Source organism: Streptomyces yokosukanensis, from assembly GCF_001514035.1.
Classification (GTDB): domain Bacteria; phylum Actinomycetota; class Actinomycetes; order Streptomycetales; family Streptomycetaceae; genus Streptomyces; species Streptomyces yokosukanensis.
Genome location: NZ_KQ948210.1, coordinates 56835 through 518207, shown reverse-complemented (window position 1 = coordinate 518207; position 461373 = coordinate 56835). Strand labels below are relative to the sequence as shown.

The following is a 461373-nucleotide window of genomic DNA, read 5'->3' as shown; positions in this document are numbered from 1 at the left end:
TCGGCGCCGCTGCGCTTCGCGTCGTCGACCAGTTCCTCCAGGTCGGCGCGCCCCTGCTCGGTGGAGAGGGGCCCGACGTCGGTGTCCTCCTCCAGCGGGTCGCCGACCGTCAGCGCCTTCATCCCGGCGACGAACTTCTCGGCGAAGGCGTCGTAGACGTCGCGGTGCACGATGAAGCGCTTCGCCGCGATGCAGGACTGCCCGTTGTTCTGCACGCGTGCGGTGACCGCCACCCGCGCCGCCCGATCCAGGTCGGCGGACGGCATGACGAGGTACGGGTCGCTGCCGCCGAGCTCCAGCACCGTCTTCTTGATCATCTCCCCGGCGGTGGCGGCGACCGCCCGGCCCGCCGGCTCACTGCCCGTCAGCGTCGCCGCCCTCACCCGTTCGTCGCGCAGGATCTCGTCCACCGCGCCCGAGCCGATCAGCAGCGTCTGGAAACAGCCCTCCTTGAAGCCCGCGCGGTGGAACAGGTCCTCCAGATACAGGGCCGTCTGGGGGACGTTGGAGGAGTGTTTGAGCAGGCCCACGTTGCCGGCCATGAGCGCGGGCGCGGCGAAGCGGACGACCTGCCACAGGGGGAAGTTCCAGGGCATCACCGCGAGCACCGGACCGAGCGGCCGGTAGCGCACCCGTACCCGGGACGCCCCGGAGTCCGCCACGTCCGCCTCGGCGGGCTCGTCGTCCGCCAGCAGCTCCTCGGCGCGAGCGGCGTACCAGCGCATCGCCTTGGCGCACTTCGCGGCCTCCGCACGCGCCTGCTTGACCGGTTTGCCCATCTCCAGGGTCATGGTCCGGGCGATCTCCGGCTGGTCCTCGTCCAGCAGATCGGCGGCCTTGCCCATCAGGCGGGCCCGCTCGGCGAACGCGGTGGTCCGGTACGTGCGGAACGTGGCCTCGGCGAGCTGGAGCCGGCGTTCCAGCTCCTCCTCGCCCATGGGCTCGTACGTCTTGAGCGTCTCGCCGTTCGCCGGGTTCACCGTCGCGATGGGCATGGCTGACCTCCCTGGGAGCGGGCTTGACTCGACCTTCGCGCGCGGGCGTGCCGTCCGCAACGCGTGGCGTCCGGTTCAGCCCGAGTGCTCGGCCAGCCGGTCGAGAAACGCGCTCTGGGCCGTGATGATCAGCTCACGCGCCCGGTCCAGACCGAGCCACTCCACCCGGTCCAGCTCCGGGAACTCCTGCTCCCGGCCGGAGCGCGGCGGCCACTGCATGGTGAAGGTGCCGGGGCTGAAGGCGCTCAGGTCGAAGTCCGCCTCGACGGCCCACACCGTGACGATCTTCCTGTTCCGCTGCGCGACCTCGCCCAGCGGCAGGGCCGCCCCGTCGGGCGGCGCCAGCCCCAGCTCCTCGCGGAACTCGCGCCGGGCGGCCTCCCAGGCGGGCTCGTCGGGCTCGTACTCGCCCTTGGGGACGGTCCACGCCCCCGCGTCCTTCTTCGCCCAGAGCGGACCACCCATATGGCCGAGCAGTACCTGGACGCCGTCGTCGGTGTGCCGGAACAACAGCAGTCCCGCGCTGCGTTTGGTCGCACGCACCGTCACGGTCGGACCTCCGGGTGGGCCGCCAGCAGGGCCTCCACCGTATCGGCCTCCTCGGGGCGCTTGTCCTCGCGGTAGCGGACCACGCGGGCGAAGCGCAGGGTGACGCCGGCCGGGTAGCGGGAGGAGCGCTGCAGGCCGTCGTAGGCGATCTCCACGACGAGTTCGGGGCGGACCCGGACCACCCAGCCGTCGTCCTCGACGGCCAGGGCCCGCAGCCGCACGGTCTGCCAGGCGAGCATCACATCGGTCATGCCCTTGAAGGTCTTGCCGAGCATGGCGAAGCTGCCGTCCGGGTTGCGGGCGCCGAGGTGGAGGTTGGAGAGCTTGCCCGTGCGGCGGCCGTGGCCCCACTCGGCGGCCAGCACGACCAGGTCGAGGGTGTGGACGGGCTTGACCTTCAGCCAGGAGGCTCCGCGCCGGCCGGAGCTGTAGGGCGCGTCCAGCGCCTTGACCACCACGCCCTCGTGACCGCGTTCCAGGGTCTTTGCGAGGAAGCGTTCCGCCTCCGTGATGTCCTCGGGCCCGGAGGCGACCGTCCGGCGCACCCGCATCGGCTCGGGCACCAGCCGGGCCAGCCGCGCGTGCCGCTCGGCGAAGGGCAGGTCCAGCAGATCGGTGCCGTCGACCGACAGGGCGTCGAAGAACACGGGGGAGACCGGGACCGCCCCGGCGGCCTTCGCCACATCCGTCCGGGAGCCGACCCGGCCCGCCGTCTCCTGGAAGGACCGGGGCCGCCCGGCGGCGTCGAAGGAGATCACCTCGCCGTCGAGGATGAACCGCTCCCCCCGCAACTCCCGTGCTGCGGCGGTCACTTCGGGCAGCCGATCGGTGATGTCGTCCAGGGTGCGGGTGTGCACGCGGACCGTGTCGCCGTCCCGGTGCACCTGCACCCGGATGCCGTCCAGCTTCTCCTCCACCGCGCACGCGCCCAGCTTCGCCACCGCCTCGGCGACCGAGGAGGCGCTCTGCGCGAGCATCGGCAGCACCGGGCGGCCCACGGCGAGCCGGAACCGGTCGAGCGCGCCGGGCCCTTCGGCGAGCAGGGCCCCGGCCACCGTCTGCAGCGACCCGGTGAGCATCACCGCCCGGCGTACGGCGGCCGGGTCGGCGGCCGTCGCCCGCGCGAGGCCCTCCACGGCGACCGCGTCCAGCGCGCCCTGCCGTACCTCGCCGGTGAGCAGGCCGAGCAGGAAGCGCTGCTCCTCCTCGGTGGCCGCGCCCATCAGCTCGGCGACGAGCCGGGCCCGCTCCGCCTGCGCGCCCGGCCCGGACACCTTGCCCAGCTCGCTGAGCAGCGCGTCGACCTCCTGGACCGTGAGCGTGGGCCCGGCGGCCGGCGGCACCGGGCGGCCCAGCACCTTCCAGCCGACGCCGAGCCGGCCCTGCGGCAGCCGGCCGGCCAGATACGGGATGACGATCGGCACATCGTCCGCCTCCGCCTCCCCGAACAGCTCCGCGAGCAGCGCGGTCTTGCGGGAGCGGGCGGCCGCCTGGGCGACCTCCCGGGACACCTGGGCGAGCCGGGCGAGCAGCATGCAGCCATGGTGCACCAGCGCTCCGCCGGGTGCGCGGCGTCCCGTTCGCGAGTGCGCCGTGCCTGGGCCGCGGGCCCCGTGCCCCTTACCGGGTGTCGTCGTCGAGGTCGGCCATGAGCAGGTCTGTGTTGATCGCCGCCCCCGCCCGATAGCCCCCGCTCGCGGCGTTGATCACCTGCTCGGCGAAGCCGCTCGCGTTGCCCGCCGCCCACAGTCCGGGCACGCTCGTCAGGCCCCGCTCGTCGATCACCGGGTAGGCGCCGAACGGTGTCTCGCGCAGCTCGGCGCCCAGCCTCACCAGCAGGTCGTTGCGGGGGACGGGCCGCGGGGCCGCGTACAGTACGGCGCGGTCGTGGACCGTGCCCGCCTCGGCGGGGGCACCCCCGGCGAGCCGGACCCCGGTGAGCCGGTCGTCGGTGACGACCAGTTCCGCCACCCGGCCGGGCACCACCGTGACCCCGGCGGCGGACAGCCGGCGCACATCGTCGTCCGTCAGCTCCGACTCGCGCACCTCGTGCAGGAAGAAGTACACGTCCTTCGACCACTGGGTGACCATCAGCGCCTGGTGCACGCTCAGCGGCGAGGTGGCGAGCACCCCGGTCGGCAGGTCACGGACCTCCCAGCCGTGGCAGTACGGGCAGTGCACCACGTCGCGGCCGAACCGCTCGGCCAGCCCCGGCACCCGGGGCAGCTCGTCCCGCAGCCCCGTGGCGATCACCAGCTGCCGGGCCCGTACCGTCCGGCCGCCCGCGAGCGTCGCGGTGAAGCCCTCGGCGTCCCGGTCCGCGTCCACCACCCGGTCCCGGACCAGCTCCACGCCGTACCGGGCGATCTCCTCGCGCCCGGCCGCCAGGAACTCGGCCGGTGACATGCCGTCCCGGGACAGATAGCCCTGCATGTGCGCGGACGGCGTGTTGCGCGGCTCGCCCGCGTCGACGACCAGCGTGCGGCGCCGGGCCCGGCCGAGGACCAGCGCGGCGGACAGGCCGGCGGCACCGCCGCCGACGACGACTACTTCGTACCTGTTGTTCTCGGTCATACGGCGACCGTCGCCCGGAGCCTGCGCTATTGACAAATGCATTTGCCGTTCCTGCAATGGGGAGCATGAGCACGGACGACGTTCTGGCGGAGGTGGGCGCCCGGCTGCGGCGCATGCGCAAGGAGCGGGAGGTGACCCTGGCCGCGCTCTCCGAGGCCACGGGGATCTCCGTCAGCACCCTCTCCCGGCTGGAGTCGGGGCTGCGCAAGCCCAGCCTCGAACTGCTGCTGCCGATCGCCCAGGCCCATCAGGTGCCGCTGGACGAGCTGGTGGGCGCGCCGCCGGTGGGGGACCCGCGTGTGCGGTCCAAGCCGATCGTGCGCGGCGGGCGCACCCACTGGCCGCTGACCCGCCAGCCCGGCGGCCTGCAGGCCTACAAGGTGCTGGAACCGCAGCGCGCACGCGAACCGGACCCCCGCGCCCACGAGGGGTACGAGTGGCTGTACGTCCTCTCGGGCCGGCTGCGGCTGGTCCTCGGCGAGCACGACGTGGTGCTCTCGGCGGGGGAGGCCGCCGAGTTCGACACGCGCGTGCCGCACTGGTTCGGCTCGACGGGCGAGGGGCCGGTGGAGTTCCTCAGCCTGTTCGGGCCGCAGGGCGAGCGGATGCACGTACGGGCCCGGCCGTCGCGCACGTGACTCGGCCGACTCTCGCCCCCTGACGCGGTCGGTTGTTCCCTCATTGGCAAGCGACCGCTTAGTATGCCGTCGGACCCGGTCACCCGAAGCAGTCCCCTGGAGGCCCCGCATGCAGGCATGGCAAGTGCACGAGAACGGCGAGCCGAGCGAGGTGATGCGCCTGGCGGAGGTGGAGCGGCCCACGCCCGGCGACGGCCAGGTGCTGCTGCGCGTCCGCGCCGCCAACATCAACTTCCCGGACGCCCTCATGTGCCGGGGGCAGTACCAGGTGCGGCCGCCGCTGCCGTTCACGCCCGGCGTGGAGATCTGCGGCGAGACCGAGGACGGCCGCCGGGTGATCGCCAACCCCGCCCTGCCGTACGGCGGTCTTGCCGAGTACGCCCTCGCCGACGCCCACGCCCTGCTGCCCGCGCCGAAGTCGCTGGACGACGCCGAGGCCGCCGCGCTGCACGTCGGCTACCAGACCGGCTGGTTCGCCCTGCACCGCCGGGCCCGGCTGGAGGCGGGCGAGACCCTGCTCGTGCACGCCGCGGCCGGCGGCGTCGGCAGCGCGGCCGTGCAGCTCGGCAAGGCGGCCGGCGCCACCGTGATCGGTGTCGTCGGCGGCGCGGACAAGGCCGCCGTGGCCCGCGAGCTGGGCTGTGACGTGGTGGTCGACCGCCGGAGCGAGGACGTCATCGCGGCCGTGAAGGAGGCCACCGGCGGCCGGGGTGCCGATGTGATCTACGACCCCGTCGGCGGTCAGGCCTACGCCCAGTCCGCCAAGCTGGTCGCCTTCGAGGGCCGGATCGTCGTCGTCGGCTTCGCGAGCGGCACCGTCCCGAGCCCGGCCCTCAACCACGCGCTGGTGAAGAACTACTCGATCCTCGGCCTGCACTGGGGCCTGTACGCGACCAAGAACCCGAAGCTCATCCTGCGCTGCCACGAGGAACTGACCGAACTGGCCGCCAGGGGCGTGATCAAGCCGCTGGTCAGTGAGCGCGTGCCGCTCGGCGAGGCCGCCGCGGCCGTGCAGAAGGTGGCGGACGGCCGGACCACCGGACGCATCGCCGTGGTGATGGAGGGAGCAGCATGACCGACGCCGAAGAACTGCGCCGCCGCGCCCGGGAGCTGCTGGCCGCGCACCCTCCCGCGGACACCGACCGCCTCGACTTCCTGCGCGCCCGCTTCGACGCGGGACTGGCCTGGGTGCACTACCCGCAGGGCCTCGGCGGCCTCGGCGTCCCACGCTCCCTGCAGGGCGTCGTGGACGCCGAGCTGCAGGCCGCGGACGCCCCCGACAACGACCCCCGGCGCATCGGCATCGGCCTCGGCATGGCCGCGCCGACGATCCTCAAGTACGGCACCGAGGAGCAGAAGCGACGCTATCTGCGTCCCCTGTGGACGGGCGAGGAGGTCTGGTGCCAGCTGTTCAGCGAGCCCGGCGCCGGCTCCGACCTCGCGGCGCTCGGCACCCGGGCCGTACGGGCGGGCGAGGACTGGACGGTCAACGGGCAGAAGGTGTGGACCTCCAGTGCCCACATCGCCCGCTGGGCCATCCTCATCGCCCGCACCGACCCGGACGTGCCCAAGCACGCGGGCATCACCTACTTCATCTGCGACATGACCGACCCCGGCGTCGAGGTCCGGCCGCTGCGCCAGATCACCGGCGAGGCCGAGTTCAACGAGGTCTTCCTCACCGACGTCCGCGTCCCCGACGACCGCCGCCTCGGCGAGGTCGGCGACGGCTGGCGGGTCGCCCAGACCACGCTGATGAACGAGCGCGTCTCCATCGGCGGCATGGCCCTGCCCCGCGAGGGCGGCATGATCGGCCCGGTGTCCAAGACCTGGCGCGAACGCCCCGAGCTGCGCACTCACGAACTCCACCAGCGCCTGCTGAAGCTGTGGGTCGAGGCCGAGGTCTCCCGCCTCACCGCCGAACGCCTGCGCCAGCAACTCGTCGCCGGCCAGCCCGGCTACGAGGGCTCCGGCATGAAGCTCGCCTTCGCCCGCCTCAACCAGGAGATCAGCGGCTTGGAGGTCGAACTGCGCGGCGAGGAGGGCCTGTTGTACGACGACTGGACCATGCGCCGCCCGGAGCTGGTCGACTTCATCGGCCGGGACGCCGGCTACCGCTATCTGCGCTCCAAGGGCAACAGCATCGAGGGCGGGACCAGCGAGATCCTGCTGAACATCGTCGCCGAGCGGGTCCTCGGCCTGCCCGCCGAGCCGCGCACCGACAAGGACGTCGCCTGGAAGGACCTGGCCCGATGACCGATCTTCTCTACTCCGAGGAGGAAGAGGCGCTGCGCGCCGCCGTCCGCGATCTGCTCACGGATCACTGCGCGCCGGCGGACGTCATCGCCCGTGCCGAGTCCGGCACCCCGCACGATCTCTCCGTGTGGAAGTCCCTCGCGGAGGGCATGGGCCTCGCCGGGCTCCTGGTGCCCGAGGAGCAGGGCGGCCAGGGCGCCTCCGCCCGCGAAGCGGCCGTGGTGCTGGAGGAGCTGGGCCGCGCCGTCGCCCCCGTGCCGTACCTCACCAGCGCGGTTGTGGCCACCGAGGCCCTGCTGGCCTGCGGTGACGAGGAGCTGCTGGGGCGGCTGGCCTCCGGGCGCACCATCGGCGCCCTCGCGGTCGGCCTGCACACGGCGCCGGGCGCCGCCGTCACCACCGTACGCGCGCAGAACGGCACTCTGCACGGGGAGTTGACCGGCATCGCCGACGCGGCGGTGGCCGACGTCCTGCTCGTCCCGGCCGACGACGGCGCACTGTACGCCGTGGCCTCGGACGCCGTCACGGTCACCCCGCAGGCCTCCCTCGATCTGACCCGGCCGCTGGCGACGGTACGGCTCACGGGTGCTCCCGGCCGCCGTGTCGGCGACGCGGAACCCGCCGTACGACGCGCCCTGCGCGCCGCCGCCGGACTGCTCGCCTCCGAGCAACTCGGCCTCGCGGACTGGGCGTTGACCGAGACGGTGCGCTATCTGAAGGAGCGCAAGCAGTTCAACCGGCCGGTCGGCGGATTCCAGGCGATCAAGCACCGGCTCGCCCAGCTCTGGCTGGAGGTCGTCAACCTCCGGGCGGCCGCCCGGGCCGCCGCCGACGCGCTCGCCTCCGGCGAGGACACCGACGTGAGCGTGGCCGTCGCCCAGGCCTACGCCGCACCCGTCGCCGTCCACGCCGCGGAGGAGGCGCTGCAGCTGCACGGCGGGATCGGTATGACCTGGGAGCATCCGATCCACCTGTATCTGAAGCGGGCCAAGGCGGACTCCATCGCCTACGGCACCGCGGGGGCCCACCGCGCGGCGCTGGCCGAGCTGGTCGATCTCCAGGGACCCTGACCACCCGAACAAGTGAACAGGTGGCGAACTCCCTTCCGGATGGGGCCTGTTGGGTGTGTGCTGAACGCATACTCCCTTCGGTCCCATCCGGCATCTCAAAGGGAGGCAGAGCATGGCCCTCACCACCCGTCGCAGAGCCCTCACCACCCTCGGCGCCACCCTCGCCGGGGCGTTCGCCCTGCCCGGGTCACAGGCCTGGGCGGGCACCCCCCACCGGGGACGGCGTCCGCTGTGGAACGCGCACGCCCACAACGACTACGAACACCCCCGGCCCCTGTCCGACGCGCTCGACCACCGCTTCGGCAGCGTCGAGGCCGACATCTTCCTCGTCGGCGACCAGCTGCTCATCGGTCACGACGCCTCCGAGCTGGACCCGACCCGCACCCTCGAATCCCTCTACCTCGACCCGCTCGCCGCCCGGGTCCGGGCCAACCACGGCTCGGTGTACCGGGGATGGCGCCGGCCGCTGCAGCTCCTGATCGACATCAAGACCGAGGGCTCGTCGACGTACCTGGAACTCGACCGCCATCTGCGCCGCTTTCCAAACCTGTTCACGCGGTACGCGCACGGCCGGGTGCACCCCGCCCCCCTCACGGCCGTCATCTCCGGCGACCGCGCCGCCCGCATCCCCATGGAGGCGCAGCAGGAGCGGCTCGCCTTCTACGACGGCCGGCTCACCGACCTCGGCAGCACCGCCCCCGCCTCCTTCATCTCGCTGATCAGCGACAACTGGACGCAGGTCTTCACCTGGTCGGGGGACGGCGCGTTCCCCGACGCCGAGCGGCAGAAGCTGCGCGGCATCACCGCCGCCGCGCACGCGCGGGGCCGGCAGGTGCGGTTCTGGGCCACCCCGGACGCCGCGGGCCCGGCCCGCGACGCCCTGTGGGCGGAACTGCTCGGCGCCGGCGTCGACTATCTCAACACCGACGACCTGGCAGGCCTGGAGACCTTCCTGGACGCCCACGCCACCGCGTGACACCACACGTTCGGGGGACACGTCAGCCGCCCGGACGAACCCTCCGCTACGCCACACTTGCGGCCGAACGCCGCACAAGGGGCGTGGCGGAGGAGGGTTCCCGATGGCCGTTTCCATTTCTGCGGTGCTGTTGCTGCTGATCCTGGCCGTGATCTTCATGCGCAACGGCGCGTTGAAGATTTCCCACGCCCTGGTCTGCGTACTGCTCGGGTTCTACCTGGCCGGCACGAGCATGGCGCCCACCATCCACAGTGGGCTCATGACGACCGCGGAGCTGGTGAGCAGCCTGCGGCCCTGAGATCAGCCGGCGGAGAAGACGCCGATGCCGTTCGCGACGGGGCGTTCGGCACCACCGCTCGGATGGTTGCGGACCGTCACGGCGCTCGCCCCCGCGTCGCGGGTGACCAGCTCCGTCGAGCCGCCGCCGTCGAGGTTGAACGCGTCGGACGCGCCCAGCGACCGCATGGTGCCGGCCTCCTCCGCGACCGTCATACCGCTCCGGTACGCGGCGGCCCCGTCCAACGCCAGGATCAGCAGCTGCCGTCCGCCGTCCTTGAAGCCCACGACCGTGCGCACCGCCGAGGTGACGTTGTCGAGGCCGGACAGCGCCGTCCCGTCCCTCAGGACCGGGAAGCCGCCGATCGCGAACGCGTACGGCACCCCGGACGAGGCGGCCGCGAGGCGGTGCGTCACGGTCACCGCGTCACCGACCGAGACCTTGCGCAGCTGCTGCGCGCCCGCCTCGCGGCCGACGAGGACCGTGGTGTCCGCGGGGATCGCGCCACTGCCCGGGGAGTCGGTGGCGGAGACCACCCGGCCGTCGCGCACCTTCACCTCGTAGGTGTCCGTGCTGCACGGAGCCGACCGCTGACTGTCGGTGCCGCACACGGACCGCCTCCGGGAGGCGCTGCCCCACTTCGAGGTGAAGGCGCCGACGGAGTTCTCCGGGAGCGCGTACTGGTTGAGGCCCTGCAACGTGAGTCTGCCTTCGGGGGTGTCGACGCCGCCGACGAGGGACAGCCGGTCGAGCCGGGCCCGCCGGTCGGTGCCCACCCCGATGACGTCCTGCGTGTTCGTGCCCGGCGGCAGCGAGGGCCCGAACCGCTGGCCCTTGGGCACCGCCGCCTTGAGCACCTGCCCGTCCGCGATCGCCGGTCCGACGCTCGCGCCGGTGGCCTCCACGCCGGGGTGCTGGGTCTCGGTGATGTTGAAGAAGTCGCCGTTGACCCCCGCGACCGCCCCGGACGAGTCCGCCATCTGGGAGACCGTGCCCCGGGCCGCCACCGCGCCCGGGTGGAGGAGGTCGACCCGGACATGCGGATTGCCCAGGTCGACCGTGAGCAGATGCGCGTGCGTCCTGCCCGCGCCCGCCTCGACGTCGAACTGCCGGTAGGTGACCCCCGGCACGATCCGCTTGCCGACCGGAGCGGCATCGGCCGGCGTCGCCCCCGCGAGGGCGGCACCGGCCAGCACTCCGAACGCCGTGACAACTGTGAGAACCGCTCTGCCCGCTGCCGAACGCCTGCGACGTCTGGTCACCGTGCCCCCTGATGTCTCGTCAACTGTCCCTGTCGTACGGGTTTTAAGGGGCAGTGGACCAGAACGCGACGACAGCCGGGCCGACTAGACGTCGACTACGCGAGAACGGGTGAGAAAACGCACCCCCTCGGGTGCTTCCAGCGAGAAGCCGCTACCCCGTCCGGGTACGACGTCGACGATCAGCCGGGTGTGGCTCCACGCCTCGTACTGGCTGCGGGACATCCAGAAGGTGACGGGTTCGGCCACGCCGTCCACCGCCAGCTCGGCCAGCAGTACGTCCGAGCCGCCGGTACGGAACTCGCCGTCGGGATAGCACATGGGCGCGCTGCCGTCGCAGCAGCCGCCGGACTGGTGGAACATCAGCGGACCGTGCTCGGCGCGCAACCGCCGTACCAGGTCGGCGGCCTGAGGGGTGAGTTCGACGCGCGGGACTTCCTCGTCCATGGGTCACCGTCCTGGAGAGCGGGGGCGCGGGCGTGGGCCGGACCCAGTCTCATGGATCGTCACAGACCCGTCCAGCAGGCGTGGTTGCCCCGCAGGCGTTCAGCGATGGCCGAGTACGTTCACCACCCGCCCGTCGGGGTCCCGCACGAAGAACCGTCGTACGCCCCACTCCTCGTCCGTCAGCGGGTGCACGATCTGCGCGCCGCGCCTGCGCATCGCCGTGTACGCCGCGTCGACGTCCTCGACCTCGATGCTCAGGTCCGGGGCCACGGGCGCGGTGCGGTCCTCGGCCATCACGCTCAACTGCACGGCCGGGTTCCCGGGGGAGGCCAGTGTCATGATCCAGCCGTGGTTCATGACTTCCTCCAGTCCCAGCTCCCCGTAGAACTCCGCGCTGCGCGGCAGCGAAGACGATTGGACGTTGGGCACGACGCGGCGTGCAGGCATCTCGTGGCTCCGCGGGGCGATGGGCTGTCGTGGACGGCGGCCACCCTAGTGGGCCGTGGGGTTGAGAGGATGGGGGCATGAGCGCTTTCTTCGGTCACCCCGAGCCGCGCCTCGTGCTCGACGGCGAATATCCGTGCTGGGACGAGCCGCTGGCGGCCGTGAACCGGGACCTGGCGGCGACCTTGCCCGACCAGCGTCCCCTGCGCCTGATCGCCTACCCGGAGAGCGAGGACCTCGAGTACGTCTACGTGGCCCTCTCCAAGGGCGAGGCGCACGGCAACGCGTTGATCCCGACGGAGTCCGCCGCCGAAGCCCTGACGGCCGTCGCCGACGCGGCCCAGGACACGGTGTCGGAGCGGCTGTGGCGGGCCTGGCCCCTCTGCACCGTCCATGATCTCGGCATGCACCCGCGCGACATCGACGGACGGCCGTCCTGGTGGTGCGCCGGCGGCCCCCGTCCGGGCGACCCGGCCCATCTCCGCGCGGCGATAGGCGAACTGGACACGGTCCAGCAGCCCCGCCCCACCCCCCGCAAGCGCCCCAAGAACCGCAGACTCCGCTGACCCGTCCGGCACGTACCCGGCCGTCCGGGCGTGGGAGTGCCGTCAGGCGGTGACGTGGATGCGGCGCGTCAGCAGTGCGTACGCCGCCGAGGAGACCACCAGACCCGTCGGCAGGGCCAGGTCGACGCCGCCCAGGGCGGCGGCCACCGGCCCGGTGTAGACGGTGTCGACGCACAGCGCGGAGACGGCCACGCCGGACGCGAGGGCCAGTACCCCGGCCCAGTTGAACCCGCCGGTGTACCAGAAGGGGCCGGTGCGGGACTCGTCGCCGAGGGCGATGCCGTCGTAGCGGTTGCGGCGCAGCACGATGTCGGTGGCGTAGACAGCCGTGCTCGGGCCGAGCAGCACCACCGTCAGCTGCAGCACATTGCCGACGGTGTCGAGGAAGTCCGAGACGAGCAGCGCGTACAGGGACGGTCTGGGCGCCCATGCCAACACCGTGACACCACAACGGCCGGCCGCGGTGCTGCGCATGCCCGTGACGACCGCGGAGCGGGAGCTGGGCCTGCCGCCCGGCGCCTTGGACCGCACCGTCTGACCTGCGCCCCTGGTGCTCCGCCCGTCTGCCTTTTCCTGCCTTTCCGCGTCCTTGTGAAGGAGTCCCCGTGCCCGCCGATCTCGTTCTGCTCTCCGCCCGGCTGCTCGACCCCGGGACGGGCCGGCTCCTTCCGCACACCGCGCTCGCCGCACAGGACGGGCGGATCGGCTTCCTCGGCGCCGACCGGGAGGCCCGCGTGTTCGCGGGACCCGGTACGACGGTTGTGGACCTGCGCGGAGCCGTGGTGACCGCGGGCCTCACCGACGGGCATCTGCACCCGGTGTCCGGTGCCGAACGCACCATGGGCGTCGACCTGTCCGGCTGCCGCGACCTGGAAGCCCTGCGGACCACGCTGGCCGCGGCGGTACGGGAGCTGCGGCCCGGCGCCTGGCTGCGCGGCTGGGGCCTGGACCCCAACGCCTTCGGCACCGCCCCCGTCGGCAACGCGTCCCTCGGCCCGGTCCTCGACGGTGTGCCCGCCTTCCTCGACCTCTTCGACGCGCACTCGGCCCTGGCCAGCGAGCGTGCGCTGGAACACGCCGGCATCGACGGGCCGCGCCGGTTCGCGCAGGGCTCCGAGATCGTCTGCGACGCCGACGGCCGGCCCACCGGACTGCTTCTGGAGGACGCCGCCTGCGCACTCGTCGAGGACGTCGCGCCCCGCCCCACCGCGGCCGAGGTACGGGCCCGCACCGCCGAGGTGCTGCGCGCCATGGCGGCCGCCGGCCTCACCGGCGGACACGCCATGGACGCCAACGGCGACAGCCTCGCCGTCTACGGCGCCCTGGAGGCCGAGCAGGCGCTGCCCCTGCGGCTGCGGATCGCCCCCTGGTGCCGGCCGGAGGCGGACGACGACGCCGTCGCCGGACTCGTCCGGCTCCAGGGCACCGGCGGCGCGCTGTGGCGGGTCGCGGGCGTGAAGCTGTTCATGGACGGCACCGTCGACAACGGCACCGCCTGGCTGGAGACCCCCGACTGCCACGGCGAGTCGGCGCACGCCTACTGGCCCGACCCGCAGCGCTACACCCAGGTCGTCGCCGCCCTCCACCGCGCCGGTGTGGCCACGGCCACCCACGCGATCGGCGACGCGGCGGTGCGCCACGTGCTCGACTCCGTCGAGAAGGCACGGACGGAGGGGCGGGGAGGGGGGTCGGGAGAGGGATCGGGGAGCGTACGGCACCGCGTCGAGCACATCGAGACCGTCCCGGACGACACCGTACGGCGGTTCGCGCAGCTCGGCGTCGCCGCCTCCATGCAGCCCACGCACTGCTGCGAGTTCACCCGCGCCGACCACACCGACAACTGGTCGCGGCGGCTCGGCGAGGAGCGCGCCGGACGGGCGTTCCGCTGCCGTGATCTGTGGGCGGCCGGGGCACGGGTGGTCCTCGGCTCGGACTGGCCCATCGCGCCGTACCCGCCGCTGCAGGTCATGGCCGGTGCCCGGCACCGCCGCCCCGCAGACCTCTCCCTCCCGCCGCACGGCCCCGACCAGGCCCTGACCGCCCTGCAGGCGCTCCAGGGCATGACCGTCAATGCCGCCTGGGCGGCGGGGGAGGAGACCGGGGCCGGCCGGCTCGCCGTCGGCCACCGCGCGGACCTCACGGTCCTGGCCGACGATCCGCTCACGGTGTCGGACACCGACCTCGCCGAGCTGCCGGTGCGGCTGACGGTGGTGGCGGGACGGCCTACGTACCGGGCGGCGGACCTGTAGCGCCGGGCGGCGCCGAACGCGGCTGCCCAGGTCCGGCGCGCGCCTTCGGCCGGAGGAGTCGCGCCGCTACTCGCCGGAGCGACGCCGGCGCCGGTCCCGCCAGGCCTCGACCAGGAGGGGCAGCATCGACAGGACGACCACCACGGCGACCAGGGGCAGCAGGTAGTCGTCGATGTGCGGGACGGAGGAACCGAGGCTGTAGCCGGCCAGGACGAGCAGCTGCGACCACAGCACCCCGCCCACGGTCTGCCAGAGCGTGAAGGTGCGCGCGGGCACGTCGAGCGCGCCGGCCACCGGGTGCAGGACCGTCCGCAGCAACGGTACGAACCGCCCGATGACCAGCGCCTTCCCATAGCCGTACCGGGCCAGCAGCTGCTCGGCCCGGGCCGCCGCCGCCTTCACCCGGCGGCTGGAGGTGCGGGCCAGCAGCGCCCGCCCGCCGCGCCGCCCGATCAGATAGCCGACCTGGCCGCCGGCCACCGCGCCGACGGCCGCGCACAGCAGCACCTGCCACAGCGCCAGCCGGGGCGGCTGGTCCGCGCTTCCGGCACACAGCACACCGGCCGGGAACAGCAGGGTGTCACCGGGCAGGAAGAAGCCGACGACCAGCAGACCGGACTCCGCGAAGATCACCACCAGGACGCCGATCGCGCCGAAGGCGGCCAGCACCGAGGCGCTGTTCAACGGGTTGACGGCGATCACCTGGCCGAGCCTCCTGGCCTGCTCGCAGGGGTACTCGCTCACCAGCATCGCCCGCGCACCCCGAAACCGCCCGCTCCGGTCAGGCGCACGGGAGCAGCGCGCGCAGCCCGTGGGTGCGTGGCCGCCCGCGGGAGCCGCGCGGGGCGGTCGGGCTCAGGGGCAGGCCTTGAGGAACTCGATGAGGGCCGCGTTCACCTCGTCCGGGCGCTCCTGCTGTGTCCAGTGCCCGCAGCCCGCCAGCTTCAGGGGCGCGCGCCACAGGTTCGGCATCAGCTCGGGGAGCTTCGCGATGAGTTCGGGCGTGCCCGGGAAGGCGGGGACGACGTCATGGTCGCCGTAGACGTAGAGGGCGGGGCGGGTGACACGGGCGCCGTGCCACGGAGCGGTCAGCTCCCAGTTGCGGTCGAGGTTGCGGTACCAGTTGAGGGCCCCGGTGAAGCCCCGCGAGAAGCTCTCGGTGAGTGCGTCGAGGTCGTCCTCGGTGAGCCACTGCGGCAGGACCTCGGGGTCCGCCATGTCCACGAGCCAGCCGCGATCGGGGTCGACCAGCGGCTGCCGGCCCTCGCCGGCGTGGGGCGCGTCACCGGAACCCCAGGTGAGGAACTTCCGCAACGTGGTGCGCGTGTCCTCGGCGAACTCGGCGTCGGCGACACCGGGGCGGTTGAAGTAGTTCCAGTAGAAGCGGCCGCCGTACATCTTGTCCATGGCGGCCAGCGGAGGCTGCGTCCCCCGGAACGGCGGCGGCACGCTCAGCCCGGCCACCCCGAGCACCAGGTCCGGCCGCAGCAGCGCGGTGTGCCAGGCGACCGGCGCGCCCCAGTCGTGCCCGACGACGTACGCCTTCTCCTCGCCCAGAGCCTGGATCAGCCCGACGACATCGCCGACGAGATGGAGGATGGAGTACGCCTCGACGTCGTCGGGATGCTCGCTGCGCCCGTATCCACGCTGGTCCGGGGCGACCACGCGGAAGCCGGCGTCGGCCAGCGGCCCGAACTGGTGGTGCCAGGAGTGCCATGACTCGGGGAACCCGTGCAGGAGCACCACCAAGGGGCCGCTGCCCTGTTCGGCGATGTGCAGCCGAATGCCGTTCACGTCCATCATTCGATGCTCGACCATGCGCCTGAGCGTACGTGAAGCGATCTTCGGCACCGAGTTTTGAACAGGCCAATGGTCGTCCTGCGGGCCGGGGTCCCGGCCCGCAGCGCCGAGCGTTCAGGGTGTTCTGGGCGTTCCGGGTGCTCAGGGCGGTCAGAACATGCGGGGCTGGCCGTTCGACGCGCTGAGTCCGCCGTCGACGGGAATGTGGGCGCCATTGACGAAACGGGCGTCGGGACCGGCCAGGAAGGCGATGACGGCGGCCACTTCGTCCGGTTCGGCAGGGCGTTGCATCGGAATGCGCTGACGGAACGCGGCGAGCGTGGCCTCGTTCTCCATGATGGGCGCGGTCACCGCGGTACGGGTGAGGCTCGGGTGCACGGCGTTGACCCGCACCCCCTCGTGGCCGTGGTCGAGCGCCATGGCGTTGGTCAGGTTGACCAGTGCCCCCTTGGCGGCGTTGTAGGCGGCCAGGCTCCAGTCCGCGCCGAGCCCGGAAGCCGAGCCGACGTTGACGATGCAGCCCCCGACGCGCCGCAGATGAGGCAGCGCGGTGCGGGACGCGAAGAAGACACCGTCGACGTCGACCGCGAAGATGCGGCGCCAGGCGGCGGTCTCGGTGTGCTCGACGGTTCCGGCCAAGCCGATGCCCGCGTTGTTGACCAGCACGTCCAGCCGGCCGTGTTCGCGCGCCACCGCGTCGATCAACTCGGTGATCGACGACTCGTCGGAGACGTCCGCGACGCGCGGCACGATCGTCGCACCGGGCGGCGCGTCGGCGGCGGACGCCTTGAGCCTGTCCTCGTTCCGTCCGACGGCGATCACCGTGGCACCCTCGCGCCCCAGCCGATACGCGGTGGCGGCGCCGATGCCGGACCCGCCACCGGTGACGATCACGACTTTGCCCGCGAACCTGTTCCCGTCCACTGTCACTCCTCATCGCACGCCGACCGGGTCAGTCACCGGCGTCAGGTAAACCCGACAACGCGGACGACGCAAGACCGCCCCCCGCCGGGCACGCACCCCCACGGCCGTCCGGCGCGGCGCGCACCGATCGGTCCCGTGCGGGGGTGTCAGCAATCCGTAGGATCGGGTGTCCGGGCCGGTCCGCGCATGACGAATCCCTGACGGACGGCGGCAATTGCTGCTTTCAGCGCATGCGACGAGGTGTGATCTTCGTACGGCCCGCGTACGGGGGAGGCATGGTGCAAGGCGACGAGCGGCAGCAGTTGATACTTGAGCGGGCGCGGGGCCAGGGATCGGTCGGTGTGCGGGTCCTGGCCCGGGAGCTGGACGTGTCGTCCGAGACGATCCGGCGGGATCTGCGCGTCCTGGAGTCGTACGGCTTGCTGCGGCGCACGCACGGTGGTGCGTATCCGGTGGAGACCCGGAGTTTCGAGACGTCGTGGGAGACGCGGACCCGTCGTCTGGTTCCGGAGCAGAGGCGGATCGCGGCGGCCGCGGTGGGCCTGATCGGACCGGCGGAGACGGTGTTCGTCGACGAGGGGTCCACCCCGGAACTCGTCGCCGAGGCGCTACCGGGCGATCGGCCGTTGACAGTGGTGACCGCGGCGCTGGCGGTCGCCCACCGTCTGAGCCGGCGGGAGAACACGACGGTGATCCTGCTGGGCGGTCAGGTGAGGCGGAGTACCCGGTCCGTGGCGGGGCCGTGGGTGGAGCAGATGCTGAGCGAGTTCGTCATCGATCTGGCGTTCGTCGGTGCGAACGGGATCTCGTGGGAGCACGGGCTGACGACCCCGGAACCCGCGGCGGCCAAGATCAAGGCACAGGTGATGAAGGTGTCGCGGCGCAAGGTCTTCTGCGGGGTGCACACCACGTTCGGGGCGGTGGGTTTCTGCCGCTTCGCCGACGTCCGCGAGTTCGAGGCGATCATCACCGATACCGGCCTGCCCCTGGCCCAGGCGCGTCCGTTCGCCCGGGAGGGCGGTCGGGTGCTGCGGGTGTGAGCGACGACCTCCACCACGGAGCAGGGCCTGCGCTCGGCGGTGGACAACCTGCTGACCAATGCCTGGACCCACGGCCGTGCCGAAGACGGCGTCGCCCGCATCGAAGTGACCCTGGACTCGTTCGGCGGTCCGTACGAGCCGGCCGCGGTGCTCACCGTGGACGACCACGGGCCCGGCGTCCCTCCCGACCGCCGCGAGGACGTCTTCCAGCGCTTTCACCGCGGCCCCGACAGCCCTGGCTCCGGCCTCGGCCTGACCCTGGTGGCCCAGCAGGTCGCCCTGCACCGAGGCCGGATCACCGTGCGGGACGTGGAGCGCACCCTGCCGCTGCTGCACCGGGACTGGCCGACCAGCACGGCCGGCACGCCACCGGACCCCGCTCGGACGGCTCCTGGCCGGGCTTCGCCGGACGGCTGACCCGGATCAGGAGGCCGCACCGGCAGGCTGGGCGGCCCGGCCCGGTGACGGCGCCCGGAGAGCGGCAGGCACCGACACGCCCCCGGGTCGCACCGATCGCCGCGGCCCTGGGCGCATACCGGTTGGGAACCGGGCGTGCTTCGGGACAGGGCTTCACCCCGCGCGGACCGTGCTGCTTCGCTGGCCGGGTGAGCCGACCGGCAGTACCTGGCGGCCCTCCCCGATGACCCACCGTCCGCCGCGAAGGCGGACATCGACGCACTGCGGGACCGGCTGCGCACATCGCGGCGGGAGATGAGGGAAGGACTGGGAGCAGCGGACAGCGACGCTCGGCAGGTTGAGGGGGAGATGTGACCGACGAGGGGATCGAGGACAGCGGGGCCGTCCGGGCGCTGCGCGCCTGGGTGATGGCCGCCACGAAGCGGGCGCTGCGGCTGTATCCGCCGGGCACCCCCGCCGCCGACCCGAATGTGTACGACGGCTCGATCGCCGAACTCGACGAGCTGGTGCGGCTGCTGGAGCACGACGCGGAACTGCGGGCCACGGTGACGGTCCAGCTCGGCTCCCTGCTCACGATGCGGCACCTCGCCAGAGGCGGCGTGCCGCAGGACCGGGAGCGCGCCCGGCGCCTGCTGCGGGAGGCCCGGGACCCCGCCACGGCGACCGGGGCGGCGACGGACGCGGACGACAGGAGGTGGGCCGCGCTGGCTCTCCTCTCCCTCGTGCTGCCCCTGCCGAAGACGCGCCTCGGCGACGATCGGCCGCCCGCTCTGTCCGGCCTGCTCGACTGGCACACCGAGCTGGGGCCGGCGGGGATGGCGGACGCCGTGGTCGAGATACGGGAACTGCTGGCCGAGGTCGAGAACCTGCCGCTGCCGCCGGAGCGGCACGCGGAGCTGCGGCGGACGAGCACGGTGCTCGCGCAACTGGCCGGGCCCGGCTCGCCCGTCGACACGATGCGCCGGTTCATGGACGGGATGTCCGGCGCATTCACGCACGGGGACGACATCCAGCGAGTGGCGGACATGTTCTCGGGGCTCACCGACCCGCAGCCGGGTCCGGAACCCGCCCCTCGCGAGGAGGGCCCCGCCACGCCTGATCCGGCCCCCGGCGGCACCGAGTCGTTCGTCGCCCTGAACGCCGTCGTCCCGTCCCTGTTCGAGGCGATGGAAGCGGCGCGGAGCGGCGATCCGCAGGCCCTCGACCGGGCGCTGGGCCGACTGCGGGACGCGCACCGGCGGATGCCGCCCGGCCATGAGCTGGGACCCCAGGTCGAGATGGTCACCGCCGCCATGCTCCAGCTGAGCAGGACGGTCGGCGGAAGCCTCCACGACGAGGCGCTCGGCCGTACCACCTTGGAGACGCTGGGCGAGCAGACCGGTGTGTTCGCACCGGACCCCGCGCATCCGGTGGACCGCGAGTTCGCCGTCCTGCTGCGCGTGCTCCCCCTCGCCATGCGGCTCCGCGCGGCCCACGAGTCGGAGGACATCGAGACCGTGCGCGCCGTGCATGCCGAACTCGTCGCACTCGAAGCGGAGACCCCCCATGACCACAAGCTCCGTCACGTGGTCATGGGGGGTCTCGCCCAGGCCTGCATCACGCTCGGCATGCTGACGGACGACAACGACATGGCGCTGCGCGGCGCCGACTACTTCGACGAGGCCACCGCGGCGGCGGACTCGCTGCCCCCGTTCCTCAGGCAATGGATCGGCCAGGCCGCCGGCGGCGCCGACGCCCTGCGCGCCAGGGTCACCAACGACCCGACGCTGCTGCCGAAGCACACGCCCCTGCCGCCCGACGCACCGCGAGGGCAGCAGTGGCTCTCCACGATGTCCCAGTCCCTCCAGTACGGCCTCACCCACGACCCGGCGGCACTCGACCCCCTCATCGGTGAACTGGAGCAGATCCGCGACGAGATACGGCAGGGCGGGCAACCCTGGTTCGCCGCCGACGCCCTGTGGCAGCTGGCGGTGGCCTACCGGGCCCGCTGGCACCACACCGAGGACGCGACGGCTCAGGCCGCGGGCACGGACACCGCGCTGGAGGCGCTGCACGTACTCGCGGGCGACGTCATCCTGCAGCGCGGCGCCGAACACGGCCTGCTGACCGCACGCTCCGGCGCCGAACGCGGCGTGCAGGCCGCCGTCTGGGCCGCCTCGCAGGGCCGTGTGGAAGACGCGCTGGCCGCGTTGGAACTGGGCCGGGCCCTGGTGCTGCACGCGGCGTCCACCGCACGCGCCGTACCGGAGCTTCTCGAAGCACGCGGGCATGAGCAACTCGCCGCGGCATGGCGGGACTCCGACACGGGTTACGCCGGCACGGGTGACTCCGCCACGGGCGCAGCCGGCACGGAGGACGGGCCGCCGGGGGAGCTGCCGAGCACCCTGCGCCGCCGCGCCATGGAGGCGCTCGGCCACCGGCAGCAGCGCCTGTTCACCACACCCACGGCGCACGAGCTGGCGGACGGCCTCGCCGCGGCCGGAGCGGACGCGCTCGTCTACCTGCTTCCCGGCAAGGGCGAGATGCAGGGGGTGGGGATCGTCGTGTGCCCGGACCACAGCGTCGGCGTGGGCGGCCTCCCCCTGCTGTCCGACACCGGGAGCGCGCCGCTCGAGCAGTACCTCGACGCGGCGGCCGCACGCTCGCGCAGCCTCGGCGATCCGGGCGCCGAACAAGCCTGGGAGGAGGCCCTGTCGAAGCTGTGCGACTGGGCGTACCACGCCGGGCTCGAAGACGTGCTCCACGTGGTCGAGGAGCGGCGGGCAGCCGCTCCACCCGGCGACGAGCGCCCTCCGGGCCCGCTCAGGATCGTCCTGGTGCCGTGCGGGCGGCTGGGCGTCGTCCCCTGGCACGCGGCCCGCCTGCCCGCGGCGGCGCCCCACGACTACGTCTGCCAGAGCGTCGTCATCAGTTACGCGGCGTCCGGCGGCCAACTGCTGCAGACCGTGCGGCGCGCCCCCCGGGACACGGCCGGCGCCGCGGTCCTGATCGCCGATCCCCGGCAGGAGCTGACCCACGCCGAGCGGGAGGCCACCGCGCTCCACGAGGCCTTCTACCCGCAAGCACGCCTGTACGGCGAGTTCTACGAACCGCCCGTGGAACCGGTGGCGGCCGGCACTCCCGACGAGGTCCTCGCGCTCCTGTCCGCGCCCCCCGCGCTGCTGCATGTGGCCTCGCACGGCTCCGCGGGGGTGCGTCCGACGGTGTCGGCGCTGCATCTCGCCTTTCCGGCCGGCACCGACGTGCTGTCGGCCGAGGAGGGCGGCCCCGGGGCCGAGCCCGACCTGGGCATGCTGACCGTGACCCGGCTCCTCGACGGGCCGTGGCACGAACAGCCCGGCGCACCGGGGCCGTTGGTGGTCCTGAGCGCCTGCGAGACCGACCTCAGCACCCGTGACCACGACGAGGCCCTGACCCTGACGACGGCCTTCGTCTCGGGTGGGGCACGCAATGTGGTGGGATCGCGGTGGACCGCTCAGGACGGGGCCTCGGCGCTGATGATGGCGGTGTTCCACCACTATCTGACCGTCGAGGGGCAGGGGCCGGCGGACGCGCTCAGGGCCGCGCAGCTGTGGATGCTCGACCCGGACCGAGAGAATCCGGGCTCGCTCACCGGCGAGCTGCTGCGCGAGATCCGGCGCCCGGGTCTCGAACGCCTGCCGGTCTGGGCGGCGTTCATCCACCAGGGGCACCCGGGTCCGGCAGGGGCGACGCCGGCCGCGGCCCGCTCCGCCTCCACGGAGGGAGCCGTATGAACCCCGAACAGCTGCTCGGCCTCGTCGGCGAACACCGGGACAGCATCCACGCGGCCCTCGACGGCGAGCAGTACGCGCTGCTCCTCGCCCGGCTGGGCGCGCTCGCCGAGGCGGCGGAGGCCGACCCCAAGGCCGTGCGCCGGGCCCTGCAGGGTGTCAGACTCGCTCTGGTCCCGCTGCCGCTGGACCATCCGGTCCGGGTGGCGCTGGACTCCGTGCGCCTCGCGGGCCCCGCGATCGACATGGCCGTGGTGGCCGGTGCCCGGACCCTCCTGGAGCGGCTCTCGCAGCCGCCGCCCGTCCCCGACACGGCGGTGATCATCCGCGCGGCGCAGGCCCGGCTGCTGGCGGCGCCGGTGCTGGACCTCTCCGTCGTGCGGGCCCGTTGCCACTCCGCCGGCCTCGACGAACCGCCGCCGGAACTGATCCGCCTCGACGACGCGGAACGCGGCGACCGCTACCCGGCCTTCCAGTTCGCGGGGGCGGCCGGCGGACCGATCCCCGTCGTGCTCCGCGTCAACCGCATCCTCGTCGCCGGCATCGACCCGTGGGGAGCCGCCGACTGGTGGCTGAGCGGCAACGTCCAGCTCGGCGGAAAACCCGCCGCACTGCTCGGGGAACTCCCCGACGAGCAGCTGATCGGCGCGGCCACGGCACTCGTGGAGGGGGACTGATGACCGGCACCCTTCCCCCGTCCGCCTTCGTGATGCGCCCCAACAGCCGCCTGCTGCCAGCCGGTTCGCTGCTGTGGCGGATGCACAAGGCGAAGCGGCCGGCCAACCGGTTCAACCCGGTTCCGGCCGACGCCCACTTCGGCGGCAACCGCTTCGACGGCACCGAGTCGGACCCGTACCAGTACCTGTATCTCGCCGACACCCCGGCCACCGCACTCGCCGAAACCCTGCTGCGCTCCCTGGAGTTCGATCCTGAGACCGCGACGCGTCTCGTCCCGTACGCCGCGGTCCGGGGCAAGTCCCTGACGCTGCTGCGCACCCGATGCGAACTGATCCTGGTCTCACTGGTCACCGAGGCGGACCTGGCCGCCGTGTGCCAGGACTCGTGGCTACTCGAAGCCGAGGGCGAACGCTATGCCAAGACCCGCCGCTGGGCCAGCGAGATCCGGGCCCAGACACCCGAGGCCATGGGCCTGATCTGGCAGTCCCGGCGCAACCGGCCGCACCTCGCATCGGTCCTCTTCCACGACCGGTGTGCGGGCGAGCCGCTCGCCGTCGTGCCGGGCGAAGGCATCCCGGCCATGGACTCCCCGGCCGGCGTGGGGAAGACGAACCAACTGCTCGCCCCGCTGCGCGCCGCGGTCGTGCCGCCGCGTTCCGACTGATCGCCGGTGTTGTCTGATCGCTTGTGGCGGTGTGGCGAGCGGTGTCATCGTGACTGCATGGCGCCACTATTGGACCACGCGTCAATTGTCGCGGAACTCAAGCAGGTTAGGCGGTCCGGGCCCGTCAGGCTGCGCGACCTCGCGCTGCCCGCCCTGCGGCAGGCGGCCGCCGCCCGCACCCCGCACGCCTCGGTCGAGGAGCTGCTGCGGCTCGCCGTGGCGCGGATCGACACCGACACGCTGCGGACGGCCGCCGAGTACACCCTCGGTCTGGCCCAGGGCACCCGGGACTGGCCGCCCTCGTCACGCCGCAGCCGCGCGGCCCTGGTCTACGGAGTCGGCGTGGAGCGCTTTCGCAAGTACCAGGAGCTGGTGGTCCTCGGGCAGGTCGCCGACCAGATCGTGGAGCTGGCGGACGGCGGCGCCGCACAGGCCTGGAGCGGGTCCTCGCACCGGCACGTGGACGTTCGGGCGGCCGGCCGCGGCGTCCGCCTGACGCTGCACGTCCACCCGGTCGACCTGCTGCGGGACGTGGACGTCGTGGTCTCGCCGAGCAATACGTACTTCGGGCTGCCCGAGCCGTACAAGTCCTCCGTCTCGGCCTCGCTGCGCCGGGCGGGCGCGGTGCGCGGGGTGACCGGTGACGTGCTCGACGACCCGGTCCACGACGGGCTGCGCAAATGGGCTTCCCGGCAGGGCACCTACGGCCGCCCGGTCGTCCCCGGCACCGTGGCCCCGACGGAGTCCGGCGCCCTCGTGAGCCAGGGGATACGCCGGATCTACCACGCGGCCGTGGCCGTGCCCCGGGCCGGTACCAACGACTACGACGTGCTCCCCGCCGATGTCACCCGGGCGGCATCCCGGGTCCTCGCGGTACTCGCGGACGAGCACGACCACTTCACGCCGCCGCTGCGCTCGGTGTGCTTCCCGCTGCTCGGCTCGGGGCGCGGCGGCCTGCCCTACGAGGTCAGCCTGGCCGCCGTGTGGGCCGCCGTGGAGGCGGAGCTGGCGCGCGGCGCGCACTGGGACCTCCACTTCGTCGTCCGGACCCCGGCCGCCGCCGCGCTCCTGGAGCGGCTGCCCACCAGGATCCGCCCGGCTCGCGCCCAGTCCGCGACCGGACGGTCCTGTTGACTGGAATCACCGGGGCCGTTCCGGCCAAGTTTCGAAGGTCGACCGACTCTGCGATCGGAGAGGTAAGGGTCATTGATCGGGGGAATGGATCGCGCGTGTCCGGTGTGCGGAACTCCTGACGGGGACGAGCCTCACTGCCCGGGCTGCGGCTGGCTGATGTGGGACGACCCGGTCCTCGGGGAACCGACCGACACCGACCGGGAGTCCGCGGCAGCCCTGCTGCAGGCCGCCGAACGCGCCTGGGACCTGCGGGCGGCGGCGCTGACGGGTGCGGGTGCCGGCGGCGAGGGGCAGACGGCGTCGGTGCTGCGCGGCGGCCCCGCGGGGGCCGGCGAACTCGATCCGGCGACACCGCCCGCTCCGCCTCCGGGCCCGGCGGCACACGACTCCACGCGGTGGGAGCAGACCCTCGCGGACCTGGTCGACGGCCGCATCGACTCGCTGCTGTTCATCGAGTTCGCCTCCGAGGGCGTCAGCCTGGTCAAGGCCGTCGTGGACCGGAGCGGGATACCGCGGCAGAGCGACGCCGGCAGCACGCGGTGGAGTCGTGTCGCGCCGCTGCTCGATCCCCGCGAGGACATACGCCGGTTCCAACTCGCGGGCGGAATCGGCGACGTGCCGGTGGTCGGCCGTGCGGAGTTCGACACCGCGGTGACCCGGTGGCTGCGCGGACACGTTCCGCCCTCCTGCGCCCACACGATCGTGCTCGTCGACCGCCGCGCGGGCTGGCTCCTGCTGGACCGGGCCGCGGCGCTGCTGCGGACCATGTACACCCCGCGGGCCGAGCTGGTGCCCCGGCGGGCAACGTTCGCCCCGGGCCCGCGCACGGCATGCAGGCCGGACACGGAGGAAGCGGTGCGCGGCGCCCTGCGCACCGCGCCGCTGCACGTCGACCACACGCTGCTGCTCGCCCGCGTCGACCGGGTGACCGGCGCCGTGCACCCGCACCCCCACGTACTCTTCCCGGCCGGATCCCGGCTCCGGCACGGCGAGACCGCCACGACGGAGATCACCGTCCACGGCTGGCCGAGCGACTGCGCAGTGGAGCTGCCCGTGCTGGACGGCGCAACCACGGGCGGCGCCGAACCGGTGGTGCTGTCCGCGCCCCGGACCACGCTCGCGGCCTTCGCACCGGCACGGCTGTCCTTCGTCCTGCGCGGCCCCGGGCGGGTGGAGCTGCTCCAGGCGGGGCACGAACCGCCGAACGACCCGGCCGAGGACGGCACGTCGAGAAAGCACCGGCAGATCCCCGCCCTGTTCGAGGGCCCCCTCTCGCGCATCGTCCGTCCGCCCGCCCTCGACGTCTTCTTCACCGTCGAGATGAGCGGTGCCGAACCGGAGGAGACCGCCGAGCGGCTGGCGTTCGTCCGGGACGTCATCGCCGCGCTGGCTCGCCGGTACGGCGCCGGCGACGGGCTGCGCGTCGGCGTCGTGGGTCACTACGACCACGTCGTCCGCGAGGCCCCCTACACCCCCCTGACCCGTCTGCGGCGGACCGTCCCGGCAGGCCCCGCACAGAGCGCCCTGGCGAGCCTGGCCGACTGGCGGCCCGCCCGGCGCGAGCAGGACACCGTCTCCTCGCTGGAGGACGCCCTCAAGGAGGTCCGTTCGGTCATCGGCCGCAAGGGCGGCCCCCGCCACCGCCAGGCCGAACGCGCCCTCCTGATCGTCGCCCGCCGCCCGCCGGCACCGCCCGAACAGCGCGACGTGGTGCCGGCCTGCCCGCTCGGCGCCGACTGGCGGACCGAGCTCGAAGCGCTGCGAGCCCGGGGCGTGCGGGTACGGACCCGGCCGGAGCGGAACCAGCCGTACTCCGGCAAGGAGGCGGGCACCGCACAGCGTTACGCCGCCGACGCGTGGGACACGCTCTCCGCCGCCGGTTCCTTCCGCCAGGACGTCGACACAGCGGCCGACGTGGCCGAGGCCCTGGCTCCCGAGTGGCGGTGGGACGGTCCGCCCTGCCGTTACGCCCTGGCAGCTCCTTTGCTCTGAACCACCGTCAGTACGAGGAGAAACGTCATGTCCGATCCGTACTACGACCCCAACGAGTACCCGCAGCGCCCCAGCGAGCCGCCGCGGCTGAACCCGGTGCCCGACCTCCCGCCGAAGAGGCCGCCGGGGGAGGGCGGCTCCGCGCCCTGGCCGTCGGCGCCCGCGTCCGGCGAAATGGACGGAAACCTCATGCCGACGCGGGTGCCCCTGCCCCCGAACGGCGCACCGGCCACCCCGTCGGACCGGGTCCGGATCGGGCTGTGGGGCGCGCCGCACTCCGGCAAGACGACCTATCTGGCAGCCGTGCCCATAGCCGCGATGCAGCAGGCCAGATACGGCCACGCCGGCTGGGCGGTCAGCGGGATGAACGCGGAGTCCAACGAGTTCCTCGCCTCCGGTGTGACCCAGCTGGAGAGCGACCGCGTCTTCCCGGACGCCACCGTGGGCCTGCGGCCCCTGTCCTGGTCCTTCCAGGGGGCGGAGCAGCCGTTCGGGCGGTTCCGCAGGCAGCGCGAGGTCGGCTTCGTGCTGGAGGTCCAGGACGTGGCGGGCGAGGTGTACGGCCGGGACGAGGAACACGCCCTGCGGCCCAGGATCCTCGACCAACTGGCCCGGTCCCAGGGGCTGGTCTACCTCTTCGACCCCCTGCTCGACGGCAAGCCCGCCACCCGGAGCCTCGACTACTTCTACTCGATGCTCAACGAACTCAACACCCGGGTGCGGGACGCGGGCACACTCCATCGCAACCGTCTGCCGCACCATGTCGCCGTCTGCGTCACCAAGTTCGACCACCCCGAGGTGTTCCGCCCGGCGGTGGAGGCCGGCTGGGTGACACAGGACTCCGTGGGAGCCCAGCTGCCCCGGGTGCCCGCCGAGCACGCCGCCCGCTACTTCCGGTGGATGTGCGACGAGTTCCGGGGCTCCTCGGCCCGGCTCGTGCGGGACGGCCTGGCCTCGTTCTTCCACCCGGAGCGCATCTCGTACTACGTCTCCTCGGCGATCGGCTTCCGCCTCAATCCGCAGCACGTCTTCGACTACCGCAACTACCACAACGTGGAGTACGTCGACGGTGTCGCCCGGATCTGCACCTCGCCCGTGCCCGTCAACGTCCTGGAGCCGCTGACCGATCTGGAGCGCCGGATCCGCTCGGCCTCGCGCCGCCGGCGGCCGTGGTGAACGAGGCCCCGGGCCCCGACGGGCTGACCGCGCAGTGGGCGGTCCTGGGCAAGCACCCGGGCCGCAGCATGGGCTACGAGGTGCTGGACGGCAGCCTGCCGGGAAACCGCGCCCAGCGCTATCTGTGGGGCGCCACCACCGGAACCCCGGACGCCCATGACCCTGCGGGCGGTCTGCCCTGGCGGGTGTTCCTCAGCGGCGCGGACGGGGAGACCCGTTCGGTGTGCGCGGTCGTGGACACCAGCTGGGACGGGGCCAAGGACGGTACCGGCAGGCCCAGTTACACCTGGCTGCTGCTGCTCTTCGAGTGGCAGGCGGCCAGCCGCGCGGGGGTGACCTGGACGGCGCTGGACCGGGCCGTCTCCCGGGCCGGTTCCGCGCCCGCCCGGTTCGACGCGCCCCTCGCGCCGCCGCGCACGACGGTCGCCGAACTGTCCTACACAGTCGATGAGTTGGGCTTCGAGTGGGCCGCCGGAATGGCCGCCCTGCTGCTGGACGGCCGGCAGTTGGTGATCACTGCGCCGCGCGGCGGCGCGCTGCCCGGCCTCGACGAGCGGGTGCGGACGCTGGACGCCGTCTGCTCGCTGCTGCCGTACGGATGCCGGTCCTGGCTGAGCGGCGCCACCTGGACCGGCAAGGCCGAACACGATCTGCGGCTGGTCTTCGCCGCCTCTGCCCGGACCGGGCAGCAGGAGGCGCCGCTGGGCACCGGCCGTCCGCCGGCCCCGCGGGGCGAGGCCGCCGCCCGCTACCTCACCGAACTGCTGAGGCTGAGGGCGAAGCTGGGCTCCACCGCCGATCTGGTGGCACACCTGCTGGCGGCCACCACCGCCCTCCCGCCGAGCGACGCCGCCGAGGCGGTGCGCGTGCTGCAGGAGCTGGACCTGCTGGACTCGGTGCTGAACGACATCCGACAGGGGCGCGCCCGGCCGGGCGACGTACAGCGGCTGCTGGAACTGCACGCGGTGGAATCGCTGGACGACCGGCAGCTCGGGACCCTGGTGGTCTTCCTGGCCGAGTACGCCCGGCGCCCCGACGGCGGGACGGCACAGGCCCTGCTGACGCGGCACTGGACGCGGCGGGTCCCGGAACTGCTCGCCGCCCACGTCGTGGCCGATCCTGCCTCGAAGCGGACACTCACGCTGGCCAAGGAGTACCTGACCCTGCTGCGCGGACTGGAGGAGGCGCACCCCGGTTCGTTCGACCGGCTGTTCACGGCCCTTGCCGCCACGCCGGGGTACGACCCGGCCTGGATCGGCTCCCTCGCCTACATGGTCGAGAAGGAGTTCGGGTACGACTGCGAGACGGTGGACCGCGTTCTGATCGACTCCCGGGATGCCGGACTCGTCTGGCTGACGCTGCTGCTGCAAGCCCGCCCCCGTGACCTGCGGCCACTGTCCCGCATGGTTTCCCTCGCCGCGGAGGCCGGTGTCGACCACAGGCCCGGCTGGCTGCGCTTCGCCGGGCTGCTCACCGGTGCGTTCGATCCGGCCGAGGTCGCCGCGACCGACGCCGCCGAGTTCACGGCCGGGCAGCCGGACGCGTGGCGGATCGCCCTGGAGACGGCGCGGGACCACGGCCGGCCGGAGGTGATCGGTCCGATGTGGGCCGTCCTGAGCCAGCTGGTGCGAGGCGGCAGGCACAACGAGGTGCTGCACATGCTGGACACCCTGGCGCCTCCCGGGGCACAGGAGGTGCCACCGCAGACGGCCGCCGACGCTGACCTGCTGCGGGCGGCGGCCCCGCCCGACGGGGCCGGTCCGGGGCTCACCCGGACCGTGCCACGGCTGCGGCTGCTCGATGCCGACGACCCCGGCCTCGACACCTACGTCGCCACGGTCGTCCTGCGCACCGAGAGCGAACCCGAGCTGAAGGACCGGGTCGTCGAGGCGCTGCTCGGCGACGAGCCGGACCCCGACGGGGCCTCCTGGAGGGTGCTCTGCCTCTGGATGCGACAGCACCCCAGCATCGACCTGACGGTGCGGGCCGGCCTGGCCCGGCGGCTCAACTCGGCGGCCCACTCCGGCTGGCTCGACCTCGACCTGCCCGAGGACCTCGTGGACGGGCTGGTGCTCCGCAACGGGCTGGAGTGGCTGCGCCCGGTACGGCGACTGCGGCTGGCCGTCGCCGACCGGGCCCCGATCGACGAGATCGCCCGGATCGTGGCCGAGGCATGCCCCCACCGCGTCTTCTCCCGCCGGCTGATGGACGAGATCGCCCACTACGGGTCCTGGTTCGCCTTCAGGCTGACGACCGAGCTGGACAGACAGGCGCCCGGACTCGGAGTCGCGCTGTACGGGGCCCTCGGCAGCGATCGGCAGTACCAGAACGTACGCGCCGGACTGGTGCGCCTGAGCATCGAGCAGCTGAACCGCCACCGCAGGCTCCTCGCCGCACTGGGCGCCGCCGAACCCTCCCCCCACCCCTTCGCCGGGCCGCCGGTGCACACGCAGCGGCCGGCCGCGCCCGCGCCCTCGCCGGCACCGCCGGACCAACCCGGCACCTGGCGCCCCGATGCCCTCCCCACGGCCGCCGATCACGCGCCGAAGGGCAAGCGCCGCAGGCCCCGCCTCCCGGGCTGGAAGCGGAGGGACCCGTGACCGGCATCGGGATCGACATCGGCACCCGGTACGCCCGTATCGCCCGCATCGGTGATCGAGGAGTCCCGGAGCTGGCGGAGTTGCCGGGGGCGGTCCCCGGTGAGGGACTGCCCGTACCGGACGCCGCGGGAACCGGTCGCGAGGACGCGTTGCGTGCGGTGTACCGCGCGTACCGCGGACGGTACGGCACTCCCGACGACGTGGTGGCGGTCGTCGGGCAGCGCGGCCGCCTGGAGCAGGCGAGGCTCGTGACCGCCGCCCTGACCGAGTCGCACGGCGACGGCCGCGCGCCGCGCGTACGCGCTCTGAGCACTCCTCAGGCGGTGCTGGCGCTGCTGCGGGCCGCGGGGACGGCGACACGGGGGCGGTACGTGGTGTGCGACCTCGGTGCGGCGGCGGCCGAGGCGTCGGTGTGCGTGGTGACGGCCGGGGCGGTCGCCGTGGCGGCAACCGCGCGGCACGCCCCGGCGGACGGATACGGCGCCGCTCTGGACGCGGCTCTCCTGGCGGAGGCCGGCCTGGCCGCGGACGAGGAGGGACGGAGGGCGCTCGCCGCCGCGCGGGCCGAGGAGGGCGCCGCGCAGCGCCTGGACCTCGCTCTCGAACGGGCCGAAGACCGCCCCGAGCGCTGGGACGCCACCGCCGTCCACCGCGTGGCGGGACGCGACATCACCGCGGGCACGGTCCGCTCGGCCCTGCGGCGGCTGACGGCCGGCCTGGACCTGGCACTGTCCGAGGCACTGGGCGACGGCTCTTCCGGCGGTGCAGCACCCCCTGGGGGCGGCCACGGCGACGACCCCGACGGCGCTCTGGTGGCCGTCGGCGGCACCGCTCGGTTCGCGCCGCTGGCGCGCCATCCGGCCGCCGCCGGATGGCGCCTGGCTCCGCTGCCCGGCGGCACCGATCCCTCGCTCGCCGCGGTCTTCGGGGCCGCACTCGTCGCCGCGGGCCGGATCGACCCGGCGGACCGCTATCCGTACGCCGTGTGCGTCGGCGCCCAGCGGACGGTCGCGGGACGGCTGAAGGACCAGGAGCTGGTCATCAGTGAGGCCGGACACCTGGAGCCCGGCGGCGACACGGTCTACGCGCAGCGGGCCGGGCAACGGCTGCGGGTCGCCGTCGGGCCCGCGGGAGCAGCCGTCGGGCGTCCGGTGCAGGTGCGGGTGCGCGATCCGGAGCGGGGCGTGAGCGCCCCGGTCCGCACGCTGGCACTGCCGGTGGGCACCGAGGACGACCGCTTCCATGTGGGCGTACGCCTTGCCGTGGACGGGACGGCCCGGCTGGTGCTGCACCCGCTCGACCCGGGAGCGCCGGCCGAGTTCCCGCTCGGCAGCCTGCCGTCCGATCTCAGGACCGATCCCAAGGGAGGGCCTTCGTGAAGCACATCAGCCCGTCGCGGCCGCTCCGGTTCGGCCGGAGGTGCGCCGCCGTACTCGCCGTCGCGCTGCTGGCGGCCACGCCGGTCGCGGGGGCACACGCGGCACCCGAAGCCGGCACGGGGGCTCCGAGCCGTGCCGAGATCTACCAGGAACTCGGGCTGGACCAGGAGCCCGCGGACTACGTGATCCTCGTGGACACCTCCGGCTCGATGGCGCAGGGCGGCCGCTACAGCACCGTCCGCTCCACACTGCGCCCGTTCCTGGACGGCCTCACGTCCAGGGACCATGTCGCGCTGTTCACCTTCGACTCCCGGCCCGAGGCCCGGTACATCGGCGCGGCCGGCGACACCAGGAAGATCGTCTCGGCGCTGCCGTCCAAGCCCAACGCCTCGGGCGAGACCGACATCGGTGCCGCGCTGAACGCCGCGCTGAACGAGCTGGGCCGTGACGACGCCTCCTCGGTGGCCTCGATCGTGCTGCTCACCGACGGTCGGCACCACCCGCCCCGCGGCTCCCGCTACCCCACCGCCGGCGGAGCCCCCTGGGACGCGTTGCGCAAGCGCGCAGAGGGGATCGCACAACGCACCGACCTCGCCGGATACGCCCTGCCGTTGGGCAGCGGAGCGACCGGCGCACAGCTGCTCGGCGACGTCGTGCAGAACACCTCCGTGCTGCAACCGCGGGGCATCCAGGGGCTGGGCTCCTACCTCGCTCGGGCGGGCGACGGCGCCCGTGCCCGCAAGGCCGGGCTGCTGCTGGCGCAGGACGCCGGCAAAGGGGTGAGCGCCACCTGGCAGGGCGGCGGCGCGGCCGACGTCACCGACGGCCGGGCGACCGCGAGGCTCACCCTGCGGTCCACGACCCGCCATCTGCCGCTGACCGTCGACGGACTGCGGGCGAGCCTCGTCGATCCGTCGCTCGACGTCCTTGGGCTGCCGGGCGAGGTGACCCTGCAGCCGGGCGCGTCCCGAACCTTCGAGGTCGGGCTGCGCGGACGGCTGACGGCCGGCGGCCTGCCGTACCGGCGGACCGAGCACCGCGAGGCGACGCTGCACCTGGCGGGCCGGGTCGGCTCGTCGTGGGAGCGGCCGCTGGCCGGGGACGTCAAGCTGGACATACCGCGTGCGATACGTGTCGGGCAGCAGGCGGTGCCGCTGCGAGCCACGCTGGGGTCGGTGGTCCTGCTGCCCGCGCTGGTGACCACCCTCGTACTGCTGGGGCTGGGCGCCTGGCTGTGGTGGCGCCGGATCAACCGGCCGCCGCTGCACGGCGAGTTGCTGCTGGCACCGGCCATCGGTGAACACGATCCGGTCCGGGTCAGGCTGGACGGCCGCCGGATGGCACTGCAGCCGTCGCCGCCGGTGAGCGGGCGCGGGCGGGTGCAGGGCAGACTCCGGTCCACCGGGCGCGGACCGCAGACCGACCTGCGGATCCGGTACACACCCGACGGCTCCGCCGGGGAGAGCCGGGCCACGTGCCGGCCCGGCGGCAGAGTCGTGGTCGGCGGGGTGTCCTTCACCTATGTGGCGGAACCGGCCCCCGCACCGGCCGACGGGCTGCCGCGATGACCGGCACCGCCCTGAACGTGGCCGCCACGAGAGTCGGCACCGAGGCCCTCGGGCCCGGCGTGCGGTCCGCGCTGTGGGTCCAGGGCTGCCCCTTTCGCTGCGCCGGGTGCATGTCCGCCGACTGGATCCCCTTCCGGCCCGCCCGCCTGGCCCAACCAGCGGAACTGGCCGAGGAGTTGCTCGCGGACCCCCGGGTGGAGGGACTGACCTTCTCGGGAGGCGAGCCGATGGCGCAGGCGGCCGGGCTGGCCGAAGTCGCCCGGCTGGCCCGGGAGACACGGGACGTGTCCGTGATCTGCTTCACCGGCTACCGGCTGGAGCGGCTGCGGACCCGGCCTCCCTTCCCCGGCGTTCCCGAACTCCTGGGCGGGATCGACGTGTTGATCGACGGGCTGTACGTGACCGGGCTCGACGACGGGCGCGGACTGCGCGGCAGCTCCAACCAGCGGGTCCATCACCTCACCCGACGGCACGCGGACGGCGGCTACGACTTCGCGGGCCGTCCGCGAACCGCCGAGATCGCCGTCACGGGCCCGGAGGCACTGCTCATCGGGGTGCCCCCGAAGGGGCTGCTCGACGCCTTCGACAGCGCGGTCGACACGGTCCGCGCCCGTGCGTCCGCACCCGTCAGCCACACCAGTCAGGCCGTACGCACGGCCCCCGCAGAACAGGAACGCGATGAGCGGTAGGAAGCGCATCCAGGTCGACGAGTCCGAGTGGTACCGCATCCAGCGCCAGGCCCGGGATCTGAGGAAGGTCCAACGGGAGGTCCCGAACCTGATCGACGCCGTGCGCCGGCAGACGAGGGCCGACCTCGACCGGACCTTCACCCGGGTGGAGCGCAGGCAGCAACAGCACGACGAGCTGATCGGCCGACTCAGCGATCAGACACGCGAGTTGGAGCAGGACACCGCGCGGCGGCTGCAGCAGCAGGCGACCGAGCTGCGCGGGGAACTGGCGGCCGGCGCCGGGCAGCTCAGGGAGGAGACCCGGCAGCGGCTGGCCGAGCAGCAGGAGCGCACTCGCCAGGCGATCGCGGCCGAACGTGCCGAGCGCCGCGCCGAGACGAGCCGCGTGTCCGCGCGGATCGACGCCATCGACAAGGACCGGGCACAAGCCGGGCAGCTGGTGCGGTCCTGGCTGTCCGACGCCCGTGCGATGACGGCGGCGATCGCCGAGGCCGCGCTGCACGAGCGGTACGCGCCCGGCGAACTGGACCGGCTGACGGACCGGCTGGCGACGGCGGAGCAGAACGCCGCACAGGGCAGGTTCGACGCGGCGCTCGCGCTGGCGCAGGAGACGTACCACTCGCTGAGCGAGCTGCGCACGGAGACCGAGCAGCGGGAACTGGAGCGCTGCACGGCCCAGATGGCGGCGATCGACGCCCTGGTCACCGTGGAGGAGGAGATCGAGGGCAACCTGATCCAGCCGGTGCTCGGACCCGACGGGGAACCGGTGGACGGCTACACGGTGGACGTCGGCTTCTGGTCGCAGGGCGAGCTGGACCGGCTGCGGGAGGAGACCGCGGACGGGCTGGCCCGCGCCCGCGACGACCGCACGGGAACCGGCGAACTCAACCTGCTGCGGGAGCAGGAGGCGCCCCGGCTGGAAGGCGCGCTCGGCAACACCGTGGGGCGGGCCTGTCTGCGGCATCTGGCTTCGCAGACCCGGGTGAGCCTGGCGGACGCCGTGGTCCAGGCCCTCGGCCGGACCGCCTTCTACGAGTTCGTCGACGGCGAGTACCAGGACGCGGACCCGCGAGGCACCTACTACGCCAAGCTCGTCCACGAGAACGGCAACCAGATCGTGCTCGACATCTCGCAGGCCGAGCCGGACTCCGGCCGGCACGTGGTCCGGGTGCTGTCGTACGACCACGACATCACCGCCGAGGCACAGCTCCAGGAGCGGGCCGCGGCGATCGGCGAGTCCCTGAAGGACGAGGGGTACCCGGTGTCCGGGGCGGCGTCGGAGCCAGGGGCGCCGGACCGGAAGCTGCTCGACATCCAGAGCCACCGGGACAATCCGGCGCATGCCGTGGAGGGCGGCGCGTGAGCGAGCGGCCCCCCTCCGCTCCCGGGCCGGTGGTGGAACGGTTCGACGGAGCCGTCCTGCGCAGCGGCGAGCCGTTCACCATCCTCTACGGCCCGGGAGTGAGGGACGTCTTCGTCGACACCGCCTACCAGGTGTGCACGCTGGAACAGGTGCTGTGGCGGCTGCTGCGCGTCCACGGCTACGAGCGGATCGTGTTCGGTTCGACCGACCGTCCGGTGTACTTCAGGGACGACGGCTCACGCGAGCTGAGCCGCGGCCGGGCCCTCGGGCACAAGAAGGCACCGGCGGCGGGTCCCCGCACCATGCGCACCCCGGGGATGAGCGGACCGATGGGCAATCTCCTGGTGACCCCAGGAAGCTCGCCCGCCGAGGAACGCGGCCCCGCGGGACCGCCGCCACCGGCGTCGGGGGTGAGCGACCCCCACGCGGTGATGACGCTGACCGGCTATCTCCAGCGGGCCGAGCCCCGGACGGCCGTCGTGATCCCCCACGCCGAGAACTATCTGCGCTACAACCAGGCGCCGAGGGCTTTGGCCGGTGCGATGGCCAACTGGGCCAGGCACCACGGCAACGGCAATCTGTGGGTGCTGGTCTTCGAACGAGGCACCCTGGACGACGTGGCGCGGTACGTGGAGAGCTGCCACGCCTACCCCCTCCTGGAGACGTTCGTACGCGCGCAGGCCGAGCAGCGCGGACGGTCCGGTACCGCGAGGATCGACTTTCCGCAGGCGGCCGAGACGGAGCGGCTCATCCATGCCGTGCGGCTCCGCTCGGGGCTGCGGCTCGGCGACTGGCGGGAACTGGACACCATCGTCAAGGCGATGGCGACGAACCCCCGCACGGCACGCGCCTGGAAGGCGATGCTGGAAGAGCTGGCCAGGGCGTCGGACACCGCGCTGACGGTGGCCGCGATACGCGGCGAGGGCGCGGACGTCCCCCCGGCGGACCTCCGCAGCCCCTGGGAACGGCTCGCGGCCATGCCCGGTCTCGACGCGGTCCGGGAGCATTTCGAGCAACTGCGGGCCGAGGTCGAGACAGTGGGCGCGCTACAGGCCGAGGGCCGCGCCACGGCAGCCGAACCGCCGTCCCTGCACCTGGTGTTCAGCGGCAACCCGGGCACCGGCAAGACCACGGTGGCACGGCTCGTCGGCGAACTCTTCCGCGATCTCGGGCTGCTGTCACGGGGCCATGTCGTCGAGGCGAAGATATCCGACATGGTGGCCGGCTACGTCGGCCAGACGCCGGGGCTGGCCAACGCGACGGTCGACCGGGCGCTGAACGGCGTGCTGTTCATCGACGAAGCCTACACACTGAACGACCAACGCGACGGATTCGGCAAAGCGGCCATCGAGACGCTGCTCGCACGGATGGAGAACGACCGCCGCCGACTGGTCGTGATCCTCGCCGGATACCCGGACGAGATGACGGAACTCCTGGAGTCCAACGTCGGTCTGCGGAGCCGGACTTCCGTTCTCCGTTTCCCCGACTATCCGCCGGACACCCTGCACGCCATCGCGCTCGGCCGGCTGACCGAGCGGGGCGCGACGCCCTCACCCGAGGCCGGGGCCCGCTTGCGGGAGATCGTCTTCGGGATGCACCGCACGCGCGACAAGTCCTTCGGCAACGCCCGCGACATGCGCATCCTCGCCGACAGCGTCTTCCAGCAGTGGTCCGGCCGGGTGCGCGCCCAGGTGAACGAACCGGTCACCCCCGAGGACATCCCCGACGGCTACCGCAACCACCTGCCGCAGCCCCCGCCCGACCCCGCGGAACTGCTGGCCGAACTCGACCGGTACGTGGGACTCGGGCCGGTCCGCACGGCGCTGACCGAACTGACCAACCGGCTGCGGCTGCGGCAGGCGCGGGGCCAGGGCGGCTTCGCCCCTCCGCATCTGCTGTTCGCCGGGCCCCCGGGGACCGGCAAGACCACGGTGGCCCGGCTGATCGGGAAGATGTTCCGCACCATGGGCCTGCTGCACAGAGGGCATGTGGTGGAAGCCGGACGGGCCACCCTGGTCGGCCAGTACCAGGGACAGACGGCACCACGGGTGCGCAAGGCCTTCGAGGACGCGATGGACGGCGTGCTGTTCATCGACGAGGCCTACAGCCTCATCAGCGATGCCCGGCACGGCGGATACGGGCAGGAGGCCATCGACACCCTGGTCCAGGAGATGGAGAACCGGCGAGGCCGCCTGGTCGTGATCGTCGCCGGCTACCCCGGGGAGATGGACGCCTTCCTCGCCACCAACCCGGGTCTGCCCTCCCGCTTCACCACCCACGTCCCCTTCGACCACTACAGCCCGGAGGATCTGGTCGAGATCCTCGACCGCATGGCGGCCGAGGAGAACCGCACGTTGGGCGAGGGGGTGCAGGAACGGGCCATGGCCTGGCTCGAAGCGACCCGGCGGGCCCGCCCCGCCGAGTTCGGCAACGCCCGCACGGTCCGCGGACTGCTGGAACTCATGGAGGCGCGGATGGGCGAGCGTTACGTCCGTCAGGGCGCCGGGAGCGCGCCGCCCTCGGAGTACCTGCCCGAGGACGTCCCCGCCCCGGGCGCCGGCTGACCGTCATGTCACCGCGCCCAGGGAACCACGGACCGCCCCTCGTGGTCCCGCGCTTCGCGTTCGGCGATCACCTGGTGGAGGCACTCGTCGGCGGCGCGCAGGCGGCGTTCCATGTCGGCGGCGGCGGCCTCCACCTCGGCGAGCGAGAGGTGCTGGCGCGGGGTGGCGGTGCCGGCGGCGGCGCCCCGGGGCTCGCCGAGGGCCCGGGCCAGGTCCCGGTCGGCCGCCGCGTACCTCCGCAGCGAGGCGAGCCTCGCACCGTAGGTCTCCTGGATCTGCGCCAATCGTGTCTGACACGCGGCGAGTTGACCGATCCCTTGCCCGTACTTGTCCTCCGCGTCGGCCAGTTCGCCCTGTGCGGCAGCGGCCCGGTCGAGGAGCTGACGGGTCTGCGGGGCCAGGACGGCGAGCTGGTCCTCGGACAGGCGCACCAGGGCGTCACTGCTGGTGCGCAGCGCCTCCTCCACCCCGGTGTCCCGGCCGCGCAGGGCGGCCAGCCGGTCCGTGATGACCTCCTGCTGCTCCTGGAGGGCGTCCAGGGCGAGCACCAGCCGCTCCCGGCGGCGCAGTTCGTCGACCTGGCGGCGCAGTGTCTCGTGTTCGGCGAGCCGGTTGGCGAGCGCCTCTTCGGCGGCGCGCAGTCCGGCCAGGTCGGCGCGTGCCGCCGCGACCTGTTCGGTCAGCTCGGTGTGCCGGCGCATCCGGTCCTCGACGTCGCCGGCGACCCGGTCCCCGGGCGCCGCGGCGGCGAGCAGACCGGGCAGCCGCGCGTCGAGCGTGCGGCCCTCCTCCAGGGCCTCGTCCAGGGCGAACAGGGCACCGAGCGCGTGCGAGCCGCCCGCGCTGTCGTCCACCTGCTCCAGCACCTCGGCGGCCCAGCCGAAAGCGAGGCGGAGCACCCGGAGCGCGCTCTCGGCCTCCGGCCGGCCGGTGTCCGCCACGGTGGCGGCGATCTCGCGTCGGGGATCGTTCACGACGGTCTCCGTCCTCTCCGGATGGGCCGGCTCGGCGAAGCCGACGCGGAGGCGCTCCGCCGGAACATCATCGCATCCCCGAATCCACCCCGATCCGCTGTCGCGGCCGTCGCCGTGGCCTCTACGATCGAACGGCCGCTCCGCCGTCCCAACGATCGCTCAACCACCTTGTCCCCAGGGAGATTTCATGACCGAGGTAGTGTCCTTCGCGGGACCGGACGGCAGTTGTCTGAACGTCGAGGTCGCCGATGAGGCGTCCGGGCTGGAGCGGATCTCCCGGGACCCGGACGGGACGGCGCGGGCCGGTCGGCACCTGATGGACGCTCTCGCACAGGCCCGGCCCGCGATCACCTCGGTGATCGACTCGGTGCGGGAGCTGGGGCCGGACGGGTACGAGATCGAGTTCGGGCTGAAGTTCAACGCCGAGACCGGTGTGGTGATCGCCAAGACGACGGTCGAGGGTCACTTCGTGGTCAAGGTCAACTGGACCCGGCCCGCCCCGGACCCGGCGGCCTGAAGCCGTGTCGGTCCACTGGGAGCGTCCGCCCTGGCTGGTCAGCGTCCGCAGGACCGAGCACGCCGACCCGGTGGGCGTCGGCCTGCTGGTGACCCCGCGGCACGTGCTGACCTGCGCCCACCTCGTGCAGCCCGGCCGCGCGACGGCCGTACCGGACAAGCCCGTCTTCGTACGGTTCCAGTACGCCTCCCCGCACGATCCGATCCCCGCCACGGTGGTGCCGGACGGCTGGCACCCGGTCACCGGAGACGACACGGGCGATGTCGCCGTGCTCGAACTCGGCGCGCCGCTGCCGCCGGAGGCCGTACCCGCCCCGCTGCGGACCACCGACCCCGGAACCTGGGACCACCGATTCCGCGCGTACGGCTACCCCACGGAGCACCGGCGGCAGGGCGTCCCGGTGCGCGGCGACATCATCGGGCACGCGGGCCCCGAGTGGCTCCAGGTCGAGGCTGCCGCGCACACCGGATGGGGTCTGGAGAAGGGGTTCTCGGGTTCCCCCGTCTGGGACGTCGACAGCCAGGGCGTCATCGGCATGCTGGTCGCCCGCGACCCGGTGTCCTCGGTGGACCGGCGCACGGCCTACGCGGTCAAGGTCGAGGCGCTCGTCCGGTACTGGCCACAGCTCGCCGGACACGTCAAGGACGCCACGACGACCGAGGTGCGCCACCGGCTGGAGAGCCTGCTGTGGGTGCCGCTGACCGAGGACTGCGAGATCCCCCGGGTCGACCAGGTGGACCCCCACGACATCGGCGTGGCCGGCTCCAAGTACAGCGGCTCGCCTGCCGCCGGCCGTGCGCACCGCGCGGCGGCCGGCGCCCCGTACGTGCCCCGCAGTCCGCAGGACGGGCGGCTCGACGAACTCCTGGTGAGCCGGCGGCTCGTCCTGCTCGCCGGACGCTCCAAGGCGGGCAAGTCCCGCACCCTGTACGAGGGGCTGGTCCGTACGATGCCGCACGCCCGGCTGGTCGTGCCGCGCCCGGACGGCCCCGGCCGTGGCAGCCTGGAGGCCCTCAGCCGCCTGCGTCTGCCCACCGGATCGGACCCGGTGGTGCTCTGGCTGGACGACCTGCACCGCTATCTGCAGCCGGGAGGGCTCGATCTGCAGATCCTGGACCGGCTGGCCCGACGGCACCCCGCCGTCACCGTCGTGGCGACCATCCCGGCCAAGCAGCGGGCCGCGCTCACCGGCATGGACAACGACATCGGCCGTGTCGCCCGGACGGTGCTGAACAAGGCCGCCACGGTCGAACTGCCTTCCCTGCTCGCACCGGGCGACGTCACGGCCGCCCAGGAGCTGTACCCCGGGGAGGACTTCACCACCCGCGGCATCGGCGAACTCATGGTCGCCGCACCCGCCCTGGAGCAGCGCTTCACCGACGGCGTCGAAAGCTGCCCCGCCGGGTGGGTGCTGGCCAGGGCCGCCGCCGACCGGCTGCGCATCGGACTCACCGAACCCGTTCCGGAGAGCGTGCTGCGGGAGCTGTTCGCCTCGTATCTGAGCGCGCATCATCCGGAGGCCGACGCCGACGAGGACGCGTACCGCACGGGTCTGGCCTGGGCCCGCGAGCCGGTGGCGGGCAGTATCGCCCTGCTCCAGCGGGTCCGGGCGCCGGACGGCACCACGGGGTACGCCGGGACGCCGTACATGGCGGAGTACCTGGACACCCGCGACGACGACCCGTCGGCCGCGGTGCCCGGCTTCGCCTGGGAGTACCTCATGGGTCACGGCACCCCCTCCGCGCTCCTGCCCACCGCGTACACCGCGCTGGTCCGGGGCGAATCGGAGGTGGCCGAGCGGATGCTGCGGCGGGTCGCGGACGGGTCGGGGGACCCGGACGGTTCGGCGTGGGCCCTGCTGGTGCTCGGTGAGCTGCACCACGACCGGGCGGAGTTCGACGCCGCGGCCGAGCTGCTGGAGCGGGCCGCCGCCTCCGCCGTGGACGGCGTGGTTCCGCTGGCGCAGGTGGCGCTGGCGGACATCCTCGTGATGAACGGCGACCTGGTCCGCTCCCGGCGGTTGCTGGAGAGCGTCGTGGGATCCCCGGACCCCCAGATCTCCCAGCTGGCCCAGGTCGGCCTGTCGGTCCTGCTCTACGCGGAAGGCGAGGACGAGCGGGCCGAGCGCCTGCTGGAGGCGGCCGTCGCCGCCGGGGACGAGGAGGTGGCGCGCAAGGCGCACGTGCGGTTGGTCAACGCGCTGACCGGGTCCGACGGCGAGGCGGCGGGCGTGAGTACGGCACCGGCGACCGCCGACCGGGCCAGGGCCCGGGTGGGCGTGGGCACCGGGCGCGGCCGTCCGGCCGAGCCGGCCGAGCAGCCCTGGGCGCTGTCCCGGGCGATGGGCGAGTCGATGGCGGACGAGGTCGCCGCGGTGGCCCGGGTCAGCCTCGGAGACCTGCTGACCCGGCAGGGCAAGCTGGACCGCGCCGAGGAGGTGCTGCGGTCCCTGCTGGCCGGTTCGGAGGTCCATGCCGTGCGGCCGGCTCAGACGAGTCTGGCCGAACTGCTCCTCGTGCGCGGGCAGTTCGACGAGGCGGAGCAGATCCTGCGCGAGCTGATCGGCTACGGGAATCCGGCACTGGTGCCGTACGCCAAGATCCTGCTGGCCATCGCGGTGCGCGCGCGTGGCGGACTGGAGCAGGGCATGGTCCTGCTCCGCGAGGCGGCCGATTCGGGCCATCCCCACTACGGTCCCCGGGCGGCCTGCGGACTGGGCGAGTGGTACGCCGGTCAGGGCGACACCCCGGCGGCCGAGGAGTGGTTCGGCCGGGCGATCGGCGGCGGGCACCCCGGCTGGTCGGGACTGGCCCGCATCGAGTTCGCCGTGGTGCTCGCGCTCCAGGAGGGCGACATGGACCGGGCGACCGGGCTGCTGGCCGCCGTCATCGACTCCGGGGATCCCCGCATGGTCGCGTACGCCGCCGACGTCCTCGGGAACCTTCTCGTGCGGCACGAACGCACCGACGAGGCGGAGCGCGCGTACCGCGTCGCCGTCGACTCGGGACACCGGCACTGGGCCCCGGCCGCCCGGGTGGACCTCGCCGTGCTGCTCGCCACCCGCAACGGCGACACGGCGACCGCAACCGACCTGCTCCATACCGTCATCGAGTCCGGACACCCCCATCTGCGACCACGTGCCGCAGACTGCCTCGGCGACCTGCTGGCCCGCGGCGGCCGCTTCGACGAGGCGGAGCGCGCCTACCGCATCGCCATCGACTCCGCACACCCTCAGTGGTCGCTGATCGCCCGGATGGACCTCGCCCTGCTGCTCGCCGCCGCCGGGGACTTCGCGGGGGCCGAGCGCCTGCTGAGGGAGGTGGCCGGTTCGGGGGACGGCACGGCCGAGCCATGGGCGCGCGCCGTGCTCGGCGTCGTCCTCGTCCATGCCGGGCAACGGGAGGAGGGAAAAGGGCAGTTGCGGGCGGCGTCCGAGGCGGAGGCCGGTGCCGCATCGCAGTTCGGGCGTTTCCAGCTGGCCAAGTGCCTGCTGGAGGAAGGTGCGTCCGAGCAGGCCGAGAGCCTGCTGCGCACGCTGACCGAGGGTGAGCCCTCACAGGTCACCGAGGTGGCCCGCGCCTATCTCGCCGTGCTGTTGCTGCACGGCGACCCGGAAGCCGCGATGGAACTGCTCGGCCGGGCGAGCGGCTCGGACGACGAAGCGGCCGCCGCGCCCGCCTGTCTGGCCGCCGGGGAGCTGCTGCTGGAGCTGGGCGAGGTGCGGGCGGCGGGTGAACTCCTCCAAGCAGTCGTCGAGGTGACCGAACTGCACGAACTGCCCCGGGCCCGCGCCCTGCTCGGCGTCGTCCGGCGGTCCGTCAACGACCTGGACGGCGCCCGCCGGTTGCTGACCGAGGCCCTGGCCGCAGGCGATCCGGCGGTCGAACCGCTGGCCCGGCGCTATCTCGGCAGCACCCTCTTCCGCATGGGGCTGCCGGCCGAGGCGGAGCAGGCCCTGTCGCCGCTGGTGTGTTCCCAGGACGCCGAGCACTGGCCGGAGGCACTGCTGCTGCTCGGCAGGGTGCTGGCCTCGGACGACCGGCCCGAGGAGGCGTACCCGTGGCTGCGGCAGGCCATCGAGTGCGGTGACGGCGAGATCGCGGCCGAGGCCCGCGAGGTCTACGCGGAGCTGCTGCTGAGCGACGGCCGACGGGAGCGGCAGGCGGAGGAACCGTCCCGCGGTGCGCCCCCGGCGCCCCCGCCCCGCCGCAGTCCGCATGCGGCTCCCTCCGCCTCCCCGCCGCCACCACTTCCGGCGGCCGTGCTCAGCCTCCTGGGCGACGTCGCGGACGCCGAGGGCAAGGAGGAGGAGGCCGCCTTCTGGTACGCGCTCGCCCGCCGCACCGGAGGGATCCGGTAGAGGCACCTTCGTGCGGTTCGTCCCGGGTCGCCGTGACAAGCGGTCGGAAAGCGCCGGGAAAGCGGCGGGAAAGCGGCCGGAAAGCCGTCCCCTGAAGGCTTGGCCCGTTGGGCTTTCAACGAGTTGGCGCGCCGTCCGTTCGGGATCGGCGCGTAGGGGACGCGGGCATGGAACACAGCACGGACGGCCGGGGCACGGACCAGAAGCGACCGGGCCGCGGTGCCCGGGACGGGGCACGCGGCGAGGCGTTCGCGCGTGCCCTCTACGACAAGCACGGGGCGTTCATGCTGAGGGTGGCGACGGGGCTGCTCAGCGGTGACACCCATCAGGCCCAGGACGTGATGCAGGAGACCGTCCTGCGGGCCTGGCGGCACGCCGGCATCCTCGACGCGGACGCCGAGGGGGTCCGGCCCTGGCTCGCCACCGTCCTGCGCAACCTCGTCATCGACGGCCACCGCGCCCGCCAGGCCCGCCCCCTGGAGACCGACGACACCGCCCTCGGCGATCTGCCCGGCCCGGAGCACGTCGAGCGCGCCCTCAGCAAGAAGATCGTCCGCGAGGCGCTGGCAGACCTGTCGCTCCAGCACCGCGAGATCCTCGTCCACGCCCACTTCCTCGACCGGTCCGTGGAGCAGACCTCCAAGCTCCTCGGAATACCGCGCGGCACCGTCAAGTCCCGCACCTACCTGGCACTCAAAGCCCTGCGGACCGCATTGGCCGAGCGCGGCTGCATCCGCCTCTGAGCGGCACCCGCCCCGGAAGCCCTCCGGGCCGTGGACGCCGGCCTGTTCCTGCGTCCTTCCTCGTGCTGTCCGGTTCCCTCACCAGAAGGCGGCCAGCACGGACGGCGAGCCCGACAGGCGCTCGTGGAGGGGATATCGCCGCGTCGGCACGGCGTGTCGCCGCTCCGTGATGTCGGCCAGAAGAGAGCCGACCGCGTTCCGGGTGAGAGGCTCCATGAGCAGATCGGCCAGGCGTCCGACCTCGACAAGGATTCCGTGCAGGTCCGCCCCCTCGACCCGCTCCGTGTGAGACGGCGCCACACAGGCCGTGAGGGCAAGACCTGCCACCGCCTTGCGGTTGCGAGGAGAGGTCGGTGACGACCAGACCTCCCGGAAGACGGTTTCGGCCTCGCCGAAACGCGACTGCCCGGCCAGGACCACGCCCCGCAGGTTGGCGACGGCAGCCCTGAGGTCGTACGAGATGAGCTCGGAGGCGACCTGCTCCACCTGGGACAGCCGCCTGTCCGCCGAGTCGAGGAGCCCCTCTGCCACATCCAGGAAGGCGAGCCGCAACGCCCGGTAGGCCCACCGGGAACGAGCGTCCATCGACCGGAAGACGGTGCTCGCCTCGCTCCACAGCTCCCGGGCCGCCTCCCTCCGGCCGACGCTCTCCTCGGCGTCGCCCAAGGCCGTGAGGCAGACCGACAGGGTGACGGGGTCGTCGATGGCCTTGGACACCTCGATCCCGGTCAGTGCGTGCTCCCGTGCGGCGTCCGCATCTCCCGCATGCAGGCAGTAGGTCGACCAGGCGTAGTGCAGGGCGACCCGGTCCCAGCCGAACTCCGTGCCGGCGATCCCCGCGTCCGCCGCCGCGAATCGCGCCTCCCAGCCCTCCTCGGCGGCAAGCCGCGCGTGCAGCGCCTCCCAGACGGGACCTACGACGGCCAGATCCGGATTCCGCGCACTCCGCCACGTTTCCCTGTAGCGCTCCTCGTACTTCAGCGCCATGTCATGCCGGCCGCAGACGTGGTTCAGCCAGGCCAGCCAGACGAAGACGTAGCACAGCGCCCACTCCTCCTCCGGCGCCGGCCGCCGGTGACCGGCAGGCGTCCGCGCGCCGGTGTCGTAGGCGTCCAGGGTGCGGGTCAGCCTGTCGATGCCCTCTTCTTCACGGCCGAGGATGTACCAGAAGTATCCGAGAGTCGATTCGAGACGAAGCGCGTCGGTGACCCGCGCGGTGCGCGTCATGAGGTCGCAGGCGACTCTGAGATTGGCGGATTCCTCGGCGACACGGCGGGACCAGAAGGCCTGCTCCGGCGACGGCATGCCCTTGTGGCCCTGTCTGACGAACCCCAGCGACCAGGCGATGAAGCGGTCCTGGGCCGACGCCAGATCTCCCTCTGCCTCAAGCTTCGCCAGCGCGTACTCGCGTACCGTCTCCAGCATCTGGAAACGGGTCCCGCCGGCGGTGCGCACAGTGAAGATCAGTGACTTGTCGACCAGTTGACCCAGGACGAGAAGAAGGCCGGCGGTGTCCTCCGACCCGGATTCCGAGTGTGGCAGTACGGCCTTCTCCGCGTCCTCGACGGAGCACCCGGCCACCCGGAGGGCGAGTTCGCCCAGTACCCGTTGCTCGGCGGTGCTGAGGAGGGCGTAGCTCCAGTCGAGAACCGCACGCAGCGTCCGATGCCGCCGCGGTGCGGTGCGTTCTCCCTTGACCAGCAGGGCGAATCGATCGTTCAGCCGCCGATCGATCTCCGAGACGGACAGCAGTCTCACGTGCGCAGCGGCGAGCTCGACGGCCAGCGGCAGTCCGTCCAGTCGCCGGCACAGGCCGATGACCTCGTGGTCTTTCGCCGCTTCCTGGTCGAACGACGGGTTGATCAACGAGGCTCTGAGTGCGAAGAGTTGTGCGGCCTCCTCCGGGGCCATCGGTTCCACCGGGAAGAGCATTTCACCGGACGTGCTCAGCGGTTCTCTGCTGGTGGCCACGATGGTGGCCGACGGACAGGTGTCCAGCAGCTTCTTGACGAGAAGCGCGGTTTCGTCAAGGACGTGTTCGCAGTTGTCGAAGGCCAGGATCGCCGTGCGTTCCTTGAGGAAGGAGACGATCCGCTCAAGAGGGTCCAGCGGATTCTGGTCCGCGGTGACCGAGCTTTCGAACAGGCCGAGTGCGGCGGTGAGAGCCGACAGCACTCCGTCGTCTCCGACGGTCACGAGGTCGATCCACCAGACGCCCTCACCCCCGCTGCCCGGTTGCGACAAGGCCTCCAGCATGAGCCGGGTCTTGCCCACACCTCCTGGCCCGACGGCCGTGACAAGGCGCCGACGGCCGATTTCTTCCCGAAGGCCCCGCAGCATGCCGGCGCGTCCCACGAACGCGCCAGGAGGAACTGCCAGGTTTCCTTCCGCCGCCGGGTGGTGGGACGTCGTCCGGCGCGATGCCGGGTGAGGTGAACGAGGCCCGGGGGTCAGCGGGTTGCCGGACACGCCGCCGGGTCCCGTCAGGGCCGGATCGTGCGTAAGGATCGCCGCCTGCAGCGCCTCCAGCTCGGGAGACGGGGCGAGTCCGAGCTCGGCGTCCAGGAGATTCCTTGCGTGGCGGAAGACTTCGAGCGCCTCGGCCTGCCGTCCGCAGCGATACAGCGCCAGCATCAGCTGAGCGCGCGGCCTTTCCCGGAAGGGGTGCGCGGCGACCAGACGCGACAGCTCCGCGACGAGTTCCTCAGCCTTTCCCCGCTCCATTCCGGCGGTGATGGCGTCCTCGTGGGCGGTGAGCCGGAGTTCCTCCAGCCGGGCACGCTCCGCGTCGAAGAAGATGCCGGTCATGCCCTCGAGAGCGGGGCCCCGCCACAGTGCCAGCGCGTCCCGCAGCAGCTCTTCCGCCTCCGTGCAATTCCCATGCCCGAGATTCTTCCGGCCCTGGTGAATGCGATGCTCGAATTCGGTGACATCGATACGGTCGTGTTCCGACAGGATCAATCGGTAGCCGCCCGCCTGCATGACCAGCCGCCGTTCCTCGCCTCGGGCGGCGAAGGAAGTGCGCAGTTTTGTCATCTGCACCTGCAGAGCGTTCACGGGGTTCCTTGCCGCCCGCTCGCTCCACAGTTCGTCGACGAGAGTATCGCTCTGCACCGAACGCCCGTCGGCCAGGATCAGCCTCGCGATGACAGCCCGCCCCAGAGGACCCGAGAAGTCAATCAAGGACCCGTCGGACGCGACCACTTCAAGGTGCCCGAGCAATCGAAAATGCATATGACTTTTTAGCATGAATGGACAGTCGGGTCCAACAGGTCGGAAAGGTCCTGAATTACCGGGGCAATTCTGATCGCGGCCGCTTCGGCCCGTGTTCGGTCATGTGCCGACAGGCGCGGAACCCGCGATCCGCAACCGGTGTGCCCGGCCCACGGGACGCACGAGCCGCCGGGCAGCGGACGCGAATCGCCCCCGGAGACGAGTGAACCGGGACCTGAAGCGGCCCGTACCCCGCAATGTGGCGGGTCCGGCGAGCGGCTCGTCCGAGGGCCGTACATGCCAGGCGCCGCGGAGAGCATCCGCAGGATTCGGCTCACCCCGGCCAAGGCCCCGTACCCGTTTCGTCTTTGGAGGAATGACATGGTGAGCAGTTCCGCGGATCAGACCCTGGCCGTCCAGGTGGTCGACAGCATGGAACGGATGAGCGGGAGGCACCCGGGATGCCGCCGGTCCAGTGCGCGGGGGGCCGTCTTCCGGGCCACCTTCACTCCCACCGGGGCCGCGGCGGCGCTGACCACGGCCGCACACCTGCAGACGCGGCCGGTCACGGCCACCGTACGGTTCTCGAACTCCGAGGGAGACCCCCACACCCCCGACACCGCGCCGGTCACCCGCGGCATGGCCACCCGTTTCCACCTTCAGGACGGCAGTGACACCGACCTCGTCGCCCTCAGTGTCCCCCGATTCGTCGCCTCCACGCCCCGGGAGTTTCTTGAGCTGACCGAGGCCCTGCGCCCCGACCCCGGCACCCGTCGGCCCGAGCCGGCCCGGGTGCACGCGTTCGTCCATGCCCACCCTCACCTGGCCGAAGCCGTCGCACAGCAGCCGCCCGTACCGGCCAGCTACGCCTGCACCGCCTACTGGGCCGTCCATGCCTTCATCTGGGTCGACGCGGCCGGCGCCGGGCAACCCGTGCGGTACCGCTGGGAACCGGAGGCCGGACGTACCGACCTGACCGCCGCTCAGGCGGCCACCCGCACCGCCCACTACCTGACCGACGAACTCCATCAGCGCCTGGAGCGCGCACCGGTGGCGTTCGACCTGCGGATTCAGCTCGCCGGACCCGACGACCCCACCCACGATCCCAGCACCGTCTGGCCCGACCACCGAGAGGAGATCACCGCCGGGCGCCTGGAGATCACCGCACCTGCCGACGGCCAGGATCTCCGGGACACGCAGGCTTTCGACCCCACCCGCGTCACCTCCGGCATCCAGATCTCCGACGACCCCGTCCTCGCCTTCCGCGCCCACGCCTACGCCGAATCCCACCTGCGGCGCAGTCACGAGCGACAGAGCCGATAGAGCCGATGGAGCCGACGGAGCGATCACCGATCGCGCTTGAGCGCCGCCGGCCGGTGCCCCGGTCGCGCGCAGTCCGGAAAGAACCCCTGATCCTCCGGTGGCCGGAGGAACGTGCACGTGATGACAGGAGAATGCACATGACAGTCCTGACCGGCGACTACGTCGTCGTCGGAGGCGGCACCGCGGGCTGCGTACTCGCGGCGCGGTTGTCGAGCGATCCGGGGGCGCGCGTGGTGCTCCTCGAAGCCGGCGAGGCGAGCGGCCCGCGGGCGATGTCCTCCCCGGATCCGCTGGCGGCCTTCAGCCTGTGGAGCACGTCCGTGGACTGGGCGTACTCCACAACGGCCCAGCCCGGCACCGAAGATGCCGTGCACGCGTGGCCGCGGGGCAAAGTGCTCGGGGGGTCGAGCGCCATCAACGGCATGGTGCACCACCGCGGGCACCCCGACAGCTACGACGCCTGGGAGAAGCAGGGAGCGACGGACTGGAACTACGACGCCCTGCTGCCGTTCTTCCGGCGGAGCGAGACGGCCGAGGGGCGCGACCCGCACGTGCGTGGGACCGACGGCCCCATGCGCATCGAGGCGAGCCCGGCCCCGAACCCGCTCGCCGAGGCGGCTTTCCGCGCGGCGGTGGAGTCCGGACACACGCCGCTGGAAGACGGCAACGGCCGGGTGAGCGAGGGAGTGTCGTGGCGCGAGACGAACGTCGCGCAGGGCCGGCGGCAGAGTGCCGCCGATGCCTATCTGCGCCCCGTCCTCGCCAGGCCCAACCTGACCGTGATCACCGGCGCGCAGGCCCGTCGGCTCCTGCTGGAGGGCGGACGCTGCCGAGGGGTGGAGTACACCGTCGCCGGTGAGGTGCGAACCGTCCTGGCCGACCGGGAGACCGTCCTTGCCGCCGGCGCGATCGGGTCCCCGCATCTGCTCCTGCTCTCCGGTGTCGGTCCTGCGGACCACCTCCGGGAAACCGGCGTCGAGGTGCTGGCCGACCTGCCGGGTGTCGGCGGCAACCTCCACGACCACGTGACCAGCTACGTCGTCTACGGCTCCGACCGGCAGCCGCCCAGTTCCGACCAGAGGCCGCCCACCGGCCCGTCCGCCGAGGCGCACGTGCTCACCCGGAGCCGTGCGGATGTGGCTCCCGACCTGCTGCTGCTCTTCGCCGGGGCGGCGCTGCGGCCCAGGTGGACAGGGGCGGACCCCGGCGGCTACTCCGTCCTGTTCTCCCTCATGGACCCGAGCAGCCGGGGCACCCTGCGCCTGCGGAGTGCGGACCCCGCTGTGCCTGCGCTGATCGATCCGGCCTACCTCAGCGACGACCGCGACCTCGACCGACTCGTCCTCGGTCTGCGCCTCGCGCGTGAGCTGGGTGGGACGAAGGCGCTCGCGCCGTGGCGGACGGCCGAGTCCTTCCCCGGCGCGGACGTCCAGGACGACGACTCCTGTCGCGCGTACGTGCGCAGCACCGCGAGCACCTACTTCCATCCCGTGGGGACCTGCCGGATCGGCACGGACGAACTCGCCGTGGTGGACCCGCAGTTGAGGGTGCGGTCCGTCGCGGGACTGCGCATCGCCGATGCCTCGGTCATGCCGTCCACCGTGTCGGCGCCCACCAACGCGACCGTCCTCGCCATCGCCGAGCGAGCGGCTCACCTCATGACCGGCGGCTGAGCGCCGGGAGAACGACGCACGCGCCCCGAGTCGGCGGGCGCGTGTCCGGCGGTGAGGACCCTGCCCTCCGGTGGTGACGGGGCGCCGGTCGGATGCACGTTGGCCTGATGCATATGCCAACGTCGCTGATCGCTCGGTCAGTCGTGGGAGTGGGGTGACGGCTCTTTCGTCGGACCGGTGGGCGGGGTCGGCGCATCCTCGTCCCACGGTCTTCACATTTCATGAGGGAATTGCTATTCCAGTTGCATCCGACTCCCCTTCCGCCCCTCAGGAATCTTCCGCCTTCTCGCCGAGAATTCAGGCAAGTAGAAATCGCGCCACCCAGCCCTCTCGGTAGTTTCAGGACTTTATCTTCAAGGTGAACCGCGAAACCGTTTCGGCATATCTACGATCGCAGGCTATGACCGACATTCCACGGGACAACTCCGCCACCCGTGCCCGCTGGCAGACCTGTCTGAGGCTCGCCCGTGAACTCCTCCTCGTCGGACCCGACGGAAAAGACCTCAAGCTCGAATATCTGCACGCACTGATAGACACGGGCCGCCTCGGTACCACCCGGCACCCGCGCAAGAAGGTCCTCGTCGTCGGCGCCGGCATCACCGGCCTCGTCGTCGGCCGGCTGCTCAAGGACGCCGGGCACGACGTCACCATCCTCGAGGCGAACGCCAACCGTGTCGGCGGCCGGATCAAGACCTTCCGCACCACCAAGCACCACCAGCCCTTCGCCGACCCGGCCCAGTACGCCGAGGCCGGGGCCATGCGGCTGCCCGACTTCCACCCGCTCGTCCTCGCCCTGGTCGACAAACTGGGGCTCGGCCGCCGCCAGTTCTACAACGTGGACATCGATCCCCGCACCGGCAGCGGCCCCGACGTGCCCGTCCCTCCGGTGACGTACACCTCCTTCACCGGCCGGACGTGGACGTACGGCGACGACAGCCCGGACTTCGCCGAACCCGACAAGCGCGGCAACTCCTGGATCCGGGCCAACCGCGTCCAGGTACGGCGCGCCGACTACGCCGCCGGACCCGAGCGGATCAACGAGGGCTTCCACCTCACCGACGACGAGGTCCGCGCCCCCGTCGCGCGGATGGTGGACGAGGCGCTGGAGAGCGTGCGCGACTACTACTCCGACGTCGTCGACGGCAAGCGGGTCGACAAACCGTTCGACGAGTGGGTCGAGGGCTGGGCCCGGGTGATCCGCGACTTCGACGGCTACTCGATGGGCTCCTTCCTGCGCGACCGCGCCGGGCTCAGCGACGAGGCCGTCGAGGCCCTCGGAACCCTGGAGAACATGTCCTCGCGGCTCTACCTCTCCTTCTTCCACAGCTTCCTGAGCCGCAGCGACATCAACCCCGGCGTCCGCTACTGGGAGATCCCCGGCGGCAGCTGGCGCCTGCCGCACGCCCTGTACCAAGGCCTGCGCGACGAGGTGCAGCTCGGTCAGCGCATGATCCGCCTCGAGTACCACGACCCCAGCCGCGACACCGACCCCGACGGCACCGGGGCGGTCGGACCCGACGGGTGGGGCGTGGCCGTACAGACCGTCGACGAGGAGGACCCGAAAGAACTGCCCCGTCTGTGGACGGCGGACCTGGCGGTCGTCACCATCCCGTTCTCCTCGCTGCGCTTCGTGGAGATCGTCCCCTCGATGTCGTACAAGAAGCGCCGCGCCGTCATCGAGACCCACTACGACCAGGCCACCAAGGTGCTGCTCGAATTCAGCCACCGCTGGTGGGAGTTCACCGAGGACGACTGGCGCGACACGCTGGACGGCATCGCGCCCGGCCTGTACGAGTACTACCGGCGGGGGCACGAGGTGGACACCGAGACCGTGTCCGTGCCCACGCTGCCCGAGCCGGAGGCCGGACTGCTCGGCGCCGCCGTCAAGGACAGCCTCGTCACCGAGGAGATGCGGCGGATCGACGGCGGCCTGCCGCTGCGCGGCCCCGCCGTCCGGCCCGCCACCCACTGCTTCGGCGGGGGCTCCGCCGCCGACAACCCCAACCGGTTCATGTACTACCCCTCGCACCCGATCGCGGACAGCACGGGCGGCGGCGTCGTCCTCGCCTCGTACTCCTGGTCCGACGACGCCGCACGCTGGGACTCCATGCCGAAGACGGAGCGCTACCTCTACGCCCTGCGCAACCTCCAGGCCGTGCACGGCCGGCGCATCGAGGTGTTCTTCACCGGCCGGGGCGCCACCCAGAGCTGGGCCCGTGACCCGTACGCCTTCGGCGAGGCCGCCATCTACACCGCGCACCAGATGACCAGCTTCCATCTGGACGTCTCCCGGCCCGAGGGCCCGGTGCACTTCGCCGGTGAGCACACGTCCCTCAAGCACGCCTGGATCGAGGGCGCCCTGGAGAGCGCCGTCCGCGCCGCCCTCGCCGTCCACCAGGCCCCGCCGGTCACCGACAGGAAAGGCCCGGACCAGGACGCCCCGGGTGCGGACCGGGAAGGGGAGTCCTCGTGAGCGCGATCACCCCCGCCTGCACGGTCGCCCGCTATCTCGCCCTGCGGCTGGCCGAGTTGGGCATCACCCACCTGTTCGGCGTCCCCGGCAACCACCTCGGCCCGTTCCTCACCACCCTGCGGGCCGAGGGCGACATCGAATGGGTCGGCACTCCGACCGAGGGCGGCGCGGGCCAGGCCGCCGACGCCTACGCCCGCATCCACGGCGTGGGCGCGGCGGCGGTGACGTACAGCGTGGGCGCGTTCAATCTGCTCAACGCCTGCGGCGGCGCGTACGTCGAACAGGTCCCGCTCATCGCCGTCAACGCCTGCCCGCCGTACGAGCAGTGGCAGAACTTCCGCGCCGTCGGGCTGCTCACCTCGCACATGAGCCCCCGTGCCGAGAGCAACCTGGACGTCTACCGGCAGGTCACCGTGGACGCACAGGTCATCTCCCACCCGGGCCTGGCGCCCGCCCAGATCGACGCCGCGCTCACCGCGTGCGTCTCCGAGCGCCGGCCGGTCTACCTGGAGGTCATGGAAGACCTGTGGGACGAGCCCTGCCCCGAGCCGACGGAGCCGATCGTCCGGCGCGAACGGCCGTTCAGCGAGCGCAACCAGAAAATGCTGGACCAGGCCGTGCAGGCGATCCTCACCCTGATCGAGGAGCACCCCGGCCCGGACGGCAGGCCCCGCCCGATCGTGTGGGCCGGCGAGGAGATCGACCGGTACCGGCTCGGCGGGGAACTCGTCGACCTGGTGGCGGCCACCGGCGTGCCGTTCTGCACGACCGTCGGCGCCAAGGCCGTCGTGGGCGAGGACCTGCCGCAGTTCCACGGCGTCTACAACGGCAAGGCCAGCCACCCGGACGTCTACGCGGTCTTCAAGGAGTGGGCCACCTGCCGGATCGGGCTCGGATCCTGGTCCACGTCGAAGAACCTGGGCGGTGAGCAGAACGTCGGCACCGACTGGGTGATGGCGGCGCACGGCGGCGTCAGCGTCGGTACCTCCTACTTCCCCGACGTCCAGCTCGCCCAGTTGCTGCCCGCCCTCCAGGACGCGCTGGTGAAGGCCTACGGCACCGACGGCCTGTCGGCGGACTACTACGCCGAGTCCTACAGCTACCGGGGAGCGCGGGACGACCGCCCCGCCGGCCTGGCCCAGTACCGCGCCTCGCTGAGCGTCGGCGGCGCGCGGTCCCGGGACGCCGAACGGCTCACGTACGACGGCGTGTTCGACCGGGTCAACCACTTCCTGGGCCAGGAGAGCACGGACGACTGGACGGTCGTGTCCGACGCCGCGTTCTCCCTCATCGGCTCGATGAACCTGTCCCTGTCCGCGGGCGGCTTCCTGTCCCAGATCAGCTGGCTGTCCATCGGCTGGTCGGTCGGCGCGGCCACCGGCGCCGCGCTCGCCCCGGAACGCGACGGCGCCCGCCCGATGGTGTTCGTCGGCGACGGCGCCTTCCAGGAGACCTGCCAGGAGATCTCCACGCACACCAGGCTCGGGCTGCCCTCGGTGGTGTTCGTCCTGGACAACGGGTCCTTCTACGGCATCGAGCAGATGTTGGTGCACCCGGCCTACTTCGCCGCACAGGACCCCGCCGACCCGGACTTCTACAACGTCCTGCACCCCTGGCACTACGACCGCCTCCCGGCCGTCTTCGCCGGCGAGGACACCCCGGCGACCGGCCTCAGCGTCGCCCGCCCCGCCGAGTTGGACGAGCTGCTGGCCCGCCTCGGCGACCCGCACGACCCGGTCAACGCCGGACCCGTCCTGGTCCGCGTCCGCCTGGACCGGCACGACTATCCGCGGGCCATGGCGTACAAGGTGCCGAAAACCTCGTGACCGAAACTCCCGTGACCGAAAGTCCCGTGACCGAAAGTCCCGTGTCAGAAACTCCGGTGTCAGAAACTCCGGTGTCAGGAAATCCCGAATCCCGAGGGGGAGAGAAATGGCTGATCTGAACGTACTGATCGCGTTCGACGCGGCCACGATCGTCGAACAGAATCCGGGCGCGTCGCGGAATCCCGACGCGCCGACCTACGTCGACCAGAGCCTGATCTACATGACGACGCGGCACGACCACATCGTCGGTACCTCGGGCGCCGAGCTGAACCTGCGCGCCGAACCCGGGGACACCATCCGGTGGCGGGAGACGACGGTGTCGCTCGGCAGCGACTACAAGGCGCTGCTGTACCGCTACGTGAGCAGCGACCCGGGCCACACACTCATCAGGACGCCGGAGATCGAGGTGGTCGACGGCATCTATCCGCTCCCGCGGGAGGGCAGCGAGGGCAGTCCGGATTTCGTGACGCAGAAGTACCAGGACCACTACTGGCGCACCACGGTGAAGAGCGTCGGCAAGGTCGTGTACCACTTCTACTTCCAGATCCTGGACCGGCACCGGCAGCTGAAGGGGTACTACCAGTGGGACCCCTTCATCACGATCGAGGACGCCTGACGGTCCGGCCGTGAGGGGCGGCGGCGCGGTCACCACCGCCGCCGCCCTTCGCGGTGCCCGTCCTGCCGCGCTGCGCCGTGCTAACGTTGTGCGTTTGTGGCGTCGCTGTGCCGGTGCTCCGTTCGGTGCTCCGTTCGGTGTCCCTGGCCGGCGGCCGCGTCCCCGCCGCGCCTTCCTCGGTACGGTCCCTTCGGAGGAAGGCTCTCTGTGAGCGAATCAGCACGTGCCGATGCCCGGCAGCAGGACGACGCGCCCGAGGCGGCGGGCGCCACTTCGGCAGTGCCCACGGCGGTGTCCTTCGCCCGGCTGGGGTTGCCGGCCGAGATTCTGCGGGCGCTCGATGAGCACGGTGTGACGGTGCCCTTCCCCATCCAGGCGGCGGCGCTGCCGAACGCGCTCGCGGGACGGGACGTCCTCGGCCGGGGCCGCACGGGATCCGGCAAGACGCTCGCCTTCGGCCTGGGGATGCTCGCCCGGACGGCCGGGCGGCGTGCGCAGCCGAAAGAGCCGCTGGCGCTCGTTCTGGTGCCCACCAGGGAGCTGGCGCAGCAGGTCGGTGAGGCGCTCACCCCGTACGCCGAGGCGCTGCGGCTGCGGCTCGCGACCGTGGTGGGCGGAGTGTCCGTCGGGCGGCAGGCCGCCGCGCTGCGGGACGGCGCCGAGATCGTCGTGGCCACGCCCGGTCGGCTGCACGACCTCGTCGAGCGCAAGGGCTGCCGACTGGGGCGGGTGCGCATCGCGGTCCTGGACGAGGCCGACCAGATGTGTGACATGGGGTTCCTGCCGCAGGTCACCGAGATCCTGGACCAGGTGCGTCCCGACGGGCAGCGGATGCTGTTCTCCGCCACCCTCGACCGCGACGTCGACCAGCTGGTGCAGCGCTACCTGCGCGACCCCGCCGTCCACTCCGTGGACCCCGCGTCCGGCGCGGTCTCCGCGATCGAGCACCACGTCCTCGTCGTGCACGGCCCGGACCGGTACGCCGTGACCACGGAGATCGCCGCTCGCGACGGCCGCGTCCTGCTGTTCCTGGACACCAAGCACGGCGTCGACCAGCTCACGCGGCATCTGCGGGCCAGCGGCGTGGCCGCCGCCGCCCTGCACAGCGGGAAGTCCCAGCCGCAGCGCACCCGGACCCTGGCCCAGTTCAAGAACGGGCAGGTCACCGCGCTGGTGGCGACGAACGTCGCCGCGCGCGGCCTGCATGTCGACGACCTCGACCTCGTGGTCAACGTCGACCCGGCCACCGACCCGAAGGACTATCTGCACCGGGCGGGCCGCACGGCCCGGGCCGGTCGCTCCGGCACCGTCGTGACACTCGTCCTGTCGGGACAGCGCCGCGAGACGAGCCAGGTCATGGCGGACGCCGACGTCGCCCCCAAGGTCACCAAAGTGCGGTCCGGCGAGGCCGAGCTGAGCCGGATCACCGGCGCCAGGGCCCCCTCCGGAAACCCTCTCGACGGCGGGCCTGCCGTACCGCGCCCCAAGAACCACAACGCCCCGTTCCGCGGCCTGGGCAGCACCAAGGACGCCAAGGACGCCAAGGGCGGCTCCGGCGGCGGCTCGTCCCGCAGGAGCAGCGAGGCGCGCAAGCTCGCGGAGGCCCGCAAGGCGGCCCGGGTGCGGCGCGGCGGCTGAGACCGGCTTCCCGGACCGCCGGCGGCGCGGAGAGATCCGCGGGCTCGTGCACCGACCGGTACATCAGTCCCATGGGCGTGCTGGTGCCGAACCCGCTGCCTTGGCCTCCCATCGGCGCTCGCCGTGAAGTGCCACCGCAGTGGCGGCCCAGCACCTCGCGGGGAAGCGGAGGCCGGCCGCCTCCCCAGCCGAGCCGCGCCCGGCGGTGTGCAGGGGACAGGCCGGGCGGGCGCCGGCCCGTCCGGTCCACCTGGTCGGCCGGACGGGCCGGCTACCGCGCTTCGCGCAACCGCAGTTACTCAGCGCCGCCCCCCGGATGCCCAGGACGGGAGGGGGAGAGGATGCGACGCTGGAGTGAGGGGCCCGCGAGTGGAGGTCCGAGTGCGTCTCATCCGGTCCGGGGCTCTCTCCTTCGGCCTGGCGACCATGTCCCGGTGCGGCTCAATGGATGCGACGCAGAATCGTGCGGTCAGTCTGTGAGCCCGCCGGCCGGGGCACCACTCACCGAGCGTCGCCGGGCGGCCTTACCGCGTGGATCCGGCCCGCCGGGACCAGGACCGCGCGACCAACGGAAGGCAGGTGCGTCCCATGCGCACGTCGACCCGTATCGCCGGTGCCCTCACCGGCCTGACCCTCACCCTCGGTGGCGCGGTCCTCGCTGCTCCCGCGGTCCGGGCGGACATCCCCGCCTGCACACAGATGGCCGAACTGGCCGGTGCCACCGCTTCCGACTCCGTCACAGCGGCCTGCGGCCGTGGCGTGGTCGGAGACCTGCAGAGTTGTGTGACCGGGCTGACCGGGGCCGGAGTGGCGGGCGGCGCCGCGACCGGTGCCTGCCGGGCGGCGGCCCACGAACCGCGTTAGAGGACCGCGCGCGGCAGCCGCCCGCCGGCACCGGTCGGGTCGGAGGCAGGTACGGCCCGTCTCCTCCTCAACCCCCGGCCTGCCCGGACACAAGGCGGCCCCGGTGGGCAGTCTCGACGCCAAGGACATCGACGTCGCCCCGCTCCTACCGACGCGCACGCGGCGTACCGATGCGGCCGGTCGAGGTCGGTGCCGTCATGCCTCTGCGGGGCCGGGCAGTCACCGCCCGGGCGCGGCGCCCGGCCTCGCCTCGCGGGCCTCATGCGGAGCGCCCATTCTGAGTAAGAGGGCGTCGTCGTCTTGAGACTTGTCCTTCCCGAAGGCCGAACGAAGGCGCCTGACAGGAGGAGGAAGTCATACGCATGCGAAGAATCCTGGGCCTCGCCCTGGCCGCGGCAACCCTTGCCGGCGTGAGCGCCGTCGGCGCTGTCAGCGCCGGGGCCGCCTCGTCTCCGAACATCTCCAGAGACGACTGCACGGCCGCCGGCGGACAGATCGTTTCACGCCCCTACGCCGGCGAATCCTGCGCGCTGCCTGACGGGACCTCGCAGGCGATCACTTGACGGGTCGGCGCACGGCTGGGCAGCCGGTCCGGTCGGTGCACGCGGCGCGGTGGGTATGGAGTGACGGCACCCGGTCCACCGTCGGGTGGATCACCCGCGCCCGTCTCGACACCGCGGCACTCGCGATGGTGGACGCCGACCGTCTCGAAGCCAAGGCCGTCACCGCTTCGAGACGGCCCGCGCCGTCCTGAACACCGCGCTTGCCGCCGTCCCGAACGGCCCCGGCCATGTCGTCGGACAGCGACCGACGAGGTCGTTCGCATTTCCTGGCTGTATTGAGCATTTCCTAGCTGTATTGATTCGGATTTCCCAGCTGTATTGATCACGAGCGTTGTTGACACTCGGCAGGTCTTGAACAGGCGCAGAAGAAGGAGCAGTTCCGCCGGCCTCGAGCCTCGATGTGCCGACGGTGATGGAGTCTTCCTTCTGGCGCGGGCGATGATCGCGCCGCTGTCCGCGACCCGTCCGAGTCAAGGCCGACCCCGTCGGCATCGCCAACCGGCACGCGGCCCACGGCCCTCTCCGGGGACCTACGAGACGGCGCCGTAACAGCACGACCAAGGAGCCGACCGGCACGGTGCACCCGCCGGCCGGCTCCGCCGTGCTCCTCGACGACCCCGGGGATGACTCCGTCGTTCGGCCCATCAAGGGCTCCGGCTGCAACGCCGAAAAGGACCAAACGGAGTCGCCCCACCCTCGCGTTCCGGTACGCCTCCTCGCCCCAGGCCGCCCCGATGACGGCGGTCCCGTACCCCGGCCGACAGGCCCGGAGGAAATCCCGCATGCGCGTCTTCCTGCCCCTGACCGCCGTCACCACCGCCGCGATCCTGCTCGTCACGGTCACCGGCGCGACTCCCGCCGCAGCAGACCGGAACCCCGACGGCACACCACTGGTCAAGGTGTCCCAGGGCGACCCGTACGCGAAGTGCACCATCGGAGCGAGGTCCCCCGACAGCATCGTCTACCCGGCCACCGAGGTCGAGCCGTACCTGTCCGTCGATCCGCGCGACCCCAAGCGCGTGGTCACCGTGTTCCAGCAGGACCGCTGGAACGACGGCGGCGCCCGTGGCCTGGCGGCCGGCTGGACCACGGACGGCCACACCTACCACCGGAGCACGCTGCCGTTCAGCCTCTGCGCCCCCGGCGGCGCGGACTACGAACGGGCCTCCGACCCCTGGGTGAGCACCGGACCGGACGGCACGGTCTACGCCGGTGGGGAGGGCGTCGACTTCACGAAGAGCACGCGCAGCGCCCTCCTGGCAGTCACGTCCCGCGACGGCGGCCGCACTTGGCGGAACCTCACCACCACGCACGTCGACGAGCAGCCGTTTTTCAACGACAAGCCCTCACTCACCGCCGACCCGATCCGCAAGGGCACCGCCTACCAGGTCTGGAACCGCCTCGACAACGACCCACCCGGCCCCAGCTCCCTCGACGGTCCCGGCTACATCTCCGTCACCCGCGACGGAGGCCGCACCTGGAGCAGGGCCCGGCCGTTCGTCGACACCAGCACCGTGCCCAACACTCAGACCATCGGCCATCTGATCGTCGCCGACCGGTGCACCGGCACCCTGTACGACTTCTTCGACCGGATCACCTACTCCGACGACCTGAGCACCGTCGTCGAAGCCCGCTACGAGGTGGTCACCTCGACCGACGCCGGAGAGACCTGGAGCGCCCCGGTCACCGTGGCCCGGGACACGTCCGTACCGGAGGTCGACCCGAACGACCCCACCAAACTGCTGCGCGCCGCGGCCACCCTGCCGAGCCCGGCCGTCGACCCCAAGTCAGGCACGCTGTACATGGCCTACGAGGGCTCGGACTTCTCCGGTGGAAAGTTCGACTCCGTCCAGCTTGTGCGGTCCACCGACGGCGGACGCACCTGGGGGACCCCGGAGCTGATCAGCCCGAAAAGCGTTCCGGCCTTCTCACCGTCGATCGCGGTCGCCGAGCGGGGCACGGTCGCGCTCACTTACTACGACCTGCGCTTCCTCAAGCCCGGCAACACCACCACCTTGCCCACCGCCTACCAACTGGCCACGCTGCAGCACGGAAACCCGAAGCTCCGGACCGAACGACGGATCTCGCGGGTCTTCGACTGGCTGCAGGCGCCGTTCGCCGGGGGCTACTTCCTCGGCGACTACCAAGGCCTGGTGGCGGACGGCAACGGAGTACGGGCGGTGCTCACCGAGACCCACTCCGGCGCACCACAGAACCGTACGGACGTGTACACCAGCAGTCTCCGTACCCGCTGACCGACGCGGACGCCGTCGGCCGGCCCGGCCGCCGTCGGCTGCAGACAGGCCTCGGACCCACTCTGTGACCACGTTGGGCGGGGAGGTTTGGCCGTGTCCCGCCAGGCGGGCGGGTCTGCTGCTCTGGGGTCGTGTGGTTTCCCGGTCTGTCGGGCACGGAAGGAGCACAGGCAGGGCACGCCTGAGACCTGGCATTCGAAGATCCAACGCGCCGCCGGTCGCCCGCCCGCCAACGGTTGATCGGGATCTCATGGACGATCTCGCAATGAGCGACGGGCACCACGATGTCCACCGTCTCCACGGGCCGCCCCTGGTCGTGACTCCCAACTCGTGGACAGCTGCACGGGCCTGCCGTCCGCCAGGAACTCGTACGTCGTCCGGACACACAGCTCGCCCTCGGCGATTCCGAGCCGCGCCGCGATCTCCGCCGGACAAGGTGCGGCCTACGGCCGCGCAAACCTTGACAGCTCGCTGCGCCCGCGCGCGGCGGCGTTCGGGAGCTCCCGCCCGCGGCGTGCTTCCGGGCCGACTCGGACCCGGCGTGCCCGACGGGTCGGCACAGTCCCTGTGACTCTCCCGGCTACGCTCGCGCGGGAGCGCCCCGCGGCGCGTGGCTGCGGGGCGCCTTGTGGGGTTCAGTCGATCTGCTCCCCGTTGTGCCTACCGCCCTTGCAGAGGTTGTTCGCCAGATCGGCCGTTCCGCCGCCCTGCTTGCACTCAGAAGGGGTGACGTAAGATGGCGCACCCTGTGTGGCGGCGCTGGCGGTGGCGGCGCCTGTGAGGCCGAGTCCGGCGAGGGCTGCCGTGGCGATGACGGCGGCGAGGATTCGTCGAATGCGCATTTGGTTCCCTTTCACGGATTGCCTCGATTGGGGCACTAGTCAGCTTGATCTTCACCCATGTGGGTGGCACGTCAGGTTGGGCCATTCGGGTGAAAGTGCCGTCGGGTGCGGGGTCGGTGACGCGACCCGTCGGACAGGCCCTGGAACGAAGAGAGCACCCCGGCCGGATGGGCGGTCTCTTCGTTGTTCCGGAGGGGCAGCGTCCGCAACCGGCCCCATGCTAAGAGCCGTGTTGACCTGCGGAAACGCGCCCTTGGTAGCGGAGGGTGGCCGGACGTTGGCGGGCGCTACACATTCTGTTTGGCGTCCGCGGAAAAAGTGCAGGTCAGAGGGGGCGAGCGATCCCCGGCGGACGCTCCGGACGCTATTTTCCCTTAACTCTCAAGTTTTGCTGGGGGAGGGCTGTTCAGGCGGGGCGGGATCGCGGGCCCGGCTGCCCGCCCGCCCCTGAAAAGCCGTGGTGAACCACAGAGAGCGGGGGAGGCCCGGCGACACCTGCCCACGTCTGCCGCCTGCCCCTTGGAAGGCTCGCAGGGCAGCAGTCCAGGAGCGGGCGTCCCCGGGGCAGGTACAGGCGCCCTACGCAAGCAGGAAGACCACCCGCGGACGTGACGTGCTCCTCTTGCTTGTGCAGGGCGGTCGTGGCGCACCCTGATGCCTTCCAAGCGAGGGCGACGAGTGCCCCGCTCCTGGAGCCGCCTGCAGGAGCGTGGGGGAACCGTGCGCGGGTGTCAGGGCCAGGTGTCAGGGGGTGTCAGCGCGCGCTGTCAGGGAGCGTGACACCCGCGCCTGCCTAGGGTTTGGGTGTTAGGCGGCCGGTCGACTCTTCCGGAACCAGGCCGGCAACTACGAGGAGGTTGCCGCCTACGGCATCACGTGGGCGCGGGCTCGGGAACACGCTCTGACGCTTACCGAGTGCACCTCTCGCCTGGCCAGGCGACCTTACGATCTCCGGCACGCCGGGATCTCGTTCTGGCTCCACTCCGGAGTGGACCCGGCCGAGTGCGCCCGCCGCACCGGCCAGAGCATCGAGGTTCTCTTTCGCCACTACGCCAAGTTCCTTGACGGCCTTCGAGAGCAGGCGTACCGCCTCATCGAGCAGTCCATGAACGAGTGGCAGCGCGTCAGCCAAGGTGACGTACCCGAAGGCTGAACCGGGGGTTTGGTCCGTGACTGGTCCGGAAGCACTGGTCAGGAAGGGTGCGGTCGTGGGAGGAACGGGGAGTTGGTACGCAAGCCGGGCTCGGTCGAGAGCGGGCTGAGCGAAGGGCGCCTGACAGGTGAAAACTCAGGTCAGGCGCCCTTTCCCATGTGTCTAGAAGAAGCCCAGCTTCTTCGGCGAGTAGCTCACCAGCAGATTCTTGGTCTGTTGGTAGTGCTCCAGCATCATCTTGTGCGTCTCGCGGCCGATCCCGGACTGCTTGTAGCCGCCGAACGCCGCGTGCGCGGGGTAGGCGTGGTAGCAGTTCGTCCACACGCGGCCCGCCTGGATCGCGCGGCCCGCGCGGTAGGCCGTGTTGGCGTCCCGGGTCCACACGCCCGCACCGAGCCCGTACAGCGTGTCGTTTGCGATCTTGATCGCGTCGTCGAAGTCGTCGAAGGAGGCCACCGAGACGACCGGGCCGAAGATCTCCTCCTGGAAGATCCGCATGCGGTTGTCGCCCTCGAAGATCGTCGGCTGGACGTAGTAACCGCCCTTCAACTCGCCGTCGTACTCGACGCGCTCGCCGCCCGTGAGGACCTTCGCGCCCTCCTGCCGGCCGATGTCCAGGTAGGAGAGGATCTTCTCCAACTGGTCGTTGGAGGCCTGCGCGCCGATCATCGTGTCGGTGTCGAGCGGGTGGCCCGGCTTGATCTGCCGGGTGCGTTCGACGGCCGCCTGAAGGAAGTCCGCGTAGTGACCGCGCTGGATCAGCGCCCGGGACGGGCAGGTGCAGACCTCGCCCTGGTTGAGCGCGAACATGGTGAAGCCCTCGAGCGCCTTGTCCCGGAAGTCGTCGTCGTGCGCCCACACGTCGTCGAAGAAGATGTTCGGCGACTTGCCGCCCAGCTCCAGGGTGACGGGCTTGATGTTCTCCGAGGCGTACTGCATGATCAGCCGCCCGGTCGTGGTCTCGCCCGTGAACGCCACCTTCGCCACCCGCGGGCTCGACGCCAGCGGCTTGCCCGCCTCCACGCCGAAGCCGTTGACGATGTTCAGCACACCCGGCGGCAGCAGGTCCGCGATCAGACCGACCCAGTAGTGGATGGAGGCCGGGGTCTGCTCGGCGGGCTTGAGGACGACCGCGTTGCCCGCGGCGAGCGCCGGCGCGAGCTTCCACGTCGCCATCAGGATCGGGAAGTTCCACGGGATGATCTGCGCGACGACCCCGAGCGGCTCGTGGAAGTGGTACGCCACCGTGTCGTCGTCGATCTCGGCCAGCGATCCCTCCTGCGCGCGGATCGCCCCCGCGAAGTAGCGGAAGTGGTCGATCGCCAGCGGGATGTCGGCCGCCAGCGTCTCCCGGACCGGCTTGCCGTTCTCCCAGCTCTCGGCCACCGCCAGGGGCTCCAGATGAGCCGCCATACGGTCGGCGATCTTCAGCAGGATGTCGCCGCGCTCCGCCGCCGACGTACGACCCCATGCGGGCGCGGCCTCGTGCGCCGCGTCCAGCGCCCGCTCGACGTCCTCCGCGGTGCCGCGCGCGATCTCGGTGAACGGCTGGCCGTTGACCGGTGACGGATTCTCGAAGTACTGCCCGCGCACCGGCGGCACGTACTCCCCGCCGATGAAGTGGTCGTAGCGCGCCTGGTAGGAGACGATCGCGCCTTCGGTGCCCGGCGCCGCGTAACGAGTCATGCTGGTCTGCCTCCCGGGTGCAGCGCTGCCCGCCGTTGGGCAGCTGTCGGGCGCGAGGCTAGGCGCGCGGACGTTGCAAGTACGTTGCGCCGCCGGTCCGCCCCGGTGTCCGGCCGGCCTGTGCCGTCAGCTCGGCCTCCAGCGCGGCGAGCCGGGCCCGCACCGGCGCCGTGGGCCGCACCGCCGCGAGCGCCCGCCACACCGTCACGTCGTCCTCGCCCCACGGCGCGTGCGCCCAGTCCGCGAGCAGGTCCGGGTCGCGGCGCGCGATCAGCGCCGTGCGCAGCCCGTCGGCGAGCCGCTCCCGCAGCCGTACGATCGCCGGTGCCTGCGAACCGGGCAGCACCGGACCGGTGTACGCCTTCGCCGCCGCCGTGACCGCCCCCGCCCGCAGCCTCCGCTCCACCACGGCGACGTCCGACTCGACCGCCGCGCCGAGCCGGTACGGCCGCGAGGCCAGTACTCCGGTGCCCAACACCCGGCGCAACCGGGCCAGTTCGGCACGCAGGGTCACCGGTGTCACCGACTCGTCCGCATACAGCGCGCACAGCAGCTCGTCTCCGGTCAGCCCCTCGGGATGTCGGGCGAGCAGCACGAGGATCTCGCTGTGTCGGCGGCTGAGCCGGGCCCGGCGGCCGTCCAGGACCAACTCGGCCTCGTCCCGTCCCAGCGCACCGAGCAACGGCGTGCCCGGGGCGGCCGGAGCAGGCGCGAGCAGCGCCAGCTGCGCCTCGGCGGCCCGCGCCACCGCCTGCACGAAGCCGAGGCTGTGCGGATGGGCCAGACCGTCCCCGCCCGTGATGTCCACGGCGCCCAGGACCCGGCCGGTGCGCGGATCGTGCACCGGTGCCGCCGCGCAGGTCCACGGCTGGACCCGCCGTATGAAGTGCTCCGCGGCGAACACCTGCACCGCGCGGTCCACCGCGACCGCGGTCCCCGGCGCGTTGGTGCCGACCGCGCTCTCCGACCAGCGAGCCCCCGGCACGAAGTTCATCCCGTCCGCCCGGCGCCGGGTCGCCCGGTGCCCCTCGACCCACAGCAGCCTGCCGTGCGCGTCGCACACCGCCAGCAGATGCTCGCCGTCGGCGGCGAACGTGCCCATCAGCTCCCGGAACAGCGGCATCACCCGGGCCAGCGGGTGCTCCGCCCGATAGGCGCCGAGGTCGCTGTCGGTCAGCTCGACGCTGGCGGTGCCGTCCGGTCCGACACCGGCCCGCGCGCTGCGCCGCCACGACTCCGCCACCACCGACCGAACCGGCCGCGGCACCGTCCCCGCCCTGGTGAACGTCTCGTGCGCCCGGCGCAGCGCACGGACCCGCTCGGCGGGGTCGGCCCCCGGCTCCAGGGCCACCCACGGATCGGTCAACTCGGCCTCCCCGGACGGTGAAACGCTGATGTCGGTGCTGCGACCATCCTCTTCCGGCTAGGCGAAGTTGACCAGTCTCAGGTACCGGACCCAGTCCCAGTTCGGGCCAGGATCGGTGTGGTCGGTACCGGGCACCTGGTAGTGGCCGATGATGTGCTCCCTGTCCTTCGGAATGCCGTGCTTGTCGCAGATCGCCGCCGTGAGCTTCGCCGACTGCTCGTACAGGGCGTTGGTGAAATAGGCGGGCTGGTCCACCCATCCTTCGTGTTCGATGCCGATGCTGCGGGTGTTGTACTCCCAGTTGCCCGCGTGCCAGGCGATGTCGGCCTCGTGCACGCACTGGGCGACATGGCCGTCCGCCGAGCGGACCAGATAGTGCGCGGACACCTTCTTCTCCGGGTTGGCGAAGATCGCCAGTGCGTTGGCGTACGTCTCCTGCGTGACGTGGATGATCACGCGGTCGATGGCGTAGGTGCCGGGGCGCTCGGACCCGGTGTAGTTGGAACTGCTCGCCGGCTGCCACTCGGCGGGCGGGTAGTCGACGGGCGCGGACCGTGCATCCGCTCGCGGAACGGGAAGCAGCGCGTAGGGAACCGCGGCGAGCGCCGCGCCCTGCAACAGGCGTCTCCTGCTCAGCCACGGCTGAACCGGGCTCGCTGTTCGCGCCTGCTCCGCTGGCTGTGCTGACTGTGCCGGGCCGACCGGGTCCATGTCCATCGGCGGGTGCCTTTCGGGGTGTGGGGGTGTCAGGGGGCTTTGATGTGCCTCGGGGTGTGGGTATGTCGGGGGAGCGGAGTCGCCACGGCGGGCGGCGAGCGCCTCACGGGGGGTGGGGTCGGTGTCAGGCGCGCAGCGCTCGCGCGGTCTCCCGCAGCCGCGCGTGTACGCCGCGGTACGTCTCGCGCGCGGGCAGCCACTCCTTGCGGAGCTTGGCCACGCACGTGTAGTTCGTGTCGCACACGTTGGCCAACGGTGATTCGACGGTCTGGGTTGCGAATTGATACGCGTCCGGCGCACTGAACCCGTAGTCACGCACGAGCCATTGCACCAGGTCGAGCTGCGATATCCGGAACGCGTCCTCCAGCGGGCGGGCCGATCCGGTCGAGATGATGTGGGTGTCGGACTCCAGCCGCGGCCACGGCGTGGCGACCTCCTTGAGGAGGTCCACGACCACCACGGTGTTCATCGCGCACTCCACCGCCACGCCGCAGGTCTCGCCCTCGCCCTGCCGGGCATGGCCGTCGCCGAGGCTGAGCAGGGCCCCCTCGACATTGACGCCCAGATAGCAGGTGACGCCGGCCCGCATCTCGGGCGTGTCCATGTTTCCGCCGTGCGCGTCCGGGACCAGGGCCGAGCGCACCTCCAGATTGGCGGGGGCCACGCCCACCGTGCCGTGCATGGGGTCCAGGGGCAGCTCCGTCTCGAAGTCACTGTCCTGGGCCTGGAACAGGGCGGTGCGGCGCACGCGGTCCAGCTGCCAGATCCAGACGCGCTCCGGCAGCGGGGGCTGCAGTGTGGCCGTGGTGTGTGTGGAGGTGAGGGCGCCGAAGAGCGGGACCGTCGTCGACGCCGCCCAGTCGCGGGCCGGTTCGATCGACACGAAGTGCACGGCGACGGTGTCGCCGGGCTCGGCGCCCTCGATGTGGAAGGGGCCCGTCTGCGGATTGAGGAAGGGGAACTCGCAGACCTCGGAGACGAGGTCCTTCTCGGAGCGCACCCGCCCGGCGAAGCAGTCCTCCGTGTACAGGTCGAGAACCGTTCCGGGCGTGATCCGCGCGATGGGCGGCGCGCCGCCGAAGGTCCATGCGTAGGCGTCCGGTTCCGGACGCACGGTGAGGATCCGGGGGTCGGTCATCGTCGGGGTGGTCCCTTCTGACGGGGCGGTCGTGGGACGGAGCGGGGCGTGCGCGGCCGTGGCTTGTCCAGGCCGAGGGGCGTGCGACGAGGCGGGGCGGCTCAGCAGGGAGGTGGAGGGCGAGGGCGGATGCGGGTCGTCGACGGCTCAGCGACGAGGCGGAGGGCAGCGTGGACGCGGGGCGTCGGCGGGCTGTTGGCGGGGCGGGGGGGGGGAGGGAGGACGGACGCGCGGCCTGGGTGGGTCAGCTCGGCACCGTCCCGTCCTGGCGGTGGTCCGCCGGGTCGTCCGCGTCGAGGTGGACCCGCGCGGTCTCGGCTATGCGCTCGGGGTGACGCCGCATCAGCAGCATGAGCACCACCACGCCCGCGGCCATCCAGGCACCGACGATCGGGCCGGCGTAGGACACCGGGGCCGTCAGTTCGGTGACGAAGTCGAACACCGGAAGGCCGGCGGCCGTCAGCAGGGCCGGGACGAAGGCCGCCGTGCCCAGCACCGGGAACAGCAGATGCCGCAGGGGTTTGACGGCGGACCGGCCCGCCCGCAGGAAGTAACCGGCGCAGGCCACGTTCACGACGATGTAGACACCGACGACGACCGTGACGATCACCGTGGCGAGCAGCAGGAACGCGGTCACCGGGTCGTAGCCGAGGCCCAGCCCCAGGGTCACTCCGACCGCCAAGACGCTCTGCAGTGCGATACCGGCCACGGGGGAGCGGTGCCGGGGGTGGAGCGTGGCGAGCAGGCGGGGCAGGACGCGGATGCGGGCCAGCGCGAATGCCGTACGGGTCGAGACATTGGCGCACGCGTTGGCGTTGGCGATCGTGGAGTTGACCACTGCCAGGAAGACCAGCACCCACAAGAGGCCGAAGGAGGCCCGGGCGACGCCGTCCCAGGAGGCCTCGCCGGAGGTGCCGAACTTCGCGAACCGGTCCGGCCCGAAGTAGACCGTCATCGCATAGGTCGTGATCACGTAGAACAGGCCGATGCCCAGTGCAGCGCCGAGGACCGCGCGGCGCATCGTCCGCCGGGGATCGCGGGTCTCCTCGGCGAGCGGCGCCGCCGCCTCGAACCCCGCGAAGGCCAGCACCGTGTACACGGACCCCGCGAACACGCCGCTGATTCCGGCGTACCCGTCCGCGGTGTGCGAAGTGCCGAACACCGACAGGGTGTTGGCACTGCCCGCCTTGCCGATGAGCAGCACCGCGAACACCAGGAAGACGACGATCTCGAAGACACCGAGGACTGTGCCGAAGCGGGCCGAGGCGCGGATGCCCGACGAGCCGGCGACGGCGATCACTCCGGCGCCCGCCAGGGACCACGGCCACCACAGATCCGCCGGATACGAGGACCACTGCTCGTGCAGCGTGCCCGCCGCCGTGAAACCGAGCTGCAGGAGCAGCAGCGGTGGGATCAGCATCTCCACGAAGACGTAGCCCCAGCCGACGAGAAAGCCGACGGCGGGATGCAGACCGCGTGCCGCGTACGTGGCCACCGAACCCGCCGTGGGCAGCTCCCGTGCCAGCTCGGCCACGCAGGACGCGGTGAACAGACAGGCCACCAGCGCGATCAGCACCGCCAGGGGCAGGCTGCCGCCCGCGAAGGCGGCACCGGCCGGGATCGACGCGGCCACCGCGGCGGCCGGCGCCATCGCCGTCACGCTCTGGAACAGCACCTCGCGCAACCCGACGGCGTCGCGCCGCAGCGCCCCGGTCGTCTGCTCGTGCATGTGTGTCCCCCGATGCGTGTCAGTCCACTGCCACCCGATGTGTGTGAAGTACCGCCAACCGTCCGGCACCGCTCGACCTTGACGGTCCGTCGGCTGCGCCTCGCGTGAAAATCACGGTACGGCGCGGGTGGGTCGGGCAGAAGAGCCCGCACCGCTTCCGTGGAGAAGCCCCCACTTGTGGAAAACCAGGTCACCCGATCGGGTGTACACCGGCCGTCACCGCGCCGTTTGTCCCCAGCCGTCCACGGCGTCACAGCACTGCGCCGCGTGGTCAGACCTTCCCGTCACAGCGGCAGGCCCTCCCGCAGGTACACCACGCTCCGCTCCCGCGCCGCCGCGTGCAGCGCGGTGAGCGTGGCCCGCCGGGCGGTGAGCCGCAGCCCGTCCAACTCGTCGAGCGAGAAGAGTCCGTGCCGGTCGTGCTCCTCGCTCAGCCGCACACGGACGCCCTCGGTCAAGGTCCCGGCGTGGAAGAGGCAGTCGAGCACCGGTCCGGTGCCGAGTACATCCCCCCGATGGCCGATGCCGAGCAATACCGGTTCCGGACCGATCTCTATGCCCGTCTCCTCGAGCATCTCCCGGCGCGCCGCGGCCCAGGGGTCCTCGCCGTGGTCCAGCATGCCGCCGGGCAGCCACCAGGACCCCGAGCTCGGGTTGCCGGGGCCGTACCTCAGCAGCAGGACGCGGTCCTGGCGGTCGAGCACCAGCACGCAGGAGGCGAGCAGTGTCTGTGGCTGTGTCCTGACCCATTGCGCTCGTGGCATCCAGTCCGCCACCCGGCCTCCCCTCACAGCTCCACCGGAGATGTCAGGATCGTTCCGCCACCACCGCCGGATCGTCCAGTACGCCTCGGACGACCGAGTGCGCCGCGCCCAGCAGGGGGCCCTCCGGGCCCAGCCGGGACACCGTCACCGGGCAGGGCGGGCCCGCCGTACGGCCCGTCAGCTCCGCCTCCAGGGCGGGCAGCAGCCAGGGGGAGAGGCCGGCCAGGGCGCCGCCGAGGACCACCGTCTCGGGGTCGAGGAGATTCACCGCGCCGGTCAGGGCGATACCGAGCGCCGTACCGGCGTCCCGCAGGGCTGCGCGTACGCTCGCGTCGCCCTGTTCGGCGCGCCCGGCGAGCAGGCCCACCATGTCCTCGCGCGGCTTCAGCCCGGCCGCGCGCAGCACCGCCTCCTCGCCCGCGTACTGCTCCAGGCAGCCCCGGCCGCCGCACGGACAGGGCGGACCGTCCGGCCGCACCGGCACATGGCCCAGCTCGCCCGCGAAGCCGCGGGTGCCGCGCAGCAGCCCGCCGTCCACGACGACCGCCGCGCCGATGCCGATCTCGGCCGACACATGCAGGAAGTCCCGTGCGGTGCCGTCACCGAGCCACAACTCGGCGAGCGCACCGAAGTTGGCTTCGTTGTCCACGGTCAGCGGCCAGTCACCGGGCAGCAGGGGATCGAGATCGGTGTCGTGCCAGTCGAGGTTCGGGGCGCGTACGACGGTACGGCCGTCGCGGGCCACGAGCCCGGGCACGGCCACCGCGAGCCCTGCGGGCCACAACGCCTCCCGCTCCGCCTCCGCGACGACCTGGCGCACCAGCTCGGTCAGCTCCTCGACCACCGGTCCGGGCGCCCGGCCCCGGTTCGCCGTGTGCCGCACGGCCCGTGCGCGGACCGCGCCGCGCAGGTCGACCGCGCAGACCGCGAGATGGTCGACGCCGATCTCGGCGCCGATCCCGGCCGGGCCGCGGCCGCTCACCGTGAGCGCCGAACCGGGCCGGCCCACCCGGCCCGGCCGCTCCGGACCGAGTTCCTCCAGCAGCCCCCACCTGATCAGCTCGTCCACCAGCGTCGACACCGCCGCCCGCGTCAGCCCGATGCGTGTGGCGACGGCGGCCCGCGACAGCGAGCCCTCGGCACTGACGGCGTGCAGCACACGGGCCAGGTTGCGCCGGCGCATGCCCCGCTGGGTGTCCGGCAGGGCGCGGGCGGCCCCCGACGGGCGGGTCTCGTGCAGCGGTGCGGTCATGCCTGAAGTCAGTCCTCGGTGTCGGCCGCCCGGCTCACCCGCGCGGCGCGGTGTCCGTGGCCCGCTCCAGCAAGGGGGCCGCGTCGGAGAGTACCCCGGTGATCCGCTCCAGCGTCGCCCGGTCCCGCTCCACGGCCTGGAGCACCGGGCCCGCGGCCGTGTTCCAGCGGCGGGCCACCGCGGCCGGGTCCTCGCCGGTCAGCAGGCCGGCGGCCTGCGCCGCGGCCCCGAGGGCGACCAGTTCCTTGGCCTGCGGGACCTGTACCGGCCGGCCCGACAGCCGCCGTACCGTCTGCTGCCAGGCCTTGCCCCGTGCCCCGCCGCCGATCAGCAGCAGCGGGGTGCTGCGGTCCGCGTCCTCGTCCAGGACCAGGTCGAGCGCGCCGAGCAGCGCGTGCACGGCGCCGTCGTAGGCGGCCTGCAGCAGGTGGCCGGCGGTCGTGTCGTGGCGCAGTCCGTGCAGCAGACCCGAGGCGTTCGGCAGGTTCGGGGTGCGCTCGCCGTCCAGGTACGGCAGCAGGGTCACTGCGCCGCCGGACTCCACCGCCTCCCGGTCCAGGCCCAGCAGCGCCGCGACGCGGTCCACGGCGAGTGTGCAGTTCAGGGTGCAGGCGAGGGGCAGCCAGTCCCCGTGCGCGTCGGCGAACCCCGCCACCGTGCCGGTCGGATCGGTCGGGCGGTGCCTGGAGACGGCGTACACCGTGCCGGACGTGCCGAGGCTGAGCACCGGGGCGCCCGGTCGCAGGCCGAGGCCGAGGGCCGCCGCCGCGTTGTCGCCGGTGCCCGGTGCGACCAGCGTCCCCTTGGAGAAGGGCAGGTCGTGGCTGTCGCGCACGGTGCCGGCCACCTCGCCCGGCCGCACCACCCGGGGCAGCAGCGCCGGGTCGAGACCGACGTGCGCGAGGGTCTCCGCGTCGTACGTCTCCGTCCCGGACGCCCACCAGCCGGTGCCGGACGCGTCGCCGCGGTCGGTCGTGCCCTGCCCGGTCAGCCGCTCGGTGAGGTAGTCGTGGGGGAGGCGCACCGCCTTCGTCGCGCGGACCGACCGGGGCTCGTGCTCGGCCAACCACGCCCACTTCGTGACCGTGAACGACGCGCCGGGCACGCTGCCCGTGCGCTCCGCCCAGGCCTTCGGCCCGCCCAGCTCCTCCACCAGGCGGCGGGCCTGCGGCGCCGAGCGGAGGTCGTTCCACAGCAGTGCCGGACGCACCGGCTCGCCCCGCTCGTCCAAGGTCACCAGGCCGTGCTGCTGGCCGCCGATCGACACCGCCGCCGCCTCGCGCGCCGCGTCACCGCACTGACGCAGCGCCTCGCACAGCGCGTCCCACCACTGACGCGGATCGCTCTCGCGGCCCGCGCCGCAGGACACGGTGTGCGACGCCTGGCCGCTCGCCACCACCTGGCCGGTGGCCACGTCCACGACCAGCGCCTTCGTGGACTGCGTGGACGTGTCCACGCCGACGACGAGCGGACCCTCGGCTGCTGACATCGGGCTCTCCCTTTTCCGCGACGTTCCGCGACTCTGCGGGACAAAGACATCTTGTCTCTTCCCAGAGGCGCGAGCGCATACTAATTTGTAAACGGCCATGACGAAATAGTCGTACGCAGCGAGGAGCCGTGGCATGAGCTACCAGCCCACCCCCGAGGACAGGTTCACCTTCGGCCTGTGGACCGTCGGCTGGCAGGGAAGGGACCCGTTCGGCGACGCCACCCGCCGCGCCCTCGACCCGGTCGAGACGGTGCAGCGCCTGGCCGGGCTGGGTGCCTACGGAGTGACCTTCCACGACGACGACCTGATCCCGTTCGGGTCCACGGAAACCGAGCGCGAGTCGCACATCAAGCGGTTCCGGCAAGCCCTCGACGCGACCGGCATGACCGTCCCGATGGCGACCACGAACCTCTTCACGCACCCCGTCTTCAAGGACGGCGCGTTCACCGCCAACGACCGCGACGTGCGCCGCTACGCGCTGCGCAAGACGATCCGCAACATCGACCTGGCGGTCGAACTGGGTGCGAGGACGTACGTCGCCTGGGGTGGCCGCGAAGGAGCCGAGTCCGGCGCCGCCAAGGACGTCAGGGCCGCCCTCGACCGCATGAAGGAGGCCTTCGACCTGCTGGGCGAGTACGTCACCGCCCAGGGCTACGACATCCGCTTCGCCATCGAGCCCAAGCCGAACGAGCCGCGCGGCGACATCCTGCTGCCCACCGTCGGCCACGCGCTCGCTTTCATCGAGCGCCTGGAACGCCCCGAGCTGTACGGCGTCAACCCCGAGGTGGGTCACGAGCAGATGGCGGGGCTCAACTTCCCGCACGGCATCGCGCAGGCACTGTGGGCGGGCAAACTGTTCCACATCGACCTCAACGGCCAGTCCGGTATCAAGTACGACCAGGACCTGCGGTTCGGGGCCGGCGATCTACGGGCGGCGTTCTGGCTGGTCGACCTCTTGGAGAGCGCCGGCTACGACGGGCCGCGCCACTTCGACTTCAAGCCGCCGCGGACCGAGGACCTCGACGGAGTGTGGGCGTCGGCGGCCGGCTGCATGCGCAACTACCTCATCCTCAAGGAGCGTTCGGCCGCCTTCCGTGCCGACCCACAGGTCCAGGAGGCGCTGCGTGCCTCACGGCTGGACCAGCTGACCCAGCCGACGGCGGCCGACGGACTGCAGGCCCTGCTCGCCGACCGCACCGCCTACGAGGACTTCGACCTGGCTGCGGCGGCCGCGCGCGGCATGGCGTTCGAGCGCCTCGACCAGCTCGCGATGGACCATCTGCTGGGCGCGCGGGGCTGAACGCGTGGGGGCCGGGACACGGCGCACGCCGCCCCCCGGCCCTCCTTCGGCCCACCGGCCGGGCTGCCCGGCCCGGGAACGGTGACGGCGTTTCAGAGTCTCTCCGGATCCCTCGAATCGGCGTCGAGGCGTGCCGAGGCCAGTGCCGTCGCGGGATCACGGTCCGGTCCGCCTGCGGGAACCCAGCCGCCGGCCTCGTCGCGGTACGGCCACCAGAGGCCGTCCCGGCCGAGGCGCAACTGCACCCCTTCGTCCGGGACGGTCCACCGGTTGCCGCTGCTGTGGAACGGCGGCCGTTCGTCGGCCTCCCAGGCCGCTTCGAGCGCCGCACGCGCGTGTGCGAGAGCCAGGCCCTCCACCTGCCACTCCTCGTCGAGCACGGCCAGCGCCGCGACACCTCCGGCACACCACGCGCGGACCGCCGTCGCCAACCCGGCGCGGCCGCGGCCCGACTCCTTCGCCAGCCGCTCGATGACGGCGTCGCAGGGCGCCCCGCATGCAAGCCGTACGGCGTCCTGGCCTGCCGTGAGCGCGGCGTCGTGCCAGGGATCCGAGCGGTGGCCTCGCGGATCCGAGTGAAGGACCTCAGGGTTCGACCGGGTCGCCTCCGGATCCGAGCGGAACATCATCGGATCTGGCCGGGACGCCTCCGCCTCCGGGCGGAAGTCGTCCGAAGCCGAGCGAACGACTTCCGCGAGGAGCCGGTACGCCTCCATGGCGGTGCGGCCCGCCAGGTGCTCCAGCGCCGCCGGATCCATACCGGGCGCGGGCACTGTCGCGGAGGTGAGGGGCGGCGGCGTGCCCGGGAACTGCGGGAGTCCGGGCAGCGGCGGCAGCGGCGGCAGGATGTCCCCGGCCGCCCATGCCTCGCTCGCGTCCACGCCCACGGTCGCGGGTGTGGAGGTCGCCGCGCGGGGCGCCGTGCTGCGCAGATGCAGTTCCGCCAGGAACGCGTCCTTCTCGCGTCCGCGCAGCAGCAGGAGCAGAAACGGATCTTCGTCCAGCAGCCGTGCCACCTGGTGACAGAGCGCTGCGGTGTGCCCGCAGTGGTCCCAGGTCCCGCAGTCGCACTCGGGCTCCAGATCGCCCAGGCCCGGCAGCAGTTCGACGCCGCCGACCGCGGCGTCCTCGATGAGATGCGGTGGCAGCTCACCGTCGAGCAGCGCGGCCAGATGTCCGGCCTGGCCCACGGTCGTGTCCAGCAGCCGCCCCCACTCCGCCTCGGACAGCTCCGGCACGAGGACGTCGGCGCGGTGGGCCGCGCCCCGGGCGTCGCGTACGACGGCGGTGACCCGGCCCGGCCGCACGGTCACCGCCCCCACACCTCCCTCGCGCGCGAGCCGGCGGCCCGCCTTGACCGCGGCACCGTCCAGTGCTGCGTCCTCCAGGGCCCGCAGCCATGCGCGACCCCACCAGCCCTGCGCGAACCCGCGCCCGCGCGCGGGAGGCGGCGCGGCAACCGTGCGCTGCGCCGCACGGCCGTGTCCGTCGTCGTAGCGGTTCATCGTGCCTCCCCGCGCAGTTCCACCAGCGCGGCCAGTTCCTCGGCCGTCAGCTCCGTCAGCGCGGCCTCGCCGGTGCCGAGCACCGCGTCCGCCAACTCCTTCTTTCGGCCGAGGAGGTCCGCGATGCGGTCCTCCAGAGTTCCCTCGGCGATCAGCCGGTGCACCTGCACCGGGCGGGTCTGCCCGATGCGGTACGCGCGGTCCGTGGCCTGGGCCTCGACCGCCGGATTCCACCAGCGGTCGTAGTGCACGACATGCTCGGCCCGGGTGAGGTTCAGACCCGTTCCCGCGGCCTTCAAGGACAGCAGGAACACCGGTGCCTCGCCGTCCTGGAAACGCCGCACCAGCTCCTCGCGCGCGGTGACCGGAGTCCCGCCGTGCAGCAGCAGCGAGTGCACCCCACGGTCCGTCAGATACCGTTCGAGCAGGCGGGCCATGCGCACGTACTGGGTGAAGACGAGCACCCCCGATCCCTCGGCGAGGATCGTGTCGAGGAGTTCGTCGAGCAACTCCAGCTTCCCGGAGCGTCCTTCGAGCCGTGGCTCGTCCTCCTTGAGGAACTGCGCCGGATGATTGCAGATCTGCTTCAGCCCGGTCAGCAGCTGCACGATCAGGCCCCGGCGGGCCATGGCATCCGCTGCCGCGATCCGGTCCAGCGTCTCGCGGACCAACGCCTCGTACAGTGCTGCCTGTTCGGAGGTGAGGGCCACGGGACGATCGCTCTCGGTCTTCGGCGGCAGCTCGGGGGCGATGCCGGGGTCCGACTTGCGCCGTCGCAGCAGGAACGGCTGGACGAGCCTCGCGAGCCGCCGGGCCGCTGCGGGATCGAAGCCGCCCTCGACCGGTTGCGCGTAGCGCGCGCGGAAGGCGCCGAGACGGCCCAGGAGACCGGGAGTCGTCCAGTCGAGGATGGCCCACAGTTCGGTGAGGTTGTTCTCCACCGGGGTACCGGTGAGCGCTACACGCGCGCGTGCCCCGAGAGAACGCAGTGCCCGCGCGGTCGCCGAATAAGGGTTCTTCACGTGCTGTGCCTCATCTGCAACGACCAAGCCCCAGGGCTGTGCGGCGAGCCGCTCGACGTCCAGGCGCATCGTGCCGTACGTCGTCAGCACGAACTCCCGGCCCCCGACGGATCCGAGAGTGCGTCCGGGACCGTGGAACCTGCGCACGGGCACACCCGGGGCGAACCGCTCGATCTCGCGCTGCCAGTTGCCGAGCAGGGAGGCCGGGCAGACGACGAGCGTGGGACCGGCCGCCGAGGCGTCTGTCTGCCGGTGCAGGTGCAGGGCGATCAGCGTGACCGTCTTGCCGAGGCCCATGTCGTCGGCAAGGCAGCCGCCCAGGCCCAGCGAGGTCATGCCGGCCAGCCAGGCGAGGCCCTGGAGCTGGTACTCGCGCAGGGTGGCGGCGAGGCCGGGCGGCTGCCCGACGGTGTCTGCCGTCCCGGTGTCCGCGAGTTTCTCCCGGAGCCGTTCCAGCCATCCCGACGACCGTACGTCGACCAGGTGGCCGTCGACCTCCGCAGAGCCCGTCAGGGCGGCGGCCAGCGCCTCGACGGGAGCCAGGGCGCGGTCCTGGCGGGTGCGGGCGCGGTCCGCCTGCTGTGGGTCGACCAGGACCCATCCGTCGCGCAGCCGCACCAGGGGGCGCTTGGCCTCTGCGAGCCGGTCCAGCTCCTCCCGGGACAACTCCCGTCCGCCGAGGGCGAACCACCAGCTGAAGGCGACCGCGGTGTCCGACGAGAGCAGCGACGCGGGCGCCCCGGCAGACCGTGCGGCAGCCGTCGCGTCGTCCGGCGGACCGACGGTCGCGTGCGCCGTGAGGTCGCGCGACAGTTCTTTCGGCCAGTGGACATCGACTCCCGCCGTGGCCAGAGCCCGCGTGCCCACGCCCAGCAGCTCGGCGATCTCGTCATCGGCGAGGTCCACGGCGTCGGGTACGGCGGCGGACAGCAATGGTGTCAGCGGCGGCCAGGCGTGGGCGGCCCGGCGCAGTGCCAGCAGCGCGTCGGCACGCGCGCGTGGACCGACCGTCTCGGGTACGGCGCCCGCACCGGTCCAGAGGGCCGCCACGTCGACGACGTCCGTCGCTGTGCCGACGCCATGCACCTGCGGCACCGCACGGAACCGGACCGGAGCGTCGTCCCGCTGCCCGAGGTCGTCGAGCCCGGAGACCTCCACGCGCAGCGACAGGCGTACCCCCGCGTCCTGGCCGGCTGCGATGCCGTCGGCCCATGCCCGCAAGGTGGGCCACCGCTGCGGCTCAGGTGCCGCGTACGCGGAGCCACCGGTCACCGACGGGGCGGCGGGGGAGCGCGGGAGGGTGTCGGCGACCGCGTCCAGGAAGGCGCGCAGCAGCTGCTCCGGGTCCGGTAGCCGGGGCGGCCCCTCGGCCGCGAGCGGTGTCGCATGGGCCTCCGGTGGCATGGCGGCGGCGAGTTCGCGGATCGACTCCGCGTCCCGCGCGGACAGCCGGGCCACCCGCCAGACGTCGTGATCGGCGGGGGAGAGCCCCGGCAGGAGCAGTCCGCGCGTCACGAAGTGCAGGGCCAGGTGACAGGCGGCACCCCAGAAGCCGGCCGAGCGGTGCCCTTGCCGCAGGGCACGCGTGCGTGTGAGCAACGGCAGGGCGCGGTGCACGGGCAGCAGGAGCGCGGGCGTGCGGACAGGTTCCACGTCGCCGTCAGCCGTGGGCATCGCGATGTCCAGTTCCGCAGGCGTCCCGTCGACGACGACAGGAGGGACCTCGCCGTCGCGCCGCCAGAACGCGAACCGGCCCGCGCGGGCGGGGTCGGCGGGCAGGAACACCATGCAGCAGTGGGACAGTTCGGAGAGTTCGGAGGGTGATGCCGTCGGAAGGGTCTGCACAGCTCTGCCGCACTCCTCAAATTTGATTACTGGGAACGGAGTCGCCGAGGCTACAGCGCGCTGAGAGCGACCCCGGCATACTGGCGTAGTGATCCAGGTCACTTCACAATGTGTTCGACGTTGGCCATCGTCGGTGGCGCACGGGGATCACGGCGAGGGGAAGGCGAGACGGACACGCGGCCTCCGGAGCCTGCCGAGGGCGTCACGGTCGAGGAGCCACTAGGGGTGGGCCTCAGGGACGTCTCGGGGTCGGGTTCCGGAACTGTGTGGACCGGGAGGCCGTTTTCACAGCAGAGAGCGGCAGTGGCCGCGAAGGAGGCGACGCTCATGTCCAAGAACGCGAAGATCGCCGTCGGAGGTGTGGCGGTCGGGCTGATTCTGTTGATCTGGCTGCCCTGGTGGGTGGCGTTCCTGATCGTGGTCGGCGTGCCGGTCGCCGCGTATCTGACGCTGGACCCCGCACAGCGGCGCCGGCTGCGCAGGGTCACCCGCAAGGAACTCGGCCGCTGAGAGGACGGCGGACCCCCAGGGGTCCGTGGCGGCGGCCGTGGGGCCGGACCGGTCTCGGGGGCTGGTCCGGCCCTCGGAGTCCGGAGAGTGGGTCGTAGAGGGTCGCCCGGCCTCGGGGCCGGGCCGGTGGCGCGCGGCCTCAGAGGGGGCGTACGGCCATCTTGTCGAGCGCCTCCAGCAGGCCCGGAAGCTCGGGACCCCGGCCCACCGGCAGGACTTCGCCGGGCTCCTCGTCCAGCAGCACGAACGCGATGTCGTCGGTGCGAGCCACTATCGACCAGCCGGGGCCGTCGGCGCGCAGCGTACGGGCGTCCCCCGGGGCGAACGACGACCGTACCCGCCCGAGCGGCGGCGGCGAGTCGACATAGGCGCGGGCCTCCGCGAGCACCCGCCCGACTCCCCGGTGGTGCGGTACGCCCTGTCGCCCCTCCGGCGCCGACTCCTCGGCCGCTGCCTGCCCCTCTGGCTCCTCCTGTCCGTCCGGCTCCGACTGCCCGTCCGGCACGGAGAACTTCTCGTCGTCGATCTGTTCCCGCCAGGCCGCCCACTGCAGAGCTATCTCGTCGGCGCCCAGACGGCGCTGTGCCGGTCCCCAGGAGCCGGTGTCCGGCGGGGTCAGCGCGGGCCCGTCCGTCACCTCGGGGGCGGGATCGTGCGGAGCGGGGACGCCGGGAGCGGCGACGGCGACCGCCAGCGGCCAGCCCGGCAGGGCGGTCACGACCGCGCGCTCGTCCGGCGACAGCTCGTACTCCATGCCGCAGTCCCAGGAGGCGATCGCCACGGCGACCAGCGAGACGTCGTCGATGACGACCGTCCAGCGCGCGCCGTCGCCGTCCTGGCCCAGCACCAGGCCGTACCCGTCGGCGAGGGGCGCGAGCCCCAGTGCCGCGCACGCCTCGGGATAGTCATCGCCGAGAACGCTCGGAAACTGTGCCGCAGTCAGTAGCACCGCCGTCAGCACGTACAGCGCATCGTCCGCGGCGGCGACGGCCTCTTCGTCGGTCCGGGCCATCCCAGCCTCCCCAGTGGTTCGTCCATCGGCGCGCACCCTAGTGCGAGCGGAAGCCGCTTGTCACGGCTCCTCACACCACGCGGACCTGCAGGTTTCCACCTGGACGGGGGCGAAACGACCACACTGGGCGGGGGGGCTTCCTCAGTCCGTGGGCAGCCCGAGGAGATCACGGGCCACCACCGTGGGCGACACGTCGCGCTCCCGGGCCAGAGCGACGACGGCGCGGCGGGCGAGTTCGCTCACCCCGAACGACAGGGCGTCGGCGGGCACCCAGGTCGTCGCCTCCTCGATCCGCTCTTGGTCGTTCTCCGCGCGGGCCGCGATGTAGGTGGCCGCCGCTTCGAACAAGTTGTGCGTACGCCTCTCCCGGACGTCCGTCGGCTGCACACGCGCGGAGGTGCGCAGCTTGGTGGCGTACTTGAATATCTGGCCGAACACGCGGACCACCCTTCCCCCGAACGGGGCCATCATCGATACGTCATCTGCTGTCACTCAACGTAGAGTTGGACCTTCTGCGGCAGAAGGGGGGGCGACGCGGTGAAGCGATTCGAGAGGCTCGGACAGATCCGTCGACTGGACCCGGTGGCGGACGCACCGGAGATCTACCGGCTCAGTACGGCGTTCGAGTTTCCCTGGGACTACACCCGCGCACTGGAACTGGCCCTGTACCGCACCTACGCCGTGCCGAGCATCGGGCGGCTCCTCGCGCGGACGGCCGAGCTGACCGAGCGCACACAGAAGCGCTACGACGACACCGCGCTGCTCCTCGACACCGTCGTCGAGCACGGCTTCGCCACCGAGGAGGGCCGTACGGCGATCCGCCGCATCAACCAGATGCACCGCAGTTACGACATCGGTGACGACGATCTGCGGTATGTGCTGTGCACCTTCGTCGTGGTGCCCCGGCGCTGGATCGACACCTACGGCTGGCGGCGGCTGTCCCGGCACGAGGTCATGGCCGCCGCCGAGTACTACCGCACCCTCGGCTGGCACATGGGCATCCCCGACATCCCCAAGACGTACGAGGAGTTCGAGACCCTCCTCGACAGCTACGAGCAGGAGCACTTCGGCTGGGACGAGCAGTCCCGGACGGTCTCCGACGCCACCCTCGACCTGATGGCGTCCTGGTATCCGCGCCCTCTGGCGCCGCTGTTGCGCACCACGACGCTCGCCCTGCTCGACGAACCCCTGCTGCGCGCGTTCCGGTACACCCCGCCCAGCGCGGCCACCACGTCGTTCGTGCGTCAGGCCGTACGCGCGCGTGGCCGCCTCGTCCGGCTGCTGCCGCCGCGCCGCTCCCCCCACTTCGCCCGCCAGAACCGGGAGATCAAGGGCTACCCGGACGGCTACCGGGTGGCAGAGCTCGGCACCCGCCCGATTCCTGGGCTGCGCGGTTGCCCGGTGCGGCACCACGACGCCTCGGCGGGCGGCACCGTCGATTGACGCGAGGGTGTCGCGCAACCAGGCCAGTTCGGCCCGGCTCGTGGCACGCGCGACGGTGAGCACACCGCGCCGGAACGGGTCGTCCACCTCCTCGGCGCGCAGGGGCCGGTCGCCCTCGTGGAAGAAGCTCGCGGGCTCCTCCAGGAACGCCAGCCGACGTCGCAGTACGGCCGCCGGGGCGGCGGGGTCGTCCAGGTGCCGCAGGAATGCGAGCGGCGTGAACCACTGGTTCTCGTCGGTGATCTCACGCTGCCCGAACTCGCCGGCCGGCGCAGCCGGTTCGTGGACCTGCCGGGACACGGCATCAGCGACCGGCCGAGTACGTTCGGATACACGCTGGAGGAGTACGCCGGCGCGGTGGCGGCCGCGCTGGACGAATCCGGGGTCCGTGGCGCGGAGTTGATGGCGCACAGCATGGGCGGCGCCGTGGCCGTCGTGCTCGCCCACCGTCGGCCCGACCTCGCCTCCCGGCTGGTCCTCGCGGAGGCCAACCTCGACGCCTTCCCGCCGCTCACGGCCGCCAGCAGCGGAATCGCAGCTTGTAAAGAGGACGATTTCGTCGAAAGGCAGCACGCGCGCGTGCTGGCAGCAGTCGGCCCGCTGTGGGCCGCCACCATGCGCCTCGCCGACCCCCGCGCCCTGCACAGCAGCGCCGTCGGGCTGCGCCGGGGCTCCGATCCGGTCCTGCGCATCCCCCTCGAAAAGCTGGCGGGAGAGCGTGTCCACCTGTAGGGCGAGTTCAGCGGTGAACTGGAGGGGCGCGAGGCTCTGGAAGCCGCCGGGGTACGCGTCGTGACGGTGCCCGGCGCCGGGCACAACGTCATGTTCGACAACCCCGACGCCTTCGCGGCGGCCGTGGCCGGAACGGACTGACCCGCGCGGCCTTCGGCGATGCGACGCTTCAGCCCGTGCGCTCGGCGAGCGCGAGAAAGCGGCGGTCCTCGTCGACGTACGACGTCATGCTCCACCCCGAACGAGCCAGCAGCGGGCCGAGGTTGGCCTCGGCGCGCAGATCGCCGGGAGTGATCTGACGGCCCTGTCGTGCCGCCAGGGCCGCGCGCCCGATGGGATGGAACAGCGCGAGCGTGCCACCGGCGCGCACCACACGGGCCAGCTCCCGCAGGTTCTCCTCCGGGCGCAGCAGATGAGCGATCAGACCGGCGGCGAACACGGCGTCCAGGGACCCGGAGGCGAGCGGCAGCGCGGCGACGTCCGCGAGCAGCAGCCACGCGTCCCGGTCCCGGCCCGCCCGTGCGGCGGCCTTGAGCATCGCCGGGGTCAGGTCGGCGCCCAGCACCACCCCGGACGGGCCCACGGCGGCTCGCAGCGACGGCAGTGCGCGCCCCGTGCCGCAGCCCGCGTCCAGCACGCGGTCGCCCGGCCGCAGTTCGAGATCGGCGACGGCAGCGGCGAACGCGGGACCGTCGTCCGGGAAGCGGCTGTCCCAGTCGGCCGCACGGGCGCTGAAGAACTCCTGCACATGTGTGTGGTCATCGCTCATGCCCGGCATGATTCCTCACCGTCGCGAGGGATGCGTAACCGTCGCGGGGGATACGTAGGCGCACATGTTCGAGCCCGACCCGATCGTTCCATCGCATTTGCATGTCATATTCCAGCAGCTTTCGAAACGCGCCCCCTCTGTGCGCCCGTGCCCCCTAGCGTCCTTTGGCCATGGGACACCTGGACCACGCCGCCTTCGGCTGGCTGACCCCCGTACTGTCGTACGTCATGGCCTGCATAGGTGCCGCGCTCGGACTGCGCTGCACCGTCCGCGCGCTCGCCACCACCGGCCGCTCACGCCGCAACTGGCTGGTCACCGCGGCCTCCGCGATCGGGTCGGGCATCTGGACCATGCACTTCGTGGCCATGCTCGGCTTCCGCGTCAGTGGCACCGACATCCGCTACGACGTGCCGCTGACCATCCTGAGCCTTCTCGTCGCCATGGTCGTCGTGTGCGCAGGCGTCTTCGCCGTCGGCTACAGCCGGGACCGCAACCGGGCGCTCCTTCTCGGCGGTCTCACCACCGGGCTGGGTGTCGCCAGCATGCACTACCTCGGCATGGCGGCGGTCCGGCTGCACGGCGACATCAGGTACGACCCCGTCCTCGTCGGCGTGTCGGTTCTGATCGCCGTCGTCGCGGCGACCGCGGCCCTGTGGGCGGGCCTCAACATCACGTCGCCCCGTGCGGTCACCGTCGCCTCCCTCGTCATGGGAGCGGCGGTCAGCAGCATGCACTACACCGGGATGTTCGCGGTGAGCGTGCGTGTGGCCCCCTCCGGCGACACCCTGCCCGGGGCCACGGCGATGCAGTTCATCTTCCCCCTCGCCGTCGGCCTCGGGTCCTACCTGTTCATCACCTCGGCCTTCGTCGCCCTCTCACCCACGGCCGACGAGCGCGAGGCCTCCGCCTCCGCCCAGCGGCCCGTCGAGAGCATCGCCCGCTAGCGGGAGCCCGGTCCGAGAAGCCCGGCCCACGTCCCGAGCGAGCCCGACCCACGTCACGAGCGAGGAGGCCATGCGCCCACCCCGTACCACCCCGAATGCCGGCACCCCGGAGCACCCGCCGCGCGGCCGCCGCGCGCACGCCGGACCGCCCGCCGACGAGGGCACCGACCGCCCGCTCGGCACACCACCGGCCACGGCACGCGCGCGTGCGAGCCGGCGCCTGCGCCCTCGTACCGTGCGGGCCAAGGTGGTCAGCCTGCTCATGGTGCCGGTCGTCTCGCTGCTCGCCCTGTGGGCGTACGCCACCGTCACCACCGCCCAGGACGTCGCCCGACTGCGGCAGTCCCAGCGGATCGACGCCGAACTGCGCACACCGGTGGCCGCGGCCGTCGACGCCCTCCAGGCCGAGCGCACCGCAGCCGTGCGCTACGCCACCGCTCCGGGCGCGGGCGGCGGCAGCGACATCCGAAGCCTGGGCGTCCGCACCGACCGGGCCGTGGCAGCGTTGCGGCTCGGCGGCGACCACACCGTCGCGGACACCGAGGAGCTGCCTGCCGGTGTCTCCGGCCGCCTCGGCGCCTTCGTCACCGGCGCCGAGCGCCTGCGGGCCCTGCGTACGGCCGTACTCGACCACAAGGCGGGCTGGGACACGGTGTACGCGCGGTACACGAACACCATCGGCGCGGCCTTCGCCGTGGACGGCGCCCTGACCGGCATCCAGCAGGCGGACATCGGATCCGACGCGCGCGTGCTGCTCGAATTCAGCCGGGCCGCCGAGGCACTGGCCCAGGAGGACGCCGTACTCGGCGGCGCGCGGGCCGCCGGGCAACTGCAGGGAGAGCGGCTACGTCTGTACGGCGCCGCCGTCGCCGCGCGCCGTACGCTCACCGAGGCCGCCGGCGCCGACCTGCCCGCCGCCCAGCGCGCCGCCTGGCAGAACCTGACCGCGAGCGACTCCTACACCGCCCTCGGCGACGTCGAGGACAAGGTCCTCGCCGCCGGGCCGGGCGCCAAGCCGGCCGACACGGCTCCACAGGCAACCTGGAGCGACGCCCACACGCGTGTGCAGGACGGCATGCGCGACATCGCGACGGACACGGGCCGGGTCGTCGCCGGCCGCGCCGACCCGGTCACACGCGGCCTGCTCAGCCCCGCGGGTGCCGCCGTGCTTCTCGGCCTGGCCGCCGTCGCCGCCTCGCTCGTGATCTCCGTGCGCATCGGACGCGCCCTCGTGGTCGAACTCGTGAGCCTGCGCAACGACGCCCTGGAGATCGCCCGCCGCAAACTCCCCGAAGCGATGCGCAGACTGCGCGCGGGCGAGGAGATCGACATCCAGGCCGAGACACCCGCCGGACCACCCGCCGAGGACGAGACGGGGCAGGTCTCGGAAGCCCTGACAACGGTCCATCGCGCAGCCCTGCACGCCGCCGTCGAACGCGCCGAACTCGCCAGCGGCATCTCCGGTGTCTTCGTCAACCTGGCCCGCCGCAGCCAGGTACTGGTCCACCGGCAGCTCAGCCTCCTGGACAGCATGGAGCGCCGCTCGGACGACCCCGACGAACTGAGCGACCTGTTCCGCCTGGACCACCTCACCACGCGCATGCGGCGGCACGCCGAGAGCCTGATCATCCTCTCCGGCGCCGCACCCGGCCGGGCCTGGCGCATACCTGTGTCCCTGACCAACGTCGTACGGGCCGCCGTATCGGAGATCGAGGACTACGCGCGCGTGGAGGTGCGGCAGCTCCCCGAAGCCCATGTCACCGGCGCCGCCGTCGCCGACCTCACCCACCTGCTCGCCGAACTCGTCGAGAACGCCGCCCAGTTCTCACCGCCCCACACGCGCGTGCGCGTCACCGGCGAACCCGTCGGCAACGGTTACGCCCTGGAGATCGAGGACCGAGGCCTCGGCATGGGCGCCGAGACCCTCGCGGAGGCCAATCGCCGCATCGAACAGTCCGAGGCCCTCGACCTCTTCGACAGCGACCGGCTCGGACTCTTCGTGGTCAGCCGGCTCGCCTCCCGGCACGACGTCAAGGTGCATCTGCGGAACTCCCCCTACGGAGGCACCACCGCCGTCGTCCTGGTGCCCACCGCCCTGCTGTACAGCGGTGCTGCGGAACGCGCCGCCCAACGAGGTGAGCAGTCCCGTCAGGAGCAGAAGCGCGAGTACGCGCGCGTGCCCGGCGCAAGTCCGCGGCAGGAGGCCGTCGCCGCCCGATCGGACCGGCCCGCGCTCGCGGCCACCGCGCCCGCCCAGACCGCCGTGGGGAAGTCGGGCGGGCAGGCAGCGGCCGACGAGACCCCGCCCGCCGCAGTCACCGCCTTGCGGCTGCACCGCCCGCCCCACGACGCCGAGACCACCGACGACCTCCCGCGCCGCGTGCGCCAGGCGAGCCTCGCTCCCCAGCTACGCCGGCAGCACCCCGAAGCGCCGGCGCCGGAGACCGCGCGGCACGGCGACGAACAGCGCACCCCCGAACTGGTACGGGACCGGATGGCGGCCTACCGGGACGGCTGGGCTCGCGGCGGTGGCAGACAACCCGGCCGTGGCGCCGCCTCGCGACCCGAAACGGGCAGTGACAGCAGCGAAGGAGACCCTGCATGATCCAGGACACGAACACGGGGGCCGGCCAGCGCTCCGGCGAACTGGACTGGCTGCTCGACGACCTGGTGATGCGCGTCGGCGAAGTGCGGCACGCCGTCGTGCTCTCCAACGACGGCCTCGCCGTCGGCGCCTCCACCGGCCTCGCCCGGGAGGACGCCGAGCACCTCGCCGCCGTCGCCTCCGGCTTCAACAGCCTCGCCAAGGGCGCGGGACGGCACTTCGGAGCGGGCGGTGTGCGCCAGACCATGGTCGAGATGGACGACGCCTTCCTCTTCGTGGCCGCCGCCGGAGACGGTTCCTGCCTCGCCGTCCTCACCGCCGTCACGGCCGACATCGGACTGGTCGCCTACGAGATGGCACGCCTCGTCAAGCGGGTCGGCGAGCACCTGTACACGCCGCCGCGTGTCGCCGCGCAGCCCCCCGCGACCGGATGACCTCCAAGAGGCGGCACCGATGACCGAGAACCGGACCGGCGGTCCAGGAGAGCCGGGCAGCCAGTGGTACGACGGCGAGGCCGGACCACTGGTCCGCCCTTACGCGTTGACGGGCGGGCGCACCCAACCGGGGCCCACCGGGGTGCGCTTCGACCTGATCGCCCTCGTCACCCTCGTCCCCGGGGCACCGGCGCTCGACGACGCCGCACTCGGCCCCGAACACCGGACCCTGATCGACTTGTGCCGAGCGGAGACACAGTCCGTCGCCGAACTCGCGGCGGACGCGGACCTCCCCGTCGGCGTGGTCCGGGTGCTCCTCGGCGACCTCCTGGAACTGGGCTGCGTGGTCATCAACCGTCCCGTACCCCCGGCGCGCCTGCCCGACGAGCGGATCCTGCGCGAGGTCATCGCCGGATTGCGAGCCCTGTAGATGAAAGTTCAGGACCCGCCACGCACCGCGCACCGCCCCGAGACGTACGCATCGCCTCGGGATGTCGTCCAGATGCCGGCTTCGTCTTCGCACCCGGCGCACGCCGATCGCAGCCGATCCTCCCGAGAGAAGTGAGCATGGTCACCGAGCACTCCGACGCCGTCGTCGACACCTCCGAGCTGGCGCTGAAGATCCTGGTCGCCGGCGGGTTCGGCGTCGGCAAGACGACCCTGGTCGGAGCCGTCAGCGAGATCCGGCCGCTGCGCACGGAGGAACTCCTCAGCGAGGCCGGGCAGTCGGTGGACGACACCGACGGCGTGGACCAGAAGGTCACCACCACCGTCGCCATGGACTTCGGGCGCATCACCATCCGCTCCGGCCTGTCCCTCTACCTCTTCGGCACCCCGGGACAGGACCGCTTCTGGTTCCTGTGGGACGAGTTGTCCCAAGGCGCCCTCGGCGCCGTCGTCCTCGCGGACACCCGGCGCCTCGAGGACTGTTTCCCCGCGGTCGACTACTTCGAGCACCGGCGCATCCCGTTCGTGGTGGCCGTCAACTGCTTCGCGGGGGCCCGGGCCCACGGCGCGCACGACGTCTCCCGCGCCCTCGACCTCGACCACGGCACACCCGTGGTGCTGTGCGACGCGCGGGACCGGGACTCCGGCAAGGAAGTCCTGATCCGGCTCGTCGAGTACGCCGGGCGGATGCACACCGCCCGGCTCCTGGACTCGGTCGGCTGAGCCCGCCGATCAGGCCGATACGTCCTTCAGGGCCACCATCTGGTCGACGGTGACACGGACCAGCAGCTCACCCGGAACGCCGTTGCGGGCGCCGTACTCCTCGGCGCGGTCCTCGCCCATGTACCGGGCGGCGATCCTGGTGGCCCAGTGACGCACCTCGTCCAGGTCCTCCGACAGCCGTGCGTGGCCGTTCAGCACCACGAAGTGGAACGGCGGCCGATCGTCGTCCACGCACAGGGCGATCCGTCCGTCGCGGGCGAGATTGCGCCCCTTCACGGTGTCCTTACCGGTGTTGAACACCAATTCGTCCCCGTCCAGCAGAAACCAGATCGGGGCCACATGAGGGCTCCCATCGGCGCGAACGGTGGACAGCTTGCCGGTCCGGGTGCCGTTCGAGACGAACGCCCGCCATTCCTGATCGGTCATCTTCTGTGCCATGCGCCCATCTTGCTTGCCCGGACGCCGGTGGTGGGGAAGGCTGGCGCAGAGTTCCTCCAGCCAGGGGGAGATCACACGGGGAGATGGAAATGGCCCAGAACCAGGGACTCGGCTGGCTCCTGGACGACCTGACCGAGCGTGTGGACCATGTGCGACATGCCCTGGTCCTCTCGAACGACGGACTGGTCACAGGCGCGAGTACGGGCCTGCGCCGAGAGGACGCCGAGCATCTGGCCGCCGTGGCGTCCGGTCTGCACAGCCTGGCCAAGGGATCGGGACGCCACTTCGGCGCGGGCAGAGTGCGCCAGACCATGATCGAGTACGACGACGCCGTGCTGTTCGTGACCGCGGCCGGCACCGGCAGCTGCCTGTGCGTGCTCAGCGGTGCGGAGGTGGACATCGGTCAGATCGCCTACGAGATGACCCTGCTCGTCAATCGCGTCGGCGAACACCTGGGCGTGGACGCCAGGCAGCCCGAGCGAGCCCCCACCACGGACGCCTGACCTGCGGATTCTCCAACCTTTGTGGAGTTGTCCACAGGCCCGCCACGGCCTGGACCGAATTGGCTACGGTGTGTGCACGGCAAACGCACAGGGCGTGAGCCAAAGACTCCGCGGGGGAGTACGACCATGTCGACGAGCACCGTCCGCCCACCCCGGCCCGTTACCCTCACCCCGGGCCACGCCGCTCGGGAACTGGGCCTCAAACGAAGCGAGTTCGACCTCGCCGTGCATCTCGGCCACATCCGGACCGTGCCCGACGAGGGCGGGGGAGGAGGACCGAGGGTGGAGCGCGCGGAGATCGACCGCCTGCGCGCGCAGGAGGGCCACCCGGAAAACCTGCGCGCCCGTGTGCAGGCGGTGGGGACTTCGCAGGGCGCAGCACTCATGGAGATCCCGGCCGGTCGCTTCACACGGCTCGCCCGACTGGGTCTGCTCGTCCCGGTGAAGTGGTACATGAATCGCTACAGGGTCGTGGTCTGGCTCTATCTGGCGGAAGAGCTGCGCGCTTTCACCGCGGACGCCAAGAACGCACACCTGCTCAAGGGGCGCACGCCCGAGAACCTGCGCGGCCGGCTGGAGGCCGGCCTGGATCTGCGAGCCCGCAACTGGCGCGGGCGCCACCTCGGGTTTCTGCTGCGCCAGGCCGAGGAGCCATGGGCCCGGGCCGGAGCCTTGGCCGCCTTCCTCTCGCCCGTCGAGATCGCCGACGTCGTCAGGGATCCCTACGAGCGCGCGTGTCTGAACCGGTTCCGGCCCGCACAGGCCGGTCAGGGCGCTCCGGGATCGCCTGTCGCGGACCTCGCCGCGCGGATCACGACGGCTCAGGACGCGGACGAGATCGAGTGGCTGCGCAGCGACCTGGCCCATGCGCTCGAGGAGGCCCGTGCCTTCGCGCCGGCCCCACGCCCGGCCGTCCGCCGCAGCGCACCGCCCCCACGAGCGGCCGCGCGCCCCATCCCGCCCATGGCCCGAACGGCCACACGAGCCACGGAACCGACGGTACGGCCACCATGGGCGCTCGGCGAAGACCCGGCCGGAGCACGGGCGACAGAACCGCTGCCGGGACCCTTCGAGGCGAAGAAGGGGCGGCCGGCGGAGGTGTCGGGGCCCAGGATCAGGCCGGTGACAGTGATGGGTGCGCCGAGCGGTGGACCGCTGCCGGGGACGTCCGAGTCGAAGGATGAGCCCGTGACTCGAGCGTTCGAGTGGCACGGTGCGCCGGTGACGCTGTCGGCCCCGGCCTCCCCGGCCCTCCGGACACGCCGTCCGGCGAAGTCCGCCCCGGCACGCCCGGGCCGCGGCCTGCGTGCCTGGCTGCGGCGGAGAAGCCCTCGACCCGCGCGGCTCTGAGATCGACTCCGCCGCGGTCCCGGCCGTCGGCACGCTACAGCGATCTGAACAGGCCCTCCTGGACGACCGAGACAAGCAGACGCCCCTGCAGGTCGTAGATGCGCCCGCGGGCCAGACCGCGCCCGCCGGTGGCGATCGGCGACTCCTGGTCGTACAGGAACCACTCGTCCGCGCGAAACGGCCGGTGGAACCACATGGCGTGGTCCAGCGAGGCCAGGTCGAAGTTCCGCGGACCCCACAGTGGTTCGACCGGGATGCGGACCGCGTCCAGGAGGGTCATGTCGCTGGCGTAGGTCAGTGCGCATGTGTGGACCAGCGGGTCGTCACCGAGCGGTCCGACCGCGCGCATCCACACGGCGCTGCGCGGCTCGGCGCCGTCGATCTCCTCGGCGTTCCAGCGCAGCCGGTCGACATAGCGGATGTCGAAGGGCTGGCGGCGCGCCATCCGCTCCAACTGCTCCGGCAGTGCGCCGAGGTGCTTGCGGATCTCCTCGGCGACCGTCGGCAGCGACTCCGGGTGCGGCACCTCACGGGCGGGAGGCAGCTGATGCTCGAACGGTCCTTCCTCAGGTTTGTGAAAGGAGGCGGTCAGATTGAAGATCGTGCGGCCCTGCTGCACGGCTGTGACCCGGCGCGTGGTGAAGGACCGGCCGTCGCGGACCCGCTCCACCTGGTACACGATCGGCACCCCGGGACGGCCCGGACGCAGGAAGTACGCGTGCAGCGAGTGCACCGGGCGGTCGCCGTCCGTCGTGCGCCCGGCCGCGACCAGCGCCTGGCCCGCCACCTGGCCGCCGAAGACCCGCTGCAGGGATTCCTGCGGGCTCCGGCCGCGGAAGATGTCGACCTCGATCTGCTCCAGGTCGAGCAGATCGACCAGTTTCTCGGCCGGGTTCGTCATCGGTGGGATTCTCCTTGGCTCACAACCAGCCGCAAACGGCTCACAACTGGCCGACGTCGGTGACGCGGACGACCGCACGGCCCTCGGCGTCCGAGGCGGCGAGGTCGATCTCTGCGCTGATGCCCCAGTCGTGGTCGCCGTTCGGGTCGTCGAAGATCTGGCGGACGCGCCAGAGGCCGTTCTCCGGCTCCTCCTTGATGACCAGCAGCTTGGGGCCGCGGGCATCGGGGCCGGTGCCGAGATCCTCGTACTCGTCCCAGTACTTGTCCATCGCCTCGCCCCAGGCCTCGGCGTCCCAGCCGGCTTCGGCGTCCAGTTCGCCCAGGTCCTCGACCTGGTCGAGGGCGGCCAGCTCCACGCGGCGGAACATGGCGTTGCGAACCAGGACCCGGAAGGCGCGCGCGTTGGTGGTGACCGGCTTGACCTCGTCGGCCTTCTCCCGGGCCTCCTCGGCGGTCATCTCCTCCGGGTTCGCGAGCTGCTCCCACTCGTCCAGCAGGCTGGAGTCCACCTGGCGCACCATCTCGCCCAGCCACTCGATCAGATCCTGCAGATCCTCGGACTTGAGGTCGTCCGGGATCGTGTGGTCCAGGGTCTTGTAGGCGCTGGCGAGATAGCGCAGGACGATGCCCTCGGTGCGGGCCAGCTCGTAGTAGGACACCAACTCGGTGAAGGACAGCGCCCGTTCGTACATGTCCCGGATGACGGACTTCGGCGACAGCGGGTGGTCGCCGACCCACGGGTGGCTCTTGCGGTAGGTGTTGTACGCGTGGAAGAGCAGCTCTTCCAGCGGCTTCGGGTAGGTGACGTCCTGGAGGCGCTCCATGCGCTCCTCGTACTCGACACCGTCCGCCTTCATCGCGGCCACGGCCTCGCCGCGCGCCTTGTTCTGCTGGGCGACGAGGATCTGACGCGGATCGTCGAGCGTGGACTCCACCACGGACACCATGTCGAGGGCGTAGGACGGCGACTCGGGGTCGAGGAGCTCGAAGGAGGCGAGCGCGAACGTGGACAGCGGCTGGTTGAGCGCGAAGTCCTGCTGCAGGTCGACCGTGAGCCGGACGATCCGGCCCTCGGCGTCCGGCTTGTCGAGCTTCTCCACGATCCCGCCGTCGAGCAGCGAGCGGTAGATCGCGATCGCCCGGCGGATGTGCCGGAGCTGCTGCCTGCGCGGCTCGTGGTTGTCCTCCAGAAGGTGACGCATCGCCTCGAACGCGTTGCCCGGGCGGGCGATCACCGACAGCAGCATCGTGTGCGTCACCCGGAATCGCGAGGTCAGCGGCTCGGGCTCCGAGTCGATCAGCTTCTGGAAGGTGCTCTCCGTCCAGCCGACAAAGCCCTCCGGCGCCTTCTTGCGCACCACCTTGCGTCGCTTCTTCGGATCGTCGCCGGCCTTGGCCAGCGCCTTCTCGTTCTCGATGACGTGCTCCGGCGCCTGCGCCACGACCAGCCCCGCCGTGTCGAAGCCGGCCCGGCCGGCCCGGCCCGCGATCTGGTGGAACTCCCGGGCCCGCAGCGTGCGCACACGGCTGCCGTCGTACTTCGTGAGAGCAGTGAACAGCACCGTGCGGATGGGCACGTTGACGCCCACGCCGAGGGTGTCCGTGCCGCAGATGACCTTCAGCAGACCTGCCTGGGCGAGCTTCTCCACCAGGCGCCGGTACTTGGGCAGCATGCCTGCGTGGTGGACGCCGATGCCGTGCCGGACGTAACGGGAGAGGTTGCGGCCGAACTTGGTCGTGAAGCGGAAGTTGCCGATCAGCTCGGCGATCTGGTCCTTCTCCTCGCGCGAGCACATGTTGATGCTCATCAGCGCCTGGGCCCGCTCCACCGCCTGCGCCTGTGTGAAGTGCACGATGTACACCGGCGCCTGCCTGCTCTGCAGCAGGTCGGTGAGCGTCTCGGTGAGCGGGGTGAATTGGTACTCGTAGGAGAGGGGCACCGGCCGGGTCGCCGAGCGGACCACCGAAGTGGGCCGGCTGGTACGGCGGGTGAGGTCCTTCTCGAAGAACGACACATCACCCAAAGTGGCCGACATCAGGATGAACTGCGCCTGGGGCAGCTCCAGCAGGGGGATCTGCCAGGCCCAGCCGCGGTCGCCCTCCGCGTAGAAGTGGAACTCGTCCATGACGACCTGGCCGACGTCTGCGTTCTTGCCGTCGCGCAGGGCGATCGACGCCAGCACCTCGGCGGTGCAGCAGATCACGGGAGCGTCGGCGTTCACGGACGCGTCTCCGGTCAGCATGCCGACGTTCTCGGTGCCGAAGAGCTTGCACAGCTCGAAGAACTTCTCCGACACCAGCGCCTTGATCGGCGCCGTGTAGAAGGTGACCTCGTCCCGGGCCAGCGCGGCGAAGTGCGCGCCCGCGGCGATCATGCTCTTGCCGGAGCCTGTGGGAGTCGAGACGATCACGTTCGCCCCGGAGACCGCCTCGATCAGAGCCTCCTCCTGGTGGGCATAGAGGGTGAGGCCGCGTTCCAGCGCCCACGACTCGAAGGCTTCGTACAGGGCGTCGGGGTCGGCGGTCGGCGGCAGCTGATCGATGAGGGTCACGCACCCATCTTGCCTGGCCCGGTCCCCAAGAGGGGAATCGGCTGTGGGCGCGAAGATCACGGCCGCTACGCTGTGTCGCCGACGCAACGTCAGCGCACCGGGTCAACTGGACAGCGGCACACAAGGAATGGAGCGGGAAGCGGCCATGATGGGACCAGCACACTCACTGTCGGGGGCCGCGGCCTGGCTCGGCGTCGGAGCCGCCGCCGCGGCGGCGGGGCACCCGATGCCCTGGCCGGTTCTCCTCGTCGGGGCTCTGATCTGTGCCGGTGCCGCCCTCGCCCCGGACCTCGACCACAAGGCGGCGACCATCTCGCGCTCCTTCGGTCCGATCTCCCACTGGACCTGCGAGATCGTGGACAAGCTGTCCTACGCCGTCTACAAGGCGACCAGGATGAAGGGCGACCCGCGCCGCAACGGCGGCCACCGCACGCTGACGCACACCTGGCTGTGGGCGGTCCTGCTCGGCGCCGGCTGCTCGGCGGTGGCGATCGCGGGCGGCCGCTGGGCAGTGCTGGCGATCCTCTTCGTGCACATGGTGCTGGCGATCGAGGGTCTGCTCTGGCGGGCGGCCCGGGGTTCCAGCAGCGACATCCTCGTCTGGCTGCTGGCGGCGACCAGCGCCTGGATCCTCGCGGAGATCCTCGACAAGCCCGGCAACGGCTCCGACTGGCTGTTCACGGCGCCGGACCAGCGCTACCTGTGGCTGGGGCTGCCGATCGTGCTGGGCGCCCTGGTGCACGACCTCGGGGACGCGCTGACCGTGTCCGGCTGCCCGATCCTGTGGCCCATCCCGCTGGGCCGCAAGCGCTGGTACCCGATCGGGCCGCCCAAGGTGATGCGGTTCCGCGCCGGAAGCTGGGTGGAGCTGAAGGTGCTGATGCCGGTGTTCATGCTGCTCGGCGGCGTGGGCTGCGCGGCGGCCCTCAACGTGATCTGAGGCGCCGTTCCCGTCCGGGGCACCCGTCGCACGACCCGGGGTGCCCCGCGGTATCAGGGCGCCTCGTCCGTCTCCGCCCCGCCGTACCGGCGCTCGAAGCGGGCGACGCGGCCCTCGGTGTCGACCGTGCGGGCCTTGCCCGTGTAGAACGGGTGGCTCTCCGAGGAGATCTCCACGTCGACCACCGGGTACGTCTGGCCGTCGTCCCACTCGATGGTCTGCTCGCTCTGCGCGGTCGAACGGGTCAGGAACGCGTAGCCGGCGGCGCGGTCGCGGAAGACCACGGGGCGGTAGTCGGGATGCTTGTCCTGCTGCATGGCGGCTCCTTGTGCGGGGCGGTCGGGCAGGGGGTGTGCGGGTCGGCCGGACCGTGTGGGTCAGCCGGACTGCGCGGATCAGCCGGACAGGAAGTCCTCGTCGACGATGTGCATCGCGGCCTCCTCTGCGGAGGCGGCGGCGCCGTCGATGCCGACGTCGGTCGCGACGAGGGCGGCCTCCTCGTCCTCGTGCGCTCCCTCGTCCGGGGCCACCAGCCGGCCGGAGCGGAGGTTGCCGACCTCGTTGTCCAGGAGTTCCCCGTCGGTTTCGGCGCAGTCACCGAGGTCGTCGCCGTCAGGCGTGGCAAGATCGGGCAGTTCCTCGGAGAGCCGCTGGTCGAGCGTCTCGCCCGCCTGGCGCTCGGCCGCCGTCACACCGATGTGCTCCACCGCCCAGGGGCGCTCAGGAGGCGACCAGCCCCGGTCGAGCGGGTCCCCGACACCGTCGGAGTCCAGTGTGTCCTCGACGTCGAGTACCCCCGAGTCCTCGCGGATCTCCGAGGAATCGGGCTGGTAGACGTCGTCCCCCCAGCTGTCGGCGCTGTCCACGAGTACCTCCAGGTGGTGAGGACGGCCATGTCCCTCCGCAGCGGGTGGCGGGCCGTCGGCACGCGCGGCACGGGTGCCGCACGCCGCGAACCGGGTGGATTCGAGGCGTTCCCCGAGCCGGTGCCGATTTCCAGCCTTCCACCCCTGCTCGGGACCGCGCAACGGCACGGCCGCCGGTCAGGGCTCGCACCCGTGTACCGGTACCCGACAGGCCTCACGGCACACCTGCCCGACCTCACCCGGCAGCCCCGGGCACGGCCGGCGAGCGCCGTGGCCCGGCACCGGTCGGCCCGTGCCCGGACCGGATCCTCACCCGTGCCAGGACCGCCACAGCGCCGCGTACGCGCCGTCCGCCGCGACCAGATCGTCATGGCTGCCCAGCTCGCTGATCCGACCGCTCTCCACGACGGCGATCACGTCGGCGTCATGTGCGGTGTGCAGGCGGTGCGCGATGGCGACCACCGTGCGGCCGTCCAGGACCCGGGCCAGGGAGCGTTCCAGATGCCGGGCCGCGCGCGGGTCCAGCAGCGAGGTCGCCTCGTCCAGCACCAGGGTGTGCGGATCGGCCAGCACCAGCCGGGCCAGCGCGATCTGCTGGGCCTGCGCCGGGGTCAGCGCCAGACCGCCGGATCCCACCTCGGTGTCCAGGCCGTCGTCCAAGGCTCGCGCCCAGCCGTCCGCGTCGACCGCGGCCAGAGCCGCCCACAGCTCGGCGTCGTGGCTGCCGACGGCGGGCACGCCGCTCGAACCGAGCCGCGAGTGGGGGAGGGCCAGCAGGAGGTTGTCCCGCAGGGAGCCGACGAAGACGTGATGTTCCTGGTTGACGAGGGCGACGTGGGACCGGACGCGTTCCGCGGGCATCCGGGACAGTTCCGCGCCGCCCAGGGTGATCCGGCCGTCGCGGGGTGTGTAGATCCCGGCGAGCAGCCTGCCCAGGGTGGACTTGCCCGCGCCCGAGGGGCCGACCAGGGCCAGCCGGGTGCCCGGGGCGACCTCCAGGGACACCTCGCGCAGCACGTCGACGCCCTCGCGGTAGCCGAAGTGCACCCGGTCGGCGAGCACGTCCCGCCCCTCCGGTGCCAGCGAGGCGTCCCCGGCGTCCGGCTCGATGTCCCGCACCCCGACCAGTCGGGCCAGCGACACCTGGGCGACCTGCACCTCGTCGTACCAGCGCAGGATCAGGTTCACCGGGTCGACGAGCATCTGCGCGAGGAGGGCGCCCGTGGTCAGCTGCCCCACCCCGATCCAGCCGTGCAGGACGAACACCCCGCCGACCATGAGGACCGAGCCGAGCACGATGACGTGGACGGTGTTGATGACCGGGAAGAGCACGGACCGCAGCCAGAGCGTGTACCGCTCCCAGGCCGTCCACTCCTTGATCCGCTGCTCCGACAGGGCGACACGGCGGGCACCGAGGCGGTGCGCCTCGATGGTGTGGCCCGCGTCCACCGTCTCGGCGAGCGCGGCGGCCACGGCCGCGTATCCGGCGGCCTCGGAGCGGTAGCCGGCGGGCGCTCGCTTGAAGTACCAGCGGCAGCCGGCCACCAGCACCGGTACGGCGAGCAGTACGGCGGCCGCCAGCGGCGGAGCCGTCACGACGAGCCCGCCGAGCAGCAGCAGGACCCACACGACGCCGATCGCCAGCTGCGGCACGGCCTCGCGCATCGCGTTGGCCAGGCGGTCGATGTCGGTGGTGATGCGCGAGAGCAGATCACCGGTGCCCGCCCGTTCCAGCACGCCCGGCGGAAGCCCGACCGAGCGGACGAGGAAGTCCTCGCGCAGATCGGCCAGCATCCGCTCGCCGAGCATCGCGCCCCGCAGCCGCACCTGCCGTACGAACACGGCCTGCACGGCCAGCGCGAACAGGAACAGCCCGGCGGTCAAGCCCAGATGAAGCTCCCGCGACCGGTCCGAGACCCGCTCGACCAAGCCGCCGACCAGGTACGGACCCACCATGGAGGCGATCACGGCGACCGTGTTCACACCGATGAGCAGGAGGAACGCCCGGCGGTGCCGGCGGAACAGCTCGGCGACATAGGCGCGCACGGTCGAGGCCGCGCCGACGGGCAGGGTGGTGGCGGTCGTCGGGGCCGCCGGGTCGTATGCCGGCGGCGCAACGCCGATCATGTGCTCTCCTCGATCTCGTTCCGTTCCTGGCCCGCGCCCACCAGGGCACCTGCGTCGGCCGCGGCCAGTTCGTCGTCCGTCTCCCGGGTGACCACGGCCCGGTATCGCGGGTCGCCGTCGATCAGCTCGCGGTGCGCACCGACTGCGACGACCTCGCCCTCGTGGACCAGGGCGACCTGGTCAGCGCGGTCCAGCAGCAGCGGTGAGGAGGTGAACACGACCGTGGAGCGCCCCGAGCGCAGCCGGCGCAACCCGTCGGCGATCCGCGCCTCGGTGTGCGAGTCGACGGCGGAGGTCGGCTCGTCCAGCACCAGCACCTCGGGATCGGTGATCAGCGACCGAGCCAGCGCCAGCCGCTGGCGCTGGCCACCGGACAGGGACCGCCCGCGCTCGCTGATCCGCGCGTCCATCGGGTCCGCGGCGTCCAGCGACCCCTGGACCAGCGCCTCCAGAACGTCGTCGCACTGTGCCGCGGCCAGCGCGTCCGCGGCCCGCACGGCTCCGGACGCGGGCACGTCGAGCAGCTCGCGCAGCGTTCCGGACAGCAGTACCGGGTCTTTGTCCTGGACGAGGACGGCGGTACGGGCGCTGTCCTGGGACAGCTCGTCCAGGGCGACGCCGCCGAGCAGCACCGAGCGGCCCGGCTCGGTCGCGTGGCCGCCCAGCCGCTCCGCGAGCCTGCCCGCCGCGTCCGGGTCGCCGCAGACCACGGCGGTGAGACGCCCGGCGGGAGCCAGCAGACCGGTGTCGGGGTCGTACAGGTCCCCGGCCGGCACCTCGGCCTCGCCAGTGCCCGCGGTGGCCGTGGCCGCGGCCGTGGACCGCTGCAGCGACAGCACACGCGCCGCCCGTTTGGCCGACGGGCGTGAGAAGGAGTACGCCATGGCGATCTCCTCGAAGTGCCGTAGCGGATAGTTGAGGATCATGACCGCGCTGTAGACCGTGACGAGTTCACCGACGGTGATGCGGCCCTGCCGGGCCAGGTGGATGCCGTGCCAGACGACGGCGATCAGCAGCAGTCCGGGCAACAGCACCTGGACGGCGGAGATCAGCGACCACATCCGGGCGCTGCGCACCGCGGCGTGCCGCACCTCCTGCGAGGCGCGGCGGTAGCGGTCGAGGAACAGCTCCTCACCGCCGATGCCGCGCAGTACGCGCAGCCCGGCGACCGTGTCCGAGGCCAGCTCGGTGGCCCGGCCCGCCTTCTCGCGCTGTACGTCGGCGCGGCGAGTCGCCCGGGGCAGCAGCGGCAGCACCGCGAGGGCCACCACCGGCAGTCCCACGGCGACGACCACGCCCAGGGCCGGCTGGTAGAGGGCGAGGCCGGCACAGACCACCACGACCGTCAGCGCGGCGGCGGTGAACCGGGAGACCGCCTCGACGAACCAGCCGATCTTCTCGACATCGCCGGTGGAGACGGCCACCACCTCGCCGGCGGCGACGCGTCGGCTCAGGGCGGAGCCCAGCTGAGTGGCCTGGCGTGCCAGCAGTTGCTGGACGCGGGCGGCGGCCGTGATCCAGTTGGTGACGGCGGTGCGGTGCAGGAAGGTGTCACCGACGGCGATGCCCGCACCGCACAGCAGCATCAGACCACCCGTCAGGGCGAGCCGGGTGCCGGAGCGGTCGACGACCGCCTGGACGGCGAGGCCGACACAGAAGGGCAGGGCCGAGACGGCGACGAAGTGCAGCAGGCCCCAGGCGAGCGACTTCAGCTGTCCGCCCAGCTGGTTCCGCCAGAGCCACCACAGGAATCGGGGGCCCGAACGTGCGTCCGGGATGCCCGGATCGGAGTACGGAAGGTCTTGAATCTGCATGACGTCCAGTGGCTCGTGTCAGGAAGGGGTGGGGGAGGTGGGGAAGCACGGGGAGGCGGCGGAGAGCGGTGACAAGCCGTGAAAGGTTCGCGTCGCCGAGTGGTGAATTTCAAACGGTTTTCCTGACGGAGCGGTGCAATCAACTGGCTTCAGGCCAATGGGGCGCGCGGCCACGGAGCACGGGTCCGGCTTGGCCGGCGAGCCTCGACGGACCCGCAGCGGCCGGTCGGGACGGCCGGTCGGGGGCCTGAGGTCGTCGTGGTGACGGACTTCGGGACTCCTGCGGCGCCCCGTCCGCCTGTGGCACCGACGCGTCCGGCCCGACTCGCTCCGTTGGGTCGGAGGGCTCTCGCGGCCGGCCGAGCGGAGCCCGAGGACGTCGACTGCGCCTCGAGTGCCCCACGACCGGCCCGCTCGCAATGGCCGGAAGGGCGGGACCGAGGAGCATCGCGACTTCGGCTTCGACTACGCCGTCGCCATCGACCGGAGGCGTCGTCCGGCCACCCGTCGGACGACGGTCCGCGTGCGTCGGCGGGCCCAAGGATCCGGCGCCGCATCCCGGTGATGGTGATAGTGACGGTGACGGGCGGCAGAAAGGAATTGCGCGCCTGGCGCGCCGGCACCTGTGCCCGATCGCGCCGTTCCTCCCGAGGCGTCATTGCGGCCGAGCCCCGAATCCCCGTAGAACACCGGCCATGAGTAGACGGATAGTCATGTCCATGCTCGCCGGAGTGACCCTTCTGGTGAGCGCGTTCTTCGGCACCGGAGGCGCCGCTGCCGCCCAAGCGGCCGACGTTCCGCCCGAGTTCGGTACCGACTGGCACGACCCGGTCACCGCGGCACCCCCGGTCGACCGGCCCCACGCCACGTCGTGTCAGGTCACCCTCGCCGACGTCCAGTTCCGCGACTTCACGCCGTACCGAGGTGCCTACACCCCGCCCCAGGGCTGCGGCGACCGTTGGAGCAAGGTCGTCCTGCGGCTCGACGGCAAGGTGAAGGGCCGTCAGTACGACCGTCTCGGCTATCTGCATGTCGGCGGGGTCGAGATCCTGCGCACCTCCACGCCGGAGCCCTCGCCCGACGGCATCGCATGGCACGTCGAGAAGGACGTGACCCGCTACAGCGACACCTTCCGCAGCGCGCAGGACGTCGAGATGCTGATCGGCAACGTGGTGGACGACACGTACACCGGTGTCATCGATGTGCACGTCACCCTGACCTTCTACGCGGGCCGCCCCGCAGAGCGGACCCCCGACCGCGTCCTCACACTCGCCGACACCCCCGACGGTGCGACCCTCACCACCCCGCGCAACAGTGAGCGGATCGTCGCCGAGGTCTACGCGACCGGTTCGGGCGGCGGCTGCGAGGAGTTCTGGTACCTCACCGTGGCCGACCCGGCGTCGTACTCCTGCAAGGCCGATCACGGTCCTTACCGCGAGGTGCAGATCAGCATCGACGGCCAACTCGCCGGAATCGCCGCGCCGTTCCCGAACGTCTGGACCGGCGGCTGGTCCAACCCCTTCCTCTGGTATGTCCTTCCGGCGCCGCACGCCTTCGACGTGCGGCCCCTCGCCTACGACCTCACGCCCTTCGCGGGCCTGCTGGACGACGGCCGTCCGCACCGCGTCGACGTCTCCGTGGTCGGCGTGCCGGCAGGCCAGTCGGGCTGGAGTGCGCCGGTGAACGTCCTGGTCTGGCAGGACGCGCACCGGGCCCACGTCACCGGCGCGCTGACCGTCCACCGGGCGACGGACATCGCCAATTCCTCCACCTACACGCCCGGTTCGGAGAACCGTGTGAACACCGACGCCGGACATCGGCTCACCGTGTCCGGATACGTCGACACCTCGCACGGCCGGGTGACCACCACGGTCGCCCGCACGCTCGCCGACACCTCCGTCCACCGGTGGACCGACGGCGAGAACACGGACGGGCTGAACGCGACGTGGTCCGACGACCAGACGGTCACCGTCGGCGGAGACGGTCCCGCCCGGACGACGCACACGTACCGGACGTACACCATGGACGGCGCCACGACCATCGGCACGGACGACCGGCTGCGCACCGTGCTGACGCTCGGCGACCGCGCGTCCGTCGTGGAACTGGGGGACGGCCGGCGCACCGTGTGGTCGCGGCTGGACGACACCTACAGCGGCGACGCGGCGTACACGATCAACGTCCCGCGCGACCAGCGGCACGCGGTCGGCACGTCGAGCGAGCGCTATCGGCTGTACGGCACCGACGGCTGCTACGACCGCTCGCTGGCCACGGTCCAGGGGGTGTTGACGCAGGACCGCGAGCGGTGTTGAGGGCACGGATGCGCAGTGCGCCACGCGCGCGGTGATTTACACGGCTGTGACACGGGTGTCTCAGCGGGGATCAACGGCACCTCCAGAGTGATCGACGCGGAAGCCTTTTTTCGTATCGCAGAAGTCCCGTCCAGCTTCTGTGTGCCGACGTCCCCCAAGGAGTGCCCGTGCCGCAGTCCGTACCGTCCCTGCCGCGACGCGTCGCACGCACACTGCGTACGTCCCTCTTCGCGCAGGTCGCCTGCGCGCTCGTGCTCGGCATCGCCGTCGGGAAGCTGTGGCCGGAGTCGGCCACGGTTCTCCAGCCGCTCGGCGACGGCTTCGTGCGCCTGATCAAGACGGTCATCGCGCCGCTGGTGTTCTGCGTGGTCGTCGTCGGCATCGCCAAGGCCGGTGATCTGAAGGCCTTCGGGCGCATCGGGCTGAAGGCCCTGATCTGGTTCGAGGTGGCGTCCACGGCCGCCCTGACCCTCGGCCTGGTCGCCGCGAACCTGGTCGGTCCCGGCACCGGGATGCATGTGGACGCCTCGAAGCTCGACGCCTCGGCGGTCGATCGGCAGACCCAGGGCGGCGCACTGCCGTCCACGACCGAGTTCGTCCTGAACGCCCTGCCGAACAGCGCCGTCGGCGCCTTCGCGGACAACGCGCTGCTCCAGGTCCTCGTCCTGGCCTGCTTGGTCGGCGCGGCACTGCTCCACCTCGGCCCCGGCAAGGTCCCGCTGATCCTGCCGGCGATCGAGCAGGCGCAGGAGGTCGTCTTCGCCGTCGTCGGCTTCGTCATGCGGCTCGCCCCGCTCGCGGTGTTCGGCGCCATGGTCCACCTCGTCGGCCAGTACGGCCTCGGGATCATCACGACCTACGGCAAGCTCATCGCCTTGTGCTACGCCGTCGCCGCCGCCTTCCTGGCGCTGCTGGGGGTCGCGCTGCGGTTGGTCACCGGGCTCAGCCTGGGCAAGTTCGTGCGCTATACGCGCGCGGAGATGCTGCTGGCCCTCGGCACGGCCTCCAGCGAGAGCGTCATGCCGCGCATGATGCAGAAGCTGCGCCGGGCCGGCTGCCGGAACGACGCCGTGGGCCTGGTGCTGCCCACCGGCTACTCCTTCAACCTCGACGGCGCCTCGATCTACCTCTCCGTCGGCACCCTGTTCATCGCGCAGGCGGTGGGTGTCGACCTCGACCTGGGGCAGCAGATCACGGTGGTCCTCGTGCTCATGCTGACCAGCAAGGGCATGGCGGGCGTGCCCGGTTCGGCCTTCCTCGCGCTGTCCGCGACCGCGACCTCGCTGGGCGTCGTCCCCGCCGGAGCCGTCGCCCTGCTCCTCGGCGTGGACCGGATCATGGACTCCATGAGGGTCACCACCAACCTGCTCGGCAACTGCGTCGCCGTCTTCGCGGTCTGCCGCTGGGAGGGTGCGCTGGACATCGAGCGGGCCAGGAAGGTGCTGGACGGGGAGGGCGCGGACATGTCCGACGAAGGCGTCCAGGCGGCACCGGCCATGGGGGCGCGGACGAGCGCGGAGGCCGTCAAGGAGCCCGCGTCGCAAGCGGGCTGACCGATGCCGGCCGACCGCATGCCGGCCGACCGAGGTCGGCGGGCCGTGCGCCGGGGGCCGTGTGCGGTCCGCCCGGCTGGAGGTACGACGGCCCGGTGTCCCTCGGGGCTCCGTGCGCGGCGGCGCTGCTCAGCAGGGCGTGCCGCCGTCCCTCTCGATCAGGGTGTCCAGCAGTACGCCGAGCACCTGGCGCTCCTTCTCCGTCAGCGGCGCGAGGATCTCCTCGGCCGCCGAGCGGCGTGCGCCGCGCAGCTCGCGCAGGGTCGTGCGCCCCTCGTCCGTCAGCTCGATCCGGGTCACGCGCCGGTTCGCCGGGTCCGCCACCCGCCGTACCTTCCCGCTGGCCTCCAGCCCGTCGACCAGCGTCGTCACCGCCCGCGGTACCACTTCCAGGCGTTCGGCGAGGTCGGCCATGCGCGGAGGCGAGGCGTAGTGCGCGAGGGTGCGCAGCAGCCGGGACTGAGCCGGGGTGACGCCCAGCTCGTGCCGTTCCAGATGGCGCTTCTGGATGCGGTGCACCCGGCGGGTCAGCCGTAGCAACTGCTCGGCGAGCAGGCCGTCGGGATCTGGGGTGGTCATGCGGGAACAATATCAGGATGCCGTTCATTGTGAGTATAGGTAACAATGAGCTATGATCCGTTCGTCATCGTCGGCCGACTTCCGGCCGGCGCCCGTTCACCTCCGTAGGAGCCCATGCATCCCGACCGTGAAACGTCCTGGACCCCGCCTGCCGACGCCAAGGAACAGCCCCGGCAGGTGCGCCGCATCCTGAAGCTCTTCCGTCCCTATCGCGGGCGGCTCGCGATCGTCGGCCTGCTGGTCGGCGCCTCCTCGCTGGTCTCGGTGGCCACGCCGTTCCTGCTCAAGGAGATCCTGGACGTCGCGATCCCCCAGGGCCGCACCGGCCTGCTCAGCCTGCTCGCGCTCGGCATGATCCTGAGCGCGGTCCTCTCCAGCGTCTTCGGCGTGCTCCAGACGCTGATCTCGACCACCGTCGGCCAGCGCGTCATGCACGACCTGCGCACCGCCGTCTACGGCCGCCTGCAGCGCATGTCGCTGGCCTTCTTCACGCGGACACGCACCGGCGAGGTCCAGTCCCGGATCGCGAACGACATCGGCGGCATGCAGGCCACCGTCACCTCCACCGCCACCTCCCTGGTCTCCAACGTCACCAGTGTCGTCGCCACCATCGTCGCGATGGCCGCCCTCGACTGGCGGCTCACGATCGTCTCGATGCTCCTGCTGCCGGCGTTCGTCTGGATAAGCCGCCGCGTCGGCAACGAACGCAAGAAGATCACCACACAGCGGCAGAAGCAGATGGCCGCGATGGCGGCCACCGTCACCGAGTCGCTCTCGGTCAGCGGCATCCTGCTCGGCCGCACCATGGGCCGCTCCGACTCGCTGACCGCGTCCTTCGCGGAGGAGTCCGAGCGACTGGTCGACCTGGAAGTGAAGTCGAACATGGCCGGCCGCTGGCGCATGGCCGTGATCACCATCGTCATGGCCGCGATGCCCGCCGTCATCTACTGGACCGCAGGCCTCGCCCTCCAGTTCGGCGGCCCCAAGGTCTCCCTCGGTACCATCGTCGCCTTCGTCTCGCTCCAGCAAGGGCTGTTCCGCCCGGCCGTGAGCCTGCTCGCGACCGGTGTCCAGATCCAGACGTCCCTCGCGCTCTTCCAGCGCATCTTCGAGTATCTGGACCTGCCGATCGACATCACCGAGCGCGAGCGGCCGGTGCATCTCGATCAGATCAAGGGTGAAGTCCGCTTCGAGGACGTCGAGTTCCGCTACGACAACGACGACAGGACCCGTCCCGTCCTGGACGGTGTCGATGTCACCGTTCCCGCGGGCGGCAGCCTCGCCGTCGTCGGCCCGACCGGAGCCGGCAAGTCCACGCTCGGCTATCTCGTGCCGCGGCTCTACGACGTCACCGGTGGCCGTGTCACGGTGGACGGCGTCGACGTCCGGGACCTCGACTTCGACACCCTCGCCCGCGCGGTCGGCGTCGTCTCGCAGGAGACTTACCTCTTCCACGCCTCGGTCGCCGACAACCTCCGCTTCGCCAAGCCCGACGCGACCGACGAGGAGCTGCGGGCGGCGGCCGGTGCGGCGCAGATACACGACCACATAGCCGCCCTGCCCGACGGCTACGACACGGTCGTCGGCGAACGCGGCCACCGCTTCTCCGGCGGTGAGAAGCAGCGCCTCGCGATAGCCCGCACGATCCTGCGCGATCCGCCGGTCCTCATTCTCGACGAGGCGACCAGCGCGCTCGACACCCGTACGGAGGCCGCCGTCCAGCAGGCGATCGACGCCCTGTCGGCCGACCGGACGACGATCACCATCGCCCACCGCCTGTCGACCATCCGCGGCGCCGACCAGATCGTGGTCCTCGACTCCGGGCGGGTCACCGAACGCGGCAGCCACGAGGAACTGCTGGAGCTGGACGGGCGGTACGCGGCGCTGGTGCGCCGGGACGCGCAGCTGGCACCGGCGAGCTGAGAGGAGGCGTGACGTCCGACGGCGCACCCGAGGAGCCACCGCCCATTGCGCTGGTCGTCCCGGAGGGCTACCTGTGCGCAGCGCGACGCGACGGACGTCCGCCAGGCCGTCACCGCAACGTGGCCGACGTCAACGCCCTCCACCAGAGCGCGGAGCAGGAGCGGACCCGAGTCAGGACCCGGCCGCTTGCGCGTCCTCCGGCCACTTGCGCGTCCTCCGTCCGCTGATCCGGTGGGCCTCAGGCGGCGGCCGGCTGCTCCTCCGCCGTCGATTCCCTCGTCGATTCCCTGATGTCCCGGACGGCCGCGCGGCCGGCGCGGTTGGCGCCGATGGTGCTGGCCGAAGGGCCGTAACCGACGAGGTGGACGCGTGGATCGGCCGCCGACCGGGTGCCCTCGACCCGGATCCCGCCGCCCGGCTCGCGCAGCCGCAGCGGACGGAGATGGTCCAGCGCGGCCCGAAATCCGGTCGCCCACAGGATGACGTCGGCGGTGATGTGCCGTCCGTCGTCCCACGCCACACCGTCCGGGGTGATCCGGTCGAACATCGGCCGGCGGTCCAGCACCCCGTCCGCGAGCCCCTGCCGGACGGCCTCGTTGAGGGGTAGCCCGGTGACCGAGACCACACTGCGCGGCGGCAGCCCCTGCCGTACCCGTTCCTCCACCAGCGCGACGGCCGCACGGCCGGCCTCCTGGTCGAACGGTCCCTCGCGGAAGACCGGCGGCCGCCGGGTGACCCAGGTGGTCGCGGCCGCGTACGGTGCCAGTTCCAGCAGATGCTGGGTGCCCGAGGCGCCGCCGCCCACGACCACCACCCGCTGCCCGGCGAACTCCTGCGGCCCGGCGTACTGCGCGGTGTGCAACTGCCGTCCGCGGAAGGTCTCCTGGCCGGGATAGCGCGGCCAGAACGGCCGGTCCCAGGTGCCGGTCGCGTTGATCAGGGCCCGGGGGGACCAGATGCCCTCCGACGTCTCCACGCGCAACCGTCCGCCGTCTCCTTCCCCGACGGCCAGTACGTCGACGGGTCGACGCACCCGCAGGTCGAAGACGTGCTCGTACCGTTCGAAGTACTCACCGATCACCTCCGCCGAGGGCCGCGCGGGGTCGGCGTCCGTCAGTTCCATGCCGGGCAGCGCGTGCATCCCGTGCACCTTGCCGTACGTCAGCGAGGGCCACCGGAACTGCCAGGCGCCGCCCGGCGCGGGGGAGTGGTCGAGGACCACGAAGTCGCGGTCCGGCTCGAATCCGGTGCGCCGCAGGTGATAGGCGCTGGACAGCCCGGCCTGACCGGCACCGATGACGACGACCTCGACCTCACGCGATTCGTTCACGTTTCTACCAACCGGGAGCCCGGCGCGAATCTTCCCGCGGCCCGGCACGGCAAGAAAGGGTCTGTATTCGCTTTCCGGAGCAATCAAAAATAGTGTCATGACCGCCGAGCAGCGGAAGATCCGACCGATGAACACTGCGGAGGAAGCCCTGGTTCGCTCGATCGACCGGATCGTCCATGTGCTGCCCAGAGCCCTGGACGCCGCCATGCAGCAGGAGCAGCAGATCTCGCTGACCGAATACCACGTGGTCACGCGGCTGCAGGCGCGGGACCTGGTGGAACGGGTGCGCGGCACGGATGACCGCCGCGGCCGGCACGCGGTGCTCACCGACAGGGGCCTGGCCCGGCTGCGCGAGGGGTGGCCGAGCAATCTGGATGGTGGGCGTCGCCATCTCCTGGATCATCTCGAGGGCTCCGACCTGCACGCTCTGGCACAGGCCTTCGCCGCCATAGGTGAGCCGGCCGACAGTCGTTGAGGGGCTCCGGTGCCGTGAGGCTCCATGGGCATGGCCGACACAAGGCGAAATCTGGGGGGTTCAGGCTCGTATGACGACACACGCAAGCAGCTTGGCCGCGTTCCTGCGCTCGTGCCGGGAGCGGCTCAAGCCGGAGACGGTGGGGCTGACCTCTCAGGGGCGGCGGCGTACGCCGGGGCTGCGCCGCGGGGAGCTGGCCACACTCGCCGACCTGAGCGTCGAGTACGTGGAACGCCTGGAGCAGGGCCGGGACACCAACCCCTCCGGTGCGGTGCTCACCGCGCTCGCCGACGCGCTGCGCCTGTCCAGTGACGAGAAGCGGCATCTCGCGCTGCTGGCCATGAGACAGCACAGCGCCATGCTCCTTCCCGCGCCTCCTCCGGTCGGTGACGATCCGCGCCCCGGCGTGCGCGACCTCCTGGACCGCCTGGATCCCACTCCGGCGTGTCTGCTCGGGCCGGTCTACGACGTCGTGGCATGGAACCGTGCGGGGGAGACGGTGGCCAGGCAACTGGGTGTGCTGGACACGGACCCGCCGAATCTCACCCGCTACCACTTCCTGCACCCCATGGCGCGCCGTATCTTCGACGATGCGTCGTGGGCGGAGACGGCGGACGAGGTGGTGGGCTGGCTACGGGCCGCCGAGCCGGACTGGGGATCCGACGACGCGTTCCGTGCCCTGCTCGACGACGTGCACGCGGTACCCGAGTTCGCTTCACGATGGGCGGCCCACACGGTGGCCTCCAGACGGCCGGCCGGCAAGCGCTTCTGGCATCCACGGGCCGGGCACCTGAACATCCGGCTCGAGATCCTCTTCGTGGGGGAGGCCAGCCACTGGATCCAGCTCTGGCTGCCGAGCGACAAGGGCACCGCCGCGGCCTTCGACGCCCTCCTTCGCACGCAGGCGAGCCCCACGCCTCCCGGCCCCGACGGCGCCCTCGCCCGGGGAAACGAAGCCCACCGGCTCTGAGAGAAGCCGGTGTTCCGGTACCGCCCACCCGGAGGGGAACCAACCGCCTTCGGGCCGTGAGCTATGGGCCGTGGGCCGTGGGCCGTGGGCCTGGGTCGCGGCTGCTGGGCAGCGGGGTCTGGGCTGCTGGGTCTGGACTGCGGGGCGCAACGTCTCCCTGCCACTACGGGGATCCCCACGGCGTTCCTGCGCGAGGCTTTCAGCGTGCATCGTCAGGGCGAGAGGTCCCACGGAGCGAAAGGGAGCAGTCCGATGGAACTCAGGCCGATGCGATCCTGGATTCATCACAGTCGAGGAAAAGTGCTGCGCCAGGCGGTGACGGGACGCCACGAACTGGGCGGCCTGTACGAGGACATGATCACGCGGCAGGGCTTCGAGGGACGTGACGCGTACCTGTACCGGCGCAGCGAGCCGACCCGCTGGAAGCGCGCCGGAGGGGGCGCGGTAAACCGCAATTACGACGGGCAGCTGCTGGAGCCCTCCGACCGAGCCCTTCCCGGCGGCGGCCCACTGCGTCTGTTCCACAACCCCGGCCTGTCCATCTGGGTCAGCCGGCGCAGCGCGAACATGCCGTACTCGGCGCGCAACATCGACGGGGACGAGCTGTACTTCGTGCACGAGGGCACCGGCACCTTCTACACCGAGTTCGGGCCGATCCCGTACGAGCCCGGTGACTACGTCCTGGTACCGAAGGGCGTCACCTACCGGATCCGCCCGGCCGGCCCCGTGAACTACTTCCTCGTCGTCGAGTCGGCCGAAGAGCTGGGCTTCGCCGACACCGGTGCGTTCGGCCGCCGCGCCCCCTTCGACCCGGGGCTGCTGTACGTACCGTCCCCGGAGCTGGACGAGCTGGGTGACGGCTGCGACGAGAACGGAAAGTGGCCGGTCCGGCTCAAGATGCGCGGCGAACACACCACCGTCGTCTTCGACCTCGACCCCATCGACGTCGAAGGCTGGTCGGGCGATCTGTTTCCGTTCAAGATGAACATCCGCGACTACCGGCCGATCATGAGCGACCGCATCCACGTCATGCCGTCCGCCTACGCCGTCTTCGCCACATCGACCTTCATGGTGGGCAATTTCCTCCCCCGCCCCTTCGAATCGGCCCCGGACGCGGAGCAGTTCCCTCCCTACCACCGCAATGTGGACTACGACGAGTTCACGTTCTTCCACAGCGGGACGGTCCTCGGCATGCCCATCGCCCCGGCCACCATGTCCCTCGTGCCGCAGGGTCTGCACCACGGCCTGCCCGCCGAGCTCCAGGAGCAGGTGACCAAGAACCTGAAGCCGGGTGACCGCATCGACACCGAGGTCGTCTTCGTGGACACGAAGGTGCCGTTGACCCCGACGGCGGAGGCCGATGCCACGCGGCACACGGGCCAGGACTCCGGCCGGATCGGCATGTAACCCAGGGGGCGCACGGGCACACAAGCGGCACCCGCCGGCTCGCGGGACCCTCACCGGGCGGCGAACGAACCGTGGTGGCGGTCCCGCTCAGCTCTTCGCCGGAGTCGTCGACGGCGGCAGGTCGCCGTTGAACCGCGGGTCCACGAAGGCGCCGAAGTCCACCTTCTTCGGGATGAGCCTCAACTCGGTGAAGGTGTCGGCGATCTGCTGCTCGGAGGCGACGAGCGGTCTGTCGACGGCGACCGCGACACGGGTGGAGTTGGTTCGCTTCACCGAGGCCAGTGCCACGTCGTACGGCAGCCCGGTGTCCTTGGCCCACACCTTGGCCCACTCCTGCTGATGGCCGTAGACCCAGACCTGCGCGCGTCGCAGCCGGGCCAGATAGTCCTTGACGGCGGCGGCCTTCTTCGGGTCCCCGAGCGCCGAGGGCGCGGCCACCTGGAAGGTGAGCCCGTTGGTGATGCCGTCGCCCGTGGTCAGCACCCGGCCCTGCCCGGCCTTGAGGATCTGAGAGGTGTACGGGTCCCAGACCGCCCACGCGTCGACCTTGCCGGAGGTGAACGCGGCCAGGGCGTCGGCCGGCTGGAGATACTTGACGTGGACGTCGGACAGGCCCAGCCCGGCGGCCTTGAGCGAGGCGATCAGCTGGTAGTGCGCCGACGAACCCTGCGCCACCGCGATCGACTTCCCCTTGAGCTGGTTCGGCACGGTCAGCCTGGAGTTGGTCGGCACGAGGACCGCGTCGCCCTTGGAGGTGCCGTGCCAGGCGGCCACGACGGAGATCTTCGAGCCGGCGCTGGCCGCGAACACGGGCGGGGTGTTGCCGACGCCGCCGATGTCGACGGCCCCCGCGTCGACCGCCTCCAGCAGCGGCGGCCCGGAGGTGAAGGTCGACCACTTGATCTTGTAGTTCAGGTTCTTCAGCTCACCGGCGGCACGCAGGACGGCCTCCGAACCGCCCTTCTGGTCACCGACGTCGAGGGTGACGGACCCCTGCCCGTCGGTGCCGGTGCCGGCGGACGCGTTCCCTCCGCAGGCGGTGAGCAGAAGCGCGAGGGGGAGGAGCCAGGCGCTGGGGACGAGGCGTCGGCGCATCAGGGTTTCCGTTTCTGTGCAGGAGTTTCAGGTCTGTGGCGGAGTTTCAGGGGGGTCAGGAGGCCTCGGCGGCCGTGTCGACGCCGAGCCGCTCCAGCAGCCCGGCACGCAGCGCGGCGAAGCGGGGGTCGGTGATCCCGCGCGGCCGGTCGAGGTCGATGCGCTGCTCGTGGGCGATCCGGCCGCCGTCCATCACCAGGACCCGGTCGGCCAGCAGCACGGCCTCCTCGACGTCGTGCGTGACCAGCAGCACGGCGCAGCCGCGGCGCTGCCACACCTCCCCGACCAGCCGCTGTGCCTTGATCCGGGTGAGCGCGTCGAGGGCGCCGAACGGCTCGTCGAGCAGCAGCAGATCGGGCTCGCGCACCAGAGCACGGGCGAGGGAGGCGCGCTGCGCCTCGCCACCGGAGAGCGTCTTCGGCCAGGCACCGATCCGGTGACCGAGGCCCACCTCGTCCAAGACCCGTTCGGCGACGGCGCGTTCGGGCCTGCCGGGCAGACCGAGCAGCACGTTGCGCCACACCTTCTTCCAGGGCATGAGCCGGGGTGCCTGAAAGGCGACGGCCCGGCGGCGCGGGACCAGCGCCGTGCCCTGGATGTCGCGGTCCAGCCCGGCGAGGATGCGCAGCAGGGTCGACTTGCCGCAGCCGCTGCGGCCGAGCAGGGCGACGAACTCGCCGGGAGCGATGTCGAGGCGGAGGTCGTCGATGACGGCACGTCCGTCGAAGGCGCGGGTCAGCCCCTCGACACGGACCGCGTGTGCGGTCACCGGCCGGTGAACGTCGGTCGCCATTGCAGCAGCAGCCTTTCGAGGGAGCGGACGACGAAGTCGGCGAGCAGGCCGAGGAAGGCGTAGACGATCAGGCAGACCACGATCACGTCGGTCCGCAGGAAGTCCCGCGCCTGCACCATCAGGAAGCCGATGCCGGCGTCGGCGTTGACCTGCTCGGCGAAGACCAGCGCGAGCCAGGCGATGCCGAGTGCGTAGCGCAGCCCGGTGAGCGCGCCGGGCAGCGCGCCCGGCAGGACGACGTGCCGCGTCAGACCCCACCGGGACAGCCCCAACGACTCACCGGCTTCGACGAGTTGGGAGTCCACCCCGCGGATCCCGGCGTAGACGTTGAGATAGATCGGGAAGGTCACTCCGAGCGTGATGATGGCGGTCTTCGGGGCCTCGCCGATGCCGAACCAGATGATGAACAGCGGGATGAGACCGACGAACGGCACCGTCCGCAGCATCTGCACCGGCGCGTCCACCAGGTCCTCGCCGATCCGGAACAGGCCCGAGACCAGGGCGAGTCCGGTGCCGATGACGGTCCCGAGCAGCAGCCCGGACGCGACGCGCCGCAGCGAGGTCCCCATGGCCGTCGGCAGCGAACCGTCACTCACCAGGTCCCAGCCGACCTGGGCGATGCGGCCCGGCGAGGCGAGCACATCGGACGTCAGCACCCCGGTGGCGCTGAGGACTTGCCACATGGCGAGCAGCACGATCGGGCCTGTGGTGCGGCGCACCCAGCGGGGGACGCGGAACCCGCGGGAGAACGCGGGGACGACGGGCTGGAGGTCGAGGGGGCCGGGTCCAGGGCGCTCCGCACCCGGACGCTCGGACTTGGACATGGCCGAAATATCGGGCTCGGGTGAGCTGGGTGGGGCATGGCTGATGCTCATGAGCACTCCACACGGGCGAGGGTGGGGCAGGAGTTGGGCAAGAGTTTGGGGCAAGGGTTTGGGTGGGGAGGCGCGGATCGGCGCCGACACCTCATGCCTGCCTCAAGGGCACGTCAGGGGTATGGCAGGGAAGCCCGGAGAAGGGCGAGACAGGAAGGAGCGGGAATCCGAGAGGGCGTCAGCGGCCGCGGCGACACGCGGCGGAGGCCACCCGCAGCAGGTCGATGTGACCGCGCGTGGTGAGCAGGGCTGAACGCAACATGCGGCAGAACGTAGCCAGCGTGCCGCGCCGTGGTCAACGGTGTCTCGACCTGTGGACCGTGCGTATCAGAAGGCGATCGTGCCACAGAGTGTGAGAGTCGGTGCGTGGGTCAGGATGGGGGCATGCCAGATGCCTTCACCACCCGAACGCTGAACGTCCCCACCGGCTCCCGGGAGCGCGTCGTCGACCTCACTGCCGACTGCGAGGAATTCCTGCGGGAGGCGGCGGCCGGCCGCGACGGCCTGCTCAACGTCTTCGTCCCGCACGCCACCGCCGGAATCGCCGTCATGGAGACGGGCGCCGGCAGCGACGACGACCTCCTCGCCACCCTGCACACCCTGCTCCCCGCCGACGACCGCTGGCAGCACCGCCACGGCACCCCCGGTCACGGCCGCGACCACGTCCTGCCGGCCATCGTCCCGCCCCACGCGACGCTCCCGGTGATCGCCGGCCGCCTGGAGCTCGGCACGTGGCAGTCGGTCTGCCTGGTCGACACCAACCGCGACAACCCCGAACGCACGGTGCGCCTGAGCTTCCTCGGCTGACTCCGGGCAGCGCGGAGGCGATTCGCGGGCGACCGGGGGAGGAGCCTCGCGGGTGACGAGTCCCGAAGGACGGGCCCCGGCTCACCGGGGACCGGGCGGTGGCACCAGGCCGAGCCGCTGGGCCCGCAGTACGGCGCCGAGCCGATCCCGGGTGCCCAGCTTGCGATAGATGTTCTCGACATGCTTGTGCACCGTGCGGGCCGAGATGCCGAGGCGGCGCCCGATCGCGTCGGCGGTGAGCGTGTCGGTGAGCAGCAGCAGGACGCTCGTCTCACGCGGCGTCAGGGCACAGTCCGCCGCCCGCGCGTCCGGCGCCTGCGCCGGGCCGAGCACGCGCCGCCACCCCTCCAGCAACTGCCGCTGCCGCTCGACGCCCGCCAGCAGCGGTTGTGCGCGCTCCGCCATGGCGAGATGGTCGTCCGTGAAGTCCGTACCTGCGCGGTAGACCAGACAGCCGGTGATCGGCGTGGTGCTCTCGGGGAGCGGCACACCCAGGACATGGTCGACGTCCCACACCTCGCCGAGCAACCGCGCCGTCGCACTGTCCGGCCAGCCGCGGCCCGCAGCCCGGCGTGCGGAGACCGGCAACCGGTCGGTCCGGTTCGCGTAGTGGTGGGCGAGAGGGTAGCCCGCGCGCAGCAGGGTCAGGTCCTCGTCCCCGAGCCGCTCCAGCTCGGCCGAGGCACCCCCGGGCGCCACACCGATCGTGCCCTCGCGCTCGCTCCAGTCGTCCAGCTTGTGGACGACCGCCTCACCGCCGCACAGGTCGGCCAGCGCGCCCGCGAGCATCGGCCACAGACGGGCGGGATCCCGCTCGTGCAGTGCGGCGACGGCGACGGCCGTCATGCGTTCGTAGGCCCTTTGCAGCCCCACCTGCTTCCCCTCCGGTCGTCCCGCACCCCGTCCTCGCCTCGCGCGTACGTACTTCTACGCATACCCCCGCCTCCGCCGGCTGCCGCAGACTGCAACCCTGCGGCACCGGCTCGGTGGACGCATGCCCGGCGGGCCGCCGGCACGGGGGAACGGCGGCCCGCCCGGTGTCGCAGCCCTGGCCCTCCCACCGGCCTCGGTGCCGGACAGCACCGGACGGCCCCGACCGCCCGCACGGCGGCGCCCGCCCGGCACCGCCCGGAGCGGCTCGAGTGGCCCTCGTAGTCGCCGGCCGACACCCACCCCCGACGTGCCTCCCACACCCGCGTTGCTCAATTGACGGGAACTGTAGGGCAGACCACTGACAGCGCCCTCCGACGGGCGGAGGGCGCTGTGGACGAACGACAGAGAGCGGGGAGCGGGAGCGGAGGAGGTCAGTCGCGCTCGGCGGCGCGCTGCTCCTTCTCCTGCTTCTGCTGCTTGATCCGCACGGCTTCCTTGCGGACCTCGGCCTGGGTGGCGCGCTCCTTCTCCAGCCACTCGGGCCGCTCCTGCTTGAGCGCCTCGATCTGCTCGGTGGTCAGCGCTTCGGTGACGCCGCCGCGCGCGAGGCCGGCGATGGACACGCCGAGCTTCGCGGCGACCACCGGACGAGGGTGCGGGCCGTTGCGCCGCAGCTCGCTCAGCCACTGCGGCGGGTTCGCCTGCAGCTCGTTCAGCTCGGCGCGCGTGACGACGCCCTCCTGGAACGAGGCGGGGGTGGCGGGGAGGTACACACCCAGCTTCTTCGCCGCGGTCGCGGGCTTCATCGTCTGGGTGCTCTGCTGCGAACTCATGAGGTCCAGGGTATCGGCCGCGCCCCGCGTCGCCGACCACGGCCGGTGACGGAGAGCAGGCCACGGCCGGTAACCTGGCCTGGTGACAGGCTCGGAGGAATCACCGTCGTTCCGGCTCGCGTACGTACCCGGAGTGACACCCGCCAAATGGGTGAGGATCTGGAACGAACGCCTGCCGGACATCCCGCTCACCCTCGTCCAGGTCCCGGCCACGGAGGTGTCCGGGGTACTGCGGGCAGGCGAGGCCGACGCCGCGTTCGTACGGCTTCCCGTGGACCGGACGTACTTCAGCGCGATCCCCCTCTACACCGAGACCACGGTGGTCGTCGTCCCCAAGGACCACCTGATCACGGCCGCGGACGAGGTGACCCTCGCCGACCTCGCCGAGGAGGTGGTCTTCCACCCCATGGACGACGTCTTCGACTGGGACGGTCCGCCCGGCGAGCCCGCCTTCGAGCGGCCCGCGACGACACCGGACGCGATCGAGCTGGTCGCCGCGAACGTCGGCCTCCTGGTCGTCCCGCAGTCCCTGGCCCGCCTCTACCACCGCAAGGACCTCACGTTCCGCCCGGTCACCGACGCCCCCGAGTCGAGCGTCGCCCTGTCCTGGCCGGAGGAGGCCACCACCGACCTGGTGGAGGACTTCATCGGCATCGTCCGCGGCCGCAGCGTCAACAGCACCCGGGGCCGCGCCAAGCCCCCGGCCGAGCAGAACCAGAAGCGCTCCGAGCCGAAGGGCACCCGCCAGAAGCCGGCGGCGAAGTCCACGGGCCGCACCCCTCGCGCCCGCGCGGCGGGAGGCGGCACCCGCTCGGCGGGAGCGAAGCAGACCCCGAGGCGGGGCAAGCCCCGCCGGAAGTCGTGAGGACCGGGACGACGACTGCGACCGCGTCCTCGCCCGAGCCGCCGGGGCATTGCGCGACGCCCGCCACCACTGGCTAAGCCTCCTGCCGTGCCGCCTCCCGCTGCTGTTCCGGCTGCGGGCGGGAACGGCGTTCGCGGAGGTCCGCGAAGGCCAGGCAGAGGGCCAGCAGGATGATGGCGACAGCGGTGAGCAGGCCGTGCTGGAAGGCGGTCGCGGGGCTCGCGCGCTTGGCCAGCTGGGCGAAGTACACCGAGCCGACCGCGGCGACACCGGCCGCCGAGCCGATGCGCTGCGCGGTCTGCAGCACCCCGCCCGCCGCCCCGCCCCGCCGCACGGGCACCAGGGACAGCGTGAGGGTGGTGTTCGGGCTGATGGTCAGGCCGGAGCCGACGCCGGCGACGAGCAGCGGCAGCGCGGCCGCCCAGGCCACGTCCCGCCCCGGTACCCAGTGCACGGCCGCGACGACGCCGAGCATCCCCACCGCCACCGTGGACAGGCCGGCGATGACCAGCCTGCGTCCGAAGCGCACCACCAGGCGCCCACCGGCCGCGGCACCCACCGCCGACCCCGCCGCGAAGGGCATGGACGACAGGCCCGCCGCGAGCGCGCCGTAGCCCATGCCGTTCTGCAGGAACAGCGTGTAGACGAAGAACAGCGTCGTGAAGCCGCCGAAGTACACGAGACTCAGCAGCGCGCCGAGCGAGAAGGAGCGCAGCGAGAAGAGCCGCAGGTCGACCAGCGGCGCCCGGTCGCGCCGCCCCTGCCGCCGCTCCCACGCCCAGAACGCGGCCAGCAGGCCGGCGCCGACGGGGAACAGGGCCCACTTCAGCCGCCCGTGCCACTGCTGTTGCTGCACCAGGGGCAGCATCAGGGCGAGCACACCGGAGCCGAGGAGCAGGACGCCCGGTACGTCGAAGCACTCGCGCCTGTCCGAAGAGCCGGGGGAGCGGGGCAGCAGACGCAGCCCCGCGCAGAACACGGCCAGCCCGATGGGCAGGTTGACGTAGAACACCCAGCGCCAGCCGTCGGGGCCGCCGGCCGCCTGGATCAGCAGACCTCCGGCCAGCGGGCCGAGCGCCGTGGAGATGCCGATGGTGCTGCCCATCATGCCGAAGGCGCGGGCCCGTTCCGCTCCCTGGAACATCTGCTGGATCAGCGCGGAGGTCTGTGGCGCGATCAGGCCCGCCGACGCCCCCTGGACCAGCCGGAACAGCACCAGCCAGGTGGCGCCGGTGGACAGTCCGCAGGCCGCCGAGGCGAGCGTGAACAGCGCGAGCCCGGTCAGAAAGGTCTGGCGCCGCCCACGCAGGTCACCGAGCCGTCCCGCCGGGACGAGGACCAGGCCGAGGGTGAGGGCGTAGCCGGACATCACCCACGACAGGTCGGCCGTGCTGGCGTGCAGTCCGTGCTCCATGGACGGCAGCGCCACGTTCACGATCGACGTGTCGAGCAAGGTCATGAAGGCCGCGGTGAGACAGACGGCGAGCGCTTGCCACCGGCGGTCGTGCCGGGCCGGCCCGGCTCGGTCTGTGGTCATGGGCTCACGCTAGGCAGCCACCGCGCCCCGCGCACGGCGGGAACAGCCCGCCGCGCCGTCGCCGGACGGGTACGACGCACCTTCGGGGCACGGCCGCCCCCGACGCACGCGGCAGCGCCCCCTTGCTCCGGAAGGGTGTCCCGGCTCAGGCGGATGTCCCCCGCAGCCATGCGTACACCGACTGCGCGGTGAACTCCGGCTGGCCGCCGCGCAGCAGCAGGCTCGCGGTGGCGAACTCGGGTGCGGCGGCCTGTGCGGCGACGTACGGGATCGCGATGCACCGCATGCCGGCCGCGTGGGCGGCGGCCGCGCCCGGCGCCGCGTCCTCCAGCACCACGCAGTGCGCGGGGTCCGCGCCGAGCCGCCGGGCCGCCTCCAGGAAGACGTCCGGGGCGGGCTTGCCGCGCGGGACCTCGTCGGCCGAGACCACCGTGCGCAGGAACGCGTCCAGGCCGGTGCCCGCCAGAATCGCGTCGATGGCCTCAGCGGACGAACCCGAGGCGACCGCCATCGGCACGCCCTGCGCGGCCAGCAGCTCCACGAACGTGCGCATCTGCGGGTACGCGCGCGTGCGGGTGCGGGCCAGTTCGAGATAGCGGCGGTTCATCGTGGCCAGCAGTTCGTCCACCGAGGCGCGCAGTCCGTGGCGCGCCCGCAGGCTGACCACCGTCTCCTGGGTGCTGATGCCCACGTAGCCCTCGTGGTCCGCCCAGCTGAAGTCCCGGACGCCGTGCTCGGCCAGGGTCTGTCGGCTCGCCTCGTAGTAGTTCGGCTCGCTGTCCACCAGCGTTCCGTCGAGATCGAAGATGGCCGAGAGGGCGCCGAGTTCGCTCATGCCGTCCAGAATGCCAAGAGGCAGGCCGTCAGGTGCGGACCGCCCGGCCCACCGACTCCACCAGGGGCAGCAGCCGGTACGGGACGCGCTCGCGCAGCGCCACCTCGGTGCGGGTGCGCACCACCCCCGGCAGGCTGATCAGCTTCTGGATGACGTCCTCCAGGTGGGCGTTGTCCCGGCCGACCACCCGGGCGAGCAGATCCCCGCCGCCCGTGATCGAGAACGCCTCCACGATCTCCGGTACGGCGGCCAGCGCGTCCCCCACGTCGTCCAGATGGCCCTGGGTGACCTCGATGTGCACGAACGCCAGCACCGGATGGCCCAGGGCGGCGGGGGAGAGGGAGGGGCCGGTACCGGTGATCACACCGTCGCGTTCCAGGCGGTCCAGCCGGGCCTGGAGCGTGCCGCGGGCGACGCCGAGGACGCGGGCGTACTCGCGCACGCTGGTGCGCGGCTGCTCAAGGAGCAGCCGCAGGATGCGGGTGTCGAGTTCGTCCACGGCCATGATGGACGACTGTACCAATGGCTCAGCCCTGGGCCGCCCGCATAGGCCCTCCGACCTGGTCCGTTGGCTTTTGATCGGCCGCTCGCAGCCATCTCGTCCAGTACCAATGGACCAGTGAATCGGCGATCACTTGAGCCAGTAGCCCCGGTGATGCTCTCATGGACACGTCGATGGCGCTGCGGGTCTCCGCGGCGCCTTTTGTGTGCCGTGTTCCATGGGGAGGACAGCAGTGCTGAAGAGGGTGTTCGTGGCTCCGGATCCGGGTCGGGCGCGGCTGCGCTTCGCCGCGCGGGCCGTCCTCGGCATCGGCCCCGCGGTCGTCGTCTGCCTCCTGGTCGGACACTCCCTCGTCGGCGCGGTCACCGGCGGCCTCGCCGCCCTGCTCACCCTGTTCACGGTCGCCGATCCGACCGTGCGCGGACAGGCGGTCACCACCGCGCTGCTGCCCGTCGTGGGCATGCCGGTGCTCGCCGCGGCGGCCGAGCTGCACTCCGTCCCCGTCGCACGCGACCTGGCCTTCCTCGCCGTCGTCGGCGCCGGGGTGTACGCGCGCCGGTGGGGTCCGCGCGGGCACAGCCTCGGTGTGTTCGCCTTCATGACCTTCTTCGTGGCCCAGTTCCTGCACGCCACGCCGGCGCAGCTGCCCGAGCTGTACACGGCCGTCCTGCTGTCGGTGCTCAGCGCGGCCGCGGTGCGCTTCGGTGTGTGGTGCTACGAGCGCCGGCTGCCCCCGCCCGCCGTACCCGCCCCCACCCTCGGCTCCACCCGAACGGGGGGACCCGTGTCGCCCGCCGGTCGTGGCCTGGCCCGGGTGACCACGCGGCAGGCCGTGCAGGCGACCGCGGGCGCGGGCTTCGCGCTGGTCGTGGGCCAGCTGGTGTCCGGACAGCGCTGGTACTGGGCCGTCGGCGCCACCTGGTGGATCTTCGTCAACACCGCCTCGCGCGGCGAGACGCTGGTCCGCGGCTTCCGCCGGGTGCTCGGCACGGTGATCGGCATCTGCCTGGGCTTCCTCGTCGCGGTACCCGTGCACGGCGCCCCGGTCGCGACGGCCGTGCTCGTCGCCGTCGCCGTCTTCGGCATCTTCTACACGGCGGCCGTCTCCTACACCTGGATGATGCTCTGGGTGACCCTGCTCGCCGAACTGCTCTACGGCCTGCTCGGCGTCCTGAACCCCGGCCTGCTGGCCCTGCGCCTGGCCGAGACCGGCGTGGGCGCGCTCGGCGCGGCGCTCGCCGTGCTGTTCGTCCTTCCGGTCACCACCCACGCCATCACGGACGCCTGGATCCAGCGCGCCCTGCGCTGTGTGCACGCCTGTACGGCCGAGGCCGCGGCCAGGCTCGCGGGTTCGACGACCGCCGACCCGGCGCCGCGCGTCGCCGAGCTGGAGCAGTTGCTGGGCCGTGTCCGGCTCGCCGTCGCCCCGCTGGTGCACCCGCTGAACCCGATGTCGGCCCGCAAGCGGCGCGCCCGCCGCGTCCTCGCCCTCCTCGACGACTGTGCCCGCGAGGTGCGGGGCCTCGTGACCGTCGCCGCCGATCCCGAGGCCTCGCACGACACCCGCCTGGCCGCGGCCTGCCGGCGCGTGGAGTCCGCCGTCGACGCCCTGATCACGAGCCGCCTGGAGCCCGTACGGAGCCCCGCCGAGCCACCCGCCGAGCCCGCCCTGGCCCACCTGCACGGCCTGGAGCGCGCCCTCACCGAGCTGTCCGAGCCCCTGCGGACCCGCTCGGGTTCGCGACTGGTGGATGCCTGAGCCGGTCGGTGTGACCGCGGCCGGTGGGGGAGGCCGGCCGCCCCGGGCGTGCGGCCGGTGAGGGAAGCCGGCCCCCTCGGGTGTGCGGTCGGTGGGGCCTGCGGAGGAAGACAATCGCCGACCACACCGGCTCCTTGGTCTAGACCGCCTTGATCGACTGCTACCGTCGGCCCCGGACGGGCTCGACCGAGAGGGGACAGCGGTGGCACAGGACTGCAGGCCCGGCAGGCGCCGGGCGTTCATCGGCTCGTTCACGGCCGCGGGCGGCCCCGGCCTCGTGACCGCCGAGATCACGCCGGACAACGGCGCACTCGTCCTCGGCGTCGCCGTCAACGACGTACGCGACCCGTCCTATCTGGCCCTGTCGTCGGACGGGCGGACGCTCTACGCGGTCAGCGAGATCGCCGAGGGTGCCGTAGCCGCCTACCGTGTCCACGGCGACCGGCCGGAACTCGCCGGGACACCCGTGTCGGTGGACGCCAGCGGACCGACCCACCTCGGCCTGTACGCGGGGCACCTGCTCACCGCCAACTACGGCTGCGGCAGTGTCACCGCCGTCCCCCTGCGCCCGGACGGCACGCTCGCGGCCAAGCCCTCCGGGCGCCTCCAGCACACCGGCTCCGGCCCGCACGACCGGCGCCAGCGCGGCCCGCACGCCCACCAGGTGCAGGCCGACCCGAGCGGCCGGTGGGCCGTGAGCGTCGACCTCGGCACGGACTCGGTACGGGTCTGCACCCTCGCGGACGGGGCGCTTGCCGTACACCGCGAGTTCGCCCTGCGCCCCGGCTCCGGCCCCCGCCACCTGGTCTTTCACCCCGACGGCGCGCACGCCTACGTGGTCAACGAACTCACCCCGACGGTGACCGTGTGCCGTTGGGACGCCGAGGCGGGTTCGCTCAGACCGCTGACCGAGGTCCCCGTGCTGCCCGGCGCCCCGGCCGGGGACGCCTATCCGTCCGGGATCGTCGTCTCGCCCGACGGCCGCTTCGTGTGGACCGCGACCCGCGGCGAGGACGTCCTGTCGGTCCTCGCCGTCGAGGGCGAGGGGCTCCGGCTGATCGGCACGGTGCCCTGCGGCGGCCGCTGGCCGCGCGCGCTCGCCGAGCACCGCGGCTTCCTCTACTCGGCCAACGAGCGCTCCGGCGATGTGAGCTGGTTCGCATTGGACGAGGCGTCGGGGGTGCCCCGCTACGACGGTGCGGTACGGGTCCCCGCGGCCTCGTGCGTCGTCTTCGGCTGAGCCTTCCCGGACTTGAGCGCTCTCGGGCTTGAGTCCTCCCGGACCTGAGTCCTCCCGGACCTGAGTCCTCCCGGACTTGACCCTTCCTGGGCTTGACTCCTCCCGGGCAGGCCGAAGGGCCCGCTCCGGGGTGGGGAGCGGGCCCTGGGTCGTACGGGCGCCGCGCGGTCGCGGCTTGAGGCGGGCGGGCCGGGTCAGCGGACCGGCGTGCCCTGCGGCTGCTGCGGGGCGATGCCCAGCGCCGTCGTGTACTTGGCGAGGGCGAGCTTGCCGATCGTCGGGTACGCGCCCAACGCCTCGGCCGTGGCACAGCCCGCCTCCGCGGCGGCCGCCGCCAGCAGCGCCGGGTCGATCTCCGGGCCGATCAGGTACGGCGCCAGGGCCAGCTGCTGCGAGCCCGAGGAACGCAGCTGCTCGGCGACGGAGGAGATCGAGCCCTCCTGGTCCAGGGCCGCGGCCATCACCGGCACGGCCAGGCGCGCGGCGAGCAGCATGCCGGTGATCCCGGCCGCCTGCACCGCCTCCTCGCCCCCCACGGACGCCAGGATGATGCCGTCCGCGGCGGTGGCCACGGTGAACAGGCGCGCGCGGTCGGCACGGGCCAGACCCGCCTCCGACAGCCGCACGTGCAGCGCCTCGGCGAGCAGCGGGTGCGGACCGAGGACGTCGGTCAGATCGGCGGCGACCCGGCTGTCCATCACGCACTGGCGGATCTGCCGCAGCATGGCGCTGTCCGGGCCGGCCAGCAGCGGGACGACGACGGCGACCGGGCCGTCGGGCTCCTTGATCCCCTCGACCCCGGCGGCGACGGCCTGCTCGTACCGCGCCGTCCGCTCCCCGGCGGCGCGTGCCAGCACGGACCGGAGCGTGGGGAACTCGGCGTCGTCCCCCTCCAGGTACCCGATCCGGGCGTCCAGACCGGGCAGCTCGGAGCGGGCGATGCTCACGACCTCCTCGGCGAGGCTGCGAATGGCGGCGCTGGGCGCACCGGGCACCGCGAGGGCGAGCGCGGGCGCACCCTCGGGAGCCACCAGCGGTTCCGGTCGGCGGTGCCGTCCGGGCTGGCGGGGTCGCGGCATTCGTACTGGCAGGCCGGACTCGGGTCCAGTGGGGGAGCTCATGGCGCCGCATGTTACTGGCTTCAAGGGTTCCTCCGTTCGGGGAGGGTGCAGGTGAGCGGTATCCGTCCGGTTTTGTCTGATGAGTTACGCGCGGAGGACACATGTTCGCGGCACGTGCCGCGAACATGTGACGACAAGGGCTCCGCAAGGGTGAACAATCCGCTTTTGCCGGGAACTCGATCCCGTACTCAATCCCGTTGTACGGAGATCACATGGAGCATGGTCGGTTCACCCGGCAGGGTGAGGCGGCCGGCCGCGAGATCGGTCGCGATCCGTACCGAGCCGTGCAGGGGATCGCCCTCGGCCGGCACCTGCCGGGCGTACGGCAGCCTGGCCGCCAGCTGCTCCCGCAGGGGTACGAGGAGCGGAGCGCCGAGGCGGAACAGGCCGCCGGTGAACGCCACTCGGGACTCCCCGTCCGCCGGGCACACGGCGGCGGCGGACTCGGCCATGTGCCGGGCCGCGTCCCGCAGGATGCCCGCTGCGACCGGGTCGTGCGCGGCGCAGGCGGCCACGCGGGGCGCGAAGGAGGCCAGGACGGCCGGCCGGTCCGTGCGCGGATACAGCTGCCCCGGCAGGTCGCGCGCCGCCCCGAACTGCTCCTCGGCGCAGCGCAGCAGCGGTGCGGAGCCGCCGTCCCGGCCGTCGTGCGCGCGCAGCGCCGCCTCCAGACCGGCCCGTCCGATCCAGGCGCCGCCGCCGCAGTCGCCGAGCAGATGCCCCCAGCCGTCGGCCCGCCGCCAGGACGACAGGTCGGTGCCGACGGCGATCAGCCCGGTGCCCGCGGCGAGCACCGCGCCCGGCCGCTGTCCGAGGGCGCCGGCATACGCGGTGACGGCGTCGGCGGCCAGCGCCACACGCCGGACGCCCAGCTCCCGGGCGAGGGCGCCGGGCAGTTCGGCGCGCAGGTCGTCGCCCAGGGTGGTGAACCCGGCGGCGCCGATGACGGCCGTGGCCGGCTCGCCCACGTCGGCCTCCGCGGCACAGGCACGGGCCAGCGGGACGAGTTGGGCCATGAGATGAGCGGCATCGATGCCCCGCGCACCCGTGCGCACCGGTTCGCGCGACTCCCGCTGGGCAGCGGGTGCCCGGCCCGGCACGCCGACGGCGACCCGGAGACCGGAGCCTCCGGAGTCCACCGCCAGATACCCGGGCACGGTCACGGCAGTCGCCACTCCACCGGCTGTCCGCCCTGCTGTGTCAGCAGGTCGTTGGCCCGGCTGAACGGCCGCGAGCCGAAGAACCCGCGATCGGCCGACATCGGCGAGGGATGCGCGGACTCCACCGCCGGCAGGCTGCCCAGCAGCGGCCGCAGATTGCGGGCGTCGCGACCCCACAGGATGGACACCAGCGGCTTGCCGCGCGCCGCCAGCGCCCGGATCGCCTGCTCGGTGACGTCTTCCCAGCCCTTGCCACGGTGGGCGGCCGGGCTGCGCGGCGCCGTGGTCAGCGCTCTGTTGAGCAGCAGGACGCCCTGCTGCGTCCACGGCGTGAGGTCGCCGGTCGCCGGCTGGGGCAGCCCCAGGTCGGTGTTCAGCTCGCGGAAGATGTTGATCAGGCTGGGCGGCAGCGGGCGTACCTCGGGCGCGACCGAGAACGACAGGCCCACCGCGTGCCCCGGGGTCGGATACGGATCCTGACCGACGATCAGTACCCGTACGTCGTCGAACGGTTGCTGGAAGGCCCGCAGGACGTTGGGTCCGGCCGGGAGATAGGTGCGTCCCGCGGCGATCTCCGTGCGCAGGAAGTCGCCCATCTCGGCGATCCGTCCGGCGACGGGTTCCAGGGCCTTCGCCCAGCCCGGTTCGACGATTTCATGCAAGGGTCGTGGTGCCACGGGCGTCACCCTACTGCCGTACACGGGCAGGTGATCAACCGATGGCCGAAGGTCGGCGGAGGCGTCCCCGTGCGGCCCGCCCGCCCGCACACAGGGGTCAGGCGATCACCGCCGCCCGTACGCACAGCACGTCCGGCAGATGGCCGGCCAGCTGCTGCCAGCTGTCGCCGTCGTCGGCCGATGCGAACACCTCGCCGTTGCGGTTGCCGAAGTAGACACCCGCCGGGTCGGCGTCGTCCGTGCACAGGGCGTCGCGCAGCACCGTGCCGTAGTGATCCTCCTCGGGCAGTCCCTTGGACAGCGGCTCCCAGCTCCGGCCCGCGTCGGTGGTGCGGAAGACGCGGCAGCGGTGCCCGGCGGGCACCCGGTCGGCGTCGGCGTTGATCGGGAAGACGTACGCCGTGCCGGCCCGGTGCGGATGAGCGGCCACCGCGAAACCGAAGGTGGACGGCAGATCCGCGCCGATGTCGGTCCAGTGCGCCCCCGCGTCGTCGCTGCGGTACACCCCCCAGTGGTTCTGGAGATACAGCCGGTCCGAATCGCCCGCGTCCTTGGCGATCTTGTGCACGCACTGGCCGAACTCCGGGTTCGGATCCGGCAGGAACACCGCGGACACACCGGAGTTGGACGGCGTCCAGTGCGTGCCGCCGTCGGTGGAGCGGAACACCCCGGCCGTCGAGACGGCCACGGTCACCGCGTGGGGGTCGCGGGCGTCCGTGACCACGGTGTGCAGCCCCTCACCGCCGCCGCCGGGCACCCACCGCGAGCGGGTCGGATGCTCCCACAGCGGCCTGACCAGGTCGAAGCTCTCGCCGCGGTCCTCCGAGCGGTACAGCGCCGCCGGTTCCGTGCCCGCGTAGACCACGCCGGGCTCGGCGGCGGCCGGGTGCAGCTGCCAGACGCGCTCCAGGGAAGCGCCCGTGTCCTTGGGGAACTTGACGGCCGGTCGCGGCGGTTCGGTCCAGCTGCGGCCGAGGTCGTCGGAGTGGAAGACCGACGGGCCCCAGTGGGCGCTGTCGCCGCCCGCCAGCAGCCGCGGCCGGGGCTGCCGGGTGTCGATCGCGACGGAGTAGACCGCCTGGGCGTTGAAATACGGGCTGTCGTCGAACTCCCAGGCGCCGCGGCCCCTTCGCCGCCCGATGAACAGTCCCTTGCGGGTGCCCACCGCCAGCATTACCTCGGTCATGCCGATCACCTCCGGGACGCCTTCGTCCAGGTAGTCGTGAGACAGGAAGTCGTCAGTTGTCGGCCAGTCTGCACCCCGCCACTGACACTCCCCGCTGAACTACGCGTTTCCACAGGTCACGGCGGTGTCGTCGGCCTGTGGCGGAGATCGGCCACGCCCCTTTACGGCATGCGCCTGCGCGAACGGGGTGTCTCGTGCGACCGTCGAGGAGACGGCTTCGTGAGCAACGGGGCGATCTCCCGCGTATGGGAGGGCGTTCCGGCCGGTCGGTGCGCTCGTGGGGAGGATGCCTTTGAAGGTGTTCCGTGGTCCGAAGGTGTTCCGGGGTCCGAAGGCGCGATGGTGGCGCTGGCGGCGCAACCCGCTCAAGCGCCGGGCCGACGTGGTGGAGGCCTGGGTGCTGCTCGGCGCCTGGCTGCTGACCGTCCTGGCGGGGGCCTTGGGCGGTCTGGTGGCGGCCCGGTCGGTGGAACACGGGCTCGCTGAGGAACGGGCGGAGTGGCGTCCCGTCGTGGCCCGTGTCGTGGGACGGGCGCCCGGAAACTCCCCCGTGCACAGCCACACCTCCGCAGGTGAACGGGTCTGGGCCAAGGTCCGCTGGCGGGTGGCCGACGGCTCCGTCCACACCGGCCAGGTCCGGGTGCAGGCCGGCAGCAGGGCCGGCACCCCGGTCACCGTCTGGACCGATCCGCAGGGTCATCTCGTCGACCGCCCCACCTCCGCCTCCGAGGCCGACTTCCGCGGCGCCCTGATCGGCTGCCTGGTGGGCGTGAGCGCGGCGGCCGTCCCCTTCGTCGCCGGCCTCGCCCTGCGCGGCCGGCTGGAACGCCGTCGCATGGACGCCTGGGACGCGGAATGGGCGCGGCTCGGACCGCAGTGGGGCGGATGGTCCGATCACGGCCGCAGGTCGGGCTGAAACCCGCCGCCTGCCCGGCTCGGGTGCGGCACGCCGACCTGGTCCGTGCGGCCCGCGTGGGCCGCCCAGGTGCTGGTGGGCCGGGCGGGGGCAGGCGGACGCCTCCCGGGCCGGGCCGTTCGAGGGCAGCATCGCCCAGCCGGTGGCCCGACGGCTCGTCAGGCACCTGCTTGTGCCGGATCCGCGCCTGCCCGCATTGCCTCCAACGCCTTCCGGCACGCTGTCAGCAGCGCCTCGTCCTGCGGTATGCCCCAGCCGTCGGCTCCGCGCGTGCGGGCCGGAGGGCGGCGCGGGGCGGCCAGCTCCGCCGTCACCAGGTGCCGTAGCGGCGCGGCGGCGGGACCCATCGCGGTGAGGCAGCGGGCGATCGGGCCGCGCGTGTGCGGGTCCTCGGTCCAGGCCGTACGGAACACCGGCAGGACCGGTTGCGGATCCGCGTCGACGCGCCACAGCGCGCACGCGGTGGCCACCCGCTCCCGCGCGGGCCCAGAGCGGGCCGCCCGGCGCAGCGCGGGCAGCGCGGCGCGCGCGGCCGGTCCCACTACGCCGAGCTGCGCGGCGGCGCGGCATCGGTTCGCCGGTTCGCCCTGGGCCAACTCCCGCAGCAGCACGGGGAGTACGACGGTGGCGTCCCGCCGCGCCGACCAGAGTGCGCCGGCCGCGGCGGCGGCGTGGCGGGTGCGCAGGAGCGCCTGGAGTGTCGGGATCGCCTCGGCGGCGCCGCCCAAGGCCACCAGAGCCCCGATGGCCTGGCCCGCGATCGCGTCCCGTGCGCCCAGCGCCTCGGGAGCCCCCGACAGCAGCCGCAGCACCTGCGGGACCGCCCCCTCGTCTCCGACGGCCGCGACCGCGGCCAGCAGCGGGGCGGCGCAGCGGGCGGCGGAGGGGGCGGCGAGGGGGATCCGGCCGAGCCGGTGCCGTAACGCGGGCGCGAGCGGGGCCGCGGCGGGGCCCAGATGAGCCACCTCGAACCCCAGGTCCTCCGGCGCGGCCGGGCCGGCCAGCAGTTGGGCGAGGGCCGGGACCGCGCGCGGATCGCCGCTTCTGGCGAGCGCCCTGAGCGGGCCGCCCAGCCTGGCGGAGCCGCGCCCGCCGCGGTGCGTCCACAGGTCGGGGCGGGCACCCACCAGCGCGTGCAGCGCGTCGGCGGCGGGTGCGGCCGACGCGAACAGCTCCGCGAGGACCGCTGCCGCCGCGTCCCGTAATCGGTCCTGCTCCGCGCTCAGTTGGGCGCCGAGCAGGCTGACGGTTCCGCTGTGGTCGCCGCGCCAGCCGCGCAGCAGTGCCGCCGCCATCCACACCGCATTGCACCGGTCCACCGGGTCGGGACTGGTCAACTGCCCGCTGAGCAGCGCGGTCCGCTCACCCACGTGGTCGCCGAGGGCGGTGTGCAGGGTGCGCAGCAGACGGGAGCCCTCCTCGTCGGACGGGCGCAGCCGGTGCAGGCGCCGGACAAGGGTGTCGGCGGCGCCAAGGTCCGGCAACCGGGCTCGCTGCGCCGTGCGCTCCCGCAGCAGCCGGACCGCCGTCGGCACCGGATCGGCGGGCAGCCGGGCGGGTGCGACGAGCGCGAGCTGTCCGAGCGCGGCGAGCCGCGGCCCCGGCGCGTACGGCGGCGCGCTCTGCTCGGCCAGGAGGTCCACCGCGGCGCCGGCGTGCGCGGGGTGGCGGCGGGTGAACAGGCCGAGCGCCTCCGTGAGCGCGAGCAGGACGCGGTCGTCGCGCTCGGCCCGCAGCCGCTGCCGCAACAGGTCCAGGACCCGCGCGGGCGCGGCCAGGAAGTGGACGAGGGCCCCGGCGGTCGCCCGGCGCACCGCCGGGTCCGGGTCCCGGGCGAGCCGGACGAACACCTCGGCGCCCGCGCACACCGCTTCCCGTGCGCGCGGGTCCCCGTCCGCGCTCTCCGCGCCGATGCCGACCAGCAGTTCCACGATGCCGCCCCGGTCCGGCAGCTCCTCGCGGGCCACGAGCGAGAGCAGGAACGGGACGCAGGCCAGCGTCGAGTCGTACACGTACCCCTGGTGGTGCAGTGCGCCGTACATCCCGTCGAGCGCGGTCGCCCGCTCGACGGTGTCCGCGGACGCCAGCGACCGCAACCAGCCGGGCACGTCCTCCGCGCTGCCGTGCGCGTGCCGCAGCGAGGCCCAGTCGACCTCGTCGATCCCCGTGAACACGTTGCCCTCCCCAGACGAGTGCCACCTGATCGCGAGTGTGCACCACGGCACTGACAACGGTCCGGAACCACGCGCTGACTGTGTGCGATCCGTCGGCTGTCACCGGCCAGGGTGCCAACGGCCCTCGCCCGCCGGACGGGAGCTTCGCGAAAGGGGTCGTACTCGTCAGGGGCAGGGGTCAGTTCAGGCCGGGCAGCGCACGCTCCAGGATCGCGTCGAGGCCGGCTCCGGCGGGCAGCGTGCCGAACGCGTGCCCCCAGTCGCCGCCCAGCCGGCTCGCGCAGAAGGCGTCCGCGACCGGGTGCGGGGCGTGCCGCACCAGCAGCGCGCCCTGCAGGGCGAGCGCCATCCGCTCGACCAGCCGGCGGGCGCCCGTCTGGTCGGTTTCGGCCAACTGGTCCTTGAGCGCGGCGACCGCCGTGTCCAGGCGCGCGTCGGCCCCGCGCGCGAGGGCGAGTTCGGTGAACAGGGCCTCGGCGCTGTCCGGTTCGCGGCTGAGGGCGCGCAGCACGTCCAGTGCGTTGACGTTGCCCGAGCCCTCCCAGATCGACAGCAGCGGGGCCTCCCGGTAGTGCCGGGGCATCCCGGAGTCCTCGACGTAGCCGTTGCCGCCCAGGCACTCCAGCGCCTCCGCGGTGAACGCCGGTCCCCGCTTGGTGACCCAGTACTTGCCGACGGCGGTGGCGATCCGCCGGAAGGCCCGCTCCCCGGCGTCCCCGCGCACCGCGCGGTCGGCCGCACCGGCCAGCCGCAGGGCGAGTGTCGTCGCCGCCTCCGACTCCAGCGCCAGGTCGGCCAGGACGTTGCGCATCAGCGGCTGCTCGGCCAACCGGGCGCCGAACGCGCTGCGGTGCCGGGCGTGATGGCCCGCCTCGACCAGCGACTTGCGCATCAGCGTCGCGGAGGCCATCACACAGTCCAGCCGGGTGCAGTTGACCATCTCGATGATGGTCTTCACGCCCCGCCCCTCGGGCCCCACCAGCCAGGCCACGGTCCGGTCGAACTCCGGCTCCGAGGAGGCGTTGGAGCGGTTGCCCAGCTTGTCCTTCAGGCGCTGGACGCGGAAGGTGTTGCGAGTGCCGTCCGGCAGCACGCGCGGCACGAGGAAGCACGACAGGCCGCCTGGCGCCTGCGCGAGCACCAGGAAGACGTCGCACATCGGCGCCGACGTGAACCACTTGTGCCCGCGCAGCGTGTACACCCCGGGCTCACCGGTCGGTGTGGCCGCGGTGGTGTTCGTCCGCACGTCCGAGCCGCCCTGCTTCTCGGTCATGCCCATCCCTGCGAGCAGGCCCGGCTTCTCGGTGGGCACGCGCAGCTCCGGGTCGTACTCCCGGCTGGTGAGCAGCGGTTCGTAGACCTTGGTCAGATCCGGCTGTGCGCGCAGCGCGGGCACGGCGGCGTACGTCATCGACGTCGGGCAGCCGTGTCCGGCCTCCGTGTGCCCCCACACCAGTCCGCCCGCGGTGCGGGCCACATGGGCGCCGGGACGCTGGTCCGCCCACGGTGCCCCGGCCAGCCCCTCGGCGACCGCCGTGCGCATCAGGTGGTGCCAGCTGGGGTGGAAGTCCACCTCGTCGACGCGGTGGCCGTAGCGGTCATGGGTGCGCAGCACCGGCTCGTACCGGTTCGCCAGCTCGCCCCACTCCTGCGCCTCCACGCTCCCGGCGCGCGCCCCCAGCCGCCGGATGCCGTCCTCGGCCCACCCGGCACCCTCGCGGCGCAGCCCCTCCAGCAGGGCCGCGTCGTCGGAGGCGTCGTACGGGGCCAGGGGCGGGGCCTGGTTGGTGACGTCGTGGGTCGCGTCGGAGGCGGCGTGCTGCGGCTGAGGCCGCGACTGGGCGGGCGGCTGCGCGGGCGACTGGGCGGGAATCGAGACCATGAGAGCATGTTGCACTTCTTCTGCGACTGTAGCAATAGTGCAACATGCGAGTCCACGTACAGTACGTGCCCATGCGCATGAACGTCTCGCCCGATCCGCAGGAGGCAGGCCTGCGGCCGCTGTCCGCGCGGTCGGTCGTACTGAGCCTGCTCCTCGGCGCGCACCCCGCGGAACTACCGGTGAAGGACCTGGTCCGGCTGGTGGAGCCCTTCGGTGTCGGCGGATCCACGCTGCGGGCCGCGCTGAGCCGGATGGTGAGCGCGGGAGACCTGCGCCGCACCGACGCCGTCTACCGGCTCAGCGACCGGCTGCTGGCCCGCCAGCGGCGCCAGGACGAGGCACTGCGCCCCGGCACGCGCGCGTGGAGCGGCGACTGGGAGATGGTGGTCGTCACGGCGACCGGCCGCGGCCCCGCCGAACGGGCCGAACTGCGCGCCCGGTTGACCGCCCTGCGCCTGGCCGAACTCCGCGAGGGCGTGTGGCTGCGCCCGGCCAACCTCGACCGCGTCCTGCCGGACCCGCTGCGCACGGTCGCCCGGACGTACGCCGCACGCCCCGACGAGCCCGCGCCCGACCTGGTGGCCCGGCTCTGGCCCCTGGACGCCTGGGCGGCCACCGCGCGGCTGCTGCTCGCCCGCACCGCGGCCGCGCGGAGCCCGGCGGACCGCCTCACCGCCTACGCCGCCGCCGTACGTCACCTGCTCACCGACCCGGTCCTGCCGCGCGAACTCCTCCCCGCCGACTGGCCGGGGGACACCCTGCGCACGGCGTACGCCGGGTTCCAGCGGGAGTTGGCCGCGTCGGTGGGGCGAAGGGAGCGCGCCGCATGACGCCGGAGTCCCTCGAAGGGTTTCTGCGGGCCCGGTTCGAGGAGGAGGAACGGGTGGCACGCGACGCGATCGCCGGTGCGCCCGGCGCCGTATGGGGTGTCATGGCCGACGACATCGAGCAGGTGCTCACGTCCCAGGACGGCGGGACCACGCACACGCCGCTGGTGCAGTTCGGCGCCGAGGACCCGGTGCGGCTGCTCACCCATGTGGCCCGGCACGATCCGGCCCGGGTGCTGCGCGAACTCCAGGCGAAGCGGGCGCTGTCGCGGGAGCACCGGACACGCGACGACGGCCGGTGCCGCACCTGCCGCGAGGCGGAGGGCCCCCGCTCGGCCTGCACCACGCTGCGCCTGCTCGCCGCGCCGTTCGCCGGCCATCCCGGATACGACGACTCCTGGCGCCCCTGAGCCCGCCCTTCGGGCGGACGGCGGGAGTTCGACGACACCTCCTAGGCCGGAGGCCGACCGCTGGTCCCCGACGGGGAGAACCGGCCGTCGACGGCTTCGGCGGGCTCCGTGGCGGAGAGGTCATCTGCGCGCGCACCGGATGCGACGCCGAGGGTGCCGGATCCGGATCCGGAGCCGGGGTCGCTCGGTGTGAAGCCCAGGCGGGTCTGCTCCTCCGCGACGATGCGGCGCGCCAGCTCCGTGTCCGACACGTCGACGGCGTCCGGGGTCGCCTCCGCCACCTCGCTGCGGCGGGCGTAGGCGTCGAACAGGCGGGCCTTCCGCTTCAGCATCTGCACCATCCGCTCGTCGACGCCGCCCGGAGCCAGCAGGCGGTGCACCCGGACCGGCCGTACCTGGCCCATGCGGTGGGCCCGTGCCACCGCCTGCTGTTCGACGGTCGGCTTGATCTGGGGCTCGCAGATGATCACGACGGAGGCGGCCTGGATGTTGAGCCCGACGCCCGCCGCCTGGATCTGCGCCAGCAGCACCGCCGTGCCGGGCACGGCCGTGAACTCGTCGACGAGCAGCTGGCGCCGCTCGGGCGGCACACTGCCGGTGAGCGGGCCGATCACGGGACCGCCGGTCCGCGGCCCGGCGTCGAGCGCGTCCCGCACCACGCCCAGGACGTCCCGGAAGTTGGAGAACACCACCACCTTCAGCCCGTTCTCCCCGGCCTCGTGCACGATCTCGCGGAGCCGGACGAGCTTGGCGGACTTCTCCGGGCGGGCGTACCCGGCCCTGCGCATCGCCATGAAGTTGCCGGAGCACACCGCCTCCCGGTACGCCTCCTCGTCCGAGGCGCTCGGCTCCTCCCACTCGTCCGTCTGCTGCAGGGCGGGCAGTTCGGCGAGGACGTCCACCTGGTTGCGGCGCAGGTAGACGGGGGCGACCGCCTTGCGGAAGGCCACGGAGCCGGGCAGTGCGGCCTGGTCGCCGATGCGGTCCGCCACGGCCTGGTCGAGCAGCCGGACCAGGTTGCGGAACTCGGCCACCCGGTTCTCCATCGGCGTGCCCGTCATGAACAGGACCCGTCCGCAGTGCCCGGCCCACTGGGCGACGGCCTGGGAACGCAGCGCCTTGGGGTTCTTCACGGCGTGCGCCTCGTCGACCACCAGCATCCCGATCTCTCCGCCGCCCGGGACCGGGAATCCGCGCAGGGCGTCGAACGTCGTCACGGCGACGCCGCCCCGCCCCTGCCAGTAGGCGAAGGCGTCGTGCCGGTCCGGTCCGTGCAGGGGGGTGACGTGGAGCGAGGTGCGCGCCTCGATCTCCCGTGTCCAGTTCACCAGGACGCTCGCCGGGCAGACCACCACGAAGTGGCTCTGCCCCTCGGCGGCCAGATGCGTCAGCGCGGCCAGAGCCTGCACGGTCTTGCCGAGGCCCATCTCGTCGCCGAGGATCACCCGGCGCTGCGCCAGGGCGAAGCGGGCACCGAACGCCTGATAGCCGCGCAGCGACACCCGCAGCCGGGAGTCGTCGAGCTGCTGGCCGCGCACCCGCTCGGCGATGCCGTCGGGCAGGAACCCCTCGGCGGCGGCCGTGTTCGGGGCGGGCCCGGAGATCTCGGCGAGCAGCCCGTAGTACTCGGCGGAGCGCAGCTCGAAGTCCGCCCAGGCGGCGAGGTCGGTGGAGGTCCCCCGCAGCAGGTCCACCGACGCCTGTGCGAGCGCCTCGGGGGTGCCGTCCCGCACGGCCCCGTCCACCAGCGTCCGTATCTGCCCGACCGCCTCCAGCGCGCGGGCCTTCCTGGCCTGCCCGGCCGTCAGCATGCTCAGGCGCCCGGCGGCGGGCCGGGCGTCGTCCAGCAGGGGACCGAGCCGCTTCGTCAGCGCGGCGGCCGTGTCGACGGCACGGCGCGCCTCGGGCCCGGCTTCCACGAGCACCTGCAGGGCCATGACGAGCGCGGTCGTCCGCGGGTCCGGGTGGTCGACGTCGATGTGCACGGCGACGGTCTCGTGCACGGCGTCGGACAACTGCCGGGCGGCCGCGACGATCTGGCCCGCGGTCCGCTCACCCACTCCGGGGATCTGCCGCAACCGGTACGACCCGGCGTCGAGCACCTGCCGGACCGTGCGCAGTCCGCTCCTGTCGACACTGCCCAGCCGCAGCCGTCCGCCCGTGGCGTCCTGCAGCCGTGCGACGGGGATGGCGTCGAGCGCCCGCTCCACCGCCGCGTCCTGGATCGGCCGCAGCGCCGCCCGAACCGCCTCGACGGCCCTGCCGTGGTCGTCGGCCAGCGACCGCCCCGCCTCGTACAGCCGCGCCGCCCGCGCGACCGCCTCCCGCTCCCTGCGCCCCATCCGCCCTCCCTCGCGCCACATCCTCGCACCGCGCGGCACGGGCTCGGAGCAGACCCGGGCGAGCAGGGGCGGCCCCGGTGCGGCGGGCGTCCGCGAGGGCGGGCGGTGGCAGAGCGGGCGGGAGGGCGACGGCGCGGGGATCGGGTCCGCGAGCCGGGGCAGGGGCAGGAGGTGGCTTCGGTCGGCCGCGCGGTGCACCCCGCTCGGCGGGGACGGCACCGGCCGGGCGGCGGGTGCCGCACCGGGCCGGGAGGAGACCGCCGGGCGGCCACCGGGCGACCGTCCGTGCCGCCGTGCTCAGACCGAGCGGTGGTACTGGTCCGGCACGCTGACCTCGCCGCCCAGCTCGCGGGCCGCGTGCCGGGCCCAGGACGGGTTGCGCAGCAGCTCGCGGCCGAGCAGCACGGCGTCGGCCTCACCGTTGGTGAGGATCTTCTCGGCCTGCCCGGCCTCGGTGATCAGTCCTACGGCGGCGACGGGCAGCGGGGTCTCGGCCTTCACCCGGGCGGCGAACGGCACCTGGTAGCCGGGCCCGGTCGCGATGGTCACGCCGGAGGCGTTGCCGCCGGTGGAGACGTCGAGGAGGTCGACGCCGTGGGCGTGCAGATCGCGGGCGAAGCGGACCGTGTCCTCCGCGCTCCAGCCGCCGTCCTGGAGCCAGTCGGTGGCCGAGACGCGGAAGAACACCGGCTTGCCCTCGGGCCACACCGCCCGTACGGCGTCCACGACTTCGAGCGCGAACCGGGTGCGGTTCTCGTACGAGCCGCCGTAGGCGTCGGTGCGGTGGTTGGAGTGCGGGGAGAGGAACTCGTTGATCAGGTAGCCGTGGGCGCCGTGGATCTCGGCGACGTCGAACCCGGCGTCGAGCGCCCGGCGCGCCGCGGCGGCGAACTGGCCGACGATCTCCTCGATCCCTTCCACCGTCAACTCGGTGGGCACGGGGTGGCGTTCGTCGAAGGGCACCGCGCTCGGGGCGACCGGCTGCCAGCCGTGCGCCTCCGGCCCGACCGGGGCGCCGCCCTTCCAGGGTTGGTCGGTCGACGCCTTGCGTCCGCCGTGCGCCAGCTGGATCCCCGCCACCACGCCCTGGGCGGTGAGGAAGCGGGTGATCCGGCGGAAGGCCTCCACCTGTGTGTCGTTCCACAGGCCGAGGTCGTAGGGGGAGATCCGGCCCTCGGGCGAGACCGCGGTGGCCTCCACGATGATCAGGCCGGTGCCGCCCGTGGCGCGCGCCGCGTAGTGCGCGAAGTGCCAGTCGTGCGGGGCGCCGGCGAGCGGCCCGTCCGGCTCGGCCGAGTACTGGCACATCGGCGGCATCCACACCCGGTTCGGGATGGTCACTTCGCGCAGGGTGATGGGCTCGAAGAGCACGCTCACGACGGACTCCATTCGTCACGGGACCACTGGTCGACTCGTACGATAACCCTCGTACTACGAGGCATGTCAAACTACGATGCCTCTCGTACAATGGTCGCGGTCGACGAGTTCCGCGAAGAAGGGCAGCCGCCGTGACCGACACCGCCACCCCTGGCCGCGCACTGCCGCACCCCGACCGGGCGGAGATCCGCCTGGAGGCCGTGCTGCACGCGCTCTCCGATCCGATGCGGCTGGGGATCGTCCGCGAACTGGCCGCCGCCGAGGCCGAGTTGTCCTGCTCCCACTTCGATGTGCCGGTGACCAAGTCCACCACCACGCACCACTTCCGGGTGCTGCGCGAGAGCGGGGTCATCCGGCAGGTCTATCGCGGCACGGCCAAGATGAACGCACTGCGCCGGGACGACCTCGACGGCCTCTTCCCGGGGCTGCTCGACAGCCTCCTCGCCGCCGCGGACCGGCAGTCCGTCCGCCTCGGCGACGCCGGCTGAGGAACCCGGCCCCAGGACCTACACGGCCCCTTCCGCCTCGGCCACGGCATCCGAACCGGTCCTGGAGGGAACGTGGTTGAAGAGCAGGTTCAGCACGATCGCGGACAGGCAGCCCGCGCTGATGCCGCTGTTCATCACCGTCTGGAACCAGTCCGGGAACTTCTCGTAGACCGTCGGCACACCCACCGGCAGCATGCCGATCGCCAGCGAGACGGCCACCACGGTGAGATTGCTGTTGCCCCTGAAGTCGACCCGGGCCAGCGTCCGCAGCCCGCTCGCCGCGACCGTGCCGAACATGACCAGTCCCGCGCCGCCCAGCACCGGCGCCGGGATCGCCGCGACCACCGCGCCCAGCTTGGGCAGCAGGCCCAGCAGCACCAGGATCCCGCCGGCCGCCGCGACCACCCAGCGGCTGCGCACCCGGGTCATGCCGACCAGGCCCACGTTCTGCGCGAACGCCGTGTACGGGAAGGTGTTGAACACCCCGCCCAGCACCGTCGACAGACCGTCCGCGCGCAGCCCGTCGGCGAGCGAGCGCGACTCGACCCTCCGGCCGGTCAGCTCGCCGACCGCGATCAGGTCACCGGTCGTCTCGGTCATCGTCACCAACGCCACCACCAGCATGGACACGATGGCCGAGGCCTTGAAGACCGGCGTCCCGAAATGGAACGGCGTGCTGATGCCGACCCAGTCGGCGTCGCCGACCCCGCCGAAGTCCGTGAACCCGAACGGCACCGCGACCGCCAGGCCCACCGCGATACCGATGAGCACGGCGATGCGGGCGAGGTACGCGGGCGTGAACCGCTGCACGGCCAGCACCACCACCAGCACGAAAGCCGCGAGCGCCAGGTTCTTCGGTTCCCCGAAGTCCTTCGCGCCGGCACCGCCCGCCGCCCAGTTGCCCGCGACCGGCAGCAGCGAGACCCCGATGATCAGGATCACCGTGCCGGTCACCAGCGGCGGGAAGTAGCGCAACAGCCTGCCGAAGACCGGCGCCAGCAGCATGATCGCAAGACCGGCGACGATCACCGCCCCGTAGATCGCGGGCAGTCCCCCGCCGGTCGTCCCGATGAGCACCATCGGCGACACGGCCGCGAACGTACAGCCCTGCATGATCGGCAGCCGGACCCCGAACCGCCAGAATCCGACGCACTGGATCAGCGTGGCGATCCCGGACACCAGCAGGTCGGCGGTGATCAGATACGCCAGATCGGCGGGCGACAGCTTCATCGCACCGCCCACGATCAGCGGCACGGCCACCGCGCCCGCGTACATCGCGAGCACATGCTGCAGCCCGAAGGCGGCCAACTGCCGTACCGGTGGAACCTCGTCGACGGGGTGGACGTCTGCGGTGGTGGCCATGGGGACTCCAACAGTGCCGGGCGGGACATGACATCCGAACAGGACGAGACCGTAGACATCTTGAACAGTTTGTTGATTTCCGGTCTGTTGCCGGTGTGTGTCCTGCCCGCCGGACCGCCGGGGAACCCCCGGCCGCCGGGCCTACGACGACCGGGCCGCCGTGAGCAGCGCGTCCCAGTCGGCCAGTTTGACCACGCTCCGCCCGAGCCGCGCGCCCAACTCGGCCTCGGCCCGCTCGATCGCCAGCCATCCCGTCCAGGGCACGGGTTCGATCCCGGCCGCCCGCAGCGCCGTCACCGGATCGCTCGGGACCTGCTTCCGGCTCAGCACGGGAGCGTTCGCGAGCAGGGAGGCCGCCGTCTCCTTGGCGCAGGGCCGGTTGGTGCCGATGACACCCGTCGGGCCGCGCTTGATCCACCCGGCGACGTACTCGTCCGGAGAGGCGCCCCCGGCGCGCAGGACGCGCCCCGCCGTGTTCGGCACCGTGCCGCTCGCCGTGTCGAACGGCAGCCCGTCCAGCGGCACTCCGCGATAGCCCACGGAGCGCAGCACCACCTGGGCGGGCACGTCCTCGAACCGGCCCGTGCCCGTCACCCCGCCCTGTCCGTCCGGCGCCGTCCGCTCGAAGCGCACGGCACCCACCCGGCCCGCGTCCTCCAGCAGTTCCACGGGACGCAGGAAGAACCGCAGACCGATCCGCCGGGCGGCGTCGGCCGGCGGCCGGCCGGCCCAGCCGCGCAGCACCTCCAGATTGCGGCGCTGCACGGCGGGCAGCGTCGCGGGGTCGGCCGGATCCAGCGCCAAGTCGGCCGGATCCACGGTGACTTCGGTGCCGGGCAGCCCGCCCAGCTCGCGCAGCTCCTTGGTGGTGAAGCGGGCCTGTGAGGGGCCGCGCCGGCCCACCATGCGCACATCGGTGATCCCGCTCGCCGTCAGCGTGTCCAGCGCCGCCTGCGGGATGTCCGTCGGACGCAGCTCCGCGGCGCCCCGGACCAGCATCCGCGTGACGTCCACGGCCACATTGCCCACGCCGATGACGACGGCCGACCGCACTCCGTGCAGGAAACCCGCGTCGGCCGCGTCCGGATGCGCGCTGTACCAGGCCACGAAGTCGGTCGCCGACCAACTGCCCGGCAGATCCTCACCCCGTATCCCGAGCCGGCGGTCGGTGGCGGCGCCCACGCAGTACACCACCGCGTGATACAGCTCGCGCAGCCGCTCCACCGGCAGCGCGCCGGGGCCGCCGCCCACCCGGACGCCGCCGAGGAACCGCACCCGCTCGTGCTCCAGGACCGTCCGCAGGCTGCCCTGCAGGGACTTGATCTTCTCGTGGTCGGGGGCGACGCCGTAACGCACCAGGCCGTACGGGCACGGTAGCCGGTCCAGGACGTCCACGCGGACCTCGGGATCCAGCTGGACCAGGCTCTGGGCGGTGTAACACCCGCTCGGCCCCGAACCGACGACGGCGACACGCAGCACAGCGATGCTCCCTGCCCGAAGGAGGTGGTGTGCGAACGGCTCCAGCATGGCATCCGCGGGCCTGTGGCGGCAGGGGCCGGCGGGGTGACGACGACGCGTGTCCGTTCGTATGGAATGCGATCATGCGGTTACGTTGCGTGTGTGCTAGAAGCATCCTTGCTTAATCTTTCTGATCGGAAAGCGGAGGACGGCGCGGTGTCCGTGTGGCCCGCGTGGAAGGTGCGGGAGTACGGCGGCACCACCTCCTGGTTCCAGGTCCGGCTGGCCTTCCCCGACGGCGCTCGGGTCGACGCCCTGGCCGTCCTGCACGGCGGATGCGTGTCCATCGAGGACGTCACCGCGCAGCCGGCCCTCTCCCTGGCCGACCTGACGGCGCTCGCGCACTGGCTCGAGGGCCCGCTGTTCGCCTCCTGCGGGATGGCGGCGCAGCGGCCGTCCGGGGGCGACGCCGACCGGCACCCGCAGGGGCGGGGCGAGGACGAGCGTCCGGAGGAGCCGCCGCAGGGCGTGCCGTCGGCTCAGCAGCCCGCACCCGAGGCCGGTGACGCGCGGGAGCGGCACGAAGGCGCGCGCTTCGAGGAACGGCGCGAACCGGGGGAACGGCAGCAAGGTCAGCAAGGTCAGCAAGGCCAGCAAGGCCAGCAAGGCGAGGAAGGGCAGCAAGGGCAGCGCACGCAGGAGCGGCACGACAGCGCGAGCCCGGACAAGCCGCACGACAGCGCGAGCCCGCAGGAGCGGCACGCAGGCGTGCGCGCCGAGGCGCGGTGCGAGGGCGAGGCACGGTGCGAAGGCGAGCGTCCGAAGGTGTGGCCCGCACCGGACGTCCGGGGCGTGGAGGGCATCGTGCTCGGCGCGGGTCCCCGGCGCGCCCGGCCGGAGTGGCCGCGTGGCATCGAGGGCCGGCGGCTCGTGGCGCGGGAGTACCGGGCCGCGCAGCAGGGAGGCGTCGACCCGGTGCTCGCCGTGATGAGCGCGACCGGACGCAGTCGCCGCCGCTCCCTCAGGCTGATCGCCCAGGCACGGGACGCCGGTCTTCTGACGCCCCGTCATGCACGGCGTCGCTGAGGCGAGTCGACGCCCGGGCGGCCTTCAGTCGGCGCTCGGGCGTTCCTCCGTGGCGAAGAACCGGGACAGGTCCTGTCCCCTCGCCTCCTGGCCGCTCTCGCTCTCCGGCGGTGCTCCGGCCTCCCGGTCGAGGCCGTAGCGCTGGAACAGTTCGGCACGCAGCGCCGGCACGGGCATCGGCACTCCCGGGATCAGCGCCGCGTACACCGCGCCCATCAACAGGGCCCGCAGCATCGGGTAGTCGGCGGCCACGTCCTGGGAGCCGCACCGGGCGACGGTGTCGCCGAGCAGCTCCGACAGTCGGCGCTGCTCCGGGCACTGCACGAAGCCCTCCGCCTGCAGCAGCCCCGCCATGTGCTGCCGCATGAGCACCGGCCGGTCGTGGGCGAGGCCCAGGATCGCGTCTATGGCCCGAGCCAGCCGCTCGCGGCCGTCCTCGGTGTGCGGTTCCCGCTCCAGCGCCTCCTCCAGCGTGCGGTGCATCAGCCGGTGCACGGCGGACTGGACCAGCTGGCGCTTGCCGGGGAAGTAGTACGACACCAGTCCGCGGGCCGAACCTGCCCGGTCCGCGATGTCGCCCAGCGTGGTGGCCTCGAAACCGCGCTCGTCGACCAGTTCCACGGCGGCCTGCAGCAGCCGTTCCCGGGAACGTCGCCGCAACTCTTCATTGACCGAGGCGCTGCGCGGGGACATCCTGTAACTCCTGCGTTGACTGGCTGCCAGCCAACTATACTCAACGCACTGGGCACCGCCATGCGCGGGCCCTGTCAAGGGCTGCCGTCCGTCTGGGGCGACGCGGGGGATCGTCTCAGGCGGACGGCTTCTTCGGCTCGGAGGACGGATCCGAGGCCGACCTCGTTCCAGGAGAAGGGGCGGGAGCCGCGGGATCGGGAGATTCCTGGGAGATCGTCCACAGGCAGACTCCACTGCGCCTCCATGAGGCGTCCATCGGACCTCCACGAGGCGTTGCCGACGCGGCCGAGCGGCCCGCGCCCGGCCGCCTTGCGGGCTCAGCCCACCAGGTCCAGCACCGGCAGCAGCGCGTCGGGCCGATCCGCCACCGGCAGGTGCTCGACGAAGTGCACCCGGCAGCCGAGCGCGGCCGCGCCACCGTCCGCCTCCTTGCTGTCACCCACCATCACCACCTGCCGCGGATCGGCGCCCAGCGCCGCGCAGGCGACCGAGAACAGCCTCGGGTCCGGCTTCTGCACGCCGTGTTCGTACGACAGCACATACGCGTCCACATACCGGTCGAGCCCGTGCGCGCGGAACACCGGGCGCAGATCCCAGCCGATGTTGCTGACCACGCCCACGCCGATCCCGCGCTCGCGCAGTGTGCGCAGCACCTCGGCGGCGTCCGGGTACGGGGCCCAGGCGGCCGGTGTCATGTGCCGCTCGTACAGCGCGTCGTGCAGCCGGGGATCGGGCAGCGGCACCCGCCGGGACACGCCCGTGTAGGCGGCCCGGTGCAGCTGGGCGCTCTCGTCCCGCACCGCCCAGACCTCGGCCAGGTCCTGCGGCAACCGCACCGGTGAGGCACCGCCGGGCAGCGCACCGGCCGCCTCCAAGGCGTCGGCCGTCGCCTTCAGTTCGGGCTCGGGGAGGGGGTGTCCCGACTCGCTCAGCACCGCACGCAGCCAGGACTCGGTGGACTCGACGCGGAACAGCGTCCCGGAGAAGTCGAACAACACGGCAGTCATGCGCCCGACCCTAGCGGGGGCGGTGAACCGGCCTGGTGAGCCGATCGGGCCACCGCCGTTCGAGGACCACCACGGCCACCGCCACCACCAACGCCCCGAACAGCCAACCGCCGAGCACGTCCGAGGGCCAGTGCACGCCCAGCCACACCCGGGTCACGCCCACGCCGGCCACCGAGACCACGGCCGCCGCCACGGCCGTGCACCACCGGGCGCGGCCCGCGCCGAAGCGGTGCGCCAGCCACAGCAGCAGGCCGCACACCACGGTGGCGGTCATGGCGTGACCCGACGGGAAGGCCGCCTGGTCGGCGGAGTCGACCGGGTCCGGCCACACCGGGCGGGGCCGGTCGACGGCGGCCTTCACCGCCCGCTGCACGAGCGCCGCCAGGGCCACGGTGACCGCCAGCCACGACGCCGTCCACCAGGCGGCGTGCCGCCGCACCAGCCACACCGCGGCGGCCGCGCACACCAGGCGCATGGTCAGCGGGTCCCACACCCAGTCCGTCAGCACCCGGAAGACGTGGGTGAGCGCGCGGTCGTGGACGGCCCAGCGGTGGGTCGTGCGGGAGAGGTCGCCGTCCACGGTGAGCAGCGGCTGCCAGCCGATCGCGACGAGGGCCGTCAGCAGCCCGCAGCACACGCCGAGGGCGGCGGCGAGCAGGGCCGCGGTGCGAACCGTTCGAGGGCGGGACCGGGGCGGGGCGGGGCTGAGGCGCATGCCGTGATCCTTGTCGACCACCCGGCTCGCGGCCACCGTCCGGTCGGCCGCGCGGCGCACCGCGCCCGCAGGTTCGCGCGGATCGGCTCACATGGCCAGCAGCATCGCGACCATCCCGATCCCCATGGACAGCCGGCAGGCCCGTGCCAACTCCGGCCGGTCGCCCCAGCCGACGGCACCGGCCCTGCCCTCGGCCCCGGCCCCGACCCCGGTTTCGGCCCTGGCACCGGACCCGCTCGCGGGCACCGCGACCGCGGCCGGCACCAGGCGGGCTCCGGCGAGCAGCACGTAACCCGTGAAGTACACCAGCAGCGTGCCGGTCAGCAGTGGCACCCCGGCGCCGCCGTGCGCGTGGTGCGCGCCGGGCGGGGCCACGGCCATCGCCACCGCCATGTAGACCATCGCCGACGCGCCCACCAGGTGGTGCACATGGCGCGGGGCGCCGCGCACGGCCCACAGCGCGCGCAGTGCCGCCGCGCCGAACACGGCCGCGTACACCGGCCACGCCCATCGCGGCGGGCTGAACGCCGCCGCCGGTACGGCCATGACGGCCATGCCGAAACCCATGAGCGCCTCTCCGCCCGCGGCCCGCCGCTGCTCCTCGACGCCGCTGCGCATCCGCAGCAGACAGTAGGCGCCGGTCGCCGCGCAGAGCGCGACCAGCAGCCACGCTGCCGACACCGGTCCGTGCACGCGCGCACCTCCCCGCTCGACGGTCCCTCGAGGATGCGATGCCCGCCCCGGGCGGAGCGCACGCGAGCGCAAGGGTGTACACGGGGAGCATTCCGCGGAGCGCGGCAGGTGAGGACGGACCGGGCCGTGGGCTCGCGCAGGAATTTTACGAGTAAAACACATGCTAAATTGGTGGTATGAGCAGTGTGACCCGCCACCGACTTCCCCTCGCCGGGGTGCTCCGCCTCGGGCGGCCCTCCGACATCTGGTTCAAGCCCGCGCTGAGCGTGGTCGTCGCCGTCGCCCCGCCCAACCTGGTCCTGCTGGCCCTCGGCCGCCTCGACCTCGCCATGTACACGATGGCCGGGTCGCTGTGCGCGCTCTACGGCCACAACCGGCCCTACGCCGCCCGTGCCCGGGTCCTGGCCTGGGTGGTCCTCGGCATGGTCGGCGGCCTTGCCGTCTCCCTGATCGCCGCGTCGCTCACCGGTGAAGCCGTCGTGCTCGTGACCGTCGGCGCCGTGATGGCGGCCGTCCAGAAGACCGTGTCCGACGCGACCCGGCTCGGGCCGCCCGCGAACGTGGTCCTGACCTTCATCAGCTCCGCCTCGCTGTTCGCGCCGCAGACCCTCGACCAGGTGCCCGGACATGCCGCGCTGGCCCTCGCGGCCGGCATGTGGGCGTGGCTGGTCGGCATGGCGCCCGGGCTGCTGCGCCCGCACGGCCCCGAGCGCCGGGCCACCGCCCAGGCCCTGAACGCCGCCGCCGGGTACGCCGACACTCGCGGTACCGCCGACGGCCACGTCCGGACTCGTGCCGCGAGCGCCGCCGCGATCCACGCCGCCCGGCAGTCGCTGCTCGCCCGGGGCGCCCGCCCCGACCGCACCCGACGCGCTCTCGAACGGCTCCTCGTGCGCGCCGAGGTCGCCCTGTCCGCCCCCGCCGACTCCGACCCGGCGCGGCTGCGCGCGTGGGCCCGCGAACTGCGCGGCACGGGACGGATACCGCGCGTCGAGTCCCCGTGCGCGTCGGCCGACGAACTCCCCGGTGCGGAGGCCGAACCCGCCCACCCGCGACGGCCGTTGCGGCACCGCCTGGCCCCCCTCGCGCCGATCGCCCTGCGCACCGCGATCGGCTGCGCCCTCGCCGGCTACGCCTCCCTCGCGCTCGGCGTCGGCCGCCCCTACTGGGCGCTGGTCACCGCGGCCTCCCTCTACCAGGCCAATGTCACCCTCACCTGGAGCCGCGGCATCCAGCGCGTCGTCGGCAACGTCGTCGGCGTCCTCCTCTTCGCCGCCCTCACCCCGCTCGCACATCTCCACCCCGTCGCCCTGGTGCTGTGCACCCTCGCCCTCGGCTTCGGTGCCGAGGCGCTGATCGGCCGCAACTACTGGCTCGGCAGCGTCTGCGTCACCCCGATGGCCCTGCTCATCACCGAGTTCGCCCGCGCCCAGAACCCGGCCGAGCTGATGACGCAGCGGGTCGCGGACACCCTCGTCGGCGCGCTGGTCGGCTTCGTCGCGGCCGTCGCGGTCACCAACCGGCGGGCCGGCGACCGCCTGGAACACGCGCTGACCGCGGCGGAAGGCGCCCGCGAGCGGGCCGCCCGACTGCTGGCCGAGCCGCACCCGGCACCCCGCGCCCTGGAGACCGCCCGCCGTGCCCTCGCCGCCGCCCTCGTCGATCTGCGCGCCACGGCCGACTCCGTGTCCGGCGAGTGGTGGCAGCGCGCCCTGCCCGAGGAGCGGGTCGTGCTCGCCGAGCAGTCCGGACACCGTACGCTCGCGGCGACGGTACGACGCCAGGGCCTCGCCCCCCGAGCCCGGGCCCAGGACCAGGACGAGAATCAGAGCGAGCAGCAGGGCAGGCAGCGGAACGAGCGGCAGCGCATGCAGCAAGGCACGCAGCAGGGCCAGGACCAGGACCCCGGCAGGACGACGGAGGACATACGGCCATGACGGCGACGAACGGCGGACGGGTGCCGGTGGGCGGCACGGCCGGTGGGGATCCGGCGGGCGGCCACGGGCCCGTCGGCGCCCACCCCGGCGGCGGGACGCCCGCGCCCGGTACACGACCGGGAGTCGGCGACGGCACGGCCGGCCCACGCACACGGCACGGCGGTCAGTCCGCGACCCGGGCCGACCTCGGCGAACACACCGACTCCGGCGAGCCCCCCACCCCCGACATCGACAACGGCACCGGTGCCGGTCCCCGTGAGGACACCGTCGCCGTGGTGGTCCGGCAGTGGCAGAGCGTGCACCCTGAGCTGGACACCGGGCCCATGGAGGTCATCGGCCGGATCAACCGCTGCGCCGCACTGCTCCAGCAGGCCGAGGACGCGCCGCTGCGCCGGGCGGGACTCAGCCGTCCCGAGTTCGACCTGCTGGGTGCGCTGCGCCGCACCGGCCACGAGCTGACCCCGGGGGAGCTGGCCCGGGAGACCTTCTCCTCGGGGGCCGCCGTCACCAAGCGGCTCAAGCAGTTGTCCGAACGCGGACTGGTCGAGCGGCGCGGCGACGCCCGTGACCGCCGCGTCGCCCACCTCCGGCTCACCGACGCCGGCCGCGACCTGGTCGACGGCATCCTCCCGGAGCAACTCGCCTACGAGACCGCCGTATTGTCCGTCCTGGCCCCCGACGGTCAGGGTGAACTCGCCGGCCTGCTCGCCGAGTTGCTCGGCCGCCTGGAGGGGCGGATGGGGTCGCTGCGGGCGTAGGAGGGCGTCAGGGGGCGTCAGAAGACGTCGTGGGACGCGCTGCGGTAGGCGGACCGGCGGTCCTCGGAGTCGGTCCGGCGGTGGCGGTGGGCGTTCCGGGCGCGTGCCTCCGACGTGGTGTCAGACCACGGCGAGCCGGTCCACCAGCAGCTCCACCCTCGGTTCGATGTCCTCCGGTGGCAGCCGTCCCGCCCGGGTCAGGGTCGCCAGGCCGTGCAGGGACGCCCAGAACACCTCGGTGAACAGCCCCGGGTCGACGCCGTCCCCGGTGACCTCGCCCAGGCTCTCCAGCAGCGCGGCGAAGGCGTCCTTCAGCGGCTCCAGGGTGTCCTCCTGCGCGAACGCCAGACCACCGTCGAGCTGGAACAAGGCGTCGTAGACCGCAGGGTTGCGCGCGGCGAAGTCGAGGTAGGCGCGGGCGAGCCCGGCGACCCGGGCGCGCGGGCCGTCCGCGGCGGCGGCCGCGGCCCGCACCGCCACGGCCAGCTCGGCGGCGCCCTCCAGGGCGACGGCGCCGATGATCTCGCGCTTGCCGCGGAAGTGGCTGTAGAGGACGGGCTGGCTGTACTCGATGCGCTCGGCGAGCCGGCGGGTGGTGACCGCGTCCCAGCCCTGCTGCTCGGCGAGTTCGCGGGCTGTCGCCACGATGAGGCGCTCTCGCTCCGCCCGTTCGCGCTGCTTGCGTTCCTGTACCGACATGATTCGATTCTAGCATCGCTAGACAGGCGAGCGGCAGCAGTACTAGCGTTGCCTCATCAGCTAGCAACACTAGATGTGGAGAGGGTCATCATGCTCAGCGCACTCGAGGTCGTCACCACCGTGATCGTCGGCGTGATGGTGGGGGTGGAGTTCTCCGTCGCCTTCGTCATCAACCCGATCCTCAACGCACTCCCCGAGGACAGCTGCCAACTCGGCCATGCCCACGGGGGCCGGATGCTCGGTGCCGTGATGCCGGTCTGGTACATCGGCTCGCTCGTCCTCGTCGTGGGCTGGGCCATCGCCGGACGGCACCACCACGGCACCGGTCTCGTCGTCACCGCCGGCGCGCTGCTGATGCTCAGCGTGATCATGTCGCTTCTGCTGCTCGTCCCGATCAACAACCGGAACAAGACGTGGACCCCTGACAACCGGCCCGCCGACTGGAAGGAGCAGATGAACCGCTGGGACCGCTACCACTACGTCCGCGTCGCCGTCATCATCGCCGCCTTCGCCCTGCTGGTCGCCGCCCTCGCCTGAGCCCGCGGGCTCATCCTCTGGTTCGGGCATCCTGCTGGTGACGGGCAACCGCCGGGCGCTGGGCTGGGTGCTGCTGGTGGAGGCCCTCGCCGTGTACGGCGACATGGCCACCGTGCCGGCCCACCACGGCTCCGTGGCCACCGCGCTCGGCGTCCACGGCCTGACCGCGACACTGATGGTGGTCAACGGCCTGCTGACAATGCACGAGACCCGCGAGGTCGCGGCCGCTCCGGCAACGCCCGCCCCGCGGCCCGCCCGACGCCACCCTGGCCCGTGTCGGTATGGCGAGGCGCACGATCTTCTCCCGGTGGGCGGCGGCCCGGTCCCGCTTCTCCGGGATGGCGCAGCGCGGCCCCCTGCCGGGGATGTACGACCCCAGCGGGCCGGACCCGACCGTCGTGAGCACCTACCGCGCACTCGGTCAGATGCCCGGCCGGTAGCGCATCGGATGGTCCGCCGGGACCTCCACCAGTGCGATGCGGATGCCGTCGGGGTCGGCGATCCACATCTCGATCAGGCCCCACGGCTCCCTCACCGGCGGTCGCAGGACGTCGACGCCCTGCGCGCGCAGCTCCTCGTGCGCGGCCGTCACGTCGTCGACCTGCAGCCACAGCCGGATCGCGGGCGAGGGCGGGGTCTCGGAGCGTCCGGAGACCTCCAGGAAGCCCCCGCCGAGGAAGTAGACCGTCCCGCGCTCGGGGCCCGTACCGAACTCGCGGTAGACGGACAGTCCCAGCCGCTCGCCGTAGAAGGTCCGCGAGCGCTCGGGGTCGGTCGGGGTGAGCAGCGTCCGGCTGCCGAGTACATGCACCATGCAGGCGGAGCCTAGCGGCAGGGTTACCCTCGACCCTGGCTGAGCCACGCCGAGATCGGAGACCGCCCCATGGAAACCCCTGCCGCCGGACCCAGCTTCCGCGACGCCACCGACGCCGACGTCGAGGCGCTGGTCGCCCTGATCCAGTCGGCGTACCGCGGTGACTCCAGCCGGGCCGGGTGGACCACCGAGGCGGACATCCTGGACGGCCGGCGGACGGACCCCGAGAGTGTGCTGGAGGTGATCAAGTCGCCCGACAGCCGGATGCTGAGCGTGGAGCAGGACGGCCGGATCGTCGCCTGCTGCCAGCTCGAACACCGCGGCGACCACGCCTACTTCGGCATGTTCGCGGTCGGTCCCGACCTGCAGGGCGCCGGCCTCGGCAAGAAGGTCATGGCCGAGGCCGAGCGATTGGTCCGCGAGACCTGGAACGTCACCGAGATGCACATGACGGTGATCTCCGTACGGGACGACCTGATCGCCTGGTACGAGCGGCGCGGCTACCGCCGTACGGGACAGATGTCGCCCTTCCCGTACGGCGACGAGCGCTACGGCGTCCCGCAGCGCGACGACCTGCAGTTCGAGCTGCTCGTCAAGAAGCTCGGATGACCGTTTCCGGGTGACCCGGCAGGCGGGGCGCGCCCCTTGCGCGGTGCGGCGCCCCGTACGCCCGCTGCCTAGGCGGTGAACCGGGCCGTGCGCTTGATCTCCGGGAAGTCGGTCGTCGCGCCGTCCAGCTCCAGGGCGCGTACCAACCGTAGATGATCCTGCGTGTTGACGACCCAGCCGATGACCCGCAGTCCGGCCGTGCGCGCGTGCGCGACCACCTCCAGGGTGAGCCGGCGGATGTCGAGGCAGACGGTCGCCGCGCCCACGGCGACCGCGCGCTCCACCACGTCCTTGTCGTACCGGCTGGCGATCAGTGCCGTGCGCACGCCCGGCACGAGCCGGGCGATCTCGGCGATGGCCTCGTCGTGGAACGAGGACACCTCCACGCGCCCGACCAGATCGCGTTCGTGCACGACCGCCGCCAGCGCCCGGGCCGCCGCCACGTCCTTGATCTCGGCCTGGACCGGGGTGTGCACCGCGTCGAGCACCTCCTCGAACAACGGCACCCGTTCCCCGCGGCCCGCGTCCAGGGACCGCAGCTCGGCGAGGGTCTTGTCGGCGATCGGCCCGGTGCCGTCGGTCGTACGGTCCACCTCCGCGTCATGCATGACGACCAGGGCGCCGTCCTTGCTCAGGTGCAGATCGAGTTCGATGACGTCGAGGCCGGCGTCCTGCGCTGCGACGAAGGAACGAAGGGTGTTCTCGGGCTCGACACCCATGACCCCGCGGTGACCGATGGTAAGAAAGTTCAAGGTTCGACTCGCTTCCGTCGACGGCGGCTCGGCACGCGCGGGACGGGCGGACGCCGTCGTCCGCGCGAGCAGAGTCGCAGCCTAATGGCCGGGACCCGTGATGAACCCGCACGTGCATGAGGCATCCGGGGGCGTGGCGGGCGCTCAGCTGGCCTGTATACGCCCCATCGTCACCCTGTCGTGGGCGAGTCCGCGCCGCCTTGACGGGTGCTGCCGGAGAGGCGCGAGCGCTCGGCGGCGAGCGGGTGACCGCTCTGCGCGGCCTCGCGCGAGAGACGGTCGCTGCCAGTGGAAGTGAGCGTCGTCACGCTGTACGGCAGGAAAAACATCGGTGACCTAGGAGTTGGACGGAATAATTTCCCGCACAACCTCTTGATGGCGGAAACCGGGTATGCATACGGTGTCCATACGCGAGGTTCTCCCGTGGAGGATGGGACATGACGGAAATTCTTGTGCAGGCGGCTACGGAGGGACAGGTTCCTTCGTCGACCAGGGTGGTTGAGCACCCGGCCTGGCCCGTGCTCAAGGATGCCGTGGAGCGGATCCGGCCATGGCAGACGAAGGACGGATCGATCGACTTCGAGGCCGAGGGCGCCCCGGACAGGGCCGACGCCGAGGCCGCCGTGCGACGCGTCGTCGACGCGGTCGAGCTGCTCTCCTCGCTGCTCCCGCACGACGAGGCCTACCACCAGGCCCTGGTGAAGGACCTGAGCCGCTGGGCCGAGGGCGGCTTCCAGGTGCCGGACTTCCTGGACTCCCTGCTGGCCTTCCAGCCCGCCGCGCGGCGCACGGACGGTCTGCAGCACCTGGTCGTCTTCCCGATGTACACGCAGAACGGCAACCCGGACCGCAACCTGGAGGCGGTCGTGCTGCGCATGGTCTGGCCCGAGTGGCTGGCCGAGCTGGAGCGCACCCGGTACGACAACCCGCTGTTCTGCGGCATCACGTTCGAGGACTTCACCTCCGGTTACGACACCAACTCCGCCGTGCTGTTCCCGGAGACGATCGCCGTACGCCAAGCGCCGGAACGTTTCTCCTGGGGTGGCATCTTCTGTGACCGCGAGGCCGCCCGCTTCCGCCGGGTGACCGACGCCGCCGTCGACATCCTGGGCCTGCAGCTGCCCGAGGACATCGCTGCGATGGTCCACGACCAGAAGCGCTGTGAAGAGGCCTTCGTGCTGTGGGACATGGTCCACGACCGCACCCACAGCCATGGCGACCTGCCGTTCGACCCGTTCATGATCAAGCAGCGCCAGCCGTTCTGGATGTACGGACTGGAGGAGCTGCGCTGCGACCTCACCGCCTTCAAGGAGGCCGTGAAGCTGCAGGCCGACGGTGTCCCGCAGGCCCGTGACGTGCAGTACGCGGTGCTCTTCGACCGGATGTTCCGCTTCCCGGTCACCGGCGACCGCGTCCGCAACTACGACGGCCTCGGCGGCCAGCTGCTCTTCTCCTACCTGCACAAGCACGACGTGGTGCGCTGGACCGACAACAAGCTCGCCATCGACTGGGAGCGCGCCCCGCAGGTCACCAACCAGCTGTGCGCCGAGATCGAGAAGCTCTACAAGGACGGCATCGACCGCCCGAAGCTGGTGCACTGGTTCGCCGGCTACGAACTGGTCGCGACCTACCTCGCCCCGCACCCCGGCTCCACGTGGGCCAAGGGCCCGGACGCCCTCGACCTGACCCAGCCGCCGCGCAAGCTCGTGGACGACGTGCTTCCGGACGAGTTTCCGCTGAGCATGTTCTATGAGGCCCTGTCCAAGAAACTGAAGAACGTGATCGCCTCCACCAAGGGCATCACGGCGGACGGCGCCGAGCGGATCGCTGCGTGAGCGACCGTCTGAAGAACACTGTTCAAGAGGGGAAGAACATGGTGGGCAACGGGGCTCTCAGCGGTGCGGTGATCGCGGTGGCCGGCGCGGGCGGACCCGCCGGGCGGGCGACGCTGATGCGGCTTGCCGAGGCGGGCGCGACCGTCGTCGGGGCGGACAACGACCCGCAGCGGCTGTCGGAGGCGGTGGACGCGGCTCGCTACGCGTCCGGTGGCGCCAGCGTCACCGGTGACACGGTGGATCTGCTCGATCTGCAGTCCACCCGGGACTGGGCCACCCACATCGAGAAGGACTTCGGTCGCGTCGACGGTCTCGTCCACCTGGTCGGCGGCTGGCGCGGCAGCGAGACCTTCACGAAGACCAGCCTGGACGACTGGGACTTCCTGGAGCTGCTGCTGGTCAAGACCGTGCAGCACACCTCCCTCGCCTTCCATGAGGCGCTGCAGCGCAGCGAGCGCGGCCGGTACGTCCTGATCAGCGCCGCCGGCGCGAGCAATCCGACCGCGGGCAACGCCGCCTACTCGGCGGCGAAGGCGGCGGCCGAGGCGTGGACGCTCGCCCTGGCCGACTTCTTCCGCAAGGCGGGCGGGCCGGAAGGGCCCACGTCGGCAGCTGCCATCCTGGTGGTCAAGGCGCTGGTGCACGACGCGATGCGCGCCGAACGCCCCAACGCGAAGTTCGCGGGCTTCACGGACGTCAAGGACCTCGCCGAGGCCATCGAGGGTGTCTGGAGCAAGTCCGCCGCCGAAGTGAACGGAAACCGCCTGTGGCTGACCGAGAAGCCGTGAATCCTCCCAAGACCGACGCGCGTCGCCACCACGACCCGCAGGTCCGCGGTTTCGCAAGTGACAACTACGCCGGAGCCCACCCCGAGGTGCTGGCCGCCCTGGCCGTGGCCAACGGCGGCCACCAGGTGGCCTACGGCGAGGACGAGTACACGGAGAACCTCCAGAGGATCATCCGCGGCCATTTCGGGTCCACCGCGGAGGCCTTCCCGGTCTTCAACGGCACCGGCGCGAACGTCGTCGCGCTCCAGGCGGTCACCGACCGCTGGGGCGCGGTGATCTGCGCCGAGAGCGCGCACATCAACGTGGACGAGGGCGGCGCCCCCGAGCGCATGGGCGGCCTGAAGCTGCTCACCGTGCCCACGCCCGACGGCAAGCTCACGCCCGAGCTGATCGACCGGCAGGCCTGGGGCTTCGAGGACGAGCACCGCGCGATGCCGCAGGTCGTCTCGATCACCCAGAGCACGGAGCTGGGCACCCGCTACACGCCCGAGGAGATCCGCGCGATCTGCGAGCACGCCCATGCCCGAGGCATGAGGGTGCACCTGGACGGCTCGCGCATAGCCAACGCGGCCGCGTCCCTGAACGTGCCGATGCGGACGTTCACCAACGCGGTCGGTGTCGACATCCTCTCGCTGGGCGGGACGAAGAACGGCGCCGTCTTCGGCGAGGCCGTCGTCGTCATCAACCAGGACGCGGTGCGGCAGATGAAGCACCTGCGCAAGATGTCGATGCAGCTGGCCTCCAAGATGCGCTTCGTCTCGGTGCAGTTGGAGGCGCTCCTGTCGAAGGACCTGTGGCTGCGCAACGCCCGGCACGCCAACGAGATGGCCCAGCGGCTCGCCGAGGGCGTGCGCGCGGTGCACGGGGTGGAGATCCTCTATCCGGTGCAGGCCAACGGCGTCTTCGCGAAGCTCCCGCACGACGTGAGCGAGCGCCTGCAGAAGCGCTTCCGCTTCTACTTCTGGGACGAGGCGGCCGGAACGGTGCGCTGGATGTGCTCCTTCGACACCACGGAGGAGGACGTCGACACCTTCGTGGCCGCGCTCAAGGAGGAGATGGCGCGCTAGGCGCTCATTCTGCATAGGTATGCGATCGCCCGTAAAGTCATTGACTCGTGGGTGATCGCATTCCTATGCTCTGCGGGCATGGAGCTGATCCAGAAGACCGCCGACCTCTCCGCCTACCTGGCGGCGGACGAGGCCATCGACCATCACCACCCCGTGGTCCGGGAGCGAGCCGCGCGACTGGCCTCCGAGGCCGCCGACTCGTATGCCTATGCGCGGGCCGCCTTCGAATTCGTACGGGACACCGTCCCGCACTCCCAGGACTCCTGTGACCCGCGCGTCACCTGGCGCGCATCCGACGTGCTGGCCCAGGGCACCGGCATCTGCTACGCCAAGGCTCATGCGCTGGCCGCCCTGCTGCGCGCCGAGGACATCCCCACGGCCCTGTGCTACCAACGGCTGGCGCACGACGACGGCAGCGGCCACGTCCTGCACGGTCTGGTCGCCGTCCGCTTCCACGGCGCCTGGCACCGACAGGACCCGCGCGGCAACAAGCCCGGTGTGGACGCCCGGTTCTCCCTGGACGGCGAGCGACTCGCGTGGATCCCCGACCCCGCGGCCGGCGAGGAGGACTGTCCGGGTCTGTACGCCGCGCCGCACCCGGCCGTCCTCAAGGCCCTGAAGGCGGCCCCGGACCGGCCGTCCCTGTGGCAGGCGCTCCCCGACGCTCTCTGAGGCCGGGCGGGCCGTCCCCGCGTACGTGCCGCGCCACCCCGCCGCTCGCTGTCCCGATCGCACTCGCCAATCTCGGCCATGAGCAACGGGGGAGCGGAAGGCGACGACAGCGCCCGGACACGGAGGGCACCGGAACCCGCGCAGGACGGCGCGGGGGCGCATACCCCCGACGACCGGGGCCGGGAGCGGAGCCCTGCCGGCCGGGATGCCGTCGGCACCGGCGGGCAGTTCGCGCGACCGCGCAGGCACCGGGTGCTTGTCCCGGCCGTGGGGGCGGTCCTCGTCGCGGGTGGCGTGGCGGTGCCGCTCGCACTCGGTGCGCAGGGCTACGGGTGCAGTCAACTGCCCGCCGCCACACGCGCGTTGGTGAAGGGTCCGGCCGCGGCGACCCGCGCCCTCGACCCCCGGGACGACATGTCCCGTTACGACGCCGAGCGGGCCTGCCTCGCCCACTACCTGGAGCGGCTGACCCCGCAGGGCACGGACCAGGACCAGCACCCCGAGAAGGAACCCGGCGAGGACGGCCTGCCCCGCGCCCTCGGACCCGACAACGACCTGCGCGACATCGCGAGCCGCTTCGGCACCCTGATGTACGCCAGGGCCGACGGCGCCCGCCACGGCCGCATCGGCGACCTCCGCTCCTTCGACGAGTCCGCGCGCCGGCACACCCGGGGCGCCTACCGGGCCGCGGGGGGGGCAGGTGGCCGGCCGGCCATGGGCAGCATCGCCCGTCGGCCGGTGAGCGGGCCCGTGCGCGGGGATCTCATGGACGGGCGCGGACAGATGTTCCTGACGCCGGACGCCTGGGCCGAGGCCCGCACGGTGCCGGCCGCCCGGGCGGCGGCCATCCGCCAGGTCCTGGACGACGCCTACGTGAAGGGGTACCGCTACGGGTTCCTGTGAGGGCGCCGCGGCCGGGCTCGGCCCGTCAGCCGCAGGTTCGCGCACCCGCGCCGCCCGGCCTGGTCGGCGGCGAAGGCCCGCAGCAGCCTGCGCTTCTCCGCCGTACCGACGCCCGGGATCCGCTGCGATCCGCTGACCGCGAAGCTGGCCGCCTCGCCGTCGCAGCGGGCGGTGGCCGTCAGACCGCGACGCACCCCGCCGGACGAGACCGGACGGTTGCTCCAGCCGCCGTACCAGGCGGCGAAGTTCAGGTACGTCGAGGACGGCGCGGCGCCCCCGACCAGGTCGCAACGCCCGGCGGGAGCCGTGTCGTTCATCAGCGGCTCGACCCGCCGGTCGGCGGCCCGAGGAAGCCGCGCCCGAGCCACCCAGCCGCAGGCGGTGCCGCCCGCCTCGGTGACCGGGACTGTGCGCTGCCCCTTGCCGGGATCGGCCGGCGCGATATCGCCCTGCAGCACGCCCGGCGGCTTCGCGCCGCACCCCAGGTGCCGGGCGGCGGAGTTGGCGAAGGGGACGACCGTCTCGTACACGGCGTGGCTCGTACGGGCGGTGTAGCCGACGTGGGCGCTGAGCAGCATGCTGCGCGGCAGGGTGTTCAGCGGCGAGAAGTCCTCGTCGTCGAAGGCGTCGAGAAACACGCTGTCCTGGTCGTCCCGTCCGGTGTAGGCGGTTATCCGCAGCACCAGCGCCGCATCGTCGAGCCCCCGTACCGCGGTCGGCACACGAGAGCCGACCGGCTCTCCCCTCACGGTCGCGAACCTGTCGGCCGGGCTGCCGCCCGAGGGGGGCCGGGTGCCGGTGCCTCGCGGTCCGGTGCGCCTGGGGTCAGTGGGCCTCGGCGGCGCGCAGCTGCTCGGCCGTCGGCGCCGTACCCCCCAGGTGGGCGGGCAGCCACCAGGAGTCCTCGGCGCCCTTGGGGCGGCCCGGGTAGGCGCGCTGCGCCGCGTCCAGCACGTCCTGGACGGCCTCGCGCAGCCGGCGGGTGATCGCGCCCGCGTACTGGTCGCGAGGTGCCTCGACCGCCTCGCCGACGCGGATGGTGACGGGCAGGTGGCTGCGCTTGAAGTTGCGGGGCTGGCCCTTCGTCCACAGCCGCTGGGTGCCCCAGACGGCCATCGGGATCAGCGGGACACCGGCGTCCTGGGCGAGGCGGGCCGCACCGGACTTGAAGCTCTTCAGCGTGAACGACTGCGAGATGGTGGCCTCCGGGAAGACCCCGATCACCTCGCCGGAGCGCAGCGAGTCCAGCGCGTGCGAGTAGGCCGCCTCGCCCTGTTTGCGGTCCACCGGGATGTGCTTCATACCGCGCATCAGCGGACCGGAGATCCTGTGCCGGAAGACGGACTCCTTCGCCATGAAGCGCACCAGGCGATTCTGCGGCAGGGCCGCCAGGCCGTTGAAGATGAAGTCCAGATAGCTGATGTGATTGCTCACCAGCACGGCGCCGCCCGAGCGCGGGATGTTCTCCGACCCCTGGCAGTCGATCTTCAGGTCCCAGACCTTGAACAACGTCTTGGCGCAACCGATGACGGGACGGTAGACCAGCTCTGCCATGGGCGGGACAGACCCTTTCTGCTCTGCTCGGGAAAGGGGGCTCCCGGCGGGAAAGTTACGCAGCCGTAGGTTTACGGCGTCTCGCAGATCGTGCCCGAAGAACGGACGGGTAGCCAGTCCTGGTGCCCCGTGGCGGCGAGATCCTCGTCACGTCGGCGCCCTTGCCCGCGCGACACCGAAGACGCCTTTACAAGGCACCTTTGCCTACGATCCGAGACGTCCCTGCGGGGACCGCCGCGAAGGCGGGAATCTTCGCGGCCCGGCCGTTGCTGTCGCAGGGTGACGGACAGGGCGGAGCGGGAGGGTGCGCGTGCGCGGGCGGGACGAGGGCAGGCGGCTGGAAGCGGCCGAGCTGGGTGGCGAACTCGGGGAGCGGGCCACGCTGGTCCAGTTCTCCAGCGCCTTCTGCGCGCCCTGCAGGGCCACCCGGCGCGTGCTCGGCGAGGTCGCCGGCCTGGTCCCGGGGGTGATCCACGTCGAGATCGACGCCGAGTCCCACCTGGACCTCGTACGCGACCTGGAGATCCTGAAGACGCCCACCGTGCTGGTGCTCGATGCCGCGGGGCGGGTGGTGCGGCGGGCCACCGGACAGCCCCGCAAGGCCGATGTCGTCGCGGCGCTCGGGGAGGCCGTGTGAGGGGGTTTCGGAGGACCGTGGGACATCTCCCAGTTCGCGGACCGTACTTGACTGCGCGCGCCACCTATCGTCAGCCTGACCGTATGCCGACCGAACTCCTTCTCCACGGGCGGGTCCACGTCGACCTCGCCCGCACCGCGAGCGCCACCTGTCCGGACCGTTGAGCACCGAAGGCCCGGCTCGTGACCTCCAGCAGAAGGACAACTCCATGACGGCCTCGCCCGACCTCGGCACCGTTCGGCTCGCCTCTCCCGACCTGTTGCGCTCCGCCTTCCGGCGCCATGCCGCCGGTGTGGCGGTGATCACCGCCCGCGGTGACTCCGGCCCGGTCGGCTTCACCGCCACCTCCCTCACCTCCGTCTCCGCCGACCCCCCGCTCCTCTCCTTCGGGATCGGCACAGGCGCCTCCAGCTGGCCCGCGATAGCCGAGCGGGACCACCTGGGCGTCCACATCCTGGGTGAGCACCAGAGCGAGCTGGCCGCCACCTTCGCCCGCAGCGGCGCCGACCGCTTCGGCGCCCCGACCGTCTGGCGCGAGGGCCCCGAGGGCGTACCGGTGCTCGACGGCGTGCTCGCCTGGCTGGTCTGCCGGATCGTCGGCCGCGTCCCGGCCGGTGATCACCGGATCGTGCTCGCCGAGGTCGTCCTCGGCGATCCCTCCGGCTCCGGCCGCCCGCTGCTGTATCACCAGGGATGCTTCAACGGCCTGCGGGACTGATCGCACGCGGTCTGCGGCGGGCCCGTCGAGTTCCGGTTACGCTGCGTTGCGAAGGTCACAGTTCAAAGCGCTTGCTTAGCGGTCGTGAACTGGGTGTACTGACGAGTAATATTTCGGTCGGAGCGCGCGGACGCCCCGACCGGGATCGGCCGCTTGAGGCGCCTATGCTGCCTGCAAGAGGCAGCCCGGAAATGTCGATGCAGTAGGAGAGCCGGCGTGAGCTTGAGGATCGTTGTCACTGTGAAGTACGTGCCCGACGCCACTGGCGACCGGCACTTCGCCGATGACCTGACCGTCGACCGCGACGACGTGGACGGTCTGCTCTCCGAGCTGGACGAGTACGCGGTCGAGCAGGCACTGCAGATCAAGGAGGCGGCGGACGACGACGCGGAGATCACCGTCCTGACCGTCGGCCCCGAGGACGCCAAGGACGCGCTTCGCAAGGCCCTGTCCATGGGTGCCGACAAGGCCATCCACGTCGAGGACGACGACCTGCACGGCACCGACGCCATCGGCTCCTCCCTGGTGCTGGCCAAGGCGATCGAGAAGGCCGGCTTCGACCTGGTCGTCTCCGGCATGGCGTCCACGGACGGCACCATGGGTGTCGTGCCCGCGCTGGTCGCCGAGCGTCTCGGTGTCCCGCAGGTCACCCTGCTGTCCGAGGTCTCCGTCGAGGGCGGCGTGGTCAAGGGCCGTCGTGACGGCGACGCGGCCTCCGAGCAGCTCGAGGCCTCGCTCCCGGCGGTCGTCTCCGTCACCGACCAGTCGGGCGAGGCGCGCTACCCGTCCTTCAAGGGCATCATGGCGGCGAAGAAGAAGCCGGTGGAGTCCTGGGACCTGGAGGACCTGGAGATCGAGGCCGAGGAAGTCGGTCTCGAGGGCGCGTTCACCAAGGTCGAGGCCGCGAACGAGCGTCCGGCCCGCACGGCCGGCACCATCGTCAAGGACGAGGGCGAGGGCGGCAAGCAGCTCGCTGAGTTCCTCGCGAGCCAGAAGTTCATCTAAGGCTCGCCCCCGCTGACCGCCCCTCAACTTCCTTACGCAGGAGAGCATTCCCATGGCTGAAGTCCTCGTCTACGTCGACCACGTGGACGGTGCCGTCCGCAAGCCCACCCTGGAGCTGCTGACCCTGGCCCGCCGCCTCGGCGAGCCCGTCGCCGTCGCGCTCGGCAACGGCGCCGCCGACACCGCCGCCACGCTCGCCGAGCACGGCGCGGTGAAGGTCCTCACCCACGACGCCGCCGAGTACGCCGACTACCTGGTCGTGCCGAAGGTGGAGGCCCTGCAGGCCGCCCACGAGGCCGTCTCCCCGGCCGCCGTGCTGGTCCCGTCCTCCGCCGAGGGCAAGGAGATCGCCGCCCGCCTGGCGCTGCGCATCGGCTCCGGCATCATCACCGACGCCATCGACCTCGAGGCCGGCGAGGAGGGCCCGGTGGCCACCCAGTCGGTGTTCGCCGCGTCCTTCACCACCAAGTCCCGGGTCGTCAAGGGCACCCCGGTCATCACGGTCAAGCCGAACTCGGCCGCCGTGGAGGCCGCCCCGGCCGCAGGTAGTGTCGAGGCGCTCGCCGTGACCTTCTCGGACAAGGCGACCGGCACCAAGGTCACCGCCCGCACCCCGCGCGAGTCCACGGGCCGTCCGGAGCTGACCGAGGCCGCGATCGTGGTCTCCGGTGGCCGTGGTGTCAACGGCGCCGAGAACTTCGCGATCATCGAGGCGCTCGCCGACTCCCTCGGTGCGGCCGTCGGCGCCTCGCGCGCCGCCGTCGACGCTGGCTGGTACCCGCACACCAACCAGGTCGGCCAGACCGGCAAGAGCGTGTCCCCGCAGCTGTACGTCGCCAACGGCATCTCCGGCGCGATCCAGCACCGCGCCGGTATGCAGACCTCGAAGACGATCGTGGCTGTCAACAAGGACGCCGAGGCCCCGATCTTCGAGCTGGTCGACTACGGCGTCGTCGGCGACCTCTTCGACGTCGTCCCGCAGCTGACCGAGGAGATCAAGTCCCGCAAGGGCTGAGATCCGCCTGGCTCCACGAGGCCCCCGTGACCGTGCAGACGGTCACGGGGGCCTCGCCTCATCCCAGCGTCAGGGACGCCCGCACCGGCAGGTGGTCGCTGGGGAACCGGCCGTCGAGCGAGAAGGTGTCGATCGAGGCCCGGTGCGCCGTGACGCCCGGGGTGGCGAGGATCCAGTCGATGCGGTCGCCGTCCGGCGTCAGCGGCTTGTAGCCGTGGAAGGTGCCGTACAGGGCGCTGCGCTCGGCCGCCGTGTCCCACGTGTCGACCAGGCCGGCGCCCAGCATCGTGTCGTGGACCGGGTTCTTGCCGGCGGCGACGTTGAAGTCGCCGGTGACGACGAGCGGGAGCGTGCGGTCCAGCCCGGCGACGCGCCGGGCGATCAGGGCGGCGGCACGCGCGCGTGCCTTCCTGCTGTGGTTGTCGAGGTGGGTGTTCAGGAAGTAGAACTCCCGGTCGCCGTCGAGCAGATCCCGGAACCGGACCCAGGTCACCATCCGGATGGAGCCGCCGCCCCAGGTGTTGGACCCGATCACCTCCGGTGTGTCGGAGAGCCAGAAATGGTCGTACTCCTGCGGGGCGAGCCGGCGGGTGTCGAAGAAGATCGCCATGAACTCGTCACGGCTGCCGCCGGCGCGTCCCGTGCCGATCCAGTCGTAGCGGGACCCGAGGTCGGTCTCGATGTCGCGCAGCTGCTGGTAGAGGCCCTCCTGGCTGCCGATGAGGTGGAGGGGCTCGCTGCGCAGCAGGGCGCGCATCGCCGGTCTGCGGGCGGCCCAGCTGTTGGGCTCGGCGGTGCTCGCGTAGCGCAGGTTGAACGACATGACGCGCAGGCAGTCGCCGTGCCGTTCGCCGGCCGAGGCGGGTTCCGCGCACAGTGCTGTACTGGACAGGGACATGGGGATCGTGGCCGCCAACGCGGTCCTCAGGCCCATACGGCGCGTGAGGCGGCTGAGGTTCGGCACGGGCGCTCCTTCTGCGGCGGCTGCGGGCGGGTCGGTGCGGATGCGCTGTGACGGTAGGGCAGTGCGGCCCCGCACGGTGCCGGATGGATGCGAACACGCCGGGATGGTCGGGTGGAGCGAACGGAATGCGGTGTTGACCAGCGGGAAGGTTGGCGGATAACTTCGCTATACGGATTGTTGATTCCGTAGTGCGGAAAAATTGGAGGGTGTGGGATGGGTCAGCAGGACAAGGTGGCGACGAGCCTCGCGGGCGCCGTCAGCGAGGAGATCAGCGCCTCCCTCGCACCGGTCGACGCGGAGCTGGAGCGCCGCTACCCCGGGGACCCCGGCACCCGGCAGCCCGTCCACACGGTCTACGTCCCCGGTGACGCCTTCGCCGCCGACACCGTCCGCTCCTGGGGAGACCAGGCCCTCGCCGCCCTCGACGAGCACGCCCCCGACGCCGCCTCCTTCGCGGCGGTCCTCGGCCTGTCCGACGAACTGGCCGAGCCGGTCCACTCCCGCGTCCGCGCCAAGCTGGAGCGCGAGCCGATCGAAGACCTCCGCGTCGACTTCGAGGACGGCTACGGCCCCCGCCCCGACGCCGAGGAGGACGAGGCCGCGGCCCGTGCCGCCCGGCTGATCGCGCAGGCGTACAAGGACGGCACGGCGGCGCCGTACATGGGCATCCGCATGAAGTGCATGGAGGCGCCGGTACGCGACCGGGGCATCCGCACCCTCGACGTCTTCCTCACCGGCCTGATCCAGTCGGGCGGCCTGCCCGAGGGCCTCGTCCTGACCCTGCCCAAGGTGACCTACGCCGAGCAGGTCACCGCCTTCGTACGCCTCCTGGAGGCCTTCGAGAAGGTGCACGGCCTGGACGCCGGCCGGCTCGGCTTCGAGATCCAGATCGAGACCAGCCAGTCCATCCTCGCCACCGACGGCACCGCCACCGTCGCCCGGATGATCCAGGCCGCCGAGGGCCGCGCCACCGGGCTGCACTACGGCACCTTCGACTACAGCGCCTGCCTCGGCGTCTCAGCGGCCTACCAGGCCAGCGACCACCCGGCCGCCGACCACGCCAAGGCGGTCATGCAGGTCGCGGCGGCGGGCACCGGAGTCCGGGTCTCCGACGGCTCCACGAACGTGCTGCCCGTCGGTCCCACGGAGAAGGTCCACGACGCCTGGCGCCTGCACTACGGCCTGACGCGGCGGGCCCTCGCCCGCGCCTACTACCAGGGCTGGGACATGCACCCCGGCCACATCCCGACCCGCTACGCCGCGGTCTTCGCCTTCTACCGCGAGGGCTTCGAGCAGGCGGCGGCGCGCCTCGCCCGCTACGCCAACCGCGCGGGCGGCGACGTCATGGACGAGCCCGCCACTGCCAAGGCCCTCGGCGGCTATCTGCTGCGCGGCCTGGACTGTGGCGCCCTCGACATCGCCGAGGTCGCCCGGCTCACCGGCCTGACCCGCGCCGACCTGGAGGGCTTCGCGGCGCCCCGGCGCGGTGACCTGACGGCCTTCGCGAAGTAGCGGTCAGGTCACGGCTGACGCCTCGGGTCCGAGGCGTCACCGCCGCCCCGTACGCTGGACGCCACGCATCACAGGCGGACGCGGCGAAGGACGACACAGGAACGGGGCGGCGGTGTCTCCGGGGGAGCAAGGACCGCAGGAGTACGGCAACACCGACGGGATCGGCCGGCTGCTCGCCGGGCGCTACCGCGTCACCGCACGGCTCGGGCGCGGCGGCATGGGAGTGGTCTGGCGGGCGGTGGACGAGATCCTCGGCCGCGAGGTCGCCGTCAAGGAACTGCGGACCTACACCGACGCGGCCGGCCCGGAACTGTCCGAGCTGCGGCTGCGCATGCGGCGCGAGGCCCGCGCCGCCGCCCGGGTGCGCCACCCCGGTGTCGTCGCCGTGCACGACGTCGCCGACGTCGACGGGCGCCCGCTGATCGTCATGGAGCTGATCGACGGGCCCTCCCTCGACGGCATCCTGCGCGAACGCGGCACCCTCGACCCGTACGAGGCGGCGCGCATCGGCGCGGCGGTGGGCGACGCGCTGACCGCCGCCCACCACGCCGGAGTCCTGCACCGGGACGTGAAACCCGGCAACATCCTTCTCGAGCGCTCCGGCCGCGTCGTCCTGACCGACTTCGGCATCGCCGCCATGGACGACCCCGGCGACGGCTCTGCCACCCGCCTCACCCGCAGCGGCGAACTCGTCGGCTCCCTGGACTACCTGGCCCCCGAGCGCGCCCAGGGCGCCGAGCCCGGCCCGCCGGCCGACGTGTGGGCCCTCGGCGCCACGCTGTACGCGGCCGTCGAGGGCGCCTCGCCGTTCCGTCGTACGTCCACCTACTCGACGCTCACCGCCATCGTCTCCGAGCCCCTCCCCGAGCCCCGCCGCGCGGGCCCGCTGGCACCGGTCCTGCGGCGCCTGATGGACAAGCGCCCGGACTCCCGCCCCGACGCCGAGGAGGCCCGCGAGGCGCTGCACGACGTGGCGCGGACGAGGCCCCCGGACACCCCGACCACCACCCTGCGCCCGACACCGCCCCCACCGCCGCAACGCGACACGCCGCCCACCTCGACGGGGTTCGGCCCGCCGCGGTGGGAGCCGGGGAGCCCGGCCGGTCCGGCACTCCCAACAGGCCCGGCTGGTCCGGCAGTTCCCGCGGGTCCGGCCCCCGCCCTCGTGTCCGGCGCCCCCACCGGGCCCCTGAGCACCGCCCCGGGTGCGCCCCGCCGCACGGGCCGCCGGTCGCTGCTCGCCGCCGCTGCCGTCGCCGTCGTGCTCGCCGTGGCCGGGGTCACCGCGGCCCTGGTGCGCGACCAGGGAGCACCGCGGACGGACTCCGCGTCGGCCGCCTCCCACCCCCGCGGCGCGGCCGTGCAACGGTCCGGCACCGCACGGCCCCCGCAGCCCGGACACCCGAGCCGGGACGGTGGGAAGAACGCCGAGCCCACGGGGAAGCCCAGCGGCGCCGGCGAGGCCGAGCCGTCCGCGCGCGCCTCCGCCTCCCCTTCCGCCCCCGCCTCCGCGTCGGCCGAACCCACCCGCGGCCCGACCCGGGGCAGCGGTACGGGACACACCTCCGGCCCGGCGGCGGCCTGCCGGTCCGACGGCGGCGGCAGGTACGACTGCCAGGTCTGGCGCACCACCACGTCCTACACGGCCGCCGGCGCCGAAGCCGGCACCCTGAACGCCGGCACCGACTACTTCTACTGCCAGGCCGATCTGGGACGCCGGGAGACCTACGGCCGCTGGACGAACGTCTGGTGGGCGAAGACCGACGACGACAGCGGCAACACGGGTGTCTACGTCAGCGACGTCTACCTCACGGGCGGGAACGACGACGCCCCGGTCCCCGGGCTTCCGGTCTGCTGACCACCGGCACGGCGGTGCGGGTGCGCGCAGGAGGCGATCCCGAACTCCGCGACCCTGTACCGCTGTTGGCCGGGGCGCTCAGTCCGCCGGGGGCAGTTCGCCGGAGCCGCGGGTGATCAGCCGGGTGGGCAGCTCGACGCGCTCCGGGGCCACGAGCCCGCCGTCCAGCTGACGGAAGAGGCGCTCGGCGGCGGTACGGCCGAGGGCGGCCGCGTCCTGGGCGACGACGGTGACGCCCGGCTGGAGGAGGTCGGCCAGCTCGAAGTCGTCGAAGCCGACGAAGGCGACCGGGCGGGTCCGCTCGGCCAGGACCCGGATCACGGTGACCGTCACCCGGTTGTTGCCCGCGAAGATCGCCGTGACGGGCGCGGGCCCGGAGAGCATCTCCTCGGCCGCCCGGCGCACCCGCTCCGGATTCGTCGCCCCGAGGGACATCCACTCGTCCTCGACCGGTATCCCGGCGTCCTCCATGGCTGCCCGGTAGCCGCGCAGCCGCTCGGCGGCGGTGTGGATGCGGGGCATGTCGCCGATGAACCCGATCCGGCGGTGGCCGTGCGCGATCAGGTGGGCGACGCCGTCCCGGGCGCCGCCGTAGTTGTCGGAGAGGACCACGTCGGCGTCGATCCGCCCGGCCGGCCGGTCCACGAACACGGTCGCCACGCCCGCCCTGATCTCCGGCTCCAGATAGCGGTGGTCGTCACCGGCCGGAATCACCACCAGACCGTCCACCCGGCGTGCGCACAGCGCCAGCGCGAGCTCCTGCTCGCGCTCCGGGTCCTCGGCGCTGGACCCGTTGATCAGCAGGGCGCCATGGGCTCGGGCCACTTCCTCGACGGCACGGCTCAGCGGTCCGTAGAAGGGGTCGGCGAGATCCTCCAGGACCAGGCCGATGCTCGCCGTACGGCCCTTGCGCAGCACCCGGGCGCTGTCGTTGCGGCGGAAGCCCAGCGCTTCGATCGCCTCCTGCACCCGGCGCTCGGTGTCCGGGGTGACGCCCGGCTCGCCGTTGACCACCCGGGAGACCGTCTTCAGACCGACACCGGCCCGTGCCGCCACGTCCTTCATCGTCGGGCGGTTGCCGTAGCGGTTCCCGGGAAGGCTGTCTGCGCGGCGGGTGGTGTCGGGCACGATGCGGCGTCCTGTCCTGTCGTCCGTATGGTCCGCGGTATCGGCACGTTCGTGCTGATGTGTCGGTGCGCACGAGACGGTGCGTCCGGGGTGGTGCGTCGATCCGCGGATTGTATGAGGATGTGGCGTCGAGCATAGAGCCTGGACAACGTTGTCAGATGCGCGAGACACTGTCCACCGCTTTCTCGGCCGGGCTGCGCCCCCACCGCCTGACCGGCTTGCCTCTCTTTGGTTCTCAAGCTTCAACGGGGAGATCTGACTCTGATGCACACCGACCTCGTGGCGGCCCTGGACATCGGCGGCACCAAGATCGCCGGCGCACTGGTGGACGACGACGGACGGATCCTGACGCGGTCCCAGCGCGCCACACCCGCCCAGCAGGACGGCGAAACGGTCATGCAGGCCGTCGAGGACGTGCTCGGCGACCTCGCCGGGTCACCGCTGTGGGGCCGTGCCGGCGCCATCGGCATAGGGAGCGCCGGCCCGGTGGACGCCTCGGCGGGCACCGTCAGTCCGGTGAACGTGCCGGGCTGGCGCGACTTCCCGCTGGTCGATCGGGTGCGTGCGGCCACCGGCGGTCTCCCGGTCGAGCTGATCGGCGACGGCGTGGCGATCACGGCCGCCGAGCACTGGCAGGGCGCCGCCCGCGGCCACGACAACGCGCTGTGCATGGTGGTGTCGACCGGCGTGGGCGGCGGTCTGGTCCTCGACGGCCGGCTGCACCCCGGTCCGACCGGCAACGCCGGGCACATCGGGCACATCAGCGTCGACCTCGACGGCGACCCGTGCCCGTGCGGCTCGCGCGGCTGCGTGGAGCGGATCGCGAGCGGGCCCAACATCGCCCGGCGCGCCGTGGAGCAGGGCTGGCTGCCCGGACCCGACGGCGACACCTCTGCGGCGGCGGTGGCCGCCGCCGCCCGCGCGGGCGACCCGGTCGCCGTGGCCTCCTTCGAGCGGGCGGCCCGGGCGCTGGCGGCCGGCATCGCGGCCACGGCGACCCTGGTCGAGATCGACATCGCGGTGATCGGCGGGGGCGTCGGCAACGCGGGCGAGATCCTCTTCACGCCCCTGCGCAAGGCGCTCACCGACTACGCCACCCTGTCCTTCGTCCAGCGCCTGACGGTCGTCCCCGCCCAGATGGGCACCGACGCCGGACTGGTCGGCGCGGCGGCCGCCGCACTGGCTCGGCGCCCGGACGCGACGGCGGGGGTCTGACCGCGGCGGCCGGACGCGGCAGCGGGCGTCCGGGCGGCGCCTCGACGGCCGAGGCGACCGCGGTTCCCGAAGGGGCGCGGGCCTGAGCCGGTGTGCGGCTGCGCCGCGTGGATGCGACCGGCTCCCACGCACCCGCACCCGCGGTCGCGTACGGGCTTGTTCGCCCCGGCGGGCACGCCGCCGTCAGCAGCTCACGCGTGCGTCCGCCCAGTCCGCGTGGTCGGAGTCGTTGCCGTCTGCGGCGTCGGTGACGACGAGGCGGACCACCTGGGCGCCGGTGACGTCGGCGGTGAGGGGCTGGGCGGGCATCGCGTTGGTCAGGACGCCGGTCGAGGCGACCTTGGTGCCGTCCGCCCAGATCTCGAAGGCGACGGTGCCCTTCGTGCCCTTCTCGTCGTCGACGCCGACGTCCGCGGTGACCGTCCGGCAGGCCTTGCCGGTGTAGAAGGAGACATCGCTCGGCGCGTGTACGCCGAGGCCCTTGGCGTACACCGTGCCGCCGACGGTGATCGGGTGACCGTCGCCCGCGGCGCTCTCCCCGTTGCTGGTGTCGCGTTCCACGGGCCCCCAACCGCTGGTCGCCGACACCCAGTTCAGGTCGCTGAGGTACGACGTCCCGGAGGGCGGCCGCACCACGACGACCGCGGTCAGCGGGAGGATGCTGGTGACGCGCTGCCCGGCCGGTGAGCGGTACCGCGCCCGCAGGGTGAGGCCGTAGGAGCCGGTGGATGCCCCGGCCGGCGCGGTGACGCGCCAGGCGGTGCGCAGGGTCCTGCCGGTGGCGAGGGCGGAGGCGGTGGTCGCCGAGGCGGGCCGTACGGTCCAGCCGTCGGGGCCGGTCAGGGACACGGACACCCCGCGCGCCGCGGTGCGGCCGAGGTCGGTGACGGTACTGGTCAGCGTGGCCGGGGTCGCGGCCTCCAGCAACGGACTGCCGTCCAGGCCGAGTTCGGCGGCGGGCGGGTTGGCCGCCCAGCGGGGGTCGGCCGAGACCCGCAGCAGGACCGTGCCGTGCGCGGGGACGGTGGCCGCGATGGTGCCGGCGGTGTTGTAGCTGCTGTGCGCCCACAGGTCGCGCTGGGTGTAGGCGGGGGCGTCGGGCAGGCCGACGGCGGCCGCGGTGGTCGCGATCCGCTGCGCGGTGCCGGACTCGTTGAACAGCGCGACCGCCCGGCTGCCGTCCTTCATCTCCTTGGCGATCACCCAGCGTCCGTCCGCGGAGGAGACGACCGTGCCCTGCTTGCCCAGCGGGTCCTGGTCGACGGCGACGACCTCCTTGTTGTCCAGGATGTCGAAGGTCGCCTGGGAGGCCTTGCGCAGGTCGGTGCCGATGAGCAGCGGCGCGGCCATGACCGACCAGAGGGAGAAGTGCGAGCGGTACTCGGTGTCCGTCATGCCGCCGTTGCCGACCTCCAGCATGTCCGGGTCGTTCCAGTGGCCGGGGCCGGCGTACGGCGCGAGCGGGAGGTTCTGCTTGAGGATCGACACCATCGAGCCCCAGTCGTCGCTGATGTCACCGGTGGTGCGCCACAGATGGCCGACGTCCGACGCCCACTGCCAGGGCTTGTTCTCGCCCCATTCGCAGATGCTGTAGACGATGGGCCGCCCGGTCGCCTTGAGCGCGTCGCGCATGGTCGTGTAGCGCTGCCTGGCGTCGGCGCCCTGGTTGTTGCAGTTGTCGTACTTCAGGTAGTCGACGCCCCAGTCGGCGAACTGCGCGGCGTCGCTGTACTCGTGGCCCAGGGCGCCCGGGAAGCCCGCGCTGTTGCAGGTCTTGGTGCCGGCGCTCGTGTAGATGCCGAGTTTGAGTCCCTTGGAGTGGACGTAGTCGGCGACGGCCTTGATGCCGCCCGGGAAGCGGGCCGGGTCGGGCACCAGCTTGCCGTCGGCGTCGCGCTGCGGCAGCGCCCAGCAGTCGTCCAGGTTGACGTACTGGTAGCCGGCGTCCTTCAGGCCCTTGGCCACGAAGAGGTCGGCGATGCCCTTGACCATGCTCTCGTCGAAGTCGGCGCGGCAGTGTGTGGAGTTCCAGTTGTTGAAGCCCATCGGCGGGGTGAGGGCGAGGCCGTCGCCCAGGGCGGGGGCGTCGGCGGTGGGGGTCTGGGCGAAGGCCGCCGGTGCGGGGGCGGCGAGGGCCGCCGCGCACAGCAGCCCCGCGGTGAGCGCTCCGACCACTCTTCGACGGGGTGTGCGGGTGTGAGGGTGACGCATCGTGGACGTTCCTCCGACTCGCGAACGGTGGATGACGACATGGCGCCGCCTGGGCGTCATCTGTACGTCGGCTGTGCGCGTTTACGGTAGGACGTGTCGGACTGTGTTGGAAGAGGTGTGTCCCGACTGTTCGAAACCCCGTCAGAAGCCCTGCCCTCGGGGCGGTTTCGCCCCGGGGGTGTGATCGAGCGTTCGGATGTGTTGGCTTACGGGGCGTGCGTCTCGTCGTCGACACGGCCCCAGCCGGGCAGGGGCGGCTGGGGCCAGGCGGGCGGTCGGGGCAGGTGGTCCGCCGGGCGGTCGCCGGTCAGCGCGCCGGCCGGGATCCGTCCGCCGAGCCAGCCGAGCAGCAGGTGGCCGGGCCCGGCGACCGAGGCGCCCTCGGCCGCCGGCGACCAGCGCCGGCCCAGATCCACGGCCTCCACCGAGGCGAGCGGAAAGCCCTGGGCGTGCAGCGTGGCGAGGGTGTCGTCCAGCGCCCACGAGACGTATGCGTCCGGCCACTGGTCGGTGCCGTGGCCGAGCCCCAGGTCCAGGTGATGGGTCTCCAGCTCCCGCAGGCAGCGCAGCAGCAGATAGCGGGCCGGGTGGAGCCAGCCGGCCAGCGCCGGGACCAGGCGGTCCCAGGCGGGTGCGGGTGTCGCGTGCGCCTGCGCCGTGAACAGGCCGAGGCTCTCCCGAAGCCGGGCCGCGAGCCGGTCCGCGGACAGGGCGGCGTCCCGCTCGACGGCCGCGGACAGCGTCGCCGCGTCCGCGCGCGGGCCCGGTTCCCGACCGGTGTGCGCGAGCCGCAGCAGCCAGACGTACGCGTCCACGCTGCGGGCGACATGGGCGAGCACATGGCCGCGTGTCCACCCGGGCAGCTGCGAGGGGGCGCGCAGCGCGTCGTCGGACAGACCGGCCGCGGTCCGCAGCAGCCGGTCGCCCGAGCATGCGACGTCCTCGACGCGGTCGTCCGTGGTGCCGAAGACCGAGAACCCGCTCACCGGAACTCCCGCACGACCTCGATGCGGCCGACGATATGGGCGTTGAACTCGTCCAACTCCTCGGCCGGCACCCACAGTTCGAGGATCGTCTCGCCGCCCGCCCGCCGTACCGGGTAGCGGGCGAGGAACTCGGTGTCGACCTCGAAGCGGGTCACGAATCCGGCGCCGTCGTGCCGGACGTTCCAGTCCCGGGCGATCCGGATCGCGTAGTCCTCGTTGAGGACCGGGTAGAAGATCGGCTGCTCCGGGAGCCGGGGCGGCCAGGCTCGCCGGTCGAGCGCCCGGACCAGCTCCAGCTCTGCGGGGCCGGTGGGGCGCCAGAGGGTCGTGGTCAGGGGCGGGCTGGTCATGGCGGCGCATTTCTGGTCGGGCCCGCCGCGGGAGCGGGCGGGGCGGGATGCCGGACGATACCGGCGCCGCACGGGCGCGTGCCAGCGGATTCCGGGCCCGGTCGACACTCCCCGGCGGCTGGGATTCCGCCGTGCGCCCCGTCCGCCCGCAGCCGGAGTCGTCCGCTTGCGGGTATCCGCGTGACCCCTGGCCCGATCCGCAGTTGGTCAGCCCATGAAGAAGCGCAGCATGCTCGCCATCGCCACCCTGGCCACCGGATTCGTCGTGGCCGCCGTCACCCCCTCCCACGCGGTGGACAAGGGCCCCACCGGGACGAGCCTCGACGAACTCAACGTCACGGACACGCTGGGCTCGGCCGGCGGCACCCCGGTCACCCTGGACAGTTTCGGCATCGACGACACCGGCAACAGGGAGAAGTAGATCCGACGGTTTGGGGTGCAGGCGCCGGTGTCCCGCCGCAAGGGGCACCGGCCCCGGCGTTCCGGCGCCCTCACCGGGGCGGGGTTTCCGTGGCAGGGTGGAACGGGCAAGCCTCAGGGGGCCAACAGAAGAGGGGGAGTCCGTGACCGTCGTCTGGATCAACGGCGCGTTCGGTGCGGGGAAGACCACCACTGCACGGGAACTGATCGAACTGATCCCGAACAGCACGCTCTTCGACCCCGAGGTCATCGGCGGAGGGCTCACGCAGCTGCTGCCGGCCAAGCGCCTCGCCGAGGTCGGCGACTTCCAGGACCTGCCGATCTGGCGGCGGCTCGTGGTCGACACGGCGGCCGCGCTGCTCGCCGAGCTGGGCGGGACCCTCGTGGTGCCCATGACGCTGCTCCGCCAGGAGTACCGCGACGAGATCTTCGGCGGCCTCGCCGCCCGCAGGATTTCCGTGCACCATCTGCTGCTCGCTCCGGCTGAAACGATCCTGCGTGAGCGGATAGCCGGGCGGGAGATCCCGCCGGACCTGCCCGACGGCGAGATACGGCTGCGGCAGTGGGCCTACGACCACATCGAGCCCTACCGCGCCGCCCTCGCCTCCTGGCTCACCGCCGATGCCCACCTCGTGGACACCAGCGCCCACACGCCGTACGCCACCGCCGTCCGCATCGCCGACGCCGTCGGCAGCGGTGCTGTACCGCCCTGCGACATCGTGCAGACCCCGGAGCCGACCGCCGAGACCCTCGCCGCCGGGGTGCTGCTCTTCGACGAGCAGGACAGAGTGCTGCTCGTGGACCCCACCTACAAGCCCGGCTGGGAGTTCCCCGGCGGTGTGGTGGAGCGCGGCGAGGCGCCGGCCCGCGCCGGGATGCGCGAGGTCGCCGAGGAGACCGGGATACGGCTGCGCGAGGTGCCCCGCCTGCTCGTCGTCGACTGGGAACGCCCGGTGCCCCCCGGCTTCGGCGGGCTGCGTCTGCTGTTCGACGGCGGCCGGCTGGAGCCCGGCGAGGCCTCCGGGGTGCTGCTGCCCGGCCCGGAGCTGCGCGACTGGCGCTTCGCCACCGAGCAGGAGGCCGCCGGGATGCTGCCACCGGTCCGCTACGAGCGGCTGCGCTGGGCACTGCGGGCCCGAGAGCGGGGAACGGCCCTGTATCTGGAGGCCGGAGTACCGGTGGGCTGAGCCGCCGCTCACCGCGGCCGGCGACGGACGAAGGGCCGTACCTCGTGATCAGCGGCCGGCGGCCACCTTGCGCAGAGCCGAGGCCGCGCCCCCGACGACCGCGTCTCCGTGTCCGAAACACATGACGTCCGCGTCCAGCTCGGCCAATCGGCCGAGGGAGTCGAGGAGCTGGGGGAGGTCGAGGTTGCCGACGCCCGGGATCACCGTGCCGTCGACGGGGGAGGCCGCCACCGTGTCCCCGGTGAACAGCACGCCCTCGGCGGGCAGGAACAGGGCGATGCTGCCGTCCGTGTGGCCGGGTACGTGCAGGACCTGAGCACCGCCGCCGAAGTCCAGCACATCCCCGTCGGACACCGTGGTGACCGAGGCCGGCGGCACCGGTGTGCCCTTGGGCAGCCGCTTGACGGCCTCCGCGTGGAACGGCAGCTCCCAGTCCTCGAACCGCGCGGGCGGGCCGGGGAGTTCACCCCGGACGATCGGTGCTTCGAGGGTGTGTGCCAGCACTTCGGCACCGCTCAGCGCGGCGAACTCGCCCGCGCCGCCCACGTGGTCCTCGTGGAAGTGGGTCAACACGATCCGCCGTACGTCCGCCGGCGCGTGCCCCAGCGCCGTGATCGCGTCGGCGATCACCGGGCCGGCACCGATCGTGCCCGCGTCGATCAGTGTCAAGGCGTCGTCGTCGCGCCAGAGATAGGCCTGGCCGACGACGAAGCGCAGGAGGTGCAGGCGGGGAAGCAGCTCGATGACGTCCATGCGCCGACCGTAGGCGGCGCCCTGTCCGCGGACGAGGGCGCTCTGCCCACGGCAGAAGGGTTCAGCCCGCCGCGAAGTTGCGCAGGAACAGCGCCTCGGCGACCGAGAGGCGCTCCAGTTCCTCGGGGGACACGCTCTCGTCGAGCGCGTGGATCTGGGCCTCCGGCTCGCTCAGGCCGATGAGCAGGATCTCCGCCTGCGGGTACAGGCCGGCGAGGGTGTTGCACAGCGGGATGGAGCCGCCCTGGCCCGCGTACTGCATGGTCTCGCCGGGGTAGGCGACCGCCATCGCGTCGGCCATCGCCTGATAGGCCGGGCTGGAGGGGTCGGCACGGAAGGGCTGGCCCTGACCGATCTGCTCGGCCGTGACCCGGGCGCCCCAGGGCGCGTGCGCCTCGATGTGCGCCTGGAGCAGCTTGGTCGCCTCCGCAGCGTCCACGCCCGGCGGGACCCGCAGGCTGACCAGGGCGCGCGCACCGGCCTGCACGGACGGGGTGGCGCCGACGACCGGCGGGCAGTCGATGCCGAGCACGGTGACCGCCGGACGGGCCCAGATGCGGTCGGCGACCGAGCCGGCACCGATCAGCCCGACCCCGTCGAGCACCTTGGCGTCGGCGCGGAACTGCTCCTCGGCGTACTCCAGGCCCTCCCACCGCGCGGCGGCGTCCAGACCGTCGACCGTGGTCGAGCCGTCCTCGGCGCGCAGCGAGTCCAGCACCCGGATCAGCGCGGCCAGCGCGTCCGGGGCGGCGCCGCCGAACTGGCCGGAGTGCAGATTGCCCGCGAGGGTGTCCACCGTCACGCGGACCAGGGTCATGCCGCGCAGCGTGGTCGTCACCGTCGGCAGGCCGACGCGGAAGTTGCCCGCGTCGCCGATCACGATGGCGTCCGCCGCCAGCAGTTCCGGGTGCTCCTCGGCGTAGCGCTCCAGGCCGCCCGTGCCCTGCTCCTCCGAGCCCTCGACGATCACCTTGACGGTGACCGGGACGCCGCCGTTCGCCTTCAGGGCGCGCAGCGCGAGCAGGTGCATGAGGACGCCGCCCTTGCAGTCGGCGCTCCCGCGGCCGTACCAGCGGCCGTCGCGCTCGGTCAGCTCGAACGGCGGGCTGGTCCAGCCGGCCTCGTCGAGCGGCGGCTGCACGTCGTAGTGCGCGTAGAGGAGAACCGTCTTCGCGCCCTGCGGGCCCGGCAGGCAGCCGTAGACGGACTGCGTGCCGTCCGGCGTGTCCAGCAGGGCCACGTCGACGAACCCCTCGGCGCGCAGGGCGTCGGCGATCCAGTTCGCGGCGCCCTCGCTCTCGCTCTTCGGGAACTGCGCGAAGTCCGCCACCGAGGCGAAGGCGACCAGTTCGGCCAGCTCCGCCTTGGCTCGTGGCAGCAGCGAGGCGACGGTCTCGGCGACCGGATTCGACGACATGGGCACGCTCCTCGTGGGTGCGACGTTGTACGGGGTGATACCCCCGATACTCCCACAGTGGCCTGCGACGACGGCCGCCGTAGGATGCGAGGGACAGTACGGCAGCGGCTGGATCGGAGCAGTAGACCATCGTGAGCGGCGAGAACTCTTCGGCGGATGACGTGCAGCGGGTGTGGGACGTCGTCGTGGTGGGCGCGGGACCTGCGGGGGCCTCGGCCGCCTACGCGGCGGCGGTCGCGGGACGGCGCGTGCTCGTGCTGGAGAAGGCCGAGTTGCCCCGCTACAAAACCTGCGGCGGCGGCATCATCGGCCCCTCGCGCGACGCGCTGCCGCCCGGCTTCGAGCTGCCCTTGCGCGACCGGGTGCACGCGGTCACCTTCTCGAACAACGGCCGCTTCACGCGCACCCGGCGCTCCAAGCAGATGCTGTTCGGGCTGATCAACCGACCCGAGTTCGACCAGCAGCTGGTCGAGCACGCCCAGAAGGCGGGCGCCGAGCTGCGCACGGGCGTCACGGTGCAGCGGGTCGAGCAGCACGGCTCGGCGGTCCCCGACCGGCGCACGGTGGCCGTCGTCCTCCAGGGCGGTGAGACGGTGCTCGCCCATGCGGTCGTCGGTGCCGACGGCAGCGCCAGCCGCATAGGAGCCCATGTCGGTGTGAAGGTGGACCAGGTGGACCTCGGCCTGGAGGCGGAGATCCCGGTCCCCGAGCCGGTCGCCGAGGACTGGAAGGGGCGGGTCCTGATCGACTGGGGCCCGATGCCGGGCAGTTACGGCTGGGTTTTCCCGAAGGGCGACACGCTGACGGTCGGTGTGATCTCCGCGCGCGGCGAAGGCGCCGCCACCAAGCGGTACTTGGAGGACTTCATCGCCCGCCTCGGCCTGTCCGGCTTCGAACCGGCCGTCTCCTCCGGGCATCTGACCCGCTGCCGCGCCGACGACTCGCCCCTGTCCCGGGGCCGGGTGCTGGTCTGCGGTGACGCGGCCGGACTGCTGGAGCCCTGGACCCGCGAGGGCATCTCCTTCGCGCTGCGCTCCGGCCGGCTCGCGGGGGAGTGGGCGGTGCGCATCGCCGAGGCGCACGACGCGGTCGACACCCGCCGCCAGGCCCTGAACTACGCGTTCGCTGTCAAGGCCGGGCTCGGCGTCGAGATGAGCGTCGGCAAGCGCCTGCTGACCGCGTTCGAGAAGCGCCCCGGTCTCTTCCACGCGGCCCTCACCGGCTTCCGCCCGGCATGGAAGGCGTTCCGGGACATCACCCGGGGCGCCACCTCGCTGGGCGAGCTGGTCCGCTCCCGCCCGCTCGCGCAGCGCGCCCTGGCGGCGCTGGACCGGGGGCAGGCCGCCCCGGCGGAGGAACCCGCCGAACCCGTCAGTTCGTGACCGTGATGTGGAAGACCGGGTGGTCGGGGGCGATGCGGCGCAGGTCCTGGTCCGGGGACTCGGGCCCGACGCCGTCGAAGAAGACTCCGACCTCCGCCTTCCAGCGCTTGAGGTAGGCCCGCAGCAGCGGCACCTTGTCGTCGTCGGCGACCTCGGTGGCGGTGAAGACGTCCACGTTCTTGCCGAGCCGCAGCTCGCCGCCGCCGACCGCCCGCATGTTGCGGGTCCACTGGACATGGCCGCGCGGGGCGATCAGGTACTGCTGTCCGTCCAGCGTCAGCGGGTTCACCGGGGTGGTGCGCCACTCTCCGCTCTTGCGTCCGCGCACCGCGAGGACCCGTGAACCCCAGACGCTGATCCCGAGCGCGGTGAGTCCCGCGACCGCCCGGTTGAGGAGGTTGACGGTGAGCCAGCCCGGCTTCTTGACGTGTGTCGACATGGTGACCCCCACGGTCTGGGAGAGCGGTGCTCTCGATGGGCTCCAGTGTGGGGCAGTCGGGCGCTCTAAATCAAGAGCGCTGCTCTCTTCTGTGTGCAGTGCTCTCTTGCGTGGCACACTGCTGATATGAGCACCCCACAGGGCGCCCGGGCGCGGGCCAGGATCGAAGTCACCGTCGCGATCAAGGATGCGGCCCGCAGACAGCTGGCGCGGGAGGGCGCGGCCAAGCTCTCGCTGCGGGCCGTCGCCCGCGAGCTGGGCATGGTCTCCTCGGCGCTGTACCGCTACTTCCCCAGCCGCGACGAACTGCTGACCGCCCTGATCATCGACGCCTACGACTCCCTCGGCGAGGCCGCGGAGAAGGCCCGTGACGCCGTGTCGGGCGCCGCCCCCGTGGACCGCTGGACGGGCGTGTGCGAGGCGGTGCGCGGCTGGGCGCTCGCGCACCCCCACGAGTACGCCCTGATCTACGGCTCGCCCGTGCCCGGCTACTCCGCCCCGGAGACCACCGTCAGGGCCGCGGGCCGCGTCGGCCTGGCCCTCATCGGCATCGTCCGCGACGCCCATGAGCGCGCCGGCCTCGCGGAGCCGCCCCTGCCCGCCGAGCTGCGCCCCGAGGGCGAGCGCATGGTCGCCGAGTTCGCCCCCGACGTTCCGCCTGAGGTGGCCGTGGCGCTGGTGGCGGCCTGGGCGCAGCTGTTCGGGCTGGTGGGCTTCGAGCTGTTCGGCCAGTTCAACAAGGTCGTGGAGGACCGGGAGGCCTTCTTCCGCCACGCGGTCACGGGACTGGCGCACGGCGTGGGCCTTCGGTAGGCCCGGGACGGGCGAGCCGGACGTGGCGCGGGTCTTCGGCGGGCGTACGGGGTGTCGTACTTCCCGGGGAGTACGCGTGATCACCTCGTCCGGCTGACGTCGTCCCGTGCCGCCGGCGTCTAGCGTGGCCGTCATGGAAGAGCAGCACGCCCCCTCGCACTGGTGGCGGTACGGGCCCCCGTGGCGCGGCGCCCCGGACGACGACGGGACGCGGCCGGACCGTGCCCGCCGCCTGCCCTGGCGCTCCACCGTGCTGCTCACCGCGTTCGTCCTGATCGGCACCAACTTCGCGGCGCACAGCCAGCCCCACCGCGTGCCCCTGGACGGCTACGCGCGCGTGCTGCTGCTCATCGCCTGCGTCCTGCTGCTGTGGCGGCAGCGCCACCCGGTGGCCGTGGCCTTCGGTACCGCCGCGGTGACCCTCGCCTATCTCGCCGCGGGCTACCCCTTCGGCCCGGTCTTCCTGACCGTCGCCGTCAGCTGCTTCAGCGCGGTCGTCGCGGGCCACCGGCCCGCCGCCTGGGCCTCGGTCGGCCTTCTGTGGACCGGACACGCCCTGGTCGCCCTGTGGCTCTACCGCTGGCTCCCGCCCTCGGGGGACAAGAGCGCGGGCCTCACCCAGGAGGTCGTCATCGCCACCTGGGTGCTGGTCATCGTCGCCCTGTCCGAACTGGCCCGGGTACGGCGCGAGCAGTGGGCGCGGGAGCGCGCCGACCGGGCGCTGGCGGCGCGGCGCCGCGCGGACGAGGAACGGCTGCGGATCGCCCGCGAGTTGCACGACGTCCTCGCGCACAGCATCTCCGTCATCAACGTCCAGGCCGGCATGGGGCTCGCGCTGCTCGACAGCGATCCCGAGCAGGCCCGGGCCGCGCTCACCACCATCAAGGCCGCCAGCAAGGAGGCGCTCGGCGAAGTGCGCCAGGTCCTCGACACGCTGCGCGCGACCGGCGCCGCGCCGCGTACCCCCGCCCCCGGTCTGGACCGGCTCCCGGAGCTGGTGGAGCAGGCCGCCGCGGCCGGGCTGACCGTGGAGGTCGAGGGCGAACCGCCGCAGCTGCCGCCCGGCGCCGACCTCGCCGCCTTCCGTATCGTGCAGGAGGCGCTGACCAACGTCGTACGGCACTCCGGGTCGCGGCACGCGCGCGTGCGGCTCGCCCACGACGGGCACACGCTGCGGCTGCGCGTCGACGACGACGGGCCGGCCACCGACGCCGACGCCGGGGGCAGCGGGAACGGGCTGGCCGGCATGCGGGAGCGGGCGGCCGCGCTCGGTGGCACCATCGAGGCCGGCCCACGCGCCGACGGCGGCTTCCGGGTGCTCGCCGTACTGCCGTCGCACACCAGGGAGGACCAGTGATCCGGGTACTGCTCGCCGACGACCAGTCGCTCGTGCGGGCCGGTTTCAGGGCGTTGCTCGACGCACAGCCGGACATCGAGGTGGCCGGTGAGGCCGCCGACGGCGAGGAGGCGCTGCGCCTGGTGCGTGAACTGCGGCCGGACGTCGTCCTGATGGACATCCGCATGCCCCTGCTGGACGGACTCGCCGCGACCCGGCGCGTCACCCGCGACGCGGAGCTGCGGGCCGTGAAGGTGGTCATGCTCACCACCTTCGAGCTGGACGAGTACGTCTTCGAGGCGATCCGCTCCGGTGCCTCCGGTTTCCTGGTCAAGGACACCGAACCGGACGAACTCCTGCGCGCGGTACGGGCGGTGGTCCAGGGTGACGCACTGCTGTCGCCGGGCGTCACCCGCCGGCTGATCGCCGAGTTCGCGGCCCGCTCCAAGGAGCCCGCGGCGGCAGACGCCCTCGCCCGGCTCACCGAGCGGGAGCGGGAGGTGATGGCCCTGGTCGGGATCGGCCTGTCCAACGAGGAGATCGCCCGCCGCCTGGTGGTCAGCCCGCTGACGGCGAAGACCCATGTCAGCCGCACGATGGTGAAGTTGGGCGCGCGGGACCGCGCCCAACTCGTCGTGCTCGCCTACGAGTCGGGGCTGGTGCGGCCCGGCTGGCTGGGCTGAGCCGACTGCCGGAACCGCACCAGCACACTCACCACCCGCGCCACGAACACCAGCGGCGCGACCGCCATGCCGAGCCGCAGCAGAGCCTTGGACAGCAGGTGCGGCAGGTCGAAGAGGAACGCGGGCCCGGCCAGGGCCCCGAACAGCACCGCCGCCGCGAAGGTGGCGCTCACCAGCGCGTAGCCGATCTCGATCGTCGCCGCGTCCCGTTGGGCTGCGGTCCGGCGTCCCCCGGGTGCGTACATGCGCCCAGCGTCACAGAACCGCGCCCGGCGGAGCAACCGGCCCCGCCGTTCAGTCGCGGACCGCCACGCGCTCCGCCTCCGCCTCTGCCTCTGCCTCCTTCACGGTGGACCCGGTGACCACGAGGGACGGGCCGGTGCGGCGGTTGCGCAGACCGGTGAGGGTGATCAGCAGGCCGGCCGCCGCGACGCCCGTGACGACCATGAAGCCGGGCCGGTAGCTGTCGAGGACGGCCTGCGGGGTGGTGTGCGCGGGAGCCGCCGCGGTCACCACGGCCGTGACCACCGCGAGGAAGATCGCACCGCCCACCTGCACCGAGGTGTTGAGCAGACCGGAGACCATGCCCTGCTCGTGGTCCTCGACCCCGTTGGTGGCCTGGATGTTGAGCGACGGGAAGACCAGCGCGCAGGCCGCGCCGATCAGCAGCATGGACGGCAGGATCACCGCCGCGTACACCGGGTCCAGGTCGACGCGCAGGAACAGCGCGTAGCCGAGGACCATGAAGGCGAAGCCGAGCGCGATCAGCCGTGGGGTGCCGAACCGGTCGACGATCGACCCGACCTTCGTCGAGGACACCGCCACCAGCGCGCCCGCCGGCAGGAACGCGAGCGCCGTGTGCAGCGCCGACCAGCCGAGCAGGGACTGCATGTACAGCGTCGTCAGGAACTGGAAGCCCACGTACGAGCCGAAGAAGGCGATCGCGCCGAGCTGGGCGCGGACCTGACTGCCCGAGCGCAGCACGCCCAGCCGGATCAGCGGGCTCGGCGAGCGCCGCTCGACCAGCACGAACGCGGTCAGCAGCACCGCGGCGGCGAGGAAGGACAGCAGCGTGCGGGCCGAGGCCCAGCCCGCCTGGGGGGCCTGCACGACGGTGAAGACCAGCAGCAGCATCGACGCCGTGCCGAGGACGGCGCCGGGGATGTCGTAGCCGTCGTGGTTCTCCTCGCGGGCGCTGCGCGGCAGCAGCCGCAGGCCGGCGACCAGCGCGATCAGGGCGATCGGCGCGGGCAGCAGCATGGTGAGGCGCCAACTGGCCTCGGTGAGCAGGCCCGAGAGCACCAGGCCCATGGAGAAGCCGGTGGCGGCGCAGGTGGTGTAGATGGACAGGGCACGGTTGCGCAGCGGGCCCTCCGGGAACGTCGTGGTGATGATCGACAGGCCGGCCGGTGCCGTGAAGGCCGCGCTCAGGCCCTTGACGAAACGGCTGGCGATCAGCAGCGGACCCGAGTCCACGAGACCGCCGAGCAGCGAGGCGAGCGCGAAGACACCGAGCGCGACGAGGAACACCTGACGCCGGCCGAGCAGGTCGGCGGTACGGCCGCCGAGGAGGAGCAGGCCGCCGTAGCCGAGGATGTAGCCGCTGACGATCCATTGCAGCGTCGATGTGGACAGGTGGAGGTCGGAACCGATGGACGGCAGCGCGACACCGACCATCGACACGTCCAGCGCGTCCAGGAACATCGCCGCGCAGAGCACCAGCAGGGTGCCCCACAGCCGGGGGGTCCAGCGGACCGCCGGGGACGGGGCCGTGGAAGGGGTGAGCGGAGAGGTCATGCCGAGGAGACTACATGCGCATGCATGAGATGCAAGCGCAATTAATTCCAATGCAATGATCTCGCTTCTCTGCTACGGTGCGCTCATGGCGTCGAACACGTCCGAGCGGGCGCTCGTGGAGCAGTGGCGGGGGATCCTCGCGCTGCATGCCCGCACCCAGTGCGAGCTGGACCGGGAACTGCACGGACACGGCCTGTGCGCAAGCGACTTCGAGGTCCTCGACCTGCTCGCCGAGGACGCGGTGGCGGACGGCGCCTGCGCCTTCCGTGTGCAGGAGATCTCCGAGCGCGTCCACCTCAGCCAGAGCGCGCTGTCCCGGCTGATCGGCCGCCTGGAGAAGGACGGCCTGGTCGAGCGGGCCATGTGTCCCGAGGACCGGCGCGGGGTGCGGGTGGCGCTCACCGTGAAGGGGCGCGCGCTGCACGGCGAGGTGCGGCCCGTGCAGCGCGCGGTGCTGGCCAGGATGCTGTCCGACATCGACTGACGAAGCATCCGTCGGCTCTCGACGGGGTGTCAGCTCTCGATCGGGTGTCAGATTCCGCCCTTCTCCTGCCACAGTGCGGCCAGGGAGCGGTCGCCGGTCACGCTCGGCACGGGCCGTCGGTTCCACAGCGCCAGATACAGTTCCTCCGCGTTCCCGGACAGTTCGGCCTCGGCGTCCTCGCCCGCCTCCCGCACCGTCACCGGAGGTTCCGTCGTGAGCCGTACGGTCCACACCGCGTCCGCCCCCTCGTCCAGTGCGCGCACCCGCAGCACCCGCGGTTCCCGGGTGCGCAGGCGACTCCTGGAGCGGGCGTGGAAACCGCGCAGCAACTCGTCGATGCCGTCGACCGCGAAGTCCGGCGCGATGGGGGACGCCGTACCGCCGGACGCGACCTCGGCGTCGTAGCGGTGGATGGTCGTCTCGTGCGCCTGCCGACGTGTCCAGAACGCCAGCGGTGAGGGGGCGGGCGTCGGGAGGAAGGTCCAGCACCGCACGTCGGCGGGCGCGGCGGCCAGGGTGTCGACCAGCAGGCGGTGACTGTCCCGGTACCAGTCCACCAGCGCGGCGCCGGCCAGGTCCGGTGCCTCGTCGAGGGGCCGGGGCTCCGTCCGCTCGTCGGCGACGAAGGCCGCGGCCCACCGGTGCACCGCGCCGGTGTGCCGCAGCAGGTCGCGCACCTGCCACTGCGGGCAGGTGGGCACCTTGGCCTCGGTCCCGGCCGCGGCGGCGGCCGTAGCGAGCAACCGGCCCTCCCGGTCCAGGGTCTGAAGGAAGTCGGCAGTGTCCATGGGGTGAGTGTGCCGGACCGGGCCTCAGCCGCCCAGCGTCCGCCGTGTGGCCACCCCGATGACCGCGGCGAGCGCGGCCAGTGCCGCCACGCTGGTGAGTGCGGTCGGCAGGGAGAGCCAGTCGGCCATGAACCCGATCGCGGGCGGTCCGAGGAGCATGCCGCCGTAGCCCAGTGTCGAGGCGACGGCCACGCCGGACGGCCCGGTCAGCGAGCCCGCCCGCTCGACGGCGACCGGGAAGAGGTTGGCGAGCCCCAGCCCGGTGACGGCGAAACCGAGCAGTGCGGCCCAGACGGACGGCGCGAGCGAGCCGAGCAGCATGCCCGCCGTCGCGACGGTGCCACCGGCGATCACGGTGCGGGCCCGGCCGATCCGCTCCAGGAGGGTCGTGCCGGTCGCCCGGCCCACCGTCATGGCCAGCGCGAAGCACGAGTACCCGGCAGCCGCCACGCCGGACGACGCCGCGAGGTCCTGCTGGAGATGGAGCGTGCCCCAGTCGGCCATGGCGCCTTCGCCGTAGGCGGTGCACAGTGCGATCAGCCCGAAGATGACGACCAGTCCACGGCCACCGCCCCGCCGGGGTGCGGCACGGTCCGCCTCCCCGGGCGACGACGGGTGCCGGTGCGCGGGTGCCGGCGGTTCCTGCCGCAGCAGGGTGCGGCCCGCCACGGCCGTGACGAGCAGCCCGATCAGACTGAGGCCGAGCAGATGCCGGGTCGGGGAGAGCGCACCGGCGACCAGTCCGCCGAGGCCGGCGCCGATCATGCCGCCGAGGCTGAACGCGGCATGGAACGTGGGCATGATCGGCCGCCGCAGCGCGGCCACCAGATCGACGGCGGCGCTGTTGAAGGCGACGTTGATGCCGCCGTAGGCGGCGCCGAAGAGGAGGAGTACGGCGCCGAGGGCGGGCGCGGAGTGGGTCAGCGGGGGCAGGCTGACGCTGAGGGAGAGCAGCACGGCGCACACCACGGTGACCGGATGGCTGCCGTAGCGGCGGCAGAGGCGCCCGATGAGGGTCATGGTGACGACGGCACCGGCGGAGACACCGAGCAGGGCCAGCCCCAGATCGCCGGCGGAGGCATGGGTCTGCTCCTTGATGGCGGGGATCCGGACCACCCAGCCCGCGAAGATGAAGCCGTCGAGGGCGAAGAACGCGGTGAGGGCGATCCGGAGGCGGGTGAGATCGAGGGTGTCACCCGGCACGACACTGTGCGAGCGGGGTTTGTTTATTAGCGGCACAAAATCAGGCTAGGTGGGGTGTGGCGGCGAGGCAAGGGAGGGAGGGTGCCCGACGGCGCCTACGACGACCTCGTCGCGCAGCGTTCCCGAGCCCTGGCCGTGCTCCCCGACCGCGAAGGCTGACACCCTTCACCACGCCACGTACGAGAGCCGAGCCGGGTCGGCCCGGTGTCCGTTCGCCCCTTGGGCGGTCGCGGCAGCAGCCGGGCGGTGCCGGCGTCCCGGTGGACGGTCTCCGGCGCGAAGTTCTCGTGCCGTTCACTCTCCGGGGCAACCGGAACCGTGGCGTCACTCGCTTCGGTGACAGCGGTCCTCTTCTGTGCCGCGGACCCTTCCGGGCGCCCCGCGGCGAGGGGCCGTTTCGGTGCGGATTGACAGATATGGGGCTGACCTGCGACGACTTGTGCCCTCCAGGCGCGGCGAGGCGTCAACGCGGCCTGGCGCATGACTCGTTCGGGGTGCCTCGCCGGTGCATGTGTTCGGGCCGCGGTCGGAAACGTCTCGGTTAATGCTTGTTCACGAGCTGGTTGCCGACGGGTGAGCGGTCCATGATGGGCCCATGACGTTGGCCTGGCGCGCGCTCGCGCAATTGGCGACATGGCCCGACCTGAACCGGGCGATCCCGAGCTGCGGCCTGGGGCAGGCGGTGAGTTCGGCCCACGGCGAGATCGCCCACTTCCACTCGGACCGCGATGTCGATCTGCGGCTGACCGACCGGGCGATCCGGCGGTTCGCCAAGGACCTCAAGGACTCGGACGCGATCAGAGTCGTGCCCGGCTCGCAGTGGGTGACCCTGCGCCTGGACGCGGCGAGCGACGTCGACCTGCTGCTGACCCTCGTGAGCGTGGCGCTCAAGGCCCAACAGGCCTGGCCCGACCCGCTCGACAGACCGCCGGCCGGCTGCAACGACCAGCGCGGCGCGGGGTTCGTGAAGGTCGACCTCAGCGGCTTGTGAGCGGACCCCCGCGGCGGCCCGGCGTGGCACGGGCCCGGCGAGGGGCGGTCGCCCCCGAGTCGGTGGCCGTCACACCGTGAGGACCCGCACGCCCGCCTCCTCGAAGCGGCGTACCGTCTCCTGGCCCACCGCCGTGTCCGTCACGAGCGTGTTCACCAGCTCCGTGCCGCAGATCCGGGCGAACGCCCGCTGGCCCAGCTTGCTGGAGTCCGCGGCCACCACCACCCGCTCGGCCCGCTCGCACAGCAGCCGGTTGATCGCGGCCTCCGCCTCGTCGTGCGCCGCCGCGCCGTGCGTGACGTCGAAGGCGACCACACCGAGCACGGCCACGTCGAGCGTGATCTGCCCGAGCACCCCGTCCGCGAGCGGTCCGATGAGTTCGTACGACTGCGGGCGCGCCACCCCGCCCGTCACCACGATCTTGAACTGGGGCCGTACGGCCAGCTCGTTGGCGATGTTGAGCGCGTTGGTGACCACGGTCAGCGCGGGCGAGCCGGAGGTCAGGTCGCCGCGCACGGCGAGGGCGCGGGCCACCTCCGTGGTGGTCGTGCCGCCGGTCAGCCCCACCGCCTCGCCGGGGGCCACGAGTTCGGCCACCGCCTTGGCGATGCGCTGCTTCTCCGAGGCGCGACGGGCCGTCTTGTAGCGCAGCGGGAGTTCGTACGACACCCCGTGCACCACGGCTCCGCCGCGGGTGCGCACCAGCATCTGCTGCTCGGCGAGCTGGTCGAAGTCCCGGCGGATCGTCGCCGCCGACACCTCCAGCTCGGCCGCCGCCTCCTCGACCTCCAGCCGGCCGCGCTCGACGAGCAGTTCCAGCAGCGCCTTCCAGCGCGCGTCCCGGGACATCCGCACCTCCGTTCCTCCGGCCGGTCCGCGACTGTCTTCCGACCGGCCCTCGATCGCCGCCCGGTCGCACGCCGGCCGCACTCCGATTCCCCGGCGACCCTAGCGCACCCACTCTCCGCTCAAATGCTTGATTGTGCTCGAAAGCTCGCTATATCTTGCAGGAACAATCAGCCTGGGGAGGGTGTGGGCATGACCCATGTCGAGGACGAGCTGAACAGCCAGCCGGAGTGCTGGATACGGGCCGCCGAGGAGGCGGGGCGGCACCGGGACGCGCTGCCGGGGCCGGGGGAGCGGGTCGCGATCGTGGGATGCGGGACCTCGTACTTCATGGCGCAGGCGGTGGCCGGCCTGCGGGAGGGCGCGGGGCAGGGCGAGACCGACGCGTTCGCGGCCTCCGAGTTCCCGTACGGGCGGTCGTACGACCGGGTCGTGGCCCTCACCCGCTCCGGCACCACCACCGAAGTGCTGGAACTGCTGGGCGAGTTGCGAGGGCGGACGCGCACCACGGCCGTCACCGGCGATCCGGACACCCCGGTCACGGCCGCCGCCGACGACCTCGTCGCGCTGGACTTCGCCGACGAACGCTCCGTCGTCCAGACCCGGTTCGCCACCACCGCCCTCACCCTCCTGCGCGCCCATCTCGGCCTGCACACCGACTCCGTCGTCGCCGACGCGCGCACCGCCCTCGGTACTCCTCTTCCCGAAGAAGCCGTCGCCTGCACCCAGTTCACGTTCCTCGGGCGCGGCTGGACCGTCGGGCTCGCCAACGAAGCCGGGCTGAAGATGCGCGAGGCCTCCCTGTCCTGGACCGAGGCGTACCCGGCGATGGAGTACCGGCACGGCCCCATCAGCATCACCACCGAGGGCACGGCCACCTGGATGCTCGGCGAGGCACCCGAAGGGCTCGCTCCCCAGGTGCGTGCCACCGGCGGATTGTGGATCGACGGCGGACTCGACCCGCTCGCCGAACTCGTCCGCGTCCAGCGCCTCGCGGTCGCCGTCGCCGCCGCCCGCGGACTCGACCCCGACCAGCCGCGCCATCTCACCCGCTCGGTGATCCTGGCCCCCTGAAGCCCGCGCCCCGGAAGGACACCCCGGTCCAGGAAGGACACCTCACGTGCCCCTCGCGTCCACCGGCGAGCTGGTCACCGCAGCCGCCGACACCAGATCCGCCGTCGCCGCGTTCAACGTCATCACCCTGGAACACGTCGAAGCCGTCATCGCCGGCGCCGAGTCGGCCGGTGCGCCCGTCGTCCTCCAGGTCAGCGAGAACGCCGTCAAGTTCCGCTACGGCAGGCTCCTGCCACTGGCCCGTGCCGCCGTCGCCGCCGCCGAAGGCGCCACCGTCCCCGTCGCCCTGCACCTGGACCATGTGCAGAGCGACCACCTGCTGCGCCAGGCGCCCGACGCCGGATTCAGCTCGGTGATGTACGACGCGGCCCGGCTGCCGTACGCCGACAACCTCTCCGCGACCCGGGCAGCCGTCGACTGGGCCCACTCCCAGGGGCTGTGGATCGAGGCCGAGTTGGGCCAGGTCGGCGGCAAGGACGGCAAGCCCGCGCTGGACGCGCACGCGCCCGGCGCCCGCACCGACCCGGACCAGGCGCGCGACTTCGTGGCAGGCACTGGCGCCGACGCGCTCGCCGTCGCCGTCGGCAGCGTCCACGCGATGACCACCCGCACCGCCGGCCTCGACCACGGCCTGCTCAAACGGCTGTCGGCCGCGCTGGCCGTGCCGCTGGTCCTGCACGGCTCCTCCGGCGTGCCGGACGACGGGCTGGTCGCGGCCGTCGCCGGCGGCATCGCCAAGGTCAACGTCGGCACCGCCCTCAACATCGCCATGACCGCGGCGATCCGGGAGTTCCTCGCCGCCCACCCGGAGGCCGTCGACTCACGCAAGTACCTCAGCGTGGGACGGGAGGCGATGGCCCACGAGGTGCGGCGGATCATCGGGGTGCTCGCCGCGAGCGACTCGTACCCTGACCGGCCCTAGTCCTTCTTGACGGCCCGCAGGACCACGAACTTCGGGTCGGCGGCGACCAGTTCGCTGTTCCCGAACAACCGCTTCAGCTTCACGTGGTAGCCCAGGTGCCGGTTCCCGATCACCCACAGCTCGCCGCCCGGTCGCAGCGCCCGCTTCGCACCCGTGAACATCCGCCACGCCGTCGCGTCGGTCGTCGCCTGGTGGGAGTGGAACGGCGGGTTGTTCAGGACGAGGTCCACGCTGCCGGGCGCCACCCCGGCCAGCCCGTCCCCGACCCGGAACTCCGCGTGTCCGGGCACGCCGTTGGCCTTGTACGTCGCCTCCGCCGAGGCCACCGCCTGGAAGGACTCGTCCACGAACAGCACCTCGGCGGACGGGTCCGCCAGCGCCACGGCCGTACCGACGACGCCGTTGCCGCAGCCGAGGTCCACCACGCGGTCGGCGCCCGGTCCGGGCAGGTTCCGCAGGAAGAAGCGGGTGCCGATGTCCAGGCGGTCGGCGCAGAAGACGCCCGCGTGGTTGACGACCGGGCGCCCCGAGACCGCCCCGACACCGTCCGGGAGGGGGTAGCTGTACGGCCACGGGTTGGCGGGCCGCTCCAGCGCCGGGTCAGGGGTGCAGAAGATCAGCCGGGCCTTCTGCCGGGCCAGCGAGGTCCGGGTCGGTCCCAGGATCCGCTCGAACAGCTGCAGGGTGGAGGTGTGGATCTCCTTCACCATCCCGGTGCCGACGACCACCGTGCCCGCGTGCACGGCGGGTGCCAGCCGCAGCAGCTGGTCCTCCAGCAGCGCCAGGCTCTTCGGCACCCGCACCAGCAGCACGTCCACCCGCTCCGGCGGCGGATCCTGGGTCGTCAGCAGCCGCACGGCACCCGGCTCGACCCCGGCCCGCACCAGATTCACCCGGGTCGCCTCCTGGCTCAGGAAGGAGTCGGTGATCTGCGCCGGCCGGTGCTCCGCGAGCGCCGTGACCAGCGCACCCCAGCGGTCACCGACCACCACGACCGAGCCGGTGAGCGGCACGCCCTCCTCGGCCAGATGGCGCAGCAGGTACGCGTCGGAGGCGTCCCAGGCACGCAGCCGGTCGCGCGGATCCTCGGGGAAGCGGGCCAGCTCGACCTCGCCCCACGGTGTCGTCATACGGTCGCTCATCGTGCCACCCAGGCTAGCCGAGCCGCAGCTCAGGAAGGGTTGGGCGGGCCTGCGGCACGATGGAGCGCATGGACGCGGAGCTGTTTGCCCGGGAGCGCACGGAGGTCGCGCCGGGCGCCGTGCACGTCCCGGACTGGCTGGACGCCGCCCGGCAGCGCGATCTGCTCGCCGCCTGCCGGCGGTGGGCGCGACCGCCGGCCGGACTGCGCACGGTCCGCACCCCGGGCGGCGGCACGATGACCGCCCGGCAGGTCTGCCTCGGCCGGCACTGGTACCCGTACGGCTACGCCCGCACCGCCGTCGACGGCGACGGCGCCCCCGTGAAGCCGTTCCCGGACCGGCTCGGCGAGCTGGGCCGCCGCGCCGCCGCCGACGCGCTCGGCGCTCCGCAGGCGCACCCGTACGACATCGCGCTGATCAACTACTACGACGGCGACGCCCGCATGGGCATGCACCGCGACGCGGACGAGCGGACAGACGCGCCGGTCGTCTCCCTCAGCCTCGGCGACACCTGCGTCTTCCGCTTCGGCAACACCGAGACGCGCGCGAAGCCGTACACCGACGTGGAACTGCGCAGCGGGGACCTGTTCGTCTTCGGCGGACCCTCCCGGTTCGCCCACCACGGCGTGCCGCGCGTACATCCGGGTACGGCCCCGCCCGGGCTGGGCCTCGTCGGACGGCTGAACATCACGCTCCGGGTGAGCGGCCTGTAGAGCCGCTCAGGAGGCCCAGGCCACCGCAGGCGCGGATCATGGGAGACTCGCCCTCATGAGCGGCAAGGCGGAGCCCCGGACACCGGGGGAGAGGACCACCGCGAGAGCGCGGCTGGAGCGAGGGCGCGGCGCGCTCGGACCCGCGCTGGAGCTGGTGCACACGGGCCGGGCGCCGACCCGCGCCGTTCTCACCGCGGAACTCGGCGTCACCCGGGCGACCGCGGGCGCGGTCGCCGCCGAGCTGGAGGCGCTCGGGCTGATCCGGGTGGACGCCCGCCCGGCCGCCGAGGCCGGCTCCCAGGGCCGGCCCTCGCACCGCCTGGAGGTCGCCGAGGACGGCCCGGTGGCGCTCGCCGCACAGGTCCACGCCGACGGCTTCCGGGCGGCCCTGGTCGGCCTCGGCGGGCGGATCGTGGCGACCTCGCCCGGCTGCGAGACCGTCGACGCCGACCCGGCCAAGGTGCTCGGCTCGGTCGTCGAGGCGGGCGCGGAACTGCTGCGCACGACCGGCCGCCGCTGCGTCGGCGCCGGACTCGCCGTACCGTCCGCCGTCGCCGAACCCGACGGCCTGGCCCTCAACCCCCTGCACCTGGCCTGGCCCGTCGGCGCCCCCGTCCGGCGGATCTTCACCGAGTGCGTACGCGAGGCCGGCATCACCGGGCCTGCTTTCACGGGCAACGACGTCAATCTCGCCGCGCTCGCCGAGCACCGGCACGGCGCCGGCCGGGGGGCCAGGGACCTGCTGTGCGTGGCGACCGGACACCGGGGCGTGGGCGGCGCCCTGGTGCTGGACGGCCGTCTGCACACCGGCAGTTCGGGCCTCGCGCTGGAGGTCGGACACCTCACCGTGAACCCGGAGGGCCGCCCCTGCTTCTGCGGCAGCCGCGGCTGTCTGGACGTCGAGGCCGATCCGCTGGCCCTGCTGATCGAGGCCGGCCGCGAGCCGGGCCCCGAGGTGTCCCTGCTCCAGCAGGCCGACGACCTGCTGCGCACCCAGTACGCCGACCCGGCCGTCCGCAGGGCCGCCGAAGCCCTGATCGACCGACTGGGCCTGGGCCTGGCCGGCCTGGTCAACATCCTCAACCCCGACCGCATCATCCTCGGCGGCCTGCACCGCACCCTGCTGGACGCCGACCCCGGCCGGCTGCGCGCCGTCGTCGCCGACCGCAGCCTGTGGGGCCAGAGCGGCGGAGTGCCGATCCTGCCCTGCACCCTCGACCACAACAGCCTCGTCGGAGCGGCCGAACTGGCCTGGCAGCCGGTACTGGACGATCCGCTGGGCGCGCTGCGGTGACCGCCGAGGCCGTGGAGATCCTGCCCGCCGGGCGCATCCGCCTGGTCGAGACGGCGCTGCCGGAACTGCCGGGGCGGCACCGCGCCGCGATGGACCGGGTGTGGGAGGAGTCGGTACGCGCCAACCCGGCCCTGTTCGACGGTCCGACGGCCGTGCTGACCGGACTGCGGCGGGACGGAGCCGACGGCCTGGTGCTGCACTGGGCGCGGACCACCTACCGCCACCACGCCCTGCGCCGGGTGCCCGACGCTCCCGTGTACGCCTCGCTGTTCGTGTCCGTGGCCCAGCCGGCGGGCGAAGGGCGCCTGCTCGTGGGCCGGATGGCGCCCTGGACCGTGGCGCCGGGCCGCTGGCAGCTGCCCGGCGGAACCGTCGAACCACCGGCGGCCGACGCCGAGCTGGACCTCACGGCGCTGTGCGCCCACGCGGCCCGTGAACTGGCCGAGGAGACCGGCTCCGACACCCCGCCGGGTGCCCTGACACCGTGGCTGACCACCCGGGGCGGTCGCGGCAGCGTCGGCGTCCTGTTCACCGCCCCGCCGCGCCCCGCACGGGAGTTGTACGACCGCTACGCCCGGCTGGTCCGGACGGAGACCGCCCGGGGCGACGCCCCCGAGCTGGACCGGATCGAGCTGATCGCCTCACCCACCGACCTGGAACGGCTCGAGGGCCCCCACGTCGACTATCTGCGGCCGGTCGTACGCCGTTTCAACGGCGCCTGATCGGGCCCGCCACCGGCCGCGGCACCAGCCCCCTGCCGCGGCCGAGGACGATGGGCGCCAACAGGCGCTCACGGCCGCCCGGTTCGCAGGCCCGCGGTCGGCAGCCGACCGCGCGTGCGACCGTACGAACGGGCCCGTGAGGTCCCGGTCCGGGCGGTCGCGGGCGGCCACCGGCCCCCATTGGTGACCGCCCGCCCCGCCGGCGGATCCGGCAACCACGCCGGCACACCCGCCACAGCCACGTCCACCTCGCTCCGCCCGGCCGGGCCGGCCTCAGCGGCTCCGGCAGCAGCGTCCGGCACGCGGTCACCCTCGCGCACACCGCCGACCCGGCGGCTGCGGACGGCCTCGCCGCGGCCCGCTCACACCCAGTCCACCGCGAACGCCCGCCCCGGATGGTCCATGAGGACACGGTCCACCAGCTCGGCACCCAATGCCTCCACCAGCCGGGGCCGCACCCGACGCAGCAGGTAGGGCATCCCCGGCCCGCCGTCCACCGAGCGGGCGCCGGCGACCACCGTGTCCCCGCCGAGCAGCAGCCGGTCACCGAACCCGGCGTCCGCCAGGGCCCCCAGCGCCTCCGGCATCCGCCAGTCCGTGGCGTGATGGGCGCGGGAGGGCCCGTCGAAGGCCAGCCAGCAGCCCGAGGCGGCGGCCTCCCGCTGCACCACCGGGTCGGGGAAGCGGTTCAGATGGCCCAGGATCACCCGGTCGCCGGGCACCCCCAACGCGCCGCACAGCAGGTCGAGCACGTCCAGCGCCCCGGTGCCCTGCTCCAGGTGCACGGCGACGGGCGCGCCGGTGGCGTGGTGCGCCTCGGCCGCCGCCGTCATGGTCCAACGGGCGTGCGCGTCGAGCGCGTGGAAGCCGCCCGCCACCTTGATCAGACCGGCCCGCACCCCGGTCGTACCGATGCCCTCGGTCAGCTCGGACACGAACACCTCGGCCAGTCGGCCGCGCAGCGTGTCGAGCGCGTCCCGCGCGTAGTGCGCGGCCTGGTGCAGCCCCGTGGCGCACACCAGCCGCACACCCGTGGTCCGGGACAGCTCCGGCAGGTCCGCCGCCCGCCGCCCCATGCCGTACGGCGTCCACTGCACGACGGCCGCTCCGCCCGCCGCCCGGAACGCGGCCAGTTCGGCGCGCGCCGCCGGCGCGTCGTCCAGTTCCCGGCCCGGCAACTGCACGCTGCGCAGGAAGAGATGGTCGTGCGCGTCGCACACGCCCAGCTCCTCGGGCCGGATGTCGCCGAGGACCGTGCGGACGCGGCTCACCACTGCCGTCCGGGCGAAAGCCGGTCCCGGCCGGGCGCGGACAGGTGCAGCACCTGGTACACGTCCCCGTCGACCTTGGGCGTGTCCTGCTCCCAGAGCGAGAAGTGGACCAGCTCCCACGCGCGCGTGTCCACGGCGGCGGCCGCCAGCACCGCGCCGTCCTCGGCCGCGAGCCGCTCCGTCTCGGCCGCCGCGTCCGCCATGAAGGCCGCCAACTCCACGCCCTCCGGCACCGGTCGGCGCCGCCGCACCGCGTACGCGGGCGCGGTCGCGGTGCCCTCCTCGAAGGCGAGGCCGGTCCACTGCCGTACCGCCGGCCGCCCGAAGTCGTCGACGGGGCCCTGGAAGGCCCCGCCCCACAGGAAGCCGTTCATGCCCGCCACCGTGTTCCAGAGGTAGAACGGCCCGTACTGGTTCACCGGTGAGCCGTTCACCCCGCGCTCGCGGAGCAGGTACGCCTTGACGCCGAGGCCGTCCCAGTCGTCCAGCAGATGCCCGACGCGGGCCACACGGGAGCGGATGACGCCCATGTCGTAGTCCGCGGGCAGGGTGAACTCGTACTGCATCGCGTGCATCTCGCGATTCCTCTCTCGGGTCTCAGGAGGGGTCGGGCGTCCGGGGTGCGAGAAGGGACAGCAGGCCGCGGACGCCCGCGTCGAACGCGGCGGGGGAGCCCGCGGCACGGGCGAGGACGTAGCCGCCCTGGACGGTCGCGAGGACGGCCGCGCCGATCTCCTCGCCGTCCAGCTCCGACGTGAACTGCCCCTGCCGCTTGCCCTCTTCGACGATCTCCGCGATGCGCCCGCGGATCCACGCGATCGTCTCGTCCACCGGTGCGCGCAGCTCGTCGCTGGCGATCACGTCCGGGTCCATGGTCAGCCGGCCGATCGGGCAGCCGCGCAGCACGTCGCGCTCGCGCAGCAGATACGCCTCGATGCGCTCGTACGGCGTGCCCGGCCCGCCCAGGACCCGCTCGGCGGCAGCGCGCAGTTCCTCGGCGGTCCGCCGGATCGCCGCCAGTGCGAGGTCCGGCTTGCCCTTGAAGTGGTGGTACATGCTGCCCTGGCCCGCGCCGGCGCGCTCCAGGATCGCCTTGGGGCTCGTGCCCACGTACCCGCGCTCCCACAGCAGCTCACGGGTGGACTCGATCAGTCGTTCCGGGGTGCTCATGCCGTCACTGTACATACTAGTAGTTACAGTTCGCCAGATCGTCGATTCGCCGGCGCGCCGGTCCGTGCGGAGCAGTGCGCCCCCCGCGCCGTACTCCCCGGGAGGTAGCCGCACTGCCGCCGGCCGCACGACGACCCGGACCCCCCGCCGGAGGGAGTCTCGTGGCATCCCGAAGACCGGGACGACGGACGACAACGGACGACAACGGAGATGACCCGAGATGCAGACCTTGGCGAACTGGGACGGCGGACCCGGCCCGTGGATCCTGTTCTTCCCGCTGATCTGGGCGGCCGTGGTGGCCGGCGCCGTCACCGTCCTGCGCCGCACCGCCTGGCGCGGGCGCGGCGGCCCCTGGCGGCAGATGGACGGCGCACGCCCCGCGGGCGACTCGCCGCTCGCGGTCCTCGGCCGCCGCTTCGCCTCCGGCGAGATCGACGAGGACGAGTACTGGCGCCGGCTGTCCGTCCTGGAGGAGCAGTTCGGCCGCGCCGGCAAGCGAGGCGCGGCATGACCACGACGACCGCACCGCGGGCCGCGGCCCGCGTGGCCGGCGCGGTGAAGGTGTACGGCGGTGGCGACACCGCCGTACACGCCCTGGACGGCGTCGACGTCGCCTTTCCCGCCGGACGCTTCACGGCGATCATGGGCCCCTCGGGCTCAGGCAAGTCCACCCTCATGCACTGCGCGGCCGGACTCGACACGCTCACCTCCGGTGCCGTCTGGATCGGCGAGACCGAACTCGGCGCGCTGGACGACCGGCGTCTGACCCTGCTCCGCCGCGACCGGGTCGGCTTCGTCTTCCAGGCGTTCAACCTGGTGCCGACGCTGACCGTCGCGGAGAACATCACCCTGCCCCTGGACCTGGCCGGCCGGCGCGGCGACCAGGAGTGGATCGACACACTCGTCGACGTCGTCGGACTGCGCGACCGGCTCCACCACCGGCCCGCGGAACTCTCCGGCGGCCAACAGCAACGTGTCGCCGTGGCACGGGCGTTCGCCGGACGGCCCGACGTGGTCTTCGCCGACGAGCCGACCGGAAACCTCGACTCCCGCTCCGGCGCGGAGGTTCTCGGCCTGCTGGGCCGGGCCGTACGGCAGATGGACCGTACGGTCGTCATGGTGACGCACGACCCCGTGGCCGCCGCCCACGCCGACGAGGTGCTCTTCCTCGCCGACGGACGGCTGGTCGACCGCATGGAGTCACCGACCGCGGACCGGGTCCTGGACCGTATGAAGGCCTTCGAGGTGCGCACATGAACGCCTCGCTCCGGATCGGCCTCACCTCCCTGCGCGCCCACCGGCGCCGCTTCGCCGGCACCTTCCTCGCCGTGTTCCTCGGCGTCGCCTTCCTGACCGGCACCCTCGTCATGGGCGACACGCTGCGCGCGAGCTTCGCCAGCATGTTCGGCGAGGCCACCAGCGGCACCGACGCCGTCGTGCGCGGCGCCGACGCCATCACCACACCCGGCGAGGCCCAGGGCGTACGGCGGCCGGTGGACCTCTCGCTGCTGAAGACCATCGAGCGGGTCCCGGGCGTGGCGTTCGCCGCCCCGGACATCCAGGGCGCCGGCCAGCTCGTCGGCTCCGACGGCCGACCCGTCGGCGGCCAGGGACCGCCGACCCTCGCCGGCAACTGGATCACCGACCCCCGCCTCAACCCGTACCGGCTCGCCGAAGGCCGCGCGCCCGCCAGGCCGGGCGAGGTCGTCGTGAACCGGGGAGCCGCGAAGAAGGGCGGGCTGAGGATCGGTGACACCACCACCCTGCGCACCCCGGACCCGGTGAAGGACACCGTCGTCGGCCTCGCCACCTTCGGCGACCAGGACGGGATGGCCCAGGTGACGTTCACCGGCATGACCCGGGCCGACGCCGAGAAGTACCTCACCGCGCGGCCCGGCCAGGCGTCGTCCGTCGTGGTGCGGGCCGGACCCGGGGTGAACCAGCAGGACCTGGTCCGGCGGCTGACCCCCGTGCTGCCCAAGGGGGTCGAGGCCGTCACCGGCCGGCAGTCGGCCCAGGAGGACACCGACATGATCTCCAGCCAGTTCCTGACCCTCTTCACCACCTTCCTGCTCGTGTTCTCCGGCGTGGCCCTGCTCGTCGCCACGTTCTCCATCCACAACACGTTCGCCATCGTGGTCGCCCAGCGCACCCGCGACAACGCCCTGCTGCGGGCCCTCGGTGCCGCCCGCGGCCAGGTGACCGCCGCCGCGCTCGCCGAGGCCTGCCTGGTCGCGCTCACCGCCTCCCTCACCGGACTCGCGGGCGGCATCGGCATCGCCGCCGGCCTCCAGGCGCTGTTCCCGGCGATCGGGTTCCCCTTCCCCGAGGGCGACTTGGTGATCAAGACCCTGTCGCTGGTGCTCCCGCTCGCCGTGGGGATCGCGGTCTGCCTGGGCTCCGCGCTCCTGCCGGCCCGGCGCGCGGGACGGACCGCACCCCTCGCCGCTCTCCGCGAGACGGCCGTCGACACCTCGGGCGGCTCCCGCGCGCGTGCCCTCGCCGGCATCGCCCTCGGCGCGCTCGCACTCGCCGCGACCCTCGCCGGCGTGTTCGTCACCCCGTCCGTATGGCTCGCGGGACTCGGCGCACTGCTCGCCCTGGCGGCCTTCGTCGTCCTCGGCCCGGTCGCCGCCACTGCGGCCGTACGACTGCTCGGCGGCCCGCTTGGCCGGTTGCGCGGTGTCACCGGCTCCCTCGCCCGGCGCAACGCCCTGCGCAGCCCGAAGCGGACTGCGGCCACCGCGAGCGCGCTCATGATCGGCGTGGCCGTCGTGTCGCTGTTCACCGTCTTCGGCGCCTCGCTGAAGGCCACCATGGACCGGACGGTGTCCCGGTCCTTCGCCGGTGACGTCGCCGTCAGCAGCCCGTCCTTCGGGGCGGGCGGCAGCGGGCTCAGCCCCCGGCTCGCCCCCGCCCTGCAACGGCTGCCCCAGGTGGACACGGCCGTGGGGCTCGGCCGCGGGGTCGCCGAAGTCGACGGGAGCGGGCGCGCGTTGACCGTCACCGATCCGGTCGCGCTCGCCCGCACCTTCGACCTCGGCACGGTCACCGGCTCGCTGCGCGGCCTCGGCGACGACGGCATCGCCCTCACCCGGGCGGAGGCCGACCGGCGGCATCTGCGCACCGGTGACACCGCCCGCCTCACCTTCACCGACGGCAAGAGCGAGAGGTTCACCGTCCGGGCCGTGTACGGCTCCTCGGAACTCGTGGGCGACTACGTCATCACCCGCGCCGCGTGGGCACCGCACCGCACCCAGGACGCGGACACCATGATCGCCGTCACCTTCCGGCGCGGGGTGAATGCCGACGCGGGCAAGGCGGCGGTGCGGACGGTCGCCGCCCGGTACGGCAACCCCGAGGTGCAGACCCGCGACGAGTACGCGCAGTCGTCGGCCGGCGGCATCGACATGATGCTCACCCTCGTCTACGCGCTGCTCGCCCTCGCGGTGGTCATCGCCCTGCTCGGCATCGCGAACACGCTGACCCTCGCGCTGCACGAACGCACCCGGGAGCTGGGCCTGTTGCGTGCCGTCGGCCAGACCCGCGCGCAGCTGCGGGCCATGGTCCGCTGGGAGTCGGTCCTGGTCGCCGCGTTCGGCACGGTGGGCGGGCTCGGACTCGGCACCTTCCTCGGCTGGGTCCTGGTGAAGGCCTCCGACGGCGCGAGCGACACCGCGTTCGCCTTCGCCCTCCCGCCCGTCCGGCTCGCGGCGGTGGCCCTCGTCGGCCTCACCGCGGGCGCCCTGGCGGGCCTCCGCCCGGCCCGCCGCGCGGCCCGTCTGGACGTCCTGCGCGCCATCGCCATGGAGTGACCGCTGACGGCTCGCGCCCGGCCGCATCCACCCAGGGCGCGGGGCGACGCGCGACCGGCCACGGCGGACCCGCACGCGGCCCCTTGCGCGGGCGCCCGGTCAGTCCCGAGAGAAGGCCGTCACCGCCCGGTCAGCCGGAAACGGCCGACCGGGCGGGAGTCTTGGCCCCCGTCACGGCGAGGGCGGTGGCGCCGGACACGCTCGCCACGGGAACCCCCGCCACGCTCGCCACGGGAACGCCCGACGCGCTCGCCACGGCAGTGCCCGCCACGCTCGCGACCGGCGTCGGCGCCGCGCTCGCCGCGGCAGCACCCGCGCCGACGGGCGTCGCCACGGGGACCGGAGCCGCGACCGGTACCGGAGCCGCGGCCGGCACGGGTGCCGAGGTCGCCGCGGGCACCGCGGATCGCACCGGCGCGGACCGCGTCGCCGGCCGTGGCTCAGCCGTGCGGCGCGGCGCATGCGCCGGGTGGGGCCGTACCGCCGGCGCGGACAGCGTGAACCACACGACCTTGCCGTTCTCACCGTCCGGCCGGGCGCCCCAGCTCTCGCTCACGGCGGCCACCATCACCAGCCCCCGCCCGCAGGTGGCGAGCGGCGCGGCGTCCGGCGAGCGCGCGGCGTCGGCCAGCACCGGCAGCCGGGGATCGTGGTCGCGCACCGAGACCGTGAGCCGGTCCGGCGCCAGCTCCAGCTCGACCGTGCACGACTTGTCGGGCCTGGCATGCCGGTGCACATTGCTCAGCAGCTCCGTCACACCGAGCGCGGCCCGGTCTATCAACGGGTCCATATTCCAGTAGCGCAACTGCGCAGATACGATTCTGCGGACCTGGCCGATCCGCGACGGCAGGGCTTGGAGCTCCACCGTGCAGTGCCTGCTCGGGTGACCGATCACGGCTGCGACTCCCCGATGTAGAGGTCCGAACGGACCGGAAGAACACGGAGAACAACGGATCCAGCAGGGTGCTTGCGTCCAAACGCCCGCCTGCTGTCGTGGCCGGCGGGCTGGTTCGCAGCGTTATCGCCGGTAAACCCAGAGTGACGTGTGACCAGCGTGACGCAGTGGATGCGCTCCCGCAACTCGCCGCGACGGTCCGCTGCTCGGAGTACGCCACCGGGGTGATGCCGGCCGGCGACCGGCTGTTTCTCAGTCGCCGCGCTTCGCGGCCCGGCGCACCGCCTCGATGAACCGCCGTGCCGCGGGCGGCCCCGGCTCGCCCGGAGCGGGGTCCTGCTCACCCAGCGTCAGCTGGTACCGCTTGCCGTTGATGTCGGCCAACGCCTTGCCGTCCGGCCCGAACCACGGCTTGGACGCGCGCACCGCCTGCACCGGGGCGCTGTCGATCTCGCTGCCGTAGCTGGTGAGCAACTCCACCCTGCCGTCGTTGATCCGGACCTGACCGGCGCGGGTGAGCGAACGCAGCCGCTTGCCGATCCGCACGCCCGTGGCTGTGAACTCCGGCTCCGCCATTTCTCGCCGCCCCCTCGCCCGTGTGCTCGCGCGATCCAGTGTGCGCCCCGTCGGGGCCTGTGCGACGACTCCCGTCCGCCTCGCGGCGTCCGGCGCGCACGCGCGCCGCGCCGCCCCTGGGGACGATCGTCCCGTCGCGTGCAGTCTGCCCCGATGCGGCCGGGAGCACCAGTGCACGCGGAGTGCCCGCGCCGGCCCGCCGGAGCACTCCCGCCAAATGCGCCCCCGGATGCTTCATGCACCTGGGCCCCAGTGCGGCTTTGGGCGGCTCAAAGATGCGTTTATGCAGGTGGGAAGCGGTGTGAAAGATGCCTATGCTCAAGGTGCCGGCCGCGTGGGGCGTCGTCGGCGCCGAGCGTAAGGAGCACCGCCGTGAGCACCACCCGCCAGACCAGTACCGGCGCCACCCTCGACGTCGACCGCAGCGACGCCGCCTACCGTGACTGGCTGAAAGAGGCCGTCCGAAAGGTTCAGGCCGATGTCAATCGATCGGCGGACACGCACCTGCTGCGCTTCCCGCTGCCCGAGCACTGGGGCATCGACCTCTACCTGAAGGACGAGTCGACGCACCCCACCGGGAGCCTCAAGCACCGCCTCGCCCGCTCCCTGTTCCTCTACGGCCTCTGCAATGGCTGGATCCGGCCCGGCCGCCCGGTGATCGAGGCGTCCAGCGGCTCCACCGCCGTCTCCGAGGCCTACTTCGCCAAGCTGATCGGCGTGCCCTTCATCGCGGTCATGCCGCGCACGACGAGCGCCGAGAAGTGCCGCCTCATCGAGTTCCATGGCGGACAGTGCCACTTCGTGGACGACTCCCGGAAGATGTACGAGGAGTCCGCCCGCCTCGCGGTGGAGACCGGCGGCCACTACATGGACCAGTTCACCTACGCCGAGCGGGCCACCGACTGGCGCGGCAACAACAACATCGCCGAATCCATCTTCCGCCAGCTGGAGTTGGAGCGGTTCCCGGAGCCGGCCTGGATCGTCGCCACGGCGGGCACCGGCGGCACCTCCGCGACCCTCGCCCGCTATGTGCACTACATGCAGTACGACACCCGTATCTGCGTCGCCGACCCGGACAACTCCTGCTTCTTCGAGGGCTGGACCGCCGGCGATCCGGACGTCACCTGCGACTGCGGCTCCCGGATCGAGGGCATCGGCCGGCCGCGCATGGAGCCGAGCTTCGTGCCCGGTGCGATCGACCGGATGATGAAGGTGCCGGACGCGGCCAGTGTCGCCGCCGTACGCGCCCTGGAGGGGGCCATCGGCCGCAAGGCGGGCGGCTCCACGGGCACCGGACTGTGGAGCGCGCTGAAGATCGTCTCCGAGATGGTGGCGGAGGGCCGCCGGGGCAGTGTCGTCACCCTGCTCTGCGACCCGGGCGACCGCTACCTCGACAAGTACTACTCCGACAGCTGGCTCGTGGAGCAGGGTCTGGACATCACGCCGTACGCCGCGGCGATCGACTCGTTCCTGGCCACGGGTGTGTGGCGGGACTGAGCCGGTCCCGCTCCCACGGCAGCCGTCGCCCAACGGGCGGGTGACGGGGCTGTGTGGGTTTGGTGACGTCTCAATCGGCCTTCTCGTCAAGCTGGTTGTGTCTGAGCGACTGATAAGATCATCCCACTTTTCAGTGGGCTGACGGCGTGTCACCTTGCGCGCCGGGGGGACAGTCTCAGAAGCACCATCGCGCTCATACGTTCCTGGCGCGATGCGACTTGAAGAGAGTCTCATGACGTCATTGACCCAGGATCCACTGCTGTGGATCTTGCTGGTGGTGCTCATCGCTGCGATCGCCGCAGTGATGCGGGCCCGGAGAACCAATATGGCGCTCCGAAGAACGAGGAAGGACCTGGAGACAGGGCTGGGCGAGGCCCGCGGCGACGTCGGTCAGCTGCACACGCACATCGCCACCCTGAGCGCACAGCACCAGCGTGATCTCGCGGACGTGCGGGGGGATGCCGAGGCGGCGACCAAGGCGGTGCTGAAGTCCGCGATGGGCACGCTCCAGTCGCTCGCCGAGGAACAGCAGGTCCTCCTCGACAGCCTGCTCAAGAAGTACGGCGACACCACGGACGTCCTGGCCGACCTGATGTCGGTCGACCACACCGGCAGTCAGTTCGGCCGCCGCGCCAAGGGCATCTCCGTGCTGTGCGGCGGATGGCTGGGCAGGCGTGACGGCGTCGCCACGGTCTACGACGTGGCCCGCAGCGCCCAGGGCAGGATCAAGGACTTCAACCGGGTCAGCGTCCACTCGCAGGTGGGCGTCTCGCTCGCCGGCAAGGCCGTCGAGCCGGTCGCCGTCGTGCTGGCCGAACTGCTGGACAACGCGACGAACTACAGCGCGCCCGGCACGCCCGTGGAAGTCAACATCCAGGCCGTACCGACCGGCGTGTGCTTCATCGTGGACGATGCCGGACTCGGCATGGACCAGGAGACCAAGGACCGCGCGGCGGCTCTGCTGTCCGTGGACGGTCCCGTCGACATCACCGGTCTCGGCGATCCGCCGCGGTTCGGCTTCGCCGTGTGCGGCATGCTCGCCGCCCGCTACGGCTTCGCCGTCTCCGTCGGCTCCGTGTCCCCCTATGGCGGAGTGCGTGCAGTGATTCGTGTGCCCGAAAGTCTCCTCGCGGCCGACGCTCCTTCCCCCGCGGCCGACGCCCAGGACGCCGCCGCGAGCCAGGAGGCGGCTCCCCAGAGGCTGGCGTCGGTCCCGGCCGTGGGCCCCTCGCACGTGGTCGGAACGACGCAGGGAGGGCTGCCCAAACGCCGCCGCCGGGAACGCCCCGTCGCGGTGGTCCCGGCCCTCGACGCCGCAGGCCAGGAGGGGACGCCCGAGTCGGCCAGCGAGGTCACGGCGTCGCGCCTCGGGGCGTTCGCGCGCGGAACCCAGCTCGGGCGCACCACGAACTCCACGGAAGGACCTGAGTACAAGTGAAGATCGACCTGTCCTGGGTGCTGAACGACGTGCTCGAGGTACGCGGAGCCCGGCACGCGGTCCTCGTCTCGGGTGACGGCATGCTGCTGCAGCGCTCCGACGACATCGGCCGCGACGACGCCGAGACGAACGCCGCCGCGATGAGTTCGATGCAGTCGCTGAGCCGTGCCGTCGCGGGGTTCGTGGGTGCGGGACACGGGATCTGGAAGCAGACGCTGCTGGAGTACGACGGCGGCTGGATCTTCCTGATCGCCGCCGGTCAGGGTTCGTACCTCGCCGTCTCGGCCGCGCTGGACGTGGACATGGAGGCCATGTCGTTCCGCATGCAGAAGACGGTGTCCGGCCTGAGCAAGGCGATGAGCGTGGCGCCGCGCTCGGACAACGGCGTGGGCGCATGAGGGCGCGCGGCGAGGAAGCCTCCGTCACCAGCGAATTCGTCCGCTCCTACGTCATCACCGGCGGCCGCAGCCTGCCGGCCGCGGACGATCTGGCGCTGCACACGCTCGTCACCCTGGCCCCCGAGCGGACACCTCCGCTGGGGGCCGGCCCCGAGGTGATGGCGATCTGGAAGCTGATCGCGGGCGGGTACCTGTCGGTCGCCGAAGTGGCCGGCCACGTGGGACTGCCGGTGGGGGTGGCCCGGCTGCTGCTGACCGACTTATTCGAGCAGGGACACCTCCTGCGCCGCGCCGAGCCGCCCCGGGCTCAGAACGTTGACAGAGCGACCCTCGAGAAGGTTCTGAATGGACTCCAATCCCTCATCGGCTGAGACGGCCCCTGGATCCATCTACGTCTCCAGCGCGGTGACCGATGCCGCCAAGATCCTCGTCGTCGGGCACTTCGCGGTGGGCAAGACGACCTTGATCGGCTCGCTGTCGGAGATCACCCCACTGCGGACCGAGGAGAAGATGACCCAGGCGTCCGTGCACGTGGACGACCTCAGAGGCGTGACGGACAAGACCACCACGACCGTGGCGCTGGACTTCGGCCGGCTGACGCTCAGCGACGAACTCGTGCTGTACCTGTTCGGCACCCCCGGGCAGCAGCGCTTCATGCAGCTGTGGGAGGACATGGCCCGCGGCGCGCTCGGGGCACTGCTCCTGGTCGACCCCGCCCGGCTGGAGGAGACCTTCCCCGTCATCGACCTCGTCGAGGGGTACGGCCTCGAGTACGCCATCGCGGTCAACGGCTTCCAGTCGGACCGGGTGTACGAGGAGGCGGAGGTGCGCGAGGCGCTCGATCTGCTCCCGGACACTCCCGTCGTCTACTGCGACGCCCGCGACCGGCAGTCCTCCGCCCACGCGCTGATCGCGCTCGTGCGCCACCTGCTCACCCGAGCCGCCTGACCCGCCCCCCTCTCCCCGCCCGGACCATCCCCCGGACCATCGGCCCGGAAGCAGAAGGAACCTCATGGACCGTCAGTCAGCCCCGGCCCCGGCCGGCGCCAGATGCCCCATGCACGACGCGGCGTTCGCCGCCGACCCCCACCAGGTCTACGACGGGTTGCGTGCCCACGGTCCGGCCGGACCGGTCGAACTCGCCCCCGGCATCGACGCCACCCTCGTCGTCGGCCACGAGACGGCCCTGCGCGTACTGCAGAACTCCACGCTGTTCGCCCGGGACGCCCGCCGCTGGAGGGCCCTCGCCGAGGGGCGGATCGGGCTGGACCACCCGGTACTGCCGATGATGGCGTACCGCCCCAACTGCCTGTTCACCGACGGCGCCGTGCATCTGCGGCTGCGCAAGGCCGTCACGGACAGCCTCGCCCGGCTCAACATCACCCGAATACGGCGCGACGTCGAGCCCCTCGCCGACTACCTCATCGACCAGTTCAGCGAGCGAGGCCGCGCCGACCTCCTCAACGACTACGCCAAGCTGCTGCCGCTGCTGCTGTTCAACAAGCTCTTCGGCTGCCCGGCGGACATCGGTGACACCCTCACCAGCTCCATGTCCGCGATCTTCGACGGCAAGGACGCCCTGCGCGCCAACGAGGAACTCACCTCCTGCCTCATGGAGTTGATCGCCCTCAAGCGCCGCCGGCCCGGCGACGACATGACCTCCTGGCTGATCCAGCACCCCGCCGGGCTGACCGACGAGGAACTCAAGGACCAGCTGGTCATGCTGATGGGCGCCGGCGTCGAACCCGAGCGCAATCTGATCGGCAACGCCCTGCTCCTGCTGCTGTCGCCCGACACGAGCGGACGCGACTCCGGGCTGCTGATCGAGGAGGCGATCGATCACGTGCTGTGGAACCAGACGCCGATTGCCAACTACGCCACCCACTACCCGGTCCAGGACGTGGACTTCGGGGGAGTGGTGGCCGAGGCGGGCACCCCCGTCGTCATCAGCTTCGCCGCGGCCAACAGCGATCCCGCGCTGAACGAGGCCCGCCGGATGCACAGCAAGGGTGCCCACCTGGCGTGGGGAGCCGGTCCGCACGCCTGCCCCGCCAAGGATCCGGCGCAGGTCATCGCCGTCACCGCGATCGAGAAGCTCCTCAACGCCCTGCCCGACCTGATCCTGGCCGTCCCCGAGAAGGACCTGGAATGGCGGCCGGGCCCGTTCCACCGGGCGCTGGCCGCGCTGCCCGTGGCGTTCACCCCGACCCCGGCCACCCGCATGGCCTCCGCGGTGCAGAACCGGACCGTCCCCGCCGCGGCGGAGCAGCCGCTGCCGACGGCGCCGGTCGCCGCCGCCCGTCAGGAACCGGCCAGGAAGAAGGGCTTCTGGAGCACCTTCCTCGACATCTTTCGCGTCTGATGTCGGGATTTTCTCGTGATGTCATGAATTTCTCGTGAGACTGATGTGCAGCATGTGACGGGAGCAACACTGGCAGGCGCATGACGAAGGAGAGGGGAAGGGTAGGTTCCGCCGGTATCGGTAACGCCCAGCCGCAGAGGAGCTTCGCGTGACCGCCGTCGGCGACATACGCGGTACCACCATCGACCGCCGAGCCGTCATCCCCTTCCTTCGTCGCCTCCGCTCCGATGAGGGGCAGGTCGATCCCCGCCCGATCTGGGACGAACTGCGCGCACTGGGCGAACTGGTGCCCGCTCCCTGGGGCGGGTACTTCGTGACCGGATTCGACACCTGCAGCCAGGTCCTGCGCGGAAGGAACTGGCTGGTACCGGACTTCGCCTGGCAGGAACGCCGATCCGACACGGCACGCTGGCAGGACCCGGCGACGCGGGAGATGACACGGACGCTCTCCCGCCTCAACGCGCCCGCGCACACCTTCCAGCGCCGCGCACTGGGGAACCTCTTCGACCGGGGGACTCTGGAGGCCATGCGGCCCCAGATCACCGCCCATGTCACGGGGCTCCTGGACCGCCTCGGCCTACAGCTGCGCGCCCATGGCCAGGCCGACTTCGCCACCACGGTCGGCGACCAGCTGCCGATCCACACCGTCGGCCGGTGGCTGGCCGTCCCGGCCGAGCACTACCCCCGCATCCTGGACTTCACCCACCGTCAGGTCCACGCCCAGGAACTGCTCCCCACCAGGAAGGAACTGGCGATCTCGGCCCAGGCCACCCTGGAGATGCGGGAGTTCTTCACCGACCTCGTCGCCCACCGCCGCGCCCACCCCGGTGACGACGTCCTCACCGGCTGGATCCGCTACTGGGACGCCCAGTACCCCGACGACCGGGCGGCGGCGGACCAGATGCTGTACGACCTGACGATGTTCATCACCATCGCCTCCCTGGAGACCACCGCGACGCTGCTGACCAACGCCGTGTGGTTCCTGACCCGGGACCCGGCCGGGGCCGACTGGCTGCGCCGGCACCCCGAGCACGTCGACGACGCGATCGACGAGGCGCTGCGCTACGACCCACCGATCCATCTCAACTCCCGCTTCGCGGCCGAGGACACCGTCCTCGCGGGCGTTCCCATCGCCAAGGACACCACCGTCCACGTCCTGTACGGCGCCGCCAACCACGACCCGCGCCGCAACGCCGAACCCCATGTCTTCGACCTCCGGCGCAAGGGCGGCCACCTCACGTTCGGCGGCGGCGCCCACTACTGCCTCGGTACGGCGCTGGCCCGCATGGAGGCCCGGATTCTGCTCACCCAGCTGCTGGAACGATTCCCCACCCTGCGGCCGGCCGCAGACCCGACGTATGCGAACCGGATGGTCTTCCGCCGCATCACCTCCCTGAAAGTGACGACATGACTGCCCTCCCCCTCGCGACCCTCCCCACCGGCGCCCTACGGCGGACCCTGCGGACCCACCGGGAGGGTCCCGTCCTCACCATCGAGCTGAACACCCCCGAGCCGGGCAACACGGTCAGCGACGCCCTGCTGGACGACCTCCTGGCGGTCCTGCAGGACCAGGACCCGGCGGTCCGGGTCGTCGTACTCGCGGGGAGCGGCGACGACTTCTGTCTCGGCGGGGACCGCGGCGAGTTCACCCGGCAGCTCGCCCACGACCCCCTGGGCAGTGACATCCGGATGACGGGGATCAAGGCACGGCGCGTCTGCGACGCCCTGACCACGAACCCGGCCGTCACCATCGCGCGCGTCCACGGCAAGGCCATCGGCGCGGGCTTCGCCCTGGCCCTCGCGTGCGATCTGCGGGTGGGCTCCGAGGACGCGACCTTCCGGCTGCCCGAACTCGCGCTCGGGCTGCCCATCGCGTGGGGAGGACTCCTGCCCCGCCTCATCAGCGAGGTCGGCGCCGCCCGTGTCCGTGAGATCGTCCTCACCGGCCGGGCCGTCACGGCTGCGGAGGCCCGGTCCCTGTCGATCCTGCAGCGGGTCGTGCCCGCTCATGAGCTGGACGCGGCCGTCGCCGAGTGGGCCAGGCCCATCGTCCGCCGCCCCCAGTCGGCACTGCGGGTCACCAAGACGCTGCTCAACTCGCTGTCCGCGGCCTCGCGTCTGGCCGACGTCTCCGCGCTGGACGCGGAACTGATGGCCGCGGTGGTGGCCGAGGCGCACCATGCCCGAGGCGCCGGCTGATCAGCGCCCCGCCAGGCGCCGGTCCAAGGACGTCACCGCGTTGCGGAAGGCGCGGCCCAGACCCACCCGGGCCAGCCCGAGAACGAACCGGAACGGTGCCGTCCCATCGGCGGCGAAGGTCCACTGCACCAGCGTGCCGCTGCCACGAGGAGTCAGCCGCCACTCCTCGGCCAGGGCGCGGGCGCCCGGCGCGTTGGTGGAGTCGACGCGGTAGGCGTACACCTCGGGCGCCTTCGCCACCAGGATCGTCTCCGCGAACCAGGTCCCGCCCTTGAGCCGGATCTCGCGCCCGGCCCCGCCGTCGGTGGGCCGGGCGAGCTTCACCGCCGAGAACCACCGCGGCCAGCCGGGCACGTCCTCCGCGAGCGCGCGGAAGACCTGTTCGGGGGGCGCGGAGATCTCCCGGGCGAAGACCAGCCGGACGGGCGCGTGCCCGGTGAAGTCGATGTCCACCGGGCGCAGACGACGAGCCATGGACCGTGAACCCCCTTGTGCCACTCCCGCAGTGCGGTCAACCGGGCAGAGGGCCACCATAGCTGACGGGCTCTCAGATGTCTGTGTCGTCTTCCCCGGGCTCGCCCGCCACCAGCACGCGCAGATGCTCCGAGATCTCCGCGCGGGCCTCGGCCGGCAGACCCGCGTCGGTGACGAGCGTGTCCACCTGCTCCAGCGTGGCGAAGGAACTCAGGCCCACCGTGCCCCACTTGGTGTGGTCGGCGACCACCACGACCCGGCGCGCGGAGTGCACCAGCCGCCGGTTCGTCTCCGCCTCCGCGAGGTTCGGCGTGGACAGACCGGCCTCGACCGATATGCCGTGCACCCCGAGGAACAGCAGATCGAAGTGGAGGGCGGCGATCGCCTGGTCCGCCACCGGTCCCACCAGCGAGTCCGACGGCGTCCGCACGCCGCCGGTCAGCACCACCGTGGCCGCGCCCTGCCGCTGGCCCGAGGTGCGCTGCGCCGCGTGGAAGACGTCCGCGACCCGCACCGAGTTCGTCACGACGGTCAGATCGGGCACCTCCAGCAGGTGCTGCGCGAGCGCGTACGTCGTCGTACCGCCGGACAGGGCGATCGCCGTACCCGGCGTGACCAGCCCCGCGGCGGCCCGTGCGATGTCCTCCTTGGCCGTCAGCTCCAGACCCGACTTGGCCTCGAAGCCCGGCTCGTGGGTGCTGGCCTCGACCACGGGCACCGCGCCGCCGTGCACCTTCTCCAGCACGCCCTGGCGGGCGAGGGCATCCAGGTCACGACGGACCGTCATGTCCGACACACCGAGCTTGCGGGTCAGTTCGTTGACGCGCACACCGCCCCGGCGCCGGACCTCGTCCAGGATCATGGCGCGACGCTGCTCCGCGAGGAGGTTCTGATTCTCGCTCACGTACGCTCCGGTCCTTTCGCCGCCATCCGTCCGACACACCCGGCGCACCGCCTCCGACCAGGACGTACCGTCCGTCCGGAGATGCGCGGGCGTTCCATCTTTTCACGGGTCGGCACGGGTTGCGCCACCACCCGTCACGCCCCCGTCCGCCCTCGCCGTCGCGGCCGCCGTCACACGGATCGGGGAGATTCCGTGCCGAGAGGTGTACACCGCCACCGCAGCGGACAACCTGAAGCCCGCATCGACACTTGCCTTCGGCGCGTCACGGGGGTGCGAGAACAGTGGACCGCGCACAGGAACGCCCGGCCGGGCAGCGGACCGACAACGATGCCGGGCCGGAGCCCGAGCTGGAGTTGCTGGTGCACGGAGTGGGCGGGACCACTCCCGAGGAGATGCTCGGCGACCCGCGTACCGTCCGGGTGACCGGTGACGACACGGCGGCCGTCTTCCGGCGTGCCGAAGACGCCGAGGCCGACGAAGCCCCCCGGGACGAGCCCGTCCAGGAGGCGTACGTCTGGTCCAACCTCACCTCCGGCGACAGCAGCCGCGCCCTGTGGCTGGTGCTGCTGCCGTTCATGGTGGTCAACCTCGCCCACTGGATGCGCCCCGCCGCACCCGGCCGGCGCCGCGCCGTCCGCCTGTACGGCCTCCTCGTCCGGCTGGCCGCCCTCACCCTGACCGTGCTGCTGGTGGCCGCCGCCTGCGAGGTGGCCCTGGACCTGGTGGCCTGGCAGTGCGCCGGCGTCCACGACTGCGCCCACCGCCACTCCTGGCTGTCCTTCCTCACCCCCAGGGCCTCCGAGGCCGCCGGCGGGCACGGCAGCTGGTGGAGCCTGCCCGGCCGCCGGCTCGGCCTCGCCGCCCTGGTGCCGGCCGCCCTGATCTGCCTGCTCTGGTACCTGTCGCACCGCACCTGGAGCGCGTACGAGTCCCACCGGCCCATGGCCCACGATCCCGAACCGGACACCGACGGCAGCGCACTGGCCATGCCCGGCTTCTGGTACGGGCGCCGCCTCGTGGCCCGGCTGCGCGCCGCGCACACCGCCGCCGCGCTGCTGACGGTCGCCGCCGCCGTGGCCGCCCCGGCGGCCCGCTTCGACCACCGGCCCGACGGCCCCGCCGCCCTGGACGTCCTGAGCTGGCTGCTCACCGCGGCGCTGCTCGCCTGGGCGGCGGTGGCGGTGACCGCCATCTGCCGCCGGGGCCGCAGCGAGACCCGTCTCGACCAGCGACTCGACGGGCATCTCGTCCGCGGCCTGCCGCTCGGCGCGCTCGCCCTGCTGCTGCTCACCATGGTCTACGCCGGCTGGGCCCGGCCCGGCTGGCGGTCCGCCGGGCGACTGCCGGGCGACCCGGCCTTCGGCGCCCTCATGCTGGCCCAGGGACTGCTGGTCGTCGCGCTCGCCGTGGTGGCCCGGGACCTGTACCGCCGGAGCCCCGACCCCCGGGCCGGGATGCGCGGACTGAGCGGACCGGCCGTCGCGCTGCTCGCCTGCGCGCTCGGCGGCGTGATGTCCGGCGGGGTCGCGCAACGCGTCGCCGACTGGCTGGACGGCACCCGCGCCCTGCTGCCGGGGCCGCCGGTCCTGCTCACCTGGCAGGCGTCCACGATCCCGCCGGTCCTCGCGGCCCTGCTGGTCCTCGTCGTCGGCCTCGGCATCCGGACCGCCCGGCTGGCCCGCACCGAACGCGACCGGGTGCGCCACGAGCATCCCGGCGAACCCGAGGACCCGGGCCGTACGCACACCATCGCGCAGGTCCGCGCGATGGCGACGCTCACCGACCGGGTCCCTCTCGTCGTCGCCGTGCTCACCGCCACCACCCTGGTCCTCGGTGCCGTGGCCCTGGCCGGCGCACTCGCCACCGGGAAGACACCCGACGGAGCAGCCGGCCGCACCTACGACGCCGTACAGGCCGTCGCCGAGACCTCGCAGGCGTTGGGCTCCTGGCTGGTCGGCCTGGGCTTCGTCCTCTTCGTGACCTGGGGCAGGCGCGCCTACAAGGACGCCTCGGCACGCCGCACGATCGGCATCCTCTGGGACGTCGGCACCTTCTGGCCGCGTGCCGCCCACCCCTTTGCGCCACCGTGCTACGCCGAGCGCGCCGTACCGGACCTGACCTGGCGCATGGCCACCTGGACCCGGCGCACCGGGGGCCGCCTCGTCCTCTCCGGCCACTCCCAGGGCAGCGTCCTCGCCGCGGCGGCCGCCTGGCAGCTCCCCCCGTCCGTCCGGGGCCGGATCGCGCTGCTCACCTACGGCTCCCCGCTGGAGCGGCTCTACGGCCGCTGGTTCCCGGCGCACTTCGGGCCGTCCGCGCTCGCCGCCCTGCACCGCGACGTCGCCTGCTGGGGCAACCTCTACCGGCGCACCGACCCCATCGGCGGGCCCGTCCGCGTCCCCGACGACACCGCACCCGAGGTCGACCACGCACCTCTCGAGGACCCGCTCGCCTACGGCCGCACGCCCGCGCACCCGCTGCCGGCACCCATCCTCGGCCACTCCGACTACCAGGCGGACCCCGCCTTCGCCCGGGAACGCACCCGCCTGCTGAACAGGCTGCGCCCGAAGCTGCCGGGGCAACGGCCGCAGACCGGCGCGGGCGGGGGCCGGACGGGGCAGACCGGCTAGGCCGCGTCCACGAGCACCGTGCTCCGCACGACCCGGAACGGGGCGAAGGCCCGCTCGCCGCCTGCGACGAGCAGGAACACATGGACGCCTCGGGGCCGGGCGCTCAGGGCAGCTCCGGCAGGTCCTCCGCGAACAGCAGGGTCAGATCGTCCGTGCTGGGGTCCGCGAGGTGTGCGACGCGGCTCGCGTGCCGCTCCACCATCGCCTCGAACGTCTGCCGGGCCGTGCGGCCGTTGCCGAACGCCGGGCCCTTCGGGATCGCCGTGAAGTACTTCAGCAGCGCCTCGGACGCGCCCGGCGTCAGCCGGTACTCGTGCTCGTCGGCCTGCTGCTCCACGATCCGCAGCAGTTCGTCGGGGCCGTAGTCGCCGAAGGTGATCGTGCGGGAGAAGCGGGAGGCGACACCGGGGTTGACGGAGAGGAAGCGCTCCATCTCCGCCGTGTAGCCGGCGACGATCACCACCACCGCGTCCCGGTGGTCCTCCATCAGCTTCACCAGCGTGTCGATGGCCTCCTTGCCGAAGTCGCGCCCGGCGTCCTCCGGCGACAGCGCGTACGCCTCGTCGATGAACAGCACACCGCCGCGCGCCTTCTGGAACGCCTCCTGGGTGCGGATCGCCGTGGAGCCGATGTGCTCGCCGACCAGGTCGACCCGGGACACCTCCATCAGATGCCCCTTCTCCAGCACCCCGAGGGAGGCGAGGATCTCGCCGTAGAGCCGGGCCACCGTCGTCTTGCCGGTGCCGGGAGAGCCGGTGAAGACCAGATGCCGCTTGACCGAGGCCGCCTTCAGGCCCGCCTGCTGCCGGCGCCGGCCCACCTCGATCATGTCGGTCAGCGCCCGCACCTCTCGCTTGACGCTCTCCAGGCCCACCAGCGCGTCGAGTTCACCGAGCACGTCCTTCGACGTCCGCACCGCCTTCTCCGGCTCGACGGCGGCGGCGATCAGCGGCTCCTGCTCCGTGCTGCGCTGCCCGGGGATCGAGCCGAGCAGACCGGGGGAGTACGACGCCGTCTGCACGGCGGTCTCGCGGGATGCGGGCGGACGCAGGCCGGCGCTCTCGTCGCTGGTGCAGTCCTCCACGACCGGTCCGGTCCCGGAGCCGGCGTCGGGGCCCGCGTCGGCGAACTCGTAACCGCCGCGCGCACAGCGCTCCGTACGGCACTTGCGCAGAGTCGCCCGGCAGCCGTCGATCACATGGAAGCCGTACCCGGCGCTCCCGCTGACCCGGCAGTTCAGGAAGCTGCCGCGCCCGCCCGCCGAGACGTAGAAGCCGGCCTCGGCGGGGGAGTCGACCGTGCAGCGCTCGATCGTCGGATCGGCGCCCTTGGTCACGATGACACCGGTCTGGGTGCCGTCCAGGGTGCAGTTGTTGAGCGTGCCGCCGCTGCCGTGGTCGCGGAACCACGCCCCGGTCGCCGCCTCCCGGATGCGGCAGTCGTCGAGCTGCGCCGTCGCCCCGTCGCTCACCGACACCGCCGTGTTGCGCACCTGGGAGAGGTCGCTGTCCACGACGTCCGCGCGTGAGCCGCGGTCCAGCACGAACAGCGCGTCCGGCACGTCGTGCACCCGGCAGGAGTCCAGGACGGCGGTGGCGCCGTCGCTGACCCACACCGCCGGATAGTCGCCCGTGCTGTCGAAGATCTCGCACTGATGGGCGTCCACGCGGGTGCCGGGGTCCCACACCGACAGGCCGTTGCGCCCGAACTGACGGACCGTGGTGCGGGTCAGCGTGAGCACCGAGCGGGAGCGCAGGTCGACCGCGTTCTCGGGGATGTCATGGATGCGGCAGTCGGCGAGGGTGAGCACCGCGTCCGTGTCGAGGGTGACGCCGTCGGCGGTGGTGCGGTGCACATCGCAGTCCGTGAGATGCGCCGTCGCCCGCTGGGTGACCTGCACGCCCGCACCGCGGACCTCGTAGATCTCGCAACCCACCGCCTCCAGCGCGGAGTTCTCGCCGGTCGCGGAGAGCCCCGTGCCGGCGGCGTGGTGCACCCGGCAGCGCTCCAGGCGCGGATGGGCACCGCCATGGACCGCCACCCCGGCCTGCCCGGCTGCGACGACCTCGCACTCCTCGAACACCCCGCCCCCGCCGTCGAGTACGGCGATGCCGATGCCGGCCGGGTTGTCGACGGTGCAGCGGCGCACGGTCGGGCGGGCGCCGCCGCGCACCTCGATGCCGGCGGCGGATCGCGTGACGATCCGCACGTCCGTCAGCTCGGGCGTGCCCTCCTCGACGAGCAGGGCGGGCGCCGCCGCGTCCTGGCCCTCCACGTGCAGGTCGTGCACCACGGCCGAGGCGCGCACGGTGAGCGGCACTCCGTCCACGGGCGCGATCCGCACCGAGCCGGGGGAGCCCTCGGGGCCACGGAGCGTCACCGCCCGCTGCACCACGAGGTTTTCCCGGTAGGTGCCCGGTGCGATGGTGAGGACGTCGCCGTCGGTGGCGGCCTCCAGGGCGGCGGCGAGCGATGCGTACTCACCTGTGCGGCGCCGCCATCGCGACGTACCGGTGTGCGTCACCTGGACCGTGCCCTGTGCCATGGCGTTGCTGTGCCCCCACCTCGTCGTACTGATGGCTCGATCCCGTAGGGGCCGTGCCGCCGGTGCCGGGGTCGCGACCGTGCTCAGCTCTGGGCTGGTGCGCGCTCGTGCTCCCGAAAACCTGCGGGCCCCTACGGTTCGCTCATCCGCGGGTTGTCGCCGAAAGCGCTTCGGCCGGTCCACCGTAGCGTGTGCGTGCACGGTGGGTTGACCAGAGCCGGAAGGCGGTCAACTGCCGGTGCCCGCCTTGCCCCAGTCCGGGCCCGCCCGGTCCCAGGCCTGGTCCCAGCGTGCGTACCGACTGCGGACCATGCGCCACACGGCGAACCGGCGGGCGCATTCGACCAGGGCCGTGGCGAGCAGGGCCGCGCCGATCCCGGCCAGCACGGCGTGCGTCGTCGCGGTGGGGGAGTCCAGCGGTCGGGTCGTTATTCGGCCGTGCGGGTCGGTCCAGAGCCCGAAGTGGTCCCCGGTGTGCGGCGACTTGAGGTCCGCGAGGGCCGGGCCGTGCCGGAGGGTGCCGTCCGGTGCCGTCCAGTCCGCGAGGACACGGCTGCGGCTCTCGCGCGCCGCCGTGGTCTCGGGGTCGGTGTCCAGCGGGGCATCGCCCAGATCACGCACCACCGTGGCCAGGACGAGACGGCGCGTGTGGTGCTGCTCGCGCACCGATCGCTGCAGCGAGTCCTGGGCGGCGGCGCCGACCAGGCAGCCGGTCACGGGCGCGGCCACGACGATCAGCACCAGTGCCACGAGCGCCGCCCACGCCTCGGCCAGGTCGGTCGTGCGGCGCAGCGCATTGCCCCGCCAGCGCCACAGGCCGGTGATGGCCCGCATCTCCCCACCCCCTTTCGCTCCGTCATAGCTGCCCGGCCACGCGCGCGGGCGCGACCCGGAGCAAGAGAGAGCGACATCACGTCCACCGCGGACGGTCGCGAACGCGGCTTCTCATGAACCTCTCATCCCCCCAACGACCGGAACCCCCCTCCGGTTCCCCCCTACCGCTCCGTCGTCGCGGACCGGTCCAGCACCCGGACCGGGTCCCCGACCCTGATCGTGCCGGGTGTGAGGGGTACGAGGTTCTGGCCGAAGATCAGTCTTGTGCCGACCTTGCGATGACGCGCCAGGGTGCGCAGGGGCTCACGGCCGCGTACCGCCGTGTCCTGGTCGACCGTGGTGACGACACAGCGCCCGCTCGCCTTCGCGACGCGGAAGACGACCTCGCCGACGGAGATCCGTGACCAGTGGTCCTCGGCCCAGGCCTCGGTGCCGGCGACCACGACGTTGGGCCGGAAGCGGTCCATCGGCAGCGGGCCCTCGTGGGCGAGAGGGCCCTCGCAGATGCGGGAGTTCAGCGCGTGCAGGGACGCCGTCGTGGTGATCAACAGGGGGTAGCCGTCGGCGAAGCTGACGGTCTCGCCGGGCAGGGCGTACTCCGGATCGACCGGGCGGCGGGTGGCCGGATCGTCCATGTGCACCAGGCGGACGTCCGCCCCCAGGTAGCTGCTGCACCAGGCGTGTGCGGCGGGTGCGGCCGGGACCGCCTCGACCTTGGTGCCGAACACGTTCACCGGCTCGGTCCCGGTCGGCTCGGGCACGGCGACCGTCAGCGGTGCGAGGCCGGGCGCGGACAGACGGACGCCGCCGCCGGGCAGAAGCTCGGCGGCGGCCAGCGCGAGGCGCGGCTGCTCACGCTGGGTGACGACCTTTCCCCCGTGGTCGATCAGTGTCCAGCGTCGGTCTCCGGCCAGGCCCCAGGGCTCCACCACAGCCTCCCGAGGCGCGTGCCCCCGGAACGCCTTGACCGGATGGACGTGGATCGACTGCACTTCGGCGCTTCCCATACCGCCATCGTGCCAGCAGGCACCGACAGCGGTGGGGGCGCCCGTCAGTAGCCGCGGTACTGCTGGTTGTTGTACGGGTCCTGGTACGGAGCGGGCGCGGGCCGCGGCGCGGCCGGGCGCATGGCCTCGTATCCCGTGCCCATGCCCATCGGGCGCTGCTGCTGCGGAGCCTGCGGGGCGGGATAGCCGCGCGGCGCGCTGGCCTGCTGCGGGATGTACGCGGTGGGCGCCTGCTGCAGCGGTGCGGGCTGCGGCGTCTGCGGGTAGCCGTAGGCGGGGGCCTGCGGGGAGGGAGCTGCCGGGAGGGCGGGCAGTGCCGACGGCAGGGCGGGCAGGTTGCTGCCCATGTCGTAGGCGGCGGGGACCCGGATCGGGGCGATCTGCGGGGTGCCACGCTCGGCGACGAGCGAGTCGTAGATCGGGGTGTCCGGGAAGGAGGCGGAGTAGTAGCCGCCACCATAAGTGGAGCGGGGGGAGGTCATGGCACATAAGTTAAGCCCACGATGTGCTCGTTGGGGAGACCGATAAGAGGGTTGTTTTCCGTGTCCGCAGTGACCGGGGATCCCCAATCCGAGCGAACTTGGCAAAATAGGACGTCGATCGACGTTTTGATCGTGTAAAGGGCGAGTTCCTGCGGGGTTACCGGCAGTTGGCCGACGATCTCTCTGCGCCGGTCGTGGGTGTTCGCCGCACCCGGGAATAGGTTGTGCGGGTAGGGACGACCGGGGCGACCCGGGGCCCGGACAACGACACGGATGGGGGCGCACATGTCAATGGCGAAAGGTTCGAACACGCCGGTGCCGACCACGGCCCTGCGGGTCGAGCTGGGCTGGCGCTCCGGCCCCGGCGTGCCCGACGCGGACGCCTCCGCGCTGCTGCTCGCCACCGGAAAGGTCCGCTCCGACGGCGACTTCGTCTTCTACAACCAGCCCGCCCATCCCTCCGGCGCGGTGCGCCACGAAGGCAAGAGGGCGGCCGTCGCGGGCGTGACCGACATCCTGTCCGTCGATCTCGCGCGCGTGGAGGGCGCCATCGAGCGGATCGTCCTCGCCGCCTCCGCCGACGGCGGGACCTTCGGGCAGGTCCCCGGCCTCTACGTCGAGGTGACCGACGCCGCGAGCGGCCAGGCGCTCGCCCGCTTCGACAGCTCCGGCGCGACCGTGGAGACGGCCTTCGTACTCGGCGAGTTCTACCGCCGCCAGGGCGGCTGGAAATTCCGCGCCGTCGGCCAGGGCTACAGCAGCGGACTCGAAGGCCTGGCGACGGACTTCGGCATCACCGTGGACGAACCCCAGCACGCGGCGGCGCCCACCCCGACGGGCAGAGCGCCGCACCCGGTCACGCCACCGCCGCCGGCCCCGCACCCGGCCCCGCCACCGGCCCCGCACGCGGTCGTACCACCGCCCCCGGCCGCACTCCCGGTGACGCCGCCCCCGCCGCCCGTGACTCCTCCCGCGGCGGCGCCCCAGCCGGTCCGGCTGTCCAAGGTCACCCTCACGAAGGCGGCGCCGTCGGTCTCGCTGGCCAAACAGGGCGGAACGTCCGGTGTCATGCGGGTGAACCTCAACTGGCAGGTGCAGAAACACCTTTCCGGCTGGGGTGCCCGGTGGGGAGGCGGAGGGGGAGACCTCGACCTCGACCTGTGCGCCCTGTACGAACTCGCCGACGGCCGCAAAGGGGTCGTCCAGGCCCTCGGCAACGCCTTCGGCTCGCTGAACCGGCCGCCGTACATCCACCTCGACGGCGACGACCGCACCGGTGCCGTGGCGAGCGGTGAGAATCTCACCGTCAACCTGGACCACAAGCAGGACTTCCGGCGCATCCTCGTCTTCGTGACCATCTACGAAGGCGCCAGGTCCTTCGCCGACCTGCACGCCACCGTCACCCTCCAGCCGCAGCACGGGGCCGCGATCGACTTCTCGCTCGACGAGTGCACCGTCCCGTCCACGGTGTGCGCGCTCGCCCTCATCACCAACACGGGCGGCGACCTGCTCGTGCAGCGCGAGGTGCGCTATCTGGTGCCGGAGCGCGGGGTGAGCCCGCAGCGGACCATAGACCGTGCCTACGGATGGGGCATGAACTGGACACCCGGCCGCAAGTGACCGGGCTCAGCCCTCGTCCGGCACCGCGCCGGGACGCGCGTACGTGCGGCCCTTCCAGGCGGCCCCGCGCCCCCGGTAGTGCTGCACGGCCGAGTCGAGCGTCATCAGCAGGTACAGCAGCGCGGTGAACGGCAGCAGCGGAGCGAGCCACGGCGGCTGGTCGTAGTAGCGCAGCATCGGCAGGTACGTGCCCGCCATCACCGCCCACGCCAGCGCGCCGACGACCGCCGTCGCCGCAGCGCCGCCCACCGTCCCCGCGACCACCGCGGCGGGCGGCACCAGGTACACCAGCGCGAGCCCGGCGACCGTACCGAGGAGCAGCAGGGGGTTGTGGCGCAGCTGGGCGTAGGCGCTGCGCGAGACCATCCGCCACAGGTCGTGCAGGCGCGGATACGGCCGCACGCTGTCCACCCGGTCGGCCAGCCCCAGCCAGACGTGCCCGCCGGCGCCCTTCACCGCGCGTGCGAGCGCCACGTCGTCGATCACGGCGTGCCGGATGCCGTCCGGGATGCGCGCCTGCTCCGCCGTCACCGTGCGCAGCAGGACGCAGCCGCCCGCCGCCGCGGCCGTGCGCGATCCCCTGCGGCCGATCCTGCGGAAGGGATACAGCTGCGCGAAGAAGTACACGAACGCCGGGACCACCAGCCGCTCCCACACGCTCTCCACCCGCAGCCGCGCCATCTGCGACACGACGTCGAAGCCCCCGGCACGGGCCGCCGCCACCAGTGCCCGCAGGCTGTCCGGCGCGTGCGCGATGTCGGCGTCCGTGAGCAGCAGATACTCGGGGTCACGCGCGCGTGCCAGGCCGATACCGTGCCGCACCGCCCACAGCTTGCCCGTCCAGCCGGCCGGCGGCTCGCCCGGTGAGCCCACGGTCAGCGGCAGTCCGCCGTACCGCCGGGACAGTTCGAGGGCCAGCTCCCCGGTGCCGTCGGTGCTCCCGTCGTCCACCAGGAAGACCTCGGCCCGCCCCGGATACTCCTGCGCCAGCAGCGAGGGCAGGCTCGCGGGCAGCACCGCGGCCTCGTCACGGGCCGGTACGACCACACCCACGGACGGCCAGGCATCCGGATCCCCGTGCGGTGGAAGCCGGACGTCCGTGCGCCAGAAGAAGCCCTGGCACAGCAGCAGCCAGCACCAGGCGGCCAGCGACACGACGGTGATCCACATCAGGGCGCTCACGCCCGCAGTCTGCCCCACCGGACAGGGCCGTGAGGGCCGATCGTCTATCGTGGCCGGGTGAAGATCGCGCTCATGGACTCCGGAATCGGCCTGCTCCCCGCCGCCGCGGCGGTACGGCGGCTGCGGCCCGACGCGGATCTCGTGCTCTCGTGGGACCCGGACGGGATGCCCTGGGGGCCGCGCACTCCGCAGGACATCACGCAGCGGGCCGTCGCCGTCGCCGGGGCCGCGGCCGCCCATGAGCCCGATGTCCTGATCGTCGCCTGCAACACCGCCTCCGTGCACTCGCTGCCCCAGATGCGCGCCCGCTTCGAACCGGCCCTGCCGATCATCGGGACCGTGCCGGCGATCAAGCCGGCCGCCGCGGGCGGCGGCCACGTCGCCATCTGGGCGACCCCCGCCACCACCGGCAGCGCCTATCAGCGCGGTCTGATCGAGGAGTTCGCCGCCGGTGTCGCCGTCACCGAGGTGGCGTGCCCCGGTCTCGCGGACGCCGTGCACCACGCCGACGAGGCCGCGATCGAGGCCGCGATCACCTCGGCCGCCGCCCGCACCCCCGACGACGTGACCACCGTCGTCCTCGGCTGCACCAACTACGAGCTGGTCGGCGAGCGGATCCGGGCGGCCCTGCAGCGGCCGGACCGCCCGCCGCTGGTCCTGCACGGCACCGCCGGGGCGGTGGCCGCCCAGGCCCTGCGCCGGATCGGTGCGGAGCCGGCGCCGGACGCCGCTGCCGACGGCTCCCTCACGGTGCTGCTCAGCGGCCGCGCGGCCACACTCCCGGACACCGCCCTGACCTACGAGGAAGGCCGCTTCCTGCGGACCGTCAGCACCGTCCGCTGACCGACCGGCGCCGCCGGGGCGCGCTCGGGCGCGTGCTGGCCCACCCGGGGCAGTCACCCTCCGCCACGCCCTACCCGCGCAGTGAAACCTGAGTAACCTCATAAACATGAGGGACCACCCCCACGCCGACGACGGCCCGCACTCCGAGGTCTGGACCGGGCGGGCCACGAACCGGATCCAGTGGCTGCTGGCGCTGGTCGGCGCGGCCTGTATGGCGCTCGGTGTCGAGCTGGCCGTGGACTCGGCATGGAGTTCCGGCATCGCCCCGCTGGTGATGTCCGTCGTGGGGTGCATCGCCGCCGGCCTGCTGGTCCTCTTCGGCACGCTCGCCTTCGTGCACGTCGACCTCAGGCTCGACAAGGAGTCCCTCGAGGTGCGCTGCGGCCACATGGGTCTGCCGCGCCGCCGTATTCCGCTCTCCCATGTGGCGGGCGCCGACTTCACCGCCCTGGTCACGCCCCGGCAGTGGGGCGGCTGGGGCTACCGGTGGCGCCCCGAGAAGGGCACCGCCGTCGTCGTACGCCGCGGCGAGGGCATCGTGCTGCGCCTGTGGGACGGCCACACGTTCACCATCACCGTGGACGACGCGGAATCGGCGGTGCGGGTCATCAGGGCCCGGCTGCGCACCATCACACCCGGTACGGCCCGCTGAGGCCGCGCGCCGTGCGTCGGCGCGCGGAGGACGACGTACGACGACCACCGGCTCGGGCCGGTTCCCGACGCCGCTCAGGCCCGGTGCTCGTGCCGCTCAGGGCCGGGGTTCCACGTCGGCACGTGGCCACGGTCGCGCCGTGGCCCACCCCGTCAGCAGGCCCGCGCCCACGGTCACCGTGGTGAAGCTGAGCGCGTTGCCCACCGTGGCGAGCGCGGCCAGCGCCGTGAGGGCGGCGCCGGCGGTCAGGGCGACCGGGGTGGAGCGGGGGCTGCGCCACAGCGCGTACAGCACCCAGCAGAACGCGGCGGCGCACAGGAACGCCCCGACCAGGCCCTGCTCCGCCGCCACCTGAAGCAGGGCCGAGTGCGGCTTGCCGTCGGCGGACAGCAGCTGCGGCGCCGAGCCGCCCGCCTCGCCGAACCGTCCCGGACCGACCCCGAGCCCCCGGTCGTGGTCCGCGAGCCGCAGGGCGTCCTGCCACAACGCCACCCGGTGCGCGGTCAGCCGCCCTTCGAGCACCTCGGTCAGGCCGTCCGGCAGCGCGTTCGCGGCGAGGGCCCAGGCGGTGCCCGCCACCAGGACGGCCGCCACGGCCAGGGCCAGCAGACACACCCCACGGCGGGCGACCGCGCCCATGGCGAGGGACCACAGCAGCACGGCCGCGCTCGTCAGGCAACCGGCCGCCGACCCCAGCACGGCCCCGCTCAGTACGATCCCGGCGGCCAGTACCCGCAGCACCAGCCGCAGCTGCGGTACGGGCGTCGCCCAGGCGGCACAGCACGCGGCTCCCGTGGCCAGCGCCAGCAGCGCGGCCGTACCACCGGTGTGGCCGAGCGGGCCGGTGTACCGGGGACCGGCGGACAGACCGGGCAGCGCTACGGCCAGCGCCAGCCCGGCCGCCGCACCGGCGCACGGCGCGGCCACCGGCAGCAGCGCCCCGGAGACCCGGCCGACGGCATGACCGGCGGTCACGGCGAGCACCGCGAGCAGCACGCCCTCGGGCCGTCCGTCGTGGACGGCCGCGGTGATCAGCGACCAGCCCGCGCAGGCGCCCAGCAAGATCATGCCCGCCCCGTCAGAAACGTTTCGCCTGACGCCGATCGTGTCCGTGTCCACACCGGCCGCGGACCTCGTCCCCGTCGCCCCCACCCGCCGCCCCTCGTCCCCGTCCCCGACCCCTGCCTCAAGGCCACGGCTGGGCGCGGCGCCGGATCCGGCTGCGCTGCCGAGGCTGGGCACACCGTAGCGGCTGATGACCGGTTTGGGGATGAGATGCGGCGGAACGTCGTGGTGGGGTGGCCGGGACGCCGCTCGTCCACGGTCTCCGGCGGGGCGTACGGGCCGGCCGACGGGATGCCGGATGCCGGGCCCGGTGCGGTGCGTCGCGCGCCGGGCAGGGCGGCGACCAGGGACAACCGCGGCCGGCGGAGCCGGCGCCCGCCCTCGTACCGAGCTGTCCGGGGCTCAGGGAGCCGCCGTACACTCACCCGGGTGACCGTCACCGCAACTTCCGTGGACCAGCCGGACCAACTCCAGCCGCACTCCGCCTCCGGCGTGCGCGGCGGCCGGCTGCTGCGCCTGGTCCCGGCCGCCGCCTCCGCGCTCTGCGGAGTGCTGCTCTACGTCAGCTTCCCGCCGCGCACCCTGTGGTGGCTGGCGCTGCCCGCCTTCGCCGGTTTCGGCTGGGTGCTGCGCGGCCGTGGCTGGAAGGCGGCCTTCGGCCTCGGCTACCTCTTCGGGCTCGGCTTCCTGCTGCCCCTGCTGGTGTGGACCGGCGTGGAGGTCGGTCCCGGTCCCTGGCTGGCCCTCGTCGCCATCGAGGCGGTCTTCGTCGCCCTGGTCGGTGTCGGCATCGCCGCCGTCTCCAGGCTGCCCGCCTGGCCGCTGTGGGCCGCCGCCCTCTGGATCGCGGGAGAGGCGGTACGCGCGCGTGCGCCCTTCCGGGGCTTCCCCTGGGGCAAGATCGCGTTCGGGCAGGCGGACGGTGTCTTCCTGCCGCTCGCCGCGCTGGGCGGCACGCCGGTGCTCGGCTTCGCGGTCGTGCTGTGCGGCTTCGGACTGTACGAGGCCGGGCGGCTGATCGCCGAGAGGCGCAGGTCGCGCGTCGTGCGGCGCGGGGCGGCAGCGGCGGCGCTGCTGAGCGTGGCCGTGCCCGTCGTGGGCGCGGTCGCGGCCCGGCCGCTCGTGAGCGACAAGGCCGAGGACGGCACCCGGACCGTCGCGGTCATCCAGGGCAACGTGCCCCGTTCCGGTCTGGAGTTCAGCGCCCAGCGGCGGGCCGTGCTGGACTACCACGTACGCGAGACGCTGAAGCTCGCCGCCGACGTCAGGGCGGGGAAGACCCCGAAGCCGGACTACGTGCTGTGGCCGGAGAACTCCTCCGACATCGACCCCTTCGGCAACCCGGATGCTGCCGCCGTCATCGACGAGGCCGCCAAGGCGGTCGGCGTGCCCATCTCGGTCGGCGCGGTCGTCGAGAGGGACGGCAAGCTGCTCAACGAGCAGATCCTGTGGGACCCGGCCAAGGGTCCGACGCAGACCTACGACAAGCGGCAGATCCAGCCGTTCGGCGAGTACCTCCCGCTGCGCGGGCTCGTCGGCGCGGTCAACAAGAACTGGACCACCATGGTCCGGCAGGACTTCAGCCGGGGCGGCAAGCCGGGCGTGTTCGACATCGACGGCGCCGAGGTGGGCCTCGCCACCTGCTACGAGGCCGCCTTCGACTGGGCCGTGCGGGACACGGTCACGCACGGCGCGGAGATGATCTCCGTGCCCAGCAACAACGCGACCTTCGACCGCAGCGAGATGACCTACCAGCAGCTCGCCATGTCCCGGATCCGCGCCGTCGAGCACAGCCGCACCGTCACCGTGCCGGTGACCAGCGGCGTCAGCGCGATCATCATGCCGGACGGGAAGATCACCCAGAAGACCGGCATGTTCGTGCCCGCCTACCTGGTCCAGAAGGTGCCGCTGCGCACGTCCAAGACCCCGGCGACCGAGCTGGGCATCCTCCCGGAGATCGCCCTGGTGCTGGTCGCCGTCGGCGGTGTCGGCTGGGCGATCGGCTCCGGGCTGCGCGCCCGCCGGTCCGGTGGCGTATAGCCGTACGACCGGCGTACGGCCTCTGAACCGGTGCGTACGCCCTTCGAACCGCCGGGAGAGCGCGGGCCCGGCCGGTTAGGGTCGGGCCCATGGCTACTCCTGACTTCCTCCGCGTCCTGCGGGCCTCCGCCGGTCAGCAGCTTCTGTGGCTCCCCGGGGTCACCGCGATCGTCTTCGACGACGAGGGCAGAGTGCTCCTGGGGCGGCGGTCCGACACCGGCAGGTGGGCGGTGATCGGGGGTATCCCGGACCCCGGTGAGCAGCCCGCCGCCTGTGCCGTGCGGGAGGTCTTCGAGGAGACGGCGGTGCACTGCGTGGCGGAGCGGGTCGTCCTCGTCCAGGCCCTGGACCCGATCACCTACCCCAACGGCGACCGCTGCCAGTTCATGGACATCACCATCCGCTGCCGGGCGGTGGGCGGCGAGGCCCGGGTCAACGACGACGAGTCCCTGGACGTGGCCTGGTTCGCGGTGGACGCGCTGCCCGATCTCGACGAGTTCGGCCGCTTCCGGATCAAGCAGGCTCTGTCTGAGGCACCCACATGGTTTGACCCTACGACTGTCGGCTGAAGTATGGGTGGCCACCACATGTGGTGACCCGTGGGCTCCGCTTAGGGTCGCTACATGACCGCGTCCAGCCCCCCGCCCGGCCCGCGTCCGCAGCCCCTCGCCCTCGACCTCGGCGGCCGCACCGCCCTCGTCACCGGTGCCGCGAGCGGCATCGGCCGCGCCTGCGCCCTGCGCCTCGCCGCCGCCGGCGCGAAGGTGCGGGCCGTCGACCGGGACGCGGCGGGCCTGGCCGAGCTCGCCGAGCAGGCGGAGCGGGCCGGGGACCTCCGGGGAACGGTCCAGTCGCAGGTCGTGGACCTGACCGACCTCGACGCCGCCGAACGCGCCGCCGCCGGCACCGACGTGCTGGTCAACAACGCGGGGCTTCAGCTGGTGCGCCCCATCGAGGAGTTCCCGCCCGAGGTCTTCCACACCGTGCTGACCGTCATGCTGGAGGCGCCGTTCCGCCTCATCCGCGGCGCTCTGCCGCACATGTACGCACAAGGCTGGGGCCGGATCGTCAATGTGTCCTCGGTCCATGGACTGCGTGCCTCCGCCTTCAAGTCCGCGTATGTGGCTGCCAAACACGGTCTCGAAGGCCTGTCGAAGACGGCCGCTCTGGAAGGCGCCACCCATGGGGTGACCTCGAACTGTGTGAACCCGGCCTATGTGCGCACCCCCCTGGTGGAGCAGCAGATCGCCGACCAGGCGCAGGCGCACGGCATCCCCGAGGACCGCGTGCTGTCCGAGATCCTGCTGCGGGACAGCGCGGTCCAGCGGCTCATCGAACCCGAGGAGGTCGCCGAGGCCGTGGCCTATCTGTGCAGCCCGCAGGCGTCCTTCGTCACGGGCACCTCGCTGGTGCTCGACGGCGGGTGGACGGCCCACTGAAGCGCCCGGCGGAGCCCGGCCCGGGAGTTTTCCACAGGCCTGACGGGTCCGGCGGCCGATACGGAATCCTGTGACCATGTCCCGTGATCACGTTCAGTCGGCACCCAGCGCCGGCGCCGAGGCCCCGTACCTCGCGCTGCTGGCCCGCGACGCCCCGGCGGAGGCGTACGAGCAGCCGGTGCTGCTCGCCCGCGCCGAAGGCAGACCGGCCGACCGGATCGCCGTGCTGGAGGAGGCCAAGCTGCTCGCCCTGCGCGTCCGCGCCGAGCTGGAGGGGCGCCGGCGCCGCGAGGCGGAGCTGTCCGCGCTCTTCGAGACCGCCCACGACCTCGCCGGCCTGCGCGATCTGGACGCCGTCCTGCAGGCCATCGTGCAGCGCGCCCGCTCCCTGCTCGGCACGGACGTCGCCTACCTCACCCTGAACGACCCGCCGCGCGGCGACACCTACATGCGGGTCACGGAGGGCTCCGTCTCCGCCCGCTTCCAGCAACTGCGCCTCGGCATGGGAGAGGGGCTCGGCGGACTGGTCGCCCAGACGACCCGGCCGTACGTCACGGACGACTACTTCAAGGACGCCCGCTTCCAGCACACCCTCACCATCGACTCGGGCGTCCGCGACGAGGGCCTGGTCGCCATCCTCGGCGTCCCCCTCATGCTCGGCCCGCACGTCATCGGCGTCCTGTTCGCCGCCGACCGCCGGGCACGCGTCTTCGAGCGCGCGCAGATCGCCCTGCTCGGCTCGTTCGCCGCGCTCGCCGCCGCCGCGATCGACACCGCCAATCTGCTCACCGAGACCCGCGCGGCCCTGGCTGGCCTGGAGCATGCCAACGAGATCATCCGGGACGGCAGCGCCGTCATCGAGCGGGCCTCCGACGTCCACGACCGGCTCGCCGAACTCGTCCTGCGCGGCGGCGGGGTGCACGACGTGGCCGCCGCGGTCTCCGAAGTCCTCGACGGCACCGTGGAGTTCACCGAGGCCGCTGCCGCACCCGCGAAGGCGCTGGAGGCCTCCCGAGCCGAAGGGCACGCGGTACGACACGGCAGCGCGTGGATCGCCGTGGTCGCCGCCGGCGGCGAACTCCTCGGTGCGCTGGTCCTGCGCGGGCATCCTGGCCTCGACCCCGTCGACCAGCGCACCCTGGAGCGCGCGGCGATGGTCACCTCACTGCTCCTGCTGGCCCGCCGCTCGGCGGCCGAGGCCGAACAGCGCGTGCGGGGCGAACTGCTGGACGACCTCCTCGACGCGCGCGACCGGGACTCCCGCCTGCTGCGCGAGCGCGCCGCCCGGCTGCACGCCGACCTGGACGCCACCCATGTCGTCCTCGCCGCACGCCTCGACGGCCCGGCGGCCGACGCCGACGAGGAGGCCGCGGCCCGCCGGCGCCTGTGGTCGGCGGCCTCCCACCTCGCCGCGACCCGGCACGGCCTCGCCGCCGCCCGCGACGGCGGTACCGTCCTGCTGCTTCCGCTCGGCGCCGACGGCAGCGCCACGGAGCTGGCCCTGCGCACCGCCCGTGAGCTGGGCACGGCCGTGCGCCAACCCGTCACGGTCGGCGCCTCGGCCCCGGTCACCGACCTCACCACCCGCCCCGAGACCGTCGCCGCCGCCTACGCGGAGGGCCGCCGCTGTCTGGACGCGCTGCACCTGCTGGGCCGCGCCGGGGACGGTGCGGCGGCCGAGGACTTCGGCTTCCTCGGCCTGCTCCTCGCGGGCGAACGGGACGTCGCCGGCTTCGTCGACCGCACGGTCGGCCCGGTCGTGGCGTACGACGAGCGACGCGGTACGGACCTGCTGTGCACCCTGGACGCGTACTTCGCCTGCGGGATGAGCCCGGCCCGCACCAAGGAGGCGCTGCACGTGCATGTGAACACCGTCGCCCAGCGGCTGGAGCGGGTGGGCCGGCTGCTGGGCGGGGAGTGGCAGAGCCCGGCCCGCGCACTGGAGATCCAACTGGCCCTGCGACTGCACCGGTTGGCGTCGCCGGACAGACGCTGACCCCCGTCCGGACGCGCCGCACGGGGATCGGGTCGGCGGATGTGCGATCGGGGGCCGGGCCGGTCAGGCCGTCGACCGCGCCTCCGCGGCCGCGCCGGCACCGGCGGACTCGCCGTCCTCGGCCTCGATGCGGGCGAGGTCCCGGTGCCGCGTCTCCCGCGCCACGCCGACGGCGACCAGGGTCAGCACGGCGGCGGCGATCACGTACAGGGCGATCGGGGTGGAGCTGCCGTAGTCGTCGAGCAGCGCGGTGGCGATGAGCGGGGCCGGCGCACCCGCCGCCACCGAGGCGAACTGGGCGCCGACGGACGTGCCCGAGTACCGCGTCCGGGTGGCGAACATCTCGGCGAAGAAGGCCGCCTGGGGCGCGTACATGGCGCCGTGCAGCACGAGTCCGACCGTGACGGCCAGCACCAGATTCCCGAACGACCCGGTGTCCGTGAGCGAGAAGAAGGGGAACATCCACAGACCGACACCGGCCGCGCCGAACAGGTACACGGGCCGCCGCCCCACCCGGTCGGACAGCGCGCCCCAGGCCGGGATGACGGCGAAGTGCACGGCGGAGCCGATGAGTACGGCGTTGAGCGCGGTCTGCTTCGAGACGCCGGCCGACGTGGTGGCGTAGACGAGGACGAAGGCGGTGATGACGTAGTAGCTGATGTTCTCCGCCATCCGGGCGCCCATCGCCACCAGCACGTCCCGCCAGTGGTGGCGCAGCACGGAGACGATCGGCGGTTGCTCCGCCGACCCGGCCCGCCGGGACCCGGCCCGTGCCAACGCCTCCTTGAACACCGGCGATTCGTCGACGGACAGCCGGATCCACAGACCGATGAGCACGAGCACCCCGGAGAGCAGGAACGGGATCCGCCAGCCCCACGTCCCGAAGGCGTCGTCGGAGAGCACGGTGGTGAGCAGCGAGAGCACGCCGGTCGCGAGCAACTGCCCCGCCGGTGCGCCCGTCTGCGGCCACGAGGCCCAGAATCCACGCCTGCGCGGGTCCCCGTGCTCCGAGACCAGCAGGACGGCACCGCCCCACTCGCCGCCGAGCGCGAAGCCCTGGACGAGCCGCAGGGCGGTGAGCAGGACGGGCGCGGCGCCCCCAACCGTGGCGTGCGTGGGCAGCAGCCCGATGGCGAAGGTTGCCCCGCCCATCATCACCAGGCTCAGCACCAGCAGCTTCTTGCGCCCGAGCCGGTCACCGAAGTGCCCGAACACGAGCGCCCCCAGCGGCCGGGCCGCGAACCCGACGGCATACGTCAGGAACGACAGCAGTGTCCCGACGAGCGGGTCGGAGTCCGGGAAGAACAGCTTGTTGAACACCAGCGCAGCGGCGGAACCGTAGAGGAAGAAGTCGTACCACTCGATGGTGGTGCCGATGAGACTGGCGGCGACGATGCGGGGGAGGCTGGACGGAGCTGGGGGAGCGGTCGCGGAGGACGACATCGGCACCACTTCCTGGCGTTCGACGGGGACGTTTGCGTGTCGCCACACCGTAGGAACGGGCAGGTCAGAGGCGTATGTGGTGGGACACCATAGTTCTGGGTGTGGGAGTGCGTGCGGCCACCATGCGGCCACCGTAGTGTCGGGTTGCCTGCAGAGCGCGCAGCGCTCGGGCCGCGGTTCACGCGGACCCGGAGGCAGAAGCGGCTCCCTTGCCGCGGACCGCGTTGAGAGCAGTGTGCTTCTTCTTCTGCCAAGCGGCTCGCGCGCAACGGGACGCGTGACCCGACGTGTACGGACACACCCGCCCGGGTGTGCCGACCCGATCGCGGGCTCGCCGGCCCGGCTCAATGGGTGTCGGGGCCGACGGCGTTGTTGATGCGGCGGCCGATCTCGCGGAGCTGCTTCTGCTGGGCCTTGGTGAGCGGATCGAGCACCAGGCGGCGCACCTCCGCGCCATGGCCGGGGGCGGTGTCCACGACCTTGTCCCAGCCCGCGGCGGTGAGGAACGCGAGGGTGAAGCGGCCGTCGGCGGGATCGGCGGTGCGATAGAGCCAGCCCTCCTTCTCCAGGCGCTTGACCGCGTGGGAGAGCCGGGAGAGCGAGCAGTCGGCGAAGTCGGCCAGCGTGCCAGACAGGTCGTACCACTGCTGGGAGGTGTCGCCGACCTGGGGTGCGGTCAGGCCGACAGTGAGCTCGCCGGTGCCGGTGGCAGGAACGGGCCGGTCGTCGGAGGCGCCAAGGCAGTTGCCGGTTCGTGTCCGCCGGTGAGTTCGCACTCGGCTGCATCAGTTCCGCCCGTCACTGAGAGTCAAGTGCTTGTCTCATAAGCCAGGCCACCGAGCCGAGTGTCGATCGACGGCACCACTCATCAGCCGGCACCGACCGGATCCGGTGCTGGTTCCGTGCTGACTCCGGGGGCGCAAGGCTTCGGTGTAGGGGGCGGCGGCATCCCGCCGTGGTGCGCCCGCCCTCCGGTCCAGCCCTTGCCCTAGCTATCGAGATTCGATAGATTCCTATCGCGGTTCGATGGAGGGTGGGGCATGGGAAGACTGACAGTGCGCGCGCTGCGCGCCGTGCTCGTGGTGGTGCTCACCGGCACCGTGTTCGTACAGGCATTGATGGTGTGGGTGTTGGTCAGCGGGAGTGACCCGGAGGGCGGGTCGCTCCCGCTGACCCCGCTGCGCGTGATCACGATCCTGGGCATCGGGGCGGCCCAGGTCGCCCTGGTCTGTGTATGGCGACTGGTGACGATGGTGCGACGCGGAACCGTGTTCTCCCACGCCGCCTTCCGGTACGTGGACGTCATCATCGGAGCGATCGTTGCGGCTGCTCTCATGTGGTTCGCGGTCACGGCCGTGAATGCGCCCGGCCAGCGGGACGACCCGGGCGTCACCCTCATCATGGGCGGGATCGGCGTGGCCGTCCTGGGAGTCGCGCTCATCGTGCTCGTGCTGCGGATGCTGCTCGCCCAGGCCGTCGCACGCGACGTCGAAGCGGCGCAGATGCAGGCCGAGTTGGACGAGGTGATCTGATGCCGATCGCCGTCGACATCGACGTGATGCTGGCCAGGCGGAAGATGTCCGTGGGCGAACTCGCAGACCGCGTAGGGATCACGCCCGCCAACCTGGCTGTACTCAAGAACGGCCGCGCCAAGGCGGTGCGTTTTGCGACGCTCGCCGCGCTCTGCGAGGTGCTCAAGTGCCAGCCAGGCGACCTGCTTCGCTGGGAGCCCGAAGACACCGCCGGCGAATGAGCCGTGCCTGCCGACGCGCCATCGCCGATCCCGCTTGCCCTTGACCAACCCCGCGAGCATCCCGGGGCCGTACCCGGGGAGATCCCGGGCCTGCCGGTGCGTCTGGCCGGGGCGCCCGACCCTCGCGATCCGCGCGGCCTACGGCACGCTCTGGTCGTCATGCTTGCGCTGACCGCATGCGCGGTTCTGGAGATTCGGCTGGGACGACGCCGCGTGGTACGAGTACGTGGAGGTGAACGAACTGATCGGCTGGACGACCGCGGCACTGCAACTTCCCGGGTGAGGCCGTCCAGGGCTGCCGACCGGGTGGAAGAGATCGCCGGGCGGAAGCGGGGCGGCTGGTCACCGTGGGCGTCGGATGAACTACCGGCACCGTTCATTGCCCAGGAGGCGCAAGCTGTGGCGGACTGTGTGACGGCAAGCGTGGCTCCGTCTTCGTGGGTACGGCCACTGCAACCGACCTGGTCATCTGGCTCCGAACGTGATCGAACGGACAAGTCCTGGCCGGTGTCTCGACACGCTGTACCACGCCCCCCCCGCACGATCGTCGGCCCCACCGATGTGCGCCTGCACCGCAAGATCCGCCCCGTCGGGTGCGTTCAGTCCTCGCGCGCGGCGTGCAGCACATCTTTGACAAGCTGCCGTAGCCGCCGATCGGCGTTCGCGGGCAAGTCGGCCAGCTCTTGCGCGGAGGCTCGGGAGTCCTGGCAGCGGCCACCCAGGGTGTGCCAGGACGCCGCCACGGCCGCGGCCGGCGGGCCGGTTGGAGGACCGCCCGTCGTGCTGTCCGTGTCCTGCCGCCCGGTTGCCTTGGCGCCCGCCCGCCCAAGTCGACGGTGCATGGAGCAGGGGTTTCACCCGGACGGCGGAGCGGGCAGGATGAGGCGGCCATGACATGCCCATACGGTGCTTACCCGAAGGGAACCGTCTCGTGCTCCGTAAGCCAAGCGCCCTGCTCGCCGCCTCCGCGCTGCTCCTCCTCGGCACCGCGACGCAGGCCGCGGCCGACACCCCGCCCCCTGCCGTGCCGTCGGCCGCCTGCACCTACACGCCGGCCGTTCCCGCAGACAACTTCAAGGGGATACCGGTCTTCGACCCGGTGAAGGCCGCCGAGCCGTACAGCGCGACGCTGCGCACCGGCCAGGGCGCGATCACCTTCAGGGCACTGACCGACAAGGCTCCCTGCACCACGTACTCCTTCAAGTTCCTCGCCCAGCGCGACTACTTCGACCGCTCGCACTGCCACCGGCTCACCACCGCGCGCATCTACGTGCTCCAGTGCGGCGATCCGACCGGCACCGGGAGCGGCGGACCCGGTTACTCCTTCCCCGACGAGAACTTGACCGGGGCGACCTATCCTGCCGGGACGGTCGCGATGGCCAACGCTGGGCCCAACACCAACGGAAGCCAGTTCTTCTTCGTCTGGAAGGACACCAAACTCTCGCCCGCCTACACGCCGTTCGGCAAGGTCACCGCGGGCCTCGACGTGCTCCAGAAGATCGCGGTGGGCGGCGAGGACGACCAGAACGGGCCGGGAGACGGCTTTCCGACGCTGCCGGTGAACATCAAGCGCGTACAGATCAAGAGCAGGTAGTACGGTCCGGGACCGTACATCGTTCGGGGTGACTCCCGATCATTGAGTCGGTCGACGCCCGCCAACAGTTGTCGGTGCGGTCGATGGCTGGGTGCGGGCTGCGGATTGGGGGAGGCGGGCGCCGTCCGCCTGCAGCAGCTCGACTTTGTGTCCGGCACGCTGCTCGTGGACCGGCAGATCATGCAGCACGCTGCTGCGCCGACGGTCGGGCGGCGAGGACGTCCGGCTACCGGTGTGCAGGGCCTCCTGGCGTTCGGCGGGGACGTTTGCGTGTCGCCACACCGTAGGAACGGGCAGGGCAGCGGCGTATGTGGTGGCCGCCACCGCACTATCCCGGGTTGCGCGGCGGTAGCCGCTGTGTGATCCGGTCGAACAAGTCCGTCAGCGGCTCGCTGACGTCCTGGCCGAACTCGGTCAGCCCGTAGGTGACTTGGGGCGGCGTCGTCGGCTCCACCTCCCGCCGGACCAGGCCGTCCTGGACCAGTGCGCGCAGGGTCTGAGCGAGCATCTTCTCGCTGATGCCCTGGATGCCGTCGCGCAGCTCATGGAACCGGAGGTCGTTGCTCCGCAAGGAGATCAGTAGCCAGATACCCCACCTGCTGGTCACATGGTCGACCACCTCACGCGCGGGGCAGTCGGTGTGAAACACCTCATACCGATGGCCCGCCTCGGCCTGTGTCAGCTGCGCACCTTCCCTCATGTCTGGAGCTTACCTCTGGGTATGTTCTTACGAAAAGTAAGCCCGACTCCTAGCGTCAATTGCCGCAGTGCACAACGGACTAGGAGCTGAACATGATCGTGGTGACCGGGGCTACCGGGAATGTGGGCCGGCCTTTGACGCAGGCCCTGGCCGAGGCGGGCGAGCAGGTGACGGCGGTGTCGCGGCACGCGGTTGCGGTGCCGGACGGGGTCCGGCATGTGGCGGCCGACCTGGCCCGGCCGGCGGGCCTCACGCCCGCGTTGGACGGGGCGGAGGCGCTGTTCCTCCTGCTGTCCGGCGACCTGCACGCCCCCGAGGCCAGGCCGGCCGACATCATCGGCCTGGCCGCGGCCAGTGGAGTCCGCCGGGTCGTCCTGCTGTCTTCGCAGGGCGTGGCGACCAGGCCGCTCGGGCCGTCGCGGGTCGCGATGCGCGCGGTGGAGGACGCGTTGCGGGAGTCCGGCCTGGACTGGACCCTCCTGCGGCCGGGCGGCTTCGCCTCCAACGCCTTGGCCTGGGCGGAGTCCGTCCGCACGGGAGGGACGGTCGCCGCGCCCTTCGGCGACGTGGGGGTGCCGGTCATCGACCCGGCGGACATCGCCGAGGTCGCGGCGGCCTGCCTGAGGGACGACCGGCACGCCGGCGGGGTGTACGAGCTGACCGGGCCTGAGGTGATCACGCCGCGTCAGCAGGCGGAGGCGATCGCCGCCGCGCTCGGCTCGCCCGTACGGTTCCACGAACTCACCCGCGACGAGGCCAAGGCCACGATGACCCCGTTCGTGCCGGTGGAACTCGCCGACGACACCCTGGACATCATCTCCGCCCCGAACCCGGCCGAACTGCGGATCAGCCCGGACGTGGAACGAGTCCTCGGCCGCGCCCCGCGCCCCTTCGACGGCTGGGTCGCCCGCAACATCGCCGCTTTCCGCTGAGGCACGACTCCCAGAGTTGGGAGTTCGTCAACGGGTGGTGTAGATAAGCCAGTTGTCGCGTCTTCTGGATCGCGACAGGCGGTGATCGCGGCAACTCTTCGGTTGCCCTTCCTGTGATCGCCGACCCCCCTCATGCACGGCGAAAGGCACATGTATGGCGAACAACCCCATGATGCGCTGCGGCGGCCGGGTGCTGGCGCTCTCAGCGGCTGCCCTGGGCATGGTCGCGGCGATGGCCGTTCCGGCCTCGGCCGATGACCAGCCCACCCGGGCGCAGCTCACGGCCGACTGCGACTCGGGCGAAGGGAAGTGCACCTTCAACGACCCCAAGTTGGGCCAGGCCTACCTCGGAGGCTTTCACCGGGTCTCCGACTCGCTCTACAACTGCAGCACCTCGCCCGCCACCCAGTCGATGACCTGGTCCGACACGGTCGGTGCCACGGACTCGGCGGGCGTATCGGTGACCGCCGGCGGCAAAATAGCGGGAATCATCGACCTCAGCGTGACGGCGACCTACAGCCACACCTGGTCGAGCACCCACTCGGAGACCAGCTCCGTCAGCATGACGGTGAAACCCGGTGAGGTCGGCTGGATCTCCCGTGCGCAGGTGATGCAGACCGTCTCCGGAACATGGCAGACCCATTACGACGACCGGAAGTGGGGTCACTACTTCTGGTTCGTCCCCGACGTCGTCACGGGGCCTGCCCCGAACGGGACGGACGGGCGGAGCAACGCGGTGGTCGTCAAGTCCAGGAAGATGACCGCTGAGGAGAAGCGCTCCTGCTCCGGCCGCTCCTTCCGGTCCGGCAAGTCCAAGGCGTTCGTCGTCCACGTCCAAGGCTGATCCACCGGTCGCTCCCCTGGCTGCCTCGCGGTCCGTGTCCCCGCGAGGCAGCCGCTGCCGGCACCGTGGCCATGGCCGGCTGCTCGGGGGAGGACCGGGCGTGCCGTGGCCGTCAGGGGCCGAACAGCTCCTGCCGCCACAGGGCCTCGCAGAGCAGGTCCAGGCCTTGGCGCAGGTGGCGCCGGTAGGTGCCGTACGGCAGGGCGAGGCGGCGGGCGGCGGCCTCCTGGGTGGGCGCGCCGGAGAAGTAGCCCGCTGTCAGGGCGTCGCGGGCGCGCACTCCGCGCGGGTCTCCGGCGAGGTCGTCGACGGTCTGGCGCAGCAGGGCACGCAGTTCTTGGGCGGGGTCGGGGAGGTCGGCCGCCAGGCGGGTGCGCGTCAGGGCGCAGGCGGCGAAGGCTGCCGGGTCGCGCCAGTGCGTCAGGGCTTCGCGCACGGCCTGGTCGAACGTGGCGCGCGAGAAGCCCGGCGGCCCGGACGGGGCGGGTTCCTCGACGGCCGATATGAAGCGGCCGAGCCAGGCCTCGACGGGCACGTGGCGCCAGTCGACGCCGAACAGGCCGTAGGTGTGATCGCCGACACGCGGCCTCGCGCCGGTGTCGCTGAGGGTGCCCTTGACTCGCTCGGCCCAGGCCTCGGCGTCCCGCCAGACGGCGAAGCCGTAGGCTCGGCCGCGGGCGCGGGCGGCCTCCGCCTGGGCGCGGGAACTGCTCAGGTCGATGACGCGTGAGGGGACCTGGTACCGCTCGGGGTAGACCGAGAAGCGGCTGATGCCGATGTGTTCGCCGGTGCTCACCGGCGCGGTGCTCTCGGTGTGCTCCCACGCCGCGGCGACGACGGGATCGGTGGCCAGGTCCTGGGGGTCGGGAGGCGCCGGCAGAGCGAGTCGGGCCGTGAACGCCACGATGCGGCCCGTGCTGACCAGACGATAGACGCTGAAGGCCTGCGGCTGGCGCTGTGCCCAGTAGCGGACCAGCTCTGCCGAGGCGGGCCCCTCGGTCTCCTCCGCCATCCGCAGCACGACGTCCAGGTCGTCCGGGTGCAGCGGTCTGTCGTGCACCTCGTCCTCGCGGGACCAGGTGCGCAACCGGGCCAGGATCTTCCCGTCGCGGAAGAGGTAGAAGAGCTCGTCGGTGACGGTCCAGACCCGTTCTTCGGGCGCCTCGCGCAGTATGCGCAGGTATTCCTCCGCCAATCGCTGGCGCATCGTCACGAACGCGTGGGGAGCCCGCCAGCGCAGGTCGGCGGCGAGCGTCTCGCGTGCCGCGTCGTGCGGGTGGAGCCCCCGATGCGTCGACTCCATGAAGGGCAGGTCCCGCAGCCAGGAGAAGAGAAGATGGGTGTCCTCCTCGGGCAGCACCGCGGTGAGCAGTTCCTCGGACGTCGAGTGGGCCTGCGCCGCCACCTCCAGGGCGCGGCGGTGGGCAGCCGTCGGCACCTCACCGATCAGCCCTGCCAGCAGGGTTCGCAGGACGTCCGCCGAAGGGGACCAGATCTCCTCCCGGCTGCAGCCCGTCGATCCCGCGGCCGCGGCGAGGGACAGCGCCAGGGGGTTGCCTCCGGCGAAGCGGAGCACCCGGTCCCGCAGTTCGGGCCGGATCTGCGCCGCGACCAACAGGCTCCGGGCCTGCTCCTCGGAGAACGGCGCCAGTTCGGTCACGCGCAGGAGCCCGGCCCACGCGGGGTCGGCGGTCCACTGCGGCTGCGCAGTGTGCCGGCCCGCCAGGACGACGAGGGTGCCGTCGGCGGCGCGCGGCAGGAAGTGCTGCCACAGCCAGCTTTCCAGCCACTGGCAGTGCTCGAAGGAGTCCAGGACCAGGACCGTGCCGGGAACGTCCAGGAATGGACCGGCCGCGCGCTCGAAATCGTCCGGGTCCCGGCTGACGAAACGGCCGTCCACTTCGACGAGCAGTCGGCCTGCCCCACGAGCCTGGTCCGCAAGGCACCGCAGAAGGGTCGATTTCCCTATGCCCCCCGGCCCGAACACGTAGAACGCGAACGGCGCCTGCGGATCGCCGGCCAAGGCCCTCTCGAAGCAGCCGAGTTCCTCGTCCCGGCCGACGAAGGCCCGTATGCGCGCTCTGCTCAGCCTCTCACCCACGGACACCATGACCGCTCCCGTCCCCATGTCTTGGCACCGGACAGCCGTGCCCGGAGATATCCACCGGTCCTCGCGGAGACGGGCACCGGCACGAGGCGCGTGCTGCGATGGTCCGACCCCTTGTGCGCCGTCCCGTTCCCATGGGGCGACGCCACGTCACGCACTCTTTCGAATAGATGCTTTTCAGCCTATCGAGGTTCGCGCGAGTCCCATGAGGCACTCGAGAAGGCGGCCCGTGCCGGAGGTTGCGTCCGTACGTCAGCGGTGCGCCGACGGTGGTCGGGGTGAAGTGCCGGTGGCCGGGGCCGAGACGTGCGGATGTCAGTGAGGTGCGGGAGCCCGTCGCGCGGGGGTGAAATCCACGTGGAGGGAGGCGGGGCCGCGGGTGTACAGGCCGGTCTCCCGGTAGCCGAAGCCGGGGGCGTGGCGGACCTGGTCGAGCAGGGAGAGGAGCATCGCGGCGACCGTCTCGATCTCGGCGCGTGCGAAGGCGGCGCCGACGCACTGGTGGAGTCCCGTGCCGAAAGCCAGGTGCTGGGCGGCGGCGGTGAAGGAGCGGGCGGTCCCCAGGTCCGGGCGATGGATGTCGAAAGCGTCCGGGTCGGCGAAGGCGTCGGGGTCGCGGTTGGCCGCGCCGACCATGCAGAAGACGACGGCACCTGCCGGGACGGTGCCGTCGGCGAACACGGCGTCCCGCTCCGCCTGGCGGGGGATGAGCTGGACAGGTGGGGTGTAGCGCAGTGTCTCGGCGATCGCGGCGGGCAGCAGGGCCGGGTCCTGGCGGACCTGCGCCATCTGCTCGGGATGGTCGATCAGGTGCTTGAAGAGGAGGGCGAGCGTCTTGTCGGCGGGCTCGGTGGCGGCGGCCAGGACGTTGATGATCAGCGCGGTCACCTCGCGGTCGCTCATGGCGATGCCGTCGAACTCGGCGGTGCACAGCCTCGATATCAGGTCCTCGCCGGGGTGACGGCGGCGCTCCTGTATGACGGGAACGAGGTAGGCCTCCAGTTGCTCGGCGCAGTCCATGCAGTGCCGCCGGCGTTCGGGGGTGAGGACGATGCTGGTGATGAACTCGGCGACCCCGCTGTGCCAGGCGCTGACCTGCTGCCAGTCCTTCTTGTCCAGGCCGAGGACGTCGAGCGTCACCCGGACGGCCAGGGGTCTGCCGAAGTCGTTGACGAGGTCCAGCCGTCCCCGGGGAAGAAAGGGGGCGATGAGCTCGGCGGCGTTGGCGTGGATGGCGCGTATCTGGTCCTGCAGTGCCTGCCCGGTGAAGGCACGCACGACGATCTTTCGCTTGGCGGTGTGCTCGGCGCCGGTCATCTGGGCGAGGACCGGGCCGCGCATCACTGGCTCGGCACGTACCTGAAGCGTCTGGGTGGTGAACGCCTCATGGTCGGTCAGCACCCGCTTCACGTCCGGGTGGCGGGAGAGGAAATAGCTGTCGATCGCCGGCTCGTAGTGCACCGGTGCCTGGTCCCTCAGCTGGGCGAAGCAACGGTAGGGGTCGACGGCGAAGTCCTCGGACAGGATGCTGAAGCGGGGATTGACCATGGGCACGACGAAAGCTTCGCAGAGCGCGGGGAAAGGGCGGGAGCCGGGGCCTGCGACAGGTGTCGGGGCCGAGTGCCTGATACCTCAGGAGTCGGGGCCGAGTGCCTGATGCCTCCGCTCGCCGACGTGTATTTCATCCGGTCCCTGCGGGGACATGCGATCCGCGAGGCCGCCGGGCGCGGGCGACCGGCGGGCACATCGCCGTAGTCACGGAAGGGGAGGCAGCGGACTTGACCTGGGACGCAGTGCCCGAGGGACACCGGGTGCGACTGTCCGGAGCGTATCGGTCACTTTCCGCTCTCCTCGGCCGGGCCCTCGCCCGCGTGCCGCGATAGGCTGCGAGAAGAGTGTCCGTGCCCGCCGATCCCTCGCGGCTCAGCCGCCCGAACGGCGCATGGCGGCCCACACCTGCTCGGTCGGCGGGAACTCAACTCCAACAGTGCCAGGGGGCAGTCGTCTTCCCGTAGGTTCGTTCTCCCATAGGTCGGCTCTCATGGACCTCAACACCATCACCGAAGTAGTTCGACGACCGTCCGAGCGTCCAGGTACCGACTGGCATGAGGGCGACGCCTGGCTCGCAGGCGGAACATGGCTCTATTCCACGGAGCAGCCGGACCTGCGACGGCTGATCGACCTGACGGCGCTGCACTGGGAGCCCCTTGTCCCGACGGACCAAGGTCTGGAGATCAGTGCCACGTGCACCGTTCGCGACCTGTACGCCTTCCCGTGTCCGCTGGACTGGACCGCCGCACACCTCCTCCGCAAGAGCTGTGAGGCGTTCCTGTCCTCGTTCAAGGTGTGGAACGCGGCGACCGTCGGCGGAAACATCTGCATGTCCTTGCCCGCCGGCCCGATGATCACGATGACGGTCGCGCTGGAGGCGCGGTACGAACTGTGGGCACCCGACGGCTCCGTGCGCTTCGTCGACGCCCTCGACTTCGTCACGGGCGACCACCGCAACGTCCTCGCCCCCGGGGAGATCCTCCGGCGCATCACCATTTCGGAGCAGGCGCTGCGCAGACGCACCGCGCACCGTCGCTTCACGCTGACCCGGCTCGGCCGTTCGACGGTGTTCCTCGTCGGCACGCAACGGCGCGGAGCGAGCGATCTGCTGCTCACCGTCACCGCCGGCACCACGCGGCCGGTCCGCATGGCTTTCGATTCCCTGCCCGATGTCCGAGCCCTGCGGCACCGCATCGACGCCGTACCGGCCGACGTCTGGTTCGCCGATCCCAACGGGACCCCGGACCACCGCCGGCATCTGACACGGCACTTCGCCGAAGAGATCTGCCGCGAACTCACGGCTGGGGACCTGGCATGAGCTACCTCGTGAACGGCAAGGAATTCGACCGGGAACCGGCCCCCGGTCAGTGCCTGCGCACCTTTCTGCGCGAACTCGGCCACTTCGGCGTCAAGAAGGGCTGTGACGCGGGCGACTGCGGCGCCTGCACGGTGTGGCTGGACGGCACACCGGTGCACAGCTGCATCACCCCCGCGTTTCGCGCGGACGGCCGGGAGGTGACCACGATCGAGGGCCTCGGGCGGCCCGGCGCCCCGCATCCCATGCAGCGGCAGTTCGAGGACGCCCAGGGGTTCCAGTGCGGCTTCTGCACCGCAGGGATGATCATGACCGCCGCGACCTTCACCGAGGACCAGAAGGCGGATCTGCCACGGGCGTTGAAGGGCAACCTCTGCCGCTGCACCGGATACCGGGCGATCGAGGACGCCGTGAGGGGCGCCGCCGCGGTGGAGACGGCAGCGCCGGGCAAGGCCGTCGGGACGAGCGTCGCCGCGCCCGCGGGCCACGACGTGGTGACCGGCCACGCCGAGTTCACCATGGACACGCAGATCGACGGACTGCTGCACCTCAAGGTGCTGCACTCACCCCACGCGCACGCCCGGATCCTCTCGATCGACAAGAGCGGTGCGCTCGCGGTGCCCGGCGTGCACCGGGTCTACACCTGGCAGGACGTGCCCCGCAGACCCTTCACCACGGCGATCCACACCGACCACCGGGTCGACCCGGACGACACCTACATCCTCGACGACACGATCCGCTTCGCCGGCCAGCGCGTCGCCGCGGTCCTGGCCGACACGGTCGGGGCGGCCGAGGAGGGCTGCCGACGTCTCGCGGTGGAGTACGAGGTGCTGCCGGCGGTGTTCGACCCCGAGGCCGCGATGGCCGACGGCGCACCCCAGCTGCACGGCTGCGACGATCCGTTCGTCCGTGACCCCGTCCACAACATCCTCGTCGAACTCCACGCGCACATCGGCGATGCCGACGCGGGATTCGCCGCGGCCGACGTGATCCACGAAGGCACGTACTTCTCACCGCGGGTGCAGCACGCGCATCTGGAGACCCATGGCTCGATCGCCTGGATGAAGGACGGACGGCTGAACGTACGCACCAGTTCGCAGTCACCGTCGATCGCGAAGGCCAAACTGGAGTACCTGTTCGCGCTGCGCCCGGAGCGGCTGAGGGTGTTCTGCAGACGCGTCGGCGGCGGATTCGGCGGCAAACAGGAGGTGATCACCGAGGACCTGGTGGCGCTCGCCACCCTGGACACCGGGCGGCCCACCTGTCTCGAGTACACCCGTGAGGAGGAGTTCACGACGGCCTCGCCACGGCACCCGATGACCCTGACGGTCAAGCTCGGTGCGAAGGCCGACGGGACGCTCACCGCCTTCCAGGTACGCAACGTCTCGAACACGGGCGCCTACGGCAACCACGGCGGCGAGACGCTGTACGCGGGCGGAGCCGCCGTCATGATCTACCGCTGCCCCAACAAGAAGTACGACGCGTACTCCGTCTACACGAACACCGTGCCGAGCGGCGCCCTGCGCGGCTACGGCATGACACAGCCGGCGTTCGCCGTGGAGTCGGCGATGGACGAACTGGCGCGCGCCCTGCACATCGACCCGCTGGACCTGCGCCGACGCAACATCGTGCGGCCGGGTGAGCCCCTGGTCGCCCTGCACGACGGTCCGGACGACGTGATCTTCACCGAGGACGGCCTCGCCGCATGCATCGACCTGGTGGACGACGCCCTGGCCCGCGCGGCCGACCGGCCCCCGCCCGGCCCGGAGTGGTTCGTCGGAACCGGCGTGGCCAGTTCCCTGCACGAGACCGCGCCCCCGACGGAACACCTCTCCGAGGCATGGGTCACCCTGGGCGACGACCTCATCTACGAACTGGCCGTCGGAACCGTCGAGTTCGGGGAGGGAACCTCCACGGCCCACGTCCAGATCGCGGCCAGTCAGCTGGGCACGACGCCGTCGCGGATCCGCCTGGTGCAGTCCGACACCGACCGCACGGGATTCGACACCGGTGCCTTCGCGAGCGCGGGTCTCTTCGTGGCGGGCAACGCGGTCCTGCGGGCGGCCAATGCCGTGCGCGACCGCATCCTGGAATACGCCGCGGCGTACACGGGCGTCCACGTCGTGATGTGCACGATGGACGACGACGGCGTCGTCTGCGGGGACCGGCGGGTGTCGCTGGCCGAACTCGTCGCCCGGGCCCGGACGCGTGGAATCCGTTTCATCGCCGCACGCAAGGCGTACGGCTCGCCGCGGAGCGTCACATCCAACACGCAGGGGTTCCGGGTCGCCGTGCACCGCGTGACGGGTGAGATACGGATCCTGTACAGCGTGCAGGCCGCGGATGCCGGGGTGATCATCAACCCGGCGCAGGTCCGGGGGCAGATCGAGGGCGGTGTCGCCCAGGGCATCGGCTTCGCGCTGACCGAGAACCACCATGTCGACGACAACGGCGTCATGGTCAACCCGAACTTCCGGAACTATCGCATCCCCACCTACGCCGACATCCCGCGCACCGAGGTCCTCCTGGTGGGCTCGGCGGATTCGGTGGGGCCCATGCGGGCGAAGGGGATGGCCGAGTGCTGTATCAACCCGGTGGCCCCGGCGCTCGCGAACGCGGTGCACGACGCCACGGGCGTCCGCTACCGTGCGCTGCCACTGACTCCGGAACGCGTCTACGGCCGGTTCCCTGCGGAGCAGTCGGTGCCGACGGGCTGAACCATCATGGACGCCGGAAAGAACGTAGCCGCCGCGGCGACGGCGATCATCGGTCAGAAGGTCCTGCCCGGGATGGACCGGCAGTTCGAGTCGTGGCAGGAGGACCTCAACGCCGCGGCCGCCTACTACCCCGGTTTCCTCGGCGCCGAGATCTCCCCGCCGACACCGCTGCAACCGGACTGGGTCATCGTGTACCGGTTCGACTCGGTGGCGCATCTGCAGGCGTGGATCAACAGCGCCACCAGGCAGACGTATCTCGACGTCGGCGCCAAGTATTTCGACGGTCCGGCGACCCAGCAGGTGGTCAGCAGCGGCACCCAGTCACTGGATCCGCTGGTCACCGTGGTGGTCACCCACCGCGTCGCCCCGAACCAGGTCGACGACTTCCTCGCCTGGCAGCACCGCCTGGTCCAGGAGGAGAGCACGTTCGAGGGGTTTCGCGGAACCGAGCTGTTCCGCCCCATCGAGGGGCTCCAGGAGGAATGGACCACGCTGTACCGCTACGACACCGCCGAGCATCTCGACGCCTGGCTGACGTCGTCCCGGCGGCAGGAGGTCCTGGCCGAGGGCGCGAAGTTCAGCGACTTCACACTGCACACGATCGACAACTCGTTCGGCAGCTGGTTCGCCTTCGAGGGAAACGGCAAGGAGGCACCGCCGCCGCCCTCCGAGACCAGGACCTCCCTCGCCGTCTGGGTCGGCCTGTACCCGACCGTGGTGCTGCTGACGCTCGCTCTGTCCCCGCTGCACCTGCCGCTCTGGATCGGCCTGCTCGTGGGCAACCTGCTGTCGAGCTTCATCATGAGCTTCCTGACCATGCCCTACTACGTGCACCCGATGCTCGGGCGATGGCTGCGGCAGCAGCCGGACGCACCGGCAAGGGCCGGCCTGCGCGGCCTCGGTGTCGTCGCGGTGGCGATGGCCTTCTGGGCCGTCGTCTTCTACCTCGTCACGGTCCGGTTGTGGACACTGCCCTGACGGGCGACCGACCGGACGGTTCGATCGGTGGCGCGGATCAGGCGGAGCCGGCGCCGGCATCGGTGTCGGAGTGGGCGACCAGTTCGGTGAGGCGGCGCAGGAGGGTGACGAGCAGGACGCGTTCGGCCGGTGTGAACGCCTCGTAGGCGCGGGTCTGGCGCTCCCGCAGCCGGGACCGGAGCGCGGCGAGCCGGTCGGCTCCGTCGTCGGTGAGGCTGACCAGGACGCGCCGTTCGTCCGCGGGGGACCGGCGGCGCGCCACGATGCCCTTCGCCTCCAACTGCTGCAGCATGCGGGTGGCGGTGGGGACGCTGACGTCCGCGCTGCTCGCGAGCCGGCCCACGGGGATGTCGGTCTCCGAGGCCAGCGGTTCGAGGAGCGAGACCTGGGCCAGGGAAAGTCCCCCGACGTGCTCGGCGCCCGCGGAACGGGCTCGCCGCATGGCGACGAAGAGCGCGTCGGCCGCCTGCCCGATCTCCTCCGCGTCCACGTCCCCGTGTGTCGCCGTCCGCTCGCCATTGCTGCCGTTGCTCACGAGTGGTACGTTACCAGAGCAATGATTAGCAAGCTAAATATTAGGAAGCGAGCTAACATGTCCTCCGCCCGTCGCGTCGACGTCCACCAGCACCTGATCCCGCCGGCCTACCGCGAGGTGATGGACCGTCACGGCGCCACGGCCGGCGGCTGGCCCACCCCCGCCTGGGACGCGCGGAGCGCGATCGCGATGATGGACCGCCGGTCGATCGCGACGGGCGTCCTCTCGATCAGCTCACCGGGCACCCACTTCGGCGACGACACCGAGGCCCGCGCGGTCGCCCGCGGTGCCAACGAGTACGCCGCCGAGCTGGCCAAGGACCGGCCCGACCGCTTCGGGTTCTTCGCGGCCCTTCCGCTGCCGGACGTCGACGGCGCGCTCGCCGAGGCGGCGTACGCGCTGGACGAACTGCGGGCCGACGGCGTGGTGCTGATGTCCAACGTCCGCGGCCGCTATCTCGGCGACAAGGAGTACGAGGCGCTGTGGGCCGAACTCGACGCCCGCGGCGCGGTGGTCTTCGTGCACCCCGACGCGCCGCCGATGCCCATGCTGGAGGGAATGCCCGCGCCGCTGCTGGACTTCCCCTTCGACACCACCCGCACCGCGGTGCACATGACGCTCAACGGGGTGATGAGCCGGCACACCCGGATGAAGGTGATCCTCTCCCACGCGGGCGGCTTCCTGCCCTACGCGGCCTGGCGGTTCACCGTCGGCGCCCGGTTCAACCCGGGCACCACGCCCGAGGGCGTCCTGGCCGACCTCCGGCGCTTCTACTTCGACACCGCGCTGTCGGCGACACCGTCCGCCCTGCCCTCCCTGCTCGCCTTCGCCGCCCCCGGGCACATCCTCTACGGCAGCGACTTCCCTTTCGCCCCGGAGGAATACGGAGCCCTGATCGACTCGATGCTGGACGGCTACGAGGGCTTCGAGCCGGGCCAGTCGGACGCGATCGACCGTGGCAGCGCCGAGGTCCTCTTCCCCCGCCTCGCGAGCGCCTGAGGGCCCACCCTCGACGCGTGCGTGCCCGCGGGGGCATGACGGCGACCTGCGGCGACCGCCATGCCCCCGCGTGCACGCGTGTGTTCTGCCCGGAAGGATCCGGGCCCTCATGGGGTGGTGCGAACGGCCTCAGTTGCAGCTCTGCGCGGGCACGGCAGCGGTGTGCTCGGTGGCCGGCAGGGGGCGCCGCTTGGACGCGGCACGGACGCCGGTGAGCTGCAGGACCAGGGCGAGGAAGGCCGCCCCGGCCGCGCACAGCGGCAGGGTGGCGCCGCCGATTCCGGTGGAGAAGGCGATGCCGCCGAGACCCGAGCCGACCGCACTGCCGAGGTAGAGCGCCGACTCGTTCAGGGCGACGGCGACCGAGCCGCCGCGGTCGCCGCGCGCGAGGAGCAGATCGTTCTGCTGCGGAACCTGGAGCGCCCAGCCCACGGCTCCCCACAGGGCGAGGGGCAGCAGCGCGAGCAGCGGGGAGACACCGGCGGCCGGACGCATGACGGCGAGGGCGAGGGTGAGCAGCGCCAGGATGCCGACCACCAGCGTCTGGGGGCGGCGCACCCGGTCCACGAGCGGGCCGATGAGCAGGCTGCCGAGGACGCCGCCGATGCCCCAGGCCCACAGGTAGGGCGTGATGTTGTCGACCCCGCCCATGGCGTGCGCCTTCATCACGGGGGCGATGTACGTGTACAGGCCGAGGCTGCCGATTGCGGCCAGGAAGGACACGCCGACGATGGAGGCGACCCGCGGGTCGGTGACGACCTGGGCGCGCTGGCGCAGTGTCACCGACGAGCCGGCCGGGAGCTGGGGCAGCCGCAGGGCCAGACCGGTGAAGGCGATCAGCCCGAGCGCGGCCACCAGCCACAGGGTGGCGCGCCAGCTGGTGTGCTGGGCGATGAAGACGCCGAGCGGCACACCGATCACGGTGCCCGAACTCATCCCGCCCATGATCATGGCGAGGGCGCGGCCGCGCCGCTTCTCGTCCACGAGGGAGGCGGCGGCCGATGCGGCGAGCGCCAGGTACAGGCCCGCGCCGACCCCGGCGAAGGCCCGCGCGATCAGCAGCAGCCCGAGCGAGCCGGCGAGCGCGCTGCCCGCGTTCGCCACGGCGAACACGGCGAGCGAGGCCAGCAGTCCGGTGCGGACGCGGGACGCGGACAGCAGGGTGGCGAAGATCGGTGACGCGATGGCGTAGGCGAGGGTGAAGGTGGTGACCATCTGTCCCGTGGCCGACACGGACGCGTCGAAGTCGTCGGCGATGACGGGCAGGAGACCGGCCGTGACGTAGGCGTCGAGCCCCAGCGCGAAGGCGCCGAGGCCGAGTAGGTAGACGAGTTTCACTGGAACCTCAATGTTCGATGATCGCAGTTCATTGGTACATCATGGTTGCGCCGCCCGACCTGGCAAGTGGGCCCGATGGATTTCGGCCGTCCGAAGAACCTCGGCCGGTTGTGCGACTCTTGGGACGTGCGCCGTTACTTCCACCCCGAGACCGACGACATCCTGTTGCCCGCCGTGCTCTTCGCGCTGAGCGACGCCACACGGCTCGGCATCGCCCTCGCACTGGCGGACGGCGAGGAACGCACCGCCGGTGAACTGGGCGACGGGATGGCCAAGTCGACGATGACCCACCACCTGAAGATCCTCAGGGAGGCCGGTGTGCTCTACGTCCGCTCCGAGGGGACGCGCTGCTACAACTCCCTGCGCCTGGCCGACCTGGAGAGCCGGTACCCCGGCCTGCTCGACCATCTGCTCGGCGCCGCCGCGCAGGACGGATACAGCGCGCCCGGCGCCCGCCGCCCCGAGGGGGACGCGGCGGCGGGCGCCGGTGGCCGCTCAGCGCGGCCCGCGGCCGGGCAGGTGCGCGCTCACAGGTCCACGACGACGTCGTAGGCGGCGAGCCAGTCGTTGACGCCGAGGGCCAGCTCCAGGCCCGAGCGGTCGTACTGGGCGCTCGTCTCGCCCACCGGGCTGTCCAGCAGCCAGCGGCAGCACCGGCGAGGAGGAGTCGTCCAGCACGGTGGCCAGCGCCCGGCGCAAGCCCCGCTCGTAGGCCGGGTCCTGGGTCGTGGGGTACGGGCTCTTGACGCGCTGCACGATCGACTCCGGCAGCAGGTCCTGCGTCGCGGCGCGCAGCAGGCTCTTCTCCCGGCCGTCGAAGGACTTCAGCTCCCACGGCACGTTGAACACGTACTCCACGAGCCGGTGATCGCAGAACGGCACCCGGACCTCCAGGCCGACGGCCATGCTCATGCGGTCCTTGCGGTCCAGCAGCGTCTGTACGAACCGGGTCAGGTTGACGTAACTCATCTGCCGCATACGGCGGTCGGCGGCGCTCTCGCCCGGCGGCTCGGGTGTCTCGCCCACGGCCTGGGCGTAGCTGTCGCGCAGGAAGCCCGGCATGTCCAGCTTCTGCAGCAGCCCCGGGTCGAACATCGACTTGCCGTCGAAGTACTTGCCGGTCGCGGAGGTCAGCCAGGGGAACGTCTGCGCCTCGACGGCCTCCTGGTCGAAGAACCAGCGGTAGCCGCCGAACACCTCGTCCGCGGACTCGCTGGACAGGGCCACCGTCGAACGGGCCCGCACCGCCTGGAACAGCCGGTACAGCGACGGCCACATGTCGCCCCAGTAGGCCGGCGGCAGGTCCAGCGCGCGCAGCACCTTCGCCCGCAGCTCCGGGTCCGCCAGCTCGGCGCTGTCGAGCACGATCTCGCTGTGGTCGGCGCCGATGTGCCGGACCAGGTCGTGCACGAAGGGGGTGTCGGAGGTGCCGCGCACCGGGTCGGCGACGAACGTGCCGCCGTGCTCGGCGAAGTCGACCGAGAAGGAGCGCACGGGGCCCTCGCCGCGCACCAGCAGCTTCTGGTGGGCCAGCGCCGTGATGGCCGAGGAGTCCAGACCACCGGAGAGCAGCGAGCACAGCGGTACGTCGGCGACGATCTGCCGGCCCACGATGTCGTCGAGCAGCTCGCGGACCGTGGAGATGGTGGTGTCGCGGTCATGGGTGTGCTCGCGGGCCTCAAGCGCCCAGTAGGTCCGCTTGGCGACGCCCGCGCGCGAGACGCGCACCAGCTGTCCCGGGCGTACCTCGCGCATGCCGGAGAAGACGGCCTGCTCGGGCGTCTTGACCATCTCCAGGACCTCGCGCAGGCCCTCGGCGGTCACCCTCCTGGGCACGGCCGGATGGCCGAGAATCGCTTTCGGCTCGGACCCGAACACCACACCGTCCGGGGTGGGGAAGTAGTACAGCGGCTTCACGCCCATTCGGTCGCGGACCAGCAGCAGGCTCTGCTCGCGCACGTCCCAGACGGCGAAGGCGTACATGCCGTTGAGCCGTTCGACCAGGCCCTCGCCCCACTCCAGATAGCCGCGCAGGACGACCTCGGTGTCGCTGCGGGTGTGGAAGCGGTGCCCCCGGGAGACCAGCTCCTCGCGCAGCTCCTGGAAGTTGTACACCTCACCGCTGTACGTGAGGCAGGCCAGGACCCGGCCGTCCGCCTCGGCGGTCATCGGCTGCCGGCCGCCGTCGAGGTCGATGATGGAGAGCCTGCGGTGCCCGAGCGCGGCGTGCTCGTCGGCCCACATGCCCTCGGCGTCCGGGCCGCGGCAGGCCATGGTCTGGGTGATGGCCTCCAGGGTCTGCCGCTCCTGGCGTACGTCGCGGGCGAAGTCCACCCAGCCGGCTATTCCACACATGTTCGGTCTCCTTGTCGGACTGACGGGTTGTCGAGTTGTTGTGTCGGGAAGAGAGGGAGTGTCGGGGTGTCGGCGGGGGCGGATCAGCCCAGGCGCTCCCAGTCGGACTCCTGGAGCACGGTCCGGCCGCCCGGGAAGTAGGCCACCGGCTCCGTGGTCCGGGCCTCGCGCTCCACGGTGTTCAGCAGCCGCTGCAGGGCCAGCGCGTCGGACAGTCCCGGGAAGGGCTGCGCGGGGTGCGCGCCGTCGGTGACGAAGCGGGCCACGTCCGCGGCCATGCGGCCCAGCTTCACCACGGTCCGTTCGTGCTCCGCCACCGGACGGGACCCGGTGTCGAGGGCGAGCAGTTCCTCGTCGCCGGCGGAGGTGCGGCGCCACACGCGCAACCGGTCGGCGTCCCAGGCCGGGGTGTCGTAGACGGCGGTGGCGTAGTGCAGTTCACCGTCGAGCGCGCGGAAGACGAAGTCGACCTCGCGCTTGCGGGTGATGTTCACGAAGCTGCTGTAACCGGTGACGACGCCGGGGCCGAGACGGCCCGAGACGGCGACGCTGTCCAGGACCTCGGAGCCGGAGACCGAGAAGTCGGAACGGGTGCCCAGCGCCGAGGTCAGGGAGAGTTCCGCGCCGGCCCCCGCGATCCACTGCACCAGGTCCAGAGGGTGGGTCACCTCGCTGGACACGCCGGTGGTGGGGCGGTGGTCGTTGATGCGGTCCTTGCCCCAGGTGAAGTGGGCGCGGACCAGGGTCAGTCCGTGGTCCTGGACGTGGTCGCGCAGCCGCCCCGCCGGCGGTTCCCCGGCCACGCCGGCGCGGACCCGGCCGTCGGCGTGCCGGTCTGTCATGTGACCTGAGTCACTCAACGGTGCACTTGGCTTAGGGGTCCCTCCCGTGTCACGATTTCCGCACGCCTTCCCTGCCCGAAAACGGCCGCAAGGCAGTGGGTCGACTGTCATCCGCCGCTCTTTGCAGGCGAGATCGAGCCCCTGTGATCCGCAGCGGCCGGCTGCATGGTCCGAGCAGCTGAAGTCCCTTCCCTTGAAGGACAGGCGCAACTCGCCGTCGGCGTTCCTCCCCTGACCGGCTGTCACCGCGAACGCCACCTGCCGCAGCCCGGCCGGTGCCATCGCCCGGCAACCGACCGCGAGTTGTATCTGCCCGCCGGACGCGTCGGCGGGCCTATCAGGCCACCCGTGAAGAACTCGTCACCCACCACACCGAGGCCGGCGGGCGCACCGATCTGCCATCAGCTGATGCGCCGCTGCCCTTGCTGTCGAGACTCCGAGGAAGTGGATCCCAGATATGCCGAGGCTATGCAAGCCGGCGATGAACGCACCCGAACATGTCATCACGGTGGAAGAGACCCTGGACTTCGCCGCCAGAGCCCATGCCGGCAAGCCCCAACTGGCTCTGGCGCTGCGTCTGATCCAGAACACCGGTGTCAAGAAGCGGCACATCGTCCAGCCCATCGAGAAGACCCTGCACCATCCGGGCTTCGCGGAGCGCAACCGCATCTACGAGATCGAGTCCAAGAAACGTACGCCCCCGGTCATCGAACAGGCCCTGGCCAATGCCGAGTTGAGGGCCCGTGACATCGACGCGATCATCTATGTGTCGTGCACCGGGTTCCTGATGCCGTCGCTGACCGCATGGCTGATCAACAACCTGGGCTTCCGCAGCGACACACGGCAGATACCCATCGCCCAGCTGGGCTGCGCGGCGGGCGGGGCGGCGATCAACCGCGCCCACGACTTCTGCGCGGCCCACCCCGGCAGCAACGTGCTGATCGTCTCCTGCGAACTGTGCTCGCTCTGCTACCAGCCCGACGCGGACGACATCGGCTCGCTGCTCTCGGACGGCCTGTTCGGCGACGCGGTCGCCGCCGCCGTCGTACGGGGCGAAGGGGGCGTCGGCATCGACCTGGAGCGCAACGCCTCCTACCTCATCCCGGGCACCGAGGACTGGATCTCCTACGCCGTCCGGGACACCGGCTTCCACTTCCAGCTGGACCGCCGTGTCCCCGGCACGATGGAGCCCCTCGCTCCGGTCCTGCGCGAACTGGCCAAGGACCACAGCTGGGACGCGGGCAAGCTCGACTTCTACATCATTCACGCCGGGGGCCCGCGCATCCTCGACGACCTCGCGAAGTTCCTGGAGGTCGACCGCGAGGTGTTCCGGCACAGCTGGTCGACCCTGCACGAGTACGGCAACATCGCCAGCGCCGTCGTACTCGAAGCCGCCCGCAGGCTGTTCGAGGAGGACACCCCCGCACCCGGTGCGACCGGTCTGATCGCGGGTTTCGGTCCCGGCATCACCGCCGAGATGGCGCTCGGCACCTGGGCCGCCGACGTGCCGCAGACCGTCGCCTGACCCCGGGCACGGACAGAGGAAGCGAAGCATATGACTGACCTCATCCTCCCGGCAGGTGCTGGGCGAAAGCTGACGACCCCGGCCCAGGAGGTGACCTTCAAGGCCACGAAGGCGATGGGATCCTCGGTATCGATCTTCGAGGTGATCGTGCCGCCCGGCTTCGACGTCGGGGCCCATGTGCACGACCGTTCCCAGGAGTTCTTCTACGTCCTGGACGGCGAGCTGGACCTCCTGTGCTTCGAGCCGACCGAGCGCACCCAGGACACCTGGCACCACTGGCGGTCCGCCACCGGCGACCGCGTCATACGCGCCGGTGAGGGCAGTTGCATGTTCGTGCCGCCCGGCACCCCGCACGCGTTCCGCAACGCCACGGACAAGCCGGTGAAGATGCTCTTCCAGAGCTTTCCCTCGCCCGACCACGAGGACTACTTCGAGGAGATCGCGGAGATCTGGAACCGCGGCACCGCAGTGGACCCCGCGGCCGTGGCGGAGATGCGCAAGCGCTACGACGTCAGCCAGATCACGCCGCTGCGCTACGAACCGCCGACCCCGCGGATCCCCCGTCAGGAAACGAACGCGAAGCAGAGCACGAGGTGACCACGATGGAACCGATATCCCTGGTGCACGCGAGTCTCGGTGAGCGGGAACTCGCCGCCGTGGCCGAGGTGTTCGCCTCCGGCTGGCCCGCCGGCCAGGGCCCCAAGGGCAAGGCGCTGGAGGCCCAGCTGGCGCAGAAGTACGGCGTCGGTGACGCCGTCGCCGTCAGCAACTGCGGAGCCGCGCTCCATCTGGCCGTGCTCGCGCTCGGCGTCGGGCCGGGCGACGAGGTGATCGTCGCCGACTACGGGTTCCCGGCCCCCGCACAGGCCGTGCGCTATGTCGACGCCGTCCCTGTCTTCGCCGATGTGCGTCCGGACACCTACACCATCGACCCGCAGGCGGTGGCGGACCTCATCACCGAGCGCACCGTCGGTGTGATCGCCGTGGACACGGTCGGCCTGCCCGCCGACTACACGGAACTGCAGGAGATCTGCGACCGCCACGGCCTGTTCCTCGTCGAGGACGCCGCCTGCGCGGTCGGCGCGACCTACCAGGGCCGCCAGGCGGGTGCGCTCGCCGAGATCGGCTGCCTGTCCTTCCACGGCCGCAAGGGCGCCTCCAGCGGTGAGGGCGGTGCGCTGCTCGCCCGCGACCCGAAGATCGGCAAGGACGTCCGGCTGCGCTCCTCCTTCGGCATCGGCAGCATCTTCGACATGGGCAACGTCGTCGGCCTGCCCGTCCCGACGTTCACCGAGATCGGCTACAACTTCAAGCTGTCCGACATCGCCGCGGCGATCCTGCAGGTGCAGCTGGGCCGGATCGACGAACTGACGGAGCGTCGCACCGCCTTCGCCCGGCAGTACAGCGAGCTGCTCGCCGACGAGGAACTCCTGACGCTGCCCACGGTCCCGCAGGACCGCACCCACGCCTGGCAGACCTACATGGTGACGCTCGACGCGAGCGTGGACCGCGCGGCCGTCGCGGCCGAGCTGCGCGGCCAGGGCATCGGCTGCGGGCACGGGACGTTCGCGGCCCATGTGCAGCCCGTGTTCGAGACCACACAGAAGTGCCCCGTCTCGGCGGATCTCTTCCAGCGCCAGCTCTCCGTTCCCATGCACGCGGAACTCAAGCCGAACCAGGTCGAACGGGTCGTGACCGCCCTGCGCAGCGCGGTGCGGACCCACTCGTCCTCCACCCGGGTCCTCGGAGGGGCAGCATGACGAACGACACGCCGTCGCCGGACCGGGTGATGCGGCTCATCAACGGCTACTGGGCGACCGGAGTCCTCGCCGCCGCGTCCACCCACTCGCTGTTCACCCATCTCGAGCACGGGGCCGGCACGGCCGCCGAGCTGGCCGACCGTGCCGGGATCTCCGAGCGGGGAGCGCAGACCCTCCTCGACGGCCTGGTCAGCGTGGGTCTGGTCGAGGTGCACGAGAGCCGGTACCGCAACACCCCCGAGGCCTCCACCTACCTGGTCGAGGACACGCCCGTCTCGCTGGCGCGGTTCGCGAGGCTCAAGCTCAGGCACATGGCGGCTCTGACCGACCTGGCCGAGGTGGTCCGCGTCGGCGGACCGGTGTCGAACCCGGTGGTCGAGGTGGCCAACAACCCGCACTGGGAAGAGATCGTCAAGGCCATCGCCGCACAGTCGGTGCCCGCCGCGGCCATCGCGGCCGAACAGCTCGCACTGGCCGAGGCCGGCGAGCTCTCGATCCTCGACGTCGGCGGCGGCTCGGGCATCTACTCGGCGATCTGGCTGGAGACCAACCCGGCCGCCCGCTCGACCCAGCTCGACTGGGAGCCGATCAACGCGATCGCCCGCCGGCTGCTGGACGAGCGGGGCGTGGGCGACCGGTTCACCACCGTCAACGGTGACCTCCACACCGCCGACTTCGGCACCGCGACGTACGACATCGCGGTCTACTCCCACATCGCCCACCAGGAAGGGCCGGAGGACAACGTGGAGGTCTTCACCAGGCTCCGCAAGGCTCTCAAGCCCGGCGGTGCCCTGGTGGTCTGCGACTACGTCGTCGACGACGACCGCAGCGGTCCGGCCTTCCCGCTGATCTTCGCCTCGGAGATGCTGCTCAAGAGCAAGCGGGGCAACACCTGGCGGCGGGCGGACTACCGCGACTGGCTCGGCAAGGCCGGTTTCGAGGACGTCTCGTTCCACCGCGCACCGCCCGCCACCGTGACCATCGCCCGGTGAGCGGCACGACCGTCGCCCGTTGAGCGGCAGACCTTCGTGAACCGCGCCCTGAGGGGCACGGTCACCCTAGGGGCGACGGGCTCAGCCCGACCCCGCAGGCGGCCCTAGGTCCTGTCGCCCAACTCCCAACTCCCAACTCCCGTCTGCCGCCCGCCGCCCGCCGCCTGCCGCCATGCACGCCCCCGCTGCCTCGCGGGCGCGGAAGGTCCCCCCACACGTGGCACCGGCCGCCACGTCGCCGCGAGCGACGCCGCTGACGGGCGGCGCAGCCCCCGCACATCCGCCGCCGGCAAGCCCGCTCGATCGCGCTGGACCCGGGCCCGCGTGCCGCGCGGTGCTCTGCGGTGCCCGCACCGAGCCGCGACAGCCCGCATGTCCTCGATCACCGCAAAGGAGAGGGTCCGATGAAGGGCTCTGTGGCCTATCAATCGATACAGAAGCGCGGTCTTCACATCGGTCTGCTGCCGGACATGGCCGCAGCCGTCAACGCGTCGACGCCGATCACACTCGACCACGATCTGGACGTCCTTCCCGAGGTGGGCCGGCACCTGACGGTCTCCCGGCTCGCCGAGCTGGTGGACGACCTGGCGGCCCGTCTGTGGGCCGCCGGTGTACGGCCCGACCAGCACATCGTGCTCCACAAGAAGGCGAACGCCGATGTGTGGGTGCTGGCCTGTGCCGCGTCCCGGATCGGCGCGGTGCCCGTCCTGCTCTCGCCCAGCCTGGACGCGGTGACCGTCGGCGCCCTCCTCGAACGGGTCGACCGGCCGAACCTGCTCACCGATGAGCACAAGCTCGATGCGCTGGCCGAGCTGCCGCTGTCCGAGCTGACCCGGCAGGTGGTCATCGTCTCCGGTGAGCGGGCGCAGACCACGTCGCTGGCCGCGCTGGCCGGTTCGCCGCGGGTCCAGCCCGTGGTGCGGCCCATCGACGAGGCCGCCGTGATCACCCACACCTCCGGTACCACCGGGGTGCCCAAGCTGGTCGTGCACACGCCCCGCACCCAGGGCCTGCGGCTCAAGCCGCAGTGGCGGCTGCTCTCCCTCATGCGCAGGCGGGAGAACGTCGCGATCCACATCCCCTTCGTGCACTCCCGGAACGTCGCGGCGATGGCCCTGGCGCTCCTGAAGGAGATGCCGGTGCTGCTCATGAACGAGTCGGACCCCGACACGGTCGCCGAGCTGTTCCTCGCGAACCGGCCCGGGCTCATCGAGGCGCTGCCCAACTCGCTGATGGCCTGGGAGGGTCTGGCCGAGGACCCGCGCAAGCCGTTCGCCTCGGTGAAGTACTTCAGCAGCACCTTCGACGCGATCCACCCCGGGACGATGAGCAGGCTGCTCAAGTCGTCCGACCGGCGGGGCGCGCTGTTCTTCCAGATCTACGGGCAGAGCGAGGTCGGGCCCGCCGTCGGCCGTGCCTACTTCCGGAACTCCGCCCACAAGGCCAACGGCCGCTGCGTCGGCTGGCAGATGCCCGTGGGCTCGGCCAAGGTCCGCGTCGTCAGCCGTGACGGAAAGCGGCCGACGGCCCAGAACCCCGGCCGCATCCAGGTCTCCTGGCCCGCTCTGGCCAAGACCTACTTCGGCGAGCAGGAGCGCTACGACAGCAACCGGGACGGCCAGTGGTGGGGTACCGGAGACGTCGGCTACTTCACCAGGTTCGGCTGCCTGCACATGCTCGACCGCGAGGTCGACATGATCCCCGGGGTCCGCAGCTCCCTGGAGGTCGAGGACCTGGTCCTCGCCCAACTGCCGGAGCTGAGCGAGCTGGTCGTGGTCCAAGGACCCGACTCCGAGGCCGTCCCCGTGCTCTGCACCCACGCCGACAAGCCGTTGGACCTGGACCGCTGGCGCGCGGTCGTCGCCGACTTCCCGCAGCTGGCCGACCCGGTCCAGATCCCCGAGGCCGAACTGCCGCGCACCGGAACCCTCAAGGTACAGCGCCTCGCGCTGGCCGACCGGCTCAAGGGCAAGCCACAGGACCGAGCCTGATCCGTGATCGACGTTTTGGAGTAATGATGTCGCAAACAGCCGCTGTCGATGTGGCAGGTGTCTTCTCGGCGATCGAGAAGTCGGCCGGCCTGCTGGACGTGACCGCTTCGCGGGATGTCGTCCTGCCCATCCTGACCGCGTTCGAGGAGCCGCTCTCCCGTGCCGTGATCGCCTTCAGGGTGGCCACGAACGCCCAGCACGAGGGCGATTTCGACGCGCGCTTCACCCTTCCCAAGGACGTCGACCCGTACGCCGTCGCCCTGTCGAAGGGCCTGATCGAGAAGACGGACCACCCCATCGGCGATCTCCTGTCGGACATCCAGCAGTTGTGCGCCATCGACAGCTACGGCATCGACTTCGGCGTCACGTCCGGGTTCAAGAAGATCTGGGTGTACTTCCCCGCGGGGGAGCACGAGACGCTGGCCCGGCTCACCGGACTGGCGTCGATGCCGCAGAGCCTGGCCGAGAACATCGACTTCTTCAACCGCCACGGCATGGCCGACAAGGTGGACGTGCTCGGGATCGACTACCGCAGCCGGACGATGAACGCGTACCTCAGGGCGCCGGCGGAGTGCTTCGAGCGCAAGGCCGTCCTGGCCATGCACCGGGAGATCGGACTGCCCAGCCCGAGTGAGCAGATGTTCAACTTCTGCGAGAAGTCGTTCGGGCTCTACACCACCCACAGCTGGGATTCCAAGGATATCCAGCGGATCTCCTACGGTGTGAAGACGGAGAACCCGATGGCGTACTTCGCGCGGTTGGGCACCAAGATCGAGCACTTTGTGAAGAGCGTTCCCTACGGTGTCGACGACCCCAAGATGGTCTATGCCGCCGTGACGTCCGACGGCGAGGAGTACTACAAACTCCAGTCGTACTACCGCTGGCGCTCCGTCAGCCGGTTGAACGCCGCCTACATCGCCGTTCGCGACCAGGAATCCGCATAACCGAGAGATCGGTTCACGCGCTCCGCAGAACTGTGTCCGAGAGGTGAGTGCAATGACGAGTCGGACGAACTCGGCAATCTTGGGCCGGGACGATCCTAGTGAACAAGCCGCCCCCGTTTTCCAATTCAGCCGGATGGAGAACCTGCTCCGCGGACGCCGGCTCCGCCGACTGACCGTGGACGGCGTCGACGCCGTATTCGTCAGGGACCCCGTCCTGGTCCGCAGGATATTGGTGAGCGAGAGCAAGAACTACGGAAAGGGTGAACTCTTCCGGAAGGCCAGAAACCTCAGCCGGGTGGGAATGCTCTCGGAGGACGAGGCCATGCACCGGCACTACCGGCGCCTGGCCAATCCCTATCTGCGGGCGACGAAGGTCGACGACTACGTCCCCGCCATGCGGGACATCGTGCGTGACGCCGTGTCCGCCTGGCGTGCCGGGGACGCTGTGGACGTCCAGGCCGAGATGTGCCGCATCACCTGCTCGATCGCCGTCGGCACGCTCATCGCCGGGCTGTCGCCCGAGACGACGCGGGCGCTGAGCGAGGGACTTTCCCGTCTGGCCTGGGAAATGATCAGGAAGCCGCTCTACGGCCGGTCGGCGGCCCGAGCCGCCCGGCCGGGCGCGTCCGGGCGGTTGTCCGCGGCGCGCAAGGAATTCAGGGAACTGCTCGCGACATGCATCGCCGACCTCCAGGAGTCTCCCGGGCCGACGGTGGGCTGGCTGGCGGACCTCCTGACGGACTCCGACGAAGAGGGAAACCGCGTCCTGACGGCGGAGCAGGTGTGTGAAGAGGCCGTCATGATGCTGACCGCGGCGACGGTCACCACGGCCTCCGTCATGTCCTGGACCTTGTACGTGCTCTCCCAGAACCCGCTGGCCGAGGAGAGACTGCTCAAGGATCTGATGCAGAGGCGCAGCGGAAGCGCCGTCGACGACGGTGGCGGGGTCGGCTACACCCTCCGGTTCCTGATGGAGATCCTGCGGCTCTATCCGCCGGTATGGATCTCCTGCCGAAAGGCTCTTTCGGATGTCATGCTCGGCGACCACGCGCTCGCCGCCGGAACCAATGTGGTGTTCAGTTCGTACCTGCTGCAACGGGACCCCGAGCGCTATCCGGATCCGCATCGGTTCGATCCCGACCGGTGGTCGTCCATTCAGCTCAGCAAGATCGACGCGTCCTACATCCCCTTCGGAATCGGATCGAAGGGGTGCATAGGGGAGTCGTTCGCCTGGCAGCAACTCGAAGTCATCCTCGATGTGTTGACGCAGGAATGGAAACTGAGCACCGAGCGCGGCGGCCATGTCCGCACGGCGCCGGAGACCACGCTTCACCCCCGCCGCCTCATGATGGTTCCCCGGCCGCGGTGACCCGATCCGCTGGGTGAGGCGATCTCACGGCGGAAACGACAAGGGAGTTGACTGCTGTGACTCTGTCGACCTCGGCGGAGGGAGTGTCAGAAGACCGCCGGACGCCTTCCGCCGGCATCGGCCGTGCCCACGCCAAAGCCATTCTGCTCGGGGAGCACGCCGTCGTGTACGGGGCCCCGGCGCTCGCTCTTCCCGTTCCGCAGCTGACGGTCACGGCCGTCGCCCGCTGGTCGAGCCGCGGGACCGAGGGGCCGGGCGATGTGTCCTTCACGATGACCGGTGCCCCGTCCCGGCCGATGGTGGCACAGGCGTCCGACGGCCTTCGCCGGCTGATCACCGCGTTCACGGCCACCCTGGGCACGGACGACGGGCCGCACCTCGACGTGACCGTCGACAGCGCCGTCCCGCCCGGCCGCGGACTCGGCTCCAGCGCGGCCTGTGCCCGTGCGGTCGTCCATGCCCTCGCCGATCTCCACGGCCGTGAGGTCACGGAGAGCGAGACGTTCGACCTGGTGCAGACGGCCGAGAACGTGGCGCACGGCCGCTCCAGCGGCGTCGACGCACGGGCCGTCGGCGCCCTGTCCCCGCTGCGGTTCCACCGGGGCGAGGTCCAGGAACTGAGCATCGGCTGCCACGGCCTGTTCGTCATCGCGGACAGCGGGGTGGTGGGCCGTACCAAGGACGCGGTCAAGCTGCTGCGCGAAGGGTTCCAGCAGCACGACGGAGCCGAGGAGAGATTCGTGCGCCGCGCGTCGTGGCTGACCGAAGCGGCCCGGCACGCCCTCGCGGCCGGCCGGCCGGAGGAACTCGGTTCACGGCTGACGGACTATCACGATCTGCTGAGAGCGCACGGGCTCAGTACCCGGGGCATCGACGACCTCGTCGAGGCCGCGCTCACGGCGGGCAGCCTCGGCGCCAAGATCACCGGCGGTGGCCTGGGCGGCTGTGTCATCGCCCTGACCCGACCGGAGCGAGCCCGGGACGTCGTTCAGGACCTCCAGGCGGCAGGCGCCGTGCAGACCTGGGTCGTCCCGCTGAGGGGGCCTGCCGATCATGTGCTCTGAACACCCGGCCGCCCTCGTCCAGGCGCAGGAGTGGGGCACCGCCGGATGTGCCACCGCCGTCGCGCACCCGAACATCGCACTGATCAAGTACTGGGGCAAGCGGGACGAACACCTGGTACTGCCCCGAGTCGACAGCCTGTCGATGACCCTCGACGTCTTCCCGACGACCACCCGCGTCCACCTGGCTCCCGAGGCCGGGCACGACACGGTGGTCCTCGACGGCCGACAGGCCGAGGGCGAGGCGCTGCGCCGTGTCGTCGCCTTCCTGGACCTGGTGCGGGAACGGGCCGGCGTCGCGGACAGGGCCGTCGTACACAGCGAGAACACCGTCCCGACCGGGGCCGGCCTCGCCTCGTCCGCGAGCGGGTTCGCCGCCCTCGCCGTCGCCGCGGCGGCCGCGTACGGGCTCGATCTCGACGCCACCGCCCTGTCGCGGCTCGCCCGGCGCGGCTCCGGGTCGGCGTCCCGGTCCATCTTCGGCGGCTTCGCGGTGTGGCACGCGGGCCTGGACGCCGGCTCCGCCGCGGCGGCCGACCTCAGCTCCCACGCCGAGCCCGTGCCCGCGGCGGACCTCGACCCGGCCCTCGTCGTCGCCGTGGTCGACGCGGGCCCGAAAGCCGTGTCCAGCCGGGTGGCCATGCGCCGCACCGTCGACACCTCCCCGCTGTACGAGCCGTGGGCCGTCTCCAGCAAGGACGATCTGGTCGAGATGCGGGCGGCGCTGCTCGCCGGCGACATCGAGGCGGTCGGGGAGATCGCGGAGCGCAATGCGCTCGGCATGCACGCGACCATGCTCGCGGCACGTCCGGCCGTGCGCTATCTGTCGCCGGCCACCCTCACCGTCCTCGACAGTGTGCTCCGGCTGCGGCGGGACGGCGTCCCGGCCTACGCCACCATGGACGCCGGACCCAACGTCAAGGTGCTGTGCCGCCGCGCGGACGCCGACCGGGTCGCCGAGGCGGTGCGGGACGCCGCCCCGGGCGGCTCGGTGCTCGTCGCCGCGCCCGGGCCGGGCGCCCGCCTGCTGCGCGGGGACGGCCGATGACCCGGCAGCGCGACGTCGTCCGTCGCGCACCGGGCAAGTTGTTCGTCGCGGGGGAGTACGCGGTGGTCGAGCCGGGCAACCCGGCGATCCTCGTGGCGGTCGACCGCCACGTCACCGTCACCGTGACCGGCCCTGCCGAGGCGGGCGTCGGGATCTCCTCCGACCTCGGCCCGCGCGGCGCACGCCGGCGGTGGCGGTGGCGGGACGGCAGGCTGGACCCGTACGGCGCGGACCGGCCGGATGCGCGCGCGGGACTCGTGCACGTGCTGTCGGCGATCGAGACGGTGGCCCGGCTGCTGGCCGAACGCGGCATGCCCGCACCGGAGTTCGACGTATCGGTCGAAAGCGGCCTGCACGACAACGGCACCAAGTACGGCCTGGGTTCCAGCGGCGCGGTGACCGTGGCGACCGTGGCCGCGGTCGCCGCGTACTGCGGCCTTGCGCTGTCCGACGAGGAGCGGTTCCGGCTGGCGCTGCTCGCCACCGCCGAGATCGACCCCAAGGGCTCCGGCGGCGACCTCGCCGCCAGCACCTGGGGCGGCTGGATCGCCTACCGGGCGCCCGACCGGTCCGCCGTACGGGCCCTCGCCCGTGCCCGCGGTGTCGGGGAGGCGCTCCGCGCGCCCTGGCCCGGTTTCGGCGTGCGGCGCCTGCCGGCACCCGACGGCCTCGCGCTGGAGGTCGGCTGGACCGGGAACCCGGCCTCCACCGCGGCCCTGGTGTCCGACCTGCACCGTCGGCCCTGGCGCGGCACCCCGGCCCATCGACGATTCGTTCGCACCACCACCGACTGTGTACGCGCGGCCGTCGCCGCACTGGAGCGCGGCGACGGCCGGCGGCTGCTGGACCAGATCCGGCGGGCCCGGCAGGAACTCGCCCGCCTGGACGACGAGGTCGCGCTGGGTGTCTTCACGCCCCGGCTGACGGCGCTGTGCGAGGCCGCCGAAGCCGTCGGAGGCGCGGCCAAGCCCTCAGGGGCGGGCGGCGGCGACTGCGGCATCGCGCTGCTGGACGCCACAGCCCCCCGGGACATCGCCCGATTGCACGAACGATGGGAAGCGGCCGGGGTGGTACCCCTGCCGATCCGTCCCGCCTCGGAAGGGAACGAGGGATGATCGCTCAACGCAAGGACGACCACGTACGGCTCGCCGTCGAGCAACAGCAGCAGCACGACGGACGCAACCAGTTCGACGAGGTCTCGTTCGTCCACCACGCCCTGGCCGGCCTCGACCGGACGGACGTCTCACTGACCACCGCCTTCGGCGGCATCTCCTGGCAGGTGCCGCTGTACATCAACGCGATGACCGGCGGCAGCGAGCGGACCGGTGCCATCAACCGGGACCTGGCCGTCGCCGCCCACGAGACCGGCGTGCCCATCGCCTCCGGGTCCATGAGCGCCTACTTCAAGGACCCGGACTGCGCCGACACGTTCAGCGTGCTGCGCAAGGAGAACCCGGACGGGTTCGTCATCGCCAACGTCAACGCGACGACCTCCGTCGACAACGCGCTCAGGGCCGTCGACCTGATCCAGGCCGATGCCCTCCAGATCCACGTCAACACGGTGCAGGAAACGGTGATGCCGGAGGGCGACCGCTCGTTCTCGTCCTGGGTCCCGCAGATCGAGAGGATCGCGGCCGGCGCCGGCGTACCCGTCATCGTCAAGGAGGTCGGTTTCGGGCTGAGCCGCGAGACCGTCCGTCTGCTGGCGGGTCTCGGGGTGCGGGTCGCCGACCTCGGCGGCCGGGGCGGCACCGACTTCGCCCGGATCGAGAACGGCCGACGCGAACTCGCCGACTACGCCTACCTCACCGGCTGGGGGCAGTCCACCGCGGCCTGCCTGCTGGACGCGCAGGACGCCCCGATTCCGGTCCTCGCCTCCGGCGGTGTGCGCCAACCGCTCGACGTGGCCCGCGCCCTGGCGCTCGGCGCGTCCGGCGTCGGTGTCTCCGGCACCTTCCTGCGCACGCTGCTCGACGGCGGGGTGGCGGCGCTGATCGCACAGATCTCGACGTGGCTCGACCAACTGGCCGCACTCCTGACCGTGCTCGGCGCCCGCACGCCCGCCGCGCTGCGGCACAGCGATCTGCTGATCCACGGCGAGCTGCGCGACTTCTGCGCCGACCGGGGGATCGACATCCGGTCGCTCGCCCGCCGGTCCGGCAGCCTTGACGTCCCCCACGAGACGACGGGAAACACACGATGACCGACAACGCGACCGCCGGGGTTCCGATGCGCTGGGTGGGTCCCCTGCGCATCTCGGGGAACGTGGCCACCACCGAGACCCACGTCCCGCTCGCCACCTACGAGTCGCCGCTGTGGCCCTCCGTGGGCCGGGGCGCGAAGGTCTCCCGACTGTGCGAGCGGGGCATCGTCGCCACCCTCGTCGACGAGCGGATGACCCGGTCGGTGCTCGTGGAGGCGGCGGACGCGCAGACCGCGCTCACCGCCGCACGGACCATCGACGCGCGCATCGGCGAACTGCGCGAAGTCGTGCGCACCTGCAGCCGGTTCGCGGAGCTGATCGGCATACGCCACGAGATCAACGCCAACCTGCTGTTCATCCGGTTCGAGTTCAGCACCGGCGACGCCTCCGGCCACAACATGGCCACCCTCGCGTCCGACGTGCTGCTCGGGCACCTGCTGAAGACCGTCCCGGGCATCTCCTACGGATCGATCTCCGGGAACTACTGCACGGACAAGAAGGCGACCGCGATCAACGGCATCCTCGGCCGCGGCAAGAACGTGGTCACCGAGCTGCTGGTGCCGCGCGACGTGGTCGAGGGCGTCCTGCACACGACGGCCGCCGCGATCGTCGAACTGAACATCCGCAAGAACATGCTCGGGACCCTGCTCGCCGGCGGCATCCGCTCGGCGAACGCCCACTTCGCGAACATGCTGCTCGGCTTCTACCTGGCCACCGGCCAGGACGCGGCCAACATCGTCGAGGGCTCCCAGGGCGTCGTCATGGCCGAGGACCGGGACGCGGACCTCTACTTCGCCTGCACCCTGCCCAACCTGATCGTGGGCTCCGTGGGCAACGGCAAGGGACTCGACTTCGTGGAGTCGAACCTGACCCGGCTCGGCTGCCGGGCCGAGCGCGCCCCCGGGGAGAACGCGCGCCGGCTCGCCGTCCTCGCGGCGGCGACGGTGCTGTGCGGCGAACTCTCCCTCCTGGCCGCCCAGACGAACCCGGGCGAACTCATGCGTGCGCACGTCCAGTTGGAACGCGACCACCAGACAGCAAAGGCCGGTGTCTAGGGAAATGGGCAACGAGTCCGCCATAGGGATTCACGATCTCTCGTTCGCGACGACCGAGTTCGTCCTGCCGCACACGGTCCTCGCCGAGCACAACGGCACCGACGTCGGCAAGTACCACAAGGGCATCGGCCAGCGGTCGATGAGTGTGGCCGCCGCCGACGAGGACATAGTGACCATGGGGGCGGCCGCCGCCGCGCCCATCATCGAACGGCACGGCAGCGACGGGATCCGGACGGTCATCTTCGCCACGGAGTCCTCGATCGACCAGGCGAAGTCGGCCGGCATCTACGTCCACTCGCTGCTCGGACTGCCCTCGGCCACCCGGGTCGTGGAACTCAAGCAGGCCTGCTACGGGGGGACGGCCGCCCTTCAGTTCGCCATCGGTCTGGTGCGCCGCGACCCTACGCAGCGGGTCCTCGTGGTGGCGAGCGACGTCTCCACGTACGAGCTGGACAGCCCCGGTGAGGCCACCCAGGGCGCCGCCGCCGTGGCCATGCTGGTCGGCACCGATCCCGCGCTCGTGCGCATCGAGGAACCGTCGGGCGTGTTCACCGCCGACGTCATGGACTTCTGGCGGCCGAACTACCGTGACGCCGCCCTGGTCGACGGGCAGGAGTCCATCGGCGCGTATCTGCTGGCGGTGGAGGGCAGCTGGAAGGACTACACGGAGCAGGGCGGGCGCGCACTCGACGAGTTCGCCGCGTTCTGCTACCACCAGCCGTTCACGAAGATGGCGTACAAGGCCCATCGTCACCTGCTGAACCACTGCGGCCACGGCGTCGACGAGGACCGCGTCGCCCGCGACCTCGGGCTGACCACGGAGTACAACAACGTCATCGGCAACAGCTACACCGCCTCGGTGTACCTGGCTCTCGCCGCGCTGCTCGACCAGGCGGACGACCTGACCGGCCGGGCCGTCGGCTTCCTCAGCTACGGCTCCGGCAGCGTCGCCGAGTTCTTCGCCGGCACCGTCGTCCCCGGCTACCGGGAACACCTGCGCACCGAGGCGCACCGCGAGGCGATCGACCGGCGCAAGCCCGTCGGCCACGCCCGCTACCGCGCGCTGCACGAGCACTCCTTCCCGGCCGACGGCGGCGACCACCGCACCCCGGCCGAGTCCACCGGCCCCTTCCGGCTGGCGGGTCTGCACGGTCACAAGCGCATCTACGAGGCGCGCTAGGGCCTGCACGGCCCGGACCAAGACCACCAGACACCACGGCAATCGGCGCCCAGCCGGGCGGGCGACCGCGGCCCGCGCGGTGTCCCCAGACATCGGCAGAGGCAGGAACCGTGACAACAAGACATTGCGCCGTGGGCCTGATAGGCACCGGCCCGCGCGGGCTCTCGGTCGTCGAACGGCTCTGCGCCAACGCCCGCTCGCAGCCCGACGGCTGCACCGTCCACATCCATGTCGTCGACCCCTACCCGCCCGGCTCCGGCAAGGTGTGGCGCACCGACCAGTCCCGCCACCTGCTCATGAACACCGTGGCCGGACAGATATCGGTCTTCACCGATTCCTCCGTGGACCTGCGGGGCCCGCTGGAACCGGGGCCGAGCCTGCACGAGTGGGCCGTGGCACTCGTCGAGGGCCGCTTTGCCGGCGACTGGCCGGACCCCGTCCTCGACGAAGCCCGCACGCTCGGCCCCGACACCTATCCGACCCGCGCGTTCTACGGCCGCTACCTGCAATGGGCGTTTCGGCGCACCGTCGAGGGCGCGCCCACGGGGGTGACGGTCACCGTGCACACCTCGCTCGCGGTGGCCCTCGACGACGATCCGGATGCCGGGGACGGATCCCTGCAGCGGGTCGTGCTCGACGACGGGACGGTGCTCTCGGGCCTGCACGCCGTGATCCTTTGCCAAGGGCACCTGCCGGCCCGCGCGGCCGCCGCCGAGCGGGAGTTCGCCTCCCGGGCGCACAAGGCCCGCCTGGTCCACATCGCGCCGGCCAACCCGGCGGACGTCGACCTCGGCGTGCTGTCCCCGGGCACCAGGGTGCTGCTGCGCGGACTCGGACTGAACTTCTTCGACCACATGGCCGAACTCACCGTCGGCCGCGGCGGTTCCTTCTCACGGGCCGCCGGGCGGCTCGTCTACCACCGAAGCGGCCGGGAGCCGCAGATCTACGCCGGCTCCCGGCGCGGCGTGCCGTACCAGGCCCGGGGCGACAACGAGAAGGGCCCGCACGGCCGGCACGAGCCGCTGCTGCTCACCGCCGACCGCATCGCGCAGCTGCGCCGCAGCGAGGAGCACGGCGGCCTCGACTTCAGGAACGATCTGTGGCCGCTGATCTCCCGGGAGGTCGAGGCCGTCTACTACCGGACGCTGTTCACCTCACGCGGACACGACGCCAGGGCGCAGCGGCTCCAGGACGACTTCCTCGCGGCCGGAGCGGGGGAGCGGGAGAGGGACGCCGTCCTCTCGGCGTACGGCATCGGCGAGAAGTACCGCTGGGACTGGGAACTGCTCGCGCGTCCCTACCGGGACCGGCAGTTCGCCGGTCCACGGGACTTCACCGACTGGCTCCTCGAACACCTGCGAAAGGACGTCGCGCAAGCCCGGTCCGGCAATGTCAGCGGCCCGCTCAAGGCCGCCCTGGACGTCCTGCGGGACCTGCGCAACGAGATCCGCCTCGCGGTCGACCACGGCGGCCTGCACGGCGATTCGCACCGCACCGACCTGGACCGCTGGTACACCCCCCTCAACGCGTTCTTGTCGATCGGCCCGCCCGCGCAGCGCATCGAGGAGCTGGCCGCCCTGATCGAGGCCGACGTGGTGCAGGTGGTCGGGCCGGGCCTGCGGGTGACGGTGGACGGCACCGGGTACACCGCCGGCTCGCCGCTCGTGCCCGGTTCCGAGGTCCGCGTGGACGCCCTCGTCGAGGCGCGGCTGCCCGACATCACCCTGAGCCGGACGGACGATCCACTGCTGCGCCATCTGCTGGCCACCGGGCAGTGCACCGCCCACCGCATCCGCACACACTCCGGCGGCAGCTACGAGAGCGACGGACTGGCCGTCACCGGGCGACCGTTCCACCTGGTCGACGCGGCGGGACGAGCCCATCCGCGCCGCTTCGCGTTCGGCGTGCCCACCGAGTCGGTGCACTGGGTGACGGCCGCGGGCATCCGGCCCGGCGTCAACTCGGTGACGCTCACCGACTCCGATGCCCTGGCCCGCGCGGCCCTCGCCTGCGGCGGACAGAAGGATCGCGCGGGACGTGGACAGGACGATCACGCGGGACGTGGACACAGCGGTCGCGCGGGGCGCGGACAGGACGATCACACAGGACAAGGACTCAGCTATGCCCACTGACGCCAGCCGCACCGCGGACGCGTGGACCGGCTCGGCACCGGTGCCGGCGGACACCGGTCTGCTCTCCCCGGTCTGGGCGGCCACCCCTGGCGTGGCCTCGGTCTCCGACGGCGCCTGGCTGCAGGCCATGCTGGACGCCGAGGCGGCACTGAGCCGGGCCCAGGCCCGGCTCGGCACGGTACCCGCGGCCGCCGCCCGGGTCATCACCGAGTCGGCGCGGGCCGAGCGGCTCGACCTGGCCGCCCTCGCCGCGCAGGCGCGCGAGTCCGCCAACCCCGTGGTGGCGCTGGTGCGGGAGTTCACCGCGCTCGTGGCGGCCCGGGACCCGGAGGCGGCGCGGTATGTGCACCGGGGTTCGACCAGCCAGGACATCCTCGACACGGCGACCGTCTTGGTCGTGGGCCGGGCCCTGCGGCTGATCCGCCGCGACCTCGAACGCGTCGAGGAGGCGCTGGCCGCACTCGCCCGGGAACACCGGGACACCCTCGTCGCGGGCCGGACCCTGGCCCTGCACGCGGTGCCCACGACCTTCGGGCTGAAGGCGGCGGGCTGGCGCCATCTCGTCCTGGACGCGGTGCACAAGATCGACACCCTCGGCTCCGAGGGGCTGCCCGTCCAACTCGGCGGCGCCGCCGGCACCTTGGCCGGATACCTCGCCTGCGCGCCGGACGCCGACCCGGCCGACTACGTCAGGGAGCTGACGGACGCGTTCGCGGCCGAACTGGGGCTGTCCGCCCCCCTCGTGCCGTGGCACGTGCTGCGCACGCCCGTGGTGGACGCGGCCACGACCGCCGCCTTCCTGTGCGGAGCCCTCGGCAAGATCGCCGTCGATGTGCTGTCCCTGACCCGGACCGAGGTCGGCGAGGTGCACGAGCCGGCGCCCGGCGGCCGGGGCGCCTCCTCGGCGATGCCGCACAAGCGCAACCCCGTGCTGGCCACCGCCATCAGATCCGCCGCACTGCAGGCACCGCAGCTCGCGGCGACGGTGCTGAGTTGTCTGCCGAGCGAGGACGAGCGGTCCGCCGGTGCCTGGCACGCCGAATGGGAGCCGCTGCGCGCCCTGCTGCGGCTGGCCGCGGGCGCGGCGCACCAGGCGGTGGAACTCGTCTCCCAGCTGTCGGTGGATCCGCGGCGGATGCGCGCCAACACCCGGATCACCGCAGGGCAGATCGTCTCCGAGCGGATCGCCGTCGTCCTCGCCCCGGTGCTCGGCAAGGCTCAGGCACGCGATCTGCTGAACGAGGCGTCCGCCCGATCGGCGCGCACCGGGGAGCCGCTGGCCGATGTCCTGCGGCAGGACGGCCGGGTGTCGGCCGTCCTCGCCGACGCCGGGCTGACCGACCTGTTCGAGCCGGAGGCCTACACCGGAGCCGCCGGCCCGCTGACGGACCGTGCGCTGTCCCGGTCACTGGCCTCCACCGGCGAACGATGAACGGGGAGCGCCGGCTGCCGGTTCACCGGCGGCCGACGCTCCCCGAGGCCGCTCCACGCCTGCAGGTCCCCCGCCGACCTGCGCGCGCTTTCGCGGCGGTGTTGATGTGCGGTCGTCAGGCGCGGTCGTCGGCTAACCCTGCCGTCGCAGCGCGAGCTGTGTGAGTTCGTCTATGTCGAACTCGGACCGGCCCGGTGAGCCGTAGCGGGTGATCTTGCCGCGGCTCACCCACTTGCGGATCGTCGCCTCGGACACGCCCGCGGCGAGTGCGGCCACCTTGGTGGGCACCAGCCGGTGGCGGGGCGGTCTCGTCATGCGTCGACCGCCTTCCGCCGCCGCTCGACGAGCGGTCGCAGGGTGATCCATTCGTGCACCTCCCAGGTGTGTCCCGACGAACACCGGATGCTTCTCCCGTCCTTGTTCCCCACGGGCGACGGCGTGGTGATCCTTCCGGTGCAGTCGGGCACCACACATTCCCAGGTGGGCGCGTGACGTTCACCGGGTTCCGGGTCGATCGTGCGCAGCAGCTCCACCCGGACGTCATTGATCTCGTCCGCGAATTCATCCGCAGGCGGCTGCCCGACGAGCCAATCCAAATGGTGCAGCAGGAATGTCGCCAAGGTCGGAACCGAGCGCGTCGGAGCCGCTCCGCCCAGCTCGTCGGCCACGAACTCGGCCCATGACTGGAGAATGGCAAGGATGTTGTGGCGTGCGTCGAGGGCGGACATGTTCAGGTGATCCCTGCTCCGGCTCCCGGACACTCGCGTGTGGTGCATGCGCCTGGCCACGGGTGAAACCTGGTGCAGACTCTCCTGGTAGAGACCGGGGAGCGCGCGCAGATTGCCCTCCAGCTGACGAATGCGCGAGGCGCACAGGACAGATTCGAACTCCATTCGGTCTCCCTAGCTGAGGTGGCTTTCCCGGCGCCCGTCACGGATGACGTGAACGGCCCATGTGAATTTCACCAGTCGCAGTCGAGTCGATGAGCCGTGCGAAGAGCGAGAGGTCGTGGAAAGGGATTCAGGCATGGCTCGGCGAGCGGCGCGCCATTGCCCGACGGGCAAGACGTGTCGCGCACTTTCCCTGCCCCCGGCTGCGCCCGTTCAATTCCGGCCCGGGCGCACAGCGAGGCTTCCACGGCCCAGATCGGGGTGTCAACGCGCACCATTCGCAGTCGATCGCCTCTAAAGGGAACTTCAGATTCAGGACCACGTGCACGCCCCGTCAGCCGAACCCGAGGAGATACCTGTGACTCCGGATGCGACCACCGGCACCGGCCACGACGACGTCGGCCGCGCCCGCCGCACCAGCACCGATCTGCTTCGCCGCGTCGAGGACACGCTGCGCACGCTGCTCGCGGGCGAACGCGACGCGTGGGCCGAGGTGCACGAACAAGCGGTCGTCCCCATCGAGGCGCTGTCCGAGCTGATCGCATCGGGCGGCAAGCGGATCCGGCCCGCCTTCTGCGTCACCGGCTATCTCGCCGCCGGCGGCGACCCCGACGACCCCGGGATCGTGGCAGCCGGCGCGGCCCTGGAGATGCTGCACCTGTCCGCCCTCGTCCACGACGACGTGCTCGACGACTCCAGCCGGCGGCGCGGAGTGCCGACCGTCCACACACAGCACGCGGCGCTGCACGACAGCCGCGGATGGCAGGGCGAGTCACGCCGCTACGGCGAGGGCGTGGCCATACTCGTCGGTGACCTCGCGCTCGTCTACTCCGAGGAGCTGATGGCGAAGGCACCGGCGTCGGTGCTCCCGGAGTGGAACCGGCTGCGCTCCGAAGTGATGATCGGCCAGTACCTGGACGTCCACGCGGCCACGGAGTTCTCCGTCGACCCCCGAAGCTCCCGCCTGATCGCCAGGATCAAGTCCGGCCGGTACACCATCCACCGGCCCCTCGTGGTCGGCGCGAACGCGGCGGGCCGGGGCGACCTCGCCCCCGCCTTCGAGGAGTACGGCGAGGCGGTCGGCGAGGCGTTCCAGCTCCGCGACGACCTGCTGGACGCCTTCGGCGACTCCGCGGACACCGGCAAGCCCACCGGCCTCGACTTCACCCAGCACAAGATGACGCTGCTGCTGGGCTGGGCGATGCAGCGCGACGAGCACATCCACCGCCTGATCACGCAGCCGGGCCACACACCCGACGAGCTGCGCCGCCGTCTCGTGGACACAGGGGTTCCCGCCGACGTCGAACAGCACATCGCCGACCTCGTCGAGCGCGGCTGCAAGGCCATCGCCGACGCGCCCGTCGATCAGGTGTGGCGCGAGGAACTGGTGGACATGGCCGTACGGGTCGCCTACCGCAACGCCTGACAGACCCGCCCGTGCGGACCGTGCGGGTCGTCCCCGCGGCCGCTCCACAGCCTCGCTTTACCGGCGCTCCAGCACGGCCGCCGATACTCGGCAGGAGCATCGCGCGGGGCCCTGCTCCACATGTCGATCCGAAGGGACTGCTGTGTCCAACCCCGAAGCCGTACTCGCCCGGATGCGCGAGTACATGGTGGGACCCACCCGGTTCATGACCCTCCACGCCTGCTTCGAGCTCGGCATCGTCGAGGCGCTGCGCAAGGAGGCCGGCCTGACCGCGGCCGAACTCGGCGCGGCCGTCGGCGCGAAGCCCGACGCCGTGGAGCAGTTGCTGCATCTGCTGGTGAAGGAGGGCTTCGTCGCCCAGGACGAGGCGACCGGCCGCTACTCCCTCGACGCGCTCGCGGACGTCGCCGAGACCGACCTCGAGCGCGTACTGACCTTCATGGGCATGATCAAGACGGGCATGCTGCGGCAGTTGTACTACCTCGCCGACAGCGTCTCGACCGGCAGTGTGGTCGGCCTGAAGGAGCTGTACGGCTTCGAGGGCACGATGTTCGAGGCGGCGGCCGAGGTCGCGGACGTGCGCGCGGCGTGGGGCCCGCTGGCCAAGAACGAGACCGCCGCCGTCTATCCGTGGTTCTTCCGCAGCTTCGACGTCCCGGCCGGGGCGCGGGTGCTCGACGTGCAGGGTGGCAACGGACTCGGGGCGATCATGACCTGTCAGCTGAAGGGGTCGCCCGGTCTGCGGGTGACCGCCTTCGACCGGCCCGCCCTGGAGGCCGAGTGCCTGCGGAACTTCGAGGCGCAGGGGGTGGCGGAGCAGTGCTCGTTCGTCGGCGGTGACGTCATGGAGTCCCTCCCGGGCGGATTCGACGTCGTGCTGCTCAAGCACTTCGTCGACATGCACGACAAGGACGAGGTCCTCACCATCCTCAAGAACGCCCACCGAGCGCTGGAGCCCGGCGGGCAGATCGTCGTCCTCGCGCCCGTGTACCCCGAGGACATCAGGGACACGGACGACTACCAGGCCGACTTCTTCCCCGCCTACATCCTCGGCTGCGTAGTGGGGCGCGGCGGTCTGCAGAAGCTCTCCACCTATCGGAGCTGGCTGGAGGAGTGCGGGTTCGAGGTCACGAAGGTGAGCGCCAAGGATCCCGCCGACATTCCGGCGGACGCCATCATCAACCGCGTGGTCATCAGCGCGACGAAGCGGGGCTGACACCGGCGCCCGGCGGGCTGTGCGAACCGCCGGGCGTCCGCGGGGCCTCAGGCGGGGTAGAGGTCGAACGTCGAGCTGTGCCGGGAGCCGGCGACGACGTCCAGCCGGGGATCGACGACCAGCATCGCCTGGTGCAACCGCGGTACCCGAGGCGAGGGTTCGACCCCCAGCCCCTCGATCAGCCGGATGCGCAGCCTGCGGTAGACATCGAGGGCCGACGCCTGCCGCCCCGATCGGTACAGCGCCACCATGGCCTGTGAGTGCAGACCCTCGTGCTCGGGATGGCGCACCGTCAGTTCCATGAGTTCCGGGATGAGTTCCGTGTGCCGGTCGAGTCGCAGATCGGCGTCGATCCTCCGCTCGACCGTGACGAGGCGGCTCTCCTCCAGACGTACGACCTCAATCTTCAGGACCGGCCCGACCCGTCCCCTGCCGACCTGTCCGGCGTGGCCGGATCATTTCGGTGCCGTGTACGACGACCAGTGTCGTCCGCGGGACTTGAGCGGGGCTGTTCGACGGCTTGGGGCCTTCAGAGGGTCTCGTCCCGGGCGGCGACGCCGTGCTCGCCGCGTGCCATCCGGTAGCCGAGCTGGAAGCGGTGCTGGGCGCCGTACTGCTCGCGCAGGGAGGCGATGTGGCCCTGCACGGAACGCAGGCTCATGCCGAGGCGGCGCGCGATCGCCTTGTCCGAACGGCCCTCGACCAGCAGTGCCTTGATGGCCTGACGCACATCGGGTACCACCTCGCGAGCGGCGTCCGCCGCGCGTACCGGGCGGAACGGGAACCGTTCGGCCCGCACCCAGGCCGTGTCGAAGACACCTCTGAGGAACGCGATGACGGCACCGTCCCGGATCAGCACCGCGCTGTGCGGGTGTTCGGCACCGGGGACGAAGGCCACCTCGCCGTCGACGACGATCAGCCGGTCGAAGAACTCCGGGAGCGTGCGCACCTCCACGCCGCCGTGCTCCATGATCTGCTGCACGTACTTCTTCGCGGGCTCGGAGAACCGGGCGCTGTGCTGGAAGAGCGTCCGCATGGCGACTCCGCGTGCCAGCGGGGCGCGGACCGCCGCACGGATCCAGTCCAGGGCGGCGCCGGGATGCGGTTCGTCGGGCTGGGCCGTGAGGATCTCGCGCTTCGCCCGCCACAGCACGGCGGTGATCGCCTCCTGCACGGCCGCCGGCCCTTCCAGGTACCGGCTGCGCCCGGGCGCCTCGGCGGCGGCGCCTTCGGCGAGGAGCAGCCGGTCGGCGGCCTCGGTGGCGTACCGCTCGAGGCTGCTGAGCGTGTCGGCGATCCGCAGCACGGACTCCAGAGGCGACTCGGTGGGGGACAGGGTGTCCCGCGGCGCCTGTTTGCTGCCTGTGCTCATGACGTCACCCTTTCCATGGACTCGACCTGGGCACGGAGCCGGGCGAGGCGGAGGACGCACTGCGTTCCCGCGCCGGCCCGACGGAGCCGCCGTACGACGAGCGGTGTGAGGCCCGCTCTCCACACCGCCCGGTGTCCCCGGCACTCCTGCGGCGCGCGCCACGGACGGCGGTGCCTCGCTCGACCACGTTCCGGCCACCGAGGGCCGGGCGGGCGGCCGTCCGGCCGAGGACGGCGCCGCGGCCACGGGCGAGGCTAGCTGCGCGGCGGCCCGCCCCATGCCCTCCTCACGGGACCGGCACCGCCGTATCAGATCCTTGGGGAACGCCCCGGAAGCCGCAACCACGGACGCCGGTCACCTCAGCGATGCTGGACCCATGCTCCAGTGACGATGCGTCAAATCACTCTCAAGATCGGCCTGTTGCAAGGGGGCCGCGAGCGCTGCTCGGGGGTGGGGCATCCCGGGAAGTGGCGCGCGCGAGTGCCTTGACCAGTTCACCGACGCCCGGGTCGCGCAGCGCCCCGTAGTGGTCGGTCTCCAACTGGACGATGGTGGGCGGCCGCACCGTACGGCCCGGTGTGCGTTCGACGAAGGAGGGTTCGTCGTCCCGTGCCCGGAACACCGTCACGGGCGCCGAGACCCGGCGTGCGGCCGGGGGGACGTGATCGTAGGTGAACCCGTACGTACGGCAGACGACGGCCACCACGCGGCGGACCAGCCCGGGATCGAGCTGCGGGAAGTGCTGGTCGACGAACTGGGCGAAGCTCTCCGCGTCCACGGACCGGCGCAGGCACTCCCGCAGGGCCGGGCCACGGAGCGACCCGGCGAAGACGGACAGGAGGAGGGTGGTGAAGACCGGATCGGCGAAGTCGGCCACCGCCCTGCCCGCAGCCGCCCGAGGCGCACCCGGAACCCGCGGTGATCCCGGTGCCAGCAGGAACAACCGCTCCACCCGCTCGCCCGACTGCTCCAGCTGCCACGCCGACTCGAAGGCGACCCGCGCGCCGAAGGAGTAGCCCCACAGCGTGTAAGGCCCCTCCGGCTGGACGCGCCGCAGCGCCGCGACATCGGCGGCGGCCATCTCCTCGATGGTCGCCAGCGGAGTCTCGCCCTCGTTGACGCCGTGCGCCTGGATGCCGTGGACGGGCCGCTCGCCGGGCGCACGGGCGGCGAGCAGCCGCAGGTTCATCGTGACACCGCCGAGTCCCGGCCAGCAGAACACGGGCCGCCCGCCGCCCTCGGACCGCAGCGGGGTGATCCGGGAGGCGGCCACGGCCGTTCTCGCGCCCACCGCCTCGGCCAGCTTCGCCACCGTGGGCGCCTCGAACATCAGCTGCAGCGGCATCGCGCAGCCGAACGCCTCATTGATGCGCTTGACCAGGGAGAGCGCCATCAGCGAATTCCCGCCGAGCTGGAAGAAGTCGTCGTGCACGGAGACGAAGTCCCGCTTCATGACCGACTTCCACAGACCGCTCAGCCGTGCCTCGATCGGGTTGCGCGGCTCCACCACGGGAAGGGACCGGGCCGCCGCCGCGTCGACGTACCCTTCGAGAGCCCTGGTGTCGAGCTTGCCGTTGGGGGTGTGCGGCAGCTCGGGCACCACCAGAATCCGGCTGGGCAGCATGAACTCGGGCAGGGACGACATCAGATCGTCCCTGATCAGCTCCTGCGGTCCCTTCATGTGCACCTGGTCCTCGTACATGCCCTCGTGACGCAGCTGGGCGTCGCTGACCGTGCCGCCGACGCAGAAGTACGAGGGCCCGGTGGGGCGCCCGCACTCCCCGAGGATCGCCGCCATGCGCCGGGCGGCGGGCAGGTCGTCCCCGGCCCGCGAGCTGTAACCGGCGGGCATGAAGCCCAGGTTGCCGGAGTTCATCATCAGGTGCTGCAGCGCGCGGCCGAGGTCCATATGGCTCAACCGCTCCCTGCCCTGCTCGGCGGCGCGGCCGACGAGCGTGATGCCGAATCCGGACCGGTCGTACACGGCCTGGTTGACGGCGATCACATGCCGCTTGAGGACCAGCTCGTCGCTGATCCGGCACAGCCGGCCGTCCTGGTACAGATACTGGCCGCCGGGCAGTCCGGCCTCGCTGCCCGGATGGATCTGCACATAGACGTCGAGGGAGCGCTGCGCGGGTGGCTGCGCGTGCGCCGCCGTCCAGGGCACCAGCTCGAAGGAGCCCAGGTAGTGGTCGTCCCGGCCGCAGCCCAGCGGCCGTGTCACACCCGCGTCGTACGCCGCCTCCGCAAGAGCGAGGCCATGGGCCGGCAGCACTTCGTCGAACAGCCCGGCCATGTGCCCGGCCTCGATCTCCAGGACCTCCTGGATGTTCTTCTTGTACACCGGCTCGATCGCCGATCTGCGGCCGACGAGGTGTACCCGCGCCCCCGGGCGGGCGGCCGCCCCGAGAGGGTGGACCAGCACCAGCTCGTGCCGGACCGGGTGGTAGTAGTAGCAACCCGCCGCCAGGTCCGCGATCCCGGAGAGCTCCAGGTACAGCTGGGCCGCATAGAGGGATCCGGGAGAGGCGTACGCGTACTTGGGGAGCAGCCGTTCCTCGCTGAGGTGCTGGCCGAAGTCGCGGAGAATCGTGCCGAGTTCGTGCCGGGTCAGCTCCTCGGGGCGCCGCGGACCGACCCCCTCCGTGCGCCGCCCGATCGCCGCCAGCACGTCCGCGACCGCCAGCGGGCCACCCTCGTAGAAGCGGTAGGTCTTGCGGGCGAAGGCCCGGCGCCGCTGCTCGGCGTCGGCGGTGGCGCCGGGCAGACGTACGGTGGGCCGCCCGGCCAGATCGGCCGCGTCCCGTACCCCCGGGCTCGACAGCTGGGCCCTGACCTGGAGCCTGGACGACTTGGACACATGGTGTCCGCCGAACTCGCCCTGGTCCATCAAGGCGGCCTCCCGGGGGCTGAGTTCGATGCACGCCACCAGGCTCTGGGCCTCGGTGAGCGGATCGGTGCGCAGCAGCACGGCGGCGTTCTTCACCCAGTCGTGGGCCTCGATGGCCAGGCGTATCTCGTCCAGCTCGATCCGGAACCCGCGCAGCTTGACCTGGTTGTCGGCCCGGCCCACGAACTGGGCGGTGCCATCGGGGTTCCAGTGGGCCAGGTCGCCGGTGCGGTACAGCCGGCCGTGGCCGGGCCCGTCCTCCGAGGGACCCCGCGGCGCCGCCGGATTCGGCCGGAAGCGGTCTGCGGTGAGCTGGGGCCGGTGCAGATAGCCGCGCGCCAACTGGACGCCGCTGATGTGCAGTTCGCCCGTCTCACCGGCCGCCACCGCACGGCCCTCGGCGTCCAGGATGTGATAGCGCAGTCCGGCCACGGGCGTGCCGATCGGCAGGGTCTCGGGGCCCTCGTCGAGGGCGGCGGGGTCGACGGTGTACGCCGAGGTGTTGATGGTGCACTCGGTCGGGCCGTACAGATTGACCAGGGCCGCCCCCGGCAGCGTCCGGGTCAGCTTCCTCGCGAGGGTCCGGGACAGCGCCTCGCCACCGCTGAAGAGGTGGGTGAGCGTGGTGCAGCGGTCGAGTTCGTCGGAGTCGACCAGGGCCTGAAGGAGCGTCGGCACACCTTGCAAGGTCGTGACGGCATGGCGGACGACGGCCTCGATGACGCGCGGGGGATCCCGATGGATGCCGCCGGAGCCGACCACGACCCGGCTTCCGACGGCGCAGGCCAGGACCTCCCACTGGGCGGCGTCGAAACTGATGGGGGTCTTCTGCAGCACGGTCTTGTCCGCGTCCAGCGCGAAGGCGTCGGCGAGCCAGCCCATCTGGTGCGCGATGGAGCGGTGCTCGATCGCCACGCCCTTGGGCCTCCCGGTGCTGCCCGAGGTGTAGATGACGTACGCCAGGTCCGAGGGGCGCGGACCGCCGGGCAGCTCGGCGGCATCCGCGCCGCGGCGGCCCTTCATGAACTCCGCGACGTCTTCGAGTGTGATGACGACGGTGTCCGCGGCGAGGAACTCCGTCAGCCGCTGCCGCAGGGATTCCTGCGTGAGGACCACGCCCATCCGGGCGTCCTCGGCGACATGGCGGATGCGTTCCTCCGGATAGTCGGGAGAGAGCGGAAGATAGGCGCCGCCGGAGCGTAGAACGCCCCAGGCGCCGATCACCAGATCCAGCGAGGGCTCGACGAAGAGCCCCACGCTGTCGTCCGCTCCGACGCCGAGATGGTGCAGGTTACGTGCCACGTCATCGGCCTGGTCGGCCAGTTCGCGAAAGGTGAGCGACTCGCCCTCGTGGACCACGGCTATGTCGCCGGGACGGTCACGAGCCTGAGCGTTCAGCAGATCAGGCAGACAGGTCCCGGCGGTCTCCTGGCTCTTCATCAACGCACCCCCGTACTCGGATGGTTCTTCGACCTCCGGCTCGAACGTACGGATTCAAGCCACGACCGGCGCCGCGAAGGACCCCCGCAATCGATGCAGTGCGGCAACCCGAACCATGGATCGCGTGGTCATCGCGCACCGGGAGCGGCAGATTCTGGACGAGCATGTGCCCATGGGGCACACCGAACCCATGGCATGTGCCGAGCCGAACCGATCCGGAGGACCCCGTGACCGAACTATCCACCGGCAGCGTCGTCGGCTCACTCGACGAACTCGTGGGCAACACCCCGATGCTGCGGCTGAGACTCGCCGGGCTGCCCGAGGACACACATGTGCTGGCCAAGCTGGAGGCGGCGAACCCGCTGTCCAGCATCAAAGACCGGGCCGCCCTGTTCATGCTGCGCGCTGCCGAGGAGGCCGGGACACTGCGGCCCGGCGGCACGATCATCGAGTCGACCTCCGGCAACACCGGTATCGCCCTGGCCGCGCTCGCCGCCGCCCGCGGCTACGGCTGCCGGATCGTGCTCCCCGACAACTCCTCGCGGGAACGCCTGCTGACGCTGCGCATGCTGGGCGCCGACGTCGAACTCACCGACCACGCCCTCGGCTTCGCCGGGTGCGTGGAGCGCGCGGAGGAACTCCACGCCGCGACCCCCGGGTCCTGGTACGCCGCCCAGCACGTGAACGCCGACAACGTACGGGCCCACTACGAGACGACGGGCCCGGAGATCTGGCGGGACACGGGCGGCCGAGTCGACTACCTGGTGTGCGGTGTCGGCACCGGCGGCACCCTGACCGGCATCGCACGCCGGCTCCGGGAGCACAACCCCGAACTGACGGTCGTGGCCGTCGAACCCGCGGGATCGCCCCTGCTGTCCGGCGGCGAGCCGGGACCGCACCGCATCCCCGGTCTGAACGGCGGATTCACCAGCCCGGTCACCGATGTCACGGTCATCGACGAGGTGATCGCCGTCGAGGACGAGGACGCCGCCGCCACGACCCGCGCCATCGCCGCCTCCACCGGACTGCTGGTCGGCGTCTCGTCGGGCGCCGCCGCGTACGGCTGCGTGGAACTCGCGCGCCGGCACGACCTGGCCGGTGCCACCGTCGTCACCGTCTTCCCGGACACCGGAGAGCGCTACCTCAGCTGGTGGCCCGCCGCTCAGGACGTCCCCGAGGCGCGGACCGGTGCCACGGCCGGCGCACGGACACCCGGCCCACACAGGAACGGAGCCCCACCGACCCATGAATCGTGAGCGTTCACTGCTGCTCGTCGGTGCCACCGACGAAACCGTGGCCAAGGCCAAGCGGCTGGGCCTGCACGTCCTGCTGCTGCAGCACCCCACCAAGATCAATGCCGAGCAGGAGCGTCTCGCCGATCACGTGGAGATCGTCGACTACACCCGCTGGGACCTGGTCGAGCCGCTGGCCGAGCGGCTCTGGGACAGTCCGGGCTTCGCCGCCGCCACCTCCATCACCGAGCCGGGCCTGGAGAACGCGGCCCGCATCAACGACCTGTTCGCCCTGGGCGGCACCGGCTACGCGGTGACCCGGCGCTTCCGTGACAAGGCCGTCATGCGCGCGCACCTGGCCGGACTCGACCCCGACGCAGTCCGCGCCCAGCCGCTGCGCGGGCGCGAGGACCTGGACGCCTTCGGCAAGCGCCACGGATACCCCTTCATCGTCAAGCCGACCGACGCCACCGCCAGTATCGGCGTGCACCGCCTCGACGGGCCCGCCGACGCCGACCGGGTCTGGGCCGAGGTGCGGCGGCTGTCGGGCACCCGCACGGACCGGGTGTCGACGCTGATGCTGCTGCAGGACTTCCTGATGGAGGAGTACGTCGACGGCCCCGAGTACAGCGTGGAGTCCTTCAGCTCCGGCGGACGCCACGTGGTCATCGCCGTCACCGAGAAGTTCACCGACCCCGCGCACTTCGCCGAACTGGGGCACGCGGTCCCCGCCCGGCTCGGCGCCGCGGTCGACGAACAGGTACGCACCTCCGTCATCGGATTCCTGGACCGGCTCGGCGTCAAGGACGGCGTCTGCCACACCGAGATCCGCATCGGTGCCCACGGCCCCCGCGTCATCGAGAGCCACAACCGGATCGCCGGCGACGCCATCACCGACCTGGTGCACAGCGTCTACGGCATCGACACCGTCACACTCGCCCTCGCCGCGCCCTTCGGCCTGGCCGAGCGGCTCCCCGATCGTCCGAAGGCGCACGGCGGGGCCGCCGTACGGTCCGTGGTGGGCCGGCCCGGCGACGTCGTGGACGCGGTGGACGGCGTGGCCGAGGCACAGGCCCTGGCGGACGTGCTCGCCGTGCGCATCAGCGCCAGGCCCGGGGAGACGGTACGTCCCCTGCGGGACAACTGGGACCGCCTCGGCCTGGTCGCCGTCACCGGCGAGGACACCACGGCCGCGATACGGCGCGGCGCCGAACTCGTCGGCGCCGTGGTGAAGGTGCGGCTGACGGGTGCCGACGGCCGGCCCGGCCTGGCAACGGCGGCACCGGTGAGCGACCGGACGGTGATCCCGGCATGAGCGTCCTGGTCCTGCACCGCAACCCCCTCGCCGCCTTCCCCTACCGGCAGTGGCTGAACGGCGATGCCCCCGGCCTCGACGGCCACGCCCCGTACCCCGGAGACCTCGTCGTCCTCGCCGCCCGCGACAAGATCGAGTCGGCCGGCGAGCGGCTTCCGGACGACACCGACCACGACTTCACCCACCTCGAACTCTTCGACACCCTCGATGACGACCGGGTGCCGGCCCGCGCGCTCGCCCTGGCCGAGAAGTACCGGATCACCCATGTCGTCGCCCACCACGAGGCGGATGTGGCCCTCGCCGCCCGGCTGCGCGAACGCCTCGGCCTCGACGGGGCGTGGAGCGCCGACATCATGCCGTTCCGCGACAAGGCCCTGATGAAGCGGCTGGCCCGCGGAGCCGGTGTCGAGGTCGCCCCGCACACCGTGCCGGGCACCGCCGAGCAGGCCCGCGCGTTCGCCGCACGGCACGGGTTCCCCGTGGTGCTCAAGGACCGGGCGGGCTACAACTCCATCGGTCTGAGCATCATCGCCGACCAGGACGAGCTGGAGCAGCGGCTCGCACGGGCCTACCGGGACGGCGCGCGGGACGACCTGCTCGTCGAGGCCTTCGTACCCGGACGGATGTGCCACGTCGACGGGCTGGTGGTGGACGGCCGTACCGTGGCCGCCTGGCCCTCCCAGTACCAGTACGACCTGGCCTCGTTCGGAACCGACCCCGGTCCGCGCGTCGACCTGACCCTGGACGTGGACGACCCGCTCACCCCGCGGCTGCTCCTGCTGATCGAGCGGACGCTGGCGGCCCTGAAGCCGGAGGGCTCCCGGCTGCGCACCCACGCCTTCCACGCGGAGGTCTTCCACACGCCCGACGACCGACTCGTGCTGTGCGAGATCGCGGCCCGGTCGGGCGGCGCCAAGATCCGGGAGGTCTTCGAGGTCCTCTTCGGGATCCAGCTCGCCGTGCAGGTGACCCGCGCGGAGGCCGGCCTGCCGCTGCCCGCTCTGGAGGGCGCCGTCGACGAGCGCGGGCGCTTGCGTCCTCGCTGCATGTCGGGGCAGGTGCTCACGATGAAGCGGCCCGGCCTGGTGCGCTCGTTGCCCGCGGCCCCGGACGAGGAGTGGGTGAAGGGCTTCTGGCTCTTCGCCGAGGAGGGGCAGGTGATCGCCCCGGCCTCGGGCTCCGCCGACTTCCTCACGGCGGCGGTGGGCTCGGCCCCGACCCGCCTCGCGTGCGAGCGCGCACTGCGCGCCCTCGGCGCCCGGATCGTCACGCAGACGCAGATCGTGCCGCTGCCCGGGAACGGGTACGGCACCCCGGTGCGGCCCGCGGCGCCCGACGGACGGACGGAGGCGTCATGAGGCAGAAACGGTCGTCCGTCCGCTTCAAGTACATGGCGGGCATGATCGTGGACGCGACCGGCAGCGGCATGTACGTGCCGCTGTCGCTCCTCTACTTCCACCACGTCACCGGGCTGCCGCTCACCGAGGTCGGCGCCATCGTCACGACCGCCTCGGTGATCGGGCTGGTGAGCAACCCGGTCTCCGGCGTCCTCATCGACCGCTTCGGCGCCCGTGCCGTCCTGGTCTGCGGATACCTGCTGCGCGCCGCGGCGTTCTGCGTCTATCCCTTCGTCGACAACGCCGCGGCCATGTTCGCGGTGGTGCTGCCCGTCGCCCTCGGCGACACCTCCTACCCACCGGCCATCCAGTCCTTCGTGGCGGAGATCGTGCAGGGCGCCGACCGGGACAAGCTGCTCGCCCTGCAACGCAGCCTGCGCAACGCCGGGATGGGCCTGGGCGGCCTCCTCGCGGGCGCGGCCCTCGCCCTCGACGACTCCGGGTTCTACGTCGTCGTACTCGGTGCCGCCGCCGGCTACGTGCTCGCGGCATCGCTGCTCAGCACGATCCGCGTCGGCGCGTCGGCGCGGCCGGCCGGCGGCCGGGTCTCCCGCAGGGGCGGCTACCGGATGGTGGCGCGCAACCGCCCGTTTCTGGGCCTGACGCTCCTGAACATCCCGACGGCCTTCGCGTACATGGTGCTGTCCGTGGCCCTGCCGGTGTACCTCACCCGTGAACTGGACGCGCCCGTCTCGCTGGTGGGCATCGTGTACGCGGTCAACACGGTCGGCATCGCCCTGCTGCAGATCCCGGTCACCCGGCACCTGGTCACGTACCGCAGAACGCGGGCGGTGGCGCTCGGCGCGGGCATCTTCGCGCTGTCCTTCGTCACGTTCGCGGTGCTCGGCAGCCTGTCGACCGGGGCGGCACTGATCGCCGGTGTCTTCGTCGCGACCGCCATGTTCACCGTGGGCGAGCTGCTGCACGGCGCCACCGCCTCCGCGCTGGTGGCCCAGGCCGCGCCCGAGGAGACACGCGGCCGCCACCTCGCGGTCTACCAGCTGTCGTGGGCGGTGCCCATCGCCCTGGCGCCGACCGTGCTCACGGCGCTGCTGTCGCTGTCGGCCACCGGGATGTGGCTGCTCCTCGCGGCGGGCACGGCGGGTTCCGCGCTGGGCGTGCTGCGCCTTGAGCGCAGGCTGCCACGGGCCGCGGTGCATCCGGAACCGCCCGGGGCCGTACCAGACGTGTCCGAATCCAGGTCCACCAGAGAGGTTGCGTGACCCCATGGGGATGTCCAGTTGGCGTGTGCTCGGCGCGGAGGACCCGGAGTTCACCGAGGAGGAGGTCCCTGGGCAGAGCGGTCTCGTCAGCCAACTCCGCCCGCTGATAGCCGAGTTGACCGAGCCCGGCGATCTGGTCTTCGACCCCTTCGCCGGCTGGGGCACCACACTGGTGGCCTGCGCGGCCGAGGGACGGCTCGGGGTCGGCATCGAGATCAACCCGTCGCGCGCACAGGAGGCGCGGCAACGCGTCGCACGCTTCCCGGAGCAGCGCATGCTCTGCGGCGACGCCCGCAGGCCCCCGCTCGAACCCGGCACCGTGGACCTGGTCCTGTGCGACCTGCCGTACTTCGGCACCGACCTGGACCTGGAAGCGCCCGACCCCGGCCAGATGTACGCGCTGCGCGACTACGACGCCTACCTGCTGGCGCTCGACGAGGCCTTCGCGGCCGTCGCACGGGTGATGAGGCCGGGCGCCTACGCGGTCGTCGCCGTCCAGAACCGCCGGATCGCCGACCGGTTCGTCCCGCTGGCCTGGGACGCCGCGCGGGTGCTCGGACGCCATCTGACCCTGGGAGACGAGCGCATCCACCTCTACGACTGGCCGGTCAAGGAGGACGACGACCCGATGCGCACGAACCGGTCGCACGAGTATCTGCTGATGGCCCAGAAGTGAGGCTGGCCGGCCCCGGTGATCGTCGGCCGGCCGCGCCGGCGGCTTCCCGGGCGCCGGTCAGCCCGCCCGCCAGGGGCGGAGCTTGTCGGGATTGAGCACCGCCCAGATCCGCTTGACCAGGTCGCCCTCGATGTCGAAGGCCAGCACGGACACGGGGACGCCGTCCACCTGGGCGACCAGGCCGGGCCGGCCGTTGACCGTGCTCTGAGCCAGCGTCACGCCCGGCACCGCCGCCATCCGGTCGGCGAAGAACCGCGCGATCTGTTCGGCGCCTTCGACCGGGCGCAGCGCGGCCGTCACCAGTCCGCCGCCGTCGCCGGTCGCCGTGGCGTCGGGGGCCAGCAGGCCGACGAGGGCGTCGATGTCCTTGGCCTCCCACGCCTGTTTGAACGCCCTGACGGTGTCGGCGTGCCGGGCCGCCGGGGCCTTGGCCGACTGCGACGCGCGGATACGGCGGCGGGCCGACGAGGCCAGCTGCCGGCATGCCGCCGGTGAACGGCCGACGATCGCGGCCACTTCGGCGAAGGAGTAGCGGAAGACGTCGTGCAGGATGAACGCGACGCGCTCGGCCGGGGTCATCAGGTCCAGTACGACGAGGAAGGCCATGTCGATCGACTCGTCGAGGGTGACCCGGTCGGCCGGGTCGAGCGCGGTGCCGCCGCCCCACCGGCCGCTGATCCACTCCGTGCCCGCGGGCAGCGGCTCCGGGACCCATTCACCGACGTACCGCTCCCGCCTGGCCCGTGCCGAGCCGAGCAGGTCGAGGCAGATGCGGCTGGCGACGGTCGTCAGCCAGCCGCCGGGGGACTCGACGGCCTCCCGCTGCTGTGCGGACATGGCGTACCAGCGGGTGCAGGTCTCCTGTACGACGTCCTCGGCCTCGGTCACCGAACCGAGGAGCCGGTACGCGAGATTGATCAGCTGGTGCCGCTCGCTCATGATCGCGCTCAGGCCCGGATCGGGCCGGCCGTGCTCGGACCCGGATGGGTTGCCCATGGTGCCGCCGACTCCCTCGGTCGTTCTGTCCCCGTTCGGTACGACGAACCACCGCAGCGCATCGACAGGTGGGCGCCTCGCCTCACATTCCGCGGGGCTGCGTCGTCGTACCTGATGAACGGAACACTATCCCGGTGATCAAGGAAGGCGACCGATGTCGGAATCCGTGAACGTCTCGATCATTTACTACAGTTCCACGGGCAATGTGCACGCTTTGGCGCAGGCGGCCATGGAGGGTGCGGAGAAGGCCGGTGCGCAGGTGCGGCTGCGCAAGGTCGTGGAAACGGTGCCGCAGGATGTGATCAACACCCGGCAGGAGTGGGTTCAGCACCTTCAGGACACCGCCGATGTCGCCGTGGCGGGCCACGACGACCTGGAGTGGGCCGATGTGGTGCTGTTCGGTACGCCCACCCGCTTCGGCAATCCGGCCAGCCAGCTGAGGGCGTTCATGGAGACCACCGGTCCGCTGTGGTTCCAGGGCAAGCTCGCGGGCAAGGTGTACTCGGCCTTCGCCACGTCCAGCAGCCCCCACGGCGGCCAGGAATCCACCCTCCTGGCGCTGGCGAACACCTTCTACCACTGGGGCGGCATCATCGTGCCCCCCGGCTACACCGACCCGGTCCAGGCCCAGCAGGGCAACCCCTACGGCACCTCCCACGTGGCCGGCGGCGGCGCGCCCGGTGAGGCGGCGTTGGGGGCGGCCCGCCACCAGGCCCGCCGTGCCGTCGAGGTCGCGGCCGCGCTCAAGGCCGGCCGCACCGTCTGACCCGGCACGGGTGCGAAGGGCCGGCCGGATCGCCAGCGCGGCCCGTCGCTGGCGGGCCGTCCTGGCCCGGGCCGGTGGACGTGGCGGGGCCCGGGAGTCGTATCCAGCTCCCGGGCCCCTGGGGTTGCCACCCAATTGCGCACGCCGGCGGCGTTTAAGAGGACGGATCAGTCATCATGCCGTCGTGTTCTTCCTTTGAACTACCGCACCAGGTCAGAGGTGCAGGCGAGATTCGAACTCGCATCCGACGGCGTTCGTCCGGCCTCGTTCGATCCGGCGATCGGCGGCGATGCTGAGACTGGAGCGAGAGTCTGAGATTGACCGCGGCTGCCTCTGCCATGTTGGGCCACCCCGGCCCGTAGGTGTGCCGGGGGAAGGACTCGAACCTTCACTGTCACCGCTTCTTCAGGCTGAACTTCAGTGTCAGCTTGCGCTCATCGCGCGAAACCGGTCCTCAATCCGGCCCGCGCCCTTTGCGCACCCCCGCGCTCGCACGCGGGGGCGATCATGGATGCTACCCGCGGCGGCGTCAGCCGAACAGGTAGCCGAACACCGCGTCACCGACCCGCTGGTCGCCGATCTCGGCTCCGTTGGCCTCCTCGCGGGCGAACTTCACGGCCTGCTGGAGCTTCTCGACGCGCTCCACCAGCTCGTTCACCCGCCGCGCCGGGAGCGCTCCGGAGAACTTCACCGTCGTCCAGTACCCGATGGGCACGTCCTCGTAGTACACGTCGACCTGCGCCGGGTGCTTGTCCGTCGCCTCCGCCTTGACGTGGTTGCGCGGGACCTTCTTGGTGCGGATCGTGCGCACCGGGTCCGTCTTCCACCAGTCCGTGGAGGGGTCCTGCGACCAGGACTCGGCGGCGTCGAGGGTGGGCAGCTTCCGGACGAACGTGTGCAGGTCCGTGAGCTGCTTCTCCAGGAAGAGCAGATAGCTGACCGGGACGTCGGTGAGGAGCGTACGGCCGTCGACCGTGACGTCCGCGCGGGCCGTGCAGTTCGCCCAGTCCTTGGTGGCGGTCACGTCGAAGAGCCGGGTGAGCGAGCCGGACATCTCCCGCAGCACGTCCTCGGCCTGCACCTGGACGCGCGTGGACTCGGGCGGCAGTTGCTCGCCCTCCTCGTCCTTCGGCTGGTACGTGCGCGAGATTCCGGCCAGCAGGGCCGGCTTCTGCACCTTGTGGTGCGCCGCGGTGATGTCCTGGAGCGACTTGCTCTTGACACCCTTCTCGACAGCGATGATCTGGTTCAGCTTCGCCACTTCGGGTCCCCCTTCGAACTGCCGGAAACGTACCTCACCGGCTCGAACACCCGCACTTCCTTTATCGCTTCGGACTGCGAGGCGTGCGGCGGGGTGGACGAAGGTGCGCTCGATCGCTTTGCGGGGACGGCCGCGTGCCGCCGACGGGCATGCCTCGCCCGATGCCTCTCTCCCGCACTGCCGGCCGCACCCCCGTGACGGCCGGCAGTGGGGGAAAGTGCCTGGCAAGCGAGGCGGCATCACTATGTCTCTACCGCCAGGGCGAATGCAACCTGCTGTTTTCCTTTCTCATCTCGCGAGAAGTTCAACTCCGAACCTTCTCGCCGAGTGAGAAATGGGCAGCCGTTTCTCACTCGGCGAGAAAGATGCATAAGGCAGGTGACCGGGTCGGGAGCGTGGCGCGCGGATGTCCTAGCCTGTCGTGGGTACAGATCCGGCCCACGTCGATAGGAGTGCTGTGCGCGCCATTGTCATAAGGGAATTCGGCGGCCCTGAGGTCCTGCGACTTGAGGACGTTCCCGCCCCCGAGCCCGCGCGCGGACAAAACCTGCTGGATGTGCGGCTGGCGGGCGTCAACTACGCGGACGTGCATGTCCGCGGAAACACCTACCTCGCACCGGTCGAGCTGCCCTACATCCCCGGCAACGAGGTCGTCGGCACCACGGCGGAGGGCAAGCGCGTCGTGGCGCTGACCCAGGGCGGCGGATACGCGCAGCAGGTGGCCGTCCACCGCAGGCTGCAGTGGGAGATCCCCGACGAGGTCACCGACGAACAGGCCGTGCCGCTGGCCCTGCAGGGAAACAGCGCGTACCACCTCCTCTTCACGGCGGCCCAGATCACCAAGGGGCAGACCGTCGTCATCCCCGCCGCGGCCGGGGGCGTGGGAACGCTGGCCGTACAGTTGGCACATCAGGCAGGCGCCCGGGTCATCGCCCTCGCCGGCACGGAGGACAAGCGCCGGCTGGCCCTGGAGCTCGGGGCGACGGCCGCCGTCGACTCCGGTGACGAGGACGGGCTGACCGAGCGCATCCTCGACGCGGCGGGAGGGCCCGTGCACGCCGCGCTGGAGATGACCGGCGGCGCCACGCTGCGCCAGACCCTCGACGCGGTCGGCCCGCGCGGCAGGCTCGTCGTGTACGGCTTCGCCGGTGGGCAGCTCGCCGACGTCCCCGTGCACACGCTGCTCCAGCGGTCCGTCACGGTCGCCGGCTTCTGGCTTCCGCACCTGTACTCCGACCGGACGCTCCCGCTGGCGGCGTCCATGAGGCAGCTCTTCGACGCCGTCATCAACGGCACGCTCAAGATCGTGACCGGTGGGATCCACCCGCTGGCCGATGCGGCGAAGGTGCACGAGGTGCTCAACAACCGATCCGGTACGGGCAAGTTCAGTCTCGATCCCACCTCGTAATATTCTTGTGCCCCCGTACGCGGCGCCGGCGCCGCGTACCACCGTGCCCCAGGACGACGGGCGCGGCCGCATTGGAGGGGGTAACGGATGAGTGGACAGCGTGGAACCGGGACCAGCTACGCCGACCGTTTCATGCGGGTGCAACAGGCGTTCATCACGCTGGGCCCCGGTGCCCACCGGTTGTCCGAGATCGCCAAGACCGCCGATCTCGACGACTCCACCACCGGCCGCATGCTCACCGCCGGCACCTACAACAACACCTTCGTGCGCATCGACCGGGGCCTGTACCAGCTCGGCAGCACGGTCGGCGACCTCGGGCTGCACGCGCTCGCCGAGGACAACCTCTCCGGCAAGGAGGCCACGGAGGTCCTCCAGGGCCTGCGCAGGGCGACCGGCAACGGCCTGGTCTTCCTGTACATGAGGGCCCCGTTCGGCATAGCCGGGCGACAGTGCCTGGACATGGCGGTGGGGGACTCCGACCTCGTCGAGCTGGGCATGACGCCGCGTGACGTCCTGTCGGTCACCCGGTCGCTGCGCACCGGCGCCTCGGGCCGCACGATCCTCGCCTTCCTGCCCGAACAGATCCAGCAGCGGGTGGCCGCCGATCCGGTCCCGGAGGAAGCCGGTCCCGGTGTCATCCGGGACGGCGACGAGCTGCTCGCCTCCCTCGCCGACATCCGCGACCAGGGCTACGCGCTGGGCTACCAGGAATGCATGGCGAAGTGGAACTCCGTGGCCGCTCCCGTCATCTGGGACGGCGCGATCTGGGGCGCGGTGCTGCTGCTGAAGCCCATGGACGTCATGCCGGAGGCTCCGCTGCACTACATCTACGCCACCATCACGGCGGCCGCCGGACTGAGCCGGCTCGGCGGAGCCTGGCAGGCCGACTGACCACCGGCCGGCCCGCGCGGACGGCGCCGCCGAGAGGCCTCCGGGGCGAGTGCGGGAGGACGGGCCGCTGTCCGCCGCGGTGCTGACGACCGGAAGGGACACCGCCGTACCGCGGGTGCGGCGGCGGGACCGCTGCGGCCGAGGCGCGCGACGGCCGGGCAGGCACTCCTCGGTGCTGCCCGGCCGTCCCGGCCGCCGATGCCGCGGCGGGCCGGGGCTCAGTGCCCGGCGGCGTCCTCCGGGCGTGCATGGCGCGGCAGGAGGAAGGCGAGCAGGAACGTCAGGGCGAGCATGCCGTCGATGATCCACAGCATCGTCTGCATGACGGTCCCGAATCCGCTCCTGAAGGCCGAGGACGCGGTGGACTGCAGTGCGGCGGGTATCCGCGCGCCGGCCTGCGGCGAGGTCACGGCGGACCGAGTGTCCTTCTCCAGGCGGGCGCAGGACGCCGGGGTCGCCTCGGGGTCCTTGGCGACGGCGCGGTCCGAGGCGCACGTACGCAGGTCCGCCACGACGCGTTCCCGAGCGGCGGGCGCGACGTGCGCGGCGGCCAGCTGCCCCCGCAGACCGTCCGCGCGGTGGTCGACGGCGGTGGCGATCCCGCCGCCCAGCAGACCGAAGAAGACGGTACCGAGGAGCGCCACACCGAACGCGCCGCCGAGCTGCTGAACCGCGGTCATCGTGCCGGACGCCGAGCCCGTCTCGTGCTGCTCGACGCTGGCGAGCACGATGTCGAAGAACGGTGCCATGAGCAGGCCCATGCCGATGCCGGTGACGAGCAGGGACGGCACCAGCTGCCAGGGGCCGACACCGCTTCCCACCATGTCGAGGGTCAGCCACACGCCGAACACGCCGAGCGCCATGACGAGCGCGCCCGCCTGCAGTACGGCCCGGCCGAACCGGGTGACACCCTGCGCGACGCCGAATCCGACGATCATGCCGCCCGACCAGGGCACCATCACCAGGCCGGCCTTGAGCGGCGAGTAGCCGAGGCCGATCTGGGTGTAGAGGTTGAAGACCAGCATGAACCCCTGCATGGTCGAGAAGAAGACCAGTCCGAGCGTCATGCCGCCGCTGAAGCCACGCTTGCGGAAGAGGCTCGGCACGACCAGCGGGTCCCGGCCGGCCTTGCTGCGGCGCGACTCGTAGACGGCGAAGACGGCGAAGACGGCGACCGAGGCGGCCATCATCGCGAACGTCCACACGGGCCAGTCGTACTCACGGCCCTGGACCAGCGGGAAGATGAGGAGCAGGGCGGCCAGCGAGACCAGGATCATGCCGGGGATGTCCAGGCGCGGCCTGCTGCCGGACCGGCCCCTCGGCAGATAACGCAGGGCACCGAGGAAGGCCGCGGCACCCAGCGGCAGGTTGATCAGGAAGATCATCCGCCAGCCGGTGCCGAAGTAGTCGGCGTCCACGAGCCAGCCCGCGAGGATCGGCCCGCACACCGCGGACAGTCCCATGACCGGGCCGAACATGCCGAAGGCCTTCTGCGACTCCTTCGGCGGGAACATCTCCTTGATCATGCCGAGGCCCTGCGGCAGCATCACCGCGCCGAACAGCCCCTGGACGACACGTGCCCCGATCAGCATCTCGGGCGACACGGACACCGCGCACAACAGCGAACCCAGGGTGAAGCCGGCGGCCCCCACCAGGAACATGCGGCGGCGCCCGTGGATGTCCCCGAGCCGTCCTCCGGTGACGAGCCCGACGGCCATCGAGAGGGTGTACGCGGCGGCGAGCCATTGCAGGGTGGAGGCACCGCCGCCGAGGTCGGCCCGCATGGAGGGACCGGCGATGTTCGTGACGACGGCGTCCAGGAGATCCATCACCTCGGCCGCGAGGATCACGAAGAGCGCAGCCCAGCGCCACCGGTAGGGCGCTGGCGAATCGGTGGTGGGCGCCTGCGCGGACGCGACCCCGGTGGTGGACATCGGAACTCCTCGTGAACGGGCCGCGCGGCGGTGGCGCCGCGAGCGCGGTGGGGCGGACGGGTGTGGCTGCCCGGCCGGTGCGGGCTCGGGACGCGAGCGACCGAGCATGCCGGAGAACACTGTTCACCGTAGCAGAACAGTGCTCACCGGGAGAACGGTGTTCATTAAGATATAGCGCAATCATTGTCGCGTGACAAGATATATCGCGTTCGAGGGGTTCGGCGAGTGGTGGGAGGCGGTTCGAGCATGCTGCCCACGGGCGGGTGGGCCTCGGAGAACACTGTTCTCCCGACGCTTAGACTGTGTTCATGACCGACGCGGCCGCCGGCACTCCCGCATCCCCTCCGCCGTCCCCCTGGGAGCGCGAGCGTCCCGCCCGCGTCCATGTGGCTCCCGCGCGCACTCCGCTGTCGCGGGAACGGGTCGTCGAGGCCGCGTTCGCCGTGCTGGACCGTCAGGGGCTAGAGGGGCTGTCGATGCGTCAGGTGGCCGCGGAACTGGGCGTCGCGGTCTCCGCCCTCTACGCCCATGTCGGCTCCAAGGACGACCTCTTGGAGTTGATGTACACGCGGCTCTACGACGGCTTCGAGATGCCCGAACCCGACCCGCGGCGATGGCAGGAGCAGGTGCGGGAGTACGCCCGGTCCGGGCGGCGGCGACTGCTCTCGCACCGGGACATGGCCCGGATCTCCATGGCTCATGTCCCCTTCACCGCCGAACTGCTGCCGCATGTCGAGGCGTTGCTCGCCGTGTTCCGGACCGCCGGGCTGCCCGACCGTATCGCGGCGGAGGCCGGTGACCTCATCTCCACCTACATCGACGGGTTCGTCCTGGAGGAGGGCATGTGGCGGGACCGGGCCGCCCGGCACGGCGGCGACGGTTCCTCACTGGCCCGCCCCGACTGGCCCGAGATGGCGGACGAGATGCAGAACTACTTCGCGTCCCTGCCTCCGGAGGACTTTCCGCATCTGCGGGCCCTGGCCGGGCTGATCGTGTCGGACTCCTCCGACGAGCGCTTCGACATCGGTCTGGAGATCATCCTGCGCGGCCTGGCGAGCTATCTGCCGGACTCGGCGGCCGGCCCGGATCAGGATGCGGGCCGGGCTCCGGACGCCACCTGATCCTCTTCGGCTCCGCTCTCGGGGGTGCGCGATCGCCGCGGCTCCGCCGCTGGTGCTCGACGACGCGGCCGCGGCTCGAAGGTGTCAGTCCGCTGTCGTGCCCTCGCCCGGTTCGCCGAGCTGCTCGGCGAGTTGGAACAGGGCGGGCAGCGCGTCGGTGACGGCGGCCCGGGCGTGGTCGTCGAGTGCGCCCGGCGCGGCGTCGATCCGGCGATCGTGGGCGGTGGTCCAGGAGGCGGGCTTCTCGCGGCCGGCGTCGGTGAGGGTGGCGACGGAGGCCCGGCGGTCGGCTGCGTCCACGTCGCGCGCCACCAGTCCTGAGCCGATCATCTGGCCGATGAGCCCGCTGACCGTGCTCGGCGCCGGGCGCCGACGCGCGGCGAGGTCGCTGATCCGCGCCGGGGAGTGCTCGCCGAGCACCTGCAGCAGCTCGACCTGCGCCATGGGAAGGGTCTCCCAGGGGTAGTCGGTGCGGATCGAGGAACGCAGCGCGCGGCGCAGCCGGGTGACCGCCTCGGTGAGCAGACGGGCCTCGGGCGCCTGCGGGGCGGGGCCGGGCGCGGAGGCGTCGGAACGGGGCTGCGCGGACATGCGGCCAGGGCAGCCGGACCGTGCACGGGCCCGGCCGGCCGTCCGCGGCTCGGCCACCCGTCGCCCTCGTCGGCCCCGTCGCCCCCGTGTCACCTGCTCGCGAGCTGTTTCGCAGCCGCCGACCCCGCTCCCGAAAATACCCCCCGGGGTATTTGTGCTACCGTCGAGATATACCCCGGGGGGTAATCTTCACTGCAAGGGAGCGCCACGTGTTCTTCGTCGACACGATCGAGACGACCGGGCTCGGCAATCGGAGCCATCCGGCAGGCGGCGAGCGGACGGCCGTGGTGGTCGACCCTGCGCGCGACATCGACCGAGTGATCGCGGCGGCCGTACGGCGCGGGGTGCGGATATCCCACGTCGTCGAGACACACGTGCACAACGACTACGTCACCGGCGGCCTGGAACTGGCCCGCGTCACCGGCGCCGCCTACCTCGTCCCCGCCGGGGCCGACGTCTCGTACGCGCGCGTGTCCGTGCACGACGGTGACCGCTACGAGATCGACGCCACCGCCGGCCTGGTGCTGCGCGCCCTGGCGACTCCCGGCCACACCCCGCACCACACCTCCTACGCGCTGGAGGAGAACGGAACGGCCGTCGCCGTGTTCACCGGCGGTTCGCTGCTGATCGGCACCGTCGGCCGGCCCGATCTGGTCGAACCCCGGCTGACGGAGCGGCTCGCGCGGGCGCAGCACGCCTCCGCGCGCCCTCTGGCCGCCGAACTGCCGGACGCCACGGCGGTACTGCCCACGCACGGCTTCGGCAGCTTCTGCTCCGCCGCCGGGACCGCGGGCGAGTCCACCACGATCGGCGAGGAGAAGGCGCCCGACGAGGCGCTCACGCGTGACGTGGACACCTTCGTCGCCGACCTGCTGGCCGGCCTGGACGACGTTCCCGCGTACTACGCCCACATGGGCCCGGCCAACGCCGCCGGACCCGCACCCGTCGACCTGACCCCGCCGGCCGTCGCCGACGCCGACGGGATCGCCGCCCGGCTCGCCGCCGGGGAGTGGGTGGTCGACCTGCGCCACCGGGTCGTCTTCGCCGAAGGCCATGTCGCGGGCTAGGTGAACATCGAGGCCGAGGGGCAGCTCGCCGCCTACCTGGCCTGGCTGCTCCCGTGGGGCGAGCCGGTGACCCTGCTCGCCGAGACCGCCGAACAACTCGCCGCCGCACAGCGCGAGTTGGTGCGCGTCGGCATCGACCGCCCGGCCGCCGCGACCACCGGAGAACCGTCGGGCTGGACACGCGGGGGAGAGGCGCTCACCTCCTTCCCGCGGGCCACGTTCGCCGACCTCGCGGAGCACTCCCCGGACGGTGTCGTCGTGCTGGACGTCCGCCGGGACGCCGAGCGGGCGGCCGGCTCCGTCGAGGGCTCGGTCCGCATCCCCGTGCACACCCTGCACCGCCGCCTCCACGAGGTCCCCGAGGGGCAGGTGTGGGTCCACTGCGCCGGCGGCATGCGCGCCGCCATCGCCGCCTCCCTGCTCGACGCGGCGGCCCGCCGGGTCGTGGCCGTGGACGACACGTTCGACGCGGCCGAGCGGGCCGGGCTCACCGTCCGCGCGCGCTGACCGCGGGTGCCGCTGACCATTGCACCGAGAAGACGAACAGGAGCGAGAGCCACGATGAGTCCCTTCGGACGCGGCCGGGGCTGCCCGGGACGGGCGGGCACGCCGGAGGCCGCCGCCCGTACCGGGCGCGCCCGCAGCGCCGCACCCCCGCTGCCGCTCGACGTACGCGATGCCCACGATTGGCACACCGGCCCCGCCCCCGGCGCCGTCCGTCCGCCCCTCGCCGCACCGGCCCGCGGCGACGCACCGCCCCATTCGGCGCAGGCACGCCCCGTCGTCGTCATCCGCCGGTCGGGCCACCCGTCCTGGCGGGCCGGCGCACAGCTCTGCGCCCGGGGCGTCCGAGCCGTCGGCGTCATGGGCGGCATGCGCGCCCGGGCGGAAGCGGGACTGCCCGTCGTGGGCGCGCGGGGCGGGAACGGGACCGTCGGATGAGCGCGGCGATACTCGCGCTGATCGCCGGGGCCGTCATAGGCCTGGCGCTCGGCGCCCTCGGGGGCGGCGGCAGCGTCCTGGCCGTCCCCGCCCTGATCTACCTGCTCGGTTTCACCCCGGTCGCGGCCACCACGGCCAGCCTCGTCATCGTCACCGCCACCTCCGCGACCGCCCTGTCCGCGCACGCCCGCGACGGGCAGGTCCGCTGGCGCACCGGCCTGCTGTTCGCGGCGGCGGGGATCGGCCCCGCCCTGCTGGGCGGCGCGCTCGCCGGACGCCTGCCGGCGGCCGTGCTGACCCTGGCCTTCGCCGTGGTCGCGGCCGTCGCCGCGATCCGTATGCTCAGGCAGCGCCCCGCCGCCGAGAGCCCCGTCCCCGTACGGCCCGGCCGGGCGGCGGCCGCCGGTGCCGCACTGGGCGCGGTCACCGGCGTCCTCGGTGTAGGTGGTGGCTTCCTCGCGGTTCCCGCGCTGGTCAACGTCCTCGGGGTGCGGATGCGGGCGGCCGTGGGCACCAGCCTGCTCGTCATCACGGTCAACTCGCTTGCCGCGCTGGCGATGCGCGCCGGTACGGCCGACGGCCTGGACTGGGCCGTCATCGGGCCGTTCGCCGGGGCGGCGATTCTGGGCGCCTGGGACGGCAGGCGGCTGTCGGCGAAGCTGTCGGGAGGCGCCCTTCAACGGGTCTTCGCCCTCGTCCTGCTGGCGGTGGCCGGCGCCATGCTGCTGGACACGGTGGTGTGATGGTTCCTCGAACACCCGCCGGCGCGGAGCTGCCCGCGCCGCCGACCCGACCCGCCCACGCCGCCGACCGGGGTTCCTTACGCCAGGGACAGGAACAGCTTCTCCAGCCGCGCGCGCATCGCCTCCGTGTCCTCACCGTTCTTCCGGCCCGATTCGATGTCGGCCACGCACTGCTGCAGACCAGTGGCGATGATCGCGAAACCGGCTCGGTCGAGTGCCCTCGAGGCGGCGGCCAGTTGCGTGACGACGTCCTCGCAGTCTCGCCCCTCCTCGATCATCCGGATCACACCGGAGATCTGCCCCTGCGCCCGCCGCAACCGGTTCAACACGGCCTTCAGGGACGCGCCCTCAAGCTCCAGCTCCACGATCACTCCTCGAAAAATACCCCTAGGGGTACTGTACGTCCCGGTTCGGGACGGCGGCGACCATCAAGGACCACATCTGCCATGACCACCACCCCACGCGCCCTGGACACCGACGAGGCCCGCGCCCGGCTGTACGACCTCACCGTCGTCGACGTGCGCACCCCCGGCGAGTACGCCTCGGGTCATCTGCCCGGAGCCCTCAACATCCCCCTGGACCGGATCCGGCGTGCCCTGCCCGAGATGCGGCAAGCCGCCGGGCGCGGTGACGTCCTCGTGGTGTGCGCGTCCGGCGCACGCTCGGAGAACGCCCGCAAGCTCCTCGCCGAGCAGGGCATACCGACCGCCACCCTGCTCGGCGGAACCGCCGCGTGGGCCGCCGCGGGACACGAGCTGCGGCGGCCCACCGCCTGCGGGACCAGGGCCCGTTGGAGCATGGAGCGACAGGTCCGCCTCACCGCCGGCACGCTCGTCCTGGTGGGCCTGCTCCTCGGCCTCCTCGTGCACCCGGCGCTCCAGCTCCTCGCGGCCGGCATCGCGGGCGGTCTCGTCCTCTCCGCGCTCACGGACACCTGCGGCATGGCCGTCCTGCTGGGCAAGCTGCCGCACAACCGGCCCCGCCCGGCCGATCTCGCCGCGACGCTCGCCGCGTTGCGCCGCGGCTGACCGCCGTCAACGGGCGCCGTCCCGCGAGCGGACATCCGCGCACTGTTCGGCCTGGCCCGCCTGTTCGAGGAGCAGGCGGGCCAGGCCGAGCGCCTCGTCCGGGGTGAGGGCCGCCCAGACTCCCGGCTCACCGCCCTGGTCCTCTCCCACGTTCAGGGCGATCCGGCTGACCGGCCGGTCCGCGGGCCCGAGCCGCAGGCGCCGTACCTCGATCCTGCGTCCGCACCTGGTCACCAGAGGGACCTCCGCGGCACGGCCGGCCTCGATCCTGTTGGTCGTGTGGAGCCGTTCTGTTCCTGCCGTCGTCATCGCTTCTCACGCTCCTGCGCCGGTCGGTTCCGTCCCCGGCTCACCGCCCCGGGGCCCGATACCCGGCGGGGTGTGAGGGACAGCACTCCGTGCGCGGATGTTGTTCCCGCACGGGCTGCACAGGCTCGGAGGGCGGGCCGCCGTCGCGGCGACGGCACAGGCCGCCACCAGGACGGCCGCGGCCCAGCGGCTCCCGGTCCGGAAGCCGCCGCCCGCCAGGAGCAGGGCGAGGGGCACCAGGGCGACGCCCAGAGCGGTGCCGAGCCCTCGTGTCATGTTCACCAGGCCACCGCCCGTACCGGTGGCCATGCCTCCAGACTGCATCGGTCGCCGAAATGTTCTGCTCACGTTCCGTCTCGGCTCCGGGCAGGCGCCGACCGGGTCGCCCGGGAGCGCGGAGATCCATGACGTCGGCGAGACACCGACACACGTGGTATGCGTTGGTGTCATGGACTTCAAGGATGTCTCGCTCACCGCGCTGCGCGTCTTTCGCGCGGTGGCCGAGCAGGGCACGTTCACGGCGGCCGCGGCGTCGCTGGGATACACGCAGTCCGCGGTCTCCCGTCAGATCGCCTCGATCGAGCGCGCCGCCGACACGAGACTCCTCGACCGGCGCCGCGACGGCGTCCAGCTGACAGCCGCCGGGCACCTCGTCCTGCGGCGTGCCTCGGTGGTCCTCGACGAGATCGAGCGGACCGCACGGGAGCTGTCCGGAATGCCGGACCACGCAGGCACCGTACGCGTGGGCTGGGTGCCGACCGCCGGGGTCGTCCTGCTGCCGCGTGCCATCGCCGCACTGCGCGCCGGCCACCCGGGCATCACCGTCGTCACCCGTGAGGGCGGAACCCCGGCGCTGGTCCGGGCGCTGCGCACGGGGAGCATCGACCTCGCGCTGATCAGCTCCGCGCCACCGTACCGGCCGCTGGACTCGGAGTCTCCGGCGCTGGTCGCCCGGACGCTCACCGAGCGCAGCCTGTGTCTGGCACTGCCGGCCGCCCATCCGCTGGCCCGTCAGGACTACGTCGACATCGCCGATCTGCGCGGACAGCGCTGGATCGCCGCGCCACCGTCCAGCGGCGACCGGGGGATGGGGGTGTGGCCGGGGCTGGACGAACGCCCCGACATCGTCCACACGGCGCGGGACTGGCTGGCCAAGCTCCATCTGGTCGCGGCGGGCGCGGGGCTGACCACGGTGCCGGCCACGCTCGCCCAGGTCGCACCCCCCGGGGTGCGCGTCCTCCCGGTGCGCGGGGGGCCGCAGGAGCACCGGCGCCTGCTGCTGGCGCGGCTGCCGGACCCGCCGGCCGAGGCGACCGTCCGCGTCTGCGAAGCCCTGCGCACGGCTGCCCTGGAAACCGGCGTCCCCTGACTGGGCAGGACCGTCGCGGACTGCGCGAGGGCGAGGGTTCGTGTGTGTGTAGGGGGGGAACTCCGCCGGGCACCGCGCGCGACGCGGAACCGGTCCACAGGGTGGAGGGCCGTGTCGTTCTCGCGCCGCGGCCGTTCCAGATGGTGACCCTCCGCCCGCCGCGCGCCGGATGGCCGGTCCGTGCCTTCATGGCGTCTCCCCGTCGCCTGCACGGCCTCCCCGCGCCTCCACGACCGAGTGAGGAGCGCACCGCATGCCCGCCCGACCCGAACACCCCGAACTGCCCACGGCCGTCTGTGTGATGGACCCCGCCATCGCCCACGAGGTGCTCCCCGCCGAGCTGCGCGCACGGCTCTCCGCGCGCGTCCGGCTCGCCCCCGGCCCGGCTCGCTCGTCCTCGCCGGCGGCGTTTCCCGCGGAGTTCGCCGAGGCGGAGATCCTCATCAGCGGCTGGGGCTGTCCGAGGCTCACGGCCGACGTCCTGGCCCGCGCGCCTCGCCTGCGCGCGGTGATGCACGCCGCCGGCAGCGTCAAGTCGCTGGTGAGCGACGCGGTGTGGGAACGCGGCATCGTCGTGTCGTCGGCGGCCGACGCCAACGCCGGCCCCGTGATCGCCTACACGCTGGCCCTCATCACCCTCGCCGTGCGGCGCACCCTCACCATGGCGGCCCGTTGCGGCGACGGCCGGCGGGACTGCGGCGGCCGCACCGGCGCCGACGGCAGCACGGTGGGCATCGTGGGCGCCTCCCGCGTCGGACGGGGTGTGCTGGCCGGTCTACGGCGGTCCGACGCGGGCCACCGGCTGCTGCTGGCCGATCCGTGTGTGACGGACGAGGAGGCGCGCCGGCTCGGTGCGGAGCGGGTCGAACTGGCCGAGCTGTGCCGTCGATCGGCGGTGGTGAGCGTCCATGCCCCGCTGCTGCCGGAGACGACCGGCCTGCTGGACGCCGGGATGCTGGGGCTGATCCCGGACGGCGGTGCGCTCGTCAACACGGCCCGGGGCGCCATCGTCGACACGGAGGCGCTGACCCGCGCGTGCCGATCCGGGCGCCTGGAGGCATATCTCGACGTCACGGACCCCGAACCGCTGCCGTCCGGGCACCCCCTGCTGTCGCTGCCCACCGTGCTGGTCACCCCGCACATCGCCGGTGCGCAGGGCAGCGAGGTGCGACGGCTCGGCCGGTATGCGGTGGCGGAGGTCGAGCGGTGGGTGAGGGGCGAGCCGCTGCTCGGCGCGGTCACCCGCGAGGCCCTGCCGCGCCTGGCCTGAGCGACGCCGCGGGTGCTGTCCCGCGGCGGATCCGCCCGAACCGCGCAGCCGGGGCCGCCACCAGCTGCCCGCTGCCCGCCGTGCGCGTGGCCGAGGGCCTCGCCGCCCGGCCGGGCGCTCGGCGTGAAACACACCTGTGCGCGAGCGAACACACGGTGAAGTGGCTATCAATGGACGAGTCGTCCCCAACTTCACCATTCAGGAGGTCCGATGACGGGTCGTACGGAGTCGATCGAGTCGATGGAGCAGCTCGCCGTGGGCTGGCGGGCCATGGTGCTCGACCGTGACGGGGAAGCCGATGTGCGGGACCTGCCGGGCATCGCCGTCCGCTGGGCCGACTGCCGGTTCCCCTTCTGGAACTGCCTCACATTGACCGAGGTCGACGCCGATGCGGCGCTCGTCGAGGAGCGTCTGAACCAGGCCGCGGACATCATGCGCGCGAAGCGGCACCCCGGGTTCCTGTGGCTCTTCGACGACCTCTTCGGCGCCGAGGCCCGCACGGCGGTGCGCACGGCGGCCGAGAAGGCGGGCCTCGAATACGCCTTCCCCGGCACCGGTATGGCAGGCGACATCCTCCCGCTGCCCGAACCGTCACACCCCGATCTGACGTTCGCACGCGTGCGCACCGAGGAGCAGCTGCAGGCGTACGCGGACCTGAACTCCCGCGCCTACGGCTTCCCGCTGGAGGCCGGGCGCGACGGACTCCTCGGATCCACGCTGTGGAAGGACGGGGTCCACGCCTACCTGGGAGTACGGGAGGGCGTCCCGGTGGCCTGTGCCGCGACGGTGGAGACGGCCGGCCGGCTCTTCGTCGTGCTCGTCGCCACGGCCCCGGAGTGGCAGCGCCGCGGCTACGCGGAGGCGGTCACCCGCAAGGCCCTGTACGAGGGCGCCCGAGCCACCGGTCTGACCCGCGCCACCCTGCACGCGACCGAGGCGGGGGCGCCCGTCTATCCCCGCATCGGATTCGAGCCGAACACGTCGATGCAGTTCTACGCCCTGAAGGACTGACCTCCCGGCCGCGCGTACCGGCGGGCAACGGCGGTACGCGCGGCACGGCGCTCCCGGGGGAGGCGGCGCGCCGCGCGCACAGGGGGCGGCTCTAGCCGAGGGCGAAGTCGTCGGCGTGGACGTCGGACTGGCCGTACCAGCCGTGGACGTAGACGGTGACGGTGCCGCTGCTGCCGGTGGTGAAGTCGACCGTCAGCTGGTTCCAGTTCGTGTTGTTCGACCACGTGCTGGCGGTGGCCCCGCCGCTGACCCCGAGGTAGGCATAGGGGCCCTGGACCCAACCCGTGAGCGAGTAGGTGTGGTTGGGGGACAGGGTGACGGTCTGGTCGCACTCACCGGTGCTGTCGGCGCTCGGGGTGATCCGCAGTGCATGGCTGCCGGAGTGGACCGTGTCGCCGACCACCGCGCTGGTGCCCGTGCAGGTCCAGGGGCTCAGGCCGCCGCCTTCGAAGCCGGCGTTGGTCAGCGAGCCCCCGCCGGTGCCCCCGCCGCCGGAGGTGACCGTGAGCGAGTAGGTCGCGCTGTGGCTGCCGCTCGCGGCGGTGCCGGTGACGGTGATCGGGTAGGTGCCCGCGGCGACGGACGCCCCGACCGTCGCCGTGAGCGTCGAGGTGCCGCCGGAGGTGACGGAGGCGGGGCCGAAGGAGACGCTGACACCGGAGGGCGCGCCGGACGCGGAGAGGCTGACGGACTCCGCGCTGCCCGAGGTGACGGCCGTGGAGACGGTCGCGGTGGCGGAGCCGCCCTGAGCGACCGACGCGGAGCCGGGGGCCAGGGACAGCGAGAAGTCGCCGGTGCTGCCTCCACCGCCGCCCGTGCTGCCCTCGAAGGGCACGAACGCGTCCGTGAACGCGAGACTGCTCTGGCTGATCTCGCTGCAGGTGGGCAGGGAGTTGGCGCTTCCGCTGCAGGGCTGGTCCCGGTTGACCGACCAGAACGCCAGCCGGCCGACGCCGTTCTGCGCGGCGAAGTCCTCCACCGTCTGGGCATCCGCCAGGGTGAAGGCGGACCCGTCGTCGTTCTTGCCGATCATCGGGGTGATCCCGAGGTTGGCGTAGGTGTAGCCGGAGTCGACGGACTGCATCTGGGCGAGTGTGGCCCTGGCGGCGGACACCGCGCCCTGGCCCATCTCGGTGCCGGTGCCCGCGTAGTAGTCCATGGCCATGATGTTGACCACGTCGATCTTGATGCCCGCGTTCTTCGCCGCCTTGAGGATGTTGACGCCGTCGCCGGTCAGGCCGCTGGTCAGCACCGGCAGGGTCATGGAGAACTGCAGGCCGGGGTTGGCCGCCTTGAGGTCCTTCATCGCCTGCATCTGGCGGGCGGTGGCCGCGGTGTCCGCGACGGCGGCGCCTTCGACGTCGAAGTCGAGTTGGTTGACGCCGTAGTCGTTGATGATGGCCTGGTAGCCGGCGTCGATGCTGCTCTGGGTGGAGCAGGTCCAGGCGAGCGGCTCTCCGCTCGCTCCGCCGGAGGAGATGATGACGGAGGCGCCCTCGGACTTCGCCTTGGCGATCTCGGGGTCGGTGTAGGAGTCGTTGCCGATGGGGAGCGTGTCGCCCCATATCTGGTTGCAGCCTTCGCCGAGTACGAAGGCCGCGGTGTAGGCCTTGAGGTGGTGGCCGGTGACGGCGGTGTCGAGCATGCCTTCCTGACCGTTCGACATGTCGACATAGGGAGCCACGGAGTAGACGCTGCTCGTCGCGGCGCTGCCGGCGGGAGCCAGGGCGACGGCGGCGCCGGTGGCCGCGAGCGCGAGGGCGCAGGCGGACGCCGCAAATCTTGCCAGGTGCATGACAGTGCCCCTTCCGGGGATGCCTCTCGGGCGGGGAGTGGTGGGGTGGTGCCGTGCCGGGCCGACGTTGGTACATACCAAACAGCCCGCACGTCACGCCGTCAAGAGGACTAGACCAACTCTGTTCCTGTGGATTCCGGACGCCCGCTCCCGCCGTCGCGCGGGGGAGAACTCATGAGCGCCGGGGGCAGGTTGACCGGGCCGCCGCTGCCTTTGACGCCGGGCGCCGGTCTCGGGCGGTCGGCCGGTGGAAGGGGCCCACGAAGGCCGTTGGCCGGTCGCTCGCGGGCGGTATTAGGCTGGGTGATCGGTGACACCGGCAGGTCGACGACCGACCGCGCCGGGCTCGAGCGTCAGGGAGTGACCGATGGCAGTGGGAACCGAGCGTGCCGTACTGGCGGGCGGTTGTTTCTGGGGCATGCAGGATCTGATCCGCAAGCAGCCGGGCGTGGTCTCCACGCGCGTCGGCTACAGCGGCGGGGACACGCCGAACGCGACGTACCGGAACCACGGCGACCACGCCGAGGCCATCGAGATCCTCTTCGACCCCGCGGTCACGAGCTACCGCGACATGCTGGAGTTCTTCTTCCAGGTCCACGATCCGACCACGCGGGACCGCCAGGGCAACGACATCGGCCGCAGCTACCGGTCCGCGATCTTCTACGGCGACGAGGAGCAGCACCGCGTCGCGCTGGACACGATCGCGGACGTCGAGGCGAGCGGGCTGTGGCCGGGCAAGGTGGTCACGGAGGTGGAGCCCGTGGGCGACTTCTGGGAGGCGGAACCCGAGCACCAGGACTACCTGGAGCGCTACCCCAACGGCTACACCTGTCACTTCCCGCGGCCGAACTGGAAGCTGCCGCGGCGCGGGCCGGCCACCGCGAACTGAGCCCCCCCATGGGGTGACCGACGCCCTGCGCCGCCCTGAAGTCCCCACGATCCGGGCCGTCTTCGAGTCGCCCGCCGTGCCGGTCACCGAGACTTCAGGACGGCGGGGTCCCGCGGCCGGGAGCCGGCGGCAGGGCCAGGTGGGCCAGGTCGCTCGGCGGAGGTGTGGTCACCGGCCACAGCGGAGCGGCGTCCCCGTCGGCGAGAGCGGCCGGTGCGTCGGTGAGGTTCATGCGCTCGCGCAGCCGGCTGTAGAAGTCCATCGGGCCCAGCCGGACCGCCCTCAGCCGGCGCGGTGCGGCGTACACGCCGATCCAGTCCCCGGGGCTCAGCACCCCGCGCAACTGGCCGTCGATGCTGACGGCGGCCTGCCCCGACCGCTCGAGGATCCGCAGGGCGACGGGCTCGTCGGGGGCGGCGACGACCGAGCGGTTGAACACCATGTGCGGGGCGACCGGTGTGAAGACCAGGCCCTCCGTACGCGGCGAGACGATCGGGCCGCCGGCGGCGAAGCTGTACGCGGTGGAGCCGGTGGGCGTGGCCACCAGCAGTGCGTCGGCCGAGTAGGAGGCCAGGAGCCGGCCGGCCAGATAGACACCGACCGACACCTGCCGGTCCCTGGCGAGCTTCTCCACGACGACGTCGTTGAGCGCGATGACGTCCAGCGCGACGCCCCAGTCGTCACCCGCCGTGCAGTCCGCGCGCACCCGGGGCGGCGGCAGCATGGGCCCGCGGCCGTACTGCAGCAGCGTCTCCATCTGCGCGGGCACCTCCAGCCGGCACGACGCCCGCATGGTGAGCAGCATCCGGCTCTCCACGGTGATCCGCTCCGCCTGCACCGCGTCCAGCGCAGCGCGTACCGCCGAGGCCGGGACCTCGGTGAGGAAGCCGACCCGGCCGAGGTCGACGCCGAGCAGCAGGGCGTCGTTCTCGGCCGCCAGCCGGGCGCCGCGCAAAAAGGTGCCGTCGCCGCCGAGCGTGACGATGAGATCGGGGTCGCCCGCCGCGTCGACCTCCTCGCGGGCGCTGTGCCGCGCCCCCTCCCGCCACACGTCGATGTCGGCGCACTCGACGTCGTGCTCCGCGCACCACTCACGCACCGCACGCGCGGCGGCCACGGCCTCGGCGCGACCACCGTGCACCACCAGGCCGATCCGGTTCACCGTCATACCCGCCTCCCAGCCGGCTGCTCCCGCTCGCCATCCTCGCCGCGGACCGGTTCCGACGCGACACGCGCCACGCCGCCGGGCCGCCGCGCCGAGCAGCCGCCGGGTGGGCGGGGTACGGCTGCGCGGGGCGCGGGGGCCGGACCGGCGGCCGGCCGTCGTCCGCCGGGCGGGCGCCCGGCGTGTGGCCGAACGTGCGGCGGAAGACGTCGATGGACGCGCTGGCCGAGGACCAGCCGCACCGGTGCGCCACCGACGTCACCGGCGTCCGCTCGGCCGGCAGGACCAGCGCGTGGTGCAGCCGCAACTGGGTGCGCCACTGCGGGAACGCCATCCCGAGGTCCCGGCGGAACGACCGCGAGCGGGTACGGTCGCTCGCCCCGACCTCCCGGCCCGGCTCGGCCAGGGTGCGGCCGTCGGCCGGATCGGCGCGCAGGATGTCGCACAGCGCGCCCAGCACCGGCGAGTCGGGCGTGGGCAGAGATGCAGGGGCTGCTGCGGCGAGACCCGCAGCTGGTCGGGCAACACCGCGCGCAGCCGGGCCCGTTCGGGGCTGCCGTCGTCCGGCGTGCCGGTGTGGGCGATCTCGCCGTGCGCCGTGTGGGCGTGGACCGTGCCGGCCGGCACTCAGATGGCGCGGGTGGCGGGGGCCACCCAGGCACCGGCGTCGGTGGTGACGCCCACGACTCCACGGCCGGCGCAGACGCTCTGGTGGTCGTCGTGCCGGTGGGAGAAGGACCAGGACTGCGGGGCTCCGTCCGCTTTCGCCGTCCCCGGCCGCCACGAGCGCCCCACCACCGGATCTCCCGAGGTCCGCACGCATGCCCCGCCGTCCACCGGGTACGCGAGGTCCGAGCACGCCCGGGAGCCGACGCGCCCGGGAGGCCCGTACGACCGCCGATACCTGGGGATCTGCCATGGAGACACCCGCATACGACGACCTGCCGACGCCGGCCCAGCAGGCGCTGGACGCGCTGGCCATGAACGCCGAGGACCAGGCCGCGCTGGACGTCCTCGCCCACAGCGACGTGCTCGTCCCCGTACCGGACGACGCGATCGACGGGGAGGGTGCCGACGCCACGTCCGTGGCCCTGCCCGTCCTCGACCAGCCCGGAGGCGAGGCGGTCGTGCCCGTGTTCACCACGGAGGGCGAGATGGCCGAGCTGCTGCCGTTCGTCTCCCGCTACCGCCTCGTCCCGCTCGGCGCCCTCGCCTCCCAATGGCCCGACGAGGACCTCTCGCTGGCCATAGACGGCAATTCCACCCACGCCCTGACGCTCACCTCGCAGGGGGTGCGCACACTGCTGGCGCGGTGAAAGCAGCGCGGTGACCGCGGCGAGGTGAAAGCGGCGCGGCGCACGGCGCGAACGGCCCCCGCTCACCCGCGCTCGCCGACGCGACCGATCACCGAACTGCTCGGGCGCAAAAATAGGACCATGGAATACATCGCCGGCGCGGCCGGGATCCTGGTCCTCGTCCTGGTCCTGACCAGCATCCTTCGCACCCTCGTGGTACCCCGAGGCCTCTACTCCGCGCTGGTGTTCCGCCTGTGGTGGAGCCTGCGCAGACTGCTGCGGCTCACCGCCGTCCGCGGCGGCTACGACGCGATGGACCGCGCCCAGACCTGGCTCGCCCCGCTGATGCTCATCGGCATGCTCGCCAGCTGGCTCGCCGGCGCGCTGTTCGGCTTCGGTCTGCTGCTGTACTCGCTTTCCCCGCTGTCGTGGAGCACCGCGTTCCGGGAGGCGGGCTCCAGCCTGTTCACGCTCGGTTTCGCCGGCGGCGCCCGGTTGAGGCTGTCGGTGCTCGACTTCGTGGCCGCGGCCACCGGCCCGGTCCTGATCGCCCTGCAGATCGCCTATCTGCCCACCCTGTACGCCGCCTACAACCGCCGCGAACTGGAGGTCACCCTGCTCCAGGCGCGGGCCGGCGAGCCCGCCTGGGGACCGGAGATCCTCGCCCGGCAGTGGCTGGTCGACACCGAGACCGCGCTGCCGGCGCTGTATCGCGCCTGGGAGCGGCTCGCCGCGGACATGGGCGAGAGCCACTCGACGTACCCCATCCTGCTGACCTTCCGTTCCCCGCGCCCGCACCGCAGCTGGCTGGTCGGGCTCGTCGCGGTGATGGACGCGGCGGCGCTGCAGCTGGCCCTGGAACCGCGGCTCGCCCCGCCGGAGGCCCGGCTGGTGCTGCGGGCGGGCTTCACCGCCCTGCGCGACATCGCCCGCGCGCTGCGCATCCCCTTCGACGACGACCCGTCGCCGGACGCGACGATCCGGCTCACCTTCGCCGAGTTCGACGCGGCCGTGGCCATGCTGGAGTCGGCCGGGTTCCAGGTCGAGCGCCCGACGAAGGAGGCCTGGGCGCACTTCCAGGGCTGGCGGGTCAACTACGAGGCGATCGCCTATGAACTGTGCCGTCGCTGCGACGCCGTACCCGGGCTGTGGACCGGCCCCCGCGACTTCCCCGGCGGCCCGATCCCGCCCGAGCGCCCGCAGGACCGCCGCCCCGGGGAAGGACGGCCGGAACTGCCCCCCGCCACCGGATAGTCCCCGGCCCGCCGAGGGAAGATCCCAGCGAAAGACAGGTCCAAGACAGGTCCAAGCCAGGTCCGGACGCGTGCGAAGGAGCCGATGGTCGTGAGGGTCGTCCTGCTGGGCACCGCCGCCGGGGGCGGCTTCCCGCAGTGGAACTGCGCCTGCTCGCTGTGCACGGCCGCCCGGGACGGCAAGCTGCCCTCCCGCACCCAGGAGTGCGCCGCCGTCACCGGCAACGGCCGCGACTGGTGGCTGCTGAACGCCTCGCCCGATCTGCGTGCCCAGCTCGCCGCCACACCGGCGCTGTGGCCGGGCCCCGGCCCTCGGGACACCCCGCTGCGCGGCGTCCTGCTCACCGACGCCGAGGCGGACCACGTCACCGGCCTGGCCGAACTGCGCGGAGCGGCGGGCCTGAAGGTCTACGCGGCCCCGCCGGTCCGCGCCGTGCTGGGCCCGGCCCGCGCCGCCCTGGACCGCTACGCCCCCTGGGAGTGGGCGGACAGCCTGGCCGACGGCGGATTCGTGCTGGCCGGCGGACTGGTGGTCACGGCCCATCCGGTCGGCACGAAGATCCCGAAGTACGTGCCGGCGCAGGTGCCCGGGCCCGCCGGCCCGTGGGTGACGGCGTACCGCATCGAGAACCTGGCGAGCGGGGGAGTGCTGGTGTACGCACCCTGCGTGGGCGCCTGGAGCCCGGCGCTGGACGAGCTGTGCGCCGAGGCGGACTGCGTGCTGCTGGACGGCACCTTCTTCGCGGCCGACGAGATGGGCGTGGCGGTGCGGTCCGGCGCCGGGCAGTCGGCGATGGGGCATCTGCCGGTCACGGGCCCGGACGGCACGCTCGCGGCGCTGTCCCGCCACCCCGGCGCACGCCGGGTCTACACCCACCTCAACAACACGAACCCGCTGCTCGACCCGGCGTCACCGGCATGCGCGCGTGTCGCCGAGGAGGGCGTCGAGGTGCTGCCCGACGGGGCCGAGCTGGTGCTCTGAGGCGCCTGCCGGGCGCCCTAGCGTTCCTGTCCGGTGAGCATCCGTTCCAGTACGGCGCGCTGCAGCGGCTGCACGTCGGCGTGCAGCGCGCGCCCCTTCGAGGTGAGCGCCACCCACACGCCGCGCCGGTCCTCGGCGCACACCGAGCGCTCCACCAGACCGTCCTTCTCCAGCCGGCCGATCAGCCGGGACAGCGCGCTCTGGCTGAGGTGGACCCGGCCGACCAGGTTCTGCACCCGGCACTGGTCGCCCTCCGCGGGCGACTCGGTCGCCAGGATGTCCAGCACCTCGAAGTCGCTGGCGCCCAGCCCGTGCGGGTGCAGGACTCGGTCGATCTCGCACATCGTGTGCGCGTGCACGGCGAGGATGTCCCGCCACCGTTCCTCGAGCCGGGCGTCGGCCGTCTTGACTGCCATACCGGCACCGTAGCACCGATCCGGCCAGTCGTTGAGTGTGCAACTAGTGTGGGTGTGGGCGCGTGGGCCGGGGCCCGCGCGAGCGGTGCTCAGGCGACCGGGTCCTGGAGAAGTCCGATCAGGTTGCCGTCGGGGTCCTTGACGGAGGCGATCAGCCGCCCGTTGCCGACGTCCCGCACGTCCTGGACGACTTCGGCGCCGGCTCCCAGCAGCGCGGCGAGGCGCTCCCGCAGGTCGGTGACGTGCCAGAACGGCACCGGACCTGTCAGCCCCTGCGCATGCCCGTTCGGGTCGAGGCCGACGTCCTGCCCCTCGGCCTTGAAGCCGGTGAAGTAGGGCTCGTCGGCGTACGGCTCGACGCCCAGCAGGGCGGTGAACAGGGCCTTGGCGCGGTCCTTGTCCTTGACGGGGTAGATGATCGTCTGCACACCGGCGGTCATGGTTCTCTCCTTCTGAAGGCGCGTGGTCCGACGGGCTTCCGCCGGTGCACCCCACGCTAGGCGCGGGGAGAGCGTCGCGGCTTCTTCGATCCTGACCGGTTGCGGGCCCCCGGTGGCTCCTCGTCGTGCGGTCGTCCTCGATGACGTGGTTCGGCCACCGCCGAACCGTCGGTGACGGGCCCGGACGCAAGGGACGGCCGGGCCCGCGCCGATTTTCCGGGGTCATATGCACGCCCCTCGGTCGCACGGCCGTTCGGTACCGGACAACGGCCGCGGAGTGCCGGACGCGGCGGCGTCGCCCGGTCCACAGTGGGAACACTGCGTACAAGGAGGCCGGGGACGGAGGCGGACGGATGATGGGAACCCCCTCGGGCCGGATGCGGCAGACGATTCTGGAATGGCTCAAGGAGCCCGCGGCCCACTTCCCGGCGCCCGGTCGCCGCGACCTCGCCGCGACCGGAGTCACCGCGCGCGCCGTGGCCGCCAAGCTGGGCGTGCGCCCCCGGACCGCCCGCGCCCATCTGGACTTCCTCACCCGGCTCGGTGTGCTCAGCACCCGCCGCCTCTACTGCCGCACCTACTACCGCCGCGACGAGATCCGCATCGCCGAGGTGGCCCGGGTGTTCGAGAAGGGGTGGTGACGCACGGCGCCGGTGAGACGTCGGACCGTGCGGGGCAGGATGGAGGCAGGGGTGGGTCGGGCTCGGCGCACCCCCGGCGGCGGGAGCGGCCGACCGACGGCGAAGGGCACCGCACATGGACCGACCCGTGGCACTCGTCCCGCTCCACTACGTCTCCCTCGGCGCCCGCGGCCCCGAGGACGTGGTGGCCGACGCGCAGGGGCGCGTGCTGACCGGCGTGGAGGACGGCCGCATCCTGCGCCTGCAGCACCTCGGCGACCCGCGGACGGCCCGCGTGGAGGTGCTGGCCGAGACCGGCGGCCGCCCCCTCGGACTCGAACCGCTGCCGGACGGCGGCCTGTTGGTCTGCGACTCGGAACGCGGCCTGCTGCGCGTCGACCCCGGCCACGGCTCCGGCCACGGCGCGGTCCGGGTCCTCGCGGACGCGGTGGCGGGGGAGCGGCTCCGCTTCTGCAGCAACGTCGTCGCCCTGCCGGACGGCACCGTGTACGTCACGGCCTCCAGCCGCCGCCGTCCGCTGGAGCAGTGGATCGGCGACATCGTCGAGCACACCGGCACCGGACGGCTGCTGCGCCTTCGACCCGAGGGCGGTGAGCCCGAAGTCCTGCTGGACGGGCTGCAGTTCGCCAACGGCCTGGCGGTCGGCGCCGACGGCTCGTTCCTGGTGATCGCCGAGACCGGCGCCTGCCGCCTCACCCGCTACCACCTCACCGGCCCGCGTGCCGGCCGCGCCGACCTCTTCGCCACGCTTCCCGGCATGCCGGACAACCTCTGGCGCGAGGGCCCCACCGGCCCGCTCTGGGTCGCGCTCGCGAGCCCGCGGGTCCCGCCGCTGGACCTCCTGCACCGCGCCCCGCCCGCCGTGCGCGGCGCCGCCGCCCGGGCCGCCGTGCGCGCGCCCTACCGCCCGAGCGGCACGATCGGGGTGATGGCTCTCGACGACGCCGGCCGGACCGTACGGCACCTGGTCCGCCGCCGCTCGGGCTTCCGCATGGTCACCAGCGTCTGCGCGACGGGGGACCACCTCGTCCTCGGCAGCCTCCGGGAGCCCGGCGTCGCGGTCTGCGCCCGGCCCGAGGCCCCCTGACCGGGCGGTACGCTGGGGCCCGGCCGTGATCACCCGTCGGGGCAGGCCGTGCAACCCGTCGGGCGGGCCGAACAGGAGCCGTATCACCATGACAGCCCCGGAAGCCGAGAGCCTCCGTGCCCGCCCCGCCCCACGCCGGCGGTCCCAGTGGCGTGGCCAGGCGCCCGTGGTCGCGGTGGTCGCCCTCGGCGGCGCCCTCGGCGCGTGCGGCCGCTACGCCCTGACGCTCGCGTGGCCCACGCCGCCCGGCACCTTCCCCTGGGCGACGTTCTGGACCAACGTCGCCGGATGCGCCGTGATCGGCGTGTTCATGGTGCTGATCACCGAGGTGTGGACCGCGCACCGCCTCGTCCGCCCCTTCTTCGGCACCGGCGTGCTCGGCGGCTTCACCACCTTCTCCACCTACGCCGTCGACATCCGCAGGCTGGTCGACGCGGGCCGCCCCGCACTCGGCCCGGCCTATCTCGCCGCGACGCTGTGCGCGGCCCTCGGCGCGGTGTGGCTCGCCTCCGCCGCCGCCCGCCTGGTGCTGGTCAGGAGCCACCGATGAGCGCGCTCGCCCGCCGGGTCCTCGGGCCGACCGTCCGCGCCGGCGAGGAGGACACCTGGCGCCGGGGACCGGTGACGCCACAGGCGTGCGAGGTCGCGCGGTACGCGGGAGGCGCGTGCGGCACGGGAGACATGGACCCGAAGGGTAAGAAGTCGTTGTGAACTGGCTGCTGGTCATCGCGGGCGCCGTGGTCGGCGCGCCGCTGCGCTACCTCACCGACCGCGCCGTGCAGGCCCGCCACGACTCCACGTTCCCCTGGGGCACCCTCGCGGTGAACGTCACCGGCTGCCTGGTCCTCGGACTGCTCACCGGCGCGGCCTCCGCCGGGGCCGCCGGGCCCCACCTGCAGCTCCTGCTGGGCACGGGGCTGTGCGGGGCGCTGACGACGTACTCCACGTTCTCCTACGAGACGCTGAGGCTGACCGAGGCCGGCTCCGGGCTCTACGCTGCCGTCAACGCCGCAGCGAGCGTGGTGGCGGGGCTCGCCGCGGCCTTCGCCGGTGTCTGGCTCGCCGGAGCCCTGTGGGCCTAGCGCTTGCCATGCGGCAGGGCACAGCAAGTACTGTCTACAGCACTGTCGACCAACTCTCCTCAGAACTGGATCCCATGAGCGCCATCTCCGTCGGTCAAGCCGTCGTCCTCGGGGTAGTCGAGGGGGTGACCGAGTTCCTCCCGGTGTCCTCCACGGGTCACCTGAAGATCGCCGAGGGGCTCATGAACATCCCCGTCGACGACAAGTCCGTCGTCGGGTTCTCCGCCGTCATCCAGGTCGGCGCCATCGCCGCCGTGCTCGTGTACTTCTTCAAGGACATCAAGCGGATCGTCTCCGCCTGGTTCCGCGGTCTGACCAACCGTGAGGAGCGCTACCACCACGACTACAAGTTCGCCTGGTGGGTGATCGCCGCCACGGTTCCGATCGTCGTGGTCGGTCTTGCCGCGAAGCCGCTGATCGACGGTGCGCTGGCCTCGCTGTGGGTGGTCGCCGGTTCCCTGATCGCCGGCTCGGGCGTGATGTGGGCCGCCGACCAGATGGGCCGGCACAAGCGCGGTGAGGACGACACCTCCTTCAAGGACGCGATGTGGGTCGGCTGCTCGCAGATCCTCGCGCTGCTCTTCCCCGGCTTCTCCCGCTCCGGCGCCACCATGTCCACCGCGCTCATCCGGGACCTGGACCGCCTCGCCGCCACCCGCCTGTCGTTCTTCCTCGGCATCCCGGCGCTGACCGGCGCGGGCCTGTACGAGCTGAAGGACGCCCTCGGTGCGGGCGTGGGCGCGGCGCCGCTGGCCGTCGGCACCGTCATCTCGTTCGTGGTCGCCTACGCCTCCATCGCCTGGCTGCTGAAGTTCGTCGCCAAGCACTCCTTCAACGCCTTCGTGATCTACCGCATCGTCATCGGCGTGGGCCTGCTCGGTCTGCTCACGACGGGCGTGCTCAACGCCTGACCCGATTCCCGCCGATCACCCACGGGGTGCGGATGCCTGCATTCAGGCGCCGCACCCCGTGCATATTTTCCTACGGGACGCCTTGACAGTCCCGGCGCGCAACCCGCAGGATCGCTCCCGTGAACCTGTCAGACAGCCAGACAGGTGGCTCGGTCCCCCGGCGCGTGAGCGCCATGGAAGCGGTCCTCGGCCATCTGCGCGGCGCCATCGAACGCGGCGAGTACGCCATCGGCGACAAGCTCCCCTCCGAGGCCGAGCTGTGCCGCACCCTCGAGGTGTCCCGGCCCGTGCTGCGCGAGGCGCTGCGCGCGCTGCAGACAATGGGCCTCACGGTCTCCCGGACCGGCAAGGGCACCTTCGTCGTCGCCGGCACGGTGGAGGACCCCACCTTCGGCGACTACGCGGCCAGCGACCTGCTGGAGGTGCGCCGGCACATCGAGATCCCCGTCGCCGGTTACGCGGCTCTGCGCCGCACCCCGGAGAACCTGGATCATCTGGCCCACCTGCTCGACCGCATGGAGCAGGAGACGGACACCACCGCCTGGGTCGCGATGGACACCCTCTTCCACCTCGCGATCGCCGAGGCCGCCCAGAACCCGGTCTTCCGCCGGGTCATCGAGGAGATCCGCGACGCACTGGCGCGTCAGTCGGCCTTCCTCAACGAGCTGGGCGGTCGCCGCGAGCAGTCCAACCGCGAGCACCGGGCGATCGTCGAGGCGCTGGTCGACGGCTGCGAACACGACGCGGTGGAGGCGATGAACCACCACCTGGACCGCGTCGAGACGACCCTGACCCACATCGTGCGTCCCCAGCGGACGGACCTCCCCGCGGAAGGCGGACCCGAGGCGTGAGCGAACAGCACCTCAAAGGCGAGACGCGCCCCTCGTCCGGCCATGTCGACGCCGGAGACGCCGGCTACAGCAAAGGCCTGAAGCACCGGCACGTCAACATGATCGCCATCGGCGGTGCCATCGGCACCGGCCTCTTCCTCGGCGCGGGCGGCCGGCTCGCCGACGCCGGGCCCTCCCTGTTCATCGCGTACGCCGTCTGCGGCGTCTTCGCCTTCCTGGTCGTGCGCGCCCTCGGCGAACTCGTCCTGTACCGCCCGTCCTCCGGCGCCTTCGTGTCGTACGCCCGGGAGTTCCTGGGCGAGAAGGGCGCGTACACCGCGGGCTGGATGTACTTCCTGAACTGGGCCACCACCGGCATCGCCGACATCACGGCGGTCGCGACCTACACCCACTACTGGGGTATGTTCTCGGACCTGCCCCAGTGGCTGATCGCCCTGATGGCGCTGGCCGTCGTCCTGACGGTGAACCTGATCTCGGTCAAGATCTTCGGCGAACTGGAGTTCTGGTTCGCGATCGTCAAGGTCGGCGCGCTCGTGGTCTTCATGTGCATCGGCATCTTCCTGCTGGTCACCCAGCACCCGGTCGACGGCCACCACCCCGGCCCGTCCCTGATCACCGACAACGGCGGCCTCTTCCCGGGCGGCCTGCTGCCGATGCTGCTGATCATCCAGGGCGTCGTCTTCGCCTACGCCTCCGTCGAGCTGGTCGGCGTCGCCGCCGGTGAGACCGAGAACCCCGAGAAGATCATGCCGAAGGCGATCAACTCGATCATGTGGCGCGTGGGCCTGTTCTACGTCGGCTCGGTCGTCCTGCTCTCGATGCTGCTGCCCTGGAACGTGTACCGGGCCGGTGAGAGCCCCTTCGTGACCGTCCTGTCCCACATCGGCGTCCCCGCGGCCGGCGGCGTGATGAACCTGGTCGTGCTCACCGCCGCCATGTCCTCGCTGAACTCCGGGCTGTACTCCACCGGCCGCATCCTGCGCTCCATGGCGATGAGCGGCTCGGCGCCGAAGTTCACCGCGCGGATGAGCCGCAGCCAGGTCCCGTACGGCGGAATCCTCCTCACCAGCGGTATGTGTGTCCTCGGCGTGGGTCTCAACTACGTCGTCCCCGCCGACGCGTTCGAGATCGTCCTCAACTTCGCCGCGATCGGCATCCTCGCGACCTGGGGCATGATCATGGTCTGTCACCTGCTCTTCTGGCGGAAGACCCGGCTCGGCGAACTGGCCCGGCCGTCCTACCGGCTGCCGGGCTCCCCCTGGACCGAACTCGTGACGCTGGCGTTCCTCGCCTGTGTCCTGGTCCTCATGTACGCCGACGGCGGCGCCGGACGCACCACCGTGCTCTGTCTGCCGCTGATCGTCGCAGCGCTGGTCGCGGGCTGGTACGCCGTCCGCGGCCGCATATCCCGCATGTCCACCGGCGCAGACGCGTGACCCGCGTACCGGCCGACCCCGACTCACGATTCAGGCAGTGATGTACAGCAGTTCCCCCGCCGACGCACCCGTCGTCCGCGAACCCCTCCACGCCCCCGTCGCCCACCTCGTCCGCGGCGGGGTCGTCGAGGGCATCCACTACGGCACCGTCGTCGTCCTCGGCGCCGACGGCCGGGTGGAGTTCCAGCTCGGCGACATCGAGGCCGCGTTCTACCCGCGCTCGGCCGTCAAGCCCCTCCAGGCCGTGGCCATGCTGCGGGCCGGGCTGCCGCTCGACGGCGCACTGCTGTCGCTGGCCGCGGCGAGCCACTCCGGCGAGGAACGCCACCTCGACGGCACCCGGCGCATCCTCGAACTCGCCGGGCTCACCGAGGACCATCTGCGCAACGTCCCCGACATGCCGTTCGACCCGGCCGTCCGGGACACCTGGGTGCGCGAGGGCCGCACGCCCTCCCGGCTCGCCCAGAACTGCTCCGGCAAGCACGCGGCCATGCTGTGGACGGCGAAGCTCAACGGCTGGTCCCTCCCGGACTATCTCGACCCCGAACACCCGCTCCAGCAGGCGATCCAGGAGATCGTCGAGGACCTGACCGGCCAGCGGGTCGCCCGGGTCACCGTCGACGGCTGCGGCGCGCCGCTGTTCTCCATCTCCCTGCACGGCCTCGCCCGCGCCCTGTCCCGCATCACCACGGCCGCCCCCGGCACGCCCGAGGCCCAGGTGGCCGACGCGATGCGCGAGCACGCCGACATGGCCTCCGGCACGGGACGGGATGTCGCCGCGCTGATGCGGGCGGTGCCGGGGCTGCTGGCGAAGGACGGGTTCGAGGGCGTTCAGGTCGCTGCCCTGCCTGATGGCCGGGCCATCGCGGTGAAGATCGCCGACGGGGCGAATCGGGCGCGGATACCGGTCGCGGCGGCCGCGCTCGCCCGCGCGGGCGTGGATCCCCGGCTGCTGACCGAGTTCGCGGGCGAACCGCTGCTCGGGGGCGGGGAGCCGGTGGGGTGCGTGCGGGCCGTGCGTGCGCTGGATCCGGTTCCGTTCACCACCTGCGCGTAGTGCTCCGCCGGATCGGCCGTCTCGGATCCGCGGGTCCGTCATGGCTGGTCGCGCGGTTCCCCGCGCCCCTGTTGACATCTCCGTACCTCAGAAAGAGGACCCTGCCCTCATGACCGCCGCCACCACTCGCAGCGAACACGATCTGCTCGGCGACCGGGACATACCCGCCGACGCGTACTGGGGTGTGCACACCCTGCGCGCCACGGAGAACTTCCCCATCACCGGTACGCCGATCTCCGCGTACCCGCATCTGATCGACGCCCTGGCCGCCGTCAAGGAGGCCGCCGCCCTCGCCAACGAGGAGCTGGGGCTGCTCGCACCCGAGAAGGCGCGCGCGATCGTCGCCGCCTGCCGGGAGATCCGGTCCGGTCAGCTGCACGACCAGTTCGTCGTCGACGTCATCCAGGGCGGCGCCGGCACCTCCACCAACATGAACGCCAACGAGGTCGTGGCCAACCGGGCGCTGGAGCTCCTCGGCCACGAGAAGGGCCGGTACGCCCGGCTGCACCCCAACGAGGACGTCAATCTGGGCCAGTCGACCAACGACGTCTACCCGACCGCCGTCAAGATCGCGACGGTCTTCGCGGTACGCGGACTGCTCAAGGCGATGGCCGTCCTGCAGGACGCCTTCGCGCGCAAGGCCGTCGAGTTCCGCGACGTGCTCAAGATGGGCCGTACACAGTTGCAGGACGCCGTGCCGATGACGCTCGGTCAGGAGTTCTCGGCGTTCGCCGTCATGATCGAGGAGGACCGCAGCCGGCTCGCCGAGGCCGTCGAGCTGATCCACGAGATCAACCTGGGCGCCACGGCGATCGGCACGGGCCTCAACGCCCCGGCGGGATACGCCGAGGCCGCCCGCCGGCATCTGTCCGAGATCACCGGGCTGCCGCTGGTCACCGCCGCCAACCTGGTCGAGGCCACCCAGGACTGCGGTGCCTTCGTCCAGATGTCGGGTGTGCTCAAGCGGATCGCGGTCAAGCTCTCCAAGAGCTGCAACGACCTCAGGCTGCTGTCCTCCGGTCCGCGCGCGGGCCTCGGCGAGATCAACCTGCCGCCGGTGCAGGCCGGTTCGTCGATCATGCCGGGCAAGGTCAACCCGGTGATCCCCGAGGTCGTCAACCAGGTCGCCTTCGAGGTGATCGGCAACGACGTCGCCATCACCATGGCCGCCGAGGCCGGACAGCTCCAGCTCAACGCCTTCGAGCCGATCATCCTGCACTCCCTGTCGGAGTCCGTCACACATCTGCAGCGCGCCTGCCTGACGCTGGCCGAGCGCTGTGTCGACGGCATCACCGCCAACACCGAGCGGCTGCGGGCCACCGTGGAGAACTCGATCGGCCTGGTCACCGCGCTCAACCCGCACATCGGCTACACGGCCGCGACCGACATCGCCAAGGAGGCTCTCGTCACGGGCCGCGGCGTGGCCGAACTGGTGCTGGAGAAGGGCCTGCTCCCCGCCGAGCGGCTCGCCGAACTGCTGCGCCCCGAGGTCGTCGCGGGCAGCGGGGCGCCAACCGCCTGACCTGCGGCAACGCTAGTCCGATTACGTCAACGGACCGGACGGAAGGCACAATAGTGATCATGACAACGACGTCGTCCCTCACCTTTCTGCCGGTCCTGGAACGCATAGCCGAGGAGGTCGAGCGCACCCCCGGCCGCGGCCGGGCCGCCGACTACATCCCCGCCCTCGCCGCCTGCGACCCGCGCAGCTTCGGCATGGCCGTCGCCGAGCTGGACGGCACCGTGTACGGGGTGGGGGAGTGGCGGCAGCCGTTCTCCACGCAGTCCATCACCAAGGTCTTCACACTCGCCCTGGACCTGGCCCGCGAGGGCGACGAACTCTGGGAGCACGTGGGCCGCGAGCCCTCCGGCAACCCCTTCAACTCCCTCGTCCAGCTGGAGTACGAGAACGGCATCCCGCGGAATCCTTTCATCAACGCGGGCGCCCTCGTCGTCACCGACCGCCTCCAGACCCGTACCGGAGACGCGGCCGGCGAGCTGCTGGACTTCCTGCGCGCCGAGAGCGGCAACACCGGCCTGGACTTCGACCTGGAGGTCGCCGCCTCCGAGACCGCCCACGGCGACCGCAACGCCGCCCTCGCCCATTTCATGGCGTCCTACGGCAACATCGACAACGACGTGCCGACCCTGCTCGACCAGTACTTCCGGCAGTGCTCCGTCTCCGCGTCCTGCGCCGACCTGGCCCTTGCCACCGGCTTCCTCGCCCGGCACGGCATCCGCGCCGACGGCGGCCGGCTGCTCACCCGCAGCCAGGCCAAGCAGGTCAACGCGGTGATGCTGACCTGCGGGACGTACGACGCGGCCGGGGACTTCGCCTATCGCGTGGGACTGCCCGGCAAGAGCGGGGTCGGCGGCGGGATCATCGCCGTCGTACCGGGCCGGTGCACGCTGTGCGTGTGGAGTCCGGGCCTGGACGAGCGCGGCAACTCGGTGGCGGGCGTCGCCGCCCTCGACCGGTTCACGACGCTCACCGGCCTGTCGGTGTTCTGAGCGAGCCCTCCACCGGCGCGAGGCCACCGTACGGTGACGCCCGAGGCCTTCAGGGACGCGGCCATGTGCTGGTCGCGGGGCGGCAATCGGCGCAGAACACTCGATATGGCTTGTCAGACTGATACAGCCGTTGATATCGCCTGATGATGGTGCCGAAGCTGCCTCCGGGACGCCCGGAAGTCATCGTTTCTCACACTCCGGTCACGTGCGGGCCGCCCGCAGGTGAGTGGAGCGTCGCCTTCCGGCCACCCGGCGTTGACACGCTGACCCAGTGTTGGCCATGGCATTCCCCGTCGATCTCCGCCGCTGCCAGGTGCTCGGGCTGGCCGGCACCGCCTTTCTCGCTCTGGGCGGTGAGACGGCCGGTGCCCTGCCCGTGCAGGACCTCCTGGCGCCTGCCTCGGTGCAGGTGGCGCTCGGTCTGGTCGGGGTGTATTTCGGTGTCGTCCTGTTGATAGCGGCCTGGGTGCTCCTCGGCCGCCTGGTGCGCGGACCCCAACCGCCCACCCCGCGGGCCCTGCTGCTGGTGCTCGCCGTGTGGACGGCGCCGCTGCTGCTGGCGCCGCCGCTGTTCAGCCGGGACGTCTACAGCTACCTCGCACAGGGCGCCATGGTCGACGCCCACATGGACGTCTACGCCCACGGCCCGGCCCAGCTCGGTGGTCCGCTCGCCGACGAGGTCGCCCCGATGTGGCAGCACACCGGCGCGCCCTACGGCCCCGCCTTCCTCGGCCTGGCCTCCGCGCTCTCCGGCCTGACCCGCGGCGAACTGCCCGCCGGGCTGCTCGGCATGCGCCTGGTCGCCCTGCTCGGCGTGGCCCTGATGGCGCTGGCACTGCCCCGGCTCGCCCGGCACAGCGGCGCCGACCCGGCCGCCGCCCTCTGGCTCGGCGCCCTCAACCCGCTCGTCCTGCTGCACCTGGTCGCGGGCGCCCACAACGACGCCCTGATGCTCGGGCTGCTGGGACTCGGCCTGGTCGCCGCACGCGGGCCCCGGCCGGTCGGCGGCATCGTGGGAGCGCTGCTCGTCACCCTGGCCGCCCTGGTCAAGGCACCGGCCGCGCTCGGCCTGCTGGCGGTGGTGGCCCTCCAGGTCCGCTCCGGCCGCCGCCCGCTGCCGGCCGTCCTGACCGCGGCGGCGGCCTCCGCCGTGACCACGGTCGCCGCCACCGCCGTCGCCGGCACCGGCTATGGCTGGATCGGCGCCCTGACCACCCCGGTCTCCCCGCACAACTGGGCCCTGACCAGCCTGCTCGGGCGCGCCACCGGCGCCCTGCTGGAGCACCTCGGCAGCAGCCTGGCCCCGCTGGCCGTGCCCGCCTGGCATCTGCTCGGCCTCGCGGCCACCGCCGTCGCCGTGGCGTTGATATGGCTCCGGCTGCGCCTCAGACCGGTGTACGCCCTCGGGCTCAGCCTGCTGACGGTCGCCGTGTTCGGTCCGGCGATCCGCCCCTGGTACGTGCTGTGGGGGCTGTTCCTGATCGCCGCCGCCGCGCCGAACACCTCGGTACGGCACCGGGTCGCGGCCCTGGCGGGCGTCCTCGCACTCGCCGTCCTGCCGAGCGGCGGACCGGCCGACCTCGGACAGCTGGTGCTCGCCGTCTCCGGCGGGGTGCTCGGCGTGGTCGTCCTGTGGCAGGCCCATCAGGCGGCCCAGGCCCCGGCGCCGGGACGCACGGCGTGAGCGGGCCGCTGCGACCCCGTACGGACCGCGGCCGGGTGCTGCTCGTCCTCGCCCTCGTCGCGGTCGTGACGGTCTTCACCGCGACCGTGCCGCTGCTGCGCGACTTCTTCGACCTGCGCGTCTACTACGGCACCGTGCACATGTGGGTGCACCACGGCGGCCGGATCTACGACTACCACGTGCCGGGCACCTCGTACGGCTTCACCTACCCGCCGTTCGCGGCGCTCACCATGCTGCCGCTGGCCCTGCTGGACCGGACCTCGGCGATCGTGGTGTCCCTGCTGGTCAACCTGGCCGCACTGGCCGCAGTCCTGCGGATCCTGGCCGGGCCCGGCTGGCGGCGGCACGGCTGGTTCCGCTGGGCGCTGTGCCTGTGCCTGCTCGCGCTGTTCGAGCCGCTGCGGGACACCTTCAGCTTCGGCCAGGTGAACCTCGTCCTGCTCGCCCTCGTCCTCGGCGACTGCTGGCTGCTGGCGACCGGCCGGGGGCGCTGGGCAGGCGCCGGGATCGGGCTCGCCGCCGCGGTGAAGCTCACTCCCGCCCTGTTCATCGGCCTGCTGCTGATCGCCGGACGCCGCCGGGCGGCCGGGTTCGCTACGGCCGTCGCCGCCGCGGCGACCGCCCTGGCCGCCTGGGCGGACCCCCGGGCCTCGCACTTCTACTGGACCGAGGCGCTCTGGGAGACCGGCCGGGTGGGCCGGCTCGACTATGTGTCGAACCAGTCGCTCCAGGGCGTCCTGGCCCGGCTCGGCGAGACCGGCCGCCCGCTGTGGGCGACGGCGGTCCTGCTGACCCTGTGCGTCTGGGCGTGGCGGGCCCGAGGGGCCGTGAAGGCCGGCGACTGGACGGCGGCCTTCGCGCTCACCGGGGCCGCGGCCTGCCTGGTCAGCCCCATCACCTGGGTGCACCACCTGGTGTGGCTGCTGCCGTCCTTCGCGGTGCTGCTGCGCGCCGGGCACCCGCGGATCGCGGGTGCTCTGTACGCGGTGCTGTGCACGAGCGTGGTCTGGCTGTGGTTCGACGACGCCTCGGGCATCGGCGGCTTCCTCGGCAGCAACACCTACACATGGATCACGCTGGGTCTGCTGATCGGCCTGCCGACGGGTCAGTCGCGCCTGGTCCGGCTGCCCCTGGCCCGCAGTCTGAGTACGACGGCCGCCGCGCCGAGCCCGGAGAGTCCCGCGGCGACGGCGGGGAGCGACCAGTCCGTGCCGTCGGCCGACTTCGACGCGGCAGCGACCACCGGCGCGGCCGGCGACGTCTGCCGCGGCCGCGGCTTGGCGCGCAGCCCGTCCAGCGAACCCACCGGGTCCACCCGGCCGGCCGCGCCGAAGCCCCAGTCGAGCAGCCCACGCGCCTCGTCGTACACGGTGGACCCCGCCTCCTGAGGGTTCATCACGGTCACCAGCAGCGTGCGCCCGTCCCGGCGGGCGGCGGCGACCAGGGTGTTGCCCGCTTTGGTGGTGTAGCCGTTCTTGATGCCGATCAGCCCCGGATACCGCTGCACACCGCCCGCGCCGGTCAGCAGCTTGTTGGTGTTCCGGATGCCGAAGGACCACCCGGCGGCGGGGAACATGGCCTCGGCCGTGGAGCAGTAGTGGGCGAAGTCGTGGTTGCCCAGCCCCGTCCGGCCGAAGACGGCCAGGTCGAAGGCGGAGGACACCTGGCCGTCGGCGTCGTAGCCGTCGGGGGAGACCACATGGGTGTCCAGGGCGCCGAGGGAGCGCGCCTCTGTCTGCATCTGTGCGGTCGTGGCCGCCCAGCCGCCGTTCAGCGCGGCCAGCACATGCACGGCGTCGTTGCCCGAGCTGAGGAAGACACCGCGCCACAGGTCGGCCACCTGGTAGGAGCTTCCCGCCTGGATGCCGACCAGACTGCTGCCGGCACCGATGTCCGCCAGCTCCTCGTTGTGCACGGTGTGGTTCATCGTGGCGGGCAGCTTCGGCAGCACGGTCAGGGCGAACAGTGTCTTCAGGGTGCTGGCGGGCGGCAGCCTGCGGTGCGCGTCGTTCGCGGCCAGCACCTCGCCGGTGGTGGCGTCGGCCACCACCCAGGACAGCGCCGACACCTCCGGCACCTGGGGCGCCCCCCGGCGCAGCCGGACATGGGTGCCGGAGAGATAGAGCAGGGACGGCCCGGGCATCGCAGCCCGGGGGGCGGGCGGGGCGGGTTCCCCGGCCAGGAGTCCGGCGGAGGAGGCCGGAGCGAGGGCCAGCACCCCCGCCACGCACAGCGAGCAGGCCGTGAAGGCCGCCCGACGAGAGAATCCGGTGATCATATGCTCAACGTAGGAACGAGTCGGTCATCCTTCGCGTCGTGGCGTCCGTTCGGCCGACACGAGCCACCCGGATGCCGGACCCCCGGCGTCGGGGAGCGGGGTCAGCCGGCGGGCAGGGTGGGCCGGATCTGCCGGAGGAACGCGGCGTTGTCGGGGGTGGAGCGCAGCCGCTGAAGGAGGGTCTCCAGGGCGGAGGGACCGCCCTCGCGGGAGCGCAGCGCCCGGCGCAGACCGTTGACGGCCGTCAACTCGGCCGGGGTGAGCAGGAGTTCCTCGCGGCGGGTGCCCGTGGTGTCGAGGTCCATGGCGGGGAAGAGGCCCCGGGCGGCGGACTCCCGGTCGAGGCGCAGCTCCATGTTGCCCGTGCTCTTCAGCTCCTCGAAGTAGTAGCCGTCGGCGCGGGAGCCGGTGTCCACCAGCGCGGTGGCGAGGATGGTCAGCGAGCCGCCCTCCTCGGCCTGGCGGGCGGCGCCGAAGAACCGCTTGGGGCCGAGCAGGGCGCCCGCGTCGACACCGCCGCTCAGCGTGCGCCCGCCGGCGGCGGAGGCGTTGTTGTGCGCCCGGCACAGCCGGGTCAGCGAGTCCAGCAGGACGACGACGTCCTCACCGGCCTCCACCCGGCGTCTGGCCCGCTCGAGGACCAGCTCGGCGAGGGCGATGTGCTCCTTGGGCGTCCGGTCGAACGTGGAGGCGTACACCTCGCCGCGCACCGAGCGGCGCATCTCGGTGACCTCCTCGGGCCGCTCGTCGACCAGCAGGACCATCAGCCGGCACTCGGGGTGGTTGCCGGCGACGGCGGCGGCGAGCTGCTGGAGCAGCACCGTCTTGCCGCTCTTCGGCGGGGCCACGACGAGTCCGCGCTGGCCCTTGCCGACCGGCGCGAACAGATCGGTGAGGCGCCCGGCCGGTCCGGACGCGGGGTGTTCGAGGCGGATGCGCTCGTGCGGGTGGAGCGGGGTGAGATCGCGGAAGTGGCGGCGGCCCCGCAGGTCCGCCGGAGCACGGCCGTCGACGCGTGTGACGTCGGTCAGGGCGCGCTGGGCGCCCCGGGCGCCCTCGACGAGGTCGCCCTTGCGCAGCCCGTGGCGCCGGATCAGCGCCGCCGGGACCTGAGGGTCGCCGGGGGAGGGCAGCAGGCCTGCCGCCCGCAGCTGCCCCTTCCCGTGCGCGTCGATGTCGAGGACGCCGGTGACGAGCGTGGCGGCCGGGGCCTGCTGGACCACGGGAGGGTGTTCGAGTGCGGTGGTCATGGTGGGAAGTCCTTTCACGGACGGGAGAAGAGAAAGAGGAAGGGGGGAGAGGCCGCGAGCGGGAGGCGCTGACAGCTGCCTCCGGGGCGGCGGGAACGACACCTCGGGTACGGCAAGGAAGCCCTGGTCACGAGGTGGTGCAGAGAAGAAGCCCGGGCCGGTCGGAAGTCTCGGCCGAGGGGGCTGATGGAGCAGAGCGGCACCGGTGTCCGTACGACGGGACACGCACATGCGCTGTTCGCACTATACCTGTGCGTCCGGTTGGGTCAACATGATGCCGTCCGCGTGTATTCCCGTCCCGAGTCGCCGCCGCCCTCCGTCGACCGTCAGGAGAAGAACCTGTGGAGACCTCCCCCGCACGGCCCCCGTACCGTCTGGACCCCTCCGGTGGCTGCCCGCACGCCGTCAACGCGCGGCTGCTGGCCGGCGGGGCCGTGGCCCCGGTGGAACTGCCCGGGGGGATCGCGGGCATGGCCGTACTCGGGCACGAGGCGTTGAAGGAGTTCCTGCAGCATCCCGAAGTCGCCAAGAACGCACGCCACTTCACCGACCTGCGCGAAGGGCGGATCCCGGCCGGCTGGCCGCTGCTCACCTTCGCCACCGTGCAGGGCATGACGACCGCCGACGGCGAGGACCACCGGCGGCTGCGGTCCCTGGCCGGCCGCGCCTTCACCCCGCGGCGGGTGGAGGAACTGAGGCCTCGGATCGAGGAGTTGACCAGCGCGTTGCTGGACGACCTGGCCCGCGCCGCGGCGGCCGGAGACGGTGTCGCCGATCTGCGGCGGCACTTCGCCCTGCCGCTGCCGATGGGGGTCGTCTGCGAACTCCTCGGCGTGGACGTGGAGTTCCGCGACCGACTGCACCACCTGAGCAACCGGGTCGTGGCCACCGACAGCGAGCCCGCCGAGGCGATCGCCGCCAACCGCGAACTCGTCGCGATCCTGGCCGAGATCGCCGCGGCCAAGGCGGCGGCGCCCGCCGACGACCTCACCAGCGCGCTGATCGCCGCCCGGGACGAGGGCGGCGACCGGCTCGGCGACCAGGAGCTGATCGGCACCCTGCTGCTGATGATCATCGCCGGGCACGAGACCACCCTCAACCTGATCACCAACGCCGTACGCGCCCTGTGCGCCCACCGCGACCAGCTCGACCTGGTGCGCGCGGGCAAGGCGAGCTGGGCCGATGTGGCGGAGGAGACCCTGCGCTGGGACGCACCGGTCAGCTACTTCCCGTTCCGCTACCCGGTGCGGGACCTGACCGTCGGCGGCACCCTGATACCCGCGGGCACCCCGGTGCTCGCCGGCTACTCCGCGGCGGGCCGCGATCCGGGCGCGCACGGCCCCGACGCCGACCGCTTCGACGTCACCCGCCCCGCCCGGCCCGACGCCGTACGGCATCTCTCCCTCGGCCACGGGGCGCACTACTGCCTCGGCGCGCCGCTGGCCCGGCTGGAGGCCGGTATCGCGCTGGAGCGGCTCTTCACCCGCTTCCCCGACCTCGAACTGGCCGCAGCCGATGCCGACCTGGCCCCGCACGCCGGATTCGTCGGCAACAGCGTGCGCACCCTGCCGGTCCGACCGACTCCGGGCGGCTCCCGCGGGGCCTGAGCCGCAGATCGAGAGCGACTTGACCGTCAACCGTGCACTATGTTCAGGACATGTCCACGCCACCGCAGCCGCCACAGCCTGCCGACCGGCCCGCATCGCAGCCCCAGCAGTCCCCGCAGCAGCCGGCCGTCCCGGCGCAGCCCACGGCCTACCCCTACCCGAACCCGCAGTCCCCGCCGCCGGGCAACTTCTACGCCCAGCCCACGATGGTCGGCCAGCCCGCCGTCCAGCCCGTACCGGGCCAGCCGGGTCAGTTCGGTCAGCCGCACCCGGGGAACCCGTATGCGCAGGCGCCCCAGTTCGGTCCCGCGGTGCCCGTGCCGCCGTCCGGTGGAGGCGGCGGGGCCGGCAGGGCGGTGCTGTGGGCCGCGGTCGGCGCGGTGGTCGCCTCCGCCGCCTGGGCGGGCGGCGTCTTCCTGATCGGCGGCAAGGGCGACAGCGCGGACCTGCGCGGCTACTCGGCGCCCGCCAACATGTGCTCCAGCGCCGACTACTCCTCCTTCAAGACCGAGTATCCCGAGGGCGACTCCTCGCCGACCAAGACCTCCCTGAAGAACACGGCGCTGGACGAGAGCTACTGCAGCCTGGGCCTGAAGAAGACGGGCTCCTCGTACGCCGACGCCTATCTGTCCATGCAGCTCGACCTGCACAAGAAGACCGATCCGGGGCCGGAGTTCACGGCCACGTGGAAGAACTACGGTGACAGCCACACCGGTTACGAGGTCTCCCCGGTCGGCGGCATCGGCGACGAGGCCTATCTCGTCAGCCAGGACACCAGCAGCGGCTCCTCCAGCAGCGGTTCCCGCTACGCCACCCTCGCCGTACGCGACGGCTGGGTGACGTACACGATGAGCTACAGCGTCTACTTCACCTCGTACGACCAGGACAAGAATCCGCCCGCGCTCAGCGAGGTGGACGCCTGGCTCAAGAAGGACGCCAAGGCCACGCTGGGGCAGCTCAAGGGCTGACACCCGGGCGGGCTCACGCCGAGTGCGCCTCCGCCTCCTTCACGATGTCGCCGAACCGCGCGCCCATGGCCTCGGCGAGGGCGTGCGCGCCGGACAGCGGGCGGACCATGACCGTGAGGTCGTCGATCAGGCCGTCCTCGTTCACATGGATGAAGTCGCAGCCGGTCAGCTCGCGGTCGCCCACCCGCGCCGTGAAGACCAGCGCGTGGTCGGATCCGGCCGGGTCGCCGATCTCCCGGAGATACCGGAAGTCCTGGAACACCTGGGAGACCGCGCGCAGGATCGCCGCGGTGATCGCCTTGCCCGGATACGGCTTGAAGACGACCGGGCTGGTGAAGACCACGTCCTCGGCCAGCAGCGCCTCGACGGCGTCGATGTCCCCGGCCTCGACCGCCGTGCGGAACGCGTGCATCGGACCACCTCGCATAGTCAACTAATTGAATAGGTGCGGATGAGATTAATCAACGCCTGTTAGCCTGTCCACATGTCGCTCAAGTACGCCGTCCTGGCCGCACTGCTGGAGGGCGAGGCCTCGGGCTACGAGCTGTCGAAGGCGTTCGACGTCTCGCTCGCGAACTTCTGGCCCGCCACCCCGCAGCAGCTCTACCGGGAGCTGGAGCGGCTCGCCCAGGACGGGCTGGTCCAGGCCCGGACGGTGCAGCAGGAACGGCGCCCGAACAAGCGGATGTTCACGCTCACCGGGGCCGGCCGGGCCGAGCTGGACGCGTTCGCCGCCGAGCCCCCGAAGCGGCCCACGGCCGTCCGCGACGAACTCCTGATCAAGATCCAGGCGATGGACGGCGGCGACCCCGAGGTCACCCGGGCGCTGATCGAGGAACGCAGGGGCTGGGCCCGCGGCAAGCTGGACCGCTACCGCCGGGTGCAGAGCCGCCTCCTCGACGGCCGCACCGAGGACGCGTACCTCCGCGACGCCGAGCGCGTCGGCCCGTACCTCACCCTCCTGGCCGGGATCGCCTTCGAGGAGGAGAACCTGCGCTGGTGCGAGCGGGTCCTCGCGGTGCTGCGCGAGCGGGTGGCCCTAGGCTGAGCAGATGTTCGGTCCCGAAGGCCCCAGCCTGCGTGAACTCGCCGTACAGGCACTGTCGTCCGTCGAGCGCGGCTACGACCTGCTCGCCCCGAAGTTCGACCGCACGCCGTTCCGGACGCCCGACTCGGTACTGGAGTCCGTGGCGAAGGCGCTCGCCCCGCTCGGCCCGTTCGCGGACGGGCTCGACCTGTGCTGCGGCACGGGCGCGGGCGCGCAGGTGCTGACGGGCCTGTGCCGCCACAGCGTCACCGGGGTCGACTTCAGCGCGGGCATGCTGGACGTCGCCCGGCACCGGGTGCGGCCCACCGGCGGGCCCGAGGTCGCCTGGGTGCGCGGCGACGCCCGTGCCCTGCCGCTGCGGGCCGCGTTCGATCTCGTGGTGTCCTTCGGGGCGTTCGGCCACTTCCTGCCGCGTGAACTGCCGGGGCTGTTCACCGAGGTCCACTCCGTCCTGCGGCCGGGCGGCCGGTTCGCCTTCCCGGTGCTCGCCCCGCCCCGCCCGACGCGGACCGGATACTGGATGCTGCTCGGGTTCGACACGGTGATGCGCGTGCGCAACGCGCTGTGGCGACCGCCGTTCGTCATGTACTACCGGGCCTTCCGGCTCGGCACGGTGCTCGACGAGTTGGAGCGTGCGGGCTTCGGCGTCGGCCTCCACGCCCTGCCCGAGTTCGGGCGGCGCGACGACGGCAGCCCACGGGCCCGGCTGGTGGTGGCCCGGCGGACTCAGCCCGCCGCGGGCAACGTGAACTCGTAGACCAGGGCGTCCCGTTCGGCGTCCACCACCAGATCGGTGATCTCCAGCGGCCGGGCGTACTGGTCGTGCACGCGCCGGGTCACCCGCACCGAGGAGGCGCCGTCGACCTGGCTGATCGAGTCGCGGTGATGCAGGCACAGGCCGGCCTTGCGCATCCAGTCGTAGGCCCGCCGCAACTGCGCGGGGGTGGCGCCGTCGGCCCGGCCCCGGTACCGGGCCAGCTCCGCGACCTCGGTCAGCGCCACCGCCGAGAACGACGTCACCGCCATCCGCAGCGACCGGCCGTCCGGCGTGGCCGACCGGTAGTGGTGCACCAGCGTCGGCCGGTGCGGCGCGAGGCCGAGCGCCCGCGCGTGCTCCGGCGGTGGCGTCTGCCAGGTCACCGTGGCCCGGTCGACCGTGCACGGGTCGGCCGCGCGGGCGCCCAGCGGGAAGGCCGGGGCCCCTGGGCCTCGACCGGTCGCGCCGGCAGCGCGGCATGGCTGCCCCGCCGGTCGGTGGCGACCAGACCGCTGCGCCGCAGCACCTCCAGAGCCTGCCGGACGGTCTCCCGGCTGACCTGGAAGTGTGCCGCCAAGTGCCTTTCGCCCGGCAGTCGTTCACCCGGCGGAATGGTGCCGTCGCGCAGTTCGTCGAGGAGCAGCGCCGCGATCCGTCCGTACAGGGGCCGGTCGTCGCTCGGTGCGGGTTCGTGCGGGGTGGTGCGGGCCATGCCTCGCCCTCCTGGAGTGACAAGACGTAGTCGTGCGGGCTCGTTGCGCGACCACAATTAGCATTGGTCTAAACCACGAGGGAAGACCGCTCTGCCGGTTCGGCCGAAACCCGCCCACCCGTGCCTTTCCGCCGTCATATGGCGCCGTACAGGGCGTCGACCAGTGCCGTCCTGCGCGGGTCGCCGACGATGCCCGGCTCCGTCCGGTCCATCACGTACCCCGGCGACACACCCGCCTCGATTCAGCCCGTACGACCGCTCCCCTGCCCCTCGCGCCCACGCCCGCTGCCTCAGGCGTACGACCGCAGCCAGCGCAGCTTCTCCGCCTCGTGGAACGGGCCGCCGCCCTCGTGGTCGTTGAAGTCGTAGACCTCGATCGCCTTGTCCTCGTGCGCCCAGGCGTTGAACGCGGCGAACACCGTCGACGGCGGGCAGGTCTGGTCCTCCAACGCCGCCGAGAACAGCGCGGGCGCCGTGCCCCGCGCCGCGAAGTGCACCCCGTCGAAGTACGACAGCGTGCGCAGCACCTCCGCCGAGCGGCCGCGGTGCGTCTTGAGGAACAGGCCTATCTCGCGGTAGGGATGGCGCTCCGTCAGCACCGTGGCACGCGGGAAGTCGCACAGGAACGGCACGTCCGGCGCCACCGCGACCAGATCGGGCACCAGGGCGCCGACGGCCAGGGTGATGCCGCCGCCCTGACTCGCGCCGAGCGCCACGGTCCGCGCGGCGTCGGTCAGCGGATGGGCACGGGCCGCCTCGACGGCGCGCACGGCGTCCGTGTACACCCGGCGGTAGTAGTAGTTCTCGGGCGCCTCGACGCCGCGCGTCATGAAGCCGGGGTACGCAGGTGCCGCCCCCACCGGGTCCGCCGTGCCACCGCCGCCGCCCCACGCGCTGCCCTGGCCACGGGTGTCCATCACGAAGTGCGCCCGACCGGTCGACGCCCACAGCAGCTGCTCGTGCGGCAGCCCGCGCCCACCGCCGTAGCCGACGAACTCCACCACCAGCGGCAGGGGCTCGCTCGCCCCGGCCGGCAGCCGCAGCCAGCCCTTGACCGGGTGGCCGCCGAACCCGGCGAACGTCACGTCGTACACCTGGACCGTGGACAGCCCGGTGTCCACGGCCTCGAAGCGGGCGTCCAGCGCGTGCTCGCGCGCCTCCTGAAGGGTCTTGCCCCAGAAGGCGTCGAAGTCCTCGGGCTCGGTGGACTCGCTGCGGTGTGTGCGGAGTTCGGCGAGAGGGAGGTCGAACAGAGCCATCGACAACCGCCTTCGTGAAGGAATCAGCGTCGGCTCACCGTACGTGGGCGGTCGCCCTGACCAGGGAGCGAAATCCGGCCCCTTCGCGGTCCGATCGCGCTTACGCCTGCGGCTGGGTCCACCGCGGTCCCGTCCGCGCCCACGCCCGCTCCCACTCCGCGAGCCGGTGGCGCAGCGCGATCCGGCGCTCCACGGCGTGTCCGAGGAGGACGACGGCGGCCGTACCGCCCGCCGCGCACACCCCGACGGTCACCGCGTGCTGCAGGACCGTCGAGCGGCCCGGCGGCGGCGTGACGGAGCGGCCGCGGGTGTCCAGCCACACGGTGACCGTGTCCCTGGTCCGGGTCCCGGCCGGTACCCGGGCCCATGCCGTACGGGTCCCCCTGCCGGGCTCCGTCCAGCGGACTTCGGCGCGGTAGGGGCGCTCGCGTCCCCCCTCCACGGCGGACAGCGGCTCGGTCCGGTCGCCGACCACCACCGCGCGCACCTGATGACGCTCGGTGCGCTGCGCGGCCGCGACGGTCCGGGCATGGGTATGGGCGCGCAGGCCCGCGGCCACGCCCACCAGAGGTACGACGACGAACAGCAGGACGGTGACGATCAGCACCGTCCAGGCCTCCACGACATCCGAGTGGCGTCGCAGCGGATTGCGCCGCCAGCGCCAGGCACGCACCCGGGTACGCATGTCCACCTCCTCGCACCGCCGGAGCCGGAGAGCCGACGCACCGGTCCACCCGGTCCGTCACCCCCACCGCTCACGCACACGAGCGTGTTCACCCGTCTCGTACCCCGTAGGGAGCACCTCGCTCACATCACGAACCGCGAGTTCAGGCCCACCTGGAGCGCGGGAACGCGCCATGCGCCCCACGATCACGCGACCGACCCCGGCGTGCGACCCGGAGTCAGCCGAAGCGCTCGATGCGGATCCGGTCCACCGGCTGGCCCGCGGCGACCAGCAGCCGGGACGCGTGCTCGGCAAACCCGTTGGATCCGCACACATAGGCCTCCCACCCACCGGGAGGCTGCTCGGCCAGGAGCGGTGCCACATGTGCGGCCGTCATACGCCCCACCGGCACACCCTGTGGGGCGCTGCGGGTGAACACGGTCGTCGTCTCCTCGCCCAGCTCGGCGGAGTAGATCAGCTCCTCCGGGCTGCGCGCCGACACCAGCATGCGCAGCGGCACCGTGAGGCCGCGCCCGCGGCGGTGCCGCACCATCGACATCAGCGGGACGACCCCGGAGCCGGCGCCGAGCAGCAGCGCGGGCCGGTCGCCCGGCCAGGCGAAGAAGCCGCTGAGCGGCCCGCGCACCTCGACCGTGTCACCGGGGCGGGCGACGGTGTGGAACCAGCCGGAGACCTCGCCGTCCGGTACACGGTCCAGGGTCAGCTCGATGTGCCCGGAGCCGTCCGGAGCCGACGCGATCGAGTAGTGGCGCTGCGCCACATAGCCGTCCGGCGCGGTCAGCCGCAGCATCAGGTGCTGGCCGGGCAGATGCCCCGCCCACTCCGGCACCGCCAGCCGGAAGGTCGCCGCGTGCGGCGTCTCGCGCCGGATCCGCGTCAGCATGGCGGTCTGCCACACCGTCGCCGCCTGCTCGCTCACCGAGATGCGGCCGGGCACCGCGAACCGGGTGGCGGGAGCGCCGGAGCCGGTCGGCCGGGCGCGGGGGTGCGCCGGAGCCGTGCCCGTCGTCGTCACCGTGTCAGTCACCGGAGTACCGCTGCTCCTCCCAGGGGTTGCCGCGCCCGTGGTAGCCGTTGCCCTCCCAGAAGCCCGGCTCGTCGTGGTCGAGGAGCGTGAGGCCCGCGATCCACTTGGCGCTCTTCCAGAAGTACAGATGCGGCACCACCAGCCGCGCCGGGCCGCCGTGTTCGGACGGCAGCGGCCGTCCGTCGTACTCCCAGACGATCCAGGCCCGCCCGCCCGTGACGTCGGCGAGCGGCAGGTTGGTGGTGTACCCCGTGTGGGAGGCGGCGACCACATGGGTGGCGGACACATGGGGCCGCACCACAGCGAAGAACGCGTCCAGCGAGACGCCGCCGAAGCGCACGCCGAACTTCGACCAGCCGGTCACACAGTGGATGTCTCCGTCGTACGCCGACGCCGGCAACGCGTGTGCGGCGTCCCAGTTCCAGGTGTGCGGCCGCTCGACCAGGCCGTCGATGCGAAAGGACCAGTCGGCCGGCGCGAGGTCGGGGGTGACCTCGGCGGACAGGACGGGCCAGTCCTCGCCCGCGTCGTACTGCCCGGGCGGCAGCCCCGGGTGAGGGACGCGCGGGCGGCCCGTGAAGCCTCGCGTAACGTTCATCCTTCAACCGTACGCTGTCGTCGCGGATGCTCCGCCCCTGGTCACCGCCCGGACGCCGCCCGGATGATTGCGGCCTCATGAACTCTTTCGGGCCAGGGGAATAGCTCTGCGGCGCTTCTCCTTTGCGCTCGATGCGGGCACCGGTAGACCGGTGGCAGCGCGAGAGAAGCGAGGAATGAGCATGCCCAAGGCGTATGTCTACACGCGGCACGGCGGCCCGGAGACCGAGGCGCTGATCGACCTGGACCGCCCGAGTCCCGGCCCCGGTGAGATCCTGATCGCGGTCCGCGCGGCAGGCGTCAACCCCGTGGACTGGAAGCTGCGCCAGGGCTTCCGCCGCCCCGGCGAGCGCGAACCCGTCTTTCCCACGGTCTTCGGCAGCGAGGCCGCCGGTGTCGTTCAGGAGGTCGGCCCGGGCGTCACCGGCTTCGCCGCCGGTGACGAGGTGCTCGGCAGCACCGCTCACGGCGGATACGCCGAGTACGCCCTGCTGACCGCCGCCGTGACCGCCCGCAAACCGGCCGCGCTGTCCTTCCGCGACGCCGCCACCCTCCCGGTCGCCGCCGCCACCGCCTACGACGGGATCCGCCAGCTCGACCTGCCCGGGGGCTCGACCCTGCTGGTGACGGGCGCGGGCGGCGGGGTCGGCAGCGCCGCCGCGCAGATCGCCCGCGCCTTCGGGCTGCGGGTCGTGGGCGTGGCGAGCGAGGCCAAGAAGGACTTCGTGGAGTCCCTGGGCGCCGTGCACGTACCGTCCGGGCCGGACCTGGTCGAGCGGGTGCGTGCCGTCGCCCGCGACGGGATCGACGGGGTGTACGACCTGGTGGGCGGTCCGGTGCTCGCCGAGGCGGCCGAGCTGCTGAAGGACCGGAGCAAGCTGGTCACCGCCGGTTCCCCGCAGGAGGCGGTCGCCGCGCTGGGCGGCGACCGCGTCCAGCGCGCCCGTACCGCCGCCGTCCTGGAGGCGGTCGCCGATCTCGCCGAGCGCGGCGCGCTGACGCCGCACGTCACCCGCGTCTTCCCGCTGCGGGAGGCCGGCGCGGCGCTGCGCGCCGTCGAGGACGGGCACACCCTCGGCAAGATCGTGATCGAGGTGGGCGCGTGAGCGTCATAGCCCGCGCGGGCGCCGGCACGCAGACCCCCGCCGGCGCCCCGCACGTCCTGGACAACCCCGCCCGCGCCTCCCTGACCGGCCCGCACGCCCGTTTCGCCGAGCGGCGCGGCCGGGTCCTGCGCTATCCCGTCGACATGTCGCCCTGGCTGGCGCTGCCCGACGAACCGGACGCGCGGGACTGGGCGGACCTGGCCGCGCTGGCCGGACCCGGCGCGGAGATCCCGCTGCCGGGCTACCGGGGCGAGCTGCCGGAGGGCTGGGAGATCACCTTCCGGGTCGAGGGCGTGCAGTTCGTGGACGACGCACTGGCTGCCGCGCCGGACGCGGAGGCGGTCCGCCTCGGCCCGGCGGACGTCCCCGAGATGCTCGACCTCGTGGCGCGCACCCAGCCCGGCCCCTTCGAGTCGCGCACCGTCGAACTCGGCACCTATCTCGGGATCCGGCGGGGTGGTGCGCTGGTCGCCATGGCGGGGGAGCGGCTGCACCCACCGGGCTGGACCGAGATCAGCGCGGTCTGCACCGACCCGGCCGCTCGCGGCGAGGGTCTCGCCACCCGACTGATCCTCGCGGTCGCGCACGGCATCCGGGAGCGCGGCGAGACGCCGTTCCTGCACACCGGCGCCCACAACACCCGTGCGATCCGGCTGTACGAGTCGCTGGGCTTCCGGCTGCGCCGCCGTACGGCGTTCCTCGCGGCCCGCGCCCCGGTGACGGCCGGGTGACGACCGGGCGCCGGCGCCGGGACCGGCGGGTCAGACGGCCCCGGTCCCGCCCGGTCCCGCGTTGTACCGCTCCAGGTAGGCCGCGAAGCGCACCAGATCCTCTTCCGGCCAGTTCGCGAGCCGCTCGCGGAACGCGCTCCTGCGGCTGCGGGTGACCTGGGCGAGGATCTCCCGGCCCGCCTCCGTCAGATGCAGTACCTGCACCCGGTGGTCCTCCGGGTCCAGGCGGCGCTCGATCAGTCCGGCCCGCTCCAGTGCCGCCACCTGGCGGCTGACCGTGGACTTGTCGAGCGCGTAGTGCCCCGCCAGGTCCGTCGCCCGGCAGCCGTCGCGCTCCTCCAGATGGCCGAGCAGGGTGTACGACACCAGTGACAGCTCGGGGTGCATCCGGCCCGCCGAGGCTCGGGCCCTGCGCGCGAAGATGGTCATCTCGCGCTGGATCGTCTCGACGGCCGACTCCGCTGCACTCACGGGAATACCTCCTCAGGCGTTCTAGTTGTATAGTACAACTTGATGTGAGAGTTGTATAAGCCAACCATTGGAGGTCGCCCGCGATGAGGTCACCGGCAGTGCGCCATGTGCTCACACACCTGATCACCCCGCTGCTGATGTGCATAGGCATGGGGCTCGCGTACATGGGGGCCTTCGTCACCCCCGAGCCGCACCACCTGCCCGTCGCCGTCGTCGGCACCACACCGCAGGCGAAGGTGTTCGCGCAGACCGTCAAGGACGGCGCGGGGGACAAGCTCGACGTCCGCACCGTCGCCACCCGTGCCGACGCCGTGGATCTGCTGAAGTCCCGTGATGTGACCGGCGCCTATGTGCCGAGTGCACACACACCCGAACTCCTGGTGGCCGGCGCCGCCTCGGACATGGGCGCGACGGCCGTCGAGAGGGTCTTCACGCCGGTCGCCGCCGAGCACGGCGTCCCGCTGAAGGTCACCGACGTGGCCCCGCCCGTCGCCGACGACCCCACCGGCCAGGGCCTGTTCTTCCTGCTGATCGCGCTCAGCATCGGCTCCTACGCCTCGGTCGCCGCCCTCGGAGCCGCGGGTGCCGGGCTCGCCATGCGGGTGCGGGCGCTCCTCGTACTCGGTGTCTCCGCCGTGGTCGGCGGCATCGGCGCGCTGCTCGCCGGACCGGTGTTCCACCTCGCACACCACGACCTCGCGGGCGTGTGGGGCATGGCCTGGCTGTACTCGGCCGGCATCCTCTTCGTCGGCGTCGGCTTGCACACCTTCCTCAAGCGGTGGACCACGCTCACCATGATGGTCCTGTTCGTCATGCTCAACTTCACCAGCTCCGGCGGTTTGTTCCGCCCCGAGCTGCAGAACGGCTTCTTCGGCACCCTGCACGCCTTCTGGAACGGCGCCGGGTTCGTCGAGGGCATCCGCAGCCTGCTGTACTTCGGTGACGACGGCCTCGCCCGCTCTGTGTGGACCCTCGTGATCTGGCTGCTCGTCGGCCTGCTGGTGACCGGTGTCGCGGCCCTGTACGAGCGGCCCCGGCGGGCCCGGCACGCGGCCGGCCACGGCGAGAGCGCCCCGCAGCCGGCCTCCGTGCCGGTCCCCGCACGGCCCTCGTCCGTACCGGCGCCCGCACGGTCGGCAGCCGAGGAGGGTACCGAAGCGGAGTCCGCCGCGCGGTCCGCCGCGGAGATCGAGGAAGAGGTCGAGGAGACGGTCGGCGTCTGACCCCGGCGCCGGCCCTGTTCGGCGCCGGGTCATCCCGCCGCCGACCCGATGGTCACCACCCGCGCCCACGCGGGCGGTGCGTCCGGCCGGTAGGCGGGATCGTCCTCGTCGTACGACCCGCCGGTCCGGGGGAACAGCCCCACCACCGTCCGGCACGCCGGCCGCTCCGCGGGCCACGGTGTCTGCCCGTCGGTCAGGACCACCACCACGTCGGGGCGCGTGCGCAGCGCCCGGGCGAACCCGGCGCGCAGATCCGTCCCGCCGCCGCCCACCAGATCGATGCCCTCCGTCCGGCACAGCGGCTGCACGGTCTGGGCCGCGGCATCGCAGGACAGCACCGAGACCAGGTCCCGCCGCCCGCCCAGCGCCCGGCAGATCGCGGCCACCTCCAGCAGCGCGCTGCCCAGTTCGGCGTCACCGACCGACCCCGACGTGTCGACGACCACGCACACCCGGGGCGGCCGGCGCCGCAGACTCGGCAGGACGACCCGGGGCAGCCCGGCCGAGCGCCGCGCCGGGCGGCCGTAGTGGTAGTCCTCGCCCGCGCCCGGCCCGGAGACCGCCGAGCGGAGCGCCGAACCCAGCAACTGGCGCCACGGCTGCGGCGGATGGAACGCCTCCTCGGCCCAGCGCCGCCAGCCTCGCGGGGCGTTGCCCGGAGCGCCGTTGATGCCCTGTGCCACCCGGAACCGGATCGCGTCCCGCTCCTGCTCGCTCAGCCCGTGCGCGCCGTCCGGCCCCAGCTCCCACCCCCGGTGCAGCCCGTCGGCGCCGCTGCCGCAGTCCAGCCAGGCCAGGCGCTCCAGGCTCGGCCCGAGCCGGAACTGCCGGAGGTAGTCCTCCATCAACTCCCCCTCGGGCAGCCCCAGTCGGTGCGGCGTCACGGCGTCCTCGGGCCGCACCAGTCCGTCGCCGTACGCGTCGTCGTTGATCTCGCAGTCCGCCGCGATGTTGATCCGCAGCCGCTCCGCTGGACCGGTCAGCCGGTGCTTACGGGCATAACGGTCGCCGCGCCCGTGGTGATCGCGCAACAGGTGCGACACCTCGTGCACCCACACCGCGGCCAGTTCCGAGGGCGGTGTGCGTGCCACGAACGCCGGCGACACATAGCACCGCCAGTACCGGTCGACCCCCATCGTCGGCACCTCACGCGACTCCACGGGGCGCAGCGCGAACAGGGCCGTCGCCAGATACGGCCGGACGCGTGCCGCGTGCAGCCGCGCGGCGAACAGCTTGCCGAGGTCCAGCGCGCCCGGCGCGTCCGCCGTCATCGGCGGGCCCCGGCGGTCCGCGCGCCCCGGCCGGCAGTCTCGTCGGCCCGCCGGGACAGCGACACCACTCCGGCGAGCCGTTCGACCGCCGCCGGTACGTCCCAGTCCTCCCGGCGCAGGGCGGCCAGCGTGCTCGCCGGGACGACCACCACGTCCGGCGCCCCGGTCTCCATCGCCCGCACCAGCAACGCCCAGGCGGCGTCCCAGCGGGCGCGCTCCGGGCGCCGTCGGACCGCCTCCACCACACCGTCCAGCACGGCCTGCCGCAGATCCCCGCGCTCGGGCAGTTCGGCACCCGCCGGGTCGGCGAGCAGGGTCTCGGGGTCGGGCAGGTCCATCCGGTCCAGGCTCGCCAGCAGCTCCAGTCCGGGACCGTCGCCCACGGTGCCCCGCACCAGCAGCGACAGCACGTCCCGGGACGAACCGGCGGCGGTCGCGAAGGCGATCAGCCGCAGCGTCGCCTCCCAGCTGCGCGGCGACGGCCACGCGCCGCCCCGGCGGCTCTCCCCGCCGGGCAGTCGGTGGACCAGCGCCGGCCGTGCGACGAGGAACTCGCACACCGCGCGCCGGGCGTGGGCCACGGCCTGCGGCAAGAGCGCCGGGTCGAGCACCGGCAGGGTCGCCCGCGGCCAGGTCCCACCGAGACCCCGTACGACGACGTCGTGGTCGTGGGCCCACTGCAGATGCACGAACCGGTTGGCCAGCGGCGGGCTCAGCTCCCAGCCGTCGGCCGCCGAGGAACGCGGATTGGCCGCCGCCACGATCCGCACCCCGGGCGGCAGTCGCAGGGCGCCGATCCGCCGCTCCAGCACGAGCCGCAGCAGTGCAGCCTGCACCGCCGGGGGAGCGGTGGACAGCTCGTCCAGGAACAGCAGCCCCCGTCCGGCCCGTACGAGCCGCACCGCCCAGTCCGGCGGGGCCAGCGGAACGCCCTGCACCGCCGGATCGTCGCCGACGACGGGCAGGCCGGAGAAGTCGGACGGCTCGTGGACGCTCGCGATCACGGTGGTCAGCGGCAGGTCCAGGGCGGTGGCGAGCTGCGTCAGCGCCGCCGTCTTGCCGATGCCCGGCTCGCCCCACAGCAGCACCGGAAGATCGGCGGCCACGGCCAGGGTGAGCGCCTCCAGCTGGATGTCGGGGCGCGGCTCGGTGGTCGTGTCGCGCAGCAGGGTCAACAGGGCGTCAGCGACGTGGAGTTGGGTGGTGTCCGGCTGATCGGCGGACCGGGACGTGGCGAGGGAGGAGGTCATGAAGGCATCACCTGTGGTGTGAAGTCGCAAGAGGGAAAGGGAGGTTCAGAAGAAGGTGGCGGTGCGGGACTGCCGTCGGGTGAGGCGGCGGCCCCGGTCGGTGCGGTGGGCCCGCGGGGTGGAGGTGCCGCCCGAGCCGGTCAGGCCCGCCCGGTACAGCCCGTAGGCGATGCGTCGCTCGGCGGCCGCCGCGAGTTCGTCCTGCAGCGGTCCCGCGCGCAGCACCGCGCCGGGGCCCAGCAGCCCCTCGACCACGGCCAGGGCGCCGTCCGTGTCGCCGTGGTTCAGGCGCTCGCGTACACCGGCGAGGCAGTGCGGACGCCGGTGCGCCTCGTCGACGACCCACAGACAGGGCAGCGGCGGGCCGCCGAGCGCGGCCAGCAGCTCCTCGCGCCGGATCTCCTGCGGATCGTGGTCCAGCGGGACCAGAACGCCGCCGACCAGGCCGATCCGGTGCCGGGCGCCCCGGCACTCCACGTGCCGCGCCCGCGCCACCGGGTCCGTGTCCTGGAGGGGACCCCGCGTGCGGTGGCCGGGGGCCAGCGCGGCGGCGACCAGCGGATGCAGCCGGTCCGGCGTGAGCAGCCCGGCACGCAGCAGTTCGAGGTCGGGCGGGACCCAGGTCGCCGCGTCGGGCAGCACGGGCACGGCGCAGAGCCCACCCGTCGGCACCTCGGCCACCTTCCGAAGCCCCGGCTCACCGCCGTCGCCCGCGCCCGGACACGTACGGCCACCGTCCCTGAGCCGCCCCGGCCCGGCGACACCGCAGACCGGCTCTTGCACGAACCAGCGCACGGCGCCCGCCGGTTCGGCCCCGTGTCGGTGTTCTGCCTCGGCCGGCCCGGTCCCGCGCCGGCGCTCGGCTCCGGTCGGTTCGGCTCGGTACCGGCGCTCGGCACCGCCCGGTCCGGTTCCGCCCCGGTGGCCGGTCCCACTCGGCTCGGTCCCGCACCGGTGTCCGGCCCCGTCCGGCTCGGCGCCCCCCGGCTCGGTTCCACACCCGTGGCCGATCCCGTCCGGTCCGGTCCCGCACCGGACGGGATCGGTGGTGTCCGGGGCCGTGCCCTCCTCGTCCGCGACCACCGCCAGGATCAGCCGGCGCCGGGTGCCCAGCCGTACGGAGAACGGCGTGTCGGGGCGGCCCTCGGTGCGGAGCAGGACGGCGGCCTCGGCCGCCCAGCGGCCGACGGCGCAGCCGAGGTCCGGTGGCGCGAGGCCCAGGGGGTCGTGGTTCGCAGGGACGGGGCCGTCCGCTCCCGAACGGGCCCGCAGTTCCCCGGACCGGCGCGCGTCCCACAGGTGGCGGTGCAGGTCGAGCCGGAAACGGCGGTTCGGGCGGGGATGCGGATGCCGGCCGGTCTCGGGCCGTGCCGGATCCCACAGGGCGAGGCTGATCCGCTGGCCCGCGTCCGCCCAGGCGGGCGGCGTACGGGCCACGAGATGCAGCGGGCCGGCCCGGTCGGACCGCTCGTACCGGGCCAGTGTCAGGGTCAGCCCGGGGCGCAGCAGCCCGTCCGGCGCGATCCTCGGCATGTGCCAGCGCAGCAGGTCCGGGGCGAGGGCGCGGAGGTCGGCGCGGAGCCGGGTCGCGATCTCCCGGCCGTGGGCGCGGGCGACGGTGCGCAGATCGAGGTCGACGTCGATCCGGGCGGCGGCGCAGGCCCCGGCCCAGTCGCCGGCCGTACGGCGGGCGGTGGCCCGTTCGATCATGGACGGTGGCACGGCGTACGTCCGTACGCGCAGCCACAGGGAAAGCCGGGAATCCCCGTGCGCGGTGGAAGGGAGCATCAGCGCTCACCTTGCGCGGACGGGACCCCCGTTCTCTGAGAGGTGTGAGTCGTCATCGTGGCGATGGTAGCCAGTGGCGCAGCCCCGCGGCACACGGTTTTCCGGCAACTGGGCGTGGCCCGGGGCCGATCGTCCCCGGGGGACGGCGAAGGGCGCGTGACCGTTGGGGTAGGGTGGCCGTCCGGTCGCGGAAGGACGCGGCCCCGAGCGCCGAGGAGGTGGGACCCATCACCGCTGTGTCAGCCGGGGTGCTCTCCCCTCAGGACGGCGCGGTGCACCGGCAGCGGTGACCGCGGGAGCGCCCTTCAGGTCTCGCGCTCCCGAAAGGCTCTTGCCCTTCATGCACTCACCTTCTTCCCGTTCCGCCGTCGTCCGCGCGCTGCGCGCCGCCGGGTGCGTCTTCGCCGAGGACGAGGCGGAGTTGATCCTCGCCACCGCCCGCACCGCCGAGGACGTGACCTCCATGGTGGACCGGCGCGTCGGCGGGCTCCCGCTCGAACAGGTCCTCGGCTGGGCCCGGTTCCACGGACTGCGTGTCGTGGTGGAGCCGGGGGTGTTCGTGCCCCGCCGCCGTACCGAGTTCCTGATCGACCAGGCGCTGGCCGAGGCGCCGCCGGCGACGGTGGTCGTCGACCTGTGCTGCGGCTCCGGAGCACTCGGCGCGGCCCTCGCCGCCGCCCTGGACGGCACCGAGGTGCACGCCGCCGACATCGACCCCGCCGCCGTACGCTGTGCCGGGCGCAATCTCGCCCCCTACGGCGGCCGGGCCCACCAGGGCGATCTCTACGACGCGCTGCCCGCCGCCCTGCGCGGCCGGGTCGGCATCCTCACCGCCAACGTGCCCTACGTCCCCACCGCCGATCTGCCCCTGCTGCCGGCGGAGGCCCGCGACCACGAACCGCGCGTCGCCCTCGACGGCGGTGCGGACGGCCTGGACGTGCTGCGCCGGGTGGCCGCCGGGGCCGCCGAGTGGCTCGCCCCGGGCGGTTGCGTGCTGTCCGAGACCAGCGAACGCCAGGCACCGGCCGCCGTGGAGGCCTTCACCGCCGCGGGTCTGACGACCCGTCTCGCGGTGTCGGAGGAGCTGTACGCGCATGTGGTGCTCGGCGTACGGCCGTGATCACTGGGGCAGGTGCTTCGCGCGTGCGATGAGCAGGGCCACGTCGTCGTGGTTGTCGGGGTGGTGCAGGGTCCACAGGAGGAGGTCGCAGGTCTCCTCCAGGGGGCGGGCGGGGGCGTCGAGCAGGGACAGCAGGAAGTCCAGGCGTTCGTCCAGGGAGTGACGGCGGGTCTCCACCAGCCCGTCGGTGTAGAACACCAGCTCGTCGCCGGGCTCGAAGTCGACGGTGACGGTGCAGAACTCGACCCCGCCCACCCCCAGCGGCACCCCCGTCGGCAGGTCGAGCAGTTCCGGCGGCCGGCCCGGACGGACCCGGGCCGGCGGCAGATGGCCGGCGTTGGCGATCCGGCACTGCTTCGTGTGCGGATCATGGACGGCGTACACACAGGTCGCGATGGAGTGGTCCAGAGCCGAGGTCGTCTTGTCCAGTTGCTCCAGCAGCAGCGCCGGGTCCAGGTCGAGGGCGGCCAGCGTGGTCGTCGCCGTGCGCAGCCGGCCCATGGTCGCGGCCGCGCTGATCCCGCTGCCCATCACATCACCGACGACGAGCGCGGTCTTGCCGCCCTCCAGCGGGATGACGTCGAACCAGTCACCGCCGACCTCGCTGGTGGCCCCGGCCGGCTGGTAGCGGGAGGCCACCTCCAGGCCGGTCGTCACCGGCGGCCGGCTGGGCAGCAGACTGCGCTGCAGGGTGAGGGCGGTGTTGCGGGCGTTCTGGTACCAGCGGGCGTTGTCGATCTGCATGGCCGCGCGGGCGGCCAGCTCCCGGGCGAGCAGCACGTCGTCCTCGCCGAACGGCTCAGGATTGCGGGTGCGTTTGAGGTCCAGGGCGCCGAGCACCTCGCCGCGTGCGATCAGCGGCACCGCGAGATAGGAGTGCAGCCCCGCCCGGCCCAGCAGTTCGGCGGCCCGGGGGGAGCGGGCGATACGCGGCAGGTCCTCGTCCTTCACCTGCCGCACCAGCACCGCCTCGCCCGAGCGCACGCACTCGGTGACCAGCCGGTCCGGCTCGTACCGGGCGATCCGCCCGGGGGAGTCGGCGGCCCGTACGGCGTCGGAGTCGTCCTGCGGGGACAGCGCGAGGGCCCGGATCACCGCCGCCTCCGACGGGCCGAGCGTGCTGGGCCGGCCCTCCACCACCGAGTCCAGCAGGTCCACCGCCGCCACATCGGCGAGTTCCGGTACCGCGACCTCGGCCAACTCGCAGGCCGTGCGGTCCAGTTCGAGCGTGGTGCCGATCCGGGCCGAGGCGTCGGCGACGACCGCGAGCCGCCGCCGGGCGGCCTCCGCCTCCAGGGAGGCCCGGTGCTGCTCGGTGATGTCGACCACCGAGACCGCGACACCGAGCACATTGCCCATGGCGTCCTCCAGCCGGTACAGCGAATGCGCCCAGGTGTGGTCCTCGTCCGGGTCGGCGGGGGTGCGGCCGACCAGGGTGTTGTCGATGACCGGCACACCGGTGTCCAGCACCCGCCGGGCGTCGGTCTCCATCGGCCCGGAGTCCAGCATGGGGAGCACCTCGCGCAGCGTCCGTCCCATGTGCTCCGCGGCCGGCACCCCGTTGATCTGCTCCAGGGCGGGGTTGACCGAGACGAACCGCAGCCGGGTGTCGAGGACCGCGTAGCCGATCGGCGACTGCATCACCATCCGCTCGGACAGCGCCACGTCCTGCTCCAGCCGCCGTACGGTCGACTGGTCGGCGGCGAGGCCGAGCGCGTACACGTCACCGCGGTCGTCCAGCAGCCGCATGTTGCGGAACTCGACCAGGCGGGTGCTGCCGTCCTTGTGCCGGACCGGGAAGCCGCCCGCCCAGCTCTGCCCGGTGCGCATCACATCGGCGAAGAGCCTGCCGACCAGCTCCAGGTGCTGCTCGTGGACCATGAGCCGGGCGGCGTACTGGCCGAGCGCCTCCCGCGCGCTGTACCCGAACAGCTCCTCCGCCTGCGGGCTCCACAGCACGATCCGGCCGTCGGTGTCCAGTACCACCGACGCCACGCCGAGCACGTCGAGCAGGCCGCCGGGCCGCACCGGCCCGCGCACGGGCGAACCGCCCTCCGGCACCGCAGCCTCGGCTGCACTCATGCCATGCACCGCCTTCGCCCGTCCACACGGCACGTGGTCCCCCGTGCCGACTCCCCTTGATCCACCGCGCTCACACCCGACTCTCCGACGCCTTCGCCGGTCACCTCCACCATCCCTCACCGCAGCGGCGCACGTCCGCCGAAGCCGTCGCGCAGGGGCCGCACTCCTTTCCCGGACATCCTGCACGCCCCGTCGGCGGACCGGGAGAGTTCACGCTCATGTTGCCGTATTGGTCTGTACATGACTATTGCGCCACGCCAGACTGTCCGCCGACCGAGTGTTACCGCCCCCACCCCCACACACCTCCGAGGAGTCGGCCATGCCCGCGTCCGCCCGGCAACGTTGTCACGCAGTTCTCGCCGGACTCGTCACCCTCGCCACCGCCGCCGTCGTGTCCCTCGCCGCACCGGCGCCCGCCTCGGCGGCCGACACCTGGACCGAGACCGGCTCCGACCGCGCCGACCCGCTGACCGAGAGCCAGGGGCTGACCTCCGTCGAGGTCCCGGCGAACAGCCCCAACCACTACACCGGCATCGGCACCATCCCCCTCAGCGTCTCCACCCGCGGCTGGAACCACGTCGGTGACCCCGACGCCTCGTACAACGGCTACTACATCGAGCCCTACCAGCAGGACTCGGGCAACTCGAAGATGTACCGCGTGCAGGCACCCGACGGCACCTGGTCGGAGTACGTCCACACGCTGAGCCCCGGCGAGGCCCTGAACAACTCCTGGGACGCGATCTCGCCCGACGGGCAGTGGATGCTCTCCGGTGAATGGGGCACGATGAACCGCCTGCTGGTCTTCCCGACCCCCGGCGTCAACCGCGCCACCTCGCCCTCGGCGAACCTCCCGCAGGCCTCCACGGTCAACCTCGACCACCCGGTCCGGGACGTCCAGGGCTGCGACTTCTCCGGCCCCACCACGCTGCTGTGCTCCTCCGACGACCCGGACGGCAGCCTCTTCGGCATGACCAAGCCGCTGCTCCAGATCGACCTGTCGGCCCCGCCGAACGGCTCCGCGGACGTCACCGGCCATGTCACGGCCCTGCGCCAGCTGCCGCTGCGCAGCTCCTGCTCCGGCACCTTCGAGGTGGAGGGCATCGACTACGACCGCCGCACCGGCGTCCTGCGCGTGATCGTGATGTCGCCCGGCTTCTGCATCCTCACCGACAGCAAGACGTACAAGTTCTCCCGCGGCTGACACGTTCTCCCGCGGCTGAGGTGTGCCGACCGGCCGGTGGTGCTTTCCTGGGGGTGGGCGCGGTTCGGCGGGGCACCCCGTTCCACCGCGGCACGGCCACGAAAGGAGCGATCAATGGAACACACGGCGCGGTCGCATCCCGAAACCGTCACGGTGGAGATCAGCGGTTCCAAGGAGGACGCCCGCCTCGTCTTCGACGCGCTGAGCACCTGCTTCTCGTCCGACCGGCGTCCGGACGAGATCCCTCGGCAACTGCACGAGATCCGGCCGATGGTGTGGCTCGGCACGTACGACGTCGCGGACGCCCGCGGGCAGCACTGCCCGCCGGTCCACCTCGACGCCTCCGTCCAGGCGGACGTCCAGGGCGGCTACTGGGCCGTGGACCGGTTCCGGCACACCCTGGACTCGCTGTTCACCGTCGAGGAGACCTGCACGGCCTCCGGCGACCAGGAGAGGGACCTCCATCTGCGGCTGCAGAGCCACTGACCCCCCTCGCCCGCTACGGCAGCGCCCCGGCCGGCTTCCCGTCGGCCGGGGCGTACTGCGCCTCGCCCTCGCCGAAGGACCAGTCCACTGCCGTGTTCTCGGTGACGGTGACGACGACGTCGTGCGGCTCGGTACCGGTGCGCTCGTGCATCAGCTCGGCGATCCGCCGGTACAGCGCGCGCTTGAGTTCCGGGGAGCGCCCCGAGCGCATCGTGATCGCCACGAACACCGCCGAGTCGTCCTTGCGCAGGCCCAGGTAGTCGTCGTGGCGCAGGGTGCTCGTGACGCCGTCGTGGCCGGTCAGCACCTGGAAGCGGTCGTCGGGCGGAATGCCGAGTGTCTCCACCAGGGCGTCCTGGACGGCCTGGCCGAGCGCGTCGAGGCGGACGGGGTCGGTGCCGAGCGTGTCGATCCGGACGAAGGGCATGGGGGCGTCCTTTCGGAGCGGGCGAGGGGCTGTTCCGTATGTACATACTAGTAGGTACAGAGTGGTCGGCGTCACCTCCCGGCGATTGTGCAACTAGTTGCACAAAGGGTCGGGCTTCCTCTAGAACAAGGAGGACGACACCGCCACGGAGGGCCCGATGACGCGTTACCCGCACCTGATGACCCCGCTCGACCTGGGCTTCACCACCCTGCCCAACCGCGTCCTCATGGGGTCCATGCACATCGGCCTGGAGGAGGCCGAGCGCGGCTTCGAGCGGATGGCGGCGTTCTACGCGGCCCGCGCACGCGGCGGCGTGGGCCTGATCGTCACCGGCGGCATCGCCCCCAACGACGAGGGCCGGCCGTACGAGGGCGGCGCCAGGCTCACCACCGAGGCCGAGGCCGAGCAGCACAAGGCGGTCACCGAGGCCGTGCACCGCGAGGGCGGCCGGATCGCGATGCAGATCCTGCACTTCGGGCGGTACGCCTACCACCAGGACCTCGTCGCGCCGAGCCCGCTGCAGGCACCGATCAGCCCCTTCGTGCCGCGCGAGCTGACCGACGCCGACATCGAGCGGACCATCGACGACTACGCCCGCGCCGCCCGCCTCGCCCGGCAGGCCGGCTACGACGGCGTGGAGATCATGGGCTCCGAAGGTTACCTCGTCAACGAGTTCATCGCCCGGCAGACCAACCAGCGCACCGACCGCTGGGGCGGCTCCTACGAGAACCGGATGCGCTTCCCGGTCGAGATCGTCAAGCGGGTGCGCGAGGCCGTCGGCGAGGACTTCATCGTCATCTACCGGCTGTCCATGCTGGACCTCGTCCCGGGCGGCTCGTCACTGCAGGAGGTCATCGCGCTCGGCAAGGCGGTCGAGGCCGCCGGAGCGACGATCATCAACACCGGCATCGGCTGGCACGAGGCCCGCATCCCCACCATCGCCACCTCCGTGCCGCGCGGCGCCTACACCTGGGTCACCAAGAAGCTCATGGGCGAGGTGTCCGTGCCGCTCGTGACCACCAACCGCATCAACACCCCCGAGGTCGCCGAGGAGTTGCTGGCCGGCGGCTTCGCCGACATGGTCTCCATGGCCCGCCCGATGCTCGCCGACCCCGACTTCGTCGCCAAGGCCGCCGCCGGCACACCGGAGGCCATCAACACCTGCATCGGCTGCAACCAGGCCTGCCTCGACCACACCTTCAGCGGTCGGATCACCTCCTGCCTGGTCAACCCGCGTGCCTGCCACGAGACCGAGCTGGTGCTCTCGCCGACCCGGCGCAAGAAGCGGGTCGCCGTCGTCGGTGCCGGCCCGGCCGGCCTCGCCTGCGCCGTCTCCGCCGCCGAACGCGGCCACGAGGTCACGCTCTTCGACGCCGGGAGCGAGATCGGCGGCCAGCTCAACGTGGCCCGCAAGGTCCCCGGCAAGCAGGAGTTCGACGAGACGCTGCGCTACTTCCGCCACCAGCTCGACGCGCACGGCGTCGACGTACGCCTCGACACGTGGGTGAGCGCCGAGACCGTCGCCGACCACGACGAGGTCGTCGTCGCCACCGGCGTCACCCCGCGCACCCCCGACATCCCCGGCGTCGACCACCCCCGCGTCCTCGGCTACCTGGACGTGCTGCGCGACGGCGCCCCCGTCGGCGACCGCGTCGCGATCCTCGGCGCGGGCGGCATCGGCTTCGACGTCGCCGAGTTCCTCACCGACGGCGGCGACAAGGCGAGCGAGGACCCGCAGACGTACTTCCGCGCCTGGGGCGTCGACATGGACTACCGGGCGCCGGGCGGCCTCGCCGCACCCGAACGGCCCGCCCCGCCCCGCCAGGTCCATCTGCTCCAGCGCAAGACCAGCAAGGTCGGCGCCGGGCTCGGCAAGACCACCGGCTGGATCCACCGCACCGAGCTGAAGCACCGCGGTGTGACCATGGTCCCGGGCGTGCGCTACGACCGGATCGACGACGCCGGCCTGCACATCACCGTCGGCGAGGAGAGCACGGTCCTGGACGTCGACACGGTCGTCCTGTGCACCGGCCAGGACCCGCGCCGCGACCTGTACGAGGAGCTGGCCGCCGCCGGGCGCAGCGTCCATCTGATCGGCGGCGCGGACGTCGCGGCCGAGCTGGACGCCAAGCGGGCCATCAAGCAGGGCACGGAGCTGGCGGCGGCGCTGTAGGGCGCCTTCCGCACCTCCCTAGGATGAGCCCATGTCACTCCCGCACGCGATCCTCACCGCCCTGCTGGAAAGGCCGTCGTCGGGACTGGAACTGACCCGCCGGTTCGACAAGTCGATCGGCTACTTCTGGTCCGCGACCCATCAGCAGATCTATCGCGAGCTGGGGAAGCTCGAGGCCGAGGGGCTCATCCGCACGCTGCCGGCCGCACAGCCGGCCCGCGGGCAGAAGAAGAGCTACGAGGTCCTGCCCGCGGGCCGCGCCGAACTGGCCCGCTGGACCTCCGCGACGCAGGACCCGAGGCCGCAGCGGGACGTGCTCCTGCTGCGGCTGCGGGCCGCGGCGGTCGTCGGCACGGCGGGGCTGGAGGCGGATCTGCGCCGCCATCTGGAGCTGCATCAGCGGCAGTTGGCCGAGTACCAGGAGATCGAGAAGCGCGACTTCCCGCCGGACCGGGACGCCCCCGAGGACCGGTTGCGCCATCTCGTGCTGCGCGCGGGCATCGACCTGGAGACCTTCTGGACCGGGTGGCTCACCCATGCCCTGACGGAGTTCGCCGCGCTGCCCGACACCGACTGAGTCCCGGAGAGCGGCGGTTCAGAGCTGGTACGGCTTCGCGCGGCGGCGCAGATACCAGCCCGTGGCGATCACTCCGGTGCTCACCAGGGCCGTGCCGACGCCCAGCGTCAGCGTCCCGTAGGTGCGGGCGGCACCGCCGAGACCGCCCATCACACCGCGCGAGGGCACCGCCGAGGACGACGAGGACGGCGACGAGGACGGCGACAAGGGCATCGAGGAGGATTTCGGCGACGTCGTCGACGACACCGTCGGCACGGAGGACGAGGACACCGACGACGAAGACGTCGAGGACGACGACACCGAGGACGACGAGACCATCACGGACTGGGTGCCCGCCGTGGTGCCGCTGGAGCAGACCACGACCACGGTGTACATCCCCGGACCCACCCCCGCCCAGCCCGCCGACTGGCTGACGGCCGTGCCCGCCAGGGCCGACTGCTGCCCCTGGGCGAAGTCCGCCTGCCCGTCGGCGAGCAGGGCCGCGTTGCCCCAACTGCCGTTGATCCGGGTGCACGCGCTGGTCACCACCGAGACGGCGGACCCGGCGGTGCCGACGGTGATGCCCGAGGCGGCGGCGGACGGCCCGGCGAGAGCGGCCGGCAGCGCCGCGGCGGCGGCCAGGGTCAGACCGGAGCGGACGGCAAGTCGCGAGGTGTGCATGGGCCGGCCTTCCGGCGGCACGGTCGGCGGTACGTCCCATGCGCCGCCGGGGGTCGGGAAGCGTCCGTGCTGCCTGGGCAGCAGCCAAAGCGGCCCCGGACCCACCCGCACCCGGGGGGCGCCCGGTCAGGTGATGCTTTCCGTCGTCCGGCGCAGGACGGCGCGCCGTGGGGGTGCGCGGGTCAGGAGCCCGTGGTCACCGTCCGCTCGGGCGACCAGCCGCCCCACGTGCCGTCGGGCAGCCGGGCCCGCAGCCGCACCCGGTGCTCCTGCGCGGCGCTCCGGCCGACGTAGAAGCTGTAGCCCGCCCGGCCGGGCGGGGGAGTTCCGCCCCACACCAGCGAGGTGGCCGAGGCGCCGTCGAGCCGGATCTGGTACTCGGTGACCACCCCGTCCACCCGGGGCGGGTCCCAGGACAGGTCGATGTAGTACGCCCCGTCGGCCCGGTGGGTCCGCGCGGTGAATCCCGTGGGCGCGGTGCTGCTGCCGTCGTCGGTGCCCGGGGTGGTGAGGCGCACCGGAGTGCTCGCGGGGGAGAGGTTGTCGGCGGCGTCGCGGGCCCGCACCGTGAAGACGTAGCCGGTACCGGGCCGCAGCCCGGTGAGCACGGTCGCGGTCTGGTTCCCGCCGACGCTGTGGATCTTCGCCCCGCCCTGGTACACGTCGTACGACACCACGCCCCGGTCGTCCCGGGACGCTCCCCAGGACAGCTGGACCTCCCGGCTGCCGACGGCCCGCCCGGCGGGTTTCGACGGCCGGGTCGGTGCCGAGCGGTCCGCCGCCACCGCGGCCGGTGTCCGGGCCCGCACCGCCCGGCTCGGCGGGCCGAGCCGGCCCTCGGTGTCCCGGGCCCGCACGGTGAAGGCGTACATGGTGGACGGCCTGAGCCTGGTGACGTCCACCATGTGCAGCGAACCCGGTACTTCCTCGACCTTCGTAGTGCCCCGATATACCTCGTAGCGGCGGACGCCGGGGCTGTCCGACACCGCGTTCCACATCACGTGGACGCTCGTGGCGCTGCCCGCCTGCGCGGTGACCCCGGTGGGCGGGCCGGGCGCCCGGCCTTCGTCGCCGTCGGGCCGGCCCCAGCCGCAGGACGCGACCAGCAGCAGGGCCCCGCAGACCGGCAGGAGCGGCCAGGGAACGCGTCGCACGGCTCTGCCTCCCCGGGGACGGCGGCATGGGCATGACGCAAAGGTCCGTACCAATATGGCGCGATGGGTGCGGCCGCGGCAAGAGGGCCGTGTGCCGCACCGCCCCCGGGATCCGCGGGACCGGCCGGGGCGCGGACCCGTGGTGGTGACCATCTCGGGAAGTTACGTATGCTGAGGCTCCCTACGGCTGAACTGCCCGAGAGGACAGGGCAGTTCATGCCTGTGGCGCGGACACGCTGTCGTCGCCGAACCCGCGCCGGCGCGGGCGGCCGGGGGATCCGGACCGGCTTCGGACCGGATCCCCGGCCCCTGTTGTCCCCGTGCCCTGCCCAATTCCCGTTGTCCCTCTTGTCCCTCACGGGGTGTCAGAAGCGTGCTCCATCCGGCCGTTTCGGAGCGGCCTTGAGGGCCGGTGGCACCGACGCGCACCAAAGTGGCCTGGATGTCCGCCCGACCCTGGGCCGGACGTCTGTCCCGTCCCCGACGAGAGGGTCCCTCATCGTGCGAGTCCCGTCCCTGACGCTGGCCGCGGCCGGCGCCACCCTGCTCGCCCCGGCCGCGCTGCCCGTCCCGGCCGCCGCCGCCCCGCCCCGGGAAAGGCCCGTGGCTCCCAGCGAAGGTGCCGTCCCCGCCGCCGACCTGCTGGCCCGACTGGGCGCGTGCCACCGGATCTCCCACGGCCGGTACCGCACCGACGCCGGCGCGCCCGCGACCGTGTCCGTGTGCGGCACCGAGGCCGCCGTCTTCTGGAAGGCCGACCTGGACATCGACTGCGACGGACGGCCCGGCGCCCGCTGCAACCCCCGCACCGACCCGCAGTTCGCCGCCACGACCGCCTACCCGCAGTCCGACGGCCGCTATCTGAACGCCGAGACCCTGCCCTACATCGTCGTCCCGGCCCCGAGCCCCCTCTGGGACCCGGGCGAACTCGGCGTGCGGGGAGGCGCCGTGGCCGCCGTCGTCTACCGGGGCCGGGTGCAGTACGCCGTGGTCGGTGACACCGGCCCGAGCGACCTCATCGGCGAGGCCTCCTACGCCACCGCCCGAAGCCTCGGCATCCGGACCGACCCGGGAGGCGGCGGGGCGCCTTCCGGGGTCACCTACATCGTCTTCAAGAACTCCCGCGTGGACCCCATCGAGAACCACCCGGCGGCGGTTGCCACGGGAGAGCGGCTGGCCAGGCTGTTCGTCGCGGACGAATGACCAGCCGCCCCCGCGGCGGGGTCACACCTTGCGGTAGCCGTACGCCTCCGCGGCCGCGGCCTCGACCGCGTCCAGGTCGGCACCGGTGGCGGCGGTGACCACCGCGGCCACCGCGCCCTCGACGAACGGCGCGTCCACCAGCCGTGTCCCGTCGGGCAGTTCGCCCCCCTCGGCGAGCAGCGCCTTCACCGTGAGGATGGCGCTGCCGAGGTCGGTGAGTACCGCGACACCGGCGCCCCGGTCCACCGAGGCCGCTGCCGCGGAGATCAGCTCGGCGCTGGTGCCGAGCCCGCCGGCCTCGGTGCCGCCCGCCGGAGCCACGGGCACCGCCGCGGCCCCGCCCGCCAGGCCCTTCGCCAGCTCGGCGACCGAGGCGGCCACCTCCGCGCTGTGCGACACCAGCACGATCCCGACCCGCTTGTCGTCACTCACCGTCCGTCCTCCGCCGCATCTTCCAGCGCGGCGATCAGCAGCGCCGACGAGGTCGCGCCCGGGTCCTGGTGGCCGATGCTGCGTGCGCCGAGATAGCTCGCCCGGCCCTTGCGGGCCTGCAGCGGGATGGTGGCCACCGCGCCCTCCTCGGCGGCGGCCCGCGCGGCGGCGAAGCCGTCGCCGAGCGCGTCCACGGCCGGCAGCAGCGCGTCGATCATGGTCTTGTCGCCGGGGGCCGCCCCGCCGAGCGTCATCACCCCGTCCACGCCCGCGCGCAGCGCCTCGGCCAGCTGCCCCGTGTCCACCTCGGCGGCGTCGCCGAGCGCCTTGCCCGCCCGGCGCAGCAGCGTGCCGTACAGCGGCCCCGACGCACCGCCGACCGTCGAGATCAGCTGGTGACCGGCGAGGGTCAGCACACCGCCCGGGGTGGGCGGCGCCTCCTTCTCCAGGGCGGCCACGACGGCGGTGAAGCCCCGCTGCAGATTGCTGCCGTGATCGGCGTCCCCGATCGGCGAGTCGAGGTCGGTGAGCCGCTGCGCCTCGCGGTCGACGGACGCGGCGGCCGCCGTCATCCAACGGCGGAAGAAGTCGGCGTCGAGCACTGGATCTCCTTGCGTGTCAGGGGTGTTGACCCGCGTGGTACGGGTGGTGTTCGTCTCGTCCGCCGTATCACATACCCCAGCGCAGCGCCGGGGTCTTCACCGGCGCGTCCCACAGCCGCAGCAGTTCCTCGTCGACCTGGCAGAGCGTCACCGAGGCGCCCGCCATGTCCAGCGAGGTGACGTAGTTGCCGACGAGCGTGCGGGCCACGGCCACCCCGCGCTCGCGCAGCACCCGCTGCACCTCGGCGTTGAAGCCGAACAGCTCCAGCAGCGGGGTGGCGCCCATGCCGTTGACCAGCACCAGCACGGGGCCGCGCGGCGGCATGTCCTCCAGGATCGCGTGCACCGCGAAGTCGGCGATCTCCCCGGAGGTCATCATCGGCCGCCGCTCCCGGCCCGGCTCGCCGTGGATGCCGATCCCCAACTCCAGCTCGCCGTCCGGCAGATCGAAGGTGGGGCTGCCCTTCGCCGGGGTCGTACAGGCGCTGAGCGCCACACCGAAGCTGCGCGCGCCGTCGTTGACCTGCCGGCCGATGGACTCCACGCGCTCCAGCGGCTGTCCCTCGGCCGCGGCCGCGCCCGCGATCTTCTCCACGAACAGGGTCGCGCCGGTGCCGCGTCGGCCCGCCGTGAAGAGGCTGTCGGTGACCGCCACGTCGTCGTTCACCAGCACCTTGGCGACCTGGATGCCCTCGTCCTCGGCCAGTTCGGCCGCCATGTCGAAGTTGAGCACGTCACCGGTGTAGTTCTTCACGACGAACAGCACCCCGGCACCGCTGTCCACGGCGGCCGCGGCACGTGCCATCTGGTCCGGCACCGGTGAGGTGAACACCTCGCCGGGACACGCGGCGGAGAGCATGCCCGGGCCGACGAACCCGCCGTGCAGCGGCTCGTGCCCCGACCCGCCGCCGGACACCAGGGCGACCTGCCCGGCCACCGGAGCGTCCCGGCGGACGATCACCCGGTGCTCCACGTCCACGGTCAGATCGGGATACGCGGACGCCATCCCGCGCAGCGCGTCCGCCACGACGGTCTCCGGCACGTTGATCAGCATCCTCATGGGTGGCTCCTCTGGTGTGGTCCCTGTCGAGAAGAGTGCGGCCGGCGGCGCAGTACGGACGTACGTCCCGCTCCTCAGTATCGACCGTGTGGCGCCGAAGGTCATGTGTGCCGCAGCCGTGGATCGCCGGCCGCCGGCACCGACGGCGGTGGCCGCACGGGAGAAGGCCGGTGCCCGCGACGGCGGGCACCGGCCTTGTGACCGTGGTACGGCGCACTCCTCACTGCGGCGTCGCGCTGTGCTCCGACGTCGGCGCCGAGTCGGCCGTCGGGGATCCGGCGGCGCCCACCTGCGCGGAGTCGAGGATCTGGTCGCCGTAGAGGTCCTGCAGCCAGTTGGTCTGGTAGACGGTGTCGAGATAGCGCTCGCCGAGGTCGGGCGCGATGGCCACCGCGGTGAGGCCGTGGGCGTCGTTGCGGGCCAGCCAGTCCGTGGCGCCGCTGACGACCGTCCCCGTGGAGCCGCCGAACAGGAAGCCGCGTCTGGCCAGGCGGTGGCAGGCGCGGATGGTGTCCGCCTCCTCCACCCGGACCACCTCGTCGACGTAGGACTCGTCGAGCAGCGGCGGGCGCATGCTCATGCCCAGACCGGGGATCATCCGGCGGCCGGGCTCGCCGCCGAAGGCCACCGAGCCGACGCTGTCCACGGCGACGATCCGCACCGGCCGGGGCCACTGCCGGAAGTAGCGGGCGCAGCCCATCAGGGTCCCGGTCGTGCCGGCCCCGACGAACAGCACGTCCAGCTGCGGGAAGTTGTTGGCGATCTCCGGTGCCGTGGTGCGGAAATGCGCCCGCCAGTTGCCCGCGTTGGTGTACTGGCTGAGCCATACATACCGGTCGTCGGACTCGCACAGCGAGCGGACGTACTCGATCCGCGTGCCCAGGAACCCGCCGTTGGCGTCCAGGTCGGCCACGATGTGCACCTGGCTGCCGAGCGCCTCCATCAGGAGTCTGGTCGACAGATTGCAGCGGGAGTCCGTGACGCACAGGAACCGGTAGCCCTTGCTCGCGGCGATCATGCTGAGCGCCACGCCCAGGTTTCCCGACGAGGATTCGACGAGTGTCGAGTCCGGCGTCAGGATTCCTTCGCGTTCGGCGCTCTCCACCATCTCGTTCGCGGCCTTCAGCTTGACGGAGCCGGCGAAATTGAAGCCCTCGCACTTCAGATAGAGGGGGTAGCCGATGATCGACTTCAGCTCGACGAAGAGGTTGCCCTCGTTGAAGGCGTGAGGAGCGGATATGACGGGCACGGTGGCCTCCTGTCACCGGGGCCGGGACGGACGGCCTCAGCCGTACCGGCGCAGGTCGTGGAAGAAGTCGTCGACGATGCGGAGGTCCCCGCCGCGGGTCACTTCGTCGTAGACGAACTTGCCGACGGCGAGATCGAGCACGCCGAGTCCGAAGGGCGAGAAGATCACGGGACGGTCGGCCGGCGGGGCGGCCCGCCCGGCCATCACGTCGTCGAGCGTGCCGTTCAGGAAGTCCCGGTCACCGGTGCGCTGTTCGACGAGATGGGGCGAGGTGTCGGCCTTCAGGCAGTGCTCGACGTCGTCGACGAAGTTCGCCGAGGCCAGCAGGACCTCGGGGGCGAGGTCACGCAGCGACACATGCAGCACGAGCGGGTTGTGGCTGAACCAGCCCGGGGCGCTGACATGCGGCTTGCCGGCGACGGTGGCGAAGACCACGAGGTCGCTGGAGCGGATCAGGTCCTCGGGGCTGTCGTGCACGGTGACCCGGGCGCCGGCTTCCGCCTGCCCCAGATAGCCGCAGAAGCCCGCGGTACTGGCCTCGGACACGTCGTACACGCCGACCGTGTCGAAGGACCAGCCGGTGCCGGCCAGGAAGGTGTGGATGTAGCGGGCGATCAGGCCCGTGCCGAAGAAGCCGACGCGCCTCGGGCGGGTACGGGTCCGGCTGAGCCAGTCGGCCGCCAGCGCCGCGGACGCCGCGGTCCTGGTCGCGCTGATGATGGAGCTCTCCAGACAGGCGAACGGATAGCCCGTGACGGGGTCGTTGAGGATGAGGACCGCGGAGGCCCGGGGCAACCCGGCCCCCACGTTGTCCGGGAAGCTGGAGATCCACTTCAGCCCGTCCACGTGCACCGAGCCGCCGACCGATGCCGGCAGCGCGATGATCCGCGCCGTCGGACGGTCGGAGAAGCGCAGGAAGTACGACGGCGGGTTGACCGAGTCCCCGGCGCCGTGCAGCCGGTAGGTGGCCTCGACCAGCTCCACGATCTCCTTCTCGCGTCCGCCGAGCGCCTGCTGCACCTGCGCTCCCGGGATCACCGCGAACGTCGGCACCGAAACCCCGTGGGCCGCCTCCTGGCGGGTGGCCATCAGATCGGTCATCACCGGCTCTCCTTCGCACTCGTGCCACCGGCGGCGAGCCGCTGCGGCTCCGCCATCGCGACCAGCACCTGCCGTTCGCCGGTGAAGGCTTCTCTGCTGTGCGCGGTGCGGACGTTGTCGACCAGCATCAGGTCTCCGGACTGCCAGGGCTCGCGGCGGGTGTGCTCGTCGTAGGTTGCGTTCAGCAGCTGGACCACGTCCTCGCCGATCGGGGTGCCGTCTCCGTAGCGGGTGTTGAACGGCAGCCCGTCCGCGCCGTAGACGTCCACCAGGTACTCGCGCACCTCGGGGGCCAGCGTCCACTCGTTGAGGAAGGCGACCTGGTTGAACCAGCAGCGCCGGCCCGTGACCGGGTGGTGCACCACGGCCGCGCGCCGCTGCTCGGTGTACAGCGAGCCGTCGGCCCGCCAGGTGAAGTCGATGGCGTGGGCCAGGCAGTACCGCTCGACGGCGGAGCGGTCGTCGGTGCCGAACGACTCCTCCAGGGAGGCCCCGATCTCGCCGTTGTAACTGCGGGTCAGCATCCAGCCCGTACGGGCGAACCGCTGCGTCAGCTCGGCGGGCAGCGCCTGCAGCACCTGTTCCGCGTCCGCCACCGCGGTGGCCCCGCCCTGCGCGGGTGCGGTCGGACACGCGAACAGCATCAGGCCGGGCGCCTCGAGCGCGTAGCTCAACTCGTGGTGCATGCACATCGGCTGGTTGGCCGGCCAGGTCGTCGACGAGTACAGCCCCGGACCGTGCTCCTGGCGGGGCGCGAACGCCTCGCGCTCCGTCATGAGGTCACCGGCCAGCCGGGCGAAGACGGCACCGATCTCGTCCGTCCGCCTCAGGTCCAGGCCGCGCACGAGAAGCGCTCCGTGCTCGGTGACGAGCGCGCGCAGCACCTCGCGGTGCGCGACCGCCCAACTCGGCGCGTCGCCGGGGCTGTCCACGTGCACCAGCGCCGGTCTGTCCGGTCGCAGCTCCACATCGATGGGTGCCGTCAGGGATGAGGACGACATCTCGGTCTCCTTCGGGTTGCCCGTCCGTACTGCGGGATCGGGAGGCTCAGGGGGAGGACAGGGGGACCACGGTGCCCAGGACCGCCCGTGCGGCCTCGACGGGACGGGTCCGCGGGAAGTGGTGGCCGCCGTCGGCGATTTCGTACAGCTCCACCTGGTCGGCGAGGAGCAGCCAGTCCCGGTGGCGCTCGGCGTACCCGGCCGTGTGCGGGTCGTCGGCGGCGACGACCACCGAGACGGGCGCGGACAGCTTCACCGGCGGCGCCGTCTTCAGGGCGGCGCGGAAGTACCGGTGGGCGGACGCGCAGTCGTGCCGGTAGGCGGCCGCGATGTGCTCGGCGTGCCGTTCGCTCAGCTCCGCGAGTTCGGTGTGGCCGCCGTCCTGCGCCAGCCGTGCGGCGATCTCGGCGTCGCTCAGGCCGGACAGTTCGTCGAGCGCGGCGCGCCGGGCGTCGGCGGTGCCGATCAACTGCGCGCCGAGGAACACGCGCGCCACGTCCACCCCGCGCTCCTGGAGCCTCCTGGCCGTCTCGAACGCGTGCGCGGCGCCGGAGGAGTGGCCCCACACCATGACCCGGGTCAGGCCGCGCGCGCTGATCTCCTCGGCGACCCGCTCGGCGACCTGTGCGATCGACGCGAACGGCTGCTGCGGGGCGGCCAGGTCATGACCGGGCAGGTCGACCGCGAGGACCGCCGTGCCGTGGCCGGCCAACGCGCTCGCCATCGGCTGGTAGTTGACCGCGTTGCCGCCCGCGTACGGGAAGCACACCAGCGCGCACTCCGGCACGCCGTCGGCCCGCGACAGCGGCTGCAGCAGGTCGGGTCGGCGGCGGGCCGTGCCGTCGAGGAGGGTGGCCAGATCGGCGAGGACCGGGTGCCGCGTGATGTCCTTCAGCGAGACGGCACGGTCGAGGGCGATGGTGAGCCGCACGGCCGACAGGGAGGTGCCACCGGAGTCGAAGAAGTGGTCGTGCCGGCCGATCCGGTGCTCGGGGACGCCCAGCAGTTCGGCGAAGGCGGCCGCGAGCTTGCGCTCGGTCGGGGTGAGCGGGGCGCCGTCCTGGTCCCGGGCGCCGTCGTCGCGGGCGGACGCCGCCGTCCGCTCGGCCAGCGCGGTCAGGGCCTTGCGGTCGATCTTGCCGTTCGCGGTCAGCGGCAGCGTGGGCTGCCAGTGGAAGGCGGAGGGGACCATGTATCCGGGCAGGACGGCGGCCAGCGCCTCCCGCAGCACCCCGGACTCCTGACGGTCGCCCGAGTGGAAGGCGATCAGGTGGGTGTTCCCGCCGGCTCGCTCGACGGCGACCACCGCTCCGTCGCGCACACCGGGCACCCGCAGCAGGGTGTTCTCGATCTCACCGATCTCGATCCGGAAGCCGCGGATCTTGACCTGGCTGTCCCGGCGGCCGAGGAACTCCAGCTTGCCGCCCGGGTGCCAGCGCCCCCAGTCGCCGCCGAGGTAGAGCCGCTCACCCGGCCGGTACGGGTCCTCGCGGTAGCACTCGCGGGTCCGCTCGGGATCGTTGACGTACCCGCGGCCCACGCAGACACCGGAGAACGCGATCAGCCCGGGGGCGCCGAGGGGCACCAGCGACAGCTGCTCGTCCACGACGAGGACGTGCACGTTGTTGACGGCTCGCCCCAGCAGGACGCGCTCGGGCACCCGGTCCATGACCTCGTGGTTGGTGTCGTCCGACGTCTCCGTCAGCCCGTAGGCGTTGACCAGGGTGATCCCCGGCCGGATCGCGAACCAGCGCTGGACCAGCTCCCGTTTCAGCGCCTCGCCGGTCACCGACACGCACCTGAGGTCCGGCAGCTCACGGGGGTGCCGTTCCAGGTACGAGACCACGACCTCCAGATAGGAGGGCACGACCTGGGCCACCTGTGCCCGGCCCCGGACCAGCGTGTCGAGGAAGCGCTGCACGTCGACCACCACGTCCTGGCCGATCAGCAGCGTCCGTCCGCCCACCAGCAGGGCCGACACCAGCTGCCACAGCGAGATGTCGAAGCACTGCGGGGCGGTCTGCGCCACCACCGAGCCCTCGCCGATCCCCAGGTCGTCGATCTTGGCGTAGAGGTGGTTGAGCATCCCCGCGTGCTCGCACATCGCGCCCTTCGGCTCGCCCGTGGAGCCGGACGTGAAGAACAGGTAGGCCAGTTGATCGGCGTCGACAGCCAGCCCGAGGTCGTCCGCGGCGTGCGGTTCCTCGTACGCCGCCTCGATCAGCAGCCTCTCGGTGCCGGGCAGCGTGGCCAGCGCCTCGTCGAGGGTGCCGGTGCTGCCGGACTCGGTCAGGACCAGCCGGCACCCGGCGCGCGACAACGTTGTCCGGATGCGGCCGGCCGGGAAGTGGGGCTCGATGGGCAGATACGCGCCGCCCGCCTTGAACACCGCGAGGGTCGCGGCCAGCCAGTCCAGACCGCGTTCGGTGACCACCGCCACCACGCCCTCTCGGCCCAGCCCGCGCGCCAGCAGCGCCCGCGCCAGCCGGTTGGCGCGCGCGTTCAGCTCCGCGTACGTCCACTCCCGTGTGCCGTGCACGGCCGCCACCGCGTCCGGATGCGCCCGCACGCGCTGCTCGAACAGTTCGTGCGCCCGCGCGTCCGGCAGTGGACGGCGCGGCCCGGCCAGCCCTTCGAGCTGCTCGCGCACCTCGTCCGGGGACAGCAGGCTCTGTCGTGTGTGCTCGGCGTCCACGTCGGCCGTCATCAGCCGAAGCGCCGTCAGATGGTAGTCGGCGATCCGGGCCGCAGCGGCGGCGTCCAGCACATCGGTGCGGTGGCGCAGACGCAGCATCAGCCGCCCGCCGCTCTCGCACCAGCGCACCTGCAGGACGCCGCCCGCCACCGACGCGTCCTCGGCTTCCATCGGGCCGAACACGATCTCGTACGACGGCTCGACGAGTTCCAGTTCCCGGCGCAGCTCGTCCACCGGGAACTCCCGGTGCGCCAGCACCTTCGCCTCGGCGTGCTGCGCGGTCGTCACCAGCGCGCGCCAGGACGCCGGGGGCACGGACAGCCGGCAGGGCAGCGGTTCGCCCCGCACTCCGGCGGCGTATCCCGTCACCACCTCCCGCTCGCCGGACAGCGCGGCCAGCACCTTGGCATGGGCGGCCAGCAGCAGGGCACTGACCGGCACCCCCAGCTGCCGCACCAGGTGGTGCACCGCGGCCGCCACGTCGTCGGGCACCCGCGCCTCGGCCTCCGCCGTGCCCGGGGCCGGCTCCCCGGCCCACCGGGGCACCGCCGTGCCGCCGCCGGACGTCAGCGCCGTCCGCCAGAACTCCCGGTCCTCATCGACCCGCGCTCCCATCGCACGTCCTTCCTCAAGTCGCGGTCGCCACGGGGGCGTCAGCCGCATTCGGTGATGTGGCCCGGCCGTCGCCGACCGGCGAGCCCGGGGCCGGTGCCATGTCCACGGCCGGGTTGCCGCCCCAGTAGGCGTACGGCGGGACCTCCTCGCCCTTCATCAGGAAGGCGTCGCAGGCCAGTACGGCTCCGTCGCCCAACGTCACGCCGTAGTGCACATGGGCGGCCACGCCCAGCGTGCAGCCGGTGCCGAGCGCGGACTCGGCGGACTTGAAGGTGCCGTCCTCCTGCGAGTGGCACTGGATCTTGCTTCCGGCGTTCAGGGTGCAGTCGTCGCCGATGGTGGCGAGCGTGCGGTCGGTCACGTAGCAACCGTCGTCGAAGACCCTGCTGCCGACGCGCACGCCCAGCATCCGCCAGACGAGAGCCTTGAAGGGGGTCCCGTTGAAGAGTTCGAGGTAGTGGTCCGGGACCTTCCACACGCGCTCGATCTTCCAGAACTCCCGGTCGTAGATGGAGCACAGCTGCGGCCGCAGCCTGCGAAACCTCATGGCGCAGCGTTCCAGCAGGACGAAGTAGAGGGTGGAGAACGCGAGGGCCAGCGCCAGATACGCGGCGATCACCACATGTCCGAGCAGGCCGTACAGGTCCACCGCGGTGAGCCCGAGGAGGGTGAGCGCGAACGTGTGCAGCCAACGCGCGCCCAGCATGAGGGCCATGGAACGAAGGTTGTAGCGGTTCTTCGCCGCGAGCCGGCGGCGCAGGACGTCGCCGCTCCTGAGGTCGTCGAAGCGCGTGTCGCGCTCCACCGACCGGGGAATCTCGAAGCAGGGCGAACCGAGCAGCCCGACACCTTCCCGGACCTCGCCGTCGAGCGGAATCATCACCTTCGTCGCGAGCAGGCAGTTGTCGCCCGTCCTGCCGTCCGGGGGATAGGCGATGTTGTTCCCCAGGAAGTTGTGCGGACCGATGGTCGTCCGGGACACCCGGAACGACGTGCTGGAGAAGTCCGCGTTGATGACGGAGAGTCCGTCGGCGACCATCGTTCCGGTGCCGACGGTGACCAGGAGCGGGTTGTCCTGCTGGACCTCGGTGCCGAAGTTCGAACCGGTCTGCTCCACCCGTGACAGGTCGTATCCGATGCCCCGCAGGTAGTGCACGATGTAGGAGCTGTCCCCGAACAGCCAGGCGAAGAACTTCACGTTCGTCAGGCGCGCCGTCGCCTGCTGCACCGCGTAGTGGAATCCGTAGAGCGGATAGACCCGATCCGGCTTGACGGCCAGGTTCAGCAGCCGTGGCACGGTGCACAGCACGAGGAGGCCGACGGCCAGGCCGCAGAAGAACACCACGAGGGAGACCGTCAGCGCGTCCGAGACCAGTTCCGCCGGCGTCAGCGCGAGGGTCGCCGGGTCGAGTCGCCGTCCGATGGCCGGCACCTCGGTGAACAGCATGTAGATCCCGCCGACGCCCAACGGAATGTACAGGAAGAACAGTTGGGCCAGCGTGGTCAGGGCGAACCAGGTCCGGCGCGCCGTGCCGCACCGGGCGGGTGCGACGCGTACGTGGTCGACGTCCGTGGGCTGCCCGGGAGAACCGTGCCAGCGCGCGCCGTCCGGCACCGCCTGGCCGCGGTGCAGCGCGGAGGCGTGACCGAGTTGGGCGCCGTCACCCATCGAGGTGTCGATGTCCAGCACCGACTTCTCGCCGATGAACACATCGCGGCCGAGCACGACCCGGCCGGTCTGGATCCGCCCCGCGTGGGCCCGGTAGCACAGCAGGAACGAGTCCTTGCGGATCACCGTGCCGGCACCGATCGTGAGCAGGTCGGTGCAGACCGGCACGGAGTGGGAGAGGATCGTCACCCCCTTGCCGATCCGCGCACCGAGCAGCCGGAGATACGCCACGTACAACGGATTTCCGGAGAGAAGGACGATCGGATTCGCGTGGAGCATCACCTTGACGAGCCAGAAGCGCAGATAGGCCAGGCCCCACACCGGGAACTCACCGGGTTTCCAGCGCCCGACGAGGACCCATTTGGCGATGACCGGCACGGCGCACATCACGGTGAACGCGATGTCCCCGAAGAGCAGCGACCGAAGATAGATGCCGGTCAGGCCCGAACCGGTGGCGATCCATTCGTAGCCGAGCGCGGTGACGAAGCCGGCGACCACGGAGTATCCGAGGAAGAACAGACACTGGAACGCCCCGCAGAGAACATGGCTCCATCTGCTCGTCCGCGTCGGCGCGGCCGAGGGCGTCGGCTGCGCCACGGTCACCGGCACCAGGGGAACGGCCGGGCCGGAAGAGTCCGAGGCGGGCTCCGTGAGGGCCGCGGCCAGGCCTCGGACCGTGGGATGCCGGTAGATGTCCCGCATGGACGGGGACGGCAGATCGGCTCTCTTTCTGACCCGTGCGCAGAACTGGGCCATGACCAGCGAGTTGGCGCCGAGGTCGGTGAAGAAGTGGCCGTCGGGCAGAATGCGTTCGGTCCCCAGGACGTCAGCGAGAACGTCCGAGAGTTCCCTCTCGATATCCGTCTCGGTATCCCTCTCGGTGTCCGTCTCGGTATCCGTCGCCGCCGGTTCGGAACCGCTTCGCCATGTGACGACGACCTTGTTCGGCGCGGATATACATTCCTCGGACGACTGCTCCACCATTCGATCTCCCGCAGGAAGCGGCCGTCGAAGACGGCATCACCGAAGCTCGTGGCGCGTTCCCTGTTCCTGATCAGGAAGCACCCGCTTCAGTTTGGGTCGGCCCTCGGCGGGTTGCCACTTCGCACGGCTCACCGCGAGGGCGGCAAAAGCCCGGCGGACCCGCATTTGTCGAGTCTGCGGGGCTCGCGGGCCCGCACGGCTGTTCACTCGAACGGCTGCCCCTCCGGGCCGCTGCCGCCGCGCGGGCCGTGCCGGACCGGGAGCGTGTCGCCGTACAACACGGGGTCGGGGTGAGGGCGTTCGGCTCGTGCTGCGCCCCGCGTTTAGCCGACCGACGGCACGGGTGTCCCCGGGCCGGTGGACGGGGCGGCCTCCGAGCCGCGCCGGAGCGATGGGCGGGCACGGGCCGCCGTCGCCGCGGCTCGGGCGCCGGCAGGTGCACAGGGCCGGAGCCGACCGCCGAACCTCACCCGTACGGCGGTGTACCGGCCGCGCCGAAGGCGGTGCGACACACCCGAGGCGAATCGTTGCGTCGGGCGCGGGCCGGAGGCACAGTGAAGCACCGGTCAAGACGCGGCTGGCTGATCCCTCCCCACGCAGGAAGCCCGATCCCCATGGAAAACGGTCGGCTGCCCCGTGCCCGGGGGTGCGCCATGACGGCGTGCGCCCCGCACGTCCTCGACTCCCGGCGAGCCCGAAGGGGGTCGCCACGAGGCCGCTCGAACGCCGCGCCATGTCCTGTCCGGGTGATGCCATGAATCCCTCCTCCGGCCCGTCCGCACCCCCGGCCCCGCTCGTCATCGAGTCGTCCGTCGTCGACGGACTGCCCGCCGAGGCGGCACTGCTGCTGCGCATCTCCGGCAGTCTCGACGCCGCGGGGGCACAGGCCTGGTCGGCGGAGCTGCGCGGCCACCTGGAGCAGGCGGACCGCGCGGGCCTGCGGCCGGTCCTCGACATGGCGCACGTGCAGCTCGGGGGCGCCGCCGTGCTGCACACGCTCAGCGAGACGACCCGCTCGCGCACCGGACGCCCGGACCTGATCATCGTCCGCGCCCGGCCGGGTGTGCGCGAGGCGGTGCACCTGGCCCGTCTCGACGGTGTCCGGCTCTACGCCACCCTCGACGAGGCATTGCGGGAGCTGGCCCGCGCCGCCTCCCGCGCGGAGGACCTGCCCGCCTGGCGCTCGCAGATGACCGATCCGCTGCGGCCCAGTTACGAGGACCTGCGCAAGGAGGTCCGGGCACTGCGCGACCGGGTGCGTACCGCCCCGGTCATCGGCATGGCGCAGGGCGTGCTCATGGTCCGCTACGGCCTGCCGGACTCCGGGCTGGCCTTCCGGGCGCTGCGCGAGACCTCGCAGCGGTTCAACGTGCCGCTGCGCGTCCTGGTCTCCGCCGTGGTGGTGGCCCGGCCCCCGCAGGGCACCGTGTGGTTCCCGGGCCGGCGCCCGCTGCCCGTACCGCAGATGCGGATCCTCGCGCGCGAGGACCGCGACCCCCGCTACCGGCGCCGCATGATCGAGGCCGTGCTGCACGAGGCGCTGACCGCCGGACGTGCGTCCGCCGGGTACGTGCGGTTCGTCGACCCGGCCGTGAACGCCCTCGTGCTGGAGACCCACCGCGGCTGCTCGGACCCGTTCCTCGACCACCTCGTGCGCGGTCGCGACGAGGGCACCGCCGATGCCGTGGCCCGGCTGCGCGGCCGCCAGGTCTGCGTGCCCGACGTGGCCGACGACGCGCTGCTGTCCGAGGAGTCCCGGCGCGTCCTGCTGACCACGGGCACGGGCGCCCTGCTGAGCGTCCCGGTGCTGTCCCCGGCCGGCTCCTGCACCGGCGTGATCACCCTGCACCGGCCGGACGCCGGGCACCGGCCGACCCCGGCCGAGGCCGAGGCCCTCGATGTGCTCGCCGCCGACACGGCGGCCTGGCTGAGCTGGTACCACCGCTCGGTGCTGCTCGACGCGCTCGAACACCTCCACCGGACGGTGACCGGCTCCCCCTCGTGACGCCCCGCGCTCCAGGGGTGCGGAGCCGCTGCCGCGACCGGGCGCCCCGCGCCGTGACCGGCACCTCTGCCCCGCGCCGCAGGCACTACGCTCACCGGTATGCGGATCTCCGTCTCCTCCGACATGGACGAGCCCGTGGCCCGGCTCCTCCTCGCCGAGCTGCGCCGCCGCGGCCATGAGGTAATGACGTACGGCGCCCTGCGGCCCGGCGCCGACGCACAGTGGGCGGCCTGCTCGGCGGCGGCCGCCCAGGACGTGGCCGACGGCGCAGCCGATCAGGCGGTGGTGTGCTGCTGGACCGGCACCGGCGCCTCCATCGCGGCCAACAAGGTGCCCGGCGTCCGCGCGGCGCTGTGCGCGGACGCCGTCACGGCGGACGGCGCGCGCCGCTGGAACGACGCCAATGTCCTCGCGCTGAGCCTGCGCCTGACCTCGCAGCCGCTGCTGAAGGAGATCCTGGACGCCTGGTTCGCGGGCGAGCCCAGCCAGGATCCCGAGGACCGGCAGAACGTGGCCCGCGTCGGCCGCCTGGACGCCGTCCGGAAGGATTCCTAGCTGTTCCCAGCCGTGCGGAACGACTCCCGGGGGCGTGGGGCGGTCCGGCGCGGGCCGGGCCGGACGGGGTCGGATTCAGTGGGCGCCGAGTCCGCCGCCACCGAAGGAGCCGCTGGAACCCCGGCTCCAGCGCGGACGCTCCTTCGAGGCGCTCGGCCGGGAATCCATGTTGGTCAGCTCGTACGGGGTGAGCGGGCGGCCGCCCTTGGGGGTCTGGGGAACCTCCTGGGACTCCCTGTTCTCCCGGACTTCGCGCACCGGGCCGTCCGGTGGCAGTTTGGGCTGTTCCTCGGGCCGCGGCCGGGGGGACTCGTTGTACTTGACGCGGGAGTTCATCCAGAAGCCGCCGGCGAGCAGTGCCAGGACGCCCACGGCCACGATGAACAGGACGAGGCTCATCAGGCCGCTCGCTGCGGCCAACTGCGTCGATGCGGTAGTCATAGGTGAGGGATACCCCGCCCAGAACCGGACGAACCGGACACGATATGTGACCGGCGGTCGACGTGCGGCGACCTCCCGTCACCCCATTGACGCTCCCTCGCCGGCCCTCGCCGGCCCTCGCCGCCCCGCGGCGGCTTCGCCGGTCCGGGAATTCGCCCGGGGCACGTCATTCCCTATTTCTGAAACACGTTCTACGGTGTGCGCCGTCAGGACCGCCCTTGGGGAGCCTGGAGGCGCCGTGCACCTCGACCACACGCCCGAGCAGCAGCGACTGCGCGCCGAACTGCGCGCCTACTTCGCCCAGCTGGTCCCGGACAACGCCTATGCCCGGTACGCCGACCCGGCCGCGCAGAAGCGGTTCTACCGCGACACCATCCGCCGGCTGGGCGCGGACGGCTGGCTCGGCGTCGGCTGGCCCGAGCAGTACGGCGGGCGCGGCATGACGGCGATGGAGCAGTTCATCTTCTTCGACGAGGCCGCGCAGGCCGGCGTACCCCTGCCGCTGATGGCGCTGAACACGGTCGGTCCGACGCTCATGCGCTTCGGCACCGAGGAGCAGAAGAGCTACTTCCTGCCGCGCATCCTCTCCGGCGAGATCGACTTCGCGATCGGGTACAGCGAACCGGACGCCGGCACCGACCTGGCCGCCCTGAGGACCAGGGCCGTAGGCGATGGCGACCAGTACGTCGTCAACGGGCAGAAGATCTGGACGACGAACGGCGACACGGCGGACTGGGTGTGGCTCGCCGTGCGCACCGACCCCGCGGCCCCGCCGCACAAGGGCATCACCATGCTGTTGGTGCCGACCTCCGACCCGGGCTACTCCTGCACGGTGATCAACACGCTCGCCTCCCACGACACGACCGCGAGCTACTACGAGGACGTCCGCGTCCCCGTCTCGCGGCGCGTCGGCGAGGAGAACCAGGGCTGGCGGCTGATCACCAACCAGCTCAACCACGAACGCGTCACCCTCGCCGCGCACGGCACCATGGCGATCCGCGCGCTGTACGACGTGCAGCGCTGGGCGCGCGAGACCAAGCTCGCCGACGGCCGCCGGGTCGCCGATCTGGCCTGGGTGCGCCGGCTGCTGGCCCGCACCCACACCCGGCTCGACGCGATGAAGCTGCTCAACTGGCAGATGGTGTCGGCCGTCCAGGACGGCTCGCTCACCCCGCAGGACGCCTCGGCCGTCAAGGTCTACGGCTCCGAGGCCCGCCGGGACGCCTACGCCTGGCTCATGGAGATCGTCGCGGCGGCGGGCCCGCTGAAGGAGGGCTCGGCCGGCGCGGTCCTGCACGGCGAACTGGAGCGCGGCTACCGCTCGGCGGTCATCTTCACCTTCGGCGGCGGCAACAACGAGATCCAGCGCGAGATCATCTCCTGGATCGGCCTCGGGATGCCGAGGGTGCGACGTTAGTCGTCCGTGAGGGGTGCAACCTGAGGTTTGCCGAAGAGGAGTGATCGCGTCGATGCCGATCCCCGTGCGTGGGAGTCGTGAAGAGTTCTCGCACGGTTCTGGGGATTCGGTCACGGGAGCGGAAAGATCGGGGGGCTCACTCGGCGCTTGGCACAGGCCGGGCGCCGCTCCATGCGATGGGAGACCGATCGACGATGTTCACTCTGGTGCGGAGCAGAGTACGGACGGCCGTGCTCGCGCTCTCGGCCGTCACGGCCCTCGCCTGCGGCGCGACCGCCACGACCGGCGCGGCAGCCGCCCCCGCTCGCGCGAAACAAGGACCGACCTCGGTGGCGTACGTCGAGGTCAACAACAACAGCATGCTGAACGTAGGCAAGTACACCCTCGCCAACGGTGAAGGCAACGTCTTCGACGTCGCCGTGATCTTCGCGGCGAACATCAACTACGACACGGGCACGAAGGCGGCGACGCTGTACTTCAACGAGAACGTGCAACGCGTCCTCGACAACGCCGCCACGCAGATACGGCCGTTGCAGCAGAAGGGCATCAAGGTCGTTCTCTCGGTGCTCGGCAACCACCAGGGTGCGGGCTTCGCCAACTTCCCGTCCCGGCAGGCGGCTTCGGCGTTCGCGAAGCAACTGTCGGACACCGCGGCCACGTACGGCCTCGACGGCATCGACTTCGACGACGAGTACGCCGAGTACGGCAACAACGGCACCGGCCAGCCCAACGACAGCTCGTTCGTGTACCTGGTGTCGGCGCTGCGCGCCGACATGCCGGACAAGATCATCAGCCTCTACGACATCGGCCCGGCCGCGTCGCGCCTGTCCTACGGCGGCGTCGACGTGTCGTCCATGTTCGACTACGCCTGGAACCCGTACTACGGCACCTGGCAGGTCCCCGGCATCGCACTGCCCAAGTCGAAGCTGTCGCCGGCAGCCGTCGAGATCGGCGGGACCTCGCAGAGCACTGCCGCCGACCTCGCCCGCCGCACGGTCGGTGAGGGGTACGGCGTCTATCTGACGTACAACCTCGACGGCGCCGATCGCAGCGCCGATGTCTCCGCGTTCACCAGGGAGCTGTACGGCAGTGACGCCGTCTACGCGCCGTAGGCCGACCGCCTTCACCGGCGTCCGGTGCCCCCTCGGGGCCCGCTGCGTCCCGTAGGCCCACGCCCCAGGCGGGCCGCGCCTTCGACAACGATGTCGAAGGCGCGGCCCGCCTGGGGCGACCACGTCGATGTCACCCGCTCTCTCCGCAGCCGTCCGTGCGGCTCGCGGGAATGGTGCGGCGCGAGTCCGGGCAGAGGTTCTGCGGGGGGGACGGCGGCAGGGAGGCGACATCCAGCGATGGTGGTCATGTCTGAGGCCGTGGGCGACCCCGGCCTGTTCACGCCGGACTCCGTGACCTGGCAGATGCACGGCGACCCCATGATGTGGGTGGCCGGCGTCCGTGCGCTCTATCTCCAGGCCCTGCACCCGCGCGCGGTCCGCGGTGTCATGCAGAACTCCGACTTCCGGCGCGACGCCTGGGGCCGGCTCATGCGCACCGCGAACTTCGTCGGCACGACGACGTACGGCACCACCGAGGCCGCCGAGCACGCCGGCGCCCGCGTACGCAAGATCCACAGCATGCTGACGGCGACCGACCCGGACACCGGTGAACGGTACGGCGTCGACGAACCCGGGCTGCTGCTGTGGGTGCACTGCGCGGAGATCGACTCCTATCTGCAGGTGCTGCGCCGCTCCGGATTCCCGCTCACCGACGCCCAGGCCGACCGGTACCTGGCCGAACACCGGGTCAGCGCACGCCTGGTGGGCCTCGACCCGCGGACCGTACCGGCGAGCCGGGCCGAACTCGCCGCGTACTTCGAGAAGACGCGTCCGCAGCTGACCGCGGGACCCGAAGCACGCACCGTGGACGACTTTCTGCTCCGCCCGCCGACGCACGCGCTCCTCGTACCGGCGCGCGAGGTGCTGTGGCGGCGTGTGGCGCAGTTGGCCTACGCCGCTCTGCCGCCGTACGCCCATGAGCTGTACGGCAGACCGGCCCCCGCACCCGCCGTCGTCACCCGCAGACTGCGGACCACGGGCACGCTGCTGCGCCGCGTTCCCGCACGTGTGCGCTGGCAGCTGCCGCCCAAACACATCCTGCGTGCCATGGAGAGGCTCGGCCCCGGGGCACGTCCGGCACCGTACAAAGCGGGGCGATAGCGCGCCATACTGGACGAGCAGAGGGGTGGGGCGCGGATCGGGCCGGCGCGGTGCGGCCGGGGACGGTCCGGTCACGGCCTCCCGGCGGCGGGGCGGACGGCGACGGGGGCGGCGGATCGCTATGGGGGAGAACAGACTGATTCAGGGCCGGTACCGGCTGCTCGACCTGATCGGGCGGGGCGGGATGGGCGAGGTGTGGCGGGCCCGGGACGAGTCCCTGGGCCGGCAGGTCGCGGTGAAGTGCCTCGAACCGCTCGGCCCGTACCGCGATCCGTCCCTCACCCGCGTCCTGCGGGAGCGGTTCCGCCGCGAGGCCCGGGTGGCCGCCGCCCTGTCCCACCGCGGGGTGACCGTCGTCCACGACTTCGGCGAGTCCGACGGGGTGCTGTACCTGGTGATGGAGCTGCTCGAAGGCCGCGACCTGAGCCGGCTGCTTCAGGACAACAAGGGGCACCCGCTGCCCGTGGACGAGGTCCTGGACATCGCTGCCCAGGTCGCCGCCGCCCTCGCCTACACCCATCGGCAGGGCGTCGTGCACCGCGACCTGAAGCCGGCCAACATCGTGCGGACGACCGACGGCACCGTGAAGATCTGCGACTTCGGCATCGCCCGCCTCGGCCACGACATCGGCTTCACCACCCGGCTGACCGGCACCGGCGTGGCCCTCGGCACCCCCCACTACATGTCCCCGGAACAGATCGCCGGCGGCGAGGTCGACCAGCGCAGCGACCTGTACTCACTGGGTTGCGTGCTGTACGAAATCGCCACCGGCGCACCGCCGTTCGACCTGGAGGACGCCTGGGCGGTCCTCGTCGGCCACCGAGACACGCCGCCCCGCCCCCCGCGCGAACGGCGCCCGGAGCTGCCCGGCCACCTCGATGAGGTCATCCTGGGCCTGCTGGCCAAGCAGCCCGAGCAACGGCCGTACGACGCACGGGAGTTGGCCAGGCGGCTCCAGGGTGGCCACCGGGCGGGCGCGCCGGTGACGGCCGAAGGGCCCGCGCTCCCCGACACCGGGGCACGCCTGCCGACCTGGACCCGGGGCATGACCACCGGCCACAAGGCGCTCGGCACCGGACTCGGCGCGCTGCCCGCGGACCCGGGGGCCATGCTGTCGGGCCAGTGGGCGGCGACGCCCCCGAGGGGCTCGGAGGGCCATCCACAGGCGGCTGCGCCCCAGGGCCCGGCCCGCCACGGCGGGCCCGCGGACGAACGACCGCCGACACCGGCGCTCCCCGCGCAGCCCACGGCACTGCCCGCGCTTCCCGCCGCGCCCGCCCCGCCTCCCGCGGAGCGCCTGGCGGCGCTCGCCGCACGGCATCACGAGGGCGTCCGGCTGGCCGGCCTCGGCCGGTGGGCCGAGGCCGGCGACACGCACCGGGCCGTGGCCGCCGAGCGCGCCGCGCTGCTCGGCCCCGACCACCCCGACACCTTGGCGAGCCGCTACGAGACCGCCTTCGCCCTCCTGCGCGCGGGCCGCGCCGCCGAGGCGCTGGCCGCCCACACGGAACTCGCGCAGGCCAGGGCGCGCGTGCTCGGCGCCGACCATCCCGACACCCTCGCCGCCCGCCAGGAGACGGCCTACGCGCTGGGCCGGCTGGGCCGGCACTTCGAGGCCCACCAGGTGTACGCCGAGGTGCTGGCCGCGCGAGTGCGCGCCATCGGCCCCGACCACCCCGACACCCTGCGCTGCCGCCACAACCTCGCCTGCACCCTCGGCCGCCTCGGCCGCCTGGAGGACGCCCGCCGTACGGCCCTGGAGGTGGCCGCCGCGCGGGCCCGGGTGCTCGGCCCCGACCACCCCGACACCCTGGTCTCGCGCTGCGAAGTCGCCTACGCCCAGGGCCAGTCGGGCCGCTGGGAGGAGGCGCTGCACCTGTACCGCGAGGTCGCCGAGACCCGGGCGCGGGTGCTCGGCGGCGACCACCCCGACACCCTCGCCGCCCGCTACGAGACCGCCCTCAGCCTCGGCCGCCTCGGCCGCAGCGCGGACGCCCTGCGCCTGTACCGGGAGCTGATCGGGGACCGCAGCCGCGTCCAGGGACCCACCCATCCCGAGACGCTCCGGGCCCGGCACGGCCTCGGGGTCAACCTCGGACGGCTCGGCCGCTGGGCGGACGCCCTGGCCGAGGCGCGGGACGTCTGCCTGCTCCGCGAACAGGCCCTGGGGCCCGCCCACCCCGACACGCTCGTCAGCCGTCGCGAGGTCGCGGTCGCCCTGGGCTGGCTGGACCGCTGGGCGGAGGCCCTCATGGAGTACCGGCGGATCACCGCCACGCGCGCGCAGATCCTCGGCCCGGACCACCCCGACACCCTGGCCGGCCAGGGCGACGAGGCCCACTGCCTGGAGCGGCTCGGCCGGGGCACCGAGGCCGGCGAGCTGTACCGCAGGGTCGCGGTGGTCCGCCGCCGCTCCGCCTCCGACGGCACCTGACCGGGGTCGGCGCGGCGGCGCGCGACCACGCTCGGAGCACGCCTCTGGCCGCCGTGGATCATCACGTGTTACGAAGAACCATGGCTGCCAACGAGCACACCCGCACCTATGACGCCGTCATCGTCGGCGGTGGACACAACGGCCTGGTCGCCGCCGCCTACCTCGCCCGCGCGGGGCGTTCGGTGCTGGTGCTGGAACGGCTGGACCACACCGGCGGCGCCGCCGTCTCCACCCGCCCGTTCGCCGGCGTCGACGCCCGACTGTCCCGCTACTCCTACCTCGTCAGCCTCTTGCCGCAGAAGATCGTGCGCGATCTCGGGCTCGACTTCCGCATCCGCGCCCGCACCATCTCCTCGTACACCCCGGCCGAACGGGACGGCCGGCCCACCGGACTCCTCGTCGGCGGCGGCGAGCAGGCGACCCGTCAGGCCTTCGCCCGGCTGACCGGCGGCGAGCGCGAGTACACGGCCTGGCAGCGCTTCTACGGCATGACCGCGCACGTCGCCGAGCGGGTCTTCCCGACCCTCACCGAGCCCCTGCCCACCCGTGACGAGCTGCGCCGCCGCATCGACGACGAGAGCGCCTGGCGCGCCCTGTTCGAGGAGCCGATCGGCGTCGCCGTGGAGGCGGCCTTCGACGACGACCTGGTCCGGGGCGTGGTCCTCACCGACGCCCTGATCGGCACCTTCGCCGACGCCCACGACCCCACCCTCGTCCAGAACCGCTGCTTCCTGTACCACGTCATCGGCGGCGGCACCGGCGCCTGGGACGTGCCCGTCGGCGGCATGGGCGCCCTCACCGACGCGCTGGCCGCCGCGGCCCGCTCGGCCGGCGCGGTCCTCGCCACCGGACACGAGGCGGTGCGGATCGCCACCGACGGACACACCGCCGAGGTCGCCTACCGCACCGCCGACGGCGAGGGCGTCGCCGCCGCCCGGCACGTCCTGGTGAACGCCTCCCCGCAGGAGCTGGCCGCCCTCGCCGGGGAGCCGGCGCCCGAGGCCGCCGAGGGCGCCCAGCTCAAGGTCAACATGCTGCTCACCCGGCTGCCCGCACTGCGCGACCCGGCCGTCGACCCGCGCGAGGCCTTCGCCGGCACCTTCCACATCGCCGAGGGCTACCGCCAGCTCGCCACCGCCCACGCGCAGGCCGCCGCCGGAGAACTCCCCGCCGTCCCGCCCTCCGAGATCTACTGCCACTCCCTGACCGACCCCACCATCCTCGGCCCCGACCTCGCCGAGCGCGGCTACCAGACGCTCACCCTGTTCGGACTGCACACCCCGGCCCGCCTCTTCGACCGGGACAACGACGCCGTGCGCGAGGAACTGCTGAAGTCCACGCTCGCCCAGCTCGACGCCCACCTCGCCGAGCCCCTGGCCGACTGCCTGGCCACCGACGCCGACGGCCGCCCCTGCATCGAGGCGAAGACCCCGCTCGACCTCGAACGCGACCTGCGGCTGCCCGGCGGCAACATCTTCCACCGCGCCCTGTCCTGGCCCTACGCCCAGCCGGACACGGGCCGTTGGGGAGTGGAGACCCGGCACCCGAACGTCCTGCTGTGCGGCGCGGGCGCGGTGCGCGGAGGAGGAGTCAGCGGGGTGCCGGGCCACAACGCGGCGATGGCCGTCCTGGAGGCAACCGCGTAACCCGCCGCGCGTGTCGGGAGCGTGAGCCGGCGCCAAAGAATCTGACGGAACGTCAGGGAACCTCTTCCGTCGTCCGGCCGGCTGCGGCATCCTGCGCGCATGCAGACGGAGCTGAGCAGGAAACTGGGAGTCGAGCACGCCGTCTTCGGCTTCACGCCGTTCCCCGCCGTCGCCGCGGCCATCAGCCGGGCCGGCGGTTTCGGCGTGCTCGGCGCGGTCCGCTACACCGCCCCCGACGACCTCAAACGCGACCTCGACTGGCTCGACGCGCACGTCGACGGCCGGCCCTACGGACTCGACGTCGTCATGCCGGCCAAGAAGGTCGAGGCCCCCAAAGATCAAACACTGACGGAGGCCGATGTCGAGGCCATGATCCCCGAGGGGCACCGGCAGTTCGTGCGCGAGACCCTCACCCGGCACGGGGTCCCCGAACTGGCCGAGGGGGAGGCCTCCGGGTGGCGCATCACCGGCTGGATGGAGGAGGTCGCCCGCACCCAGCTCGACGTCGCCTTCGACCATCCGATCAGGCTCCTCGCCAACGCCCTCGGCTCCCCGCCCGCCGACGTCGTCGCCCGCGCCCACGACCGGAACATCATGGTCGCCGCCCTCGCGGGCAGCGCCCGGCACGCCCGCAAGCACCAGGAGGCGGGCATCGACATCGTGGTCGCCCAGGGCTACGAGGCCGGCGGCCACACCGGTGAGATCGCCACCATGGTGCTCACACCCGAAGTCGTGGAGGCCGTCGCCCCCCTGCCCGTTCTCGCGGCCGGAGGCATCGGCAGCGGACAGCAGGTGGCGGCCGCCCTCACACTCGGCGCCCAGGGTGTGTGGCTGGGCTCTGTATGGCTGACCACCACAGAGGCCGATCTGCACACGCCCGCCCTGACCCGAAAGCTCCTCGCCGCCGGGTCCGGCGACACCGTCCGCTCCCGCGCCCTCACCGGCAAGCCCGCACGCCAGCTCCGTACCGAGTGGACCGACGCCTGGGACGACCCCGCCGGACCTGGCACCCTGCCCATGCCGCTGCAGGGCCTGCTGGTGGCCGAGGCGGTCTCCCGGATCCAGAAGTACGAGGTCGAACCGCTGCTCGGCACTCCCGTCGGCCAGATCGTCGGCCGCATGAACAGCGAACGCAGCGTCCAGGCCGTCTTCGACGACCTCACCCGCGGCTTCGAACGGGCCGTGGACCGCATCAACCGCATCGCCGGAAGGAGCGGCCAGTCGTGAGCACACCCCCCGCCGGATTCTGGGCCCAGGCCGCCCAGCACCCCGACCGCACCGTCCTCGTCGCCCCCGACGGCGAGCAGTGGACCGCCGGACGTCTGCACAGCGCCGCCAACCGCCTCGTCCACGGGCTGCGCGCGGCCGGACTGCAGCGCGGCGACGCCTTCGCCGTCGTCCTGCCGGGCGGCGTCGAGTTCGTCACCGCCTATCTGGCCGCCACCCAGGCAGGCCTCTACCTGGTCCCCGTCAACCACCACCTCGTCGGCCCCGAGATCGCCTGGATCGTCGCCGACTCCGGCGCCAAGGTGCTCATCACCCACGAGCGGTTCGCCGACGCGGCCCGCGCCGCCGCCGACGAGGCGGGCCTGCCCGCCACCCACCGGTACGCGGTCGGCGATTCGCCGGGCTTCAGGCCGTACGCCGAACTCCTCGACGGGCAGCCGGAGTCCGCGCCCGGCGACCGGGAGCTCGGCTGGGTCATGAACTACACCTCCGGCACGACGGGCCGCCCGCGCGGCATCCGCCGCCCGCTGCCCGGAAAGACGCCCGAGGAGGCCTATCTGGGCGGCTTCCTCGGGATCTTCGGCATCAAGCCCTTCGACGACAACGTCCACCTGGTCTGCTCGCCGCTCTACCACACGGCCGTCCTGCAGTTCGCGGGCGCGTCCCTGCACATCGGCCACACTCTGGTGCTGATGGACAAGTGGACCCCCGAAGAGATGCTCCGCCGCATCGACACCCACCGGTGCACCCACACGCATATGGTCCCCACCCAGTTCCACCGCCTGCTGGCCCTCCCGGACGAGGTGAGGGCCCGCTACGACGTCTCGTCCATGCGGCACGCCATCCACGGCGCCGCCCCCTGCCCCGACCACGTCAAACGGGCCATGATCGACTGGTGGGGGCACTGTGTGGAGGAGTACTACGCGGCCAGCGAGGGCGGCGGCGCCTTCGCCACCGCCGAGGACTGGCTGAAGAAGCCCGGCACCGTCGGCAAGGCCTGGCCCATCAGCGAACTCGCGGTCTTCGACGACGACGGCAACCGCCTCCCGCCCGGCGAACTGGGCACCGTCTACATGAAGATGAGCACCGGCGGCTTCTCGTACCACAAGGACGAGGCCAAGACCCGCAAGAACCGCATCGGCGACTTCTTCACCGTCGGCGACCTCGGCTACCTGGACGCGGACGGCTACCTCTTCCTCCGCGACCGCAAGATCGACATGATCATCTCCGGCGGGGTCAACATCTACCCGGCCGAGATCGAGTCCGTGCTGCTCTCCCACCCGGCCGTCGCCGACGCGGCCGCCTTCGGCATCCCGCACGACGACTGGGGCGAGGAGGTCAAGGCCGTGGTCGAACCGGCGCCCGGCCACGAGCCCGGCCCGGCCCTCGCCGCCGCCCTGCTCGACCACTGCGCGGGGCAGCTCGCCGGCTACAAGCGCCCGAGGAGCGTCGACTTCACCACCGAGATGCCCCGCGACCCCAACGGCAAGCTGTACAAGAGGCGGCTGCGGGACCCGTACTGGCAAGGGCGCACGCGGCCCCTGTGATCCCTCAGGGGCGAGGGCGCGGAAGGTTCTCCAGTGACCTGGCCAGGCCGGCGGCGTCGGTGCCGATCTTCCGGTAGACGCTGGACAGCAACTGCCGCACCCCTTGCTCGGTGAGGTGCAGTTCCTTGGCGGTCACCTCCACCGAGCGTCCCTGCACGGTCAGTTCGGCGGTACGACGCTCCTGGACGGTCAGGGTGTCCGCCTGCGCGTACCGCAGCGGCAGCGGGCGCATACCGGCCGCCGAGAGTTCTGCCCTGGCTCGGGCGGCGAGCGCCTCGGCCCCGCAGTGGACGGCGCCTTCCAGGCCTTGGTAGAGCCGGTCGGCGGCCTCCTGCAGCCGCCCGGCCCGGGACAGCGCGGCACCGTGACCGACCTGGGCGCGGGCGAGCTCGTAGGCGGCGGGCGACTGCTCCAGATGCTCGACGGCCTCCGCGTGGAGATCGACCGCCGCCGGTCCGCCGGTCACCTCGGCGAGGGTGTGCAGGGCCTGGCCGATGGTGGCGGCGGCGCCGAAGTCCCGGGCGCGCTTCACGGCGTCCCCGGCGTGGCGGACCGCCTCGTCCGCGGCGGTGGGGGCGAGCGCGGAGGCCAGGCGGAGCTGCCACGGGCACCAGGCCGGGTTCCGCCAGGCCCGCCTGTCCAGCCAGTCCCCGACCGAGGACAGCAACGGCACCGCTTCGGCGTGCCGTCCCTCGGCCAGGAGCAACTCCGCGTACACGGTACGGGGATCGGGATAGATGACGGCGTTCAGAGTCGTCTCGCCGAAGCGGTGCTCGTCGGCGAGTGCGCGTGCCTCGGTGACGCGCCCACGGGCCAGCAGGGTCTGGATCAGGACGCTGACGGCGTACCACCGGGCGGCCACGACCCCGTCCACCTTGTCGGCGATGCGCAGGCCTTCCCTGACCAGGTCCTCGGCCTCGGCCAGGCAGCCGCGGTGGTAGCGGACGTATCCGGCGATGCTCTGGCCGAAGGCCAGGTGGGAGCCGTGCCACCCCTTGCCCGCGCACTCGGCGATCCCCTTCTCGAACAACTCCTCGGCCCGGTGCGGCTGGTCGCCGTACATGAACACCAGGGCGACCGAGAGGGGCACCTCGAAGCCCCGGTTCTCGTCGGTCCAACTCATGCCGCCGCGCAGGGAGTTCTCTGCGTACGCGAGGGCGGTCTGGCGCGGCTCGCCGCGCAGGACGGCATCCCAGGCCCGCAGTCCGAGGATGTAGCGCTCCTCCAGGCTGCGACCGGGCAGCTGCTCGGCCAGACGCGCCAGTGTCCGGGAGCGGGCGGGGGAGTCGGGATCGTCCGCGCGCATCGTGCTCCAGACGAACTGATCGGCCTGCATGCGCAGTTTGACGCGGGGGTTCGTGGCCTGGCGTGCCTCCTCGGCGGCCACCGTCACGGCCTCGGCCATCTGATCGGTGTGGGCCAGCGCGGTCGTCAGCCGGTAGACGATGGAGGCACGCAGGTCAGGGTCTACGTCGGGCTCCGCCAGCGCCTGGCGGAGATGCCGCACCGTGGCCGTGGGCTCGATCAGGAAGGTGGCGCACGCGAGTTCGTGGAGGAGCGCGGCGCGGTCCTCGGGCAGGGGCGGCTCCTGCAGCGCGCGGGTCAGCAGGCGCCGGGCGGCCTCGGTCGCACCGGCGCGCAGGTACTCGCGAGCGGCCTCGCGCAGACATGCGACCGTCTCCGGGCTGCCCTCGCAGGGGACCTCCAGCAGGTGCCGGGCGGCGGCGGTGGGGCCGTATCCCGCGTCCAGCACGGCCTGCGCGGCGGCGTTGTGCAGACCGACGCGGAAGCCCGTGCGGATGGACCGGTAGATCGTCGTGGCGACCAGTGGGTGAAGGAACTCCAGCTCGCCTTCGGGTCCGTGGCCGTCGGCGAGGATCCGGGCCGCGCGCAGGTCCTCGGTCGCCTCGGTGACGGCCTCGTCGCCGAGCACCGCGATGGTCGCGGCGAGCTGCGGGGAGAAGGGCGAACCCAGTACGGCCGCGGTGTGCGCGAAGCGGACGGTCGCCGTGCCGAGCCGTTCCAGCCGCTCGACCAGTCCCGGGCCCTTGATCGCCGCGGCGAGTTCACGCATCACGGGCAGGTCGTCCTCGGTGCCCCTCACGTTCCGCTCGGCGAGCCCGATGGCGAGCTCCACCGCCTCGAAGGGACTCCCTGCGGTGGCCGACCAGCATTCCTTGCAGAACACGTCCTCGGCTGCCTCGCCGACCTTGTTCCTGATGATCTGCGCCACCCCGTCGGCCGTCAGGTGCGGCAGATCCTGGGGGTGGTCCCCGTGGTGTCCGACGAGCGTGCGCAGTTCGCTCGCTTCGGACGGCAGCTCGTCGGGCCGGTAGGCGACCACGATCAGCAGGGGAAGGTCGTCGACCCGGGAGGCGAACGAAGCGAGCCAGCTCAGGGATTCGGCGTCCGCCCAGTGCAGGTCGTCCAGGAGCAGGACGACGGGCGCCTTCTTCATGGTGAGTCGCGTCATGACCCAGTCGAGACCCTCGCGGACCCCGGTCGGGTCCGGTGCAGGGGCGGGGCCTTTGGCTTCGAGACCGAGCACGGCGGCCATGACGTCGTACCAACTTCCCAGGAAGGCGCGGAGTTCCGCCCCCTCCATCCGCGCCAGCCAGGGCTGCACCAACTGGCGCACGACGCGGAATGCCGACCCCTGCTCCTTCTCCCCGCCTCTGCCCGACAGCACCGTGACCCCGGCTGCCGCGGCCCGGTCACGTGCTTCCGTGATGAGTGCCGTCTTGCCCAGCCCGGCCGGTCCACTGAAGGCGAGCAGCCCCCGGCGCCGCGCTCGCGGCACCCCGTCCGTGGTGCGACGCAGCTCCTTGAACGCGGCGTCGAGGGCCTGAAGTTCCCGGCGGCGCTCGATCAACGTCCTTTGCTCCGTGACCGGGTGCCGCGGCTCCATCGCCATGTGCCGTACCGCCTTCTGTCGCTCGGCTCGGGGGGAGCCGAGCGTACGCCTCGACGAGGTGGGGGAGGACGGATTGGGCACTATAGGATGAAAACATCGACGGTGAGTGGGAGAACGCCCGATCAGTGGGTAGGAGGCCTGGATGGACGCCTCCCCGAGGCACCGGAACGTGTCCGTGCCCCCTACGGCAGGACGGGCACCAACGCCGCGTCCGCGTAGCGCGGGACCGTGCGGGACCAGTCGTAGCACCCGCGGATCCAGCCGATCATGCCCTCCACGCAGCCGAGACCGGCGGGGCTCAACTCCGGTGCGATCAGCGCGTAGAGCTCCTCGAACTCCTCGATCGTGCTGTTGATCTCCTGGACGGCCAGGAGGACGGCGGTCTGCAGAGAGCATCCGCGTTCGCGCTGGTGGGCCAGGGCCACGTTGATCAGTTCGCCCGCGCGCTGCTCCTTCACCGCCGAGAACAGGTCGGCCGTCCACACCGCCGCGTCGGCCGACAGCCGGCTCAGTCGCCGTACGACGGGGTGGTGGACCTCGGCCGCGGCCGGTTCGCGTGGCTGGGCGGCCTCGTACAGAGGGTAGAACGGCTCGACGCCCGCGGTCAGCGACCGGATGGAGAGGCAGTCCCGGGTCCGCAGAAGGAGCGGTTGGGCCTGGGCCACCGCCTCGTACAGCAGGCCGTGTACGTATTCACAGCTCTTCCAGGCCCACCGCGCGGCCTGCGCGGGTGTGCTCCGTTCCCGGACCTGTCGGTAGAGATCGGCCAGGGCCGCGCCGAGGGGAGTGCCGGGCCGCCGGCCGTCCCGCAGAATCGCGACGCTCTCGCACAGCATGGGCACCAGCGCGGCGGGGGAGCACCGGCCGACGCTCTCCGCACGGTCGTCGAAGACGAACTGGTAGGCGATCTGATGAGCCACGATCTGAAGGAGACCCAAATCCAGGGCGGGGCTGGTGTAGGACGCGAGTTCGGCGGGGCGCGTGCGGGCGATCATCGCGGGCACACCTGGTTCCGCCATCAGTCCCCACTCGTCCAGCCATGCCTCGACACCGGCCGCGGCTTCGGCCTCATGCGGGTTGTGCCGGAACGGGAAAGGCATGTGGAGGTGGGTGTCGATCAGGTCCCTGAGGTTGGAGACCGGTTTTCCGTCCGGTGCGCCGAGCGCAATTTCCTCATGCGTTGTCGACAACGTGCTCACCTGCCGTTCGGGATTCCGATGTGCGAGGGGCGGCTGTTGCTCGGGACGTGGGCGAGGCGGCGGCGGGCACACGGGAACGGGGTTCGCAGATCATGACCAGGGAACGCGGTCCCATCGTGATTCCGGGACGCGGTGTGCGTTCGACGTACCCCGGCAGATGGCGCAGGCGCACGCGGCCGGCGATGGTCGCGAGCGCCAAGGTGGCCTCCACCATGGCGAACTCGTCGCCGAGGCACTTGCGGTTGCCCGCGGAGAACGGCATCATCGCGCGGCGCTGTTCTGCGGTGGGCCGCCCCGGCAGCCAGCGGCCGGGGTCGAAACGCTCGGGGTCGGGGAACGACGAGGGATCGTGGTGAAGGAGGTGGGGGCTGTACAGGACGGCGGCGCCCGCGGGCAGACGGCACCCGGCGAGTTCCGTCTCCCTGGTGGTGACGCGGGTGAAGAGCCAGCCGGGGGACGAGTGGCGCAGCGTCTCGGAGACGACGCACCGGGTGTGGACGAGGTGCGGCAGGTCCTCGGGACCGGGCCGTCGGCCTTCGCCGAGGACGGAGTCGAGCTCGGCGTGCAGGCGGCCCTCGGCCTCCGGATGGCGGGCGAGCAGGCTGAAGGCGCTGGACAGGCACAGTGCCTGGGTCTCGACGCCGGTGAGCAGCAGCGTGATCAGGTGGTCGTGGACCTCCTGGTCGGTGATCGGCGCCGGCACGCCGTCGCCGCGCGTGGCCGCCAGCAGCGTTCCCAGCACGTCGTCGCGGTCGGCACCGCGGCGGCGCTCCGCGATCACCGCGTCGATGATCGTGTGCAGGCGGGAGAGCGCGCGCCGATAGCGGCGGTTGGCGGGCACGGGGAGGCGGAACAGGGCGTCGATCGGTACGACCGTGCGGACGAAGAGACCCCGGACGACATCGGTGAGACAGTCCCGCACCTCGGCGGTCGTCGCGTCGTCCAGCGAGTCGGAGAGGAGCACACGGCTGATCACACGGGTCGTGAGGGTCATCATCGCCTCGGTGACGGGAACCGGCCGCCCCGTCGGCCACGCGTCGCACACCGACTCGGCCTCCTGGGCGACGAGGTCCGTGTACGCGGCCACGTGCGAGGGGCGGAAGCCGGGCTGCAGCAGCCTGCGCTTGTCCCGGTGCGTCTGCTGGCGGCAGGTGACGATACCGTCCCCCATCAGTTTGCCGAGCCTGTCGTACAGCGGGCCCCCTTTGTCGAAGGTGTGCGGGTCCATGAGCACCTCGTGGGTCAGCTCCGGGTGGCACACCATCCAGGCGCGCTGGGGGCCCAACCGTATTTCGACGAGATCCCCGTGCGCGGGCAAAGAATTCAGAAACGCCAGCGGCCGACGGTAGAAGGCGATACCGTGACCGAGGAGTGGGAATATGCCGGGAGCAGTACCTGTCGTCCACGTTCGTTTCTGTTCAGGCACAGCGAGACTCATGGATACCTCCTGCCCAACGTGGCGCGTGAAATGTGCGAAGGACTTCGGACTTGGCGTCTGAGACTTGTCCTGCCCAAGTTCAACGGTGCTTGCTTTCCGGAAACCTTTCTCCAAAGGGGCGCACAGGAGCACACCGAAGCAAAAAGTTGCATTCGGTGAACGACCGTTGATGCTTTGTGCTTCGACGGCACACGATGCTTGACCAGCCTCCGTGACGGACCGAGGATCATGAGCCATGACGCAGGGACATGGCAGCACGGTCGACGGGGTGCTGCGGCGCAGCGCCCGACGCACCCCGGCCCGCCTCGCGGTGGAGTACGGCGAGCGCCGCTGGACGTACGAGGAACTCGACGACGCCGTCTCCCGAGCGGCCTCGGTGCTGCTCGCGCAGGGACTCGCGCCCGGCGACCGCGTCGGCGCCTACGGCCACAACTCCGACGCCTACCTCATCGCGTTCCTCGCCTGCGCCCGAGCGGGCCTGGTCCATGTGCCGGTCAACCACAACCTGACCGGGGACGACCTGGCGTACCTCGTCGGCCAGTCCGGCAGCACCCTCGTCCTCGCCGACCCGGCCCTCACCGGCCGACTCCCGGACGGCGTAGGGACGTTGCCGCTCCGGGACGCCGACGGTTCACTCCTCGCCCGGCTCGCGGACACGCCCCCCTACGACGGGCCGGAACCCCGCACCGACGACCTGGTGCAGTTGCTGTACACCTCCGGTACGACCGCCCTGCCCAAGGGCGCGATGATGACCCACCGGGCTCTCGTGCACGAGTATCTGAGCGCCATCACCGCGCTCGACCTGAGCGCCGGCGACCGGCCCGCACATGCGCTGCCGCTCTACCACTCGGCCCAGATGCATGTGTTCCTGCTGCCCTACCTCGCCGTCGGAGCCACCAACGTCATCCTGGACGGGCCCGACGGGGACCGGCTGTTCGACCTCGTCGAGAAGGGCCGCGTGGACAGTCTGTTCGCGCCGCCCACGGTGTGGATCGGCCTGGCGGGCCGGACCGACTTCGCCACCCGTGACCTCGGCGGTCTGCGCAAGGCCTACTACGGCGCGTCGATCATGCCCGTCCCCGTGCTGCGGCGGCTGCGGGAACGCCTGCCCGCACTCGCCTTCTACAACTGCTTCGGGCAGAGCGAGATCGGACCGCTGGCCACGGTGCTCGGCCCCGACGAGCACGAGGGCCGGCTGGACTCCTGCGGCCGGACCGTGCTGTTCGTGGACGCGCGCGTCGTGGACGACAAGGGCGAGGACGTGCCCGCGGGCACGCCCGGCGAAATCGTCTACCGCTCACCGCAGTTGTGCGAGGGCTACTGGGACAAGCCCGAGGAGACCGCGGAGGCCTTCCGGGACGGCTGGTTCCGCTCCGGCGACCTCGCCGTGCGCGACGCCGACGGCTACTTCACGATCGTCGACCGGGTGAAGGACGTCATCAACTCCGGCGGCGTCCTGGTGGCCTCACGCCAGGTCGAGGACGCCCTGTACACCCATGAGGCCGTCGCGGAGACCGCTGTGATCGGCTTGCCCGACGAGCGGTGGATCGAGTCCGTCACCGCGGTCGTCGTCCCGCGCGGCGAGGTGACCGAGGACCAGCTCATCGCGCATGTGAAGCAGAAGCTCGCGCCCTTCAAGGCGCCCAAGCGGGTGCTGTTCGTCGACGAGTTGCCGCGCAACGCCAGCGGAAAGATCCTCAAGCGCGAACTGCGGGACCGCTTCAGCGGCTAGCCGAGGCCTTCGGCGGGTCTTCGGCGGGCCTTCAGCGGGTTGTCGGCGACAGCAGGGCGTCGGCCAGCAACCGCCAGTGCGGCAGCGCCGATACGCCCGGCGCCACGCCGATCACCTGCACGGCGACGTGATCGGCACCCGCCGCCACCTGCCCGTGGAGCTTTCGTACGACCGTGTCCGGGTCGCCCCAGAACACCAGGTCGTCCACGAAGCGGTCGCTGCCGCCGCCGGACAGGTCGTCGTCGGTGTAGCCGAGCCGGCGGAACTTGGCGATGTTGTACGGGGTTCGCAGGTAGCCGTGCAGATGCTCGCGCGCGACGGCGCGGGCCCGGTCCGGGTCGGACTCGAACAGCACCGCGTGCTCGACGGCCAGGAAGGAGTCCGGGCCGAGGATCTCCCGTGCCCGCGCGGTGTGGTCCGTGTTCACGTGGTAGGTCTGCGCACCGTCGGCCCGGTCACGGGCCAGCTCCAGCATCTTCGGGCCGTACCCGGCCAGCAGGCGCCGGACGGGCCGTGCCGGGCGGGGGTTGGGCGTGTCCATGGAGTCCAGCTCGTCGAGGTAGGCGGCCATCGCGGCGAGGGGCTTGACCCCCGGGCGCGGCTGCCCGCCGAAGCCCAGGCCGAGCACATGCCGCCCCGGATGGGCATCCGCGAGCAGCAGGGCGGCGCCGTACGTCCAGCGGGCCTCCCGGGACCAGATCCGGGCGATGCCGTTCACCACGGTCAGCCGCCGGGTGGACGCCAGCAGATGGCCGGCGTGGGTGAACGCGTCCCGTCCGAGCAGCTCCGGGATCCAGACGGCCGGCCAGCCCAGCTCCTCCAGTTCCCGCACCGCATCCCGGATCTGTGCGGCCGGCTGGTGCTCGAAGTCGAAGGTGTAGATCCCGAACGTGCCGAGGTCCATGGGTGTACTCCCTCGCAGGGCGATCGAATCTGTCGATCGAAATATCGCAGATTAACGATTTGAAGCGCAAGCGGGTGCGGGGCGGATCCTCGGGGGTGCCGGGTGCGTCGTGGGTGCCGGTGGGTGCCGGTGGGTGCCGGTGGGTGACGGCGAGGGTCGCCCGGAGCCGGAGCCGGAGCCGGAGCCGGAGCTAGAGCGTCTGTCCCAGCTCCGCGACCAGATCGGCGATGCGCTGCTCGTCCCGCTTGTAGTGGGTCCACTTGCCCACGCGGGTGGCCCGGACCAGACCCGCGCGCTGGAGTTCGGCCATGTAGGCCGAGACCGTCGACTGGGCCAGGCCCGCCTTGGCCTGGATGTGGCTCACGCACACACCGACCTCGGCCGGATCGGCGATGGCCGTCTCCATCGGGAAGTGCCGCTCGGGCTCGCGCAGCCAGCGGAGCATCTGCAGCCGCATCGGATTGGACAGCGCCCGCAGCGCGTTGACCAGATCCTGGTCCGGGAAGGGGGTGGTGTCCGTCATGCCTTCGGAGTATAGGACCGCGACGATGTTTCGAGGTACGTCGATGCGATCACGGCCGGCCACCGGGCCTCCTGCCCGGTGGCGCGGGCGCGGGTGGCCCTATCCGGCGTCCCGCTGCCGCAGGTCCACGATCCGGCGGATCTTGCCGACCGAGCGCTCCAGCGACTCCGGCTCCACGATCTCCACGTCGACGGACACCCCGACGCCGTCCTTCACGGCCGCGGCGATGGACCGGGCCGCCGCGTCCCGGGACTGCGGCCCCGCGTCGGGGCGTGCCTCGGCCCGGACGGTGAGCCGGTCCAGCCGTCCCTCACGGGTCAGCCGGAGCTGGAAGTGAGGGGCCACGCCCGGTGTGCGGAGCACGATCTCCTCGATCTGTGTCGGGAAGAGGTTGACCCCGCGCAGGATCACCATGTCGTCACTGCGTCCGGTGATCTTCTCCATCCGCCGGAACGCCCGTGCCGTACCGGGCAGCAGTCTGGTCAGGTCCCGGGTGCGGTACCGGATGATCGGCATGGCCTCCTTGGTCAGCGAGGTGAACACCAGCTCGCCCTGTTCACCCTCCGGCAGTACCTCGCCGGTGATCGGATCGACCACCTCCGGATAGAAGTGGTCCTCCCAGATCGTCAGCCCGTCCTTGGTCTCCGCGCACTCCTGGGCCACCCCCGGGCCGACCACCTCGCTCAGCCCGTAGATGTCGACGGCGTCGATGGCGAACCGCTCCTCGATCTCGCGCCGCATCTCCTGGGTCCAGGGCTCGGCCCCGAAGATGCCCACGCGCAGCGAAGTGGCACGCGGATCGACGCCCTGGCGCTCGAACTCGTCCAGCAGCGTGAGCATGTAGGACGGGGTCACCATGATGATGGCGGGTTCCAGGTCGCGGATCAGCTGCACCTGCCGGGCCGTCATACCGCCGGAGGCCGGGACGACCGTACAACCCAGGCGCTCGGCACCGTAGTGGGCGCCCAGCCCGCCGGTGAACAGCCCATAGCCGTAAGCCACATGCACGATGTCACCGGGACGTCCGCCGGCCGCCCGGATCGAGCGCGCCACCATGTCGGCCCACATGGAAAGATCGTTGTCCGTGTAGCCGACCACTGTGGGGCGGCCGGTGGTGCCGCTGGAGGCGTGCAGCCGACGGATCCGTTCGCGTGGCACGGCGAACATGCCGTACGGGTAGTTCTCCCTGAGGTCGGCCTTGGTCGTGAAGGGGAAGCGGGCCAGGTCGGCGAGGGAGCGGCAGTCCTCCGGTCGGACGCCGGCCTTGTCGAAGGACGCCCGGTAGAACGGCACGTTGTCATAGGCGTGTCGTAGTGAGGTGCGCAGTCGCTCCAGCTGCAGTTCCCGCAGTTCCCCGGGCCCGAGCCGTTCGCCCGCGTCGAGCAGGTCCGTCGTGTCCGCCATCGCGTCGTCTCCCTCGCCATCCTCACATACCGGACGACCGATCATTCGGTCGATCCGCACTGGGCCAGTAATTCAGGCCATGCGGCTCCGGACAAGAGGGTTGCGAAGATTTTCTGCACCGGCCCGCACCGCCTCGCACCGGTCCGCACCGGCCTGAACCGGACCATGGTCGTGTGGAGTTACGACGGGAACTACTGCCCCCGCCCGGATCCGCCCGGCTGCGGCCCGAACGCCCGCAGGAAGCGGTTGCGGAAGCTGTTCATCGCCCAGATGGGTGCGTTCGAGGCGGGCTTCAGGCCCTCCGTCCAGCCCCAGCCGGAGATCCGGTCCAGCACCTTGGGGTCGTGGGCGACGAGGGTGACCGGCACGTCCTTGCGGGGACTGTTCGCGGTGACGGTCGGCACGGGCTGGTGGTCGCCCAGGAAGACCAGGACCGTGTTCTCATTGCCGTACCGCCGCAGGAACCCGACGAGGCTGTTCAGCGAGTACTCGATCGACGTGCGGTACGCGGCGCGCACGCTCTCCGGGTTGCCCCAGACCTCCTTCTCGGTCGAGCCGCCCCGCCTGACCTGCTGGAAGACCGAGCCGTCGCCGAGCGCCGCCCAGTCGACCAGGTGAGGCACGGGCGCCCACGGATAGTGGCTGGAGGTCAGGATGATCTCCGCCATCAGCGGACCCCGGCCCCGCCTGCCGAACTCCCGCCTCTGGAACGTCTCCAGGGCGAACTGGTCCGGCGCCTGCGACCAGCCGAAGTCCGGCCCGTGGTAGTCGAGGTGATGGCCGTCGTAGATGTGGTCCAGGCCGAAGAAGCGGCCCTCCGGCCAGGCCACCAGCACCCCGGGCACGATCCCCGCCGTGCGCCAGGCGCCGGACCTGCGGAAGGAGCCCGTGAGGGTCGTCCGGTCGCTGGAGGTGAGCGTGCGGAACCGCTGCTGGTTGTTGATCCACAGGCCGGACAGGAACGTCGAGTGGGCGAGCCAGCTGCCGCCACCGGTCACCGGCGAGCGCAGCCAGCCGCTGCGCGCCCGGAATCCGGCGGCCGCGAGGGTCTCGGTGCTCCGCTTGAGCACGGCGTCGATCCGCGGGGCCATCGCCGGGTCCTCGATCGCCGAACGGCCGTAGCTCTCGATGAACGTGAACAGCACATCTTTGCCGCGCAGACCGGTCAGCAGCTGCCCCGGGGGCGTGTGGGCGAAGGCGTCGACGGCGGCCTCGCGCCGGAAGAGGCGTGCGTCGGCGAGGGAGAGGCGCACCTGCTCGACGCGGGTGCCCAGGAGATCCGCGTCGAGCGTCGAGGCGACCGGCACGCCACCGCTGCGCAGGCCGAGCACGACGCAGGTGATCCAGGCGGTGCTCAGCACCAGGACGACACGGACGGCTCGGGCGCGGTGGCGGGCCATCAGGGCGGTCAGCCGCACCGTCGCACCGGCGGTGAGGGCGAGGACGGCGATCGCGAGGAGCGGCGCGCCGGCGAGCGCGGCCAGCTCGCCGGCGCGGCCGGACGTCTCGCGCAGATAGTCCGCCGCGCTGCCCAGCAGACCCCAGTCCAGCACCGGATCGAAGGGGCGGTACAGCACCGAGTAGAAACCCACGTCGAGGCATTTGAGCAGGGTGACCAGGCCGATCAGCGCGCCGACGGCCATGGCGCCGACCCGTCGCGGCCGGGGCGGCAGCGCGAGCAGCACGGCGGCGAGCAGAACGCCCTCACCGGGCAGACGCAGGAACGCGGTCGGCGTGAGCCGGTCGGGTTGGTTCGGCAGCAGCAGGGCGGCCAGGAGCAGAGCGGCGGCGAGGACGGTCACCCCGACGGCCACTCCCCGCCCGACACGGTCCCGCCCCCCGGCCCGCCCCTCCCACGCGGACGCGCCCGGCACGCCACGATCCCGCCCGGCGAGCCGCAGGACCTGTACGGCCAAATCCCGGGCGATGCGGGTACGCCCACCGAGCCGTCGGGCCCACGCGGTCGCGCCCCGCGCGACGCGCCCGCGTTCACCGACCGGCTCGGGCGCCACTGCCTCCTGCGCCTCCAGCACCGAAGTGCCTTTGGCCTGCCCCGGTCCAGCAGCGCCTGCGGCCTCCGCCGGCCAGCCGGACCCCTCGATTACGGTGGCGCCGCCGACATTCCCGGCTCCCACCGGCCCCGCAAGCCCCCGAGGCTCCGCCGTCCCGGCAGCACCGACGGCTTCCCCCGACCAGAACGCATCCCCAGCCGGTCGTGGCTCTGCCGCATCCCCAGCCCGCTCCGGCCCGGCAGGTCCCCCGTCCTCTCCCGCCCCGTTGCGTGGCTCGTGGGGGCTTGCCGGGAGGTGATCAGGCGTGGGGTGCGTCACCCGCAGATCCTTCCGTGCGTGGCCGGTGCCGGTGCGGTGCGGAAGGCCGGGACCGGCGTCGCTCGACCGATCGACGGTCACCGAGCGTGGCCGGGTGGGCGTCGATCGTGCGCACAGAGTAGTCCTGCGGGGCGGAGAGGGCGGGGGGACACCCCGGGGTGCTACCGCTGGTCGGCGGCCACCGCCACCTCCCGCGCCCACCGGTAGTCCGCCTTGCCGCTCGGGGACCGCCGGACGGAGTCCGTGATCACCAGCTGGCGGGGGATCTTGTAACCGGCCAGCCGGGTACGGCAGTGGCTCTGGATGTCGTCGAGCGAGAGCCGCGCCGCTCCCTCCCGCAGCTGCACCACGGCCGCCACATGGTTGCCCCAGGTGGCGTCCGGCACCCCGGCGACCAGCGCGTCGTACACGTCCGGATGCGCCTTGAGCGCCTGCTCGACCTCTTCCGGGTAGACCTTCTCGCCTCCGGTGTTGATGCACTGCGAGCCCCGGCCGAGCACGGTGACCACGCCGTCCTCGTCGACCGTCGCCATGTCGCCGAGCAGGACCCAGCGCTGCCCGTCCTTCTCGAAGAACGTCTCGGCGGTCTTGCGCGGGTCGTTGTAGTAGCCGAGCGGGACATGGCCGCACTGGGCGACCCGGCCGATCTCGCCCGTCGCGACCGGCTCGTACGTCGCCGGATCCACCACGCGGGTACGGGAGTTGACCCTCAGCCGGAAGCCGCGCTCGGGACCGGAGTCCTCCGTCGCCGTGCCGTTGAAGCCGGACTCGGAGGAGCCGAAGTTGTTGAGCAGCACGGCGTTCGGGACCAGCTCCCGGAACTGCCGGCGCACCGTCTCCGACATGATCGCGCCCGACGAGGACACGCTGAACAGGGCGGAGCAGTCCGTGCCCTTCAGCGGCCCGCTCAGCGCGTCGATCAGCGGCCGGAGCATCGCGTCGCCGACCAGCGACATGCTGGTGACCTTCTCCTTCTCGACGGTCCGCAGCACCTCCTCCGGCACGAACTTGCGGTGCACGACGACACGTTGGCCGAAGTTGAAGCCGATGAACGCGGTCAGCGTCGAGGTGCCGTGCATCAGCGGGGGAGTGGGGAAGAAGGTGATGCCGTGGCCGCCGGCGGCGACCCGCTCGGCCAGCTCCTCCGGCGTCTTCACCGCCTCCCCGGTCGGCGCCCCGCCGCCCAGCCCGGCGAAGAACAGGTCCTCCTGGCGCCACATCACACCCTTGGGCATGCCGGTCGTGCCGCCGGTGTAGATGATGAACTGGTCGTCCCCGGAGCGGGCCGGGAAGCCCCGCCCGGGAGCGCCGCCGGCCTCCGCGTCCGCGAACGCCACGGCCCCGGGCACCGAAGACGCCTGCGGGCCCACCCGCAGCAGATGCCGCAGCCGGGGGACCCGTGGCAGCGCGCCCGCCACCCGGTCCGCGAACTCGGCGTCGAAGACCAGCGCGACCAGATCGGCGTCCCGGTAGAGGTACACCAACTCCTCTTCGACATAGCGGTAGTTGACGTTGACCGGGACGACCCGTGCCTTCAGGCAGGCGAGCACCGTCTGCAGGTACTCGACCCCGTTGTACAGGTGGAGGCCCAGGTGTTCCCCCGGCCGGATCCCGCTGTCGAGGAGATGGTGGGCGATCCGGTTGGCGGCCGCGTCCAGCTCCGCGTACGTCAGACGGCGTTCCGCGCCGGTGCCGGGACGGTCGACGTACACGAGCGCCTCGCGGTCCGGGACCACGTCCACGACCGACTCGAACAGGTCGGCAAGGTTGTACTCCACCGCTCCTCCTGACCCCGGCAGCCCCGACGAAGAAAAGGTGAGAACCGTCGCTTCGCCGGTCATCAGAGCAAAGGCCGCCGCAACTGTGAAGCCCTCGCGCCAAGAAATCTGACTGTCTGTCAGAAAACCCTTGAAGTGCCTCCCCGCCTACTGCAACCTGTTCTCGTTCTCACCGAGGGGAGAAAGCCCATGGGCGGGACGGAACACCTCACCGTGCGGCGCGAGGGTGCCACACTCGTGCTCACGCTCAACAGGCCCGACGCCAAGAATGCGCTCTCGATCGCGATGCTCGTCGGCCTGTACGACGGCTGGCTGGAGGCCGACGCGGACGACGGGATCCGCTCGATCGTGCTCACCGGGGCCGGCGGCTCCTTCTGCGCCGGGATGGACCTGAAGGCGCTGGCCGGGAACGGCATGCAGGGCGAGCACCACCGCGACCGGCTCAAGGCCGATCCCGACCTGCACTGGAAGGCGATGCTGCGTCACCATCGCCCGCGCAAACCGGTCATCGCCGCCGTCGAGGGGTACTGCGTCGCCGGCGGCACCGAGATCCTCCAGGGCACCGACATCCGGGTCGCGGGCGAGTCCGCGACGTTCGGCCTCTTCGAGGTCAGACGCGGGCTGTTCCCGATCGGCGGCTCCACCGTCCGGCTGCAGCGCCAGATCCCGCGCACCCACGCCCTGGAGATGCTGCTCACCGGACGGCCGTACACCGCCCGGGAGGCCGCGGACATCGGCCTGATCGGCCATGTCGTCCCCGACGGCACCGCGATCGGCAAGGCCCTGGAGATCGCCGAGCGGATCAACGCCTGCGGTCCGCTCGCCGTCGAGGCCGTCAAGGCGTCCGTGTACGAGGCCGCCGAGATGACGGAGACCGACGGCCTCGCGGCCGAACTCGCGCGCGGCTGGCCGATCTTCGACACCGCCGACGCCAAGGAAGGCGCCCGCGCCTTCGCGGAGAAACGGCCCCCCGACTACAAGCGCGCCTGACCCGCCGAAGGAGTCCCCCAGGATGCCCGAAGTGCTCCGAGCCCCTCTCGTCGTCGAATTCCCCTTCACCCGCTCCCTCGGCCCCGTCCAGAGCGCCTTCCTCACCGGCCTGCGCGAACGCGTCGTCCTCGGCGTGCGGACCGGCGACGGACGCACCCTCGTCCCACCCGTCGAGTACGACCCCGTTACCGCCGAGGAGATCCGCGACCTGGTGGAGGTCGCCCCCACGGGTACGGTCACCACCTGGGCGTGGAACCACGAACCGCGCCGCGGCCAGCCGCTCGACACCCCGTTCGCCTGGGCCCTGGTCCGGCTCGACGGCGCCGACACCGCCCTGCTGCACGCCCTCGACGCCCCCGGCCCGGCCGCCGTCCGCACCGGCATGCGGGTGCGCATCCGCTGGGCCGCGGAGCGCACCGGCGCCATCACCGACATCGCCTGCTTCGAGCCGTACGAAGGAGGAGCCGGGCAGCCGACCGGTCACACCGGCGCGTTCGACGAGCCGCTCAGCGGGATCGTCGCCCCGGCCCGCCTCGACTACACCTACTCACCCGGCCGCGCCCAGTCCGCCTACATCCATGCCCTCTCCGAGCAGCGGACCGTCGGCGAACGCTGCCCCTCCTGCCGCAAGGTGTACGTCCCGCCGAGGGGTGCCTGCCCCACATGTGGCGTGGCCACAGCAGAGCAGGTCGAAGTAGGTCCCCGCGGCACAGTCACCACCTTCTGCATCGTCAACATCAAGGCGAAGAACCTCGACATCGAGGTGCCCTACGTCTACGCGCACATCGCCCTCGACGGCGCCGACCTCGCCCTGCACGCCCGGATCGGCGGCGTCCCCTACGACCAGGTCCGCATGGGCCTGCGGGTCGAACCCGTGTGGACCGAGGGCGCCCGCTACCCCGACCACTACCGGCCCGCCGGTGAACCCGACGCCGACTACGACACCTACAAGGAGCTGCTGTGAACCGGGAGATCGCGGTCGTCGCCTTCGCCCAGACCGACCACCGGCGCTCCACCGAGGAGTCCTCCGAGGTCGAGATGGTCATGCCGGTGCTGCACGAGGTCCTGGCGCAGACCGGCCTCAGGGCCGCCGACATCGGCTTCACCTGCTCCGGTTCCAGCGACTACCTCGCCGGCCGCGCCTTCTCCTTCACCCTCGCCCTCGACGGCGTGGGCGCCTGGCCGCCGATCTCCGAGTCGCACGTGGAGATGGACGGCGCCTGGGCGCTGTACGAGGCCTGGACCAAACTGCTCACCGGTGACGCCGACACCGCCCTCGTGTACTCCTACGGCAAGTGCTCGCCCGGCTCGGTGCGGGACGTGCTGACCCGCCAGCTCGACCCGTACTACGTAGCGCCCCTGTGGCCGGACTCCATAGCTCTGGCCGCCCTCCAGGCGCAGGCCCTCATAGACGCCGGCCACACCGACGAGCCCGCGCTGGCAGCCGTCGGCGCCCGCAGCCGGGCGGACGCGGAAGCCAACCCGCACGCCCAGGTCAAGGGCGGCAGCATCCCCCAGGGCGACTACGTCGTACGGCCCCTGCGCACCGGCGACTGCCCGCCCGTCGGCGACGGCGCCGCCGCCGTGATCCTCGCGGCGGGGGAACGGGCCCGGGAGCTGTGCGAACGGCCCGCCTGGATCCGGGGCATCGACCACCGCATCGAGGCACACGGGCTCGGCGTCCGCGACCTCACCGACTCGCCGTCCGCCCGGCTGGCCGCCGACAAGGCAGGCGCCTTCGAACGGCCCGTCGACACCGCCGAGTTGCATGCGCCGTTCACCGCCCAGGAGGTGATCCTGCGCAGGGCGCTCGGCCTCGGCGACGACGTCCGCGTGAACCCCTCCGGCGGGGCGCTGGCCGCCAACCCCGTCATGGCCGCCGGACTGATCCGCATCGGAGAGGCCGCCGCCCGCATCCACCGCGGCGCGTCCGACCGCGCCCTCGCCCACGCCACCTCCGGCCCCTGTCTGCAGCAGAACCTGGTCGCCGTACTCGAAGGGGATCCACGATGAGCAAGGAGCCCGTGGCCGTCGTAGGCGTCGGCCAGACCAAGCACGTGGCCGCCCGCCGGGACGTCTCGATCGCCGGACTCGTCCGCGAGGCCGCCCGACGCGCTCTCGAGGACGCAGAGGCGACCTGGGCGGACATCGACGCCGTCGTCATCGGCAAGGCGCCCGACTTCTTCGAGGGCGTCATGATGCCCGAGCTGTACCTCGCCGACGCGCTCGGCGCCGTGGGCAAGCCCATGCTGCGGGTGCACACCGCCGGCTCGGTCGGCGGGTCCACCGCGCTGGTGGCCGCGAACCTGGTCGCCGCCCGCGTCCACGGCACGGTCCTCACCCTCGCCTTCGAAAAGCAGTCCGAGTCGAACGCCATGTGGGGCCTGTCCCTGCCGATCCCCTTCCAGCAGCCCCTCCTCGCCGGCGCCGGCGGCTTCTTCGCCCCCCATGTACGCGCCTACATGCGGCGCAGCGGCGCACCCGACACCATCGGCTCCCTCGTCGCCTACAAGGACCGGCGCAACGCGCTGAAGAACCCCTACGCCCACCTCCACGAGCACGACATCACCCTGGAGAAGGTCCAGGCCGCACCCATGTTGTGGGACCCCATCCGCTACTCCGAGACCTGCCCGTCCTCCGACGGCGCCTGCGCCATGATCCTCACCGACCGCGCCGGAGCCGCCCGCGCACCCCGGCCGCCGGCCTGGATGCTCGGCGGCGCCATGCGCAGCGAGCCGACCCTGTTCGCGGGCAAGGACTTCGTCTCCCCGCAGGCCGGCAAGGACTGCGCCGCCGACGTCTACCGCCAGGCCGGCATCGCCGATCCGCGCCGGGACATCGACGCCGTCGAGATGTACGTGCCGTTCTCGTGGTACGAGCCCATGTGGCTGGAGAACCTCGGCTTCGCCGCCGAGGGCGAGGGCTGGAAGCTCACCGAGTCCGGCGTCACCGAACTCGACGGCGATCTGCCGGTCAACATGTCCGGCGGAGTGCTGTCCACCAACCCCATCGGCGCCTCCGGCATGATCCGCTTCGCCGAAGCCGCCCTCCAGGTGCGCCGGCAGGCCGGGGAGCACCAGCTGGACCGCGCCCGCAAGGTCCTCGGGCACGCCTACGGCGGCGGCTCCCAGTTCTTCTCCATGTGGCTCGTGGGGGCAGAGCCCCCTGAGTCCTGAAAGTCGTTCCCACGTGGCCTGTTGGGCATCGTGAGCGGTCGCTAGGCTGGCCCGCGGACGACGAACCGGGAGGAGCACGGACGTGGCCGAGAGCACGATCCAGCAGCAGCCGCTCACGGGCTGGGACAAGCCGGAGCTGGACCTCAGCAACGCCGAGTGGCAGTCCAGCAGCCGAGGTCTGGGCGATGTCCAGATCGCCTTTGTCGAGGGCTTCATCGCGATGCGCAACAGCGGCCGTCCGACGAGCCCATCCCTGATCTTCACGCCGGCGGAATGGGGAGCCTTCGTCTCCGGCGCCCGGGAGGGGGAGTTCGACCTCACCTGATCCCGCGCGACCGCCCGCCGCGGAAAGGCCACCGGCAGCCGAACCGGGGGTGTTCCGCGCCGTTTTCCGGACACGCGACCAGCAGGGCCCCGCTGGGGCGGACGCCTGCGTCAGGCTGGTCCCAGCAAGGGGAAGGTCGTGTTCCGAAAGGTGAGGAACGATGAGCACTGCACCCGTCATCGCCGCGGTCGACGGTTCGCACGACAGCCTGCGCGCGCTGGAGTGGGCCTTCGACGCCGCCCGCCGCCGCGCCGCACCGCTGCGGGTGGTGCACGTACGGCAGTACGCCGCCTGGGGCCAGGCCGACGTACTCGTCGCCGGGCCGCCCGAGGCGGAGGGCGACCCGGTCCTGGACGACGTGCACGCCCGGCTCGCGGACCGCGGCGCGGAACCCGCGGTGGAGTACGTCGCCCTGGAGGGCGTCCCGGGTGCCGTCCTGCCCGAACTCGGCACGGACGCCGCGTTGTTGGTGCTCGGCTCCCGGGGCCGCGGCGGCTTCGCCAGCCTGCTGCTCGGTTCCAACGGCCTCGCCGCCGCCCGGGACGCCGAGTGCCCGGTGGTCGTCGTGCCCCGGCCCGACCGGCAGGTCCACGGGGACGGGCCGGCCGACCCCGGGCCCCGGGTGGTCGTGGGCCTGCACGTCGACAGCCCCGACGACGCCGCCCTCGCCCTCGCCTTCGCGGAGGCCGCCCTGCGCGGGGCCCGCGTGCAGGTGATCGCCGCCTACCCGTGGCCGGTGCAGACATGGTCCGCCCCCGGACAGATCCTGCCGCCCCAGGTCGACCGGGACGCCGTCGAGCAGGAGACCCGCGCGCTCGCCGAGGGCTTCCTCGCCCCGCACCGCAAGCGGCACCCCGAGGTCCGCGCCGACGCCGAGGCCCTGCCCGGCGACGCAGCCGGCCATCTCGTCGCCGCCTCCAAGGACGCCGAACTCGTCGTCGTCGGCCGGCACCGCAGGCGCCTGCTCTCCCCCGCCCGCATGATGGGCTCGGTCACCCAGGCCGTCCTGCTGCACGCGGCCAGCCCGATCGCCGTGGTGCCACCGGGAGCCTCCGAGGAGTGAGGCGGGCACCGGCTTCAGGCGCGGCCGAACGCACGTAGCAGACCGCACGGGGCCCCGCAATCCGCCCGGTACCGACCGGCAGGGACACGGCTGTGGTGTCCCGCGCCATGGTGCCGTGCCACACAGGTACATACGGTTCCGCCACGCCCGACGCTCCAGGCGCCGACCCGCGCACGAGCGGCCGGGACACCTGTCCCCGGAAGGAGCCGCCATGCCCCTGCCTGCGTTCCGCACGGCGCCCGGAGCGCCGCCCCGTGCGCGTCTGCTGTCCCGCCTCCTCGCGGTGGTCGCCGTCGTCCTCGGCACCGCGCTGGCCGGCCCGTTGCCGTCCGCCCGGGCGTCCGTGGCGCTCACCGAGGTGAGCGACTTCGGATCCAATCCCGGCGCCCTCACCATGTACGTGTACCGGCCCGCGTCCCTGCCCGCGCACCCGCCGGTCGTCGTGGCCCTGCACGGCTGCACCCAGAGCGCACAGGTCTACGCCGACAACTCCGGACTGCCCCAACTCGCCGACCGGGACGGCTTCCTGCTGGTCTTCGCGCAGACCTCCACCGCCAACAACCCGAGCCGGTGCTTCAACTGGTTCCAGACCACGGACAACCGGCGCGGACAGGGCGAGGCCCTCTCCGTCCGGCAGATGGCGGGCCAGGCCGTGACCGCCTACGGCGCCGACCCCCAGCGGGTCTACGTCACCGGCCTGTCCGCCGGCGGCGCCATGACCGCCGTCATGCTCGCCACCTACCCCGACGTCTTCTCCGCCGGCGCCGTCGTCGCGGGCCTGCCCTACGACTGCACCCAGGACAACAGCCCCTACACCTGCATGAACCCCGGCGTCGACCTCAGCCCCGACGCGTGGGCCCAGCGGGTACGGGACGCCTACCCGTCGTACACCGGAGCGTGGCCGCGCACGGCCGTCTGGTACGGCGACCAGGACACCACGGTCGCCCCGCGCAACGCCACCGAGCTGCGCGACCAGTGGACGGCCCTGCACGGCCTCTCCCAGACCCCGACCCGCAGTACGACCATCGGCCCCGACGCCACCCGGCAGGACCAGTACCTGGCAGCCGACGGCACGGTCGCCGTCGAGGTCGACCGGGTCCCCGGCATCGGCCACGGCACCCCGGTGGACCCGGGCACCGGCACGGAGCAGTGTGGCAGCACCGGCGCCCCCTACTTCCCGGCCTCGATCTGCTCCAGCCTCTGGATCGCCCGGTTCTTCGGCCTGGACACCTCCGATCCGGGCGGCGGCAGCGGCGGCGGCGGTGGCACCGGCGCCGCCTGCTGGACGGCGAGCAACTACGCCCAGGTGCAGGCCGGGCGAGCCACCACCAGCGGCGGCTCCACCTACGCCAAGGGGTCCCAGCAGAACATGGGCCTCTACAACACGTTCGTCACCCACACACTGAAGGAGTCACCTGCGGGCTACTTCACCATCGCCGACAGCGGCTGCCCCTGACACCAGGTCAGCCACACCCGGTCATGGTGGTGTCCGACAACGCTGCCGGGGCCGCCTTCATGGCGGCCCCACATATGTCCGCCACCCCCATGCCGCCCCTAGCCTCCAGCGCACTCACCTCACCGCCGGAGGAACCCCATGCCCGCTGCACCGCCCGGACGCCCCCCACGCCGAGCCGCACTGCACGCCCTGTCGCTCACCGCGGCCTGCCTGCTCCTGACCACTCCGGCCACGGCGGCGCCCACCGGCACCGCGGACGGCCACTGCGCAGGCCGCACCCACCTCCGGGTGCCGGGCGCCGCCCGCCAACAGGCCGACTGCCTGGACGAGCTGACCACCGCGGGCACCGTGGCCTCCGGCCACACCGACCCCGCCGACTACGCCGGTCTCACCCCCGAGGACCTGCCCACACCGAGCGGCGTCCCCGGCATCCAGATCGACGGCTACTTCCCGGACACCTCCACCACCAACACCGACCACGGCTGGAACCACGACTCCCAGTTCGTCGTCCGTCTGCCCGACCACTGGAACGGCGGCCTGGTCGTCGCCGGCACGCCCGGCAACCGCGAGCAGTACGCGAACGACCGGGCCATCGCCGACTGGGTGCTGGCCCGCGGCTACGCCTACGCCGCCACCGACAAGGGCAACACCGGCACCGCCTTCTACCGCGACGGCCCGCGGCCCGGCGACGCCATCGCCGAATGGAACACCCGCCTCACCCAGCTCACCCGCGCGGCCCGCGCCGTGGTCGCCCAGCGCTACCACCGGCCCCCGGCCCGCACCATCGCCACCGGCCTGTCCAACGGCGGCTATCTCGTGCGATGGCAACTGGAACACCACCCCGAGCTGTACGACGGCGGAGTCGACTGGGAAGGCACCCTCTGGCGCACCGACGGCCCCGATCCGCTCACCTTCCTGCCGCCCGCGCTGCGCGAGTACCCCACGTACGCCGCCGGCGGCGCCGGCGCCGCCGAGGCCGCGGCCGCCCTGCACCGGGCCGGCTTCCCGGCCGGCTCGGAGTTCCTGTGGCCGTACCACTACCAGGTCTACTGGGACCTCACCCAGCGCATCTACCGCGAGGAACTCGACCCCGGCTACGACGGCGCCACCGAGGCCGGCACCCCGTTCTGCCGCTCCGGCACACCCGCCTGCGACGCCGACTACGACTACGCCGCCCGTCCCGCGGCCGTCCACCGCGCGGTCGACCGCATCGCCCTCACCGGACGCATCGGCAAACCGCTGATCACCTTCCAGGGCACCCTCGACACACTGCTGCCGATCAGCCAGGACTCCGACGTCTACGCACGCATGGTCCACGCGTCCGGGCGCGGCGCACTCCTGCGCTACTACCGCGTCCAGGACGGCACCCACACCGACTCCCTGGTGGACGTCTTCCCCGGCCGGGTGCGCCCGATGGTGCCCTGCCACCGCTCGGCCTTCGAGGCACTCGAACGCTGGATCGACGGCGCCGGCCTCCCGCCCGCCGACCACACCGTCCCCCGCCCGCCCGGCGCCACCCCCGCGACACTGCTCACCACCTGCCCCCTGACCTGACCGCCGCGCCGAACGACACGTCCGGCGCAACCGGACGCCGCATCCGGCGCAGCCGGGCGGCACTTCCGGCGCAGCCCGCACGTCACTCCCCCCAGCCCTGGCACGTACCATGGCCGCATGTCGTTCCTCCGCCGCCGCAGCGCCACCCCCGCCGGACCCGATTTCGACGTGCTGGCCATGGACCCGGGCGACTGGCCGGGCAATCTCGGCGCGGGCCTGCTGCCCGCACCCGACGGCACCTGCCAGGGCGTCTTCCTGCGCTACGACCTCTTCGGCGGTCGCGGCCCCGCCATGATCATCGGCAACCTGCCGGTGGGCTCCCCGGCCCGTGAGGTCACCGAGGACGAGATCCCCTTCGAGGTGGGCCAGCTGCTGCTGGCGCTGGAGAACGACGAAGAGGTCACGGTCGTCGGCGTCGAGGACACCCCGGTCCTCCAGGGCGACAACCTCCTCATCGTGCGGCGGCTGAAACTGTCCGAGTCCCGGATCTCCTGCGTCCAGTTCGACCGCAGCGACGGCGTCCTCGTCACCATCGCCGCCTGGGACCGCCCCATCACCGACGACCTGTACGCCCTGCTGAAGCCGCTCCCGGCGGAGCTTTTCCAGCAGGGCTGAGGCCGCCCGGCCGCGGCTAGCGGCCGCCCTGAAGGGCCACGTCCGCGGCGCGGACGAAGCCGACCCGGTGGCCGTACTGGATCTCGTAGTACAGGTCCTTGCCGATCACGACCCGGTGCGAGTCGGTGGTGAAGGTGACCGAGTAGTCGTACTCGCCCGGCACCGCGTCACCGACCACGTACTTCTGTCCGGCCGGGATCGTGTACGGCAGCGGCACGACCGACTGCACGGGGACCCCCTGCGGATACGCCTCCTTCTCCGGGTAGGCCCTGCCGTACACCGGGACGCTCGTGAGGCCCTCCTTCGGCGTGATCACCAGCCCCGAGGCGGACACCGCGGTCGGTGCCGTGCGCGGGTTCTGGAACCAGGCCTTCTGCCCCAGGTACCAGATCGCGGTCCACTCGCCCCAGCGGTCGGCGACCGCGTACTGCTGACCGGTGGAGACCCGGGAGGACAGGTCGTTGACATCGATGGTCGGATCCGCGTTCAGGCCGATGTCCTTGATCAGCGGCGCGTTCACGTCGTGGTCCGAGTACAGCCGCACCTCGTCGGAGCCGTGCGCCGCGCACGGCGCGCCCTTGGTGGTGCAGCCCGTGTACGCCGGCTGGTTCGAGGCGTAGTCCGGCAGGATCGTCACCAGGCCGGACTGCTTGGGCGCCGTGCGCCTGAACGGGTGGCCCAGCAGCTGGAAGTAGTGCCGCCAGTCCCAGTACGGGCCCGGGTCCGTGTGCATCCCGGGGATCGTGGACGTCGTCGGACCGGGCACATTGTCGTGGCCGAGAATGTGCTGCCGGTCCAGCGGAATGCCGTACTCCCGGCTCAGGTACCTCACCAGCCGGGCCGATGACCGGTACATCGCCTCGGTGTACCAGGCGTCCGGGTTGGCGAGGAAGCCCTCGTGCTCGATGCCGACGGAGCGGGCGTTGATGTCCCAGTTGCCGGCGTGCCAGGCCACGTCCTTCGCCTTGACGTGCTGGGCGATCAGACCGTCGGTGGAACGCACGGTGTAGTTCCACGACACATAGGTGGGGTCCTGGACCAGGTTCAGCACCCCGTCCCAGGTGCCCTCCGTGTCATGGATGACGATGTACTTGATCCTCTGCGACACCGGCCGGTCGCCGAGGTCGTGGTTGCCGTAGTCGTCGTTCCCGAACTGGGCGTACGGAGCCCACACCGCCTCGCACGACACCGAGCTGGGGCACTCGACGTCGTCCGTGGGCAGTCTGCGTAGGTCCGCCCGCTTCAGCTGGGCGGTGTCGGGGGTCAGCCGCGGCTCGGCCGCGAGCGCCACCAGCTGGCCGGCGTCAGTGGTGCGCTCCTCACCGGTGCGCAGGACGTCGAACACGTCGTTGGCGTAGGCCGCCGCGGTCGCCGTGTCGTCGGCGCCGGAGAAGCGGCCCACCGCCGCGTACCAGTCGGCCGGGTCGGGACTCAGCGGCTCTCCCAGCTCCTTCTGCGCCGCGGCCAGCAGGGCGGCGCCCCCGGCCACGTTCGCGGCCGGGTCGGTGCGCAGTTCCCGGGCCGACAGGCCGGTCAGCCTCGCGGCCTTCGGCAGCGTCTTCAGACGGGCGGGAAGCGCCGACTCGGCCGGTGCCTTGACGTCCGGGTGCACGGCGGCGCGTGAGCCGTCGCCGCGGGCGTCCTCCGTGCCCTCGGCGAGATGCTCCGCCGCGGCGATCGCGGTCCGGGCGTCCGTGAGATGCATCGGGCCGTAGCCGCCGCTCACGCTCGGCGCGCCCGCGTGCCAGTCCCAGCGGGACTGCAGATAGGAGACGGACAGCAGGACGCTCTGCGGCACGTGGTACCGGGCCGCGGCGGTGGCGAACGCCTGCTGCAGCCGGTCCGCGGAGGAGCCCGGGGCGCTCTGCGCGGGAGCCGCGCCGAGCAGCGGCAGCAACAGGGCCGCCGAGGCCAGGGGGCCGGCGGCCCGCCGTAGATGTCTGTGGCCGGGCGTGGACGGGGAGTGCGTGGCGGAACCTCGCAATGCGGCCTCCTGTGACGGGCGGGCGTGGCGGGGCGTGCGGCGCCGAGCTGGGTCAGTGGTACCGGCTTGCCGACGATCCGTCAATGATGCCTACAGGACAGCGATTTCCCTTGTCACGGAGGGGTTTCGGCGAGTTTCGCGGCGGTGGTGCGCGGGCCTGCGCGGCATCACTGGCGTACACCAGTGGCCAGTTCGAGCCCGGCGCGTGGATCGGGTGTGCACATCAGATGTGCGAGTCGGGTTCGGATGTACGAAGGTCCGCGGTGCGCCGCCGCTCTGGCGCACCGCGGAACCGTCGTCCCCGTCAGCGAGTGCCGACCGCCGCTCGGACGGCCTTGCGGGCCATCTGGCAGTCGTCGTGCAGCCGCCTGAGCAGCAGCCGCTGTTCCTCGCCGGACGGCGCAGCACCCGGGTGGGCCAGGCCCGGTGCCGCCGGGGCCGTTTCGTGCATCGAACGCTGCACGGCCGTCTCGTAGGTACGGATCTCCCGGGTCAGCAGCAGCATCAGATTCACCAGGAAGGCGTCCCGGGAGGCCGGGCCCGCCGACTGGGCGATCTGGCTGATCTGACGCCGGGCCACCGGTGCGTCCCCGAGCACCAGCCACAGCGTGGCCAGGTCGTACCCCGGCAGATACCAGCCCGCGTGCTCCCAGTCCACCAGCACTGGACCGGCCGGTGAGAGCAGGATGTTCGAGAGCAGGGCGTCGCCGTGGCAGAACTGCAGCATGCCCTGGCGGCCGACCTGGTGGGCGATGCCGTGCAGCAGCTTCTGCAGGTCGCCGAGGTCCCGGTCGGTGAGCAGGCCCAGCTCGTGGTACCGGGAGATCCGGGCGCCGTAGTCCAGCGGCATGTCGAAGGTGCCCGCAGGAGGCCGCCAGGAGTTCACCCGGCAGATCGCGCCCAGCGCGGCCCGGATGTCCGCGCGCGGCGGCACCTCCGACGGATGCCGCTGCAGCGCTGCCACGCGGCCCGGCGCCCGTTCGATCACCAGGGTGCAGTTGTCCGGGTCCGCCGCGATCAGCCGGGGCACGCGGACCGGAGGCCGGTGCCGGACGAACGAGCGGTATGCGGCTATTTCGTGGCGGGACCGCTCGGCCCAGGCGGGCGAGTGGTCCAGCAGACACTTGGCGACGGCCGTGCTGCGCCCTGTCGTCCCGACGAGGAGGACGGACCGTCCGCTGCGCCGCAGTACCTGCACCGGCGCGAACTCCGGACAGATCCGGTGCACCGAGGCGATCGCGGTGCGCAGCTGCGCGCCCTGGGGCCCGGACAGGTCGAGTCGTCCGCTGAGCGGTTGGGTACCGGGCTGTCCCGGGATCCGCCGGGGCCGGCCCGCGACCGGTACGGGTCCGCCCGGACGCGCCACCGGGTCGAGATACGGCGCGCCGCCCGCCGGGCGGGGACGCAGCGGCCGGGGCGGGGCGGACACGGAGGACGATGCTGCGTACATGGGAGAAACAGATCCCTTCGTGTGCCTGCGGTGCCTGCCTGTGGTTCCGTGCTCGGCGCAACCGCGCGAAGCCGGTGCTCCGCAGAGCCCGTACTCCGATCGCGTGCACTGCGAGCATGCGCCGGCCCGACCCGGTCGCCCGGGTGCACCCTGGGGAATGCACCTGTCGTACCGAGTTGGCGACCGGGGCGGGTTGGCGCGTTCCTACTCGACACCCGATGCCCAGTGGCACACCATCTGGCGGACCCTGGCGAACCCTGGCGAATAGTCGCCCGGCAACCTCCACCGGGCTACTGTCAACTCAGCCGAGAACCTGGGGGCTTGACGTGAGCGGACAACCCAACACCCGCCTGGCGGACCTGTTCGGCCTGGCCGGCTGGTCCAAGGGTGAACTCGCGAGGCTGGTCAACAAGCAGGCGGCGGCCATGGGCCACCCCCAGCTGTCGACCGACACCTCCCGGGTGCGGCGGTGGATCGACATGGGAGAGATCCCGCGCGATCCCGTGCCGCGGGTGCTGGCGGCCCTGTTCACCGAGCGTCTCGGCCGTGTCGTGACCATCGAGGACCTCGGTCTGGTGCGGCACGGGCGTGCGGGAAGACGGCAGGGCGACGGGATCGAGGAACATCCCGACGGCGTGCCGTGGGCGCCCGAACGTACCGCCGCGGTCCTCACCGAATTCACGGGAATGGACCTCATGCTCAACCGACGCGGCTTGGTGGGCGCGGGTGCCGCGCTCGCCGCAGGATCCGCACTCAGCAGCGCCATGTACGACTGGCTGCACACCGACCCGGCTCTGAAGGCCGACGCCCCCGTCCTCGACGACCCCCTGCACGCCGACCCCGCTGGGTTCGACCGCTATGAGGCCGCCCCCATCGGATCACAGGAGATCGAGGAACTGGAACGCTCGGTCGAGGTGTTCCGTGCCTGGGACGCCGCCCGTGGCGGCGGGCTCCAGCGCAAGGCGGTCGTGGGCCAGCTCAACGAGGTGGGCGGCATGCTCGCCTACCACCATCCACCCCATCTCCAGCGCCGCCTGTGGGGCGTCGCCGCCAACCTCGCCGTCCTCGCCGGCTGGATGTCGCACGACGTCGGCCTGGAGCCCACGGCGCAGAAGTACTTCGTCATCGCCGCCCATGCCGCCCGTGAGGGCGGAGACCGGCCACGGGCCGGCGAGGCCCTGTCCCGGGCGGCCCGGCAGATGGTGCACCTCGGCCGGCCCGACGACGCGCTGGACCTGATGAAACTCGCCCAGTCCGGCTCCGGCGACCGCCTCCAGCCGCGCACCAAGGCGATGTTCCACACCATCGAGGCCTGGGCGCAGGCGGCGATGGGCAAGGGCCAGGCCATGCGCCGTACCCTCGGCCACGCGGAGGACCTCTTCGTCGCCAACCGGCAGGCCGAGGAACAGCCGGACTGGATGCAGACCTTCAAGGACGAGGACCTGTACGGCATGCAGGCCCTCGCCTACCGCACACTGGCGGAGTTCGACCCGAACGAGGCCGCGCACGCCCAGTACTACGCGGAGAAGGCACTGGCCCTGCGCGTCGACGGGCGGGAGCGGTCGAAGATCTTCGACCATCTGTCCATGGCGTCGGCCTGCTTCATCGCCGACGACCCCGAACAGGCCGACCGCTACGCACGGCTGGCCCTGATGTCGATGGGCTCGAACTCCTCCCGTCGCACCTGGGACCGGCTGCGCCAGATGTACCGGCTGACCGCGGAGTACGCCGGCTATCCGAGGATCCACGAACTGCGGGAGGAGATCCGGCTGGCCTTGCCCAAGCCGAGGGCCAAGGCCGCGCGCAGCGCACAGGCGTGAGCGCACAGGCACAGGGCCTGTGCGCCGACTCACCTCTTCATCCCCCGCATCGACGGCTCGGGGCTCAGCTCACGCGGTGACCTTGGCGACGAGCACACACGCGTCGTCCTCGCGTCCGGCTCCGCCGAACTCCTCGACCAGTGTCCGTACGCAGTCCTGCGCGGTCCGCGCCGCGCCGAACCGTGGGGCGAGGCCGAGCAGGCGGTCCACGGCCGCGTCCGGGCCGAGTCCCGGCACCAGCCCGTCGGTGTGCAGCAGAAGCAGGTCGCCCGGCCGCAGGGCCTCGGCGGCCTGGCCGTAGACGGCGCCCGAGGTGGCGCCGAGCAGCACCCCGTCAGGTGCGTTCAGCACGCGCCCCGTCCCGTCGCGGTACAGCAGCGGGGCGGGGTGTCCTGCCTGCGCCCAGACGAGGGTGTGGGTCCCTGGCCGGTAGCGGCAGCAGACGGCGCTGCCGAGGGCGGGCTGCACCGTGGCGTCCAGTAACTGGTCGAGCTTGCCGAGCAGTTCACCGGGCCCGGTGCCGGCCAGCGCCATACCGCGTACGGCGCCGAGCAGCATCGCCATGCCGGAGGCGACGGCCACCCCGTGCCCGGTGAGATCGCCGACGCTGATCAGGGTCTCGCCGTCGGAGAGTTCCAGCGCGTCGTACCAGTCGCCGCCGAGCAGTGTCTGCGTGGCCGCGGGGAGGCGGTGGGCGGCGAGGTCGAGGGTCCGCGGCCCCCGGTGCGGGAGCCGCAGGGAGCCGCGCCATGGCGGTAGCACGGCTTCCTGCAGCTCGGCCGCGATCCGGTGCTCGGTCTGCTCGTGCCGGCGATGACGCTGCAGCGAGTCACGGGTCTCGTGCACCGTCCGCTGACTGCGGCGCAGCTCGCTGACGTCGCGGAGCACGGCCCACATCGAGTGGGTGCCGCCGTCGGCGCCGAGCACGGGTTCGCCCATCATGTGCACCGCCCGGACCAGGCCGTCGGGGCGCAGGACGCGGAACTCGCCGTCGATGGGCTTGCCGTCGACCAGGCAGTCCGTGACCATCGCGGTCAGTCTTGGCCGGTCCTCGTCCAGGACCAGTGAGGGCAGTTCGTCCAGGGTGAGGGCGGGGGCGTCCGGGGCGAGGCCGAGGATCTGGTACAGCTCCCCGGACCAGGACGCCTCGTCGGTCAGCAGGTTCCACTCCGCGCTGCCGACCCGGCTGAGCAGCGAACCGGTCCCGACGGCGCCCGGCACAGGCCGAGCGGCGGGCGCACCGGCGAACGCGGCGGATGCGGCGGGGTCGGCCGACGCGGCGTCGGGACCGTCCCGGAGCTGGGCCAAGTGGGCGTCCAGGTCGTCCAGTTGGTGCAGCGCGAGGTCGTACAGGGCGCGCTGCCAGCGCTCCTCCGGGTCCGAACCGTCGCTCCTGGTGTCCCGCCGTACGGCGTCCACGTCGCCCTTGAGCCGCCGCGCCTGCGTTATCAACGCCTCGACCGAGCCGCGTCCGGGTGGCTGGGCGGCTGAGCGGTCCGCGGAGACAGGGGACGGCATGACGCACTCCGAGGGGGGACGATACGGCCGGCAGGGGACGGGGGGACCGTTACGACTCTGGCACAGCCCGCGACGCCCCGTAAGGGATTTGGCAACACACGATACGGTGGTGCTTTCGGCATATGCCAGAGTCTTCCCGGAGTGATCCGCGCACCCGAATGACGTACGCGCTGCTCGCTCCAAGTCGTAGCGGTTCTACGTGAGTTGCGGCATGCGGGGTCATAAGTGCCCGCCGCTCGTTCTCATGTTCGCCGCTCCTGTGTTCCCGTATGCCGGGGCCGTCTTGTACCTGTCGAACTCTGACTGGATTTGGCAGCATGCGAACGGCCTTCGCGGAGTCCATAAAGGCATGGACGCCATCACTGTCGAACAGTCCGCCCAGGCCCGCCTGATCACGGCGGACGACGAGGAGATCCCCGTCTCCGCCACGCTGCGCTACTCCACCCACGACCCGCTCGCCGTCTTCGTGGACTTCCCCGCCGAGGCCTCCCTGGAGGGCGAGGACGTCAGCTGGATCTTCGCGCGCTCCCTGCTCGACCAGGGGCTGCGCGCCCCGGCCGGCCACGGGGACGTCCAGATCTGGCCGTACGGCCACACCCGCGTCGTCCTGGAGTTCCACTCGCCCCACGGCCTGGCCCTGCTCCAGTTCCCCGCCTGCGCGCTGCGCCGCTTCCTGCTGAACACCTACGCGGTGGTTCCGGCCGGGCAGGAGGACGTCTCCGGGGTGGTGGAGCGGGGGCTGAGCGCCCTGTTCGGCGGGGTGTGAGGGGATCCCTCGGACGACTTTGACTTTTGTTCACCTCCGCCTCACCGCAGCGGTATGGACCCTGACGACCGCCCCGTGCACCCTGGCGCGCGGTGTGCCGCAGGGGCACTTCCGTGATGAGGACGGGGCGAATGACACCGATCAGCCGAAGAGGCTTCGTGGGACTCGGCGCATCCGTGGCAGCGGGTGTGGCGCTGGGCGCCGGCACGCGCAGCACGGCTGCCGCGGCGACCACGGCGACCGGCACGATCAAGGACGTGCAGCATGTGGTGATCCTCATGCAGGAGAACCGCAGCTTCGACCACTATTTCGGCCGGCTCAAGGGCGTACGCGGCTTCGACGACCGCAGTGGCATCACCCTGAGCGGCGGCTACCCGGTCTTCAACCAGCCGAACGGCGTGGGCCGTCAGTACCCGTGGAAGCTGAGCGCGACTCCGGACGCGGGCGGCAAGGACGGCGAGACCCTGGCCCAGTGCAACGGTGACCTGCCGCACTCGTGGTCCTCGCAGCACTCCGCGTGGAACAAGGGCAGGATGGACAACTGGGTCGCGGGCGTCGGCAACGTCCGTTCGCTCGGCTACCTGGACCGCTCCGACATCCCCTTCCACTACGCGCTCGCCGACAACTACACCATCTGCGACGCCTACTTCTGCTCCACGCTCAGCGCCACCGGCCCGAACCGCACCTACCTGTGGAGCGGCAAGGTCGACTCCGCCAGCTACGACGGCGGCGACGAGTCCGGCCTGACCTGGCAGAACTACGCCGAGGCGCTGCAGGCCGCCGGAGTGACCTGGAAGGTCTACCAGAACGCGGCCGACAACTACGGCGACAACGGCTGCGCCTACTTCAAGAACTTCGCCAACGCCAAGGCGGGCGACCCGCTGTACGACCGCGGAATGTCCTCGGTGCCGAAGGCGACCGGCTCGACCCCCGACGACATCGCCGCCGCCATCAAGGCCGACGTGCTCGCGGGCACCCTCCCGCAGGTCTCCTGGGTGGTCCCCAACCAGGCCTTCTCCGAGCACCCCTACGCCCCGCCCGGCGACGGCGCCCACTTCGTCAACCTCGTCTACCAGGCCCTCGCCGCCGACCCGGACGTCTTCGACTCGACCGTCCTGTTCCTCAACTACGACGAGAACGACGGCTACTTCGACCACGTGCCCCCGCCGGCGCCGCCCGCCGGCACCGCCGGGGAATTCCTCAACGGGGTGCCGTACGGCTTCGGCTTCCGGGTCCCGATGCTCGTCATCTCGCCCTGGACGCGCGGCGGCTGGGTCTCCTCCGAGGTCTTCGAGCACACCTCGGTGCTGCGCTTCCTGGAGACCTGGACCTCGGCCATCGGCAGGCCCGCCAAGTGCGGCAACATCAGCGACTGGCGGCGCAAGGTCAGCGGCGACCTCACCGGGGTCTTCGACTTCGCCAACCCGGTCTACGGCTCGGTGTCGCTGCCCGCGACCAGCGTCATCGGCATCGACACCTGCGGTCCGCTGCCCAACCCGGCGCCGACGAACAACGCGCTGCCCGCCCAGGAGGCCGGCACCCGCCCGGCCCGCGCCCTGCCGTATCAGCCGGGCGGCTACCTGGACCACCTGGAGTTCGGCGCGGCGGGCAAGATCCTCGCCTGGTTCACCATGACCAACCAGGGCGCCCCGGCGTCCCGCGCGGCCCACTTCTCCATCCACCCGAACGCCTACCGCGACACCACGCCCTTCCAGTACACGGTCGACGCCGGTGGCACCGCCTCCGACTACTTCAACATCGGCACCGGCTTCGGCGGCGGCAAGTACGACCTGTCCATGGTCGGCCCCAACCGCTTCCTGCGCCGCTTCCAGGGCGACGCGACCAAGGCGGGCAAGACGGCCGAGGTGAGCACCCGTTACGCGGTCGAGCCGGGCACCGGCAAGCCGGCCGTCTACTTCAAGATGACCAACTCGGGCTCCGCGTCGGTGAAGTTCACCATCACCTCCAACCACTACCGCAGCGACGGTCCCTGGACCTACACCGTCGCGGCGGGCGGTTCGAAGGAGGACTTCTTCAACGCCGTCGCCTACCAGGACGGCTGGTACGACTTCACGGTGACCGTCGACTCCGACGCGACCTGGTCGCGCCGGTTCACCGGGCACCTGGAGACGGGCGCCGTCAGCGTCAGCGGCTGAGGCCGGCGTACAGGTCCGGGCGCGGGGCGAGGTCGACGGCCACCCGGCCGCCGCTCTCCAGCGCCCGGACCCCCGCCTCGGCCACGGCCGAGGCCGCGTACCCGTCCCAGCCGCTCGGCCCGGTGACCTCGCCCCGCCGGGTGGCGTCGACCCAGGCCTGCACCTCGCGGTCGTAGGCGTCGGCGAAGCGGACGAGGTAGTCCTGTGCCACCTCCTCGCGGGCGCCGCCCGCCGTGGTGACCACCATGGTGTGCTCGGCGCCGATCCGGGCGCTGCCCTTCTCGCAGACGGCCTCGCAGCGCACCTGATAGCCGAAGCCGCAGTTCACGAAGACCTCGACGTCGACGAGCGCGCCCCCGTCGGTCTCGAACAGCACGAACTGCGGATCGAGCAGGCCCACGGGGGCGTCCCCCGACGGTGCGGGGCGCAGCACGGTCACCGCCGTCAGCTCCTGCCCGAGCAGCCAGCGGGCCGCGTCGATCTCGTGCGAGACGGAGCTGTCGATCAGCATGGCGCTGGTGAAGCCGGGCGGCGACGAGACGTTGCGGTGGGTGCAGTGCAGCATCAGCGGCCGGCCGAGGCTTTCGCCGTCCAGCAGGGCCTTGAGCCGGCGGTACTCGCTGTCGTAGCGGCGCATGAAGCCGATCTGGGCCAGCCGGCGGCCCAGCCGCGCCTCGGCCTCCACGACCCGCAGCGCACCGGTGGAGTCCGGCACCATGGGCTTCTCGCACAGCACCGGCAGCCCGCGGGCGAAGGCGGCCAGCAGGGCCTCCTCGTGAGCCGGTCCGGGAGAGGCGATCAGCACGGCCGCGACACCGGGCGCGTCGAGCGCGGCCACCGGGTCCGCGTGCACGGTGACCGAGTCGAGGCCCGCCACCGCTGCCTTCGCCCGGTCGATGTCGGGGTCGGCCACCGCCACGACCCTGGCCCCACTGACCACTTGGTCGAGCCGTCGTACATGGTCGGCACCCATGTGTCCGGCACCCAGTACCGCCACTCCCAGCAGGTCACCCATGCGTGCGCTCCCTTACGCCGACGATCACGCCGTAGCGTACGCCGCGCAGGGAGCGCTGCCGGGGGAGTGCCGCAGGGGTGCGGGGGGACGGCTCAGTACCGCAGCACCCCTGCGATGCCGTGCGCGACGGCCAGCGTGCCGTCGGGGACGAAGCGGACGTCGGCGCCGGTCTCCAGGCACTGCTCGACGATCTCGTCCACGATGTCCTCGCGGGCGTCCAGGTCACCGGGCTCGGCCGGCACCAGATGCTCGCCGAGGTCCCGGACGGTGGCCCGGAAGTTCTCCTCCACGGCGAGCAGCCGCACCCGGCCTTCCCGGGCGCTCTGCCACAGCTCGTCGAGACCGGCTGCGAAGGTCCGGTGGCCGCGTGCCGAGATCAGCTCCCGGACCACGGCCGTGGTGTCCTTGCGGGACTCCGCCTCCAGCACCGGTCGCAGCGCCTGCCACACCGTGTCGGGGCCGGCGTGCGCGAGACCGCCGTGCGGGACCTGGACGGCGGACTTGGCGACGCTGCCCACCTCGTCCAGCAGGGACAGCGCCGCCTGCTCCCCGGTGACGTACAGCGGCCGGGGATGGTCGCGCAGGAGCGTGCCCATGGCGGTGTCCGCCTCGCGCAGGAACTGCCGGGTCGCCTCGTCACGGAAGGTGCTCGGCAGATCGCCGATCTGCAGCTGGCGCTCGGAGTCGAAGTTCTCCTGCCGCCGCTCCATCGGGAAGCCGCCGGCGTGGTCCTGCACCACGCGGTCCTCGCCGCCGCTCCACAGGGTGACGCGGTCCGCGGAGACCGACAGCACCCAGAAGGGCCGTTCGGAGGCCTGTGCGGCGACCAGGTTGCGGGTGAGGAAGGTGTCCGAGAGCACCACCCGCTCGGGCACGGTCCGGGCCAGGGACCACACCTGGTGCTCGCCCGGAGCGGCGAAGATGACCAGGCCGTCCTCGGCATGCGCCAGGTCCACTTCCGCCAGTGCGCGGTCGAGCTGGGCCACGACGTCGTTGCGTCGCTCTCGGGTGACGGCGGGATCGGCCTCCAGGCGCCTGCGGGCCTCGGTGACCACATTGCGCAGCCGGACGGGATCCTGGCCGCTGTCGGGTTCGCGGCGGTGCGTCGGGGTCAGCACGGACACCGCCGGATAGGGACGCGGGCGCCGCAGTTCGGCGAGCGTCGCGGGACTCAGTGCGTGCTCCATGACAGCACGATAGGTCCGAATCACAGGTACGGCATTCGGGGTGTTCCGGAGCGGGAGCCGTGATCGGTTCCCGCAGCGGCGAACAGTGACGCGAGGCCCTGGCGACGGCTACCGTACCGGCCAGTAACCGGACCGCAGCGCACCCCAGGAGGCCTCAATGCCGCAGCTCGAAGTCGACGGAGCGGCCCTGACGTACGACGACGAGGGTCCCCGTGACGCACCGGAGGCGCCCCTGGTCCTCGTCCATGGCTGGACCGCGAACCGGCACCGCTGGGACCACCAGATCGCCCATTTCTCCGAAAGACGCCGGGTGATCCGGCTGGACCTGCGCGGGCACGGGGAGAGCACCGGGGTCGGGGTGCGCACGATCGCGGAGCTGGCGCGGGACGTCCTGGCGCTCCTCGACCATCTGCGGGTGGAACGGTGCGTGCTGGTCGGCCATTCGATGGGCGGGATGATCGCGCAGACCATCGCCCTGGCCCACCCCGAGCGGGTGGAGCGGATGGTTCTCGTGGGCTCCATCGCCCGGATGACGTACAGCCGTCCCCGCGGCCTGCTGATGGCCGTCTCCACTCTGGTGCCGTACCGCCTGTTCGTCGCGGCCAACATCCAGCGCGCGTTCGCGCCCGGCCACCCCCGCGACGAGATCCGCGCGCACATCCGCGCCGCCGCCGCGACCCCGCGCGAGGTCGTGATGACGCTGTACGGCGCGATGCGCGCCTTCGACGTCCTGGACCGGGCCGGTGAGATCCGCACGCCCACGCTGATGGTGCACGGCTACCACGACGTCCAGCTGCCGGTGCGGCAGATGCTCCGGATGGCCAAGGCCTATCCGGACGCGGTCGTGCGCATCCTCGACGCGGGCCATGAGCTGCCGCTGGAGAAGCCGGCCGAGCTGACCGACGCGCTGGACCGGTTTGTGAGCGGGAAGGTCTGATTCCCGCGCCGCTTTGTGAAGTTTTTGCCCGTGGCCGGTTCATGACCGCGCCGCCCCTGTGGCGTGGGCTTCGCGTGATTTCGCGCGAGCAAAACACGGCTGAAATCATGGGGGCGTGTGCGTCATACGTGTTAACACCGAGTTGACTGCCTGAGGCAACTGACGGAGGCTCGTCATATAGGTGCTCGATACAACTGGTTTACTGGCCGCTCCTCGGATCACCGGGAATCGCCCCAGGTGAGCGCGGGAGCCGGCCGCGAGCCGGACTCAGGAGGCAGCACATGTGCGGTATCACCGGATGGGTCTCCTACGACCGTGACCTGGCCGCCGAGGCCACGACATTGGATGCGATGACCGAGACGATGGCCTGCCGCGGCCCGGACGACCGCGGCACCTGGATCGAGGGCCCGGCCGCCCTCGGCCACCGCCGCCTCGCGATCATCGACCTCCCCGGCGGCCGTCAGCCCATGTCCCTCGACACCCCCGAGGGAAGCCTGGCCATGGTCTACTCCGGAGAGGCGTACAACTTCACCGAACTGCGCCGGGAACTGGAAGGCCGCGGCCACCGGTTCACGACCGACTCCGACACCGAGGTCGTCCTGCACGGCTACCTCGAATGGGGGGACGCGGTCGCCGAACGGCTCAACGGGATGTACGCGTTCGCCGTGTGGGACGGACGGCGCGGCAAGCTCGTGATGATCCGCGACCGCATGGGCATCAAGCCGTTCTACTACTACCCCACCCCCGACGGTGTCCTGTTCGGCTCCGAGCCCAAGGCGATCCTCGCCAATCCGCTGGTCCGCCGCCGGGTCACCCTGGACGGGCTGCGGGAACTGCTCGTCATGATCAAGACGCCCGGACACGGGATCTGGGACGGCATGCGCGAGGTCGAACCCGGCACGGTCGTCACCGTCGACCGCTCGGGCCTGTCCACGCGCGCGTACTGGCGGCTGGAGACCCGTGCGCACACCGACGACCGCGACACCACCATCACCACCGTGCGCTCGCTGCTCGACGACATCGTGCGCCGTCAGCTGGTCGCCGACGTCCCGCGCTGCACACTGCTCTCCGGCGGCCTCGACTCCTCCGCGATGACCGCGATCGCCGCCCGGCAGCTCGCCGCACAGGGCGAGCGGGTGCGCAGCTTCGCCGTCGACTTCGTCGGCCAGACCGACAACTTCATCGCCGACGAACTGCGCGGCACGCCCGACACGCCCTTCGTGCACGACGTGGCCAAGCTCGCCGACACCGACCACCAGGACATCGTGCTCGACTCGCAGTCCCTCGCCGACCCCGCCGTACGGGAGCTGGTGATCCGCGCCCGCGATCTGCCGGCCGGCTTCGGCGACATGGACGCCTCGCTGCTGCTGCTCTTCCGCGCCATCCGGGAGAAGTCCACCGTGGCCCTGTCCGGCGAGTCGGCCGACGAGGTCTTCGGCGGCTATCTGCAGTTCTTCGACGAGGAAGCGCGCCGCGGCGACACCTTCCCCTGGCTCGTCCGCTTCGGACGCGACTTCGGGGACGACTCCGACGTGCTGCGCGCCGACGTCGCCAAGTCCCTGGACCTGCAGGGCTACATCGCCGACGGCTACCGCACGGCCGTCGCCGCCATCGACCGGCTCGACGGCGAGAGCGACTTCGAGTACCGGATGCGGCAGATCAGCCATCTGCACCTGACCCGCTTCGTGCGCATCCTGCTCGACCGCAAGGACCGGATGAGCATGGCCGTCGGGCTGGAGGTCCGGGTGCCGTTCTGCGACCACCGGCTGGTCGAGTACGTCTACAACGCCCCCTGGGCGCTGAAGTCGTTCGACGGCCGGGAGAAGAGCCTGCTGCGGGAGGCGGCCGCGGACGTCCTGCCGCGCTCGGTGTACGACCGGGTCAAGAGCCCCTACCCGTCCACGCAGGACCCGCGGTACGCCCGCGCCCTGCAGGAGCAGGCCAAGGACCTGCTCGCCCGGCCCTCCCACCGGGTCTTCGACCTCGTCGACCGCGAACGGCTGCGCACGGCCGCCGAACGCGAGGCGCCGATCAGCAGCCAGGCGCAGCGGCGCGGGCTGGAGCGCACGCTGGACCTCGCCCAGTGGCTGGACCTCTACTCGCCCGAGGTGAACCTCAGCTGAGGCCGATGGCCCGGTCCGCGGCCGCCGCCGTGGGCTGCCACCACGTCGTCACCGGCTCCCACACGAGGACCCGCTTCCCGGTGCCGAGCCGGCCGGCGCTGAAGGTGCGGCCCCAGTGCGCGGACTGGGCGGCCACGGTCACGGAGTCCACCCGGCGGGCCTCGGGGTCCGCCGGGTCGCCGATGGTGCGGACGTCGGCGTAGGCGGTCGCGCCCGGCGCGAGCCGGTAGCTGCCGGTGCCGCCCGCCGGTGTCGGCAGCGCGGCGCCGTCCAGGTTCCCGAAGGTCACCGTGGGCACGCGGTCGACGACGCACGCGCGGGCGCCGCGGTTGGTGACGTCGACACGCACCACGGCGGGATCGCCGGCCACGGCCTTCGCCCGCATCGTCAGGGCCTGCTCGGCGCAGCGGGCGGTGTGCGGGGGGCCCGTGACGGCCTGGCTCTGCGGCGCGGTCAGCAGCAGAGCCGCCGTGGCGGCCGAGACGGCTGGTACGGCGATGGCGGCGCGAAGGCGCATGGTGGTTTCCCCTTGTCGCGGGCACGTACGGAAGGCGGCGGCCGAAGGGCGCCCGCCTGGTGTGACGCCCGGGAGGGACGGGAGGTTGCGGCGGATTCGCCCCTGTTACCCGGTTGCGTCCTCACTGTCGTCAGCCGGTGGCGTTCGCGCTGTCACTTCCCTCCTCGGCGTCCGCCGGGCACGAGCTGCCGCTCGGCGGCAGGGAGCCGTAGAGCAGGAAGTCGTCGACCTTGCGGTGCACGCACTTGGAGGAGGTGTATCCGGTGTGGCCGTCGCCCTCGTTGTCGAGCACGACGGCCGAGGAGCCGAGCCGGGCCGCCGTCTCCACGGTCCACCGGTACGGCGTCGCCGGGTCACCGCGCGTCCCCACCAGCAGCATCTTCGCCGAGTCGACGTTCTTCGCCCGGTCGCGGATGAAGTCGGTGCCCTTGGGGCGGCCGTAGCACATCAGCAGCTGGGTCAGCCGGTAGCGGCCGAACACCGGCGAGGCCTGCTCGTACGTGGCGCGCAGGTTCTTCAGGTCCTTGGTGATCTGCGCCGTGTCGGGCCGGTCGGGGTCGTCGGCGCAGTCGATCGCCATCAGCGCGGCCTGGAGATTGTCCGCCGGGACGTCCTGCGGATCGACCAGAGTGCCGTTCCCGCGCCCCGCGGCGCTCGCGGGCGCGGCACCGCCGGTGGCGAAGGCCAGCACGCCCCGGGTGTCGCCGTCGCCTATCAGGGAGGCCAGGGCGCGCTCCAGGGAGGGCCACAGCTGCCTGCTGTAGAGGGCCTGCCCGATGGCGCCCACCAGGTCCTGTCCGGAGAACGAGCTGCCGAAGTCCGTCGCGACCGGGTTCGCGTCGAGCGAGTGCACGAGCCGCACGACCTGGTCCCCGGCGGCACGCCGGTCCTGGCCGAACGGGCAGGCGACGTCCGCCGTACACCAGTCCAGGAAATCGTCCAGCGCGGTCTGCTGCCCCTCGGCGCCGGCCACTCCCTGCTCGGACAGCGGCTCGGTCAGGGTGTCCACGCCGTCCAGGGCGAGCCGGCCGACCTTGTGCGGGAACTGCGCCGCGTACACCGCGCCGAGCCGCGTCCCGTAGGAGAAGCCGAGGTAGTTGAGCTTCTTGTCGCCGAGGGCCTGGCGGATGACGTCCAGGTCGCGGGAGGCGTTCACGGTGCCGATGTGCGCCAGCACGGGACCGGAGTGCCGGGCGCACTCCTCGGCGGCCTTGCGCAACTGCCCGAGCAGTGCCTGGGGATGGGCGAGATCGATGTCGTCGCCCGTCGCCTGTGCGGCCTCGTCGCCGCCCTCGCCGCAGCTGACGGGGGAGGAGCGGCCGACGCCGCGCGGGTCGAAGGTGACCACGTCGTAGCCGTTCGTCAGGTCCATGAACTCCTTGCCGTAGGAGGCCAGCTCGGGGACGCCCGCACCGCCCGGCCCGCCGAAGTTCAGCAGCACCGAACCCTGCTTCTTCCCGGTCGCCCGGTAGCGGGCCAGGGCCACGTCGAGCGTGCCCGCGCGAGGGTGCGCGTAGTCGAGCGGGACGGTGACCTTCGCGCACTGCAGGTCCTTCGGCATGTCCGGGCCCTTGCAGGCCGCCCAGGCCGCCTTCTGCCGGTAGAACCGGGTCAGGTCCGGCTGCGGCTGCCCGGCGGCGGCCACGGGCAGCCCGGCACCGAGCAGCGCCAGGGCGAGGGCGCCGGTACCCGCGCAGCGACGCACGGCGGGTCGTGCGGACGGCTTGACCACGATCGATCGCCTCCCGGGACGCCTGTCGCGGACCGGGGACGGCGCCCTTCGGATCACCATAAGCGGGCCCTGGACCGCCCGCCTCCGGACGAGCGCCGCGGCACCCGTGGCCGTACCCTTTGCCCGCTCCGTTCCTGTTGATGATCATTGGGCGTCTTTACATGCGGTTCGATAACAGTGTCGCTCGACGGGGTGAAAGACCGATAAGCCATAACTCGGATGGTGCTCCTGCGTTTTACGGGGTGCGGGTGAGTGCCCGCGACGAAGTCTGGAAGGCAGGAAACCTATGAGACGGGCTACCCGTAAAGGTGTGATCGCCGTCGCCGCCTCCGGAGCGATGGCCGTGGCGCTGCCGGTGTCCGCCGCCTTCGCGGCCGACGGCTCGGCGGCCGACGGCTCCGCGGCCGGCTCGCCCGGGCTGCTCGCCGGAAACGGCATCCAGCTCCCGGTGCACGTACCGGTGAACGTGTGCGGCAACACCGTGAACGTGGTGGGGCTGCTCAACCCGGCCGTCGGCAACGCGTGTGCGAACGGCTCCACCGCGAAGAGCCGGTCGTCGGCGCACGGCGGGGCGTCCGCGCACGGCGGCGCGAAGGACTCGCCCGGCGTGCTGTCCGGCAACGGCATCCAGCTCCCGGTCGACGTGCCGGTGAACGTCAGCGGCAACAGCGTCGACGTGATCGGGGTGGGCAACCCGGCCGAGGGCAACCGGTCGGTCAACGGCTCCGGCGGACAGCCCCGCACCCCCCGCCACGCGCACCACTCGGCCCCCCGGCCGGTCACGCAGCACGACCCCGGCCCGCGCCAGGCCGCTCGGGCGACGACGACCGCGCTGGCCCACACCGGGACGGACACCACCTTCCCCGCCGTCGCCGGCAGCGCCGCACTCCTCCTCACGGGCACGGCCCTCTACCGCCGCTTCCGGCCCGGTCGCACCGGCTGAGCCCCCCTCGGCCAAGGCCCCACCGGGCGCCGGCCCGGTGGGGCATCGACGCTCTGCCGACGGGCGGTGCCACCGGGTGCGGCCGACCCTGCGTGAAAGCGATGCGAAGCGGCTGATCTTCCCGTGGCGCGGCCCCCGTTGATCGGGAAGGATGCGGGGCGGCAGTCCGGTCCCGACGGAAATGGAGCGCATCGAATGACCTCTGCGGCCCCCCACGACCTCGTCCTCACCCAGGCCACCCTCGCCGACTGGCCGGTGATCGCCGGATGGGCGACGGCGGAGGGCTGGAACCCAGGACTGGCCGACGGGCCCGCGTTCTTCGCGCAGGATCCCGACGGGTTCTTCCTCGGCCGCATCGACGGTGAGCCCGTCTCGGCCATCTCCGTGGTGAACCACGGCCCGGACTTCGCCTTCCTGGGCTGCTACCTCGTCCGCCCCGACCTGCGCGGCCACGGCCACGGACTCACCACCTGGAAGACCGCCCTCGCCCACGCCGGCGAGCGCACCGTCGGCCTGGACGGCGTCGTCGCCCAGCAGGACAACTACCGCCGGTCCGGCTTCGAACTCGCCCACCGCACCATCCGGTTCACCGGCACCGCCCCGCAGGGCGCGCCGCCCGCCGGCGTCCGTCCGGCCGGTCCCGCCGACCTCGCCGCGATCGGCGCCTACGACAGCGCCTGCCACCCGGCCGACCGTCCGCGCTTCCTCGCGCAGTGGCTCACCGGACCCGGCCACCTGACCCTCGTCCGCCACGACGGCGGGCGCCTCACCGGTTACGGCGTGCTCCGCCCCGGCCATGACACCCTGCGCATCGGCCCCCTCTTCGCGGACACCGCCGACGACGCCCGCGCCCTCTTCGCCGCGCTCACCGCCGAGGCCGCCGGACGCGAGGTGGCCATCGACGTGCCCGAGCCGAACGCGGCCGGCGTCGCCCTCGCCGAAGAGGCCGGACTGCGGGCCTCGTTCGAGACCGCCCGCATGTACACCGGACCGGTGCGCGAGCACGCACGGCACCGCGTCTTCGGCGTCACCACCCTCGAACTCGGCTGACGCTCAGGGCCGTTCGGCCCAGCGGCGGCGGTGCAGCTCCCGCACCTGATCCACCAGCTCCGGCACCGGTCCCTCCACGGCCACCCCGGGCGCGACCCCGTGCACGGGCAGCGACCGCACCGGCGCCTGCGGGACACCCGACTCGGCGTGCCAGACATCGAGTTGGGCGGAGGAGGCGATGTACACGATCCGGCCGAGCCCCACCCACGCGTGCGCCGCCGCGCACATCGGGCAGTGCTCGCCGGAGGTGTAGACCGTGGCTCCGGCCCGCTCCTCGGGCGTCAGCCGCTCGGCCGCCCAGCGGGCCAGCTCGAACTCGGGATGCCGGGTGCCGTCCCCGCCCCCCACCCGGTTGCGGTCCTCGGCCAGCACCCGCCCGTCGCCGGACACGAGGACGGACCCGAAGGGCTCGTCGCCGTTCTCCAACGCCTCGGCCGCCAGCTCCACACAGCGGCGCAGATGCCGCAGCTCACTGTCCTTCACCATGGCCCATCGACCTCCTCACGGCATGATCTCCGGCAGCGCGCGCCGCGGCCACCGGCACCGGCCCGGCCGGCGCCTTCGCCTCCGGGGCGACGCCGTGCCGCCGTGCCGGGAAGGCGTAACGGCGGGCCGCCGCGACCACCGCCGTCGCCAGCACGGCCGGCGGCAGGGCGGTCCACGGCAGGGCCCCCGGGCCCCGTGCGTCCAGCGTCAGACCGCCGAGGAGCGAACCGGCGGCGATGCCCGCGTTGTACACGGTCGTCTGCAGCGAGGTCGCCACCTCGGCCTCGGCCGGTCCCGAGGCGTCCACCAGCGCACTCTGGATCAGCGTCGGCGCCCCGCCGAATGCCACGCCCCACAGGGCCACCGCGCCGACCAGCAGCACATGCGCCCGCGCGAGGAGGCCCAGCGTCGGCAGCACCGCGGTGAACAGGGCGAGCGCCACGAGCAGCGTGGTGCGCGGACACCGGTCGATCAGCGCTCCGGTGAGCCAGATCCCGGCGACCGTGGCCGTCCCGAACACCGCGAGCAGCGCGCCCGTCCGGCCGTACCCGGCGTGCGCGGCGAACGGGGCGACGTAGGTGTACATCACCTGGTGCCCGAGCAGCAGGAACAGGGTCACCGACAGCACCGGGCGGATCCCGGGGCGCCGGGCCACCCGGGTGAGGGGCACGCGCACGTGGGGCGGTTCGCCCGGGAAGCCGGGCACGCACAGCCGCACCCACCCCACCAGCGCCACGGCGAGCACGGCCAGCGTGCCGAAGGCGGCCCGCCAGCCCACCGCGCCGGCGAGCGCCGTGCCCGCGGGCACCCCGAGCGACAGGGCGAGGGTGATCCCGGCGAGCACGATCGCGATGGCCCGCCCGCGCCGCCCGGCCGGCACCATCCGGGCCGCGTAGCCGACCAGCATCGCCCACAGCGTGCCGCCCGTCGCGCCGGCCAGCAGCCGGGCCGCGAGGGTGAGCGGGTACGACGAGGACAGCGCGACCAGCGCGTCGCTCGCGGCGAAGCCCAGCAGGGCGCCGCAGAGCACGGGCCGTCGCGGCAGCCCGCGCAGGGCCGCGGTGACCGGGATCGCCGCCAGGAAGGAGGCCGCCGCGTACGCGGTGACCAGGAAGCCGATCCGCGACTCGGCGACCCCGAGCGGGGGAGCCATCGCGGGCAGCAGGCCGGCCGGCAGGAGTTCCGTCATGACGGCGGTGAACGCGGCGCAGGACAGGGCCAGCAGCCCCGACCAAGGCAGCCGACCGCCCTTGACCTGGGAAGACGTGGAGGACATGGTCATGCGACCATGGTCGGAGTCTGACATCAGTGTGAAGGTCAAGCGCCGAGGCGGGAGACGGGCATGCGGATCGGTGAACTCTCGCGCCGCACGGGTGTGCCCACGCGGCTGCTGCGCTACTACGAGGAGCAGGACCTCCTCCGTCCCGAGCGCGGCGCGAACGGCTACCGCAGCTATGCCGAGTCCGCCGTCGCCGACGTCCGGCAGATCCGCGGCCTGCTGGACTCGGGCCTGACCACCGAGATGATCCGCGCGATCCTGCCCTACCTCGGCGGCCCCGGCGAACTCCATCCGCCCGCCGAGTGCGTCACCCCGCAGACCGCCGCACTGCTCCAGGACCACCTCCTGCGCATCCAGTCCCGCATCGACTGCCTGACCCGCAACCGCGACCGGCTCAGCGCCTATCTGGCCGCCGTACGGCCGCAGTCCGGTGGGCGGTAATCGCATTGCGCGCCCCGGTCCGCCATGGTCGAGTCGGGGGCATGGACCACACGACGGTGCTCGCCCTGTACGACCGCGACATGCGCGAGCACGCGACTCCCGACGGCCCCGGTGCCCGGATCGAGCGGGCCGGCCCGGTGGTGCGCCAGGTCGCGGACGCGCACGGCTGGAACGGCGTCCTGTGGTCCGATCTGGACCCGGCCGGAGCGGACCGGGCGATCCAGGAGCAGATCGCGTACTTCACCGCACTCGGCCGGGACTTCGAGTGGAAGCTCTACGGCCACGACCGGCCGGCGGACCTCGGTGCCAGGCTCACCGCGGCCGGACTCCGGGCCGAACCCGAGGAGACGCTGCTGATCGGCGAGAGCGGCCGGCTCGCCACGGACGCCGAACCGCCCGCGGGCGTCCGTCTCGTCGAGGCCACCGACCCGGCCGGCGTCGACCTCGTCGTGGCCGTGCACGAGAGGGCCTTCGGCACCGACGGGACCCGGCTGAGGCACCGGCTGCTCGCCCGGCTGGCCGCCGACCCCGGCACGGTCGTCGCCGTGGTCGCGCTCGCCGGGGACGAACCCGTCGGTGCCGCCCGGACGGAGCTGGTGCCCGGGACCGCGTTCGCCGGGCTGTGGGGCGGCGGCACCGTCGAGGGCTGGCGGGGCCGGGGGATCTACCGGGCCCTGGTCGCCCACCGGGCCCGCGTCGCCGCCGCCCGTGGCTACCGGTATCTCCAGGTCGACGCCTCACCTCTGAGCCGCCCGATCCTGCGGCGCCTCGGCTTCCACGCGCTGAGCACCACGACCCCCTATCTGTACGGGAGCTGACCCGTCTCAGCGGCGGGCCCGGGAGCGATCCAGCGCCGCGATGCCCACCGCGGCCAGGGCGATCTGGATGAACCACTCGATCCAGTCGGGACCCTTGGTGTCCGCGACCCCGAATCCGGCGGCGACGGCCGAGCCCAGCAGCGCGGCCACGATGCCGACGACGATGGTCCACAGGATGCCGATGTGCTGACGGCCGGGGACGACCAGACGCCCCAGGACGCCGATGATGAGGCCGATGACGATGGCGCTGATGATGCCCGAGATTTCCATGTCCACCCCTTTTGGTGTTGACTCCCGCTGACCATCTGCCCGTTGCGGTGCGGAAGCAGTCCGCTCCGGTTGTTGCCGGGACTTTGTGTTCATCGGCCCTTCATGCCATGTACCTTTCAACCACTTGACGCGTGTAGAACCCTCAACCCGGCTCTACGCGCGCAGACTTGGCGCCCGCACCGCCTCTCCCCACCCCCTCATGGAGGTTCGTCGGATGCTCGGATCCCGGAGATCCCGCCACAGATTCACCACCGCACTGGCCGGATTCGCGCTGCTCCTCGCCGGGGCCGCCGTCCAGGTCGGCAGCGGCACCGCCGCGCACGCGGCGACCACGCACCGCGTCCTGTTCGACAACGCCCATGCCGAGACCGCCGGAAACGCCGACTGGATCATCTCCACCAGCCAGCCCGACCCGCTCGGCCAGGACTCCTCCCCGTCCGCCGAGACCGACTGGACCGGCGCCCTGTCCTCCTGGGGCGTGGCGCTGCAGAAGACCGGCGACTACAGCCTGAAGACACTGCCGTCCGGCTCCAGCCTCAGCTACGGCGGCTCCTCGTCGCTCGACCTGTCGAACTTCGACACGCTGGTCCTGCCGGAGCCGAACACGCTGTTCACGAGCGCCGAGAAGACGGCGATCATGAACTTCGTGAAGAACGGCGGCGGTCTGTTCATGATCTCCGACCACACCGGATCCGACCGCAACAACGACGGAGCCGACGCGGTCAAGATCCTCAACGACCTGATGTCGAACAACAGTGTCGACTCCACCGACCCGTTCGGCTTCTCGATCGACTCGCTGAACATCACCTCCGGCTACCCGGCGGCGATCAGCGACAGCGGCGACCCGGTCCTGCACGGCTCGTTCGGCACGGTCACCAAGAGCCTCATCGCGAACGGCACGACCGCCACCCTCAAGCCCTCCGACAACTCCTCCGTCAAGGGCCTGGTCTACCGCAGCGGATACTCCGGCAACACCGGCGCCTTCTTCCTCACCAGCACCTTCGGCAGCGGCCGTATCGCCTTCTGGGGCGACAGCTCCCCGATCGACGACGGCACCGGCCAGTCCGGCAACACGCTGTACGACGGCTGGAACGACTCCGGCGCCACCAACGCGGCGCTCGCCCTCAACGCCACCGCCTGGCTGGCCGGTTCGGGCACCAGCGGCGGGGGCGGCGGGGGAGGCGGCGGCACCGGCACCTGCACCGCCGCCCAGCTCCTCGGCAACAACGGCTTCGAGTCCGGCAACAGCACCTGGAGCGCCACGAGCGGAGTCATCACCGACTCCAGCGGTGAGTCGCCCCGTTCGGGCTCGTACTACGCCTGGCTCGACGGCAACGGCACCGCCACCACCGACACCCTGTCCCAGTCGGTGAGCGTCCCGTCCGGTTGCTCGAAGGCGACGCTCAGCTTCTATCTCCACGTCGACACGGCCGAGACCACCACCAGCACCGCCTACGACACCCTCAAGGTGCAGGTGCTGAACGGCTCCGGCACGGTCCTGGGCACCCTGGCCACGTACTCCAACCTCGACGCGGCCTCCGGCTACGCCCAGCGCAGCCTCGACCTCAGCGGCTACGCCGGGCAGAGCGTCACCCTGAAGTTCACCGGAACCGAGGGCACCAAGTACCAGACGTCGTTCGTCGTGGACGACACGGCGCTCGACGTCGCCTGAGCCGGCCGAGCGGGGGTGGGCCGCCGGCCCCGCCCCCGCTCATGTCATGCCGCCGGCACCGTCCGCTCGGGCGTGTTCCAGCCGGAGACCCGCACGCTCGGTGCCGAGCCGTGCAGATCGGCCGTCCGGAAGGTGGCGGTCAGTGTCACCGACTCGCCCGGCCACAGGCTCACCTCGTTGTCCGACCAGCGCACCGGCAGCACCGGCTTGCCCAGCGCGTCCACGAGGTGGACGTCCGTCAGCAGCGACGGGGTCTTCCCGCTCCCGGTGTTGCGCAGGGTGACCGTCGTGGTCGACGTGCCGTCCGACGACCGGCTGGTCGCCGTCGCCGACACCGGCACCCGTGTCATCGAGGCCAGCCCCGCGAGATCGGCGTAGCTCGTCGTCGGCGTGTAGTACCAGGTGGTGCGGGACCAGTCGAGGGTGTCGGGCCGGGTGGAGAGCCAGTACACGTTCCGGCTCACCTCCTTGCCGTCCGCGCCGGTCAGGACCAGGCGCAGCAGATACGTCGACGACAGTCCGGCCACCGAGGACGGCAGGGTGAGCGGGGTGGAGTGCGCGCCGTCGCCGCCGACCGACACCCCCCTCACCGTCTTGTCGTACTTCTGCGTGCCGTCGGGGTCGAAGAGCGTGGCCCGTGCGGTGAGTCCGGTCGCGGACCCGTGCCGGTGGTTCACGACGGCGACCGAGCGGTCGTCGTATCCGTACTGGATGTGCAGCGGCTCGTTCGCCTTCTTCGCGCCGAAGTAGGCGCCGCCCTGGTCGAGATACCGGTCCGTCAGCTGCCAGTGCAGGGACGTCCAGCCGCTGTTGAACATCCAGTGGATCACACCGGTCGAGGGCTTCGAGGCGTCCGTGGCGCCCCGCTCGTACGCCTCGAACTGGGCGCGGACGTTCTCGTACTGGGCCAGCTGGGCCTTTCGCACATAGTCGGCGAGGCTCGTGGGAGCGCCGTAGCGGCCGGCGAGGGCGGCGTCGTAGATCTTGAGAGTGCCGAAGACCGAGGACGGCGAGCGGTGGTACTGCTTGGCCGCCGGGTCCTTCCACAGGGTGTCCAGTTCGGCCGGGGTCAGCATGCGGCGCAGGGTGTCCAGGGTGGGGATGCTCGGGCCCGCGCTGGTCTCGGAATTGAATCCGGTGGCCCCGCCCTCGCGCTTGGCGTACCAGTAGTCCGGCGGCACCCAGTCGTACGGCCCGGTCATCTTCATGCCCGAACTGCCCAGCTGTGGCGAGGCGTTGTCGGAAGCGGCGGAGACCACCGGGTCGGGCCAGTCGGCACCCTTCAGGGCGTCGAGATAGGTCTTCTCGATCGTGGCGTCGGGCGCGAAGTCGCTGCCGATCAGGAACGAGATCACGCTGGGGTGGTCCCGCAGCCGTGCGGCCTCGGCGGCCATGGAGGCCTTCGCCACCGGATAGTCGGCGTCGGTCCACGGCTCCCCGGGTTCGCCGGAGCCGTTGACATTGCCCTCCCACTTGTCGCAGCACTCCCAGCCCGGCAGCGTGAGGATGCCGTAGCGGTCGGCCAGGTCGAAGAACTCGTCCGGTTCGAGGTGCCCTTCGAGCCGGATCGTGTTCAGCCCCAGGTCGAGGGCGTACTTCAGCCGGTCCTCGGCATAGCGGCTGTCCCAGCGCAGGAACTCGTCGGGCGACCAGCCGCCGCCCTTGATCAGCAGCTTGCGCCCGTTGATCCGGTACTGGCGTGCGCCGTCCGCGTTCAGAGGCGCCTGGACGTCACGGACGCCGAAGCTCTCGTGCGCGGTGTCGGACGTCGTACCGGCGACGGACGCGGTGAGGTCGAGGCCGTACAGCGGCTGTCCGCCCATCCCGGCCGGCCACCACACCTCGGGCGCGCTCAGGTGCAGGCCGGGTGTGTCGGCGGGGGAGAAGGTGACGGTCTTCGACGCGTGGGCGGCGAGGGGGACCTGTCGGGTGAAGGTCGTGCTGCCGAGGGTGCCGGTGATCCGGGCCGTCACGGGCGCGCCGGTGTCGTTGCGGGCCTGTGCCGTCACGGTCAGATCGGCGGTGGCGAGCGACGGCACGGCCAGCCGGGTGACGACGTGCGCGTCGCGCAGGGCGACCGGGCCGCCCCGGCGCACCACGACGTCCCGGACGATCCCCATGTTCCGGTCGGGCGGCGGCTGGAGCCAGTCGATCCAGCCCATGGTGAGGTCCTTGTCCGGGTCGTCGGGCCGGACACGGAAGGCGACCGTGTTGGTGCCCGCTCCGACCAGCGAGGTGACGTCCAGCTCGTGGCGGGTGTAGGCGCCGGCGACGTCCTTGGCGGTCGCCACCTGGTGGCCGTTGACATAGACGTCGGCCGCCGAGACCACTCCGCTGAAGTCGAGGTAGGTGCGGGGCGCGGGGTCGTCGACGGTGAAGTCGGAGCGGTACCACCAGGGCACCTGGAAGTCGGCCTCGGGGATCTTCTGCTGATTGGTGGAGAAGAACGGATCGGCGTACACGCCGTCGGCCAGCAGCGCGGCGAGGACCGTGGAGCGCGGGCCCGCCGGGTACCAGCCCTGCGCCGGATAGCCGGGCGAGGAGACGGCCTCGGGCGAGTCGGTCACCTTCGCCGAGGACTGGACGGCGTATCCGGTGAGCGGGGTGCCGCTGCCCGCGGCGGAGGGGACACGGGTGACCCGTGCGGGCCCGCGCGGCGGCACCGGATGGCGCGCACCGGCCCAGGCGCCGCTGGTCAGGGAGGCGAGCAGGCCGAGGACCAGCAGGGTGACGGCGTACCGGCGTGCGGGGGCGGGGCGAGGGAACACGGTGCTCTCCAGCCTCGTAAAGTTAGGAAACTTTACTAACTCGCTTCAAGCTAGGGTGCCGCGCGGGTCGTGTCAACGACCGTGAACCACGGGGCTCTTGGGTCGCTCAGACTCCGGTCGTCCGGCGTTCGAACACCAGGTCCCGTGCCGTGTCCAGCGCCGTGGCCACCGCCCCGAGCAGGACCGCGTCCTCGCCCAGCCGGCTCGGTGCGATCCGGGGGCGCAGCGGGGTCAGCGCGCGCACGTGCTCCTGGACCGGACCGAGCAGCAGGTCGACGCTGTGGCCGACACCGCCGCCCAGCACCACCAGATCCGGGTCGAGCACGGCGGCGGCCGCCGCCACGGTGTGCGCGATCCGCTCGCCCTCCAGCTCCACCGCCCGCAAGGCGGCCGGATGGCCCCGCCGGGCCGCGTCGAAGACCGCCTTCGCCGTGAGCTGCCCGCTCATCCCGAACTCGCGCGCGGCCTCCACCACGGCCACCCCCGACACCGCGTCCTCCAGCCGCTCCGGCTTGTGCCGGCCCGGCCAGGGCAGGAAGCCGATCTCGCCGGCCAGCCCATGCGCCCCGGTGAACAGCCGCCCCTCGCTGACGACGCCCATGCCGAGTCCGGTGCCGATCAGGATGTACGCGAACAGCCGGCTGCCCGTGCCGACGCCGTAGGTGTACTCGCCGAGCGCGGCGAGATTGGCGTCGTTGTGCACCTCCAGCGGCACGCCCAGTTCCTCGCGCATCCGGTCGACGAGCCCCGCGCGCCCCCAGCCCGGCAGATGCATCGCGTACCGCACCCGCCGCTGCTTCTCGTCGTAGACGCCGGGCGTGCCGACCACCCCGTGCACCACCTCGGCCGGGTCCACGCCCGAGTCCGCGATCACCTGGCGGGCGGTGTCCACGACCAGGTCGGCCAGCGCGGCGGAGGCGCGGGCCCGGTTGCGCACGTCCGACCGGCTGACGACCGTGCCGTCCAGATCGACCACCGCCACCCGCAGCCAGCCGCGGCCGATGTCCACGCCGAGCGCGTACCCGGCGGCCGGGTCGGGGGCGTACAGCACGGCGGTGCGCCCGCGCTCCGGGGCCAGGGTGCCGACCTCGTGCACCAGTCCGGCCGTCTCCAGGGAGGCCAGCGCACTGGAGACCGTCGGCTTCGACAGGCCGGTCTCCCGGGCCAGTTGGGCGCGCGAGGCGGCGCCGGCGTTGCGCAGCCGGTCCAGCAGCAGCCGCTCGTTGGTGCTGCGCAGGCGCCGACGGTTCCAGGGCTGTTCCTGCTGCTCTATGACATCGCTGGCCGCCATCGCACCATTCTCACGCATTCTCTACGGACACTTGACGCCGCTAGTAAGGCTCCTTAACTTTATCGCGCAGTCAGCCCGGCCCGGGCGTGCCGCCTGCGACGGCCCGCGTCCCGCGTGCCCGTCGCGTTCAGGAGTCCCCATGTCCGGTAGCCCACCGCCCACGGGTGGTTTCGTCCGCCGTGTCGGCCTGTTCCAGGCCACGGCCATCAACATGAGTCAGATGTGCGGCATCGGCCCGTTCGTCACGATCCCGCTGATGGTCACCGCGTTCGGCGGCCCGCAGGCGGTCATCGGCTTCGTCGCGGGCGCGATCCTCGCGCTGTGCGACGGGCTGGTCTGGGCCGAGCTGGGCGCCTCGATGCCCGGTTCCGGCGGCAGTTACGTCTATCTGCGCCAGGCCTTCCAGTACCGCACGGGCCGTCTGATGCCGTTCCTGTTCGTGTGGACGGCGATGCTCTTCATCCCGCTGATCATGTCCACGGGCGTGGTCGGCTTCGTGCAGTACCTGGGCTATCTGGCCCCGGACCTCGGTCAGACCGGCGGCGACCTCATCGGCCTCGGCATCATCGCCCTGGTGGTGATCCTGCTCTGGCGCGGCATCGAGCACATCGCGCGGATCACCGCCGTGATGTGGGTCGTGATGATCGCCTCGGTGCTGCTGGTGATCGCCGCCGCGGCCTCCGACTTCAGCCCGCACCTGGCCTTCACCTACCCGTCGGGCGCCTTCGACCTGACGAGCAACCACTTCTGGATCGGCTTCGCCGGCGGCCTGACCATCGGCATCTACGACTACCTCGGGTACAACACCACCGCCTACATGGGCGCCGAGATCAAGGAACCGGGCCGTACGCTCCCGCGCTCGATCCTCTACTCCATCCTCGGCATCATGGTGATCTACCTGCTGCTGCAGATCGGCACCCTCGGCGTCGTCGACTGGCGCCGGATGAGCGATCCGCACGACATCGCCTCGACGTCGGTCGCCTCGGCGGTGCTGGAGCAGACCTGGGGCAAGGGCGCCGCCGACGTGGTGACCGTGCTGATCCTCGTCACCGCGTTCGCCTCGGTGTTCACGGGACTGCTCGGGGGCTCGCGGGTGCCCTACGACGCCGCCCGCGACCGCGTCTTCTTCCGGCCGTACGAGAAGCTGCACGCCCGGCACCGCTTCCCGACGATGGGCCTCGCGACCATGGGCGTGATCACCGCGGTCGGATTCCTGATCGGGCGCCACACCGACCTCGCCACGCTGATCCAGCTGCTGACCACGGTGATGGTGATCGTCCAGGCGCTCGCCCAGATCGTGGCCCTGAGCGTGCTGCGCAGGCGCCAGCCGGACCTGCGCCGGCCGTACCGGATGTGGCTCTACCCGCTGCCGAGCATCGTGGCGTTCGTCGGCTGGTGCGTGATCTACGGCTACGCCGACAAGAACTCCCCGGGCCGCCACCCCATCGAGTGGTCCCTGGCCTGGCTGGCCCTCGGCTGTGTGGCGTTCGCCGTGTGGGCGCGCATGGAGAAGGTGTGGCCGTTCGGGCGGAAGGAGATCAGCGAGGAGTACAAGGTCCTTGAGGTGAGCTGAGGACAAGGTCCGTGCGAGGAGCCGGAGTGCAGGCGGTCTTCGCGAATCTCCCCGGGCAGGCCTGCACACGTCAGCTCCGGCCGGTACCGGACCGGCCGGAGCTGCCCCCCTACGTATGGATCCCGTTCGCCGTGACCGGCTGGCGGGACCGGGTCACTCGGCCTGCGCGGTCGCCGGCGTGCCCTGGGCGTCCTGCGCGTCCGGGGTCACGGGCGCGGGCGTGACGGTCGTGTCGCCCTTGTCGCTCTTGTCGTCGCCGTTGTCCGGCAGCACGATCGGCTTGTCGTCGTTCTTGTCCGGCTGCGGCAGCGGGGCCGGCCGGTCGTCGGAGGCGGTCTTGCGCGGCTCGGGCCGCGGGTCGTCGTCGACCCAGGAGGTCAGCCGGCCGTCCGGCTGGAGGGCCACGTGCAGGCCGTTGTTCTGGCCGTAGGCGGCGCGGTTCTTGGCGACGAGGGTGTCGAGCTTGGTGCCGTGGGCGTAGATGTCGGCCTCGTAGTGGTGGGCGCCGAGCTTGTAGACCTTGCCGGTCGAGACGTCGTCGGCCAGCGTCGTCACGGAGACGAGGATGCGCTTGGCGACGGGCTGGTGCTTGTGCTCGTGCTTGTGCTTCGGCTTGCCCCGCTCGACCCAGGACGTCACCTTGCCGTCCGGGTGCAGCGTGACGTGCAGTCCGTTGCTCTGCCCGTGCACGGTCTTGCCCTTGGTGAAGAGGGTCCCGTACTTCTCGCCCTTCGCCCATATGTCCGCCTCGAAGCGGTGCTTGCCGGTCTTGTAGACCTTGGCGACGGAGACCTTGTCCGCGAGCCGCACCGTCTTGACGAGGACACGCTTGTCCTTGCAGTGGTGGGCCGAGGCGTGGGCGACGGGCGCCGCCTCGGGAGCGGCGGCGGCGAAGGCGCCGGCGGCCGACGTGGCGAGGACGGCGGTGGCGCCGGCGGCGACGAGGGTGGTGCGCAGGGTGCGAAGTGCACGCATCGGTGAACTGTCCTTCGATCGGTTTCGTTCGTCGGTGTGTCTTCGACGCTACGGACCGTTCATCAAGGCCATCCATACGTTATGTAACAGGTATTCGTAGCGTTCCACTCGAAACGGGCATAATCCACCGCTCAATCATTGAATCCGCAGGAAGAACCGGATTCGGCCCTGCTCATCATTGACATGCAAGCAAGTGCCTGCATAACGTTGAGTGTGCGATCAGAGGACGACACCCGGATGGACAAGGTCTTCAAGGCGCTGGCCGACGACACGCGCAGACGCCTGCTGGACCGGCTCCACGAGGACAACGGCCAGACCTTGGGTGAGCTGTGCGAGCGCATCGCCATGACGCGCCAGTCGGTCACCCAGCATCTGGCCGTCCTGGAGGCCGCGAATCTGATCAGCACGGTGCGGCGGGGGCGGGAGAAGCTGCACTACCTCAACCCCGTGCCGCTCCATGAAATCCAGGAGCGGTGGATCGACAAGTTCGAGCGCCCGCGCCTGAGTGTGCTCGGCGCCCTGAAGCGACGAGCCGAGGAAGCCATGACCGACAAGCCGAGTTTCGTGTACGTCACCTATGTCGCGAGCACACCCGAGAAGGTCTGGGAGGCGCTCACCGACCCCGACCTCACGGCCGCCTACTGGGGCGGGCGCAACATCTCCGACTGGCGGCCCGGCTCCCGCTGGGAGCATGTGTGCACCGACGGCCCCGGTGACGCCGTCGTGGTCGGCGAGGTGGTCGAGAGCGAGCCGCCGACCAGGCTGGTCACCACCTGGGTCGATCCCCGCAACGAGGGCAGGGAGGACATGTGCTCCCGGGTCACCTACGACATCGCGCCGTACGAGGACATCGTCCGCCTCACGGTCACCCACGAGGACCTCTGGGACGAGGGCGCGCTGTCCGACATCTCGAACGGCTGGCCGGCGGTGCTGTCCAACCTCAAGTCGCTGCTGGAGACCGGGCGGGCCATGCCCCAGGAGCCGTGGCTGATGCCGAACCGCTGAGCCGGTGCGGGGGAGGCCGGTCCACCCGGGGCGGACCGGCCTCGTGCATCCATCTGGCGATTCTTCCTGTCCCCGCTTCCTTTCTCGCGTCTCCCTCTACGGCCTGGACGTGCTCTTCGCCGCCGTGACGGCGCAGACCAGTCCGAGGGCGAGCGCCAGCGCGCCGATGACGATGTTGTTGATGATCACGCCCCTGTCCGGGCCGCTGCCCACGATCCACGGAGCGATGATCAGCCAGATGCCCATCGCGCACATGGCCCAGCTCAGGCCGTACATCCGCTCGGGGGCCCGGGTGAATCCCAGTGCCAGCAGGCCTATCGCTATGCCCAGGATCAGGTTGTGGGTCATGAGGGCGGGCTGGCTCGTCGCGTAGTGCACGATCCACGGAGATGCCGCGCAGTAGAGGCCGAGCAGGAAGACCGGCCCGTCCACGAGCGCCACATCGCGACCGCCGAGCATGCGGGCGTAGCGCTCCCGCATTTCGGAGACATCGGGGTGGGTCGCCATATCACCCCTGTGCGAGAGGTTGGCCATGACTCGTCTCCTTTGACTTTGTCGGCCAGACCGCGTCTGGTGCGGTGTCCGGTTTTGCACCGCGTGTCACCAGTTTGCTCTTATTTTTTATTTATGTGTAGGGCTGTACCGCCCTGTGACCGGGCCTGTGCGAAGCGGGCCCGGCCGTCGGCGAGGTCGACGATCGGATCCGGGTAGGCACTGGCACCCGCCCGGTCCGCACCCCGGAGCTTCCAGGGCTCGTGCACCGCGGCTCCCGCGACACCCGCCAGCTCCGGCACCCAGCGCCGGACGTAGGCGCCGCCGGGATCGTGCCGCCTGCCCTGGGCGACGGGGTTGAGGACGCGGCCCGGCCGGGTGTCCGTGCCCGTGCCCGCCACCCACTGCCAGTTCAGCTGGTTGTCGGCCACGTCGCCGTCGACCAGCAGGTCGAGGAAGTGGCGGGCACCGACACGCCAGTCGATGTACAGCGTCTTGGTCAGGAAGCTCGCCGTCAGCAGGCGGCCGCGGTTGTGCATCCAGCCCTCGTGGCGCAGTTGCCGCATCGCCGCGTCGATCACCGGATAGCCGGTGCGGCCCGCACGCCAGGCCTCGACGTCCTCCTCGGCCGCCCGCCCGGAGCGCCAGCGGTCGTGCCGCGTGCGGTAGTCGGCGCCTGCCGCGGCCGGCCGCGCGGCCAGCACCTGGCGGTGGAAGTCCCGCCAGGCGAGCTGCCGGACGAACGCCTCCGCGCCGGAGCCGCCCGCCCCGCGCACCCGGTGGGCGAGTTCGACCGGTGAGAGCGTGCCGAAGTGCAGATGCGGGGAGAGCCGCGAGGTCGCGTCGCCGGCCAGGTCGTCGTGCCGCTCCGCGTACTGCGCGAGCCCCGAGCGGAGCCAGGCGCCGAGCCGTTTCCTGGCCGCCGCCTCACCGCCGACGGCGAGCCCCGCGGACACACCCGACAGCGCGGCACGGGACGGAAGGCGCTCGGACGCGATGCCGTCCGGGACCCGGACCGAGCGCGGCGCGCCGAGCGCGTCCCGCGGCTGCTGTGCCGACCAGTGACGGAAGTACGGCGTGAAGACGGCGAAATGGTCCGAGGCGGCCGGTGTGAGCGCGCCGGGTGCCACCACCGTGGTGACCGTGTCGTGCACCCGCAGCTGTCGCCCGTCCGCCGCCAGGGCCCGCCGCAGCCGCCGCTCCCGGCGGTTCGCGTAGCCGCTCACGTCGGCCGCCATGTGCACCTCGTCGGCGTCCGCCTCCGCGGCCACCCGGCACACCTCCTCGACGACATCCCCGCAGCGCACCACCAGGTGCCCGCCGCGCTCGCGCAGCCCGGCGTCCAGGTCCCGCAGGCAGTCGGCGAGGAAGGCCAGCCGGTTGGGGACCGCGAAGCCGGCGTCGGACACACCCCGGTCGCGCACGAAGAGCGGGACGACCTGGCGCCCGCCCGCCGACGCGGCCCGCAGCGGCGGGTGGTCGTGCAGCCGCAGATCGGCGGTGTACAGGACGACCGAGACGGCCATGGCGCGGCTCCGGGGGAGGAAGACGGTGAGGCGGGACGAGCGGGAGGGGACGGCCGGCCGGGCGTCGTCCGGCACCGGGTGACATGTCCTCTGTGATTCCGGGCAGGCGAAGCAGTACAGGACGTACGCGGTGTCCGGCCGCCGACTCGGAGGTGATCGACCGTCATGAGTGGGAAGGTGCTGGAGCGGTTCCCCGCCGGGGCCCCACGAGGATCGTGGCCCGCGGAGGAGTACGCGGCCGCGCGCCGCGCCGAGGGCGAGCGGGTGAGCGTGGTGATGGACCTGAAGTCGGACGCCTTCCTCGTCGTGGCCGAGGCGGGGGACGAGGACAGCCGCGCCTGACGCGCGGCAGCAGCTCCCGCCCGCCGCAACGCGGGCTGCGCCGACGGCGGTTCGGCCCACCGCGCGGCGCGGTGGGCCGAACCGGGCCGCCGCCGTGGTGCGTTCCGGTGGCCCGGTCCGTGCCACCGCGGAATGCAAGGGCCCGAGGAATTGGTTCCTCAAGGGTTTTCCTGTCACGCCTTCGTGAATTCAACGGTCCGCGATACGAGACCGGTCCGCTTTTCCTTGACGGCCCTCGTCGGCGGCTGCCACGATCGACGGCATGACGATGCGACTGGATCTCACGCGGCGACGCCATGTCGACCTCGCGCGCGTCTCCAGCGCCTCCTGTCGCGCCACGGCCTGATCGCCGGCTCTCCGCGGGACCGTCGCACGGCCGAACCACCGACCCGGCCGCGCCTCGCTCCGCTCCGGCACCGCCGAATTCCCCCGCGTTTCCCGTCCGTGAATTCGGCATGCCCGAAGAACGTCGCCGAGTGATGTCGCGCAGGAGTTCCGCATATCCGCAACGCCCGTGAAATCCGCCTGCTCCGGCGCGACGTCCGCACGCACACCCTGCACGACCCGGTCGCCCACGGGCGCGGCGAGGTCGGCCGCCGGGGCATCGAGGGCGAACCGCCCGAACCCGCCCGCTGCTCCTGACCGACTCCCGCCGGGCGCCCGGCGCACCCCAGAAACGAGGCTCGCATGGCCACCGTCCTGTCCGTCTCCGGCAGCCCCTCGGCCACCTCGCGCACGGCCCGGCTGCTGCGCCATCTGGACCAGCGGCTGATCGCCCAGGGCCACCGAGTGATCCCGCTCGACGTCCGCACCGTCCCGGCCGAGGCCCTGCTCGGCGCGGACGTGCGGCACCCGGCCGTCGTCGAGGCCGCCGAGCTGTTCGCCCGTGCCGACGGCGTCCTGATCGGCACGCCCATCTACAAGGCGTCGTACTCCGGCGTCCTCAAGGCGCTCCTGGACCTGCTTCCGCAGTACGCGCTCACCGGCAAGACGGTGCTGCCCCTGGCCACCGGAGGCTCCACCGCACATGTCCTCGCCATCGACTACGCGCTGCGGCCGGTGCTGAACTCCATGGGCGCAGCCCATGTCGTCCAGGGCTGGTTCACCCTCGACCACGACATCAGCGTGCGGGAGGACGGCTCGGTGACCGTCGCCCCGACCACCGCCGAGGCCCTCGGCCAGGTGGTGGACCAGTTCTCCGCCGCCCTCGACCGCACCACCTCGGTGCTGGCCGCGGCGAGCTGACCGCCATGGCCGCACATGTCGTCGCCGGCGACACCGAGCCGCTCGCCGCCGCCGAGGCCCCGCCCGCCGACCGGGTCCTGCCGCGTCGCCTCACCACGCGGGGCCCTCGACTCCATGGCGCGATCGCCCAGTTGCCGCACGCGGCCGGCATCCGCCCCGCGCCGCACCTGTCGGATCGCGCGACCCGGCCCGCTGCACGGTCCGGCGCATCGCCCGGTGCGTGCTGACCTGAGCCCTGCCGCCCCGGCACGGTCCGCTCTGACGGACACTCGCGATCGGAGACCCCACGTGTCCCTCACCTTCCACTGGTTCCTGCCCACCAACGGCGACAGCCGCCATGTCGTCGGCGGCGGCCACGGCACACCGGCCACCGCCTTCGGCCGGGACCGGCCCCCGACGGTCGCCTATCTGAGCCAGATCGCCCGCGCCGCCGAGGACCTCGGCTTCGTCGGCGCGCTCACCCCGACCGGCGCCTGGTGCGAGGACGCCTGGCTGACCACCGCCATGGTCAGCCAGAACTCCGAGCGGCTGAAGTTCCTCGTGGCCTTCCGGCCCGGTTCCGTCGCGCCGACCCTCGCCGCGCAGATGGCGTCCACCTTCCAGCGGCAGACCGGCGGACGGCTGCTGCTCAACGTGGTCACCGGCGGCGAGAGCCACGAGCAGCGGGCCTACGGCGACTTCCTCGACAAGGACGCCCGCTACCGCCGTACCGGCGAATTCCTGCACATCGTGCGGGACTTGTGGGACGGCAAGACCGTCGATCTGCACGGGGAGCATCTGCGGGTCGAGCAGGCCACGCTCAGCCGGGTGCCCGAACCGGTGCCCGAGGTCTACTTCGGGGGCTCCTCGCCCGCCGCCGGCGAGGTCGCGGCTCGGTACGCGGACGTGTACCTGACCTGGGGAGAACCGCCCGCCCAGGTCGCCGAGAAGATCGCCTGGATCCGAAAGTCGGCGGCGGGTCACGGCCGTGGGCTCCGCTTCGGCATCCGCCTGCACGTCATCACCCGCGACACCTCCGCACAGGCCTGGGCGGAGGCGGACCGGATGCTCGACGGATTCGACCCGGAGACGGTCCGGGCCGTGCAGGAGGGGCTCGCGCGCAGCGAGTCCGAGGGGCAGCGGCGCATGCTCGCCCTGCACGGCGGCGGCCGGGACGGCCTGGAGATCCACCCCAACCTCTGGGCCGGGATCGGCCTGGTGCGCGGCGGCGCGGGCACCGCCCTGGTCGGCAGCCACGAAGAGGTCGCCGAGCGGATCGAGGAGTACCACGCCCTCGGCATCGACGAGTTCGTCCTCTCCGGCTATCCGCACCTGGAGGAGGCGTACTGGTTCGGCGAGGGCGTGCTGCCCCTGCTCGCCGCGCGGGGACGGTGGACCCATCCGAACGGCCCGTCGCCCGCCCCTTCCGTCCGGGTGCCGTTCGGCGACTGATCGACACCCTGGCAGACTGCAGGTTCATGACACGGAAATCGCACGACGTCGACGCGGTCGTCACCTGGGGGCTGCTGGCCGCCTGGGCCCTGCACGACACCGAGGAAATGGTCATGGTGCCGCGCTGGGTGCGTACCCAGGTGCCGGAGCTGCGCAAGCGGTTCCCCCGGGTGCCGCAGACGGTGTGGCGGCGGCTGGAGTCCGTGGACGCACGGGAGTTCAGCACCGCGGTCGCCGCGATGGCGGTGCTGCTCGCCGCCGCGTGCGCCGACGGACAGCGCACCGGCGGCCGCTCCGCCGTCTACCAGACCGCGCTCAACGCGTTCGGCCTGCACGGACTGGTGCATCTGGCGCAGGCGGCGGCCATGCGCGGTTACACCCCGGGCTCCGCGACCACGCCCCTGGTGGTCCTCCCCTTCACCGTGTGGGCCCGCGGCCGGCTGCGCAGGTCCGGTGTCCTGCGCCCCACCCGGCCGCGGCAGTTGGCCGAGGGACTCGGCTTCGCCGCGGTCGCCACGGTCGCCACCCACGCACTGGCCCAGGCCGTGCCGCGCCGACGCTGACGGCTCAGGCACCCGTCAGCGAGCGCAGATGCGCGGCCCGCGACTCGGCCGTCTGCCCCTGCACCAGCAGGAACAGTGCCTCCCGGGCGAGGCGCTGGGCGCGGCTCGTCAGGGCCATCGACCGGCCGCCCCCGGCCACCACCGCCGCCGTGGTGGCCGTACGCAGCACCTCGTACGCCTGCGCGCGCACCGCCAGCCGCTCCGCGACGTGCTCCAGCGGCGCCGGATCGTCGGCCAGGGCGTAGGCACGGCCGCGGACGTCGGCGAGTCGGGCCCTGAGCGGGGCGGCCGCCTCCGCGTCGAGCAGCGACAGCGCGGCCTCGGCGACGCCGAAGAGGGCCGGGCCCGCGTTCAGGGTCCGGGCCCGGTCCCCGGGCGCCCAGCGCTCGTACGGCGTCCGCAGGGCCACCGCCTCCTCGGGCAGCCACAGTCCGGCGAGCTCCAGCGACACCGTGCGCGCGGCGGTGAGCGCCGCGAGGCGCATCGGCTGCGAGGCGCGCAGCCCCGGCTGCTCGCGCGCCTCGGCGAACGCGAACAGCACCTCGCCCGCGTCGGTCGTCCCGGCGAGCAGCATCACGTCGTTCAGGCCCCACCCGGTGTACCAGGGCACGGTCCCGTCGAACCGCCAGCCCCCGCCCTCCCGGCGGACGCGCACAGGGACGCGCGGATACGACCGCAGATGCGCGTACGCCACCCCGGACAGCAGCTCACCGCGCGACAGCTGGCCCAACAGGCGCTCACGGACCGGGAGTTCGCTCTGCACCAGGGTCTGCACCGGAGTGTGGTGCTGGGTCTGCACGAACCACGTCGCACAGCAGGCCCCGGCCAGGACCTCCGCGATCCGGCGCACCACGTCTACCGGCGCTCCCGAGCCTCCGTAGGCGACCGGGGCGCCCGCCCCGAGCAGACCCGACCTCTTCACCGCCTCGACATGGCTCGCCGGCACACCTTCCTGGTCGACCCGCTCGGCCTCCGGGATCAGCAGGTCCGAGGCGAGGCGGCGGGCGCGGTCGAGAAGCGGATGCGCGGTCGTGGCTGTCATACGGACGATTCTTTCGAAGATCCGCTGCCGCCGCCCGAGCGGACCGGGCGGACCGGGGGTGCGGCAGGAGAGCGGCCGGGGGATGGAGTGAGGTGCGTCACGCCGCATCGGTGGAATGAACTTGAGGACCTGAAAGGTTGGCAAATACACCCACTGAGACCTAGGCTCGGGCCGAACCCGCCCGTGCACCACCAGCGAGGCATCCGTGAACCACCCCGCCATCGAGCAGCCCGCCACGACCGTGGCCCGGCTGCGCGCCACCTTCGCCACCGGCCGGACCAAGCCCGTCGAATGGCGCACCGGCCAGCTGCGCCGACTGCGCGCGATGCTCACGGAGCGCGGCACCGACCTCGCCGCCGCCCTCCACGCCGACCTCGGCAAGAGCAGCACCGAGGCCTACCGCACCGAGATCGACTTCACCCTCCGCGAGATCGACCACACCCTGGACCACCTTCAGGAGTGGCTGCGCCCGGAGCCCGCCCCGGTCCCCGCCCACCTCGGCGCCGACGCCACGGCCTGGACGCAGTACGACCCCCTCGGCGTCGTCCTCGTCATCGCCCCCTGGAACTACCCGGCGCAGCTGCTGCTCGCCCCGATGGTCGGCGCCCTGGCCTCCGGCAACGCGGTCGTCGCCAAGCCGAGCGAGCTGGCCCCGGCCACCTCGGCCGCCCTGGCCGAGCTGATCCCGGCCTACCTGGACACCGACGCGGTCGCCGTGGTCGAGGGCGGCGTCCCGGAGACCACGGCCCTGCTGGCCGAGCGCTTCGACCACATCTTCTACACCGGCAACGGCACCGTCGGCCGGATCGTGATGCGCGCCGCCGCCGAGCACCTGACCCCGGTCACCCTCGAACTGGGCGGCAAGTCCCCGGTGTTCGTCGACCGGGGCGCGGACCTCGGCGTGGTCGCGGACCGGCTCGCCCGCGGCAAGTTCCTCAACGCCGGCCAGACCTGCGTCGCCCCCGACTACGTCCTGACCGACCCGGAGACCGCCGCCGCCCTGGAGCCCGTGCTGGTCCGCGCGGTCGAGGCGCTGTTCGGCGCCGACCCGGCGCAGTCCCCGGAGTACGGCCGGATCATCAACGAGCGGCACTTCGACCGGCTCTCCGGCCTGCTCGGCTCAGGCCGGGTCGCGGTCGGCGGCGGGAGCGACCGCGAGGCCAAGTACATCGCGCCGACCGTCCTCGCGGACGTCGACCCCGCCTCGCCCGTCATGCGGGAGGAGATCTTCGGCCCCATCCTACCCATCGTCACCGTGGCCGGCCTCGACGAGGCGATCGGCTTCATCAACGACCGCGACAAGCCGCTCGCGCTGTACGTCTTCACCGAGTCCGACGCGACGCGGTCGCGCATCGCCGCCGAGACCTCCTCCGGCGGCCTCGGCTACGGCCTGCCCCTCGCCCATCTCACCGTCTCCGACCTGCCGTTCGGCGGCGTGGGCGAGAGCGGCATGGGCAGCTACCACGGCCGCTACTCCATCGAGACGTTCAGCCACCGCAAGGCGGTGCTGGACAAGCCGCTGGGCTGAACCCCCCTGCGCGGCAGGCCGGATGTGCGAAACTCCGTCGGATGACCGCTGAAACGATCACCGCAGACGCCTCCGGCACCTGGAAACTCGGCGACCTGCCCGTGCACCGCATCGGCCTCGGGGCCATGCGGCTGACGGGCAGCGCCGCGTTCCACCTCGGCACGCCCAGCGACCGGGACCGCTCCCTGGCCGTGCTGCGCCGGGCCGTGCAGCTGGGCGTGAACCACATCGACACGGCCGCCTTCTACTTCTCCGCCACCCGCTCCGCCAACGAACTGATCAACACCGCCCTCGCCCCGTACGCCGAGGAGCTGGTCATCGCCGCCAAGGTCGGCCCCTTCCGCGACTACCACGGCGAGTGGGGCACGGCCGCGCGCCCCGACCAGCTCCGCGGTCATGTCGAGGAGAACCTGCGCCAGCTCGGCCGCGACCATCTCGACGTCGTCTATCTGCGCCGGATGCGGCAGGGCTCCGTCGCGGAGCACTTCGGCGCGCTCGCCGAGCTGCGCGAGGCCGGGATGATCCGGCACCTGGGCGTCTCCGACGTCGAACCGGGCCACCTCGCCGAGGCGCTGGAGATCGCCCCGGTGGTGTCCGTGCAGAACCGGTACGCCCTGGACCGCCCCGACCCGGTCGGCGACGAGGTGCTGCGCCTGTGCGGCGAGCGCGGCATCGCGTTCGTGCCCTTCTACGCCGTCGCGGGCGAGGCGGGAGCGCATGCGGCCACCGACACCCACGACGACACCGTGCGCGACATCGCCCGCGCCCACGGCGTGAGTCCCGCGCAGATCCGCCTCGCCTGGACCCTGCACCTCGGCCCGCACGTCCTCGCCATCCCCGGCACCGGGAACCCGGACCACCTCGTGGAGAACGTGGCCGCGGGTGCCGTGCGCCTCACGGCGGACGAACGGGCACGCCTCGACGCCCTGCACACCCCGACGGGCTGACCCGGCCCCGGCACACCTCGGCGAAGCCGACACGTCCGGCCGTCCTCGGCGTCCTTCCACAATGGGTGAGCGTGGGCACAGCCGTACGAAGGTCAGGTTGACTACTATCGTGTAGACGGTCGCCCGGACCGCAGACGAAGACGGGGTGAGGAACCTTCCATGACCGAGGCCAAGGACGAGCGCCGGCCGGCCGGTGAGCTCGAAGCGAGTGTCATGGCCGCGCTCTGGGCCGCCGCCGCGCCCCAGACGCCCGGCCAGGTCCAGCGCAGCCTCGGTGCGGACCTGGCGCGTACGACGGTGACCACGATCCTCACCCGCCTGAACGAGAAGGGGGTCGTCGAGCGCCACCGCCAGGGCCGCGGCTACGCCTACTTCCCGGTCCAGGACGTCCAGGACGCCCACGGCCTCACCGCCCGCCGGATGCACAGCGAACTGGACCGGGACAGCGACCGCGAGACCGTGCTCGCCCGCTTCGTCGCCCAGCTCAACCCCCACGACGAACGCATCCTGCGGGACCTGCTCGAATCCGAGTCCGAATCCGGCGAACGATGACCGCACTCCTGCTGCTGCCCCTGCTGCTGCCGATCGCCCTGCCGGCCCTGGCCCGCCGGGCCCTCGACCGGCTGGCCCCGGTCGCCGCGCTGTGGGCCGTCACCGCCTGCGCGATCGTCCTCGCCGGCTGCTCGCTGGCCGCGCTCGGCTCCTTCGTGCTCATCGGGCTGCTCAAGATCCCGCTCTTCGCCGCGGTCGGCGAGCTGATCCACCCGCTGCGCACCGCCTCGGACCTCGTCGTCCTGCCCGCCGCCGCGACCTCCGTCGGCGCTCTCGCCGTCTGCGGCTGGACCCTCGTCCGCTCGGTGCTGCACCAGACCCGCGCCTTCCGTGCGGCCCGCACACAGGCCGGGCACGGACCCGCGGCCGGCGATCTGTGCGTGGTGGACTCGCCCCGCCCGGACGCCTACGCGCTGCCCGGCCGCCCGCACCGCATCGTCGTCACCACCGCGATGCTGCGCAGCCTCGACGGCCGCGAACGGGAGGCGCTGTTCGCGCACGAGCGGGCCCACAACGACGGCGGCCACCACTACTTCCTCGCCGCCGCCGAACTCGCCGCGCACTGCCACCCGGCGCTGCGCCCGGTCCGCGAGACCATCCGCCTCGCCGCCGAGCGCGTCGCCGACGAGGCCGCGGCCAGCCGGGTCGGCGACCGGCGGCTGACCGCCCGGGCCATCGCCCGCGCGGCCCTCGCCGGACAGGCCGCGCGCTCCGAGCGCCCCGACTTCGTGGCCGCGGCGACCTCGGGCCCCGTCCCGCAACGCGTCCAGGCCCTGCTGGCCGCTCCCCTCGTACCCCGGGCAGGCCGTACGATCGCCGGCCTCCTCATCGCCTGCACCGCCGTCTCGTGCGCGGCCTCGGCGGTCGGCATGGCCGACTTCCACCACCGCGTGGAGATCGCCCAGGGCGACGAGAAGCCCTGACCCGGCCCGCCCGACAGCCCGCCCCGGTCGTTGCCCCCGGCTTGGGCCGCTCCCTTTGAACACCGCACGGCAACGCGCGTAGACCGATGACTGGCGCAGGTGAAGTTTTACGTATAACCTCACCCGCTAACCACCCTCACCGGAAGGTCCCGATGCGACGCGTCGCCCTGGTCACCCTCGTCGTCGACGACTACGACGAGGCCATCCGCTTCTACACCGAGGCCCTCGGCTTCCGGCTGGCCGAGGACGCCCCGCGCCCCGACGGCTCCCGCTGGGTCGTCGTGGAGCCCGGCGGCCCCGCGGCCGGCACCGGGCTGCTGCTCGCCCGCGCCAAGGACGAGGCCCAGCGCTCCCGCGTCGGCGACCAGACCGGCGGACGCGTCGGGTTCTTCCTGCACACCGACGACTTCGCCCGCGACCACGCCCGGATGACCGCGGCCGGCGTGACCTTCCTGGAGGAGCCGCGCCACGAGCCGTACGGCAGCGTCGCCGTCTTCCAGGACCTGTACGGCAACCGCTGGGACCTGCTCCAGCCCGCCGCCTGATCACTTCTGAGACACCTTCGAACCACCTGCCGAGGAACGCCCTGCCATGACCGCGCCCCGCATCGACACCGAGACCCTCCGTCGGCTCCCCAAGGCCGTGCTGCACGACCACCTCGACGGCGGCCTGCGCCCCGCCACCGTCGTCGAACTCGCCGCGCAGGTCGGCCACACCCTGCCCACCACCGACCCCGACGAGCTGGCCGCCTGGTACTTCGAGGCCGCCAACTCCGGCGATCTGGTCCGCTACATAGCCACCTTCGAGCACACCCTCGCCGTCATGCAGACCCGCGAGGGCCTGCTGCGCACCGCCGAGGAGTACGTGCTGGACCTCGCCGCCGACGGTGTCGTCTACGCCGAGGTGCGCTACGCGCCCGAGCTGAACACCAACGGCGGGCTGTCGCTCGGCGAGGTCGTCGAGGCCGTGCAGGAGGGCCTCGCCGCCGGCATGGCCAAGGCGGCCGCCGCCGGCACCCCCGTGCGCGTCGGCACCCTGCTGTGCGGGATGCGGATGTTCGACCGCGTCCGCGAGGCCGCCGACCTGGCCGTGGCCTACCGTGACGCCGGCGTCGTCGGCTTCGACATCGCGGGCGCCGAGGACGGCTTCCCGCCCGCCGACCACCTGGCCGCCTTCGAGCACCTGCGCCGCGAGAGCGTGCCCTTCACCATCCACGCGGGCGAGGCGCACGGCCTGCCCAGCATCCACCAGGCCCTGCAGGTGTGCGGCGCCCAGCGCATCGGCCACGGCGTGCGCCTCATGGAGGACATCCCCGACCCCGCGGGCGGCAAGCTCGGCCGCCTCGCGTCCTGGGTCCGCGACCGCCGGATCGCCCTGGAGATGTGCCCCACCTCCAACCTGCAGACCGGCTGCGCCACCTCGATCGCCGAGCACCCGATCACGGTGCTGAAGGACCTCGGCTTCCGGGTCACCCTGAACACCGACAACCGCCTGGTGTCGGGCACGACGATGACCCGGGAGATGTCCCTGCTGGTCGAGGAGGCCGGCTGGACGGTCGAGGACCTGCGCACGGTCACGGTGAACGCCCTCAAGAGCGCGTTCATCCCGTTCGACGAGCGGGGGGCCCTCATCGAGGACGTGGTCCTGCCGGGTTACGCGGCCGCGCTCTGAATCAGCCCCTTGAGGTAGGCGGCCTGTCCGATGTGCTGCAGGTCGTCGGACAGGACGCTCACCAGGCGCACGCCCAGCGTCACCGGGGGGTCCCAGCGCTCGTCCACGACACGTTCCAGATCCCTGGCGGCAAGTCCCCGCAGCGCGTCGAGGGTCTGGGCGTGGACGGCGTCGTGGTAGTCGGCCAGCAGGTCGGCGGAGTCGACCTCGACCTTCGCGGCCTTCGCGGGAGTGTGGCCGTACCCGTGGTCACGGGCCGGCAGATCGAGGCCGAAGCGCTTCTCCCAGCCCTGGCTCAGCCACACCTGGTCGAGGTCGAAGGCGTCGGCGACGTGGTCGTCCTGGACCCGGGTGAGATGCCAGACCAGCCAGGCGATGGAGTTGGCGTCGGGTGCGGGGCGGTGGTTCAGCTCGTCCGGTCCGAGGCCGTCGAGGGCGGCGTGGACTTCTTCCTGGATGCGGCCGTAGCCGTCGATGAGGATGTCCTTGGCATGCATACCGACCACGATCCCAAACGGCGGGCGCTCACGCGTCCGGAATCCAGCTCCCGTGGAAACCGAGCGGCACCCGTCCGGGCAGATGGATCCGTGCCACCGGCTCCCCGCTGAAGTCCTGCGCCGAGAGGATCACCAGGTCGGCCGCGCCCCGGTCGGGGTCGTGGACGTACGCGATCGCGTATCCGTCGTCCTCGGCCGCCCGGGGGTCGGCCGCGTCCCGCGCGACGAACACCGCCTCGCCCGCCGCCGCGCCCCGCGGCAGCCGGTGCACCTGGGTGGTGTCGCGCAGCAGGTCGTGCTTGACGAGCGCGTTGGAGAACGCCTCGTCGGGCGGGGTGCCGCCGTCGGGCGTCAGATAGGCGGCCGTCAGCTCGGCGGCCGCCACCGTGTAGCCGTAGCGGTGGCGCCGCGACACCAACGACTCGTTCACACGCGGGAATTCCTGCGGCCGGTCGTCCAGCACCCGCTGCCGTACCCGCCCATGGCGCAGGTCGATCGTCCACCGCTCCAGCTTCGTGGTCCCCGCCGCGTAGGGGCCGCCCGAGCCGCGGCCGGCGGCGTAGAACGGCGCCGGGTACGTCGTCAGGTCGACCACCACCCGGTCGCCCTCGTCGTAGGCGTTGAGGGTGTGCGAGTAGAAGACGGGGTCGATCCCGAACCAGCGCACCGGCCCGCCGGTCCGCCGCATGACGCCCACCCGCGCGGGGTGCTCGCGGTTCCAGAAGTACGGCACCTGCGCACCGCGCTCGGCCGCCGCGGCGTCGAAGGTGATCGGGACGTCGATGACGACGAGGTGCGTCTCGGTGAGCGCGAAGTCGTGCACCATCGGCGCGTCCCGCATCGGGATCCGGGTGGTGCGGGTGACGCGCCCCGAGGGATCGACCACCATGTGCCGGATGTGGTCCCACGCCGGGTAGTAGGCGACAGCGTGCAGCTCACCGGCGTGCGCGTCGAACTTGGTGTGCGCGGTGAACGCGCCTTCCAGGGTGCCCCGGAAGTCGTACGTGCCCACCGTGCGCAGCTCGCCGTCGAGTTCGTACGGCAGCGGGCCGCTCTCCTGCAGCGCGAGGATCCGACCCCGGTGGGGGATGACGTGCGTGTTGCAGGCGAAGTCGTCCGGCGGGACCGGGCCCGGGTACGGCTCGCCCAGCTTCTTCGCGACCGGTGCGGAGCGCACCCAGCGGTTGCGGTACCACTCGGCCCTGCCGTCACGCAGCCGGACCCCGTGCACCATGCCCTCGCCCAGCATCCAGTGATGGGTCCGGGGATCCTCCAGGCCGAGGGCGTTCGGGCCGTTGCGCAGGAAGCGGCCGTTCAGCTCGCGCGGGACGCGCCCGGTCACCGGCAGGTCGAACGCCGTGAGTTCCTCGGTGACGGGCGCGAACGCCCCTTCCAGGAAGGGATGGTGACGCTTCGTCACCTTTCCTGCGGAGTGGGCTGCCGCCGGACCGTCGCCCGGACCGGTGAGCGCGCCCGCCGCCGCGAGTCCGGCCGTCGTGTGCAGCACGGTCCGCCGTGTGTGTTCCGCCATGGTGTCCTCCTGACCGTCGTTCTCACCGACGGTCTCGAGTCTGCTGCGGCGGACGGCCGGAGTCAGGAGGCCTGGGGCCCGTCCTGGGGTGGTGCCAGGTCCCCTGCCCGGCCCCCCGTTTCCAGGAGGGTCCCACCGCCTGTTTCCAGGAGGGCGACGAGGGCCCGGGCGGCGGGACTCGTCGCCCGGTCCGGGGGCAGCAGGGCCACCGTCTCGTACTCCGCCTCGCCCGTGCCCTTCAGCGGCAGCGCCGACAGCGAGGGCCGCTTGTGCCGGAAGTGCCGGGGTACGACCGCGATCCCCAGGTTCTCGTCCACCAGGTCCAGCAGGCTGTGCACGTCGTTGACCTCCAGCGCGACCGTGCGCCGGACACCGGCCGCGGCGAAGGCGGCGTCGGTGGCGCGGCGCGGGCCCCAGTCCGGATGGAAGTCCACGAAGACCTCGCCGGCCAGGTCCTTCGGGGTCAGCGCCGCGCCGGCTGCGGCCAGCCGGTGCTCGGGGTGGCACAGCACGGTCATCGGCTCGCTGGTGAGCGGCACCGAACGCAGCTGGTCGGTGTCCGCCTGGGTGCGGTAGGCGAAGGCGAGGTCGAGCCGGCCCGCCCCGACCTCCTCGGCGAGCGCGCCCGAACCGGCCTGCCGCAGCCGGATCTCCACATCCGGGTGCCGGCCACGGAACGCGGCCAGCATCCGCGCCACATGCACCCCGGCGATGCACTGCTCGGTGCCCAGCGCCAGCGTGCCGCGCAGCACGCCCTGCACCGCCGCCACCGCCTCGTGCGCCGAACGCACCTGCGCCAGGATCCGCTCGGCCTCCACCAGCAGCGCCCGTCCCGCCTCGGTGAGCGTCACCCGGCGGGTGGTGCGCACGAACAGAGGGGCCCGCAGCTCCCGCTCCAGCGCCCTGATGGACGCCGACAGCCCCGACTGGGACACCATCAGGCGTTCGGCGGCCCGGGTGAAATGCTGGTCCTCGGCGACGGCGACGAAGTGCTGGAGATGGCGCAGTTCCATGATTGAGCAGCCTAGTCGCTGAATTCCATCGGATTCTCCTGTTGGACCGCTGCCCGGCGGGCGGGGAAGAGTGGAAGGCGGTGACCAAGGGGCCCGCACGCTCCTGGGAGCCGGGAAGACTCGTGTGCCAACCCCTCTGGAGTCGCGTTGTACACCGCACACCCCGACCGTTACGCCGACATGCCCTACCGGCGCACCGGACGCAGCGGACTGAAGCTCCCCGCGCTGTCCCTCGGCCTGTGGCACAACTTCGGCCCGGACCGGCCCGTCGAGACCCAGCGGGCCATCCTGCGCCGCGCCTTCGACCTGGGCGTCACCCACTTCGACCTCGCCAACAACTACGGCCCGCCGCCCGGCGCCGCCGAGTCCGCGCTCGGCGAGGCCCTGAAGGCCGACTTCGGGCCGTACCGTGACGAACTGGTCGTCTCCACCAAGGCCGGCTACCTGATGTGGCCCGGCCCGTACGGCGAATGGGGCTCGCGCAAGTACCTGCTGTCCTCGCTCGACCAGAGCCTTGCGCGCATGGGCCTGGACCACGTCGACATCTTCTACTCGCACCGCTTCGACCCGCACACTCCGCTGGAGGAGACGATGGGGGCCCTGCACTCCGCGGTGCAGCAGGGCAAGGCGCTCTACGTCGGCGTCTCCAACTACTCGGCCGAGCAGACCCGCGAGGCCGCCCGCATCCTCGCCGACCTCGGCACCCCGCTCCTCATCCACCAGCCCCGCTACTCGATGCTCGACCGGCGCCCCGAGGACGAGGGCCTGCTCGACGCCCTCGACGAACTCCAGGTCGGCTCCATCGCCTACTCCCCGCTGGAGCAGGGCCTGCTCACCGGCCGCTACCTCGACGGCATCCCGGAGGGCTCCCGGGCCGCGAGCGACAGCCCCTTCCTGAACTCGGAGGCGGTCACCGAGGACCTGGTCGCCCGGCTGCGCTCGCTCGACGAGATCGCGGGTTCCCGCGGCCAGACCCTGGCCCAGCTCGCCCTGGCCTGGGTGCTGCGCGGCGGCCGGGTGACCTCGGCCCTGGTCGGCGCGAGCAGCCCCCAGCAGCTCGAGGACAGCGTCGGCACCATCCGCAACCTGGACTTCGACACCGAGGAACTGGCGCGGATCGACAAGATCGTCAGGCCGTAGGCCGACGACGGACGACCTCGGCCGCACGGCGATGGGACCGGCGGCCGACGGCGCCGGGACCGGCGCGAACCCGGCGGCTCACGCGTCCGACGGCTCGCCCGCGCTCCAGACGATCGCCGGGGGCACCACCCGCCCGCACAGCGGGTGGCCCTTGGCGTCGGTGAGGGCGAGCCGGCCCACCAGCGCACCGCGCCGCCGTGCCTCGGTGAGCACCTGGGCCGGAACGCCGGCGAGCATCAGCTTGGCGCGCCGGAACATCCGGGACGCCTCCTCCTGCGGCGGCCTGCCGGTCCAGGAGAGGTAGACGAAGCGTCCGCCGAGGCGGTTGTGCACATACGGGCCACGCAGCTCGCCGTCGGCGGTGAACGTGCAGGGAAGCGTCCACGCCGCCGTCGGGGCGTCACCGGGATGCGGATCGAGCAGCTCGGCGGGCCGGTCCTTGCGCTGGACGGCGACCTCGATCCCGCTGACCCCGTGGAAGCCGGGCCCGGGCGCACAGTGCCGGCCGGGCAGGGTGTGGCCTTCGATGCGCAGTTGCATGCCACCAGTGTGAGCGACGCGGGGAGCGCCGCTCGCGGCGGCGCACGGTCACCGGGCCGGGCCGCCGCCTCGGCGGGGCCCGTGTACCTCCCGGTCTCCTCCCCGTGCCGCTCCCCGCGCGGCCGAACTCCTCGTCGGCCAGGCGGTGTCAGGCATCCGCGGGCACGCGGTCCAGAAAGCCCAGCACCTGCCGGATACGGCCCTCGTCGTCCAGCGTGACGACGTCGAACCCGGCCACCGGCGCCGAGCCTTCCTCCGGGGTCGTTCCCCCGGCATCGCTCACCAGCTCCCAGGCGAAGCGCGCGACGTCGTGGTGTCCGTCCACCGACCCGAGCGGCCGGAAGACGAACCCGGGGAACTGCTCGTGGGCCGCCGCGATCACGGCCGCGATGCCCTCGTGGCCGCGGACGTCGGCGAGCGGGTCGGTGTAGCCGCCGTCCGCGGTCCAGGCGTCGGCGACCGCCTTCTTCAGCGCCTCCGGCTCGGTGGTGTTCCAGGCCTCGAAGTAACGGGCGGCGGCACTTTCGTAACGGTCGGTGTTCACGGACATGGTGAATCAGCCTCCATCGAGGTCGTCACTGCTGGTCGGAGCCGGATCCGGGGCTTCGCCGATCCGGTGTGACCACCGTGCCGCAGCACCGAGGGCCGGGTCGATTACCTCCCTGGTCATGCCCGGGGGAGCGCACATGCCGGTCCATTCCGGGCAGAACAGACGGTGAATATGCCAACAGACTGGCCGGAAAGTCGTGGTGACAGTGTTTCGGCAGTGGCGATACTCGAACGCCAGGGGCACTTCACCGCACGGAAGCACGGGAGTCGCACGGAGGGCGAGGTTCGGGCCGGCCGACCAGCGAGGCGACGGGGGAGTGAGGCGTGCACGACGAATTCCTGTGCCATGTCACGGCCTACGGCACGTGCGACGGCCGGCGCATCGGGGTACCGCTCGGCACCTACCGCGCGCCGACGCTGGCCCTCGCCCTGTGGTGGCTGCGGGACCGTGCGTCGTGGATCGCCGAGCGCCTCGACCCGAGCCCCGAGGACCCCGCCTTCCCGGCGGGCGCGCTGGTGCCGGTCGCGGGCACGGTGGCCGACGTGCCCGCCCTGCTGCGCGCCTGGTGCGCCGACGACGTCCGGCAGGAGCGGATCGCCGACGAACTGGCGGGCGGCCGGCTGGTGCGGATCGCCGCCAGCGACGACACCACCGAGTACGAACTGCTCGCCGAGTCCATCGACGCGCTGCGCATCCAGCGCACCCTGCCGGCGCTCGTCATACCCGTCGCCTGACACGTGTCCGTCGGGCAGGCGGGCCGCTTCTCGGCGCCGGGCGCACATGTAAGCCAATCGGTACAATTCTGGACATGGCGGAGCGGCCGGTCGCCCCGACGGCGCCCGAACTGGTCCTGGAGACCGACACGGGCTCCACGGTGATGAGCCCGGGCCGGGACTACCACGTCGGACGCGACCCGTTGAGCGACATCGTCCTCGACGATGCCCGGGTCTCGTGGCACCACGCCGTGCTGCGCTGCGACCACGACCGCTGGACCCTCACGGACCGGCACAGCACCAACGGCACCTACGCCGACGGCCGCAGGATCGACGCCTGGGACATGCACCCCGGCAGCGAGATCCGCTTCGGCAACCCCACGGACGGCCCGCGCGCGATCCTCGCCGACGCCCCGCCGCCCGCCCCCGACCGCCCCCGCGCGGTCTCGCAGCCCCTGCGGACCGGGACCTTCCGCCGGCCCAGCAGCGTCCGCCCGCTGCCCCCGCGCACGATCCGCATCGGCCGGGCGGCCGAGAACGACCTCGTGGTGGACGACCTGATCGTCTCCCGCCGCCACGCCGAACTGCGCGCCCACACCGACGGCACGTACGAGGTCGTCGACCTCGGCAGCCACAACGGCACCTACCTCAACGGCCGGCCCGTCGACCGCGCGCCGGTGGGCCCCGGTGACATCGTGGGCATCGGGCACTCCGCGTTCTGCCTGGTCGGCGATGAACTCCAGGAGTACGTCGACACCGGCGAAGTCTCCCTCGACGTCCAGGACCTCACCGTCGTCGTCGACCGAGGCGGCAAGGTGCTCCTCGACCACGTGTCCTTCCCGGTGGGGGAGAAGTGCCTGCTCGCCGTGGTCGGACCGAGCGGCGCGGGCAAGTCCACGCTGCTGAACGCCCTCACCGGACAGCGGCCCGCCGACCGCGGCACCGTCCTCTACGACGGCCGCGACCTCTACCGCGACTACGCCGAACTGCGCCAGCGCATCGGACTGGTCCCGCAGGACGACATCCTGCACCCTCAGCTCACCGTGCGCGCCGCCCTGTCCTACGCCGCCGAACTGCGCTTCCCCGAGGACACCGCCGGGTCCGAGCGGCGCGCCCGGGTGGCGGAGGTGACCCGGGAACTCGGCCTCGCACACCGCGCCGACCAGCCCGTGCACAGCCTCTCCGGCGGGCAGCGCAAACGGGTCAGCGTGGCCCTGGAACTGCTCACCAAGCCCTCGCTGCTCTTCCTGGACGAGCCGACCTCGGGCCTGGACCCTGGCATGGACCGCTCGGTGATGAACATGCTGCGCGGCCTCGCCGACGACGGCCACACGGTCGTCGTCGTCACGCACAGCGTGCTCAGCCTGAGCGTCTGCGACCGCCTCCTCGTCCTCGCCCCCGGCGGCACGGTCGCGTACTACGGGCCGCCCGGCGACGCCCTCGCCTTCTTCGGCTTCGAGCAGTGGCCGGAGGCCTTCGAGGCCTTCGAGGGCGACCCGGACCGCGACTGGGCGAGGGAGTACCGGGAGTCCCCCTTCCACCGGCACTACGTCGCCGAGGCCACCAGCCAACCCCACCACCCGGGGCCGGCCCCCGTCGCCCCGGCACCGCCGCCCCGTCCGCGCGGCTGGTGCGCGCAACTCGGCACCCTCGTGCGCCGCTACACGGCCGTCCTCAGTGCCGACCGCACCTTCCTGCTCGTCATGATCGCCCTGCCGTTCGTCATGGGCGCCATGGCCCGCGCCCTCGCGGGCGGCCGGCTCACCCGGGACACCGCCATGAACGCACTGCTCATCCTGTGCGTCGGCGCCATGCTCGCCGGAGCCGCGGGCGCGGTGCGCGAACTCGTCAAGGAACGCGTCGTCTACCAGCGCGAACGCGCCGTCGGCCTGCCCAGATCGGCGTACCTGATGTCCAAGGTCGTCGTGCTCGGCACCGTCAGTGCCGCCCAGGCCGTCGTCCTCACCCTGGTCGCCCTCCTCGGCGTCGACCTGAACGCCCCCGGCGGCAAGGGTGTGCTGCTGCCGCCGCTCGCCGAGATCACGCTGGCCGTCGCCCTGCTGGCGTTCACCGCGATGATGCTCGGCCTGCTGGTCTCCGCGCTGGTGCGCAAGGAGGAGGTGACGATGCCGCTGCTGGTGCTGCTGGCCATCGTCCAGGTCGTGTTCTGCGGAGCCCTGCTCAAACTGAACGGCGTGCCCGGTCTCGAGCAGCTGTCCTGGCTCGTGCCGTCCCGCTGGGCGCTCGGCGCCATGGCCGGGACGATCGGGCTGTCCCGGATCGTGCCGGGCGAACTGACCGCCGACCCCCTCTTCCGGCACTCGACGCGCGCCTGGCTGCTCGACATGGCCATGCTGGTGGTGCTCTCCGTCCTCTACGGGCTCGTGGTCGCCCGGCTGCTGCGCCGGCACGAGCCCGCCGTGATGCGGAAGTAGGCGAACACGATGGATCGCACGCGCAAGCAGGCCCCCCGATGAGCAGGGCGCCCGGTCCCGGATTCCGGCCCACACACGTCGTCCCCCGGCGCGGCATGCCCGCCTGGGACGCCCCGGACCCGGCGCGGCCCACCGTTCCCCTCGACCCGCTGCTGCCGGTCGAACTGGTGGAGCGGCGCGGTGACTGGGGGTACATCCGCTGCTCCAACGGCTGGGGCGCCTGGGTCGACGGCCGCCGGCTCGTCGCCGTACCGGAGGACCCGCCCGCCGCCGACGACACGGCGGGCACCGCCGATCCGCTGCCCCTGCTGGCCCACGCCGAACAGGCCCTGGCCGACTACCGCACCGCGGTGCGGGAGCTGGCGGACGGCGCCCTGGACGGAGAGGCCTTCGAGGAGCGCACCCGCGGCCTGCGGATCGGGATCGTGCTCGACGGGGAGTCCATGTGGGTGTACGACCCCGAGGAAGGCCGCTGGGTCTACGGCGACGGACGGCGGCTGACCACCTACGCCACCGACCGGGAGATCACCGGCGAGGACGACACCGGGCACGCCCCGACCCGGCTGGTCGCGCCCGAAGGCGAGCGCTGATGGCCCGCGAGACCAGCCTGTTCTCCGGCCGCCCCGCGGAACCGATCGGCCGTCAGGTCGCGGACTACCTGATCGAGGGCGAGATCGGGCGCGGCGGGATGGCCGTCGTCTACCGCGCCCGCGACCTGCGCCTCAACCGCACGGTCGCCCTCAAACTTCTCGCCCCCGAACTCGCCCGCAACGACACCTTCCGCAGGCGCTTCACCCATGAGTCCCAGGTGGCCGCCGCGATCGACCACCCGCACATCGTGCCGGTCTTCGAGGCCGGCGAGACCGACGGCGTGCTCTACATCGCCATGCGCTACGTCCCCGGCAGCGACCTGCGCCGCCTCCTCGACCTGCGCGGACCGCTGCCGGCCGCGGACGCCGTGCGGATCGCCGCGCAGGTGGCCTCCGCCCTCGACGCCGCCCATGAGCACGGTCTGGTCCACCGCGACGTCAAGCCCGGCAACATCCTGATCGCCGAGGGCATCGACAGCGACCACCCCGAGCACGTGTACCTCACCGACTTCGGGCTCACCAAGAAGTCGCTGTCCCTGTCCGGCTTCACCAGCGTCGGCCAGTTCGTCGGCACCCTCGACTACATGGCCCCCGAGCAGATCTCCGGCCGCCCGGTCGACGGCCGCTGCGACGTCTACGGCCTGGCCTGCGTCGTCTACGAGAGCCTCGCCGGACGCCCCCCGTTCCTGCGCGAGGACGACATGGCCCTGCTCTGGGCCCACCAGTACGACGACCCGCCCCCGCCCAGCGAGGCCCGCCCCGGCCTCGTCCCGGCCGCCGACCCGGTCTTCGCCCAGGCCCTCGCCAAGAACCCGGACGCCCGTCCCAGCACCTGCCTGGCCTTCGTCACGGCCCTGCGCACCGCCGTCGCACCCGCCCGCACCCCGTCGGACACCCGCCCGCCGGCCCAGCCCGACACCGAGACGGGCCACCCGGCAACCGGCGCCCCGAGCCCCCCGCACTGGGCCGATCCGGTGTTCCCGCACTAGGGCCCATCGGACAGGCCCTGGGTTCGGCCCGCCTCGCCGCGTCGGCGCAGTGGCCGGGCCAGCAGACCGCCCAGGAAGCCGGCGATCAGTCCCCACAGCGCGCCGAGGCCCGTCGCCCGCCACAGCCTGGGCCTGAGGAACAGTTCGCCGGACAGCCCGCCGCCGAGGTCGCCGATGCCGAGCAGGGAGAGTCCGTAGTGTGCCGAGACACGGCCCGTCAGACAGATCATCAGCACCGCCAGTGCCAGCGCCACGGCCAGATGCACGGCGTGCTGCCACACCCGGATCCGGGCCGGTGAGCGGACCGCCATCCGGAACGCCACGGCCAGCAGCAGGATCGCCGCCACGACCGGCAGCCACCACCAGCGGCCGTCGTAGGCGGTGAGCGAGCGCAGGTCGAGCGCGGACACGTCCGGGGTGCGCAGGATCGCGTCCAGGACATGCGGCATCGGCAGGCCGAACGGCCCGTCCACGCGGCCGTCCCACGTCGCCCCGAGGCCCAGGGTGAGGGCCAGCCAGGCCAGATTGGGCAGGCCGAGCAGGATCAGCGCGAAGGTGGCCGAGGCGTGTCCGCGGGTGGCCACCGTGATCAGCGCGGTGACGAGTGCGACCGCGACGTACACGAGGAGCAGGACCACCGTCGCGTGCGCGGCCGGGCGCACCGACTCCTGCAGCCGCAGCAGCCGCCCCGGCAGCGGGGCCCCGCGCGCGACCAGCAGCGCCAGCAGCAGCACTCCGGCCAGCCACAGCAGGCCGAACAGCAGCGTCACCGGCACGTCCGTGGTGAACCCGACCTCCGGCGCCGCGCCGAACAGCCCGGTCAGATCGCTGAGGGTGCCGCTGCCCACGTCCACGGCGAAGGTCTGCCGGGCGGCGAAGGCCAGACCGATCAGCGCGAGCAGCCACAGCACGGCGATCCGGGCGGCCCACCCGGCCAGTTCACCGGCCGAGGCGACCGCCCGGTGCCGCAGCGGGCGCAGGAATCCCGCGCCCGTCACCAGGGCACCGGCGAGCGTCACCGACAGCGGGATCACGGTGAGCCCGGCGTGCGTCTGCGCCAGCGCACCCGCGTCGCCGGAGAGTTCCACGCTGCCGCCGACCGCCGTGACCAGGGTCGCGGCCACCACCCTGGGGAACGCCCCGTCCGGCAGGTTCGCCGCGCCCGCCGCCCACAGCCCGAGTGCCGCCACCAGCACCATGACGGCCAGCCCGGTCAGCACCACGGCTACGGCCTGGGCCCAGCCGTGTCGGGCGACGGGCGGCGCGGAGACGGATGGAGCGCTCACGGTTGCCACGCTAAGCAGCGGCCCGGTGCCCCGCCCGCCGGGTGGGCCGTCCGCGTCGGCTTGCGAGCCGGACCGAACTGCGACACACAATGGGCTCAATGTGCAGCCAAGTGCACTAAACAGAATTTGAGTGATACAAGCCGCGTATCGCCCCGCGTATCGCGACGATCGCGACGGGAAGAAGTGCTCGTGAGCGCCGAACCTCCGTCCTCCGGCCGCCCGACCGGGCCGCCCTCCGGCCCGCTGTCGGGCTCCTCCCGTCCCCCCTCCGGACCACCGCCCGGCCCACCGCCGGGCGGTGGCGCCGGCTCCCCGGGGCCGCACGGGCCGTGGTGGAAGTCCGTGCCGAGAGTGAGCGCCCTCGCCGCCGCCGTCGTCGCAGCCGTGGTCCTCGCCGTGGTGTTCACCCGTCCGAGTGGCGGCGGCTCCTCCGCCAAGGGCGGCGAGGTCTTCCTGCAGTCCGCGAGCAGCAGCGGCCAGGATCCGTTCACGGAATCGACCGCGAAGCAGAGTTCCGCCCCGCCCCCGCCCACCGCCTCCGCGACGGCCACCGGCACGGCGGGCACGGTGCAGGGAGTGCAGGGCGGGGCGCCCGGCCTGTACGGCGGCACCCGGTTCGCCCCCGCCTGCGACGTCGAGCAGCAGATCAAGTTCTTCCAGGCCGACCAGGGCAAGGAGAAGGCCTTCGCCTCCGTGGCCGGCGTCCCGTCCTCCGGTGTGCCCGCCTATCTGCGCTCACTGACCCCGGTCCAGCTGCGCGTCGACACCCGCGTCACCAATCACGGCTACCGCAACGGCGCCGGCACCGCCTACCAGTCGGTGCTCCAGGCGGGCACCGCCGTCCTGGTCGACAGCCACGGCGTCCCCCGCGTGCGCTGCGCCTGCGGCAACCCGCTGACCCCGCCGGTCGCCGAGAAGAGCACACCGAGGCTGGTGGGCACCCGCTGGTCGGCGTACCGGCCCTCGAACGTGGTCGTGGTCACCCCGGCGCGGACGGTGATCAACGTGTTCGTGCTCTACGACCCCCGTCACGACGACTGGATCCACCGCCACCGCGGCGACTACGACGGCCGGCACGACCAGCACGCCAAGCCGCCGGAGTTCCCGCACCCGTGGAACCCGCCGGGGCCCTGCCCGCCGTCGCCGGGCACGACCGGGACGCCGGGCGCCTCGCCGCAGCCCTGCCGCTCCCCGTCGGGCAAGCCGAGCGCCTCGACGTCGTCCTCGGCGTCCACCTCGCCTTCCTCGCCCTCTTCTGCGTCCTCTTCCTCTTCCTCCTCCTCACCGTCGTCGAGCACGTCGTCCTCGCCCTCGCCCTCGGGCCCGGCGTCGCCGTCCGCGCCGTCGGCGTCGAAGCCCTCGGAGTCGACGTCGCCGCAGTCGCAGTCGGCGTCGACCGGGCCCTCCTCCGCCGGGCAGTCGTCGGCGGCCTCGACCGCCACGATCTCGCCCTCGGCGTGAGCGACCGGGGCCCGCGGGCACCGTGACCATCGCCACTGTGCGCGGTGGGCGAACGCCACGGGGGACTGCCGGGCCCGGCTCGGGGTACGAGGACAGGGGCAACAGGCGATCGGCCGTACCGGGCTTTCGAGAGAGACAGCATGACCAAGCACCTGGGCGGGACAGTGATACCGACTGGTTTCGACGTACCCGTGGAACCGCTGCGACGTGCGGCGCACTACACCGGCGAACACGGATGCATCGCCGAGGCGCGCGCCTTCGCGTCCCGGTTCCTGGAGCAACTGCGCACCGAGTGGTACGCCACCGACGACCGCCGCGCCGACGGCGAGCTCCTCCTGGTCGTGAGCGAACTCGTCACCAACGCCGAACGGCACAGCAGCGGCCCGTACATCCTGGAACTCGAAGGCACGCACAGCTCCGTCACCGTGTGCGTCTACGACAGCAGCACCGCGCTGCCCCACCGCTACCCCAAGGACCCCGCGCGCGTCGGCCGGCACGGTCTGGAGATCGTGTACGCGCTGGCCTCGGAGGTCATCGCGGAGCGCGTGCCCGTCGGCAAGCGGGTGCGCGCCCGCTTCGCACTCAGCCGCTGAGCCCGGGGCCGCGTCAGGTGCAGCCGAGTTCGCCGAGCATCCCCTGGCGCAGCCGGCCGATGATCCGCTTGATCAGCCGGGACACATGCATCTGGGAGCACCCGAGCCGTTCGCCGATCTCCGCCTGGGTGGCCTCCTCCACGAACCGCAGATGGATGATCCGCCGGTCCCGCTCGCTCAGCTCCGCCATCAGCGGGGCGAGCGCGTGGACGTCCTCGACGAGCCGCAGCCCCTCCTCCTCCACGCCGATGAAGTCGGCGAGCACCGACTCGCCGTCCCCGGGGCCGTCGCCGGTGAGCGCGGCGTCCAGGGAGGCGGAGTGGTATCCGTTGGACGCGAGCTGGGCCTCGACGACCTCGCCCTCGCAGATGTTCATCAGCGTCGCCAGCTCGGCCACCGTAGGGTCCCGGTCCAGCCGGCTGGACAGTTCCTCGCGCGCCTTGGCCAGCTCCACCCGCAGCTCCTGGAGCCGGCGCGGCACGTGCACCGCCCAGGTGGTGTCCCGGAAGAACCGTTTGATCTCACCGACGATGTACGGCACCGCGAAGGTCGTGAACTCCACCCCGCGGGCTGGCTCGAACCGGTCGATGGCCTTGATCAGGCCGATCATGCCGGTCTGGACGATGTCCTCCATGTCGTCGCCGCGGCCGCGGAACCGTCCGGCGGCGAACCGCACCAGCGACATGTTCATCTCGATGAGGGTGTTGCGCGCGTACTGGTAGGCGTGCGTGCCCTCCTCCAGCTCGGTCAGCCGGCGAAAGAACTGGCGTGACAGCTCCCGTGCGTCACGTGGTGCGACAGACGCCGGGTCCGTGATCTCCACGACCTCTGCTTCCAACCGGATCCCGGCGGTCTTCATTGCCTCTCCCACGAAACTCACGGCGGTACGACTGCCTCGGCGGCCGTCGAGGGTCCGTGCTCCGCCGTCGGCCCCGGCTTCCCGGAACCCGGCGCTCCCCACGTGCCCGCGACGCGTCCACCGGGCGGCTACCCCCGCTCGGCACGGGCATGCGCACGCCGCCGCGCCATGGCCGGAAACGGGTGCCTTCCGTACCAGAAGCCCGGTTTCCCTCTGGGCGCAACGTCAAGTCCTTGTCCGCCGGCCTCCGGCTCCTAGGCTGACGTGGATGAGCAACGAGGAGAGCAAGCAAGCCCGAGTGATACCCCTGCGACCGGCGCCCGCCCGTCCGGTGCCGCCCGCGTCCGAGCCCGCGGAGCGCACGGAGCCGCTCTGGCGCGATCTGGTCGGCGAGGTGCTGCGACGCGAGCGGCGGGCGCAGGAGCGCACCCTCAAGGACGTGGCCGACGCGGCCAGGATCTCGCTGCCCTACCTGTCCGAGGTCGAGCGCGGCCGCAAGGAGGCCTCCTCGGAAGTCCTCGCGGCCGCCGCGCAGGCACTCGGGCTCGGCCTCGGCGACCTGCTCTCGCTGGCGCACGGCGAGCTGACCCGGCGCACCGGCCCCCACCGCCGACCGGCCGCCGCCCCGCACCGCTCCTACGACGGGCTCTGCCTGGCCGCCTGAGCCGCCCAGCTCCCCGCGACCGGGTCAGTTCTCCCGCAGCCGGCGGAAGAACGCCCGGACGTCGCCGATCAGCAGATCCGGTTCCTCCAGGGCCGCGAAGTGCCCGCCCCGGTCGAACTCCGTCCAGCGCACGAGGTTCTCGGTGCGCTCCGCCTTGTGCCGCAGCGGGATCTGCGGGTCGGCCGGGAAGACGGCCAGCGCGGTCGGCGCGGTCGACGGCTCGGCCGGCCGGGCGATCCGGTCGCCGGTGGCGTGCGCCCGCTCGTAGTAGATGCGGGCGGACGAACCCGCCGTGCCGGTGAGCCAGAACAGCATCACGTCGGTGAGCAGCCGGTCCCGGTCCACCGCCTCCTCCGGCAGCTCCTCGCAGTCCGTCCACTCCCGGAACTTCTCGACGATCCAGGCGAGTTGACCGACGGGCGAGTCCGTCAGGGCGTAGCCGAGCGTGTGCGGACGGGTGGACTGCACGGCGGCGTACCCGGCGCCCTCACGGAACCACTCCTCCCAGTGGCGCCAGGAGCGCAGCGTCCGCTCCCGCTCCTCGGGGCCGAGCCCGGCCAGTTCCTCCTCGGTCGGCTCCGTCAGCGCCTGTGCGCCCGGCAGCAGATTGAGATGGACTCCGATCACCCGGTCCGGATGCGCGCGCCCCAGTTCGCGCGAGATCGCCGCGCCCCAGTCGCCGCCCTGCAGCCCGAACCGCTCGTACCCGAGCCGCCGCATCAGCTCCACCCAGGCGTCGGCCACCCGGCGAGCCTCCCAGCCCCGCTCGGTGGTGGGCCCGGACAGCCCGAAGCCGGGGATGCTCGGCAGCACGACATGGAAGGCGTCCGCCGCGTCGCCGCCGTGCGCCACCGGGTCGGTGAGCGGGCCGACCAGGTCCAGGAACTCCACGATCGAGCCCGGCCAGCCATGGGTGATCACCAGCGGTGTGGCGTCCGGCTCGGGGGAGCGGATGTGGGCGAAGTGGACGCGGGCCCCGTCGATCGTGGTGGTGAACTGCGGCCGGCGGTTCAGCTCGGCCTCGGCGGCACGCCAGTCGTACTCGTGCCGCCAGTACCGGACCAGTTCCCGCAGATAGCCGTTCGGGACGCCGTACTCCCAGCCGGCTCCGGGCAGTTCGGCCGGCCAGCGGGTGCGGTCGAGACGCTCGTACAGGTCGTCGAGATCGCTCTGCGCGACGGACAGCCGGTAGGGCTCGATGTGTTCGGCAGGTGTGGAGTTCATGATCGAGATGCTAGGCGGCTGCGCCGCTCACCCGCCCGGATCAATCGGGGCTCCGGCCGATGAGTTTCGGCGCGAGGGCCGGTCGACACTCACGACCGCGTTCCCCGCCCCAGGAGGCACTCATGACCACCGACGGATTCGTCACGTGTCTGTGGTTCGACGGCAAGGCCGAGGAAGCCGCCGCGTTCTACGTGTCGGTCTTCAAGAATTCCGGCATCGGCCGCGTCGCCCGCTACACCGACGCCGGTCCCGGCACGACCGGCTCCGTGCTGACCGTGGAGTTCACCGCCAACGGCCAGGACTTCGTCGCGCTCAACGGCGGCCCCGAGTTCACGTTCAACGAGGCCGTCTCCTTCCAGATCCTCTGCTCCGACCAGGAGGAGATCGACCACTACTGGACCAGGCTCACCGAGGACGGCGGCGAGGGCGGCCCCTGCGGCTGGCTCAAGGACCGGTTCGGCGTCTCCTGGCAGGTCGTCTACGACCGGCTGCCCGAGATGATCCACGACCCCGACCCGCAGAAGACCGCCCGCGCGATGAAGGCCATGATGAGCATGGGCAAGCTGGACGCCGCCGCGCTGGAGAAGGCGTACGCGGGGCAGTAGCGGACCGCGACCGTCACCCGGCCTCGGCGAGGATCTCGGCGATCACATGCCGGGAGTTCTCCGCCAGGGCCGGGTTGGTGTCGCGGTAGTACGGCAGCTGGATCAGCGAGATCGACAGTGCCCAGCCCCGGCCCCGCGCCCATTCGGCGTCGTCGGCGCCGACGGCCCCGCGGAAGACGTCCCGCACCGACGCGGGCAGCAGGTTCCAGGCGACGACCAGATCCACGGCCGGATCGCCCACGCCCGCACAGCCGAAGTCGATGACCGCGCTCAGCCGGCCCGCGTCGGCCAGCACGTTCCCGGGGGAGAGGTCCCCATGGGCCCACACCGGCGCACCGGTGTGCTCCGGGGCCCGCAGAGCCCCCTCCCACAGGGCTGTGACCGCGGCGCCGTCCACGCCCGCGCCCAGCTCGGCGACGGCCGCGCGGGTGGGTTCGTCCCGCTCCCGCAGCGGACCGCCGCGGTGGCCGGGCGGCGCGTCGCGCGGGGCGATGCGGCGCAGCGCCCGCACGAACGCCGCGAGGTCCTCGGCGAGGCGCTGCGGCTCCCGCACGGCGCCCGCCACCGGATTGCGGCCCTCCAGCCAGCGGTAGACGGACCACGGCCACGGATAGTCCTCGTCCGGCTCGCCGACACCCACCGGCTCGGGCACGGCGACCGGCAGCAGCGGCCCGAGCCGGGGCAGCCAGCACTGCTCGCGCGTCAGGTCCGGTACGGCGCCGGGCCGCCGGGGCAGCCGTACCAGCAGGTCGGCGCCCAGCCGGAACATGGCGTTCTCGGTCCCCGAGGAAGCGAGCCGCCGTACGGGCAGTGCGGCCCAGCGCGGGAACCGGCGGGCGATCAGGCGCTGGACCAGCGGGGCGTCGAGGTCGACCTCGTCCGCGTGCATCTTCTGCGGCTCTCGGCCGTGGTGGGCACTCATCGCGGCCCATCCCAGTACCTCGGCGCCCTCGCTGTCGAGGGAGTTTCCCCCGGCTCAGACCCGGTCGGCCGCGATCAGCAGGTACTGGAAGCTGCCGTTGCGGTAGGCGTCGAGGAACGCGTCCTCGACGCCCGTCACCAGGTGGTCGGCCTGCTTGCGCAGTTCCCAGTACGGGATCGCCGCCTCGGTCAGGTCCTGCACATGGACCGGCACCAGCCGGTTCTTGGCCATCGCCCGGAAGTACTCCGACCTCGGGTGGATGTCGCAGATGTAGTGCGCGTTGATCAGGGACACCTCGCGGGAGGCCCGGCCGTAGGTGTCGTTGTAGCAGCCGGTGATGGTCACATAGCGTCCGCCGCGGCGCAGCAGCCGCGCGTGCTCGGCGAACAGCAGGTCCAGCTCGACGTACATCGTGGACTCGTTGTTCCACGAGGCCGCGTAGGCACCCGTTTCGAAACCGGTGTCCAGCATGTTCCGGTGGTGGTAGCGGACCTTGTCGTCGACTTCCCGCTTGCGGGCCATCTCGCTCGCGAACTCGGCCTGCTTGGCGGAGATGGTGACCCCGTCGGCGTGGCAGCCGTAGCGCAGGTTCGCCACGATGCTGCCGCCGCCCCGGCCGCAGCCGGCGTCGAAGACCCGGTCGGCGGGGGTGAGCGCGCCGAGGTGGCCGGCGAGCAGTTCGGCCTGGGCGTGCTCCAGGCGGTGCAGCTCGCTGGTGATCCGCGCCTTGCGCAGATCGGGGTCGGGCTCGTCGAGCACCGTCCAGTCGGCGTCCCCGATGCCGTAGTGGTGGTGGTACAGGTCGTCGAGCTTTCCGAGTTCGAGGTTGACCGGGTTCTCCTCGGCGTTCCAGTAGTCCGCGACGCGGGTCTGGTACGTGGACTGGGTCGGCACCGGAGCGGACGTGGTGGTCTTCCGGGCGACAGGGGCGGTGGTCAACAGGTGCTCCTCGAAGTGTTGCTGATGATGTCTCAGATGAGCTGTGGGGTCCGCTACCAGTAGTCGGGCAGGTGGTAGCGGTGGGTGTTGGTGGCGTGCCACTCGTGGTTGCCCGAGATCCAGGCGGCCAGGCCCTCGGCGTAGCGCGCGATCAGGGGGGAGGTGGCCGACAGGGCGGTGGACTCCTCCTCGAAGGCCTCCATGATCCGGTTGTGGATCTCCACCGATTTCAGATAGGCCGCCTTCAGCCCGCGCCGCTCGTTGGCCGCGACCACCTGGGGCAGGTTCAGATGGTCCGGGTCGCTCGCCAGCTCCTTGGTGAACGAGTACAGGTCGTTCACGATCGTGGTGGCGTTGCAGGCGAGGGCGGTGATCCGCTGGATCTCCGGGCGGGCGTAGACCTGCTCGGGCAGTTCGTAGCCGTCCACGGCGTCGACGAGCGACAGGCAGGGGCGGAAGTTGTTGAACTGCCGCATCACCAGGTACTCCCAGACCCGCGGCACGTACTTGGTCTCCATCCAGGCGGCCTCGCCCAGATAGCCCATGTGCAGCCGGGCCATGTCGTGCACGAAGCGGTCGGTCTGGCTGGGCGTGGCGAAGGTCGAGAAGCCCGCCAGGGCGTGCTGGTACGAGCGCAGCGGGCCATCGGCCTGGAGGCCCTCGCGCCACTCCGCCTCCAGCTCCGGAACGCCGTGGTAGGGGTCGAGCGCGGACTGCGCGATGATCAGCGGGCCGCCCAGGCCCCGCCGGGATCCGCCCCGCCCCTCGTCCTCCTCGCAGTAGCAGGAGTCCACGATGTTCTCGGCGAGCAGCAGCTTCCCGGCGGCGGTGAGCCGGTCCAGGTCGAGGCCGCCCGGATGCTGGAGTACGACGGCCCGGCCGAACTGGAAGCCGGAGAAGTCCCCCTGCCATGACTCGGGGAACAGGTCCAGCTCGCGGGCCCAGGCCTCCAGTCTGCGGTCGATCTCGGCGGCCTTGTCCAGGTCGGCCGGTGCGGCCGGCCGGTGGTGCA

403 protein-coding genes and 13 pseudogenes (2 of these 416 running past the window's edge) are annotated in these 461373 nt (G+C 72.4%); 237 read left to right on the top strand and 179 right to left on the bottom strand.

Annotation, left to right across the window (positions count from 1 at the left end; translation table 11 throughout):
- The 4 genes from AQI95_RS15075 to AQI95_RS15060 form a co-directional block, all read right to left on the bottom strand.
- A protein-coding gene (locus AQI95_RS15075; RefSeq protein ID WP_067122762.1) for an NADP-dependent succinic semialdehyde dehydrogenase crosses the window boundary here: on the bottom strand, positions 1–995 show its 5' portion. 391 nt of this gene lie to the left of the window's left edge; only the first 995 of its 1386 coding nucleotides appear in the window; its start codon is at positions 993–995; its stop codon lies beyond the left edge, outside the window.
- A gap of 75 nt (positions 996–1070) precedes the next feature.
- On the bottom strand, positions 1071–1544 hold the full coding sequence (locus AQI95_RS15070) for an NUDIX hydrolase (protein WP_067122759.1): 474 nt from the start codon (positions 1542–1544) through the stop codon (positions 1071–1073).
- The gene (locus AQI95_RS15065; RefSeq protein WP_067122756.1) at positions 1541–3079 is read right to left on the bottom strand and encodes an ATP-dependent DNA ligase; all 1539 of its coding nucleotides are present in this window, start codon (positions 3077–3079) and stop codon (positions 1541–1543) included. Before AQI95_RS15065 ends, AQI95_RS15070 begins: the two co-directional genes overlap by 4 nt.
- A gap of 85 nt (positions 3080–3164) precedes the next feature.
- A complete protein-coding gene (locus AQI95_RS15060) occupies positions 3165–4118 on the bottom strand; it encodes an NAD(P)/FAD-dependent oxidoreductase (RefSeq protein ID WP_067122753.1) in 954 nt (317 codons plus the stop codon).
- Positions 4119–4183: 65 nt separating this feature from the next.
- Between AQI95_RS15060 and AQI95_RS15055 the strand changes: the two genes are divergently transcribed.
- From AQI95_RS15055 to AQI95_RS15030, 6 genes are all read left to right on the top strand, one after another.
- Positions 4184–4756, top strand: a complete 573-nt coding sequence (locus tag AQI95_RS15055) for a helix-turn-helix domain-containing protein (RefSeq protein ID WP_067122751.1) — start codon at positions 4184–4186, stop codon at positions 4754–4756.
- A 109-nt stretch (positions 4757–4865) separates the two neighbouring features.
- Positions 4866–5831, top strand: coding sequence for an NADPH:quinone oxidoreductase family protein (locus tag AQI95_RS15050; RefSeq protein ID WP_067122748.1), 966 nt, complete (start codon positions 4866–4868; stop codon positions 5829–5831).
- Positions 5828–7009: an acyl-CoA dehydrogenase family protein gene (locus AQI95_RS15045; RefSeq protein WP_067122745.1), complete on the top strand. Its 1182-nt coding sequence runs from the start codon at positions 5828–5830 to the stop codon at positions 7007–7009. Before AQI95_RS15050 ends, AQI95_RS15045 begins: the two co-directional genes overlap by 4 nt.
- Positions 7006–8079, top strand: a complete 1074-nt coding sequence (locus AQI95_RS15040) for an acyl-CoA dehydrogenase family protein (protein WP_067122742.1) — start codon at positions 7006–7008, stop codon at positions 8077–8079. Before AQI95_RS15045 ends, AQI95_RS15040 begins: the two co-directional genes overlap by 4 nt.
- Before the next feature lie 112 nt (positions 8080–8191).
- On the top strand, positions 8192–9055 hold the full coding sequence (locus tag AQI95_RS15035) for a phosphatidylinositol-specific phospholipase C/glycerophosphodiester phosphodiesterase family protein (protein WP_067122740.1): 864 nt from the start codon (positions 8192–8194) through the stop codon (positions 9053–9055).
- Between the two features lie 103 nt (positions 9056–9158).
- Entirely contained in the window at positions 9159–9353 is a 195-nt protein-coding gene (locus AQI95_RS15030; RefSeq protein WP_067122737.1) for a hypothetical protein, read from the top strand.
- 2 nt (positions 9354–9355) lie between these two features.
- On the opposite strand, the gene AQI95_RS15025 is transcribed toward AQI95_RS15030, so the two are convergent.
- From AQI95_RS15025 to AQI95_RS15015, 3 genes are all read right to left on the bottom strand, one after another.
- Positions 9356–10594, bottom strand: a complete 1239-nt coding sequence (locus AQI95_RS15025; protein WP_208614176.1) for a phosphodiester glycosidase family protein — start codon at positions 10592–10594, stop codon at positions 9356–9358.
- Between the two features lie 84 nt (positions 10595–10678).
- Positions 10679–11038, bottom strand: coding sequence for a DUF779 domain-containing protein (locus AQI95_RS15020; RefSeq protein ID WP_067122731.1), 360 nt, complete (start codon positions 11036–11038; stop codon positions 10679–10681).
- 99 nt (positions 11039–11137) lie between these two features.
- On the bottom strand, positions 11138–11485 hold the full coding sequence (locus AQI95_RS15015) for a VOC family protein (protein ID WP_067122727.1): 348 nt from the start codon (positions 11483–11485) through the stop codon (positions 11138–11140).
- A 77-nt stretch (positions 11486–11562) separates the two neighbouring features.
- Between AQI95_RS15015 and AQI95_RS15010 the strand changes: the two genes are divergently transcribed.
- Entirely contained in the window at positions 11563–12048 is a 486-nt protein-coding gene (locus AQI95_RS15010) for a hypothetical protein (RefSeq protein WP_067122724.1), read from the top strand.
- Between the two features lie 42 nt (positions 12049–12090).
- Here the strand turns inward: AQI95_RS15010 and AQI95_RS15005 are convergent.
- Positions 12091–12462 (bottom strand): annotated as a pseudogene (locus AQI95_RS15005) (cytosine permease); the annotation flags it as partial.
- A 191-nt stretch (positions 12463–12653) separates the two neighbouring features.
- Between AQI95_RS15005 and AQI95_RS15000 the strand changes: the two are divergent.
- The gene (locus AQI95_RS15000; RefSeq protein WP_067122718.1) at positions 12654–14297 is read left to right on the top strand and encodes an amidohydrolase; all 1644 of its coding nucleotides are present in this window, start codon (positions 12654–12656) and stop codon (positions 14295–14297) included.
- 66 nt (positions 14298–14363) lie between these two features.
- Here AQI95_RS15000 and AQI95_RS14995 read toward each other — a convergent pair whose 3' ends face one another.
- The 3 genes from AQI95_RS14995 to budC all read right to left on the bottom strand — a co-directional run bounded on the left by AQI95_RS14995 (position 14364) and on the right by budC (position 17021).
- Complete coding sequence (locus tag AQI95_RS14995) at positions 14364–14999, bottom strand: DedA family protein (RefSeq protein WP_067123166.1); 636 nt, start codon at positions 14997–14999, stop codon at positions 14364–14366.
- 153 nt (positions 15000–15152) lie between these two features.
- On the bottom strand, positions 15153–16115 hold the full coding sequence (locus AQI95_RS14990) for an alpha/beta fold hydrolase (RefSeq protein ID WP_067122716.1): 963 nt from the start codon (positions 16113–16115) through the stop codon (positions 15153–15155).
- Between the two features lie 132 nt (positions 16116–16247).
- Entirely contained in the window at positions 16248–17021 is a 774-nt protein-coding gene (budC, locus tag AQI95_RS14985; protein ID WP_244188746.1) for a meso-2,3-butanediol dehydrogenase, read from the bottom strand.
- 278 nt (positions 17022–17299) lie between these two features.
- On the opposite strand from budC, the gene AQI95_RS14980 reads away from it, so the two are divergent.
- The 14 genes from AQI95_RS14980 (at position 17300) to AQI95_RS14915 (ending at position 38037) form a co-directional block, all read left to right on the top strand.
- Complete coding sequence (locus AQI95_RS14980; protein WP_107121652.1) at positions 17300–18061, top strand: DeoR/GlpR family DNA-binding transcription regulator; 762 nt, start codon at positions 17300–17302, stop codon at positions 18059–18061.
- Positions 18062–18088: 27 nt separating this feature from the next.
- Positions 18089–18478, top strand: coding sequence for a sensor histidine kinase (locus AQI95_RS14975; RefSeq protein WP_079071260.1), 390 nt, complete (start codon positions 18089–18091; stop codon positions 18476–18478).
- Between the two features lie 350 nt (positions 18479–18828).
- On the top strand, positions 18829–22233 hold the full coding sequence (locus AQI95_RS14970; RefSeq protein WP_079071259.1) for a CHAT domain-containing protein: 3405 nt from the start codon (positions 18829–18831) through the stop codon (positions 22231–22233).
- Positions 22230–22907 carry a hypothetical protein gene (locus AQI95_RS14965; RefSeq protein WP_067122707.1) on the top strand — a complete coding sequence of 226 codons (678 nt, stop codon included), beginning with the start codon at positions 22230–22232 and terminating at the stop codon, positions 22905–22907. Before AQI95_RS14970 ends, AQI95_RS14965 begins: the two co-directional genes overlap by 4 nt.
- Positions 22907–23572, top strand: coding sequence for an RES family NAD+ phosphorylase (locus AQI95_RS14960; RefSeq protein ID WP_067122704.1), 666 nt, complete (start codon positions 22907–22909; stop codon positions 23570–23572). The genes AQI95_RS14965 and AQI95_RS14960 overlap by 1 nt, the downstream gene beginning before the upstream one ends.
- A 57-nt stretch (positions 23573–23629) precedes the next feature.
- Complete coding sequence (locus AQI95_RS14955) at positions 23630–24706, top strand: macro domain-containing protein (protein ID WP_067122701.1); 1077 nt, start codon at positions 23630–23632, stop codon at positions 24704–24706.
- Between the two features lie 102 nt (positions 24707–24808).
- Complete coding sequence (locus AQI95_RS14950) at positions 24809–26698, top strand: hypothetical protein (RefSeq protein ID WP_244188745.1); 1890 nt, start codon at positions 24809–24811, stop codon at positions 26696–26698.
- A gap of 27 nt (positions 26699–26725) precedes the next feature.
- Complete coding sequence (locus AQI95_RS14945; RefSeq protein WP_067122695.1) at positions 26726–27874, top strand: hypothetical protein; 1149 nt, start codon at positions 26726–26728, stop codon at positions 27872–27874.
- A complete protein-coding gene (locus AQI95_RS14940; RefSeq protein WP_159056523.1) occupies positions 27871–30474 on the top strand; it encodes a hypothetical protein in 2604 nt (867 codons plus the stop codon). The genes AQI95_RS14945 and AQI95_RS14940 overlap by 4 nt, the downstream gene beginning before the upstream one ends.
- Positions 30471–31853 (top strand): hypothetical protein, encoded by a 1383-nt coding sequence (locus tag AQI95_RS14935; RefSeq protein ID WP_067122689.1) that lies wholly within the window; start codon positions 30471–30473, stop codon positions 31851–31853. The genes AQI95_RS14940 and AQI95_RS14935 overlap by 4 nt, the downstream gene beginning before the upstream one ends.
- Entirely contained in the window at positions 31850–33421 is a 1572-nt protein-coding gene (locus AQI95_RS14930; protein WP_067122687.1) for a vWA domain-containing protein, read from the top strand. Before AQI95_RS14935 ends, AQI95_RS14930 begins: the two co-directional genes overlap by 4 nt.
- Positions 33418–34110, top strand: a complete 693-nt coding sequence (locus tag AQI95_RS14925; protein ID WP_067122684.1) for a 4Fe-4S single cluster domain-containing protein — start codon at positions 33418–33420, stop codon at positions 34108–34110. The genes AQI95_RS14930 and AQI95_RS14925 overlap by 4 nt, the downstream gene beginning before the upstream one ends.
- Complete coding sequence (locus tag AQI95_RS14920; protein WP_067122681.1) at positions 34100–35473, top strand: hypothetical protein; 1374 nt, start codon at positions 34100–34102, stop codon at positions 35471–35473. The genes AQI95_RS14925 and AQI95_RS14920 overlap by 11 nt, the downstream gene beginning before the upstream one ends.
- Entirely contained in the window at positions 35470–38037 is a 2568-nt protein-coding gene (locus AQI95_RS14915; RefSeq protein ID WP_067122678.1) for an AAA family ATPase, read from the top strand. Before AQI95_RS14920 ends, AQI95_RS14915 begins: the two co-directional genes overlap by 4 nt.
- 8 nt (positions 38038–38045) lie before the next feature.
- On the opposite strand, the gene AQI95_RS14910 is transcribed toward AQI95_RS14915, so the two are convergent.
- On the bottom strand, positions 38046–39011 hold the full coding sequence (locus AQI95_RS14910) for a coiled-coil domain-containing protein (RefSeq protein ID WP_067122675.1): 966 nt from the start codon (positions 39009–39011) through the stop codon (positions 38046–38048).
- Between the two features lie 187 nt (positions 39012–39198).
- On the opposite strand from AQI95_RS14910, the gene AQI95_RS14905 reads away from it, so the two are divergent.
- From AQI95_RS14905 to AQI95_RS14895, 3 genes are all read left to right on the top strand, one after another.
- Positions 39199–39528 carry a CU044_2847 family protein gene (locus tag AQI95_RS14905; protein ID WP_067122672.1) on the top strand — a complete coding sequence of 110 codons (330 nt, stop codon included), beginning with the start codon at positions 39199–39201 and terminating at the stop codon, positions 39526–39528.
- A gap of 4 nt (positions 39529–39532) precedes the next feature.
- Entirely contained in the window at positions 39533–43888 is a 4356-nt protein-coding gene (locus AQI95_RS14900; protein ID WP_067122669.1) for a tetratricopeptide repeat protein, read from the top strand.
- Positions 43889–44055: 167 nt separating this feature from the next.
- Positions 44056–44631 (top strand): sigma-70 family RNA polymerase sigma factor, encoded by a 576-nt coding sequence (locus tag AQI95_RS14895; protein ID WP_067122666.1) that lies wholly within the window; start codon positions 44056–44058, stop codon positions 44629–44631.
- 78 nt (positions 44632–44709) lie between these two features.
- Here the strand turns inward: AQI95_RS14895 and AQI95_RS14890 are convergent, their stop codons facing one another.
- On the bottom strand, positions 44710–47688 hold the full coding sequence (locus AQI95_RS14890) for an ATP-binding protein (RefSeq protein ID WP_244188744.1): 2979 nt from the start codon (positions 47686–47688) through the stop codon (positions 44710–44712).
- A gap of 537 nt (positions 47689–48225) precedes the next feature.
- On the opposite strand from AQI95_RS14890, the gene AQI95_RS14885 reads away from it, so the two are divergent.
- The 9 genes from AQI95_RS14885 to AQI95_RS14845 all read left to right on the top strand — a co-directional run bounded on the left by AQI95_RS14885 (position 48226) and on the right by AQI95_RS14845 (position 61075).
- Positions 48226–49167, top strand: coding sequence for a catalase family peroxidase (locus tag AQI95_RS14885; protein ID WP_067122660.1), 942 nt, complete (start codon positions 48226–48228; stop codon positions 49165–49167).
- A 137-nt stretch (positions 49168–49304) separates the two neighbouring features.
- Positions 49305–50840 carry a GMC family oxidoreductase gene (locus AQI95_RS14880; RefSeq protein ID WP_079071257.1) on the top strand — a complete coding sequence of 512 codons (1536 nt, stop codon included), beginning with the start codon at positions 49305–49307 and terminating at the stop codon, positions 50838–50840.
- 400 nt (positions 50841–51240) lie between these two features.
- Complete coding sequence (locus AQI95_RS14875; protein ID WP_067122655.1) at positions 51241–53313, top strand: flavin monoamine oxidase family protein; 2073 nt, start codon at positions 51241–51243, stop codon at positions 53311–53313.
- Entirely contained in the window at positions 53310–55139 is a 1830-nt protein-coding gene (locus tag AQI95_RS14870; RefSeq protein WP_067122652.1) for an alpha-keto acid decarboxylase family protein, read from the top strand. The genes AQI95_RS14875 and AQI95_RS14870 overlap by 4 nt, the downstream gene beginning before the upstream one ends.
- 106 nt (positions 55140–55245) lie before the next feature.
- Complete coding sequence (locus AQI95_RS14865; protein WP_067122649.1) at positions 55246–55755, top strand: inclusion body family protein; 510 nt, start codon at positions 55246–55248, stop codon at positions 55753–55755.
- A gap of 207 nt (positions 55756–55962) precedes the next feature.
- Positions 55963–57393 (top strand): DEAD/DEAH box helicase, encoded by a 1431-nt coding sequence (locus AQI95_RS14860; RefSeq protein WP_067122647.1) that lies wholly within the window; start codon positions 55963–55965, stop codon positions 57391–57393.
- 588 nt (positions 57394–57981) lie between these two features.
- The gene (locus AQI95_RS14855; protein WP_067123157.1) at positions 57982–58257 is read left to right on the top strand and encodes a hypothetical protein; all 276 of its coding nucleotides are present in this window, start codon (positions 57982–57984) and stop codon (positions 58255–58257) included.
- 362 nt (positions 58258–58619) lie between these two features.
- Entirely contained in the window at positions 58620–58820 is a 201-nt protein-coding gene (locus AQI95_RS14850; protein WP_067122644.1) for a hypothetical protein, read from the top strand.
- 782 nt (positions 58821–59602) lie between these two features.
- A complete protein-coding gene (locus AQI95_RS14845) occupies positions 59603–61075 on the top strand; it encodes a sialidase family protein (RefSeq protein WP_067122641.1) in 1473 nt (490 codons plus the stop codon).
- Positions 61076–61307: 232 nt separating this feature from the next.
- Here AQI95_RS14845 and AQI95_RS44810 read toward each other — a convergent pair.
- The 10 genes and pseudogenes from AQI95_RS44810 to xylB form a co-directional block, all read right to left on the bottom strand.
- Positions 61308–61512 (bottom strand): annotated as a pseudogene (locus AQI95_RS44810) (hypothetical protein); the annotation flags it as partial.
- 198 nt (positions 61513–61710) lie between these two features.
- Positions 61711–61917, bottom strand: a complete 207-nt coding sequence (locus AQI95_RS14840; RefSeq protein WP_067122638.1) for a hypothetical protein — start codon at positions 61915–61917, stop codon at positions 61711–61713.
- Positions 61918–63232: 1315 nt separating this feature from the next.
- The gene (adh, locus tag AQI95_RS14830; RefSeq protein ID WP_067122632.1) at positions 63233–64756 is read right to left on the bottom strand and encodes an aldehyde dehydrogenase; all 1524 of its coding nucleotides are present in this window, start codon (positions 64754–64756) and stop codon (positions 63233–63235) included.
- A gap of 58 nt (positions 64757–64814) precedes the next feature.
- The gene (locus AQI95_RS14825) at positions 64815–66122 is read right to left on the bottom strand and encodes a helix-turn-helix domain-containing protein (RefSeq protein ID WP_067122628.1); all 1308 of its coding nucleotides are present in this window, start codon (positions 66120–66122) and stop codon (positions 64815–64817) included.
- A 57-nt stretch (positions 66123–66179) separates the two neighbouring features.
- Positions 66180–66740 carry an N-acetylmuramoyl-L-alanine amidase gene (locus tag AQI95_RS14820; RefSeq protein ID WP_341849467.1) on the bottom strand — a complete coding sequence of 187 codons (561 nt, stop codon included), beginning with the start codon at positions 66738–66740 and terminating at the stop codon, positions 66180–66182.
- A gap of 223 nt (positions 66741–66963) precedes the next feature.
- Complete coding sequence (locus tag AQI95_RS14815; RefSeq protein ID WP_067122625.1) at positions 66964–67977, bottom strand: acetamidase/formamidase family protein; 1014 nt, start codon at positions 67975–67977, stop codon at positions 66964–66966.
- 244 nt (positions 67978–68221) lie between these two features.
- On the bottom strand, positions 68222–69706 hold the full coding sequence (locus AQI95_RS14810; protein WP_067122623.1) for an APC family permease: 1485 nt from the start codon (positions 69704–69706) through the stop codon (positions 68222–68224).
- Positions 69707–69990: 284 nt separating this feature from the next.
- Positions 69991–70470, bottom strand: coding sequence for an NUDIX hydrolase (locus AQI95_RS14805; protein ID WP_067123151.1), 480 nt, complete (start codon positions 70468–70470; stop codon positions 69991–69993).
- A gap of 43 nt (positions 70471–70513) precedes the next feature.
- The gene (locus AQI95_RS14800) at positions 70514–71722 is read right to left on the bottom strand and encodes an ROK family transcriptional regulator (RefSeq protein WP_067122620.1); all 1209 of its coding nucleotides are present in this window, start codon (positions 71720–71722) and stop codon (positions 70514–70516) included.
- A gap of 34 nt (positions 71723–71756) precedes the next feature.
- Complete coding sequence (gene xylB, locus AQI95_RS14795; RefSeq protein ID WP_067122617.1) at positions 71757–73211, bottom strand: xylulokinase; 1455 nt, start codon at positions 73209–73211, stop codon at positions 71757–71759.
- 133 nt (positions 73212–73344) lie between these two features.
- On the opposite strand from xylB, the gene xylA reads away from it, so the two are divergent.
- Entirely contained in the window at positions 73345–74511 is a 1167-nt protein-coding gene (xylA, locus tag AQI95_RS14790; protein WP_067122614.1) for a xylose isomerase, read from the top strand.
- 92 nt (positions 74512–74603) lie between these two features.
- On the opposite strand, the gene AQI95_RS14785 is transcribed toward xylA, so the two are convergent.
- A complete protein-coding gene (locus tag AQI95_RS14785) occupies positions 74604–76016 on the bottom strand; it encodes an SWIM zinc finger family protein (RefSeq protein ID WP_067122611.1) in 1413 nt (470 codons plus the stop codon).
- Positions 76013–78883 (bottom strand): SNF2-related protein, encoded by a 2871-nt coding sequence (locus AQI95_RS14780; protein ID WP_079071255.1) that lies wholly within the window; start codon positions 78881–78883, stop codon positions 76013–76015. Before AQI95_RS14780 ends, AQI95_RS14785 begins: the two co-directional genes overlap by 4 nt.
- Before the next feature lie 327 nt (positions 78884–79210).
- Between AQI95_RS14780 and AQI95_RS14775 the strand changes: the two genes are divergently transcribed.
- Positions 79211–79393 carry a hypothetical protein gene (locus tag AQI95_RS14775; RefSeq protein WP_067122607.1) on the top strand — a complete coding sequence of 61 codons (183 nt, stop codon included), beginning with the start codon at positions 79211–79213 and terminating at the stop codon, positions 79391–79393.
- 139 nt (positions 79394–79532) lie between these two features.
- On the opposite strand, the gene AQI95_RS14770 is transcribed toward AQI95_RS14775, so the two are convergent.
- On the bottom strand, positions 79533–80405 hold the full coding sequence (locus tag AQI95_RS14770; protein ID WP_067122604.1) for a hypothetical protein: 873 nt from the start codon (positions 80403–80405) through the stop codon (positions 79533–79535).
- 141 nt (positions 80406–80546) lie between these two features.
- The gene (locus tag AQI95_RS14765) at positions 80547–80810 is read right to left on the bottom strand and encodes a hypothetical protein (RefSeq protein WP_425264878.1); all 264 of its coding nucleotides are present in this window, start codon (positions 80808–80810) and stop codon (positions 80547–80549) included.
- Positions 80811–80942: 132 nt separating this feature from the next.
- Here AQI95_RS14765 and AQI95_RS14760 point away from each other — a divergent pair, with 132 nt between their 5' ends.
- Positions 80943–81848 (top strand): oxygenase MpaB family protein, encoded by a 906-nt coding sequence (locus AQI95_RS14760; protein ID WP_067122601.1) that lies wholly within the window; start codon positions 80943–80945, stop codon positions 81846–81848.
- On the opposite strand, the pseudogene AQI95_RS48985 reads toward AQI95_RS14760, so the two are convergent.
- Positions 81831–82100 (bottom strand): annotated as a pseudogene (locus tag AQI95_RS48985) (PadR family transcriptional regulator); the annotation flags it as partial. The gene AQI95_RS14760 and the pseudogene AQI95_RS48985 overlap by 18 nt on opposite strands.
- Here AQI95_RS48985 and AQI95_RS14755 point away from each other — a divergent pair.
- Positions 82044–82721, top strand: a pseudogene (locus AQI95_RS14755) (alpha/beta fold hydrolase). The pseudogenes AQI95_RS48985 and AQI95_RS14755 overlap by 57 nt on opposite strands.
- 28 nt (positions 82722–82749) lie before the next feature.
- Here AQI95_RS14755 and AQI95_RS14750 read toward each other — a convergent pair.
- Positions 82750–83349 carry a class I SAM-dependent methyltransferase gene (locus AQI95_RS14750; protein WP_067122598.1) on the bottom strand — a complete coding sequence of 200 codons (600 nt, stop codon included), beginning with the start codon at positions 83347–83349 and terminating at the stop codon, positions 82750–82752.
- 170 nt (positions 83350–83519) lie between these two features.
- Here AQI95_RS14750 and AQI95_RS14745 point away from each other — a divergent pair, with 170 nt between their 5' ends.
- From AQI95_RS14745 to AQI95_RS14725, 5 genes are all read left to right on the top strand, one after another.
- Positions 83520–84293, top strand: coding sequence for an MHYT domain-containing protein (locus AQI95_RS14745; RefSeq protein ID WP_067122595.1), 774 nt, complete (start codon positions 83520–83522; stop codon positions 84291–84293).
- 70 nt (positions 84294–84363) lie between these two features.
- Positions 84364–86898: a sensor histidine kinase gene (locus AQI95_RS14740; RefSeq protein WP_208614175.1), complete on the top strand. Its 2535-nt coding sequence runs from the start codon at positions 84364–84366 to the stop codon at positions 86896–86898.
- Positions 86895–87332: a roadblock/LC7 domain-containing protein gene (locus AQI95_RS14735; protein WP_067122593.1), complete on the top strand. Its 438-nt coding sequence runs from the start codon at positions 86895–86897 to the stop codon at positions 87330–87332. Before AQI95_RS14740 ends, AQI95_RS14735 begins: the two co-directional genes overlap by 4 nt.
- A gap of 19 nt (positions 87333–87351) precedes the next feature.
- Positions 87352–87762 carry a DUF742 domain-containing protein gene (locus AQI95_RS14730; protein ID WP_067122590.1) on the top strand — a complete coding sequence of 137 codons (411 nt, stop codon included), beginning with the start codon at positions 87352–87354 and terminating at the stop codon, positions 87760–87762.
- Between the two features lie 137 nt (positions 87763–87899).
- Positions 87900–88502, top strand: coding sequence for a GTP-binding protein (locus AQI95_RS14725; RefSeq protein ID WP_067122587.1), 603 nt, complete (start codon positions 87900–87902; stop codon positions 88500–88502).
- A gap of 9 nt (positions 88503–88511) precedes the next feature.
- Here AQI95_RS14725 and AQI95_RS14720 read toward each other — a convergent pair whose 3' ends face one another.
- The gene (locus AQI95_RS14720; RefSeq protein ID WP_067122584.1) at positions 88512–88940 is read right to left on the bottom strand and encodes a PPOX class F420-dependent oxidoreductase; all 429 of its coding nucleotides are present in this window, start codon (positions 88938–88940) and stop codon (positions 88512–88514) included.
- A gap of 89 nt (positions 88941–89029) precedes the next feature.
- On the opposite strand from AQI95_RS14720, the gene AQI95_RS14715 reads away from it, so the two are divergent.
- Complete coding sequence (locus AQI95_RS14715) at positions 89030–89443, top strand: roadblock/LC7 domain-containing protein (RefSeq protein ID WP_067122581.1); 414 nt, start codon at positions 89030–89032, stop codon at positions 89441–89443.
- Positions 89444–89569: 126 nt separating this feature from the next.
- A pseudogene (locus AQI95_RS48980) lies at positions 89570–90421 on the top strand (DUF6397 family protein); the annotation flags it as partial.
- Positions 90422–90827: 406 nt separating this feature from the next.
- Here AQI95_RS48980 and AQI95_RS14705 read toward each other — a convergent pair.
- Together AQI95_RS14705 and AQI95_RS14700 are read right to left on the bottom strand one after the other, a co-directional pair.
- On the bottom strand, positions 90828–91694 hold the full coding sequence (locus tag AQI95_RS14705) for an acyl-CoA thioesterase (protein WP_067122575.1): 867 nt from the start codon (positions 91692–91694) through the stop codon (positions 90828–90830).
- A 40-nt stretch (positions 91695–91734) separates the two neighbouring features.
- Positions 91735–94248 carry a DEAD/DEAH box helicase gene (locus tag AQI95_RS14700; RefSeq protein ID WP_067122571.1) on the bottom strand — a complete coding sequence of 838 codons (2514 nt, stop codon included), beginning with the start codon at positions 94246–94248 and terminating at the stop codon, positions 91735–91737.
- A 145-nt stretch (positions 94249–94393) separates the two neighbouring features.
- On the opposite strand from AQI95_RS14700, the gene AQI95_RS14695 reads away from it, so the two are divergent.
- Entirely contained in the window at positions 94394–95188 is a 795-nt protein-coding gene (locus tag AQI95_RS14695; protein WP_067122568.1) for a metal-dependent hydrolase, read from the top strand.
- A gap of 53 nt (positions 95189–95241) precedes the next feature.
- Here AQI95_RS14695 and AQI95_RS14690 read toward each other — a convergent pair whose 3' ends face one another.
- From AQI95_RS14690 to AQI95_RS14675, 4 genes are all read right to left on the bottom strand, one after another.
- On the bottom strand, positions 95242–95505 hold the full coding sequence (locus AQI95_RS14690) for a type B 50S ribosomal protein L31 (protein WP_067122563.1): 264 nt from the start codon (positions 95503–95505) through the stop codon (positions 95242–95244).
- Positions 95506–95583: 78 nt separating this feature from the next.
- Entirely contained in the window at positions 95584–96054 is a 471-nt protein-coding gene (locus AQI95_RS14685) for a DUF5709 domain-containing protein (RefSeq protein WP_067122559.1), read from the bottom strand.
- Positions 96055–96363: 309 nt separating this feature from the next.
- Positions 96364–98181 carry an ABC transporter ATP-binding protein gene (locus AQI95_RS14680; RefSeq protein WP_067122556.1) on the bottom strand — a complete coding sequence of 606 codons (1818 nt, stop codon included), beginning with the start codon at positions 98179–98181 and terminating at the stop codon, positions 96364–96366.
- Positions 98178–99995: an ABC transporter transmembrane domain-containing protein gene (locus tag AQI95_RS14675; RefSeq protein WP_067122553.1), complete on the bottom strand. Its 1818-nt coding sequence runs from the start codon at positions 99993–99995 to the stop codon at positions 98178–98180. Before AQI95_RS14675 ends, AQI95_RS14680 begins: the two co-directional genes overlap by 4 nt.
- 695 nt (positions 99996–100690) lie before the next feature.
- Between AQI95_RS14675 and AQI95_RS14670 the strand changes: the two genes are divergently transcribed.
- A complete protein-coding gene (locus AQI95_RS14670; protein ID WP_244188743.1) occupies positions 100691–102304 on the top strand; it encodes a peptide-N4-asparagine amidase in 1614 nt (537 codons plus the stop codon).
- A 167-nt stretch (positions 102305–102471) separates the two neighbouring features.
- Positions 102472–103857 (top strand): cation:dicarboxylate symporter family transporter, encoded by a 1386-nt coding sequence (locus AQI95_RS14665; protein ID WP_067122547.1) that lies wholly within the window; start codon positions 102472–102474, stop codon positions 103855–103857.
- 129 nt (positions 103858–103986) lie between these two features.
- Here the strand turns inward: AQI95_RS14665 and AQI95_RS14660 are convergent, their stop codons facing one another.
- Positions 103987–104436 carry a MarR family winged helix-turn-helix transcriptional regulator gene (locus AQI95_RS14660; RefSeq protein WP_067122544.1) on the bottom strand — a complete coding sequence of 150 codons (450 nt, stop codon included), beginning with the start codon at positions 104434–104436 and terminating at the stop codon, positions 103987–103989.
- 114 nt (positions 104437–104550) lie between these two features.
- Here AQI95_RS14660 and AQI95_RS14655 point away from each other — a divergent pair, with 114 nt between their 5' ends.
- Entirely contained in the window at positions 104551–106359 is a 1809-nt protein-coding gene (locus tag AQI95_RS14655; protein WP_067122540.1) for an ABC transporter ATP-binding protein, read from the top strand.
- A 238-nt stretch (positions 106360–106597) separates the two neighbouring features.
- Here AQI95_RS14655 and AQI95_RS14650 read toward each other — a convergent pair whose 3' ends face one another.
- Entirely contained in the window at positions 106598–107689 is a 1092-nt protein-coding gene (locus tag AQI95_RS14650) for an NAD(P)-binding domain-containing protein (protein WP_067122537.1), read from the bottom strand.
- A gap of 97 nt (positions 107690–107786) precedes the next feature.
- On the opposite strand from AQI95_RS14650, the gene AQI95_RS14645 reads away from it, so the two are divergent.
- From AQI95_RS14645 to AQI95_RS14635, 3 genes are all read left to right on the top strand, one after another.
- Positions 107787–108164, top strand: a complete 378-nt coding sequence (locus AQI95_RS14645; protein WP_067122534.1) for a helix-turn-helix domain-containing protein — start codon at positions 107787–107789, stop codon at positions 108162–108164.
- Positions 108165–108234: 70 nt separating this feature from the next.
- Complete coding sequence (locus AQI95_RS14640; RefSeq protein ID WP_079071254.1) at positions 108235–109134, top strand: helix-turn-helix domain-containing protein; 900 nt, start codon at positions 108235–108237, stop codon at positions 109132–109134.
- Positions 109135–109434: 300 nt separating this feature from the next.
- Positions 109435–110541: a homogentisate 1,2-dioxygenase gene (locus tag AQI95_RS14635; protein WP_244188742.1), complete on the top strand. Its 1107-nt coding sequence runs from the start codon at positions 109435–109437 to the stop codon at positions 110539–110541.
- Between the two features lie 87 nt (positions 110542–110628).
- On the opposite strand, the gene AQI95_RS14630 is transcribed toward AQI95_RS14635, so the two are convergent.
- From AQI95_RS14630 to AQI95_RS50360, 4 genes are all read right to left on the bottom strand, one after another.
- Entirely contained in the window at positions 110629–111636 is a 1008-nt protein-coding gene (locus tag AQI95_RS14630) for an ABC transporter substrate-binding protein (protein WP_067122531.1), read from the bottom strand.
- Positions 111637–111691: 55 nt separating this feature from the next.
- A complete protein-coding gene (locus AQI95_RS14625; RefSeq protein ID WP_067122528.1) occupies positions 111692–112429 on the bottom strand; it encodes an ABC transporter ATP-binding protein in 738 nt (245 codons plus the stop codon).
- Positions 112402–113304: an ABC transporter permease gene (locus tag AQI95_RS14620; protein ID WP_067122524.1), complete on the bottom strand. Its 903-nt coding sequence runs from the start codon at positions 113302–113304 to the stop codon at positions 112402–112404. Before AQI95_RS14620 ends, AQI95_RS14625 begins: the two co-directional genes overlap by 28 nt.
- 178 nt (positions 113305–113482) lie before the next feature.
- Positions 113483–113566 (bottom strand): putative leader peptide, encoded by an 84-nt coding sequence (locus AQI95_RS50360; protein ID WP_313884353.1) that lies wholly within the window; start codon positions 113564–113566, stop codon positions 113483–113485.
- Between the two features lie 122 nt (positions 113567–113688).
- Between AQI95_RS50360 and AQI95_RS14615 the strand changes: the two genes are divergently transcribed.
- Positions 113689–114111, top strand: a complete 423-nt coding sequence (locus tag AQI95_RS14615) for a secondary thiamine-phosphate synthase enzyme YjbQ (RefSeq protein ID WP_067122521.1) — start codon at positions 113689–113691, stop codon at positions 114109–114111.
- An 81-nt stretch (positions 114112–114192) separates the two neighbouring features.
- Here the strand turns inward: AQI95_RS14615 and AQI95_RS14610 are convergent, their stop codons facing one another.
- Entirely contained in the window at positions 114193–114984 is a 792-nt protein-coding gene (locus AQI95_RS14610; RefSeq protein ID WP_067122518.1) for a helix-turn-helix transcriptional regulator, read from the bottom strand.
- Between the two features lie 431 nt (positions 114985–115415).
- On the bottom strand, positions 115416–115817 hold the full coding sequence (locus AQI95_RS14605; protein ID WP_067122515.1) for a DUF5997 family protein: 402 nt from the start codon (positions 115815–115817) through the stop codon (positions 115416–115418).
- 82 nt (positions 115818–115899) lie between these two features.
- Here AQI95_RS14605 and AQI95_RS14600 point away from each other — a divergent pair, with 82 nt between their 5' ends.
- Entirely contained in the window at positions 115900–116682 is a 783-nt protein-coding gene (locus AQI95_RS14600; protein WP_208614174.1) for a LysR family transcriptional regulator substrate-binding protein, read from the top strand.
- 73 nt (positions 116683–116755) lie between these two features.
- Here the strand turns inward: AQI95_RS14600 and AQI95_RS14595 are convergent, their stop codons facing one another.
- From AQI95_RS14595 to AQI95_RS14585, 3 genes are all read right to left on the bottom strand, one after another.
- Positions 116756–118219, bottom strand: a complete 1464-nt coding sequence (locus tag AQI95_RS14595; protein ID WP_067122509.1) for an MFS transporter — start codon at positions 118217–118219, stop codon at positions 116756–116758.
- A gap of 145 nt (positions 118220–118364) precedes the next feature.
- On the bottom strand, positions 118365–119054 hold the full coding sequence (locus tag AQI95_RS14590) for an HAD family hydrolase (RefSeq protein WP_067122506.1): 690 nt from the start codon (positions 119052–119054) through the stop codon (positions 118365–118367).
- A 28-nt stretch (positions 119055–119082) separates the two neighbouring features.
- Positions 119083–119559, bottom strand: a complete 477-nt coding sequence (locus AQI95_RS14585; protein WP_208614173.1) for an Lrp/AsnC family transcriptional regulator — start codon at positions 119557–119559, stop codon at positions 119083–119085.
- 229 nt (positions 119560–119788) lie between these two features.
- On the opposite strand from AQI95_RS14585, the gene AQI95_RS14580 reads away from it, so the two are divergent.
- Positions 119789–121315, top strand: coding sequence for an FUSC family protein (locus AQI95_RS14580; RefSeq protein ID WP_067122504.1), 1527 nt, complete (start codon positions 119789–119791; stop codon positions 121313–121315).
- 202 nt (positions 121316–121517) lie between these two features.
- Entirely contained in the window at positions 121518–122555 is a 1038-nt protein-coding gene (locus AQI95_RS14575) for a lactonase family protein (protein WP_067122501.1), read from the top strand.
- Positions 122556–122749: 194 nt separating this feature from the next.
- On the opposite strand, the gene AQI95_RS14570 is transcribed toward AQI95_RS14575, so the two are convergent.
- The 4 genes from AQI95_RS14570 to AQI95_RS14555 all read right to left on the bottom strand — a co-directional run bounded on the left by AQI95_RS14570 (position 122750) and on the right by AQI95_RS14555 (position 126699).
- Positions 122750–123676 carry a sirohydrochlorin chelatase gene (locus tag AQI95_RS14570; RefSeq protein WP_107121640.1) on the bottom strand — a complete coding sequence of 309 codons (927 nt, stop codon included), beginning with the start codon at positions 123674–123676 and terminating at the stop codon, positions 122750–122752.
- Between the two features lie 188 nt (positions 123677–123864).
- A complete protein-coding gene (locus tag AQI95_RS14565) occupies positions 123865–124839 on the bottom strand; it encodes an N-acetylglucosamine kinase (protein ID WP_067122494.1) in 975 nt (324 codons plus the stop codon).
- On the bottom strand, positions 124836–125513 hold the full coding sequence (locus AQI95_RS14560; protein WP_067122491.1) for a uracil-DNA glycosylase: 678 nt from the start codon (positions 125511–125513) through the stop codon (positions 124836–124838). Before AQI95_RS14560 ends, AQI95_RS14565 begins: the two co-directional genes overlap by 4 nt.
- Positions 125514–125610: 97 nt before the next feature.
- On the bottom strand, positions 125611–126699 hold the full coding sequence (locus tag AQI95_RS14555; protein ID WP_067123132.1) for a WD40/YVTN/BNR-like repeat-containing protein: 1089 nt from the start codon (positions 126697–126699) through the stop codon (positions 125611–125613).
- A 286-nt stretch (positions 126700–126985) separates the two neighbouring features.
- Here AQI95_RS14555 and AQI95_RS14550 point away from each other — a divergent pair, with 286 nt between their 5' ends.
- Positions 126986–127615: an Rv1733c family protein gene (locus tag AQI95_RS14550; RefSeq protein ID WP_067122488.1), complete on the top strand. Its 630-nt coding sequence runs from the start codon at positions 126986–126988 to the stop codon at positions 127613–127615.
- Positions 127616–127773: 158 nt separating this feature from the next.
- Here AQI95_RS14550 and AQI95_RS14545 read toward each other — a convergent pair whose 3' ends face one another.
- Both AQI95_RS14545 and AQI95_RS14540 read right to left on the bottom strand, forming a co-directional pair.
- Entirely contained in the window at positions 127774–129789 is a 2016-nt protein-coding gene (locus tag AQI95_RS14545; protein ID WP_067122485.1) for a HEAT repeat domain-containing protein, read from the bottom strand.
- Between the two features lie 178 nt (positions 129790–129967).
- Positions 129968–131671: a DNA alkylation response protein gene (locus AQI95_RS14540; protein ID WP_067122482.1), complete on the bottom strand. Its 1704-nt coding sequence runs from the start codon at positions 131669–131671 to the stop codon at positions 129968–129970.
- 71 nt (positions 131672–131742) lie between these two features.
- Between AQI95_RS14540 and AQI95_RS14535 the strand changes: the two genes are divergently transcribed.
- Entirely contained in the window at positions 131743–132501 is a 759-nt protein-coding gene (locus AQI95_RS14535) for a PaaX family transcriptional regulator C-terminal domain-containing protein (RefSeq protein WP_067122479.1), read from the top strand.
- Positions 132498–132908 carry a DUF6221 family protein gene (locus tag AQI95_RS14530; protein WP_067122476.1) on the top strand — a complete coding sequence of 137 codons (411 nt, stop codon included), beginning with the start codon at positions 132498–132500 and terminating at the stop codon, positions 132906–132908. The genes AQI95_RS14535 and AQI95_RS14530 overlap by 4 nt, the downstream gene beginning before the upstream one ends.
- Positions 132909–132949: 41 nt before the next feature.
- Here the strand turns inward: AQI95_RS14530 and AQI95_RS14525 are convergent, their stop codons facing one another.
- Both AQI95_RS14525 and AQI95_RS14520 read right to left on the bottom strand, forming a co-directional pair.
- Entirely contained in the window at positions 132950–135250 is a 2301-nt protein-coding gene (locus tag AQI95_RS14525) for a DEAD/DEAH box helicase (RefSeq protein WP_079071252.1), read from the bottom strand.
- A 297-nt stretch (positions 135251–135547) separates the two neighbouring features.
- Positions 135548–136627 carry an NADH:flavin oxidoreductase/NADH oxidase gene (locus AQI95_RS14520; RefSeq protein ID WP_067123129.1) on the bottom strand — a complete coding sequence of 360 codons (1080 nt, stop codon included), beginning with the start codon at positions 136625–136627 and terminating at the stop codon, positions 135548–135550.
- A gap of 131 nt (positions 136628–136758) precedes the next feature.
- Between AQI95_RS14520 and AQI95_RS14515 the strand changes: the two genes are divergently transcribed.
- Positions 136759–137115: an ArsR/SmtB family transcription factor gene (locus AQI95_RS14515; RefSeq protein ID WP_067122474.1), complete on the top strand. Its 357-nt coding sequence runs from the start codon at positions 136759–136761 to the stop codon at positions 137113–137115.
- An 18-nt stretch (positions 137116–137133) separates the two neighbouring features.
- Here AQI95_RS14515 and AQI95_RS14510 read toward each other — a convergent pair whose 3' ends face one another.
- Both AQI95_RS14510 and AQI95_RS14505 read right to left on the bottom strand, forming a co-directional pair.
- Positions 137134–138477, bottom strand: a complete 1344-nt coding sequence (locus AQI95_RS14510; RefSeq protein ID WP_067122471.1) for a nucleobase:cation symporter-2 family protein — start codon at positions 138475–138477, stop codon at positions 137134–137136.
- Between the two features lie 141 nt (positions 138478–138618).
- Entirely contained in the window at positions 138619–139956 is a 1338-nt protein-coding gene (locus tag AQI95_RS14505; protein ID WP_067122468.1) for an FAD-dependent oxidoreductase, read from the bottom strand.
- Positions 139957–140070: 114 nt separating this feature from the next.
- On the opposite strand from AQI95_RS14505, the gene AQI95_RS48975 reads away from it, so the two are divergent.
- Positions 140071–141021 (top strand): DUF6214 family protein, encoded by a 951-nt coding sequence (locus AQI95_RS48975; protein ID WP_244188741.1) that lies wholly within the window; start codon positions 140071–140073, stop codon positions 141019–141021.
- Positions 141022–141045: 24 nt separating this feature from the next.
- On the opposite strand, the gene AQI95_RS14490 is transcribed toward AQI95_RS48975, so the two are convergent.
- From AQI95_RS14490 to AQI95_RS14475, 4 genes are all read right to left on the bottom strand, one after another.
- Entirely contained in the window at positions 141046–141714 is a 669-nt protein-coding gene (locus tag AQI95_RS14490; RefSeq protein ID WP_067122464.1) for a TetR/AcrR family transcriptional regulator, read from the bottom strand.
- Positions 141715–142031: 317 nt separating this feature from the next.
- Positions 142032–142721 carry an HAD family hydrolase gene (locus AQI95_RS14485; protein WP_067122462.1) on the bottom strand — a complete coding sequence of 230 codons (690 nt, stop codon included), beginning with the start codon at positions 142719–142721 and terminating at the stop codon, positions 142032–142034.
- A 10-nt stretch (positions 142722–142731) separates the two neighbouring features.
- A complete protein-coding gene (locus AQI95_RS14480) occupies positions 142732–143436 on the bottom strand; it encodes a phosphatase PAP2 family protein (protein ID WP_067123126.1) in 705 nt (234 codons plus the stop codon).
- Between the two features lie 87 nt (positions 143437–143523).
- A complete protein-coding gene (locus tag AQI95_RS14475) occupies positions 143524–144129 on the bottom strand; it encodes a DUF5134 domain-containing protein (RefSeq protein ID WP_067122459.1) in 606 nt (201 codons plus the stop codon).
- 176 nt (positions 144130–144305) lie between these two features.
- Here AQI95_RS14475 and AQI95_RS14470 point away from each other — a divergent pair, with 176 nt between their 5' ends.
- Together AQI95_RS14470 and AQI95_RS14465 are read left to right on the top strand one after the other, a co-directional pair.
- Positions 144306–146066, top strand: a complete 1761-nt coding sequence (locus AQI95_RS14470) for an FUSC family protein (RefSeq protein ID WP_067122455.1) — start codon at positions 144306–144308, stop codon at positions 146064–146066.
- Between the two features lie 227 nt (positions 146067–146293).
- Complete coding sequence (locus AQI95_RS14465; protein ID WP_067123124.1) at positions 146294–146824, top strand: MarR family winged helix-turn-helix transcriptional regulator; 531 nt, start codon at positions 146294–146296, stop codon at positions 146822–146824.
- Positions 146825–146944: 120 nt separating this feature from the next.
- On the opposite strand, the gene AQI95_RS14460 is transcribed toward AQI95_RS14465, so the two are convergent.
- Positions 146945–147523: a TetR/AcrR family transcriptional regulator gene (locus AQI95_RS14460; protein ID WP_067122452.1), complete on the bottom strand. Its 579-nt coding sequence runs from the start codon at positions 147521–147523 to the stop codon at positions 146945–146947.
- 90 nt (positions 147524–147613) lie between these two features.
- Between AQI95_RS14460 and AQI95_RS14455 the strand changes: the two genes are divergently transcribed.
- The 3 genes and pseudogenes from AQI95_RS14455 to AQI95_RS47315 all read left to right on the top strand — a co-directional run bounded on the left by AQI95_RS14455 (position 147614) and on the right by AQI95_RS47315 (position 148500).
- Positions 147614–148060, top strand: coding sequence for an anthrone oxygenase family protein (locus tag AQI95_RS14455; protein ID WP_067122449.1), 447 nt, complete (start codon positions 147614–147616; stop codon positions 148058–148060).
- A gap of 28 nt (positions 148061–148088) precedes the next feature.
- Positions 148089–148316, top strand: a pseudogene (locus tag AQI95_RS50125) (DUF4267 domain-containing protein); the annotation flags it as partial.
- 25 nt (positions 148317–148341) lie between these two features.
- Positions 148342–148500 (top strand): hypothetical protein, encoded by a 159-nt coding sequence (locus tag AQI95_RS47315; RefSeq protein WP_159056522.1) that lies wholly within the window; start codon positions 148342–148344, stop codon positions 148498–148500.
- Here AQI95_RS47315 and AQI95_RS14450 read toward each other — a convergent pair.
- On the bottom strand, positions 148482–148874 hold the full coding sequence (locus tag AQI95_RS14450; RefSeq protein ID WP_067122446.1) for a VOC family protein: 393 nt from the start codon (positions 148872–148874) through the stop codon (positions 148482–148484). The two genes, AQI95_RS47315 and AQI95_RS14450, sit on opposite strands and share 19 nt — an antisense overlap.
- Before the next feature lie 69 nt (positions 148875–148943).
- Here AQI95_RS14450 and AQI95_RS14445 point away from each other — a divergent pair, with 69 nt between their 5' ends.
- Positions 148944–149483 (top strand): GNAT family N-acetyltransferase, encoded by a 540-nt coding sequence (locus AQI95_RS14445; protein WP_067122443.1) that lies wholly within the window; start codon positions 148944–148946, stop codon positions 149481–149483.
- A gap of 68 nt (positions 149484–149551) precedes the next feature.
- On the opposite strand, the gene AQI95_RS14440 is transcribed toward AQI95_RS14445, so the two are convergent.
- Positions 149552–150235, bottom strand: a complete 684-nt coding sequence (locus AQI95_RS14440; protein WP_079071251.1) for a glycerophosphodiester phosphodiesterase — start codon at positions 150233–150235, stop codon at positions 149552–149554.
- Positions 150236–150672: 437 nt separating this feature from the next.
- Between AQI95_RS14440 and AQI95_RS14435 the strand changes: the two genes are divergently transcribed.
- The 5 genes from AQI95_RS14435 (at position 150673) to AQI95_RS14415 (ending at position 155500) form a co-directional block, all read left to right on the top strand.
- Complete coding sequence (locus AQI95_RS14435) at positions 150673–152070, top strand: DUF6421 family protein (RefSeq protein WP_067122437.1); 1398 nt, start codon at positions 150673–150675, stop codon at positions 152068–152070.
- Positions 152071–152108: 38 nt separating this feature from the next.
- Positions 152109–152858 carry an SDR family NAD(P)-dependent oxidoreductase gene (locus AQI95_RS14430; RefSeq protein ID WP_079071250.1) on the top strand — a complete coding sequence of 250 codons (750 nt, stop codon included), beginning with the start codon at positions 152109–152111 and terminating at the stop codon, positions 152856–152858.
- A complete protein-coding gene (locus tag AQI95_RS14425) occupies positions 152855–153925 on the top strand; it encodes a threonine aldolase family protein (protein WP_067122430.1) in 1071 nt (356 codons plus the stop codon). Before AQI95_RS14430 ends, AQI95_RS14425 begins: the two co-directional genes overlap by 4 nt.
- A gap of 78 nt (positions 153926–154003) precedes the next feature.
- A complete protein-coding gene (locus AQI95_RS14420; protein ID WP_067122426.1) occupies positions 154004–154597 on the top strand; it encodes a transglutaminase domain-containing protein in 594 nt (197 codons plus the stop codon).
- Positions 154598–154675: 78 nt separating this feature from the next.
- Positions 154676–155500, top strand: a complete 825-nt coding sequence (locus AQI95_RS14415; RefSeq protein WP_159056521.1) for a hypothetical protein — start codon at positions 154676–154678, stop codon at positions 155498–155500.
- Here the strand turns inward: AQI95_RS14415 and AQI95_RS14410 are convergent.
- Together AQI95_RS14410 and AQI95_RS14405 are read right to left on the bottom strand one after the other, a co-directional pair.
- The gene (locus tag AQI95_RS14410) at positions 155485–156249 is read right to left on the bottom strand and encodes a hypothetical protein (protein WP_159056520.1); all 765 of its coding nucleotides are present in this window, start codon (positions 156247–156249) and stop codon (positions 155485–155487) included. The two genes, AQI95_RS14415 and AQI95_RS14410, sit on opposite strands and share 16 nt — an antisense overlap.
- A 76-nt stretch (positions 156250–156325) precedes the next feature.
- Complete coding sequence (locus AQI95_RS14405) at positions 156326–157054, bottom strand: lysophospholipid acyltransferase family protein (RefSeq protein ID WP_067122417.1); 729 nt, start codon at positions 157052–157054, stop codon at positions 156326–156328.
- Positions 157055–157358: 304 nt separating this feature from the next.
- Here AQI95_RS14405 and AQI95_RS14400 point away from each other — a divergent pair, with 304 nt between their 5' ends.
- The 5 genes from AQI95_RS14400 (at position 157359) to AQI95_RS14385 (ending at position 160429) form a co-directional block, all read left to right on the top strand.
- On the top strand, positions 157359–157691 hold the full coding sequence (locus AQI95_RS14400) for a TlpA family protein disulfide reductase (RefSeq protein WP_208614171.1): 333 nt from the start codon (positions 157359–157361) through the stop codon (positions 157689–157691).
- A gap of 83 nt (positions 157692–157774) precedes the next feature.
- Positions 157775–157855, top strand: coding sequence for a putative leader peptide (locus tag AQI95_RS50355; protein ID WP_362615633.1), 81 nt, complete (start codon positions 157775–157777; stop codon positions 157853–157855).
- 44 nt (positions 157856–157899) lie between these two features.
- Positions 157900–158409, top strand: coding sequence for a flavin reductase family protein (locus AQI95_RS14395; RefSeq protein WP_067122413.1), 510 nt, complete (start codon positions 157900–157902; stop codon positions 158407–158409).
- 216 nt (positions 158410–158625) lie between these two features.
- Positions 158626–159414 carry an electron transfer flavoprotein subunit beta/FixA family protein gene (locus AQI95_RS14390; RefSeq protein ID WP_067122410.1) on the top strand — a complete coding sequence of 263 codons (789 nt, stop codon included), beginning with the start codon at positions 158626–158628 and terminating at the stop codon, positions 159412–159414.
- A 52-nt stretch (positions 159415–159466) separates the two neighbouring features.
- Entirely contained in the window at positions 159467–160429 is a 963-nt protein-coding gene (locus AQI95_RS14385; protein ID WP_067122408.1) for an electron transfer flavoprotein subunit alpha/FixB family protein, read from the top strand.
- Between the two features lie 58 nt (positions 160430–160487).
- On the opposite strand, the gene AQI95_RS14380 is transcribed toward AQI95_RS14385, so the two are convergent.
- A complete protein-coding gene (locus AQI95_RS14380) occupies positions 160488–161393 on the bottom strand; it encodes an endonuclease/exonuclease/phosphatase family protein (RefSeq protein WP_067122405.1) in 906 nt (301 codons plus the stop codon).
- A gap of 213 nt (positions 161394–161606) precedes the next feature.
- Between AQI95_RS14380 and AQI95_RS14375 the strand changes: the two genes are divergently transcribed.
- Both AQI95_RS14375 and AQI95_RS14370 read left to right on the top strand, forming a co-directional pair.
- The gene (locus AQI95_RS14375) at positions 161607–162905 is read left to right on the top strand and encodes a DUF6986 family protein (RefSeq protein WP_067122402.1); all 1299 of its coding nucleotides are present in this window, start codon (positions 161607–161609) and stop codon (positions 162903–162905) included.
- A 112-nt stretch (positions 162906–163017) separates the two neighbouring features.
- A complete protein-coding gene (locus AQI95_RS14370) occupies positions 163018–164763 on the top strand; it encodes a serine/threonine-protein kinase (RefSeq protein ID WP_067122399.1) in 1746 nt (581 codons plus the stop codon).
- Between the two features lie 78 nt (positions 164764–164841).
- Here AQI95_RS14370 and AQI95_RS14365 read toward each other — a convergent pair whose 3' ends face one another.
- Entirely contained in the window at positions 164842–165891 is a 1050-nt protein-coding gene (locus AQI95_RS14365; RefSeq protein ID WP_067122396.1) for a LacI family DNA-binding transcriptional regulator, read from the bottom strand.
- A 264-nt stretch (positions 165892–166155) separates the two neighbouring features.
- Between AQI95_RS14365 and AQI95_RS14360 the strand changes: the two genes are divergently transcribed.
- Complete coding sequence (locus AQI95_RS14360; protein WP_067122393.1) at positions 166156–167106, top strand: ROK family protein; 951 nt, start codon at positions 166156–166158, stop codon at positions 167104–167106.
- Positions 167107–167289: 183 nt separating this feature from the next.
- On the opposite strand, the gene AQI95_RS14355 is transcribed toward AQI95_RS14360, so the two are convergent.
- The 3 genes from AQI95_RS14355 to AQI95_RS46485 form a co-directional block, all read right to left on the bottom strand.
- Entirely contained in the window at positions 167290–169317 is a 2028-nt protein-coding gene (locus AQI95_RS14355; RefSeq protein WP_208614170.1) for an NPCBM/NEW2 domain-containing protein, read from the bottom strand.
- Positions 169318–169523: 206 nt separating this feature from the next.
- Positions 169524–170303: a maleylpyruvate isomerase family mycothiol-dependent enzyme gene (locus tag AQI95_RS14350; protein WP_067122387.1), complete on the bottom strand. Its 780-nt coding sequence runs from the start codon at positions 170301–170303 to the stop codon at positions 169524–169526.
- Entirely contained in the window at positions 170300–170653 is a 354-nt protein-coding gene (locus tag AQI95_RS46485) for an ADP-ribosylation/crystallin J1 (RefSeq protein WP_067122383.1), read from the bottom strand. Before AQI95_RS46485 ends, AQI95_RS14350 begins: the two co-directional genes overlap by 4 nt.
- Before the next feature lie 214 nt (positions 170654–170867).
- Between AQI95_RS46485 and AQI95_RS14340 the strand changes: the two genes are divergently transcribed.
- Together AQI95_RS14340 and AQI95_RS14335 are read left to right on the top strand one after the other, a co-directional pair.
- The gene (locus AQI95_RS14340; RefSeq protein ID WP_208614169.1) at positions 170868–171074 is read left to right on the top strand and encodes a hypothetical protein; all 207 of its coding nucleotides are present in this window, start codon (positions 170868–170870) and stop codon (positions 171072–171074) included.
- 142 nt (positions 171075–171216) lie between these two features.
- Complete coding sequence (locus tag AQI95_RS14335; RefSeq protein WP_067122376.1) at positions 171217–172260, top strand: NUDIX hydrolase; 1044 nt, start codon at positions 171217–171219, stop codon at positions 172258–172260.
- A 48-nt stretch (positions 172261–172308) separates the two neighbouring features.
- Here the strand turns inward: AQI95_RS14335 and AQI95_RS14330 are convergent, their stop codons facing one another.
- Both AQI95_RS14330 and AQI95_RS14325 read right to left on the bottom strand, forming a co-directional pair.
- A complete protein-coding gene (locus AQI95_RS14330) occupies positions 172309–173013 on the bottom strand; it encodes an MBL fold metallo-hydrolase (RefSeq protein WP_067122373.1) in 705 nt (234 codons plus the stop codon).
- Positions 173014–173074: 61 nt separating this feature from the next.
- Positions 173075–174430: a dipeptidase gene (locus tag AQI95_RS14325; RefSeq protein WP_067122370.1), complete on the bottom strand. Its 1356-nt coding sequence runs from the start codon at positions 174428–174430 to the stop codon at positions 173075–173077.
- 131 nt (positions 174431–174561) lie between these two features.
- Between AQI95_RS14325 and AQI95_RS14320 the strand changes: the two genes are divergently transcribed.
- On the top strand, positions 174562–175812 hold the full coding sequence (locus tag AQI95_RS14320; protein WP_067122368.1) for a geranylgeranyl reductase family protein: 1251 nt from the start codon (positions 174562–174564) through the stop codon (positions 175810–175812).
- Here the strand turns inward: AQI95_RS14320 and AQI95_RS14315 are convergent.
- Entirely contained in the window at positions 175802–176251 is a 450-nt protein-coding gene (locus AQI95_RS14315; protein ID WP_067123118.1) for a nitroreductase family deazaflavin-dependent oxidoreductase, read from the bottom strand. The two genes, AQI95_RS14320 and AQI95_RS14315, sit on opposite strands and share 11 nt — an antisense overlap.
- Before the next feature lie 126 nt (positions 176252–176377).
- On the opposite strand from AQI95_RS14315, the gene AQI95_RS14310 reads away from it, so the two are divergent.
- From AQI95_RS14310 to AQI95_RS14300, 3 genes are all read left to right on the top strand, one after another.
- Complete coding sequence (locus AQI95_RS14310; protein WP_067122366.1) at positions 176378–177064, top strand: TetR/AcrR family transcriptional regulator; 687 nt, start codon at positions 176378–176380, stop codon at positions 177062–177064.
- A 133-nt stretch (positions 177065–177197) separates the two neighbouring features.
- On the top strand, positions 177198–178421 hold the full coding sequence (locus AQI95_RS14305) for a sensor histidine kinase (RefSeq protein WP_107121649.1): 1224 nt from the start codon (positions 177198–177200) through the stop codon (positions 178419–178421).
- Positions 178418–179083 carry a response regulator gene (locus tag AQI95_RS14300; protein ID WP_067122362.1) on the top strand — a complete coding sequence of 222 codons (666 nt, stop codon included), beginning with the start codon at positions 178418–178420 and terminating at the stop codon, positions 179081–179083. The genes AQI95_RS14305 and AQI95_RS14300 overlap by 4 nt, the downstream gene beginning before the upstream one ends.
- Here the strand turns inward: AQI95_RS14300 and AQI95_RS14295 are convergent.
- Positions 179044–179328: a DUF6332 family protein gene (locus AQI95_RS14295; RefSeq protein ID WP_067122360.1), complete on the bottom strand. Its 285-nt coding sequence runs from the start codon at positions 179326–179328 to the stop codon at positions 179044–179046. The genes AQI95_RS14300 and AQI95_RS14295 overlap by 40 nt on opposite strands.
- 49 nt (positions 179329–179377) lie before the next feature.
- Positions 179378–180880: an MFS transporter gene (locus tag AQI95_RS14290; protein WP_067122357.1), complete on the bottom strand. Its 1503-nt coding sequence runs from the start codon at positions 180878–180880 to the stop codon at positions 179378–179380.
- An 85-nt stretch (positions 180881–180965) separates the two neighbouring features.
- Between AQI95_RS14290 and AQI95_RS49820 the strand changes: the two genes are divergently transcribed.
- Positions 180966–181364, top strand: a complete 399-nt coding sequence (locus tag AQI95_RS49820; RefSeq protein ID WP_067123115.1) for a MarR family winged helix-turn-helix transcriptional regulator — start codon at positions 180966–180968, stop codon at positions 181362–181364.
- Positions 181365–181411: 47 nt separating this feature from the next.
- Here AQI95_RS49820 and AQI95_RS14280 read toward each other — a convergent pair whose 3' ends face one another.
- Together AQI95_RS14280 and AQI95_RS14275 are read right to left on the bottom strand one after the other, a co-directional pair.
- Positions 181412–182152, bottom strand: coding sequence for a maleylpyruvate isomerase family mycothiol-dependent enzyme (locus AQI95_RS14280; protein ID WP_067122354.1), 741 nt, complete (start codon positions 182150–182152; stop codon positions 181412–181414).
- Positions 182153–182176: 24 nt separating this feature from the next.
- Positions 182177–183355, bottom strand: coding sequence for an MFS transporter (locus AQI95_RS14275; RefSeq protein WP_067122351.1), 1179 nt, complete (start codon positions 183353–183355; stop codon positions 182177–182179).
- A 595-nt stretch (positions 183356–183950) separates the two neighbouring features.
- On the opposite strand from AQI95_RS14275, the gene AQI95_RS14270 reads away from it, so the two are divergent.
- Positions 183951–184346 (top strand): luciferase domain-containing protein, encoded by a 396-nt coding sequence (locus AQI95_RS14270; protein ID WP_159056519.1) that lies wholly within the window; start codon positions 183951–183953, stop codon positions 184344–184346.
- A gap of 69 nt (positions 184347–184415) precedes the next feature.
- On the opposite strand, the gene AQI95_RS14265 is transcribed toward AQI95_RS14270, so the two are convergent.
- Positions 184416–185195: a DeoR/GlpR family DNA-binding transcription regulator gene (locus AQI95_RS14265; protein ID WP_067122348.1), complete on the bottom strand. Its 780-nt coding sequence runs from the start codon at positions 185193–185195 to the stop codon at positions 184416–184418.
- Positions 185196–185384: 189 nt separating this feature from the next.
- On the opposite strand from AQI95_RS14265, the gene AQI95_RS14260 reads away from it, so the two are divergent.
- Positions 185385–186266 carry an SIS domain-containing protein gene (locus AQI95_RS14260; protein WP_067122345.1) on the top strand — a complete coding sequence of 294 codons (882 nt, stop codon included), beginning with the start codon at positions 185385–185387 and terminating at the stop codon, positions 186264–186266.
- Positions 186267–186312: 46 nt separating this feature from the next.
- Positions 186313–187188, top strand: a complete 876-nt coding sequence (locus AQI95_RS14255; RefSeq protein WP_067122342.1) for a class II fructose-bisphosphate aldolase — start codon at positions 186313–186315, stop codon at positions 187186–187188.
- Here the strand turns inward: AQI95_RS14255 and AQI95_RS14250 are convergent.
- Positions 187185–188318 (bottom strand): methyltransferase, encoded by a 1134-nt coding sequence (locus AQI95_RS14250; protein ID WP_067122339.1) that lies wholly within the window; start codon positions 188316–188318, stop codon positions 187185–187187. The genes AQI95_RS14255 and AQI95_RS14250 overlap by 4 nt on opposite strands.
- An 80-nt stretch (positions 188319–188398) precedes the next feature.
- On the opposite strand from AQI95_RS14250, the gene AQI95_RS14245 reads away from it, so the two are divergent.
- Genes AQI95_RS14245 through AQI95_RS14235 form a run of 3 tightly spaced genes read left to right on the top strand, consistent with a single transcriptional unit; the run spans position 188399 to position 191059 of the window.
- A complete protein-coding gene (locus tag AQI95_RS14245; protein WP_067123109.1) occupies positions 188399–189043 on the top strand; it encodes an alpha-ketoglutarate-dependent dioxygenase AlkB family protein in 645 nt (214 codons plus the stop codon).
- A gap of 55 nt (positions 189044–189098) precedes the next feature.
- The gene (locus AQI95_RS14240; protein WP_067122336.1) at positions 189099–190337 is read left to right on the top strand and encodes an ROK family protein; all 1239 of its coding nucleotides are present in this window, start codon (positions 189099–189101) and stop codon (positions 190335–190337) included.
- The gene (locus AQI95_RS14235) at positions 190334–191059 is read left to right on the top strand and encodes an NUDIX hydrolase (RefSeq protein ID WP_244188740.1); all 726 of its coding nucleotides are present in this window, start codon (positions 190334–190336) and stop codon (positions 191057–191059) included. The genes AQI95_RS14240 and AQI95_RS14235 overlap by 4 nt, the downstream gene beginning before the upstream one ends.
- 362 nt (positions 191060–191421) lie before the next feature.
- On the opposite strand, the gene AQI95_RS14230 is transcribed toward AQI95_RS14235, so the two are convergent.
- From AQI95_RS14230 to AQI95_RS14220, 3 genes are read right to left on the bottom strand one after another with little or no spacing between them, the layout of a single operon-like run.
- Positions 191422–192330 carry a phosphotriesterase family protein gene (locus AQI95_RS14230; protein WP_067123104.1) on the bottom strand — a complete coding sequence of 303 codons (909 nt, stop codon included), beginning with the start codon at positions 192328–192330 and terminating at the stop codon, positions 191422–191424.
- On the bottom strand, positions 192327–192905 hold the full coding sequence (locus AQI95_RS14225) for a DUF4865 family protein (protein ID WP_067122333.1): 579 nt from the start codon (positions 192903–192905) through the stop codon (positions 192327–192329). The genes AQI95_RS14230 and AQI95_RS14225 overlap by 4 nt, the downstream gene beginning before the upstream one ends.
- Before the next feature lie 22 nt (positions 192906–192927).
- Complete coding sequence (locus AQI95_RS14220; RefSeq protein ID WP_244188739.1) at positions 192928–193500, bottom strand: TetR/AcrR family transcriptional regulator; 573 nt, start codon at positions 193498–193500, stop codon at positions 192928–192930.
- A gap of 220 nt (positions 193501–193720) precedes the next feature.
- Between AQI95_RS14220 and AQI95_RS14215 the strand changes: the two genes are divergently transcribed.
- From AQI95_RS14215 to AQI95_RS14205, 3 genes are read left to right on the top strand one after another with little or no spacing between them, the layout of a single operon-like run.
- On the top strand, positions 193721–194011 hold the full coding sequence (locus tag AQI95_RS14215; protein ID WP_067122328.1) for an SHOCT domain-containing protein: 291 nt from the start codon (positions 193721–193723) through the stop codon (positions 194009–194011).
- Positions 194008–194757 carry an ABC transporter ATP-binding protein gene (locus AQI95_RS14210; RefSeq protein ID WP_067122325.1) on the top strand — a complete coding sequence of 250 codons (750 nt, stop codon included), beginning with the start codon at positions 194008–194010 and terminating at the stop codon, positions 194755–194757. The genes AQI95_RS14215 and AQI95_RS14210 overlap by 4 nt, the downstream gene beginning before the upstream one ends.
- The gene (locus tag AQI95_RS14205; RefSeq protein ID WP_067122323.1) at positions 194754–197315 is read left to right on the top strand and encodes an ABC transporter permease; all 2562 of its coding nucleotides are present in this window, start codon (positions 194754–194756) and stop codon (positions 197313–197315) included. The genes AQI95_RS14210 and AQI95_RS14205 overlap by 4 nt, the downstream gene beginning before the upstream one ends.
- A gap of 355 nt (positions 197316–197670) precedes the next feature.
- Here AQI95_RS14205 and AQI95_RS48960 read toward each other — a convergent pair.
- Both AQI95_RS48960 and AQI95_RS14195 read right to left on the bottom strand, forming a co-directional pair.
- Positions 197671–198210 (bottom strand): annotated as a pseudogene (locus AQI95_RS48960) (ATP-binding protein); the annotation flags it as partial.
- A gap of 252 nt (positions 198211–198462) precedes the next feature.
- On the bottom strand, positions 198463–198786 hold the full coding sequence (locus AQI95_RS14195; RefSeq protein WP_067122317.1) for a hypothetical protein: 324 nt from the start codon (positions 198784–198786) through the stop codon (positions 198463–198465).
- A gap of 372 nt (positions 198787–199158) precedes the next feature.
- Here AQI95_RS14195 and AQI95_RS14190 point away from each other — a divergent pair, with 372 nt between their 5' ends.
- From AQI95_RS14190 to AQI95_RS14155, 8 genes are all read left to right on the top strand, one after another.
- On the top strand, positions 199159–200283 hold the full coding sequence (locus AQI95_RS14190) for a PLP-dependent cysteine synthase family protein (RefSeq protein WP_067122313.1): 1125 nt from the start codon (positions 199159–199161) through the stop codon (positions 200281–200283).
- Between the two features lie 232 nt (positions 200284–200515).
- Entirely contained in the window at positions 200516–201721 is a 1206-nt protein-coding gene (locus tag AQI95_RS14185; protein WP_208614168.1) for an ATP-binding protein, read from the top strand.
- Entirely contained in the window at positions 201718–202119 is a 402-nt protein-coding gene (locus AQI95_RS14180) for a roadblock/LC7 domain-containing protein (protein ID WP_067122307.1), read from the top strand. Before AQI95_RS14185 ends, AQI95_RS14180 begins: the two co-directional genes overlap by 4 nt.
- Positions 202116–202490: a DUF742 domain-containing protein gene (locus AQI95_RS14175; protein WP_067122304.1), complete on the top strand. Its 375-nt coding sequence runs from the start codon at positions 202116–202118 to the stop codon at positions 202488–202490. Before AQI95_RS14180 ends, AQI95_RS14175 begins: the two co-directional genes overlap by 4 nt.
- On the top strand, positions 202465–203067 hold the full coding sequence (locus AQI95_RS14170; RefSeq protein ID WP_067122300.1) for a GTP-binding protein: 603 nt from the start codon (positions 202465–202467) through the stop codon (positions 203065–203067). Before AQI95_RS14175 ends, AQI95_RS14170 begins: the two co-directional genes overlap by 26 nt.
- 109 nt (positions 203068–203176) lie before the next feature.
- On the top strand, positions 203177–204481 hold the full coding sequence (locus AQI95_RS14165; protein ID WP_067123101.1) for a cytochrome P450 family protein: 1305 nt from the start codon (positions 203177–203179) through the stop codon (positions 204479–204481).
- A gap of 148 nt (positions 204482–204629) precedes the next feature.
- Positions 204630–205892, top strand: coding sequence for a cytochrome P450 (locus tag AQI95_RS14160; protein WP_067122297.1), 1263 nt, complete (start codon positions 204630–204632; stop codon positions 205890–205892).
- Positions 205889–206680, top strand: coding sequence for an enoyl-CoA hydratase/isomerase family protein (locus tag AQI95_RS14155; RefSeq protein WP_067122295.1), 792 nt, complete (start codon positions 205889–205891; stop codon positions 206678–206680). Before AQI95_RS14160 ends, AQI95_RS14155 begins: the two co-directional genes overlap by 4 nt.
- Here AQI95_RS14155 and AQI95_RS14150 read toward each other — a convergent pair whose 3' ends face one another.
- Complete coding sequence (locus AQI95_RS14150) at positions 206681–207154, bottom strand: SRPBCC family protein (RefSeq protein WP_067122292.1); 474 nt, start codon at positions 207152–207154, stop codon at positions 206681–206683.
- 73 nt (positions 207155–207227) lie between these two features.
- A complete protein-coding gene (locus tag AQI95_RS14145) occupies positions 207228–208058 on the bottom strand; it encodes a DeoR/GlpR family DNA-binding transcription regulator (RefSeq protein ID WP_067122289.1) in 831 nt (276 codons plus the stop codon).
- 281 nt (positions 208059–208339) lie between these two features.
- On the opposite strand from AQI95_RS14145, the gene AQI95_RS14140 reads away from it, so the two are divergent.
- Positions 208340–210688 (top strand): hypothetical protein, encoded by a 2349-nt coding sequence (locus AQI95_RS14140; RefSeq protein ID WP_067122286.1) that lies wholly within the window; start codon positions 208340–208342, stop codon positions 210686–210688.
- A gap of 103 nt (positions 210689–210791) precedes the next feature.
- Here AQI95_RS14140 and AQI95_RS14135 read toward each other — a convergent pair whose 3' ends face one another.
- From AQI95_RS14135 to AQI95_RS14120, 4 genes are all read right to left on the bottom strand, one after another.
- Positions 210792–213233: a right-handed parallel beta-helix repeat-containing protein gene (locus AQI95_RS14135; RefSeq protein ID WP_067122283.1), complete on the bottom strand. Its 2442-nt coding sequence runs from the start codon at positions 213231–213233 to the stop codon at positions 210792–210794.
- Positions 213234–213461: 228 nt separating this feature from the next.
- Positions 213462–214067 (bottom strand): Rv1733c family protein, encoded by a 606-nt coding sequence (locus AQI95_RS14130; RefSeq protein WP_067122279.1) that lies wholly within the window; start codon positions 214065–214067, stop codon positions 213462–213464.
- Between the two features lie 161 nt (positions 214068–214228).
- Positions 214229–215074 (bottom strand): MOSC domain-containing protein, encoded by an 846-nt coding sequence (locus tag AQI95_RS14125; protein WP_067122276.1) that lies wholly within the window; start codon positions 215072–215074, stop codon positions 214229–214231.
- A 44-nt stretch (positions 215075–215118) separates the two neighbouring features.
- Positions 215119–215556 (bottom strand): DUF6643 family protein, encoded by a 438-nt coding sequence (locus tag AQI95_RS14120; protein WP_067122273.1) that lies wholly within the window; start codon positions 215554–215556, stop codon positions 215119–215121.
- A 273-nt stretch (positions 215557–215829) separates the two neighbouring features.
- Here AQI95_RS14120 and AQI95_RS14115 point away from each other — a divergent pair, with 273 nt between their 5' ends.
- On the top strand, positions 215830–217176 hold the full coding sequence (locus AQI95_RS14115) for a TerD family protein (protein ID WP_067122270.1): 1347 nt from the start codon (positions 215830–215832) through the stop codon (positions 217174–217176).
- 6 nt (positions 217177–217182) lie between these two features.
- Here AQI95_RS14115 and AQI95_RS14110 read toward each other — a convergent pair whose 3' ends face one another.
- The gene (locus tag AQI95_RS14110) at positions 217183–218346 is read right to left on the bottom strand and encodes a glycosyltransferase (protein ID WP_079071248.1); all 1164 of its coding nucleotides are present in this window, start codon (positions 218344–218346) and stop codon (positions 217183–217185) included.
- A 69-nt stretch (positions 218347–218415) separates the two neighbouring features.
- On the opposite strand from AQI95_RS14110, the gene AQI95_RS14105 reads away from it, so the two are divergent.
- Together AQI95_RS14105 and AQI95_RS14100 are read left to right on the top strand one after the other, a co-directional pair.
- Positions 218416–219201 (top strand): glutamate racemase, encoded by a 786-nt coding sequence (locus AQI95_RS14105; protein ID WP_067122264.1) that lies wholly within the window; start codon positions 218416–218418, stop codon positions 219199–219201.
- Between the two features lie 106 nt (positions 219202–219307).
- A complete protein-coding gene (locus tag AQI95_RS14100; RefSeq protein ID WP_067122261.1) occupies positions 219308–219853 on the top strand; it encodes a hypothetical protein in 546 nt (181 codons plus the stop codon).
- A gap of 96 nt (positions 219854–219949) precedes the next feature.
- Here the strand turns inward: AQI95_RS14100 and AQI95_RS14095 are convergent, their stop codons facing one another.
- The gene (locus tag AQI95_RS14095) at positions 219950–220921 is read right to left on the bottom strand and encodes an O-antigen ligase family protein (RefSeq protein ID WP_067122259.1); all 972 of its coding nucleotides are present in this window, start codon (positions 220919–220921) and stop codon (positions 219950–219952) included.
- A 426-nt stretch (positions 220922–221347) separates the two neighbouring features.
- Here AQI95_RS14095 and lnt point away from each other — a divergent pair, with 426 nt between their 5' ends.
- The 4 genes from lnt to AQI95_RS14075 all read left to right on the top strand — a co-directional run bounded on the left by lnt (position 221348) and on the right by AQI95_RS14075 (position 226393).
- Entirely contained in the window at positions 221348–222958 is a 1611-nt protein-coding gene (gene lnt, locus AQI95_RS14090; protein WP_067122256.1) for an apolipoprotein N-acyltransferase, read from the top strand.
- An 89-nt stretch (positions 222959–223047) separates the two neighbouring features.
- Positions 223048–223527: an NUDIX hydrolase gene (locus AQI95_RS14085; RefSeq protein WP_067122253.1), complete on the top strand. Its 480-nt coding sequence runs from the start codon at positions 223048–223050 to the stop codon at positions 223525–223527.
- 54 nt (positions 223528–223581) lie between these two features.
- Positions 223582–224397, top strand: coding sequence for a 3-hydroxybutyrate dehydrogenase (locus AQI95_RS14080; protein WP_067122250.1), 816 nt, complete (start codon positions 223582–223584; stop codon positions 224395–224397).
- 76 nt (positions 224398–224473) lie between these two features.
- Complete coding sequence (locus tag AQI95_RS14075) at positions 224474–226393, top strand: helix-turn-helix domain-containing protein (RefSeq protein WP_067122247.1); 1920 nt, start codon at positions 224474–224476, stop codon at positions 226391–226393.
- Between the two features lie 63 nt (positions 226394–226456).
- Here the strand turns inward: AQI95_RS14075 and AQI95_RS14070 are convergent, their stop codons facing one another.
- Together AQI95_RS14070 and AQI95_RS44790 are read right to left on the bottom strand one after the other, a co-directional pair.
- Positions 226457–227836 (bottom strand): MFS transporter, encoded by a 1380-nt coding sequence (locus tag AQI95_RS14070; protein ID WP_067122244.1) that lies wholly within the window; start codon positions 227834–227836, stop codon positions 226457–226459.
- Positions 227837–228180: 344 nt separating this feature from the next.
- The gene (locus tag AQI95_RS44790) at positions 228181–228612 is read right to left on the bottom strand and encodes a MarR family winged helix-turn-helix transcriptional regulator (RefSeq protein WP_079071247.1); all 432 of its coding nucleotides are present in this window, start codon (positions 228610–228612) and stop codon (positions 228181–228183) included.
- Between the two features lie 264 nt (positions 228613–228876).
- Between AQI95_RS44790 and AQI95_RS14060 the strand changes: the two genes are divergently transcribed.
- From AQI95_RS14060 to AQI95_RS14050, 3 genes are all read left to right on the top strand, one after another.
- Positions 228877–229368, top strand: coding sequence for a DUF2975 domain-containing protein (locus AQI95_RS14060; protein ID WP_067122242.1), 492 nt, complete (start codon positions 228877–228879; stop codon positions 229366–229368).
- Positions 229368–229589: a helix-turn-helix domain-containing protein gene (locus AQI95_RS14055; RefSeq protein WP_067122239.1), complete on the top strand. Its 222-nt coding sequence runs from the start codon at positions 229368–229370 to the stop codon at positions 229587–229589. Before AQI95_RS14060 ends, AQI95_RS14055 begins: the two co-directional genes overlap by 1 nt.
- 931 nt (positions 229590–230520) lie before the next feature.
- Positions 230521–231183 carry a peptidylprolyl isomerase gene (locus AQI95_RS14050; protein WP_244188738.1) on the top strand — a complete coding sequence of 221 codons (663 nt, stop codon included), beginning with the start codon at positions 230521–230523 and terminating at the stop codon, positions 231181–231183.
- Positions 231184–231511: 328 nt separating this feature from the next.
- Here the strand turns inward: AQI95_RS14050 and AQI95_RS14045 are convergent, their stop codons facing one another.
- On the bottom strand, positions 231512–231883 hold the full coding sequence (locus AQI95_RS14045; protein WP_067122233.1) for a winged helix-turn-helix transcriptional regulator: 372 nt from the start codon (positions 231881–231883) through the stop codon (positions 231512–231514).
- 92 nt (positions 231884–231975) lie between these two features.
- Between AQI95_RS14045 and AQI95_RS14040 the strand changes: the two genes are divergently transcribed.
- Both AQI95_RS14040 and AQI95_RS14035 read left to right on the top strand, forming a co-directional pair.
- Positions 231976–232815: an SDR family oxidoreductase gene (locus tag AQI95_RS14040; protein ID WP_067122230.1), complete on the top strand. Its 840-nt coding sequence runs from the start codon at positions 231976–231978 to the stop codon at positions 232813–232815.
- Between the two features lie 154 nt (positions 232816–232969).
- Positions 232970–233659 (top strand): hypothetical protein, encoded by a 690-nt coding sequence (locus AQI95_RS14035; protein WP_067122228.1) that lies wholly within the window; start codon positions 232970–232972, stop codon positions 233657–233659.
- A 112-nt stretch (positions 233660–233771) separates the two neighbouring features.
- Here AQI95_RS14035 and AQI95_RS14030 read toward each other — a convergent pair whose 3' ends face one another.
- Both AQI95_RS14030 and AQI95_RS14025 read right to left on the bottom strand, forming a co-directional pair.
- Positions 233772–235769 (bottom strand): ATP-binding protein, encoded by a 1998-nt coding sequence (locus AQI95_RS14030; RefSeq protein ID WP_067122225.1) that lies wholly within the window; start codon positions 235767–235769, stop codon positions 233772–233774.
- A gap of 312 nt (positions 235770–236081) precedes the next feature.
- Entirely contained in the window at positions 236082–237314 is a 1233-nt protein-coding gene (locus AQI95_RS14025) for a cytochrome P450, cyclodipeptide synthase-associated (RefSeq protein ID WP_067122222.1), read from the bottom strand.
- Positions 237315–237807: 493 nt separating this feature from the next.
- Between AQI95_RS14025 and AQI95_RS14020 the strand changes: the two genes are divergently transcribed.
- The 3 genes from AQI95_RS14020 to AQI95_RS14010 are packed head-to-tail and all read left to right on the top strand — an operon-like array spanning position 237808 to position 242327.
- Positions 237808–238635, top strand: coding sequence for an FAD binding domain-containing protein (locus AQI95_RS14020; RefSeq protein WP_067122219.1), 828 nt, complete (start codon positions 237808–237810; stop codon positions 238633–238635).
- Entirely contained in the window at positions 238632–241349 is a 2718-nt protein-coding gene (locus AQI95_RS14015; RefSeq protein ID WP_067122216.1) for a molybdopterin-dependent oxidoreductase, read from the top strand. The genes AQI95_RS14020 and AQI95_RS14015 overlap by 4 nt, the downstream gene beginning before the upstream one ends.
- 6 nt (positions 241350–241355) lie before the next feature.
- Positions 241356–242327, top strand: coding sequence for an antibiotic biosynthesis monooxygenase (locus AQI95_RS14010; RefSeq protein WP_067122212.1), 972 nt, complete (start codon positions 241356–241358; stop codon positions 242325–242327).
- Between the two features lie 37 nt (positions 242328–242364).
- On the opposite strand, the gene AQI95_RS14005 is transcribed toward AQI95_RS14010, so the two are convergent.
- On the bottom strand, positions 242365–242862 hold the full coding sequence (locus AQI95_RS14005) for a MarR family winged helix-turn-helix transcriptional regulator (protein WP_067122209.1): 498 nt from the start codon (positions 242860–242862) through the stop codon (positions 242365–242367).
- Positions 242863–242919: 57 nt separating this feature from the next.
- Here AQI95_RS14005 and AQI95_RS14000 point away from each other — a divergent pair, with 57 nt between their 5' ends.
- Positions 242920–243861 carry an amidohydrolase family protein gene (locus AQI95_RS14000; protein ID WP_067122206.1) on the top strand — a complete coding sequence of 314 codons (942 nt, stop codon included), beginning with the start codon at positions 242920–242922 and terminating at the stop codon, positions 243859–243861.
- A gap of 129 nt (positions 243862–243990) precedes the next feature.
- Here the strand turns inward: AQI95_RS14000 and AQI95_RS13995 are convergent, their stop codons facing one another.
- Positions 243991–245199: an MFS transporter gene (locus AQI95_RS13995; RefSeq protein ID WP_067122203.1), complete on the bottom strand. Its 1209-nt coding sequence runs from the start codon at positions 245197–245199 to the stop codon at positions 243991–243993.
- 126 nt (positions 245200–245325) lie between these two features.
- Between AQI95_RS13995 and AQI95_RS13990 the strand changes: the two genes are divergently transcribed.
- Positions 245326–245751 (top strand): ArsR/SmtB family transcription factor, encoded by a 426-nt coding sequence (locus tag AQI95_RS13990; protein ID WP_067122200.1) that lies wholly within the window; start codon positions 245326–245328, stop codon positions 245749–245751.
- On the opposite strand, the pseudogene asnB (AQI95_RS13985) reads toward AQI95_RS13990, so the two are convergent.
- Positions 245727–247554 (bottom strand): annotated as a pseudogene (asnB, locus tag AQI95_RS13985) (asparagine synthase (glutamine-hydrolyzing)). The gene AQI95_RS13990 and the pseudogene asnB (AQI95_RS13985) sit on opposite strands and share 25 nt — an antisense overlap.
- Positions 247555–247637: 83 nt before the next feature.
- Positions 247638–248396, bottom strand: coding sequence for a hypothetical protein (locus AQI95_RS13980; protein ID WP_067122197.1), 759 nt, complete (start codon positions 248394–248396; stop codon positions 247638–247640).
- Between the two features lie 457 nt (positions 248397–248853).
- On the opposite strand from AQI95_RS13980, the gene AQI95_RS13975 reads away from it, so the two are divergent.
- The 15 genes from AQI95_RS13975 (at position 248854) to AQI95_RS13905 (ending at position 267088) form a co-directional block, all read left to right on the top strand.
- On the top strand, positions 248854–249921 hold the full coding sequence (locus AQI95_RS13975) for a type III polyketide synthase (protein ID WP_208614166.1): 1068 nt from the start codon (positions 248854–248856) through the stop codon (positions 249919–249921).
- A gap of 30 nt (positions 249922–249951) precedes the next feature.
- Entirely contained in the window at positions 249952–250518 is a 567-nt protein-coding gene (locus AQI95_RS13970) for a cupin domain-containing protein (RefSeq protein ID WP_067122194.1), read from the top strand.
- Between the two features lie 5 nt (positions 250519–250523).
- A complete protein-coding gene (locus AQI95_RS13965; RefSeq protein WP_067123095.1) occupies positions 250524–251681 on the top strand; it encodes a DegT/DnrJ/EryC1/StrS family aminotransferase in 1158 nt (385 codons plus the stop codon).
- Positions 251678–252673, top strand: a complete 996-nt coding sequence (locus tag AQI95_RS13960) for a class I SAM-dependent methyltransferase (RefSeq protein WP_067122191.1) — start codon at positions 251678–251680, stop codon at positions 252671–252673. Before AQI95_RS13965 ends, AQI95_RS13960 begins: the two co-directional genes overlap by 4 nt.
- Positions 252674–253077: 404 nt before the next feature.
- Complete coding sequence (locus AQI95_RS13955) at positions 253078–254664, top strand: class I adenylate-forming enzyme family protein (RefSeq protein ID WP_067122188.1); 1587 nt, start codon at positions 253078–253080, stop codon at positions 254662–254664.
- Positions 254665–254690: 26 nt separating this feature from the next.
- Entirely contained in the window at positions 254691–255608 is a 918-nt protein-coding gene (locus AQI95_RS13950) for an aromatic prenyltransferase (protein WP_067123092.1), read from the top strand.
- A 52-nt stretch (positions 255609–255660) separates the two neighbouring features.
- Positions 255661–256977 carry a cytochrome P450 gene (locus AQI95_RS13945; protein ID WP_079071246.1) on the top strand — a complete coding sequence of 439 codons (1317 nt, stop codon included), beginning with the start codon at positions 255661–255663 and terminating at the stop codon, positions 256975–256977.
- 56 nt (positions 256978–257033) lie between these two features.
- Positions 257034–258041 (top strand): mevalonate kinase, encoded by a 1008-nt coding sequence (mvk, locus tag AQI95_RS13940; protein ID WP_079071245.1) that lies wholly within the window; start codon positions 257034–257036, stop codon positions 258039–258041.
- Positions 258031–259086, top strand: a complete 1056-nt coding sequence (gene mvaD / locus AQI95_RS13935) for a diphosphomevalonate decarboxylase (RefSeq protein ID WP_067122182.1) — start codon at positions 258031–258033, stop codon at positions 259084–259086. The genes mvk and mvaD overlap by 11 nt, the downstream gene beginning before the upstream one ends.
- Positions 259083–260201, top strand: a complete 1119-nt coding sequence (locus tag AQI95_RS13930; protein WP_067122179.1) for a phosphomevalonate kinase — start codon at positions 259083–259085, stop codon at positions 260199–260201. Before mvaD ends, AQI95_RS13930 begins: the two co-directional genes overlap by 4 nt.
- Positions 260198–261289 (top strand): type 2 isopentenyl-diphosphate Delta-isomerase, encoded by a 1092-nt coding sequence (gene fni, locus AQI95_RS13925; protein ID WP_067122176.1) that lies wholly within the window; start codon positions 260198–260200, stop codon positions 261287–261289. Before AQI95_RS13930 ends, fni begins: the two co-directional genes overlap by 4 nt.
- Positions 261286–262344, top strand: coding sequence for a hydroxymethylglutaryl-CoA reductase (locus AQI95_RS13920; protein WP_159056517.1), 1059 nt, complete (start codon positions 261286–261288; stop codon positions 262342–262344). Before fni ends, AQI95_RS13920 begins: the two co-directional genes overlap by 4 nt.
- Positions 262345–262348: 4 nt before the next feature.
- Entirely contained in the window at positions 262349–263524 is a 1176-nt protein-coding gene (locus AQI95_RS13915; protein ID WP_067122173.1) for a hydroxymethylglutaryl-CoA synthase, read from the top strand.
- Positions 263525–263634: 110 nt separating this feature from the next.
- Positions 263635–265656, top strand: coding sequence for an FAD/NAD(P)-binding protein (locus AQI95_RS13910; RefSeq protein ID WP_167361943.1), 2022 nt, complete (start codon positions 263635–263637; stop codon positions 265654–265656).
- Positions 265646–267088: a nitrosuccinate lyase gene (locus AQI95_RS13905; protein WP_067122171.1), complete on the top strand. Its 1443-nt coding sequence runs from the start codon at positions 265646–265648 to the stop codon at positions 267086–267088. The genes AQI95_RS13910 and AQI95_RS13905 overlap by 11 nt, the downstream gene beginning before the upstream one ends.
- Positions 267089–267220: 132 nt before the next feature.
- Here the strand turns inward: AQI95_RS13905 and AQI95_RS13900 are convergent, their stop codons facing one another.
- Both AQI95_RS13900 and AQI95_RS13895 read right to left on the bottom strand, forming a co-directional pair.
- The gene (locus tag AQI95_RS13900; protein ID WP_067122168.1) at positions 267221–267403 is read right to left on the bottom strand and encodes a hypothetical protein; all 183 of its coding nucleotides are present in this window, start codon (positions 267401–267403) and stop codon (positions 267221–267223) included.
- Entirely contained in the window at positions 267400–267981 is a 582-nt protein-coding gene (locus AQI95_RS13895) for a hypothetical protein (RefSeq protein ID WP_067122166.1), read from the bottom strand. The genes AQI95_RS13900 and AQI95_RS13895 overlap by 4 nt, the downstream gene beginning before the upstream one ends.
- Before the next feature lie 355 nt (positions 267982–268336).
- On the opposite strand from AQI95_RS13895, the gene AQI95_RS13890 reads away from it, so the two are divergent.
- Positions 268337–269404 (top strand): polyprenyl synthetase family protein, encoded by a 1068-nt coding sequence (locus AQI95_RS13890; RefSeq protein ID WP_067122164.1) that lies wholly within the window; start codon positions 268337–268339, stop codon positions 269402–269404.
- A gap of 142 nt (positions 269405–269546) precedes the next feature.
- Positions 269547–270620, top strand: a complete 1074-nt coding sequence (locus AQI95_RS13885; RefSeq protein WP_244188736.1) for a methyltransferase — start codon at positions 269547–269549, stop codon at positions 270618–270620.
- A gap of 47 nt (positions 270621–270667) precedes the next feature.
- Here the strand turns inward: AQI95_RS13885 and AQI95_RS13880 are convergent.
- From AQI95_RS13880 to AQI95_RS13870, 3 genes and pseudogenes are all read right to left on the bottom strand, one after another.
- Positions 270668–271045 (bottom strand): annotated as a pseudogene (locus tag AQI95_RS13880) (AfsR/SARP family transcriptional regulator); the annotation flags it as partial.
- Between the two features lie 104 nt (positions 271046–271149).
- A complete protein-coding gene (locus AQI95_RS13875) occupies positions 271150–271992 on the bottom strand; it encodes a hypothetical protein (protein WP_067122161.1) in 843 nt (280 codons plus the stop codon).
- A gap of 406 nt (positions 271993–272398) precedes the next feature.
- Positions 272399–276322 carry a non-ribosomal peptide synthetase family protein gene (locus tag AQI95_RS13870; protein ID WP_244188735.1) on the bottom strand — a complete coding sequence of 1308 codons (3924 nt, stop codon included), beginning with the start codon at positions 276320–276322 and terminating at the stop codon, positions 272399–272401.
- Positions 276323–276549: 227 nt separating this feature from the next.
- On the opposite strand from AQI95_RS13870, the gene AQI95_RS13865 reads away from it, so the two are divergent.
- The 5 genes from AQI95_RS13865 to AQI95_RS13845 are packed head-to-tail and all read left to right on the top strand — an operon-like array spanning position 276550 to position 282165.
- The gene (locus AQI95_RS13865) at positions 276550–277578 is read left to right on the top strand and encodes a PLP-dependent cysteine synthase family protein (RefSeq protein ID WP_244188734.1); all 1029 of its coding nucleotides are present in this window, start codon (positions 276550–276552) and stop codon (positions 277576–277578) included.
- The gene (locus tag AQI95_RS13860) at positions 277568–278869 is read left to right on the top strand and encodes an ATP-grasp domain-containing protein (protein ID WP_067122155.1); all 1302 of its coding nucleotides are present in this window, start codon (positions 277568–277570) and stop codon (positions 278867–278869) included. The genes AQI95_RS13865 and AQI95_RS13860 overlap by 11 nt, the downstream gene beginning before the upstream one ends.
- Positions 278866–280227, top strand: coding sequence for an ATP-grasp domain-containing protein (locus AQI95_RS13855; protein ID WP_079071243.1), 1362 nt, complete (start codon positions 278866–278868; stop codon positions 280225–280227). The genes AQI95_RS13860 and AQI95_RS13855 overlap by 4 nt, the downstream gene beginning before the upstream one ends.
- On the top strand, positions 280224–281489 hold the full coding sequence (locus tag AQI95_RS13850) for an MFS transporter (RefSeq protein WP_067122152.1): 1266 nt from the start codon (positions 280224–280226) through the stop codon (positions 281487–281489). The genes AQI95_RS13855 and AQI95_RS13850 overlap by 4 nt, the downstream gene beginning before the upstream one ends.
- Positions 281490–281499: 10 nt before the next feature.
- On the top strand, positions 281500–282165 hold the full coding sequence (locus AQI95_RS13845) for a TRM11 family SAM-dependent methyltransferase (RefSeq protein ID WP_159056516.1): 666 nt from the start codon (positions 281500–281502) through the stop codon (positions 282163–282165).
- Positions 282166–282222: 57 nt separating this feature from the next.
- Here the strand turns inward: AQI95_RS13845 and sigJ are convergent, their stop codons facing one another.
- Complete coding sequence (gene sigJ / locus AQI95_RS13840; protein ID WP_067122146.1) at positions 282223–283161, bottom strand: RNA polymerase sigma factor SigJ; 939 nt, start codon at positions 283159–283161, stop codon at positions 282223–282225.
- Positions 283162–283315: 154 nt separating this feature from the next.
- Between sigJ and wrbA the strand changes: the two genes are divergently transcribed.
- The gene (wrbA, locus tag AQI95_RS13835) at positions 283316–283927 is read left to right on the top strand and encodes an NAD(P)H:quinone oxidoreductase (RefSeq protein ID WP_067122144.1); all 612 of its coding nucleotides are present in this window, start codon (positions 283316–283318) and stop codon (positions 283925–283927) included.
- A gap of 529 nt (positions 283928–284456) precedes the next feature.
- Here wrbA and AQI95_RS13830 read toward each other — a convergent pair.
- A complete protein-coding gene (locus tag AQI95_RS13830; protein WP_067122141.1) occupies positions 284457–285188 on the bottom strand; it encodes a DUF7873 family protein in 732 nt (243 codons plus the stop codon).
- A gap of 457 nt (positions 285189–285645) precedes the next feature.
- Here AQI95_RS13830 and AQI95_RS13825 point away from each other — a divergent pair, with 457 nt between their 5' ends.
- Complete coding sequence (locus tag AQI95_RS13825; protein WP_067122138.1) at positions 285646–286596, top strand: quinone oxidoreductase family protein; 951 nt, start codon at positions 285646–285648, stop codon at positions 286594–286596.
- An 87-nt stretch (positions 286597–286683) separates the two neighbouring features.
- Positions 286684–287487: an IclR family transcriptional regulator domain-containing protein gene (locus AQI95_RS13820; protein ID WP_067122136.1), complete on the top strand. Its 804-nt coding sequence runs from the start codon at positions 286684–286686 to the stop codon at positions 287485–287487.
- A gap of 218 nt (positions 287488–287705) precedes the next feature.
- On the opposite strand, the gene AQI95_RS13815 is transcribed toward AQI95_RS13820, so the two are convergent.
- A complete protein-coding gene (locus tag AQI95_RS13815) occupies positions 287706–289421 on the bottom strand; it encodes an MFS transporter (RefSeq protein WP_067122133.1) in 1716 nt (571 codons plus the stop codon).
- Between the two features lie 308 nt (positions 289422–289729).
- Between AQI95_RS13815 and AQI95_RS13810 the strand changes: the two genes are divergently transcribed.
- The gene (locus AQI95_RS13810; RefSeq protein ID WP_067123080.1) at positions 289730–290542 is read left to right on the top strand and encodes a TetR/AcrR family transcriptional regulator; all 813 of its coding nucleotides are present in this window, start codon (positions 289730–289732) and stop codon (positions 290540–290542) included.
- A gap of 84 nt (positions 290543–290626) precedes the next feature.
- Here the strand turns inward: AQI95_RS13810 and AQI95_RS13805 are convergent, their stop codons facing one another.
- A complete protein-coding gene (locus tag AQI95_RS13805) occupies positions 290627–291133 on the bottom strand; it encodes a MarR family winged helix-turn-helix transcriptional regulator (RefSeq protein ID WP_067123077.1) in 507 nt (168 codons plus the stop codon).
- A gap of 209 nt (positions 291134–291342) precedes the next feature.
- Here AQI95_RS13805 and AQI95_RS13800 point away from each other — a divergent pair.
- The 3 genes and pseudogenes from AQI95_RS13800 to AQI95_RS13790 all read left to right on the top strand — a co-directional run bounded on the left by AQI95_RS13800 (position 291343) and on the right by AQI95_RS13790 (position 293885).
- Positions 291343–292707, top strand: a pseudogene (locus tag AQI95_RS13800) (MBL fold metallo-hydrolase).
- 54 nt (positions 292708–292761) lie between these two features.
- Complete coding sequence (locus tag AQI95_RS13795; protein WP_067122130.1) at positions 292762–293142, top strand: rhodanese-like domain-containing protein; 381 nt, start codon at positions 292762–292764, stop codon at positions 293140–293142.
- The gene (locus tag AQI95_RS13790; RefSeq protein ID WP_067122127.1) at positions 293139–293885 is read left to right on the top strand and encodes a sulfite exporter TauE/SafE family protein; all 747 of its coding nucleotides are present in this window, start codon (positions 293139–293141) and stop codon (positions 293883–293885) included. The genes AQI95_RS13795 and AQI95_RS13790 overlap by 4 nt, the downstream gene beginning before the upstream one ends.
- A 77-nt stretch (positions 293886–293962) precedes the next feature.
- Here AQI95_RS13790 and AQI95_RS13785 read toward each other — a convergent pair whose 3' ends face one another.
- A complete protein-coding gene (locus tag AQI95_RS13785; RefSeq protein ID WP_067122124.1) occupies positions 293963–294250 on the bottom strand; it encodes a metal-sensitive transcriptional regulator in 288 nt (95 codons plus the stop codon).
- A gap of 81 nt (positions 294251–294331) precedes the next feature.
- On the opposite strand from AQI95_RS13785, the gene AQI95_RS13780 reads away from it, so the two are divergent.
- Positions 294332–294913: a rhodanese-like domain-containing protein gene (locus AQI95_RS13780; RefSeq protein WP_067122121.1), complete on the top strand. Its 582-nt coding sequence runs from the start codon at positions 294332–294334 to the stop codon at positions 294911–294913.
- 6 nt (positions 294914–294919) lie between these two features.
- Here AQI95_RS13780 and AQI95_RS13775 read toward each other — a convergent pair whose 3' ends face one another.
- Positions 294920–295222: a hypothetical protein gene (locus AQI95_RS13775; RefSeq protein ID WP_244188733.1), complete on the bottom strand. Its 303-nt coding sequence runs from the start codon at positions 295220–295222 to the stop codon at positions 294920–294922.
- Between the two features lie 6 nt (positions 295223–295228).
- A complete protein-coding gene (locus tag AQI95_RS48955) occupies positions 295229–295531 on the bottom strand; it encodes a hypothetical protein (RefSeq protein ID WP_067122118.1) in 303 nt (100 codons plus the stop codon).
- Between the two features lie 139 nt (positions 295532–295670).
- On the opposite strand from AQI95_RS48955, the gene AQI95_RS13765 reads away from it, so the two are divergent.
- The 3 genes from AQI95_RS13765 to AQI95_RS13755 all read left to right on the top strand — a co-directional run bounded on the left by AQI95_RS13765 (position 295671) and on the right by AQI95_RS13755 (position 298872).
- Positions 295671–296591 carry a LysR family transcriptional regulator gene (locus AQI95_RS13765; RefSeq protein WP_067122115.1) on the top strand — a complete coding sequence of 307 codons (921 nt, stop codon included), beginning with the start codon at positions 295671–295673 and terminating at the stop codon, positions 296589–296591.
- 253 nt (positions 296592–296844) lie between these two features.
- Entirely contained in the window at positions 296845–297861 is a 1017-nt protein-coding gene (locus AQI95_RS13760) for a hydroxyacid dehydrogenase (protein WP_067122112.1), read from the top strand.
- Between the two features lie 210 nt (positions 297862–298071).
- Positions 298072–298872, top strand: coding sequence for a GNAT family N-acetyltransferase (locus AQI95_RS13755; protein WP_067122109.1), 801 nt, complete (start codon positions 298072–298074; stop codon positions 298870–298872).
- Positions 298873–298963: 91 nt separating this feature from the next.
- Here AQI95_RS13755 and AQI95_RS13750 read toward each other — a convergent pair whose 3' ends face one another.
- A complete protein-coding gene (locus AQI95_RS13750; protein ID WP_067122106.1) occupies positions 298964–300667 on the bottom strand; it encodes a carbohydrate binding domain-containing protein in 1704 nt (567 codons plus the stop codon).
- Positions 300668–301034: 367 nt separating this feature from the next.
- On the opposite strand from AQI95_RS13750, the gene msrA reads away from it, so the two are divergent.
- Positions 301035–301556 (top strand): peptide-methionine (S)-S-oxide reductase MsrA, encoded by a 522-nt coding sequence (gene msrA / locus AQI95_RS13745; RefSeq protein ID WP_067122103.1) that lies wholly within the window; start codon positions 301035–301037, stop codon positions 301554–301556.
- A gap of 94 nt (positions 301557–301650) precedes the next feature.
- On the opposite strand, the gene AQI95_RS13740 is transcribed toward msrA, so the two are convergent.
- A complete protein-coding gene (locus AQI95_RS13740) occupies positions 301651–302724 on the bottom strand; it encodes an NAD(+)/NADH kinase (protein WP_067122100.1) in 1074 nt (357 codons plus the stop codon).
- Positions 302725–302884: 160 nt separating this feature from the next.
- A pseudogene (locus AQI95_RS48950) lies at positions 302885–303519 on the bottom strand (helix-turn-helix transcriptional regulator); the annotation flags it as partial.
- A gap of 119 nt (positions 303520–303638) precedes the next feature.
- Here AQI95_RS48950 and AQI95_RS13730 point away from each other — a divergent pair.
- From AQI95_RS13730 to pqqB, 3 genes are all read left to right on the top strand, one after another.
- Positions 303639–304037 (top strand): SseB family protein, encoded by a 399-nt coding sequence (locus AQI95_RS13730; RefSeq protein WP_067122094.1) that lies wholly within the window; start codon positions 303639–303641, stop codon positions 304035–304037.
- Positions 304038–304157: 120 nt separating this feature from the next.
- Positions 304158–305270 carry a hypothetical protein gene (locus AQI95_RS13725; RefSeq protein ID WP_067122091.1) on the top strand — a complete coding sequence of 371 codons (1113 nt, stop codon included), beginning with the start codon at positions 304158–304160 and terminating at the stop codon, positions 305268–305270.
- Between the two features lie 90 nt (positions 305271–305360).
- Positions 305361–306251: a pyrroloquinoline quinone biosynthesis protein PqqB gene (gene pqqB, locus AQI95_RS13720; RefSeq protein WP_067123071.1), complete on the top strand. Its 891-nt coding sequence runs from the start codon at positions 305361–305363 to the stop codon at positions 306249–306251.
- A 17-nt stretch (positions 306252–306268) separates the two neighbouring features.
- Here the strand turns inward: pqqB and AQI95_RS13715 are convergent, their stop codons facing one another.
- Positions 306269–306667, bottom strand: a complete 399-nt coding sequence (locus AQI95_RS13715) for a MarR family winged helix-turn-helix transcriptional regulator (protein WP_067122088.1) — start codon at positions 306665–306667, stop codon at positions 306269–306271.
- A gap of 89 nt (positions 306668–306756) precedes the next feature.
- Positions 306757–307107 carry a VOC family protein gene (locus tag AQI95_RS13710; RefSeq protein ID WP_067122084.1) on the bottom strand — a complete coding sequence of 117 codons (351 nt, stop codon included), beginning with the start codon at positions 307105–307107 and terminating at the stop codon, positions 306757–306759.
- A gap of 353 nt (positions 307108–307460) precedes the next feature.
- On the opposite strand from AQI95_RS13710, the gene AQI95_RS13705 reads away from it, so the two are divergent.
- The 13 genes from AQI95_RS13705 (at position 307461) to AQI95_RS50120 (ending at position 319755) form a co-directional block, all read left to right on the top strand.
- On the top strand, positions 307461–307748 hold the full coding sequence (locus AQI95_RS13705; protein WP_067122082.1) for a helix-turn-helix domain-containing protein: 288 nt from the start codon (positions 307461–307463) through the stop codon (positions 307746–307748).
- 115 nt (positions 307749–307863) lie between these two features.
- A complete protein-coding gene (locus tag AQI95_RS13700) occupies positions 307864–308835 on the top strand; it encodes an SMP-30/gluconolactonase/LRE family protein (protein WP_067122079.1) in 972 nt (323 codons plus the stop codon).
- 88 nt (positions 308836–308923) lie between these two features.
- On the top strand, positions 308924–309385 hold the full coding sequence (locus tag AQI95_RS13695) for a fluoride efflux transporter FluC (protein ID WP_067122076.1): 462 nt from the start codon (positions 308924–308926) through the stop codon (positions 309383–309385).
- A complete protein-coding gene (locus AQI95_RS47310; RefSeq protein WP_159056515.1) occupies positions 309382–309546 on the top strand; it encodes a hypothetical protein in 165 nt (54 codons plus the stop codon). The genes AQI95_RS13695 and AQI95_RS47310 overlap by 4 nt, the downstream gene beginning before the upstream one ends.
- Positions 309543–309917, top strand: a complete 375-nt coding sequence (crcB, locus tag AQI95_RS13690; RefSeq protein WP_067122073.1) for a fluoride efflux transporter CrcB — start codon at positions 309543–309545, stop codon at positions 309915–309917. Before AQI95_RS47310 ends, crcB begins: the two co-directional genes overlap by 4 nt.
- A 74-nt stretch (positions 309918–309991) precedes the next feature.
- Complete coding sequence (locus AQI95_RS13685) at positions 309992–310828, top strand: undecaprenyl-diphosphate phosphatase (protein WP_067122070.1); 837 nt, start codon at positions 309992–309994, stop codon at positions 310826–310828.
- A 173-nt stretch (positions 310829–311001) separates the two neighbouring features.
- Positions 311002–311679 carry a FadR/GntR family transcriptional regulator gene (locus AQI95_RS13680; RefSeq protein WP_067122067.1) on the top strand — a complete coding sequence of 226 codons (678 nt, stop codon included), beginning with the start codon at positions 311002–311004 and terminating at the stop codon, positions 311677–311679.
- Complete coding sequence (locus AQI95_RS13675) at positions 311676–313115, top strand: amino acid permease (RefSeq protein WP_067122065.1); 1440 nt, start codon at positions 311676–311678, stop codon at positions 313113–313115. The genes AQI95_RS13680 and AQI95_RS13675 overlap by 4 nt, the downstream gene beginning before the upstream one ends.
- 40 nt (positions 313116–313155) lie before the next feature.
- On the top strand, positions 313156–314172 hold the full coding sequence (locus AQI95_RS13670) for an asparaginase (RefSeq protein ID WP_067122062.1): 1017 nt from the start codon (positions 313156–313158) through the stop codon (positions 314170–314172).
- Between the two features lie 109 nt (positions 314173–314281).
- Positions 314282–315694, top strand: coding sequence for an aspartate ammonia-lyase (gene aspA / locus AQI95_RS13665; protein ID WP_067122060.1), 1413 nt, complete (start codon positions 314282–314284; stop codon positions 315692–315694).
- Positions 315695–315753: 59 nt separating this feature from the next.
- Positions 315754–316683, top strand: coding sequence for a glutaminase (locus AQI95_RS13660; RefSeq protein WP_067123068.1), 930 nt, complete (start codon positions 315754–315756; stop codon positions 316681–316683).
- A 280-nt stretch (positions 316684–316963) separates the two neighbouring features.
- A complete protein-coding gene (mptB, locus tag AQI95_RS13655; protein ID WP_067122057.1) occupies positions 316964–318367 on the top strand; it encodes a polyprenol phosphomannose-dependent alpha 1,6 mannosyltransferase MptB in 1404 nt (467 codons plus the stop codon).
- Positions 318364–319755: a glycosyltransferase family 87 protein gene (locus AQI95_RS50120; RefSeq protein WP_425264877.1), complete on the top strand. Its 1392-nt coding sequence runs from the start codon at positions 318364–318366 to the stop codon at positions 319753–319755. The genes mptB and AQI95_RS50120 overlap by 4 nt, the downstream gene beginning before the upstream one ends.
- Before the next feature lie 59 nt (positions 319756–319814).
- Here the strand turns inward: AQI95_RS50120 and AQI95_RS50115 are convergent.
- Together AQI95_RS50115 and rho are read right to left on the bottom strand one after the other, a co-directional pair.
- A pseudogene (locus AQI95_RS50115) lies at positions 319815–320510 on the bottom strand (D-alanyl-D-alanine carboxypeptidase family protein); the annotation flags it as partial.
- Between the two features lie 236 nt (positions 320511–320746).
- Positions 320747–321895: a transcription termination factor Rho gene (rho, locus tag AQI95_RS13645; protein ID WP_067122054.1), complete on the bottom strand. Its 1149-nt coding sequence runs from the start codon at positions 321893–321895 to the stop codon at positions 320747–320749.
- A 341-nt stretch (positions 321896–322236) separates the two neighbouring features.
- On the opposite strand from rho, the gene AQI95_RS13640 reads away from it, so the two are divergent.
- A complete protein-coding gene (locus AQI95_RS13640) occupies positions 322237–323502 on the top strand; it encodes a cytochrome P450 family protein (RefSeq protein ID WP_067122050.1) in 1266 nt (421 codons plus the stop codon).
- 50 nt (positions 323503–323552) lie between these two features.
- The gene (locus AQI95_RS13635) at positions 323553–324470 is read left to right on the top strand and encodes a hypothetical protein (protein WP_244188731.1); all 918 of its coding nucleotides are present in this window, start codon (positions 323553–323555) and stop codon (positions 324468–324470) included.
- A 13-nt stretch (positions 324471–324483) separates the two neighbouring features.
- On the opposite strand, the gene AQI95_RS13630 is transcribed toward AQI95_RS13635, so the two are convergent.
- Positions 324484–324882 carry a nuclear transport factor 2 family protein gene (locus AQI95_RS13630; protein ID WP_067122047.1) on the bottom strand — a complete coding sequence of 133 codons (399 nt, stop codon included), beginning with the start codon at positions 324880–324882 and terminating at the stop codon, positions 324484–324486.
- A 72-nt stretch (positions 324883–324954) separates the two neighbouring features.
- Here AQI95_RS13630 and AQI95_RS13625 point away from each other — a divergent pair, with 72 nt between their 5' ends.
- Positions 324955–325518, top strand: coding sequence for a PadR family transcriptional regulator (locus tag AQI95_RS13625; RefSeq protein ID WP_067122044.1), 564 nt, complete (start codon positions 324955–324957; stop codon positions 325516–325518).
- Between the two features lie 4 nt (positions 325519–325522).
- Positions 325523–326275 carry a class I SAM-dependent methyltransferase gene (locus tag AQI95_RS13620; protein ID WP_067122041.1) on the top strand — a complete coding sequence of 251 codons (753 nt, stop codon included), beginning with the start codon at positions 325523–325525 and terminating at the stop codon, positions 326273–326275.
- On the opposite strand, the pseudogene AQI95_RS13615 reads toward AQI95_RS13620, so the two are convergent.
- The 5 genes and pseudogenes from AQI95_RS13615 to AQI95_RS13595 form a co-directional block, all read right to left on the bottom strand.
- Positions 326245–326987 (bottom strand): annotated as a pseudogene (locus tag AQI95_RS13615) (GntR family transcriptional regulator). The gene AQI95_RS13620 and the pseudogene AQI95_RS13615 sit on opposite strands and share 31 nt — an antisense overlap.
- Positions 326988–327277: 290 nt before the next feature.
- Complete coding sequence (locus AQI95_RS13610) at positions 327278–328246, bottom strand: acetylxylan esterase (protein ID WP_067122038.1); 969 nt, start codon at positions 328244–328246, stop codon at positions 327278–327280.
- Positions 328247–328346: 100 nt separating this feature from the next.
- Positions 328347–328931, bottom strand: a complete 585-nt coding sequence (locus tag AQI95_RS13605) for an Rv1733c family protein (RefSeq protein WP_067122036.1) — start codon at positions 328929–328931, stop codon at positions 328347–328349.
- Between the two features lie 217 nt (positions 328932–329148).
- Entirely contained in the window at positions 329149–329868 is a 720-nt protein-coding gene (locus AQI95_RS13600) for a ferredoxin reductase (protein WP_079071269.1), read from the bottom strand.
- 82 nt (positions 329869–329950) lie between these two features.
- Positions 329951–330556, bottom strand: coding sequence for a sulfite oxidase-like oxidoreductase (locus tag AQI95_RS13595; protein ID WP_067122033.1), 606 nt, complete (start codon positions 330554–330556; stop codon positions 329951–329953).
- Positions 330557–330737: 181 nt separating this feature from the next.
- Between AQI95_RS13595 and AQI95_RS13590 the strand changes: the two genes are divergently transcribed.
- Positions 330738–331661 carry an NADP-dependent oxidoreductase gene (locus AQI95_RS13590; RefSeq protein WP_067122030.1) on the top strand — a complete coding sequence of 308 codons (924 nt, stop codon included), beginning with the start codon at positions 330738–330740 and terminating at the stop codon, positions 331659–331661.
- Positions 331658–332392 (top strand): GNAT family N-acetyltransferase, encoded by a 735-nt coding sequence (locus tag AQI95_RS13585; RefSeq protein ID WP_244188730.1) that lies wholly within the window; start codon positions 331658–331660, stop codon positions 332390–332392. The genes AQI95_RS13590 and AQI95_RS13585 overlap by 4 nt, the downstream gene beginning before the upstream one ends.
- 30 nt (positions 332393–332422) lie before the next feature.
- Here AQI95_RS13585 and AQI95_RS13580 read toward each other — a convergent pair whose 3' ends face one another.
- Positions 332423–332821, bottom strand: a complete 399-nt coding sequence (locus AQI95_RS13580) for a MarR family winged helix-turn-helix transcriptional regulator (protein WP_244188752.1) — start codon at positions 332819–332821, stop codon at positions 332423–332425.
- 125 nt (positions 332822–332946) lie between these two features.
- Here AQI95_RS13580 and AQI95_RS13575 point away from each other — a divergent pair, with 125 nt between their 5' ends.
- Positions 332947–334086 carry an ABC-2 transporter permease gene (locus AQI95_RS13575; protein WP_067122024.1) on the top strand — a complete coding sequence of 380 codons (1140 nt, stop codon included), beginning with the start codon at positions 332947–332949 and terminating at the stop codon, positions 334084–334086.
- Between the two features lie 29 nt (positions 334087–334115).
- On the opposite strand, the gene AQI95_RS13570 is transcribed toward AQI95_RS13575, so the two are convergent.
- Genes AQI95_RS13570 through AQI95_RS48940 form a run of 3 tightly spaced genes read right to left on the bottom strand, consistent with a single transcriptional unit; the run spans position 334116 to position 338395 of the window.
- A complete protein-coding gene (locus AQI95_RS13570) occupies positions 334116–335357 on the bottom strand; it encodes a vWA domain-containing protein (RefSeq protein WP_067122021.1) in 1242 nt (413 codons plus the stop codon).
- The gene (locus AQI95_RS13565; protein WP_067122018.1) at positions 335354–336607 is read right to left on the bottom strand and encodes an AAA family ATPase; all 1254 of its coding nucleotides are present in this window, start codon (positions 336605–336607) and stop codon (positions 335354–335356) included. The genes AQI95_RS13570 and AQI95_RS13565 overlap by 4 nt, the downstream gene beginning before the upstream one ends.
- A gap of 45 nt (positions 336608–336652) precedes the next feature.
- Complete coding sequence (locus tag AQI95_RS48940) at positions 336653–338395, bottom strand: hypothetical protein (protein WP_067122015.1); 1743 nt, start codon at positions 338393–338395, stop codon at positions 336653–336655.
- A 340-nt stretch (positions 338396–338735) separates the two neighbouring features.
- On the opposite strand from AQI95_RS48940, the gene AQI95_RS13555 reads away from it, so the two are divergent.
- Positions 338736–339515, top strand: coding sequence for a putative protein N(5)-glutamine methyltransferase (locus tag AQI95_RS13555; RefSeq protein WP_107121633.1), 780 nt, complete (start codon positions 338736–338738; stop codon positions 339513–339515).
- Here AQI95_RS13555 and AQI95_RS13550 read toward each other — a convergent pair whose 3' ends face one another.
- On the bottom strand, positions 339516–341597 hold the full coding sequence (locus tag AQI95_RS13550; protein ID WP_107121632.1) for a SpoIIE family protein phosphatase: 2082 nt from the start codon (positions 341595–341597) through the stop codon (positions 339516–339518).
- Between the two features lie 319 nt (positions 341598–341916).
- On the opposite strand from AQI95_RS13550, the gene AQI95_RS13545 reads away from it, so the two are divergent.
- The gene (locus AQI95_RS13545) at positions 341917–342798 is read left to right on the top strand and encodes a hypothetical protein (protein ID WP_067122008.1); all 882 of its coding nucleotides are present in this window, start codon (positions 341917–341919) and stop codon (positions 342796–342798) included.
- Positions 342799–342912: 114 nt separating this feature from the next.
- On the top strand, positions 342913–343284 hold the full coding sequence (locus AQI95_RS13540) for a hypothetical protein (RefSeq protein ID WP_067122004.1): 372 nt from the start codon (positions 342913–342915) through the stop codon (positions 343282–343284).
- Positions 343285–343297: 13 nt separating this feature from the next.
- Here the strand turns inward: AQI95_RS13540 and AQI95_RS13535 are convergent, their stop codons facing one another.
- Positions 343298–343711, bottom strand: a complete 414-nt coding sequence (locus tag AQI95_RS13535) for a tautomerase family protein (RefSeq protein ID WP_067122001.1) — start codon at positions 343709–343711, stop codon at positions 343298–343300.
- Between the two features lie 157 nt (positions 343712–343868).
- Between AQI95_RS13535 and AQI95_RS13530 the strand changes: the two genes are divergently transcribed.
- Both AQI95_RS13530 and AQI95_RS13525 read left to right on the top strand, forming a co-directional pair.
- Positions 343869–345884, top strand: a complete 2016-nt coding sequence (locus AQI95_RS13530) for an NADPH-dependent 2,4-dienoyl-CoA reductase (RefSeq protein ID WP_067121998.1) — start codon at positions 343869–343871, stop codon at positions 345882–345884.
- A 31-nt stretch (positions 345885–345915) separates the two neighbouring features.
- Positions 345916–346461, top strand: a complete 546-nt coding sequence (locus AQI95_RS13525) for a PadR family transcriptional regulator (protein WP_067121995.1) — start codon at positions 345916–345918, stop codon at positions 346459–346461.
- Between the two features lie 18 nt (positions 346462–346479).
- Here the strand turns inward: AQI95_RS13525 and AQI95_RS13520 are convergent, their stop codons facing one another.
- Complete coding sequence (locus tag AQI95_RS13520) at positions 346480–347121, bottom strand: hypothetical protein (RefSeq protein WP_067121992.1); 642 nt, start codon at positions 347119–347121, stop codon at positions 346480–346482.
- Positions 347122–347303: 182 nt separating this feature from the next.
- Positions 347304–348275: a fibronectin type III domain-containing protein gene (locus AQI95_RS13515; protein ID WP_067121989.1), complete on the bottom strand. Its 972-nt coding sequence runs from the start codon at positions 348273–348275 to the stop codon at positions 347304–347306.
- A 501-nt stretch (positions 348276–348776) separates the two neighbouring features.
- Between AQI95_RS13515 and AQI95_RS13510 the strand changes: the two genes are divergently transcribed.
- A complete protein-coding gene (locus AQI95_RS13510) occupies positions 348777–349478 on the top strand; it encodes a glycoside hydrolase family 75 protein (protein WP_067121986.1) in 702 nt (233 codons plus the stop codon).
- 21 nt (positions 349479–349499) lie between these two features.
- On the opposite strand, the gene AQI95_RS13505 is transcribed toward AQI95_RS13510, so the two are convergent.
- From AQI95_RS13505 to AQI95_RS13470, 8 genes are all read right to left on the bottom strand, one after another.
- Entirely contained in the window at positions 349500–349910 is a 411-nt protein-coding gene (locus AQI95_RS13505) for a PTS-dependent dihydroxyacetone kinase phosphotransferase subunit DhaM (RefSeq protein ID WP_067121984.1), read from the bottom strand.
- On the bottom strand, positions 349907–350512 hold the full coding sequence (gene dhaL, locus AQI95_RS13500) for a dihydroxyacetone kinase subunit DhaL (RefSeq protein ID WP_067121981.1): 606 nt from the start codon (positions 350510–350512) through the stop codon (positions 349907–349909). Before dhaL ends, AQI95_RS13505 begins: the two co-directional genes overlap by 4 nt.
- Before the next feature lie 67 nt (positions 350513–350579).
- Entirely contained in the window at positions 350580–351572 is a 993-nt protein-coding gene (gene dhaK, locus AQI95_RS13495) for a dihydroxyacetone kinase subunit DhaK (RefSeq protein ID WP_067121979.1), read from the bottom strand.
- A gap of 220 nt (positions 351573–351792) precedes the next feature.
- Positions 351793–352821: a 2,3-diaminopropionate biosynthesis protein SbnA gene (gene sbnA / locus AQI95_RS13490; RefSeq protein WP_067121976.1), complete on the bottom strand. Its 1029-nt coding sequence runs from the start codon at positions 352819–352821 to the stop codon at positions 351793–351795.
- Positions 352822–352857: 36 nt separating this feature from the next.
- Positions 352858–353922 (bottom strand): 2,3-diaminopropionate biosynthesis protein SbnB, encoded by a 1065-nt coding sequence (gene sbnB / locus AQI95_RS13485; RefSeq protein WP_067121973.1) that lies wholly within the window; start codon positions 353920–353922, stop codon positions 352858–352860.
- A complete protein-coding gene (locus AQI95_RS13480; RefSeq protein WP_067121971.1) occupies positions 353922–354923 on the bottom strand; it encodes a TauD/TfdA family dioxygenase in 1002 nt (333 codons plus the stop codon). Before AQI95_RS13480 ends, sbnB begins: the two co-directional genes overlap by 1 nt.
- 46 nt (positions 354924–354969) lie before the next feature.
- Positions 354970–358233, bottom strand: coding sequence for a non-ribosomal peptide synthetase (locus AQI95_RS13475; protein ID WP_067121968.1), 3264 nt, complete (start codon positions 358231–358233; stop codon positions 354970–354972).
- Between the two features lie 13 nt (positions 358234–358246).
- Entirely contained in the window at positions 358247–360886 is a 2640-nt protein-coding gene (locus AQI95_RS13470; protein WP_079071239.1) for a Pls/PosA family non-ribosomal peptide synthetase, read from the bottom strand.
- 754 nt (positions 360887–361640) lie between these two features.
- Here AQI95_RS13470 and AQI95_RS13465 point away from each other — a divergent pair.
- Together AQI95_RS13465 and AQI95_RS13460 are read left to right on the top strand one after the other, a co-directional pair.
- On the top strand, positions 361641–362891 hold the full coding sequence (locus AQI95_RS13465; RefSeq protein WP_067121965.1) for an ANTAR domain-containing protein: 1251 nt from the start codon (positions 361641–361643) through the stop codon (positions 362889–362891).
- A gap of 99 nt (positions 362892–362990) precedes the next feature.
- Positions 362991–363446, top strand: coding sequence for an RpiB/LacA/LacB family sugar-phosphate isomerase (locus tag AQI95_RS13460; protein WP_067121962.1), 456 nt, complete (start codon positions 362991–362993; stop codon positions 363444–363446).
- Between the two features lie 75 nt (positions 363447–363521).
- Here the strand turns inward: AQI95_RS13460 and AQI95_RS13455 are convergent, their stop codons facing one another.
- On the bottom strand, positions 363522–363887 hold the full coding sequence (locus AQI95_RS13455; protein ID WP_067121959.1) for a DUF6479 family protein: 366 nt from the start codon (positions 363885–363887) through the stop codon (positions 363522–363524).
- Positions 363888–364125: 238 nt separating this feature from the next.
- On the opposite strand from AQI95_RS13455, the gene AQI95_RS13450 reads away from it, so the two are divergent.
- From AQI95_RS13450 to AQI95_RS13420, 7 genes are all read left to right on the top strand, one after another.
- Positions 364126–365304 carry an acyl-CoA dehydrogenase family protein gene (locus tag AQI95_RS13450; protein ID WP_067121954.1) on the top strand — a complete coding sequence of 393 codons (1179 nt, stop codon included), beginning with the start codon at positions 364126–364128 and terminating at the stop codon, positions 365302–365304.
- Positions 365305–365498: 194 nt separating this feature from the next.
- Positions 365499–366416 carry an endo-beta-N-acetylglucosaminidase H gene (locus AQI95_RS13445; protein ID WP_067121951.1) on the top strand — a complete coding sequence of 306 codons (918 nt, stop codon included), beginning with the start codon at positions 365499–365501 and terminating at the stop codon, positions 366414–366416.
- A gap of 246 nt (positions 366417–366662) precedes the next feature.
- On the top strand, positions 366663–367517 hold the full coding sequence (locus AQI95_RS13440; RefSeq protein WP_067123046.1) for an oxygenase MpaB family protein: 855 nt from the start codon (positions 366663–366665) through the stop codon (positions 367515–367517).
- 121 nt (positions 367518–367638) lie between these two features.
- The gene (locus AQI95_RS13435) at positions 367639–369951 is read left to right on the top strand and encodes a serine/threonine-protein kinase (protein ID WP_067121948.1); all 2313 of its coding nucleotides are present in this window, start codon (positions 367639–367641) and stop codon (positions 369949–369951) included.
- A gap of 80 nt (positions 369952–370031) precedes the next feature.
- The gene (locus AQI95_RS13430) at positions 370032–371597 is read left to right on the top strand and encodes a phytoene desaturase family protein (RefSeq protein ID WP_067121945.1); all 1566 of its coding nucleotides are present in this window, start codon (positions 370032–370034) and stop codon (positions 371595–371597) included.
- A 99-nt stretch (positions 371598–371696) separates the two neighbouring features.
- Positions 371697–372824, top strand: coding sequence for a nitronate monooxygenase (locus AQI95_RS13425; protein WP_067121943.1), 1128 nt, complete (start codon positions 371697–371699; stop codon positions 372822–372824).
- Positions 372821–374371, top strand: coding sequence for an acyl-CoA synthetase (locus tag AQI95_RS13420; protein WP_067121940.1), 1551 nt, complete (start codon positions 372821–372823; stop codon positions 374369–374371). Before AQI95_RS13425 ends, AQI95_RS13420 begins: the two co-directional genes overlap by 4 nt.
- A 4-nt stretch (positions 374372–374375) precedes the next feature.
- Here the strand turns inward: AQI95_RS13420 and AQI95_RS13415 are convergent, their stop codons facing one another.
- From AQI95_RS13415 to AQI95_RS13405, 3 genes are all read right to left on the bottom strand, one after another.
- Complete coding sequence (locus AQI95_RS13415; protein WP_067121937.1) at positions 374376–377285, bottom strand: ATP-binding protein; 2910 nt, start codon at positions 377283–377285, stop codon at positions 374376–374378.
- A gap of 182 nt (positions 377286–377467) precedes the next feature.
- Positions 377468–378484 carry a (-)-alpha-amorphene synthase gene (locus tag AQI95_RS13410; protein ID WP_067121934.1) on the bottom strand — a complete coding sequence of 339 codons (1017 nt, stop codon included), beginning with the start codon at positions 378482–378484 and terminating at the stop codon, positions 377468–377470.
- Positions 378459–379922, bottom strand: coding sequence for a cytochrome P450 (locus AQI95_RS13405; RefSeq protein ID WP_079071238.1), 1464 nt, complete (start codon positions 379920–379922; stop codon positions 378459–378461). The genes AQI95_RS13410 and AQI95_RS13405 overlap by 26 nt, the downstream gene beginning before the upstream one ends.
- A gap of 235 nt (positions 379923–380157) precedes the next feature.
- Here AQI95_RS13405 and AQI95_RS13400 point away from each other — a divergent pair, with 235 nt between their 5' ends.
- Complete coding sequence (locus AQI95_RS13400) at positions 380158–381654, top strand: acyl-CoA synthetase (RefSeq protein WP_067121929.1); 1497 nt, start codon at positions 380158–380160, stop codon at positions 381652–381654.
- A 31-nt stretch (positions 381655–381685) separates the two neighbouring features.
- Here the strand turns inward: AQI95_RS13400 and AQI95_RS13395 are convergent, their stop codons facing one another.
- The 5 genes from AQI95_RS13395 to AQI95_RS13375 form a co-directional block, all read right to left on the bottom strand.
- Positions 381686–382558, bottom strand: a complete 873-nt coding sequence (locus AQI95_RS13395; protein WP_067121927.1) for a TIGR03620 family F420-dependent LLM class oxidoreductase — start codon at positions 382556–382558, stop codon at positions 381686–381688.
- Positions 382559–382748: 190 nt separating this feature from the next.
- Positions 382749–383081 (bottom strand): ArsR/SmtB family transcription factor, encoded by a 333-nt coding sequence (locus AQI95_RS13390; protein ID WP_067123043.1) that lies wholly within the window; start codon positions 383079–383081, stop codon positions 382749–382751.
- A 99-nt stretch (positions 383082–383180) separates the two neighbouring features.
- Positions 383181–384485: a phenylacetate--CoA ligase PaaK gene (gene paaK / locus AQI95_RS13385; RefSeq protein ID WP_067121924.1), complete on the bottom strand. Its 1305-nt coding sequence runs from the start codon at positions 384483–384485 to the stop codon at positions 383181–383183.
- Positions 384486–384676: 191 nt separating this feature from the next.
- Positions 384677–386518, bottom strand: a complete 1842-nt coding sequence (locus AQI95_RS13380) for a sulfatase (RefSeq protein WP_244188728.1) — start codon at positions 386516–386518, stop codon at positions 384677–384679.
- Positions 386519–386976: 458 nt separating this feature from the next.
- Positions 386977–388593, bottom strand: coding sequence for an acyl-CoA synthetase (locus tag AQI95_RS13375; RefSeq protein WP_067121923.1), 1617 nt, complete (start codon positions 388591–388593; stop codon positions 386977–386979).
- Positions 388594–388782: 189 nt separating this feature from the next.
- Here AQI95_RS13375 and AQI95_RS13370 point away from each other — a divergent pair, with 189 nt between their 5' ends.
- The 9 genes from AQI95_RS13370 to AQI95_RS13330 all read left to right on the top strand — a co-directional run bounded on the left by AQI95_RS13370 (position 388783) and on the right by AQI95_RS13330 (position 397772).
- Entirely contained in the window at positions 388783–389583 is an 801-nt protein-coding gene (locus AQI95_RS13370) for a crotonase/enoyl-CoA hydratase family protein (protein WP_067121920.1), read from the top strand.
- Between the two features lie 22 nt (positions 389584–389605).
- Entirely contained in the window at positions 389606–390547 is a 942-nt protein-coding gene (locus AQI95_RS13365) for a Zn-ribbon domain-containing OB-fold protein (protein ID WP_067121917.1), read from the top strand.
- Positions 390544–391596, top strand: a complete 1053-nt coding sequence (locus AQI95_RS13360) for a thiolase domain-containing protein (RefSeq protein WP_067121914.1) — start codon at positions 390544–390546, stop codon at positions 391594–391596. The genes AQI95_RS13365 and AQI95_RS13360 overlap by 4 nt, the downstream gene beginning before the upstream one ends.
- The gene (locus tag AQI95_RS13355) at positions 391593–392759 is read left to right on the top strand and encodes a thiolase domain-containing protein (protein ID WP_067121911.1); all 1167 of its coding nucleotides are present in this window, start codon (positions 391593–391595) and stop codon (positions 392757–392759) included. The genes AQI95_RS13360 and AQI95_RS13355 overlap by 4 nt, the downstream gene beginning before the upstream one ends.
- Positions 392760–392841: 82 nt before the next feature.
- Positions 392842–393084: a DUF397 domain-containing protein gene (locus AQI95_RS13350; RefSeq protein ID WP_067121910.1), complete on the top strand. Its 243-nt coding sequence runs from the start codon at positions 392842–392844 to the stop codon at positions 393082–393084.
- A gap of 160 nt (positions 393085–393244) precedes the next feature.
- Positions 393245–394147, top strand: coding sequence for a universal stress protein (locus AQI95_RS13345; protein ID WP_067121907.1), 903 nt, complete (start codon positions 393245–393247; stop codon positions 394145–394147).
- Between the two features lie 211 nt (positions 394148–394358).
- The gene (locus AQI95_RS13340) at positions 394359–395603 is read left to right on the top strand and encodes an extracellular catalytic domain type 1 short-chain-length polyhydroxyalkanoate depolymerase (protein WP_067121903.1); all 1245 of its coding nucleotides are present in this window, start codon (positions 394359–394361) and stop codon (positions 395601–395603) included.
- 138 nt (positions 395604–395741) lie between these two features.
- On the top strand, positions 395742–397157 hold the full coding sequence (locus AQI95_RS13335; RefSeq protein WP_067121901.1) for a 3-hydroxybutyrate oligomer hydrolase family protein: 1416 nt from the start codon (positions 395742–395744) through the stop codon (positions 397155–397157).
- Between the two features lie 117 nt (positions 397158–397274).
- On the top strand, positions 397275–397772 hold the full coding sequence (locus AQI95_RS13330; RefSeq protein WP_067121899.1) for a glycosyltransferase family protein: 498 nt from the start codon (positions 397275–397277) through the stop codon (positions 397770–397772).
- 16 nt (positions 397773–397788) lie between these two features.
- Here the strand turns inward: AQI95_RS13330 and AQI95_RS13325 are convergent, their stop codons facing one another.
- A complete protein-coding gene (locus AQI95_RS13325) occupies positions 397789–399756 on the bottom strand; it encodes an N-acetylmuramoyl-L-alanine amidase (protein WP_067121896.1) in 1968 nt (655 codons plus the stop codon).
- A 304-nt stretch (positions 399757–400060) separates the two neighbouring features.
- Positions 400061–401206, bottom strand: coding sequence for an aminoglycoside phosphotransferase family protein (locus AQI95_RS13320; RefSeq protein WP_067121894.1), 1146 nt, complete (start codon positions 401204–401206; stop codon positions 400061–400063).
- 326 nt (positions 401207–401532) lie between these two features.
- Here AQI95_RS13320 and AQI95_RS13315 point away from each other — a divergent pair, with 326 nt between their 5' ends.
- A complete protein-coding gene (locus AQI95_RS13315; RefSeq protein ID WP_067121891.1) occupies positions 401533–403026 on the top strand; it encodes a DNA-binding protein NsdB in 1494 nt (497 codons plus the stop codon).
- Between the two features lie 69 nt (positions 403027–403095).
- On the opposite strand, the gene AQI95_RS13310 is transcribed toward AQI95_RS13315, so the two are convergent.
- Positions 403096–404544 (bottom strand): PP2C family protein-serine/threonine phosphatase, encoded by a 1449-nt coding sequence (locus tag AQI95_RS13310; RefSeq protein WP_067121888.1) that lies wholly within the window; start codon positions 404542–404544, stop codon positions 403096–403098.
- A 349-nt stretch (positions 404545–404893) separates the two neighbouring features.
- Between AQI95_RS13310 and AQI95_RS13305 the strand changes: the two genes are divergently transcribed.
- Complete coding sequence (locus AQI95_RS13305; protein WP_067121887.1) at positions 404894–405310, top strand: SsgA family sporulation/cell division regulator; 417 nt, start codon at positions 404894–404896, stop codon at positions 405308–405310.
- A 131-nt stretch (positions 405311–405441) separates the two neighbouring features.
- Positions 405442–407466 (top strand): phosphocholine-specific phospholipase C, encoded by a 2025-nt coding sequence (locus AQI95_RS13300; protein WP_067121884.1) that lies wholly within the window; start codon positions 405442–405444, stop codon positions 407464–407466.
- On the opposite strand, the gene AQI95_RS13295 is transcribed toward AQI95_RS13300, so the two are convergent.
- Together AQI95_RS13295 and AQI95_RS13290 are read right to left on the bottom strand one after the other, a co-directional pair.
- A complete protein-coding gene (locus tag AQI95_RS13295; RefSeq protein ID WP_079071237.1) occupies positions 407456–408481 on the bottom strand; it encodes a Gfo/Idh/MocA family protein in 1026 nt (341 codons plus the stop codon). The genes AQI95_RS13300 and AQI95_RS13295 overlap by 11 nt on opposite strands.
- 92 nt (positions 408482–408573) lie before the next feature.
- A complete protein-coding gene (locus tag AQI95_RS13290) occupies positions 408574–409668 on the bottom strand; it encodes a baeRF3 domain-containing protein (RefSeq protein WP_067121882.1) in 1095 nt (364 codons plus the stop codon).
- Positions 409669–409825: 157 nt separating this feature from the next.
- On the opposite strand from AQI95_RS13290, the gene AQI95_RS13285 reads away from it, so the two are divergent.
- Positions 409826–410605, top strand: coding sequence for an alpha/beta fold hydrolase (locus AQI95_RS13285; protein ID WP_067121880.1), 780 nt, complete (start codon positions 409826–409828; stop codon positions 410603–410605).
- A 281-nt stretch (positions 410606–410886) separates the two neighbouring features.
- Positions 410887–412728 (top strand): asparagine synthase (glutamine-hydrolyzing), encoded by a 1842-nt coding sequence (gene asnB / locus AQI95_RS13280; protein ID WP_067121877.1) that lies wholly within the window; start codon positions 410887–410889, stop codon positions 412726–412728.
- Here the strand turns inward: asnB (AQI95_RS13280) and AQI95_RS13275 are convergent.
- Positions 412721–413245: a DUF4232 domain-containing protein gene (locus tag AQI95_RS13275; protein WP_067121874.1), complete on the bottom strand. Its 525-nt coding sequence runs from the start codon at positions 413243–413245 to the stop codon at positions 412721–412723. The two genes, asnB (AQI95_RS13280) and AQI95_RS13275, sit on opposite strands and share 8 nt — an antisense overlap.
- Before the next feature lie 130 nt (positions 413246–413375).
- Positions 413376–414980: an alpha/beta hydrolase gene (locus AQI95_RS13270; RefSeq protein ID WP_067123034.1), complete on the bottom strand. Its 1605-nt coding sequence runs from the start codon at positions 414978–414980 to the stop codon at positions 413376–413378.
- A gap of 307 nt (positions 414981–415287) precedes the next feature.
- On the opposite strand from AQI95_RS13270, the gene AQI95_RS13265 reads away from it, so the two are divergent.
- A complete protein-coding gene (locus AQI95_RS13265) occupies positions 415288–415920 on the top strand; it encodes a chaplin (protein WP_067121871.1) in 633 nt (210 codons plus the stop codon).
- 195 nt (positions 415921–416115) lie between these two features.
- Positions 416116–416970: a GNAT family N-acetyltransferase gene (locus AQI95_RS13260; protein ID WP_067121868.1), complete on the top strand. Its 855-nt coding sequence runs from the start codon at positions 416116–416118 to the stop codon at positions 416968–416970.
- Between the two features lie 3 nt (positions 416971–416973).
- Here AQI95_RS13260 and AQI95_RS13255 read toward each other — a convergent pair whose 3' ends face one another.
- Both AQI95_RS13255 and AQI95_RS13250 read right to left on the bottom strand, forming a co-directional pair.
- Complete coding sequence (locus tag AQI95_RS13255) at positions 416974–417456, bottom strand: nucleoside deaminase (protein ID WP_067123032.1); 483 nt, start codon at positions 417454–417456, stop codon at positions 416974–416976.
- A complete protein-coding gene (locus AQI95_RS13250; RefSeq protein WP_167361942.1) occupies positions 417440–418738 on the bottom strand; it encodes an MFS transporter in 1299 nt (432 codons plus the stop codon). The genes AQI95_RS13255 and AQI95_RS13250 overlap by 17 nt, the downstream gene beginning before the upstream one ends.
- 60 nt (positions 418739–418798) lie before the next feature.
- Between AQI95_RS13250 and AQI95_RS13245 the strand changes: the two genes are divergently transcribed.
- Both AQI95_RS13245 and AQI95_RS13240 read left to right on the top strand, forming a co-directional pair.
- Positions 418799–419176, top strand: coding sequence for a MerR family transcriptional regulator (locus AQI95_RS13245; RefSeq protein ID WP_067121865.1), 378 nt, complete (start codon positions 418799–418801; stop codon positions 419174–419176).
- 41 nt (positions 419177–419217) lie between these two features.
- Positions 419218–419994: a GNAT family N-acetyltransferase gene (locus AQI95_RS13240; RefSeq protein WP_067121863.1), complete on the top strand. Its 777-nt coding sequence runs from the start codon at positions 419218–419220 to the stop codon at positions 419992–419994.
- 6 nt (positions 419995–420000) lie between these two features.
- Here the strand turns inward: AQI95_RS13240 and AQI95_RS13235 are convergent, their stop codons facing one another.
- Entirely contained in the window at positions 420001–420264 is a 264-nt protein-coding gene (locus tag AQI95_RS13235; RefSeq protein ID WP_067123025.1) for a GlsB/YeaQ/YmgE family stress response membrane protein, read from the bottom strand.
- 214 nt (positions 420265–420478) lie between these two features.
- Between AQI95_RS13235 and AQI95_RS13230 the strand changes: the two genes are divergently transcribed.
- Positions 420479–421936 carry a M6 family metallopeptidase gene (locus AQI95_RS13230; RefSeq protein ID WP_067121860.1) on the top strand — a complete coding sequence of 486 codons (1458 nt, stop codon included), beginning with the start codon at positions 420479–420481 and terminating at the stop codon, positions 421934–421936.
- A gap of 44 nt (positions 421937–421980) precedes the next feature.
- Here the strand turns inward: AQI95_RS13230 and AQI95_RS13225 are convergent, their stop codons facing one another.
- Positions 421981–424704, bottom strand: a complete 2724-nt coding sequence (locus AQI95_RS13225; protein WP_067121857.1) for a glycoside hydrolase family 2 protein — start codon at positions 424702–424704, stop codon at positions 421981–421983.
- A 106-nt stretch (positions 424705–424810) separates the two neighbouring features.
- A complete protein-coding gene (locus AQI95_RS13220) occupies positions 424811–425995 on the bottom strand; it encodes an ROK family transcriptional regulator (RefSeq protein WP_067121854.1) in 1185 nt (394 codons plus the stop codon).
- 139 nt (positions 425996–426134) lie between these two features.
- Here AQI95_RS13220 and AQI95_RS13215 point away from each other — a divergent pair, with 139 nt between their 5' ends.
- Positions 426135–427568, top strand: a complete 1434-nt coding sequence (locus AQI95_RS13215) for an APC family permease (protein ID WP_079071236.1) — start codon at positions 426135–426137, stop codon at positions 427566–427568.
- A 153-nt stretch (positions 427569–427721) separates the two neighbouring features.
- On the opposite strand, the gene AQI95_RS13210 is transcribed toward AQI95_RS13215, so the two are convergent.
- Complete coding sequence (locus AQI95_RS13210) at positions 427722–428543, bottom strand: hypothetical protein (RefSeq protein ID WP_067121851.1); 822 nt, start codon at positions 428541–428543, stop codon at positions 427722–427724.
- A gap of 237 nt (positions 428544–428780) precedes the next feature.
- Between AQI95_RS13210 and AQI95_RS13205 the strand changes: the two genes are divergently transcribed.
- A complete protein-coding gene (locus AQI95_RS13205) occupies positions 428781–429548 on the top strand; it encodes an ArsR/SmtB family transcription factor (RefSeq protein WP_067121848.1) in 768 nt (255 codons plus the stop codon).
- Between the two features lie 96 nt (positions 429549–429644).
- On the opposite strand, the gene AQI95_RS13200 is transcribed toward AQI95_RS13205, so the two are convergent.
- Together AQI95_RS13200 and AQI95_RS13195 are read right to left on the bottom strand one after the other, a co-directional pair.
- Positions 429645–430082, bottom strand: a complete 438-nt coding sequence (locus AQI95_RS13200; protein ID WP_067121845.1) for an SPW repeat protein — start codon at positions 430080–430082, stop codon at positions 429645–429647.
- A gap of 80 nt (positions 430083–430162) precedes the next feature.
- A complete protein-coding gene (locus tag AQI95_RS13195; RefSeq protein WP_067123019.1) occupies positions 430163–431566 on the bottom strand; it encodes a cryptochrome/photolyase family protein in 1404 nt (467 codons plus the stop codon).
- A gap of 165 nt (positions 431567–431731) precedes the next feature.
- On the opposite strand from AQI95_RS13195, the gene AQI95_RS47945 reads away from it, so the two are divergent.
- The 6 genes from AQI95_RS47945 (at position 431732) to AQI95_RS13175 (ending at position 435147) form a co-directional block, all read left to right on the top strand.
- Entirely contained in the window at positions 431732–431908 is a 177-nt protein-coding gene (locus tag AQI95_RS47945) for a hypothetical protein (RefSeq protein ID WP_167361941.1), read from the top strand.
- A 262-nt stretch (positions 431909–432170) separates the two neighbouring features.
- Positions 432171–432254: a putative leader peptide gene (locus AQI95_RS50350; protein ID WP_359046963.1), complete on the top strand. Its 84-nt coding sequence runs from the start codon at positions 432171–432173 to the stop codon at positions 432252–432254.
- Between the two features lie 341 nt (positions 432255–432595).
- Positions 432596–433153 (top strand): NADPH-dependent FMN reductase, encoded by a 558-nt coding sequence (ssuE, locus tag AQI95_RS13190; RefSeq protein ID WP_067121842.1) that lies wholly within the window; start codon positions 432596–432598, stop codon positions 433151–433153.
- Positions 433154–433158: 5 nt separating this feature from the next.
- Positions 433159–433380 carry a hypothetical protein gene (locus tag AQI95_RS13185; protein ID WP_067121839.1) on the top strand — a complete coding sequence of 74 codons (222 nt, stop codon included), beginning with the start codon at positions 433159–433161 and terminating at the stop codon, positions 433378–433380.
- Between the two features lie 61 nt (positions 433381–433441).
- The gene (locus tag AQI95_RS13180) at positions 433442–434584 is read left to right on the top strand and encodes an LLM class flavin-dependent oxidoreductase (protein WP_067121836.1); all 1143 of its coding nucleotides are present in this window, start codon (positions 433442–433444) and stop codon (positions 434582–434584) included.
- Positions 434585–434610: 26 nt separating this feature from the next.
- A complete protein-coding gene (locus AQI95_RS13175) occupies positions 434611–435147 on the top strand; it encodes an HXXEE domain-containing protein (RefSeq protein WP_067121833.1) in 537 nt (178 codons plus the stop codon).
- Between the two features lie 4 nt (positions 435148–435151).
- Here the strand turns inward: AQI95_RS13175 and AQI95_RS13170 are convergent, their stop codons facing one another.
- Positions 435152–436189, bottom strand: a complete 1038-nt coding sequence (locus AQI95_RS13170) for an acyl-CoA dehydrogenase family protein (protein WP_067121830.1) — start codon at positions 436187–436189, stop codon at positions 435152–435154.
- A gap of 205 nt (positions 436190–436394) precedes the next feature.
- Between AQI95_RS13170 and AQI95_RS13165 the strand changes: the two genes are divergently transcribed.
- From AQI95_RS13165 to AQI95_RS13140, 6 genes are all read left to right on the top strand, one after another.
- Positions 436395–437717 carry an aldehyde dehydrogenase family protein gene (locus tag AQI95_RS13165; RefSeq protein WP_067121827.1) on the top strand — a complete coding sequence of 441 codons (1323 nt, stop codon included), beginning with the start codon at positions 436395–436397 and terminating at the stop codon, positions 437715–437717.
- A 41-nt stretch (positions 437718–437758) separates the two neighbouring features.
- Complete coding sequence (locus AQI95_RS13160) at positions 437759–438664, top strand: aldo/keto reductase (RefSeq protein WP_067121824.1); 906 nt, start codon at positions 437759–437761, stop codon at positions 438662–438664.
- A gap of 159 nt (positions 438665–438823) precedes the next feature.
- A complete protein-coding gene (locus AQI95_RS13155) occupies positions 438824–439216 on the top strand; it encodes a BlaI/MecI/CopY family transcriptional regulator (protein WP_067121821.1) in 393 nt (130 codons plus the stop codon).
- Complete coding sequence (locus tag AQI95_RS13150; protein ID WP_067121818.1) at positions 439213–440139, top strand: M56 family metallopeptidase; 927 nt, start codon at positions 439213–439215, stop codon at positions 440137–440139. Before AQI95_RS13155 ends, AQI95_RS13150 begins: the two co-directional genes overlap by 4 nt.
- A 152-nt stretch (positions 440140–440291) precedes the next feature.
- Entirely contained in the window at positions 440292–440684 is a 393-nt protein-coding gene (locus AQI95_RS13145) for a VOC family protein (RefSeq protein ID WP_067121815.1), read from the top strand.
- 46 nt (positions 440685–440730) lie between these two features.
- Complete coding sequence (locus AQI95_RS13140) at positions 440731–441810, top strand: adenosine deaminase (protein ID WP_067121812.1); 1080 nt, start codon at positions 440731–440733, stop codon at positions 441808–441810.
- Here the strand turns inward: AQI95_RS13140 and AQI95_RS13135 are convergent.
- The 3 genes from AQI95_RS13135 to AQI95_RS13125 form a co-directional block, all read right to left on the bottom strand.
- Entirely contained in the window at positions 441792–442307 is a 516-nt protein-coding gene (locus AQI95_RS13135; protein WP_067121809.1) for a mycothiol transferase, read from the bottom strand. The two genes, AQI95_RS13140 and AQI95_RS13135, sit on opposite strands and share 19 nt — an antisense overlap.
- Positions 442308–442335: 28 nt before the next feature.
- Positions 442336–443838, bottom strand: coding sequence for a carotenoid oxygenase family protein (locus AQI95_RS13130; RefSeq protein ID WP_067121806.1), 1503 nt, complete (start codon positions 443836–443838; stop codon positions 442336–442338).
- Positions 443839–443900: 62 nt separating this feature from the next.
- Positions 443901–444851 carry a LysR family transcriptional regulator gene (locus tag AQI95_RS13125; RefSeq protein ID WP_244188727.1) on the bottom strand — a complete coding sequence of 317 codons (951 nt, stop codon included), beginning with the start codon at positions 444849–444851 and terminating at the stop codon, positions 443901–443903.
- Positions 444852–444998: 147 nt separating this feature from the next.
- On the opposite strand from AQI95_RS13125, the gene mgrA reads away from it, so the two are divergent.
- The gene (gene mgrA, locus AQI95_RS13120; protein ID WP_067121803.1) at positions 444999–445991 is read left to right on the top strand and encodes an L-glyceraldehyde 3-phosphate reductase; all 993 of its coding nucleotides are present in this window, start codon (positions 444999–445001) and stop codon (positions 445989–445991) included.
- Positions 445992–446069: 78 nt separating this feature from the next.
- On the opposite strand, the gene AQI95_RS13115 is transcribed toward mgrA, so the two are convergent.
- Together AQI95_RS13115 and AQI95_RS13110 are read right to left on the bottom strand one after the other, a co-directional pair.
- Positions 446070–446531 carry a DUF5990 family protein gene (locus AQI95_RS13115; RefSeq protein WP_067121799.1) on the bottom strand — a complete coding sequence of 154 codons (462 nt, stop codon included), beginning with the start codon at positions 446529–446531 and terminating at the stop codon, positions 446070–446072.
- Between the two features lie 148 nt (positions 446532–446679).
- Positions 446680–447081 carry a nuclear transport factor 2 family protein gene (locus AQI95_RS13110; RefSeq protein WP_067121797.1) on the bottom strand — a complete coding sequence of 134 codons (402 nt, stop codon included), beginning with the start codon at positions 447079–447081 and terminating at the stop codon, positions 446680–446682.
- Between the two features lie 323 nt (positions 447082–447404).
- On the opposite strand from AQI95_RS13110, the gene AQI95_RS13105 reads away from it, so the two are divergent.
- The 4 genes from AQI95_RS13105 (at position 447405) to AQI95_RS13090 (ending at position 451808) form a co-directional block, all read left to right on the top strand.
- Entirely contained in the window at positions 447405–447815 is a 411-nt protein-coding gene (locus tag AQI95_RS13105; protein WP_067121794.1) for a hypothetical protein, read from the top strand.
- A gap of 74 nt (positions 447816–447889) precedes the next feature.
- Positions 447890–450229, top strand: a complete 2340-nt coding sequence (locus AQI95_RS13100) for an FHA domain-containing protein (protein ID WP_067121791.1) — start codon at positions 447890–447892, stop codon at positions 450227–450229.
- A 38-nt stretch (positions 450230–450267) separates the two neighbouring features.
- A complete protein-coding gene (locus AQI95_RS13095; protein ID WP_067121787.1) occupies positions 450268–450819 on the top strand; it encodes a hypothetical protein in 552 nt (183 codons plus the stop codon).
- The gene (locus tag AQI95_RS13090) at positions 450819–451808 is read left to right on the top strand and encodes a serine/threonine-protein kinase (protein WP_067121785.1); all 990 of its coding nucleotides are present in this window, start codon (positions 450819–450821) and stop codon (positions 451806–451808) included. Before AQI95_RS13095 ends, AQI95_RS13090 begins: the two co-directional genes overlap by 1 nt.
- Here AQI95_RS13090 and AQI95_RS13085 read toward each other — a convergent pair.
- Complete coding sequence (locus AQI95_RS13085) at positions 451805–453094, bottom strand: streptophobe family protein (RefSeq protein ID WP_067121782.1); 1290 nt, start codon at positions 453092–453094, stop codon at positions 451805–451807. The two genes, AQI95_RS13090 and AQI95_RS13085, sit on opposite strands and share 4 nt — an antisense overlap.
- Positions 453095–453283: 189 nt before the next feature.
- Between AQI95_RS13085 and AQI95_RS13080 the strand changes: the two genes are divergently transcribed.
- Positions 453284–454555 carry a DUF6777 domain-containing protein gene (locus AQI95_RS13080; protein WP_079071268.1) on the top strand — a complete coding sequence of 424 codons (1272 nt, stop codon included), beginning with the start codon at positions 453284–453286 and terminating at the stop codon, positions 454553–454555.
- A gap of 140 nt (positions 454556–454695) precedes the next feature.
- On the top strand, positions 454696–455148 hold the full coding sequence (locus AQI95_RS13075; protein ID WP_067121776.1) for an ATP-binding protein: 453 nt from the start codon (positions 454696–454698) through the stop codon (positions 455146–455148).
- Positions 455149–455161: 13 nt separating this feature from the next.
- Here AQI95_RS13075 and AQI95_RS13070 read toward each other — a convergent pair whose 3' ends face one another.
- Positions 455162–456007, bottom strand: a complete 846-nt coding sequence (locus tag AQI95_RS13070; protein ID WP_067121773.1) for an RNA polymerase sigma factor SigF — start codon at positions 456005–456007, stop codon at positions 455162–455164.
- 268 nt (positions 456008–456275) lie between these two features.
- Here AQI95_RS13070 and AQI95_RS13065 point away from each other — a divergent pair, with 268 nt between their 5' ends.
- Positions 456276–456671 (top strand): helix-turn-helix domain-containing protein, encoded by a 396-nt coding sequence (locus AQI95_RS13065; RefSeq protein ID WP_067121770.1) that lies wholly within the window; start codon positions 456276–456278, stop codon positions 456669–456671.
- 24 nt (positions 456672–456695) lie between these two features.
- Here AQI95_RS13065 and AQI95_RS13060 read toward each other — a convergent pair whose 3' ends face one another.
- Entirely contained in the window at positions 456696–457895 is a 1200-nt protein-coding gene (locus AQI95_RS13060) for an epoxide hydrolase family protein (RefSeq protein WP_067121767.1), read from the bottom strand.
- 122 nt (positions 457896–458017) lie between these two features.
- Here AQI95_RS13060 and AQI95_RS13055 point away from each other — a divergent pair, with 122 nt between their 5' ends.
- A complete protein-coding gene (locus AQI95_RS13055) occupies positions 458018–458500 on the top strand; it encodes a VOC family protein (RefSeq protein WP_067121763.1) in 483 nt (160 codons plus the stop codon).
- A gap of 13 nt (positions 458501–458513) precedes the next feature.
- Here the strand turns inward: AQI95_RS13055 and AQI95_RS13050 are convergent, their stop codons facing one another.
- The 3 genes in view from AQI95_RS13050 to AQI95_RS13040 are tightly spaced (at most 54 nt apart) and all read right to left on the bottom strand, a layout consistent with a single transcriptional unit that may run on beyond the window.
- The gene (locus AQI95_RS13050) at positions 458514–459422 is read right to left on the bottom strand and encodes an aminoglycoside phosphotransferase family protein (protein ID WP_244188726.1); all 909 of its coding nucleotides are present in this window, start codon (positions 459420–459422) and stop codon (positions 458514–458516) included.
- Positions 459423–459476: 54 nt separating this feature from the next.
- On the bottom strand, positions 459477–460361 hold the full coding sequence (locus AQI95_RS13045) for a geranyl diphosphate 2-C-methyltransferase (protein WP_067121760.1): 885 nt from the start codon (positions 460359–460361) through the stop codon (positions 459477–459479).
- A 53-nt stretch (positions 460362–460414) separates the two neighbouring features.
- Positions 460415–461373: the 3' portion of a family 2 encapsulin nanocompartment cargo protein terpene cyclase gene (locus tag AQI95_RS13040; protein WP_067121757.1), read on the bottom strand. 94 nt of this gene lie beyond the right edge of the window; 959 of the gene's 1053 nt are visible here — the last part of the coding sequence; its start codon lies off the right edge, out of view; the stop codon is at positions 460415–460417.

Bases quoted from the DNA above. Each gene is read 5' to 3' on its own strand.
- AQI95_RS14070 (WP_067122244.1), bottom strand. From the start codon at position 227,836: ATGTCGTCCTCCGCGACCGCTCCCCCAGCTCCGTCCAGCCTCCCCCGC.
- AQI95_RS13975 (WP_208614166.1), top strand. From the start codon at position 248,854: ATGCCGAGGCTATGCAAGCCGGCGATGAACGCACCCGAACATGTCATC.
- AQI95_RS14630 (WP_067122531.1), bottom strand. From the start codon at position 111,636: ATGCGCCGACGCCTCGTCCCCAGCGCCTGGCTCCTCCCCCTCGCGCTT.
- dhaK (WP_067121979.1), bottom strand. From the start codon at position 351,572: ATGAGGATGCTGATCAACGTGCCGGAGACCGTCGTGGCGGACGCGCTG.
- AQI95_RS15060 (WP_067122753.1), bottom strand. From the start codon at position 4,118: ATGACCGAGAACAACAGGTACGAAGTAGTCGTCGTCGGCGGCGGTGCC.
- AQI95_RS13100 (WP_067121791.1), top strand. From the start codon at position 447,890: ATGGCGGAGCGGCCGGTCGCCCCGACGGCGCCCGAACTGGTCCTGGAG.
- AQI95_RS14170 (WP_067122300.1), top strand. From the start codon at position 202,465: ATGGACTCCAATCCCTCATCGGCTGAGACGGCCCCTGGATCCATCTAC.
- AQI95_RS14450 (WP_067122446.1), bottom strand. From the start codon at position 148,874: ATGGTGCATGTACTCGGCAGCCGGACGCTGCTCACCCCGACCGACCCC.
- AQI95_RS14615 (WP_067122521.1), top strand. From the start codon at position 113,689: ATGCCAGATGCCTTCACCACCCGAACGCTGAACGTCCCCACCGGCTCC.
- AQI95_RS14470 (WP_067122455.1), top strand. From the start codon at position 144,306: ATGAGCAGTGTGACCCGCCACCGACTTCCCCTCGCCGGGGTGCTCCGC.
- AQI95_RS14355 (WP_208614170.1), bottom strand. From the start codon at position 169,317: ATGCGTCACCCTCACACCCGCACACCCCGTCGAAGAGTGGTCGGAGCG.
- AQI95_RS14210 (WP_067122325.1), top strand. From the start codon at position 194,008: ATGACCACGACGACCGCACCGCGGGCCGCGGCCCGCGTGGCCGGCGCG.
- AQI95_RS14640 (WP_079071254.1), top strand. From the start codon at position 108,235: ATGACGACACACGCAAGCAGCTTGGCCGCGTTCCTGCGCTCGTGCCGG.
- AQI95_RS13755 (WP_067122109.1), top strand. From the start codon at position 298,072: ATGACGGGTCGTACGGAGTCGATCGAGTCGATGGAGCAGCTCGCCGTG.
- msrA (WP_067122103.1), top strand. From the start codon at position 301,035: ATGGCAGTGGGAACCGAGCGTGCCGTACTGGCGGGCGGTTGTTTCTGG.
- AQI95_RS14750 (WP_067122598.1), bottom strand. From the start codon at position 83,349: ATGAGCGATGACCACACACATGTGCAGGAGTTCTTCAGCGCCCGTGCG.
- AQI95_RS15020 (WP_067122731.1), bottom strand. From the start codon at position 11,038: ATGGACGAGGAAGTCCCGCGCGTCGAACTCACCCCTCAGGCCGCCGAC.
- AQI95_RS13170 (WP_067121830.1), bottom strand. From the start codon at position 436,189: ATGACAGCCACGACCGCGCATCCGCTTCTCGACCGCGCCCGCCGCCTC.
- AQI95_RS13710 (WP_067122084.1), bottom strand. From the start codon at position 307,107: ATGACCGCCGGTGTGCAGACGATCATCTACCCCGTCAAGGACAAGGAC.
- AQI95_RS13920 (WP_159056517.1), top strand. From the start codon at position 261,286: ATGACCGACAACGCGACCGCCGGGGTTCCGATGCGCTGGGTGGGTCCC.
- AQI95_RS13620 (WP_067122041.1), top strand. From the start codon at position 325,523: ATGTTCGGTCCCGAAGGCCCCAGCCTGCGTGAACTCGCCGTACAGGCA.
- AQI95_RS13760 (WP_067122112.1), top strand. From the start codon at position 296,845: ATGCCCGCCCGACCCGAACACCCCGAACTGCCCACGGCCGTCTGTGTG.
- AQI95_RS13700 (WP_067122079.1), top strand. From the start codon at position 307,864: ATGGACCGACCCGTGGCACTCGTCCCGCTCCACTACGTCTCCCTCGGC.
- AQI95_RS15010 (WP_067122724.1), top strand. From the start codon at position 11,563: ATGAGCGCTTTCTTCGGTCACCCCGAGCCGCGCCTCGTGCTCGACGGC.
- AQI95_RS13475 (WP_067121968.1), bottom strand. From the start codon at position 358,233: ATGGGAGCGCGGGTCGATGAGGACCGGGAGTTCTGGCGGACGGCGCTG.
- AQI95_RS13390 (WP_067123043.1), bottom strand. From the start codon at position 383,081: ATGACGGACACCACCCCCTTCCCGGACCAGGATCTGGTCAACGCGCTG.
- AQI95_RS13595 (WP_067122033.1), bottom strand. From the start codon at position 330,556: ATGAACGTTACGCGAGGCTTCACGGGCCGCCCGCGCGTCCCTCACCCG.
- AQI95_RS13215 (WP_079071236.1), top strand. From the start codon at position 426,135: ATGTCCGGTAGCCCACCGCCCACGGGTGGTTTCGTCCGCCGTGTCGGC.
- AQI95_RS13950 (WP_067123092.1), top strand. From the start codon at position 254,691: ATGTCGCAAACAGCCGCTGTCGATGTGGCAGGTGTCTTCTCGGCGATC.
- AQI95_RS14690 (WP_067122563.1), bottom strand. From the start codon at position 95,505: ATGCAGCAGGACAAGCATCCCGACTACCGCCCCGTGGTCTTCCGCGAC.
- xylA (WP_067122614.1), top strand. From the start codon at position 73,345: ATGAGCTACCAGCCCACCCCCGAGGACAGGTTCACCTTCGGCCTGTGG.
- asnB (WP_067121877.1), top strand. From the start codon at position 410,887: ATGTGCGGTATCACCGGATGGGTCTCCTACGACCGTGACCTGGCCGCC.
- AQI95_RS14340 (WP_208614169.1), top strand. From the start codon at position 170,868: ATGAAGAAGCGCAGCATGCTCGCCATCGCCACCCTGGCCACCGGATTC.
- AQI95_RS14735 (WP_067122593.1), top strand. From the start codon at position 86,895: ATGATCCAGGACACGAACACGGGGGCCGGCCAGCGCTCCGGCGAACTG.
- AQI95_RS13810 (WP_067123080.1), top strand. From the start codon at position 289,730: ATGACCGACGCGGCCGCCGGCACTCCCGCATCCCCTCCGCCGTCCCCC.
- AQI95_RS14110 (WP_079071248.1), bottom strand. From the start codon at position 218,346: ATGTGGATCACCGTCGTGTCGCTGGCCGCCTGGTGCTGGCTGCTGCTG.
- aspA (WP_067122060.1), top strand. From the start codon at position 314,282: ATGACCGCCGCCACCACTCGCAGCGAACACGATCTGCTCGGCGACCGG.
- fni (WP_067122176.1), top strand. From the start codon at position 260,198: ATGATCGCTCAACGCAAGGACGACCACGTACGGCTCGCCGTCGAGCAA.
- AQI95_RS13205 (WP_067121848.1), top strand. From the start codon at position 428,781: ATGGACAAGGTCTTCAAGGCGCTGGCCGACGACACGCGCAGACGCCTG.
- AQI95_RS13320 (WP_067121894.1), bottom strand. From the start codon at position 401,206: ATGTACGCAGCATCGTCCTCCGTGTCCGCCCCGCCCCGGCCGCTGCGT.
- AQI95_RS13630 (WP_067122047.1), bottom strand. From the start codon at position 324,882: ATGCACGCGTTCCGCACGGCGGTCGAGGCCGGGGACATCGACGCCGTC.
- AQI95_RS14865 (WP_067122649.1), top strand. From the start codon at position 55,246: ATGGCTGATCTGAACGTACTGATCGCGTTCGACGCGGCCACGATCGTC.
- AQI95_RS14775 (WP_067122607.1), top strand. From the start codon at position 79,211: ATGTCCAAGAACGCGAAGATCGCCGTCGGAGGTGTGGCGGTCGGGCTG.
- AQI95_RS14925 (WP_067122684.1), top strand. From the start codon at position 33,418: ATGACCGGCACCGCCCTGAACGTGGCCGCCACGAGAGTCGGCACCGAG.
- AQI95_RS13305 (WP_067121887.1), top strand. From the start codon at position 404,894: ATGGACGCCATCACTGTCGAACAGTCCGCCCAGGCCCGCCTGATCACG.
- AQI95_RS46485 (WP_067122383.1), bottom strand. From the start codon at position 170,653: ATGACCAGCCCGCCCCTGACCACGACCCTCTGGCGCCCCACCGGCCCC.
- AQI95_RS14660 (WP_067122544.1), bottom strand. From the start codon at position 104,436: ATGACCACCCCAGATCCCGACGGCCTGCTCGCCGAGCAGTTGCTACGG.
- paaK (WP_067121924.1), bottom strand. From the start codon at position 384,485: ATGGCGGACACGACGGACCTGCTCGACGCGGGCGAACGGCTCGGGCCC.
- AQI95_RS13575 (WP_067122024.1), top strand. From the start codon at position 332,947: ATGAGGTCACCGGCAGTGCGCCATGTGCTCACACACCTGATCACCCCG.
- AQI95_RS14875 (WP_067122655.1), top strand. From the start codon at position 51,241: ATGACCGACATTCCACGGGACAACTCCGCCACCCGTGCCCGCTGGCAG.
- AQI95_RS14670 (WP_244188743.1), top strand. From the start codon at position 100,691: ATGAGTAGACGGATAGTCATGTCCATGCTCGCCGGAGTGACCCTTCTG.
- xylB (WP_067122617.1), bottom strand. From the start codon at position 73,211: ATGTCAGCAGCCGAGGGTCCGCTCGTCGTCGGCGTGGACACGTCCACG.
- AQI95_RS13245 (WP_067121865.1), top strand. From the start codon at position 418,799: ATGCGGATCGGTGAACTCTCGCGCCGCACGGGTGTGCCCACGCGGCTG.
- AQI95_RS13960 (WP_067122191.1), top strand. From the start codon at position 251,678: ATGACGAACGACACGCCGTCGCCGGACCGGGTGATGCGGCTCATCAAC.
- AQI95_RS14880 (WP_079071257.1), top strand. From the start codon at position 49,305: ATGACAGTCCTGACCGGCGACTACGTCGTCGTCGGAGGCGGCACCGCG.
- AQI95_RS14960 (WP_067122704.1), top strand. From the start codon at position 22,907: ATGACCGGCACCCTTCCCCCGTCCGCCTTCGTGATGCGCCCCAACAGC.
- AQI95_RS13565 (WP_067122018.1), bottom strand. From the start codon at position 336,607: ATGACCTCCTCCCTCGCCACGTCCCGGTCCGCCGATCAGCCGGACACC.
- AQI95_RS13790 (WP_067122127.1), top strand. From the start codon at position 293,139: ATGAGCGCGGCGATACTCGCGCTGATCGCCGGGGCCGTCATAGGCCTG.
- AQI95_RS48940 (WP_067122015.1), bottom strand. From the start codon at position 338,395: ATGCTCCCTTCCACCGCGCACGGGGATTCCCGGCTTTCCCTGTGGCTG.
- AQI95_RS13895 (WP_067122166.1), bottom strand. From the start codon at position 267,981: ATGGAGTTCGAATCTGTCCTGTGCGCCTCGCGCATTCGTCAGCTGGAG.
- AQI95_RS47310 (WP_159056515.1), top strand. From the start codon at position 309,382: ATGAGCGCGCTCGCCCGCCGGGTCCTCGGGCCGACCGTCCGCGCCGGC.
- rho (WP_067122054.1), bottom strand. From the start codon at position 321,895: ATGACCACCGCACTCGAACACCCTCCCGTGGTCCAGCAGGCCCCGGCC.
- AQI95_RS14310 (WP_067122366.1), top strand. From the start codon at position 176,378: ATGAGCACCCCACAGGGCGCCCGGGCGCGGGCCAGGATCGAAGTCACC.
- AQI95_RS14455 (WP_067122449.1), top strand. From the start codon at position 147,614: ATGCTCAGCGCACTCGAGGTCGTCACCACCGTGATCGTCGGCGTGATG.
- AQI95_RS13125 (WP_244188727.1), bottom strand. From the start codon at position 444,851: ATGGAACTGCGCCATCTCCAGCACTTCGTCGCCGTCGCCGAGGACCAG.
- AQI95_RS15055 (WP_067122751.1), top strand. From the start codon at position 4,184: ATGAGCACGGACGACGTTCTGGCGGAGGTGGGCGCCCGGCTGCGGCGC.
- AQI95_RS14000 (WP_067122206.1), top strand. From the start codon at position 242,920: ATGTCCTCCGCCCGTCGCGTCGACGTCCACCAGCACCTGATCCCGCCG.
- AQI95_RS14010 (WP_067122212.1), top strand. From the start codon at position 241,356: ATGGACGCCGGAAAGAACGTAGCCGCCGCGGCGACGGCGATCATCGGT.
- AQI95_RS14485 (WP_067122462.1), bottom strand. From the start codon at position 142,721: ATGACTGCCGTGTTGTTCGACTTCTCCGGGACGCTGTTCCGCGTCGAG.
- AQI95_RS14080 (WP_067122250.1), top strand. From the start codon at position 223,582: ATGACCGCGTCCAGCCCCCCGCCCGGCCCGCGTCCGCAGCCCCTCGCC.
- AQI95_RS13820 (WP_067122136.1), top strand. From the start codon at position 286,684: ATGAGTGGACAGCGTGGAACCGGGACCAGCTACGCCGACCGTTTCATG.
- AQI95_RS13705 (WP_067122082.1), top strand. From the start codon at position 307,461: ATGATGGGAACCCCCTCGGGCCGGATGCGGCAGACGATTCTGGAATGG.
- AQI95_RS13175 (WP_067121833.1), top strand. From the start codon at position 434,611: ATGACACGGAAATCGCACGACGTCGACGCGGTCGTCACCTGGGGGCTG.
- AQI95_RS13535 (WP_067122001.1), bottom strand. From the start codon at position 343,711: ATGCCCTTCGTCCGGATCGACACGCTCGGCACCGACCCCGTCCGCCTC.
- AQI95_RS14420 (WP_067122426.1), top strand. From the start codon at position 154,004: ATGGAGCTGATCCAGAAGACCGCCGACCTCTCCGCCTACCTGGCGGCG.
- AQI95_RS13300 (WP_067121884.1), top strand. From the start codon at position 405,442: ATGACACCGATCAGCCGAAGAGGCTTCGTGGGACTCGGCGCATCCGTG.
- AQI95_RS13670 (WP_067122062.1), top strand. From the start codon at position 313,156: ATGTACAGCAGTTCCCCCGCCGACGCACCCGTCGTCCGCGAACCCCTC.
- AQI95_RS13915 (WP_067122173.1), top strand. From the start codon at position 262,349: ATGGGCAACGAGTCCGCCATAGGGATTCACGATCTCTCGTTCGCGACG.
- AQI95_RS13480 (WP_067121971.1), bottom strand. From the start codon at position 354,923: ATGTCGTCCTCATCCCTGACGGCACCCATCGATGTGGAGCTGCGACCG.
- AQI95_RS14085 (WP_067122253.1), top strand. From the start codon at position 223,048: ATGGCTACTCCTGACTTCCTCCGCGTCCTGCGGGCCTCCGCCGGTCAG.
- AQI95_RS13780 (WP_067122121.1), top strand. From the start codon at position 294,332: ATGACCACCACCCCACGCGCCCTGGACACCGACGAGGCCCGCGCCCGG.
- AQI95_RS13955 (WP_067122188.1), top strand. From the start codon at position 253,078: ATGAAGGGCTCTGTGGCCTATCAATCGATACAGAAGCGCGGTCTTCAC.
- AQI95_RS13850 (WP_067122152.1), top strand. From the start codon at position 280,224: ATGAGGCAGAAACGGTCGTCCGTCCGCTTCAAGTACATGGCGGGCATG.
- AQI95_RS13405 (WP_079071238.1), bottom strand. From the start codon at position 379,922: ATGAGTCTCGCTGTGCCTGAACAGAAACGAACGTGGACGACAGGTACT.
- AQI95_RS14240 (WP_067122336.1), top strand. From the start codon at position 189,099: ATGAGCGGCAAGGCGGAGCCCCGGACACCGGGGGAGAGGACCACCGCG.
- AQI95_RS13095 (WP_067121787.1), top strand. From the start codon at position 450,268: ATGAGCAGGGCGCCCGGTCCCGGATTCCGGCCCACACACGTCGTCCCC.
- AQI95_RS14740 (WP_208614175.1), top strand. From the start codon at position 84,364: ATGCGCCCACCCCGTACCACCCCGAATGCCGGCACCCCGGAGCACCCG.
- AQI95_RS14175 (WP_067122304.1), top strand. From the start codon at position 202,116: ATGAGGGCGCGCGGCGAGGAAGCCTCCGTCACCAGCGAATTCGTCCGC.
- AQI95_RS14225 (WP_067122333.1), bottom strand. From the start codon at position 192,905: ATGCACGCGATGCAGTACGAGTTCACCCTGCCCGCGGACTACGACATG.
- AQI95_RS14130 (WP_067122279.1), bottom strand. From the start codon at position 214,067: ATGCGGGCCATCACCGGCCTGTGGCGCTGGCGGGGCAATGCGCTGCGC.
- AQI95_RS13845 (WP_159056516.1), top strand. From the start codon at position 281,500: ATGTCCAGTTGGCGTGTGCTCGGCGCGGAGGACCCGGAGTTCACCGAG.
- AQI95_RS14020 (WP_067122219.1), top strand. From the start codon at position 237,808: ATGGACCTCAACACCATCACCGAAGTAGTTCGACGACCGTCCGAGCGT.
- AQI95_RS13680 (WP_067122067.1), top strand. From the start codon at position 311,002: ATGGAAGCGGTCCTCGGCCATCTGCGCGGCGCCATCGAACGCGGCGAG.
- AQI95_RS15065 (WP_067122756.1), bottom strand. From the start codon at position 3,079: ATGCTGCTCGCCCGGCTCGCCCAGGTGTCCCGGGAGGTCGCCCAGGCG.
- AQI95_RS13945 (WP_079071246.1), top strand. From the start codon at position 255,661: ATGACGAGTCGGACGAACTCGGCAATCTTGGGCCGGGACGATCCTAGT.
- AQI95_RS14855 (WP_067123157.1), top strand. From the start codon at position 57,982: ATGCGCACGTCGACCCGTATCGCCGGTGCCCTCACCGGCCTGACCCTC.
- AQI95_RS14920 (WP_067122681.1), top strand. From the start codon at position 34,100: ATGAGCGGTAGGAAGCGCATCCAGGTCGACGAGTCCGAGTGGTACCGC.
- AQI95_RS13160 (WP_067121824.1), top strand. From the start codon at position 437,759: ATGACCGCTGAAACGATCACCGCAGACGCCTCCGGCACCTGGAAACTC.
- AQI95_RS14100 (WP_067122261.1), top strand. From the start codon at position 219,308: ATGAGGGACCACCCCCACGCCGACGACGGCCCGCACTCCGAGGTCTGG.
- AQI95_RS13060 (WP_067121767.1), bottom strand. From the start codon at position 457,895: ATGAACTCCACACCTGCCGAACACATCGAGCCCTACCGGCTGTCCGTC.
- AQI95_RS13295 (WP_079071237.1), bottom strand. From the start codon at position 408,481: ATGGGTGACCTGCTGGGAGTGGCGGTACTGGGTGCCGGACACATGGGT.
- AQI95_RS14435 (WP_067122437.1), top strand. From the start codon at position 150,673: ATGACGGAAATTCTTGTGCAGGCGGCTACGGAGGGACAGGTTCCTTCG.
- AQI95_RS13355 (WP_067121911.1), top strand. From the start codon at position 391,593: ATGAGCAAGGAGCCCGTGGCCGTCGTAGGCGTCGGCCAGACCAAGCAC.
- AQI95_RS14605 (WP_067122515.1), bottom strand. From the start codon at position 115,817: ATGAGTTCGCAGCAGAGCACCCAGACGATGAAGCCCGCGACCGCGGCG.
- AQI95_RS14460 (WP_067122452.1), bottom strand. From the start codon at position 147,523: ATGTCGGTACAGGAACGCAAGCAGCGCGAACGGGCGGAGCGAGAGCGC.
- AQI95_RS48955 (WP_067122118.1), bottom strand. From the start codon at position 295,531: ATGGCCACCGGTACGGGCGGTGGCCTGGTGAACATGACACGAGGGCTC.
- ssuE (WP_067121842.1), top strand. From the start codon at position 432,596: ATGGCCACCGTCCTGTCCGTCTCCGGCAGCCCCTCGGCCACCTCGCGC.
- AQI95_RS13805 (WP_067123077.1), bottom strand. From the start codon at position 291,133: ATGTCCGCGCAGCCCCGTTCCGACGCCTCCGCGCCCGGCCCCGCCCCG.
- AQI95_RS14165 (WP_067123101.1), top strand. From the start codon at position 203,177: ATGCACGACGCGGCGTTCGCCGCCGACCCCCACCAGGTCTACGACGGG.
- AQI95_RS13555 (WP_107121633.1), top strand. From the start codon at position 338,736: ATGCACTCACCTTCTTCCCGTTCCGCCGTCGTCCGCGCGCTGCGCGCC.
- AQI95_RS13185 (WP_067121839.1), top strand. From the start codon at position 433,159: ATGGCCGCACATGTCGTCGCCGGCGACACCGAGCCGCTCGCCGCCGCC.
- AQI95_RS15050 (WP_067122748.1), top strand. From the start codon at position 4,866: ATGCAGGCATGGCAAGTGCACGAGAACGGCGAGCCGAGCGAGGTGATG.
- AQI95_RS13740 (WP_067122100.1), bottom strand. From the start codon at position 302,724: ATGACGGTGAACCGGATCGGCCTGGTGGTGCACGGTGGTCGCGCCGAG.
- AQI95_RS14595 (WP_067122509.1), bottom strand. From the start codon at position 118,219: ATGACCACAGACCGAGCCGGGCCGGCCCGGCACGACCGCCGGTGGCAA.
- AQI95_RS13540 (WP_067122004.1), top strand. From the start codon at position 342,913: ATGGAACACACGGCGCGGTCGCATCCCGAAACCGTCACGGTGGAGATC.
- AQI95_RS13370 (WP_067121920.1), top strand. From the start codon at position 388,783: ATGGGCGGGACGGAACACCTCACCGTGCGGCGCGAGGGTGCCACACTC.
- AQI95_RS13775 (WP_244188733.1), bottom strand. From the start codon at position 295,222: ATGACGACGGCAGGAACAGAACGGCTCCACACGACCAACAGGATCGAG.
- AQI95_RS13065 (WP_067121770.1), top strand. From the start codon at position 456,276: ATGAGCAACGAGGAGAGCAAGCAAGCCCGAGTGATACCCCTGCGACCG.
- AQI95_RS13430 (WP_067121945.1), top strand. From the start codon at position 370,032: ATGGCTGCCAACGAGCACACCCGCACCTATGACGCCGTCATCGTCGGC.
- AQI95_RS15030 (WP_067122737.1), top strand. From the start codon at position 9,159: ATGGCCGTTTCCATTTCTGCGGTGCTGTTGCTGCTGATCCTGGCCGTG.
- AQI95_RS13055 (WP_067121763.1), top strand. From the start codon at position 458,018: ATGACCACCGACGGATTCGTCACGTGTCTGTGGTTCGACGGCAAGGCC.
- AQI95_RS14025 (WP_067122222.1), bottom strand. From the start codon at position 237,314: ATGGTCAATCCCCGCTTCAGCATCCTGTCCGAGGACTTCGCCGTCGAC.
- AQI95_RS14590 (WP_067122506.1), bottom strand. From the start codon at position 119,054: ATGAGCGAACTCGGCGCCCTCTCGGCCATCTTCGATCTCGACGGAACG.
- AQI95_RS14260 (WP_067122345.1), top strand. From the start codon at position 185,385: ATGACCCATGTCGAGGACGAGCTGAACAGCCAGCCGGAGTGCTGGATA.
- AQI95_RS13250 (WP_167361942.1), bottom strand. From the start codon at position 418,738: ATGACCATGTCCTCCACGTCTTCCCAGGTCAAGGGCGGTCGGCTGCCT.
- AQI95_RS13130 (WP_067121806.1), bottom strand. From the start codon at position 443,838: ATGGCGGAACACACACGGCGGACCGTGCTGCACACGACGGCCGGACTC.
- AQI95_RS13395 (WP_067121927.1), bottom strand. From the start codon at position 382,558: ATGGACCTCGGCACGTTCGGGATCTACACCTTCGACTTCGAGCACCAG.
- AQI95_RS14385 (WP_067122408.1), top strand. From the start codon at position 159,467: ATGGCTGAAGTCCTCGTCTACGTCGACCACGTGGACGGTGCCGTCCGC.
- adh (WP_067122632.1), bottom strand. From the start codon at position 64,756: ATGACTCGTTACGCGGCGCCGGGCACCGAAGGCGCGATCGTCTCCTAC.
- AQI95_RS13750 (WP_067122106.1), bottom strand. From the start codon at position 300,667: ATGCACCTGGCAAGATTTGCGGCGTCCGCCTGCGCCCTCGCGCTCGCG.
- AQI95_RS14620 (WP_067122524.1), bottom strand. From the start codon at position 113,304: ATGAGCATCAGCCATGCCCCACCCAGCTCACCCGAGCCCGATATTTCG.
- AQI95_RS13525 (WP_067121995.1), top strand. From the start codon at position 345,916: ATGTCACTCCCGCACGCGATCCTCACCGCCCTGCTGGAAAGGCCGTCG.
- AQI95_RS14195 (WP_067122317.1), bottom strand. From the start codon at position 198,786: ATGGCGGAGCCGGAGTTCACAGCCACGGGCGTGCGGATCGGCAAGCGG.
- AQI95_RS13135 (WP_067121809.1), bottom strand. From the start codon at position 442,307: ATGCATGCCAAGGACATCCTCATCGACGGCTACGGCCGCATCCAGGAA.
- AQI95_RS14490 (WP_067122464.1), bottom strand. From the start codon at position 141,714: ATGTCCCCGCGCAGCGCCTCGGTCAATGAAGAGTTGCGGCGACGTTCC.
- AQI95_RS13455 (WP_067121959.1), bottom strand. From the start codon at position 363,887: ATGACTACCGCATCGACGCAGTTGGCCGCAGCGAGCGGCCTGATGAGC.
- AQI95_RS13610 (WP_067122038.1), bottom strand. From the start codon at position 328,246: ATGGCTCTGTTCGACCTCCCTCTCGCCGAACTCCGCACACACCGCAGC.
- AQI95_RS15015 (WP_067122727.1), bottom strand. From the start codon at position 11,485: ATGCCTGCACGCCGCGTCGTGCCCAACGTCCAATCGTCTTCGCTGCCG.
- AQI95_RS13530 (WP_067121998.1), top strand. From the start codon at position 343,869: ATGACGCGTTACCCGCACCTGATGACCCCGCTCGACCTGGGCTTCACC.
- AQI95_RS14265 (WP_067122348.1), bottom strand. From the start codon at position 185,195: ATGTCCCGGGACGCGCGCTGGAAGGCGCTGCTGGAACTGCTCGTCGAG.
- AQI95_RS14840 (WP_067122638.1), bottom strand. From the start codon at position 61,917: ATGCGCATTCGACGAATCCTCGCCGCCGTCATCGCCACGGCAGCCCTC.
- AQI95_RS13260 (WP_067121868.1), top strand. From the start codon at position 416,116: ATGACCTCTGCGGCCCCCCACGACCTCGTCCTCACCCAGGCCACCCTC.
- sbnB (WP_067121973.1), bottom strand. From the start codon at position 353,922: ATGACCGATCTGATGGCCACCCGCCAGGAGGCGGCCCACGGGGTTTCG.
- AQI95_RS13715 (WP_067122088.1), bottom strand. From the start codon at position 306,667: ATGGCAGTCAAGACGGCCGACGCCCGGCTCGAGGAACGGTGGCGGGAC.
- AQI95_RS13860 (WP_067122155.1), top strand. From the start codon at position 277,568: ATGAATCGTGAGCGTTCACTGCTGCTCGTCGGTGCCACCGACGAAACC.
- AQI95_RS14720 (WP_067122584.1), bottom strand. From the start codon at position 88,940: ATGGCACAGAAGATGACCGATCAGGAATGGCGGGCGTTCGTCTCGAAC.
- AQI95_RS14645 (WP_067122534.1), top strand. From the start codon at position 107,787: ATGACCGCCGAGCAGCGGAAGATCCGACCGATGAACACTGCGGAGGAA.
- AQI95_RS14220 (WP_244188739.1), bottom strand. From the start codon at position 193,500: ATGAGCACCCCGGAACGACTGATCGAGTCCACCCGTGAGCTGCTGTGG.
- AQI95_RS14150 (WP_067122292.1), bottom strand. From the start codon at position 207,154: ATGGCTCGTCGTCTGCGCCCGGTGGACATCGACTTCACCGGGCACGCG.
- AQI95_RS14945 (WP_067122695.1), top strand. From the start codon at position 26,726: ATGTCCGATCCGTACTACGACCCCAACGAGTACCCGCAGCGCCCCAGC.
- mvaD (WP_067122182.1), top strand. From the start codon at position 258,031: ATGTGCTCTGAACACCCGGCCGCCCTCGTCCAGGCGCAGGAGTGGGGC.
- AQI95_RS13580 (WP_244188752.1), bottom strand. From the start codon at position 332,821: ATGACCATCTTCGCGCGCAGGGCCCGAGCCTCGGCGGGCCGGATGCAC.
- AQI95_RS13075 (WP_067121776.1), top strand. From the start codon at position 454,696: ATGACCAAGCACCTGGGCGGGACAGTGATACCGACTGGTTTCGACGTA.
- AQI95_RS13980 (WP_067122197.1), bottom strand. From the start codon at position 248,396: ATGACAGACCGGCACGCCGACGGCCGGGTCCGCGCCGGCGTGGCCGGG.
- AQI95_RS13330 (WP_067121899.1), top strand. From the start codon at position 397,275: ATGTCGTTCCTCCGCCGCCGCAGCGCCACCCCCGCCGGACCCGATTTC.
- AQI95_RS13815 (WP_067122133.1), bottom strand. From the start codon at position 289,421: ATGTCCACCACCGGGGTCGCGTCCGCGCAGGCGCCCACCACCGATTCG.
- AQI95_RS15045 (WP_067122745.1), top strand. From the start codon at position 5,828: ATGACCGACGCCGAAGAACTGCGCCGCCGCGCCCGGGAGCTGCTGGCC.
- AQI95_RS14745 (WP_067122595.1), top strand. From the start codon at position 83,520: ATGGGACACCTGGACCACGCCGCCTTCGGCTGGCTGACCCCCGTACTG.
- AQI95_RS13400 (WP_067121929.1), top strand. From the start codon at position 380,158: ATGACGCAGGGACATGGCAGCACGGTCGACGGGGTGCTGCGGCGCAGC.
- AQI95_RS13440 (WP_067123046.1), top strand. From the start codon at position 366,663: ATGTCTGAGGCCGTGGGCGACCCCGGCCTGTTCACGCCGGACTCCGTG.
- AQI95_RS14535 (WP_067122479.1), top strand. From the start codon at position 131,743: ATGCGCATGAACGTCTCGCCCGATCCGCAGGAGGCAGGCCTGCGGCCG.
- AQI95_RS14360 (WP_067122393.1), top strand. From the start codon at position 166,156: ATGCACACCGACCTCGTGGCGGCCCTGGACATCGGCGGCACCAAGATC.
- AQI95_RS14415 (WP_159056521.1), top strand. From the start codon at position 154,676: ATGAGCAACGGGGGAGCGGAAGGCGACGACAGCGCCCGGACACGGAGG.
- AQI95_RS14045 (WP_067122233.1), bottom strand. From the start codon at position 231,883: ATGAGGGAAGGTGCGCAGCTGACACAGGCCGAGGCGGGCCATCGGTAT.
- AQI95_RS13730 (WP_067122094.1), top strand. From the start codon at position 303,639: ATGGAGACACCCGCATACGACGACCTGCCGACGCCGGCCCAGCAGGCG.
- AQI95_RS13290 (WP_067121882.1), bottom strand. From the start codon at position 409,668: ATGGAGCACGCACTGAGTCCCGCGACGCTCGCCGAACTGCGGCGCCCG.
- AQI95_RS14885 (WP_067122660.1), top strand. From the start codon at position 48,226: ATGGTGAGCAGTTCCGCGGATCAGACCCTGGCCGTCCAGGTGGTCGAC.
- AQI95_RS13345 (WP_067121907.1), top strand. From the start codon at position 393,245: ATGAGCACTGCACCCGTCATCGCCGCGGTCGACGGTTCGCACGACAGC.
- AQI95_RS13115 (WP_067121799.1), bottom strand. From the start codon at position 446,531: ATGCAACTGCGCATCGAAGGCCACACCCTGCCCGGCCGGCACTGTGCG.
- AQI95_RS47315 (WP_159056522.1), top strand. From the start codon at position 148,342: ATGGCGAGGCGCACGATCTTCTCCCGGTGGGCGGCGGCCCGGTCCCGC.
- AQI95_RS14905 (WP_067122672.1), top strand. From the start codon at position 39,199: ATGACCGAGGTAGTGTCCTTCGCGGGACCGGACGGCAGTTGTCTGAAC.
- AQI95_RS13460 (WP_067121962.1), top strand. From the start codon at position 362,991: ATGCGGATCTCCGTCTCCTCCGACATGGACGAGCCCGTGGCCCGGCTC.
- AQI95_RS13210 (WP_067121851.1), bottom strand. From the start codon at position 428,543: ATGCGTGCACTTCGCACCCTGCGCACCACCCTCGTCGCCGCCGGCGCC.
- AQI95_RS14330 (WP_067122373.1), bottom strand. From the start codon at position 173,013: ATGGACGTCATCGAGCTGCTTCCCCGCCTGCACCTCCTGCGCTTCGTC.
- AQI95_RS13465 (WP_067121965.1), top strand. From the start codon at position 361,641: ATGAATCCCTCCTCCGGCCCGTCCGCACCCCCGGCCCCGCTCGTCATC.
- AQI95_RS13855 (WP_079071243.1), top strand. From the start codon at position 278,866: ATGAGCGTCCTGGTCCTGCACCGCAACCCCCTCGCCGCCTTCCCCTAC.
- AQI95_RS13140 (WP_067121812.1), top strand. From the start codon at position 440,731: ATGACCGCGCCCCGCATCGACACCGAGACCCTCCGTCGGCTCCCCAAG.
- AQI95_RS13310 (WP_067121888.1), bottom strand. From the start codon at position 404,544: ATGCCGTCCCCTGTCTCCGCGGACCGCTCAGCCGCCCAGCCACCCGGA.
- AQI95_RS14705 (WP_067122575.1), bottom strand. From the start codon at position 91,694: ATGACGAACCCGGCCGAGAAACTGGTCGATCTGCTCGACCTGGAGCAG.
- AQI95_RS14060 (WP_067122242.1), top strand. From the start codon at position 228,877: ATGGGAAGACTGACAGTGCGCGCGCTGCGCGCCGTGCTCGTGGTGGTG.
- AQI95_RS13050 (WP_244188726.1), bottom strand. From the start codon at position 459,422: ATGAGTGCCCACCACGGCCGAGAGCCGCAGAAGATGCACGCGGACGAG.
- mptB (WP_067122057.1), top strand. From the start codon at position 316,964: ATGGCATTCCCCGTCGATCTCCGCCGCTGCCAGGTGCTCGGGCTGGCC.
- AQI95_RS13470 (WP_079071239.1), bottom strand. From the start codon at position 360,886: ATGGTGGAGCAGTCGTCCGAGGAATGTATATCCGCGCCGAACAAGGTC.
- AQI95_RS13625 (WP_067122044.1), top strand. From the start codon at position 324,955: ATGTCGCTCAAGTACGCCGTCCTGGCCGCACTGCTGGAGGGCGAGGCC.
- AQI95_RS14625 (WP_067122528.1), bottom strand. From the start codon at position 112,429: ATGGCGACCGACGTTCACCGGCCGGTGACCGCACACGCGGTCCGTGTC.
- AQI95_RS13200 (WP_067121845.1), bottom strand. From the start codon at position 430,082: ATGGCCAACCTCTCGCACAGGGGTGATATGGCGACCCACCCCGATGTC.
- AQI95_RS13145 (WP_067121815.1), top strand. From the start codon at position 440,292: ATGCGACGCGTCGCCCTGGTCACCCTCGTCGTCGACGACTACGACGAG.
- AQI95_RS14570 (WP_107121640.1), bottom strand. From the start codon at position 123,676: ATGAGCTCCCCCACTGGACCCGAGTCCGGCCTGCCAGTACGAATGCCG.
- AQI95_RS13255 (WP_067123032.1), bottom strand. From the start codon at position 417,456: ATGGTGAAGGACAGTGAGCTGCGGCATCTGCGCCGCTGTGTGGAGCTG.
- AQI95_RS14805 (WP_067123151.1), bottom strand. From the start codon at position 70,470: ATGCCACGAGCGCAATGGGTCAGGACACAGCCACAGACACTGCTCGCC.
- AQI95_RS13635 (WP_244188731.1), top strand. From the start codon at position 323,553: ATGTCCACGCCACCGCAGCCGCCACAGCCTGCCGACCGGCCCGCATCG.
- AQI95_RS13110 (WP_067121797.1), bottom strand. From the start codon at position 447,081: ATGTCCGTGAACACCGACCGTTACGAAAGTGCCGCCGCCCGTTACTTC.
- AQI95_RS13875 (WP_067122161.1), bottom strand. From the start codon at position 271,992: ATGAGCACAGGCAGCAAACAGGCGCCGCGGGACACCCTGTCCCCCACC.
- AQI95_RS14675 (WP_067122553.1), bottom strand. From the start codon at position 99,995: ATGCAGATTCAAGACCTTCCGTACTCCGATCCGGGCATCCCGGACGCA.
- AQI95_RS13445 (WP_067121951.1), top strand. From the start codon at position 365,499: ATGTTCACTCTGGTGCGGAGCAGAGTACGGACGGCCGTGCTCGCGCTC.
- AQI95_RS14540 (WP_067122482.1), bottom strand. From the start codon at position 131,671: ATGGTCTCGATTCCCGCCCAGTCGCCCGCGCAGCCGCCCGCCCAGTCG.
- AQI95_RS13235 (WP_067123025.1), bottom strand. From the start codon at position 420,264: ATGGAAATCTCGGGCATCATCAGCGCCATCGTCATCGGCCTCATCATC.
- AQI95_RS14730 (WP_067122590.1), top strand. From the start codon at position 87,352: ATGACCGAGAACCGGACCGGCGGTCCAGGAGAGCCGGGCAGCCAGTGG.
- AQI95_RS14810 (WP_067122623.1), bottom strand. From the start codon at position 69,706: ATGCACGAGCAGACGACCGGGGCGCTGCGGCGCGACGCCGTCGGGTTG.
- AQI95_RS15040 (WP_067122742.1), top strand. From the start codon at position 7,006: ATGACCGATCTTCTCTACTCCGAGGAGGAAGAGGCGCTGCGCGCCGCC.
- AQI95_RS14075 (WP_067122247.1), top strand. From the start codon at position 224,474: ATGTCCCGTGATCACGTTCAGTCGGCACCCAGCGCCGGCGCCGAGGCC.
- AQI95_RS14845 (WP_067122641.1), top strand. From the start codon at position 59,603: ATGCGCGTCTTCCTGCCCCTGACCGCCGTCACCACCGCCGCGATCCTG.
- AQI95_RS50360 (WP_313884353.1), bottom strand. From the start codon at position 113,566: ATGTTGCGTTCAGCCCTGCTCACCACGCGCGGTCACATCGACCTGCTG.
- AQI95_RS13550 (WP_107121632.1), bottom strand. From the start codon at position 341,597: ATGAGTGCAGCCGAGGCTGCGGTGCCGGAGGGCGGTTCGCCCGTGCGC.
- AQI95_RS14325 (WP_067122370.1), bottom strand. From the start codon at position 174,430: ATGTCGTCGAATCCGGTCGCCGAGACCGTCGCCTCGCTGCTGCCACGA.
- AQI95_RS14030 (WP_067122225.1), bottom strand. From the start codon at position 235,769: ATGGTGTCCGTGGGTGAGAGGCTGAGCAGAGCGCGCATACGGGCCTTC.
- AQI95_RS14725 (WP_067122587.1), top strand. From the start codon at position 87,900: ATGGTCACCGAGCACTCCGACGCCGTCGTCGACACCTCCGAGCTGGCG.
- AQI95_RS14510 (WP_067122471.1), bottom strand. From the start codon at position 138,477: ATGGCCACCACCGCAGACGTCCACCCCGTCGACGAGGTTCCACCGGTA.
- AQI95_RS13425 (WP_067121943.1), top strand. From the start codon at position 371,697: ATGCAGACGGAGCTGAGCAGGAAACTGGGAGTCGAGCACGCCGTCTTC.
- AQI95_RS14305 (WP_107121649.1), top strand. From the start codon at position 177,198: ATGGAAGAGCAGCACGCCCCCTCGCACTGGTGGCGGTACGGGCCCCCG.
- AQI95_RS14965 (WP_067122707.1), top strand. From the start codon at position 22,230: ATGAACCCCGAACAGCTGCTCGGCCTCGTCGGCGAACACCGGGACAGC.
- AQI95_RS13240 (WP_067121863.1), top strand. From the start codon at position 419,218: ATGGACCACACGACGGTGCTCGCCCTGTACGACCGCGACATGCGCGAG.
- AQI95_RS13970 (WP_067122194.1), top strand. From the start codon at position 249,952: ATGACTGACCTCATCCTCCCGGCAGGTGCTGGGCGAAAGCTGACGACC.
- AQI95_RS50350 (WP_359046963.1), top strand. From the start codon at position 432,171: ATGACGATGCGACTGGATCTCACGCGGCGACGCCATGTCGACCTCGCG.
- AQI95_RS14245 (WP_067123109.1), top strand. From the start codon at position 188,399: ATGGACGCGGAGCTGTTTGCCCGGGAGCGCACGGAGGTCGCGCCGGGC.
- AQI95_RS14395 (WP_067122413.1), top strand. From the start codon at position 157,900: ATGACGGCCTCGCCCGACCTCGGCACCGTTCGGCTCGCCTCTCCCGAC.
- AQI95_RS14185 (WP_208614168.1), top strand. From the start codon at position 200,516: ATGACGTCATTGACCCAGGATCCACTGCTGTGGATCTTGCTGGTGGTG.
- AQI95_RS14055 (WP_067122239.1), top strand. From the start codon at position 229,368: ATGCCGATCGCCGTCGACATCGACGTGATGCTGGCCAGGCGGAAGATG.
- AQI95_RS14120 (WP_067122273.1), bottom strand. From the start codon at position 215,556: ATGACCTCCCCCCGCTCCACTTATGGTGGCGGCTACTACTCCGCCTCC.
- AQI95_RS14015 (WP_067122216.1), top strand. From the start codon at position 238,632: ATGAGCTACCTCGTGAACGGCAAGGAATTCGACCGGGAACCGGCCCCC.
- AQI95_RS14115 (WP_067122270.1), top strand. From the start codon at position 215,830: ATGGGGGCGCACATGTCAATGGCGAAAGGTTCGAACACGCCGGTGCCG.
- AQI95_RS13415 (WP_067121937.1), bottom strand. From the start codon at position 377,285: ATGGCGATGGAGCCGCGGCACCCGGTCACGGAGCAAAGGACGTTGATC.
- AQI95_RS14215 (WP_067122328.1), top strand. From the start codon at position 193,721: ATGCAGACCTTGGCGAACTGGGACGGCGGACCCGGCCCGTGGATCCTG.
- AQI95_RS13900 (WP_067122168.1), bottom strand. From the start codon at position 267,403: ATGACGAGACCGCCCCGCCACCGGCTGGTGCCCACCAAGGTGGCCGCA.
- AQI95_RS13285 (WP_067121880.1), top strand. From the start codon at position 409,826: ATGCCGCAGCTCGAAGTCGACGGAGCGGCCCTGACGTACGACGACGAG.
- AQI95_RS14680 (WP_067122556.1), bottom strand. From the start codon at position 98,181: ATGATCGGCGTTGCGCCGCCGGCATACGACCCGGCGGCCCCGACGACC.
- AQI95_RS14990 (WP_067122716.1), bottom strand. From the start codon at position 16,115: ATGGTCGAGCATCGAATGATGGACGTGAACGGCATTCGGCTGCACATC.
- AQI95_RS13070 (WP_067121773.1), bottom strand. From the start codon at position 456,007: ATGAAGACCGCCGGGATCCGGTTGGAAGCAGAGGTCGTGGAGATCACG.
- AQI95_RS14430 (WP_079071250.1), top strand. From the start codon at position 152,109: ATGGTGGGCAACGGGGCTCTCAGCGGTGCGGTGATCGCGGTGGCCGGC.
- AQI95_RS13195 (WP_067123019.1), bottom strand. From the start codon at position 431,566: ATGGCCGTCTCGGTCGTCCTGTACACCGCCGATCTGCGGCTGCACGAC.
- AQI95_RS14280 (WP_067122354.1), bottom strand. From the start codon at position 182,152: ATGGACACTGCCGACTTCCTTCAGACCCTGGACCGGGAGGGCCGGTTG.
- AQI95_RS14785 (WP_067122611.1), bottom strand. From the start codon at position 76,016: ATGAACCGCTACGACGACGGACACGGCCGTGCGGCGCAGCGCACGGTT.
- AQI95_RS13520 (WP_067121992.1), bottom strand. From the start codon at position 347,121: ATGCACACCTCGCGACTTGCCGTCCGCTCCGGTCTGACCCTGGCCGCC.
- AQI95_RS14895 (WP_067122666.1), top strand. From the start codon at position 44,056: ATGGAACACAGCACGGACGGCCGGGGCACGGACCAGAAGCGACCGGGC.
- AQI95_RS13570 (WP_067122021.1), bottom strand. From the start codon at position 335,357: ATGACGGCGGACGCGCCGGGCGCGCTGGACCTCGGCAAGCTGTTCGCC.
- AQI95_RS49820 (WP_067123115.1), top strand. From the start codon at position 180,966: ATGGCGTCGAACACGTCCGAGCGGGCGCTCGTGGAGCAGTGGCGGGGG.
- wrbA (WP_067122144.1), top strand. From the start codon at position 283,316: ATGTCGGAATCCGTGAACGTCTCGATCATTTACTACAGTTCCACGGGC.
- AQI95_RS14550 (WP_067122488.1), top strand. From the start codon at position 126,986: ATGCCTTTGAAGGTGTTCCGTGGTCCGAAGGTGTTCCGGGGTCCGAAG.
- AQI95_RS14375 (WP_067122402.1), top strand. From the start codon at position 161,607: ATGGGTCAGCAGGACAAGGTGGCGACGAGCCTCGCGGGCGCCGTCAGC.
- AQI95_RS15035 (WP_067122740.1), top strand. From the start codon at position 8,192: ATGGCCCTCACCACCCGTCGCAGAGCCCTCACCACCCTCGGCGCCACC.
- AQI95_RS13590 (WP_067122030.1), top strand. From the start codon at position 330,738: ATGCCCAAGGCGTATGTCTACACGCGGCACGGCGGCCCGGAGACCGAG.
- AQI95_RS13335 (WP_067121901.1), top strand. From the start codon at position 395,742: ATGCCCGCTGCACCGCCCGGACGCCCCCCACGCCGAGCCGCACTGCAC.
- AQI95_RS14270 (WP_159056519.1), top strand. From the start codon at position 183,951: ATGACGTTGGCCTGGCGCGCGCTCGCGCAATTGGCGACATGGCCCGAC.
- AQI95_RS14035 (WP_067122228.1), top strand. From the start codon at position 232,970: ATGGCGAACAACCCCATGATGCGCTGCGGCGGCCGGGTGCTGGCGCTC.
- AQI95_RS13230 (WP_067121860.1), top strand. From the start codon at position 420,479: ATGCTCGGATCCCGGAGATCCCGCCACAGATTCACCACCGCACTGGCC.
- AQI95_RS13155 (WP_067121821.1), top strand. From the start codon at position 438,824: ATGACCGAGGCCAAGGACGAGCGCCGGCCGGCCGGTGAGCTCGAAGCG.
- AQI95_RS13765 (WP_067122115.1), top strand. From the start codon at position 295,671: ATGGACTTCAAGGATGTCTCGCTCACCGCGCTGCGCGTCTTTCGCGCG.
- AQI95_RS13435 (WP_067121948.1), top strand. From the start codon at position 367,639: ATGGGGGAGAACAGACTGATTCAGGGCCGGTACCGGCTGCTCGACCTG.
- AQI95_RS14315 (WP_067123118.1), bottom strand. From the start codon at position 176,251: ATGTCGACACACGTCAAGAAGCCGGGCTGGCTCACCGTCAACCTCCTC.
- AQI95_RS14525 (WP_079071252.1), bottom strand. From the start codon at position 135,250: ATGGGGCGCAGGGAGCGGGAGGCGGTCGCGCGGGCGGCGCGGCTGTAC.
- AQI95_RS14040 (WP_067122230.1), top strand. From the start codon at position 231,976: ATGATCGTGGTGACCGGGGCTACCGGGAATGTGGGCCGGCCTTTGACG.
- AQI95_RS13340 (WP_067121903.1), top strand. From the start codon at position 394,359: ATGCCCCTGCCTGCGTTCCGCACGGCGCCCGGAGCGCCGCCCCGTGCG.
- AQI95_RS13275 (WP_067121874.1), bottom strand. From the start codon at position 413,245: ATGCGCCTTCGCGCCGCCATCGCCGTACCAGCCGTCTCGGCCGCCACG.
- AQI95_RS47945 (WP_167361941.1), top strand. From the start codon at position 431,732: ATGAGTGGGAAGGTGCTGGAGCGGTTCCCCGCCGGGGCCCCACGAGGA.
- AQI95_RS14555 (WP_067123132.1), bottom strand. From the start codon at position 126,699: ATGACCGAGGTAATGCTGGCGGTGGGCACCCGCAAGGGACTGTTCATC.
- AQI95_RS13545 (WP_067122008.1), top strand. From the start codon at position 341,917: ATGCCCGCGTCCGCCCGGCAACGTTGTCACGCAGTTCTCGCCGGACTC.
- AQI95_RS14770 (WP_067122604.1), bottom strand. From the start codon at position 80,405: ATGGCCCGGACCGACGAAGAGGCCGTCGCCGCCGCGGACGATGCGCTG.
- AQI95_RS13965 (WP_067123095.1), top strand. From the start codon at position 250,524: ATGGAACCGATATCCCTGGTGCACGCGAGTCTCGGTGAGCGGGAACTC.
- AQI95_RS13150 (WP_067121818.1), top strand. From the start codon at position 439,213: ATGACCGCACTCCTGCTGCTGCCCCTGCTGCTGCCGATCGCCCTGCCG.
- AQI95_RS14290 (WP_067122357.1), bottom strand. From the start codon at position 180,880: ATGACCTCTCCGCTCACCCCTTCCACGGCCCCGTCCCCGGCGGTCCGC.
- AQI95_RS13905 (WP_067122171.1), top strand. From the start codon at position 265,646: ATGCCCACTGACGCCAGCCGCACCGCGGACGCGTGGACCGGCTCGGCA.
- AQI95_RS13365 (WP_067121917.1), top strand. From the start codon at position 389,606: ATGCCCGAAGTGCTCCGAGCCCCTCTCGTCGTCGAATTCCCCTTCACC.
- AQI95_RS14585 (WP_208614173.1), bottom strand. From the start codon at position 119,559: ATGGCCGTGGACGAACTCGACACCCGCATCCTGCGGCTGCTCCTTGAG.
- AQI95_RS13795 (WP_067122130.1), top strand. From the start codon at position 292,762: ATGAGTCCCTTCGGACGCGGCCGGGGCTGCCCGGGACGGGCGGGCACG.
- AQI95_RS13725 (WP_067122091.1), top strand. From the start codon at position 304,158: ATGGAATACATCGCCGGCGCGGCCGGGATCCTGGTCCTCGTCCTGGTC.
- AQI95_RS50355 (WP_362615633.1), top strand. From the start codon at position 157,775: ATGCCGACCGAACTCCTTCTCCACGGGCGGGTCCACGTCGACCTCGCC.
- AQI95_RS14955 (WP_067122701.1), top strand. From the start codon at position 23,630: ATGGCGCCACTATTGGACCACGCGTCAATTGTCGCGGAACTCAAGCAG.
- AQI95_RS14530 (WP_067122476.1), top strand. From the start codon at position 132,498: ATGACGCCGGAGTCCCTCGAAGGGTTTCTGCGGGCCCGGTTCGAGGAG.
- AQI95_RS13695 (WP_067122076.1), top strand. From the start codon at position 308,924: ATGACAGCCCCGGAAGCCGAGAGCCTCCGTGCCCGCCCCGCCCCACGC.
- AQI95_RS13090 (WP_067121785.1), top strand. From the start codon at position 450,819: ATGGCCCGCGAGACCAGCCTGTTCTCCGGCCGCCCCGCGGAACCGATC.
- AQI95_RS14405 (WP_067122417.1), bottom strand. From the start codon at position 157,054: ATGGCAGAGCTGGTCTACCGTCCCGTCATCGGTTGCGCCAAGACGTTG.
- AQI95_RS13220 (WP_067121854.1), bottom strand. From the start codon at position 425,995: ATGGCGGCCAGCGATGTCATAGAGCAGCAGGAACAGCCCTGGAACCGT.
- AQI95_RS14800 (WP_067122620.1), bottom strand. From the start codon at position 71,722: ATGACCGCACCGCTGCACGAGACCCGCCCGTCGGGGGCCGCCCGCGCC.
- AQI95_RS14850 (WP_067122644.1), top strand. From the start codon at position 58,620: ATGCGAAGAATCCTGGGCCTCGCCCTGGCCGCGGCAACCCTTGCCGGC.
- AQI95_RS13660 (WP_067123068.1), top strand. From the start codon at position 315,754: ATGACAACGACGTCGTCCCTCACCTTTCTGCCGGTCCTGGAACGCATA.
- AQI95_RS48975 (WP_244188741.1), top strand. From the start codon at position 140,071: ATGCGATCATGCGGTTACGTTGCGTGTGTGCTAGAAGCATCCTTGCTT.
- AQI95_RS14445 (WP_067122443.1), top strand. From the start codon at position 148,944: ATGGAAACCCCTGCCGCCGGACCCAGCTTCCGCGACGCCACCGACGCC.
- AQI95_RS13870 (WP_244188735.1), bottom strand. From the start codon at position 276,322: ATGAAGAGCCAGGAGACCGCCGGGACCTGTCTGCCTGATCTGCTGAAC.
- AQI95_RS14295 (WP_067122360.1), bottom strand. From the start codon at position 179,328: ATGTACGCACCCGGGGGACGCCGGACCGCAGCCCAACGGGACGCGGCG.
- AQI95_RS14095 (WP_067122259.1), bottom strand. From the start codon at position 220,921: ATGATCTTGCTGGGCGCCTGCGCGGGCTGGTCGCTGATCACCGCGGCC.
- AQI95_RS14205 (WP_067122323.1), top strand. From the start codon at position 194,754: ATGAACGCCTCGCTCCGGATCGGCCTCACCTCCCTGCGCGCCCACCGG.
- AQI95_RS14480 (WP_067123126.1), bottom strand. From the start codon at position 143,436: ATGCGCCTCAGCCCCGCCCCGCCCCGGTCCCGCCCTCGAACGGTTCGC.
- AQI95_RS14155 (WP_067122295.1), top strand. From the start codon at position 205,889: ATGACTGCCCTCCCCCTCGCGACCCTCCCCACCGGCGCCCTACGGCGG.
- AQI95_RS14250 (WP_067122339.1), bottom strand. From the start codon at position 188,318: ATGACGACACCGTGGGGCGAGGTCGAGCTGGCCCGCTTCCCCGAGGAT.
- AQI95_RS14695 (WP_067122568.1), top strand. From the start codon at position 94,394: ATGATGGGACCAGCACACTCACTGTCGGGGGCCGCGGCCTGGCTCGGC.
- AQI95_RS14815 (WP_067122625.1), bottom strand. From the start codon at position 67,977: ATGACCGACCCCCGGATCCTCACCGTGCGTCCGGAACCGGACGCCTAC.
- AQI95_RS14655 (WP_067122540.1), top strand. From the start codon at position 104,551: ATGCATCCCGACCGTGAAACGTCCTGGACCCCGCCTGCCGACGCCAAG.
- AQI95_RS14135 (WP_067122283.1), bottom strand. From the start codon at position 213,233: ATGGCACAGGGCACGGTCCAGGTGACGCACACCGGTACGTCGCGATGG.
- AQI95_RS14715 (WP_067122581.1), top strand. From the start codon at position 89,030: ATGGCCCAGAACCAGGGACTCGGCTGGCTCCTGGACGACCTGACCGAG.
- sigJ (WP_067122146.1), bottom strand. From the start codon at position 283,161: ATGGGCAACCCATCCGGGTCCGAGCACGGCCGGCCCGATCCGGGCCTG.
- AQI95_RS13930 (WP_067122179.1), top strand. From the start codon at position 259,083: ATGACCCGGCAGCGCGACGTCGTCCGTCGCGCACCGGGCAAGTTGTTC.
- AQI95_RS13685 (WP_067122070.1), top strand. From the start codon at position 309,992: ATGAGCGCCATCTCCGTCGGTCAAGCCGTCGTCCTCGGGGTAGTCGAG.
- AQI95_RS14125 (WP_067122276.1), bottom strand. From the start codon at position 215,074: ATGGGAAGCGCCGAAGTGCAGTCGATCCACGTCCATCCGGTCAAGGCG.
- AQI95_RS13605 (WP_067122036.1), bottom strand. From the start codon at position 328,931: ATGCGTACCCGGGTGCGTGCCTGGCGCTGGCGGCGCAATCCGCTGCGA.